Source organism: Micromonospora sp. WMMD1274 (genome assembly GCF_049179035.1).
GTDB lineage: Bacteria > Actinomycetota > Actinomycetes > Mycobacteriales > Micromonosporaceae > Micromonospora > Micromonospora tulbaghiae.
In genome coordinates, this window is the sequence record NZ_JBMHMG010000001.1 from 1,033,507 (window position 1) to 1,487,199 (window position 453,693).

436 protein-coding genes, 3 tRNA genes, 3 rRNA genes, 1 other RNA gene, 5 pseudogenes and 2 riboswitches (2 of these 450 cut by a window edge) are annotated in these 453,693 nt (G+C 73.0%); of the genes and pseudogenes, 183 read left to right on the forward strand and 265 right to left on the reverse strand.

What is annotated here, in order from left to right; genetic code table 11:
- From ACN27D_RS04275 to ACN27D_RS04290, 4 genes and pseudogenes are all read right to left on the reverse strand, one after another.
- Window positions 1-1,419, reverse strand: the 5' portion of a protein-coding gene (locus ACN27D_RS04275) for an urease subunit alpha (RefSeq protein ID WP_358172619.1). 300 nt of this gene lie to the left of the window's left edge; only the first 1,419 of its 1,719 coding nucleotides appear in the window; its start codon is at window positions 1,417-1,419; its stop codon lies off the left edge, out of view.
- Window positions 1,420-1,616: 197 nt separating this feature from the next.
- Window positions 1,617-1,952, reverse strand: a pseudogene (locus ACN27D_RS04280) (urease subunit beta); the annotation flags it as partial.
- Between the two features lie 43 nt (window positions 1,953-1,995).
- A complete protein-coding gene (locus tag ACN27D_RS04285; protein ID WP_013287657.1) occupies window positions 1,996-2,298 on the reverse strand; it encodes an urease subunit gamma in 303 nt (100 codons plus the stop codon).
- An 80-nt stretch (window positions 2,299-2,378) separates the two neighbouring features.
- Entirely contained in the window at window positions 2,379-3,794 is a 1,416-nt protein-coding gene (locus tag ACN27D_RS04290) for a sugar porter family MFS transporter (protein ID WP_421498571.1), read from the reverse strand.
- 95 nt (window positions 3,795-3,889) lie between these two features.
- Here ACN27D_RS04290 and ACN27D_RS04295 point away from each other — a divergent pair, with 95 nt between their 5' ends.
- Window positions 3,890-4,654, forward strand: coding sequence for a YoaK family protein (locus tag ACN27D_RS04295; RefSeq protein ID WP_358172615.1), 765 nt, complete (start codon window positions 3,890-3,892; stop codon window positions 4,652-4,654).
- 3 nt (window positions 4,655-4,657) lie between these two features.
- Here ACN27D_RS04295 and proC read toward each other — a convergent pair whose 3' ends face one another.
- The 4 genes from proC to ACN27D_RS04315 form a co-directional block, all read right to left on the reverse strand.
- Window positions 4,658-5,476: a pyrroline-5-carboxylate reductase gene (gene proC / locus ACN27D_RS04300; protein WP_120568785.1), complete on the reverse strand. Its 819-nt coding sequence runs from the start codon at window positions 5,474-5,476 to the stop codon at window positions 4,658-4,660.
- A gap of 79 nt (window positions 5,477-5,555) precedes the next feature.
- Window positions 5,556-6,584 (reverse strand): 6-phosphofructokinase, encoded by a 1,029-nt coding sequence (locus tag ACN27D_RS04305; RefSeq protein ID WP_030273929.1) that lies wholly within the window; start codon window positions 6,582-6,584, stop codon window positions 5,556-5,558.
- A 178-nt stretch (window positions 6,585-6,762) separates the two neighbouring features.
- Entirely contained in the window at window positions 6,763-7,266 is a 504-nt protein-coding gene (locus ACN27D_RS04310; protein ID WP_358172613.1) for a pyridoxamine 5'-phosphate oxidase family protein, read from the reverse strand.
- Between the two features lie 58 nt (window positions 7,267-7,324).
- Window positions 7,325-7,828, reverse strand: coding sequence for a polyadenylate-specific 3'-exoribonuclease AS (locus ACN27D_RS04315; RefSeq protein ID WP_120568783.1), 504 nt, complete (start codon window positions 7,826-7,828; stop codon window positions 7,325-7,327).
- Window positions 7,829-8,075: 247 nt separating this feature from the next.
- Here ACN27D_RS04315 and ACN27D_RS04320 point away from each other — a divergent pair, with 247 nt between their 5' ends.
- The gene (locus ACN27D_RS04320; protein WP_013287664.1) at window positions 8,076-8,768 is read left to right on the forward strand and encodes a Crp/Fnr family transcriptional regulator; all 693 of its coding nucleotides are present in this window, start codon (window positions 8,076-8,078) and stop codon (window positions 8,766-8,768) included.
- 78 nt (window positions 8,769-8,846) lie between these two features.
- Here ACN27D_RS04320 and ACN27D_RS04325 read toward each other — a convergent pair whose 3' ends face one another.
- Window positions 8,847-9,089: a hypothetical protein gene (locus tag ACN27D_RS04325; protein ID WP_120568782.1), complete on the reverse strand. Its 243-nt coding sequence runs from the start codon at window positions 9,087-9,089 to the stop codon at window positions 8,847-8,849.
- Window positions 9,090-9,228: 139 nt separating this feature from the next.
- Here ACN27D_RS04325 and ACN27D_RS04330 point away from each other — a divergent pair, with 139 nt between their 5' ends.
- Complete coding sequence (locus ACN27D_RS04330; RefSeq protein WP_421501107.1) at window positions 9,229-12,696, forward strand: ATP-binding protein; 3,468 nt, start codon at window positions 9,229-9,231, stop codon at window positions 12,694-12,696.
- 3 nt (window positions 12,697-12,699) lie between these two features.
- Here the strand turns inward: ACN27D_RS04330 and ACN27D_RS04335 are convergent, their stop codons facing one another.
- Entirely contained in the window at window positions 12,700-13,395 is a 696-nt protein-coding gene (locus tag ACN27D_RS04335; protein ID WP_121683684.1) for a lysophospholipid acyltransferase family protein, read from the reverse strand.
- 187 nt (window positions 13,396-13,582) lie between these two features.
- Here ACN27D_RS04335 and ACN27D_RS04340 point away from each other — a divergent pair, with 187 nt between their 5' ends.
- A complete protein-coding gene (locus tag ACN27D_RS04340) occupies window positions 13,583-14,422 on the forward strand; it encodes a DUF308 domain-containing protein (protein WP_421498572.1) in 840 nt (279 codons plus the stop codon).
- A gap of 173 nt (window positions 14,423-14,595) precedes the next feature.
- Complete coding sequence (locus ACN27D_RS04345) at window positions 14,596-16,014, forward strand: alpha,alpha-trehalose-phosphate synthase (UDP-forming) (protein ID WP_121683686.1); 1,419 nt, start codon at window positions 14,596-14,598, stop codon at window positions 16,012-16,014.
- 16 nt (window positions 16,015-16,030) lie between these two features.
- Here ACN27D_RS04345 and ACN27D_RS04350 read toward each other — a convergent pair whose 3' ends face one another.
- The 6 genes from ACN27D_RS04350 to ACN27D_RS04375 all read right to left on the reverse strand — a co-directional run bounded on the left by ACN27D_RS04350 (window position 16,031) and on the right by ACN27D_RS04375 (window position 21,660).
- Entirely contained in the window at window positions 16,031-16,855 is an 825-nt protein-coding gene (locus ACN27D_RS04350) for an alpha/beta hydrolase (protein WP_120568777.1), read from the reverse strand.
- A 55-nt stretch (window positions 16,856-16,910) separates the two neighbouring features.
- Complete coding sequence (locus tag ACN27D_RS04355; protein ID WP_121683504.1) at window positions 16,911-18,317, reverse strand: flavin-containing monooxygenase; 1,407 nt, start codon at window positions 18,315-18,317, stop codon at window positions 16,911-16,913.
- A 491-nt stretch (window positions 18,318-18,808) separates the two neighbouring features.
- Window positions 18,809-19,507 carry an endonuclease/exonuclease/phosphatase family protein gene (locus tag ACN27D_RS04360; RefSeq protein WP_120568775.1) on the reverse strand — a complete coding sequence of 233 codons (699 nt, stop codon included), beginning with the start codon at window positions 19,505-19,507 and terminating at the stop codon, window positions 18,809-18,811.
- Between the two features lies 1 nt (window position 19,508).
- Complete coding sequence (locus tag ACN27D_RS04365; RefSeq protein ID WP_026267860.1) at window positions 19,509-20,456, reverse strand: ROK family glucokinase; 948 nt, start codon at window positions 20,454-20,456, stop codon at window positions 19,509-19,511.
- Window positions 20,457-20,529: 73 nt separating this feature from the next.
- Entirely contained in the window at window positions 20,530-21,165 is a 636-nt protein-coding gene (locus ACN27D_RS04370; RefSeq protein ID WP_357897209.1) for a hypothetical protein, read from the reverse strand.
- Window positions 21,166-21,186: 21 nt separating this feature from the next.
- On the reverse strand, window positions 21,187-21,660 hold the full coding sequence (locus ACN27D_RS04375; protein WP_357897207.1) for an SRPBCC family protein: 474 nt from the start codon (window positions 21,658-21,660) through the stop codon (window positions 21,187-21,189).
- Between the two features lie 166 nt (window positions 21,661-21,826).
- On the opposite strand from ACN27D_RS04375, the gene ACN27D_RS04380 reads away from it, so the two are divergent.
- The 5 genes from ACN27D_RS04380 to ACN27D_RS04400 all read left to right on the forward strand — a co-directional run bounded on the left by ACN27D_RS04380 (window position 21,827) and on the right by ACN27D_RS04400 (window position 28,779).
- Window positions 21,827-23,629 (forward strand): AMP-dependent synthetase/ligase, encoded by a 1,803-nt coding sequence (locus ACN27D_RS04380; RefSeq protein ID WP_393378847.1) that lies wholly within the window; start codon window positions 21,827-21,829, stop codon window positions 23,627-23,629.
- Between the two features lie 14 nt (window positions 23,630-23,643).
- A complete protein-coding gene (locus ACN27D_RS04385; protein WP_121683507.1) occupies window positions 23,644-25,338 on the forward strand; it encodes a GAF domain-containing sensor histidine kinase in 1,695 nt (564 codons plus the stop codon).
- 7 nt (window positions 25,339-25,345) lie between these two features.
- Entirely contained in the window at window positions 25,346-26,014 is a 669-nt protein-coding gene (locus ACN27D_RS04390) for a response regulator transcription factor (RefSeq protein ID WP_013287678.1), read from the forward strand.
- A 199-nt stretch (window positions 26,015-26,213) separates the two neighbouring features.
- Window positions 26,214-27,026 carry an SAM-dependent methyltransferase gene (locus ACN27D_RS04395; RefSeq protein WP_120568771.1) on the forward strand — a complete coding sequence of 271 codons (813 nt, stop codon included), beginning with the start codon at window positions 26,214-26,216 and terminating at the stop codon, window positions 27,024-27,026.
- Window positions 27,027-27,102: 76 nt separating this feature from the next.
- On the forward strand, window positions 27,103-28,779 hold the full coding sequence (locus tag ACN27D_RS04400; RefSeq protein WP_421501108.1) for a putative bifunctional diguanylate cyclase/phosphodiesterase: 1,677 nt from the start codon (window positions 27,103-27,105) through the stop codon (window positions 28,777-28,779).
- Window positions 28,780-28,833: 54 nt separating this feature from the next.
- Here ACN27D_RS04400 and ACN27D_RS04405 read toward each other — a convergent pair whose 3' ends face one another.
- From ACN27D_RS04405 to ACN27D_RS04420, 4 genes are all read right to left on the reverse strand, one after another.
- On the reverse strand, window positions 28,834-29,958 hold the full coding sequence (locus ACN27D_RS04405; protein ID WP_121683509.1) for a glycosyltransferase family 4 protein: 1,125 nt from the start codon (window positions 29,956-29,958) through the stop codon (window positions 28,834-28,836).
- Window positions 29,955-31,214 carry a M48 family metallopeptidase gene (locus ACN27D_RS04410; RefSeq protein WP_120568768.1) on the reverse strand — a complete coding sequence of 420 codons (1,260 nt, stop codon included), beginning with the start codon at window positions 31,212-31,214 and terminating at the stop codon, window positions 29,955-29,957. The genes ACN27D_RS04405 and ACN27D_RS04410 overlap by 4 nt, the downstream gene beginning before the upstream one ends.
- A 258-nt stretch (window positions 31,215-31,472) precedes the next feature.
- Entirely contained in the window at window positions 31,473-31,706 is a 234-nt protein-coding gene (locus ACN27D_RS04415) for a hypothetical protein (RefSeq protein WP_358172600.1), read from the reverse strand.
- Window positions 31,707-31,911: 205 nt separating this feature from the next.
- A complete protein-coding gene (locus ACN27D_RS04420) occupies window positions 31,912-33,309 on the reverse strand; it encodes an NYN domain-containing protein (protein ID WP_121683512.1) in 1,398 nt (465 codons plus the stop codon).
- A gap of 127 nt (window positions 33,310-33,436) precedes the next feature.
- On the opposite strand from ACN27D_RS04420, the gene ACN27D_RS04425 reads away from it, so the two are divergent.
- The 5 genes from ACN27D_RS04425 to ACN27D_RS04445 all read left to right on the forward strand — a co-directional run bounded on the left by ACN27D_RS04425 (window position 33,437) and on the right by ACN27D_RS04445 (window position 38,888).
- Window positions 33,437-35,191 (forward strand): DEDD exonuclease domain-containing protein, encoded by a 1,755-nt coding sequence (locus tag ACN27D_RS04425; protein WP_421498573.1) that lies wholly within the window; start codon window positions 33,437-33,439, stop codon window positions 35,189-35,191.
- A gap of 130 nt (window positions 35,192-35,321) precedes the next feature.
- Window positions 35,322-37,109 carry a RelA/SpoT family protein gene (locus ACN27D_RS04430; protein WP_120573659.1) on the forward strand — a complete coding sequence of 596 codons (1,788 nt, stop codon included), beginning with the start codon at window positions 35,322-35,324 and terminating at the stop codon, window positions 37,107-37,109.
- A 39-nt stretch (window positions 37,110-37,148) separates the two neighbouring features.
- Window positions 37,149-37,676, forward strand: coding sequence for an NUDIX hydrolase (locus ACN27D_RS04435; protein ID WP_120568764.1), 528 nt, complete (start codon window positions 37,149-37,151; stop codon window positions 37,674-37,676).
- Window positions 37,673-38,548 (forward strand): nucleotidyltransferase family protein, encoded by an 876-nt coding sequence (locus tag ACN27D_RS04440; RefSeq protein ID WP_421498574.1) that lies wholly within the window; start codon window positions 37,673-37,675, stop codon window positions 38,546-38,548. Before ACN27D_RS04435 ends, ACN27D_RS04440 begins: the two co-directional genes overlap by 4 nt.
- A gap of 52 nt (window positions 38,549-38,600) precedes the next feature.
- Window positions 38,601-38,888, forward strand: coding sequence for an Lrp/AsnC family transcriptional regulator (locus ACN27D_RS04445; RefSeq protein WP_013287689.1), 288 nt, complete (start codon window positions 38,601-38,603; stop codon window positions 38,886-38,888).
- A gap of 61 nt (window positions 38,889-38,949) precedes the next feature.
- Here ACN27D_RS04445 and ACN27D_RS04450 read toward each other — a convergent pair whose 3' ends face one another.
- The 5 genes from ACN27D_RS04450 to ACN27D_RS04470 all read right to left on the reverse strand — a co-directional run bounded on the left by ACN27D_RS04450 (window position 38,950) and on the right by ACN27D_RS04470 (window position 44,118).
- Entirely contained in the window at window positions 38,950-39,618 is a 669-nt protein-coding gene (locus ACN27D_RS04450; protein ID WP_120568762.1) for a DUF4142 domain-containing protein, read from the reverse strand.
- A gap of 210 nt (window positions 39,619-39,828) precedes the next feature.
- Complete coding sequence (locus ACN27D_RS04455) at window positions 39,829-41,460, reverse strand: cytochrome b N-terminal domain-containing protein (protein WP_187690983.1); 1,632 nt, start codon at window positions 41,458-41,460, stop codon at window positions 39,829-39,831.
- Entirely contained in the window at window positions 41,457-42,545 is a 1,089-nt protein-coding gene (locus ACN27D_RS04460) for a ubiquinol-cytochrome c reductase iron-sulfur subunit (protein ID WP_120568760.1), read from the reverse strand. Before ACN27D_RS04460 ends, ACN27D_RS04455 begins: the two co-directional genes overlap by 4 nt.
- A 67-nt stretch (window positions 42,546-42,612) precedes the next feature.
- Window positions 42,613-43,446 carry a cytochrome c gene (locus ACN27D_RS04465; protein WP_091421029.1) on the reverse strand — a complete coding sequence of 278 codons (834 nt, stop codon included), beginning with the start codon at window positions 43,444-43,446 and terminating at the stop codon, window positions 42,613-42,615.
- A gap of 72 nt (window positions 43,447-43,518) precedes the next feature.
- A complete protein-coding gene (locus tag ACN27D_RS04470) occupies window positions 43,519-44,118 on the reverse strand; it encodes a cytochrome c oxidase subunit 3 (protein ID WP_120568759.1) in 600 nt (199 codons plus the stop codon).
- A gap of 108 nt (window positions 44,119-44,226) precedes the next feature.
- On the opposite strand from ACN27D_RS04470, the gene ACN27D_RS04475 reads away from it, so the two are divergent.
- The 4 genes from ACN27D_RS04475 (at window position 44,227) to ACN27D_RS04490 (ending at window position 47,159) form a co-directional block, all read left to right on the forward strand.
- Window positions 44,227-45,180 (forward strand): cytochrome c oxidase assembly protein, encoded by a 954-nt coding sequence (locus ACN27D_RS04475; RefSeq protein WP_091421037.1) that lies wholly within the window; start codon window positions 44,227-44,229, stop codon window positions 45,178-45,180.
- 104 nt (window positions 45,181-45,284) lie between these two features.
- Window positions 45,285-45,683, forward strand: a complete 399-nt coding sequence (locus ACN27D_RS04480) for a hypothetical protein (RefSeq protein WP_091421042.1) — start codon at window positions 45,285-45,287, stop codon at window positions 45,681-45,683.
- 80 nt (window positions 45,684-45,763) lie between these two features.
- Entirely contained in the window at window positions 45,764-46,810 is a 1,047-nt protein-coding gene (gene trpD / locus ACN27D_RS04485; RefSeq protein WP_421498575.1) for an anthranilate phosphoribosyltransferase, read from the forward strand.
- Window positions 46,811-46,955: 145 nt separating this feature from the next.
- Window positions 46,956-47,159 (forward strand): hypothetical protein, encoded by a 204-nt coding sequence (locus tag ACN27D_RS04490; RefSeq protein WP_421498576.1) that lies wholly within the window; start codon window positions 46,956-46,958, stop codon window positions 47,157-47,159.
- 685 nt (window positions 47,160-47,844) lie between these two features.
- Here ACN27D_RS04490 and ACN27D_RS04495 read toward each other — a convergent pair.
- Window positions 47,845-48,273: a cytochrome c oxidase subunit 4 gene (locus tag ACN27D_RS04495; RefSeq protein ID WP_120568755.1), complete on the reverse strand. Its 429-nt coding sequence runs from the start codon at window positions 48,271-48,273 to the stop codon at window positions 47,845-47,847.
- 10 nt (window positions 48,274-48,283) lie between these two features.
- Entirely contained in the window at window positions 48,284-49,255 is a 972-nt protein-coding gene (gene coxB / locus ACN27D_RS04500) for a cytochrome c oxidase subunit II (RefSeq protein WP_120568754.1), read from the reverse strand.
- A 171-nt stretch (window positions 49,256-49,426) separates the two neighbouring features.
- Here coxB and ACN27D_RS04505 point away from each other — a divergent pair, with 171 nt between their 5' ends.
- Window positions 49,427-50,578, forward strand: coding sequence for a cysteine desulfurase family protein (locus tag ACN27D_RS04505; protein WP_421498577.1), 1,152 nt, complete (start codon window positions 49,427-49,429; stop codon window positions 50,576-50,578).
- Entirely contained in the window at window positions 50,575-50,799 is a 225-nt protein-coding gene (locus tag ACN27D_RS04510; protein ID WP_421498578.1) for a sulfurtransferase TusA family protein, read from the forward strand. Before ACN27D_RS04505 ends, ACN27D_RS04510 begins: the two co-directional genes overlap by 4 nt.
- On the opposite strand, the gene ACN27D_RS04515 is transcribed toward ACN27D_RS04510, so the two are convergent.
- The 4 genes from ACN27D_RS04515 to ACN27D_RS04530 form a co-directional block, all read right to left on the reverse strand.
- Window positions 50,796-51,338, reverse strand: a complete 543-nt coding sequence (locus ACN27D_RS04515; RefSeq protein WP_120568751.1) for an AAA family ATPase — start codon at window positions 51,336-51,338, stop codon at window positions 50,796-50,798. The genes ACN27D_RS04510 and ACN27D_RS04515 overlap by 4 nt on opposite strands.
- Complete coding sequence (locus ACN27D_RS04520; RefSeq protein ID WP_121686075.1) at window positions 51,335-52,309, reverse strand: carbohydrate kinase family protein; 975 nt, start codon at window positions 52,307-52,309, stop codon at window positions 51,335-51,337. Before ACN27D_RS04520 ends, ACN27D_RS04515 begins: the two co-directional genes overlap by 4 nt.
- Window positions 52,310-52,488: 179 nt before the next feature.
- Window positions 52,489-52,857 carry an iron-sulfur cluster insertion protein ErpA gene (gene erpA / locus ACN27D_RS04525; protein WP_120568749.1) on the reverse strand — a complete coding sequence of 123 codons (369 nt, stop codon included), beginning with the start codon at window positions 52,855-52,857 and terminating at the stop codon, window positions 52,489-52,491.
- 140 nt (window positions 52,858-52,997) lie between these two features.
- Window positions 52,998-54,158: a glycerate kinase gene (locus tag ACN27D_RS04530; protein ID WP_358172583.1), complete on the reverse strand. Its 1,161-nt coding sequence runs from the start codon at window positions 54,156-54,158 to the stop codon at window positions 52,998-53,000.
- Between the two features lie 43 nt (window positions 54,159-54,201).
- Between ACN27D_RS04530 and nadA the strand changes: the two genes are divergently transcribed.
- The 3 genes from nadA to ACN27D_RS04545 all read left to right on the forward strand — a co-directional run bounded on the left by nadA (window position 54,202) and on the right by ACN27D_RS04545 (window position 57,635).
- A complete protein-coding gene (nadA, locus tag ACN27D_RS04535) occupies window positions 54,202-55,377 on the forward strand; it encodes a quinolinate synthase NadA (protein WP_421498579.1) in 1,176 nt (391 codons plus the stop codon).
- A 214-nt stretch (window positions 55,378-55,591) separates the two neighbouring features.
- A complete protein-coding gene (gene murA, locus ACN27D_RS04540) occupies window positions 55,592-56,947 on the forward strand; it encodes a UDP-N-acetylglucosamine 1-carboxyvinyltransferase (protein ID WP_120568748.1) in 1,356 nt (451 codons plus the stop codon).
- Window positions 56,948-57,026: 79 nt separating this feature from the next.
- Window positions 57,027-57,635 (forward strand): DUF3043 domain-containing protein, encoded by a 609-nt coding sequence (locus ACN27D_RS04545; protein WP_120568747.1) that lies wholly within the window; start codon window positions 57,027-57,029, stop codon window positions 57,633-57,635.
- Between the two features lie 116 nt (window positions 57,636-57,751).
- Here the strand turns inward: ACN27D_RS04545 and ACN27D_RS04550 are convergent, their stop codons facing one another.
- Both ACN27D_RS04550 and ACN27D_RS04555 read right to left on the reverse strand, forming a co-directional pair.
- Complete coding sequence (locus ACN27D_RS04550) at window positions 57,752-58,060, reverse strand: AzlD domain-containing protein (protein WP_091421090.1); 309 nt, start codon at window positions 58,058-58,060, stop codon at window positions 57,752-57,754.
- Window positions 58,054-58,896 (reverse strand): AzlC family ABC transporter permease, encoded by an 843-nt coding sequence (locus ACN27D_RS04555; RefSeq protein ID WP_421498580.1) that lies wholly within the window; start codon window positions 58,894-58,896, stop codon window positions 58,054-58,056. The genes ACN27D_RS04550 and ACN27D_RS04555 overlap by 7 nt, the downstream gene beginning before the upstream one ends.
- Before the next feature lie 67 nt (window positions 58,897-58,963).
- On the opposite strand from ACN27D_RS04555, the gene ACN27D_RS04560 reads away from it, so the two are divergent.
- Window positions 58,964-59,524, forward strand: a complete 561-nt coding sequence (locus tag ACN27D_RS04560) for a helix-turn-helix domain-containing protein (RefSeq protein ID WP_013287712.1) — start codon at window positions 58,964-58,966, stop codon at window positions 59,522-59,524.
- Here the strand turns inward: ACN27D_RS04560 and ACN27D_RS04565 are convergent.
- The 6 genes from ACN27D_RS04565 to ACN27D_RS04590 all read right to left on the reverse strand — a co-directional run bounded on the left by ACN27D_RS04565 (window position 59,508) and on the right by ACN27D_RS04590 (window position 64,843).
- Complete coding sequence (locus ACN27D_RS04565) at window positions 59,508-60,494, reverse strand: ABC transporter ATP-binding protein (protein WP_350816332.1); 987 nt, start codon at window positions 60,492-60,494, stop codon at window positions 59,508-59,510. The two genes, ACN27D_RS04560 and ACN27D_RS04565, sit on opposite strands and share 17 nt — an antisense overlap.
- Window positions 60,491-61,291 carry an ABC transporter permease gene (locus ACN27D_RS04570; RefSeq protein WP_030273041.1) on the reverse strand — a complete coding sequence of 267 codons (801 nt, stop codon included), beginning with the start codon at window positions 61,289-61,291 and terminating at the stop codon, window positions 60,491-60,493. The genes ACN27D_RS04565 and ACN27D_RS04570 overlap by 4 nt, the downstream gene beginning before the upstream one ends.
- 28 nt (window positions 61,292-61,319) lie before the next feature.
- Window positions 61,320-62,171 carry an ABC-2 family transporter protein gene (locus ACN27D_RS04575; protein WP_308212789.1) on the reverse strand — a complete coding sequence of 284 codons (852 nt, stop codon included), beginning with the start codon at window positions 62,169-62,171 and terminating at the stop codon, window positions 61,320-61,322.
- 891 nt (window positions 62,172-63,062) lie between these two features.
- Entirely contained in the window at window positions 63,063-63,311 is a 249-nt protein-coding gene (locus tag ACN27D_RS04580; RefSeq protein WP_421498581.1) for a hypothetical protein, read from the reverse strand.
- Window positions 63,312-63,551: 240 nt separating this feature from the next.
- On the reverse strand, window positions 63,552-64,088 hold the full coding sequence (locus tag ACN27D_RS04585; protein WP_421498582.1) for a hypothetical protein: 537 nt from the start codon (window positions 64,086-64,088) through the stop codon (window positions 63,552-63,554).
- A 482-nt stretch (window positions 64,089-64,570) separates the two neighbouring features.
- Window positions 64,571-64,843, reverse strand: a complete 273-nt coding sequence (locus ACN27D_RS04590) for a hypothetical protein (RefSeq protein ID WP_421498583.1) — start codon at window positions 64,841-64,843, stop codon at window positions 64,571-64,573.
- Between the two features lie 1,462 nt (window positions 64,844-66,305).
- On the opposite strand from ACN27D_RS04590, the gene ACN27D_RS04595 reads away from it, so the two are divergent.
- Window positions 66,306-68,456 (forward strand): WG repeat-containing protein, encoded by a 2,151-nt coding sequence (locus ACN27D_RS04595; protein ID WP_421498584.1) that lies wholly within the window; start codon window positions 66,306-66,308, stop codon window positions 68,454-68,456.
- Between the two features lie 109 nt (window positions 68,457-68,565).
- Window positions 68,566-69,564: an aldo/keto reductase family protein gene (locus ACN27D_RS04600; protein ID WP_355116775.1), complete on the forward strand. Its 999-nt coding sequence runs from the start codon at window positions 68,566-68,568 to the stop codon at window positions 69,562-69,564.
- A 52-nt stretch (window positions 69,565-69,616) separates the two neighbouring features.
- On the opposite strand, the gene ACN27D_RS04605 is transcribed toward ACN27D_RS04600, so the two are convergent.
- On the reverse strand, window positions 69,617-70,411 hold the full coding sequence (locus ACN27D_RS04605; protein ID WP_071098270.1) for a site-2 protease family protein: 795 nt from the start codon (window positions 70,409-70,411) through the stop codon (window positions 69,617-69,619).
- A complete protein-coding gene (locus ACN27D_RS04610; protein WP_121682909.1) occupies window positions 70,408-70,608 on the reverse strand; it encodes a hypothetical protein in 201 nt (66 codons plus the stop codon). The genes ACN27D_RS04605 and ACN27D_RS04610 overlap by 4 nt, the downstream gene beginning before the upstream one ends.
- A gap of 259 nt (window positions 70,609-70,867) precedes the next feature.
- Here ACN27D_RS04610 and ACN27D_RS04615 point away from each other — a divergent pair, with 259 nt between their 5' ends.
- From ACN27D_RS04615 to ACN27D_RS04625, 3 genes are all read left to right on the forward strand, one after another.
- On the forward strand, window positions 70,868-72,844 hold the full coding sequence (locus ACN27D_RS04615; RefSeq protein ID WP_421498585.1) for a bifunctional adenosylcobinamide kinase/adenosylcobinamide-phosphate guanylyltransferase: 1,977 nt from the start codon (window positions 70,868-70,870) through the stop codon (window positions 72,842-72,844).
- Window positions 72,834-73,607 (forward strand): adenosylcobinamide-GDP ribazoletransferase, encoded by a 774-nt coding sequence (gene cobS, locus ACN27D_RS04620; RefSeq protein ID WP_421498586.1) that lies wholly within the window; start codon window positions 72,834-72,836, stop codon window positions 73,605-73,607. The genes ACN27D_RS04615 and cobS overlap by 11 nt, the downstream gene beginning before the upstream one ends.
- A 63-nt stretch (window positions 73,608-73,670) precedes the next feature.
- Window positions 73,671-74,960, forward strand: a complete 1,290-nt coding sequence (locus ACN27D_RS04625) for a DUF2314 domain-containing protein (RefSeq protein WP_358194271.1) — start codon at window positions 73,671-73,673, stop codon at window positions 74,958-74,960.
- Window positions 74,961-74,970: 10 nt separating this feature from the next.
- On the opposite strand, the gene gcvT is transcribed toward ACN27D_RS04625, so the two are convergent.
- Window positions 74,971-76,095, reverse strand: coding sequence for a glycine cleavage system aminomethyltransferase GcvT (gene gcvT, locus ACN27D_RS04630; protein WP_421498587.1), 1,125 nt, complete (start codon window positions 76,093-76,095; stop codon window positions 74,971-74,973).
- 166 nt (window positions 76,096-76,261) lie between these two features.
- Between gcvT and ACN27D_RS04635 the strand changes: the two genes are divergently transcribed.
- Window positions 76,262-77,830, forward strand: a complete 1,569-nt coding sequence (locus ACN27D_RS04635) for a leucyl aminopeptidase (RefSeq protein ID WP_364803580.1) — start codon at window positions 76,262-76,264, stop codon at window positions 77,828-77,830.
- A 55-nt stretch (window positions 77,831-77,885) separates the two neighbouring features.
- On the opposite strand, the gene ACN27D_RS04640 is transcribed toward ACN27D_RS04635, so the two are convergent.
- The gene (locus ACN27D_RS04640) at window positions 77,886-78,215 is read right to left on the reverse strand and encodes a hypothetical protein (protein WP_064448299.1); all 330 of its coding nucleotides are present in this window, start codon (window positions 78,213-78,215) and stop codon (window positions 77,886-77,888) included.
- A 179-nt stretch (window positions 78,216-78,394) separates the two neighbouring features.
- Here ACN27D_RS04640 and lpdA point away from each other — a divergent pair, with 179 nt between their 5' ends.
- Window positions 78,395-79,786, forward strand: coding sequence for a dihydrolipoyl dehydrogenase (gene lpdA / locus ACN27D_RS04645; protein WP_421498588.1), 1,392 nt, complete (start codon window positions 78,395-78,397; stop codon window positions 79,784-79,786).
- A gap of 66 nt (window positions 79,787-79,852) precedes the next feature.
- Window positions 79,853-81,715, forward strand: a complete 1,863-nt coding sequence (gene sucB, locus ACN27D_RS04650) for a 2-oxoglutarate dehydrogenase, E2 component, dihydrolipoamide succinyltransferase (RefSeq protein ID WP_421498589.1) — start codon at window positions 79,853-79,855, stop codon at window positions 81,713-81,715.
- Window positions 81,716-81,777: 62 nt separating this feature from the next.
- Here sucB and ACN27D_RS04655 read toward each other — a convergent pair whose 3' ends face one another.
- Window positions 81,778-82,713 carry an SDR family NAD(P)-dependent oxidoreductase gene (locus ACN27D_RS04655; RefSeq protein ID WP_421498590.1) on the reverse strand — a complete coding sequence of 312 codons (936 nt, stop codon included), beginning with the start codon at window positions 82,711-82,713 and terminating at the stop codon, window positions 81,778-81,780.
- Between the two features lie 147 nt (window positions 82,714-82,860).
- Between ACN27D_RS04655 and ACN27D_RS04660 the strand changes: the two genes are divergently transcribed.
- The 5 genes from ACN27D_RS04660 to ACN27D_RS04680 all read left to right on the forward strand — a co-directional run bounded on the left by ACN27D_RS04660 (window position 82,861) and on the right by ACN27D_RS04680 (window position 87,797).
- Entirely contained in the window at window positions 82,861-83,427 is a 567-nt protein-coding gene (locus ACN27D_RS04660) for a TetR/AcrR family transcriptional regulator (RefSeq protein WP_252454203.1), read from the forward strand.
- 44 nt (window positions 83,428-83,471) lie between these two features.
- The gene (locus tag ACN27D_RS04665; protein ID WP_358172561.1) at window positions 83,472-84,806 is read left to right on the forward strand and encodes a low temperature requirement protein A; all 1,335 of its coding nucleotides are present in this window, start codon (window positions 83,472-83,474) and stop codon (window positions 84,804-84,806) included.
- Window positions 84,807-84,879: 73 nt separating this feature from the next.
- Window positions 84,880-85,758, forward strand: coding sequence for an oxidoreductase (locus ACN27D_RS04670; RefSeq protein WP_421498591.1), 879 nt, complete (start codon window positions 84,880-84,882; stop codon window positions 85,756-85,758).
- A gap of 69 nt (window positions 85,759-85,827) precedes the next feature.
- Window positions 85,828-86,775, forward strand: a complete 948-nt coding sequence (locus ACN27D_RS04675) for an LLM class flavin-dependent oxidoreductase (protein WP_121686035.1) — start codon at window positions 85,828-85,830, stop codon at window positions 86,773-86,775.
- An 11-nt stretch (window positions 86,776-86,786) separates the two neighbouring features.
- Entirely contained in the window at window positions 86,787-87,797 is a 1,011-nt protein-coding gene (locus ACN27D_RS04680; protein WP_421498592.1) for an aldo/keto reductase, read from the forward strand.
- Window positions 87,798-87,824: 27 nt separating this feature from the next.
- On the opposite strand, the gene ACN27D_RS04685 is transcribed toward ACN27D_RS04680, so the two are convergent.
- On the reverse strand, window positions 87,825-88,262 hold the full coding sequence (locus ACN27D_RS04685) for a PIN domain-containing protein (protein ID WP_421498593.1): 438 nt from the start codon (window positions 88,260-88,262) through the stop codon (window positions 87,825-87,827).
- A 122-nt stretch (window positions 88,263-88,384) separates the two neighbouring features.
- Window positions 88,385-88,855: a helix-turn-helix domain-containing protein gene (locus tag ACN27D_RS04690; RefSeq protein WP_421498594.1), complete on the reverse strand. Its 471-nt coding sequence runs from the start codon at window positions 88,853-88,855 to the stop codon at window positions 88,385-88,387.
- A 123-nt stretch (window positions 88,856-88,978) separates the two neighbouring features.
- Between ACN27D_RS04690 and ACN27D_RS04695 the strand changes: the two genes are divergently transcribed.
- The gene (locus ACN27D_RS04695) at window positions 88,979-89,878 is read left to right on the forward strand and encodes a TIGR01777 family oxidoreductase (RefSeq protein WP_421498595.1); all 900 of its coding nucleotides are present in this window, start codon (window positions 88,979-88,981) and stop codon (window positions 89,876-89,878) included.
- Between the two features lie 24 nt (window positions 89,879-89,902).
- On the opposite strand, the gene ACN27D_RS04700 is transcribed toward ACN27D_RS04695, so the two are convergent.
- Window positions 89,903-91,144, reverse strand: a complete 1,242-nt coding sequence (locus ACN27D_RS04700) for a PHB depolymerase family esterase (protein ID WP_421498596.1) — start codon at window positions 91,142-91,144, stop codon at window positions 89,903-89,905.
- Window positions 91,145-91,317: 173 nt separating this feature from the next.
- Here ACN27D_RS04700 and ACN27D_RS04705 point away from each other — a divergent pair, with 173 nt between their 5' ends.
- From ACN27D_RS04705 to ACN27D_RS04715, 3 genes are read left to right on the forward strand one after another with little or no spacing between them, the layout of a single operon-like run.
- On the forward strand, window positions 91,318-93,129 hold the full coding sequence (locus ACN27D_RS04705; RefSeq protein ID WP_421498597.1) for a DUF2079 domain-containing protein: 1,812 nt from the start codon (window positions 91,318-91,320) through the stop codon (window positions 93,127-93,129).
- A 52-nt stretch (window positions 93,130-93,181) separates the two neighbouring features.
- Window positions 93,182-93,823 carry a lipoyl(octanoyl) transferase LipB gene (gene lipB, locus ACN27D_RS04710; RefSeq protein WP_358172547.1) on the forward strand — a complete coding sequence of 214 codons (642 nt, stop codon included), beginning with the start codon at window positions 93,182-93,184 and terminating at the stop codon, window positions 93,821-93,823.
- A gap of 5 nt (window positions 93,824-93,828) precedes the next feature.
- On the forward strand, window positions 93,829-94,221 hold the full coding sequence (locus ACN27D_RS04715) for a VOC family protein (protein ID WP_350816345.1): 393 nt from the start codon (window positions 93,829-93,831) through the stop codon (window positions 94,219-94,221).
- A gap of 632 nt (window positions 94,222-94,853) precedes the next feature.
- Here the strand turns inward: ACN27D_RS04715 and aspS are convergent.
- Window positions 94,854-96,140: an aspartate--tRNA(Asn) ligase gene (gene aspS, locus ACN27D_RS04720; RefSeq protein WP_421498598.1), complete on the reverse strand. Its 1,287-nt coding sequence runs from the start codon at window positions 96,138-96,140 to the stop codon at window positions 94,854-94,856.
- 355 nt (window positions 96,141-96,495) lie between these two features.
- On the opposite strand from aspS, the gene lipA reads away from it, so the two are divergent.
- Both lipA and ACN27D_RS04730 read left to right on the forward strand, forming a co-directional pair.
- The gene (gene lipA, locus ACN27D_RS04725; protein ID WP_120568722.1) at window positions 96,496-97,542 is read left to right on the forward strand and encodes a lipoyl synthase; all 1,047 of its coding nucleotides are present in this window, start codon (window positions 96,496-96,498) and stop codon (window positions 97,540-97,542) included.
- A gap of 60 nt (window positions 97,543-97,602) precedes the next feature.
- Window positions 97,603-99,345: a DUF423 domain-containing protein gene (locus tag ACN27D_RS04730; protein ID WP_421498599.1), complete on the forward strand. Its 1,743-nt coding sequence runs from the start codon at window positions 97,603-97,605 to the stop codon at window positions 99,343-99,345.
- 32 nt (window positions 99,346-99,377) lie between these two features.
- Here ACN27D_RS04730 and ACN27D_RS04735 read toward each other — a convergent pair whose 3' ends face one another.
- Window positions 99,378-102,590 (reverse strand): ATP-binding protein, encoded by a 3,213-nt coding sequence (locus tag ACN27D_RS04735; RefSeq protein WP_421498600.1) that lies wholly within the window; start codon window positions 102,588-102,590, stop codon window positions 99,378-99,380.
- On the reverse strand, window positions 102,587-102,757 hold the full coding sequence (locus ACN27D_RS04740) for a hypothetical protein (RefSeq protein WP_162959008.1): 171 nt from the start codon (window positions 102,755-102,757) through the stop codon (window positions 102,587-102,589). The genes ACN27D_RS04735 and ACN27D_RS04740 overlap by 4 nt, the downstream gene beginning before the upstream one ends.
- Before the next feature lie 215 nt (window positions 102,758-102,972).
- Between ACN27D_RS04740 and ACN27D_RS04745 the strand changes: the two genes are divergently transcribed.
- Window positions 102,973-103,662, forward strand: a complete 690-nt coding sequence (locus ACN27D_RS04745; protein ID WP_358172542.1) for a DUF4191 domain-containing protein — start codon at window positions 102,973-102,975, stop codon at window positions 103,660-103,662.
- A gap of 61 nt (window positions 103,663-103,723) precedes the next feature.
- Here the strand turns inward: ACN27D_RS04745 and ACN27D_RS04750 are convergent, their stop codons facing one another.
- Window positions 103,724-104,179, reverse strand: coding sequence for an RDD family protein (locus ACN27D_RS04750; RefSeq protein ID WP_120568719.1), 456 nt, complete (start codon window positions 104,177-104,179; stop codon window positions 103,724-103,726).
- 129 nt (window positions 104,180-104,308) lie between these two features.
- On the opposite strand from ACN27D_RS04750, the gene glnA (ACN27D_RS04755) reads away from it, so the two are divergent.
- Window positions 104,309-105,733, forward strand: a complete 1,425-nt coding sequence (gene glnA / locus ACN27D_RS04755; protein WP_013287749.1) for a type I glutamate--ammonia ligase — start codon at window positions 104,309-104,311, stop codon at window positions 105,731-105,733.
- Window positions 105,734-105,790: 57 nt separating this feature from the next.
- Here glnA (ACN27D_RS04755) and mptB (ACN27D_RS04760) read toward each other — a convergent pair whose 3' ends face one another.
- Together mptB (ACN27D_RS04760) and mptB (ACN27D_RS04765) are read right to left on the reverse strand one after the other, a co-directional pair.
- Window positions 105,791-107,293 (reverse strand): polyprenol phosphomannose-dependent alpha 1,6 mannosyltransferase MptB, encoded by a 1,503-nt coding sequence (gene mptB / locus ACN27D_RS04760; protein WP_421498601.1) that lies wholly within the window; start codon window positions 107,291-107,293, stop codon window positions 105,791-105,793.
- Window positions 107,294-107,304: 11 nt separating this feature from the next.
- Window positions 107,305-108,717: a polyprenol phosphomannose-dependent alpha 1,6 mannosyltransferase MptB gene (gene mptB, locus ACN27D_RS04765; RefSeq protein WP_421498602.1), complete on the reverse strand. Its 1,413-nt coding sequence runs from the start codon at window positions 108,715-108,717 to the stop codon at window positions 107,305-107,307.
- Between the two features lie 36 nt (window positions 108,718-108,753).
- Between mptB (ACN27D_RS04765) and ACN27D_RS04770 the strand changes: the two genes are divergently transcribed.
- Window positions 108,754-110,427, forward strand: a complete 1,674-nt coding sequence (locus tag ACN27D_RS04770) for a hypothetical protein (RefSeq protein WP_421498603.1) — start codon at window positions 108,754-108,756, stop codon at window positions 110,425-110,427.
- A 151-nt stretch (window positions 110,428-110,578) separates the two neighbouring features.
- Here the strand turns inward: ACN27D_RS04770 and ACN27D_RS04775 are convergent, their stop codons facing one another.
- Window positions 110,579-113,602: a bifunctional [glutamine synthetase] adenylyltransferase/[glutamine synthetase]-adenylyl-L-tyrosine phosphorylase gene (locus ACN27D_RS04775; RefSeq protein WP_421498604.1), complete on the reverse strand. Its 3,024-nt coding sequence runs from the start codon at window positions 113,600-113,602 to the stop codon at window positions 110,579-110,581.
- A gap of 2 nt (window positions 113,603-113,604) precedes the next feature.
- Entirely contained in the window at window positions 113,605-114,372 is a 768-nt protein-coding gene (locus ACN27D_RS04780) for a type 1 glutamine amidotransferase (RefSeq protein ID WP_357897164.1), read from the reverse strand.
- Window positions 114,373-114,484: 112 nt separating this feature from the next.
- Between ACN27D_RS04780 and ACN27D_RS04785 the strand changes: the two genes are divergently transcribed.
- Window positions 114,485-115,360, forward strand: coding sequence for a S66 peptidase family protein (locus ACN27D_RS04785; protein WP_421501109.1), 876 nt, complete (start codon window positions 114,485-114,487; stop codon window positions 115,358-115,360).
- 180 nt (window positions 115,361-115,540) lie between these two features.
- Here the strand turns inward: ACN27D_RS04785 and ACN27D_RS04790 are convergent, their stop codons facing one another.
- Window positions 115,541-116,437, reverse strand: a complete 897-nt coding sequence (locus ACN27D_RS04790) for a virginiamycin B lyase family protein (protein ID WP_421498605.1) — start codon at window positions 116,435-116,437, stop codon at window positions 115,541-115,543.
- 181 nt (window positions 116,438-116,618) lie between these two features.
- Here ACN27D_RS04790 and ACN27D_RS04795 point away from each other — a divergent pair, with 181 nt between their 5' ends.
- A complete protein-coding gene (locus ACN27D_RS04795) occupies window positions 116,619-117,140 on the forward strand; it encodes a hypothetical protein (protein ID WP_421498606.1) in 522 nt (173 codons plus the stop codon).
- A gap of 153 nt (window positions 117,141-117,293) precedes the next feature.
- Here ACN27D_RS04795 and ACN27D_RS04800 read toward each other — a convergent pair whose 3' ends face one another.
- The 5 genes from ACN27D_RS04800 to glnA (ACN27D_RS04820) form a co-directional block, all read right to left on the reverse strand.
- Complete coding sequence (locus ACN27D_RS04800; RefSeq protein WP_421498607.1) at window positions 117,294-117,650, reverse strand: VOC family protein; 357 nt, start codon at window positions 117,648-117,650, stop codon at window positions 117,294-117,296.
- A gap of 54 nt (window positions 117,651-117,704) precedes the next feature.
- Window positions 117,705-121,031 (reverse strand): NACHT domain-containing protein, encoded by a 3,327-nt coding sequence (locus tag ACN27D_RS04805; protein WP_421498608.1) that lies wholly within the window; start codon window positions 121,029-121,031, stop codon window positions 117,705-117,707.
- A 68-nt stretch (window positions 121,032-121,099) separates the two neighbouring features.
- Window positions 121,100-121,792 (reverse strand): helix-turn-helix transcriptional regulator, encoded by a 693-nt coding sequence (locus tag ACN27D_RS04810; protein ID WP_252454551.1) that lies wholly within the window; start codon window positions 121,790-121,792, stop codon window positions 121,100-121,102.
- Window positions 121,793-121,824: 32 nt separating this feature from the next.
- Window positions 121,825-122,250, reverse strand: a complete 426-nt coding sequence (locus tag ACN27D_RS04815) for a DUF350 domain-containing protein (protein ID WP_120568708.1) — start codon at window positions 122,248-122,250, stop codon at window positions 121,825-121,827.
- A gap of 80 nt (window positions 122,251-122,330) precedes the next feature.
- Window positions 122,331-123,680, reverse strand: a complete 1,350-nt coding sequence (gene glnA / locus ACN27D_RS04820; protein ID WP_121683520.1) for a type I glutamate--ammonia ligase — start codon at window positions 123,678-123,680, stop codon at window positions 122,331-122,333.
- Window positions 123,681-123,885: 205 nt separating this feature from the next.
- Here glnA (ACN27D_RS04820) and ACN27D_RS04825 point away from each other — a divergent pair, with 205 nt between their 5' ends.
- Both ACN27D_RS04825 and panB read left to right on the forward strand, forming a co-directional pair.
- Window positions 123,886-125,646: an NAD+ synthase gene (locus ACN27D_RS04825; RefSeq protein WP_421498609.1), complete on the forward strand. Its 1,761-nt coding sequence runs from the start codon at window positions 123,886-123,888 to the stop codon at window positions 125,644-125,646.
- Between the two features lie 119 nt (window positions 125,647-125,765).
- Entirely contained in the window at window positions 125,766-126,611 is an 846-nt protein-coding gene (gene panB / locus ACN27D_RS04830) for a 3-methyl-2-oxobutanoate hydroxymethyltransferase (RefSeq protein WP_047891539.1), read from the forward strand.
- A gap of 45 nt (window positions 126,612-126,656) precedes the next feature.
- Here panB and npdG read toward each other — a convergent pair whose 3' ends face one another.
- From npdG to ACN27D_RS04850, 4 genes are all read right to left on the reverse strand, one after another.
- Entirely contained in the window at window positions 126,657-127,355 is a 699-nt protein-coding gene (npdG, locus tag ACN27D_RS04835) for an NADPH-dependent F420 reductase (RefSeq protein WP_091421243.1), read from the reverse strand.
- A gap of 66 nt (window positions 127,356-127,421) precedes the next feature.
- The gene (locus tag ACN27D_RS04840; protein WP_421498610.1) at window positions 127,422-128,858 is read right to left on the reverse strand and encodes an RNB domain-containing ribonuclease; all 1,437 of its coding nucleotides are present in this window, start codon (window positions 128,856-128,858) and stop codon (window positions 127,422-127,424) included.
- Between the two features lie 62 nt (window positions 128,859-128,920).
- Window positions 128,921-129,592: a histone gene (locus ACN27D_RS04845; protein WP_120568702.1), complete on the reverse strand. Its 672-nt coding sequence runs from the start codon at window positions 129,590-129,592 to the stop codon at window positions 128,921-128,923.
- Between the two features lie 78 nt (window positions 129,593-129,670).
- Complete coding sequence (locus tag ACN27D_RS04850; protein ID WP_030273123.1) at window positions 129,671-129,874, reverse strand: hypothetical protein; 204 nt, start codon at window positions 129,872-129,874, stop codon at window positions 129,671-129,673.
- A gap of 182 nt (window positions 129,875-130,056) precedes the next feature.
- Between ACN27D_RS04850 and ACN27D_RS04855 the strand changes: the two genes are divergently transcribed.
- Window positions 130,057-131,331, forward strand: coding sequence for a M48 family metalloprotease (locus tag ACN27D_RS04855; RefSeq protein ID WP_421498611.1), 1,275 nt, complete (start codon window positions 130,057-130,059; stop codon window positions 131,329-131,331).
- A 3-nt stretch (window positions 131,332-131,334) separates the two neighbouring features.
- Here ACN27D_RS04855 and ACN27D_RS04860 read toward each other — a convergent pair whose 3' ends face one another.
- Together ACN27D_RS04860 and ACN27D_RS04865 are read right to left on the reverse strand one after the other, a co-directional pair.
- Window positions 131,335-132,285 (reverse strand): hypothetical protein, encoded by a 951-nt coding sequence (locus ACN27D_RS04860; protein ID WP_421498612.1) that lies wholly within the window; start codon window positions 132,283-132,285, stop codon window positions 131,335-131,337.
- Window positions 132,286-132,293: 8 nt separating this feature from the next.
- Entirely contained in the window at window positions 132,294-132,617 is a 324-nt protein-coding gene (locus tag ACN27D_RS04865; RefSeq protein ID WP_120568700.1) for a PadR family transcriptional regulator, read from the reverse strand.
- Between the two features lie 240 nt (window positions 132,618-132,857).
- Here ACN27D_RS04865 and ACN27D_RS04870 point away from each other — a divergent pair, with 240 nt between their 5' ends.
- Window positions 132,858-133,229, forward strand: coding sequence for a hypothetical protein (locus ACN27D_RS04870; RefSeq protein WP_013287772.1), 372 nt, complete (start codon window positions 132,858-132,860; stop codon window positions 133,227-133,229).
- On the forward strand, window positions 133,226-133,711 hold the full coding sequence (locus ACN27D_RS04875; RefSeq protein WP_393378896.1) for a roadblock/LC7 domain-containing protein: 486 nt from the start codon (window positions 133,226-133,228) through the stop codon (window positions 133,709-133,711). Before ACN27D_RS04870 ends, ACN27D_RS04875 begins: the two co-directional genes overlap by 4 nt.
- 170 nt (window positions 133,712-133,881) lie before the next feature.
- On the opposite strand, the gene ACN27D_RS04880 is transcribed toward ACN27D_RS04875, so the two are convergent.
- Entirely contained in the window at window positions 133,882-134,838 is a 957-nt protein-coding gene (locus ACN27D_RS04880) for a threonine/serine dehydratase (RefSeq protein ID WP_358172518.1), read from the reverse strand.
- Between the two features lie 134 nt (window positions 134,839-134,972).
- Window positions 134,973-135,368 carry a VOC family protein gene (locus ACN27D_RS04885; RefSeq protein ID WP_358172516.1) on the reverse strand — a complete coding sequence of 132 codons (396 nt, stop codon included), beginning with the start codon at window positions 135,366-135,368 and terminating at the stop codon, window positions 134,973-134,975.
- Window positions 135,369-135,432: 64 nt separating this feature from the next.
- On the opposite strand from ACN27D_RS04885, the gene ACN27D_RS04890 reads away from it, so the two are divergent.
- Entirely contained in the window at window positions 135,433-135,771 is a 339-nt protein-coding gene (locus ACN27D_RS04890; protein WP_151501377.1) for a zinc finger domain-containing protein, read from the forward strand.
- Window positions 135,772-135,856: 85 nt separating this feature from the next.
- Here the strand turns inward: ACN27D_RS04890 and ACN27D_RS04895 are convergent, their stop codons facing one another.
- Window positions 135,857-136,183 (reverse strand): DUF6331 family protein, encoded by a 327-nt coding sequence (locus tag ACN27D_RS04895; protein ID WP_358172514.1) that lies wholly within the window; start codon window positions 136,181-136,183, stop codon window positions 135,857-135,859.
- A gap of 147 nt (window positions 136,184-136,330) precedes the next feature.
- Here ACN27D_RS04895 and ACN27D_RS04900 point away from each other — a divergent pair, with 147 nt between their 5' ends.
- Entirely contained in the window at window positions 136,331-136,828 is a 498-nt protein-coding gene (locus ACN27D_RS04900) for an HAD domain-containing protein (protein WP_358172512.1), read from the forward strand.
- 150 nt (window positions 136,829-136,978) lie between these two features.
- Window positions 136,979-137,290, forward strand: a complete 312-nt coding sequence (locus ACN27D_RS04905; RefSeq protein WP_358172753.1) for an ADP-ribosylation/crystallin J1 — start codon at window positions 136,979-136,981, stop codon at window positions 137,288-137,290.
- A 297-nt stretch (window positions 137,291-137,587) separates the two neighbouring features.
- Here ACN27D_RS04905 and ACN27D_RS04910 read toward each other — a convergent pair whose 3' ends face one another.
- From ACN27D_RS04910 to ACN27D_RS04935, 6 genes and pseudogenes are all read right to left on the reverse strand, one after another.
- Window positions 137,588-137,926 carry an Imm51 family immunity protein gene (locus ACN27D_RS04910; protein WP_120573641.1) on the reverse strand — a complete coding sequence of 113 codons (339 nt, stop codon included), beginning with the start codon at window positions 137,924-137,926 and terminating at the stop codon, window positions 137,588-137,590.
- A gap of 182 nt (window positions 137,927-138,108) precedes the next feature.
- Window positions 138,109-138,324, reverse strand: coding sequence for a hypothetical protein (locus tag ACN27D_RS04915; RefSeq protein WP_233585475.1), 216 nt, complete (start codon window positions 138,322-138,324; stop codon window positions 138,109-138,111).
- 307 nt (window positions 138,325-138,631) lie between these two features.
- Entirely contained in the window at window positions 138,632-139,465 is an 834-nt protein-coding gene (locus ACN27D_RS04920; protein WP_358172510.1) for a hypothetical protein, read from the reverse strand.
- Between the two features lie 165 nt (window positions 139,466-139,630).
- A complete protein-coding gene (locus ACN27D_RS04925; protein ID WP_421498613.1) occupies window positions 139,631-140,158 on the reverse strand; it encodes a tyrosine-type recombinase/integrase in 528 nt (175 codons plus the stop codon).
- A gap of 32 nt (window positions 140,159-140,190) precedes the next feature.
- Window positions 140,191-141,516 (reverse strand): annotated as a pseudogene (locus ACN27D_RS04930) (replication initiator).
- Window positions 141,513-141,770: a hypothetical protein gene (locus ACN27D_RS04935; protein ID WP_421498614.1), complete on the reverse strand. Its 258-nt coding sequence runs from the start codon at window positions 141,768-141,770 to the stop codon at window positions 141,513-141,515. The pseudogene ACN27D_RS04930 and the gene ACN27D_RS04935 overlap by 4 nt, the downstream one beginning before the upstream one ends.
- 38 nt (window positions 141,771-141,808) lie before the next feature.
- Between ACN27D_RS04935 and ACN27D_RS04940 the strand changes: the two genes are divergently transcribed.
- On the forward strand, window positions 141,809-142,264 hold the full coding sequence (locus ACN27D_RS04940; RefSeq protein WP_358172501.1) for a GntR family transcriptional regulator: 456 nt from the start codon (window positions 141,809-141,811) through the stop codon (window positions 142,262-142,264).
- On the forward strand, window positions 142,261-143,322 hold the full coding sequence (locus ACN27D_RS04945) for a DUF262 domain-containing protein (RefSeq protein ID WP_358172499.1): 1,062 nt from the start codon (window positions 142,261-142,263) through the stop codon (window positions 143,320-143,322). Before ACN27D_RS04940 ends, ACN27D_RS04945 begins: the two co-directional genes overlap by 4 nt.
- A gap of 1,095 nt (window positions 143,323-144,417) precedes the next feature.
- Here the strand turns inward: ACN27D_RS04945 and ACN27D_RS04950 are convergent.
- Together ACN27D_RS04950 and rnpB are read right to left on the reverse strand one after the other, a co-directional pair.
- Window positions 144,418-144,633, reverse strand: coding sequence for a hypothetical protein (locus tag ACN27D_RS04950; protein ID WP_231921457.1), 216 nt, complete (start codon window positions 144,631-144,633; stop codon window positions 144,418-144,420).
- A 395-nt stretch (window positions 144,634-145,028) separates the two neighbouring features.
- An RNA gene (gene rnpB / locus ACN27D_RS04955) (RNase P RNA component class A) lies at window positions 145,029-145,437 on the reverse strand.
- Between the two features lie 223 nt (window positions 145,438-145,660).
- On the opposite strand from rnpB, the gene ACN27D_RS04960 reads away from it, so the two are divergent.
- Window positions 145,661-146,422 carry a sulfite exporter TauE/SafE family protein gene (locus ACN27D_RS04960; protein WP_358172497.1) on the forward strand — a complete coding sequence of 254 codons (762 nt, stop codon included), beginning with the start codon at window positions 145,661-145,663 and terminating at the stop codon, window positions 146,420-146,422.
- Between the two features lie 43 nt (window positions 146,423-146,465).
- Here the strand turns inward: ACN27D_RS04960 and ACN27D_RS04965 are convergent, their stop codons facing one another.
- On the reverse strand, window positions 146,466-147,689 hold the full coding sequence (locus ACN27D_RS04965; RefSeq protein ID WP_358172495.1) for an MFS transporter: 1,224 nt from the start codon (window positions 147,687-147,689) through the stop codon (window positions 146,466-146,468).
- Window positions 147,690-147,745: 56 nt separating this feature from the next.
- Here ACN27D_RS04965 and ACN27D_RS04970 point away from each other — a divergent pair, with 56 nt between their 5' ends.
- The gene (locus tag ACN27D_RS04970) at window positions 147,746-148,213 is read left to right on the forward strand and encodes a MarR family winged helix-turn-helix transcriptional regulator (RefSeq protein ID WP_121683530.1); all 468 of its coding nucleotides are present in this window, start codon (window positions 147,746-147,748) and stop codon (window positions 148,211-148,213) included.
- A 44-nt stretch (window positions 148,214-148,257) separates the two neighbouring features.
- Here the strand turns inward: ACN27D_RS04970 and mctP are convergent, their stop codons facing one another.
- From mctP to ACN27D_RS05005, 7 genes are all read right to left on the reverse strand, one after another.
- Window positions 148,258-149,913, reverse strand: coding sequence for a monocarboxylate uptake permease MctP (mctP, locus tag ACN27D_RS04975; RefSeq protein WP_120568678.1), 1,656 nt, complete (start codon window positions 149,911-149,913; stop codon window positions 148,258-148,260).
- The gene (locus tag ACN27D_RS04980; protein ID WP_013475661.1) at window positions 149,913-150,155 is read right to left on the reverse strand and encodes a DUF3311 domain-containing protein; all 243 of its coding nucleotides are present in this window, start codon (window positions 150,153-150,155) and stop codon (window positions 149,913-149,915) included. Before ACN27D_RS04980 ends, mctP begins: the two co-directional genes overlap by 1 nt.
- 127 nt (window positions 150,156-150,282) lie before the next feature.
- Window positions 150,283-151,434: a bifunctional RNase H/acid phosphatase gene (locus tag ACN27D_RS04985; RefSeq protein WP_421498615.1), complete on the reverse strand. Its 1,152-nt coding sequence runs from the start codon at window positions 151,432-151,434 to the stop codon at window positions 150,283-150,285.
- A 5-nt stretch (window positions 151,435-151,439) separates the two neighbouring features.
- The gene (locus ACN27D_RS04990; protein WP_120568675.1) at window positions 151,440-152,177 is read right to left on the reverse strand and encodes a zinc ribbon domain-containing protein; all 738 of its coding nucleotides are present in this window, start codon (window positions 152,175-152,177) and stop codon (window positions 151,440-151,442) included.
- Window positions 152,167-153,024, reverse strand: coding sequence for a Nif3-like dinuclear metal center hexameric protein (locus tag ACN27D_RS04995; protein ID WP_334461551.1), 858 nt, complete (start codon window positions 153,022-153,024; stop codon window positions 152,167-152,169). The genes ACN27D_RS04990 and ACN27D_RS04995 overlap by 11 nt, the downstream gene beginning before the upstream one ends.
- A 92-nt stretch (window positions 153,025-153,116) precedes the next feature.
- Complete coding sequence (locus tag ACN27D_RS05000) at window positions 153,117-153,698, reverse strand: flavoprotein (RefSeq protein WP_334461549.1); 582 nt, start codon at window positions 153,696-153,698, stop codon at window positions 153,117-153,119.
- On the reverse strand, window positions 153,695-154,924 hold the full coding sequence (locus tag ACN27D_RS05005; RefSeq protein ID WP_421498616.1) for a helix-turn-helix domain-containing protein: 1,230 nt from the start codon (window positions 154,922-154,924) through the stop codon (window positions 153,695-153,697). Before ACN27D_RS05005 ends, ACN27D_RS05000 begins: the two co-directional genes overlap by 4 nt.
- Window positions 154,925-155,176: 252 nt before the next feature.
- Here ACN27D_RS05005 and ACN27D_RS05010 point away from each other — a divergent pair, with 252 nt between their 5' ends.
- The gene (locus ACN27D_RS05010) at window positions 155,177-155,848 is read left to right on the forward strand and encodes a bifunctional DNA primase/polymerase (protein WP_120568671.1); all 672 of its coding nucleotides are present in this window, start codon (window positions 155,177-155,179) and stop codon (window positions 155,846-155,848) included.
- Window positions 155,849-156,307: 459 nt separating this feature from the next.
- On the opposite strand, the gene ACN27D_RS05015 is transcribed toward ACN27D_RS05010, so the two are convergent.
- The 5 genes from ACN27D_RS05015 to ACN27D_RS05035 form a co-directional block, all read right to left on the reverse strand.
- Window positions 156,308-157,030 (reverse strand): FAD:protein FMN transferase, encoded by a 723-nt coding sequence (locus ACN27D_RS05015; RefSeq protein WP_358172751.1) that lies wholly within the window; start codon window positions 157,028-157,030, stop codon window positions 156,308-156,310.
- A 92-nt stretch (window positions 157,031-157,122) separates the two neighbouring features.
- Window positions 157,123-157,719, reverse strand: a complete 597-nt coding sequence (locus tag ACN27D_RS05020) for an FMN-binding protein (protein WP_358172489.1) — start codon at window positions 157,717-157,719, stop codon at window positions 157,123-157,125.
- A gap of 14 nt (window positions 157,720-157,733) precedes the next feature.
- The gene (locus ACN27D_RS05025) at window positions 157,734-159,149 is read right to left on the reverse strand and encodes a ferric reductase-like transmembrane domain-containing protein (RefSeq protein ID WP_421498617.1); all 1,416 of its coding nucleotides are present in this window, start codon (window positions 159,147-159,149) and stop codon (window positions 157,734-157,736) included.
- Window positions 159,146-160,519, reverse strand: coding sequence for a DUF1501 domain-containing protein (locus tag ACN27D_RS05030; RefSeq protein ID WP_421501110.1), 1,374 nt, complete (start codon window positions 160,517-160,519; stop codon window positions 159,146-159,148). The genes ACN27D_RS05025 and ACN27D_RS05030 overlap by 4 nt, the downstream gene beginning before the upstream one ends.
- A 14-nt stretch (window positions 160,520-160,533) precedes the next feature.
- Window positions 160,534-162,582, reverse strand: coding sequence for a DUF1800 domain-containing protein (locus tag ACN27D_RS05035; protein WP_421498618.1), 2,049 nt, complete (start codon window positions 162,580-162,582; stop codon window positions 160,534-160,536).
- 448 nt (window positions 162,583-163,030) lie between these two features.
- Here ACN27D_RS05035 and ACN27D_RS05040 point away from each other — a divergent pair, with 448 nt between their 5' ends.
- Window positions 163,031-163,288: a DUF3040 domain-containing protein gene (locus ACN27D_RS05040; protein ID WP_252454679.1), complete on the forward strand. Its 258-nt coding sequence runs from the start codon at window positions 163,031-163,033 to the stop codon at window positions 163,286-163,288.
- 12 nt (window positions 163,289-163,300) lie between these two features.
- Here the strand turns inward: ACN27D_RS05040 and ACN27D_RS05045 are convergent, their stop codons facing one another.
- From ACN27D_RS05045 to ACN27D_RS05055, 3 genes and pseudogenes are all read right to left on the reverse strand, one after another.
- Window positions 163,301-164,296, reverse strand: a complete 996-nt coding sequence (locus tag ACN27D_RS05045) for an SWIM zinc finger family protein (protein WP_421498619.1) — start codon at window positions 164,294-164,296, stop codon at window positions 163,301-163,303.
- Window positions 164,293-166,959 (reverse strand): annotated as a pseudogene (locus tag ACN27D_RS05050) (DEAD/DEAH box helicase); the annotation flags it as partial. The pseudogene ACN27D_RS05050 and the gene ACN27D_RS05045, both read right to left, overlap by 4 nt.
- 177 nt (window positions 166,960-167,136) lie before the next feature.
- Window positions 167,137-167,574, reverse strand: a pseudogene (locus tag ACN27D_RS05055) (ATP-dependent helicase); the annotation flags it as partial.
- 83 nt (window positions 167,575-167,657) lie between these two features.
- Here ACN27D_RS05055 and ACN27D_RS05060 point away from each other — a divergent pair.
- Complete coding sequence (locus ACN27D_RS05060; RefSeq protein ID WP_421498620.1) at window positions 167,658-168,518, forward strand: carbohydrate kinase family protein; 861 nt, start codon at window positions 167,658-167,660, stop codon at window positions 168,516-168,518.
- Between the two features lie 4 nt (window positions 168,519-168,522).
- Here ACN27D_RS05060 and ACN27D_RS05065 read toward each other — a convergent pair whose 3' ends face one another.
- Window positions 168,523-169,044, reverse strand: coding sequence for a DinB family protein (locus tag ACN27D_RS05065; RefSeq protein WP_120568662.1), 522 nt, complete (start codon window positions 169,042-169,044; stop codon window positions 168,523-168,525).
- Window positions 169,045-169,129: 85 nt separating this feature from the next.
- On the opposite strand from ACN27D_RS05065, the gene ACN27D_RS05070 reads away from it, so the two are divergent.
- Complete coding sequence (locus ACN27D_RS05070; RefSeq protein ID WP_120568661.1) at window positions 169,130-169,336, forward strand: hypothetical protein; 207 nt, start codon at window positions 169,130-169,132, stop codon at window positions 169,334-169,336.
- 9 nt (window positions 169,337-169,345) lie between these two features.
- Here the strand turns inward: ACN27D_RS05070 and ACN27D_RS05075 are convergent, their stop codons facing one another.
- Window positions 169,346-170,491 carry a polysaccharide pyruvyl transferase family protein gene (locus ACN27D_RS05075; RefSeq protein ID WP_120568660.1) on the reverse strand — a complete coding sequence of 382 codons (1,146 nt, stop codon included), beginning with the start codon at window positions 170,489-170,491 and terminating at the stop codon, window positions 169,346-169,348.
- A 74-nt stretch (window positions 170,492-170,565) separates the two neighbouring features.
- Complete coding sequence (locus ACN27D_RS05080) at window positions 170,566-171,144, reverse strand: TetR/AcrR family transcriptional regulator (RefSeq protein ID WP_374538829.1); 579 nt, start codon at window positions 171,142-171,144, stop codon at window positions 170,566-170,568.
- 92 nt (window positions 171,145-171,236) lie between these two features.
- Here ACN27D_RS05080 and ACN27D_RS05085 point away from each other — a divergent pair, with 92 nt between their 5' ends.
- Both ACN27D_RS05085 and ACN27D_RS05090 read left to right on the forward strand, forming a co-directional pair.
- Window positions 171,237-171,812 carry a dihydrofolate reductase family protein gene (locus ACN27D_RS05085; protein ID WP_013475646.1) on the forward strand — a complete coding sequence of 192 codons (576 nt, stop codon included), beginning with the start codon at window positions 171,237-171,239 and terminating at the stop codon, window positions 171,810-171,812.
- 41 nt (window positions 171,813-171,853) lie between these two features.
- Window positions 171,854-172,786 (forward strand): phosphotransferase, encoded by a 933-nt coding sequence (locus ACN27D_RS05090; RefSeq protein WP_421498621.1) that lies wholly within the window; start codon window positions 171,854-171,856, stop codon window positions 172,784-172,786.
- Window positions 172,787-172,952: 166 nt separating this feature from the next.
- Here the strand turns inward: ACN27D_RS05090 and ACN27D_RS05095 are convergent, their stop codons facing one another.
- On the reverse strand, window positions 172,953-174,167 hold the full coding sequence (locus ACN27D_RS05095; RefSeq protein WP_421498622.1) for an ROK family transcriptional regulator: 1,215 nt from the start codon (window positions 174,165-174,167) through the stop codon (window positions 172,953-172,955).
- A gap of 139 nt (window positions 174,168-174,306) precedes the next feature.
- On the opposite strand from ACN27D_RS05095, the gene ACN27D_RS05100 reads away from it, so the two are divergent.
- Window positions 174,307-174,810 (forward strand): SigE family RNA polymerase sigma factor, encoded by a 504-nt coding sequence (locus ACN27D_RS05100; RefSeq protein ID WP_030274872.1) that lies wholly within the window; start codon window positions 174,307-174,309, stop codon window positions 174,808-174,810.
- Entirely contained in the window at window positions 174,807-176,150 is a 1,344-nt protein-coding gene (locus ACN27D_RS05105; RefSeq protein WP_421498623.1) for a TolB family protein, read from the forward strand. The genes ACN27D_RS05100 and ACN27D_RS05105 overlap by 4 nt, the downstream gene beginning before the upstream one ends.
- A gap of 50 nt (window positions 176,151-176,200) precedes the next feature.
- On the opposite strand, the gene ACN27D_RS05110 is transcribed toward ACN27D_RS05105, so the two are convergent.
- Window positions 176,201-177,070 (reverse strand): universal stress protein, encoded by an 870-nt coding sequence (locus tag ACN27D_RS05110; RefSeq protein WP_120568656.1) that lies wholly within the window; start codon window positions 177,068-177,070, stop codon window positions 176,201-176,203.
- A gap of 104 nt (window positions 177,071-177,174) precedes the next feature.
- On the opposite strand from ACN27D_RS05110, the gene ACN27D_RS05115 reads away from it, so the two are divergent.
- Together ACN27D_RS05115 and ACN27D_RS05120 are read left to right on the forward strand one after the other, a co-directional pair.
- Window positions 177,175-177,633, forward strand: coding sequence for a MarR family winged helix-turn-helix transcriptional regulator (locus tag ACN27D_RS05115; protein ID WP_120568655.1), 459 nt, complete (start codon window positions 177,175-177,177; stop codon window positions 177,631-177,633).
- Between the two features lie 73 nt (window positions 177,634-177,706).
- Window positions 177,707-179,134, forward strand: a complete 1,428-nt coding sequence (locus tag ACN27D_RS05120) for an MFS transporter (protein ID WP_421498624.1) — start codon at window positions 177,707-177,709, stop codon at window positions 179,132-179,134.
- Between the two features lies 1 nt (window position 179,135).
- Here the strand turns inward: ACN27D_RS05120 and ACN27D_RS05125 are convergent, their stop codons facing one another.
- Both ACN27D_RS05125 and ACN27D_RS05130 read right to left on the reverse strand, forming a co-directional pair.
- Window positions 179,136-179,930 (reverse strand): alpha/beta fold hydrolase, encoded by a 795-nt coding sequence (locus ACN27D_RS05125; RefSeq protein WP_421498625.1) that lies wholly within the window; start codon window positions 179,928-179,930, stop codon window positions 179,136-179,138.
- 52 nt (window positions 179,931-179,982) lie between these two features.
- Window positions 179,983-180,567, reverse strand: coding sequence for a helix-turn-helix domain-containing protein (locus ACN27D_RS05130; protein WP_091421325.1), 585 nt, complete (start codon window positions 180,565-180,567; stop codon window positions 179,983-179,985).
- 80 nt (window positions 180,568-180,647) lie between these two features.
- Here ACN27D_RS05130 and ACN27D_RS05135 point away from each other — a divergent pair, with 80 nt between their 5' ends.
- From ACN27D_RS05135 to ACN27D_RS05145, 3 genes are all read left to right on the forward strand, one after another.
- Entirely contained in the window at window positions 180,648-181,604 is a 957-nt protein-coding gene (locus tag ACN27D_RS05135; RefSeq protein WP_421498626.1) for an NAD(P)/FAD-dependent oxidoreductase, read from the forward strand.
- A 75-nt stretch (window positions 181,605-181,679) separates the two neighbouring features.
- Window positions 181,680-183,527 (forward strand): glycoside hydrolase family 15 protein, encoded by a 1,848-nt coding sequence (locus ACN27D_RS05140; RefSeq protein WP_421498627.1) that lies wholly within the window; start codon window positions 181,680-181,682, stop codon window positions 183,525-183,527.
- A gap of 200 nt (window positions 183,528-183,727) precedes the next feature.
- A complete protein-coding gene (locus ACN27D_RS05145) occupies window positions 183,728-185,440 on the forward strand; it encodes an ABC-F family ATP-binding cassette domain-containing protein (RefSeq protein ID WP_421498628.1) in 1,713 nt (570 codons plus the stop codon).
- A 40-nt stretch (window positions 185,441-185,480) separates the two neighbouring features.
- On the opposite strand, the gene ACN27D_RS05150 is transcribed toward ACN27D_RS05145, so the two are convergent.
- A complete protein-coding gene (locus tag ACN27D_RS05150; protein ID WP_421498629.1) occupies window positions 185,481-185,726 on the reverse strand; it encodes a hypothetical protein in 246 nt (81 codons plus the stop codon).
- A 739-nt stretch (window positions 185,727-186,465) separates the two neighbouring features.
- Here ACN27D_RS05150 and ACN27D_RS05155 point away from each other — a divergent pair.
- The 6 genes from ACN27D_RS05155 to ACN27D_RS05180 all read left to right on the forward strand — a co-directional run bounded on the left by ACN27D_RS05155 (window position 186,466) and on the right by ACN27D_RS05180 (window position 190,466).
- Window positions 186,466-187,224: a helix-turn-helix domain-containing protein gene (locus ACN27D_RS05155; RefSeq protein WP_123111260.1), complete on the forward strand. Its 759-nt coding sequence runs from the start codon at window positions 186,466-186,468 to the stop codon at window positions 187,222-187,224.
- Between the two features lie 136 nt (window positions 187,225-187,360).
- The gene (locus ACN27D_RS05160; protein ID WP_421498630.1) at window positions 187,361-187,918 is read left to right on the forward strand and encodes a hypothetical protein; all 558 of its coding nucleotides are present in this window, start codon (window positions 187,361-187,363) and stop codon (window positions 187,916-187,918) included.
- A 63-nt stretch (window positions 187,919-187,981) separates the two neighbouring features.
- Entirely contained in the window at window positions 187,982-188,440 is a 459-nt protein-coding gene (locus ACN27D_RS05165) for a hypothetical protein (protein WP_421498631.1), read from the forward strand.
- Between the two features lie 98 nt (window positions 188,441-188,538).
- Window positions 188,539-189,312, forward strand: coding sequence for a hypothetical protein (locus tag ACN27D_RS05170; protein ID WP_421498632.1), 774 nt, complete (start codon window positions 188,539-188,541; stop codon window positions 189,310-189,312).
- A gap of 98 nt (window positions 189,313-189,410) precedes the next feature.
- Window positions 189,411-190,007 carry a hypothetical protein gene (locus ACN27D_RS05175; protein WP_421498633.1) on the forward strand — a complete coding sequence of 199 codons (597 nt, stop codon included), beginning with the start codon at window positions 189,411-189,413 and terminating at the stop codon, window positions 190,005-190,007.
- Window positions 190,008-190,067: 60 nt separating this feature from the next.
- A complete protein-coding gene (locus ACN27D_RS05180; RefSeq protein ID WP_358172452.1) occupies window positions 190,068-190,466 on the forward strand; it encodes a hypothetical protein in 399 nt (132 codons plus the stop codon).
- 233 nt (window positions 190,467-190,699) lie between these two features.
- Here ACN27D_RS05180 and ACN27D_RS05185 read toward each other — a convergent pair whose 3' ends face one another.
- Complete coding sequence (locus ACN27D_RS05185) at window positions 190,700-190,930, reverse strand: hypothetical protein (protein WP_421498634.1); 231 nt, start codon at window positions 190,928-190,930, stop codon at window positions 190,700-190,702.
- 102 nt (window positions 190,931-191,032) lie between these two features.
- Here ACN27D_RS05185 and ACN27D_RS05190 point away from each other — a divergent pair, with 102 nt between their 5' ends.
- Window positions 191,033-191,365 (forward strand): hypothetical protein, encoded by a 333-nt coding sequence (locus ACN27D_RS05190; RefSeq protein WP_233586240.1) that lies wholly within the window; start codon window positions 191,033-191,035, stop codon window positions 191,363-191,365.
- A gap of 257 nt (window positions 191,366-191,622) precedes the next feature.
- Complete coding sequence (locus tag ACN27D_RS05195) at window positions 191,623-192,489, forward strand: hypothetical protein (protein ID WP_421498635.1); 867 nt, start codon at window positions 191,623-191,625, stop codon at window positions 192,487-192,489.
- A 172-nt stretch (window positions 192,490-192,661) separates the two neighbouring features.
- On the opposite strand, the gene ACN27D_RS05200 is transcribed toward ACN27D_RS05195, so the two are convergent.
- The 5 genes from ACN27D_RS05200 to ACN27D_RS05220 all read right to left on the reverse strand — a co-directional run bounded on the left by ACN27D_RS05200 (window position 192,662) and on the right by ACN27D_RS05220 (window position 196,898).
- Window positions 192,662-192,736 (reverse strand) — tRNA-Val (locus tag ACN27D_RS05200).
- Between the two features lie 83 nt (window positions 192,737-192,819).
- A complete protein-coding gene (locus tag ACN27D_RS05205) occupies window positions 192,820-193,287 on the reverse strand; it encodes a peroxiredoxin (protein ID WP_421498636.1) in 468 nt (155 codons plus the stop codon).
- A gap of 82 nt (window positions 193,288-193,369) precedes the next feature.
- Window positions 193,370-193,804, reverse strand: a complete 435-nt coding sequence (locus ACN27D_RS05210) for a DUF3052 domain-containing protein (protein ID WP_013287823.1) — start codon at window positions 193,802-193,804, stop codon at window positions 193,370-193,372.
- A gap of 110 nt (window positions 193,805-193,914) precedes the next feature.
- Window positions 193,915-196,365 (reverse strand): transketolase C-terminal domain-containing protein, encoded by a 2,451-nt coding sequence (locus ACN27D_RS05215; protein WP_421498637.1) that lies wholly within the window; start codon window positions 196,363-196,365, stop codon window positions 193,915-193,917.
- A gap of 62 nt (window positions 196,366-196,427) precedes the next feature.
- Window positions 196,428-196,898, reverse strand: a complete 471-nt coding sequence (locus ACN27D_RS05220) for a MarR family winged helix-turn-helix transcriptional regulator (protein ID WP_121686647.1) — start codon at window positions 196,896-196,898, stop codon at window positions 196,428-196,430.
- Between the two features lie 186 nt (window positions 196,899-197,084).
- Here ACN27D_RS05220 and ACN27D_RS05225 point away from each other — a divergent pair, with 186 nt between their 5' ends.
- The gene (locus tag ACN27D_RS05225; protein ID WP_358172440.1) at window positions 197,085-198,728 is read left to right on the forward strand and encodes an alkaline phosphatase D family protein; all 1,644 of its coding nucleotides are present in this window, start codon (window positions 197,085-197,087) and stop codon (window positions 198,726-198,728) included.
- A 42-nt stretch (window positions 198,729-198,770) separates the two neighbouring features.
- On the opposite strand, the gene ACN27D_RS05230 is transcribed toward ACN27D_RS05225, so the two are convergent.
- A complete protein-coding gene (locus ACN27D_RS05230) occupies window positions 198,771-199,175 on the reverse strand; it encodes a secondary thiamine-phosphate synthase enzyme YjbQ (protein ID WP_030271630.1) in 405 nt (134 codons plus the stop codon).
- A 189-nt stretch (window positions 199,176-199,364) separates the two neighbouring features.
- Between ACN27D_RS05230 and aceE the strand changes: the two genes are divergently transcribed.
- Entirely contained in the window at window positions 199,365-202,109 is a 2,745-nt protein-coding gene (aceE, locus tag ACN27D_RS05235; RefSeq protein ID WP_358172438.1) for a pyruvate dehydrogenase (acetyl-transferring), homodimeric type, read from the forward strand.
- Between the two features lie 132 nt (window positions 202,110-202,241).
- Here aceE and ACN27D_RS05240 read toward each other — a convergent pair whose 3' ends face one another.
- A complete protein-coding gene (locus ACN27D_RS05240; protein WP_120568628.1) occupies window positions 202,242-202,688 on the reverse strand; it encodes an SRPBCC family protein in 447 nt (148 codons plus the stop codon).
- Window positions 202,689-202,889: 201 nt separating this feature from the next.
- Between ACN27D_RS05240 and ACN27D_RS05245 the strand changes: the two genes are divergently transcribed.
- Genes ACN27D_RS05245 through gltX form a run of 3 tightly spaced genes read left to right on the forward strand, consistent with a single transcriptional unit; the run spans window position 202,890 to window position 206,936 of the window.
- Window positions 202,890-204,203, forward strand: a complete 1,314-nt coding sequence (locus tag ACN27D_RS05245; protein WP_421501111.1) for a GH1 family beta-glucosidase — start codon at window positions 202,890-202,892, stop codon at window positions 204,201-204,203.
- A complete protein-coding gene (locus ACN27D_RS05250; protein ID WP_358172436.1) occupies window positions 204,200-205,477 on the forward strand; it encodes an MFS transporter in 1,278 nt (425 codons plus the stop codon). The genes ACN27D_RS05245 and ACN27D_RS05250 overlap by 4 nt, the downstream gene beginning before the upstream one ends.
- Before the next feature lie 49 nt (window positions 205,478-205,526).
- Window positions 205,527-206,936 (forward strand): glutamate--tRNA ligase, encoded by a 1,410-nt coding sequence (gene gltX / locus ACN27D_RS05255; protein WP_421498638.1) that lies wholly within the window; start codon window positions 205,527-205,529, stop codon window positions 206,934-206,936.
- A gap of 5 nt (window positions 206,937-206,941) precedes the next feature.
- Here gltX and ACN27D_RS05260 read toward each other — a convergent pair whose 3' ends face one another.
- Window positions 206,942-207,544 carry a copper resistance CopC family protein gene (locus tag ACN27D_RS05260; RefSeq protein ID WP_421498639.1) on the reverse strand — a complete coding sequence of 201 codons (603 nt, stop codon included), beginning with the start codon at window positions 207,542-207,544 and terminating at the stop codon, window positions 206,942-206,944.
- A 191-nt stretch (window positions 207,545-207,735) separates the two neighbouring features.
- Here ACN27D_RS05260 and ACN27D_RS05265 point away from each other — a divergent pair, with 191 nt between their 5' ends.
- The gene (locus ACN27D_RS05265; protein ID WP_120568623.1) at window positions 207,736-208,398 is read left to right on the forward strand and encodes a hypothetical protein; all 663 of its coding nucleotides are present in this window, start codon (window positions 207,736-207,738) and stop codon (window positions 208,396-208,398) included.
- 18 nt (window positions 208,399-208,416) lie between these two features.
- Here ACN27D_RS05265 and ACN27D_RS05270 read toward each other — a convergent pair whose 3' ends face one another.
- A complete protein-coding gene (locus ACN27D_RS05270; protein ID WP_120568622.1) occupies window positions 208,417-208,746 on the reverse strand; it encodes a hypothetical protein in 330 nt (109 codons plus the stop codon).
- Window positions 208,747-208,850: 104 nt separating this feature from the next.
- Between ACN27D_RS05270 and ACN27D_RS05275 the strand changes: the two genes are divergently transcribed.
- From ACN27D_RS05275 to fabF, 5 genes are all read left to right on the forward strand, one after another.
- The gene (locus ACN27D_RS05275) at window positions 208,851-210,125 is read left to right on the forward strand and encodes a PucR family transcriptional regulator (RefSeq protein ID WP_305034171.1); all 1,275 of its coding nucleotides are present in this window, start codon (window positions 208,851-208,853) and stop codon (window positions 210,123-210,125) included.
- 97 nt (window positions 210,126-210,222) lie between these two features.
- Window positions 210,223-211,392: an acyltransferase domain-containing protein gene (locus ACN27D_RS05280; protein WP_358194345.1), complete on the forward strand. Its 1,170-nt coding sequence runs from the start codon at window positions 210,223-210,225 to the stop codon at window positions 211,390-211,392.
- On the forward strand, window positions 211,393-212,337 hold the full coding sequence (locus tag ACN27D_RS05285) for a beta-ketoacyl-ACP synthase III (RefSeq protein ID WP_120568620.1): 945 nt from the start codon (window positions 211,393-211,395) through the stop codon (window positions 212,335-212,337).
- Window positions 212,338-212,422: 85 nt separating this feature from the next.
- On the forward strand, window positions 212,423-212,662 hold the full coding sequence (locus tag ACN27D_RS05290) for an acyl carrier protein (RefSeq protein ID WP_007072348.1): 240 nt from the start codon (window positions 212,423-212,425) through the stop codon (window positions 212,660-212,662).
- Between the two features lie 2 nt (window positions 212,663-212,664).
- A complete protein-coding gene (gene fabF / locus ACN27D_RS05295; protein WP_121686656.1) occupies window positions 212,665-213,891 on the forward strand; it encodes a beta-ketoacyl-ACP synthase II in 1,227 nt (408 codons plus the stop codon).
- Window positions 213,892-213,945: 54 nt separating this feature from the next.
- Here the strand turns inward: fabF and ACN27D_RS05300 are convergent, their stop codons facing one another.
- The 3 genes from ACN27D_RS05300 to ACN27D_RS05310 all read right to left on the reverse strand — a co-directional run bounded on the left by ACN27D_RS05300 (window position 213,946) and on the right by ACN27D_RS05310 (window position 216,487).
- On the reverse strand, window positions 213,946-214,167 hold the full coding sequence (locus ACN27D_RS05300) for a hypothetical protein (protein ID WP_120568618.1): 222 nt from the start codon (window positions 214,165-214,167) through the stop codon (window positions 213,946-213,948).
- A gap of 70 nt (window positions 214,168-214,237) precedes the next feature.
- Entirely contained in the window at window positions 214,238-215,962 is a 1,725-nt protein-coding gene (locus ACN27D_RS05305) for a glycoside hydrolase family 3 protein (protein WP_421498640.1), read from the reverse strand.
- A 33-nt stretch (window positions 215,963-215,995) separates the two neighbouring features.
- The gene (locus tag ACN27D_RS05310) at window positions 215,996-216,487 is read right to left on the reverse strand and encodes a DUF3145 domain-containing protein (protein WP_013287841.1); all 492 of its coding nucleotides are present in this window, start codon (window positions 216,485-216,487) and stop codon (window positions 215,996-215,998) included.
- A 329-nt stretch (window positions 216,488-216,816) separates the two neighbouring features.
- Between ACN27D_RS05310 and ACN27D_RS05315 the strand changes: the two genes are divergently transcribed.
- The gene (locus tag ACN27D_RS05315; RefSeq protein WP_013287842.1) at window positions 216,817-217,146 is read left to right on the forward strand and encodes a hypothetical protein; all 330 of its coding nucleotides are present in this window, start codon (window positions 216,817-216,819) and stop codon (window positions 217,144-217,146) included.
- Window positions 217,147-217,183: 37 nt separating this feature from the next.
- Here ACN27D_RS05315 and ACN27D_RS05320 read toward each other — a convergent pair whose 3' ends face one another.
- Entirely contained in the window at window positions 217,184-217,813 is a 630-nt protein-coding gene (locus ACN27D_RS05320) for a carbonic anhydrase (RefSeq protein WP_421498641.1), read from the reverse strand.
- A 148-nt stretch (window positions 217,814-217,961) separates the two neighbouring features.
- On the opposite strand from ACN27D_RS05320, the gene ACN27D_RS05325 reads away from it, so the two are divergent.
- From ACN27D_RS05325 to ACN27D_RS05340, 4 genes are all read left to right on the forward strand, one after another.
- Window positions 217,962-218,876: an alpha/beta fold hydrolase gene (locus ACN27D_RS05325; protein ID WP_421498642.1), complete on the forward strand. Its 915-nt coding sequence runs from the start codon at window positions 217,962-217,964 to the stop codon at window positions 218,874-218,876.
- Between the two features lie 124 nt (window positions 218,877-219,000).
- Window positions 219,001-221,118 (forward strand): HelD family protein, encoded by a 2,118-nt coding sequence (locus ACN27D_RS05330; protein WP_421498643.1) that lies wholly within the window; start codon window positions 219,001-219,003, stop codon window positions 221,116-221,118.
- A 91-nt stretch (window positions 221,119-221,209) separates the two neighbouring features.
- On the forward strand, window positions 221,210-222,124 hold the full coding sequence (locus tag ACN27D_RS05335; protein WP_421498644.1) for a cation diffusion facilitator family transporter: 915 nt from the start codon (window positions 221,210-221,212) through the stop codon (window positions 222,122-222,124).
- A 143-nt stretch (window positions 222,125-222,267) separates the two neighbouring features.
- Window positions 222,268-222,398, forward strand: a riboswitch (cyclic di-AMP (ydaO/yuaA leader).
- Between the two features lie 4 nt (window positions 222,399-222,402).
- Entirely contained in the window at window positions 222,403-223,476 is a 1,074-nt protein-coding gene (locus ACN27D_RS05340) for a coiled-coil domain-containing protein (RefSeq protein WP_121686659.1), read from the forward strand.
- A gap of 23 nt (window positions 223,477-223,499) precedes the next feature.
- On the opposite strand, the gene ACN27D_RS05345 is transcribed toward ACN27D_RS05340, so the two are convergent.
- Together ACN27D_RS05345 and ACN27D_RS05350 are read right to left on the reverse strand one after the other, a co-directional pair.
- Entirely contained in the window at window positions 223,500-224,012 is a 513-nt protein-coding gene (locus tag ACN27D_RS05345; protein WP_235437368.1) for an SRPBCC family protein, read from the reverse strand.
- Window positions 224,013-224,053: 41 nt separating this feature from the next.
- The gene (locus tag ACN27D_RS05350) at window positions 224,054-224,413 is read right to left on the reverse strand and encodes an STAS domain-containing protein (RefSeq protein ID WP_013287849.1); all 360 of its coding nucleotides are present in this window, start codon (window positions 224,411-224,413) and stop codon (window positions 224,054-224,056) included.
- Window positions 224,414-224,834: 421 nt separating this feature from the next.
- Here ACN27D_RS05350 and ACN27D_RS05355 point away from each other — a divergent pair, with 421 nt between their 5' ends.
- From ACN27D_RS05355 to ACN27D_RS05370, 4 genes are all read left to right on the forward strand, one after another.
- Entirely contained in the window at window positions 224,835-225,239 is a 405-nt protein-coding gene (locus ACN27D_RS05355) for a hypothetical protein (protein WP_421498645.1), read from the forward strand.
- 161 nt (window positions 225,240-225,400) lie between these two features.
- Window positions 225,401-226,075, forward strand: a complete 675-nt coding sequence (locus ACN27D_RS05360; protein WP_421498646.1) for a BON domain-containing protein — start codon at window positions 225,401-225,403, stop codon at window positions 226,073-226,075.
- A gap of 59 nt (window positions 226,076-226,134) precedes the next feature.
- Window positions 226,135-226,632, forward strand: coding sequence for a redoxin domain-containing protein (locus ACN27D_RS05365; protein WP_252452467.1), 498 nt, complete (start codon window positions 226,135-226,137; stop codon window positions 226,630-226,632).
- Window positions 226,629-227,183, forward strand: coding sequence for a DsbA family protein (locus ACN27D_RS05370; protein ID WP_421498647.1), 555 nt, complete (start codon window positions 226,629-226,631; stop codon window positions 227,181-227,183). The genes ACN27D_RS05365 and ACN27D_RS05370 overlap by 4 nt, the downstream gene beginning before the upstream one ends.
- 3 nt (window positions 227,184-227,186) lie before the next feature.
- Here ACN27D_RS05370 and ACN27D_RS05375 read toward each other — a convergent pair whose 3' ends face one another.
- Window positions 227,187-229,979, reverse strand: a complete 2,793-nt coding sequence (locus ACN27D_RS05375) for a LuxR C-terminal-related transcriptional regulator (RefSeq protein ID WP_421498648.1) — start codon at window positions 229,977-229,979, stop codon at window positions 227,187-227,189.
- 155 nt (window positions 229,980-230,134) lie between these two features.
- Between ACN27D_RS05375 and ACN27D_RS05380 the strand changes: the two genes are divergently transcribed.
- The 5 genes from ACN27D_RS05380 (at window position 230,135) to serS (ending at window position 235,809) form a co-directional block, all read left to right on the forward strand.
- Window positions 230,135-230,578, forward strand: coding sequence for a hypothetical protein (locus tag ACN27D_RS05380; RefSeq protein ID WP_421498649.1), 444 nt, complete (start codon window positions 230,135-230,137; stop codon window positions 230,576-230,578).
- Window positions 230,575-231,711: an alcohol dehydrogenase catalytic domain-containing protein gene (locus ACN27D_RS05385; protein ID WP_421498650.1), complete on the forward strand. Its 1,137-nt coding sequence runs from the start codon at window positions 230,575-230,577 to the stop codon at window positions 231,709-231,711. Before ACN27D_RS05380 ends, ACN27D_RS05385 begins: the two co-directional genes overlap by 4 nt.
- 31 nt (window positions 231,712-231,742) lie before the next feature.
- On the forward strand, window positions 231,743-232,918 hold the full coding sequence (locus ACN27D_RS05390; RefSeq protein WP_421498651.1) for a saccharopine dehydrogenase family protein: 1,176 nt from the start codon (window positions 231,743-231,745) through the stop codon (window positions 232,916-232,918).
- Window positions 232,919-232,949: 31 nt separating this feature from the next.
- On the forward strand, window positions 232,950-234,086 hold the full coding sequence (locus ACN27D_RS05395) for a MerR family transcriptional regulator (protein ID WP_421498652.1): 1,137 nt from the start codon (window positions 232,950-232,952) through the stop codon (window positions 234,084-234,086).
- A 439-nt stretch (window positions 234,087-234,525) separates the two neighbouring features.
- Window positions 234,526-235,809, forward strand: a complete 1,284-nt coding sequence (serS, locus tag ACN27D_RS05400; protein ID WP_252452479.1) for a serine--tRNA ligase — start codon at window positions 234,526-234,528, stop codon at window positions 235,807-235,809.
- Here serS and ACN27D_RS05405 read toward each other — a convergent pair.
- Genes ACN27D_RS05405 through ACN27D_RS05420 form a run of 4 tightly spaced genes read right to left on the reverse strand, consistent with a single transcriptional unit; the run spans window position 235,796 to window position 240,512 of the window.
- Window positions 235,796-236,749, reverse strand: coding sequence for a cytochrome c biogenesis CcdA family protein (locus ACN27D_RS05405; protein ID WP_421498653.1), 954 nt, complete (start codon window positions 236,747-236,749; stop codon window positions 235,796-235,798). The genes serS and ACN27D_RS05405 overlap by 14 nt on opposite strands.
- Window positions 236,746-237,342, reverse strand: a complete 597-nt coding sequence (locus tag ACN27D_RS05410; protein ID WP_421498654.1) for a TlpA family protein disulfide reductase — start codon at window positions 237,340-237,342, stop codon at window positions 236,746-236,748. The genes ACN27D_RS05405 and ACN27D_RS05410 overlap by 4 nt, the downstream gene beginning before the upstream one ends.
- Window positions 237,343-237,357: 15 nt before the next feature.
- Window positions 237,358-238,824, reverse strand: a complete 1,467-nt coding sequence (locus ACN27D_RS05415) for an NADH-quinone oxidoreductase subunit NuoF family protein (protein ID WP_120568599.1) — start codon at window positions 238,822-238,824, stop codon at window positions 237,358-237,360.
- Window positions 238,821-240,512 (reverse strand): ferric reductase-like transmembrane domain-containing protein, encoded by a 1,692-nt coding sequence (locus tag ACN27D_RS05420; RefSeq protein ID WP_358172401.1) that lies wholly within the window; start codon window positions 240,510-240,512, stop codon window positions 238,821-238,823. Before ACN27D_RS05420 ends, ACN27D_RS05415 begins: the two co-directional genes overlap by 4 nt.
- 238 nt (window positions 240,513-240,750) lie before the next feature.
- On the opposite strand from ACN27D_RS05420, the gene ACN27D_RS05425 reads away from it, so the two are divergent.
- Complete coding sequence (locus ACN27D_RS05425; RefSeq protein WP_421498655.1) at window positions 240,751-242,196, forward strand: alpha-amylase; 1,446 nt, start codon at window positions 240,751-240,753, stop codon at window positions 242,194-242,196.
- A 96-nt stretch (window positions 242,197-242,292) separates the two neighbouring features.
- Window positions 242,293-243,183, forward strand: a complete 891-nt coding sequence (locus ACN27D_RS05430) for a L,D-transpeptidase (RefSeq protein ID WP_421498656.1) — start codon at window positions 242,293-242,295, stop codon at window positions 243,181-243,183.
- 6 nt (window positions 243,184-243,189) lie between these two features.
- On the opposite strand, the gene ACN27D_RS05435 is transcribed toward ACN27D_RS05430, so the two are convergent.
- The 5 genes from ACN27D_RS05435 to ACN27D_RS05455 all read right to left on the reverse strand — a co-directional run bounded on the left by ACN27D_RS05435 (window position 243,190) and on the right by ACN27D_RS05455 (window position 247,539).
- Window positions 243,190-243,810: a response regulator gene (locus tag ACN27D_RS05435; protein WP_121685557.1), complete on the reverse strand. Its 621-nt coding sequence runs from the start codon at window positions 243,808-243,810 to the stop codon at window positions 243,190-243,192.
- Window positions 243,807-244,961 (reverse strand): sensor histidine kinase, encoded by a 1,155-nt coding sequence (locus ACN27D_RS05440; RefSeq protein WP_421498657.1) that lies wholly within the window; start codon window positions 244,959-244,961, stop codon window positions 243,807-243,809. The genes ACN27D_RS05435 and ACN27D_RS05440 overlap by 4 nt, the downstream gene beginning before the upstream one ends.
- Window positions 244,962-244,982: 21 nt before the next feature.
- Entirely contained in the window at window positions 244,983-245,783 is an 801-nt protein-coding gene (locus tag ACN27D_RS05445; RefSeq protein WP_421498658.1) for an ABC transporter permease, read from the reverse strand.
- Window positions 245,784-245,799: 16 nt separating this feature from the next.
- Window positions 245,800-246,684 (reverse strand): ABC transporter ATP-binding protein, encoded by an 885-nt coding sequence (locus ACN27D_RS05450; protein ID WP_421498659.1) that lies wholly within the window; start codon window positions 246,682-246,684, stop codon window positions 245,800-245,802.
- Window positions 246,685-246,795: 111 nt separating this feature from the next.
- Window positions 246,796-247,539 carry an SDR family NAD(P)-dependent oxidoreductase gene (locus ACN27D_RS05455; RefSeq protein WP_421498660.1) on the reverse strand — a complete coding sequence of 248 codons (744 nt, stop codon included), beginning with the start codon at window positions 247,537-247,539 and terminating at the stop codon, window positions 246,796-246,798.
- A 140-nt stretch (window positions 247,540-247,679) separates the two neighbouring features.
- Here ACN27D_RS05455 and ACN27D_RS05460 point away from each other — a divergent pair, with 140 nt between their 5' ends.
- Window positions 247,680-248,531: an alpha/beta hydrolase gene (locus ACN27D_RS05460; protein WP_421498661.1), complete on the forward strand. Its 852-nt coding sequence runs from the start codon at window positions 247,680-247,682 to the stop codon at window positions 248,529-248,531.
- 7 nt (window positions 248,532-248,538) lie between these two features.
- Here ACN27D_RS05460 and ACN27D_RS05465 read toward each other — a convergent pair whose 3' ends face one another.
- Both ACN27D_RS05465 and ACN27D_RS05470 read right to left on the reverse strand, forming a co-directional pair.
- Window positions 248,539-248,949 (reverse strand): PIN domain-containing protein, encoded by a 411-nt coding sequence (locus ACN27D_RS05465; RefSeq protein ID WP_121685562.1) that lies wholly within the window; start codon window positions 248,947-248,949, stop codon window positions 248,539-248,541.
- A complete protein-coding gene (locus ACN27D_RS05470; protein ID WP_121685563.1) occupies window positions 248,946-249,230 on the reverse strand; it encodes a hypothetical protein in 285 nt (94 codons plus the stop codon). The genes ACN27D_RS05465 and ACN27D_RS05470 overlap by 4 nt, the downstream gene beginning before the upstream one ends.
- A gap of 97 nt (window positions 249,231-249,327) precedes the next feature.
- Here ACN27D_RS05470 and ACN27D_RS05475 point away from each other — a divergent pair, with 97 nt between their 5' ends.
- Window positions 249,328-250,467, forward strand: coding sequence for a site-2 protease family protein (locus tag ACN27D_RS05475; RefSeq protein WP_421498662.1), 1,140 nt, complete (start codon window positions 249,328-249,330; stop codon window positions 250,465-250,467).
- Window positions 250,468-250,510: 43 nt separating this feature from the next.
- Here ACN27D_RS05475 and ACN27D_RS05480 read toward each other — a convergent pair whose 3' ends face one another.
- On the reverse strand, window positions 250,511-251,737 hold the full coding sequence (locus ACN27D_RS05480; protein WP_421498663.1) for an FAD-binding protein: 1,227 nt from the start codon (window positions 251,735-251,737) through the stop codon (window positions 250,511-250,513).
- Window positions 251,738-251,804: 67 nt separating this feature from the next.
- Here ACN27D_RS05480 and ACN27D_RS05485 point away from each other — a divergent pair, with 67 nt between their 5' ends.
- Window positions 251,805-252,218: a hypothetical protein gene (locus ACN27D_RS05485; protein ID WP_421498664.1), complete on the forward strand. Its 414-nt coding sequence runs from the start codon at window positions 251,805-251,807 to the stop codon at window positions 252,216-252,218.
- Window positions 252,219-252,408: 190 nt separating this feature from the next.
- On the opposite strand, the gene ACN27D_RS05490 is transcribed toward ACN27D_RS05485, so the two are convergent.
- Window positions 252,409-253,338: an LLM class F420-dependent oxidoreductase gene (locus tag ACN27D_RS05490; protein ID WP_421498665.1), complete on the reverse strand. Its 930-nt coding sequence runs from the start codon at window positions 253,336-253,338 to the stop codon at window positions 252,409-252,411.
- Window positions 253,339-253,425: 87 nt separating this feature from the next.
- Here ACN27D_RS05490 and ACN27D_RS05495 point away from each other — a divergent pair, with 87 nt between their 5' ends.
- Entirely contained in the window at window positions 253,426-253,734 is a 309-nt protein-coding gene (locus tag ACN27D_RS05495; RefSeq protein WP_013475589.1) for an ArsR/SmtB family transcription factor, read from the forward strand.
- A gap of 3 nt (window positions 253,735-253,737) precedes the next feature.
- Window positions 253,738-254,259: an SRPBCC family protein gene (locus tag ACN27D_RS05500; protein WP_421498666.1), complete on the forward strand. Its 522-nt coding sequence runs from the start codon at window positions 253,738-253,740 to the stop codon at window positions 254,257-254,259.
- Between the two features lie 9 nt (window positions 254,260-254,268).
- Here the strand turns inward: ACN27D_RS05500 and ACN27D_RS05505 are convergent, their stop codons facing one another.
- On the reverse strand, window positions 254,269-254,652 hold the full coding sequence (locus ACN27D_RS05505; RefSeq protein ID WP_120568582.1) for a hypothetical protein: 384 nt from the start codon (window positions 254,650-254,652) through the stop codon (window positions 254,269-254,271).
- Window positions 254,653-254,778: 126 nt separating this feature from the next.
- Between ACN27D_RS05505 and ACN27D_RS05510 the strand changes: the two genes are divergently transcribed.
- Together ACN27D_RS05510 and ACN27D_RS05515 are read left to right on the forward strand one after the other, a co-directional pair.
- Window positions 254,779-255,735, forward strand: a complete 957-nt coding sequence (locus ACN27D_RS05510) for an ATP-binding cassette domain-containing protein (RefSeq protein WP_282310829.1) — start codon at window positions 254,779-254,781, stop codon at window positions 255,733-255,735.
- Entirely contained in the window at window positions 255,732-256,559 is an 828-nt protein-coding gene (locus tag ACN27D_RS05515) for an ABC transporter permease (RefSeq protein WP_120568580.1), read from the forward strand. Before ACN27D_RS05510 ends, ACN27D_RS05515 begins: the two co-directional genes overlap by 4 nt.
- A 36-nt stretch (window positions 256,560-256,595) precedes the next feature.
- Here the strand turns inward: ACN27D_RS05515 and ACN27D_RS05520 are convergent, their stop codons facing one another.
- The gene (locus ACN27D_RS05520) at window positions 256,596-259,736 is read right to left on the reverse strand and encodes a BTAD domain-containing putative transcriptional regulator (RefSeq protein WP_421498667.1); all 3,141 of its coding nucleotides are present in this window, start codon (window positions 259,734-259,736) and stop codon (window positions 256,596-256,598) included.
- Between the two features lie 50 nt (window positions 259,737-259,786).
- Between ACN27D_RS05520 and ACN27D_RS05525 the strand changes: the two genes are divergently transcribed.
- A complete protein-coding gene (locus tag ACN27D_RS05525; RefSeq protein ID WP_421498668.1) occupies window positions 259,787-260,479 on the forward strand; it encodes a hypothetical protein in 693 nt (230 codons plus the stop codon).
- A 17-nt stretch (window positions 260,480-260,496) separates the two neighbouring features.
- Here the strand turns inward: ACN27D_RS05525 and ACN27D_RS05530 are convergent, their stop codons facing one another.
- From ACN27D_RS05530 to ACN27D_RS05540, 3 genes are all read right to left on the reverse strand, one after another.
- Complete coding sequence (locus ACN27D_RS05530) at window positions 260,497-261,027, reverse strand: DUF6036 family nucleotidyltransferase (RefSeq protein WP_091421506.1); 531 nt, start codon at window positions 261,025-261,027, stop codon at window positions 260,497-260,499.
- Window positions 261,024-261,416, reverse strand: coding sequence for a hypothetical protein (locus ACN27D_RS05535; protein ID WP_091421509.1), 393 nt, complete (start codon window positions 261,414-261,416; stop codon window positions 261,024-261,026). Before ACN27D_RS05535 ends, ACN27D_RS05530 begins: the two co-directional genes overlap by 4 nt.
- 83 nt (window positions 261,417-261,499) lie before the next feature.
- A complete protein-coding gene (locus ACN27D_RS05540; protein ID WP_421498669.1) occupies window positions 261,500-262,261 on the reverse strand; it encodes a GNAT family N-acetyltransferase in 762 nt (253 codons plus the stop codon).
- 159 nt (window positions 262,262-262,420) lie between these two features.
- On the opposite strand from ACN27D_RS05540, the gene ACN27D_RS05545 reads away from it, so the two are divergent.
- Together ACN27D_RS05545 and ACN27D_RS05550 are read left to right on the forward strand one after the other, a co-directional pair.
- The gene (locus ACN27D_RS05545) at window positions 262,421-262,888 is read left to right on the forward strand and encodes an SRPBCC family protein (protein WP_121685572.1); all 468 of its coding nucleotides are present in this window, start codon (window positions 262,421-262,423) and stop codon (window positions 262,886-262,888) included.
- A 50-nt stretch (window positions 262,889-262,938) separates the two neighbouring features.
- On the forward strand, window positions 262,939-264,126 hold the full coding sequence (locus ACN27D_RS05550; RefSeq protein WP_121685573.1) for an FUSC family protein: 1,188 nt from the start codon (window positions 262,939-262,941) through the stop codon (window positions 264,124-264,126).
- 6 nt (window positions 264,127-264,132) lie between these two features.
- On the opposite strand, the gene ACN27D_RS05555 is transcribed toward ACN27D_RS05550, so the two are convergent.
- The gene (locus ACN27D_RS05555) at window positions 264,133-264,717 is read right to left on the reverse strand and encodes a GNAT family N-acetyltransferase (RefSeq protein WP_358172366.1); all 585 of its coding nucleotides are present in this window, start codon (window positions 264,715-264,717) and stop codon (window positions 264,133-264,135) included.
- A 64-nt stretch (window positions 264,718-264,781) separates the two neighbouring features.
- Here ACN27D_RS05555 and ACN27D_RS05560 point away from each other — a divergent pair, with 64 nt between their 5' ends.
- Together ACN27D_RS05560 and ACN27D_RS05565 are read left to right on the forward strand one after the other, a co-directional pair.
- The gene (locus ACN27D_RS05560) at window positions 264,782-265,216 is read left to right on the forward strand and encodes a hypothetical protein (RefSeq protein ID WP_421498670.1); all 435 of its coding nucleotides are present in this window, start codon (window positions 264,782-264,784) and stop codon (window positions 265,214-265,216) included.
- A gap of 56 nt (window positions 265,217-265,272) precedes the next feature.
- Complete coding sequence (locus tag ACN27D_RS05565) at window positions 265,273-266,064, forward strand: aminoglycoside N(3)-acetyltransferase (RefSeq protein WP_421498671.1); 792 nt, start codon at window positions 265,273-265,275, stop codon at window positions 266,062-266,064.
- Window positions 266,065-266,175: 111 nt separating this feature from the next.
- On the opposite strand, the gene ACN27D_RS05570 is transcribed toward ACN27D_RS05565, so the two are convergent.
- The gene (locus ACN27D_RS05570) at window positions 266,176-266,616 is read right to left on the reverse strand and encodes a hypothetical protein (protein ID WP_421498672.1); all 441 of its coding nucleotides are present in this window, start codon (window positions 266,614-266,616) and stop codon (window positions 266,176-266,178) included.
- A 73-nt stretch (window positions 266,617-266,689) separates the two neighbouring features.
- Here ACN27D_RS05570 and ACN27D_RS05575 point away from each other — a divergent pair, with 73 nt between their 5' ends.
- Window positions 266,690-267,163, forward strand: a complete 474-nt coding sequence (locus ACN27D_RS05575; RefSeq protein ID WP_421498673.1) for a hypothetical protein — start codon at window positions 266,690-266,692, stop codon at window positions 267,161-267,163.
- Window positions 267,164-267,242: 79 nt separating this feature from the next.
- Here ACN27D_RS05575 and ACN27D_RS05580 read toward each other — a convergent pair whose 3' ends face one another.
- Window positions 267,243-267,557 (reverse strand): hypothetical protein, encoded by a 315-nt coding sequence (locus ACN27D_RS05580; RefSeq protein WP_121685577.1) that lies wholly within the window; start codon window positions 267,555-267,557, stop codon window positions 267,243-267,245.
- Window positions 267,558-267,907: 350 nt separating this feature from the next.
- Here ACN27D_RS05580 and ACN27D_RS05585 point away from each other — a divergent pair, with 350 nt between their 5' ends.
- The gene (locus ACN27D_RS05585; protein WP_421498674.1) at window positions 267,908-268,582 is read left to right on the forward strand and encodes a hypothetical protein; all 675 of its coding nucleotides are present in this window, start codon (window positions 267,908-267,910) and stop codon (window positions 268,580-268,582) included.
- Window positions 268,583-268,680: 98 nt separating this feature from the next.
- Window positions 268,681-269,355, forward strand: a complete 675-nt coding sequence (locus ACN27D_RS05590) for an HAD family hydrolase (protein WP_121685579.1) — start codon at window positions 268,681-268,683, stop codon at window positions 269,353-269,355.
- Here ACN27D_RS05590 and ACN27D_RS05595 read toward each other — a convergent pair.
- The 5 genes from ACN27D_RS05595 to ACN27D_RS05615 all read right to left on the reverse strand — a co-directional run bounded on the left by ACN27D_RS05595 (window position 269,352) and on the right by ACN27D_RS05615 (window position 273,730).
- On the reverse strand, window positions 269,352-269,714 hold the full coding sequence (locus tag ACN27D_RS05595; protein WP_421498675.1) for a hypothetical protein: 363 nt from the start codon (window positions 269,712-269,714) through the stop codon (window positions 269,352-269,354). The genes ACN27D_RS05590 and ACN27D_RS05595 overlap by 4 nt on opposite strands.
- Before the next feature lie 206 nt (window positions 269,715-269,920).
- Window positions 269,921-269,997: transfer RNA gene (locus ACN27D_RS05600), tRNA-Ile, on the reverse strand.
- Window positions 269,998-270,117: 120 nt separating this feature from the next.
- Window positions 270,118-271,353: an NAD(P)/FAD-dependent oxidoreductase gene (locus ACN27D_RS05605; RefSeq protein WP_421498676.1), complete on the reverse strand. Its 1,236-nt coding sequence runs from the start codon at window positions 271,351-271,353 to the stop codon at window positions 270,118-270,120.
- Window positions 271,346-273,481 (reverse strand): MMPL family transporter, encoded by a 2,136-nt coding sequence (locus ACN27D_RS05610; RefSeq protein WP_421498677.1) that lies wholly within the window; start codon window positions 273,479-273,481, stop codon window positions 271,346-271,348. Before ACN27D_RS05610 ends, ACN27D_RS05605 begins: the two co-directional genes overlap by 8 nt.
- A 176-nt stretch (window positions 273,482-273,657) precedes the next feature.
- Window positions 273,658-273,730, reverse strand: a tRNA-Asn gene (locus ACN27D_RS05615).
- 268 nt (window positions 273,731-273,998) lie between these two features.
- Here ACN27D_RS05615 and ACN27D_RS05620 point away from each other — a divergent pair.
- Both ACN27D_RS05620 and ACN27D_RS05625 read left to right on the forward strand, forming a co-directional pair.
- Window positions 273,999-274,394, forward strand: coding sequence for a hypothetical protein (locus ACN27D_RS05620; protein ID WP_120568566.1), 396 nt, complete (start codon window positions 273,999-274,001; stop codon window positions 274,392-274,394).
- Between the two features lie 96 nt (window positions 274,395-274,490).
- Entirely contained in the window at window positions 274,491-275,675 is a 1,185-nt protein-coding gene (locus ACN27D_RS05625) for an ROK family transcriptional regulator (protein ID WP_421498678.1), read from the forward strand.
- A gap of 149 nt (window positions 275,676-275,824) precedes the next feature.
- On the opposite strand, the gene ACN27D_RS05630 is transcribed toward ACN27D_RS05625, so the two are convergent.
- From ACN27D_RS05630 to ACN27D_RS05710, 17 genes are all read right to left on the reverse strand, one after another.
- Window positions 275,825-276,832, reverse strand: coding sequence for a sugar phosphate isomerase/epimerase family protein (locus ACN27D_RS05630; RefSeq protein ID WP_421498679.1), 1,008 nt, complete (start codon window positions 276,830-276,832; stop codon window positions 275,825-275,827).
- Between the two features lie 173 nt (window positions 276,833-277,005).
- Entirely contained in the window at window positions 277,006-279,114 is a 2,109-nt protein-coding gene (locus ACN27D_RS05635; protein WP_421498680.1) for a ThuA domain-containing protein, read from the reverse strand.
- Between the two features lie 17 nt (window positions 279,115-279,131).
- On the reverse strand, window positions 279,132-281,969 hold the full coding sequence (locus ACN27D_RS05640) for an RICIN domain-containing protein (RefSeq protein ID WP_358172331.1): 2,838 nt from the start codon (window positions 281,967-281,969) through the stop codon (window positions 279,132-279,134).
- A gap of 289 nt (window positions 281,970-282,258) precedes the next feature.
- The gene (locus ACN27D_RS05645) at window positions 282,259-283,326 is read right to left on the reverse strand and encodes a polyprenyl synthetase family protein (protein ID WP_393157096.1); all 1,068 of its coding nucleotides are present in this window, start codon (window positions 283,324-283,326) and stop codon (window positions 282,259-282,261) included.
- Window positions 283,323-284,717 carry an alkaline phosphatase family protein gene (locus ACN27D_RS05650; protein ID WP_421498681.1) on the reverse strand — a complete coding sequence of 465 codons (1,395 nt, stop codon included), beginning with the start codon at window positions 284,715-284,717 and terminating at the stop codon, window positions 283,323-283,325. Before ACN27D_RS05650 ends, ACN27D_RS05645 begins: the two co-directional genes overlap by 4 nt.
- Window positions 284,714-285,934 carry a metabolite traffic protein EboE gene (eboE, locus tag ACN27D_RS05655; protein ID WP_421498682.1) on the reverse strand — a complete coding sequence of 407 codons (1,221 nt, stop codon included), beginning with the start codon at window positions 285,932-285,934 and terminating at the stop codon, window positions 284,714-284,716. Before eboE ends, ACN27D_RS05650 begins: the two co-directional genes overlap by 4 nt.
- On the reverse strand, window positions 285,934-286,785 hold the full coding sequence (locus ACN27D_RS05660; protein WP_421498683.1) for a TatD family hydrolase: 852 nt from the start codon (window positions 286,783-286,785) through the stop codon (window positions 285,934-285,936). Before ACN27D_RS05660 ends, eboE begins: the two co-directional genes overlap by 1 nt.
- 1 nt (window position 286,786) lies before the next feature.
- The gene (locus tag ACN27D_RS05665) at window positions 286,787-287,392 is read right to left on the reverse strand and encodes an EboA domain-containing protein (RefSeq protein WP_121684090.1); all 606 of its coding nucleotides are present in this window, start codon (window positions 287,390-287,392) and stop codon (window positions 286,787-286,789) included.
- A gap of 34 nt (window positions 287,393-287,426) precedes the next feature.
- Entirely contained in the window at window positions 287,427-288,320 is an 894-nt protein-coding gene (locus tag ACN27D_RS05670; protein ID WP_393157086.1) for a sugar phosphate isomerase/epimerase family protein, read from the reverse strand.
- Entirely contained in the window at window positions 288,317-289,210 is an 894-nt protein-coding gene (locus ACN27D_RS05675; protein ID WP_421498684.1) for an SCO3242 family prenyltransferase, read from the reverse strand. The genes ACN27D_RS05670 and ACN27D_RS05675 overlap by 4 nt, the downstream gene beginning before the upstream one ends.
- On the reverse strand, window positions 289,207-290,355 hold the full coding sequence (locus tag ACN27D_RS05680; protein ID WP_421498685.1) for an inositol-3-phosphate synthase: 1,149 nt from the start codon (window positions 290,353-290,355) through the stop codon (window positions 289,207-289,209). The genes ACN27D_RS05675 and ACN27D_RS05680 overlap by 4 nt, the downstream gene beginning before the upstream one ends.
- 210 nt (window positions 290,356-290,565) lie before the next feature.
- Window positions 290,566-291,738, reverse strand: a complete 1,173-nt coding sequence (locus ACN27D_RS05685) for a Gfo/Idh/MocA family protein (protein ID WP_421501112.1) — start codon at window positions 291,736-291,738, stop codon at window positions 290,566-290,568.
- A 53-nt stretch (window positions 291,739-291,791) separates the two neighbouring features.
- Entirely contained in the window at window positions 291,792-292,844 is a 1,053-nt protein-coding gene (locus ACN27D_RS05690) for a substrate-binding domain-containing protein (RefSeq protein ID WP_421498686.1), read from the reverse strand.
- A gap of 91 nt (window positions 292,845-292,935) precedes the next feature.
- Window positions 292,936-294,024 (reverse strand): ABC transporter permease, encoded by a 1,089-nt coding sequence (locus tag ACN27D_RS05695; protein WP_421498687.1) that lies wholly within the window; start codon window positions 294,022-294,024, stop codon window positions 292,936-292,938.
- On the reverse strand, window positions 294,021-295,589 hold the full coding sequence (locus ACN27D_RS05700; protein WP_421498688.1) for a sugar ABC transporter ATP-binding protein: 1,569 nt from the start codon (window positions 295,587-295,589) through the stop codon (window positions 294,021-294,023). The genes ACN27D_RS05695 and ACN27D_RS05700 overlap by 4 nt, the downstream gene beginning before the upstream one ends.
- The gene (locus ACN27D_RS05705; protein WP_252452598.1) at window positions 295,586-296,764 is read right to left on the reverse strand and encodes an ROK family protein; all 1,179 of its coding nucleotides are present in this window, start codon (window positions 296,762-296,764) and stop codon (window positions 295,586-295,588) included. Before ACN27D_RS05705 ends, ACN27D_RS05700 begins: the two co-directional genes overlap by 4 nt.
- Window positions 296,765-297,007: 243 nt before the next feature.
- Window positions 297,008-298,090, reverse strand: a complete 1,083-nt coding sequence (locus tag ACN27D_RS05710; RefSeq protein ID WP_358172312.1) for a YihY/virulence factor BrkB family protein — start codon at window positions 298,088-298,090, stop codon at window positions 297,008-297,010.
- Between the two features lie 1,022 nt (window positions 298,091-299,112).
- Between ACN27D_RS05710 and ACN27D_RS05715 the strand changes: the two genes are divergently transcribed.
- The 5 genes from ACN27D_RS05715 (at window position 299,113) to ACN27D_RS05735 (ending at window position 306,187) form a co-directional block, all read left to right on the forward strand.
- A complete protein-coding gene (locus tag ACN27D_RS05715; protein ID WP_421498689.1) occupies window positions 299,113-301,419 on the forward strand; it encodes a TRAP transporter permease in 2,307 nt (768 codons plus the stop codon).
- Window positions 301,395-302,414: a TAXI family TRAP transporter solute-binding subunit gene (locus ACN27D_RS05720; protein ID WP_120568547.1), complete on the forward strand. Its 1,020-nt coding sequence runs from the start codon at window positions 301,395-301,397 to the stop codon at window positions 302,412-302,414. The genes ACN27D_RS05715 and ACN27D_RS05720 overlap by 25 nt, the downstream gene beginning before the upstream one ends.
- Before the next feature lie 64 nt (window positions 302,415-302,478).
- Complete coding sequence (locus ACN27D_RS05725) at window positions 302,479-304,833, forward strand: nitrate- and nitrite sensing domain-containing protein (RefSeq protein ID WP_421498690.1); 2,355 nt, start codon at window positions 302,479-302,481, stop codon at window positions 304,831-304,833.
- Window positions 304,830-305,222, forward strand: coding sequence for a roadblock/LC7 domain-containing protein (locus ACN27D_RS05730; RefSeq protein WP_013475557.1), 393 nt, complete (start codon window positions 304,830-304,832; stop codon window positions 305,220-305,222). Before ACN27D_RS05725 ends, ACN27D_RS05730 begins: the two co-directional genes overlap by 4 nt.
- Window positions 305,219-306,187 carry a TAXI family TRAP transporter solute-binding subunit gene (locus tag ACN27D_RS05735; protein ID WP_358172307.1) on the forward strand — a complete coding sequence of 323 codons (969 nt, stop codon included), beginning with the start codon at window positions 305,219-305,221 and terminating at the stop codon, window positions 306,185-306,187. The genes ACN27D_RS05730 and ACN27D_RS05735 overlap by 4 nt, the downstream gene beginning before the upstream one ends.
- Before the next feature lie 48 nt (window positions 306,188-306,235).
- On the opposite strand, the gene ACN27D_RS05740 is transcribed toward ACN27D_RS05735, so the two are convergent.
- Window positions 306,236-306,775 carry a GNAT family N-acetyltransferase gene (locus tag ACN27D_RS05740; RefSeq protein WP_421498691.1) on the reverse strand — a complete coding sequence of 180 codons (540 nt, stop codon included), beginning with the start codon at window positions 306,773-306,775 and terminating at the stop codon, window positions 306,236-306,238.
- Window positions 306,776-306,853: 78 nt separating this feature from the next.
- Here ACN27D_RS05740 and ACN27D_RS05745 point away from each other — a divergent pair, with 78 nt between their 5' ends.
- From ACN27D_RS05745 to ACN27D_RS05755, 3 genes are read left to right on the forward strand one after another with little or no spacing between them, the layout of a single operon-like run.
- Window positions 306,854-307,777, forward strand: coding sequence for an ATP-binding cassette domain-containing protein (locus ACN27D_RS05745; RefSeq protein WP_421498692.1), 924 nt, complete (start codon window positions 306,854-306,856; stop codon window positions 307,775-307,777).
- Window positions 307,778-307,813: 36 nt separating this feature from the next.
- Window positions 307,814-308,605, forward strand: coding sequence for an ABC transporter permease (locus ACN27D_RS05750; protein WP_421498693.1), 792 nt, complete (start codon window positions 307,814-307,816; stop codon window positions 308,603-308,605).
- Window positions 308,602-309,159, forward strand: coding sequence for a TetR/AcrR family transcriptional regulator (locus tag ACN27D_RS05755; protein ID WP_358172305.1), 558 nt, complete (start codon window positions 308,602-308,604; stop codon window positions 309,157-309,159). Before ACN27D_RS05750 ends, ACN27D_RS05755 begins: the two co-directional genes overlap by 4 nt.
- 30 nt (window positions 309,160-309,189) lie before the next feature.
- Here the strand turns inward: ACN27D_RS05755 and ACN27D_RS05760 are convergent, their stop codons facing one another.
- The 9 genes from ACN27D_RS05760 to ppdK form a co-directional block, all read right to left on the reverse strand.
- Window positions 309,190-309,732 carry a hypothetical protein gene (locus tag ACN27D_RS05760; RefSeq protein ID WP_357825491.1) on the reverse strand — a complete coding sequence of 181 codons (543 nt, stop codon included), beginning with the start codon at window positions 309,730-309,732 and terminating at the stop codon, window positions 309,190-309,192.
- The gene (gene dnaG, locus ACN27D_RS05765; RefSeq protein ID WP_121684103.1) at window positions 309,732-311,627 is read right to left on the reverse strand and encodes a DNA primase; all 1,896 of its coding nucleotides are present in this window, start codon (window positions 311,625-311,627) and stop codon (window positions 309,732-309,734) included. The genes ACN27D_RS05760 and dnaG overlap by 1 nt, the downstream gene beginning before the upstream one ends.
- Window positions 311,628-311,700: 73 nt before the next feature.
- Window positions 311,701-311,946: a helix-turn-helix transcriptional regulator gene (locus ACN27D_RS05770; protein WP_013287928.1), complete on the reverse strand. Its 246-nt coding sequence runs from the start codon at window positions 311,944-311,946 to the stop codon at window positions 311,701-311,703.
- Window positions 311,947-311,956: 10 nt separating this feature from the next.
- Complete coding sequence (locus tag ACN27D_RS05775; RefSeq protein ID WP_421498694.1) at window positions 311,957-312,808, reverse strand: ABC transporter permease; 852 nt, start codon at window positions 312,806-312,808, stop codon at window positions 311,957-311,959.
- On the reverse strand, window positions 312,805-313,779 hold the full coding sequence (locus ACN27D_RS05780) for an ABC transporter ATP-binding protein (protein ID WP_421498695.1): 975 nt from the start codon (window positions 313,777-313,779) through the stop codon (window positions 312,805-312,807). Before ACN27D_RS05780 ends, ACN27D_RS05775 begins: the two co-directional genes overlap by 4 nt.
- 71 nt (window positions 313,780-313,850) lie before the next feature.
- Window positions 313,851-314,687: a siderophore-interacting protein gene (locus tag ACN27D_RS05785; RefSeq protein ID WP_421498696.1), complete on the reverse strand. Its 837-nt coding sequence runs from the start codon at window positions 314,685-314,687 to the stop codon at window positions 313,851-313,853.
- A 39-nt stretch (window positions 314,688-314,726) separates the two neighbouring features.
- A complete protein-coding gene (locus ACN27D_RS05790; protein WP_421498697.1) occupies window positions 314,727-315,953 on the reverse strand; it encodes a deoxyguanosinetriphosphate triphosphohydrolase in 1,227 nt (408 codons plus the stop codon).
- Between the two features lie 106 nt (window positions 315,954-316,059).
- Window positions 316,060-316,413: a VOC family protein gene (locus ACN27D_RS05795; protein WP_120568537.1), complete on the reverse strand. Its 354-nt coding sequence runs from the start codon at window positions 316,411-316,413 to the stop codon at window positions 316,060-316,062.
- 117 nt (window positions 316,414-316,530) lie between these two features.
- Entirely contained in the window at window positions 316,531-319,239 is a 2,709-nt protein-coding gene (ppdK, locus tag ACN27D_RS05800; RefSeq protein ID WP_121684108.1) for a pyruvate, phosphate dikinase, read from the reverse strand.
- Window positions 319,240-319,549: 310 nt separating this feature from the next.
- Between ppdK and ACN27D_RS05805 the strand changes: the two genes are divergently transcribed.
- Both ACN27D_RS05805 and ACN27D_RS05810 read left to right on the forward strand, forming a co-directional pair.
- Window positions 319,550-321,418 carry a family 20 glycosylhydrolase gene (locus ACN27D_RS05805; protein WP_421498698.1) on the forward strand — a complete coding sequence of 623 codons (1,869 nt, stop codon included), beginning with the start codon at window positions 319,550-319,552 and terminating at the stop codon, window positions 321,416-321,418.
- A gap of 773 nt (window positions 321,419-322,191) precedes the next feature.
- Window positions 322,192-322,839 carry a C39 family peptidase gene (locus tag ACN27D_RS05810; protein ID WP_091421647.1) on the forward strand — a complete coding sequence of 216 codons (648 nt, stop codon included), beginning with the start codon at window positions 322,192-322,194 and terminating at the stop codon, window positions 322,837-322,839.
- A 56-nt stretch (window positions 322,840-322,895) separates the two neighbouring features.
- Here the strand turns inward: ACN27D_RS05810 and dusB are convergent, their stop codons facing one another.
- The 5 genes from dusB to ACN27D_RS05835 form a co-directional block, all read right to left on the reverse strand.
- Window positions 322,896-324,059: a tRNA dihydrouridine synthase DusB gene (gene dusB, locus ACN27D_RS05815; RefSeq protein ID WP_308212791.1), complete on the reverse strand. Its 1,164-nt coding sequence runs from the start codon at window positions 324,057-324,059 to the stop codon at window positions 322,896-322,898.
- A gap of 37 nt (window positions 324,060-324,096) precedes the next feature.
- Window positions 324,097-325,521 (reverse strand): MFS transporter, encoded by a 1,425-nt coding sequence (locus ACN27D_RS05820; RefSeq protein WP_421498699.1) that lies wholly within the window; start codon window positions 325,519-325,521, stop codon window positions 324,097-324,099.
- Window positions 325,522-325,677: 156 nt separating this feature from the next.
- On the reverse strand, window positions 325,678-327,057 hold the full coding sequence (locus ACN27D_RS05825; RefSeq protein ID WP_120568531.1) for a glycine--tRNA ligase: 1,380 nt from the start codon (window positions 327,055-327,057) through the stop codon (window positions 325,678-325,680).
- A 113-nt stretch (window positions 327,058-327,170) separates the two neighbouring features.
- Window positions 327,171-327,644, reverse strand: a complete 474-nt coding sequence (locus ACN27D_RS05830) for a hypothetical protein (protein ID WP_120568530.1) — start codon at window positions 327,642-327,644, stop codon at window positions 327,171-327,173.
- A gap of 94 nt (window positions 327,645-327,738) precedes the next feature.
- Window positions 327,739-328,080, reverse strand: coding sequence for an antibiotic biosynthesis monooxygenase family protein (locus tag ACN27D_RS05835; RefSeq protein ID WP_120568529.1), 342 nt, complete (start codon window positions 328,078-328,080; stop codon window positions 327,739-327,741).
- A 27-nt stretch (window positions 328,081-328,107) separates the two neighbouring features.
- Here ACN27D_RS05835 and ACN27D_RS05840 point away from each other — a divergent pair, with 27 nt between their 5' ends.
- The 7 genes from ACN27D_RS05840 to ACN27D_RS05870 all read left to right on the forward strand — a co-directional run bounded on the left by ACN27D_RS05840 (window position 328,108) and on the right by ACN27D_RS05870 (window position 332,221).
- Complete coding sequence (locus ACN27D_RS05840; protein WP_120568528.1) at window positions 328,108-328,371, forward strand: DUF6703 family protein; 264 nt, start codon at window positions 328,108-328,110, stop codon at window positions 328,369-328,371.
- A gap of 83 nt (window positions 328,372-328,454) precedes the next feature.
- Entirely contained in the window at window positions 328,455-329,402 is a 948-nt protein-coding gene (locus tag ACN27D_RS05845; protein WP_121685353.1) for a metal ABC transporter substrate-binding protein, read from the forward strand.
- Window positions 329,399-330,163 carry a metal ABC transporter ATP-binding protein gene (locus ACN27D_RS05850; RefSeq protein ID WP_421498700.1) on the forward strand — a complete coding sequence of 255 codons (765 nt, stop codon included), beginning with the start codon at window positions 329,399-329,401 and terminating at the stop codon, window positions 330,161-330,163. The genes ACN27D_RS05845 and ACN27D_RS05850 overlap by 4 nt, the downstream gene beginning before the upstream one ends.
- Before the next feature lies 1 nt (window position 330,164).
- On the forward strand, window positions 330,165-331,040 hold the full coding sequence (locus tag ACN27D_RS05855) for a metal ABC transporter permease (RefSeq protein ID WP_121685351.1): 876 nt from the start codon (window positions 330,165-330,167) through the stop codon (window positions 331,038-331,040).
- A 43-nt stretch (window positions 331,041-331,083) separates the two neighbouring features.
- Complete coding sequence (locus ACN27D_RS05860; protein WP_013287947.1) at window positions 331,084-331,386, forward strand: ArsR/SmtB family transcription factor; 303 nt, start codon at window positions 331,084-331,086, stop codon at window positions 331,384-331,386.
- A gap of 52 nt (window positions 331,387-331,438) precedes the next feature.
- Complete coding sequence (locus ACN27D_RS05865) at window positions 331,439-332,044, forward strand: hypothetical protein (RefSeq protein WP_120568524.1); 606 nt, start codon at window positions 331,439-331,441, stop codon at window positions 332,042-332,044.
- Between the two features lie 9 nt (window positions 332,045-332,053).
- Window positions 332,054-332,221, forward strand: a complete 168-nt coding sequence (locus ACN27D_RS05870) for a hypothetical protein (RefSeq protein WP_162959003.1) — start codon at window positions 332,054-332,056, stop codon at window positions 332,219-332,221.
- 46 nt (window positions 332,222-332,267) lie between these two features.
- Here ACN27D_RS05870 and ACN27D_RS05875 read toward each other — a convergent pair whose 3' ends face one another.
- From ACN27D_RS05875 to ACN27D_RS05890, 4 genes are all read right to left on the reverse strand, one after another.
- Window positions 332,268-334,241 (reverse strand): acyl-CoA dehydrogenase family protein, encoded by a 1,974-nt coding sequence (locus tag ACN27D_RS05875; protein WP_121685350.1) that lies wholly within the window; start codon window positions 334,239-334,241, stop codon window positions 332,268-332,270.
- Between the two features lie 107 nt (window positions 334,242-334,348).
- Window positions 334,349-334,849, reverse strand: a complete 501-nt coding sequence (locus tag ACN27D_RS05880) for a DUF6328 family protein (protein ID WP_121685349.1) — start codon at window positions 334,847-334,849, stop codon at window positions 334,349-334,351.
- Between the two features lie 91 nt (window positions 334,850-334,940).
- On the reverse strand, window positions 334,941-335,690 hold the full coding sequence (locus tag ACN27D_RS05885; RefSeq protein ID WP_421498701.1) for a sugar isomerase domain-containing protein: 750 nt from the start codon (window positions 335,688-335,690) through the stop codon (window positions 334,941-334,943).
- Window positions 335,687-336,523 carry an alpha/beta fold hydrolase gene (locus tag ACN27D_RS05890; protein WP_252454486.1) on the reverse strand — a complete coding sequence of 279 codons (837 nt, stop codon included), beginning with the start codon at window positions 336,521-336,523 and terminating at the stop codon, window positions 335,687-335,689. Before ACN27D_RS05890 ends, ACN27D_RS05885 begins: the two co-directional genes overlap by 4 nt.
- A 76-nt stretch (window positions 336,524-336,599) precedes the next feature.
- Window positions 336,600-336,706: riboswitch (TPP riboswitch) on the forward strand.
- A 75-nt stretch (window positions 336,707-336,781) separates the two neighbouring features.
- Between ACN27D_RS05890 and ACN27D_RS05895 the strand changes: the two genes are divergently transcribed.
- From ACN27D_RS05895 to ACN27D_RS05930, 8 genes are all read left to right on the forward strand, one after another.
- Window positions 336,782-337,372, forward strand: a complete 591-nt coding sequence (locus ACN27D_RS05895; RefSeq protein WP_358172277.1) for an ECF transporter S component — start codon at window positions 336,782-336,784, stop codon at window positions 337,370-337,372.
- 109 nt (window positions 337,373-337,481) lie between these two features.
- Window positions 337,482-338,987 carry an ABC transporter ATP-binding protein gene (locus ACN27D_RS05900; RefSeq protein WP_421498702.1) on the forward strand — a complete coding sequence of 502 codons (1,506 nt, stop codon included), beginning with the start codon at window positions 337,482-337,484 and terminating at the stop codon, window positions 338,985-338,987.
- Window positions 338,984-339,784: an energy-coupling factor transporter transmembrane component T family protein gene (locus ACN27D_RS05905; protein WP_421498703.1), complete on the forward strand. Its 801-nt coding sequence runs from the start codon at window positions 338,984-338,986 to the stop codon at window positions 339,782-339,784. The genes ACN27D_RS05900 and ACN27D_RS05905 overlap by 4 nt, the downstream gene beginning before the upstream one ends.
- 78 nt (window positions 339,785-339,862) lie before the next feature.
- Entirely contained in the window at window positions 339,863-340,462 is a 600-nt protein-coding gene (locus ACN27D_RS05910) for a MauE/DoxX family redox-associated membrane protein (RefSeq protein ID WP_358172271.1), read from the forward strand.
- Window positions 340,463-340,507: 45 nt separating this feature from the next.
- Window positions 340,508-341,056: a TlpA disulfide reductase family protein gene (locus tag ACN27D_RS05915; RefSeq protein WP_357825448.1), complete on the forward strand. Its 549-nt coding sequence runs from the start codon at window positions 340,508-340,510 to the stop codon at window positions 341,054-341,056.
- A gap of 101 nt (window positions 341,057-341,157) precedes the next feature.
- Window positions 341,158-342,969 carry an ABC transporter ATP-binding protein gene (locus ACN27D_RS05920; RefSeq protein WP_358172269.1) on the forward strand — a complete coding sequence of 604 codons (1,812 nt, stop codon included), beginning with the start codon at window positions 341,158-341,160 and terminating at the stop codon, window positions 342,967-342,969.
- Complete coding sequence (locus ACN27D_RS05925; protein ID WP_421498704.1) at window positions 342,966-343,514, forward strand: S26 family signal peptidase; 549 nt, start codon at window positions 342,966-342,968, stop codon at window positions 343,512-343,514. The genes ACN27D_RS05920 and ACN27D_RS05925 overlap by 4 nt, the downstream gene beginning before the upstream one ends.
- A gap of 61 nt (window positions 343,515-343,575) precedes the next feature.
- Window positions 343,576-343,785 (forward strand): hypothetical protein, encoded by a 210-nt coding sequence (locus ACN27D_RS05930; RefSeq protein WP_120568514.1) that lies wholly within the window; start codon window positions 343,576-343,578, stop codon window positions 343,783-343,785.
- Between the two features lie 196 nt (window positions 343,786-343,981).
- On the opposite strand, the gene ACN27D_RS05935 is transcribed toward ACN27D_RS05930, so the two are convergent.
- The gene (locus ACN27D_RS05935; RefSeq protein ID WP_421498705.1) at window positions 343,982-344,347 is read right to left on the reverse strand and encodes a hypothetical protein; all 366 of its coding nucleotides are present in this window, start codon (window positions 344,345-344,347) and stop codon (window positions 343,982-343,984) included.
- A gap of 344 nt (window positions 344,348-344,691) precedes the next feature.
- Between ACN27D_RS05935 and gndA the strand changes: the two genes are divergently transcribed.
- A complete protein-coding gene (gene gndA / locus ACN27D_RS05940; RefSeq protein ID WP_350816983.1) occupies window positions 344,692-346,134 on the forward strand; it encodes an NADP-dependent phosphogluconate dehydrogenase in 1,443 nt (480 codons plus the stop codon).
- 9 nt (window positions 346,135-346,143) lie between these two features.
- Here gndA and ACN27D_RS05945 read toward each other — a convergent pair whose 3' ends face one another.
- The 4 genes from ACN27D_RS05945 to recO all read right to left on the reverse strand — a co-directional run bounded on the left by ACN27D_RS05945 (window position 346,144) and on the right by recO (window position 348,432).
- Window positions 346,144-346,368: a thioredoxin reductase gene (locus ACN27D_RS05945; protein WP_091421712.1), complete on the reverse strand. Its 225-nt coding sequence runs from the start codon at window positions 346,366-346,368 to the stop codon at window positions 346,144-346,146.
- A gap of 140 nt (window positions 346,369-346,508) precedes the next feature.
- Window positions 346,509-346,694, reverse strand: coding sequence for a hypothetical protein (locus ACN27D_RS05950; RefSeq protein ID WP_073831832.1), 186 nt, complete (start codon window positions 346,692-346,694; stop codon window positions 346,509-346,511).
- Between the two features lie 68 nt (window positions 346,695-346,762).
- Window positions 346,763-347,539, reverse strand: a complete 777-nt coding sequence (locus ACN27D_RS05955; RefSeq protein WP_030274649.1) for an isoprenyl transferase — start codon at window positions 347,537-347,539, stop codon at window positions 346,763-346,765.
- 32 nt (window positions 347,540-347,571) lie between these two features.
- Window positions 347,572-348,432 carry a DNA repair protein RecO gene (recO, locus tag ACN27D_RS05960; protein ID WP_421498706.1) on the reverse strand — a complete coding sequence of 287 codons (861 nt, stop codon included), beginning with the start codon at window positions 348,430-348,432 and terminating at the stop codon, window positions 347,572-347,574.
- A 102-nt stretch (window positions 348,433-348,534) separates the two neighbouring features.
- On the opposite strand from recO, the gene ACN27D_RS05965 reads away from it, so the two are divergent.
- A complete protein-coding gene (locus ACN27D_RS05965; RefSeq protein ID WP_421498707.1) occupies window positions 348,535-349,386 on the forward strand; it encodes a DUF4097 family beta strand repeat-containing protein in 852 nt (283 codons plus the stop codon).
- A 161-nt stretch (window positions 349,387-349,547) separates the two neighbouring features.
- Here the strand turns inward: ACN27D_RS05965 and ACN27D_RS05970 are convergent, their stop codons facing one another.
- The 8 genes from ACN27D_RS05970 to ACN27D_RS06005 all read right to left on the reverse strand — a co-directional run bounded on the left by ACN27D_RS05970 (window position 349,548) and on the right by ACN27D_RS06005 (window position 356,944).
- Window positions 349,548-350,711, reverse strand: a complete 1,164-nt coding sequence (locus tag ACN27D_RS05970; protein ID WP_120568511.1) for an acyltransferase family protein — start codon at window positions 350,709-350,711, stop codon at window positions 349,548-349,550.
- Window positions 350,712-350,861: 150 nt separating this feature from the next.
- Window positions 350,862-351,758 (reverse strand): GTPase Era, encoded by an 897-nt coding sequence (gene era / locus ACN27D_RS05975; RefSeq protein WP_064448689.1) that lies wholly within the window; start codon window positions 351,756-351,758, stop codon window positions 350,862-350,864.
- On the reverse strand, window positions 351,755-352,141 hold the full coding sequence (locus ACN27D_RS05980) for a cytidine deaminase (protein ID WP_120568509.1): 387 nt from the start codon (window positions 352,139-352,141) through the stop codon (window positions 351,755-351,757). The genes era and ACN27D_RS05980 overlap by 4 nt, the downstream gene beginning before the upstream one ends.
- Window positions 352,134-353,543 carry a hemolysin family protein gene (locus tag ACN27D_RS05985; protein WP_199733337.1) on the reverse strand — a complete coding sequence of 470 codons (1,410 nt, stop codon included), beginning with the start codon at window positions 353,541-353,543 and terminating at the stop codon, window positions 352,134-352,136. The genes ACN27D_RS05980 and ACN27D_RS05985 overlap by 8 nt, the downstream gene beginning before the upstream one ends.
- The gene (gene ybeY / locus ACN27D_RS05990) at window positions 353,519-353,992 is read right to left on the reverse strand and encodes an rRNA maturation RNase YbeY (protein ID WP_091421737.1); all 474 of its coding nucleotides are present in this window, start codon (window positions 353,990-353,992) and stop codon (window positions 353,519-353,521) included. The genes ACN27D_RS05985 and ybeY overlap by 25 nt, the downstream gene beginning before the upstream one ends.
- 39 nt (window positions 353,993-354,031) lie before the next feature.
- Entirely contained in the window at window positions 354,032-355,090 is a 1,059-nt protein-coding gene (locus ACN27D_RS05995) for a PhoH family protein (protein WP_302908133.1), read from the reverse strand.
- Between the two features lie 136 nt (window positions 355,091-355,226).
- On the reverse strand, window positions 355,227-356,603 hold the full coding sequence (locus ACN27D_RS06000; protein ID WP_421498708.1) for a serine hydrolase domain-containing protein: 1,377 nt from the start codon (window positions 356,601-356,603) through the stop codon (window positions 355,227-355,229).
- Window positions 356,600-356,944: a histidine triad nucleotide-binding protein gene (locus ACN27D_RS06005; protein ID WP_013475524.1), complete on the reverse strand. Its 345-nt coding sequence runs from the start codon at window positions 356,942-356,944 to the stop codon at window positions 356,600-356,602. Before ACN27D_RS06005 ends, ACN27D_RS06000 begins: the two co-directional genes overlap by 4 nt.
- Before the next feature lie 81 nt (window positions 356,945-357,025).
- Here ACN27D_RS06005 and ACN27D_RS06010 point away from each other — a divergent pair, with 81 nt between their 5' ends.
- Window positions 357,026-357,787, forward strand: a complete 762-nt coding sequence (locus tag ACN27D_RS06010; protein WP_355512822.1) for an SDR family NAD(P)-dependent oxidoreductase — start codon at window positions 357,026-357,028, stop codon at window positions 357,785-357,787.
- Between the two features lie 136 nt (window positions 357,788-357,923).
- Here the strand turns inward: ACN27D_RS06010 and ACN27D_RS06015 are convergent, their stop codons facing one another.
- The 3 genes from ACN27D_RS06015 to hrcA all read right to left on the reverse strand — a co-directional run bounded on the left by ACN27D_RS06015 (window position 357,924) and on the right by hrcA (window position 360,901).
- Window positions 357,924-358,658 (reverse strand): 16S rRNA (uracil(1498)-N(3))-methyltransferase, encoded by a 735-nt coding sequence (locus ACN27D_RS06015; RefSeq protein ID WP_421498709.1) that lies wholly within the window; start codon window positions 358,656-358,658, stop codon window positions 357,924-357,926.
- Between the two features lies 1 nt (window position 358,659).
- Window positions 358,660-359,805: a molecular chaperone DnaJ gene (gene dnaJ, locus ACN27D_RS06020; RefSeq protein WP_176710436.1), complete on the reverse strand. Its 1,146-nt coding sequence runs from the start codon at window positions 359,803-359,805 to the stop codon at window positions 358,660-358,662.
- A 73-nt stretch (window positions 359,806-359,878) separates the two neighbouring features.
- A complete protein-coding gene (gene hrcA / locus ACN27D_RS06025; protein ID WP_091572036.1) occupies window positions 359,879-360,901 on the reverse strand; it encodes a heat-inducible transcriptional repressor HrcA in 1,023 nt (340 codons plus the stop codon).
- 232 nt (window positions 360,902-361,133) lie between these two features.
- Between hrcA and ACN27D_RS06030 the strand changes: the two genes are divergently transcribed.
- Window positions 361,134-361,778 carry a DUF4870 domain-containing protein gene (locus ACN27D_RS06030; protein ID WP_120573625.1) on the forward strand — a complete coding sequence of 215 codons (645 nt, stop codon included), beginning with the start codon at window positions 361,134-361,136 and terminating at the stop codon, window positions 361,776-361,778.
- Between the two features lie 39 nt (window positions 361,779-361,817).
- On the opposite strand, the gene hemW is transcribed toward ACN27D_RS06030, so the two are convergent.
- A complete protein-coding gene (hemW, locus tag ACN27D_RS06035) occupies window positions 361,818-363,041 on the reverse strand; it encodes a radical SAM family heme chaperone HemW (RefSeq protein ID WP_357896971.1) in 1,224 nt (407 codons plus the stop codon).
- Between the two features lie 19 nt (window positions 363,042-363,060).
- Here hemW and ACN27D_RS06040 point away from each other — a divergent pair, with 19 nt between their 5' ends.
- Together ACN27D_RS06040 and ACN27D_RS06045 are read left to right on the forward strand one after the other, a co-directional pair.
- Window positions 363,061-363,846: an enoyl-CoA hydratase-related protein gene (locus tag ACN27D_RS06040; protein ID WP_357896969.1), complete on the forward strand. Its 786-nt coding sequence runs from the start codon at window positions 363,061-363,063 to the stop codon at window positions 363,844-363,846.
- Between the two features lie 112 nt (window positions 363,847-363,958).
- Window positions 363,959-364,819: a hypothetical protein gene (locus ACN27D_RS06045; RefSeq protein WP_199733070.1), complete on the forward strand. Its 861-nt coding sequence runs from the start codon at window positions 363,959-363,961 to the stop codon at window positions 364,817-364,819.
- Between the two features lie 14 nt (window positions 364,820-364,833).
- On the opposite strand, the gene ACN27D_RS06050 is transcribed toward ACN27D_RS06045, so the two are convergent.
- The 7 genes from ACN27D_RS06050 to ACN27D_RS06080 form a co-directional block, all read right to left on the reverse strand.
- The gene (locus ACN27D_RS06050) at window positions 364,834-365,667 is read right to left on the reverse strand and encodes a carbohydrate ABC transporter permease (RefSeq protein ID WP_013287980.1); all 834 of its coding nucleotides are present in this window, start codon (window positions 365,665-365,667) and stop codon (window positions 364,834-364,836) included.
- Window positions 365,664-366,650: a carbohydrate ABC transporter permease gene (locus ACN27D_RS06055; protein ID WP_013287981.1), complete on the reverse strand. Its 987-nt coding sequence runs from the start codon at window positions 366,648-366,650 to the stop codon at window positions 365,664-365,666. The genes ACN27D_RS06050 and ACN27D_RS06055 overlap by 4 nt, the downstream gene beginning before the upstream one ends.
- A complete protein-coding gene (locus ACN27D_RS06060) occupies window positions 366,647-367,939 on the reverse strand; it encodes a sugar ABC transporter substrate-binding protein (protein ID WP_357896967.1) in 1,293 nt (430 codons plus the stop codon). Before ACN27D_RS06060 ends, ACN27D_RS06055 begins: the two co-directional genes overlap by 4 nt.
- Window positions 367,940-368,162: 223 nt before the next feature.
- Window positions 368,163-368,447, reverse strand: coding sequence for a GlsB/YeaQ/YmgE family stress response membrane protein (locus ACN27D_RS06065; RefSeq protein ID WP_030503112.1), 285 nt, complete (start codon window positions 368,445-368,447; stop codon window positions 368,163-368,165).
- A 253-nt stretch (window positions 368,448-368,700) separates the two neighbouring features.
- Entirely contained in the window at window positions 368,701-368,988 is a 288-nt protein-coding gene (locus tag ACN27D_RS06070; protein ID WP_120568501.1) for a GlsB/YeaQ/YmgE family stress response membrane protein, read from the reverse strand.
- A gap of 225 nt (window positions 368,989-369,213) precedes the next feature.
- Window positions 369,214-371,091, reverse strand: a complete 1,878-nt coding sequence (gene lepA / locus ACN27D_RS06075) for a translation elongation factor 4 (RefSeq protein ID WP_120568500.1) — start codon at window positions 371,089-371,091, stop codon at window positions 369,214-369,216.
- 125 nt (window positions 371,092-371,216) lie between these two features.
- Window positions 371,217-371,753 (reverse strand): DUF4240 domain-containing protein, encoded by a 537-nt coding sequence (locus ACN27D_RS06080; RefSeq protein ID WP_120568499.1) that lies wholly within the window; start codon window positions 371,751-371,753, stop codon window positions 371,217-371,219.
- Between the two features lie 70 nt (window positions 371,754-371,823).
- Between ACN27D_RS06080 and ACN27D_RS06085 the strand changes: the two genes are divergently transcribed.
- The gene (locus ACN27D_RS06085) at window positions 371,824-372,837 is read left to right on the forward strand and encodes a phosphotransferase family protein (RefSeq protein ID WP_421498710.1); all 1,014 of its coding nucleotides are present in this window, start codon (window positions 371,824-371,826) and stop codon (window positions 372,835-372,837) included.
- 222 nt (window positions 372,838-373,059) lie between these two features.
- Window positions 373,060-373,326, forward strand: a complete 267-nt coding sequence (gene rpsT / locus ACN27D_RS06090; protein WP_013287988.1) for a 30S ribosomal protein S20 — start codon at window positions 373,060-373,062, stop codon at window positions 373,324-373,326.
- A gap of 219 nt (window positions 373,327-373,545) precedes the next feature.
- Here the strand turns inward: rpsT and ACN27D_RS06095 are convergent, their stop codons facing one another.
- The 5 genes and pseudogenes from ACN27D_RS06095 to ACN27D_RS06115 form a co-directional block, all read right to left on the reverse strand.
- A complete protein-coding gene (locus ACN27D_RS06095; protein WP_121683474.1) occupies window positions 373,546-374,055 on the reverse strand; it encodes a hypothetical protein in 510 nt (169 codons plus the stop codon).
- Window positions 374,052-375,032 carry a DNA polymerase III subunit delta gene (holA, locus tag ACN27D_RS06100; protein WP_421498711.1) on the reverse strand — a complete coding sequence of 327 codons (981 nt, stop codon included), beginning with the start codon at window positions 375,030-375,032 and terminating at the stop codon, window positions 374,052-374,054. Before holA ends, ACN27D_RS06095 begins: the two co-directional genes overlap by 4 nt.
- A gap of 121 nt (window positions 375,033-375,153) precedes the next feature.
- Window positions 375,154-375,546: pseudogene (locus tag ACN27D_RS06105) on the reverse strand (ComEC/Rec2 family competence protein); the annotation flags it as partial.
- A 128-nt stretch (window positions 375,547-375,674) separates the two neighbouring features.
- A complete protein-coding gene (locus ACN27D_RS06110) occupies window positions 375,675-376,955 on the reverse strand; it encodes a tyrosine-type recombinase/integrase (protein ID WP_421498712.1) in 1,281 nt (426 codons plus the stop codon).
- 37 nt (window positions 376,956-376,992) lie between these two features.
- A complete protein-coding gene (locus tag ACN27D_RS06115) occupies window positions 376,993-377,784 on the reverse strand; it encodes a helix-turn-helix domain-containing protein (protein ID WP_421498713.1) in 792 nt (263 codons plus the stop codon).
- A gap of 339 nt (window positions 377,785-378,123) precedes the next feature.
- Between ACN27D_RS06115 and ACN27D_RS06120 the strand changes: the two genes are divergently transcribed.
- From ACN27D_RS06120 to ACN27D_RS06165, 10 genes are all read left to right on the forward strand, one after another.
- Window positions 378,124-378,432 carry a helix-turn-helix domain-containing protein gene (locus ACN27D_RS06120; RefSeq protein WP_421498714.1) on the forward strand — a complete coding sequence of 103 codons (309 nt, stop codon included), beginning with the start codon at window positions 378,124-378,126 and terminating at the stop codon, window positions 378,430-378,432.
- Between the two features lie 378 nt (window positions 378,433-378,810).
- Complete coding sequence (locus tag ACN27D_RS06125; RefSeq protein ID WP_421498715.1) at window positions 378,811-379,716, forward strand: bifunctional DNA primase/polymerase; 906 nt, start codon at window positions 378,811-378,813, stop codon at window positions 379,714-379,716.
- Window positions 379,713-381,518: a hypothetical protein gene (locus ACN27D_RS06130; RefSeq protein WP_421498716.1), complete on the forward strand. Its 1,806-nt coding sequence runs from the start codon at window positions 379,713-379,715 to the stop codon at window positions 381,516-381,518. The genes ACN27D_RS06125 and ACN27D_RS06130 overlap by 4 nt, the downstream gene beginning before the upstream one ends.
- Window positions 381,519-381,908: 390 nt before the next feature.
- Window positions 381,909-382,454: a hypothetical protein gene (locus ACN27D_RS06135; protein WP_421498717.1), complete on the forward strand. Its 546-nt coding sequence runs from the start codon at window positions 381,909-381,911 to the stop codon at window positions 382,452-382,454.
- Window positions 382,451-382,708 (forward strand): hypothetical protein, encoded by a 258-nt coding sequence (locus tag ACN27D_RS06140; RefSeq protein WP_421498718.1) that lies wholly within the window; start codon window positions 382,451-382,453, stop codon window positions 382,706-382,708. Before ACN27D_RS06135 ends, ACN27D_RS06140 begins: the two co-directional genes overlap by 4 nt.
- Entirely contained in the window at window positions 382,701-383,144 is a 444-nt protein-coding gene (locus tag ACN27D_RS06145; RefSeq protein WP_421498719.1) for a helix-turn-helix domain-containing protein, read from the forward strand. Before ACN27D_RS06140 ends, ACN27D_RS06145 begins: the two co-directional genes overlap by 8 nt.
- The gene (locus tag ACN27D_RS06150; protein ID WP_421498720.1) at window positions 383,141-383,461 is read left to right on the forward strand and encodes a hypothetical protein; all 321 of its coding nucleotides are present in this window, start codon (window positions 383,141-383,143) and stop codon (window positions 383,459-383,461) included. The genes ACN27D_RS06145 and ACN27D_RS06150 overlap by 4 nt, the downstream gene beginning before the upstream one ends.
- Window positions 383,461-383,922 carry a helix-turn-helix domain-containing protein gene (locus tag ACN27D_RS06155; RefSeq protein WP_421498721.1) on the forward strand — a complete coding sequence of 154 codons (462 nt, stop codon included), beginning with the start codon at window positions 383,461-383,463 and terminating at the stop codon, window positions 383,920-383,922. Before ACN27D_RS06150 ends, ACN27D_RS06155 begins: the two co-directional genes overlap by 1 nt.
- A gap of 9 nt (window positions 383,923-383,931) precedes the next feature.
- On the forward strand, window positions 383,932-384,750 hold the full coding sequence (locus ACN27D_RS06160) for a hypothetical protein (protein ID WP_421498722.1): 819 nt from the start codon (window positions 383,932-383,934) through the stop codon (window positions 384,748-384,750).
- A gap of 3 nt (window positions 384,751-384,753) precedes the next feature.
- A complete protein-coding gene (locus ACN27D_RS06165; protein WP_421498723.1) occupies window positions 384,754-384,945 on the forward strand; it encodes a hypothetical protein in 192 nt (63 codons plus the stop codon).
- Here the strand turns inward: ACN27D_RS06165 and ACN27D_RS06170 are convergent.
- From ACN27D_RS06170 to ACN27D_RS06255, 18 genes are all read right to left on the reverse strand, one after another.
- Window positions 384,942-385,505: a recombinase family protein gene (locus ACN27D_RS06170; RefSeq protein ID WP_421498724.1), complete on the reverse strand. Its 564-nt coding sequence runs from the start codon at window positions 385,503-385,505 to the stop codon at window positions 384,942-384,944. The genes ACN27D_RS06165 and ACN27D_RS06170 overlap by 4 nt on opposite strands.
- A gap of 256 nt (window positions 385,506-385,761) precedes the next feature.
- The gene (locus ACN27D_RS06175) at window positions 385,762-385,968 is read right to left on the reverse strand and encodes a hypothetical protein (protein WP_421498725.1); all 207 of its coding nucleotides are present in this window, start codon (window positions 385,966-385,968) and stop codon (window positions 385,762-385,764) included.
- Window positions 385,969-386,047: 79 nt separating this feature from the next.
- Complete coding sequence (locus tag ACN27D_RS06180) at window positions 386,048-386,437, reverse strand: hypothetical protein (protein WP_421498726.1); 390 nt, start codon at window positions 386,435-386,437, stop codon at window positions 386,048-386,050.
- Complete coding sequence (locus ACN27D_RS06185) at window positions 386,434-386,694, reverse strand: hypothetical protein (protein ID WP_421498727.1); 261 nt, start codon at window positions 386,692-386,694, stop codon at window positions 386,434-386,436. Before ACN27D_RS06185 ends, ACN27D_RS06180 begins: the two co-directional genes overlap by 4 nt.
- Before the next feature lie 143 nt (window positions 386,695-386,837).
- The gene (locus ACN27D_RS06190) at window positions 386,838-388,853 is read right to left on the reverse strand and encodes a cell division protein FtsK (protein WP_421498728.1); all 2,016 of its coding nucleotides are present in this window, start codon (window positions 388,851-388,853) and stop codon (window positions 386,838-386,840) included.
- A gap of 2 nt (window positions 388,854-388,855) precedes the next feature.
- The gene (locus tag ACN27D_RS06195) at window positions 388,856-389,047 is read right to left on the reverse strand and encodes a hypothetical protein (protein WP_421498729.1); all 192 of its coding nucleotides are present in this window, start codon (window positions 389,045-389,047) and stop codon (window positions 388,856-388,858) included.
- A gap of 1 nt (window position 389,048) precedes the next feature.
- Window positions 389,049-389,249 carry a hypothetical protein gene (locus ACN27D_RS06200; protein WP_421498730.1) on the reverse strand — a complete coding sequence of 67 codons (201 nt, stop codon included), beginning with the start codon at window positions 389,247-389,249 and terminating at the stop codon, window positions 389,049-389,051.
- Window positions 389,249-389,398, reverse strand: coding sequence for a hypothetical protein (locus tag ACN27D_RS06205; protein WP_421498731.1), 150 nt, complete (start codon window positions 389,396-389,398; stop codon window positions 389,249-389,251). The genes ACN27D_RS06200 and ACN27D_RS06205 overlap by 1 nt, the downstream gene beginning before the upstream one ends.
- Window positions 389,395-389,589, reverse strand: a complete 195-nt coding sequence (locus ACN27D_RS06210; RefSeq protein WP_421498732.1) for a hypothetical protein — start codon at window positions 389,587-389,589, stop codon at window positions 389,395-389,397. Before ACN27D_RS06210 ends, ACN27D_RS06205 begins: the two co-directional genes overlap by 4 nt.
- A 3-nt stretch (window positions 389,590-389,592) precedes the next feature.
- Window positions 389,593-390,543, reverse strand: a complete 951-nt coding sequence (locus ACN27D_RS06215; protein WP_421498733.1) for a hypothetical protein — start codon at window positions 390,541-390,543, stop codon at window positions 389,593-389,595.
- On the reverse strand, window positions 390,540-390,884 hold the full coding sequence (locus ACN27D_RS06220; RefSeq protein WP_421498734.1) for a hypothetical protein: 345 nt from the start codon (window positions 390,882-390,884) through the stop codon (window positions 390,540-390,542). The genes ACN27D_RS06215 and ACN27D_RS06220 overlap by 4 nt, the downstream gene beginning before the upstream one ends.
- Entirely contained in the window at window positions 390,881-391,063 is a 183-nt protein-coding gene (locus tag ACN27D_RS06225) for a hypothetical protein (protein ID WP_421498735.1), read from the reverse strand. Before ACN27D_RS06225 ends, ACN27D_RS06220 begins: the two co-directional genes overlap by 4 nt.
- Window positions 391,063-391,311 carry a hypothetical protein gene (locus ACN27D_RS06230; RefSeq protein ID WP_421498736.1) on the reverse strand — a complete coding sequence of 83 codons (249 nt, stop codon included), beginning with the start codon at window positions 391,309-391,311 and terminating at the stop codon, window positions 391,063-391,065. The genes ACN27D_RS06225 and ACN27D_RS06230 overlap by 1 nt, the downstream gene beginning before the upstream one ends.
- Window positions 391,308-391,466, reverse strand: a complete 159-nt coding sequence (locus ACN27D_RS06235) for a hypothetical protein (RefSeq protein ID WP_421498737.1) — start codon at window positions 391,464-391,466, stop codon at window positions 391,308-391,310. Before ACN27D_RS06235 ends, ACN27D_RS06230 begins: the two co-directional genes overlap by 4 nt.
- A complete protein-coding gene (locus ACN27D_RS06240) occupies window positions 391,450-391,611 on the reverse strand; it encodes a hypothetical protein (RefSeq protein WP_421498738.1) in 162 nt (53 codons plus the stop codon). The genes ACN27D_RS06235 and ACN27D_RS06240 overlap by 17 nt, the downstream gene beginning before the upstream one ends.
- The gene (locus ACN27D_RS06245) at window positions 391,608-392,402 is read right to left on the reverse strand and encodes a sigma-70 family RNA polymerase sigma factor (RefSeq protein WP_421498739.1); all 795 of its coding nucleotides are present in this window, start codon (window positions 392,400-392,402) and stop codon (window positions 391,608-391,610) included. Before ACN27D_RS06245 ends, ACN27D_RS06240 begins: the two co-directional genes overlap by 4 nt.
- On the reverse strand, window positions 392,399-393,364 hold the full coding sequence (locus ACN27D_RS06250) for a DUF6907 domain-containing protein (RefSeq protein ID WP_421498740.1): 966 nt from the start codon (window positions 393,362-393,364) through the stop codon (window positions 392,399-392,401). Before ACN27D_RS06250 ends, ACN27D_RS06245 begins: the two co-directional genes overlap by 4 nt.
- Window positions 393,365-393,465: 101 nt before the next feature.
- The gene (locus ACN27D_RS06255; RefSeq protein ID WP_421498741.1) at window positions 393,466-394,044 is read right to left on the reverse strand and encodes a hypothetical protein; all 579 of its coding nucleotides are present in this window, start codon (window positions 394,042-394,044) and stop codon (window positions 393,466-393,468) included.
- A gap of 177 nt (window positions 394,045-394,221) precedes the next feature.
- Here ACN27D_RS06255 and ACN27D_RS06260 point away from each other — a divergent pair, with 177 nt between their 5' ends.
- The 4 genes from ACN27D_RS06260 to ACN27D_RS06275 all read left to right on the forward strand — a co-directional run bounded on the left by ACN27D_RS06260 (window position 394,222) and on the right by ACN27D_RS06275 (window position 395,937).
- The gene (locus ACN27D_RS06260; protein WP_421498742.1) at window positions 394,222-394,470 is read left to right on the forward strand and encodes a hypothetical protein; all 249 of its coding nucleotides are present in this window, start codon (window positions 394,222-394,224) and stop codon (window positions 394,468-394,470) included.
- Between the two features lie 89 nt (window positions 394,471-394,559).
- Complete coding sequence (locus tag ACN27D_RS06265) at window positions 394,560-395,180, forward strand: hypothetical protein (RefSeq protein WP_421498743.1); 621 nt, start codon at window positions 394,560-394,562, stop codon at window positions 395,178-395,180.
- A gap of 68 nt (window positions 395,181-395,248) precedes the next feature.
- Window positions 395,249-395,545, forward strand: a complete 297-nt coding sequence (locus ACN27D_RS06270; protein WP_421498744.1) for a hypothetical protein — start codon at window positions 395,249-395,251, stop codon at window positions 395,543-395,545.
- Window positions 395,542-395,937: a hypothetical protein gene (locus tag ACN27D_RS06275; protein ID WP_421498745.1), complete on the forward strand. Its 396-nt coding sequence runs from the start codon at window positions 395,542-395,544 to the stop codon at window positions 395,935-395,937. The genes ACN27D_RS06270 and ACN27D_RS06275 overlap by 4 nt, the downstream gene beginning before the upstream one ends.
- A 732-nt stretch (window positions 395,938-396,669) precedes the next feature.
- Here the strand turns inward: ACN27D_RS06275 and ACN27D_RS06280 are convergent.
- The 8 genes from ACN27D_RS06280 to pepN all read right to left on the reverse strand — a co-directional run bounded on the left by ACN27D_RS06280 (window position 396,670) and on the right by pepN (window position 406,138).
- The gene (locus ACN27D_RS06280) at window positions 396,670-398,763 is read right to left on the reverse strand and encodes a ComEC/Rec2 family competence protein (protein WP_421501113.1); all 2,094 of its coding nucleotides are present in this window, start codon (window positions 398,761-398,763) and stop codon (window positions 396,670-396,672) included.
- A gap of 41 nt (window positions 398,764-398,804) precedes the next feature.
- Window positions 398,805-399,650, reverse strand: a complete 846-nt coding sequence (locus ACN27D_RS06285; RefSeq protein WP_421501114.1) for a helix-hairpin-helix domain-containing protein — start codon at window positions 399,648-399,650, stop codon at window positions 398,805-398,807.
- Between the two features lie 461 nt (window positions 399,651-400,111).
- The gene (locus tag ACN27D_RS06290) at window positions 400,112-400,888 is read right to left on the reverse strand and encodes an SDR family NAD(P)-dependent oxidoreductase (RefSeq protein ID WP_421498746.1); all 777 of its coding nucleotides are present in this window, start codon (window positions 400,886-400,888) and stop codon (window positions 400,112-400,114) included.
- A 9-nt stretch (window positions 400,889-400,897) separates the two neighbouring features.
- Window positions 400,898-401,752 (reverse strand): DegV family protein, encoded by an 855-nt coding sequence (locus tag ACN27D_RS06295; RefSeq protein WP_120568495.1) that lies wholly within the window; start codon window positions 401,750-401,752, stop codon window positions 400,898-400,900.
- 48 nt (window positions 401,753-401,800) lie between these two features.
- Window positions 401,801-402,430, reverse strand: coding sequence for a histidine phosphatase family protein (locus tag ACN27D_RS06300; RefSeq protein WP_121683461.1), 630 nt, complete (start codon window positions 402,428-402,430; stop codon window positions 401,801-401,803).
- The gene (rsfS, locus tag ACN27D_RS06305; RefSeq protein ID WP_013287996.1) at window positions 402,427-402,831 is read right to left on the reverse strand and encodes a ribosome silencing factor; all 405 of its coding nucleotides are present in this window, start codon (window positions 402,829-402,831) and stop codon (window positions 402,427-402,429) included. Before rsfS ends, ACN27D_RS06300 begins: the two co-directional genes overlap by 4 nt.
- 110 nt (window positions 402,832-402,941) lie before the next feature.
- Window positions 402,942-403,538, reverse strand: coding sequence for a nicotinate-nucleotide adenylyltransferase (gene nadD, locus ACN27D_RS06310; RefSeq protein ID WP_013475510.1), 597 nt, complete (start codon window positions 403,536-403,538; stop codon window positions 402,942-402,944).
- 83 nt (window positions 403,539-403,621) lie between these two features.
- Window positions 403,622-406,138 carry an aminopeptidase N gene (pepN, locus tag ACN27D_RS06315; RefSeq protein WP_421498747.1) on the reverse strand — a complete coding sequence of 839 codons (2,517 nt, stop codon included), beginning with the start codon at window positions 406,136-406,138 and terminating at the stop codon, window positions 403,622-403,624.
- 66 nt (window positions 406,139-406,204) lie between these two features.
- Between pepN and ACN27D_RS06320 the strand changes: the two genes are divergently transcribed.
- Window positions 406,205-406,423 (forward strand): DUF397 domain-containing protein, encoded by a 219-nt coding sequence (locus tag ACN27D_RS06320; protein WP_013287999.1) that lies wholly within the window; start codon window positions 406,205-406,207, stop codon window positions 406,421-406,423.
- Window positions 406,424-406,430: 7 nt separating this feature from the next.
- Here ACN27D_RS06320 and ACN27D_RS06325 read toward each other — a convergent pair whose 3' ends face one another.
- Window positions 406,431-406,817 (reverse strand): hypothetical protein, encoded by a 387-nt coding sequence (locus ACN27D_RS06325; protein ID WP_121683459.1) that lies wholly within the window; start codon window positions 406,815-406,817, stop codon window positions 406,431-406,433.
- 238 nt (window positions 406,818-407,055) lie between these two features.
- On the opposite strand from ACN27D_RS06325, the gene ACN27D_RS06330 reads away from it, so the two are divergent.
- Window positions 407,056-408,321 carry a cytochrome P450 gene (locus ACN27D_RS06330; RefSeq protein ID WP_421498748.1) on the forward strand — a complete coding sequence of 422 codons (1,266 nt, stop codon included), beginning with the start codon at window positions 407,056-407,058 and terminating at the stop codon, window positions 408,319-408,321.
- On the opposite strand, the gene ACN27D_RS06335 is transcribed toward ACN27D_RS06330, so the two are convergent.
- Genes ACN27D_RS06335 through ACN27D_RS06350 form a run of 4 tightly spaced genes read right to left on the reverse strand, consistent with a single transcriptional unit; the run spans window position 408,322 to window position 413,076 of the window.
- Window positions 408,322-408,780, reverse strand: a complete 459-nt coding sequence (locus ACN27D_RS06335) for a hypothetical protein (protein ID WP_120568490.1) — start codon at window positions 408,778-408,780, stop codon at window positions 408,322-408,324.
- 1 nt (window position 408,781) lies between these two features.
- Window positions 408,782-411,229 (reverse strand): molybdopterin oxidoreductase family protein, encoded by a 2,448-nt coding sequence (locus ACN27D_RS06340; protein ID WP_421498749.1) that lies wholly within the window; start codon window positions 411,227-411,229, stop codon window positions 408,782-408,784.
- Between the two features lie 33 nt (window positions 411,230-411,262).
- Entirely contained in the window at window positions 411,263-412,441 is a 1,179-nt protein-coding gene (locus ACN27D_RS06345) for a zinc-dependent alcohol dehydrogenase (RefSeq protein ID WP_120568488.1), read from the reverse strand.
- Entirely contained in the window at window positions 412,438-413,076 is a 639-nt protein-coding gene (locus ACN27D_RS06350; RefSeq protein ID WP_121683456.1) for a cyclase, read from the reverse strand. Before ACN27D_RS06350 ends, ACN27D_RS06345 begins: the two co-directional genes overlap by 4 nt.
- A gap of 120 nt (window positions 413,077-413,196) precedes the next feature.
- On the opposite strand from ACN27D_RS06350, the gene ACN27D_RS06355 reads away from it, so the two are divergent.
- Window positions 413,197-414,291, forward strand: coding sequence for a glycosyltransferase (locus ACN27D_RS06355; protein WP_358172213.1), 1,095 nt, complete (start codon window positions 413,197-413,199; stop codon window positions 414,289-414,291).
- Between the two features lie 75 nt (window positions 414,292-414,366).
- On the opposite strand, the gene ACN27D_RS06360 is transcribed toward ACN27D_RS06355, so the two are convergent.
- From ACN27D_RS06360 to ACN27D_RS06370, 3 genes are read right to left on the reverse strand one after another with little or no spacing between them, the layout of a single operon-like run.
- Window positions 414,367-415,017 (reverse strand): DUF3618 domain-containing protein, encoded by a 651-nt coding sequence (locus ACN27D_RS06360; RefSeq protein WP_120568485.1) that lies wholly within the window; start codon window positions 415,015-415,017, stop codon window positions 414,367-414,369.
- The gene (locus ACN27D_RS06365; protein ID WP_120573620.1) at window positions 415,014-415,466 is read right to left on the reverse strand and encodes a phage holin family protein; all 453 of its coding nucleotides are present in this window, start codon (window positions 415,464-415,466) and stop codon (window positions 415,014-415,016) included. Before ACN27D_RS06365 ends, ACN27D_RS06360 begins: the two co-directional genes overlap by 4 nt.
- A gap of 31 nt (window positions 415,467-415,497) precedes the next feature.
- Window positions 415,498-416,283 carry a hypothetical protein gene (locus ACN27D_RS06370; protein ID WP_421498750.1) on the reverse strand — a complete coding sequence of 262 codons (786 nt, stop codon included), beginning with the start codon at window positions 416,281-416,283 and terminating at the stop codon, window positions 415,498-415,500.
- A 209-nt stretch (window positions 416,284-416,492) separates the two neighbouring features.
- On the opposite strand from ACN27D_RS06370, the gene ACN27D_RS06375 reads away from it, so the two are divergent.
- Both ACN27D_RS06375 and ACN27D_RS06380 read left to right on the forward strand, forming a co-directional pair.
- Complete coding sequence (locus ACN27D_RS06375) at window positions 416,493-416,957, forward strand: DUF4383 domain-containing protein (protein WP_181726627.1); 465 nt, start codon at window positions 416,493-416,495, stop codon at window positions 416,955-416,957.
- 85 nt (window positions 416,958-417,042) lie between these two features.
- On the forward strand, window positions 417,043-417,702 hold the full coding sequence (locus ACN27D_RS06380; protein WP_091421843.1) for a DUF6766 family protein: 660 nt from the start codon (window positions 417,043-417,045) through the stop codon (window positions 417,700-417,702).
- A 15-nt stretch (window positions 417,703-417,717) separates the two neighbouring features.
- On the opposite strand, the gene ACN27D_RS06385 is transcribed toward ACN27D_RS06380, so the two are convergent.
- The 10 genes from ACN27D_RS06385 to ACN27D_RS06430 form a co-directional block, all read right to left on the reverse strand.
- The gene (locus ACN27D_RS06385; protein ID WP_120568482.1) at window positions 417,718-418,167 is read right to left on the reverse strand and encodes a GNAT family N-acetyltransferase; all 450 of its coding nucleotides are present in this window, start codon (window positions 418,165-418,167) and stop codon (window positions 417,718-417,720) included.
- A 59-nt stretch (window positions 418,168-418,226) separates the two neighbouring features.
- Window positions 418,227-419,678, reverse strand: a complete 1,452-nt coding sequence (gene obgE, locus ACN27D_RS06390; protein WP_421498751.1) for a GTPase ObgE — start codon at window positions 419,676-419,678, stop codon at window positions 418,227-418,229.
- A 91-nt stretch (window positions 419,679-419,769) separates the two neighbouring features.
- Entirely contained in the window at window positions 419,770-420,024 is a 255-nt protein-coding gene (rpmA, locus tag ACN27D_RS06395; protein ID WP_013288010.1) for a 50S ribosomal protein L27, read from the reverse strand.
- Between the two features lie 11 nt (window positions 420,025-420,035).
- Complete coding sequence (gene rplU, locus ACN27D_RS06400) at window positions 420,036-420,350, reverse strand: 50S ribosomal protein L21 (protein ID WP_018787289.1); 315 nt, start codon at window positions 420,348-420,350, stop codon at window positions 420,036-420,038.
- A gap of 302 nt (window positions 420,351-420,652) precedes the next feature.
- Window positions 420,653-424,135: an Rne/Rng family ribonuclease gene (locus ACN27D_RS06405; RefSeq protein ID WP_421498752.1), complete on the reverse strand. Its 3,483-nt coding sequence runs from the start codon at window positions 424,133-424,135 to the stop codon at window positions 420,653-420,655.
- Between the two features lie 130 nt (window positions 424,136-424,265).
- Window positions 424,266-424,985, reverse strand: a complete 720-nt coding sequence (locus ACN27D_RS06410) for a TIGR03936 family radical SAM-associated protein (RefSeq protein WP_393159668.1) — start codon at window positions 424,983-424,985, stop codon at window positions 424,266-424,268.
- Between the two features lie 416 nt (window positions 424,986-425,401).
- Complete coding sequence (gene mycP / locus ACN27D_RS06415; protein WP_421498753.1) at window positions 425,402-426,874, reverse strand: type VII secretion-associated serine protease mycosin; 1,473 nt, start codon at window positions 426,872-426,874, stop codon at window positions 425,402-425,404.
- 10 nt (window positions 426,875-426,884) lie between these two features.
- Window positions 426,885-428,381 (reverse strand): hypothetical protein, encoded by a 1,497-nt coding sequence (locus tag ACN27D_RS06420; protein ID WP_421498754.1) that lies wholly within the window; start codon window positions 428,379-428,381, stop codon window positions 426,885-426,887.
- 13 nt (window positions 428,382-428,394) lie between these two features.
- On the reverse strand, window positions 428,395-428,832 hold the full coding sequence (locus ACN27D_RS06425) for a hypothetical protein (protein WP_091421868.1): 438 nt from the start codon (window positions 428,830-428,832) through the stop codon (window positions 428,395-428,397).
- A gap of 170 nt (window positions 428,833-429,002) precedes the next feature.
- Window positions 429,003-430,988, reverse strand: a complete 1,986-nt coding sequence (locus ACN27D_RS06430) for a TIGR03960 family B12-binding radical SAM protein (RefSeq protein ID WP_120568476.1) — start codon at window positions 430,986-430,988, stop codon at window positions 429,003-429,005.
- 206 nt (window positions 430,989-431,194) lie between these two features.
- Between ACN27D_RS06430 and ACN27D_RS06435 the strand changes: the two genes are divergently transcribed.
- Window positions 431,195-433,183, forward strand: coding sequence for a hypothetical protein (locus ACN27D_RS06435; protein WP_421498755.1), 1,989 nt, complete (start codon window positions 431,195-431,197; stop codon window positions 433,181-433,183).
- Between the two features lie 4 nt (window positions 433,184-433,187).
- Here the strand turns inward: ACN27D_RS06435 and ACN27D_RS06440 are convergent, their stop codons facing one another.
- The 3 genes from ACN27D_RS06440 to ACN27D_RS06450 all read right to left on the reverse strand — a co-directional run bounded on the left by ACN27D_RS06440 (window position 433,188) and on the right by ACN27D_RS06450 (window position 439,168).
- Window positions 433,188-433,898 carry a lysophospholipid acyltransferase family protein gene (locus ACN27D_RS06440; protein WP_358172202.1) on the reverse strand — a complete coding sequence of 237 codons (711 nt, stop codon included), beginning with the start codon at window positions 433,896-433,898 and terminating at the stop codon, window positions 433,188-433,190.
- Window positions 433,899-434,038: 140 nt separating this feature from the next.
- A complete protein-coding gene (gene ileS / locus ACN27D_RS06445; protein WP_121684779.1) occupies window positions 434,039-437,185 on the reverse strand; it encodes an isoleucine--tRNA ligase in 3,147 nt (1,048 codons plus the stop codon).
- A 420-nt stretch (window positions 437,186-437,605) separates the two neighbouring features.
- Window positions 437,606-439,168, reverse strand: a complete 1,563-nt coding sequence (locus ACN27D_RS06450) for an alkaline phosphatase D family protein (protein WP_421498756.1) — start codon at window positions 439,166-439,168, stop codon at window positions 437,606-437,608.
- Window positions 439,169-439,360: 192 nt separating this feature from the next.
- Between ACN27D_RS06450 and ACN27D_RS06455 the strand changes: the two genes are divergently transcribed.
- Window positions 439,361-439,801 (forward strand): carboxymuconolactone decarboxylase family protein, encoded by a 441-nt coding sequence (locus tag ACN27D_RS06455; protein ID WP_120573616.1) that lies wholly within the window; start codon window positions 439,361-439,363, stop codon window positions 439,799-439,801.
- Between the two features lie 59 nt (window positions 439,802-439,860).
- Here ACN27D_RS06455 and ndk read toward each other — a convergent pair whose 3' ends face one another.
- Window positions 439,861-440,286 (reverse strand): nucleoside-diphosphate kinase, encoded by a 426-nt coding sequence (ndk, locus tag ACN27D_RS06460; protein WP_120573615.1) that lies wholly within the window; start codon window positions 440,284-440,286, stop codon window positions 439,861-439,863.
- 145 nt (window positions 440,287-440,431) lie between these two features.
- On the opposite strand from ndk, the gene ACN27D_RS06465 reads away from it, so the two are divergent.
- A complete protein-coding gene (locus tag ACN27D_RS06465; protein ID WP_121686397.1) occupies window positions 440,432-441,796 on the forward strand; it encodes a VOC family protein in 1,365 nt (454 codons plus the stop codon).
- 21 nt (window positions 441,797-441,817) lie between these two features.
- Here ACN27D_RS06465 and ACN27D_RS06470 read toward each other — a convergent pair whose 3' ends face one another.
- From ACN27D_RS06470 to ACN27D_RS06480, 3 genes are read right to left on the reverse strand one after another with little or no spacing between them, the layout of a single operon-like run.
- Window positions 441,818-442,279 carry a DUF4233 domain-containing protein gene (locus ACN27D_RS06470; RefSeq protein ID WP_393159647.1) on the reverse strand — a complete coding sequence of 154 codons (462 nt, stop codon included), beginning with the start codon at window positions 442,277-442,279 and terminating at the stop codon, window positions 441,818-441,820.
- Complete coding sequence (locus ACN27D_RS06475; protein ID WP_421501115.1) at window positions 442,276-443,547, reverse strand: bifunctional folylpolyglutamate synthase/dihydrofolate synthase; 1,272 nt, start codon at window positions 443,545-443,547, stop codon at window positions 442,276-442,278. Before ACN27D_RS06475 ends, ACN27D_RS06470 begins: the two co-directional genes overlap by 4 nt.
- 59 nt (window positions 443,548-443,606) lie before the next feature.
- Window positions 443,607-446,225, reverse strand: coding sequence for a valine--tRNA ligase (locus tag ACN27D_RS06480; RefSeq protein WP_421498757.1), 2,619 nt, complete (start codon window positions 446,223-446,225; stop codon window positions 443,607-443,609).
- 69 nt (window positions 446,226-446,294) lie between these two features.
- On the opposite strand from ACN27D_RS06480, the gene ACN27D_RS06485 reads away from it, so the two are divergent.
- Entirely contained in the window at window positions 446,295-446,972 is a 678-nt protein-coding gene (locus tag ACN27D_RS06485) for a hypothetical protein (RefSeq protein WP_421498758.1), read from the forward strand.
- A 520-nt stretch (window positions 446,973-447,492) separates the two neighbouring features.
- Here ACN27D_RS06485 and rrf read toward each other — a convergent pair.
- The 3 genes from rrf to ACN27D_RS06500 all read right to left on the reverse strand — a co-directional run bounded on the left by rrf (window position 447,493) and on the right by ACN27D_RS06500 (window position 452,701).
- A 5S ribosomal RNA gene (rrf, locus tag ACN27D_RS06490) occupies window positions 447,493-447,609 on the reverse strand.
- A gap of 79 nt (window positions 447,610-447,688) precedes the next feature.
- A 23S ribosomal RNA gene (locus ACN27D_RS06495) occupies window positions 447,689-450,798 on the reverse strand.
- Window positions 450,799-451,186: 388 nt separating this feature from the next.
- Window positions 451,187-452,701: ribosomal RNA gene (locus ACN27D_RS06500) — 16S ribosomal RNA — on the reverse strand.
- Together the 16S, 23S and 5S rRNA genes form the textbook arrangement of a ribosomal RNA operon.
- Window positions 452,702-453,333: 632 nt before the next feature.
- Between ACN27D_RS06500 and ACN27D_RS06505 the strand changes: the two genes are divergently transcribed.
- Window positions 453,334-453,555 (forward strand): hypothetical protein, encoded by a 222-nt coding sequence (locus tag ACN27D_RS06505; RefSeq protein ID WP_091423357.1) that lies wholly within the window; start codon window positions 453,334-453,336, stop codon window positions 453,553-453,555.
- Window positions 453,556-453,561: 6 nt separating this feature from the next.
- Here ACN27D_RS06505 and ACN27D_RS06510 read toward each other — a convergent pair whose 3' ends face one another.
- Window positions 453,562-453,693 carry the 3' portion of a carbon-nitrogen hydrolase family protein gene (locus tag ACN27D_RS06510; RefSeq protein ID WP_357896923.1) on the reverse strand. Its footprint extends 666 nt past the window's final position, so the window shows 132 of its 798 coding nt (coding positions 667-798); its start codon lies off the right edge, out of view; the stop codon is at window positions 453,562-453,564.

Here is a 453,693-nt window from a genome sequence, read left to right on the forward strand (position 1 = left end):
CGGCGTGGGCAGCGACGCGTTCGGGTCACCCATGATCGACCAGGCGATCATGCCGCCCTTGAGCACCATCTTCGGCTTCGTGCCGAAGAACGCGGGCTCCCAGAGCACCAGGTCGGCGAGCTTGCCCGGGCTGACCGACCCGATGACGTGCGAGACGCCCTGGGTGATCGCCGGGTTGATGGTCATCTTGGCGACGTAGCGCAGGACGCGGAAGTTGTCGTTGGCGTCGGAGTCCTCGGCCAGCTTGCCGCGCACGTTCTTCATCTGCCCGGCGAGCTGGACGGTGCGCAGCCAGGTCTCGCCCACCCGGCCCATGGCCTGCGAGTCGCTCTGCATCATCGAGATGACGCCCTCGTCGAGGAGCACGTCCTCGGCGGCGATGGTCTCGGTGCGGATCCGGCTCTCCACGAAGGCGACGTCCGAGGGCACCTTCGGGTTGAAGTTGTGACAGACCATGATCATGTCGTACAGCTCGGACTGGCTGTTGATGCCGTACGGAACGGTGGGCGTGGTCGACGCGGGCAGGACGTTCATCTGGCCGGCGACCTTGATGATGTCCGGTGCGTGCCCGCCGCCGGCGCCCTCGGTGTGGAACGTGTGGATGGTCCGGCCCTCGAAGGCGGCGATGCTGTCCTCGATGTAGCCGCTCTCGTTGAGCGTGTCCGTGTGGATGCTGATCTGGACGTCGTACTCGTCGGCGACGGCCAGGCAGGACCGGATCACCGCGGGCGGCGCGCCCCAGTCCTCGTGGATCTTGAAGCTGGGCACCCCGGCCATGATCTGCTCGACGAGCGGCGCCCGGCCGCTGCTGTTGCCCTTGCCCAGCAGGCCGATGTTGATCGGCAGGTCCTCGAAGGCCCGCATCATGTTCTGGATGTTCCACGGGCCGGGCGTGATGGTGACGCCGTTGGTGCTGTCGGTGGGTCCGGTGCCGCCGCCCCAGAGGGTGGTGACGCCGTTGCTGAGCGCGGCCCACACCTGCTGCGGCGTGACCAGGTGGACGTGCGCGTCGATGCCACCGGCGGTCAGGATCAGGTGTTCGCCGGAGATCGCGTCGGTGCCCGGACCGGTCACCAGGCCCGGGGTCACCCCGTCCATGATGTTGGGGTTGCCGGCCTTGCCGATCCCGGCGATCTTGCCGTCCTTGATCCCCACGTCTGCCTTGACCACGCCGAGCAGCGCGTCCACGATGGTCACGTTGGTGATCACCAGGTCCACCACGCCCTCGGCGCTCGTTGCCTGGCTGGCACTGCCCATGCCGTCGCGCAGGGTCTTGCCGCCGCCGTACATGACCTCGTCACCGAGGACCCGCAGGTCCTTCTCGATCTCGATGTAGAGGTCGGTGTCACCCAGCCGGATCTGGTCGCCCGTGGTCGGGCCGTACATTCCGGCGTATTCCTGCCGTGAGATCTGACTCATGCGTTATCGCTCCAGCTCTGGCGCGTCTGAGAGTGGCCGGGCTACTTGCCCTTGCCCTTGCCTTGGTCCTGGCCCTTGCCCTGGTCCTTGCCCTGGTCCTGCTGCTGCGACGTGGTCTTGAAGCCGCGCGTCTGGGCCTGGTGGAGCGCCTCGGCCCGGTCCGGCCGGTAGCCGGGGATCGGCCCGTCCCCGGTCCAGCCCTGGACCAGGCCGTTGAAGCCGTACACCCGCTGGGAACCGCCGTACGGGACGAGCTGGACGGTCTTGCGGTCGCCGGGCTCGAACCGGATCGAGGTGGTGGCCGGGATGTTCAGCCGCTTGCCGAACGCCGCCGGGCGGTCGAACTCCAGGAAGCGGTTGGCCTCGAAGAAGTGGAAGTGGGAACCGACCTGGATGGGCCGGTCGCCGGTGTTCTGCACGACCACCTCGGTCACCGGCCGCCCGGCGTTGAGTTCCAGAGGTTGGTCGCTGAGCTTGTAGCCGCCGATGGGCCGAAGGTGCTTGGAGTTCGGTCCCGGGTGTTGCTTCGCCATGTCGCCCCCGCTCTGCCGGAGACCGTGGCCTCCGGTCGCTGCTCTACTGGATGGGTGAGTGGACGGTGATCAGCCGTGACCCGTCGGTGAAGACCGCTTCGACCTGGAGCATCGGGATCATGTCCGCCACGCCGGGGATCACGTCGTCCGCCGTGAGCACGTGGCTCGCGTCGTTCATGACCTCCTCGACGGTCTTGCCCTCGCGCGCGCCTTCGAGCGCCGCGGCGCAGATCACCGCCACCGCCTCGGGGTGGTTGAGCTTGACCCCGCGTGCCTTGCGGGCGTTGGCCACCATCGCCAGCGAGTGAATCGTCAGCTTGTCGAATTCCTTCGGCGTGAGATGCACGTCGCGATCCCTTCACGTACTTTCGGCTATATCGCCACATTAGGAGGGGTTTGCGAAGAAGGTAGGCTTTCAGCAAGATCTCAGGACTCGGCGTGCGCCCGCCTGCGCCGGTCGTAGTCGGCGACCCAGATCTGCTGGATCTGCTCCAGCGTCCGGCCCCTGGTCTCGGGCAGGTAGCGCCGGACGAACAGGAAGCCGAGCACGCACAGCGCGGCGAACAGCGCGAACACCCCCGACCGGCCGAGCGCGTCGAGCAGGCTCAGGAAGAACTGCGTGATCAGGTACTCGGTGCCCCAGTGGGTCGCCGAGGCGATCGCCACGCACCGGCCGCGGATCGGACCGGGATAGATCTCGTTGATCACGGTCCACGCGCCCGGGCCGATGGACACGGCGTAGAAGGCGACGAAGAAGATCACGCCGACCAGCAGGAACAGGCCCGAGGTGGTGATCCGGCCGTCGCCACGCCCGGTGCCCGCGCCCAGGAAGCTGACGCTGACCACGGCGAGCGAGACGGCCATCCCCGCCAGGCCGACCAGCAGCAGCGGGCGGCGGCCGACGCGGTCGAGCAGGCCTACCGCGACGAGCGCGAACGCCGCGTCCACCGCGCCGATCGCCCAGGTGGTCGCGGAGAGCTGCGCCTCGGGGGTACGGAATCCGGCTGCCGAGAAGATCGAGTCGGCGTAGTAGATGATGCCGTTGATCCCGGTCGTCTGCTGGAACAGCGCCAGCCCCACGCCCAGCGCGAGCGGACGCCGCCACTGCGGGGACAGCAGCTCCCGCCAGCTCGCCCTGCGACCGTGCAGACTCTCCTCGATCTCGTGCAGGCGCTGCTCCACCCGCTGCTCGGGAACGGTCCGGCACAGCGACTCCCGGGCGCGGCGCCGGTCGCCCCGCTTGAGGTACCAGACCGCCGAGTCGGGTACCACCACCGTCACCAGGATCAGCGCCACGCCCAGCACGACCGCGGCACCGAGCAGGTACCGCCACGACTCGCCGCCGGTGAACAGCTCGTCCGCCAGGTAGCCGATGAAGATCGCGAAGGTGGTCGAGAACTGGTAGACCGCGAGCAGGCCGCCCCGGATCCGTTCCGGCGCCGCCTCGGCCGCGAACATCGGCCCGGCGACCGAGGCCACGCCGATGCCCACCCCGAGGAGCAGCCGCGCGCCGAGCAGGGCGCCGATGGCCGGGGCCGCCGCCTGCACGATCGTGCCGACGACGTACGCGCCGGCGGCGACCCACAGCGCGCCCCGCCGGCCGATCCGGTCGGCGAGGTGACCGCCGGCGAGCGCGCCGGCCAGCGCGCCGAGCGTCACCCAGCTCGCCGCGACCTCCACCTCGAAGGTGTCCACGTCGAAGGTGTGCCGGATGTCGTGCAGCGCGCCGCTGATGACGCCCTGGTTGTAGCCGAAGAACGCGCCGGAGAGGACGACGATCGCCAGGATCGCCACGAGGTTGTGGCGGGGCGGCCGGCCGGCCGCGCGTCCGCTCGCCGCCATGTCACCCCGTCCGCCGGCGACCGCCTACCGAAACGGCCGTAACCCTACATATGCGACATATAGTAGGTTCGCCGCAGCGGTCCGACAGCGAAACGATGACGCTGCCGTGGTCGCTCCTGCACACGGACGGGGGAAGGGTGAACCGGTCGGCGCCGTACGGCTCCGCGGACTCCTACCGCGAGTTCCGCCACCCGCTCGCGGCGCTCGTACTCGCCGTCGTCACCGCCGGCGCGCTGGACGCCTTCGCGTTCCTGCGGTACGGCGCGTTCGTCGCCAACCAGTCCGGCAACGCCATCTTCCTCGGCATGGGACCGGCCGGCGGGCATCCCACGTGGCCGGTCTCGGCGGCCTCGATCGTCGCGTTCGCCACCGCCGCCGGACTGGTGAACCTGCTCCGCCGCCGGACCCGGCCGACGGCGGCGCCACTGGTGGACATCGCCGTCACCGAGGCCGCCATGGTCGTCTGGACGGTGCTCAACCTGGTGCTCGCGTACGGCCGGCACGGCACGGCCGCGCGTGTGCTGCTCGCCGCGGCCGGCGCGGTCGCCATGGGCAGCCTGACCACCGTGGCGACCCGTACCGCGGGGATCGCGACGCCGATCACCTACCAGTCGGACACCACGACGAAGACCGGTGAGCGGGCCGCCCGCTGGCTGTTCGGCCCCGCCGCCGGCCGGGGCCGGGCCCGGCGGGGCACCCTGCTCGGGCTGCTCGCCCTGGTCAGCTACAGCGTCGGCGGCGCGATCGGCACGCTCGCCCAGCACCGGCCCCGCTGGGTGCCGCTGTGGGGGACGATCGCGCTGGCCGTGCTGATCCTGCTGCTGCGGCGGCACCCCCGGCCGCCGTCGCGGCCCGGCTGAGCGTCAGTCGGCCTGGGCGGCGAGTTCCCGGGCCCGGTCCCGGGCCGCCTCCAGCGCCGCGAGCATGGCCGCGCGTACGCCGTGGTTCTCCAGCTCGCGGATCGCGGAGATGGTGGTGCCCGCGGGCGAGGTGACCGCCTCGCGCAGCTTCACCGGGTGCTCGCCGGAGTCGCGCAGCATCACCGCCGAGCCGATCGCGGTCTGCACGATCAGCTCGTGCGCCACCTGACGCGGCAGGCCGAGCAGGATGCCCGCGTCGATCATCGCCTCGACCAGCAGGTAGAAGTAGGCCGGGCCGGAGCCGGAGAGCGCGGTGACCGCGTCCTGCTGCGACTCGGGCACCCGGACGGTCGAGCCGAGCGGGGAGAACATCTCCTCCGCCAGGGCCAGGTGCTCGCCAGTGGCGTAGGCGCCCGCCGAGATCGCGCTCATCGCCTGGTCGACGAGCGCCGGGGTGTTCGTCATGACCCGGACCACCGGGGTGCCCTCGGGCAGCCGGCGGTTGAAGAACGCAGTCGGCAGACCGGCGCAGAGCGAGATGACCAGCTTGTCGGCCGGCACCTTCGGGCCGATCTCGTCCAGCAGCGCGGCGGCGTCCTGCGGCTTGACCGACACGGCCAGCACCTCGGCCTCGGTCACCGCGGTGAGGTTGTCCACCACCCGTACGCCGTAGCGGTCGGTCAGCTCCCGCGCCCGCGCCGGCCGCCGCGCGGTGGCGAGCAGCCGCTCCACCGGCCAGCCGGAACGCAGCAGCCCGGAGAGCATCAGCTCACCGATCTTGCCGGCGCCGATCACCGCGACCGTGTGCACCTGGCGTGCCATCAGCCGTACCCCTTCCCGGGTCACGTGGGCAGGGCGTGGCGGGCCGGGTCGCCGGCCCGCCACGCCCGTGCGCCGTCGATCAGCTGCCGAAGAAGACCTCGGCCTCGGCGTACCGCTCCAGCGGCACGGTCTTCAGCTCCCGGGTGGCGTCGGCGAGCGGGACGCGGACGATGTCCGTGCTCTGCATCGCGACCATCTTGCCCCAGTCGCCCTCGTGCGCGGCGTCGATCGCGTGGAGGCCGAGCCGGGTGGCCAGCACCCGGTCGAACGCGGTCGGGGTGCCGCCGCGCTGGATGTGGCCGAGCACCACGGTGCGGGCCTCCTTGCCGGTCTTCGCCTCCAGCTGCTCGGCCAGCCACTGGCCGATGCCGCCGAGACGGACGTGACCGAACGCGTCCAGCTCCTGGTTGTGCAGGACCATCTGGCCGTCCAGCGGCTGGGCGCCCTCGGCGACCACGACGATCGGGGCGTACTGGTGCTGGAAGCGCTTCTCGACGTAGCCGGCGACCTGCTCGACGTCGAACTGCCGCTCCGGCAGCAGGATCACGTTGGCGCCACCGGCGAGGCCGGCGTGCAGGGCGATCCAGCCGGCGTGCCGGCCCATGACCTCGACCACGAGCGTGCGGTGGTGGCTCTCCGCGGTGGTGTGCAGCCGGTCGATCGCCTCCATGGCGATGTTGACGGCGGTGTCGAAGCCGAACGTGTAGTCGGTCGCACCGAGGTCGTTGTCGATCGTCTTCGGCACACCGATGACGTTCACGCCCAGCTCGTGCAGCTTGGTGGCGACGCCGAGGGTGTCCTCGCCGCCGATCGCGATCAGCGCGTCCACGCCCTGGGCCGCGAGGTTGTCCTTGATCCGCTCCACGCCGTTCTCGATCTTGAACGGGTTGGTGCGGGACGAGCCGAGGATGGTGCCGCCGCGGGGCAGGATGCCGCGCACCTCGGCGATGCCGAGCGGCTTGGTCAGGCCCTCGAGCGGGCCCTTCCAGCCGTCGCGGAAGCCCACGAACTCGTGACCGTAGGTGGCGACGCCCTTGCGGACCACCGCCCGAATCACCGCGTTGAGACCTGGGCAGTCGCCGCCGCCGGTGAGCACGCCGATACGCATGATCTGCTCATCCTCCTGGAGCATCAGGTGAAGCCCGGATAAGCCCCAGGATATGTGTCAGATCAGACCATCGGCGCCGTTGCCGGCCCGGGGCGGGCCGTCACTGCGCACTGTAGTCGGCGCAGGTGTACGCCGACACCGCACCCCGGGCCGTTCCGGACGGCGGACGGGCTACCCGTCAGTAGCTGACCTCGTGGTTCTCCCCCGCCTTCGGCGGCTTGCCGGTCACCGCCGCCTTGGCGAAGCCGAGCAGGTTGACCACGGTGCTGCCGGGCGAGTCCCAGTACTCAGCCGACCCGGCGTGCACCTTGATCAACGTGATCCCCGGCGTGTCCAGCCCGTCGGGGAACCACACCTTCAGCACCGGGCTCCACAGCTCCTTCGCCCGCTCGGGGTCCCACTCCTCGGTGGCGGTGCCGGCGACCGACACCCAGGCGTGGTGCCGCTGGTCGGAGAAACCGACGTTCACCTGCGGGTTCACCCGGATCTGCCGCACCTTCGCCGAGTCGGCATAGGCGAAGAACCACAGGTCGCCGTCGAACTCCGCCTCCTGCAACCCCATCGGGCGGCTCACCAGACGCCCGTCCACGCCGGTGGTGGTGAGCAGGCAGATCCGGGCGTCCCGGATCAGCTCGGTGACCCGGCGGCGGGCGTCCGCGGCGTTGGTCGGCTCATGGCTCATGGGGCACTCCTGTCTCCGGTCGGCGTAGATGCCGCTCCCGTGCCCTGGGCGGAACCGGTCAAACCTCCCGCGCCGTCATCGCCCGCCACCGCGCCAGGTTGTGCCGGGCGTCGACGAGCGCGTCGTGCCGGTCGGCCTCGGCGTCCGGCAGCCGGGGACGGCCCCGGTCGTCCCAGAGCTGGCGCAGCTCCTTGGTGAAGCGGGGGATCTCCCGGGGCAGCGCCGGCATCGCGCCCCACAGCTGGGCCAGCACGACGTGGTCGTACGCGGCGTACCAGGCCCACAGCTCCAGCTGCTCGCCCGGCCGGTCCCGCACCGGCTCCATCAGGAACTCGTGCAGGTCGTCGCGGATGCGCTCCCGGGAGCGCCAGGCCCGGTCGGCCGGCGAGGGGAGCTTGTCCAGCACGTTGCGCCGCACCCAGGGCACCGCCCGGGAGTCGTCGAACTCGGTGGAGACCGCGTAGAACTCGCGGCCGTACTCGTCGACGACGCCGATCGACACCAGGTCGACGATGCGGCCGTCCTCGATGAATTCGCAGTCGTAGAAATAGCGGTAAACCATCGCCCTCATCCTCGCCCATCACCGGCACGGGCCGGTCGCCGGGGCGTCCGCCGAGGTCGGCGGCCGTGCCGGCGGCGGCCGGGCATGGTCACGGAAGTGTTTCCGGGGGTGTACAGCACGCGACGAGAGCGTCATGATCTGATGTGTACCGCCGTCGGGCGCCGAACCGGTTGAGCTGCCTCGTACCGGGACTGACAGCTTCACCCGGTGTGCGAGTCGTGACTTCTGACCGGGGAGGGGTTGAGCCGTGGAGTCTCGCCTGCCGGAGCCGGGTGACGCGCTCACGGGTGTGGAGATGTTCGCCGGGCTCGAGCCGGAGGTGCGGCAGCGTGTCATCGCCGCAGCCGTACCGCGCACGTACCGCAAGGGCCAGCTGCTCTTCGTCGAGAACGACCCCGGCGAGTCGCTGATCGTGCTGCGCCGCGGCGCGGTGGCGGTGTTCCGCACCGCACCGACCGGCGAACGCGCGGTGCTGTCGGTGATCCGACCCCCGGACGTGCTCGGCGAGGTGTCCCTGTTGGACGCCTCCACCCGCTCGGCGTCGGCCGAGGCGATCGAGGACTGCGCCGCGCTCGCGCTGTCCCGGCCCGCGTTCATGGAGCTGGTGCACTCCAACCCGCGCATCCTGGACGCGGTGATGCGCTCGCTGGGCCAGCTGATCCGCCGGCTCACCGAACAGAACGCCGACCACGTCTTCCTCGACCTGCCCGGCCGGGTGGCCAAGACGCTGGTCCGGCTGGCCGGCGAGAGCCAGGCCCCGATGATCACCATCGAGTTGAACCAGAGCCAGCTCGCCGAGATGGCCGGCGGTTCCCGGCAGAGCGTCAACCAGGCCATCGGCTCGTTCGCCAGCCGGGGCTGGCTGCGGACCGAGGGGCGCCGCATCGTGGTCACCGACGTGGCCGCGCTGCGCCGCCGGGCCGGCATGAACGACCGCTGACACGACGACGGCGGGGGCCGGCGGTCGTCCCGCCGGCCCCCGCCGCGTTCGTCGTACGCCCGTTCGTCGTGCGCCCGGTCAGTCGTTCGTGGTGTCGGCGGGGGGCGCGCTCGGCCCCGGGCCGATCTTCGACGGGTCGGTCTTCTTCGGCGGGGTCGTCGTGGTGGTCGTGGTCTCGGTCGATCCGCTACCCGCGGGCTGCTCCACCATGCCTTTTTCCTCCAGTTCGGCGAGGGTGACAGCGTCCACGTCGACCGTGTCACCGACGGCCCACACCGTCCCCCGTGGATCGGTCCATGAGGCGGACAGCCGGACGTGCACGGCAAACTCCCTGTCGACGGGACTTCCTGCTAGGGGAGACTAGACCCGGCCGAACAGCCGTGACGTCCCGCCGACCCGTCGGGTACCCGACTGCGCGGCCGCGCGGGACACTGGGGACCTCACGCGTACGGAGCCGGACATCGACCTCACCTGTGGACACTGCGCCCGGACCGCCGGGCCGGACGACCGTTTCTGCGGTGGGTGCGGCCGTCCGCTGGCCGCGGCCTGCCCGTCCTGCGGTCACGCCAACGACACCGGCGCCAACTTCTGCACCAACTGCGGTCAGCCGCTGCGCGACCACGCGGTCACCGTGCAGGAGGACCGCCGCCAGGTGAGCGTGCTCTTCATCGACATCGTCGACTTCACGACATACGCCGAGCGGGCCGACCCGGAGCAGGCCCGGGGTCTGCAACAGGCCTACTTCGCCACGGTGCGCCGGCTGGTGCACCAGTACGGCGGCGTGGTGGAGAAGTACATCGGCGACGCCGTCATGGCGCTGTTCGGCGCGCCGGTGGCCACCGACAACGACGCGCTGCGCTGCGTACGCGCCGGGCTGGAGCTGCAACGCAGCCTGGCCCGGCAGCCGGCCGGACCGCATCCGCCGCTCGGGTTCCGGGTCGGCATCGCCACCGGCGAGGCCCTGGTCGACCTGTCCGCGGCGCGCGACGGCGGCCAGGCGTTCGTCACCGGCGACGTGGTGAACACCGCCAGCCGCTTGCAGGGGCTCGCCCCGGTCGGCGGCGTGGTGGTCGACGAGAGCACCTGGGCGGCCACCCGGCGCGAGATGGAGTACGACGACCAGCCACCGGTGACGCTGCGCGGCCGGTCGTCGGTGAGCCGGATCTGGCTGGCCGTACGGGCGCGGCCCCGGCGCGACGGGCAGACCGCCGAGCTGACCCCGATGGTCGACCGGGACCACGAGCGGGGCCTGCTGGTCAGCGCGTTGCACCGCACACTGACCGAGCGCACCTCGCAGCTGCTCACCGTCTTCGGCCCGGCCGGGGTGGGCAAGAGCCGGCTGCTGCGCGAGCTGGCCCGGCACGCCGCCAGCCTGCCCGGCACCCGGGTCACCTGGCTGACCGGCCAGTGCCCGCCGTTCGGCGAGAACGTCACCTACGCCGCGCTGGCCGACATCGTCCGGAGCTGGGCCGGGCTGACCGGCGCCGACGACCCGGCCACCATCCGGGACCGGCTGCGCGAGCGGCTGGGCCACCTCGCCGACCCGCACGCGGTACGGCTGGCCGAGGCGCTGGGCCCGCTCGTCGGCGTCTCCGGCGAACGGCTCACCTCGGCCGAGACCGAGGCGGCGTGGCGGCGCTTCCTGCTCACCCTGGCCGCGACCGGTCCCACCGTGCTCGTCTTCGAGGACATGCACTGGGCCGACGAGGCGATGCTGTCCTTCGTCGAGCAGCTCGGCGCGGCGGCCCGCAACGTGCCGCTGCTCGTCGTCGCGACCGCCCGGCCGGAGCTGCGCGAGCGGCACCCGGCCTGGACCGGCACGATCAGCGGGGCGATGTCCATCTCGGTGCCGCCGATGCACGACGGGGACATCGACACGCTGTACTCGCTGCTGCTCGGCCAGGCCACGCTGCCGCAGGACGCACGGGCGCCGCTGATCGAGTTCGCCGACGGCAACCCGCTCTACGCCCAGGAGTACGCGCGGATGCTGCTCGACGGCGGTCTGGCCGAGCGGACCGCCGCGCTCGCGCTCGCCGACCCGGTCGGGAGCGCCGGGATGCCGCGTACCGTGCAGGCGGTCATCGCCAACCGGCTGGACCTGCTCGACCCGGCCGACCGCGCGGTGCTCCAGGCCGCCTCGGTGGTCGGCGTGCAGTTCTGGGCGGCGCCGGTGGCGCTGGCGCTCGGCCGCCCGACGGAGTGGGTCGAACGGGCGCTGCACCACCTCCAGCGCCGTGACCTCGTCTACGAGCTGCCCGTCTCGACCATGCCCGGTCAGGCGGAGTACCGGTTCCGGCACGTGCTGGTCCGGGACGTCTGCTACCAGCGGCTGCCCCGGGCCGAGCGGGTCGCCCGGCACCAGCGCACCGCCGACTGGCTGGAGCAACTCGCCGACGGCCGGCTGCACGACCTGGCCGAGGTGCTGGCCAACCATCGCTGGGCGGCGCACGAGATCGCCCGTACGGTCGGGCTGGACCAGGCCCCGCACGCCTCCGCGACCCGGTCCGCGCTGCACCGGGCCGCGCGCCGGGCGTACGACCTGCACGCGCTGGAGACGGCGGCCACGCTGGTGGAGCGCGCGTTGAGCGTGGAGTGCGGCCCGGATCCGGCGCTCGAACTGTTCCAGGCCGAGCTGGCGTTCTACCGGGACCGGGACGGCTTCCTCGACGGCGGCGGGACGGCGCTGCTCACCACGCTGGCCGGCCGGCTGGCCGACGCCGGTGACCGCCCCGGCGCGGCGAAGGCGTGGCGGCTGCTGGCCACGGCGGCCTTCGCGCGGGCCGACCGCTCGGAGCTGATGCGCTGCCTGGACCGGGCGATCGGGCTGCACGCCACGCTGCCGGACAGCGAGGACAAGGTGGGCGTGCTGCTGGAGCTGGCCCGGGCGCACATGCTCGACGCGGAGACCGAGCCGGCGTGCGTGGCCGCGCGTACCGCCGCCGAGCTGGCCGAGCGGCTCGGGCTGCGGGAGGCGCGGGCGAACGCGCGCATCACGCTCGCGGTGGTCCGGTACCAGGCCGGCGCCGAGGAGGCGTACGCCGAGCTGGCCGAGGTGACCGAGGAGTGCCGGGTGGAGCGGCTGACCAGCCGCCGCCGCGCGGTGCACAACCTGGCCTGGGTGCTCCAGGAGGAGGGCGACCTGACCGGCTCGGCCCGCCTGGTAGACGAGCAGCGCTCGCTGGACCTGGCCGGCGAGCACGCCCTGACGGTGAGCTTCAGCGACCAGTGGGCCCGGTCGTACTACAGCGGGGACTGGACGGCGGCGCTGCGGATGGCCGAGGGGTCGACCCGGCGCCCGACCGACGAGTGGGACCTGCACATCGTCGCGGTGTCCGGCTGGATCCGGGCGCTCGGCGACGGGCCGGCCGGTCCGGGCGCCGGTGAGGACCTGGTGGACCAGGCGCTCGTCGCAGCCCGGCGCAGCGGGTTCCAGCGCGTGCTGCGCTCCACGCTGGCGCACGCCGCGCTCTGCCGTGCGGTGCAGGGCCGCCGGGACGAGGCGGTGGCGCTGCTGACCGAGCTGGACGAGGACTGGCGGCAGACCACGATGATCCCGTTCGCCGAGTGGGTGCCGGCTGTCGGTCACGTCGCGGCGCTGCTCGGCGGCGACGCCGCGGTCCTGGTGCGCGACCTGCTGGCCCACGCGCCGCGGGTGACCCGCTGGGCGCGGGAGGCCGGGCGGTCGGCCGAGGCGGCGCTGGCCCGGGGCGACGGGGACGCCGCGCGGGCGGGCCGGCTGCTCACCGCCGCGGCCGAGGGGTACGCGGAGATGACCGACGTCACCGACCAGATGATCGCGTCCGCGCTGGCGGTCGGGCCGCTGACCGAGGCGGACCCGCCGGCCGCCGCGGCGACGCTGGCCCGGGTACGCGCGTTCGCCGGGCGGCACGCCGCCGGTGGGCTGCTGCGGATCGCCGGGGCGGGCTGAGGGTCAGGCGGGGACCGGCTGCCGTGCCGCGGCGCTCTTGGCCTTCTGGGCGTACGTGTCGACGTACTCGCGGCCGGACAGCTCCATCAGCTCGTACATGATCTCGTCGGTGACGGCCCGCTCGACGAACCGGTCGCCGGCCATCCCGGCGTAGCGGGAGAAGTCGAGCGGCGGCCCGAAGCGGATCCGCACCCGGCCCAGGTTCGGGACGATCTGGCCGGTGGGCTGGATCGCGTCGGAGTTGAGCATGGCCATCGGGACGACCGGGGCGCCGCTCTCCAGCGCGAGCCGCGCCACGCCGGTCTTGCCCCGGTAGAGCCGGCCGTCCGGCGACCGGGTGCCCTCGGGGTAGATCCCGGCGATGCCACCGGCGCGCAGCACCGAGAGCTGGGTGTCGAGGGCGGCCCGGGCGGCCCGCCCGCCGGAGCGGTCGACCGGGATCGTGCCGGAGCCGACGAAGAACATCTTGGTGAGCCGGCCCTTGAGTCCCTTACCGGTGAAGTATTCGGCTTTCGCGATGAAGGTGACTTTTCGCTTGACGATCAGCGGTGTGAAGATCGAATCCGAGAAGGAGAGGTGGTTGCTGGCCAGGATCACCGGGCCGGTCTCCGGAACGTGCTCCAGTCCCTCGACCTGCGGGCGGAAGATCAACCTCAGCAGTGGGCCCAGAACGACGTACTTCAGCAGCCAGTACAGCACCGGCGTCCTTCCCGTGTCGGTGGCGGCGGACGGGTCGCCGCGTGGCCCCGCAGACGCCGGCGACGCCCTCGGGAGTCCGGGAAGAGGGTACGAACGACGAGCGGCACGCCACAACGCACTCCCGGAACCGGGTGCCGACGTGTCACGATTCAGGGCACGGGCAGGGATCGGCGAAGGGGGTGTCCGCGTGTCAGGGGGCGGGCCCCGTCGGGGACGACGGGACAACGGGCTCGACGCGGCCGAGTACGCGGTCGCGGGCGACGTCGATCCACGCGTCGGCGAGCACCTGCTCGACGTGCTCGCCGCCGGTGGCATCGCGGCCTACCTCCAGCCCTCGGCCGACCTGAACCCGGTGACCCGCACCACCACCGTCCCGGCCCGCCCGGTCGACCGGCTCTACGTCGACAGGTCGCACCTGACCACCGCCCGCGACTACCTGACCCAGCTCGCCGACGAGGGCGCGGGCGACCCGCCACGCACCGACGAGCCGGACATCGAGGCCGAGTGGGCGAAGATCGTCGCCGGCTTCCACACCACGCCGAGCGCCGGCAGCCACCCCTGGCCCGCCGCGGAGGACGTGGACGACCCGCCCGCGCCGGGCACCGGCGCCGGCGGCCGGGCCGAGGAGCCCGCCGGCCCGACCGCCACCGACGTGCGCCGGCTGCCGTACGCCGCCGACATCTCCGGCGTCTCGCTGAGCCGGGACCGGCACGACGAGCCCTCGCTGCTCGACGGCCTGGACACGTTCGGCAACAACCTGCCCGACGAGGCGTCGGACGAGGAGCACTACACCCCGCCCCCGCCGCCCCCGCTGCCCCGCTTCTCCAAGTACGCGGTGCTCGGCGTGACCTGCATCGTGCTCGGCTTCCTGCTGTTCCTGTCCCCCACCGTGGTGACGCTGGTCGACCCGTCGGTGGTCACGCTGCTCGGCTTCACCGGCATCCTGGCCGGCTTCGTGATGCTGATCTGGCGGCTGCGACCGGGCGACCGGGACGACCACGACCCGGACGACGGCGCCGTCGTCTGACGCCGCATCCCCGGTGCCGCCCGGATGGCGGGACGCCGCCCGCCCTGGGCGAGGGCGTAACAAACGTGTAACTTACAGTCAGTAGGAATAGGCTGAACGTCACGTCCCGCACCGGCTGTCCGGCTTGCGTCTCCTTCCGGGTCGCCGGTCCCCTGCTGAGCGGATTGCCCGAGATGCGACAGAGCCCCCTCGTGGTGGTGGCCAACCGCCTCCCCATCGACGACAGCGTGGCGCCCGACGGCGCCTTCGAGTGGCGCCGCAGCCCCGGCGGCCTGGTGAGCGCCCTGCACCCGCTGCTGCGGCACACACCCGCGACCTGGGTGGGCTGGGCCGGCGGCACCGGTCCCGCGCCCGAGCTGCCGGACGTGGACGGCGTCCGGATGCACACCGTGCCGCTGAGCGCCGAGGACTTCCGCGACCACTACGAGGGCTTCGCCAACGCCACCCTCTGGCCGCTCTACCACGACGCCGTCGAGCAGCCGGAGTACCACCGCCGCTGGTGGGAGGCGTACCAGCGGGTCAACCAGCGGTTCGCCGAGGCCGCGGCCCGTGTGGCCGAGCCGGGCGGCCTGGTCTGGGTGCAGGACTACCACCTCCAACTGGTGCCGGGCCTGCTCCGCGAGCTGCGCCCGGACCTGCGGATCGGGTTCTTCCTGCACGTGCCGTTCCCGCCGCCGGAACTGTTCATGCAGCTGCCCCGCCGGGCCGAGCTGCTGCGCGGCATGCTCGGCGCCGACCTGGTCGGCTTCCAGCGGGCCCAGGCCGCGCACAACTTCGCCCAGCTCGCCACCAAGGTGCTCGGCCTGCCCGCCACCGACCGGCGGATCGGCGTGGACGGCCGGGTGGTGCGCATCGGTGCCTTCCCGGTCGCCATCGACACCGCCGAGATGTCCGCGCTCGCCGCCCGTCCCGAGGTCGCCGACCGGGCGCGCCGGCTGCGGCAGGATCTCGGCCGCCCCGAGCAGGTGATCCTCAGCGTCGACCGGATGGACTACACCAAGGGCATCGAGCAGCGCCTCAAGGCGTACCGGGAGCTGCTCGCCAACGGCGACATCAAGGTCCGCGACACGGTGCTGGTCCAGGTGGCGGTGCCCAGCCGTGACCGGGTGGCGCAGTACCAGATCCTGCGCGACCGGGTGGAGCACCAGGTCGGCCGGATCAACGGCGAGTTCGGCCGGGTCGGCGAGCCGGCGATCCACTACCTCACCCAGCCGTTCGACCGCGCCGAACTGGTGGCGCTCTACCGGGTCGCGGACGTGATGGCGGTGACGCCGCTGCGCGACGGCATGAACCTGGTCGCGAAGGAGTACGTGGCGGCCCGGGTCGACGGCACCGGCGCGCTGCTGCTGAGCGAGTTCGCCGGCGCCGCCTCCGAACTGGAGCAGGCGTACCTGGTCAACCCGCACGACCTCGACGGCCTCAAGCAGGGGTTGCTGGCCGCGCTGCGCGCCGGCCCGGAGGATGTCGCGGGCCGGATGCGCGCGATGCGCGAGCACCTGGCCCACAACGACATCCACGCCTGGGCGGCGTCCTACCTCAGCGCGCTGGAGGAGAGCGGAACGCTGGTCGGCCGCCGCCCCGCCCCCCGCTGACCGGCGCCCCCGGCGCTCACCCGGCGGCGGGCGCCGGGTCCTTGTCCAGCCAGTCCAGGATCGCGTCGATCGGCTCGCGCCAGCGGGCGTCGAGCATCAGGTCGTGCCCCATGCCGGGGAACAGCAGCGGCGCCGAGGCGTACCGGCGGGCGGCCCTGGTCAGGGCCGTGGCCGGCAGCACCCGGTCGTCCGGGCTGCCGAGCACCAGCACCGGTGGGCGGCCCACCGCCGGCTCCGGCGACCGGCCGGTCAGCAGCTGCCACTGCGCCCGCCGCCCGGCCCGGCCCAGCCGGGCCAGGTGCCGCCGCGCGTCGGCGTCCGGCAACTCCCGGCTGAACAGCTGCCGCCGGTTGAGCCGCAGCCCGGCGCCGAAGACCGCCGGCACCGTGCCGACCGGATTGCGCCGCAACGCCGTCCCGAACGTCCCCCAGCCGCCGAGCACCGGCGCCACCAGCACCGCGGCCCGCGCCGGGTAGCGGGCCATCGCGTGCGCCACGACCCGGGCGCCGGCACCGTGCCCCACCAGCACCGCCTGCCGCGGCAGGCTCGCCGCCACCTGCGTCACGTCATGGGTGTACGACCGCAGCGTCGCCTCCGGCGCCGGCTCGCTGCCGCCGTGCCCGCGCAGGCTCAGCGCGTACGCCGGGAAGCCGCGACCGGCGGCGTGCCCCAGCCAGTGCTCGGCGAACGCCCACGCGCCGTGCCCGAACCCGGGCACGAACAGCAGCGGCGGCTTCGCCTCCTCCCGCTCCGGTACGGCGGCGAGCACCTCGCGGCGGGCGGCCCGCTCGGGCCGGGCCCACTCCCAGGACCGGACCACCCGCACCCGCTCGGCCGTCACCGTGCCTGCCTTTCGTTCGCGACTGCGGGACTCCGCTGCGCTGCGTTCCTCGCGCTCACCTGGTGCCCTCCAGCTCGTGCAGCGCGCGCTGCAAGGCGCGCAGGTAGTCGGCGTGCCCGACCTCGAACCAGTGCCGGGTGCTGTCCTTGACCTTCGCCGAGTACCGCTCGCCCAGACCCTCCCGGACCTTGCGGTCGAACGCGGCGGCCCGCTCCGGGCGGGTGGCGCGCAGCGTGAGCAGCCGGGCGAACAGCACGCTCTGCCAGTGCGAGATCGGGAAGATGCCGGAGTCCGGCTGCACCAGGCCGACCACGGCGAGCGTGGGATGACCGGCGGTGAACGCGTTGAGCCACAGCCGGGGCCGCCCGGAGCCGTCCTCGTCGCCGAGCACCCGGCCCTTGAGGAACTCGAAGCGCGGCAGGTAGCCGGTGGCGAAGACGACCAGCTCCGGGTCGATGCGCCGGCCGTCGGTCAGCTCCACGGCGCGGTCGTCGAACCGGGCCACGTCCGGCACCGGGGTGATCTCGCCGTGGCCGACGTAGTAGACGAGCTGGCTGTTGGCGATCGGGTGCGTCTCGTAGACGCGGTGGTCCGGCTTCGGCATGCCGAACCGGGTCAGGTCGCCGACGGTCAGGCGCAGCGTCCAGTGGTAGAGCCACTGCCGTACGCGCAACGGCACCCGCAGCGCCAGCAGCGTGTCGTTCACCTGGTCGGCGGGGCGGCCGAGGACGTACTTCGGGGCGTACCAGTAGCCGCGGCGGGTCGAGTGCCAGCAGTGCGACGCCTGCTGGGCCGCCTCGACCGCGATGTCGCAGCCGGTGTTGCCGGCGCCGACCACGAGCACCCGCTTGCCGCGCAACTGTGCCGGGTCCTTGTAGGACGAGGCGTGCATGACCTCGCCGCGGAACTCCTCCAGCCCCTCGTAGCGGGGCAGCTTCGGCGACCAGTTGTGGCCGTTGGCGAGCACCACCGCGGCGTACCGGGAGGTGCGCTCGGGGCCGTAGCCGCCGGTGCTGCGCGTGGTCACGTCCCACCGGTCCCCCTCGACCGGTTCGACGCGGACCACCTCGGTGCCGAACCAGACGTGCTGGCGCAGGTCGAAGTGGTCGGCGTACCGCTCGAAGTAGGACAGCAGCTGGCTGTGGTGCGGGTAGTCCGGCCAGTCGTCCGGCATCGGGAAGTCCGGGAACTGGGTGAACGGCCGGGACGAGATCAGGTGGGTGCTGCCGTACACCGGGCTGCGGTCGTGCCGCCAGTTCCAGGCGCCGCCGACGCCGGTCTCCCGCTCGTAGCAGTCGACGCCGAAGCCGGCCTCGCGCAGGTTCTTCACGGCGGTCAGGCCGCTGGCGCCGGCGCCGATGACGCAGACCGTGTCGCCCCGGTCGGAGACCGGGCGGTCGTCGCGGACCGGGACGTCCGTCCGGTCCGGATCGGGGCGGCCGGGGTCGGTGGAGGAGGACACCGCGAATTCTCCTTTGTGCGGCACGCGTGCCGGGTCGGAGCGAAATCCTGCCGAGAATGCCCGCCGTTGTCCAGCCACCGGATCCGGCACCGCCCACCCGCCCGCTCCCCCTGACGCAGCGTCACCGACGGGCCGGTCACCGAGCGTGAGTGGACCGGCCGCGCCGGAGGCGTACCCTCTTTCGCCCTTTGCTCTGCAGCCACGGACGCAGCATCGCCGGGAGCTGCGCCGATGTCTCGCGGCCGTCCGCCCGGGACGCGGGCCGCCGGTCACGGCGGGTAGCTGGTGCGTATATGGCGGCAGAGCAAAGGCGGCGAAGCGGTTGGCCCGCCGGCCGCTGGGACCTGACCGTGCGTCACCGGCCCGGCGGTCCGGCCGCTGGCAAGCGCGGACGGGCGCGCGGCGCGGACGCGGCGCAGGCGTTGGGCGCGGCGCAGGCGTTGGGCGCGGGCGGGCCGCCGGGCACGGTGCGGCCCGGCGGTCCGCGCCGGTCAGGCGGTGGGCAGCAGCAGGTCGACCAGGACCGGGAAGTGGTCGCTGGCCCGGCGGGCCGCAGGGGTGTCCACCACGTCGTAGTCGACCACCGTGATCCGGGGGTCGACGAACAGCGCGTCGATACGGCGGCGCGGGTCGGCGCAGGAGAACGTGAGCCGGTCGGCCCGGTCGGCGGCGAGCGCCGTGTCGGTGAGCCCTTCGGCGAGCGTCTGCCAGGCCGGCCCGTCCGGGCCCTCGTTGATGTCCGCGCCGGCCACCACGGGCAGCGTGGACGCGGCCAGCTCCCGCTTGAACGCCGCCGCCTGGGCCGGACGCTCGGCCGGGTCGGTGGACAGGTGCGAGCCGGCCAGCAGCACGTCGACGCCGCCGACGCGGCACTGCGCGTACGCGGCACCGCGCATGTGCCGTCCCGGCGTCAGCGGGTACCGCTGGCACCTGGTGTCGACGACGCGCAGCCGCAGGCTGGTCAGCAGCACGTTGCCCAGCGACGGCAGGCCGCCGGCCGCCACCACCATGCCGAACGACTCGGCCAGCGCGGCGGTCTTCTGCCGCCACCGGAACCGGCGCGGTCCCTCCTGGACGATCACCACGTCCGGGGCCGCCGTCCGGACCACCTCCGCCAGCGCGGCGGTGTCGTCGCGCTGGCTGTGGATGTTGTACGACAGGACCCGCAGCGGCACACCCGTATCCGTCATGTCAGATCCGCCGGGCCAGGTCGGCGGCGCCGATCACGCCGGCGGTGTTGCCCAGCTCGGCCGGGCGTACCTCCGCGACGGGCAGGCGGCTGCGCTGGGCCAGCGCGTCGGCGAACGACCGCCGGGTCGGGCCGAGCAGCAGGTCACCGGCGTCGATCACGCCGCCGCCGACCACCAGCACCTGCGGGTCGAGGATCTGCGCCATGTCGGCGAGGCTGGTGCCGAGCCAGCGGCCGACCTGGGCGAACGCCTCGGTGGAGACCGGGTCGCCGCCCTTGGCCGCGGCGGTCACCATCGGGCCGGTGATGGTCTCGGCCTCGCCCCCGGCCAGCTCCAGCAACGCGGTGGCCCGATGCGGCTCCTGCCGGGCGGCGGCGCGGGCGAAGCGGACCAGGGCGCTGCCGCTGGCGTACTGCTCGATGCAGCCCAGCCGGCCGCAGCCGCACTGGTGGCCGTCCGGCACGGTGAGCATGTGGCCCAGCTCGGCGGCGATGCCGTTGGCGCCGCGGACCAGGCCACCGCCGAGCACGATGCCGCCGCCGACACCGGTGCCGATGGTGAACATGACCATCGAGTCGTCGGCGTCGCGGGCCGCCCCGTAACGGAACTCCGCCCAGGCGGCCACGTTCCCGTCGTTCTCCACGATCACCGGCAGGCCGGTGGCGTCGCCGACGTACGTGCGCAGCGGCTCGTCCCGCCAGGCCAGGTTGGGGGCGAACAGCACTGTGGAGCGGGAGGCGTCGATCCAGCCGGCCGCGCCGATGCCGACCGCCTCGACGGCGTGGCCGGCGGCCAGTTCGGTGACCACCTCGATGATGACGTCGCGGGTCTTGGCCACGTCGTCGGCGGGGGTGTCCCGTCGCGTCTGCACGAGTACCGTGCCGGCGTCGTCCACGACACCGCCGGCCACCTTCGTGCCACCGACGTCGACTCCGATGGTCAGCGTCAACGCTGCCACTCCCCTCTGCTGTGCTGCCCGGGGACCGGCCGAACCGGCCGTACGGTCCCGGGATGTCCGGTGGTCAGGCTCCGTCGCCTGGTGCGTCCGCGCCCACCTCTCCGGACGCCCGCGAGGCGGGCACCACGGGACGGCCGGCCGGTGGCCGGCTCGTCGCCGGCTCCGGCGGCCCGGCGGCGTCGGCGGCGGCACCCGAGTCGGCCGCGCCCTCCCCCCGGGTGGCGGCGGCCCACACGTCCTGCTCGGGTGCCGGCTGAGAATCATGCCCGGTACGGGTCGCCTCGCGCCACACGTGGTCCCCGGATCCGTCCGGCGCGGCGGCGGCGCCGTCGGCGGGGCGCTCCGGCTCGGCCGGGGTGAAGGCGCGCAGCAGGCTGGCCACCCCGGCCGCCAGGTCCCCGGCGCCGGTGGCGAGCCGCTCGGCGAATTCCGGACTCGGATCTCGCAACGCGGCGATACCGCGACAGACGGGGCAGACACAGCATTCCGGCGAGCCGGTGGCGAAACCGGCGGGCGCGGCGGTCTTCGGGGCGGAAGCGGCACCGGGCGGGGTGTGACCGAGGACACCGGAGAGGATCCCACCGAGCGGACCCAGGGCACCGGAGCCCGGTGCGGCGGCGGCCATCTTCGCGCCGGCGAGCAGTGTGGCGACGAGGCGCTCGGCCTCTTCCCGGGCCGAACCCGGATCAGTGGTGCCCATGGTTCGGCTCCTCCAGCTTGACTACCGGGACGGTCGGGTGTCCTGCGCCGCACCGGGTGCTTCTACCCGGCGCTTGAGCTGCTTCAACGCCGCATCCATGATCATTTTCTCGGCCTTGCGGCGGAACATGCCGAGCATCGCCACGGACAGCTCCACCTCGAGGGTGTAGGTCACCGTGGTCGTCCCGTCCGGGTTGCCCGCCAGGTCGTACGACCCGCGCTGGGAGCGCTGCATCTTCGACGGGGCGACCAGGTGCCACTCGATCCGGGAGATGTCCTCGGCGTACTCGTAGGCCAGCACGTACTCGTCGGCCATCACGCCCGCGTCGAGCGTGAACCGGACCTGGCTGGCGTAGCCGTCCTCGTACTCCTCGATCACCTCGGCCCGGCGTACCGCCTCGGCCCACTCGGGATAACTCGGGAAGTCGCAGATGACGGCCGCCACCCGGTCCGGTGACGCGCCGATGATGATCGACTGGGTGGAGGAGTCCGCCATGGGGGGAGGCTACCCGGCCGCCTACCGGCCGGTCCCGCTCCACCCGCCGGACGGCGTCCCACCAGCCGGGCGGGCAACCTCCCTGGTCGACACCCGGGGGTGTGCGGGTAGGTTTCGACAGAGCCGACCAGGCCGGCCCCCGCCGGTAGAGCACGAGGGAGTGCAGGTGCGCGAGTTCTCCGTCCCGCCGATCGTCACCGTCGGCGACGCGGCCAACCTGACCGACCCGGTCTGGGAAAACGCCGAGGTCGCCCCGGACACCGTGCAGTTCGTCCGCCCCGGCGCGGGGACGGGCGCGCGCGAGGAGGTCACCTGCCGCCAGTTCCGCGACGAGGTGGTGGCGGTGGCGCAGGGCCTGATCGCCGCGGGCGTCTCCCCCGGTGACCGGGTCGGCCTGATGAGCCGCACCCGCTACGAGTGGACGCTGCTCGACTACGCGATCTGGGCCGCCGGCGCGGTGACCGTGCCGATCTACGAGACCTCCAGCGCCGAGCAGGCCGCCTGGATCCTCGGCGACTCCGGCGCCGTCGCGGTGGTGGTGGAGAGCACCGCGCACGCCACCCTGGTCGCCGGCGTCCGCGACCGGCTGCCCGAGCTGCGCGAGGTCTGGCAGATCGAGCTGGGCGCGGTCGACGACCTGGTCGCCGCCGGCGCGTCGGTGGACCGGGCCGAGGTGGAGACCCGCCGTTCGCTGTCGAAGGCCGACGACGTCGCCACGATCATCTACACCAGCGGCACCACCGGCCGGCCCAAGGGCTGCGTGCTGACCCACCGCAACATCTACTCCGACATCGCCAACGCGGTGCCGGTGCTGCCGAACCTGTTCCGCCAGGGCGCCTCCACCCTGCTGTTCCTGCCGCTCGCGCACGCCTTCGCCCGGCTCATCCAGGTCGGCGTGGTGCACGCCCGGGCCACCATGGCCCACTGCGCGGACACCAAGAACCTGGTCGCCGAGCTCCAGGACTTCAAGCCGACGTTCGTGCTCTCCGTACCCCGGGTCTTCGAGAAGGTCTACAACGGCGCGCGGCAGAAGGCCGAGGCCGAGGGGAAGGGCAAGATCTTCGACCGCGCGGAGAAGGTCGCCATCGCGTGGAGCGAGGCCCAGGAGCTGCCCGGCGGCCCGGGCCTGGGGCTGCGCGCGCAGCACGCCCTCTTCGACAAGCTGGTCTACCGCAAGCTGCGGGCGGCGATGGGCGGCCGGTGCCGCGACGCCATCTCCGGCGGCGCGCCGCTGGGCGCGCGGCTCGGGCACTTCTTCCGCGGCGTCGGGGTGACCATCTGCGAGGGGTACGGCCTCACCGAGACCTCGCCGGCCGCCGCCGCCAACCTGCCCACCGGCACCCGGATCGGCACCGTCGGCCGCCCGCTGCCCGGCGTCACCATCCGGATCGACGACGACGGCGAGGTCCTGATCGCCGGCGACATCGTCTTCCAGGGGTACTGGCACAACGACGCGGCCACCGCCGAGGCGATCACCACCGACGGCTGGTTCCGCACCGGCGACCTCGGGCAGCTCGACGAGGACGGCTACCTGAGCATCACCGGCCGGAAGAAGGAGATCATCGTGACCGCCGGCGGCAAGAACGTCGCCCCGGCGGTGCTGGAGGACCAGGTACGCGCGCACCCGCTGATCAGCCAGTGCGTGGTGGTCGGCGACCGGCAGCCGTTCATCGCCGCGCTGGTCACCATCGACGAGGAGGCGCTGCCGAAGTGGCTGGCCGGGCAGGGGCGCCCGGAGACCACGAGCATCGCCGAGCTGCGCGAGGACGCGGCGCTGCGCGCCGAGGTGCAGTCCGCGATCGACCAGGCCAACCAGGCGGTCTCCAAGGCCGAGGCGATCAAGGTGTTCCGGATCCTGCCGCAGGACTTCACCGAGACCACCGGCGAGCTGACCCCGTCGCTGAAGGTGAAGCGTCAGGTCGTGCACAAGACGTACGCCTCGGAGATCGCCGAGATCTACCGGGGCTGACTACCATCCGTCACGTGCCCGCCTCCACATCCCGCCAGCCGTCGACGCAGCCGCTCGCGGCGGCGGCCCGCGCGGTCCTCCTCGCGCTGGTCGCCGCCCTGACCCTGTTCGCCACCCGCGACGCCACCCAGCTCTGGTGGATCGCGCTGCTGGGCGCCGCCGGCCTGCCCGCCGTGCTCGCCCCCCAGCACCGGCTGCTCGCCCCGATCAGCCGCTTCGCCGAGGTGCTGGTGCTCGGGCTGGCCGCCAGCCAGGTCGCCGCCGACACCCATCTGTCCGGCGTGACCGGCGGGCTGGGCGCCTCGGCGGTGCTGCCGTACCTCGCCGTGCCGGTCACCGTGACCGCGCTGAGCCGCCGGTTCCGCGAGGGCGCCGCGCTGCTCGCCGTGGCGGCGGCGACGCTGCTGGCCAGCGCCGCGTTCACACAGGTCGACGGCGGGCCGCAGCTCGGCCAGGTCGGCTACCTCGCGGTCTGCGCCCAGTGGCTGATCCTGGCCGGTCTCGGCCTCTACACCGCGGGCACGCTCCAGCGCGTCATGCGGGTGCGCGGCGAGGGCAAACCCCAGCCGTACGCCGAGGCGACCCGCCTGCTCACCCAGCTCCGTACGGTCGCCCGGCAGCTGCCCGGCGCCACCCTGGACCCGGGCGGCATCTCCGAGCACCTGCTGGAGGAGCTGCGGGTGGTCGCCAAGACCGACCGGGGCGCGGTGCTGTCCGCCAGCGGCGGCGGCCGGCTCGTGGTGCTCGCGCAGATCGGCGCGGACCGGGTCGACTGGGAGACCACGCTCGACGCCGACTCGGCCATCGCCGACGCCTGGGCCACCCAGCAGCCGACCGTCTCGGCCCGCTCGCAGGCCCGGTCCCGGCACTCCGGCGAGGTCTCCGCGCTGATCGTCCCGCTGGTGGCGGGCGTACGCACGGTCGGCCTGGTGGTGATCGAGGCGGACACCGCCGCCGCGTACCCGCCGCCGGTGGTGTCCCGGGTGACGGCGCTGACCGGCCCGGCGGCGCTGCGGCTGGAGGCCGCGCTCCTCTTCGACGAGGTGCGCTCGCTGGCGACGAACGAGGAGCGGCAGCGGCTGGCCCGGGAGATCCACGACGGGGTCGCCCAGGAACTGGTCATGGTCGGGTACGGCATCGACAACGCGCTGGCCACCGTGCACGAGGACGCGGACGAGACCGCCGACTCGCTGCGCACGCTGCGCCAGGAGGTCACCCGGGTGATCACCGAGCTGCGGCTGAGCCTGTTCGAGCTGCGCAGCGAGGTCGACCGGCACGGTGGCCTGGCCGCCGCCATCGCCGAGTACGCCCGCACCGTGGGCGCCTCCGGCGGCCTGCGGGTGCACCTGTCGCTGGACGAGTCCACCGCCCGGCTGCCGGCCGCCACCGAGGCCGAGTTGCTGCGCATCGCGCAGGAGGCGGTGACCAACGCGCGCAAGCACGCCGGCGCGTCGAACCTGTGGGTCACGTGCGAGGTGGATCCCCCGTACACCCGAATCGAAGTGTCGGATGACGGTCACGGCATCGGTGACCAGCGCCCGGACGGGCACTATGGCCTTGCGATCATGGCCGAGAGGGCGGAACGTATCCGAGGCCGGTTGGAGATCAGGCCGCGACAGCCTAGTGGGACGACTGTGGCGGTGGTGCTCGGTTCGTCGCCCCGGCGCGATAAGGTGCGCGGCAGCGCCGCAGCAGCAGAAGGGGAGTAACCCGAGGATGACCAGCAGTCCGACACCGGCCACCCGTACCAAGGTTCTCCTGGTCGACGATCACGACCTCATCCGCAAGGGGCTGCGTCACGCGTTCGAGCGCGACCGTCAGTTCGAGGTCGTGGGCGAGGCGGCCACCGCGGCGGAGGGCGTGCGTCAGGCCGGCGCGCTCCAGCCCGACGTGGTGATCATGGACCTCCGCCTGCCCGACGGCAGCGGCCTGGAGGCCACCCGCGCCCTGCGCAAGTCCAGCGCGTCCATGGGCATCGTCGTGCTGACCATGTACGCCGGCGACGACCAGCTCTTCGGCGCCCTGGAGGCGGGCGCGAGCGCGTTCGTGCCGAAGACCGCCCCGGCCGACGAGGTGGTGGCCGCCGCCCGGCACGCCGCCTCCTCCCCCAGCGCGTTCACCGCAGCCGACCTGGCCGAGGCGATGAAGCGCCGGCTGGCGCCCTCCGGCCCGCAGCTGTCCCCCCGTGAGGGCCAGGTGCTGCGGCTGCTCGCCGACGGCATGAGCGTGGCGGGCATCGCCAAGCAGCTGTTCGTCAGCGAGTCGACCGCCAAGACCCACATCTCGAAGCTCTACGAGAAGCTCGGCGCGGCCAACCGGGCTCAGGCCCTGATGACCGCGCTGCGGCTGGGGCTGCTGGAGGCCCCGGACGCCCCGAAGTTCTGACAGGCGCACCGCCGGAAGAGGCCCCGTCCGTCACGGACGCGGGCCTCTCGGCGTTCCCGGCCACGGGGTGGTCGCGTACGGTGACCGGCCGGACGCACAGCGACGACGGTCTTTGCACCGCGACGGCGGAGGGGCAGAATACCCGGGTGATCCGCGCGGCGGTGACGACCGCGTGTCGCCGACATCCGAGGGGCAGGACATGCAGCGGCCGGACTGGGCACCCGAGACGATCGACATCGAGCGCCCCAGCGTCGCCCGCATGTACGACTACTACCTCGGCGGCTCGCACAACTTCGCGGCCGACCGTGCCGCCGCCCGCGCGATGGTCGAGGCGGTGCCGGAGGCGCCGCTGATGGCGCAGGCCAACCGCGCGTTCCTGCGCCGGGCGGTGCAGTACCTCGCCCAGGCCGGCGTCCGCCAGTTCCTGGACATCGGCTCCGGCATCCCGACCGTCGGCAACGTGCACGAGATCGCCCAGCGGATCGATCCGGAGTCGCGGGTGGTCTACGTCGACGTGGACCCGGTGGCGGTGGCGCACAGCCAGGAGATCCTGGCCGGCAACGCGCACGCCACGGTGCTCCAGGAGGACCTGCGCAACCCGGAGGCGATCCTGGCCCACCCGGAGGTCACCCGGCTGCTGGACTTCTCCCGGCCGGTCGCCGTGATGATCGTGGCGGTGCTGCACTTCGTCCCGGACGCCGACCGCCCCGAGGAGATCCTCCGGACGCTGCGCGGGGCGCTGGCGCCCGGCAGCCACCTGGTGCTCTCCCAGGCCAGCGAGGAGGGCCGCGACGGCACCGGCGAGCGGGCCGAGGCGGAGCGGGTCTACCGGCGTACCGACAGCCAGCTCTGGATCCGCAGCCGGGCCGAGCTGACCGCGCTGTTCGACGGCTTCGAGCTGGTCGACCCGGGTGTGGTGTGGGTGCCGCAGTGGCGGCCGGACTCCCCCGACCAGGCGGAGAACGCCGAACGGGCCGTCTTCATGGGCGGGGTCGGGCGGCTCGGTGGGTGACGACGCTGCCCGCTGCCGGCCCGGCGTGTTCGCCCGGGCCTGGGCCAAGGCGGTGTCCGGCACCAGCTACCTGCCGATGACGCAGTCGCAGCTGGAGGAGATGCTGCAACGGCTCACCGAGCGGCTGGCCCAGGCGCTACGCGCCGAGCCGTTCGACCTGCGGATCGGCCAGCAGGTCGGCGCGGAGCTGGTGCACGCGCACATCGCGTCCGCGGAAGGGCTGGGCCGCACCGTCGAGGTGATCCAGCTGCGCCTGGTCCGCGACCTCGACCTGGTCGTCGACGACGTCGAGGACCGGATGGCGCGGCTGCTCGCCACCGTCGCCACCGGGTACGCCCGCGCCCTGCGCGACCGCACGCTCGACGAGCAGGAGTCCATCCGCCGGGCCGCCATGATGGCCCGTGCGCAGGCCGAACGGGCGCTGCGCGACAGCGAGGCCCGGTTCCGGCACCAGGCCACCCATGACCCGCTCACCGGCCTGCCGAACCGCACGCTGTTCACCGAACGGCTGACCGCCGCGATCGCCGCGCCGGGCCGGGGCGCCGACCGGGTCGGTGTGTGCTTCCTCGACCTGGACCGGTTCAAGGTGGTCAACGACTCCCTGGGCCACCAGGTCGGCGACTCGCTGCTGGTGACGGTGGCCCAGCGCCTGCACCGGGCGCTCGGCGAGCACCTGGTGGCGCGGCTCGGCGGCGACGAGTTCGTGATCCTGGTCGAGCGCACCGCCGGCACCGACGACGCGGTGAAGGTCGCCGAGGCGGCGCTCGCCGCGGTACGCGAGCCGGCGCTCGTCGACGGCCACGAGCTGACCGTGTCCGCGAGCATCGGCATCGTGGAGCGCCCGGTCGCGGGCACCTCGCCGATGGACCTGATGCGCGCGGCCGACAGCACGCTGCACTGGGCCAAGGCCGCCGGCGGGGCCCGCTGGTCGCTGTTCGACGCCGACCGCAACCGCCGCGAGCTGGCCCGGTACGCGCTGTCCGCGGCGATCCCCGCCGCGCTGGACCGGGGCGAGTTCTACCTCGACTACCAGCCGCTGACGTCGTTACGCGACGGGCGGGTGCTCGGCATGGAGGCGCTGGTGCGCTGGCGGCACCCGGAGCTGGGTGTGCTGCGGCCGGACAGCTTCATCCCGCTGGCCGAGGAGACCGGGCTGATCGTCCGGCTGGGCAGCTGGGTGCTGGCCGAGGCGTGCCGCGAGGCGGGCACCTGGCCGGGCGCGGACGGCGACGCGCCGTTCGTCAGCGTCAACCTCGCCGTCCGGCAGTTGCACCGCACCGACCTGGTGACCGAGGTACGCGGCGTGCTCGGGCGCACCGGCCTGCCGCCGCACCGGCTGCAACTGGAGATCACCGAGAGCACCATGATGAGCACCGTCGTCGAGCCGGTGCGCGCCCTGCGGGTGCTCGGCGACCTCGGTGTCCGGGTCGCCATCGACGACTTCGGCACCGGCTACTGCAACCTCGCGTACCTGCGGGACCTGCCGGTCGACGAGCTGAAGGTGGCGGGCGAGTTCGTGACCGGCCTGCGCGCGCCGGGCAGCGGCACCGACGAGCGGATCCTCGCCTCGCTGGTGTCGCTGGCGCACGCGTTGGGCCTCACCGTCACCGCCGAGGGCGTGGAAACGGCCGACCAGGCGGACCGGCTGCGCGCGATCGGCTGCGACGCCGGGCAGGGCTGGCACTTCGGCCGTCCCGGCCCGGCCGCACCGCACCTGGGCCGGGTGCCCGCCCACGTCGACGCGGCCTCCTGACCCGGCCTTCCGAGCCCGGCCGGTCCGTCGCCTCCTGGCCCGGCCGGCGCGCGGTCAGCCGGCCAGCAGGGCGGCCATGCGCTGCGCCTGCGTCTCCCAGCGCCACTCCCGCTCCACCCAGGCGCGGCCGGCGGCGCCGAACTGCCGGGCCAGGTCCCGGTCGGCGAGCAGCGTGGCCACCCGGTCGGCGAGCTGGGTCACGTCCCGGCCCCCGACCACGTACCCGGTCTCCCCCTCGCGGACCGCGTCCGGCGCGCCGCCGGAGTCACCGGCCACCACCGGCAGCCCGGTCGCGCTCGCCTCCAGGTAGACGATCCCGAGGCCCTCCACGTCCAGCCCGCGGTTGCGGGTGCGGCACGGCATCGCGTAGACGTCGCCGGCCGCGTAGTGGGCGGGCAGTTCGGCCGAGGGCACCGAGCCGGTGAAGACCACGTCGCGTTCCAGGCCGGTCTGCCGGGCCAGCTTCTCCAGCGTGGAGCGGTACGGGCCGCCGCCGACCACGAGCAGCGCGGCGTCGGGCACCCGGCGGCGGATCTCCGGCAGCGCGCGGATCAGCATGTCCTGGCCCTTGCGGGGCACCAGCCGCGACACGCACACCACCACCGGCCGGTCGGCCAGCCCGAGCCGCGACCGGACCCGCCCGCCGTCGACCTCCGGGTGGTAGGTGTCCACGTCCACGCCGGGCGCGAGCCGCCGCAGCTCGGTCAGCCCGTCCAGCACGCGGGCCAGCCGCGCCCGGGTGTACTCGCCGAGGTAGGTGGTCACGTCCACGCCCCGGCCGATCCGGCGCAGCGCCGACCGGGCGCCGGGGAGCGCCGCCCAGCCGACCTCGTGCCCGTGGGTCAGCGCCACCGCCCGGCGGATCCCGGCCCGTCGCCGCAGGCCCGCGGCGAGCAGCCCCAGCGGGGCCGCCGCGCCGAACCAGACGGTGTCGCAGTCGTACGCGCGGGCCAGCCGCGCCGCCCGCCGGGCGATCAGCGGGGTGGGCAGCAGCACCCGGGTCCGCTCCCGGACCACCTCGAACGGCTGGTCGGCGTCGAACTTCTCCGCCCCGCGCCAGCTCGACGCGTACACCACCACCGAGCCGGGCTGCTGCCGCACCGCGAGGTTGTGCACGAACGACTGGATGCCGCCGGGGCGCGGCGGGAAGTCGTTGGTGATCAGCAAGGTACGGCTCATCGACCGGACTCCCTGGCGTAGGCGCGGGCGGCGGCCATCCGCTCGACTGTGGACGGGTGGGTCGCCGACCAGAGGCGCTCCCAGCGCGGCGGGTCGGGGTCGGCCAGGTTGACCCCGGCGAGCCGGCGCTGCATCGCCTCGAACGTCGCCGGGTCGCCGGTGAGCGCCAGCGCGTGGGCGTCGGCGCGGGCCTCGATCCGGCGCGAGACGAGCCCCTGTGCCGGGGTGGCGAGTAGGCCGGCGACCGTGACCAGCGCGATCAGCAGCGGGAACGCCCGGGGCTGGGCGATCGAGTCGACGCCCGCGAGCCGCAGCAGCGGCGTCCACGAGCCGATCAGGTAGAGCGCCACCACAGCGGCGGCGGCGCCGAGCGCGCCGAGCACCGTGCCGGTCCACACGTCCCGGTCCTTGGCGTGCCCCAGCTCGTGGGCGACCACGCTCGTCACCTCGGCCGGTTCCGCCTCGCGCAGCAGCGTGTCGTAGACGACCACCCGCCGCGTCGGGCCGAGCCCGGAGACGTACGCGTTCACCGCGCTGGTGCGCCGGGACGCGTCGGCGACGAGCACGTCGCGCACCGGTACGCCGTCCCGGGCGGCCATCGCGGTCAGCTCACTGCGCAGCGGGCCCGGCTCCATTGGGGTGAACCGGTTGAACACCGGCTCGACCAGCACCGGCAGCACGAACGACAGCACCACCACCAGGGCCGCCGCACCGGCCGCGCCGAACGCCCACCACCAGCGCGGGGCGAGCCGGACCACCGTGTAGAAGCCGAGCAGGACCAGCGCGCCGATCACCGCGCTGACCGCGTACGACTTGAGCAGGTCGACCGCCCAGCCGCCCCAGCTCTGGGTGCTCAGCCCGTAGCGGACCAGCACGGTGCGGCGCCAGGCCGCGAACGGCAGCGTGAGCAGGTCGGCGAGGAACATGACGGCCAGCCCGCCGAGCACGGCCTGCGCGATCCAGTGCCCGCCGAAGGGCCGGCCGACCAGTTCGACCAGGCGCCCGCCCAGCGGGGTCAGCCCGAGCAGCACCGCCACCACCAGCCCGACCGCCAGCGCCGACCAGGCCGCCGGGCGCAGCGCGCCGTGGAAGGCCCGGCCCCGGGTCACCTGCTCGGCCGGGAGATCCCGTAGCGCCGCGAGCTGGTCGGCGCGGGGCGCCGGCGGCCGGCTCCACGGCACCAGCAGCGCCACCGCCACGAGCAGCGCGACCACCAGGCCGGCCAGGGTCAGCAGCGCCCAGGCGCGCGGGGTCACCGGCCCACCCCGCCGTCGTGCCCCGTCCGCGTCATGCCGCTCCCTCCCGCCGTGACCGCCCATCCTATTGCCCGGCCGTCGATCGGAGCGCCGTGCCCGGCGCGCGACCCGACAGCGTGGCCCGCACGGGCGCCGGTCCGGTCACCGGGGTAACGAAAAGCCGTGCGGAGCGGCGCGCGAGCCCGGTGAGCGGGTGATGGGCGGCTGACCCGGGTCGGCGGTTGCCCTCAGCACCCTGGGCGGCGCCTGGCGGGCGCGTCAGGCGATCCGGCGACGGGCGGGACGGCGGGGCGCCGGTGCCCGTGTCGGCGCGGGCACCGCGACGGGCGCTGGTGGCAGCACCTCCACCTCGAATCCGGCCCGCGCGAACACCTCGATCGCCCGGTGCTCGGCCGGGCCGAGGTCGGCCGGGTCGGAGTCGAGCAGTGCGGTCACCAGGCAGCCGGAGCAGCCGGCGCCGCGGTTGCCGCAGGTGTCGCAGTCGATCAGCATCAACGCCTCCTGACGGGTCGCCGGTGGCGCTCGGGGAAGGAACCACCACCGTCGGTCACCAGAACGCTAACGCTCGGGTACGACAGAACCGGACAACGAGGCAGCACCCGCCGCGAACCCGAACCAGTACGCCGAAGTGGCGCGATCAACACACCCTCGACCCCGCCACTTCCCCGACCTGGAGTCGGTCGAGTAAGGGCGAAGGTCAGGAACGCGCCAGGCGCCGCAGCAGCGAGTCGGCGCCCAGCGGGTACGCGCCGTGCCGGCGTACCCCGTCGGCCACCTCCCGGTCGGAGGAGACGACGACCACCGGCCGCCCGGCCGGCTCGGCGCGGACCAGCCGGCGGATCAGCTCGTCGGCGGTCTCGCCCTTGCGGGAGAACAGCACCCGCACGCCGCGCGGCGCCGGAGGCAGGCCGTGGATCCGCTCGGCGCCGTCGAAGACGACTGTGACCTCGTCCCCGGTCTGCGCGGCGATCCCGCCGAGGCCGGTGATCAGCCGCTTGCGCTGCTGCTCCAGCGACATCTCGCCGAAGCCGCGCTTGGTCACGTTGTAGCCGTCCACCACCAGGTGTGCCCGCGGCAGCGCGAGCAACTGGTCGAGGCGGGCCGGGTCGTCGGTGTCGCGGGCCCGCGTCGACGGGCCGGCCGGCGCGGCACCCGGCTGCTCGGCGAACGCGTCGGCGACGAAGTCGGCCGGGAGCTTGTCCACCGGGTCGAGCGCCAGCTCGCGGCGCAGCCCCACGGCGGCCTGACCGATCGTCTCCAGCAGCAGCCACAGCCGCGCGTCGTCGACCGAGCGGGCCTCCTTGGCGCTGGCCCGGGCCACCCCGGCGGCGGCCTCCGCCTCGGCCAGCCGGGCCCGCGCGCGGCGCAGCTCGGCGTCCGCGTCGGCCGCGGCGCGGGCCGCCCGTCCCCGCTCCGTGGCGAGCATCTCGGTGGCCTTGCGCTCCCGGGCCTGGGTCTCCCGCAGGGTACGGGTCAGCTGGCGGGCCTCCTCGCGGAGCTGACCCAGCTCCTCCCGGACCCGGGCCAGCTCGTCGCGCAGCTTCTCCGCCTCGACGCGGGCCACCGCCCGGTCGTGCTCGGCGCGGGCGGCCCGCTGCTCGGCCTCGCGTACCAGTTCCGCCACGACCGCGCTGTCGGCCTCGGCGCGTACCGCCTCGCCGCTGGCCTCGATCAGGTCCCGCCAGCCGCGGGGCCGGGCCAGGTAGGCCAGGGCGGCCACCTCGACCGGGTCGGCGGCGGCCGGCGCGGTGCCCTCGACCACCGCCGCGCCGAGGTCGCCGGCGTCGGCGAGCACCCGGGCCGTGATCCGCTGCCGGAACAGCGGGTCGGCGGTGAGCTGGGCGGCGATCGCGGGCGCGCCGAGACGGGCCCGGCGGTTCGGGGCGAACTTGGCGACCCGCCGCAGCGGCACCGGCACCTCGTCGGCGGGCAGGCCGGGCAGCACGGCGGCGGTCAGCGCGACGATCCGCTGCCGGACCGGCTCGGGCAGCACGGGCTCGGGCTCGACCGGTGGTGGCGCGTCCTCACCTGCGGGCACGCCGACCACCGGCTCCTCCACGGAGGAGCGGTCGTCGTACGGCTCGGTGAGGGGCATGAGGCAAGTCTCCCACCCCGAACGGGCCCACCGCCCGGTGAGTGAGCCGATCTCTCATCGTACCCCCGTGGTATCTCCTGGGGCGGCAGTGACAGGAGTGTCGGACCGTGCCGCTAGCGTCCCGCGGGTGACACGAGCGGAGTACGTCCAGGAGTCGCTGGCCGGCTTGGACCCGGCGGGCAGCGGCGTCGACCCGGCGCTGCCGCTCTACGCGACCACCTTCGTGGTGGTCGACCTGGAGACCACCGGCGGCGCTCCCGACGGCGGCGGGATCACCGAGATCGGCGCGGTGAAGGTCCGCGGCGGCGAGGAGCTGGGCGTGCTCGCCACCCTCGTCAACCCGGGCGTGCCGATCCCGCCGTTCATCACCGTGCTCACCGGCATCACCCAGGCCATGCTGCTGCCCGCCCCGCCGATCGAGCAGGTGCTGCCCAGCTTCCTGGAGTTCATCACCGACGCCGTGCTCGTCGCCCACAACGCGCCGTACGACGTGGGTTTCCTCAAGGCCGCCTGCGCGAAGCACGGCTACCGCTGGCCCAACCCACGCGTGCTGGACACGGCCGCGCTGGCCCGGCGGGTGCTGACCCGCGACGAGGTGCCCAACCGCAAGCTGGGCACGCTCGCCGCCTACTTCCGCACCGCGACCCAGCCCACCCACCGGGCGCTGGACGACGCGAAGGCCACCGTCGACGTGCTGCACGGGCTGATCGGCCGCCTCGGCGGGCACCGGGTCGACACGGTCGGCGAGGCGATCGAGTTCGCCCGCGCGGTCACGCCCACCCAGCGCCGCAAGCGGCACCTCGCCGACGGGCTGCCCAAGGTGCCGGGCGTCTACATCTTCCGGGCCGCCGACGACCGACCACTCTACGTCGGCACGTCCGGCGACATCGCCACCCGGGTCCGCAGCTACTTCACCGCCGCGGAGAAGCGGGCCCGGATCTCCGAGATGCTCGCCGCCGCCGAGCGCGTCGAGGCGGTCGAGTGCGCGCACTCGCTGGAGGCGGAGGTCCGCGAGCTGCGGCTGATCGCGGCGCACGCGCCGCCGTACAACCGCCGGTCGAAGTATCCGGAGCGCCAGGTGTGGCTGAAGCTCACCGACGAGGCGTACCCCCGGTTGTCGATCGTGCGTGCCCTCGCGCCCACCGACACGGCCTACCTGGGGCCGTTCCGGTCCCGGCAGGCGGCGGAGCTGGCCGCCGCCGGTTTCCACGACGCCGTGCCGCTGCGTCAGTGCACACACCGGCTCTCCCGGCGCACCACCATGCCGGCCTGCGCGCTGGCCGAGCTGGGCCGCTGCCCGGCGCCCTGCGAGCACAAGATCACCCCCGAGGAGTACGACGACCGCGCGGCGACGCCGTTCCGCACCGCCACCAGCGACGACCCCGCGGTGGTGGTGGACGCGCTGCTCGCCCGCATCGAGGTGCTGTCGGCCGCCGAGCGGTACGAGGAGGCGGCCGTGGTCCGCGGCCGGCTCGTCGCGGTGCTGCGCGCGGCGGTCCGGATGCAGCGGCTGGCCGCGCTGACCGGCATCGCCGAGCTGGCCGCCGCCCGTCCGGCCGCCCGGGGCGGCTGGGAGCTGGCGCTGATCCGGCACGGCCGGCTCGCCGGGGCCGGGGTGTCCCCGCCGGGTGTCCACCCGCGACCCACGATCGCCGCGATCCGGGCCACCGCCGAGACGGTGCTGCCCGGGCACGGTCCGGTGCCGGCCGCGACCGCCGAGGAGACCGAGCGCATCCTGTCCTGGTTGGAACGACCGGAGACCCGGCTGGTCGAGTCGACCGACGGCTGGGCCTCGCCGGTGGCCGGCGCGGGGCGTTTCCGCGACCTGCTGACGAAGGCGGAGAACGGCGGATCCGCCAAACTCTCGACCGAACGCTCATGACCAACTGACCGATCGGACTACCTCGACTCCCTTAGTCTGTTAAAGGAGTGCAGACCTGCCCGATTCGCGGGCTCTGCTCCCGGTCGCCGGTTCCCGGCGGCCGAGGGCCGGGGTGAGGGAGGTGTCCCAGGTGGACGTCGACGCCGGACACGGCGCCGCCCTGGGTGGCGCGCTTCCCGCCCAGGGCGAGTTACCGCTCACCCGCCGCCTGCGTTCCCTGCTCACCTGGCCGACGGCCGACGGCGACCCGGTCACCACACTGGTCCGGGCCCACCGCGGCATCCACGCGAGCGCCGACGCCTCGGTGCTGCGCCGGGCCTACACGATCGCCGAGAACATGCACCGCGGCCAGTTCCGCAAGAGCGGCGAGCCGTACATCACCCACCCGCTGGCGGTGGCGCAGATCTGCGCCGACCTCGGCATGGACACCATCACGTTGGTCGCCGCGCTGCTGCACGACACGGTGGAGGACACCCGCTACACGCTCCAGGCCCTCCAGGAGGACTTCGGCCGTGAGGTCGCCCACCTGGTCGACGGCGTGACCAAGTTCGACAAGGCGTTCTACGGCAAGGCCGCCGAGGCGGAGACCGTCCGCAAGATGATCGTGGCGGCCGGCAAGGACGTCCGGGTGCTGGTGATCAAGCTGGCCGACCGGCTGCACAACATGCGTACGCTCGGCGTCCGCTCGGCCGCCTCCCGGGAGCGGATCGCCCGCAAGACCCAGGAGGTGCTGGTCCCGCTCTGCGACCGGCTGGGCATCCAGACGCTCAAACGCGAGCTGGACGACGTGGTGCTGCTGCACCTGCGGCCGGAGGAGCACGCGCGGATCGCCCGGTTCGTGCACGACCGGCCCGGCTGGGACGCCTACCTCGCCGACGTGGTCGCCCGCACCCGGGTGGCGCTGCGCCGCAACCGGGTCGACGCCGACGTCTCCCCCCGCCCCCGGCACCTCTACTCGATCTGGAAGGACACCGTCGCCGGCGACCACGCCGCCCCGTACGACCTGCCCCGCATCGCGATCGTGGTGGACGGCCCGGCGACCGACTGCTACGCTGCGCTGGGCGCCGTGCACGGGCTCTGGCGGCCGGTGCCGGGCCGGTTCAAGGACTTCATCGCCTCCCCGAAGAACAACCTCTACCGGTCCCTGCACACGAGCGTCTGCGGCCCGCAGGACCGCACCGTCGAGGTGCTGATCCGCACCACCGAGATGCACCGCTCCGCGGAGTACGGCGTGGCCGCCCACTACCGCTTCCCCCGGGCCGCGGGCCGGGCCGTCGACCGGGCGGACGAGCTGGCCTGGCTGCGCCGGGTGCTCGACTGGGAGCAGGAGACGGTCGACCCGACCCAGTTCATGGAGTCGCTGCGCTGCGACCTGTCCGAGGCGCAGATCCAGGTGGTCGCCGACGGGCGGCAGGTGGTGCTGCCGGCCGGGGCGACCCCGGTCGACCTCGCGTACGAGCTGGGCACCGAGCGCGGCGACCACTGCCTGGCCGCCCGGATCAACGGCCGGCTCGCGCCGCTCTCCTCCGAACTGGAGGAGGGCGACGTGGTGGAGATCTTCACCGAGAACGACGCGGAGAGCGGCTTCGAGGCGGACGTGGCCCCCCGCGGCCCGCGCCGGGAGTGGCTGGGCTTCGTGAAGTCCCCGCACGCCCAGATGCAGATCAACCGCTGGTTCGCCGAGCACACCGAGCCGGGCATCTCGATCGCCGACAAGGTCCGGCTCGGCCGGGCCTCGATCGGCCTGGCGTTGCGCAAGCACAACCGGGGCCTGGCCAGCGACCTGCCGCTGCTGCGGCTGTCCGAGGAACTGGGCTACCCCGACCTGGAGACGCTGCTGGTGGCGGTCTTCGACCGCACGGTCGAGCCGGACACCGTGGTCCAGCAGCTGATCGATCTGGTCGACCACAGGCAGTAGACGGAGCCGGTCCGCGCCGGGACCACTAGCCTGGACGGCATGATCCCCCGCGCGCGTGCCACCGGACGGGCCCTCGGCTACAAGTTCTTCTACCGGCTGCCGGTCCCGCTGCGGCGGCGACTGGTCCGGCTGGCCGTACCGAAGTACATCGTCGGCGCGGTCACGCTGGTCCGGGACGCGGAGGCCACCGGCGCGGGCCGGATCCTGCTGCTGCGCCAGCCGCCGGGCTACAGCTGGACGCTGCCGGCCGGGCTGCTGCAACGCGGCGAGGCCCCGGTGGTGGGCGCGGCCCGTGAGCTGTACGAGGAGTCCGGCGTCCGCCTGTCGCCCGACGTGCTGCGCCCGGCGGTGCCGAACGCGGTGGTGCACGCCAAGGGCTGGGTCGACGTGGTCTTCGAGGCGGAGGTGCCGGCGTCGACCACCGAGCTGAAGGTGGACGGCGCCGAGGTCATCGAGGCCGCCTTCCATCCGCTCGACGACCTGCCCCGGCTCAGCCGCGCCACCGCCAACCTGCTCGGGTACTACGGCATCGGCCCGCGCGCCGGCGAGCACCGACCCGCCGCGTGAGCGCCCCGTACGCGGGCGCCCCGGCGGCGGGGGCCGAGGTGTGCGCGGTCGTGCTGGCCGCGGGCGAGGGCACCCGGCTGCGCCCGCTCACCGAGCGGGTGCCGAAGGCGCTCTGCCCGGTCGGGAACGTCCCGCTGCTGGACCGGGCGCTGGCCCGGCTGGCCGGGCTCGGCCTGACCGGCCCGGAGCGGGTCGCGGTGAACGCCTGCTACCTGGGCGACCAGGTGGTCGCGCGGGTGGGCGGACGGGCCCACCTGTCGGTCGAGCCGGACGCTCCGCTGGGCACCGCCGGAGGCGTGGGCCGGCTGCGGGACTGGATCGACGGCCGGGGCGTGCTCGTGGGCAACGCCGACGCGTACCTGGCCGACCCGCAGGCCCCGCCCGGCCCGGACATCGCCGCGCTGCTGGACGGGTGGGACGGGCACGGCGTACGCCTGCTCGGCCGGCCCGCCGACGACCCGGACGCCCCCGGCACGTTCGACGGCCACGAGTTCGTGGGTTTCTCGCTGCTGCCCTGGCGGCTGGTCCGCGACCTGCCCGCCACGTTCGGCGACCTGGTCCGGGCGGTGTGGCGGCCCGCGGAGGCCGCCGGGGCGCTCACCGTCGTGTCCTACCGGGGCACGTTCTACGACACCGGCACGCCGGCCGACTACCTGGCCGCCAACCTGCACGCGGCCGGACCGGACGGGCTGGTGGACCCGGCCGCGACGGTGGACGGCCGGGTCACCGGCTCGGTGGTCGGCGCCGGCGCGCGGGTGCACGGCGACGTCGACCGGTCCGTGGTGTGGCCGGGCGCGACAGTCGCGGCCGGGGAACGCCTGCGTGAGGTGATCCGGGCCGGGGACGACCTGACCGTCCCGGCGGCGCGGTGAGGGGCGCGGGCTCTAGCATGGGCCTCGTCGCCGACGAACGGAGAACCGTCCCGTGATCACCGCGATCGTGCTGATCGACTGCGCCACCGACTCCATTCCCGAGGTGGCCGAGACCCTGGCCAACCTGCCCGGCGTCAGCGAGGTCTACTCGGTGGCCGGGCACGTCGACCTGATCGCCATGGTCCGGGTCCGGGAGTTCGAGCAGATCGCCCAGGTCATCGCCGGCAGCATCTCGAAGGTGCCGGGCGTGCTCAACACCGAGTCACACATCGCGTTCCGCGCCTACTCCCAGCACGACCTGGAGGAGGCGTTCGCGATCGGCCTGGCGAACGCCGACTGACACGAGCCGGTGACCGGCCCACCCTGGCGGGCGGACCGGCCACCGTCGACCGTGCGGTACGTCAGCTCTGGCTGGGCACCGGGGTCTCCGTGGTGCCCGGAGCGGGCTCCTCGGTCTCGGTGCCGCCCGGAGCCGGCGACTCGGTGCCACCCGGGGACGTGGTGCCGCCCGGGCTGGGCGTGCCGCTGGCGCTGGTCTGCGGAACCGGGACACCCAGCGTCTGGGCCAGGGCCACCAGCGCGTCGTAGTGCGCCTGGAGGACCGGCAGCGCGTCCTGCGCGATCTGCACCACCGACTGCTCCGAGCCCTGCGAGATCTCGGTCTGGGTGGCCTGGATCGCCTGGACGTGACCGGCGAGCTGCGCGGTCACCCACGCCTTGTCGAACTCGGCGCCGCTGAGGTTGTTCAGCTTGTCCAGGACCTTCTGCTGGTCGGCGGTCGGGTCTGCCGGCAACTGCACGTTGAGCTGCTGCGCGGTCGACTGCACCGTCTGGTCCAGCTGGGTGTGGTCCGTCACGAACATCTTGCCCAGGTCCTTGACCTGCTGGTTCTGACCCTTCTGCTGGGCCAGGTTACCGGCGGTGATCTCGAACAGGTTGACCTGGTGCACCGCCTGCAGGTACTGCGTGTCCTGCGTCGACGGCTGCGCCGCAGCCTGCGACGCGGCGGCGGGCGCCAGCCCCACGACCACCAGCGCGGCCAGCAGGCCCAGGCGTTTGATTCCCAACATTCGTTCCTCCCCCATGAGACGTCGGACCGCACGGATACCCGGCTGACCGGGGTTATTCCTGCGATTCCACCCGTCCGTGTCGGGGGCGACGGCCGTCCGCGCACCGGCCGCCCGGCGCAGGTGGGAGACAACCGGACGGCAGTGGCGGAAACGGCAGTGGCGCCCGCCGGAAGATCCGGCGGGCGCCACTGTCAGTCGTACCGGGGAGGGTCAGCGACGGCTCTCGCCGCTGCCGATCTCCTCCCGCTCCGGCCGGGCCTCGACCGGCGGGTGCCCCGGCGAGACCGGCGCCTCGGCCGGCTTCTCGATCGGGTAGAAGAAGCCCCGGATCGCCGGGCCGAGGGCACCGAGCCGGTTCATCTTCTTCGGCACCACCCAGCCGACGTAGTCCAGCGCCGGCGGGTGACCGTCGTGGCCCTCGGCCGAGGTGAGCGGCTGGTGGACCTCGACGAACCGGCCGTCGGGCAGCCGCTTGATGATGCCGGTCTCCACGCCGTGGGCCAGCACCTCGCGGTCGTGCTGCTGCAGACCCAGGCAGATCCGGTACGTGATGTAGTACGCGATCGGCGGGAGGATCAGCAGGCCGATCCGGCCGCCCCAGGTCATCGCGTTCAGGCTGATGTGGAACTTGTCCGCGATGACGTCGTTGGCGCCGGAGAGGGTCAGCACGACGTAGAAGGCGAGCGCCATGGCGCCCACGGCGGTCCGGGCCGGAACGTCCCGGGGCCGCTGGAGCAGGTTGTGGTGCTTGTAGTCCTTGAGGCGGCGCGCCTCCAGGAACGGGTACATCGTCGACAGGCCGACCAGGATTCCGGGCAGCACCACCGTGGGCCAGAACAACGGTGGGATGACGTACCCGTTGCCGATCGGGATGTGGATCTCCCAGCCCGGCATGAGCCGGGTCGAGCCGTCGAGGAACATGACGTACCAGTCGGGCTGGCTGGCCGCCGAGACCACCCACGCCTCGTACGGGCCGAACAGCCAGATCGGGTTGATCTGGAACAGGCCACCCATCAGCGCGATCACGCCGAAGACGACCATGAAGAAGCCGCCCTGCTTGAGCGCGTAGCGCGGGAACATCCGCTCGCCGACCACGTTGGAGTTGGTCCGGCCGGGGCCGGGCCACTGGGTGTGCTTCTGCTTGAACACCAGGCCGAGGTGCACGCTGATCAGCGCCACCAGCAGGCCCGGGACGAGCAGCACGTGGGCGATGAAGAAGCGGCTGATGATGATGGTGCCGGGGAACTCCCCGCCGAAGATCGACGAGCTGACCCAGGAACCGATCACCGGGATCGACAGGATGATCGCGGAGGCGATCCGCAGACCGGTGCCGGACAGGCCGTCGTCCGGCAGCGAGTAGCCGGTGAAGCCGGCCAGGAAGCCGACCCAGAACAGCAGCGAGCCGATGATCCAGTTGGTCTCACGCGGCTTGCGGAACGCGCCGGTGAAGAAGACCCGCAGCATGTGGACCACGATCGCGGCCATGAACAGCAGGGCCGACCAGTGGTGCATCTGCCGCATGATCAGACCACCACGGACATCGAACGAGATGTCCAGGCTGGAGGCGTAGGCGGCCGACATCGGGGTGCCCCGCAGCGGCGCGTAGCTGCCGTTGTAGATGACCTCGGTCATCGCCGGCTCGAAGAAGAACGTCAGGAAGACGCCGGTGAGCAGCAGGACGATGAACGAGAACAGCGCGATCTCGCCGAGCAGGAACGACCAGTGGTCGGGGAAGACCTTGTTCAGCAGCTTGCGCAGGGGCGTGGCCACCTGGAAGCGGTCGTCCACCGCCCGCGCGCTCTTGGCCGGCAGCGCGGCCGCATCAAACTTTCGGCGCTTCATGGCCGCTCCCAGAAGTCGGGACCGATGGTCTCGGTGTAGTCGGACTTCGCCACGAAGAAGCCCTCCTCGTCCACCTCGATCGGCAGCTGCGGCAGCGGCCGGTTCGCCGGGCCGAAGATCGGCTTGGCGTTGTCGGTGATGAGGAACTGCGACTGGTGGCAGGGGCAGAGCAGGCGGTTGGTCTGCTGCTCGTAGAGGCTGGCCGGGCAGCCGGCGTGCGTGCAGATCTTGGAGAACGCGACGTAGTTGCCCCACATGTAGTCGCCGTGGCCCTTGCGCTCGTTCGCGGCGCGCGACTTCTGCGCGTCGTCCTCCCGCAGGTGGATGAGCAGGGTGGGCGAGTCGGCGTGCAGGTTGCTGACGCCGCCGTCGATGCCCGGGAACACGGTGAGCTGGCCGCCGACGCTGACGTCGGCCGGGCGGATCGGGCGGCCGTCCTCACGGATGAGCCGGATCTTCTTGCCGCCCTCGGCCGGCTGGAAGCCGGTGGTGAACATCTGGTTGTTCTTGTGCGGCTGCTCGATCAGGCCACCGATCAGCGGGGCCGCGGCCACCGCGCCCACCGGCGCGAGGCCGGCGAGCAGCGAGATGCCGAGCAGCGGCCGGCGGCGTACGCCCATCTCGTCGGCCAGGTAGAGCATGGTCTCGCCGGTGATCTTGCGACCCTCCGGGTCCTCGGCCTGGTCGTGCCGGTCCTGGATCGAGACCTCCTTGGGCAGCAGCTTCTTGCCCCAGGTCAGGATGCCGAAGCCGATGCCCAGCAGCGCCAGGCCCAGCGTCACGCCGAGCAGCGGCGTGTAGAGCTTGTCGCCACCGGTACCCGGCTCCCACTGCCACGGCCACCAGATGTAGACCACCAGGAAGGCGGTCGCGAAGACGCCGGTCAGCAGGAACATCAGGGCGACCGTACGGGTCAGCCGGCGCTCGGCCTTGCTGCCCGGGACCACCTGCGGCTCGTAGTGGACGATCTCGATGTCGTCCCGACGCGCGCCCTCCTGGACGATGTCGAACCGGGAGAGCCGGGGGTCGTTCACGTCGAGCGGCTCCGGGCCCTGCTGGGCCTGGTGCTCGGTGTGGGTGCTCATGCCGTCACCTCGCTACGGGTGACGCCGGGGGTCGGCGCCACAGCACTGGAAGCATTGATCCGTCCGGTCACGACTTGCCCGCGATCCACAGGCTCGCGAAGACCAGCGCGACGATGCCGACCAGGAAGATCGCGAGACCCTCGGTCGACGGGCCGTAGCGGCCCAGGTTGAAGCCGCCCGGGTCGCCGTCGTGCTTCAGCGTCTCCTGGATGTAGGCGATGATGTCCGCCTTCTCCTCGGGCGTGATCTGGTTGTCGCCGAACACCGGCATGTTCTGCGGGCCGCTCAGCATCGCGGCGTAGATCTGCCGGTCGCTGGCCGGTGCCAGGCTCGGCGCGTACTTGCCGGAGGACAGCGCGCCGCCGCCGCCGCTGAAGGCGTGGCACTGCGAGCAGTTGATCCGGAACAGCTCACCACCGGTGGACAGGTTGGCACCCTCACGCAGGTCCCCGTTGGGCACCTCCGGGCCGCCGCCGAGCTCCTGGATGTACTGCCCGAGCTGGCGCACCTGCTCGTCGGTGAACTGCGGCGGCTTGCGCATGGCCTGGGCCTCCTGCCGGGCCATCGGCATGCGACCGCTGCTGACCTGGAACTCGACCGAGGCCGCTCCGACGCCGATCAGGCTCGGACCACGGCCCTCGACGCCCTGGGCGTTGCGACCGTGACAGGTCACACAGCTCACGTCGAACAGCGCCTTGCCCTCGTTGCCTGCGGCGGTCAACGGAGGGTTGTCCTGCGCCTGCACGCCGGGGGCGAAGACGGTGTAGGCACCGCCGGCCAGCATCAGCGCGGCGAACAGCCGGACCGCGGCGCCCAGCCGGCGGCGGCCCCTGCTGCGCACTACGGGCCGCCCGCGCAGCCGCGCGAGCAGACCGCGTCGGCGGTCGTTGTCAGAAGTCATGACCTGTGTCCTTAACCGGTTGGACCTTGTCTCAGGGGACGGAGCAGCGGCGCGGTTCGTGACGCGCCAAGATCACTGGAGCCAGTAGATCATGGCGTAGAGCGCGATCCACACGACGTCCACGAAGTGCCAGTAGTAGGACACGACGATCGCCGAGGTCGCCTGGGCGGGGGTGAACCGGCCCATCGTGGTACGGATCATGAAGATCACGAAGGCGATGAGACCGCCGGTCACGTGCAGACCGTGGAAGCCGGTGGTGAGGTAGAACATCGACCCGTAACCGTCTTCGTTGATCTTCACGCCCTCGTGCACCAGGGTCCGGTACTCGTTCAGCTGACCGAGCACGAAGATCAGACCCATCACGAAGGTGATCGTGAACCACCGGCGCAGAGCGTGGACGTCGCCGCGCTCGGCCGCGAACACGCCGATCTGGCAGGTGATCGAGGAGAGCACCAGGATCACCGTGAACGTGGTCGCGTACGGGATGTTCAGCACCTCGGTGTGCTTCTCCCACTGCTCCGGCGCAGCCGCGCGGATGGAGAAGTACATCGCGAACAGCGCCGCGAAGAACATGAGTTCGCTGGAGAGCCACACGATCGTCCCGACGCTGACCATGTTGGGTCGGGTCAGGGAGTGGATCCGGCTCTTGTCAATGGCTGGGGCCGCAGTCACGCGGTCATTATTGCCCCTGACCGGGACCGACGATCAGCGGGGTGCCAAACCGAGCCCTTCCGTGGCCCGATAGTGGAGGTCCGCTTCGCCTGACCTACCCTGAAAAGCGTGCTGCACGTCGATCAGATCCGCGCCGTCACCTCGGCTGTTCCGGCGACGCTGGCGGCGGGAGGCGAAGGCGCCCCGCCGCCGTTCACCGTGGCCCGGGTCCTCACCGAGACCCGGCTGGACAGCTGGCTCACGCTGGGCATCGTCCTGGCCGCCGGCCTCTACCTCTACGGGGTGCACCGGCTGCGGCTGCGCGGCGACCGCTGGCCGGTCATCCGTACCGTGTCGTTCCTCGGCCCCGGCCTCGGCGGAATCGCCCTGGTCACGCTCACCGGGCTCGGCGCGTACGACACCGCCCTGCTCTCGGTGCACATGGTGCAGCACATGGTGCTGTCGATGATCGCGCCGATCTTCCTGGCGCTCGGCGCGCCGGTGACGCTGGCGCTGCGCACGCTGCCGGTACGCCCGCGCAAGCGGCTGCTCGCGATCGTGCACAGCAAGGTGATCCGGATCTACAGCTTCCCGCTTGTGGCGTTCGCCATCTTCGTGGTGAACCCGTTCGCGCTGTACTTCACCGACCTCTACGAGTTCACGCTGCGCCACGAGTGGGCGCACGAGCTGGTCCACGCGCACTTCATCGCCACCGGCTGCGTCTTCTTCTGGCCGCTGCTCGGCCTGGACCCGCTGCCCGGCCGCTGGCCGTACCCGGGACGCGCCCTGCTCATGCTGCTCTCGGTGCCGTTCCACACCGTCCTCGGCCTGACCATCATGCAGAGCACCACGCTGTTCGGCGGCGACTGGTACCCGTCGCTGAACCTGTCCTGGTCCGACCCCTGGAACGACCAGGTGGTGGCCGGCGGCATCCTGTGGGCCGGCGGCGAGTTCGTCAGCGTCACCATGCTCGCCGTCCTGGTCGTCCAGTGGGTCAAACAGTCCGAGCGCGAGGCCCGCCGGCTCGACCGCGAGCTGGACCGCCAGGAGGCCCGCGAGCGCGCCGCGGAGGCGAGCGCCTGAGGCCCGTTCCGGGGTACGCCCCGAGCGCGCCCGGGCGGGGCGACAGGCCGGATGTGACGCCCGCTACGATCAGCGGGCAGCTACGAGGTGGGAGCCACGTCACGATGAGCGATCGTCTTTGCACCGTCCTGCTCTACAGCGACGACCCGAAGGTCCGCGACCGCATGCGGCTCGCCGTGGGCACCCGGCCGGCGCCCGGCATCGAGATCGAGTTCGTCGAGGCCGACGAGTACAACGCCTGCATCCGGCTGGTCGACGACTACGAGATCGACCTGATGCTGCTCGACGGCGAGGCGAGCCCCGGCGGCGGCATCGGCATCGCCCGCCAGATCAAGGACGACCGGGACGACGCGCCCCCGACCTGCGTGGTGCTCGCCCGCGCCGCCGACCGCTGGCTGGCCGCGTACGCCGAGGTCGACGCCACGCTGACCCACCCGCTGGACCCGGTGGTCGCCGGCAGCACCGTGGCGGAGCTGCTGCGCCGCACCCACGCCGCGGCCTGATCCCCCGGCCTTCGCGCGTCACGGCGACGCGGCCGTGGCGCGCCCCAACCGCTTTCCTCACGCCGCTCGGGAGGCCCGCCATGGGCGAACGGACCTGGCCGCTTCTGCTCAACGCGCTGCTGCGCGGCGAGGAGCTCTCCACCGCCGACACCGCGTGGGCGATGGGCGAGATCATGGCCGGCTCGGCCACCCCGGCGCAGATCGCCGGGTTCGCCGTGGCGCTGCGCACCAAGGGTGAGACCCCCGCCGAGCTGGGCGGCCTCGTCGAGGCCATGCTGACCCGCGCGGTGCCGGTGCACCTGCCCGAGGACGTACGCACGACCGCGCTGGACGTGGTCGGCACCGGCGGCGACCTCGCCCACACGGTGAACATCTCCACCATGGCGGCGCTGGTGGTCGCCGGGGCCGGGGTCCGCGTGGTCAAGCACGGCAACCGGGCCGCCTCCTCCTCCTGCGGCACCGCCGACGTGCTGGAGCAGCTGGGCGTACCCCTCGACCTGGCGCCCGAGCAGGTCGCCCGCTGCGTCACCGAGGCCGGCATCGGGTTCTGCTTCGCCGCCCGCTTCCACCCCGGCATGCGCCACACCGGCCCGGTCCGGCGCGAGATCGGCGTACCCACCGCGTTCAACTTCCTCGGCCCGCTGACCAACCCGGCGCGGCCCCGCGCGGGCGCGGTGGGCTGCTTCGACAAGCGGATGGCCCCGGTGATGGCAGCCGTGTTCGCGGCCCGGGGCGACTCCGCGATCGTGGTACGCGGCGAGGACGGCCTGGACGAGTTCAGCACCGGCGCGCCCACCCGGGTCTGGGTGGCGCAGCAGGGCACCGTCACGGAGGCCGTGCTGGATGCGACGGAGCTCGGCGTACCCCGGGCCACCCTGGCCGACCTGCGCGGCGGGGACGCGGCCCACAACGCCGACGTGGTCCGCCGGCTGCTCGCCGGTGAGACCGGCCCGGTGCGGGACGCGGTACTGGTCAACGCCGCTGTGGCGCTGGCCACCCAGGGCCCGCTCGACGGCGACCTGTACGCGGTGCTGCGGGCCAACCTGGACCGGGCCGCCGCGGCGGTCGACTCGGGTGCCGCCGCGGCCGCGCTGGAGCGCTGGCTCGAGGTGGCGCGCGCCGCCTGACCGCGGCCTGGGACGGGTGTTGTCGTACCCGCGTGCCAAACTACACGGGAGTTATTCTCCGTTTTCGGTCTATCCGTTTTCGGTCTTCGGTCCGCCGGCCGGCGCCTCCCGCCTCGGCCGGTGCCCGGAGCGAGAGGAGCCACCCGTGTCTGACCGCGAGCTGCACTGTGACACCTGCGAGGGCGTCGTGCTGTTCGAGGCGCCGCCGTGCGGCGACGGGCACGGCGCCGACTGCCCGGAGCTGATCTGCACCGGGTGCGGCGCTGCCGTGGTGATCGCCACGTTCACCTTCCGCGAGACCCGCCTGTCCGGCCGCCGCGCCCGCCCTTCTCACCCCCAGGCCGCCTGACCGCCGCTCCCATCCGGCACCCGCCTTCGCCCTTCCGCGCCGCACCGCGCTCTTTCCGAGCCGCGTCGTTCCCGCGCCGGGCCATTCCTGCGTGCTACGCCTCCCGTGTGCCGCACACCTTCCGCGCCGCACCCCTTCTGCACCTTCCGCGCACCGCGCCGCACCCTGCTGCACCCGTCTCCGCGCACCGCGCCTGTCCGCGCCGCTTGCCTCCACCGCTGGGCGCGGCCGCCCACCCCTCCCCGCCGCGCCGCGCCACGCCATGCCACGCCCGACAGCTCAACCGTCCGCCGCGCGTGATCAAGGAGTTTGTGTCCCCCGCGGTCGTCCAGGCGTACACAAACTCCTTGATCACCGCCCGGTGACCGGCAGGTGGTGGTGCTCCCCCGGCAAGCCGCACGGCGAGATCTTGGAAGGAAAGGGCCCTTATAAGGGCCCTTTCCTTCCAAGATCTCTTGTGTTCCTGGTGAGTGACCGCGTCAGGCGGCGATCATGAGGTTGGCGGGGACAAAAGGGACCGCCGACACCGCTAACTTCATGATCGACGGGGCAAGCCCCGGGCGAGGCGGGAGCCGGAGCGAGCGCGGGAAGGCGGGACGGCGGGAGGGCGGGAAGGCGCGGGCGGGGGAACGCCGCAGGCCCGCCACCCCCGGGAGGGGGTGGCGGGCCTGCGGGGTGCTTCGGGTCAGTGCTCGGCGGTACGGCGGGTGCCCGAGTAGTACTCGAACAGCAGCCCGCAGGTGGCGAACACGACCGCCACCAGGCCCAGCCCCAGCAGCCAGAACTGCCAGAACACCAGGCCGAGACCGGCGATCGCGGCGGCCAGCGCCAGACCGAACGGCCAGTAGCTGCCCGGGCTGAAGAAGCCGACCTCACCGGCGCCGTCGGCGATCTCGCCGTCCGGCCGGTCCTCCGGACGCAGGTCGATACGGCGGGAGACGAACCAGAAGAAGCCGCCGCACATCGCGCAGAGCAGGAAGGACAGCAGCAGCGCCACAGTGCCGATCCACTCGATGCGACCGTCGCTGTCGGCGTACGTCCAGGCGCCGTAGAGGATCGTCGCGCCGAGGAGGAACGTGGCGATGGTCAGGAAGATCTTCCACTCGGTCTTCATGCCGGACCCCTCAGCTTCCCGCGCCGGCCGTCGCGTCGGACGGGTTGAAGTTGTTCACGTCGCGCCGGGTGTCGAACGGCTTGGTCTCGGTGGCGTACTCCGGCTCACCGATCTCGCCGAGCGCCTCCTGGGTCGACTTGCCGGCCTTCTTGGCCGCCAGGAACTGGTCGTACTTCTCCGGCGAGACGACCCGCAGCTCGAAGTTCATGAAGGCGTGGTAGCTGCCGCACAGCTCGGCGCAGCGGCCGACGAACGCGCCCTCCTGGTCGATGCTGGAGACCTCGAACGTGTTGCGGACGTTGCCCGGCATGACGTCCCGCTTGAACAGCAGCTCCGGCACCCAGAACGAGTGGATGACGTCGCGGCTGGTCTCCTCGAAGCGGATCGAGCGGCCGCTGGGCAGCACCAGCACCGGGATGACCTCGCTGGTGCCGAGCACCGAGGCGACGGTGTTGGCGTCGCGGCCCTGGCCGTCGCGGTAGTTGAACTGCCAGTTCCACTTGAACGCCACGACCTCGACGGTGACGTCCGGGTTCTTCGACTCCTTGTTCACGTCGGTCTGCACGACCGCCGTGTAGTAGAAGAGCACGGAGACCACGAGGATCGGCGCGATGGTGTAGAGGAACTCCATCGGCAGGTTGTAGCGGGTCTGCACCGGCAGCTCGTTGCCGCGCTTGCGGTAGCGGACCACGCACCAGAAGATCAGGCCCCACACGAACACACCGACGGCGAGCGCCGCGATGCAGGACGCGATCCACAGGTCGTACATGCGGTGCGACTCGGGCGTGATGCCGCCCTGCGGCCAGCCGAACCCGCCGAACGTCTTGCCGACGTCACAGCCGGTGAGCGAGACCAGCAGCGCCGCCGCGCCGAGACCGAGCCCGGCGATTCGACCAGCACCACGCCGCCGGCGTCCACCGGCCCCCGGGGAAGCGCTGTGCCGTACGGCCGAGCGCCGTACCTCCGAACTCCTTGCGACCACCTGGTCCTGCCTCCCTAGCGCGCCGCGGCGGTTGTTCTCCTTGACACCGACGGCAAAGGCGTCACCGACGGTCGCAGATTACTCGACCATGACCGGCCAGGCCGTCTTGGGGTCGCTGTCCACCCCCATCGGGGGGATCTTGGGCGTAACCGGGCGATAGCGTGGAGCGTCATGAGCGTCTCCCCGGTCTACCTCGACGCCGCCAGCGCGGCGCCGCTGCATCCGGTCGCCCGGCAGGCGATGCTGGCCGCCCTGGACGACGGCTGGGCCGACCCGGCCCGGCTGTACGCGCCGGCCCGCCGGGCCCGCCAGCTCCTCGACGCCGCGCGGGAGGCCGCCGCGCAGACGCTCGGTGTCCGCGCCGACGAGCTGTCCTTCACCCCCAGCGGTACGACGGCAGCGCACGCCGCCGTGCTCGGTGGCCTGGCCGGGCGGCGGCGGGCCGGGGCGACGCTGGTGCACTCGGCGATCGAGCACTCGGCGGTGCTGCACGCCGCGCAGCGGCACACCGCAGGTGGCGGCACGGCGGTGTCCGTACCCGTGGACCGGCTGGGCCGGCTGGACCTGGACGCCTGGGCGGCGGCGGTGGCCGCGCCCGGCGTGGCCCTCGCGGCGCTGATCGGGGCCAGTCACGAGGTGGGCACGGTGCAGCCGGTGCCCACGGCGGCGGAGCTGTGCGCCGAGGCGGGTGTGCCGCTGTACGTGGACGCGGCGCAGCTGGCCGGCCGGGCGCCGCTGCCGTCGGGCTGGTCGGTGCTGACCGCCAGCGCGCACAAGTGGGGCGGGCCGCCCGGCGTCGGGCTGCTCGTGGTGCGCAAGGGCACCCGCTGGGAGTCGCCGTACCCGGCCGACGAGCGGGAGTCGGGGCGTACCCCCGGGGTGGTGAACCTGCCGGCGGTGGTCGCGGCGGCGGCGAGCCTGCGCGCGGCGGCGGCCGACGCGGCGGCGGAGGCGGCCCGGCTGGGTCCGCTGGTGGACCGGATCCGGGCGCGGGTGGCGGCCGAGGTGCCGGACGTGGAGGTGGTCGGCGACCCGGTGGACCGGTTGCCGCACCTGGTGACGTTCTCCTGCCTGTACGTCGACGGCGAGGCGCTGCTGCACGCGCTGGACCGGCGCGGGTTCGCGGTGTCCTCCGGCTCGTCGTGCACGTCGTCGACGTTGCGTCCGTCACACGTGCTGGAGGCGATGGGGGTGCTGTCGCACGGCAACGTGCGGGTGTCGCTGCACCGGGAGACCACCGAGACGGACGTGGAGCGGTTCCTGGCCGAACTGCCCGGGATCGTGGCGGACCTGCGGGCCGAGGCGGGGGTGACGGACCTGTGAGCGAGCCGGACGAGGTGCTGGACTGCCGGGGGCAGCGCTGCCCGCTACCAGTGATCAATCTCGCCCGGCTGATGCCCGGCCTGCCGGCCGGCGCGGTGGTGCGGGTGCTCGCCGACGACCCGGCCGCGGCGGTGGACATCCCGGCCTGGTGCCGGATGCGCGGCCACGAGTTCATGGCCGAGCGCCCGGGGCCTGCCTACGACATCCGGGTGAGCGGCTAGCGCAGGTAGGCGAGGATGCCGGGCAGCGGGTCGGCCGCCACGGCGGTGTCGACCACCAGGCGCGGGCCGATCAGCGGCTCGTACTCGGCCCGGCGGCGCAGCGTCTGCTCCCAGGTGCCGTGCTCCTCGGGCGGGCGGGCCTCGACCCGGCGGCGGTGCTCCGCCTCGTCGCCGCAGTGCACCTCGATCACCCGCAGCGGCACGCCGGCCCGTTCGGCCACGTCGTGCCAGAGGCCCCGGGCGCTGGCGACCGGGTTCACCGCGTCGACGACCACGCTGAGCCCGAGGCCGAGCTGCACCTCGGCCAGCCCGGCGACCGCGCCGTAGGCGGCCATGCCGGGTACGTCGCCGGTGAGGCCGTAGCGGTGCAGGGCCCGCTCGACCGGGTCGACCGGCAGGACCGGGGCGCGCAGGGCGGCACCGACGCGGGCGGCGAGCGTGGTCTTGCCCACGCCCGGCAGCCCGGCGAACGCGACGAGCACCGGACCGCCGGAGCCGGGGCGGACCTCCGGGTCCACCCCGCCGGCCGGGGCGGTCACAGCAGGTGCGGCCGGACGTCCTCGGCGGCCGCGTCACCGTACGACTCGGCGAGTCGCTTCACGAACAGGTCGCGGCGGACCTCGTACTCCTGGCCGCCGAAGTTCTCCAGCACGAGCGTGGCCAGCAGGCAGCCGACCTGGGCCGCCCGCTCCAGGCCGACGCCCCAGTCGAGCGCGGCGAAGAAACCGGCCCGGAAGCCGTCGCCGACGCCGGTCGGGTCGACCGCCTGGATCTCCCGCGCGATCGGCACCCGGATCGTGCCGATCTCCCGGCCGACGATCTCGACGCCCTGCTTGCCCAGCGTGGTGACCCGCACCTTGACCCGGTCGAGCAGCTGCTCGTCGGTGAGGCCGGCCTTGCTCTGCAGCAGCGACTTCTCGTACTCGTTGGTCATCAGGTAGTCGGCGCCGTCGACCAGGCCGAGCACGTCCTCGCCGTCCATCCGGGCGAGCTGCTGCGACGGGTCGGCGACGAAGGAGTAGCCGCGGTCCCGGCACTCCCCGGAGTGCCTGATCATCGCGGCCGGGTCGTTGGCGCTGACCAGCACCAGGTCCAGCCCGCCGAGGCGCTGCGCCACCGGGGCCAGCTCGATGTTGCGGGCCTCGCTCATCGCCCCGGCGTAGAACGAGGCGATCTGGCACATGTCGGTGTCGGTGGTGCAGACGAAGCGTGCCGTGTGGGCGACCTCGCTGACGTGCACCGAGTCGCAGTCGACGCCGTGGCGCTCCAGCCAGGAGCGGTAGTCGGCGAAGTCGGCGCCGACCGCGCCGAGCAGCACCGGGCGCAGCCCGAGCTGGGCCATGCCGAAGGCGATGTTCGCCGCGGTGCCGCCGCGCCGGAGCACCAGTTCGTCGACGAGGAAGGACAGCGAGACCTTGTCGAGCTGGTCGGCGATGAGCTGGTCCGCGAAGCGGCCGGGGAAACTCATCAGGTGGTCGGTCGCGATCGAGCCGGTCACGGCGATCTTCATGTCAACCCTCGGGGTCGGGAGCACGGCGCGGTCAGCCTACCGGCCCCCGGACCGGCCGGACGGCGGTCGGTCGCCAACCGGTCGATCGGCGCACATCCGGGCGTCACACCCCGGGGGTACGACGAAGCGGCGGGCCGCCCCACTCGGGGCGACCCGCCGCTTCCGGTCGGTCCGTCGACTCAGCTGAAGGAGTCGCCGCAGGCGCAGGAGCTGCCCGCGTTGGGGTTGTCGATGGTGAAGCCCTGGGCGTCGATCCGGTCGGCGAAGTCGATGGTGGCGCCGGCCAGGTAGGGGGCGCTCATCCGGTCGACGACGACCTCGACACCGTCGTAGTCGGTGACGACGTCACCGTCGAGCGAGCGCTCGTCGAAGAACAGCTGGTACCGCAGGCCGGAGCAGCCACCCGGCTGCACGGCGACCCGGAGCCGCAGGTCGTCGCGGCCCTCCTGCTCGATCAGGGCCTTGACCTTCTGCGCCGCGACGTCGGTGAGGACGACGGTGCTGGGGGCCTTGGCCTCGGTCGACTCGGTCTGCGCTGGCGTGGTCACGTGGAAGTCTCCCTGCGCGGTATGAGGTCCGGACGTCCTGGCCAACGCCGCACGTCCGCCAGTGATTCCCGGTGTGGTCCGTCTTTCGATCGTACGCCGCCTCCGGCGTCACCACCCGGCGGCGTGACCAGCGGAACCGGTCAGCGGCTCCACTGCCGCGCCAGGCGGGCGCCGAGCGCGCGCAGCCCCTCGGCCGGACGGGTCATCGCCGCGTCCACTCCCCCGTGCTCCTCGCCGCCGAAGTGCTCGACCAGGCTGTGCGCCTCGGTGACACCGGCCGCTGCCGCCTCCCGCCGCCCGGTGCTCACCCGTCCCGCCAGCACCACGCAGGGCACGCCCCGGTCCCGGGCCGCGCCGGCCACGCCGGCGACCACCTTGCCGCGCAGCGACTGGTGGTCGAACGAGCCCTCACCGGTGATCACCAGGTCGGCCGTGTCGAGCGCGGCGTCCAGCCTCACCGCGCGGGTGACCAGCCCGATGCCGGACTCGCACCGGCCGCCGAGCGCCAGCACCGCCGCGCCGAGCCCACCTGCGGCGCCGCCGCCGGGCAGCGCGCCCAGACCGGGCGGGCAGCCGGGCAGCAGCTCCGTCAGCACCTCCGCCCAGCGGGTCAGCGCGGCGTCCAGCAGCAGCACGTCGGCCCGGTCGGCGCCCTTCTGCGGGCCGAAGACGCTGCTCGCGCCGTGCAGCCCGAGCAGCGGGTTGTCCACGTCGGTGGCGGCGACGAGCGTCGCGCCGCGCAGCCGGGGCTCCCCGTCGAGCGCGGCCGCCCCGGCGAGCGCCGCGCCGCCGTACGGCAGGGCCCGGCCGGCGCCGTCCAGCGGCGTGACGCCCAGCGGGACGAGCATCCCGGCGCCGCCGTCGTTGGTGGCCGAGCCGCCCAGCCCCACCACCACCGTTCGCGCGCCCGCCTCGACTGCGGCGGCCACGAGCAGCCCCAGCCCGTACGAGGTGGTGGCCTTCGGGTCGCGTTCGGCGGCGGTGAGCAGGTGCAGCCCGCACGCCTGCGCGCTCTCCAGGTACGCGGTGCCGTCGTCGGTGAGCAGGATCTCACCGGCGGCCGGGCGGCCCAGCGGATCGACCGTGGGCACCGGCACCCGGCGCCCGCCCAGCGCCCCGGCGAGCACGTCGACGAACCCCGGCCCGCCGTCGGCGAGGGGCCGGACCAGCAGCTCGTCGCCGGGGGCGACGTCACGCCAGCCGTCGGCCACCGCGGCGGCCACCTCGGGGGCCGGCAGCGTGCCGGCGAACTTGTCCGGACAGAGCAGCACGCGCATGCGCAGCAGTGTGGCAGGCCACATCGGGGACGGCTGCGCCGTGGTCGCGCTGTGGGACCATGGGGGCGTGACTTCGACCTGGGTTGAGCCGTCCAACACCGCCACGGCGCTGCTGCTCCTCGGCCGCGGCAGCGACCCCGCCACCGAGCGTGGCGTGGAGTGTCCGGGTGATCTCCCCGCGCCGAGCGACCCCGACCTGGTGGCCCGCGCCGCCGCCGCGAAGGCCGCGCTCGGCACGAAGGTGTTCGTCCTGGGCCACCACTACCAGCGCGACGAGGTGATCCAGTTCGCCGACGTGACGGGCGACTCGTTCAAGCTGGCCCGGGAGGCGGCGGCCCGCCCGGACGCGGAGTACATCGTCTTCTGCGGCGTGCACTTCATGGCCGAGAGCGCGGACATCCTCACCTCGGACGCGCAGAAGGTGATCCTGCCCGACCTCGCCGCCGGCTGCTCGATGGCCGACATGGCGGTGCTGTCGCAGGTCGAGGCCGCGTGGGACACGCTCACCGACCTGGGCATCGCGGCCGAGACCGTGCCGGTGACGTACATGAACTCCTCGGCCGACATCAAGGGCTTCGTCGGCCGCAACGGCGGTGTGGTCTGCACCTCGTCGAACGCCAAGCGGGCCCTGGACTGGGCCTTCGAGCAGGGCCGCAAGGTGCTGTTCCTGCCCGACCAGCACCTCGGCCGCAACACCGCGGTGCTGGAGATGGGCTTCTCGCTCGACGACTGCGTGCTCTACGACCCGCACAAGCGCAGCGGCGGGCTGACCCCGGAGCAGCTGCGCGACGCGAAGATGATCCTGTGGCGGGGGCACTGCTCGGTGCACGGCCGCTTCACACTCGACAGCGTCGACGACGTACGCGAGCGGGTGCCGGGCGTGAACGTGCTGGTGCACCCGGAGTGCCGCCACGAGGTGGTGAACGCCGCCGACCTGGTCGGCTCGACCGAGTTCATCATCAAGACGATCGAGGCGGCCCCGGCCGGCTCGGCGTGGGCGGTGGGCACCGAGCTGAACCTGGTACGCCGCCTCGCGCTGGCCCACCCGGACAAGCAGATCATGTTCCTCGACCGGGCGGTCTGCTACTGCTCGACGATGAACCGGATCGACCTGCCGCACCTGGTCTGGGCGCTTGAGGAGCTGGTCGCCGGGCGTGTGGTCAACCAGATCACCGTCGACCCGGACACCGCCCGACACGCCCGGTCCGCGCTGGACCAGATGCTCGCCCTCCCGGGAGCCTGATCACCGTCGGTGACCCCGCTGGCACGGAAACGCACCGGACACCCCGGTTCGTGCCCTCGCTGGCGATGTGACCGATTCCATTCCCGTCACGGAGGGCTATGCTGCCGGGGCGACGACACACGCGGCCCGTTTTCCCATGACCGCGTTCCGGGTAGCGATGAACTTCGTGCACCCATCACTAGACACGGCAGCACCCAACGCGCTGGAGGTTGCGTTGACCGACGACGTCCTGGTCGTACACGGAGGCACTCCGCTTGAAGGGCGGATCCGCGTGCGCGGCGCGAAGAACCTGGTGTCCAAGGCGATGGTGGCCGCCCTGCTGGGCGACACACCCAGCCGGCTGTTCGACGTGCCGCGTATCCGTGACGTCGAGGTGGTCCGCGGTCTGCTCGGCCTGCACGGCGTCAAGGTCAGCGACGGCGACGAGGAGGGCGAGCTCGTCTTCGACCCCACCAACGTCGAAAGCGCCAGCACCGACCAGATCAACGTGCACGCCGGGTCCAGCCGGATCCCGATCCTGTTCTGCGGCCCGCTGCTGCACCGGCTCGGCCACGCCTTCATCCCCGACCTGGGCGGCTGCCACATCGGCCCGCGCCCGATCGACTTCCACCTCCAGGCGCTGCGCGAGTTCGGCGCAACGGTCGAGAAGACCCCGGAGGGGCTGCACCTGTCCGCGCCCAACGGGCTGCACGGCACGAAGTTCGCGCTGCCGTACCCGAGCGTGGGCGCCACCGAGCAGGTGCTGCTCACCGCGGTGATGGCCGAGGGCGTCACCGAGCTGCGCAACGCGGCGGTCGAGCCGGAGATCATCGACCTCATCTGCGTGCTGCAGAAGATGGGCGCGATCATCAAGGTGCACACCGACCGGGTGATCGAGATCCAGGGCGTCAAGAAGCTGCACGGCTACACCCACCGGCCGATCCCGGACCGGATCGAGGCGGCCAGCTGGGCGGCGGCGGCGCTGGCCACCCGCGGTCACGTCGAGGTGCTGGGCGCCCAGCAGGCCGACATGATGACCTTCCTGAACATCTTCCGGTCGGTCGGCGGCGAGTACGAGGTCACCGACCTGCGCCCGCCGCGCGGCGGCAGCCCCGGCCAGGAGGGCGGCATCCGGTTCTGGCACCCGGGCGGCGAGCTGAACGCGGTGGCGCTGGAGACCGACGTGCACCCCGGTTTCATGACCGACTGGCAGCAGCCGCTGGTGGTCGCGCTCACCCAGGCCCGGGGCCTGTCGATCGTCCACGAGACGGTCTACGAGCAGCGGCTCGGCTACACCGAGGCGCTGAACACGATGGGCGCCAACATCCAGGTCTACCGGGACTGCCTCGGCGGCACCCCGTGCCGCTTCGGCCGGCGCAACTTCAAGCACTCCGCGGTGATCGCCGGGCCGAGCAAGCTGCACGCGGCCGACCTGGTCATCCCGGACCTGCGGGCCGGGTTCAGCCACCTGATCGCGGCGCTCGCCGCCGAGGGCACCTCCAGGGTGTACGGCGTGGACCTGATCAACCGTGGCTACGAGGACTTCGAGGCCAAGCTGGCCGACCTCGGCGCGCACGTCGAGCGTCCCTGACCGTCCCGCTCACTCGTCCGGCCGCGCCCGGTGCACCCGTGATGTGCACCGGGCGCGGCTGGTTGGCTACCCTTGCCGCGTGCCGTCGCTGTTTCGCCGCAAGTCCGCCGACCTCGTCGAGGAGTCCGTCACCACTGTGACGACCGACGAGGAGTCCGCCGCCGCCCGCCCCCGGGGCTACACGCCCAGCAAGAAGGAACTCGGGCAGCTCACGCCGAAGCGCCCGGTCGCCGGCCGCCGGCCGACCGCGCCGGCCAAGCCGCTGACCAAGGAGGAGGCCCGCGCGCAGCGCCGCGCCGCCCGCGCCGAGGCCGCCGCCGAGTTCCGCCGCGAGGGCGGCCCGCGTGACCGGGGCCCGGAGCGGCTGCTGGCCCGCAACGTGGTCGACTCCCGGCGGACGATCGGCACCTGGTTCTTCGGCGGCGCGCTGATCGTGCTGTTCGGCTCCAACCAGGCCATGCCGCCGATCGTGCGGCTGCTGTCGAACGTGCTGTGGGGCGCGCTGGCGCTCGGCGTGCTGATCGACTCGGTGCTGATCTCCCGGAAGATCAAGCGGCTGGTCCGCGAGCGTTTCCCGAAGAGCACCGAGAAGCTCGGCTCGCTCTACTTCTACGCGATCATGCGGTCGATCACGTTCCGCCGGATGCGCGCGCCCGCGCCCCGGGTGAACATCGGCGACAAGGTCTGACCGGCGCGACCCGGACCGATCGGCCCCTCCCGCCCCTGCGGTGAGGGGCCGATGTCCTGCCGGGAGCGGCCCGGGCCGCCCGCGCGACGCCCCTGCGGGCCGCGCCGACGCCGCGCTCAGGCCACGCCGAGCAGGCGCAGCACCGCGGTGGTGGCCGCGGCCGCGACCACGACCAGCACGAACGGCGCCCGGCGCCACGCCAGCAGCAGGCCGACGAGCACACCGGCGGGCCGGGCGTATCCGGCGAAACCGCCGGCCTCGGTGAGCGCCGCGGTGGCGGCGAGCGCGGCCAGCAACGTCGCGGCGCCGACCGGCAGCAGGTGACGGGCCCACTCGGGCAGGTCGAGCCGGTCCCGCAGCAGCACCCCGGCGACGCGGAAGCCGTAGGTGCCGGCGGCCAGCGCGAGGATCACGGCGATCAGCACGAGACCTCCCCGGCCCGCACACTCCGACCATCAGCCGCCACGTCCGGCACGGCGACCGGACCGCCGCCCGGTGCGGCGTCCGGGCCGGACGGCACTCCGGACAGGCCGGCGGACGCGGCGGGTGGGCCGGGCGGCGCGGCGGGTGGGCCGGGCGGCGCGGCGGGTGGACGGCGGCGGGCCAGCAGGGGCAGGGCCAGCGCGGCGAGCGCGAGCAGCACCGGCAGCCCGGCCGGCAGCAGCGGGGTCGCCAGCACTGCCAAGCCGGCGCCGAGGAGCGCCACCCGGCGGGTCTCCCGGTCGCGCAGGCTGGGCAGCAGCAGGGCGGCCAGCCCGGCGGGGAACGCGGCGTCGAGTCCCAGGGCGGCCGGGTCGCCGGCCGCGCCGCCGGCGAGCACGCCGAGCGCGGTGCCGGCGTTCCAGGCCAGGAACAGCAGCACCCCGGCGAGCCAGAACGCCCGGCGCCGTTGCGGCCCGGCCGGGCGGGCCAGCGCGAACGCGGTCGCCTCGTCGGTCATCAGGTGGCTGCCGAGCAGCCGCTGCGCGCGCCGGGTGCCGAGCGCACCGCCGAGGGCCAGACCGAACGGCAGGTGCCGGGCGTTGAGCAGCAGGCCGGCGAGCACTGCCGCCAGCGGGTTGCCGGCCACGACGAGCCCGACGGCCATGAACTGGGCGCCGCCGGCGTAGACGAACGCGGACATGGCGAGCGTGGCCCACACGGGCAGACCGGCGGCCACCGCCACGGCGCCGAACGACGCGCCCACGGCGAGCATCGCCGCGCCGATGGCGGCGACGTCGCGGAGCGCCCGGGCGTCGCCCGTTCGGTATGCCGTACGCATGTCCATTATCCTGAACGGGAGCACGCTGGTTCGTCAAACCGAACAAACCGACCGATGGAGCGAACAAATGGCGATCGACCCCGCTCCCCCACTCGCCACCATCGCCGCCGCGCTGCGCCGCGAACGCGAGCGGGCGGGCCTGTCGCTCACCGAGCTGGCCCGCCGCGCCGGGATCGCCAAGTCCACCCTGTCCCAGCTGGAGTCCGGGTCCGGCAACCCCAGCGTGGAGACGCTCTGGGCACTCGGCGTGGCGCTGGACGTACCGTTCAGCCGCCTGGTCGAACCACCCACCGCCGCCGTCCGGGTGGTGCGGGCCGGGCAGGGGCCCCGGATCCGGTCCGAACACGCCGACTTCTCGGCCACCCTGCTCGCCGCCGGAGCGCCGCACGCCCGCCGCGACGTCTACGTGATGGAGCTGGAACCCGGCGCGGTACGGCTCGCCGAGGCGCACACCCCGCGCAGCGTCGAGCACGTAGTGGTCGCCGCCGGCCGGATGCGCGTCGGTCCCGAGACCGACCTGGTCGAGCTGGAGCCCGGCGACTACGCCACCTTCCCGGGCGACACCCCGCACCGGTACGAGGCACTGGCCCCCGGCACCTTCGCCGTACTCGTCATGGAGCACCCGTGACGGCGGACGGCCCGGCCGGGGCGCGGTAGAGCCGGGTCACCACCTCCTCGATGTCCGGCTCCACGATCGAGATGTCCCGCAAGGTGGTCAGGCCGGCCAGCCCGGCCACCACCTCGGCGACGCTCGCCCGTTCCAGCGCGAAGACCAGCCGCCGCCCGTCCGCCTCCACCCGCTGCACCGGCGCGCCGGGCAGCACCGGCGGCTCGGGCAGCGCCGCGTCCAGCTCGGCGACCACCATCCGGCGCGAGCCGTACCGGCGGTGCAGCTCGGCGATCGACCCGTCGTGCACCACCCGCCCGTGGTCGATCACCACGAGCCGCCGGCACAGCCGTTCAATGTCGGCCAGGTCGTGCGTGGTGAGCACGAGCGTGGTGTCCCCGGCCCGGCCCAGCTCGGCCAGGAAGCCGCGCACCGCCTGCTTGCTCACCACGTCCAGGCCGATCGTCGGCTCGTCCAGGAACAGCACCTCCGGGCCGTGCAGCAGCGCCGCGGTCAGCTCGCCGCGCATCCGCTGACCCAGCGAGAGCTGCCGGACCGGGGTGTCCAGGAACGCGTCCAGGTCGAGCAGGCCCCGGCAGCGGGCCAGCCGGGCCGCGTGCGCGCCGGCCGGCACCCGGTAGACGTGCCGCAGCAGGTCGAACGAGTCCCGCAGCGGCAGGTCCCACCACAGCTGCGAGCGCTGCCCGAACACCACCCCGATCCGCAGCGCCAGCCTGGTCCGGTCGGCCACCGGCCGCAGCCCGCACACCCGGGCCCGCCCCGCCGACGGTGTCAGCACGCCGGTGAGCATCTTCAGCGTGGTCGACTTCCCGGCGCCGTTCGGCCCGATGTAGCCGAGCATCTCGCCGCGCTCCACCCGCAGGTCGACCCCGTCCACGGCGGTCACCGTCCGCTTCTCGCGCCGCAGCGGCCCGGCCTTCACCCGTACCGTGAACTCCTTGCGCAGCCCGTCCATCTCGATGACGCTCATGACCCCGTACTCCGGTAGTGGCGGACCCCGACGCGCCAGGCCAGGGCGGCCAGCGCCGCGGCGACCACCGCGACGCCCGGCGCGGCCCAACCCGCCCACTGCGGCAGGCCGAGCGGGTCGGCGCGGCCCAGCAGCGCCAGCGCCGGGTGGTAGCTGACGAAGGCGAACCCCATCCCGTACGCGAACAGCGCGCGGAACCACCCGCCGTACACGGTGACCGGGTACGAGGTGAAGTCGCGCCCGCCGTAGGTGACCGCGTTGGCCAGTTCGCCGGAGTCGACCCAGTAGAACGACACCGTGGCGGTCAGCACGAAGACCGAGCCGAAGAAGACCACCGCGGCCAGCGGGGCGACCACCGCCAGCGCGACCCGGCCCGGCGTCCAGTCGATGCCCGCCGAGACGAGCGCGAACAGCAGCACTGCCAGCCCGAACACGGCCCGGGACAGCTTGCGCAACGGCAGGTCCATCAGCAGCAGTTGCGGCAGCGCCCCCAGCGGGCGTACCAGCACGGCGTCGAAGAGGCCGGTGCGCACGTACCGGGGAAGCCGTTCGATGTTGCCGACCAGCAGGTCGGCGGTGGCGAAGCCGCACGACGACAGGCCGACCACGACGAGCGTCTCGCGCAGCGTGAAACCGCCCAGCTCCCGCGTCACACCGAAGATCACCAGGACGGTGACCACGTCGAACACGGTGGCGCCCACGTTGCCGACCAGGTCCACGACGAACGAGGTGCGGTACGCCGCCTGCGAGCGCGCCTGCGCACCGAGCAACGCCCGGTACGCCCGTAGCTCAGCCAGCTCAGCCACCCTGGGCGCGCTGCCGCGCTCAACCACCCTGGACCACCAGACGACGCTCGGCGCGGCGCTGCACCAGCCGGCACAGCGCCAGCAGCAGCACCGCCCAGCCGGCCTGCACCCCGACCAGGGTGAGACCGACGGACATCGGCTCCCGCTCGACGAGCACGTCCAGCGGCACCTGGAGGATGCTGGGGAACGGGGTGGCGTACCGCAGGACCGCCTCCAGCGGGCCGGGCAGGAAGCCGAGCGGGAAGTAGAGCCCGGCCAGCACGCCGGAGCCGAGCGTCCACAGGATCATCGGGCCCCGGACGTCCTGCAACCAGTACGCGGTGGCGTTGACCAGGTAGCGGCAGCCGAAGCAGACCACCACCGCGAGCACCGCGGAGAGCAGGAACAGCGGCACCGTGGCCCAGTGCCGGGGCACGTACACGGCGAAGAAGAACGGGCCGACCACCAGCGGCGGCACCAGCCGGACCAGCGACGCGAACCCGGCCCGGCCCAGGTCGGTGGCGAGGTAGCTGGTCACCGGATGCACCGGCCGCAGCAGATCGGCGGCCACCTCACCGGTACGGATCCGGTCGGCCAGATCGGTCCAGCCCCAGATCGCGATCACCGCCAGCAGACCCTGGCCGGCCCAGACGAACGTGGCGAGCTGCGCCCGGTCGTAGCCGGCCACCGTGCCCGCCGCACCCGTCGCCGCGAGGAAGATGTAGCAGCGCAGGAAACCGAACACGGTGTTGGTGCACAACCCCGCCACGGCGGCCTGACGGTAGGTCGCGTGCCGACGGAACCCGGCCGCCGCGATCGCGCCGAATGTCCGAAACCATGGGGTAACGTGTGCGCCGGTGGGTGGTGCCACAGTGGCGGTGACCGAGCCCACGCCGTTACCCTCCTTCCGCAGCCACGACGTGCTGGACCGGGCGACTGTACCGGCACGTCCGGCGCCCCAGCGCGAGATTTTCCAATGAGGTGACACCGCCGTGAGCGAGCGACGCGAGCCGGCCCCGGGGCCGTCCCGCGCGAGCGGCGGGAGGGGTTGCCGATGAGTGGCTGGGGCAGCTGGCGCGAGCCGGCCGAACCGGCCTGGGCCGCCGAGCCCACCCACGAGTGGCAGCCGCAGTTCCCCGGGCAGCGCTACCCCGGTGACATCGGCATCGAGAACCTGACGCCGCGTCCTCGCGCCGTGGTCGGCCGGGCCGAGGTACGCCCGGTCAGCCCCGCGCCCGACGCGGACACGTACCCGGTGAGCCCCGCCGGTCCCCGGCCCCCGGCGCACGAGGGCGGGCGCCCGGTGAGTCCGGCGGGCCCTCGCGACGCCCACCCGGTCAGCCCGGCCGCCGGTCATCCGGTCGGTCCGGCCGGCCCGCGCGGCGGTGAGCCCGTCAGCCCCGCCGGCCCGCACGGCGCCTACCCCGTCGGTGCCGGTCCACGCGAGGCGCATCCGACCAGTCCCGCCGGTCCACGCTGGGCGGACCCGGTCAGCCCGGCGGGCCCGCGTGACGCGCACCGCGCCGGCCCTGTCGGTGCGCCGGACGCGTACCCGGTCAGCCCCGCCGGTCCACACGGCGCATACCCGACCAGCCCGGCCGCCCCCCGCGAGGCGTACCCGATCAGCCCTGCGTTCCCGCCCGGCGTACACCCGACCAGCCCGGCCGGGCCACGCGGCGCGCACCCGGACGGAACGGCGGGCCCACGCGACGGTCATCCGGACGGACCGCCAGGACCGCGTGGCGCGTATCCGGACGGACCGACAGGGCCACGCGGCGGGCACTCAGCCGGGTCGGCCGGGCCACGCGGCGCGTACCTGGACGGGCCGGCGGCCTCGCGCGGGGCGTACCCGACGGGTGCCGCCGGTCCCGGCGGACGGCGCCCCGCGGGGCCGGACGAGCGGCGCGGGCATCCCGACAGCCCCGGCGCGGACGGCCGCCGGGATCTCCTGCCCGGTCGGGACGGCGGCGAGCGCCGGCCGGCCGGCCGCCCCGGTCCGCCGCCGGAGCGGCTCGACCAACGCTGGGTACACCCCGAGGGCGCACCTCGCCGGGCCGCCCAGCCGGGCTGGATGCCGGAGCCGAACGAGACCCCGCACCCCGCCCCGCACCGGCCCGACCGCCCGGCGGACGGCAGGCGCGCCCCGGCCGACGGTCGCCCGGCGGCTTCCGGCGAGCGATGGGGCACGCCACCCGATGCTCGCCGGGACCACTCCCCCGGCGGGCGCCGCGAGCCTTTGCCCGACGGACGCCGTGGCCCCTTCCCGGAGCCGTCACCGAGCGATCCCGGCCGTGGCCGGCGCGGTCCCGGCGTCGACCGGCGCGACGATGCCGTGCCGCCGCCGGAGCGGAACGCGGCCGGCTGGAGCGACCCGGCTCGGCGTGAGCCGGGCTGGGGCGAGCCGAGCCGGCGTGATCCCGGCTGGGGCGGGCCGGGCCACGACGGACGGCGTGAACCCGGCCCTGACGGCTGGCGCGAGCCCGGCCCACGTCCCCCGGCCGACCGGCGCGAACCGGCGGGTGGCCGGTGGGACGACCGTGCGCCGGGTCGCGAGGCCGCCGCATACCCGGACACCCAGCGCCGGGCACCCGAGAACGGGCGGCCCGCGCAGCAGGGCGAGCCCGACCGGTACGGCGCACAGCGACACCGTCCGGCTGACCCGCAAGCCACCGCCCCAGCGCGGCCGGGCACCGACCAGCGTTGGCAGCGCCCACCGGCCGACCGGCCCCGCCCGCACCAGGGCGAGTGGCCCATCGTCGAGCCGCGCCCCCGGCCGGAACCCGACGCGCACCGGCCCGACGAGCGGCACCGCCCGTCCACGGATCGACCGGTACCGTCCCGGCCCCCGATGCCGCCCGCCGACGACCCGCGGGACGGTTTCGTTCGCCCGGACCCGCGCGACGCCCGGCCTGCGAATGCGGGCGGACAGCCCGACGGCACCGGTCCGCGTACGCAGCCCCACCCCACCCGGCCGCCCACCGCCCCGTCCCGCCCGGACACCGTCCCGTCCCGTCCCGAGGCCGGCCGAGCGCAGCCGGAGCAGGACCGTCGCCGGCCGGACGATGCCGCCGCGCGTCCCGATTCCCGGCCGCAGCAGTGGCCGGTACGGCCCGACGACCGTCCCCGTCCCGCCCCGTCGGGGCCGGATCCGCTGTCGGCACCGCGCACGCCCGTACGTCCCGGCGACGGGGCGCTGTCGGCCGGCAACGCCCCGCTGCGGCCCGTGCCACCTGCCGATGCGGACGAGCAGCGGCGGATGCCGGCACCGGACCCGCGCGACGCGCCTTCCGGTCAGCCGCCCCGGGTACCCGCGGCCGGCACGCCTTCGGGTTCCACGTCCGGCGTGCCCGCTTCCGCGAGCCCGGTGACCAGCGCACCCGTCCCGGGTATGCCGGACTCCCGCAGGCCCGTCTCCGGCCCGCCCGTCTCCGGCGGGCCCGCCTCGGGCACGCCGCTTGCCGGCGCACCGGTCTCCGATTCGGCCACGCCGGTCGTCGGCTCGCCCAGCCACGGTGCGCAGGCTCCGATCGGCACCGGACGGGCGGAGCGAAGCGAGGAGTCCACCCGCACCACGCCGTCGCGGGGACGGACGGAAGAACGTCAGGGCCCACCTCCGGTCGATCCGGCCCAGGCCGCGTCGGCCCGTCCCGCGCCGCCGGCGTATCCCGGCCCCATTCCTGCCCACCCGACCGTGCCGACTGCGCCGATCGAACCGGCGGAGCAGCCTGCCGGTCCGGAAGCGCAGGCCGTGCAGCGGTCCGCCGTCGAGCCGCAGGCCGGTACGCCCAGCCGCCCCGGTACGGACACGGGCGCCGTACCCCTGCCAGCCACCGGCACCCGACCTGTCCCAGGCGCGGAGGCCAACCGTCGCGACGCCGACGGTGGCGCGACGTCCCAGACGAGCAGCCGGCCCACGCCGGACACGGACGCCGGACGTCCCGAAGCCGACGCGCCCGCCCGGCCCACGCAGACAACGGACCGTCCCGAAACGGACCGTTCCGAAGCCGACGCCGTCGCCCGGGCCGCCCAGGGCACGGACCGCCCCGGACCGAACGCGACCGTCCGGCCTACGCAGGGCACGGACCGTCCCGGACCGGACGCGGCCGCTCGGCTCACGCAGGGCTCGGACCGTCCCGGGGCCGCTCGGCTCACGCAGGGCTCGGACCGTGCCGGAGCCGACGCGACCACCAACCGGAGCGACGAGCAGTCGGAGAACCGCCGCTCGGCGGAGAAGACGCCTCCGCCCTCCCCCGGTGCCGAGGCATGGTTCCGGCCAGCCCAGCCCCAGCCCGCAGAAACCCCGGAGCCGCCAGAGATCTTGGACGATTTCGGCCCCTCTGGGGGCCGTTTCGTACCAAGATCTCCGGCCGGCGACGACTCGATCGAGCGGGCGGATGGCGACCGCAGTGGGGTGCCGTCGGTCGGGGCCTCGGCGGCTTCCCGAGGTGCACCGCTGCCGACCATGCGCACCGTCGACGACGAACCGTCAGCCGTGGTGCAGGCTCCGGAAGCCGTGGCGGAGACGCCGGGATCGAACGCCGGTCCGGCACGAGCGTCCACCGGGGACTCGGCCGCGCCCCTCCCCGACACCGCGCCATCCCCGGCAGCCGCGCCATTCCCCGCCACCCCGCCGGGCGGTGCCGCCCCGCCGCTCCCGGCCGCCCCGTCGACCGGCGGCGCCGACCTGCAAGCCGACTCCACCCCGCCACTCGACGGCGGCATCACAAGCAGCACGTCGGCCATGTCGAGAGTGGACATCACAAGCGGCACGGCGGTGTCGAACGCCGGCATCGCGAGCGGTACGTCGGCCGTGTCGAACACCCGCACCGCCCCCGCCGCCGACCTGAACACACCCGCACCCACCAGCTCCAGCGAACCCGCAAGCACCTCCGACACACCGCCGACCCCGGCACCCGCACCAGCACCCCCGCCCGCATCGGCATCGGCATCGGCATCGATCGTCACCGCGCCCGCCGCGGGCGCATCGGCCGAGGCCGCAACGACCACCGTCGCACCGCCCGCATCCGTGGACACGCCGATCATCCCGGCGGCCGAGCGGACGACCGCAGAGGCCGGCACCCCCACAACCGAAACCGACAGGTCGGCCGCTGATCCCGAGCCGCACATCGCGGTGGCGGCGGCATCCGGCCTGCCCGGCCCCGGTCCGCAGCGCACTCCGAACGCTGTCGCCTCCTCCGGCACCGATGCCCGCCAGGACGGCACGGCACCGCAGACCACCGCCGACGAGACGGCGCAGGCGACCACCGCCGCGGACACGGCCGAGGAACCGAGGGCGACCGACGGCACCGCCGATGCCGACCGCACCGGTTCCACACCACCCGCTCCCCCGCAGCCCGGCACGACGGCCGACGCCGCGCGAGCCGAGACGACGGCCGACGCCGCGCAAGCCGAGACAACGGCCGACGCCGCGCAAGCCGAGACAACGGCCGACGCCGCGCAAGCCGAGGCGACGGCCGACGCCGAGCAGGTCGACACCACGCCCGCGCAGCCTCCGCCCACCACTGACGGGATCGTCGTCCCCGGCAGCACACCCGACGCGCACGTCGGCACCCCGACCGAGGGCAGCAGCACCGAACCGGCCGAACATCAGCACGCCGGCACCGACCACGGCGACACCGCCGACGACGGACCAGGGCACGCCGGCACCGGCCACAACGACACCCTCGACGACGCGCCAGGGCACGCCGACCACAACCGACACGCGCACCAGGGACAGGCGCAGGCCTACACCGACGACGGCGTACCGAACCCGGCCGGCGCCGACGACGCGCAGGAACCGCGTACCCCGGAGGAAGCCGGAACCGACGGCGACGCGGAACCCGCGGCGGACGCCGCGCCGCCGCCTCCGGTGGACCCGGAGCGGGCGCTCGCCGCGGTCGGCTGGGAACTGGATCCGCGTACGCTGCGCGAGCAGGCCCCGGACCCGGCACAGTTGCGGGTGATCCGGGACGGGCTCACCGGCAAGCTGGACACCACACTCGACAACCGCAGCCGGGCCCGGCTGCTCAGCCTGCGCGCGGTGGCGTCCCGGATCCTCGGTGACCTGGACGACGCGCTCGGGGACGCGCGGCTGGCCGTCACCTACGCGGAGGCCACTGGCGAGTTCCGGCGGACCGCGCTGGCCCGCGCGCGTCTCGCGGAGGCGCTGCGGTGGCGGGGTGACCACGCGGAGGCGGACCGGCTCTTCGCGGAGGCGAACTCGCCGGAGCTGCCGGACCGGCTGCGTGCGCTGCTGCACGAGCACGCCGGGCGGTGCTGCTACGACCAGGGCCGGCTGACCGAGGCGTGCCTGCACTTCGAGCGGGCGCTGGACCTGCGTCACGGCGAGGACGCGCAGCTGAACGCGCGGGTCGAGGTCGCGCTGGACGCGGTCGCGGAGCGGGCCGCCGCGGACGGGTTCGGCCCGCCGCCGCGCCGGCCCGAGGAGGTGCTCGGCACCCCGCGTCCGCCGGTGGCGACGTTCGACGAGGAGCAGCAGCTCTGGGGGTACGCGGACGCCGACGGCGAGATGGTCATCGCGCACCGGTACGCCGAGGCGCAGCCGTTCCACGAGGGACTGGCCTGGGTACGCCGGCCGGAGGCGTCCCGGTGGGCGCTCATCGACACGTCCGGCGCGGCGCTGATCGAGGCGAACAACGGCTACCGGTCGGTGGTGCCCTTCTCGGAGGGGCTGTCCTGGGTGTCGATGGACGGCAAGGGCCGGTGGATGGCCGTCGACCGGATGAACATCGTGAAGATCCCGCCCGGGTACGAGGAGGCCCGGCCGTTCCGCAACGGCCTGGCGGCGGTACGGCAGAACGGTGGCTGGGGCGCGGTGGACCTCACCGGCGAGGTGGTGGTGCCGACCCGCTACCACCGTCTCGGCACGCCGCTCGCCGACGGGCGGGAGGTCGACGGGTTCACCGCCGACGGCCTGGCGGTGGTGGAGCTGGCCGGTCGCCGGGGCGTGGTGGACCGGGCCGGGCGGGTGGTGGTGACACCGGCGTACCCGACGGTGGTGGTGCATCCGGTGGCGTTCCTGGTCGCGACCGAGTCGGGCCGGTGGGGCGCGCTGGACCGGCGCGGCGAGCCGCTGATCGACCCGGTGCACCCGGGCCGCGCGGCGGTGGTCGCGGAGATCGACCGGCTGCTCACCGACGCCAGCCCGGTGCTCTGACCCGCGCCCGGCACGTCGGCCGGACCGCCCGCGACCCGCGGGCCGTCCACGCCGCCGGGCGGGGAGCGCCGGACGGCGTCGGGGACCGGGCGGGTCTAGGGTCGGGAGCATGGAATTCCGTCACCTGGGCCGCTCCGGCCTGATGGTCAGCGAGATCTCGTACGGCAACTGGATCACCCACGGCTCGCAGGTCGAGGAGGACGCGGCGGTCGCGTGCGTCCGCGCCGCCCTCGACAGCGGCATCACCACGTTCGACACCGCCGACGTGTACGCGGGCACCCGCGCCGAGTCGGTGCTCGGCCGCGCGCTCAAGGGCGAGCGTCGCGAAGGGCTGGAGATCTTCACCAAGGTCTACTGGCCGACCGGTCCGGGCCGCAACGACCGGGGTCTGTCCCGCAAGCACATCATGGAGTCGATCGACGGCTCGCTGCGCCGCCTCCAGACCGACCACGTGGACCTCTACCAGGCCCACCGCTACGACTACAGCACCCCGCTGGAGGAGACGATGGAGGCCTTCGCCGACGTCGTACGCTCCGGCAAGGCGCACTACATCGGCGTCTCCGAGTGGAAGGCGTCCCAGCTGCGCGAGGCGCACGCGCTCGCCCGCGAGCTGCGCATCCCGCTGATCTCGAACCAGCCGCAGTACTCGATGCTGTGGCGGGTCATCGAGACCGAGGTGATCCCCACCAGCGAGGAGCTGGGCATCGGCCAGATCGTCTGGTCGCCGATGGCCCAGGGTGTGCTGTCCGGCAAGTACCTGCCGGGCCAGCCGCCGCCCGCCGGCTCCCGCGCCACGGACGAGAAGTCCGGCGCCGGGTTCATCGCGCGGTTCATGACCGACGACGTGCTCACCCGCGTGCAGCGGCTCAAGCCGCTGGCCGAGCAGGCCGGGCTGACCATGGCGCAGCTCGCCGTCGCCTGGGTGCTGCAGAACCCGAACGTCTCCTCGGCGATCGTCGGCGCGTCCCGGCCGGAGCAGGTGCACGACAACGTGAAGGCGGCGGGCGTGAAGCTCGACGCCGACCTGCTCAAGGCGATCGACGAGATCGTCGAGCCGGTCACCGAGCGGGACCCGGCGAAGACCGAGAGCCCGGCTCAGCGCCCGTGACGTCGCGTCGTTCCCGGGCCGGCTCGCACCGGCCCGGGAACGACCGGGTCGGCTACTCCCAGAAGCGGATCAGGGCGTAGCCGATCTGGTACAGCTCGCGCGGCAGGCCGAGCGCGTCGCCGACGGCGAAGACCGCGCCGAAGAACGCCCGGTTGATCTGCGGGCTCCACAGCAGCGCGAACAGCAGGATGAAGCCGTACGGGGCGAACAGGTCGTACATCCGCCGGTAGGCGGGGCTGAGCCAGGGCTGGAGCATGTTGCCGCCGTCCAGGCCCGGCACCGGCAGCAGGTTGAGCACGCTGGCGGTGAGCTGGAGGAACGCGAGCAGCCCGACGCCGGCCCAGAACTCCAGCGGCCCGCCCAGCTCCGGCCCCCATGCCACGGCTGCCACCAGCACCAGCGTGAACAGCACGTTCGTGGCCGGCCCGGCGAGGCTGACGAGCGTGTGCCGCAGCCGGCCGGGGATGGCGTGCCGGTCCACCCAGACCGCGCCGCCGGGCAGGCCGATGCCGCCGAGCAGCACCACGACCACCGGCAGCACGATCGACAGCAGCGGGCTGGTGTACTTCAGCGGGTTGAGCGTGAGGTAGCCCCGGTGCGCGATGTCCCGGTCACCGGACCGGTACGCGACCACGGCGTGCGCGTACTCGTGCAGGCACAGCGAGACCAGCCAGCCGGAGACGACGAAGAGGAACACGTCGAAGCCGACGTTGCCGTACCGGTTCCAGGTCATCACCCCGGAGGCGACGAAGAGCGCGACCAGGGCCAGGAAGATCGGGCTCGGCCGGAACGCCGCCCGGGGCACGCCGAGGATCAGCGGTTCGCCCGGGCGGTCGTAGCCGGTCATTCGGCCGGGGGTTGCAGGCTCATCCGGTAGTCCACCCGGTCGTCCTCGACCAGCACGACTGTGGTGACGCCGGATGCCGCGAGCTCCCGCCAGGCCTGGCCGATCCACGACTCGGCGTCCGCCTGGCTCGTGAACGATTCGGCGGGTCCGTCGACCGCGTCGCCGTTCGTGCCCTCGTACCGCCAGCTCCACGCCATGCCGCGTCTCCCCTCGCCGCCGTCGTCCCGTGGGACGCCAAACCTCCGCAAGCCTAGTCGGCCCCGCCGACGACGGCCCGTCACCACATGGATCATGCCGACCACCGCCGCCTCGGCGCACCCGCGATCTTGCGGTTGGTGCCCCGACAGAGTGGTCATTCCCGGCATCCCGAGGGCTGCAAGTGCAAGATCGGCGGCGGGGCGGGAGCGAGGAGGGGCGAGCTGCCCGGAACGCGGGCGGGCGAACTAAGGTACGGGCATGTCCGTTGACGGGTGGCACACCCTCCTGGTGCTCGGCGGTATCCGCTCCGGCAAGTCCGAGTTCGCCGAGTCACTGGTCGCCGACGCGCCCACGGTCCGGTACGTGGCCACCGCCCCGGCCGGCGACCCGGAGGACACCGAGTGGGCGACCCGCCTCGCGGCGCACCGCGCCCGGCGGCCGGGGAGCTGGACCACCGAGGAGACCGCGGCGAACCCGGGCCGGCTGGTCGAGGTCATCGCCGCCGCCGGCCCGAACGAGACGCTGCTCGTGGACGACCTGGGCGGCTGGGTGACGGTGCTGCTCGACCCGGCCCACCAGCCGGCCGACGACACCGCGACGATCGCCGAGCTGGCCGCGGCGGTGCGCTCCAGCACGGCCCGGCTGGTGCTGGTCAGTCCCGAGGTGGGCCTGTCCCTGGTGCCCACCACGCCGCTGGGCCGGGCGTTCACCGACGCGCTCGGCGCGACCAACCGCGCGGTCGCCGACGCCTGCGACGCGGTCGCGCTCGTGGTGGCCGGTCAGACCGCGTGGCTCAAGCCGACCACTCCGGCCCCCGCGCACGCCGTGCCGCCGGCCGCCACGTCGCCCGAGGCCGTACCGAGCCGCGCCGCGACGCCCCGGACCGCCGCGCACCAGGCCGCACCGGCCCAGGCCGTGCCGGCCGACCTCGGCGCCGGGGACGTGACGCTGCCCGAGGTGCTCACGCCGGCCGCCGCCCCGGTGCCCGCCCGGGCCGACTCCGACGAGCCCGGTACGGGCGACTGGGCCGCACCCACGATGGCGCTGCCGATGATCGCCACCGGTCTGGTGATCCAGCCGGGCATGGAACTGCCGATGCCCGACGACTACACCGGGCCGCAGGCCGTCGACCGGCTCGCCACCCTCGACATCCCCGGCGCCGGTCTCGGCGTGCTGGAGCAGGTGGTCGGCTTCGCCGCCGCCACCCAGGGCACCTCGACGCCGCGTCCGTGGGACGCGGTGCGCGTACTGCTGATCCAGGGCGACCACGAGGGCGGCGCGTCGGCCGGCGCCACGCCCGGCGAGTCGTCCCGCCGCGCCCGGCAGGCCCGCGCCGGCCGGGGTGCGCTGGCCCGGCTGGCCGCCGAGAACCGGGCCGGCCTCCAGATCGTCGAGGCGCCCGCCTCGGCACCGATGGAGGAGCGCCCGGCCCTGTCCGCCGACGAGGTCGAGGCGGCGCTGCGCTACGGCTGGCGGCTCGCCGAGCAGGCCGCCGACGCGGGGGTGCAGCTGCTGGTGCTCGCCGCGTGCGGTGCGGGTGCCGAGGCGGCCGCCGCCGCGGTGCTCGCGGCCACCGCGGGCGCGGAACCGCCGACGGTGCTCGGCCGGGTGGTCACCGAGCAGGGCGAGATCGACGACGCCGCCTGGATGGTCCGCTGCGCGGCGGTGCGGGACGCGCTGCACCGCACCCGGCGATCCGCCCGGGAGGCCAAGGACGTCCTGGCCGAGCTGGGCGGCGGCGACATCGCGCTGGCCACCGGCGTCCTGCTGGGCGCCACCGCCCGCAAGGTGCCGGTGCTGCTGGACGGGCCGGTCGGCACCGCCGCCGCCATGGTCAGCCGCGACCTGGCCGGCCAGGCCCGGCACTGGTGCCTGCTGCCCGACCACGGCGGCCGTCCGGGCGTACGGCTCGCCGCCGACGTGCTCGGCCTGACCCCGCTGGTGGACCTGCGGCTCGACCTGGGCGAGGGGGCGACCGCGCTGGCCGCGCTGCCGCTGCTGCGCTCCGCGCTGACGCTCGCCGCCACGCTGCCGGTGCACCCGTCGCTGGGCGGCCCCGACGACGAGGGCGACACCGGCGAGCGCACCGGCACCGGCGACCGCATCGGCGGCGACGACGGCGACGACGGCCGGGCCGAGGACGAACCGGACTTCGCCGAGCCGGAGCCGGCCGGTCCGGGACCGACCACCGTCGGGGCCGACGAGCCGGTCCTCCCCGGCCGACGTGCCGACTGAGGCGCGGCTCGCCGACGGCATCCGGCTGGCGCTCACCACGTTCACCACCCTTCCGGTACGCGCCGGCCGGGTCGACCGGGCCGCCGCCGGCACCGCGATGGCGCTCGCCCCGCTGGTCGGCGCGCTGCTCGGCGCCGTACTCGGCGGGGTGCTGCTGCTCACCGGCGCGCTCGCGCCACCGTTGGTCGCCGCGGTGGTCACCGTGGGGCTGGGCGCGCTGCTCACCCGGGGCCTGCACCTGGACGGGCTGGCCGACACCGTGGACGCGCTCGGCTCCTACCGGCGCGGACCGGCCGCGCTGGAGATCATGAAGCAGCCGGACGTCGGCCCGTTCGGCGTGGTCGCGCTCGTGGTCGTACTCCTGCTCCAGAGCGCGGTGCTCGCGGAGCTGGCCGGCCGGGACGCCCTCGCCGCGTTCGCCGCGGTGGTCGCGGCCACCGCGGCCGGGCGGCTCGCCGTCGGCCTGGCCTGCCGGCGCGGTGTGCCGGCGGCCCGGCCGGAGGGCCTGGGCGCGCTCGTCGCCGGCACGGTCGGGTGGGGCGCGCTGGCGCTCGGCGCGGTCGCCGTCGCGCTGGCGGCCGTGCCTGCGGTGCCGGACCGTCCATGGCAGGGGCCGCTCGCCGTGCTGGGCGCGCTCGCCGTCGCGGCCGGGCTGCTCCGGCACCTGGTACGCCGCTTCGGTGGCATCACCGGCGACGTGCTCGGAGCGCTCGTGGAGATCGTCACCACGCTGTCCTACCTGGGACTGGTGCTGACCGGCTGAGCGTCACCGGTCCGGGCGGGTAGCGTTCGGGGCGAGTGCACCGGCGTGGTCGAGGGGGACGGCATGCTCATCACGGACGACTTCCTGCCGGTACCGGTGCCCGAGTCGCTCGACGCGACCTACCTGGTGCCGATCACCGGCCTGCCCAAGGTGAGCCCGAAGACCGCCGTGGAAGGGCTCGCCGGGCGGCTCGCCGAGCCGGTGCACGGGCTGGCCCGGCAGATGCTCGACAGCCCGCTGATGACGGTGGACACCCGCACCGTCGACGAGTTCCCCGAGCTGCCGCCGGACCTGCTCACCGCGTTCGGCGCCACCGAGGAGCAACTGGCCCGGCTGGCCGCCGCCACCCACCTCGTGGTGGTGCAGGCCGAATACCGGCCGGGCTGGCCGCCCGCGCACGAGTGGGCCGCCCGCGCGGTGGCCGCGGCGGTCGCCGAGACGGTCGGCGGGGACGTGGTGGACGTCTTCGGGCTCCAGTTCCTCGACCCGGCGGCGGCGCTGCGCTCGCTGCCGGACGAGCAGGGCCGGATCCGGCTCGTCGACTGGGTGCTGGTGCCCTACTCCTCGGACTCCGACGGGCTCTGGTTCACCACGAAGGGGCTGCGCCGGTTCGGGCTGCTGGAGTTGCAGGCCCAGGGCGTGCCGGACCACCTGACCCGGGCGTGGGGCGCGGTGATGACCGGCGCGGCCCGGCGGCTGCTGCGGGACTGGACCGACGGGCTGGCCGGCGAGGAGGTTCCGGCGTTCGTGCAGCTTCCGGTGCTGGCCACGGTGACCGGGCACGACATCGCCGTGGCGTACGGCAATCCGGAGCAGCACGGCGCTACCGCGCCGGTGCTGCTGCGGCTGGAGCTGGACCCGGCCACCGACCCGGACGCCGACTCGTTCCTGAGCCTGAATCCGCCGCCCGGGCACCCGGGTCCGCCCGGCCGCTACTTCGCCGCCGCCTGCGCGACGCTGTTCAACGGCATCCAGCCGGACGTCCGCTACACCCGCACCGGTGACGCGATGAGCCGCGCGGTGGAGACCGCCCGAGAGGCGCTCGGCGACATCCGGGCCCGGTTCCTGGCCGGCCGGCTGCCCGAGGAGAGCCAGCTCGTGGTCAAGTACGGCCTGCCCGGCGACGACGGCCCCGAGTACGTCTGGGCCGGGGTGACCTCGTGGGAAACCCCGGAACGGATCGTCGGCGCCAGCGCCAGCGACGCCAACACCGACCCGAGCGTGCGGATCGGCTCCCCGGTGGTGGTGGAGGCGTCGGACGTCGTCGACTGGGCGGTGCTGGACGGCACCGGCGTGCTGGAGGGCGGCTGGACGCAGGCAGTGCTCGACGCCGGGGAGCGCGGCGAGCACTGACCCGCGCGGCTCAGCGCACCGAGGGCTTGACGAACGGCGGCCTGGTCAGGCGCATCCGGGCGCGGCGGCCACGGATGTCCACCTCCAGCTCCTCGCCGTCGGGCAGCTTCGGGTCGGTGTCGACGAGCGCCAGCGCGACGCCCTGCTTGAGCGTCGGGCTGAACGTGCCGCTGGTGACGGTGCCGACCTGCCGGTCGCCCGCGTACACGGCCATGCCGGGGCGCGGGATGGCCCGGTCGACGGCGGTGAGGCCACGCAGCGTACGGGCCGGGCCGGCGGTCTTCTCGGCGCGCAGCGCGTCGCGACCCCAGAACGCCGCCTTGTCCCAGCCCACCGCCCAGCCGGAGCGGCCCTGCACCGGGGTGATCTCCGGGGACAGGTCCTGCCCGTGCAGCGGGTAGCCCATCTCGGTGCGCAGCGTGTCCCGGGCGGCCAGGCCGCAGGCGCGTACGTCGTCGGCCGCGGCGAAGATCGCGTCCCAGACGGCGACCGCGTGCTCGGACGCCACGACCAGCTCGTAGCCCAGCTCGCCGGTGTAGCCGGTGCGGCACACCGTCAGCTCCACCCCGGCGAGCGTGGCGGTGGAGAAGCTCATGTAGTCGTGGCCGGTGGGCAGGCCGAGCGCGCCCAGCAGCTCCGCCGAGCGCGGACCCTGGACCGCGAGCACCGCGTACGCCTCGTGCTCGTCGGTGACGGTAACGCCCTCGGGCGCGGCGGCGCGCAGGCGGCGGGCGACCTCGGCGGTGTTGGCCGCGTTGGGCACCAGGAAGACGTGGTCGTCGGCGTGCAGGTAGGCGATGATGTCGTCCACCACGCCGCCGGTGGCGTCGTCGCAGCAGAGCGTGTACTGCGCCTGGCCGGGCGCGATCCGGCCGAGGTCGTTGGTGAGGCAGGCGTTGACGAAGTCCGCCGCGCCCGGCCCGGTGACCCGGATCTTGCCCAGGTGCGAGACGTCGAACACGCCGACGCCCTCGCGGACGGCCGTGTGCTCCTTGAGCACGCCGCCACCGGCGTACTCCAGCGGCATCTGCCAGCCCCCGAAGGGGGCGAACTTCGCGCCGAGCGCGGTGTGCCGCTCGTGCAGCGGGGATCGGCGCAGCCGGGTCTCGGCAGCGTCGGAGGTCACCTCGGTCATGGGTGGCAACTTACCGGCCCGGCCCGCTGTGGTTAGCATCGGCGGGATCCCGTCGGCACGCATCGGCGGGACAGCCACGCCTCCCGGCGGGTAGGTTGCCGCCGGAGACACCTTCATCGCCGGTACGCGACGACGCGGCCGGCCCGGCCCGCCCGGAGTAGCTTTCGTGACATCGCCCCGCACCACCCTCAGCCTGGTCGACACCGACCCCGCCGAACTCGCCGTCGACGCGATCGTGATCGGCGTGCACAGCCAGACCACCGAGCCGGGCAGCGGCGCACCCGCCCACGCCCTGCTGCTGGCGACCGGCGGGGAGAGCATCGCCGCCGCGTTCGACGGAAAGCTGACCGAGACGCTGGCCCTGCTCGGCGCGACCGGTGGCCCGGGCGAGGTGATCAAGCTGGCCACGCTGGGCACGGTGACCGCGCCGCTGGTCGTGGCCGTCGGCCTCGGCCCGGAGCCCTCGGGCGCCGCTCCGGCCCCGGAGTCGCTGCGCCGGGCCGCCGGTGCCGCGGTGCGGGCGCTGGCCGGCGCCCCGCGCGTCGCCCTGGCCCTGCCGCTGCCCGACGACGCCGACGCCCCGGCCGCGCTGCGCGCGGTCGCCGAGGGCGCGCTGCTGGGCGGCTACCGGTTCGCCGGCTACAAGACCAAGCCGCAGCCGGCCCGGCGCGAGCCGGTGGCCGAGGTGCTGGTGGCGGTGCCGGACGCGGCCGACGCGACCGCCCGGGCCGAGATCGCGCGGGCGCAGGCGGTGGCCGGTGCCGTGCGGACCAGCCGGGACTGGGTCAACACGGCGCCGAACGAGCTGCGTCCACCGGCGTTCGCCGACGTCGTCTCCGCCGCCGCCCGTGAGGCGGGCCTGGAGGTCGAGGTGCTGGACGAGGCGGCGCTGGCGGCCGGTGGTTACGGCGGCATCCTCGCCGTCGGCCAGGGTTCCGAGGCCCCGCCGCGACTGGTGAAGCTCACCTGGACGCCGGACGGTGGCGGCAACGGCAAGCGGGTCGCGCTCGTCGGCAAGGGCATCACGTTCGACACCGGCGGCATCTCGATCAAGCCGGCGCAGGGCATGTGGGAGATGAAGTCGGACATGGCCGGCGCGGCGGCGGTCGGCGCGGCCATGCTGGCGATCGCGGCGCTCAAGCCGTCGGTCACCGTCACCGGCTACCTGCCGATGGCGGAGAACATGCCGTCGGGCACCAGCTACCGGCCGGGCGACGTGATCAGCATGTTCAACGGCAAGAAGGTGGAGGTGCTCAACACCGACGCCGAGGGCCGGATGGTGCTGGCCGACGCGATGGCGCGGGCCTGCGCGGACGGCGCCGACTACCTGTTCGAGACCTCCACGCTGACCGGCGGGCAGGTGATCGCGCTGGGCAAGCGGATCGCCGGTGTGATGGGCACCCCGGAGCTGTGCGAGCGGGTGCGGGTGGCCGGTGACGCGACCGGTGAGCCGGCGTGGCCGATGCCGCTGCCGGATGACGTCCGCAAGGGCATGGAGTCGGAGGTCGCGGACATCTCGCAGGTCAACGCCGGGATGGACCGGGCCGGGCACATGCTCCAGGGCGGCGTGTTCCTGCGCGAGTTCGTCACCGACGACGTGGCGTGGGCGCACATCGACATCGCCGGTCCGGGCTACCACTCGGGCGAGGCGACCGGCTACTGGACCAAGGGCGGCACCGGCGTGCCGGTGCGTACGCTCGTGCACCTGGTCGAGGACGTCGCCGCCAACGGCTGACCGACGCGTGCGGCAAGGGGCTCCCGGCGTTGCCGGGGGCCCCTTTCGCGTGACCTCAGTACAGCTCCGGGCGGCGCTTGCGGCGCTCGTTGTAGTCGCGCATCCGCTGCGGATAGCCCATCAGCCGCACGTCGTAGATCGGGATGGCGATCCGGTGCGCCCAGCGGCGGGCCTCGTCCGGCCCGCCGACGCGCCGCCGGGTCCACTCGCCGTCGTCGGCGATCAGCATGATCGTGGTCTCGGTGACAGTCGTACGCGGCTCGATGTACGCCTCGACGCCCTTCCGGGTCCGGACGAAATTCTCCAGATGGTCCAGATCGGCACGGTCGGCGGCGCGGTCGCGGCTCGCCGGGGCCGCCCGCTTGCGTCGTCGGAACAGCCCCACCGAATCCACTCCTCCCCCACCGCCGTCATCGAGAACGGTGCCAAGGGTACGTGTCACCGACGTGTCGTTGGGCACCTCGGTACGCGCCCGGTCCGTGGTGGTGACAAGATGACCGAGGTGGGGTGTGCCTGTTACTCCGCCGTAACCCCCGATGCAGTGACGCGACCTGGGAGTTGGATGTGAGCGAGCCGAACGACACGACCTTCGACATCGTCATCCTCGGAGGTGGTAGCGGCGGCTACGCGGCGGCGCTGCGTGCCGCCCAGCTGGACCTCTCCGTCGCGCTCATCGAGAAGGGCAAGCTGGGCGGGACCTGCCTGCACAACGGGTGCATCCCGACCAAGGCGCTGCTGCACGCCGCCGAGATCGCCGACCAGACCCGTGAGTCCGAGCAGTTCGGCGTGAAGGCCGAGCTGGTCGGCATCGACATCACGGCGGTCAACTCGTACAAGGACGGCGTCGTCTCCCGCCTGTACAAGGGCCTCCAGGGCCTGGTGGGCAGCAGCAAGAAGATCACCTTCGTGGCGGGCGCCGGCAAGCTGGTCGGCAAGAACGTCGTCGAGGTGGACGGCAAGCGCTACACCGGCCGCAACGTCGTGCTGGCCTCCGGGTCGTACGCCAAGAGCCTGCCCGGCCTGGACATCGACGGCGAGCGGATCATCACCAGCGACCACGCGCTGACGCTGGACCGGATCCCGTCGTCGGCGATCGTGCTCGGCGGCGGCGTGATCGGCGTCGAGTTCGCCAGCGTCTGGAAGTCCTTCGGCGTGGACGTGACCATCGTCGAGGCACTGCCCCGCCTGGTCGCCGCCGAGGACGAGGAGTCGTCGAAGGCGCTGGAGCGGGCGTTCCGCAAGCGGAAGATCAACTTCAAGGTCGGCAAGCCGTTCGAGAAGGTCGAGAAGACCGACAAGGGCGTGAAGCTGACCATCCAGGGCGGCGACACGGTCGAGGCCGAACTGCTGCTGGTCGCCGTGGGCCGCGGCCCGAACACCGCCGGCCTCGGCTACGAGGAGCAGGGCGTCAAGATGGACCGCGGCTACGTGCTGACCGACGAGCGGCTGCGCACCAGCGTGCCGAACGTCTACGCCGTCGGCGACATCGTGCCCGGCCTCCAGCTCGCCCACCGCGGCTTCCAGCAGGGCATCTTCGTCGCCGAGGAGATCGCCGGGAAGACCCCGGCCGTGATCGACGAGGCGGGCATCCCGCGCGTCACCTACTGCGACCCGGAGCTGGCGTCGGTCGGCCTGACCGAGGCGAAGGCCAAGGAGCAGTACGGCGCCGACAAGATCAAGACCTACAACTACAACCTGGGCGGCAACGGCAAGAGCCAGATCCTCAAGACCGCCGGCCACGTGAAGCTGGTCCAGGTGGACGACGGCCCGGTGGTCGGCGTGCACATGGTCGGCGCCCGGGTCGGTGAGCTGATCGGCGAGGCGCAGCTCATCTACAACTGGGAGGCGTACCCGGCCGAGGTGGCGCAGCTCGTGCACGCCCACCCGACGCAGAACGAGGCTCTGGGCGAGGCGCACCTGGCCCTGGCCGGCAAGCCGCTGCACGCGCACGCCTGACACGACAACCGCGGCGTCCGGCGACGGGCGATGATCCCACCAGGGGAATGAAGGAGTCTGGAGAACATGCCGGTATCGGTCACCATGCCCCGGCTCGGCGAGAGCGTCACCGAGGGCACCGTCACGCGCTGGCTCAAGCAGGAGGGTGACACCGTCGAGGTCGACGAGCCCCTGCTCGAGGTGTCGACCGACAAGGTCGACACCGAGATCCCGTCCCCCGCGGCGGGCGTGCTGAGCCGGATCGTGGTCGGCGAGGACGAGACCGCCGAGGTCGGCAGCGAGCTGGCGGTCATCGCCGGCGAGGGCGAGGACGCGGGCGCGGCTCCCACCGAGGAGGGCGAGCCGGCCACCGAGCCGACGGCCGCCGCCGAGGGCACCGGCCCCGAGCCGGAGCAGCAGGCCGAGCAGGCCGCCGCCGAGCCGGGTGCCGAGGCCGAGCAGCCGGCCGTCGAGGAGCCGGCCCAGCCCGCCGCGTCGTCGGGCGAGGGTACGCCGGTGACCATGCCGGCCCTGGGCGAGAGCGTCACCGAGGGCACCGTCACCCGCTGGCTCAAGCAGGTCGGCGAGACCGTCGAGGTGGACGAGCCGCTGCTGGAGGTCTCCACCGACAAGGTCGACACCGAGATCCCGTCGCCGGTCGCCGGCACGCTGCAGGAGATCAAGGTCGCCGAGGACGAGACCGCCGACGTCGGCGCCGTGCTGGCGATCGTCGGGGTGGCCGGCGCCGCGCCCGCGAAGGCGGAGCCGAAGCCCGAGCCCAAGCCGGAGCCGAAGGTCGAGGCGAAGCCCGAGCCCAAGCCCGAGCCCAAGCCGGAGCCCAAGCCGGAGCCGAAGGTCGAGGAGCCCACGCCGGGCGCGTCCTACAACGAGCCGGCCGCCGAGGCGGAGCAGGCCGCGCAGCCGGCCAAGGCCGAGGCGGCGGCCCAGCCGTCCGCGCCGGCCGCCGCGCAGCGCCCGAGCGTCCCGGCCGAGTACGGCGAGGACGCCGCCGGGTACGTGACGCCGCTGGTGCGCAAGCTCGCCGCCGAGCACGGCGTGGACCTGGGCTCGATCAAGGGCACCGGCGTGGGTGGCCGCATCCGCAAGCAGGACGTGCTGGAGGCGGCCGAGAAGGCGAAGGCCGCCAAGCCGGAGCCGGCCGCCGCCGCGCCGGCCGCCAAGGCCGAGGCCCCGGCCAAGCCGGCCGCCAAGCCGGAGCCGAGCGCCAAGCGGGGCACCACGGAGAAGCTGCCGCGGATCCGGGCCACCATCGCCAAGCGGATGCAGCAGTCGCTGCACGAGACGGCGCAGCTGACCACCGTCGTCGAGGTCGACGTCACCAAGGTCGCCAGGCTGCGCGCGCGGGCCAAGGACTCGTTCCAGGCCAAGCACGGCGTGAAGCTGTCCTTCCTGCCGTTCTTCGCGCTGGCCGCGATCGAGGCGCTCCAGACGTACCCGATCATCCAGGCCAGCATGGACCTGGACGGCGGGACGATCACATACCCGGCCGCGGAGCACCTGGGCATCGCGGTGGACACCGAGCGCGGGCTGCTCGTGCCGGTCATCCACAACGCCGGTGACCTCAACATGGGCGGCATCGCGAAGCGGATCGCCGACCTGGCCGAGCGCACCCGGGCCAACAAGATCACCCCGGACGAGATGGCCGGGGCGACGTTCACGCTCACCAACACCGGCAGCCGGGGCGCGCTGTTCGACACCCCGATCGTGCCGTCGCCGCAGTCGGCGATGCTCGGCACGGGTGCCGTGGTGAAGCGCCCGGTCGTGGTCAACGACCCGGAGCTGGGCGAGGTCGTCGCGATCCGGTCGATGGTCTACCTGGCCATGTCGTACGACCACCGGCTGATCGACGGCGCCGACGCGGCCCGCTTCCTCACCGCGGTGAAGGAGCGGCTGGAGGGCGGCAACTTCGAGGCCGAGCTGGGTCTGTAGATCCGAGACGGTAAGGGGGCGCGCGGCGACATGCCGCGCGCCCCCTTCGTCGTTTTCGCGGGTCAGCCGCGCAGGTGCTCCTCGGAGGCGGTCCAGAGCTGCTCGGCGGCCTCCGGATCCCGGGCGTACGCGGCCCAGCCGGTACGCGTGCCCGGCTGGTTCGGCCCGGCCTCCTGGCAGTCCTCGAAGTACCGGCCGCCGACGCCGTCGAGCAGCGGCGAGGTGGCGACCAGCACCGAGGTCGCCGCGCCCTGCTCCGGGGTCTTGAACGCGGCCGCGTTTCCGCTGCGCATCCGCGCCAGCTCCTCCTCGCTGATGTAGCGCTGGAGGTTGGTCCGGATCGCACCCGGCATCAGCGCGTTGGTGTAGATGCCGTCGTCCGCCCAGCGGCGGGTCGCCTCCACCGCGAACAGCACGTTCGCGGTCTTGGACTGCCCGTACGCCAGCCACGGGTCGTACGGCCGCTGCCGGAAGTGGATGTCGGAGAACACCACCGGTGAGCGCAGGTGGGCCGCGGAGCTGACCGAGACGATCCGCGCGCCGTCGGCCGCGGCGAGCGCCGGGCGCAGCCCGGTGGCGAGCGCGAAGTGGCCGAGGTGGTTGGTCGCGAACTGCATCTCCCAGCCCTGCTCGGTGCGCATCTCGGGCGAGGCCATGATCCCGGCGTTGTCGACGAGCATGTGCAACGGTCCGTCCCAGGTGCGGACGAACGCGGCCACCGAGGCGAGGTCGGCGAGGTCGAGCGGGGCGACCAGGATCCGGTCGTTGCCGGTGGTGCCGGTGATGTCGTCGGCGGCGCGCTGCCCGGCCTCGGTGTTGCGGACGGCGAGTGTGACGTCCGCTCCGGCGGCGGCGAGCGCGCGGGCGGTCTCCACGCCGATGCCGGAGGCGCCGCCGGTGACGACGGCCCGGCGGCCGGTCAGGTCCAGGTCGCGGACGACCTCCAGGGCTGTGGTCTCGGCGGAGAACGGGGTGGTGACTGGTGTCGGGGTTGTCATGGTCCATCCTTGTCGACGGCGACGCGGACCGATGTCCGCCCGCTACGATGAGAAGCGGAGGATCCTCCGTTACTCCGCCAGCATAACCGGAGGGGGCTCCGGTTACCACGGTGCCGGGCCGGCGACCCGGCCGAGGGAGGAGGGCCCGTGCCCGACCGACCGCTGCGCGCGGACGCGCTGCGCAACCGGCAGCGGCTGCTGGACGCCGCGGTCCACGCGTTTTCCCAGGACGGCCCGGAGGTAACGCTGGACCGGGTCGCCAAGGAGGCCGGCGTCGGCATCGGCACGCTCTACCGCCACTTCCCCAGCCGGGAGGCGCTGATCGAGGCGGCGTACCGCAACGAGCTGGAGAAGCTCTGCGACGCCGCACCGGCGCTGCTCGCCGCCCAGCCCGCCGACGCGGCGCTGCGCGCCTGGATGGACCGGTTCGTCGACTACCTCGCCACCAAGCGGGGCATGGCCGACGCGCTGCGGCTGGTCATCGCCTCCGGCGCCAACCCGTACGCGCAGAGCCGCGACCGGCTGCTCGCCGCGCTCGGCGAACTGCTCGCGGCCGGTGCGGCGGCCGGTGTCCTACGCGCCGACGTGGCCGCCGCCGACGTGCTCGCCAGCCTCAGCGGGGTCTCCCTGGTGGCCGGCGAGCCGGACCAGCGCGCCCAGGCCGGACGCCTGCTCGACCTGCTGATGGACGGCCTGCGCCACCGGCCGGGCTGACCGAATCGGCCACCCGGCCCGACCTGCGCTGACAGACTCGGCCGGTGGGCTCGTACGGGTGGCGGGGACGCCTGGGACCGGCGGTGCCGGTGGCCCCCGGCGCCCGGGTCGACCGGTTCGAGATCTTCTTCGACCTGGTCTTCGTCTTCTCGTTCTTCATCATCACCCGGGCCACCGCGCTCCAGGTGACCGGCGGGGCGCTGCTGCACGCGCTGCTGGTCCTCGCCGTGCTCTGGTGGTCGTGGGTGGTGCACAGCGTGGTGGCCACCCGGGTACGCCTCGGCGAGGGCTTCGTCCCGGTGCTCATGACAGTCGGCATGGCCGCGCTGTTCACGTTCGCGCTGTCCCTGCCGCACGCGTTCCGCGACCCGCGCGGCAACGAGGCCGGGCCGATGGTCGCGGCGCTCAGCTACACCGTCCTGCGGCTGGTGCACCTGCTGCTCTACCGGCACGCCATCCGGGACAGCCCGAACGAGCGCCGGCAACTGATCCGGTTCGCCCCCGAGGTGATCGGCAGTACCGCGCTGCTGCTGGTCGCCGCGCTGCTGCCGCCGAAGATCGACGACCTGTTCTCGGCCTCGGTGCTGCGGGACGTGCTGTGGGCCGGCGTCATCCTGCTCCAGTACGGCACCGGCATCCTCGCCGGCACCTGGGGCTGGGGTGTCTCGTCCGCCGAACACTGGACCGAGCGGTACGACCTCATCCTGATCATCGCGCTGGGCGAGTCGGTCATCTCCGTCGGCGTCGGCAGCAACCTGCTCGGCCAGCCGCCCACCTGGCCGGCCGTGGCGGCGGCGGTGCTCGGCATCTTCTTCACCGCCGCGCTCTGGTGGGCGCACTACGACATGGTCGGGCCGGCCGCCCGGATCGCATTGCACGCCGCGCAGGACGGCCCCCGGGTGGCGATGGCCCGGGACGCGTACGCGTACCTCTTCCTGCCGATGATCGCGGGCATCATCCTGTTCGCGCTCGGCGCCGAGACGATCGTGCACGGGATCGCCGACCCGAACGTGCCGCCGAGCGAACCGGCGCACGGCCCGGGCGTGCCGCTGCTGTTCGGCGGCGTGATCTGCTACCTCTGCGGCAACATGTTGTTCCAGCTCCGCACCCTGCGCACGGTGAGCTGGACCCGGGTCGGCACGGTGCTGCTGCTGGGCGTGACCATCCCGGTCGCCGAGCGGGTGCCGGGGCTGGCCGCGCTGGGCATGCTGACCGCGATCACCGTGGGTATGGTGGCCGTCGAGGTGATCGTCTTCGCCGAGGGCCGGCAGGCGCTGCGCAAGCTGGTCTTCGAGGAACGCACCAGCCACGAGGCGCACGAGGCGGCCTGGCGGGCCCGTTGGCACGAGCAACCCGAGGACCGCGACGAGAACGGGTGAACCACCTGCCCGCCGCCCTCGTGATACCTGTCGGCCCCGCACCGGGGCCGCAGACGAGGGATACGGGGATCGCATGACCATCGACACCATCCACGCCGGCGCGGCCGGCACCTGGCAGCTCGGCGACCTGACCGTCAACCGGATGGGCCTGGGCGCCATGCGGCTGACCGCGAACGCCGACGGCAGCCCGAGCGACCGGGACCGGGCCGTCGCCGTGCTGCGCCGCGCCGTCGAGCTGGGCGTCAACCACATCGACACGGCCGCGTTCTACTTCTCGCCGCTGCGCTCGGCCAACGAGCTGATCAACCGGGCACTGTCGCCGTACTCCGACGATCTGGTCATCGTGACCAAGGTCGGACCCGGCAAGGACCCGTCCGGGCAGTGGCTGCCGGCGGCCCGCCCGGACCAGTTGCGCGGGCAGGTGGAGGAGAACCTGCGCCAGCTCGGCCGCGACCACCTGGACGTGGTGAACCTGCGGGTGCACGGCCCGGAGCCGCTCTCCGAGCACTTCGGCGCGCTGGCCGAGCTGCGCGACGCCGGGCTGATCCGGCACCTGGGCGTCTCCGCGGTACGCCCGCACCAGGTCGCCGAGGCCCGCGCCATCGCCCCGGTGGTGTGCGTGCAGAACTCGTACGGCCTGGGCTACCGCCGTACCCACGACGAGCTGATCCGGGACTGCGCGGCGCACGGCACCGCGTTCGTGCCGTTCTTCTCCATCGTCACCAGCGGCCGGGAGGCCGGCGCCACCGGCGAGGAGCACCCGGAGGTGCACGCGGTGGCCCGGGAGCACGGTGTGACGGCGGCCCAGGTCCGGCTGGCCTGGACGCTGGCCCGGGGCTCGAACGTGCTGGCCATCCCCGGCACCGGCAACCCGGCGCACCTGGAGCAGAACATCGCCGCCGCCGCGCTGCGCCTCTCCCCCGCCGACCTGGCCCGCCTCGACGCGGTGTGAGGTTCGGCCGTCGGCAGAATCGGCGCGTACGGGGTGGCCCGCCGCCGCGTGCGCGCCGATGCTGAGGCGATGGCGACCTTCTCCGTGCAGGCCCAACCCACCGACGCGGCGAGCTGGACCGAGCTGGCCCGTACCGTCGAGGCGGCCGGCTTCGACGCGCTGTTCGCGGCCGACCACCCCGGCGACTGCGCGTCGCCGTTCGTCGCGCTCGCCGCCGCGGCGGCCGTGACCAGCACGCTGGGCCTCGGCTCGTACGTCTCCAACGCCGGCGTCCGGGAACCGATCCTGCTCGCCGCCGACGTGGCCACGCTCGACGTGGTCTCCGGCGGACGGGCCCGGTTCGGCGTCGGCGCGGGCCACACGCCGGCCGAGTGGCGGGCCGTCGGGCGCGAGCGTCCGGACGTCGCCGGCCGGGTCCGCCGCTGCGTCGCGGTGACCGAGGCGGTACGGGCGCTGCTGGCCGGCGACGACGTCACTGTGGACACCGAGGAGCTGGCCGCGCACGCCGCCCGCCTCAGGGCACCCCGGCCGGTCCAGGACCGCATCCCGCTGACCGTGGGCACGTCCAACTCGACGTTGCTGCGCTGGGCCGGGAGGCACGCCGACGTGGTGGGCCTGGCCGGCCTGGGCCGGACGCTGCCGGACGGCCACCAGCACACCGTCCGGTGGCGGGCCGACCAGATCGAGGCGCAGCTCGCGTGCGTCGCGGCCGGCGCCGCCGGCCGGGACACCCCGCCGGTCCTGGAGGCGCTGGTCCAGCACGTCGCCGTCTCCGACGACGCGGAGGCCGCCGCCGCCGGGACGGCCGCCGAGACCGGGCTCACCCCGGCGGAGGTGCTGGCCACCCCGTTCGTGCTGGCCGGGACGCCCGACGAGATCGTCGCGGCGGTGGCCGGGCACGAGCGCCGCTGGGGCGTCACCCGCTTCGTGGTACGCGCCGGAGCCGTCGACGCGCTCGCGCCGCTCCTGCCCCGGCTGGCGGGAAAAGAGCTGGACTTCGAGCACACTCGAAAGTGAACACTGTGCGCATGACGACGACACGACGGCTGGGCCGCAGCGGCATCGAGGTCAGCGCGATCGGCATGGGCTGCTGGGCGATCGGCGGCCCGCTCTGGGACGGCACCCAACCGCTCGGCTGGGGCGAGGTGGACGACGACGAGTCGGTGCGTACCGTCCACCGGGCCCTCGACCTGGGCGCGACGCTGTTCGACACGTCCAGCAACTACGGCGCCGGGCACAGCGAGCGGGTGCTCGGGCGCGCGCTGGCCGGCCGCCGGGACCGCGCGGTCATCGCGACCAAGTTCGGCTATCCCACCGACGAGGAGACCCGCCAGGCGCTGGGCGAGGACGCCACGGCGGACTACGCCCGGCGCAGCCTGGAGGGTTCGCTGCGCCGGCTCGGCACCGACCACGTCGACCTCTACCAGCTGCACCTGGGCGGCCTGCCGGTGCCGCAGGCGCTGGACCTCGTCGGCACCCTGGAGGACCTGGTCACCCAGGGGAAGATCCGGGCGTACGGCTGGAGCACCGACGACCCCGCCTCGGCACGCGCCTTCGCCGAGGCCGGACCGCACTGCGCGGCGATCCAGCACGACCAGTCGGTGCTGCGGGACAACGCGGCCATGCTCGCGGTGTGCGCGGAGCTCGACCTGGCCGCCCTGAACCGGGGGCCGCTGGCGATGGGCCTGCTCACCGCGAAGTACCAGGGCGCGCCGGCCGCCCGGGGCGACGACGACGTGCGCGGCGTGGCCCCGGAGTGGCTGGACTGGTTCACCGGCGGCGTACCGCGCACCGAGTGGGCGCAGCGGGTGGCCCGGGTCCGCGAGGCGCTGACCGCCGACGGCCGCACCCTCGCCCAGGGCGCGCTGGGCTGGCTGCTCGCCCGCAGCCCGCACACCCTGCCCATCCCCGGGTGCCGGACCGTCGCGCAGGCCGAGGAGAACCTCGGCGCGCTGGCGTACGGGCCGTTGCTGCAGGACGCGTTCGCCGAGGTGGAACGACTGCTCGCCGACCTGCGTACCGCCCCTGCCGACGCGTGACCGCCCGGTCCCGCCGCGGGGCCCGCCTCAGAGGTGTCGGCGGACCTCCGCGGCGAACCGGGGCAGGCCGGTGCGTCCCAGCAGTACGAGCAGACCCGGTACGGTCGTCGGCTCCCTGCGGTAGGCGGCCGCCTGGCGGTGCAGGACGTCGAGTGTCTGCCCCGGATAGAGGTCCAGCTGGTCGAGCAGGAAGTCGTCCGGGTGCACCGCCACGATGTCGAACGACTTGAGCGACGGCTCGGGAAAGTCACCGACGTTGAACGTGACCAGCACCTCCGCGTTCGCCCGGACGGCGGCGGCGAGCACGTGCCGGTCCTTGGGGTCGTTGGACATGCCGTCGATCAGCGACTCGTATCCGCTGACCATGGCGTCCGGAAACGCCTCCGCCATCTGGCCGAGGCGGCGGTCGACCCGCTCCTCCGCGATGCCTCGTGCGATCAGGTTGCGTCGCAACTCGTCCAGCACGTCCCTGGACTAGAGGGGTCGGTAGGCGGCGACCTCGGCCAGCCGCAGCAGGGTGTCGCAGAGATGCGCCGGGTAGAGGACGCAGGTGTCGAGAAACGCCGGGAACGCCACTCAGGTCACGCTCATCTCGTCCTGCGGGGCATGCCGGTCGCGTCGTACAGGCCGTCTTCCTCGGCTTCGGCGGTCATCCGGTCGAGTGTCCGGCGGCGTGCCTGCCGGGTCCGCTCCTGGTAGTCGAGAACGTCCCGGAGCATGACCCGCCGGTGACGGCCGCGCATCGTGTGCGGCATCTCGCCCTCGGACAGCAACCGGACCAGCGTGGGCCGGGAGATGTTGAGCAGGTCCGCCGCCTCCTGGGTCGTCAACATCGTGTTGTGCGGTGCGATGGAGATCGCGAGGCCCTCGGACAGCGCCGTCACGACGTCCCGCAGCACCCCGTACAGCTCGTCCGGGATTTCGATCTCGGATCCGTCCGGCCCGACCAGCCTGGCCCGCGCACGACCGCCGGCGCTGCGCAGTTCCTGCACGAACCGGGCCAGCTCAGCGGGGTCGTCCGGGGGAAGGACCGTACGTTCACGCAGGGCGCTGCTCATGACGCAAGCGTATCGCTATTCGAAAAAACCGCAACGCCTTCAGCGCGCGCAACCGGCGGGCGTGACGAGTGAGTGATTTCGCTCAACGCATCCGAATCGCGCTCCGTACTCGAAGATGTGAGCATGCGGATCCTCATGGCCGGCGCGTCCGGTTTCCTCGGCACCCGACTGGTCGACTGCCTCACCGCGGACGGCCACCAGGTCACGCGCCTGGTCCGCCGCCCGCCGCGCACCCCCGTCGAACGGCAGTGGAACCCGTCCGCCGCGCAACTGGACCCGCAGTGCGTCGCCGACGCCGACGCGGTGGTGAACCTGGCCGGCGCCGGGGTGGGTGACAAGCGCTGGAACGACGAGTACCGGAAGACGATCCGGACCAGCCGGGTGGACAGCACCACCACGCTCGCCATCACGATCGCCGGCCTGCCCGCCGCCGACCGGCCCGCGGTGCTGCTGAACTCCTCCGCCGTCGGCTGGTACGGCAACACCGGCGACCGTGCGGTCACCGAGGAGGCGCCAGCCGGTGAGGGGTTCCTCGCCGACGTCTGCCGGGTCTGGGAGGCCGCGACCCGCCCGGCCGAGGACGCCGGCGTACGGGTGGTGCGCCTGCGTACCGGACTGCCACTGCACCGCGACGGCGGCCTGCTCAAGCCGCAGCTCCTGCCGTTCCGGCTCGGCGTCGGCGGCAAGCTGGGCAACGGCCGCCAGTGGCTGCCGTGGATCTCGATGCGGGACTGGCTCGACGCCGCGAAGTTCCTGCTGGCCCGCGACGACGTGGCCGGCCCGGTGAACGTGGTCGGCCCGGCACCGGTCACCAACGCCGAGTTCACCCGGGAACTCGCCCGGCAGCTGCACCGCCCGGCGATCATGCCGATCCCGGCGCTGGCGCTGAAGGTCGCGCTCGGCGGTTTCGCGCAGGAGGCGCTCACCAGCACGCGGGTGCTGCCCGGTGTGCTGGACAAGGCCGGTTTCGCCTGGGCGCACCCGGACCTGCCGGGCGCGCTGCGCGCCGCCCTCACCGGCTGAGCGAGGGCGGCGCGACGCGGCGGATCAGCAGCCGATCACCCAGTACGCGGGCCCGGTCTGCTTCAGCGTGCTCGTGTAGAAGGTGTTGTAGAGGCCCATCCGCTGCCCGCTGCCGAGCGCGTAGGCGTACCCGCCGGACTGGTAGGCCCGGCCGGCCACCACGTGCGCGTAGTTGCTGGCGGTGACGCAGACCGGCGCACTGGTCGGGCTGGGCGAGGCGGTGGGCGTGGGCGAGGCGGTCGGCCTGGGCGACGCGGTCGCCGTCGGGGTCGGGCTCGGCGAGGCGCCGCCACCGCCGAGCCCGAAGAAGACCGCGTCCCGGTACGTCGAACAGATGGTGTCCAGGAAGTACGCCCCGGCGGTGCCGCACTGGTCCGCGCCCGTACCCGGGTCGACGGGGGTGCCGTGGCCCATCCCGGAGACCCGGTAGAGGCGGACCTGGTCGCTGCCGTAGACCTCCAGGCTGGTGCCGGCCGGCAGCGTGGACGTGCTGGTCGGGGTGGCCGGCACGCCCAGCACGTTCGTCCACTGGTCCCGCGACTCGGCGGCGTTCGCGGTCGCCACAGTGGTGTCGCTGGTGCCGTGCCAGATCGCCACGCGGGGGCGCTTGCCGGAGTAGCCGGGGTACGCGCCGCGGACCAGGTCGCCCCACTGCGCCGGGGTCTTGTCCACGCCCGGGTTCATGCAGCTGAACGCGGTGACGGTGCTGGTGGCGCAGCGGTACGGGATGCCGGCGACGATCGAGCCGCCGGCGAAGACGTCCGGGTAGGCGGCGAGCATGGCCGCGCTCATCGCCCCGCCTGCGGAGAGGCCGCTGACGTAGACGCGGGCGCCGTCGGTGCCGTAGGTGCTCTTGGCGTAGTCGACCATCTGCTTGATCGACAGCGCCTCGCCCTGTCCGCGTGCGGTGTCACCGGTCTCGAACCAGTTGAAGCAGGAGTTGGCGTTGTTGCCGCTGGGCTGCTGCGGCGCGATGAGCGTGAACTTCCACTGGTCGGCGTACTTCTGCCAGCCGGAGTTGGCGACGTACGTGGAGGCGTTCTGCACGCAGCCGTGCAGCAGCACCACGGCGGGCGCGCCGGCGGGCAGGCCGTCCGGGCGGTACGCGTACATGGCCAGGTTGCCGGGGTTGGAGCCGAACCCGGTGACCTGGGTCAGCGAGGCGGCCTGGGCGGGGAGGGCGGCGACCAGCGCGGTGGCCGCGGCCAGCACGACCCCGGCCGCCGCCCCGGCGACGCGGGCGATGAGGGATGAGGAGCGGGGCACGGGGACCTCCCGATCGTGGAATGTGAACTGAGTCACCTCCGGGTTGCCGCGACGTTACGGCCGCGTTTCGTCACACCGGAATGGCCGCCACTCACACATTCACGACCACCGAAGTGTGCGGCGAGTTCCGTGTCCGGGCGGTCTGCCCAGGTCCGGTTGGTAACGTCCGCTGCGTGCCCTCCTCCCCGTCCCCGGCCGCCGGCCCGGCGCCGACACGCGTCCGCGACCGGCGCGCCGACCTGCTGGTCACGCTCGCCGCGCTGGCCCTGGCCCTCTGGGTGACGAGTGGCCTGTGGCGGGATCCCAACAGCCGAGCGATCACCGTCAACTCCAGCGACCAGGCGCTGTTCGAGTGGCTGCTGGCGTTCGGCGGGCACGCGCTGACACACGGGCAGAACCCGCTGTTCACCACGTTGATCAACGTCCCGGACGGGGTGAACCTCGCGGTCAACACCTCGATCACCGTGTACGCGGCGGTCTTCGCGCCGCTGACGTACCTGATCGGGCCGCCCGCGACGTTCCTGGTGATCCTCACGCTCAACCTGGCCGCGACGGCTGTCGCCTGGTACTGGCTGCTCAGCCGGCACCTGGTCGGCAGCCGGCTGGCCGCCGGTGTGGGCGCGCTGTTCATCGCCTTCTGCCCGGCGATGGTGTCGCACGCGAACGCGCACCTGAACTGGACCGCCGGCTGGCTGGTGCCGCTGCTCATCTGGGGCGTGTTCCGGCTGCGGCGTCCCGGGCGGGCGGTCACCGGCGGGATCGTGCTCGGCCTGCTGGTCGCGGTCGCGTTCTCGATCGCCGCCGAAGGGCTCTTCTTCACCGCACTGGCGCTCGGCGTGTTCCTCGCGGTGTGGGCGCTGCACCCGGCCCGCCGGTCCGAGGTGCGTGCTGCGCTGCCCCGGATGGCGGCCGGGCTGGGCGTGACAGCGCTCGTCGCCGGGGCACTGCTGGCGTACCCGCTCTGGCTGCATTTCCTCGGACCGCAACGGTTCCACGGCACCGGGTTCGACCCGCTGATCCACTCCGAGGACATCGCAGCGTACGGGTCGTACCCGCGCCGGTCGCTGGCCGGCTGGGCCGGGTGGGGCACCTCGCTGGCTCCCAACCCGACGGAGGAGAACTCGTTCTTCGGCGTACCGCTGCTCCTGCTCGCGGTCGCCTGCTTCGCGCTGCTGTGGTGGCGCGCGGACCGGGCGTTCCGGGCCACGCTCGCGGCGCTCGGGGTGACCGCCGTGGTCTTCGCGGTGCTGTCGTGGGGGCCGACGGTGAAGTGGAACGGCCGCCGCTTCGACCAGACGCTGCCGTTCGGGGTGCTGGACAACCTGCCGGTGATCAACGCGGCGCTGCCGTCCCGGCTGGCCCTCGTCGTAGCGCCGGTCATCGGCCTGCTGCTGGCGTACGCGATCGACACGCTGCGGGCCCGGCCGCCACGACACCGGGTGAGCGGGCTCGCCTGGACGCTCGGCTTCGTCGCCGCGCTGCTGCCGCTCGTGCCGACGCCGCTGCTCACCAGCGTCCGCGAGCCGATTCCGCAGTTCATCACCAGTGGCGCCTGGCAGCGCTACGTCCCGCCCGACGGGGTGCTGACCCCGCTGCCGCTGACCGTTGACGTCTACCCGGACGGGCAGCGCTGGCAGGCGTACGCGCTGGCGAACCGGCAGGGCGAGTTCCGGATCCCGTCCGGGTTCTTCCTCGGGCCGGGCGGCCCGGAGGGCCGGGGCCGGATCGGCCCGGTGCCGCGCACCTTCGACTCGCTGATGGACCAGGCCGGCCGGACCGGGCTGGTGCCGATCATCACCGACGGCAGCATCCGCGAGTCCCGGGCGGACCTGCGCTACTGGGGGGTGCAGGCGGTGGTGCTGCCGGACCGGGTGCACGGTGCCAAGTTCGACGTCGACGAGGAGGCGCTGCGGCGCACCGCCACCGCGCTGCTCGGCCCGCCCGAGCGGGTGGAGGACGTCTGGCTGTGGCGGGTGCCGGACTGACGCGACGAGGCTCACGGGTCCGGTTGCCGGAGGGCGGGACTAGGCTGGACGGGTGAGCGTGACGACTTCCGGGCTGACCGCCGTCCGCGCCGGCCTGCTCGACTACCAGGCCGCCTGGGACGAGCAGCGCCGGCTGCACGAGGCGGTGGTGGCCGGCGAGCAGGGCGACACCGTGCTGCTGCTGGAGCACCCCAGCGTCTACACCGCCGGCAAGCGCACCGAGCCGTGGGACCGGCCGATGGACGGCACCCCGGTGGTGGACGTGGACCGCGGCGGCAAGATCACCTGGCACGGTCCGGGGCAGCTCGTCGGCTACCCGATCGTCCGGCTGCCCGACCCGGTCGACGTGGTCGCGTACGTCCGGCGCACCGAGCAGCTGCTGATCGACGTCTGCGCCGAGTTCGGGCTGGCCGCCGGCCGGGTCGAGGGGCGCAGCGGCGTGTGGGTGCCGGAGGACGGCCGGGGCCCGGCCCGCAAGGTGGCCGCCATCGGCATCCGGGTGGCCCGTGGCGTCACGCTGCACGGCTTCTCCATCAACTGCGACTGCGACCTGGGCTTCTTCGACCGGATCGTGCCCTGCGGCATCCGTGACGCCGGGGTCACCTCGCTGACCGCCGAGCTGGGCCGGCCGATCACCGTCGCCGACGTGCTGCCGGTGGTCGAGCGGCACCTGCCGACGCTGACGCAGGTCTGAGCCCGGTGCGGCTCGACCTGGTCACGCTCGTCGTGGCCGAGTACGACCCGGCCATCGCGTTCTTCACCGAGGTGCTCGGGTTCGAGCTGGCGGAGGACAGCCCGTCGCTGACCAACGACGGCCGGCCCAAGCGCTGGGTGGTGGTACGCCCACCGGGCGGCGGCACCGGCCTGCTGCTGGCCCGCGCCGACGGCGAACACCAATCCGGTGCCGTGGGCGACCAGACCCACGGCCGGGTGGGCTTCTTCCTCCAGGTCGACGACTTCGAGGCGGTGTATCGGCGGATGGTCGACGCGGGCGTCGAGTTCGTCCGCCCGCCCCGCACCGAGCCGTACGGCCGGGTCGCGGTCTTCCGCGACATCGCCGGCAACCCCTGGGACCTGCTCGGCCCGGCCTGACCGCTCCCTTTTTCCCCTCCTCGCCCCTCGACCCTCGACCCTCGCCCTTTGCCTTTCGGCTCGCCGCGCTCGCGCCGCCCCGCCTGACCTCCCGGCCTGGCCCGTCCGCGTGGTCCCGCCCCCGGCCGCCGCGCATCGCTCGGTGTGCGGTGGCCGACCAGTCCCGGGTCGCCGCCCGCCCAGGGCCACCTCGCCATCGGTAACGGTAAGTGACAGGGCGCGCGCCTGCGGCATGTGACCTCTCGCCGACTTTGCTCTGCAGCCGGATCCGCAACGGTCACTCCCGGTCGATCGGTGCGCCCGTGGCTGCAGAGCAAAGTGCGCAGAGACCATTCCCTTCCGCTCGCGGGTCGTTCGCCATAACCCCTGCTCAGCGCGATTCGCCGCCGCAAAGGGCATCTCGACGACTTCGGATGCCCCATCACCGAGCGTGACTGCAAGCCTGTGCGACCTTTCATCACCCTCTGTGACCGATCCGAGCCGGTGCGGAGGCCGGCGGCTCGACCGACTGCTCCGGCGAGCCCGCGCCCCGCCACCGGGACCGGGCGGGGACCGGGACCCGGACCCGGACCGGCCGAGAGGAAGCCGCCGCCGCGGGCCGGCACGGCGCAAGCCGCGCCGGCCCGCGGCCGTCAGGGCGTGAGGCGGTGCAGGTCGCGCGGGAAGGCGGTCACCTCGCGGACGTTCGCCGCGCCGGTGAGCCGCGCGACGAACCGCTCCAGCCCGATCGCGAAACCGCCGTGCGGCGGCATGCCGTGCCGGAACGCGTCCACGTACCCGGCGTACGGCTCGACCGGCTCGCCGCGCGCCGCCAGGGCAGCCAGGTAGTCGACGTGCCGGTGCAGCCGCTGCCCGCCGGTCACCAGCTCCACGCCCCGGAACAGCAGGTCGAAACCGTTCGAGTACGCGGGCCGGGCCGGGTCCGGATGGGTGTAGAACGGGCGCTTCGCCATCGGATAGCCGGTGACGAAGAGGAAGTCGCTGCCGTGCTCGCGGAGTGCCCACTCCCCCAGCGCCCGCTCGTGCGCCGGGGCCAGGTCGGGTTCGTCGGCCGGCGCTCCGGCGATCTTCAGCGCGTCGGTGAAGTGCACCGCCGGGATCTCGGCCGGCACCTCCGGCGTCGTCACGCCGAGCGTGGCCAGCGCGCCGCCGGCCCGCTCGGCGACTGTCGCCATCATCCCGGCCAGGGTGCCGCGCAGCACGGCCATCACGTCCCGGTGGTCGGTCACGAAACCCAGCTCGACGTCGAGCGACGTGTACTGGGCCAGGTGGCGCACCGTGTCGTGCGGCTCGGCGCGGAACACCGGCCCCACCTCGTAGACCCGCTCGAAGACACCGACCATGAGCTGCTTGTAGAACTGCGGCGACTGGGCCAGGTAGGCGGGCCGCCCGAACCAGTCCAGCGCGAACACGTTGGCCCCGCTCTCGGTGGACGAGGCGACCACCTTCGGCGTGTGCACCTCGACGAAGCCCTGCCCGTCGAGCGTGGCCCGGAAGCCGGACACGGCCGCCGCCGAGATCCGCAGCGCGGCGGACCGGCTCGGGTGCCGCAGTGCGGTCGGCGCGTTGTCGAGCTGGGTGGGCAGGGTGGCGGTGAGCACCGGCCGGTACAGGTCGAACGGGGGCGGGACGGCGGGCGGCCCGAGCGGACGTACCGTCGGCTCGACGACCTCGACCCCGGCGGGCGCGGTGGGGTTCGCGACCACGGTGCCGACCACCTCGACGACCGTCTCCTCGGTGAGCGCCTCGACCTGCTCGCGCACGGCGGGCGCGGCGACCACCACCTGGGCGAGCCCGGCGGCGTCGCGGAGGATCAGGAAGGCCACCGACTTGAGCAGCCGGCGGCGGTGGACCCAGCCGGCGAGTCGCACGGTGGCGCCCACATGGGCTGGGAGTTCTGCGGACAGGATGCGTTGCACGACGACTACCTCCTTGACCAATCGCAACGCGATCCCCAGGGAGGTGTGGGCGAGCGGGAACCTCGCGGTGCCACCACACCTTCGCCCCCGCCGGGCGGGGGCCTCGTTCGTCGCCTTTTCACCGGGGCCGGCCGGGCGGGCTCTACTGGGCGCACGGCGCCGTTCTTCCCGCAGCTCGGGAGGGTCTTCACGGGCCGGCGCCAGACCGCCTCGCAGCAACCGGCGGCTCTCTCGACTGGCGGATCGGTCCGTTACTCGGCTCCGTCACAGCTCTGCCCGGCACGCTAGCACCACCCGCGCCACGCTGTGACCGGGTTTTTTCGCCCCTGGTGTCCGGTGTCACAGCGATTCCGGCGTGACGGCCGTCGCCCGCCGTTCATCGACCGGCGCCGACCGGCGTACGCTCGGTTTTGTGACGATCGAGCAATCCGCGCCGACGACTGAGCAGCCAGCGCGCACCGCGACTGTCGCCCCGGAGGGGCGGCGGATGCTGCGGATCGAGGCGCGCAACGCCGAGACGCCGATCGAGCGCAAGCCGCCGTGGATCAAGGTCAAGGCCAAGATGGGCCCGGAGTACACCCAGTTGCGCGGGCTCGTCTCGCGCGAAGGGCTGCACACCGTGTGCCAGGAGGCCGGCTGCCCCAACATCTACGAGTGCTGGGAGGACCGGGAGGCCACGTTCCTCATCGGTGGTGACCAGTGCACCCGGCGCTGCGACTTCTGCCAGATCGACACCGGCAAGCCGGCCGAGTTCGACGCCGACGAGCCGCGGCGCGTCGCCGAGTCGGTCGCCGCCATGGGCCTGCGCTACGCGACCATCACCGGTGTCGCCCGCGACGACCTGCCCGACGGCGGGGCATGGCTCTACGCCGAGACGGTCCGGCAGATCCACGCGCTTCAGTCCGGCTGCGGCGTCGAGCTGCTCATCCCCGACTTCAACGCGGTGCCCGAGCAGCTCGCCGAGGTCTTCGGCTCGCGGCCCGAGGTGCTGGCCCACAACGTGGAGACCGTGCCGCGCATCTTCAAGCGGATCCGCCCGGCGTTCCGCTACGAGCGTTCGCTGGACGTGATCCGCCAGGCGCGGGCCGACGGCCTGGTCACCAAGAGCAACCTGATCCTCGGCATGGGCGAGGAGCGCGCCGAGGTGTCCCAGGCGCTGCGCGACCTGCACGAGGCGGGCTGCGAGCTGATCACCATCACGCAGTACCTGCGTCCCTCCCCCCGGCACCACCCGGTGACCCGCTGGGTCAAGCCGGAGGAGTTCGTCGAGCTGCGTGAGGAGGCCGAGGAGATCGGCTTCGCGGGCGTGATGAGCGGCCCGCTGGTCCGCTCGTCGTACCGTGCGGGCCGTCTCTACCAGCAGGCGCTCGACGCCCGACGGGAGGTCACCGTCGCCGGCTGAGGCCGGCCGACCACCGCGTCACCCGCCGCCGGCCGCCCGCCGGATGCCATGATCACAGGCATGACCGCCGGGGTACGCGAGGAGCCACGCGAAGCCGTGCGCCCTCGTACGCCCCGGCGGCTGCCGTTGCCGACGCTGCTCGCCCTGCTCGTCGGGTTCGCCGGGGTGGGCTATCGGCTGGCGCTGCTGTTCGCCGACGTGCCGCCCACCAACAGCGACGAGGCGACGATGGGGCTGGCCGCCCTGCACATCGCCCGCGGTGAGGGCTTCCCGGTCTGGTTCTACGGCCAGGCGTACATGGGCACGCTGGAGGCGTACCTGGCCGCGCCGCTGGTCGCGCTCGCCGGGCCGTCGGTGCTCGTGCTGCGGCTGCCCACGCTCGCGTTGTACGCGTTGTTCCTGCTGCTGTCCTGGCGGCTGACCCGGCGGCTCGGTGGTGACCGCTGGTACACCCTGCTCGTCGTCGCCGTGCTGGCGCTCGGCGCGGACCGGGTGGTGAAGAACCAGCTCATCGCCGGTGGCGGCTATCCGGAGCTGAACCCGGCCGGTGCGGCGCTGGCGCTGCTCACGGTCGGGCTCTGCGTGAGCGGGCCGGGCGCGCGACTGCCCCGCTGGGCGGCGTGGGGACTGATCTCCGGGGTGCTGCTCTGGGTGGACCCGCTGATCCTGCCGTACGTGCTGACGCTCGGCGTGCTGCTCGTGGCGCGGCGCCGGCGGGAACTGGCCGGCCTGGCCGGGCTGGTGCTGGCCGGCGCGCTGCTGCTGGGCGCGGCCCCGATGCTGGTGGACAGCATCCGGCACGGTCGCAACCCGGTGACCGCGGTGCTGGCCGCGGGTGGCTCCGGCACCGCTGCGGACTGGGCGGACCGGCTGCACGGCGCGCTGGTCCTCGGGCCACCGCTGGCGATGGGCTTCTGCTCACCCGGCCGGTGTGCCACCTGGCAGCTCTGGTGGGCCGTCGCGTTCCCGGTGCTGCTGGTGCTCGCCGCGCTCACCGCGTGGCACACCCTGCGCCGCGCTTCCGGCCGTCCGGGTTCGGCGGTGCGGGTGTCGGCCGGGGTGCGGCTGGCGCTGCTCGGCGGCGCGGCGGGCGTGCTGGCCGCGTACGCGGTGAGCAACGCGGCCGGGCAGACGCCGATCGAGAGCAGTCGTTACCTGTCGTGCCTGGCGGTCGCCGTGCCCGCCCTGCTCTGGCCACTGTGGCAGGCCGCCCGCCCGCTCGCCAGGCCGCGCCGGCTCGCCGAGGTGGCGGCATCCGACCCGCTCACCCAACGCCAGCTCGCCGAGGTGGCTGCATCGGAGGGGGGCGGATACGGCCATCTCCCCGAGGTGGAGTCGACCAAGGCGACCGGCGGGCGGACGGCCGGGCCGAAGGCCCGGGCGGCGGGCGTCGGGGCGGTGGCAGTGCTCGCGGGTGTACTCGGCACCGGCGCGTCGGCCACTGTGGACGTGATCCGTGCGGCGCCCGACGTGCACGCCGAGGCGGACCGGCACCGGTCGCTCGTGGACACGCTCGGCGCGCTCGACGTCCGGAACGTCCGCGGCGGCTACTGGACGTGCAACCGGCTCACCTACGCCACCGGCGAGAACGTGGTCTGTGCCGTGGTCGACGACGACCTGACCCCGGGTTTCGACCGGCTGCCCGCGTACCGGCGGGAGGTGGCCGCCGACCCGGGCGCGGCGTGGGTGGCGCCGGCCGGCTCGCCGCTGGCCGCACGGCTGGACGAACGCCTCGGCACCGAATCCGGCGCGCTCGACGTGGTCACGGTGGCCGGCTGGCGGATCTACCTGCCGCGCCGCTGACGCGGACGCGGCGCGCTACCGGACGCGGCGCGCTACCGGGCGCGGCGCTGTGCCGGGGCGGGTGGCGAAGCGTCGAGCAGGCCGAGGCGGTGGGCCAGCGCGGCGGCCTCGACCCGGTTGGTCACGTCGAGCTTGGCGATGATCCGGGACACGTGCACACTCGCCGTCTTCGGCGAGATGAACAGCCGCTCGGCGATCCGGCTGTTGCTGTGCCCCTCGGCGACCAGTCGCAGCACCTCCTGCTCCCGGCTGGTCAGCAGGTCCGGCCCGGGTCGCCCGGTGCCCCGCAGCCCGACCCGGCGGGCCAGCGTCGCCGCCTGCTCGCCCAGCGGGGTGGCGCCCAGCCGGGCGGCCAGTTCGGCCGTCTCCCGTATTGCGGCGGCGACCTCGTCCCGCTCGCCCGCCGCCGCGGCCGCCTCGGCCAGCCCGAGCAGCGTCCGGCCCAGCGGGTACGGCTGCCCGGCCGCCCGCCACGCCGCCACGGCCTCCCGCCACGCGGCGAGCGCCTCGGCGGGAGCGGCGGGGCCGAGCCCGGTCAGGACGGCGGTGACGTGGGCCGCGTGGGCGTGCTCGGCCGGGTGCCGGGCGGGCAGCGCGGCGGCCACCGCCGACACCTCGGCGGCGAGCGTCGCGTCCCCGATCACGGCGGCGGTACGCGCCAGCGCGTTCAGCAGCGGCCAGCCCTCACGCGGCAGGTCGGCCAGGTGCGCGTCGGCCAGGGCGGCGCGCGCCGCGCGTACCGCCTCCAGCTTGTCGTCGGCGGCGAGCGCGGCCTCCACGCGCAGCTCGTGCAGCGGCAGCCGGTGGTTCGGCCAGAGGTAGGGCCGGCTGAGGAACGCCAGCGCCCGCCCGACGACCTCGTCGGCGCCGGGATGGGCGCGGGCCAGGTGGAGCCCGGCGCGCAGTTGCAGCCAGTGCAGCCCGGACACGCCGGGCGGGTCGATCCGGGCCGCCTCGGCGCAGGTGGCGTCCGCCTCGTCCCAGCGGCCCAGCGCGATCAGCGCCTCGGCCCGGTTCGACAGCAGGTACGCCCCGATCGAGCGGCTGATGCCGACCCGGCGCGCCTCGCTCACCCCGGCCGCGGCCGCCTGTTCGGACTCGTCGTAGCGGCCCAGTTCGTAGAGCACGTCGGAGAGGAAGACCAGCGCACTGACCAGGGCCCACGAGTCACCGGCGGCGCGGGCCCGCGCCTCGACCCCGCGCAGCTCGGCCAGCCCGCGCTCCGGGGTGCCGTCGAGGCGGTGCAGCAGGGCGATCCGGGTGGGCAGCAGCACCAGGTCGGTGCCGACCTCGGACGCGCCGGCCGCGGCTTCGGCGGCGACCGAGGCGGCCTCGCGGGGGTCGACCTTCATCAGGTGCGACGCGATGTCGGCCAGCACGGCGAACCGTTCCGGGCCGTCGGGGGCGCCGGCCGCCAGCCGGTACGCCTCGCGCAGCTCGGCCGCGCCGTCGCTCTTGCCGAGCAGCGCGAACAGCCGGCCGCGATGGTCGAGCAGGCGGGCGGCGCGCAGCGGTTCGGCGCCGGGGTCGACCTCGGCGAGCGCGGCCCGGGTGAGCGTGAGCGCCCGGCTGAGGTCACCGGCGGTGACCGCGGCGGTGAGCGTATCCTCCAGCACCCGCAGGTGGTCCATGCCGAGCCGGTCGGCGGCGTCGGGCACCTGCTCCCACAGTTCGAGGACGCGCTCCAGCAGGCGGCTCTGCTCCGCGTACGCGTACCGTTCGGCCGCCGCCTCGGCGGCGACCAGGGCGGCGGTGAGCGCGCGCGGGTGGTCGTGCGCGGCGTACCAGTGGTGGGCGATCTCGGCCGGCGCGCGACCGGCGGCGACCAGGTGGGGTTGGGCCTCGATCGCGGCGGCGTACCGGGCGTGCAGCCGCGCGTGCTCGCCGGGCAGCAGGTCGTCGTGCACGGCCTCGCGGACCAGCGCGTGCCGGAACTCGTAGTCGCCGTCCGGGTCGGCCACCACGAGCTGCCCGGCGACGGCGGCGCGCAGCGCGTCCTCCAGTTCGGCCTCGGGCAGGCCGGCCACCTCGGCGAGCAGTTGGTGGGCGAAGCGGGTGCCCCCGGCGGCGGCGATCCGCAGCACCCGCTGGGCCGGCTCGGGCAGCCGGTCGACGCGGGCCAGCAGCAGGTCGCGCAGCGTCTCCGGGATGGCCGCGCAGCCGACCGGGCCGCCGGCGGCGGCCAGCTCCTCGATGAAGAACGGATTGCCCTGGGTGCGTTCGTGCACGTCGTCGACGGTCCGGGCGTACTGCTCGGTGCCGAGCAGGTCGGCCAGCACCGCGGCGGTGCCGTCGCGGTCGAGACGGCCCAGCTCGATCCGGTCCACGCCGCGGACCCGGTCCAGCTCGGCGAGGAACGGCCGCAGCGGGTGCCCGCGGTGCAGCTCGTCCGTGCGGTACGTGCAGACGACCAGCAGGCGGGTGGCGCGGGCGGCCCGCACCAGGAAGCCGATCAGATCCCGGGTGGACCGGTCGGCCCAGTGCAGGTCCTCGATCACCAGCACCAGCGGGCGTTCCTCGGCGATCCGCCGGAACAGGTCGGCGACCAGGTCGAACAGGTAGCCACGCGGGGTGTCGGCGAGCGCCGGCCCGGCGGGCGCGGCGACACCTGCGGGCATCCGGGCGAGTTCCGGCAGCAGCCGGGCGAACTCCGCCTCGTAGCCGGCGAAGGCGGCCGGCCCGTCGTGGCGCAGCACGTCGCGCAGCGCGGCGGCGAACGGGGCGAACGGCAGGCCGGCCTCGCCCAGCTCCAGGCACTGGCCGACGAGCAGCCGCGCGCCGGCCGCGTCCACCTGCGTGCCGAACTCCTCCAGCAGCCGGGTCTTGCCGACACCCGCCTCGCCGCCGACGAGCACCGTCGCCGGCTCGCCGGACCGGGACCGGGCCAGCGCGTCGCCGAGCGCGGTCAGCTCGGTCCGGCGGCCGACGAGGACGGTGCTGGCGGCGCGTACGGTCACGCCGTCGAGCATGCCACGCGCCCCCGACGGCCCGACCGGGCCGATCGGGCCGCGCGTCGCTGCCGGTCCGGCCGCCCCCGTGACGGCCGGACCGGCGAACTGCCCTGCGGCACCGGCCGCGCCCAAGATCCCGGGGACGGCCGGACCAGCGAACTCCCCTGCGGCACCGGCCGCGCCCACGATCCCGGGGACGGCCGGACCGGCGAACTGCCCTGCGGCACCGGCCGCGCCCACGATCCCGGGGACGGCCGGACCGGCGAGTCCGGCGACGGCCGCCGGTGCGGTCACCGGCGGGCGTCGGTGGTGCGGGCGTTGTGCTGCCGGCGGCTGAGCCAGCCGCGCGGGTGCCGCCGTGGCAGCGACCGGGCGAGCCGGTCCTGTGCGGCGTCGGCCTGCAACTCGGAGGCGTGGCTGCGGTGGATGCTGAGGATGAAGTCCGCGTCGTTGCCGAACATCTCGATCTCCCTTGTCGTGCGGTGTCGTTCCCTGTCGAGATCGACTCTCCGCGCGAAGGTGCCCCCGGGGCATGGGTACGCCGCCTGATCTTCGCCCGCCCGGCCTCCTTACCGGCGGGCCGGTTCGGGCCGGCACGGCGGTAAGGTACTCAGCCCTCGGCGGAAGAGGCGGCCACGGATCAACGTGATGTGCGCCGACCACTAGACTCTGCGGTATGGCAAAGCCCCAGGAGAAGGTCTCGTTCGGCCAGCGGCTGAAGCAGATCGGGATGGTGTTCCGGTTCACCGCCAAGCAGGACAAGTGGTTCGCGCCGCTGACCGCGGCGGCGGTGCTGATCCCGCTCGCGCTCACCGTGGTCGCGGTGATCGCCTGGAGCTGGATCTGGCTGCCGGTCGGCATCCTGCTCGCCCTGCTCGCCGTGCTGATCGTGCTCAACCTGCGGTCCAACAAGGCGATGATGAACGCCGCCGAGGGGCAGCCGGGCGCGGCGGCGCAGATCATGGAGAGCATGCGCGGCGACTGGCGGGTCACCCCGGCGGTCAGCTCCACCACGCAGATGGACATGGTGCACCTGGTGGTGGGCCGGCAGGGCGTGATCCTGCTGGCCGAGGGCAACCCGCAGCGCGTACGCGGCCTGCTCGGCCAGGAGAAGCGCCGCCTGGCGAAGGTGATCGGCACCGCTCCGCTGCACGACTACGTGATCGGGCAGGGCGAGGGTGAGCTGCCGGTCCGCAAGCTGCGGATGACGCTGATGCGGCTGCCCCGCGCCCTGTCCCCCAAGGACGTCAACGCGCTCGACAAGCGGCTCAAGGCGCTCACCGCGCGGCCGCAGATGCCCAAGGGCGCGATCCCGAAGAACATGCGGCCGGCGCGCGGCGCGTTCCGGCAGACCCGGGGTCGCTGACCTCCGGCGTACGCGAAGAAGGAGCCGGTCCCGTGCGGGGCCGGCTCCTTCGTCGTGCGGGTCAGCGGCGCGGGGCGTCGGTGACGACCGACCCGGAGAGCCGGTCGTGCAGGCCCCGCCGGTGCTCGTCCATGAGCAGGGCCGGCACCACGAGGGCCAGCAGGAGGCCGCGCAGCAGGCCCCGGAGCAGCCCGATCCGGCCGCCGTCGGCCCAGGACACGCAGCGCAGCCGGGTCAGGAACATGCCGGGGGTCTGGGCGAACAGGCCGATGAAGAAGCCGTACTCCAGGATCAGCACCAGGACCGGCGGCCAGCCGTCGCGGACCGGGTCGGAGAAGGCCCGGGCGACCATCAGGCACAGCACCCAGTCGATGATCAGGGCGCCGAAGCGGCGGCCGAGGCTGGGCGGGGTGAAGGCGGGGTCGGTGGCGGGCGGCACCGGTGTGGCGGCGGTATCGGTCACAGCGGCCAGGGTAGCGCCGCCGCGACCCCTGACGAAAAATACGACATTCAGCATCAGAGCGTGCCGGGATGACGCTCCGCAAGCGACGTAACACGGCGGAAACAGACGAGACACGGCCGGGCAACCCCCCGGCCATAGCGTCGCCAGTAGCCAGCTACCGGAGTGGACCTGCCAGGAGGACGTGTGTTCGCCAATTCCGAGGAACTCCTGCGATACCTCGCCAACGAGGACGTGAAGTTCGTCGACGTACGTTTCTGTGACCTGCCCGGCGTGATGCAGCACTTCAACCTGCCGGTCGAGTCGTTCGACGACAGCGTCTTCACCGACGGCCTCGCCTTCGACGGATCCTCGATCCGCGGCTTCCAGGCCATCCACGAGTCCGACATGCTCCTGCTGCCGGACGTCGCCACCGCCTTCATCGACCCGTTCCGGGCCCAGAAGACGCTCGCGCTGAACTTCTTCATCCACGACCCGTTCACCCGCGAGGCGTACTCCCGCGACCCGCGCAACGTGGCGAAGAAGGCCGAGGCGTACCTCGCCGCCAGCGGCATCGCCGACACCGCCTACTTCGGCGCCGAGGCGGAGTTCTACATCTTCGACTCCATCCGCCACGAGACCTCCGCGCACCAGTCGTTCTACTACATCGACTCGATCGAGGGCGCCTGGAACAGCGGCCGGATCGAGGAGGGCGGCAACCGGGGTTACAAGACCGCCTACAAGGGCGGCTACTTCCCGGTGCCCCCGGTGGACCACTACGCCGACCTGCGTGACCGGATCGTGCGGCGCCTCGTCGACGGCGGCTTCACCGTCGAGCGGTCGCACCACGAGGTCGGCACCGCCGGCCAGTCGGAGATCAACTACAAGTTCTCCACGCTGCTGCACGCCGCCGACCAGCTCCAGCTGTTCAAGTACATCGTCAAGAACGAGACCTGGGCCGCCGGCAAGACCGCGACGTTCATGCCGAAGCCGCTGTTCGGTGACAACGGTTCCGGCATGCACACCCACCAGAGCCTGTGGCGCGGCGGCGAGCCGCTGTTCTACGACGAGACCGGCTACGCCGGGCTGTCCGACACCGCCCGCTGGTACATCGGCGGCCTCCTGCACCACGCTCCGTCGCTGCTGGCCTTCACCAACCCGACGGTGAACTCCTACCGTCGTCTGGTGCCGGGCTTCGAGGCGCCGGTGAACCTGGTCTACTCCCAGCGCAACCGCTCCGCCTGCACCCGCATCCCGGTGACCGGCAGCAACCCGAAGGCCAAGCGCGTCGAGTTCCGGGTGCCCGACCCGTCGAGCAACCCGTACCTGGCGTTCTCGGCCATGATGATGGCCGGCCTGGACGGCATCAAGAACAAGATCGAGCCGCCGGCCCCGATCGACAAGGACCTCTACGACCTCCCGCCGGAGGAGTGGGGCGACGTGAAGCAGGTGCCGGGTTCGCTGCCGGAGGTGCTCAACGCGCTCGAGGCCGACCACGACTACCTGCTCGACGGCGGCGTGTTCACGCCGGACCTGATCTCCACCTGGGTCGACTGGAAGCGGGCCAACGAGGTCGACCCGGTGCGTCTGCGCCCGACCCCGCACGAGTTCGCGATGTACTTCGACTGCTGAGCACGTACGTCAGCACCGGCCGGGCCGGCTCCGCGATGGCGGAGCCGGCCCGGCCGTTCACGCAGCGCGGTCCGGCCCTTCACGGCGGCGCAGCGCGGCCCGGACGCCGGCCACCGCGACGACCACCACCAGCACCGTCATCAGCACCGCGCCCGGCGCCTTGCTGAACCGGGCCAGGTTGGATCCGTCCGGCAGGGTGAGCGCCGAGGCCACCGCGCAGGGCGCCACGAACCAGACCTGCCGGGCCAGCGGCACCGCCGCGACCGCGAGCAGCGTCAGCGGCCAGATCGCGTACCAGGGGTGGAAGACCGGGGCGAGCAGCACCGTGGCGGCGAGCGCCAGCCCCGCGCCGAGCAGCGCCACCCGCGGGCGGGCCAGCGTCAGCCGGGCCACCCGCTGCCGGACGTCGTTGAGCCGCCGCAGCCGCGTCCACGCCTGCCACCAGAGCGCCACCAGCGTCGCGGCCAGCAGCACCAGCGCGGCCGCCCGGACCACCGGCACCGCCTGCGGCCGTAGCCCGGCCAGCTCACCGGCGTAGTCGATCACGAACCCGACGGCTGTGGGCGGGGAGGTCCACTGCTGCGAGTCGCCGCTGTGGCCGAGCCCTCCCACCCAGCCCAGCCCGAGGCCGGTGGCGAGCGACACGACGAGCAGCGTGCCGAGCACCGACGCGGCCAGCTGCCCGCCGTCGCGCAGCAGCGCCCGCCAGGTGTAGCGGCCGAGCACCGCGGCGAGCGCCGCGAACGGCAGCGCCACCACCGCGACCGCCTTCACCGCCACGGCAAGGCCCAGCAGCACACCGGCCACCAGCAGCGCGCGCGGCTTGCCCGGCAGGCGGACCAGCACCAGCAGGCCGAGCAGGAGCAGCCCGAGCGCGAGCGCGTCGTTGTGCGCGCCCGCCACCAGGTGGATCCCGACCAGCGGGCAGGCGAGCACCAGCCAGGCGGCCCGCCGGGTGGGCACCCCGGCGGCGCGGGCCAGGCCGGGCAGGCAGAGCGCGGTCAGCAGCACACCGGCCACCGCGACCAGCCGCAGCGCCACGACCGTCCCGATCAGGCCGCCACCGGCGAGGACGGCGAGCCCGGCCAGCAGGACGAAGAACGGCCCGTACGGCGCCGGGGTGTCCCGCCAGATCGGCGACACCGAGTCGGTCCACGGGCAGCCGGCCGCCGCGACCCCCACCCGGTACGGGCTGAGCCCCTGCGTCCACGTCCAGCCCTGGCAGGCGTACGAGTAGACGTCGCGGCTGCCGATCGGCGGCGCGGCGAGCAGCGGCAGCGACCAGAGCCCGGCGGTCAGGTACGCCCACCGGCCGGACGGGGCGCCCCATCGCAGCGACCACCAGGCGCCCACCAGCAGCAGCGTCCCGGCCAGCCAGCAGCCGAGCGCCGCCGGCCCGTTCGGTGCGTGCCAGATCGCGGCGAGCGTGCCGCGCGGGGGCGTGCCTGGTAGCGCGCCGCCGAGCCACCCGGCGGCGGTGAGCAGCACGGCCCCGGCGAGGCCGGCGTAGCGGGCGAGACCGGCGGCGATCGGCCGGACGGGTCCGTCGGGCTCGCTCACCGGCACACTCCTCAGTCCACGGGAACCGGCTGCCGGCCCTTGCGAGCCGACCGTACCAACCACACGACCAGCCCGATCACGAACAGGGTCATCAGCGGCGCACCGGGCATCTTGGAGTACCGGGCCAGCCCGGTGCCGTCGGCCAGCACCAGGAACGACGACACCACTGTGACGATCGAGAACCAGAGCGTGCGGCGTGCGGTGGCGGCGAGCACCGCCAGCGGCCACAGCCAGTACCAGGGGTGGAACAGCGGGGAGAGCGCGACGGTGGCGGTCAGCGCCAGCCCGGCGTGCCAGAACGGCTCACCGCGACGGAACGACCGGAACCAGAGCCAGATCAGCACCGCGATCAGCACGACCATGCCGATCGCCCGGGTCACCGGCAGCGCGTCGACGTGCACGCCGAACGGCGCCAGCAGGTAGCCGACGGTCTGCCCCACCGCCGTCGGCGGCGAGGTCCAGGCCACCACCAGCCCGCCCTGTTCCAGCCCGCTGACGAACCCCAGCCCCAGGCCGGAGGCGACCGTCACCGCGGCGAGCGCCGCGAGCGAGCCGCCGACCACCCACCCGCCGTCGCGCACGAGCGTCCTGATCCGGTACGCCCCGACGATCGCGGCCAGCGCGGCGAACGGCATCACGACCAGCGCGGTGATCTTGACGGCGGCGGCCAGTCCGAGCAGCGCACCACCGGCGAGCAGCGGTCCGGGCCGGCCCGGACGGGCCGCCACCACCGCCAGCCCGGCCACCAGCAGGCCGATCATCAGCGCGTCGTTGTGCGCGCCGGACACCAGGTGCACGGGCACCAGCGGGCTCGCCAGCGCCAGCCAGAGCGCCCGCCGCGGCGGCACCCCGCAGCGGCGGGCCAGCACCGGCAGCGCCCATGCGGTGAGCGCCACCCCGGCCACTGCGAGCACCCGGAACAGCGCGACGGCGGCGAGCAGCGACCCGGTGGCCTCCACCGCCGCGCCGGCGAGCAGCACGAACAGCGGCCCGTACGGCGCCGGTGTGTCCCGCCAGATGTAGGAGATGGTGTCCAGCCAGGGGCAGGGCAGCGCCGACACGCCCTGCTCGTAGGGGTTGATCCCGGCGGAGAAGCTGGCGCCCTGGCAGGCGTACGCGTACACGTCCCGGCTGCCCAGCGGCGGCGCGACCAGCATCGGCAGCAGCCACAGCGCGACGGTGACCAGCACCCACCGGGACGACGGCACCCGGTCCCGCAGCGACCACCAGGCCCACGCCAGCAGCGCGGTGCCGACCAGCCACAACCCGATGATCAGCGGCCCGTTCGGGCCCTGCCAGATGCTGACCGGTGTGGGACGCAGCTCGCCGTCGGGCAGGGCGCCGCCGAGGAACGCGGCCACGGCGAGCAGCACCGAACCCGCCAGGCCGATCCAGCGCGAGAGGTGGTGAGGCACGTCCGACATGCTGCCAGTACGGTGGTTCGCGATCAGGAGGTGGGCATGCGGGGCGGTCGGGTGATGGCGGTCTCCGCCGTGTCGGCGCTCGTCCTCGCCGTGCTCTACCTCACCCTGCCGGCCACCGGCTCGGACCTGTCCGCGCAGGTCGCCCGCGCCGGCTTCTTCGCCGAGCACGGGGCCGCCCTGGTCGACCTGCGCTGGTACGGCGGTGTGCACCCGTGGGGCTACAGCCTCGTCTCGCCGCCGCTGATGGCCCTGCTCGGGGTACGCGTCACCGGCGCGCTCGCCCTGCTCGCCTCCGCCACCGCGTTCGCCGCCCTGCTGGTGCGGGCCCGGGTGCCCCGCCCGCTGCTGGGCAGCCTGGTGGGCGTGGTCACGATCGCCGGCAACCTGGTCTCCGGCCGGGTCACCTACGCCCTCGGCGTCGCGTTCGGCCTGGCCGCGCTGCTCGCGCTCACCGTCCCCGCCCGCCGCACCCGCCTCGCCGCCGCTGATGCCGCTGGCGAGCCGGCCGATCCCGGCCTTGCCGGTTCCGGGCCGGCCGGTCCCGGCGCTGCCGGTGGTGGCCGGAGTGTCTGGGCGGCCGTCGCCGCCGGTGCCGCCGCGCTGCTCGCCTCGGCGGCCAGCCCGGTGGCCGGGCTGTTCGTCGGGCTCGCCGGCGTCGCGCTGCTGCTGACCCGCCGGTACGCCGACGGCCTGCTGCTCGCCGTACCGGCCGCCGCGCCGCTCGCCGTGACCGGGCTGCTGTTCGGCGAGGGCGGCTGGATGAACATCAGCACGGCCGACACCGTGCACGCCGTGGTGACGAGCCTGGTCGTGGCGGCGCTCGTGGCGTACCGGCCGGTGCGGGTGGGCGCGCTGCTGTCCGCGGCCGGGGTGCTGGCGTCGGCGCTGCTGCACACGCCGGTCGGGCTGAACGCCACCCGCCTGGTCGTGATGTTCGCGCTGCCGGTGCTGGCCGCCGCCGCCACGCTCCCCGCCCCGCTCTCGGATCGGCTCCGCGCCACCGGCCGGCGCTCCCGGATCGTCGGCGCGGTGGGACTGGCCGTTCTTCTCGCGGTGGTCTGCTGGTGGCAGCCGCCGGTGGTCACCGCCGACCTGCGCAGCGCCGACGACCCGACGGCCGACCCGGCGTACTTCGCGCCGCTGCGTGCGGAGCTGGCCCGGCGCGGGCTCACCGGGCGGGTGGAGGTGCCGCCGACCCGCAACTACTGGGAGGCGGCCCACATGGGGGACGTACCGCTGGCCCGGGGCTGGCTGCGGCAGGCCGACATCGACCGCAATCCGCTGTTCTTCACCACTGTGCCCGGCGCGGACGGCACCGGCGTCCCGCTGACCCCGATCACCTACCGGGACTGGCTGGCCGACAACGCGGTGCAGTACGTGGCCGTGCCCGACGCCGAGTTCTCCTGGGTGGGGTCGTCGGAGGCGAAGCTGGTGGAGACGGGCCAGCCGTACCTGACCGAGGTCTGGTCGGACCGGCACTGGAAGCTGTACGCGGTCGCCGAGCCCACCCCGCTCGTCGGCGCACCGGGTGAGCTGGTCCGCCAGGACGGCGCCTCGATCACGTTCCGCGCCCCCGCCGCCGGTCCGATCCCGATCCGGGTACGCCACGACCGCTGGTTGACCGTCGACGGCGGCGCCGAGGTCACCCGAGACGGCAAGTGGACCACCGTGACGGTCCCCCGAGCCGGCACCTACACCCTCAAAAGCTGACCCACCCGCCCGCCCCGCCCCTGCCCTCCTGTCCCCGTCGATCTTGCGGTTGCGGCCCCTCAAAAGCCGGAAATGCCCCTTTCGTCGGGGCCGCAAGTGCAAGATCAACGCCGAGGGAGGGCGGGGCGGGAGGGGGTGGGGTGGGGTGGGGTTAGAGGGGGGACTCCAGGATTCGCTGGACGACCGTGCGGGAGTGGCGGCCGGTGCGCAGGTACTCGTCGAGGAACTCGCCCTGGTCCTCGCGCCCCAGCAGCCGCACCACCCCGGCCAGCTCCACCCCGTGCCGGGGCAACTGGTCCCCGGCCCGGCCGCGTACCAGCATCAGCGCGTCACGCACCTCGGCGGCGAGCGTCCAGCCGGCGGCCAGCTCGGCGGCGTCGGAGGGGTCGAGCAGGCCGGCGTCGCGGGCGGCGGCGAGCGCGTCGAGCGTACGGGTGCCGCGCAGGGCGGGCACCTGACCGGCGTACCGGAGCTGGAGCAACTGCACCGCCCACTCGACGTCGGCGAGACCGCCCCGGCCCAGCTTGGTGTGGGTGGCCGGGTCGGCGCCGCGGGGCAGCCGCTCGGTCTCCACCCGCGCCTTGATCCGGCGGATCTCCACCACCTGCTCGCGGCTCAACCCCTCGGCCGGGTAGCGCACCGGCTCGATCATGGCTTCGAACTCGGCGCCCAGGTCCGCGTCGCCGCAGACGAACCGCGCCCGCAGCAGCGCCTGCGCCTCCCACACCCGGGACCAGCGCGCGTAGTACTGGGCGTACGCGGCGAGGCTGCGCACCAGCGGGCCCTGCCGGCCCTCGGGGCGCAGGTCGGCGTCCACGCCGAGCGGCGGATCGGGGGCGGGTGCGGACAGCAGCCGGCGCAGCTCCTCGGCGATCGCGTGTGCGGCGGCGCTCGCCGCGCTCTCCTCCACCCCGGGCGGCGGATCGTAGACGAACAGCACGTCGGCGTCGGAGAGGTAGTTCGACTCGTACCCGCCGAGCCGGCCCATGCCGATCACCGCGAAGCGCAGGCCGGGCGGTCCGGGGTGGACGGAACGGGCGGCGCGCAGCGCGGCGGCCAGCGTGGCGTCGGCGACGTGCGACAGCGCGGTGCCGACCGCCGTCACGTCCACCACAGTGGGCCGGCGTTCCCCGCCGCCGACCGGGCGGGGGGTGAGCGGGGCGAGCGAACCGGCGCGGCTGAGCACGTCGGCGGCGGCGATCCGGACCAGTTCCCGGCGGCGCAGCGCGCGGACCGCCCGGATCGCCTCGACCGGGCCGTCGTGGCGGGCGGCAGCGGCGGCGAAGCCCTCGACGAGCGTCTCCCGTGGACGCGGGGTCAGCTCGCTGTCCTCGGCGAGCAGCCGCAGCGCCTCCGGTTCGCGGGCCAGCATGTCGGCCGCGTACCGGGACGAGGACAGCACCCGGGCCAGCCGGCGCGCCACCGGGCCGGAGTCACGCAGCAGGCGCAGGTACCAGGGGGTGCTGCCGAGCTTGTCGGAGACCTGCCGGTAGTTGAGCAGACCGCGGTCCGGCTCGGGGGCGTCGGCGAACTCGTCGAGCAGCACCGGCAGCAGCGTGCGCTGGATGGCGGCGGTGCGGCTGACCCCGCCGGTGAGCGCCTGGAGGTGCCGCAGCGCGCCGGCCGGGTCGGCGAAGCCGAGCACCTCCAGCCGGTGCCGGGCCGCTTCGGGCGTGAGGCGCAGCCCCTCGGCCGGTACGCGGGCCACGGATTCCAGCAGCGGCCGGTAGAGCAGCTTGGCGTGCAGCCGGCGTACCTCGGTGGCGTGGGTGACCCACTCGGCGCGGAACTCCTCGACGGCGCTGCGCCCCGGCGTGGCCGCGTAGCCGAGCGCGGCGGCGAGCCAGCGCAGCGCGGCCGGTTCGGTCGGCACGGTGTGGGTGCGGCGCAGGGCCTGGAGCTGGAGCCGGTGCTCGACGGCGCGCAGGAAGCGGTAGCCGCGCAGCAGCGCCTCCCCGTCGGCGCGGCCCACGTAGCCGCCCGCGACGAGCGCGCGCAGCGCCGGTACGGTGCCGGGCACCCGCAGCGCCTCGTCACCCCGGCCGTGCACGAGCTGGAGCAGCTGGACGGCGAACTCGATGTCGCGCAGCCCGCCCGGACCGCGCTTGATCTCGCGTTCCAGCTCCTTCGGCGGCACGTTGTCGAGGATCTTGCGGCGCATGGACCGGACGTCCTCGACCGCCTCGGGGCGTTCGGCGGCGGTCCACACGAGCGGGGCCAGCGCGTCGATCCACTCCTTGGCCAGCTCCAGGTCGCCGGCGGCCGGACGGGCCTTGAGCAGCGCCTGGAACTCCCAGGTGCGAGCCCAGCGCTTGTAGTAGGCGAGGTGGCTGGCGAGCGTGCGGACCAGCGGCCCCCGGTTGCCCTCGGGACGCAGCGCCGCGTCGACCGGCCAGGCCACCAGCCCGCAGATCTGGATCAGCCGGGTGGCGACCTGCGTCGCGGCGGGCAGGTCGTCGTCGGTCGCGGAGACGAAGATGACGTCGACGTCGGAGACGTAGTTCAGCTCGTCGCCACCGCACTTGCCCATCGCCACCACCGCGAGCCGGGGACGCGGCGTTCCCTCGGGCAGCTCGTCGGCGGCGATGTCGTAGGCGGCGGCCAGCGTGGCGTCGGCCAGCCCGGACAGCGCCGCCATGGTCTGCTCAAGGCCGCGCCCGCCGGTCAGGTCGGCCGCCGCGATCCGCAGCAGCGCGAGCCGGTACGCCTGCCGCAGCAGCGGGACCGCGCCGGTCATCGTGGTCAGCCGGGCGGCGACGCTCAGGTCGAGCCGCCCGTCCGCGGTGGGGGCGAGCCCGTCCGGCTCGGTCGCCAGCACCGCCCACTGCCCGGGGTTGGCGACCAGGTGGTCGCCGAGCGCGGAGGACGCGCCGAGCACCGCGATCAACCGGCGGCGCAGCCCGGGGTCGGCGGCCAGGGCGTCGCGTACGGCCACCTCGTCGCCGGAACGCCGCTCGGACTCGACCAGCCGGTGCAGCTGACGCAGGGCCAGGTCCGGGTCGGCGGCCCGGGACAGCGCGCCGAGCAGCTCGGCGGCGCGTTCGTCGGCGGGCTCCTGGGTGTCGGGCCGCCACAGGGCGAGCCCGTCCGGGCCGAGCAGGTCGGCGGCGCGGGTGGCGCCGTCGCCCTCGGCGAATCCGTAGCGGGCCAGGCGCCCGCGGGCCGGCCGGGTCACCGTCAGGCCCCGAGCAGCGGCAGGCTGCGGCGCGGGTTGTCGTCGCCGAGTTCGCCGAGCGCGAGCGCGGCGAACCGGATCGCGAACGGCTGCCACGCCTCCTCGACGTCGGCCATCACCCGGTCGCAGGCGGCCACCACCAGCTCCGGGTCGTAGTCCAGCTCGGCCAGCACGGCCGAGTCGCGGGACCACTCGGCGATCATCGCGGTGTCGCACTCGATGTGGAACTGCAGGCCCCAGGCCCGGTCGCCGAGGCGGAACGCCTGGTGGGGGTAGCGGGTGGACGCGGCCAGCAGCGTCGCTCCGTGCGGCAGCTCGGTGATCTCGTCGGCGTGCCACTGGAGCACGTCGGGCATCAACGGCACGTACCGGAACAGCGGATCGTCCTCGGCGGCGTCGCGCCGGCCCACGAGCGCCGGGCCGATCTCCGGCCCGGACGGGCTGCGCTCGACCCGGCCGGCGTGCGCGGTGGCGAGCAGTTGCGCGCCGAGGCAGATCGCCAGCGTGGGCACCCGCCGCCGGACCGCCTTGCGCAACAGCCCCTCCAGCGCCGGGAACCACGGCGCGCCGGGGTCGCCGTCGGCCCGCGGGTAAGCCTGCTGGTCGCCGCCGAGCACCACGAGCGCGGCGTACCCCTCCAGGTCGGCGGGGAGTGGATCGCCGGCGTGCGGACGCAGCACGCGCAGCTCAAGGCCCCCTTCGGTGAGCCACTCCCCCAGGCGGCGGAGGTCGTCGGTCGGGTCGTTCTCGATCACCAGCGCGGTCGCCACGACGTCGAGGCTAACCGGTGCGGCCGACAGGGCACGGTCCGGCAGGCCCTAGGCTCCGATCGTGCCTGACGACTGCCTGCGCCCACCGGCCCTGCGTCCCGGCGACGCGGTGATGCTGGTGTCCCCGTCCGGGCCGACCCGTCCCGAACGGGTGGCCCGCGGCATCGAACTGCTCACCGGCTGGGGCCTGCGCCCGGTGCCCGCGCCGAACGCGTACGCCAGGAGGGGCTATCTGGCCGGCGACGACGCGCTGCGGGCCGCGGACCTGAACGCGGCGTTCGCCGACCCGGAGATCCGCGGGGTGATCTGCACCCGGGGCGGCTACGGCGCGCAGCGGGTGGTCGACCTGATCGACATGGCCGCGGTACGGCGGGATCCGAAGGTGGTGGCCGGCTTCTCCGACATCACCGCGCTGCAGTTCGCGCTGTGGCGGGGCGCCCGGCTGGCCGGCGTGCACGGGCCGGGCGCCGCGTGGCGGGACGAGCGCACGCCGATCCGCTCGGCGGAGTCGCTGCACGCCGCGCTGACCAGCACCGAACCGGTGACGGTGGCGGCGGTCAAGGCGGAGGAGACGTACCCGGTGCGGGTGCCCGGACGGGCCGAGGGCCGGCTGCTCGGCGGCAACCTGTGCCTGATCACCGCGTCCATCGGCACGCCGGACATGCCCGACCTGACCGGGGCGATCCTGCTGGTCGAGGAGGTGCAGGAGCCGCCGTACAAGATCGACCGGATGCTCACCCACCTGCGCCGCTGCGGCGCGCTGGACGGGATCGCCGGGGTGGCGGTCGGCCAGTTCACCGAGTGCGCGGACGGCTGGGACACCACTGTCGTGGACGTGCTCACCGACCGCCTGGGCGACCTCGGCGTGCCGGTCCTCGGCGGCCTGCCCGTCGGGCACGGCCCGGGCCAGCTCACCGTCCCGGTAGGCACCCCCGCCACCCTGGACGCCACCACCGGCACCCTGACCGTCGCCCCCGCCGTCCGCTGACGGCCAGCCCCGACCCAGCCCCAGCCCCGGCCCCAGCCCCAGCCCCGGCCCGGCCCCGGCCCCGGCCCCGGCCCCGGCGATCATGAAGTTAGCGGCGGTTTAAAGATCCACAACTGCCGCCAACTTCATGATCGACGCGGCGAGGGCGGCGGGGGCGGGGTGGGCGGCGGGGGCGGAGGATCAGTGCGGCGCGGGCGGGGTCAGGTGGGCTACCGCGCCGATCTCCAGGGCCGCCCAGACCGCGCCGTCGGGGGTGACCGTGAGGCCGTGGGGTTCGGACGCCGGGGTCGGCAGGTCGTGGGCGGTGACGTGGCCGTCGGGGTCGACGTGGCCGATGCGGTTGGCGCCCCACTCGGTGAACCAGCAGCCGCCGGCCGGATCAGCGACGATCGCGTGCGGGCGGGCCTCCCGGTCCGGCAACGGGATCTCGTCGATCCGCCCGTCCGGCGTGATCCGGCCGATCTGCCCGGCGACGATCTCGACGAACCAGAGCGCGCCGTCGCCGCCCCGGGTGATGCCGACCGGTCCGGCCGCCTCGGTGGGCAGCGGATGCACTGTCACCGACCCGTCCAGGCCGACCCGGGCGATCGCGTTCGCCTGGTTGAGCGTGAGCCAGAGCGCGTCGTCCGGCCCGGCCGCCAGCATCGACGGGAAGCCCTTGTCGATCGGCAGCGGGAAGGACGTCACCTCCCCGTCGACGCCCACCCGGCCGACCGTGTCGTCGTTCATGCCGGCGTACCAGAGCGCGCCGTCCGCACCGACCGCCAGCCCGCACGGGCCGCAGCCGGGCGGCAACGCCACGGAGCTGGTCTCGCCGTCGACGGTGATCCGGCCGAGGCGGTCGTCGCCCGAGCGGGTGTACCAGAGCGCGCCGTCGGGGCCGCCGGCGATGATCAGCGGACGGCTGCCGGGCGGGTCGTCGCGGTAGGTCCGCACCTCGCCGTCGAGGCCGAGCCGGGCGACGCCGCCGGAGCCGGCCAGCGTCAGCCAGAGCGCGCCGTCGCGCCCGACCGTGATCGAGTACGGCCCGGAGCCCGGCCCGGTGAGCGGGATCTCGCGGATGGCGGGCTGTGTCATCGAGTGGCCTTTCGTCGGGTTTCACCCAGCCTTGCGGACGCTCCGGCGTGCCGGCAACGCGAATAAAACGGGCCTTCCGGACGGGATTGCCAGCTCGCTGACAGGTTCGCCACGGGTTGCCCTCAGTTCCGGCGACCACTGTCGGTGACGTCATCGCACCACCACCGAACAGGAGAATCGCATGATCCGCACGATGTCGAAGAAGCACCTGCTGGTCGGCCTGGCCGCCGCCGGTGTGCTCGGCGTCGGGATCGCCGCCCCGACGGTGGCGCTCGCCGACGACAAGAGCCCGAACCCGTCTTCGAGCGCCAGCAGCAGCACCGACCAGGGTGACGACCGCCGCCAGAAGCACGCCGACCGGCAGGCCGAGTTCGCCGAGGCGCTCGCGAAGGAGCTGGGCGTCCCGACCGACAAGGTGGCCGCGGCGCTGGAGAAGCTGCACGAGCAGCGGCAGGGCGACCGCCCGGAGCGGCCGGAGCGGCCGTCGGCCGAGGACCGGCAGGCCGCGCTGAAGGAGCGGCTGGACCAGGCCGTCACCGACGGCAAGCTCACCCAGGAGCAGGCCGACGCAGTGCTCAAGGCCGCCGAGGCCGGCGTGTTCCCGGGCCCGGGCAAGGGCGGCCACGACGGCCGGCCCGGCCACCACGGCAAGGGCGGCGACAAGGGCGCCGAGGCCGAGCAGGAGGGCCAGGGCGGCAAGTGACGTGGTGGCCCCGCCGCCCTCACCGGCCGTTCCCTCCTCCTGGCCGGAGCTGAGCGGGGCCACCCCCGGTGGCGGTGCCCGGACGGGCACCGCCACCGCGCCGTTCCCGGTGCGGTCGTCGCAGTCCCGGCGACGACCGCACCCGACACACCGTCAGCCCTCGGCGGGCGGGGTGAAGACGCCGAGCAGGTTGCCCGACGGGTCGCGCAACAGGGCGCGTACGAGTCCGATCGGCGTGGTCACCGGCGCCGTCAGTACGGTCCCGCCGGCCGTCTCGGCCCGGCGGCAGGTCTCCGCCACGTCCGCCACCTCGGCGTAGAAGATCGCGTAGTTGCCGGCGTCGGTGTCCCGAACCGCGCCACCGATCCCCCGCTGCCCGCCGGCCGCCGTCTGCCGGTACGGGCCGCCCTGCTCGTCGAAACTCCAGCCGAACAGCTCGGAGTAGAACCGCTGCGCCTCGTCCGGGCGGTCGGAGCCGATCTCGAACCAGGTCACGGGCGTGCTGGACATGCTTCCTCCTGAGGTTCGCGCCGGCGTCGGCCGGCGTCGTCAGGATTCAGCCTGCTACCGGGTCACGACAGCGTCCTGTCGGTGTTTCGGCGTCAAGTTCGCCGGGTCCTTGACCAGCGGGACCAGCCGGCGCACCAGATCGGGCCGCCGCTTACCGTCCCAGTGGTACATGTCGTTGTAGAACGACGCCGTGACCGGCACCGTCGCCACGCCGGTCTCGTACAGCCGAATGATCACGTCCGCGATGGCCTCATCCGTTCGGGAATCGTGTCCCATCAGCGGCGACTCCGCCGCCGCCTGGACGATCGCCGTGAGCCGCTGGTCCACCTCCCGGTCCATGCCGAGGGCCCGGTAGACACAGCGCATCATCGCCGACGAAATCTCGCTGCCGACGACCAATAGCTCCAGCCCCCACACGGCCTCCACCACGTCGGCCACCACCTCGGCGGACGCCTCGCCGTCGCTGGCCACCCGGTCGAGCAGCAGGCGGAGGAAGGCGCCGCGGTCCCAGTCGGGGACCACGTCCGCGCCGTGCTCGGCCAGGAACACACACCGCAGGTACACCCGCCGCCGTTCCTCCTGCGACGCCGCGCGCAACGGCAGCAGCCACGCCTCGAGCAACGCGTGCGCGGCGGACGACGCGCTGTCCGAGTCCGACCCGACGACCAGTGCCAGCGCCGTGGCGAGCTTGTCGAACACCGGCTCCAGCGCACCGACCAGCACTGCCCCGTCGACGTCACAGGCGAGGTGGGCGGCGCGGCGAACCCGGGTCAACAGCTCGGCCGGCAGGCCAGCGTGCGCCTCCTGCGGCGCACCGAGCACCCACAGCGGGTCGGCGTTCGGCGGCACCGCGAGGCGGTCACCGAGCCGCAGCCGGACGTCCCGGTCCGGCCCCGCTCCGAGCCGCTCCAGCCCCAGCACGTCGCTGAGGCTCTGCCACTCCTCGGGTGAGAGCTGGGAGCGCCACAATCCCACCTGGGCCCGCCACTCGGCCACCGGTTCCTCCGGGAACAGCGTGCGCCCGACGGCTTCCCCCTCCGCCACCAGGATCAGCAGCAGGAGGTTGGCGGTGTAGGCGGCGCAGCGGGCGGGCTCCCGCAGGCGACGGGGGCGGTAGCCGTCGTAGCGGCGGCTGCCGGTCGCGTAGGGCGCGGCCCGGAACAGCCGCACCAGCAGGTCGGCCCAGGCTGCCCGGTCGGGGTCGTCGCGCAGCTTCTCCTCGACGAAGCCGAGCACGGTGACCCGGCTGCTGAGCACCGCGTACGAGAGCAGCGCGTGCAGCAGGTCGTCCTCGACCGGTTCGGCGGCCAGCGTCAGGCTGGCCACCCCACGCCGCTTGACCAGGTCGTCGACCACCCGCGTGGCGAGCCGGGCCACCAGGTACTCGCCGAACGTGGCGTGCAGGAACTCGTACGTCTCGCGGCGTCGCGCCTCGTCACCGGCCCGAGCACGGTGGATGAAGAAGAACCGGCCCAGCACCACCTCGGCCGCCGCCAGCGGAGCGCGCAGCCCGTCGCGCCGACCGGACGCCGAGCCGCCGAAGGGCAGCGCGGCCAGGTCCGCGTCCAGATCGGCGGCGCTCACCCACTGCACGCCCCGGTTGAACATCGCGAAGGCCACCACGGCCAGCCGGGACAGCTCCTCCTCGACTGCCCGGTCCAGCTCCAGTTCGGGCAGGCCGGCGCGTTGCTTGACCACCTCCCGTCGCGCGAAGCGGCGCAGCAGCCGCTCGTACAGCTCGCCGCGGCGCAGCTCGCCGGCCTGGCGCAGGTCGCGCCCCTCGGCGTCGTAGAGGGCCAGCATCAACAGCAGCAGCGGCTGCGCGGCGAGGTCCCGGTGCGATAGCACCGTGGCCGGGTCGAGCGGCCGGGCCCCCGGCGCCCGGAACGCCGCGGCGTTGACCCGGTTCCAGGTCCGCACCCAGGCGTCGACGCGGCTCTCGTCGAAGGGTTCCAGCCGCACCGAGACCGTGCCGGGCGGCGGCTGGGCGCGGTCGGCCACGCTGGTCCGGCTGGTCACCACGACCGCCACCGGCCGCCCCTGGTCGGCCTCCCGCCGTTGGAACTCGGCCACCCGCCGCAGATAGTCGGTCTGGCTGACACCGGTGGCCTGCAACAGCTCGTCGAAGCCGTCGAGCAGCACGACCGGCAGTGCGTCGCCGGCCGAGCAGGCCAGGGCCGGCCACTCGATGCGTTCGCCGGTGTCCTGACGGACCGCCTGCTCGATCTGTCCCTGGATGTCGCCGGCCGCGTACACGTCGCGGAGCACCACCCGAACCACCAGGAAGTCGGCGGCGGGCAGCCGGGCGGCGACGATCCGGGTGAGCACCGACTTGCCCGAGCCGGGTTGCCCGAGCACCAGCAGCGGGGCCCGGACGGCCCCGGACGAGGTGAGGTGGACGACCAGCGCCTGCCAGAGGTCGTCGCGGTCCGGCCGGTCGGCCCACCAGCTCTCGTCGCTGGGCCGCGCGGCCCGGTCGAGGTCGGCGATCCGGCACAGCGGCGGCACGTACGCCTCGCCCAGCGTCGGCACGGTCAGCCCGGCCGGCACGTCGCCGGAGCTGATGATCGGCCGCTCCAGCTCGGCGGCGTACGCGGCGGCGAGCCCAACCCGCCGCCTGTCCGGAGCGGACCCGGTGGACAGCTCGGCCAGGGCCCGGTGCAGGTCGGCCAGGCCCAGCGACAGCCGACGGACCTCGACCCGCGTGGCCTCGTGCTCGTGCAGGCCGATCCAGAAGGACACCTCGGGGAAGTCCACGGCGAGCCGGTGCAGCAGGGCGACGTACCGGTCGACGGCGGCGGCGGGCAGATCGGCGAGGGCCCGCTCGGTGACCCCCCAGCCCGCCTCGGAGAGCGTGTCGCCGGTCGCCATCCCCTCGAGGAACTGCAGGAAACCCGCGGCCAGTCGCGCATACCAGCGGAGGAACGTCAACCGCAGCGCCGGCTGCGGCAGGTGCGGGCCGGGTGCCGGCGCCGTCGTGGCGAACAACGCCGCGGTGAGGTCGTCCGCGGCGTACCGGACGCCGGCCAGATGCAATTGGTCGGCGCGGTCGATCGCCAGATCCCCTAGGTCGAACGGCAGGTCCAGGCCGTCGAGCGCCTCGAAGAACGCGGTCACCGCGATCACCGCGTGCGCCGCCTCCAGCCGCTGTGTCCGCCCGTACCGGGACAGCCCGGAGCGCTTCTCCGACACGCCGCGCACCAGTTCGTGGCCGAGCCGGACGAACTCCGCCTTGGCGTCGAAGATGCCGAGCAGCGCCGGCACCGGCACCGACGCGGCCAGCAGCACGCCGCCGGTCAGCTTGTCGAACCAGTCGACGACCTTGCTCTTCTCCCCGCCCAACAGGCGTACGGCGTCGGCGTAGCTGAGCGTGTCGGACACGCGCGTTCCTCCCCGGCGACGGCAGACCCGTCAGCCTCCCCCAGCCGAACCGGAAACGCTGTCGGGTTTCAGACCAGGCTGAGCGGGCGCACCCGGTCGACCGGCACGTCGAGGTCACCGGGACGCAGCTCCCGGGTCACCGGCTCGGCCAGCGGATGCACCGACACGATCCGGTCGGTGCGGAAACAGCGCAGACCGTCGCGCAGGCGGCACCAGGCGACCAGGTACCAGTGCACCGAGTTGCCCAGGTAGGCAAGCGGCTCCACGTCGCGCGCCGAATCGGCGCCGCCGCGGTCGGCGTACCGCAGGCGCAGCACCCGCCCGGCGGCGACCGCGTCGGCGACGGCGGCCGGGACGGGCGTGCCCGGCCCGTCGCCGACCAGGTGCACCCGGCCGGCGAGCCGGTGCGCCTCGGCAACGGCTGCGGGCGGCATCACCGCGACCAGCTTGCGCAGCGCGGCGCCGGCCGCCGGGGCGAACGGGGAGCCGCCGAGCCGGTGCAGCGCGACGGCCATCGCCACCGCCTCGGCCGGGGTCAGGTTGACCGGCGGCAACGTGCGCGCCCGATCGACCACGTAGCCGCCGGTGCGGCCCGGCTCGGCCCAGATCGGCACCCCGGCGCCCTGCAACGCGGAGATGTCGCGCTCGACGGTGCGGGTGCTCACCTCGAAGCGGCGGGCCAGCCAGCTCGCGCTGCGCGGGCGCGGCGACACCGCCCGCAGTTCCTCGACCAGGGCGTAGAGACGGTCGGTGCGGTTCACCCCCGGACGCTAACCCCCGGGTACGACACCACTCAGGCGATGCAGGCGCAGACGATCAGCGCGGCGCCGAAGTGGGTGGCGGCGCTGACCCGGGCCGCCGGGTGCGGCTCGTCGGCGGCGATGACGTCGCCCAGCTTGCCCGGGGTGAGCAGGTCCAGCACCAGGAACGCCAGCGCCATCACCAGCAGGCCGACCAGCCCGAACACCACAGTGGACGCGAGTCCCTTGGTGAACGAGCTGTAGCTGGTCAGCACGGCGGTGAAGACGATGCCGGCGATGCCGAGCTGGTTGGCGGCGAGCAGCAGCGCGGCGTTGCCGTTGCGGCGTACCCAGATCAGCTCCCGCAGCCTGCCCGGGGTGAGCAGGTCGACGAGCAGGAAGCCGGCGGCCATCAGCGCCACCCCGACGATCCCGAACACGATGCTCTGCCACGCCCCGTCGAGCAGATCTCCCAGCACCAACGCCTCCCCGGCTCACGCCGCCCGGCGGAGGTGCCGGGGCGGTGCCGCAGACGATAGCGGCACCGCGCCAGCGTGATCTAGAGCGACAGGTACCGCTGCCGCTCGTACGGGGTGACCTCGCGGCGGTACTGCTCCCACTCGGAGCGCTTGTTGCGCAGGAAGAAGTCGAAGACGTGCTCGCCGAGCACCTCGGCCACCAGCTCGGAGCCGGCCATCACGTCGATCGCCTCGGCCAGGTTCTCCGGCAGCGCCTCGTACCCCATGGCGCGGCGCTCGGCGCTGCTCAGCGACCAGACGTCGTCCTCGGCGCCCGGGGGCAGCTCGTAGCCCTCCTCGATACCCTTGAGGCCGGCGCCGAGCATCACCGCGAACGCCAGGTAGGGGTTGGTCGCGGAGTCCAGCGAGCGGACCTCGACCCGGGCCGAGTTCGGCTTGCCGTACGCGGGCACCCGGACCAGCGCGGACCGGTTCAGGTGACCCCAGCAGACGTACGCCGGGCTCTCGGTGATCCGGTCCGGCAGCGCCTGCGGGAACAGCCGCTTGTACGAGTTGACCCACTGGTTGGTCACCGCGGTGTACTCGCGGGCGTGGGTGAGCAGCCCGGCGATGAACGACTTCGCGACCTTGGAGAGCTTCATCGGGTCGCCGGCGTCGTGGAACGCGTTGCGCTCCCCCTCGAACAGCGACAGGTGGGTGTGCATGCCGTTGCCGGGCTGGTCGGTGAACGGCTTCGGCATGAAGCTGGCCTGCACACCGGTGGAGAGCGCGACCTCCTTCACCACGTGCCGGAACGTCATGATGTTGTCGGCGGTGGTGAGCGCGTCGGCGTAGCGCAGGTCGATCTCCTGCTGGCCGGGGGCGACCTCGTGGTGGCTGTACTCCACCGAGATGCCGATCCGCTCCAGCGCCAGCACGGCCTGGCGGCGGAAGTCCCGCGCCACGGCGTGCGTGGTGTGCTCGAAGTAGCCGCCGGTGTCCACCGGGATCGGCACCGAGCCGTCCTGCGGGCCGTTCTCCAGCAGGAAGAACTCGATCTCCGGGTGGGTGTAGAAGGTGAAGCCCTTGTCGGCGGCCCGGGAGAGCATCCGGCGCAGCACGTGCCGCGGGTCGGCCCAGGACGGGCTGCCGTCGGGCAGCGAGATGTCGCAGAACATCCGGGCGCTCTCGCCGCTGACGCCGCCCTCGAACGGGAAGACCTGGAACGTGGTCGGGTCCGGCATGGCGACCATGTCCGACTCGAAGACCCGGGCGAAGCCCTCGATCGCGGAGCCGTCGAAACCGATGCCCTCGTCGAAGGCCGCCTCCAGTTCCGCGGGGGCCACCGAGACGCTCTTGAGCGTGCCGAGCACATCGGTGAACCACAGCCGGACGAAACGGATGTCCCGCTCTTCCAGCGTACGGAGGACGAACTCCTGCTGACGGTCCACTTCCACCCCTCGTGACACGTACGTCCGCACCGGTCGGGCCGGCCCGGCCTGACCGCCCAGTCTCCACCGGGCTCGTTACGCCGACGTTACGCCCTCCCCGGCCGGCCGTCCCGCCGTGTCCACCGGGCTGGGACACGCGGGGCCGCGGTACCCGTCTGCCGCAACCGGTCGGATTCGGCCGGGACGCCTGGGGGAAGATGGGGACATGCCCACCCTGCGTCTCGCCCTGTGCCAGGTCAACCCGACGGTAGGCGACCTCGCCGGCAACGCCGGCCTGGTCCGCGCGTGGAGCCGTCGGGCCGCCGACGCCGGCGCCCAGCTCGTCCTGTTCCCCGAGCTGATGCTCACCGGTTACCCGGTCGAGGACCTGGTGTTCCGCCGCTCGTTCGTGGCCGCGTCCCGCGCCGCGCTGCACCGGCTCGCCGCCGACCTGGCCGCCGACGGCCTCGGTGACCTGCCGGTGCTGGTCGGCTACCTGGACGCGGACGGCCCTCCGCAGGTCAGCTCCGACGCCCAGCCGGGCCGGGGCGCCCGCAACGCGGCGGCGGTGCTGCACCGGGGCGAGGTGGTGGCCACCTACTTCAAGCACCACCTGCCCAACTACGGCGTCTTCGACGAGGACCGCTACTTCGTCGCCGGCGACACGCTGACGGTGGTGCGCGTCGGCGGGGTGGACGTGGCGCTGACCATCTGCGAGGACCTGTGGCAGGCCGGCGGCCCGTTCGCGGTGGCCCGGGAGGCCGGCGTCGGGCTGGTGCTGAGCATCAACGGCTCGCCGTACGAGCTGAACAAGGACGACGTGCGGCTGCCGCTGGTGCGCCGGCGCGCCGCCGAGGCCGGGGCCGCCATCGCGTACGTGAACATGGTCGGCGGCCAGGACGAGCTGGTCTACGACGGCGACTCGATGATCGTCGCCGCGGACGGCACGCTGCTGACCCGGGCGCCGCAGTTCGTCGAGCACCTGTTGGTGCACGACCTGGAGCTGCCGGCGGCGACCGGGGCGCCGGGCGAGGCCGGCGCGCTGAGCGACGGGATGCGCGTGGTCCGCCACGAGATCCCGGCGATCCCGGCCGCACCGCCCGGCCCGGCGGCCGACGGCGGGATCATCGAGCCGGTCGCCGACGAGGCCGAGGTGTGGCACGCGCTGGTGCTGGGCCTGCGCGACTACATCGACAAGAATCGCTTCCCCTCGGTGGTGCTCGGCCTGTCCGGCGGCATCGACTCGGCGGTGGCGGCGGCCATCGCGGTGGACGCGGTCGGCCCGGAACGGGTGGTCGGCGTCTCGATGCCCAGCCAGCACTCCTCGGAGCACTCCCGCACCGACGCCGAGGACCTGGCGAAGCGGACCGGCCTGGACTACCGGGTCGAGCCGATCCAGCCGATGGTGGACACGTTCCTGGCGAACATGTCGCTGTCCGGGGTGGCGGTGGAGAACCTCCAGGCCCGGGTACGCGGCGTGATCCTCATGGCGCTGTCGAACCAGGAGGGCCACCTGGTGCTCACCACCGGCAACAAGAGCGAGCTGGCGGTGGGTTACTCGACGCTCTACGGCGACTCGGTGGGCGGCTACAACCCGGTCAAGGACGTCTGGAAGACGCTCGTGTGGCGGCTGGCGAAGTGGCGCAACGCCGACGCGGTACGGCGCGGGCAGACCCCGCCGATCCCGGAGAACTCGATCGGCAAGCCGCCGTCGGCCGAGCTGAGCCCCGGCCAGCTCGACAGCGACACACTGCCCGACTACGACGTGCTCGACCCGATCCTGATCGGCTACGTCGACGGCGACCTGGGCCGCGACGGCCTGGTCGAGTCCGGCCACGACCCGGCGGTGGTGGACAAGGTGCTGCGGATGGTGGATACCGCCGAGTACAAGCGACGGCAGTCGGCGCCCGGCACCAAGATCTCCATGAAGGCGTTCGGGCGGGACCGGCGGCTGCCGATCACCAACCGGTGGCGCGAGGACGGCTGACCGCTCCCCCGGCCGGGGAGTGACATCCTCCACTCCGACCTGCCCGCGGCCCGCCGCCCGGTGCGACGATCGCGGGGAACCCGGGGACCGCGTGCGCGGCCTCGAGGAAGGAGATTGTCATGGTGGAGTCCACCCCGGCCGAGGTGACCGCCCTCTACGGCGGGCCGGCCACCCGGCGGGTACGCACCCGCGACCTGATCGCCGCCAAGGAGCGCGGCGAGCGGTGGGCGATGCTGACGTCGTACGACCAGTACACGGCCTCGATCTTCGACCAGGCGGGGATCCCGGTGCTGCTGGTCGGCGACTCGGCGGCGAACAACGTCTTCGGCTACGAGACCACGCTGCCGGTGACCGCCGAGGAGCTGCTGCCGCTGGTGCGTGCCGTGGTACGCGCCACGAAGCACTCGCTGATCGTCGGTGACCTGCCGTTCGGCTCGTACGAGGAGGGGCCGGCGCAGGCGCTGCGCACCGCGGTGCGGTTCATGAAGGAGGGCGGCTGCCACGCGGTGAAGCTGGAGGGCGGGCGGCGCTGTGCCGCCCAGATCGAGGCCATCACCGGCGCCGGCATCCCGGTGATGGCGCACATCGGCTTCACCCCGCAGAGCGAGCACACGCTCGGCGGCTACCGGGTGCAGGGCCGGGGCGAGGCGGCCGAGGAGGTACTCGCCGACGCGCGGGCGGTGGCCGAGGCGGGCGCGTTCGCGGTGGTGCTGGAGATGGTGCCGGGTGAGGTGGCCAAGCGGGTCACGGCCGAACTGCCCATCCCCACCGTCGGCATCGGGGCCGGCCCGGACACCGACGGGCAGGTGCTCGTCTGGCAGGACATGGCCGGGCTGCGGACCGGCCGGGCGCCGCGCTTCGTGAAGCGTTACGCCGACCTGGCCGGCGCGCTCACCGACGCCACCCGCCGGTTCGCCGACGAGGTACGCGGCGGCGAGTTCCCGGCGGCCGAGCACACGTTCTGAGGCGGTACGGCGGGGGCCGGCGACGGCCGGCTCCCGCCGCGCCCGTCAGAGGTCGGTGACGCGGATGCCGGCGTGCGCCTTGTAGCGCTTGTTGATCGCGATCAGGTTGGCGGTGAACGCCTCGATCTGGTGGGCGTTGCGCAGCCGTCCGGCGTAGATGCCCCGCATGCCGGGGATCCGCGCGGCCAGCGCGCCGACCACGCCCACGAGTTCCCGGTCCTCGGTGCAGATCAGCACGTCCAGGTCGATCCGGTCGATCTCCGGGTCGGCCAGCAGCGGCGCGCTGACGTGGTTGAACGCGGCGCACACCCGGGACTCGGGCAGCAGCGCGGCGGCCTGCTGCACGGCGCTGCCCTCGGCGACGTCGAGCGCGTACGGGCCCTGCTTGTCGAAGCCGAGCGGGTTGACGCAGTCCACCACGATCTTGCCGGCCAGCGGTCCGGCGAGTGCGGCGACGGTGGCCGCGTGCCCGTCCCACGGCACCGCCACGATCACCACGTCGCTGCGCCGGGCGACGTCCTCGTTGTCGCCGCCGGAGACGACGGCACCCTCCGGTACGTGCGGCAGGGCGGCGATCTCGGCGGCGGCCTGGGTGGCCCGCTCCGCGGTGCGGGAGCCGATCAGCACGGTCTGCCCGGCCCGGGCGAACCGGTAGGCGAGACCCCGTCCCTGGTCGCCGGTGCCACCGATGATGCCGACGGTCAGCCCGGAGACGTCGGGCAGCGTGGTCGCGTCGTAAGCCATGGGCTCATCCTCGCAAAGCGGGGGCACGTGCGGTGCATCCCGATGCTGTGACAATGGCCGCGCTGGTCACGCCCGTTCGAAGGTGACCCGGCGCTGGGCCGGGTCGGCGGCGGTGAGGCGTACCCGGACGCGTTCGCCCAGCGGCAGCTCGCCGGTGCAGCGGGCGCGCACCGGCGGCTCGTCGAGCGCGATGGTGCCGCCGGGCGGGCGGCCGGGGCGGCCGTTGCCCGCCGGGCGCGGTTCGTCCACGTCGAGCACCGCCGCCTCGAACGTCTCTCCCACCCGGTGCGCGAGCAGCACCGCCTCGGCCAGTTCCACAGCGCCCCGGGTGGCGGCGCCCGCCGTCCGGTCGGTCGCGGCCATCACCTCGGGCAGCTTCGGCAGCGCGGCCCGGACCTGCTCGGGCACCTCGCGGCCCTCGTGCAGCGCCAGGCAGACCTCGGTGGCGTAGCGGTCGGCCAGCCGTCGCAGCGGCGCCGTGACGTGCGCGTACGCGGCCGCCACCCCACCGTGCCCGGGCTGCTCGGGCAGTTCCCCGTCGAAGGCGGTGTACGCGGCGCCGCGCATCAGCTCGGCGGCCTGGTCGACGAAGGCGGCCACCCGGGGCTGGGAGGTGTCAAGGCCGTCGAGCACCCGACCCACCGGTGTGCCGTCCGGCCAGGGCACGCCGAGCGGGCCGGCGGCGAGCCGCAGCCGCTCGACCGCCTCCGGGCGGGGGCGGGGCATGGTGCGCAGCAGCCCGATCCGGCCGGCCAGCATGATGTCCGCTGCCGCCATGCCGGTCAGCAGCGAGATCTGCGCGTTGTGCTCCTCCATCGGGCCGGGGCCGCGCAGCACCAGCCGCCAGCCGTCGCCGTCGGGTTCGACGTCCTGCTCGGGCAGCGGCAGGTTGATCGCGCCCCGGCTCAGGCCGCGCGCGGTGAGCAGCGCGCCGATCTCGGGCAGCAGGGCGATCGGCTCGGGCAGCCGGCCGGCGTCGGCGTCGCGCTGCACGCCGCCGTAGTCGAGCTTGGCCCGGCTGCGCACCAGCGCCCGTTCCAGCGTGACGGCGACGGTGCCGCCGTCGGCGTCCAGGTCGACGGTCCAGAGCACGGCGGCCCGGTCGGCGTCGGGCAGCAGGCTGGCCGCTCCCTCGCTGAGCGTGTGCGGGTGCAGCGGCACGTTGCCGTCGGGCAGGTAGACCGTCTGCCCCCGGCGCCACGTCTCGGCCTCCAGGTCACCGCCGAGGCGTACGTGGGTCAGCACGTCCGCGATCGCGTACCGGACGCGGTAGCCGCCGCCGGGACGCCGGGTGAGGTGCATGGCCTGGTCGAGGTCGAGCGAGGTCGCCGGGTCGACGGTGACGAACGGGATGTCGGTCCGGTCGGCGACCGCCGGTGGCGGCGCGGCGGCGGCCGCGTCGGCCTCGCGCTGCGCCGCGGCCGGGAAGCTCTCGGGCAGTCCCAGCTCGCGGCGCAGCGCGCCGAAGTCGATACGGGGCGCCAGTACGCGTCGGATCACCACGCGGTCAATCCTGACAGCGCCCCGCACGTTCCGCTCCCCGGGAGGGAGCGGTGTCCGCGGCGTCAGGCGCGGCGGGCCGGCGCCTTGCGTGCGGTGGTGCTCTTCGCGGCGGTGCTCTTGCGGGCCGGCGCCTTCTTCGCGGCGGTGGTCTTCTTCGCCGTGGTGGTGGTCTTGCGCGCGGTCGTGGTCTTGCGCGCGGGCGCCTTCTTCGCCGCCGCCTTGCGCGCCGTGGGACGCGTCGAGGCGGTGGTCTTCTTCGCCGGCGCCTTCTTGGCCGCCGTCGTCTTCTTCGCCGCCGTCGTCTTGCGGGCCGGTGCCTTCTTCGCGGTGGCGGTGGTCCGGGCCGTCGTGGTCTTCCGGGCCGCTGTGGTCTTCTTCGCCGCCGCCGTCTTCTTGGCCGCCGTGGTCTTCTTCGCGGTCGTCTTCTTCGCCGTGGTCTTCTTGGCCGGCGCGCTCTTGGCGGCGGCCCGGCCGGCCGGTGCCGTACGGGCAGCGGTCTTCTTCGCCGTCGTCCTGCTGGTGGTGGCCTTGGTGGCCGGCGCCTTGCGGGCCGCCGACACGACCTTCCTGGCGGCTGCCTTCTTGGCCGCCGCCTTCTTCGCCGGTGTCCGTCCGGCGCCGGCGCCCGAGGCGTTCGGCGACGCCTTGGTGACCGTCGTCGTCCTGCCCGCGGCGGTCCTCTTCGCGGTCGTCCGTTTCGCGGCCGGGCGGGTGGCCTGCTGTGCTTCGGCCATCTCGGTTCCCTTTCCTGGGGACGTGCTCCCGCCCTCGCGGGAGCACGGATCACCTCGACGCGGGCCCTCCCGCGCCGTCTAGCGGCCCTCCCCGGCCCAACGGGCGTCCTCGGCGTCCCACGCGTCGTTCCGCTCCCGCACCGTCTGCAGGGCGTTGTCCGCGTCGGCGGCTGAGGCGTACGGTCCGAGAACGTGCTTGGCGGGGCACACGTCGGCATCGGTCTCGACCCGGTGGTGTCGCGTGCACCAGTAGTAGTGCCCACCACTTCCGTCGTCGCTCATGCGATCACTGTGCACCGGGAACCGCCCGGCCGCCACCGGAACGGCACAAATAGTCACGTCCTTCTCCACATTAGACCTGGTCGGGGCGGTTGCGGCGGGGAACGGCGGAAGACCCGGAGATGCCCGCACTCGTCCGAACGGCCGGTACCGGCGCGGGTGGGAACCGGACAGGATCGGCGCTCGTGATCACCACGACGACGGGCACGGGGGCCTGTCCGCGATGCGGCGCGACGCCGGTGTCGCTGGACGGGGCGTTGCCCTGGTGTGCCGGCTGCGACTGGAACCTCGACACCTACGACGCGCGCCGCCAGCCGCCGGAGTTCGGCTGGTCATGGGTCGACCGGCGGACCCACCGGCTCGCCGCGCGCCTCACCCGCCAGCAGTACGCCACCCTGCTCGGCCGGTCGCTGGAGTCGACCGGGCCGGGGCTCACCGGCGTGCTCGTCGCCGGCATCTCGGTACTGCTCCTGCTCGGCGTGGCGGGACTCGCCGTGGCCGGGGTGTGGCTGCTGTTCGCGTACCCCTTCCCGAACCTCGCGGTGGTCGGCGGCGTGGCGCTCCTCGCGCTCGCGGTGGCGCTGCGGCCGCGTTTCGGCCGGTTCGACCGGGACCTGGACGTGCTGACCGAGCGGGAGGCGCCGCAGCTGCACGCCCTGGTCCGGGAGGTGGCCGCAGCGGTGGGCGCGCCGATGCCGCACGTGATCGGCGTCGACGGCGACATCAACGCGTACGCGACGTCGGTGGGACTGCGCCGGCGGCGCGTGCTCGGTCTCGGGCTGCCGCTGTGGGGTGCCCTGGACGGACCGGCGCGGGTCGCGTTGCTGGGCCACGAGCTGGGCCACTTCGTCAACGGCGACGTACGCCGGGGGCCGGTGACCCAGCCGGCGCTGACCATGCTCGGCAACGCCGCCGACCTGTTCCGGCCCCGGGGCGGGTCGGACGGCGGCGGGCTGCTGGTGATGGTCGGTGAGTGGCTCGGGCACCTGGCGTCCTGGACGCTGTCGCGGCTCCTGTTCGCCGGGCACGTGGTGCTCGTCGCCACCGCGCTGCGGGAGAGCCAGCGGGCCGAGTACCTGGCCGACGAGATGGCCGCCCGCGCCGGCGGCACGGCGGGCGCGACCCGGCTGCTGGACACGCTGCTGCGGACCGACTCGGTGGCCACGGCGGTGCGCAACGCGGTTCGCGGCGGCCACGGGCCGGACACCTGGCGGGTGGAGACGGGACGCGCGCTGGACGCGGCGGCCGGGCGGCTGTCGCTGGAACGCCAGCTCACCGTCCGGGAGGACACCTCACTGTTCGCCACCCACCCGCCGACCGGCCTGCGGCACCGGATGCTCGGCGCGCGGCCCTGGCAGGACCCGGCGGTGACGCTCACCGAGGAACGGGCCGCGCGGATCGACGCCGAGCTGGCCGGGCACTACGAGCGGGCCGGCCGGGCGCTGAGCTGGAACGCCTGACGGTCAGGCGGGGGCCGGTACGGGCGCCGGGCCGGGCACGGCGGCAGGCGCCGGCCGGGCCGCCGCGATCGCATACGTCAGGGCGTAGGGCGTGCAGGCCAGGTGGAACATCGGCTCGACGAGCACCCGGTCGGTGATGAGGAACCGTTCCCACCCGGTCGGCCGGGGCAGCCCGAACGACGAGTCGGTCCAGCAGGTGAGCAGCCAGAGCGGCGCGGAGATCCGGTCCACCGAGTCCGGCGGCAGGCCGTCCGCCACGGGTGCGGTGGCCGGGATCGAGGTGACCACCGCGAGCACCACCGCCGCGTCGGCCGCCACCAGCGCGCCGAGCAGCCCGGCCAGCCACGCGGCCCGGACCCGGCCCCGGCGCGCCAGCGCCCCGGCGGCCCAGAGCGCCGGGACCAGCAGCGCCAGCCAGAGCAGCAGCCCGGGCACGCTCTCCCGGACGCGGCTCTCGCCCCGGACGGCGAGCAGCGCCAGCGTGGCGGTCACCGTCGCGGCGATCGGCAGCACCACGCCGAGCGCGGTGGGCAGCGCCCCCACGCGTACGGTCCGGCGCGCGGCCCGGCCGACGACGAGCGCGAGCGCCACGCCGAGCAGCGCGGTGAGCGCCGACCAGGTCGGCAACTGCGCCGCGGCGGCCCACGGCACGCGCATCTCCAGCCACCCGTGGGCCAGGCCCATCACCGCGCCCGCCAGCACGAGAACGGCGACGCAGGCCGGCGGCGCGAGCAGCAACACCCCCGCGGTTAGCCCCAGCCGCCGCGCCCCGGCCCGGCCGGTCAGTGGCGGGGCGGCCCGGCTGGCGGCCAGGCTCGCGGAGAACCGGAGCATCCCCCACCGCCGGCCGGTCCGGGCCAGCTCGTGCAGCTCGGCGGCCCACTCCCGGGCCAGGCCGGCACGCAGCTCCGCCGGCCAGCGGCGCACCGCGACCCGCAGCAGCAAGGCGGCCACCCGCCGGGTCACCACGCGGGCGCCCCGGCCGGGTCCGCGCCGGCACGCTCAACGGGTACGAGGGCACGCAGCTCGGCCAGTGCCAGCCGGGCCGAGCGGATGCCCTCGCCGGTCAGCCGGTAGTAGCGGCGGGCCGGGCGGCCGGCGGCGACCGGGTCGACGTCCTCCCAGTCGGCGACGAGCCAGCCGGCCGCCTGGAGGCGGTGCAGCACCGGATAGAGCGTCCCGCTGGACAGGCCGGTGAACCGCATCAGGTCGAGGCCGTAGCGCGGCGCCCCGGGCTCGGCGAGCAGCGCCGAGAGCACCTTCGCCACCGGAACGGTCAGTCGCACGGGCACACTCTAACGGAACTCTACATAGGGTGGCTGCCCCGCCGTAGCAGGACGAACGGTGATCGGCAATGGACGGCGCGGTCTTCCTGCCGGGACCGGTGGCCGGTCCGGCGGGGACCGCTCAGGTGGATCACCAGGGACCCGGATGCAGGCCGCTGCTCCATATGCGAGCCTCGACTGACGAATTCGCTGTCCGCCTTGCTTCCGGCGGACAGCGGCCCGAGCTGGGGAGAGAAAATCGTGGGCAACCTTGACATCGCGCTGAAGAACGCGATGAACATCGACGGCGCGATCGGGGCCGCGCTCGTCGACTACACCAGTGGCATGACCCTCGGCGTCGCCGGGGGCACCGGCGAGATCGACCTGACGGTCGCCGCCGCCGGCAACACCGACGTGGTACGCGCCAAGCTGCGCACCATCGAGATGCTCAAGCTCGACGACGAGATCGAGGACATCCTGATCACGCTCGGCAGCCAGTACCACCTGATCCGCCCGCTGAGCAACCGCACCGGCAAGGGCCTGTTCCTCTACCTGATGGTGAGCAAGAGCCGGGCCAACCTCGCGATGGCGCGGCACCAACTGCGCACGATCGAGGAGAGCCTGGAACTGTGAGCCGGGTGGACGACCTCCCCCGCCGTACGCGCGCCCAGGCCGGCACCCTGCCGCCACCACGGGCGCTCCCACAGTCGCTGGCCGGCAACCCGGCGCTGCCCTACCCGGCCATCGCCCAGGAACTCTCCGCCCTGCGGTTGCAGATCCCCGGCGTGCACGGCTGCGTCCTCGGCGGCGTCGACGGACTGCTCGTCACGCACAACCTGCAGAACGGCGCCGACCCGGACGACCTGGCCGCGCTCGCCGCCACCATGTACGGGCTCGGCCGCCAGGTCGGGTCGCGGCTCGGACAGGGCGACTTCCAGCAGTCCACGGTGCGCAACGCGGGCGGCTACCTCAGCGTGTACGCGATCAACGGGCAGGCGCTGCTCGCCGTGATCGGCACGGACAGCATCAACGTGGCGCGGCTGCACCTGCACGCCCCGACCACGGCGGCCCGGCTCGCCGAACTGCTCGACGGGGCCACTCCGGCCACGTCCTGACGTACGCCGGTCGTCCCGGTCCCACCCGTCCGGACCGGAGGCGGCCGGCGTACCCCCCGGTTCTGTGACGCGGCGGTCGCGCGTCTTGCGCGGTGGCCGCCTGGCGGGGTCGCGTGCTTTGGCGCGGCGGTCGCGCCTCTTGTGCGGTGGCGGTCGCGTGGTGCGGCGGGTCAGACGCCGAAGCGGCCGGCCCACGTGGTCACGTCGGCGACGGTGGCGTTGCCGCCGCAGACCACCAGGCCCAGCCGGGCGTCATCCCCCACCCGCTCGATCACCCGGCGGGCGGCGGGCAGCAGGCACCCGGCGGCCGGCTCGGCCCACACCTTGGCGTGCTCGGCCAACTCGACAGTGCCGCGCACCGCCTCGGCGTCGGAGACCACGAGAACGTCGCTGACCAGCGCCGTCACATGGTCGTAGGTGAGCTGCGAGACGCTCGGCGCGCTGAGCGTGGTGACGATCGACGACAGCGCCACCTCGACCGGGCCGCCCTTCGCGATCGCCTGCGACATCGCCTGCGCGCCCTCGGTCTCCACGCCCCAGACGCGTACCCCCGGCCGACGCGCCCGCAGCGCCGCCGCCACTCCCGAGATCAGCGCGCCCCCGCCGATGCTGACCAGCACGTCGGTCAGCTCACCGGCGTCGTCGGCGAACTCCAGCCCGACAGTGCCCTGCCCGGCGAGCACAATCGGGTCGTCGAACGGGTGCAGCAGCGTCACGCCCTCGTCCCGCAGCCGGTTCATCAGCGCGAACGCGCCGGCCATGTCCTCGGTCAACCGCACGTCCGCCCCGGCGGCGCGGGCCACCTCGACCGCGCGCGCCGGCGCCGTGCGGGGCATGACCACAGTCGCCGCCACGCCGAGCGCGCCCGCCATCACCGCGACCGCGATGCCGTGGTTGCCGCCGCTGACCGCTACCACCCCGGCCGCCCGCTCCGCGTCGTCCAGCGCGAGCAGCTTCGCCGCCGCACCCCGGGCCTTGAACGATCCGGTACGTTGCAGCAGCTCCAGCTTGGCGGTGACCGGCACGCCGAGCAGCTCGGTCAGCCCCGGGCTGGGCACGGTCGGGGTGTGCACGACGACGTCGGCGATCCGTTCGGCGGCCGCCTGGATGTCCGCAAGCTCGATCACCACCGCAGCGTGCCACACCAGCCCGCAAACCCCGCGCCGTCCCCGCCGCGCGCGCCCTCGTCGCCCGCGCTCGTCGCCCGCGCTCGTCGCCCGCGCTCGTCGATCTTGGAGCTGGGGGCGGCGTTCGGTCGCTGTCACGATCGGGTGGCGGCCACCTCGGCGTCGCTGCGGAGGATGCAGAACTCGTTGCCCTCCGGGTCGGCGAGCACCACCCAGCCGGTGCCGTCAGAGTTGCGCCGATCGGCCACCACTGCCGCGCCCAGCCCGGTCAGCCGGGCCAGTTCCTCGTCGCGCGTCCCCTCGACCGGACGCAGGTCGAGGTGGATACGGTTCTTGACCTGCTTCGCGTCCGGCACCTCGATGAACAGCAGCCGGTGCCGCCCGTTCGGCGAGTAGATCATGCACTCCTCATGGCCCGGCTCGTTCGGGTCGTCCGGGTCCTCGCGGTAGTCGAGAACTGATGCCCACCAGCGGGACAGAGCGTAGGCGTCGGCACAGTCCACGGTGGTGTGGGACACGTAGGAGGTCATCACTGGATCATCGCAAGGTCTGGCGGGAGATGTTCCACCGCGCCGAGGGCGGGTACTCCCGATCGTGCGTATCGACATCGACATCGACGAACCGAGGGCCGCAGAGCTGTTCTGGGAGGGCATGCGGGAGGTGGCAGCCGGCGCAGCCCGGCATCAGGACGACGAGCTGTACCGGGCGATCGTCAAGATCGGCCGGGGTGCGTTGGCTCAGGGCGGCGAGCTGGTACCGCAGTGCGGCCTGTTCCTCCAGTGCCCGGTCTGCGAGGCGGTGGCGGGCCAGCGGTGCATCAACGTGCCGCGTCACCCGCTCCGCGAGAACCTCCTGCATCCGGAGCGTGCCGAACTGGCCGGGATGGCACTGCGGGGAGAAGCGCCGCTTCCTCCCCCACTGCGGGATGAGTGAGCTGGTTCGAAATCGAACGGCGACGCGACCACTGTCGGCGTGAATCGACCCGATCCGCGCGCTCGGGGTCGACAGCCTCGACCGTTCACAACACGTCGCCGGCCGCCAGTCCGGCATCGAGCGCGCTCAGGAAGTCCAGCAACTCACGCCGTGCGGCCTCGTCATGTGTGCGGTGGTTCAGGAAGTCCGACGTGACGCGATGGGAGCGGTCCTCGACCACCTCGATCAGCTCGGCCAGTTGAAGGCGGGCCTCGATCACCGCGGCCGAACCCGCCTGACGGCACCAGTCCTCGATGAGAGCGGGGTCGGTGGAGACGGCGTCGATCCCGCAGCACCCGCGAACGCACTCGACCTCGCAGAAGACGACGCACTTGCGCAGGGGCGACGGCACTTCGACCGACACGTCTGCCATCGCCGCCCCCCTCCCTGTGCCCGCCGACGGTGACGGGTAGCCGATGCTAGCGCCGCCACCGCGTACCGCTCCTGCGAATTCGGCGGCCGACCCGGAGCCAGGCGACGGACGAGTCGGCCTGCACGCCGGCTCCGTACTGTGGCAGTCATGTCACGCGGCCTGCCTCTCCTCCTGCTGGACGTCGACGGGGTTCTCAACCCGTTCGGGGCAGACCGCTGCCCATCCGGCTACGAGGAGTTCGACTTCTTCCCCGACGAGGAGCCGGTACGACTGTGCCGCGCTCACGCGGCGTGGCTCCGGGATCTGGGTGACCGGTTCGACATGGTCTGGGCGACCGGGTGGGGCGCCGAGGCGAACCAATTCCTCGCGCCGGTGCTACAACTTCCAGAGCTACCCGTGATCGGCTTTCCTCCGATCCCGTTCGAGCCACGGGAGAAGGTGCCTGCCATCGCCAGCTATGTCGGCTCACGGCCTGCGGTATGGATCGACGACGCGTTGACGCCGGAGGCACATGCCTGGGCCGAGGGGCGCGAGGCAGCGACGCTGCTGGTCGACGTCGACCCCGCAGAAGGGCTGACTCAAGCCGTGGTCCGCCGGGCGCTTTCGTGGGCTGAGGACTTGCGTGGCGGCGAGCGGAGTTGGTGACAGCAGCGTTTGAACACGTCGGTCGAGCGAGGCAGCGCCATGCTGCGGATGTTCGATCCTGCGGTAGCGGCGGTACTGCCCGATTTCACGACCGACCACGGCAGCGAGAGCGACGTGAGCAGCGACGTAACGACAGCGCTGTGGCGCCCCATGGGACAGCGGGAACTCCGCCTCGTCCGCGAGGCAGGCGGGCGCAGGTGGCCGGCGCTCCGGCCACACCAAACCCACTTCTTCCCGATGCTCGACGAGGACTTCGCGATCAGGGCTGCGCAGAACTGGAACCTGTTCGGACCCGTGCGCTACGTGGCCCGCTTCCACGTCGAGACAGCTTTCCTGGGCCGCTACTCGACGCGGTCCTTCGGCGGATCCGCCACTCCGATGCTGTGGGTTGCAGCCGAGGAACTCGACGAGTTCAACGCGCACATCGTCGGTTCGATCGAGGTCGTCCACGAGTTCCGATAGCGGGTGACCGGAAGGCGGCCGTCGGATGATCCCGACGACGTGCGGCCGGTTGGGCTGGACGACGCCGCGCGGAGGCAGCACCGCCGAGACGACGGGTGACGTCGTCTGGGCCAGGGGCATACCGCTGTCACGGAAGCTCTTCTCCGGTAGCCGAGCCGAACAGGCGGTAGATGCTTGCGCGGTATCAGGTCACCGCTGAGTCGAGTCCTCGATCTTCCTTCCCACACCGCCGAGATCAGGGCGTCGCCAGGGCGTCCGGGCTGCACGGAAGCGGGCCAGACCAGGCCGCTTTGACGGTCAGTCGTCGAACTCGAAGCCGCTCGCCTCGGCGTCCCTGATCAGCCGCCGCATGCGCTCGCCGTCGGTGGCAACCGCGGTCATCCGCGCTTCCAGCTCTTCCAGCGCCCCTCGGTCCGTGCCGTAGGCGCAGAACGTGTCCCCCTCGCAGGCGTAGACGAATCTGCCGTCAAGCGACTGAGCCTCCGTGCTGACGAGAACCTGCGCCACGCCCTCCCAGAAGTAGCCGTTGGGCTCGTGGTCGAGTTCTTCAATCAGGTCGTCGACCGGCGTCGTCCCCGCGTTCAACAGGAGCGAATACTCACCGGGCGTCGTCTCGATCATGAGAAACAAGGTCATCGGGGGAGCCTGGCAGCCGTCGGTAGCCGGCGACAAGATCCTGGCGGTCGCTCTCACGATGGCGTGCCCGCATCTCCGGAACCAGACTCGAACGGGCCGTCGACGGCCTGCCGGGTGCGTTCCTCGCCGGCCTGGGCGGTGAGCCACCGACAGCCGCCGAGACACCGCCCCACAGCCAGAGCTCAGTTCAGCGCGAGTTCGTCCGGGAAGCGCTCGTGAAGCGCGGCGACCGCATGCTTCAGGCAGTAGTCGAGGCTGTGGCCGTCGACCCTGATCGACGCACCATCGAGCCGCTGACCCGAGATCACCACCGTCCAGGGCTTGCGTTCCCGTTCCCCGTCAATCTTGACCAGCCCGACCAGGCCCATCTCCCCCAGGTGCGCCAGCAGCTCCGGCACGCACTCGTCCCACCTCATCCACGAATGGGAACACCAAGACCGCTACGGAAGCCAGCGGCTCGGCCAGGTCGTAGGTCAGGGCTTCTGTGAGCTGGTGGGCGACGGACGAGTCGACCTGTACGCCGGATTATGAAGGTTAAACATGCCCTGAGCAGGCGCTTCGTTTGCCAGTTGCCCGCTCAGGGCGTCGCCAGGGCGTCGGACGCCTTCCGCCCAGGGGAAGTGAGTCACGATAAACGGGGAGACGGGACCGAGCGTCAGATTTCTCGGCCCGACACCTCAAACGATCCTCAATCGCGAATTGTAATTACAAACCGTCGCGCGATTGATAATCATTGTGTTGAGTATTAGCGGATCCAATCAGCACTCCGCGGGCATCGTTGACAATGAGATTCTGCTCTGGCTTCTGCGCCAGAAATCGGCTCAACACTCGCGCAACGGCGGGCGCTTTTGCTGATGCGTACCACCCAAAGAAGATGACCATCGCGGCAGTTCCGAAATTGAGGAACGGAGGCGCCACAACAGTCAGGGAAAGAAAAGTAATGATCGTTATCAGAGATCTAACAAACGGCGCCACCTCCTCCTCATCCTCCCTCGCACGGACGGCGTCGCGACGCTGGAAATCAACGCCACCCTCTTCGTTGAAAGGATGAACGCCAGCCCAGTCATGCCATTTTCCACCGTCGGAAATGACGCGATACCTGATATTTTGCCCCGCTTCCAGATGCCCGATCAGGTAGCGACGATCAGAGGGGGAAGTCTTTCCTTCGTCGACTTCAGTGACACCCAACTCCGGTTCCGGCTCAGGATCTAGCGCAATTTCTAAGATCTTCGCTTCTTCGGGGAACCTAAACCGGACGTACTGGTTCTTGATTACTGAATTCCCTGTATTCTCGAATGAGAGAATGACATGCGTCAGATTCTCAACCTCCACGTTGCCATAGGAAACGGTGATCTTCCCGACACCGCCGCCCTTTCGTACCTGAGGCAGCTGATCGACAACACGAACGTCCCACGACAACTGTCTACGCAACGCTTTGCGTGACTTAATTCGCTCAATAGCCAGGGCAAACAAGAAGCCGATTGCGGCAGTGAAAACTGCCAACAACAACTTGTTCTCCCCCAGATCGCTCCAAGCCACATGCTCTCCTAGAGGGACACCTTACTCAACCGGCACGCTTGGTAACGGTACGCCAAGACTCTCGCACCTGCAGTCGCCCATTTGGGCAGAGCCGAGAAGAGTGGATTCGCTATTGATCGAGTCGCGTGAGCGTGGTAAGTCGTGACCGCCTTGGCGATGGGTGGATCAGTGCGTAGCGGGATCTGCTTCCTCTCCGGGAAGGCCGAATAGATCATCAATGGCCCGCCGTGTGCGTTCCTCGCTGGCCGGCATCAGGTGCGTGTAGACGCGGAGGGTGAACCCGGGGTCGGTGTGCCCGAGGTACGACGCCAAGGCCTTGATGCTTGCCCCTGCATCGAGCAGCGACGAGGCGTAAAAGTGACGTAGCGCGTGCATCCCGGTGGCCCGGGTCGGCGTGATACCGGCTGCCACCACGGCGGGACGCCAACTCTTGTTGTCGAACGTGCGCCGGTTGATCGCACCCCGCCGAGTGGTGGTAAACAGCAGCGGCACCGTAACCCGCTCGTCGTCGGCCGGGTTCTCCCACGGCAGGGTGAGCGTCACCGGGTCGCAGTCCTTGATGTGCTGCCGCAGCACCTGGACCGCTTCCGGCTCGTAGCGCAGATGCCGGCCGACCCGGGCCGCCGGCGGACCGTACTTGACCTTGCGCCAGCGGTACAGCGTCTCCTGCGGTACCCGGAGGTACGCCGACACGTCCCGAACCGTCTACAGCTCGTCCTTGGCCATCACAGCCCCTCCCCCGTCTTGTCGTCCGCTTCCGTCGTCGAGGTGTCGTCGGGGAGCCGGGCCGCGCGGTCCTTGGCGGCGAGCAGTTCGGAGCGCCAGCGGGCGCGTTCGCTGATCGAGCGCAGCAGCCGGTGAGCCATCGCCGGCACGTCCGGGTCATCGGGGCGGGCCAGTTCCCAGGCGTGCCGGACCGGTTCGACGGTGGCGCCCTGGTCGTCGACGCCATCGAGTCCGACGGTGACGCCGAGCAGCGCCCGCACCCAGGCCCGCACGTCGTGCTTGTGGTCGCTGAGCGTCTTGCCGGACCAGTCGCGGGAGATGAGGATGCGCCGGCCGCCGATGCCGAGGGTGTCCCGCTGGTGGACCTTGCCCTTGCAGCGGCCCGGCTTGAGCCTCGCGTGCGCCTTCTTGGGCTGGACGCCGTAGAGCAGCCAGTTCGCGCAGCGGACGGTGCAGGGGGTCACGCGCAGTTCCCGCCACAGCCGGTCCAGGTGTGCCCGTTGCCGGTCGGTGGTCGCCTTGTGGCAGTCGCCGGTGTGCTTGGTGATGTACTTCGTGACGTACCGAATGGTCCGTTCGGCGTCGGCGGTGCCGGGCATGACGCCGCGAGCGTCGACCTGGGCGCCGAAGCGGACCACGTGCACCGGTTCCGCGTCCGGGTCGGCGTCGATGGCGTCAAGGGCTTCCGGCCAGGTGGTCAGCGGCTGGCGCGTGTCCGGGTCGACCCACGCCGAGGCGTCCTCGTCCCACACCGGAGGCCGCTCGACGGTGTACCGCTGGATGTCGACCGCCGGCCACCACACCTGGTGATAGGTAGCCGCCGCGACGGTGCGCAGGACGTCCCGGCCCTTCGGCCGCGATCGCCTCTTCCACCTCCCGGATCGCCTCGTCGAGGTCTTCCACCTGGTCCCACTGGCACGCCCGGGACGCCTCGTCACGGGAGAACTCCAGGTGTGCCCGCAAGAGGATCAGCGACGACTGTTCCTCGGTCGCCGGCTCCGGGGGCGGTAGCGGCTCGTCGTCGCGGTGCCAGCCCTCCCGGATCTGGGCCTGCCGTAGCCGGCGGTTCTTCTTCGCGCACGGCGCGCACTTGTCCTCCCGGGTGGCCCCGCAGGGCAGGTCGATGACCTCGGTCAGGCCGGTGTCGAGATCCGTGCGGCGCATCGCGAGGGGTCGCACGCAGACGCCGTACTCGGCGGCGATCTCCTTAAGCACGTCCACCGAGCGGGGTAGCGCCATGCGGGCCGCCCCCCGACCCCGGCCGAGGAGCAGCAGCCGGGGTCGGGGCGGCAGGCGTGAGGCCCGGGCAGAGTTGGAGCGGTCATCGGATGATCCCGACGACGTGCGGCCGGTTGGACTGGACAGCGCGCGGAGACAGCACCGCCGGAACGACAGCCGGCGCCGGCACGGTCGGGCGGACCGGCTCAACGTCGGTGGCTTCCGCCGGCTCTTCGTACCGGTAGGCGTCGGGCTGGTCCGGCTCGGCAGCCGGCGGGGTGACCGGGGCGTTGGACAGGACGACCTTGAGCAGGGCGAGGAAGGCCAGCGACGGTACTGCCGCGACGGTCCAGCCCCACACCGACGGTTCGGCTTCCGCGTGCCAGGTACGGTGAGCGTGTGCCCACCCCGCACTACGGACAGCCCCGCTACCGTGCTATCGCCGATGAGCTCAGGCACCGGATTGAGACCGGGGCTATACCGCCGGGAGCGTTCCTGTCTCCGGAGAGCGCACTCCGCCTTGAATTTCGCGTCAGCCGGGGCACTATTCGCCAAGCGATCGCCTTACTGCGAGAGGCGGACGTCGCCACCACTGAGCACGGCAGGGGCACTTACGCCAAAATTCGTTACTATGTCCAGCCCGGCAACGCGAAGATCAAGCAACGCCAGGTGGCCGCAGACTCCGAGCTGGCCGCCTTATTCAATGTCGAAATCGGCGCAGCGTTGACTGAATATGAGTACATAACGCAGACAGGTGGGACGGTCGATACAGTTATCCGAACGTATCAGCTACCCGCCCGGAAACCAGTAAGTTTGCCGGGGCACAGCAATGCCCACGTTGTGGAGCGACGATGAGATTTGATGAGCCGCACGTCTTCGACATCACCACCAAGAATTTTAGCATGTCGATCGGGCATGTCCTCGAATTAATCGACACAGGCGCGCTCGATCTCGATCCGCCGCATCAACGTTACATTGTTTGGGACGACACTCGGCGAAGTCAATTCATCGAATCACTGCTTGTCGGACTTCCCGTTCCTGCCATCTTCCTTGCCGAAGAGCCACACGGCCGAATTTCCGTTATCGACGGCAAGCAGCGCCTTTCAGCAATACACTCTTTTACAAAAGATGAGTTCCGGCTACGTGGGCTAGAAATCGCTCATGAACTCAACGATGTATTGTTCACGGGACTTTCGGAGATCATGCGTACCCGCATGATCAGGAAAAGCAATCTGCATCTTATCATTCTCGACGAACGCTCCAACCCTGAAGCAAAAAACCTGCTGTTCGTTCGAACGAACACCGGCGGCGAACCTCTAGCCCGTCAAGAAGTCAGGAATGCCAAATTCTCTGGGCCTCTTAACGACACCTTGAAAGAACTTGCCGAAGACCAATTCTTGTTGAGCCAATTAAGTCACAGTATCGGCGGTCTACGCGGACGTACGCGCATGTCGAACGTCGAATACGTGCTCCGTTTCTTTGCACTAAGGAAGCTGAAGGAGTGGCGCCCAAAAAGCCTGGGACAGGCGATGGATCGCTTCATGGTCGAGAATCAGAATGCATCCCCCATTGATGTCGGGGCGCTTGCCGGACGTTACCTGCGAGCCCTGCGCGCTTCCGAGGCCATCTGGGCGGAGTATGCATTTAAGTCTTACCGCTCACGCAGAGGGTGGAGATTCACCGCGACGCCTACAGTTTACGACGCTCAAATGTTGGCCTGTGATGCGATCTCGGACGACCAAATAGCGCGTGTTATCCGCGAGCGGGAGTCTGCTATCCGTGCTATGAAAGAAATAACTGAACGTGCTACATGGGAAAACCCTACGCGGATAAGCAGCCCGTATATGACGCAGAAGCACTTCGACCTGGTTCGGGAGATGTTGGAGGAAATCGCTTCTAGGCAGCCAGAATGAGCGCTGTCGACAACCTTCTTAACCGGCTCTCCTCTATCGACGCAGCTATTTCAGCATTGGCCGGTCCAGTTGCACCAAGCCCTGCTATTACCGATCATCTAACTAGAGGAATCGCAATCCACGGGCTCGTTGCAGTTGAGTCATTCCTCAAGGAGAGAATGCTGGAATGGTCTGCAGCTATCGCTGCAGCCCGAATGCCCCCCGGCAATCTCCCAGGGGGCACTACTCAGTACGAAAACAGAGTGCTCGAAGTGCTCCCCAAAAGAATCCGAGACGCAGAATACTCGAACAGCGTGCACCGCTCTACATTACTTCAGGATATCGGCCATTCGCTCACTTCGCTGTACTCCGGCACCTTCATCCCACACCATATCGCCTTCATGTGGGCCGGATCAAATATTAGAGCAACCGACGTTGAATCAATTGTATCTCTAGTGGGCACGCCGCCAGATAAGGTTTGGGGATCCTTAACGCGAATATGGCAACAAGTCGATAAGTACGCACCCGGGAACGCAAGCTTCAAGACGGTCTTCGAGCTACTGTGTGAGTTGCGGCATGCTGCCGCTCACCAAAGCTCTCCCATCATTCCCCAGCCACATCTTCGGAGCACCTCCCGGAATGCCAAGTTGGTTTGCCTATGCATAGATGTGGCTGTTTCTCGTAACCTACGGAGCCTGAGCCGGCCTACACCGCGAAGCCACCCCCCTCAGCAACTTCTCATCAGAAAAATCATCAAGGACGGCAACCGATGGCCCGAATATGGTCCCGCCAGGAGGAATGCAGTCAGAAGGCACGCGACTCTTAATGAAGCGCTACAGGCAGCGATAGCACGCGCCTCGGCCGCAGGGGAACTCATATTAGTAACCGACAAGGCTGGAGATATTTTGGACTGGAGGTTGCCAGTCATCTTTTCGTAAATGCTCGCGGCAGCGAGCAAGCTCTGTGAAAAATGTGCACAGCGCACATCGTGCACAGCGGCGGTGTTGCCGATTTATTCTATTCTGGATCAAGGCACCGCGCTCCGCGCGGTGCGGGGCGGCAAGCCCGGCCGGCGGTAAGCAACAGCCGCCGGGACACGGCCCCCACAGTCGGATCTCAGCTCAGCGCGAGTTCGTCCGGGAAGCGCTCATGAAGCGCGGCGACGAGATGGCGTAGGCAGTCCTCAAGGCTGTGGCCATCGACTCTGAACGCCTCACCAGGGAGCCGCTGACCCGAGACCACCACCGTCCAGGGCTTGCGCTCCCGTTCGCCGTCAATCTTGACCATCGCGACCAGGCCCATCTCCCCCAGGTGCTCCAGCAGCTCCGGCACGCACTCATCCCACTTCATCCACGAATGGGATCACCAAGACCCGCTACGGAAGCCAGCGGGTCGGCCTGGTCGTACGTCAGGGCTACCGCTGCCGCGCCAGTCCAAACCCGGGACTGGCTTGCCACCGAGTCACCGGGTCACGGCACCAGCTCCACCGCCAGGACGTGCCCGACCCCTCCCCCACAGCCGCCGGCTCGACTCCGGAACCCGGGAGAGCCGGCCCGGAGACGGCCCACGACGGTACAGCGGCGCCACCCGAGACGACGATCAACTGACCCAGCACTCAGGCCGTCTCCAGGCCGTCAAACGCCACCCAACGATGACCAAGGCCAACCAACAGCACCGGACATAGAACCAGCTCAGAGCCTTGATCACGGCTCTGAGCTGGTGGGCGACGGACGAGTCGACCTGTACGCCGGATTCTGTGACCGGCGCGCCCGTAGGCGCACCGGCGGCGGCCATCCATCTCGGCCTGCCGTTGCCGGCAGGCTCCAGCGGCCTACCCGCAGACATCGGGCGGGCAGCCCTCAGGCGTCTGCGCGGGTCGTCATCTTGCGGTGACGGCCCTTTCTTGGCCTTGCTCCGGGTGGGGTTTACCGAGCCACCCCGGTCACCCGGGGTGCTGGTGGGCTCTTACCCCACCGTTTCACCCTTACCGTCCCGTTACGGGCCGGCGGTCTGTTTTCTGTGGCACTGTCCCGCGGGTCACCCCGGGTTGCCGTTAGCAACCACCCTGCCCTGTGGAGTCCGGACGTTCCTCGGCGACGGGCCGGAGCCCGTCGACGCGACCGCCCGGTCGACTCGTCCGTCGCGCCCTCATCCTAACGACGCACCCGCCGCGTTCATTTCCACCCCGGCCCGCCAGGGCGCGCCCACCATTTCGGGGAGGTGGCGGCATCAACCGGCGCTCGATACAGCCACTTCCCCGAGCTGGCGCGGAACCGGCCGGCCCGCAAGCCCGCCGGCCCCACCAGCCCGCCCGGCCACTACGCGGCCCGGGACCCGGACCGACTAGCCTCGGGGGACCATGGATCTCTCCGACGCCGCGCTCCTGGTCGCCGCCGGCCTCGCCGCGGGCACCGTCAACGCGGTGGCCGGCGGTGGCTCGCTGATCACGTTCCCGGCGATGATCGCCACCGGCCTGCCGCCGGTGGCGGCGAACGTCTCGAACTCCGTGTCGGTCTTTCCCGGGTACGTGGCGAGTGTGGCGGGCAGCCGGGTGGACCTGCCGCGCGGGCGGGAGCTGTGGTCGCTGCTGCCCACCGCCGTGCTCGGCACGATCGCCGGGTGCGCGCTGCTGCTGGCCACCCCGGCTCGGGCGTTCGAGCTGGTGGTGCCGTTCCTCGTGCTAGCCGCGACCGCCGTACTGGCGTTCCAGGGGCCGCTGCGTCGGCTGGTCGGCCATCCGGAGCGGCTGGGCGCGCGCCGCCGTACCGTCACGGTGCAGACCATGGTCGCGGTCGGCACCGTGTACGGCGGCTACTTCGGCGCGGCCCTCGGGGTGATGCTGGTGGCCGGGTTGGCGCTGGTGCTGGACGCGACGCTGGCCCGGGTGTCGGCGGTGAAGAACCTGCTCTCCGCAGTGGTGGGGCTGACCACGCTCGTGGTGTTCGCGCTGTTCGGCCCGGTGAACTGGGCGGCCGTCGCGGTGGTCGCGCCGGCCACCCTGTTCGGTGGGTACGCGGGCGCGCGGCTGGCCCGCCGGCTTCCGCAGGTGGTGCTGAAGACGGTGATCGTGGTGTTCGGCACCGCCATCGGGTTCTACCTGCTGTGGCGGGCGCTGACCTGACGCCGGCAGGCCGGAGCCGGGCCGGGGCCAGAGTCAGTCCCGGTCAGTACGCCTCCCCCACCGGCTCCTCCGGTGCGTGTTCGGCGCCGCGGGCGGCACGGTTCCAGATGACCCGTTCGCCGTAGCCGGCCGCCATCAGGTGGCCGAACGCGAGGTAGGCGAGCACACCGGCGGTGAGTACCCCGAAGCCGACCCAGAACGGCAGCGCCAGGCTGTGTTCGGCGAGCTTGCCGGAGATGATCGGCGCGGGCGCGGCGGCGCCCCAGCGGACCAGGTTGAACGCGCCGGTGGCGACGCGGCGGTCGGCGGAGCCGAGCCCGAGCGCCAGGTCGGTCAGGTTGGCGTTGGCGAGGCCCATGAACAGGCCGGCGACGACCAGGACGACGAGCGACATGGCGGTGCCGGTGGAGGTGGCGAACAGGACCATGCAGACCAGCAGGCCGAGCAGGGCGACGCCGACGGTCTGCACGGCGCCGATGCGGTGGGCGAGCCGGTGCCCGATGAGCAGGATGCCGGCGGCCAGGCCGAGGCCCCAGCCGGTGAACGCCAGGCCCAGCGGGATGACGTCGAGGCGCAGGAACAGCGGCGTGTAGCCGAGCACGACGAAGAAGACGAAGTTGTACGCGGCGGTGACCACGCAGAGCGTCACGAACGCGGGTCTGCGGTAGGTGGCGAAGATCTGGCCGACGCGTACCGGTGGTTGCTTGTGGGCGGGTTCGCGCAGCTTGCGGGCGGCGACGCCGAGCGCCAGCACCATGAACACGCCGCAGACGAAGAACGGCAGCCGCCAGCTCACCTCGCCGAGCAGGCCGCCGATCAGCGGGCCGACCGCGAAGCCGAGCCCCAGGGCGGTCTCGAACAGGCCGACCACCCACTCCCTGTCGTTGGCCAGGTTGACCAGCACCACCATGGCGGTGGCGAAGAACATCGCGTTGCCCAGGCCCCAGACGCCGCGCAGCACGGAGAGCTGCACGATGTCGTTGCTGAACGAGGCGAGGATGGCGGCCAGGCCGACCACGGAGACGCCGGTGACGAGCACCGGCTTGAACCCGAACCGCCCGCTGGCGAGCGTCGCCGGGATCATGCCGACGGCCATGACCGCGATGTACGCGGTGAAGAGCAGCTCGACCTGCCAGGCGGTGACGCCGATGGCCTCGCCGATGGCGGGCAGGATCGGGTCGACCACGGCGATGCCGGCGATGGCGAGGAACGCGACGAGCGTGGTGGCGTAGATGGCACTGCGGTTGGGCTCGGATCGGCGATCCACTCCGCAACCTCCCATATAGCTGTATCGTACAGGTACTTTTCTTGTATCATACAGCTATGAGCGAGGACGTCCACGCCGCCGAGGTCACCCTCGGCCGGATCGAAACCGAGGTCGCGCTGCTGATGCGCCTGGGCGAGGCCACCCGCCGGGGCACCGGCACGATGGAGCACCGGCTGCTCGACCGCGCCGCGTACGTGATCCTGCGGCACCTCGACGCCGCCGGCCCGCAGAACGTCTCGGCGCTGGCCGCGCGGCTGAACCTGGACGGCTCCACCGTCACCCGGCAGGTCTCCGCGCTCCAGCGCGACGGGCTGATCTCCCGTACCCCCGACCCGGCCGACGGGCGCGGCACGGTGATCTCCGCGACGGCGGCCGGACTCCAGCGGATGGCCGCCGTCCGGGCGGCCCGCACCCGGCTGTACGGCGACATCCTCGCCGCCTGGCCCGAGGCGGACCGGGAGACGCTGGCGGACATGTTGCACCGCCTCAACGAGGCGCTCGACGCGCGCAACCGCCGCCGCTGAGGCGCGTTGCGGGCCCCCGCCCGGCGGACGGGGGCCCGCCTCCCCTACGCCACCGGCTCGCGCGCGGAGTCCGCGTCGCGGTCGGCGCCGGGCGTGACGCGCGGGTCGCCCTCGTCGGCGAAGTAGTCGTCGGGCGTGGTGCCGTCCGGCCCGTCGGCCACCTTCGCGGCGCGCAGCACCAGCGTGAGCAGCGCGGCCACCACCAGGTTCACCAGCACCGCCACGATGCCCACGTAGATGGTCTTCGGCGTGTCGAAGCCGAACTTCTCCAGCGGGAACGCCGACCCGGCGAAGTGCTTCTTCCCGGTCGCCGGGTTGCCGATCTGGTACAGCATCCACATTCCCAGGCCCATGCCGGCCGCCCAGCCGGCGATCAGCGCACCCCTGTGGAACCAGCGGGTGTAGAGGCCCAGCGCCACCGCCGGCAGCGTCTGGAGGATGATCACGCCGCCGATGAGCTGGAGGTCGATGGAGAACTGCGGGTCCAGGAAGACGATGCAGGCCACCGCGCCGACCTTCACCACCAGCGAAGTGATCTTCGAGACGTTCGCCTCCTGCGCCGGGGTGGCGTCTCGCTTCAGGTACTCCTTGTAGATGTTGCGGGTGAACAGGTTCGCCGCCGCGATCGACATGATCGCCGCCGGGACCAGCGCGCCGATGCCGATGGCCGCGTACGCGACCCCGGCGAACCAGTCCGGGAACTGCTGGTCGAACAGCAGCGGCACCACCGTGTTGCCGTCGGTCGTGCCCTCCTTCGCACCGGGCAGCGGCTTCACGTTCGCCGCGATGGCCATGTAGCCGAGCAGCGCGATCAACCCGAGCAGCAGGCTGTACGCGGGCAGCGCGGACATGTTCCGCTTGATCACGTCGCGGTTCCGGCTGGCCAGCACGCCGGTGATGCTGTGCGGGTAGAGGAACAGCGCCAGCGCCGAGCCGAACGCCAGCGTCACGTACTGGATCTGGTTGTTCTGGTTGAGCAGGATGCCGTCGCCGGGCGCGGGTGACGCCTGGAACTTCGCGTCGGCGGCGTCGAAGATGGCGCCCCAGCCGCCGAGCTTGTACGGCAGCCAGATCACCGCGACCAGGATCACGATGTAGATCAGCGAGTCCTTGACGAACGCGATCAGCGCCGGCGCGCGCAGCCCGGACTGATAGGTGTACGCGGCCAGGATCGCGAACGCGATGATGATCGGCAGGTGCCGGGCCAGCGCGCTGTCCCCGGTCACGCCCATGGTCTTGAGCACCGCCTCGATGCCGACCAGCTGCAGCGCGATGTACGGCATGGTGGCGACGATGCCAGTGATCGCGACCAGCAGCGCCAGGATCGGCGAGCCGAACCGGTTGCGGACGAAGTCGGCGGGCGTGACGAACCCGTGCCGGTGCGAGACCGACCAGAGCCGGCACAGCACCAGGAACACCAGCGGGTAGATGACGATCGTGTACGGCACCGCGAAGAAGCCCGCCGCGCCGGCCCCGAAGATCAGCGCCGGGACCGCCACGAACGTGTACGCGGTGTAGAGGTCACCGCCGACCAGGAACCAGGTGATCCAGCCGCCGAAGCTGCGACCGCCCAGACCCCACTCGTCCAGGTGGGCCATGTCGGTCGGCCTGCGCCACCGGGCCGCCACGAAACCCATGGCGCTGACCAGCAGGAACAGCAGTGTGAAGACGATGATCTCGGTGAGGTGGTCCCGCCACATCAGTGGTCACCCCGCTTCTTGGTCATCTGGTAGACCAGCGTGGTGGTGCCGACGCCCAGCAGGATCCAGGCCAGTTGCAGCCAGTAGAAACGCGGGAACCCGAACAGCCGGGGCGAGTCGGCGTTGAACAGTGCCGGGATCAGCGGCACCACGATCGGGATGAAGAGCAACCAGTTCCAGGGACTCTTGTCCTTCGCCCTGGATCGCGCCGTGTCGAGCGCCTCCGGTTCCGGTGCGGACATGTGACACCCCTCCGGGCATTCGTAGCGGGCCATGTGACGGCCGGAGGCTACGACCCTGTGACGGGGGTCACGTCCGATCGGGTGATGTCGATGCGCCGAACGGCCGCCGGCATGCGCCGAGCGGCCGTCAGACGTCCGTGAGGTGCGAGGTGTCGTTGACCGAGCGGACCGCGACGCCGCCGTCCGGGTACAGGTCCAGCACCGAGATGCCCGCCGTGTCCAGGTAGAGCCGGTGCAGGAACGCGTCGCCGGCGGCGAGCGCGTCGCGCAGCACCAGCTTGATCGGCGAGACGTGGGAGACCACCACGACCGTCTCCCCCGGGTACGCCGACCGCAGCCGGTCGACCGCCCGCCCGGTCCGCTCGGCGACTGTCACGAACGACTCGCCCTTCGGCGGCGCGACCCGGGTGGAGGCGAGCCAGGCGTCCAGCTCGGCCGCCCAGCCCTCGCGTACCTCGGCGAACGTGTGCCCCTCCCACACCCCGAAGTCGCACTCGATCAGGTCGTCGTCGGTGCGTACCGGCGGGTTGCCGACCTGCGCGGCGACCGCCTCGGCGGTGGCCGCACACCGGGACAGCGGGGAACTGACGACGGCGGCGACGGACGGCGCCAGCGCGGCCACCCGGGCGGCGGTGGCCCGGGCCTGGGCCCGGCCGCGCTCGGTGAGCGGCACGTCGCCCCGGCCGGAGTAGCGCTTCTGCACGGTGCGTTCGGTCTCGCCGTGCCGCACCAGGATCAGCCGGGTGGCCTCCTCGGTCGGGCGCGGCTCCCAGGAGGCGGGCGTGGTGGCCGGGTCGGTGCCGGTGGCCCGGACGACCGTCGCCTCCCGCGCCGCGGCCTTCCCGGCGCCGGCCGGTGCCGCATCGGACGCGGCGGCGTCCATCGCGGCGTTGGCCAGGGCGTCGGCGTGGCGGTTGCGCTCCCGCGGCACCCAGGTGAACCGTACGGCGGTGAAGCGGCTGACCAGCCCGGCCGCTTGGGCGGCGAGCGGACGCAGTCCGGGGTGCTTGATCTGCCAGCGGCCGCACATCTGCTCGACCACCAGCTTGGAGTCCATCCGCGCCTCGACCTCGGCCGCGCCCAGCTCGGCGGCGGCCTCCAGCCCGGCGATCAGGCCCCGGTACTCGGCCACGTTGTTCGTCGCCGTACCGATCGACTCCGACCGCTCGGCCAGCACCTCGCCGGTCTCCGGATCCCGGACCACGGCGCCGTAGCCGGCCGGACCGGGGTTGCCCCGGGAGCCGCCGTCGGCCTCGATCACGACCGCGCGCACCGCCACGGCGGCTACAGTCCCGACTCGTTGGTCCGGACCATGATCCGCCGGCACTCCTCGCAGCGGACCACGTCGTCCGGGTCCGCCTTGCGGATGCGCGCCAGGTCGGCGCCGGACATCTCCAGCCGGCAGCCGCCGCAGCGGCCCCCGGTGAGCAGCGCGGCGCCCATGCCGGTGTCCTCGCGGATCTTGTCGTAGAGGCCGATCAGGTCCGCCGGGAGGTCACCGGCGAGCGGCTGGCGGGCCGTGCGCTTGAACTCCTCCTCCTTGGCGATCTCCGCCAGGGTCTCGTCGCGGCGCTGCTCGGTCGCGGCGCGGCGCTCGCGGGCCTCGGCGATCCGGCTCTCGACGCCGTCGAGCACGCCCTGCGCGGTCTCCCGCTGCTCCATCAGCTCCAGCTCGGCGTCCTCCAGGTCGCTCTGCCGGCGGTTCAGCGACACCAGCTCGTGCTGGATCGCCTCCAGCTCCCGGGCCGGGCCGCTGCCCGAGGCCAGCCGGGCCTCGTCCTTGCTCTTGCGCGCCCGCACCTGGTCGACGTCCTTCTCGATCCGCGCGATGTCGCGGTCCAGGTCGTCGACCGCCACCTGGGCGCGGACCCGCTCGTCCTCCAGCGCGGACAGCTCACGCGCCAGCGCCTCCAGCTCGGCGCGCTCCGGCAGGGTGCGGCGGCGGTGCGCGAGCTGGGCCAGCGCGGTGTCGATCGCCTGGAGGTCGAGCAGGCGGCGCTGCACCTTCGGGTCAGCCTTCACGTCGGGGCTCCTTGTCGTCCGGCCGGGGCGCGGCGGCGTGCACGGTCCACGGGTCGGTGTCCAGGTCGGACACCACGGTCTCGACGTCCAGCTCGGCGGCCAGGTAGGCGGCCAGGTCGTCCAGCCAGGGTCGCTCCGTCGCCCAGTGGGCGGCGTCCAGCAGCGCCGGGCCACCGGCGGCGAGGTGTTCCCCGGCCGGGTGGTGGCGCAGGTCCGCGGTGAGGAACGCGTCCACCCCGGCCGCGGTCGCCTCGGCGAGGAAGCCGTCCCCCGAGCCGCCGCTGACGGCGAGGGTACGAACCATACGCCCGGGATCCCCGGCGGCGCGAACTCCCCAGGCGGTGACCGGGAGCACGGCGGCGGCCAGCCGGGTCAGCTCGGCGAGCGTCATCGGGGTGGGCAGCTCGCCGATGCGGCCGATGCCCCGGCCGGGACCGGCGGCGGGCGAGCCGGGGCGGGGCGGGTGCAGCGGGCGCAGCCCGGTCAGCCCGAACCGGGCGGCGAGCGCGTCGGACACCCCCGGGTCGGCCACGTCGGCGTTGGTGTGGGCCACGTGCAGCGCGACATCCGCCTTGATCAACCGGTGCACGATCCGGCCCTTGTACGTGGTGGCGGCCACCGAGGAGACGCCGCGCAGCAGCAGCGGGTGGTGCGCGACGATCATGTCCGCGCCGGCGTCGAGCGCCTCGTCCACGGTCTCCGGGACCACGTCCACCACGCAGGCGACCCGGCGCACCGGGTGGCCGGGCTCGCCCAGCACCAGGCCGACGCGGTCCCACTCCTCAGCCCAGGCGGGCGGATAGCGACGGTCCAGGGCGGCCACGACGTCGGCGACGGTTGTGCTCACGGGCGGCCAGCTTACCGGCGTCCGGGCCGGTACACGCCGACCGCCGCCGGGCGCGGCCCCCGGCGTCCGCCGGGGGCCGTGGCCATCGCGGGTCAGCCGACCGGGGCGACCGGCCGGTCCGCGCCGCGCAGGGCGGCCAGGCCGGCGTCCCAGGGGAAGGCGTCCGCGCGCCGCTCCCCCGTGCCGGGCGGGTGCAGGCGTACGACGTGGTCGCCGAAGACCACCCGGACGCCCCACTGCCCCAGCCGGTCGAGGCTGGCCCGGAACGCCGGGTGCGCGGCCATCGCCTCGTTCGTGTACGGCACGGCAGCGATCGGCACCCCCATTCCCTGCGCCTCGACCAGCAGGCCGAGCGCCAGGGTGTCGGTGATGCCGACCGCCCACTTGTTGATCGTGTTGACGGTGGCCGGGCACACCAGCAGGGCGTCGGCCGGGGGCAGCACGTCCGGGTCACCCGGGTTCTTGTAGTGCGTACGGACCGGATGGCCGGTCTGCCGGGCCAGCTCCGTCCGGTCGACGAACTTCGCGCCGTCCGGCGTGGTGACCACGCAGACCGTCCAGCCCTCCCGCTGGGCGAGGTCGACCAGCCGGCCGACGTGACGGGCCAGCGGCGAACCGCAGGCGATGACGTAGAGCACCCGCCGGTGCCCGTTGGCGGTCTCCGGACCGCTCATACTCCGACTCCCATGTGCTCAGCCAACTCCGCGATCGGCGGAGGCGGCGCACCACGTGTGCGACGGAGAATCTCGGACATCAGTTCGTGCGCTATCGGCCGGCACCGGATCTCGGAGGGCGCGAGCCGGTCGCCGCGCAGCAGCATGTCCCCGGCGTTGGCGACGTCACCGATCTGGGAGTAGCCCCGGGCCAGGTCGAGCAGGTGGTGCGCGCGCCGCTCCGGCAGCAGCGCGTTGAACGCGGGCTCGGCCAGCCGCATGTGGGTCTCCACCGCCCGGCCGCCGTCGCCCAGCTCGACCGCCGCCGCCGCGCGGTGCAACTCCAGGTTGGTCGGGCCGAACGAGGTCCAGTAGTGGTTGTGGTCGCCGCCGAGCAGCTTGGCCGCCTCGTCGGCGCCGGCGAGCAGGTCGTCAACGGTCGCCGAGTCGCCGATCCGGGCGGCGGCCATCGCGCCCTGGAGCAGCAGCATGCCGTACACGGAGAGCCGTTCCGGCTTGACGTCGTTGTCGCCGCCGGGCGCGAGCCGGCCCGCGATGCGGACGTTCAGCTCCAGCGCCGGGCGGGGGCGGCCCATCGCGACGAGCGCGTTGCACACCCTGGTGGTGGCGATGCCGGCCAGCAGCGGGTCGTCGGCCCGCTGGGCCACCGCCATCGACCGGTCGGCGGCGAGCCAGGCGAGGTCGCACTCGCCGAGCTTGCGCAGCACGGAGGAGGCGATCTGGTAGACCTGCCCGAGCAGGTGGGCGGCCTCGCGTACCTGGTCGTCGGCGGCGTAGCCGGCGTCCGCCGCCTGGGCGTCGCGCAGCAGCTTGGGCAGCGCGCGGGTGAGCATGCCGTACCGGCCGTACTGGTAGGTGAGCCAGGCGTGGTTCACGGCCTTGCGCATGTCGGCCAGCGGCGGGGGGTAGGGCGCCGCGTCGAAGTAGGCGCTCATCGAGTCGTACCGCTCCAGGGCGGTGCGGATCTCCTCCACCTCGACCTGGTCGATGCAGTTGAGCGCGTCGGCACGCCGTTCCGGGTCCTTGCCGTGCAGCAGCTGCACGTCGATCTGGAGGATGTCGGCGATCTCGTAGAGCACGGAGAACTTGTCCAGCCGGCGGACGCCGCGCTCCACCTTGTCCACCCAGCTCTTGGACTTGCCGAGCCGGTCGGCGAAGACCTGCTGGGACATCTTGCGGCGGCTCCGCCAGTACGCCACCCGCCGGCCTATGGGCAGTTCGTCCATTCCCGCTCCCTCCCCCTCACGGCGCCGGCCGGTCCCCCACGTCCCTCAGGCTCGCGCCGATCGCACAGGTTGTGCGTCCACCGTCCAGCCAGTTCTCGTAGTTTTCGTGCAAGTTGCACCGACCGTTAGTCACCTCAACGAGCGTGGGTTACGGCAGTGACGGCTTTCGACGTGTGGCTTGTGGACGGTCTCGGCCCGTGGACGGTCCGGCTGACGGACGGTCCCGGCGGGACCAGAGGGGGGACGGCAGACATGTGGAGGAACGTCCGACCGCGCGTCGCACACCTGTCACCGCTGGAACGTGTCCGGCTACGCCGGATCGCGGTGCGGTACGCGCTGCACGGCTGGCCGGTCACCCCCGGCGCCTGCCTGGCCAACAGCCGCTTCGTCTGCGGCCGGGCCGGCTGTCCCACGGTGGGCTGCCACCCGGCGCTGGAGGACTGGGAGCACGCCGCCAGCGCCGACCCGGCCCGGGTGGCCACCTGGTGGCGCAGCCGCCCGCACGGCATCCTGCTGCCCACCGGCCGCGCCTTCGACGTCCTCGAGGTGGCCGCCCACCTGGGCCGGCAGGTCCTGGACGCGGTCGCCACGCATCCCGCCGGCTTCGGCGTACGCGGACCCGCGCTGGTCACCCCGACCGGCCGCTGGATGTTCCTGGTCCGTCCCGGCGACCCGCTGCGGCCCGAGCTGGAGCACTGCTTCCACGTGGTACGCCACGGACCCGGCTCGTGGATCCCCGCCCCGCCGACCCGGCTGCCCGAGGGGACGGTGCGCTGGGCGGTCGCCCCGGAGCAGGCCCGCTGGCAGCTTCCCGACTCCTACCTGGTGCAGAACGCGCTGATCGCCGCGTTACGGGCGGCCGGGGTGACGCTCGGCGCCGACCTGTTCCCCGGCCATCTCCCGCTGCCCCGCCGGGGCCGCTGACCTCCCGGCACCCGGCCGGAGCTGCTGCGGCGGCGCCCCCCGATGCCGAGGGTCCTCCTGGTCACGGCGGGTCCGGTGACCCGGACGGGTGGCCGACAGCGACCTCCCCGGCACCGGACTCGTTGTCCCTGGCGAAGGCGCGTGTGCGCCAGAGCGGGGGTTTGACCATGTCCAGGGACGACGCTGCCCGCCACACCGGCGGTACCGAGCCGGCGCGGCCCCGCCGCCGCGTGCACCCGTGGGCCTTCACCCGGCCGCTGGGCGTACGCCCCGGCCGCCCCCGCCCCACCGGCTCCCGCCCCGCCATCCTCCACCGCCCTCTCCGCTGACCCCCTCCCCGCCCGCCCCACCCCGCCCGTCCCCGCTGTTGACCATGAAGTTGGCGGTGCGACACGCCGGGCGGCGGTGGCGCCAACTTCATGATCGACGGGGCAAAAAGCAGGGCGGAGGGCGAGGGGGTCAGGGAGGCGGGAGGGTGCGGGAGTGGTGCAGGTGGGCTTCCTCCGTGACCACGGCGTGCCGCCAGGGGGACGGCAGGCGGTCCAGCCACGCCAGGCCGGGTTCGCCCATCGCCACCGCGGCCGTCGCGTACGCGTCCGCCACGCCCAGATCCGGGCCCACCACCGTCACCGAACGCAGACCGGTCGCCGGTACGCCCCGGCGCGGGTCCAGCACGTGGTGGCCGCGCTCGTACACGCCCGAGGTGGCGACCGCGATGTCGGTGCCGGTCAGCACCAGGCAGGTCGCCGCCGCGTCCCACGGATGCCGCACCCCGATCCGCCACGGCTCACCGGTCGCGTCGTGGCCGCGTACCCGCACGTCGCCGCCCGCGTTCACGCAGTGGTTCGGCGCGCCCGCGGCCACCAGCCGGTCCGAGGCGACCTGCGCCGCCCAGCCCTTCACGTAGCCGGACGGGTCGAGGCGGCCCGTCGCGTACGCGTCGAAGAACCCGTCGGTGGCGGTCCACAGGTCGGCGCAGGCGGCCAGCACGGCCCGCAGGTCGGCGGAGGCGTCGGCCGGTCGCAGCTCGCCCCGGTCGACCCGGCACACCTCGCTGTCGTCCCGGTACGTGCTGAACCGCGCGTCCACCTCACGCAGCCAGCCGAACGTGTCCTCCGCCAGCTCGTGCAGGGTCTCCGAGGGCAGGTCGTCGGCCAGGTCGAGGCTGATCGCCGTACCCATGATCTGTTCGACCCGGCGCAGGCCGGGCCGGGCGGACGGACCGGGACCGACGACGACGGCACCGGCACCGGCACCGGCGTGAGCCGGGACGGTCACGCCTTGTCCAGCGCGGCCTGCAACGACTGCTTGTACGCGGTGCTGGTGTAGGTGGCCCCGGACACGGTGCTCAGGTTGGCGCTCTGCCGGGCCACCACCTCACCGGAGGTGCCGCTGTAGCGGGCCTGCACGTCGTCGCTGCGCTGCCCGGACTGCCCGCCCAGCGGCAGTCCGATCCCTGTGGCGTCGACGATCCGGCTGCCGCTGAGCGTGATCCGGACCTGGAGCGAGCCGTACTCGTAGGTGACCGACGGCCCGGTCACCGTGCGGGTGGTGACCTTCGGCGCGCTGGTGGTGGTCCGCGGCGCGGCCGGTGTGGTGCGGGTGCGGGTGCCGCCGCGGCTGGCCGCGCTGCGGTCGGCGGACGGCTTCGGGGTGGGCTTCGACGAGGCGCGCGGCGACGGGGTGACGCCGCCGGGCGCGGAGCCGGTGGGCGACGGCGGCTCGGGCGCGGCCGAACCGCCGGGCACGACCGGGGCCAGCGCGGCCGGTACGTCCGGCGTGACCTGCCCGGCGCCCGGTGCGCCCTTGAGCACCACCAGTGCGGTGGTGCCGGCGGCCAGGCCGGTGATCGCGAGCAGCGCGCGACGCATGGATGATGCCTCTCCTACAGCTCGAACGCGGTCAGGTGGATCTGGCGGCGGGGCACGCCGGCCGCCCGCAGCGCGGCGACCGCCTCGTCGACGAAACCGCCGGGGCCGCACAGGTAGACGTCGCGGCGGGTCAGGTCGGGCACGAGGTGACGCAGGCCCTCGGGGTTCATCACCTGGCGGGGGCCGGGGTCGTCGCGGCGGCCGACGACGTACCAGACGGACGTCTGCCGGGCCTGCGCGAGCCAGTCCAGCTCCTGGTGCAGCAGGACGTCGGCCGGGGTACGCGCCCGGTAGACCAGCGCCGCGCCGGGCGGCAGTTCCTCCAGCATCGCCCGCAGCGGCGCGATGCCGCTGCCCCCGGCGATGAGCAGCGCCCGTTCCCGGGTGCGGTGCGCGGCGGTGAACGTGCCCGACGGGCCCTGCGCCCAGACCCGGGTGCCCGGCGTGAGGTCGCGCAGCTCGGCGGTGTACCCGCCGACGACCTTGACGGTGATCCGCAGCCAGCGGTCGTTGGCGGCGGCGGAGACGGAGAACGGGTGCGACTGCCACCAGCAGCCGGGGTTGAGGAAACGCCAGCGGAAGAACTGCCCGCCGAGCAGGTCGATCTGGTTGAGCCGCTGCCCGGTCAGGTAGACCGAGACGCTGTCCGGGCTCTCCGCCACCACGTCGGCGACGCGCAGCCGGTGCCGCAGGTTGAACACCAGCGGCGCGAGCACCCGGCCCCACACCAGCGCGGCCACGACCAGCAGGTACGCGGCGATCCAGCCGGTACGCACCGGCCCGGGCTCGTAGAGCTGCGCGCCGTTGCTGAACTGGTGCGCGTACCCGAGCAGCAGCGTGAGATAGCTGGCGGCGTGCATCAGGTGCCACAGCTCGTAGGGCAGGCGTCGGCGCACGGCGCGTACCGCGGTGAACGCGACAGCGACCAGGATGCCAGCGGCGACGAACGCGGAGACCATGTCCTCGTAGTCGGTCAGCAGCGCGCCGACCTCGCCGAGCACCGTCTTGCGTTCCTGCCGGGAGTAGCCGACCACCAGCAGCGACATGTGCGCGAGCACCGTCACGAGCAGCGTCGCGCCGAGGTCCCGGTGCAGCCGGGAGATCCGCTCGCCGCCGAGCGCGCGTTCCAGCACGCCGAGCCGGCTCATCATCAGCACCTGCACCAGCAGCAGGTAGCCGGCGATCAGGCCGGTGATCCGCCCGCCCGCGGTCAGCAGGTCGGCGGTGTCGGCGAGCGAACCGGCCGGGGTGTCCAGCCACCACGGCAGGACCGCGGCGACCAGGCCCAGCCAGAAGACCGCGGCCAGCGCACGACGGCCGCCGGGTCCGCGACGCGGACGACCCGGAGGTACGGGGGCAGCCGGACGGCCGCCGTACGGGGCGGGATGCCCGGTACGGCGGCCGGCGGCGCGGGTGTCCTGGTACGTCACGCGTAGATCTTGACCGGGGTGAACTTCTGCCGGGGGAAGACCTTGTCCACCTGGGCGGTGGTCAGGCCGAAGCGTCCCTGCGCGACCGATCCGTAGACGTTGAACATGTTGTTGTACTCCGGCACGTCGCCGCTGTCCAGCTTGTCCAGTCCGTTCCAGGTGCCGAGCAGCGAACCGGCCAGCTTGCGGCCGGACAGCACGGTGACCACGCCGCCGTGCCCGTGGTCGGTGCCGCCGCCGTTCGAGCCGACCCGCCGGCCGAACTCGCTGGACACCATGATGGTCACGTCCGCCGACCGGTCGCCCAGGTCGGTGAAGAACGCGGCCATCGCGCCTGCGAGTTCGTTCAGTCGCCGCCAGAGCTGGCCGCCCTCGCGGGTGCCCTGGTTCTCGTGGGTGTCGTAGCCGCCCATGCCGACCGTCGCCACCCGCACGTTCGCGCCGCCCTTGATGAGCTGGGCGAGCTGCTTGAACGCGTTCCCGACGCCCTGGTACTCGACGCCCTCGGCGGCGGCGTACGGCTTGGCGGCGAGCTTCTGCGCGGTGGCCAGCGCGCCCATCCCCTCCTGCACCGCCTCCTCGACCGGGTGGTTGATGCCGGTGAACAGGCCGCGGATCGCCTTCTCGGTGGCCGCCCGGAACTTGTCGTCGCCGTTGAGCCGCAGGTCGCCGACGCTGTTGAGGGAGATCGCGCCGTTCACGCCGACCAGCGAGCGGGGCAGCGTGCTGCCGATGCCGACGCTGCGGAACGCGGTGCCCTTGCCGAGCGAGTCGACCAGGCTGTCCAGCCAGCCCCGGCCGCCGGTCTCGCCGGGCAGGCCGCCCAGATTGCAGGCGTCGGCGGCCTGGAAGTGGCTGCGGGACAGCCGCGGGTCCGACACGGCCGGCACGAAGCCGAGCTGCCCGGCCTTGAGCCACTTCTCCAGCGGCGCGAACGCGCTCGTCAGCTTGAAGCCGCGGGCAAGCGCCAGCGAGTCGTCACCGAGCAGCAGGTCGGGGCGCGCCTTGGCGAGCACCGGGTCGTCGGCCGGTGCGACCAGGCTCAGCCCGTCCAGCCCGCCGTAGAGGAAGACGTGGATCAGCGTGCCGGTCTTGGTCGCGGCGAACGACGCCGACGTGGTGACGAACTGCGCGGTCGCGAGCGCGGTCGCGGTCGCGGCGGCACCGGCCACGAAGGTACGCCGGGTGACGCCCCGGCCGTCCTGCTGCGCCTCCTCGACCTCCTCCAGCCGGCGGTACCGGTCGGCCTCGGCCGCGTTCTCGGCCGCGACGATGTCCGCCTCCGCGCGCAGCAGCGCCTCGGCCGGGTTGTCGGCCAGCCGCCGCAGGTCGGGGCATTCGGGGTGCAGGGGGTACGGGTTCACGGTCATCTCCATCGAATGCCTCACCGGAGGTGGTGCTGGGGGGACGCGAGGATCGTCCGCGCGACAGCGGCGATGGCCCCGTTGAAGGTGGCGTCGACCTTGGCGCTCTCGGACACACCGGCCACGGCGAGCACCAGCTTCTTCTCCTTGGCGCTGAGCTTCTGCTGCACCAGCCGCTGGGCCAGCGCGTCCACGTACGCCCCGGCGGTGGCCGGCGGCTTCGCGACCAGCTTCTCCGGCTTGGCGAAGGTGAACTGCTTGCGGTACCCCGCGATCAGGTCACCCGCCTCGTTCCAGCCGTCGATCATCGTGCCGGCCGAGGTCCAGGCCAGGTAGACGTCGGCGTAGCCGTCCGGGGTGGGCTTGCCCATCGGGTACTGCCCGAGCTCGCGCATCTTGTCCTGGATCTGCCGCAGGCCCTGTGCGAACGGGGTACGCCGGTTGTCGCCGGAGTAGTCCGGGGCCGCCTCCGGCGAGACACCCAGCGCCCGGTACGTGGCGACCAGGTACTCCATCGGGCGGCGTACCTTCTGGCCGATCGCGGCCCAGAACTCCGAGGAGCTGAACAGCGTCGCCAGCACCGGGCGGATCTGACCCTTGTTGGTGGTGTACGCCTTGGCGAGCCGGTCCACCACGGACTTCGGCGGGGTGTCGGAGACGAACCGGGTGGCGAGGTTCTGTGCCACGTACCGCGCGGTCGACGGGTGCATCGCGATGTAGCGGATGTACGAGTCGATGACCTTGTCGGCGGCCACCGGGTCGTCGGAGTTGTTGGCGTGGCTGAACCCGAGGATCTTCACCTTGCCGAGGTAGTGCCGCTCGGCGAAGAACTTGTACTTGCCGTCGGCGACACCGCGTCCGGTCTGGAGCAGCGCGGCCTGGCGGACGTCCTTCTCGGTGTAGCCGCCGTCGACGCCCACCGAGTACAGCTCCAGGTTCTCCCGGGCCAGGTTCTCGTTGACCGCGTCCTTACGCGAGTCGACCTGGTTCAGGTAGAGCAGCAGCGCCGGGTGCTTGTTCGCGGCGACGAGCATCTCCGGGTAGCTGCCCAGCGCGTGCTTGCGGATGACGTCCCGGTCGAACGCGTTGCGGTAGTTCTCCCCGCCGTCGAAGTCGGCGGCGACGTGCAGGAAGTCGTTCCAGAAGTCGACCATCACCTCGAACAGCTGCCGGTCGGACCAGATCTGACGGGCGATGGTGGCGTCCACCGTCTCCCGGGCCGGGTCGACGCCCTTCTCGTTGAGCTGTTCGCGCTGGTCGCGGAGCTGCGTCGGGTTGAGCTTGAGCGACTGCAGCTCGGCCAGCTTCATCTCGGCCTTCGTCGGGGCGATCTTCTCCGGCTGGAGCTGCTCACGCAGCCAGTCGTCGATGCCGACGCGCTTGACCTCGGCCATCATCTTCGTCGTCGGACCGAAGGTGGTCCGGCTCAACAGGTGCCGGATCGGATCCTTGGCGAGGACCGTCTTCACCGTCACCTTGGTCGCCGCGGCGGCTTCGGCCGGGCTGCCGTAGAGCCGGCCACCGGACGGGGCGTTGCGCTTGAGCGCCTCGCCGGCCCGGGAGCCCATGTAGCTCTCGTTCTGCTCGGTGTAGGTCCGTACCGTGCTGGGCTGCTGCCCGCTGGGCCGGGCCGCGTTGCCGTCGGTGGTGACCGTGCCGGTGGCGTCACCGGCCGGCGCGTCACTGAACAGGCCGCGCACCTGCGGGGACATGGCCAGGGCGGCGCCACCGGCGACCACCACGGCGCCACCGAGGGTGGCGAGCGCCCGGCGGCGGCCCCGCTTCGGGGCCTCGTCGCCGTCGTCGTCCAGGTCGGGCAGTCCGCCGCCGGGCGGCGGGCCGTACCCGCCTGCGAGCTGGGCGTAGCCGCCGGGCTGGGGGTAGCCGGCGGGGGTCTGTGCCGCGGGGGCGAAGCCGTTCGGCCCTACCCACTGCGGGCCCGACGCGGGGTTACCGCCGGTGTACGGCGCGGCGTGCGGATCGCGGTACCCGTCCGGATGGGGGTGCTGGTATCCGTCCCAGCCGCGGTCGTCCCGGGGTCGACGCGGTGGCACGTTCAGGTCGGCCATGTACCTATCCCGTTTTCTTCGAGCGCCGGCACGCCTGCCACCCGATGGGGGTCGGGTGGCGCAGGGGCGGCGACGGTTGCCGGAGAAGTTGCCTACGGGAAAGTAGCCATGCCGTCCCGGCCGCTCAAGGCACGCCGAATGCGCCCGTGAGCGCACTTAAGACGGTGCTCAGGCCCGCCGGGCAGGGCCCGTCGCGGCGGCGGGGGCGCGGCGGCCCCCGGAGCAGGGCCGACCCGGGCGCGCACCGCCCGGATGCGAGGTTTCGCACCGGCCCGACACCGCCGGGAGCGTTCACCGCCTCACCGAAACTTAAGGTACGGATAAGCCTGCGCTGAGAACCTCGTTCCGCCTGTCCGGTCCGGCGAAACAGCAGCAGCGGCGGCGCGTGACCGGCCTCCGATGCGGGTATGCCGCCGAACCGCTGAAGCCGTGAGGGGAAGGCACCGCCATGCTCAGCCAAGAGGATCAGCGCAGGTTCGAACAGATCACCCGCAAACTGCGGGAGAGTGATCCACGCTTCTTCGCCCGGTTGGACAACCGGATCAAGGGCCGCCGGGGCCGGTACATGATGCTGTTGACGATCGTGCTGTGGGCTTCGCTGCCGGCGATGACAGTGCTCGTCGGGCGGCTGGCCGGGGCGATCTGCGCGGTGGTGCTCGTCGCCAACGCCGCGGTGATGTGGCGCTTCCGCCGCCGGTTGCTGTAGCGGCGGGGACGCTCACCGTTCCCCGTCGTCGGCCTCCCTGAGGGGCGCGGCTTCGCCGCGGCCGAACTCCCTGGGGGGCGCGGCTTCGCCGCGGCCGAACTCCCGGTACGCCCGCCGCAGCCGTTCGGCCAGGCCCGGCCCGCCGACCGCGGCCCCGGGTGGTCCGAGCTGACGCAGCAGCAGCTCCGGGCCGGTGGCGAGCGTGGGCGGCCGGTCCGGCAGCGCCACCGGGGCCAGCCAGAACCGGTCCAGCTCGGCGTCCGGCTCGACCGCCGGCAACCCGGCCAGGGCGCGCGCCGCGCCGACCACCGGCACACCGTTCGTCGCGCCCGTGGCCGATTCCGGCCCGGCGTCCGCGTCTCCGCGTCCACCGTGGTCCGTCGCCGGTCCGCCGGTCCCGTCCACGTCGCCGGCGCCGCGCAGCGTACGCAGCCGGTCGAGCAGCTCGGCGCGGGACCGGCCGCGCCAGTGCAGCAGGTGGAACGGGTCGGCGTCGAACGCCTCGGCGAGCAGGTAGAACGTGGCCGCCAGATGTTTGCACGGCACCGCGAAGTCGGGGCAGCCGCAGCTCTGGTCCAGCTCGCCGATCGCGGCCGGGAACAGCGGCGCGCCCGCCTCGGTGAACAGCTCCTCCAACTCGGCCGGCAGGTCACCGGCGAGCAGCCGGGCGCTGAAGAACGCCTGCCCGGCCAGCTCGGCCTCGATCCGCCGCCAGGTCTCCTCCGGGTACGCGGCCAGCCCGATCCGTACCGGGTAGGGACGCGGCCGGGAGCCCTGCACCTCGGCGGTGACCGTCCCCGGCGACACGTCCAGCCGGAGCACCTGCCCCCGGCGCGCGTACGCCCGGCCACGGGTCAGCCGGGAGCCCAGCGCGAACGACTCCAGCACCTCGATGAACCGCCGCGACCACCAGGACTGCCCGATCGCGCCCCGGGTGCTGCGTGCCCGCAGGCCGCCCTCGACCCGCAGCGGTGGCCCGTAGTCCTCGAACCGGTCGGCCGGGCTCACTCGACCACCGCCCCGGACTCCAGCCGGAACAGGTCGCGCAGAGTGTCGGTGGACAGCTCGGTGACCCACTGCTCGCCGCTGCCCACCACCGACCGGGCCAGGCTGCGCTTGTCGGCGATCATCGCGGCCACCTTCTCCTCGACGGTGCCGGCGCAGACGAACTTGCGTACCTGCACGCGGCGGCGCTGTCCGATGCGGAACGCCCGGTCGGTGGCCTGGTCCTCGACGGCCGGGTTCCACCACCGGTCCACGTGCACCACGTGGTTGGCGGCGGTCAGGGTCAGCCCGGTGCCGCCGGCCTTGAGCGACAGGACGAACAGCGGCGGGCCCTGCGGCGACTGGAACCGGGTCACCATGGCGTCCCGTTCGGCCTTGCCGACGCCGCCGTGCAACAGCAGCACCTCCCGGCCGGTACGCGCCGACAGGTGCCCGCGCAGCATGCCGCCGAACTCGGCGTACTGGGTGAACAGCAGCGCCTTCTCCCCCGCCGCCAGCACCTCGTCGACGATCTCGTCGAGGCGTTCCAGCTTGCCGGACCGGCCGTCCAGGGTGGAGCCGTCGTGTAGGAGCTGGGCGGGATGGTTGCAGACCTGCTTGAGCCGGGTCATGGTGGCCAGCACCAGCCCGCGCCGTTCGATCCCGTCGCTGGACTCGATCTTCGCCATCATGTCGTCGACCACTGCGCGGTAGAGGGCGGCCTGCTCGGCGGTGAGGTTGCAGACCACCTCCATCTCCAGCTTCTCCGGCAGGTCGGTGATGATCGTCGGGTCGGTCTTGAGGCGGCGCAGCACGAACGGGCCGGTGATCCGGCGCAGTCGCTCGGCCACCTCGGCGTTGCCGTGCCGCTCGATCGGCTCGGCGAAGCGCTTGCGGAACGTCGCGGCCGGTCCGAGCAGCCCCGGATTCGCGAACTGCATGATCGACCAGAGGTCGGCGAGCCGGTTCTCCACCGGCGTACCGGTGACCGCGACGCGGTGCCGCGCGGGCAGCGACCGGACCGCCTCGGCCTGCCGGGTCGCGGCGTTCTTGATCGCCTGCGCCTCGTCCACCACCACCCGGTGCCAGTCGATGCCGGCCAGCTCGAACGCGTCCCGGGCGGCCACCGAGTACGTGGTGAGCACCAGGTCCGCCTCCTGCACGGCGGCGGCGAAACCCTCGCCCCGGGCACGTTCGGCGCCGTGGTGCACGTGCACGCGCAGGCCGGGCGCGAACTTCGCCGCCTCCCGCTGCCAGTTGCCGACGAGCGACATCGGGCAGACCAGCAGTGTCGGCCCGGCCTCCGGCGGGTCACCGGCGAGCAGCGCGAGCAGTTGCACGGTCTTGCCCAGGCCCATGTCGTCGGCGAGGATCCCGCCGAGACCGAGCGACTGGAGGAACGCCAGCCAGGCCAGCCCGCGCCGCTGGTACGGCCGCAGCGTCCCGGCGAAGCCCGGCGGCGGGTCGGCCGGGGTGAGCCGCCGCTCCGCCTCACCGGCCAGCAGCTCGCCCAGCGCGCCGTCGGCGACCACGTCGAGCACCGGCAACTCACCGGCCCGGTCGTCCCCGGACAGTCCCATCCGCAGCAGGTCCGCCACCGTCAGCTCGCCGGAGGACCGCAGCAGCTTCAGCCCGGCCTCCAGCCGCTGCGGGTCCAGCTCCACCCACCGGCCACGCAGCCGGACCAACGGCGACTTCAGGTCGGCCAGCGACGCCAGTTCCTCGGCGGTCAGCGGCTGGTCGCCGAGCGCCAGCTCCCAGCGGTAGTCGACGAGCGCGTCCAGCCCCAGCTTCCCCGCGGTGGTGGCGACCGCGCCCGGCGCGGTACGGCTGCGCGCCCGCAACCGCGCGCCCAGCCGGGACGAGGAACGTCGCCACCACGACGGCAGCAGCACCCCGAACCCGGCCGCGTGCAGCACCGGGGCGCCCTCGCGCAGGAACCGGTGCGCGCCCTCGGCGTCCAGCTCCATGCCCTCGGGTGCGGCGGTGCGCAGCGCGGCGTCCACCTCGGGCCACAGCCGGCTGGCCCGGCCCAGCTCGGCCAGGAGCGTCTCCTGCGGCTCCACGCCACGGGCGGCGAGCGCCGGCGCGGGCCGCTGCCAGATGTGCGCGGCGTCCACCACGAGGCCCGGCTCGTCGGCCGGGTGCAGGCCGAACTCGACCCGCCAGACGGCGTCCTCGACCAGTTCGGCGACCGGGTCGACGGCCGGCTCGACGAGGCGGAACGTGGCCCGCACCGCACCGCCCGCGGCGTCGCGCTGCCACGCGTCCAGTTCCTCGCGCAGCGTGGCCAGCGCGGCCGGCTCGGCCGGGAAGGCGCGTTCCGGGCCGGTGAGCGCGGCCAGCCAGCGCGGCACCGCGCCGACCGGGCGCATCCCCCGGTGCAGCCGGTTGCCGGCGAGCGCCACCCGGGCGGCCGCGTCGACGAGCCCGTCCAGCGCCTCCGCGACCAGCTCAGCCGCCCCGATGTCGCCGGCCCGCCCGGTCCACGCGTCCTCCGCCGGACCGCCCGCCGCGCCGTGATCGCCCGCCCCGACCGGTGCCGCCGCGCCGGCCACCGGCGCACCCCAGGGCTCGGGCCGCCATTCCCGGGCGGCGCGAGCCGCCGGTGGCAACGCCATCGCCAGGTCACGCGCCCAGGTCGCGTCGGTGCCGGTGAGCAGCGGCCGCCAGAGCGCCCACCCGGTCGCCACGTCGTCCGCGCCCACGACTCGCAACCGCCGCCCGGACCCGGCGACGCCCGGTGCCGCACCCGCCACGCCCGAGCCGGCCGTGCCCGAGGCCGCCGGCACCCGCCGCGCCGAGGCCCGCCCGCCGGTCCCGGCCAACCCGGGCACACCGCCGGGGTACGCCTCCAGCGCGACCGGCAGCAGCCGCCCGCGTACGACCAGGTCGGCGGCGAAGTCGGCCAGCTCGCACAGGTGCCGCAGGCTCGCCCCGACCGGGCCCGGCATCGGCGCGCGCAGCAGCGCGTACGCGTCGTCCGGGGCGTACCCCAGGGCGGGCGCCCGCCATCCGGCGCGGGTGACCGGGCCGCGGACCGGTTCCCCGACGGTGGCCCGGACCAGCTCCGGCGAGTCCAGCGGCGAGCCGGCCCGGGTCGGCAGGTCCAGCAGTACGGAGATCGGCTCCCCCGGCACGCCGAGCGCGGCGGCGAGCGTGGCGTGACCGGCGGCGAACGGGTGCGGGCGCTCGCGCGGGACGCGGCCGGGACGACGGGGCGCGCGGGCCGGGAGTGAGCTGTCCTCGGCCCACAGGGCGAGCCCGGCGCCGGGCAGCCACAACCCGTGGATGACCAGCACTGCTCCCCCTCGCCGACGCCGGGGCCGGAAGACGGCGCCCGGGGAGTCAGGATAGGCCGCCGGGCGTCGCTATCGTCGGCGCCATGGTCGACCTTCTCGTGATCGGCGGGCTCGGCGTGGACGTACGCGTCCAGGTGCCCGCCCTGCCGCCGCCCGTCGCCGACTCGCTGCTGGTACCGCCGATCGACATGCGGATCGGCAACACCGGCGCCGGGGTCGCGCTGGCCGCGCACGCACTCGGCCTACGGGTGGCGCTCGTCGACGCGCTGGGCGCCGACCCGGCCGGTGACGTGGTGCGGGCGGCGCTGGCGCGTACCTCGATCCGGACCACGCTCGCCGACGCGCCGGCCGGCACCCGCCGCTCGGTGAACCTGGTCGACCCGGACGGGCGGCGGATGTCGCTGCACGACCCGCGTCCCTGGTCGGGGCCGGCGCCGTTCGGCGAGGCGGAGCTCGCCGCGCTCGTCGCCGAGGCCACCCACGTCCACCTGTCGATCATGGATTGGGCCCGGGACTCGCTGGCGGTGCTGCGTGCCGCCACGTCGGTCTCCACCGACCTGCACGACTGGGACGGCGAGAACGACTACCACCGCCCGTTCGCCCGGATCGCGGACCTGGTCTTCGTCAGCGACACACGGCTCGGCGAGCGCGCCGCGGCGGAGGCGGCCCGGCTGGCGCCGCGCACGGTGCTGGTCACCGGCGGGGCGGCCGGCGCGACGCTGCACACGCCGGACGCCCCGCCGGCGCACGTGCCCGCCGCCGCCCCGCCCGGGCCGGTGGTGGACACCAACGGCGCCGGGGACGCGTTCGCGGCCGGGGTGATCGCCGCCCGGCTGCGCGGCGCGGGCGTCCTCGACGCGGCCCGGTACGCCGCCCGGGTGGCCGCCGCCGCCTGTACGCACGACGGGATGGAGTACCCGGACGGGCTGCTGCCCCGCGAGTGACCCCTCAGATCGCGCCGGTCTCGCCGTCGGTCAGCTCGCGGAGGATGTCGGCGTGCCCGGCGTGCCGGGCGGTCTCCTCGATCAGGTGCACCAGCACCCAGCGCAGCGACACCTCGCCGAGCTGCGGGTGCGGCACCACGTGGTCGAGGTCGAACCGCGCGGCGACCCGGCGGGAGCGGTCGCAGGCCGCCTCGTACGCGGCCGCGAGCGCCTCCACCGTCTCGCCGGGGCCCAGCGTGAAGCTGGCGTCGGCTTCGGCCTGGGAGGTGAGGTAGACGTCGCCCGGCTCCGGGGCGAACAGGCAGCGGAACCAGTTCCGTTCGACCAGGGCCAGGTGCTTGAGCAGCCCGGCCAGGGTGGTCAGCGAGGGCACCAGACGCCGGGCGGCGTCGGCGTCGGTCAGGCCGCGCGCCTTGCGCAGCACGTTGGCTCGGTGGAAGTCGAGGAACGCGTCGAGGATCGCCCGTTCGTCGCCCGTGCGGGCGATGACCGGACCGAGTGCCGGATCGATCGTCGGGTGCGCCATCCCCGGACCCTAGTACGCGGCGTGTCCGGTTCGCTGCCCCGCGTGATCCCCTGCGCGGGCGGGCCGGCCGGTGCAGGATGGGCGCATGGCTTCCACGGTGCAGATCCCTCTGGTGGGCGGCGCGGCCGACGGCGAGACCGTGACCGTCGAGCTGGACGTCAACGGCCGCCCGCCGCTGACCCACCACCACCTCGGGTCGAAGGGCCTCGCGGAGGCGCAGATCTACGAGCTGGAGTCGGACCACGAGCCGGGCGGGGAGTGGGTCTACGCCTGGCGCGGCCCGGCGGTCTGACGGCCCGGCTCACACCGCCGTCGTCAGCGTGCGGGCCCGGATGCTGTCCAGCACGCTGCGGGTCACCTGGGAGGTGCCGCGCGCCTGCTCGCACACCTCCGCGACCCGGCGCGCGGTCGCGTCGGCCCGGGCCGCCCGCTCGTCCCACAACCGGTCCACCTCGGCCAGCAGCGGGCCCTCCACCTCCCGTTCCACGCCGCGCAGCGCCGGCACGCCGAGCCGCTGGGCCAGGTCGAAGACCTTTCCGGCGTACGGCAGCGGCAGGAACGGCGTGCCCATCATGGCCGCGAAGATCAGGAAGTGCAGCCGCATGCCGACCGCGAGGTCGAAGTGGCGCATCAGGCCGAGGATCTGCGCCGGACGGTAGTCGCCGTGCAGGATCCGGCCCCGGTCGGCGGCGGTCATGTGCGACAGCACGCCGTGGGAGTGCCGGATGTCGTCGCGCTCCATCGGCACGAACAGCACGTACGCGTCGATCCGGTGCACCAGGAAGTCACCGATCTGGGCGAGCAGGCGGTGGTAGCCGTCCACGTCGAGCCGTTCGGCGGCCCGGCCCGGCTCGCGCACGCTCAGCCCGACCAGCCGGGAGCCGGCCGGTACGCCCTCCTCACGCAGCCACTGCTGGGGGAACTCCTCCGGTTCGAGCAGGAACGCCGGGTCGGCGGTGACGGTGATCGGGTTGACCAGGCCGGCCTCCTCCAGCACCATCCGGGACTCCTGGTCGCGGACTGTCACCTCGACGGCCTGCGCCAGCGTCTCGCGCACCATGCCGCTGTCCAGCGTGTCGGTGAGCGGGCCGACCCCTACCGCGTACGTGATCAGCGGCAGCCCGCGCTCCTGGGCGACCCGGACCACCCGCAGGTAGCGCCGGGCCTCCTTGTCGTAGAGGATCCCGCCGCCGCCGAGGATGAGCAGGTCGAGCTGGTTGAGCACCGGGGACGAGTCGACCCGGCTGACGCCCTCCCACGGCACCGCCTCGACCTCGGGGTGGGCCAGCGCGGTGTGCGCCGGGTTGCGGGAGAAGACGATGATCCGGGCGTTGGGCTCGTGGCGGCGCAGATCGTCCAGCAGACCCGTGAGGATCGCCTCGTCGCCGAGGTTGCGACCGCCGTAGGAGCCGAGCACGCCGATGGTCAGTCCGGTGCGTTCCCTCATCCGTTGCTCCTTCCCAGGGGCGTCCGCGCCAGCGTTCCCGCTGGCCGCCCCGGGTTAACGCACGGCGAGGAGGCTCAACCGGCGGCGTCGTCGACCAGACGGGAGACGAGGTCCGAGACCACCTGATCGGTGTCGAACCCGGCGTCGATCGAGGTGGTGAGCAGGTCGAGCAGGAGCCCGTCGACCGCGTAGTGCAGCAGCGCCACCTCGTACGCCCCGCCCGGTAGTCCGGCGGCGGTGTGGTGGGCGACGTCGTCGGCGTACCCCCGGCGCAGCACGCCGCCGAGCGCGGCCCGCAGCTCCGGGCGGCGGGCGGCCTCCAGCCGCAGCTCGAACAGCGCCCGGGTGAGGCCCGGTTCGCGGGTGGTGCGGGCGACGATGTCGCGCAGGTAGTCGGTCATCAGCGCGAGCGACGGCTCGCGGCGGCCGAGGTCGGCCAGCACGGCCGGGTCGGGCGCGATCCGGTCGAAGATGCGTTCGGCCAGTCCGGCGAGCAGCGCCGCGCGGGACGGGAAGTAGTTCGAGGTGGTGCCGGTGGGCACGCCCGCCTCGGCGTCGACCGCCCGGTGGGTCAGCCCGCGCGCGCCCGCCTCGGCGAGCACCCGCAGGCCGGCGTCGGCGAGCAGGGTACGGCGTTCCGGATTCCTGGCCACGCGAACACACTAGCAATAACCACGACAGGTGTTGTACATTCATCGCCGAACCACGACAGCCGTCGTGGATCACCTCGGACATCGGAGCCGGTTTGCGCAAGCTCGTCTACTTCGTCGCCAGCACCCTCGACGGCTTCATCGCCGCACCCGACGGGTCGTTCGACTTCCTCCCGCTCACACCCGACCTGGCGCCCCACCTGGTGGCCGAGTGGCCCCAGACGCTGCCCACGTTCGCCCACGCCCAGCTCGGCATCGACTCCCCGCCGAACGGCCGCTTCGACACCGTGCTGATGGGCCGCGGCAGCTACGAGCCGGGTCTGCAGCTCGGCGTGACAAGCCCGTACGCCCACCTCGAGCAGTACGTGTTCAGCCGCTCCCTGCCCCCTGCCGACTACCCGGACGTGCACGTCGTCGACGGCGACCCGGCCGCCCTCGTCCGGGAGCTGAAGACCCGGCCCGGACGCGACATCTGGCTCTGCGGCGGCGGGCAGCTCGCCGGTCAGCTCCTCGACGAGATCGACGAGCTGGTGGTCAAGCTCAACCCGGTGGTCGTCGGCAGCGGCATCAAGCTCGTCGACAGCGGCTTCGATCCGCGCCGGCTCACGCTCACCTCGGCGCGGCCGTTCGACGCCGGCGTGGTCGTCCTGCACTACACGCGCAACGGTTAACCCGGTTGCCCCGGACGGCGGGCGGCACGCACCGTGGAGCGGTGACGAAGACCCGGCTGCACTGGCACGAACTGCCCGCACACGTCCGCGACGGCGTCGAGGCCGTCCTCGGCGACCGGGTGGTGGCGGCGCGGTCCCAGTCGGGCGGCTTCTCCCCCGGCACCGCCGACCGGGTCCGTACCGCAGGTGGTGGCCGGGCCTTCGTCAAGGCGGTCAGCCCGGCGCAGAACGACCGCAGTCCCGACCTGCACCGCGCCGAGGCCCGGATCGCCACGGCCCTGCCGCCGGACACGCCCGCGCCCCGGCTGCTCGGCAGCTACGACGACGGCGACTGGATCGCGCTGGTCTTCACCGACGTGGAGGGCCGGCACCCGGTCACCCCGTGGCGGGCCGACGAGCTGGCCGCCGTGCTGTCCACGCTGGAGACGATGGCCGGCGCGCTCACCCCGGCGCCGGCCGCCGCGCCCACCCCCACCGCCGCCGAGCGGCTCGCACACGACTTCGGCGGCTGGCGGCGCCTCGCGTCCGACCCGCCGGCCGACCTCGACCCGTGGGCCCGGTCCCACCTGCCCGAACTGTGCGCCGCCGCCGAGCGAGGGCTGGCCGCGCTCGACGGCGACACGCTCTGCCACGTCGACGTGCGCGCCGACAACCTGCTGCTCGGCCCGGACGGCTCGGTCACAGTCGTCGACTGGCCGTGGGCCTGCCGCGGGCCGGCCTGGCTGGACACGCTGCTCACCGTCGTCAACGTGCAGGTGTACGGCGGACACGACCCCGACGCGCTGCTGGCCGCCCGGCCGCTGACCGCCGACGTCGACCCGGCCGACCTGACCGGAGTCCTCGCGGGGTTCACCGGCTTCTTCCTCGACGGCGCCCGCCAGCCACCCCCACCCGGCATCCCGACCGTGCGCGCGTTCCAGCGCCGACAGGGCGAAGCCCTGCTCCCTTGGCTGACCCACCGCCTGACCCCCTGACCGCTCCGCCCCGCTCCGCCCCGCCCCGCCCCGCCCCGCCCCGCCCCGCCCCGGCGATCTTGCAGTTTCGGCCCCCGGGATGTCGCTTTGGCGCGCTTTGTCAGGGCCGGAAGTGCAAGATCAACGCGATTGAGAGGGCTGGACGCGCGGCGGTGCACGGCGCGGCTCATCCGGGAGTGGGGACGCCCAGGGGGTCGGCGAAGAGGGGTGAGAAGCCCAGTTCGGCGGCGCCGATCAAGGTCGCGTCGTAGCCGAGCGCGGACACGCGCAGCCGGGCCTTGTCGCGGGAGATGGGCAGCACGTTGGCCGCGATCCGGCTGCGGACGTGACTCGCGCAGACCGGGAAGACCTCGCTGAGCGTGCCTCCGAAGATCACCACGCCGGGGTTGAACAGGTTGATCACGTTCGCCACGCCTATGCCCAGCCAGTCACCGATGTGCCGCAGCGCGTCCTGCGCGGCCGGTTCCCCCTGAGCGGCGGCGGCGACCACGGCTCGTACCGCCTCGCGCCCCTTCTCCCGCGCCGGGCGGCCCGCGACGTCGAGCAGCGCCCGCTCGCCGACCTCGGCCTCCAGGCACCCGCGCGAGCCGCAACCACAGGGTCGCCCCTGGTACGGGTTCACGAGCATGTGCCCGACCTCGGAGGCGTACCCGCCGTCACCGTCGAGCAGCTCCCCGCCCACGATGATCCCGCCGCCGACACCCACGTCACCGTGCAGGTAGACGAGGTTCTGCACGCCGACGCCGGCGCCGCGCTGATGCTCGGCCAGCGCCCCGAGGTGCGCCTCGTTGCCGACCAGGACGGGCAGGCCCAGGTCCAGCCGCCCGGCCAGCTCGGTGCCGAACGCCTGGTCCACCCACCCCATGTCCGGTCCGAACCGGACCATCCCGTCGCCGGGCCGGATCATGCCGCAGTAGGAGGCGCCCACGCCCACGCACACCGACCCGGGTGGCGCCGCGTGGTGCAGGGCCCGCCCGAAGTCGGCGAGCACCGAGACCACGGAGTCGAGGTCGGCCCCGGCCCGTGGCCGTTCCGCCTCCAGCCGTGCCGACACCACACCGCCGAGCCCGACGCGGGCGGCCACGAGCCGGTCCACGGCGATGTCGAAGGCGAGGACGTAGACGGCGTCCGACGCGGGACGCACCACACGGGAGGGACGCCCGGCGCGTCCGCTGCCGCCCGCCGTGACCTCCCGGACCAGGCCGGCCGCCGCGAGTTCCGCAGTGAGTGCCATGACCGTGCTGCGGTTGACGCCCATCCACTCGGCCAGCTCGACGCGCGTGACCGGGCCGGTCAGGTGGACGCGCCGCAGCAGCGCGCCGAGGTTGAGCCGGCGGCTGTCCCCCTGCACGTGCCGGTCCACTGCCAGACCTTTCAGCATCGACCACTCCGTCGGATGGCGACTGGCTTTTGGCCCGAGGATAGTTCCCGCACATCGACGGGGGCCAGCGCCCGCCGCGGGGACGGCCGCCTCAACCATCGAGGGCCCGACCGGCGTTCATTGCGGTGAGGGGGTGGGCATGTCGGAGTCGTTCCGGGAGTTCGTGGTGCAGCGGTCACCGGCGTTGTCGCGGACCGCGTACCTGCTGACCGGCGATCACCAGCTCGCCGAGGATCTGTTGCAGAGCGCGCTGGCCCGCACCTACCGCCACTGGCGGCGGATCCGGGAGGGGGATCCGGAGGCGTACGTGCGCCGGGTCATGTACCACCAGCAGGTCTCCTGGTGGCGTCGTCGGCGGGTGGCCGAACGGCTGGACGCGACGCCGGCCGAGCGCGGCGGCGGCGACCACACCGACGACACGGCGCTGCGGCTGAGCGTGGTGGCGGCACTGCGGCGGCTCACCGCGCGGCAGCGGGCCGTGGTGGTGCTGCGGTACTACGAGGACCTGACCGAGGCGCAGGTGGCCGAGGTGCTCGGCTGCTCGGTGGGCACCGTGAAGCGGCACGGGCACGACGCCGTACGCCGCCTGCGGGACCTGGTCCCCGACCTGCTGGAGCGGACTCCGGAGAGGAGCGAGCGGTGAGCGTACGTCTGCGGGAGGCGTTGCGGGAGGCGGCGGCCGAGGCGCCCGCGTACCCGGTGCACGACCGGGCGGTGCGGACCGCGCGGCGCACGCGGTGGCGGGCCGCCGCGGCGGTCACGGCGGTGCTGGCGCTGGTGGCGGCCCTGCCGCTGACGGTACGCGGGGACGGCGGGACCGCGCCGGCGGGCTCGGGCGGGGCGGCGCTGCCGGACCGGCTCGGGCTGCCGCCGTTCGGCGCGTTGCGGGCCACCGACCGGCCCGCGCTCGGCCCGGCGTCGGTGGTGTTCAGCGGGCAGGCACGCGGGCTTACCGGCCTGTTCGACGAGAACGGCACCGTCGGCATCGTCGGGGCGGACGCGGACCGGTACCGGACGTGGACGGTGGGCTTCGAGGCGCCGGCCGGGGAGGGGGTGCTGCTCTCCCCGGACGGCCGGTTCCTCGCGGTGCCGAACGGGTCGCCCACCAGCCCCGGCGTGGACGTGATCGACCTGGCGGGCGGCACGGTCCGGCGGCTGCCCAGCCCTCGGCCGGGCAGTGCGGGGACGGCGCCGGCCGGCTGGGCGCCGGACGGGTCCGCGCTGGTGGTCGTGGACACCACGCAGGCGAATCCGGAGGGCAGCTCGTACGTCAACACGCTCAGCCTGGTGCGGCTGGACACCGGCCGGGCGGTCCGGCTGCTGGAGACCACGCAGGTGCCGGGATTCGGCTCGCCGGTGGCGTTCGCCGCCGACGGGTCACGGCTGGCCTACCAAATCGGCACGAAGGTCCTCGTGAGCAGCCCGGACGGGCGGCAGCTCTCCTCGTTCCCGTTGCCGCCCGACACCGCGCTCGCAGGCAAAGGGGCCTGGATGCCGGACGGCTCGCTGGCCCTGGTCGCACACGAGTCGGCCGGCGACCGGTGGCGGCTGCGCCGGGTCGACACCGACGGCCGGGAGCTGCCCGCGCCCGCGCTGGCCGCCGTCTCGGGCGTGACGGCGATCCGGCTGCTCGGCTGGCTGCCGGACGGGACCGCGTGGGTGGTCGCGTACCGGCCCGAGCCGAGCGCGCCGAGCTGGTACGCCGACGGGCTGGAGATGGACCAGCGGACCGCGTACGGCAACGTGCGGTCGATCCGGGTGCTGGGCCTGACACCCGGTGCCGCCGCTCCGGTCACGCTGCTCACCGCGCCGGACCAGGTGCTCGCCGTCGACGTGGCGGACTCGGTGGTGCACGCCGGCCGGGTCCGCGAGGCCGATCCGCCGTCGGGCCCCGGTGGCCGGGCGTGGTGGGGGGCGGGCCTCGTGGCGCTGGCGCTCGGCGGCCTGGCGGCGTACCGGCGGCTGCGCCGCGGGCATCGGTGACACGGGTGTCTCCCCGGCCGGGGAGACACCCGTGCGGTCGGCGCGGAGGGCTACTCGGCTTCGCGGACCGGGCTCTGCGGCACCACCATGACCGGCCGGTGGGCGCGGTGCAGCGTGGCCATGGCGACGCTGCCGAGCAGGATCTTGCGGACCGCGGTCCGGCCGCGCGAGCCGACCACGACCAGGCTCGCCTTGCGCTCGGTGGCGACGGCGGAGAGCGCGTCGGCCACCGCGCGGCCGGGCGCTCCGCCGCCGGCGCGTACGCGCACCGTGGTCACCCCGTCGACCGTCTCCGGCGCGTCCCCCTCGTCGCCGTCGACGGCGACCAGGACGATCTCCCGCTCGGGGAAGAGGCGGCGGGCGGCGGCGAGTGCGGCCTCGGACCCGGCGGAGGCGTCCCAGCCGACCACCACCGGGCCGGCGGCGAGCGCGTCGTACTCGTCGGTCAGCAGCGGGTGCGGCACGACGAGCACGGGACGCGGGCTGTAGTGCACGGCCATGTCGGAGACGCTGCCGAGCACCGCGCGGGCGCCGCCGAGGCCCCGGGAGCCGAGCAGCAGCACGTCGGCCTGCTTCTCGTCGGCCAGCTCGGCGAGCCGGAGCCCTTCGCCGCCGTAGCTGCGGCACACGAGCGGCTCGGCGTCCCAGCCGGCGGCGCGGCCCAGCATCACGCCGACGGACGTCATCCGGTCGGCCTCCCGGCCGCCCTCGCGCTCGATCGCCTCGACGAACACGTTGATGTCGCGGGTGCCGGTCCAGAGCCGCTTGCGGAGTTCCTCGCTGGCGAACGGAGGCGTCCACAGATGCCCGATCCACGCGTGCGCGCCGGGGAACAGCAACGCGCCCGCCTCGATGGCGGCGCTAGCGGCCGGAGACCCGTCGTAACCCACCACCACTTGCCTGCCGTGCTCGTCGCTCACCGCACCCAACCTCTCTCACCGATGACATCTCACAAGATCGTATCCGGGCCCGGACCGGGTCCGAGCCGGATCGTCCGCCACGGAATCATCGGTACGCTGGGCGGATGAGCACCCCGGACCTGTCGTACCTACTCGACCACACCAGCCACGTGTTGCGTACCCGGGTGGCGGCGGCGCTCGCCGAGATCGGGCTGACCGCCCGGATGCACTGCGTGCTCGCGCACGCGCTGCCCGAGGAGCGTACGCAGATCCAGCTCGCCGAGATGGGCGACATGGACAAGACGACGATGGTCGTCACGGTGGACGCGCTGGAGCGGGCCGGGCTGGCCGAGCGGCGTCCGGCGCGTACGGACCGGCGGGCGCGGATCATCGCGGTGACCGAGGAGGGCGCCCGGGTCGCCGCGCGCAGCCAGGAAATCGTCGACCGGGTGCACGCCGAGGCACTCGCGAGCCTGCCGGACGACGAGCGGGAGGTCTTCCTGCGCGCGCTGCGGCGCCTGGCCGGCGGCCACCTGGCCACGCCGGTGCAGAGTCCGAAGCCGGCACGCCGCGCCCGCCAATAGTCTCCAAATAGATTGTCTGTAACGGGACTATCCGTTACGGTCCTCCTGTCGCACCTCTCGACAGGAGGACTCCATGTCCGCTCCCCGCTCCCGCCGGCTCGCCCTCGGCGTGCTCGCCACCGGCGCCCTGATGACCATCCTCGACGGCAGCATCGTCACCGTGGCGATGCCCGCCATCCAGCGCGACCTGCGCTTCTCCCCGGCCGGCCTGAGCTGGGTGGTCAACGCGTACCTGATCGCGTTCGGCAGCCTGCTCCTGCTCGCCGGCCGGCTCGGCGACCTGATCGGTCGCCGGGCGATGTTCCTCGGCGGAACCGCGCTGTTCACCGCCGCGTCGGTGCTGGCCGGGCTCGCGGAGAACAGCGCCACGCTCGTCGCGGCCCGCTTCCTCCAGGGCGTCGGCAGTGCGGCGGCCACAGCGGTGAGCCTCGGCATCCTGGTCACGCTCTTCCCCGACGCCGCCGAGCGGGCGCGGGCGTTCGCCGTGTTCGCGTTCACCGGCGCGGCCGGGGCGGCCATCGGCCAGGTCGCCGGCGGCCTGCTCACCGACGCGCTGGGCTGGCACTGGATCTTCCTGATCAACCTGCCGATCGGCCTGGCCACGATCACGCTCGCGGTCCGCACGCTGCCCGCCGACCGGGGCCTGGGCCTGGCCGCCGGGGCCGACGTGGCGGGCGCGCTACTGGTCACCACCGGGCTCGTGCTGGGCATCTACACGGTGGTCACGATCGAGCGGTACGGGGCGACGTCGGCGCACACGCTCGGCCTGGGCGCGCTCGCCGCCCCCCTCGTCGCCGGTTTCGTGGTCCGGCAGGCCACCGCGCGCCGCCCGCTCATGCCGTTGCGGCTCCTGCGCTCGCGCGGCGTCGCCGTGGCGAACGTGGTCCAGATCCTCACCGTCGCCGCGACGTTCGCGTTCCAGGTGCTCGTGACGCTCTACCTCCAGCAGGTGCTCGGCTACGACGCCACGCGCACCGGGCTGGCGCTGCTACCGGCCGCCGTCGTCATCGGCGCGGTGTCGCTCGGCGTCTCGGCCCGGCTCAACGCCCGCTTCGGCGAGCGGGTCGTGCTGATCGCCGGGCTCGTGCTGCTCGCCGCCATGTTCGCGCTGCTGGCCCGGGTGCCGGTGGACGGCCGCTACCTGCGCGACGTGCTCCCGGTGATGCTGCTCGCCGGCGGGTTCGGGCTGGTGCTGCCGGCGCTCACCGCGCTCGGCATGTCCGCCGCCCGCGCCGAGGACGCCGGTCTCGCCTCCGGGCTGTTCAACACCACCCAGCAGCTCGGCATGGCGTTCGGTGTCGCGGTGCTGTCCACGCTGGCCGCCGCCCGGACGGCGGACCGGGTCGCGCTCGGCGACGACCGGGCCGCCGCGCTGACCAGCGGCTTCCACCTGGCGTTCGCGGTCGGCGCAGGGCTCGTGGTGGTCGCCGTCGTGCTCGCGTACGCGCTGCTGCGCCCCCGCACCGCGGAGCGCGCCGACGCCCCGGCGCTCGTGGGGTGAGTCAGCCGGGGGCGCGGGCCGGACGGGTGAGGAACGGCAGCACCGCCGCCGGCAGCGCCGGTGAGGCCACCACGTCGTAGTGGGTCAGCCCGGGCAGCACCGCGAGCCGGGACGCGGGACGGTCACCGTCGCCGCCCGCGTCCCGGTGGCCGCCGCCGAGCAGGCCGAAGAACTCCGCCGCGTGGCTCACCGGGATCTCGTCCGCGTCGGCGAAGACCAGCAGCACCGGCATCGGCAGCGCGGCCACCTCGGCCGACCAGTCGTAGTCCCGCCGCAGCAGTTCCCCGCTGCGGGCCCAGAGCAGCGGCCAGTCCTGCGGGCGGGGCGCGACCCGCGCGTACCGCTCGTACGGCGGGGTGCCGCGCATGCGCTCGGCGGCGCGCTCGTCGTGGGCGGACATCGCGGCCAGCGTCTCCGGGTACCAACCGCGCCGCCGGAACGGCGTGGAGACGAGCACCAGGCGGCGGACCAGGGCGGGGTACTGGATCGCGGTACGCAGGGCCACCCCGCCGCCGAGCGAGTAGCCGAGCACGTCGGCCCGAGGCAGGCCGAGCCGGCACAGCAGCCCGGCCACGTCGTCGGCCATCGACTCGTACCGCAGCGGCCGGTCCAGACCGCCGGTGCGGCCGTGGCCCCGCAGGTCGACGGCGATCAACCGGCGGCGCGCGGCGAGCGCCTGCCGGACCGGCGCGAACGTCTCCGTCGACCCGTATCCGCCGTGCAGCAGGACCAGCGGCCTGCCGGTGCCGTGCTCCTCGTACCAGATCCGCAGCCCGCCGACGTCCGCATAGGTCACCCGCCGATCGTCGCGCCCCCGGCGCCGTGGCGGGCCCGTTCGCGGACGCCCCTCAGCGGGACGCGCGGGGGCGGGCGCGCAGGTGGGCGCGTTCGCCCTGGCTGCCGAAGAGGCTGAGGAACTCCACCCCCTCGCTGTCGGCGCGGCCGAACCAGTGCGGGACGCGGGTGTCGAACTCGGCCGCCTCACCGGGTTCGAGCACCAGGTCGTGCTCGCCGAGCACGAGCCGCAGCCGCCCGTTGAGCACGTAGACCCACTCGTACCCCTCGTGGGTCTTCGGCTCGGGCTCGGACCGCCCGCCGGCCGGGATGATCAGCTTGTACGCCTGGATGCCGCCGGCGCGGCGGGTGAGCGGCAGCATGGTCATCCCGAACGCGGCGACCGGCCGCAGGTGGACGCGCGGATCGCCGGTGGGCGGGGCGCCGACCAGCTCGTCGAGAGTGACGCCGTGCGCGCGGGCCAGCGGGAGCAGCAGTTCCAGCGTCGGCTTGCGGCCGCCGGACTCCAGCCGGGACAGCGTGCTCACCGAGATGCCGGTGGCGGCGGAGAGGTCGGTGAGGGTGGTCTCCCGCTCGCGGCGCAGCGCGCGCAGCCGGGGGCCGACCGCGTCGAGGGCCTGGTCGAGGTCGTCGTCCATGCCTGCCAGTTTGCCACATCAGCAACAGAGTTTGCAGTTCTGCCGGGCCTCGCCGCAATCTGGTCGCGGAGGTGGTCACGATGACCGAGAACTACGAGGTACTGGTGATCGGCGGCGGCGCGGCCGGGCTCAGCGGCGCGCTCATGCTGGCCCGGGCACGCCGGTCGGTGCTGGTGGTGGACGGCGGCGAGCCCCGCAACGCACCCGCCGACGGGGTGCACGCCCTGCTGGGGCACGACGGCGTGCCGCCGGCCGAGCTGCTGGCGCGCGGCCGGGACGAGGTCCGCCGCTACGGCGGGCACCTGACCGAGGGCCGGGTCGAGACGGTGGACCGCGACGGCGCCGGGTTCGCGGTGGCGCTCGCCGACGGCCGCCGGGTACGCGCCGGCCACGTGCTGGTCGCCACCGGCCTGGTCGACGAGCTGCCCGAGGTGCCCGGCCTGCGCGAGCGCTGGGGGCGGGACGTGGTGCACTGCCCGTACTGCCACGGCTGGGAGGTGCGCGAGCGGCCGATCGGGGTGCTCGGCACCGGCCCGATGTCGGTGCACCAGACGCTGCTGTTCCGGCAGTGGAGCGACGACGTGGTCTACCTGCGGCACACCGCGCCGCCGCTCACCGACGAGCAGGCCGAGCAGCTCGCCGCGCGCGGCGTGCCGGTGATCGAGGGTGAGGTCGCGGCCGTCGAGACGGACGGGGACCGGCTGACCGGGGTACGCCTGCGCGACGGCCGCACGGTCGACCGCGAGGTGCTGACCGTCGCGCCCCGGATGGTGGCGCGGACCGGGTTCCTGGCCGGACTGGGCCTGCACCCGCAGCCGCACCCCAGCGGGATGGGCGAGTACCTGCCGGCCGGTGAGGCGGGGCGTACCGATGTGCCCGGGGTGTGGGTCGCGGGCAACGTGACCGACCTGTCGGCGCAGGTCGGGGCCGCCGCGGCGGCGGGTGCCCGGACCGCGGCGATGATCAACGCGGACCTGGTGCAGGAGGAAACCCGCCGGGCGGTCGAGGCCCGGCGTGGCGCGCGGGAGGGTGGATGACCACGAATCGCCCCTAACCTGACAATTCTTCCCTTAGGTTGAGTCGGAGAGGGCAGTCGGAACCTGGGGGGCGACGTGGAGGGCTATCCGGCGATCGAGGATCACGGGCTCATCGGCGACCTCCAGACCGCGGCGCTGGTGACCTGTGACGGGACGATCGACTGGTTCTGCGCTCCGCGCTTCGACTCGCCGAGCATCTTCGCCGCGCTGCTGGACAAGGAGAAGGGCGGCTTCTTCCAGATCGCCCCGCACGAGGTCCGGTACGTCACCAAGCAGCTCTACCTGCCCGGCACACCGATCCTGATCACCCGGTTCATCAGCGCGGACGGCGTCGCCGAGGTGATGGACTTCATGCCGGTCACCGGCGAACGGGTCACCGACTCGCACCGCATCGTGCGCATGGTCAACATGGTGCGCGGCAGCATGCGCTTCCGGGTGGAGTGCCGGCCCCGGTTCGACTACGCACGCGAGCGCCACGACCTGGAGCGGCACCGCAACGGCTACCTGTTCCGCAGCCCGTCGGCGACGCTCACCTTCAACCCGATCGACCCGGTGCGGCAGCTCTGGGCCCAGACCGGCGAGATCCGCATGGAGGGCGGCGACCTGATCGCCTACGGCACCCTCAAGGAGGGCGACACCGGCGGGGTGATCCTGGAGACCGGCAGTGAGGAACCCCGGATCATCCCGCCGGAAGAGGTCCAGGGCATGTTCGAGTGGACCCGGGACTACTGGCGGCGCTGGGTCGAACGCTCCCGCTACACCGGCCGCTGGCGGGAGATGGTCGAGCGCTCCGCCATCACGCTCAAACTCATGACGTACGCGCCGACCGGCGCGATGATCGCCGCGCCGACCGCCGCGCTGCCCGAGCTGGTCGGCGGCTCCCGCAACTGGGACTACCGCTACACCTGGGTACGCGACACCTCGTTCTCCGTGCACGCGCTGCTCGGCCTCGGGTTCACCGAGGAGGTCAGCCGGTACATGGACTGGCTCGACGAGCGCATCCGCGAGGCCGGCGACCACCAGGACCCGCTGAAGATCATGTACCGGGTCGACGGCTCGTCGGACCTGCACGAGGAGGTCCTCGACCACCTGGAGGGGTACCGGGGCTCCAGGCCGGTCCGGATCGGCAACGGCGCGGCGGACCAGCTCCAGCTCGACATCCACGGTGAGGCGCTCTACGCCATGCACCTCGCCGACGAGCAGGGCATCCGGGTGTCGCACCAGGTGTGGAAGAGCACCGTGCGCCTGGTCGACTGGCTCTGCCACAACTGGGACAAGCGCGACGCCGGGATCTGGGAGAGCCGCCACCACCCCCGCAACTACACGTTCGGTCGGGTGATGTCCTGGGTGGCGCTGGACCGGGCCATCCGCCTGGCCACCCGCACCGGCCGGCCCGGGGACATGAGCTGCTGGACCGAACAGCGCAACCGGATCTACAACCAGGTCATGGCCCGCGGTTTCCACCGGGAACGCGGCAGCTTCGTGCAGGCGTACGACGAGAACGTGCTCGACGCCGCGCTGCTCTACATGCCGGCGGTCGGCTTCGTCACGCCCAGCGACCCGCTCTGGCTGTCCACGCTGGAGTCGATCGAGCGCGACCTGGTCTCGGACAGCCTGGTCCACCGGTACGACCCGCTGCACTCCCCCGACGGGCTGCCCGGCCACGAGGGCACGTTCAACATGTGCACCTTCTGGTACGTCGAGGCACTGGCCCGCTCCGGCCGGCTGGACGACGCCCGGCTCACGCTGGAGAAGATGTTCACCTTCAGCAACCACCTCGGCCTCTACGCCGAGGAGATCGCCTCCACCGGTGAGCAGATCGGCAACTACCCGCAGGCGTTCAGCCACCTCGCCCTGATCAACTCGGCGCTGGCGGTCAACGACCTGCTCGACGCCGAGGCCCACGCCCGCCTGCGCCGGTAACTCCGGTGATCTCCGGCCCGGCTCCGGGTAGCCTTACCGCATGAGGTTCCACGCCACCGTCATGAAGCCCTGGTCCCTCCGCTGACGGCGGCAGGGTGACCGGCTTCTTCTGACGTACCAGCTCTGCTCCGCCGTCCTGGCGTTCCCGCCGGGCGGTGTCCTCGCGCTGCCCGGCTCCACGACGAGCCGAAGAGCGGACTGTGAACAACCTCGACAACATCCCTTCATCCCCGTTCGCCTCGAACAACCTGCTGCCCGCCGGGCACCGGGCGCACGTGCGGGCCGACGGCGTCCGCGTCGTCCGCGGCAGCCGGGTCGTGCTGTCCGACGTCAGCGTGACCGTCTCCGCCGGATCGCGCCTGGCTGTCGTCGGCGAGAACGGCCGTGGCAAGACCACGCTGCTCCACGTGCTGGCCGGCATCCTCGCGCCCGACCAGGGCACCGTGGAACGGCTGGGCACGATCGGCGTCGCCCGGCAGAACCTGGAGGCGCGCCACGGCGAGACTGTGGGCACGCTGATCCACGAAGCGGTCCGGGAGTCCGAACGCGCGCTGCGGGCGCTGGACGACGCCGCCGACGCGCTGGCCGAGGGCCGGGCGAGCGCGGACGACGCGTACGCCACAGCGCTCGACGCGGCGACCCGGCTGGACGCCTGGGACGCGCAGCGACGCGTCGACGTGGCGCTGGCCGGCCTCGACGCCTGCCCGGACCGGGACCGCCCGCTGGCGACGCTGTCGGTCGGCCAGCGCTACCGGGTCCGGCTGGCGTGCCTGCTCGGGGCCCGGGTCGACCTGCTGATGCTGGACGAGCCGACCAACCACCTCGACGCGGCCAGCCTGGCCTTCCTCACCGCGCGGCTGCGCGAGCACCCGGGCGGCGTGGTGCTGGTGACCCACGACCGCGCGCTTCTGCGGGACGTGGCCACGGAGTTCCTCGACCTCGACCCCAGCGCGGACGGCCGCCCGCGCCGCTACGCCGGGGACTACGCCGCCTGGCAGGACGGGCGCAGCCGCGACTTCGCGCACTGGGTCCGCGACCACGAGGCACAGCAGGCCGAACACCGGCGCCTGGCCGACGCGGTACGGGAGGCGCAGGACCGGCTCAGCACCGGCTGGCGTCCCGAGAAGGGCCACGGCAAGCACCAGCGCCAGTCCCGCGCGCCCGGGCTGGTCCAGGCGTTGCGACGCCGGCAGGAGGCGCTCGACGAGCACCGGATCACCGTCCCGGAGCCACCGCAGCCGCTGCGCTGGCCGCCGCTGGACACCCGGGCCGGACTGCCGATCCTGCGGTGCCACGACGTGACGGTGACCGGGCGCCTGCGTACCCGGGTCACGCTCACGCTCGACGGCGGTGACCGCCTGCTGGTGACCGGGCCCAACGGCGCGGGCAAGTCGACGCTGCTCTCCGTGCTGGCCGGTGACCTCGCGCCGTCGACCGGGGAGGTCCGCCACCCGTCCGGCGCGCGGGTGGCGTACCTCGGTCAGGAGGTGCCCGACTGGCCGCCCGGGATGCTCGCGCACGACCTGTACGAGCAGCACGTGGGGCGGCTGCGCTCCACCGGGCGCCTCGGCTCCGGCACGCCTCTGCCGCTGGGCGCGACGAACCTGCTCGACGCCGAGGCCCGGCGTACCCCGGTCGGCCGGATGTCGCACGGACAGCAACGGCGGCTGAACCTGGCGCTGCGCCTGGCCGAACGTCCCGACCTGCTGATCCTCGACGAACCCACGAACCACCTGTCCGCGCCGCTGGTCGACGACCTCACCGCGGCCCTGCTGACGACCCGGGCCGCGGTGGTCGTCGCGACCCACGACCGGCAGATGCTCCACGACCTGGCGGCCTGGCCCACGCTGCCGCTCACCGCCGGCGACGCCGGGCCGTCCGGTCACACAGCGTCATGCCTGCCGGAAGATTGATGGCTTCGAGCGTTATGACTGAGAGGCATATTCATGCCTCTCAGTCATAACGCTCATGCGGTCCTGCTTCCCGGGTCCATCCGACGAAGCGGCGGTGCAGTGCGCCGGCCGGCGCCCAGGGCATGTCCTCGGTGGCCTGCACGAGGTAGGCGCCGAGGTACAGGGCCAGCGACACCGGCGCGTCCGCGTACTCCGCGCGCAGCTCCCGCCTCCGGGTGGGGCACGGCCAGGGCAGGTCGCAGCCGCCGCAGCTCCAGACCGGCATGACCGGGCCGTGGGTGGTCACCGCGCACCCTCCAGGAACCGCGCGGTGACCGCCCGCGCCTGCCGGCTGGTCGCCCATTCCACCTGCCAACAGGGGTACGGAGTGAGCCGAGCCCGCCGATCACTCGTCACTCCCCTGCGGCCAGTGACCACGGTTGATCGGAATCCGATGCCGCGAACGGCAGGGCAGGTCGGCGCCGCACCGGCAGACCCGTGTCCACCGCCGCCAGCACCAGACCGGGCGATGCCGCCGGGCCAACGTCAACGCGGCGGCGGACAGGTACGCGTCGTACGAGACGCGGCGCTCCCGCGTGGCGTCCCCGTCCGGGGGCCGTTGTCCGCCTCGTGCCTGGTCCAGCAAGCGTCGCCGGGCGATCTCCTGCTCCATGGCCTGGAGGCGCTCACCGAAGCCGGACACCGCCGACGACGACGGGTACCGACCGACGAGCCGCCGCAGGAGCAATGGAATCCCGTCCCGGGACAGTGCGGTCCTGAGCCCAATGAAGCCCTCGCCGCGAGCCGCCTCAGCAGCGGCGACATGTCGCCTCTCTGTCACCTCTCGGCCCACCGCGTGGATCTGGTCGCTCCGGCTCATCGACGGATCGTCGCCAGTACTCGACATCTCCACCTCCGCCAGGGAAAACATGTGCCCTCACAGCGCTGCCGGTCCACAGTGACGTCTGGGCGTCACTGATCGCGACGGCACAAGAGCCGACAATCCGACTCCATAGGTGACGACATTTAGGCGACACAGCACTATCGTGGCGGGCATGACCGCCCCCAACACGGTTCTGCGCGGCGTCCGCACCGGAATGCGCATGAGCCAGGACGACTTCGCCCGCGCGCTCCAAGCCGCCGGCCACCGCGTCGGCGAACCCAACGACGCCAACAAGCGACTCGTCCAGCGATGGGAGTCCGGTGCGATCGCCGCACCGCGCCCCGTCTACGCTCGCGCGCTGGAGGTCGTGACCGGCCTGCCCATCTCACTGCTCGGCTTCGCCGCGGTGCCCGGTGGGCACGTGGCCGACGACCAAGACGGTGGCCACGACCTGACCTCACCCGTATCGAGCCTGGCCACGCCCACGCCGACATCGAAGTCCGCCACGGCCCACAGGTCGTACGAGGGCGTGTGGCTCAGCCGCTACCAGTACTACTCCAGCGGCCGGGAGGAGTCCTTCGCCGGACAGCACTTCGTCGTCCTGTTGCAGCACGGCGACAGGCTGACCGCGCGCAGCCTGCCCGGATCGGCGTCCTCGTCCCTGTCGCTGGACCTGACCGTGGACGGCGCCGTCATCACCGGCACCTGGGTGGAACAGACCGACCCGGCCGGTTACTACCGGGGCGCCCGCTATCACGGGGCGATCCAGCTCCTGGCCGAGCCGACCGGCCGACGGATGGCCGGGAAGTGGGTCGGATTCGGCAAGGACATGGACGTGAACACCGGCCCGTGGGAGCTCGTCTTCCGCGACGCGTCGACCTCCAAGGCGACGCTGGACCGGTACAACACGCCAGCGACGTAGCAAGCGCCGCGCCATCGCCTCGACGTCGGACAGGAGCGGTGCCGGCGTCGACTACTCTGCATCGGAACACGGCACGGCACGGTGCCCAGTTCCAGCGAAGCCGCACGTCGTGCCCGCGATACAACAGGAGAACGCTGTGACAGTCCGCGCCACGGGCCGGCCGTTGACCCGACTGGAAGCCGCCCAGGCGCAGGCGGAGCACGTGCTCGGTGCCCGGAAGGCCAAGCGGATCGCGATGTTCGGCAACGGCACGCTGTACGTCAAGGCGGGCACGCTGGCGCAGGTCATGTCCTGGCTCATCGACTTCGTGGTGTGCCTGTTCGCTGTCGCGGTAGGTGTCGTCGTCCTGTCCGTGGTGGACCGCGCGGTGACTCTCTCCGGCGGTGCCCTCGCCGGGGCGGTGCTCGCGTTGTTCGTACTGGTGCCGGTGCTCTACGGCCTCTGCTACGGCAACGGCCGGGCGCTCGGTGCCGTCCTCACCGGCACGCAGCTCGTGCGGGTCAAGGACGGCAGCCGGATCGGCGTCAAGGCATGCTGGGCCATGCTGGTCCGGACGCTGTTCATGCCGGTCCTGTCCGTCGTGCTGGTGGTGACCGCGTTCAGTACCGGTTCCGCGGATGCGCCCGGTTCGCTCGCGCGGACCAGCATCGACCCGGACGCCACCCGGCGCCTCCACGACGCGGGCATCCGTTGACCCGTCACCACACCGCACCGCGACGGCCGACGCTGCCCCCGTACATCGCCTAGCCTCTCGGGCGTGGAGCACCTGCGCGACCTCGCCGTCCGGTTGGCGATGGACGAACCGGTCGGCGACGACCTGCCGATGGCGGCTGCTCACGCTCTGACCCGAGGCGTCGACTCGCCGGGCCTGCGTGAGCTTGCCGGCCTGTCGAAGCGCCAGTCGCGGGAGGCAGTCGATCTGTTCCGGCAGGCGATGGACGAACTCGGCTCGCCGGTGCCGGACGAGCGCGGCGCCCGGCTGCACCTCATGCGTCAGGCAGCGGCGGACATCGTTGCGGGAGACGGTGACGCCGAGGACCTGGCGTACGAGATCTACTGGCACGCGGCCTATTCCCAGTTGCCGGAGCTGCGACCCGTGGCCGATCGCTTCCTGGAGCTGTACGCCGGATGGGGCGCGGCCTTCGACCAGACGGAGGAGGCGATCGCGGCCGCTAAGGTGGCGGCCCAGTCGTTCCTGCGCGACCATCCAGCCTGAGCGGCTCCCGCATGTCTCGTCTACCGCAACGACCGCGCATGGGCAAACGCCAGACGTGATGAGCCATATGCTGCACTCCGAGCGGAAGCGGGGATTTCGTGAGGATCGTTGATCGGGTTCGCGGCGGATCATTTGTCGCCGGCGTACTGGTGGTGCTGGGCCTTGCCGGCTGCGTCACACGAGCCGACCCGCCACCGCCTCCGGCGCCCTCAGTGGATCCCGCGCCGTCGGCATCGCCCACCGAGCAGGAGGCGCTGATGGCGACGATTCGCCAGTTGGTCGAGCGGGCCGACGTCGGCGACGACATCCGGGAGCGCACGATCGAGGTCGGCGAGCCCTATGAACCCTGCGACCTGCTCATTGCCGACCCCGGCCGGTCGAACGGGGGCGGATTGGAGTTCGATCAGGTGTGGGGCGCGGGCCTGGAGGTCAACCCCGTAGGGATCTTCGCCGACGTCCAGCCCCCGACAACCCTTCTGAACGTCACGGTGATCGGTCTGCGCGATGCCTCGGCGGCCGCTGCGGCCGCGCGTACGGCGCGCATCGCACGTTGCCCCAGTAAGGATTTCCGACTCAACATCGGGATGGCCACCGCCCGGTGGGGCGCACGCACGATGACCATCGGATCGACGAGCGCGCGGCTGACCACGGCGACGGTGAGCCGGGTGAACCCGGAAAGCGCGGAAGGAATGCCGTTCCTGCCGGGCAACGCGCGGCTGATCTTCGCGCACGGCTCGCTGCTCATCAGTGTCGAGGCGCTCACCTTCTGGCCGCCCAAACTGAGCACCGCCACCGACGTCACCGCAACCGCTCAGGAGAAGGCCACGTCCCTGGCAACGGCGATCGTCAAGACCGTCCCCACGCCAGGCTAGGGCCGAGCGGCCCGCTGGAGTAGACGCCGCTGAGCGCGGCGCAATCCAGGTGCTTTACGGGTCGGCGGGCGCCACCGTCGTCGCTCTACGATTCCGTCGTGCCGAACGCTGCCCGCCGCGCCAGGCGTCGAGGCAAGACAATTCTCGCGGCCCTGGTTGTGGTGCTCGTGCTGCTGTCCACCTACCTCACGATCACGCTGAGATACGAGCTGCACCAAGGAAACTTCGGAGCGAACCCGCAGGCGTTGTCGAGCGCCACTGCTGGCCCCTACACGGAGTACCGGTACCTCGCGCAGCCCGGTCGAAGCATCGATTACGGGTTCAGCATCGCCAACCGCGGACCGCTGACCATCCGCCTCGAGGAAGTGACCAAAGACGGCGGCCCCGGCTACGTCGTTGATCAGGTTCACGTGAACATGGATGTCGGCCGTGAGGGCTTCGAGAGGGGAAAGGCCACTCCCTTCGAGCCGATCGACCTTCCGGCGGGCGATCAGATATTCGTGTGGGTGACCCTGCGCTTCTCCGAAGATCTCCTTCTGAACTATCAGCCTCCGTGTGCGGGGTTCTCTTTCGCAACACACGAAGTGCGATTCAACGTCCTCGGGATGCAGCGCGAGCAGAGAGTGCCGATTGGCTACTTCATCCGCGTCGAGACGCCTGACGCCGACGGACGACCCTGCCGCAGTGACGAGTAGATGTCGCCTCCCGGCTGATGCTGGACATGATCGTTCTGGCCGAGGCGCTAGCTTGCCGGGGTGGGCTACGACATGTTCGTTCAGCGTTTCGTGCAGGGCGACGCCGCCCCGATGGCGGCTGACGCCTTCCTGGCTGTCTTTGCGCCCCGTGTCGACCGCCGAGCACCGCAGCCCAGCCATTGGCACATCAGCGCCGAGGACGGCGGCACGGCAGATGTCTACGCCGCCCTCACCGGCGACACTCTCGACAGTTTCACGATCAGCCGATTCTCCGCCGGCGCGGTTCTCGACATGCTCGTCGAGTTCATCGGACTCTCCGATGCCGTGGTACTTCCACCTGGCTCCCCCACCCTGCTCGCGCACGAAGGGCAGCGGGACCACCTTCCCGAGGAACTCCGCGCCGACGCCGTGGTCGTCCAGGCCGGCGCGGACGTCGAGCGCGCCATCCTGAACTGCTAGGCGACGTGTGAACGTCCGACGGTGCTGGACAGGCGGCAGCCGGCCCGCCGACTGCCCGCTTCAACCACGCCGGACAGCGCACGGGATCGTGGTACGGCCGCTGGGGAACGTGCCAGGTGTGCGGGTGCGTCCTGCTGCCGGACACCGCCGGCGACCGATGCCACCAGCACTTGGGCGTCGACTGAGCCCTTCTTACGCCCGCCCGTGCTGTCAGCGACTCCCAGCGCGAGGGATCAGGCCCGGCGAGGAGGTTCTCTGCCGCTGACACCACCGTACGGAAGCGGGACGCCCAAGGCTCGCCAGAGGTCACGGAGCACCCGTCCGAGCCGCTCGCTGTCGTCCGTCGACAGCTCAGCGATGGCCATGCCGGCGGCCTGGTGCTCCCCGACGTTGTAGATCAGGTCGGCAAGCGCCGTCGCTGACGGTCGGTCGAGACGAAGAACCACTTCCGCTTCCTCAGGCATGTCCGGCACCCTACGGCTCCAGCAGCATTCGACGCTCGTCCATCGTCCACCAGAGGTGTCTCGTGCGGCCAAGGTCCCCACGTGATGTGGAACCATGACCGCATGGACCAGGAGACTGCGCCACAGGGGTGGATGCAGCAGCACATGGCCTCCTGGCTCCGCCTCGTCACCACCTTGCGAAGCGAAGGCTGGGAGGCGCAGATGACGTGTGAGGCAGCTCCGGTGCAGATGGAAGGTCACTTGCCGAGCGGCGAGCGGTTCTACTTCCGTGCCCGTCACAGCGATGTATCGCTGGGCATCGGAGGCGAAGACCCTTCGGATATCCCTGAGTGGGAAGAGAGCGAATCACACGAGGAAGCAAGCTGGCTACCAGCTACCGACGCGGAGGCCATCATCCGACGACTCGCGCTCCGATATGCGGGGCGGAAGAGTTGAGGTGTGGCCGGGATTCGCTTCGCGTGGTGGCACCCTTCCCTTGATGGTGGGAGCGGCAGGTGTCGAACCGCGATCCCTCGCTTGCCGCAGCGGACCTGGCGCGGCTGTGGTTCAGCGGTTGCCGGGCGACGCGTCCGCTGAACGCCGATCAGTGCAGGCGGCCGATCGGACCGGTGCTCTTCACATGACTTGGCCGGTGCTCTTAACATGATCGGCCGCCGGTCGCGTAGCCGGCGGGCATCGGCCGGGGGTGTGGCGTGGGCAAGCGATCACGTGTCGAGTGGCACGACAACGGCGCGCTCATCTGGACCTGGGGGCTGACGCTGGTCGTGTCGGGCGTCGGGCTGCTGCTGTTGGCCGTTGCGGCGATCCTCTGGGCGGTCCGTGCTCCGGCCGAGGTCGCCGATGGAGGCGGCAGATTCATGGTCCCGGCGATATTCGGTGCCGTCGCGCTTCTGGTGGCGGTGGCTGGACGAATCACCTCGGCCAACGCCCTGAGGTACGCAGACTCGACCCTGCCGAAGGTTCCCCACGAACTGGGGGTGGCACGCCACGTCGGGAGGCAGCGGCGTTCGCTACGACGTCGCAGCGGAATTGCCTACCTGTACATGGCGGTCACCGTTGGCGGGCTCGCCGGCGCCGCTCTGGTGTACTGGGGTGAGCAGCCCCGCGCGGGCCGCCTGCTTGAACTGGCGCTCGCCGCGAGCGGCGGTGCCGGCTGCTACCTGGCCGGGCCGGCCGCCCGGTTCGTCGTCACACCGGAATATCTCCACATCGACACGGCGCTGCGCCGCACATCGGTACCCCGGCACATGCTCGGCGGCTTCTCCCAGCGCGGCGTAAAGATCCGCCTCGACCTGACCAACGGCGATCACGTCCAGTTCCGGGTCGACTCACCCATACTGGACGCCGGCGACAGCAGGTACCGAACCAACGGGCGGACCCAGGCGCGCACCGTCGAGCGAATCGTGGCGATGCTGCGCGACGTGACCAGCGCCGACAGCACGGACAGTCAGGTCGTAAGAGCGCCGAGGTGGGCCATGATCACCCTCGCCGTCGCCGCCGGGCTGGTGTCGGTCGCAGCGTTGATCGCGGCAGTCTCCCTACCGGCGCTCGGCCCCTGACCGAGAGACGCTGCACAGCCTCATCGCAAGAGCGGACGATCATCGGGTGCCGTCGACCCGCCACGTCAAGACGCAACCTCAACCGACACTTCGCCGGCCTTCGAGAGAAAGCCGGCTGCCCCGAGGTCCAGCTGCACGACCTGCGGCACACCGTCGTCTCGCTGCTGATGGGTGGTGGGCGCGGCAGGTTTCGAACCTGCGACCCCTCGCTTGTAAGGCGAGTGCTCTCCCACTGAGCTACGCGCCCGGAACGCCCGTACGGCGGGCCGGAGCGGCCAGCTTACCTGCCCGCCTCCGGCCCCGCGCAACGACGTGCCTGGGGTGTGGCACTCAGGCGGCGACGGCCTCGGCCAGCGCCTTGCGCCAGCCCTGCTGGTCGCGCGCCTCGCCGGGCATGTTCATCTCGGCGAACGCGACCACGCCGGCCTTGTCGATGACGAAGGTGCCCCGGTTGGCGATGCCGGCGACGTCGTTGAAGACGCCGTACGCCTGCGCCACCGCGCCGTGCGGCCAGAAGTCGGACAGCAACGGGAACTGGTAGCCCTCCCGGTCGGCCCAGATCTTGTGGGCGTACACGGAGTCGACACTGACGGTCAGCACCTGGACGTCGTCGTTGACGTACTCGTTGAGGTTGTCCCGCACCTCGCACAGCTCGCCCTGGCAGATGCCGGTGAAGGCGAGCGGGTAGAAGACCAGCAGCACGGTCTTGCGACCGCGGAGGTCGGAGAGCCGGACCTCCTGGTTGTTCTGGTCCTTGAGCAGGAAGTCGGGCGCCTCGGCGCCAACCTCGATGGGCATGCGTGCTCCCTCGGCGATCGGGTCTGGAGATGATCAGCCTGCCACACCCGGCGACCGCGGCCGCCGGGTGTCGGACGCCGCCCTACTTCTTGCTCTTGGAACCGCGCCGCATGACGAGACGGGCTCCGCTCCAGTCACGGCCGGCGTTGATGGTGGAGGTCTGCTGAAGCCCGGCGGTCTGCGCGCTCTCCGCGACCTCGCTCGGCTCGACGTGGCCGTCGCGGCCGGCCTTCGGGGTCAGGAGCCAGACCACGCCGTTGTCCGCGAGCGGCCCGAGGGCGTCGACGAGGAGCTCGAACAGGTCACCGTCGCCGTCTCGGTGCCAGACCAGAACCGCGTCGACCACCTCGTCGGTGTCCTCGTCGACGAGTTCCCCACAGCGGTCGGTCAGGGCGTCCCGGAGATCGGTGTCGACGTCGTCGTCGTAGCCCATCTCCATGACGACCATGCCCGGCTCGATACCGAACCGGTCCGCCAGGCTGCGTACCCCGTCGGCCTGGCCAGCGGTCGCGCTCACTGTCGAGTGCCTCCTCATCTATCCCTGCTCGTGGCGTCGGGTGACACCGTCGGGCTCAGTCCACACAGTTGCGGCTCGCCGCGCAAGTGGCGCACCGGGTGGAACGGAATTTACCGTGCCAGCAGCGTACGGGCACCCTGGGTGATGGCTTCGGCGGAGACCAGTACCTGACGGGCAGCCGGACCTAATGGTACAAACGAGTCAAGTGCGGCTACGCGGCGCGCGGCGCCCACGTATCCGGTGTCGACGAGCGCGGACAGCACGCCCTCGCCCACCCCGCCGGTTCGCCGCGTCTCGTCCACCACCAGCACGCGGCCGGTCGCCGAGGCCTCCCGGATGATGTCGGCCACCGGCAGCGGGGCCAGCCAGCGCAGGTCCACCACCCGGCTGCCCACGCCCTCCCCGGCCAGCGTGGCCGCGGCGCGCAGCGACATCCGCACCCCGTTACCGAACGTGATGATGGTGAGGTCCTCGGCGGAGCCGATCCCGTAGACGCGGGCTCGCCCGATCGGCACGTGCCGGTCCGCCCAGGTGCCCGGTTCGGCGTACTCGGCGGTCCACTCGTCGTCACCGTCGGTGTACAGGTCACGGACGTGGTAGAGCGCGATCGGCTCCACGAAGACGCAGACGCTGCCGTCCACCCGGGCCGCTGCCAGGCAGGTACGCAGCATCGGCGCGGCGTCGTCCGGCCGGGCCGGCACGGCCACCACCAGCCCCGGTACGTCCCGCAGCGCCCCCAGCGAGTCGTCGTTGCGGTCGTGCCCGCCGAGTCCGTCCGGGCTCGCCAGGCCGGGCACCCGCACCACCATCGGGTTGCGGAACGCGCCCCGGGACAGGAACCGCATGGTGGCCGCCTCGCCGCGGAGCTGGTCCTCGGCGCCGTGCAGCAGCGTCAGGTGGCGGATCTCGGGCACCGGCAGCAGGCCGGCCAGCCCGGCGCCCAGACCGAGCCCGAGGATCGACGTCTCGTCCGGCAGCGTGTCGAACACGCGCGCCGCCCCGAACCGCTCCCGCAGCCCTTCGGTCACCCCGTACACCCCGCCCCGGGCGGCCACCTCGTGGCCGAACACCGCCGTACCGGGATGGTCGAGCATGCCGTCGGCGAGCGCGGCGTTGATGCTCTGCGCCAGCGTCAGCGGGCCGGTCAGCTCCGGCGGCTTGCCGCCGAACGCCTCCGCCCGCGCTCCGGCGCCCGGCCCGGCCGCGTGCGCCGCCGCCTCGGCGACCGCGCGGGACACCCGGACCGGCCGGCGCGGCGCCAGTTCCCGCACGATCTCGACCGGGGAGGCGAGCTTCGGCTCGTCCAGCACCTCCTCGGCGGCGCGGCGCAGTTGCCAGCCCCGCTCGTCGTAGCGGGCCAGCAGTTCCTCGCCCTCGGCGTACCCGGAGGTCACCAGCAGCCGCGCGGTGGCCAGCAGCGGGTCGCGGGCCGCGTCGCCGCCACCCTGCTCCATCAGCCGGACCGTGCTCAGGTGCAGCATGGCGGGCCGGCGCTGCCGGCGTACCCAGTCGGCCGCCTCCGCCGCGACCCGGTAGGTCGCGGCCACGTCCGTGCCGTCGGCGGCGAAGTACCGGATGCCGGGCCGGGACCGCAGCGTGGCGGCCACCCAGCCCTCGGCGGAGGCGCCGCTGTCCGCGCAGAGGAACAGCACCGGGATGCGCAGGCCGGTGTGGTCGTACCAGCCGGTCGTGTTCAGCGCGGCGGTGGCGGTGGCGTGGTCGGCCGCGGCGTCGTCGAAGGAGCAGACCACCACGGCGTCGGCGGGCCAGGGCGCCGCGTCGGCCTCGCCGTCGGTGGGCCGCGCCCCGCGGCGCAGCCGCTCCAGCGCCAGCCCCAGGCCGACGGCGCGCGGCAGGTGCGAACCGGCGGTCGAGGTGGTCGGCACGACCGCCAGGTCGGCACGGCCGAAGACCTTCGCCCGCCCGCCGGCCGCGGGTTCCTCGGCGGAGGCGACGATGCCGCGCAGCACGTCGCGCGCCGCCGCCGCGAACGCGTCGTCGGGCGCGGGCTGCGGCAGATCGGGTACGACGACAGTCGCGTCCCCGTCCGCGTCCACGACGATCCCGGCGCCCACGGGGAGGCTGGCCGCCTCCGTCTCCCCCGGGTCAGCGTCGACATCTTGGTGGGAAACGGCCCCCGGAGGGGCGCTTTCGCTCCAAGATCTTCCCGGTTCCGGTTCCGGTTCCGGTTCCGGTTCCGGTTGCGGGGAGGTGGCGGGGAAGGCGCCGGCGGCCTGGGCGGCGCGCAGGCAGTAGAACGCGCCGGAACGGGCGTGCAGCAGCGCCGGGTCGGTCGGCCGCAGCGCGGCGGCCACCGCGGCGTCGCCCTCGCGACCGGCCGACTCGACAGTGAAGTACCCCTCGCCGAAGCCGGACAGCCACCGCCCGGCCAGGTCGAGCAGCCGGCTGGTCACCTGCGCGTCGAACAGGGCCAGCGCCTGCGCCCCGGTCAACGGGCCGCCGTCGGGCAGCGGTTCGCCCAGGTCGCGCCGCTGGTCGGGCGCCCCGAGCGCGGCCAGTTCGGCTCGGAGCCGGTCGTCGAGATCGTGCGGGGTGGTCACGCGGACAGCATTACCGACTCGGGCCCGCCTCGCCCACTCGGACACGTTCCGCCCGGCGTGGCTCAGACCTGCCCACACTCCTGCGGGCAGCCTCCGTCGGAGACCTTCAGCACCAGGTCCCGCAGTGTGGCCAGTTCGTCGGTGCTCAGCCCGTCGAGCAGTCGGGAGTCCGACATCACCTGGCGGAGCCGTTCGCGTACCTGCCGCCCCCGCCCGGTGACCACGAGCGCCTTCTGCCGCCGGTCGGCCGGGTCGGTACGCCGTTCCACCAGCCCGGCCTGCTCCAGCTTGTCGGCCAGGCCGGTGACGTTGGACCTGTCGCAGCCGAGCTGTTCGGCGAGGTCACGGGCCGGGAGCGGGCGGTCCGGGTCGAGCTGGTGCAGCGCCCGGGCGACCGCGGGGGTGAGGCCCAGCGCCGCGATCCCCTCGTCCTGGTGGTGCCGCATCGCGGCGGCGACGTGCAGGATCCGGCGCACGGTCTCCCCGGCCAGCTCCGCCCGGTTGTGGACGGTGGGAACGGTGGTTTGCGCCATCCGATCATCGTATGGGCGAGTCGATCTTCGATCAGCCGAACGGTCAGGCACCTCCCGCAACCGATTGCCGATCATGAAGCGCTGTTCGGCGAAAATTCCCGGCCGGTCGTCCGCGCGTCACCTTCCGTCCATCGACGTCCGTGAGGCTTCCCGGAGTCGACGAACCGGACTCCGGGGAGGAAAACCGTGGCTCTGTCCCGACGTACCATCCTGCTCAGCGGCGCGGCGCTCGGCGCCGCCGGCGCGGCAGCCGGCCTGCCGGTCGCGGCCGCCGCGTCGCCCGGCCCGCTGCGCCGCGACCCGTTCACGCTCGGCGTGGCCTCCGGCGACCCCGACCACGAGGGCTTCGTGCTCTGGACCCGGCTGGCGCCGGAGCCGCTGGCCGAGGACGGCCTGGGCGGCATGCCGTCGCGGGTCGTGCCGGTCAACTGGGAGGTGGCCGCCGACGAGCGCTTCCGGCACGTGGTGCGCCGCGGCGTGGCCCTGGCCCGGCCGGAGTCGGCGCACAGCGTGCACGTCGAGCTGGGCGGCCTGCTGCCCGGACGCGAGTACTTCTACCGGTTCCGGGCGCAGCGCTGGCTGTCCCCGGCCGGGCGCACCCGGACCGCGCCGGCGCCGTGGCTGATGCCGTCCGCCCTCGCGATGGCCTTCGCCTCCTGCTCCCAGTACGAGCACGGCTACTTCACCGCGTACCGGCGGCTGGCCGAGACCGAGCCGGAGCTGATCCTGCACCTCGGCGACTACCAGTACGAGTACGCCAAGGACACCTACACCGTGCCCGGCGGCAACCCGCGTGACCACGAGGGCCCGGAGACCCGCACGCTGGCGAACTACCGGCAGCGGCACGCCCAGTACAAGACCGACACCGACCTCCAGGCGGCGCACGCGGTCGCGCCCTGGGTGGTGGTCTTCGACGACCACGAGGTGGAGAACAACTGGGCCGACGAGGTGCCCGAGGCGCCCGATCCGGACTTCCCCGCCCGGCGGGCGGCGGCGTTCCAGGCGTACTACGAGAACATGCCGCTGCGCCGCACCTCGATCCCGCGCGGCATCGACATGCAGCTCTACCGCCGGGTGCGCTGGGGCCGGCTGGCCACCTTCCACATGCTCGACACCCGGCAGTACCGGGACGACCAGGCGTGCGGCGACGGCTACAAGAGCTGCGCGGAGGCGTCCGACCCGGCCCGCTCGATCACCGGCGCCGCGCAGGAGGCGTGGCTGCTGGACGGCTTCCGCCGTTCCGAGGCCCGCTGGGACCTGCTCGGCCAGCAGGTGTTCTTCGCCCAGCGGGACAACAACTCCGGCCCGTTGACGGTGACGAGCATGGACGCCTGGGACGGGTACGTCGCCTCCCGGGACCGGATCACCCGGGGCTGGACAGCCGCCGGGGTGCGCAACCCGGTGGTGCTCACCGGCGACGTGCACGCGCACTGGGCCAGCGACCTGAAGCTGGACTACGCCGACCCGACCTCGCGCACCGTCGGCAGCGAGCTGGTCTGCTCGTCGATCACCTCGACCGGGGACGGCGCCGACTCGCCGACCGGCTCGCACCCGTGGCTGGCGTTCAACCCGCACCTGCGCTTCCAGAACAACCTTCGGGGGTACGTCCGCACCACGATCACCCCGACCGAGCTGACCGCCGACTTCGACGTGCTGCCGTACGTGAGCCGGCCGGACGCGCCCGCGTACACCCGGGCCACGTTCGTGATCGAGGACCGCGTACCCGGGCTGAACCTGACCCACGACCGGCCGCCGGCCGCGGCGCGCACCGCCGCCCCCGGTGTCGACCAGGGCCGGCAGACGGTGGAGGCGGAGACGGTCCGCCCGTGACGGGCGCGGCCGGGCCGGGCGCGGGGCGCCCGGTCCGGCCGGTCAGCCGGCCAGGAACGAGAAGCGCACCTGACGGTCGGGGTTGTCGCCGTTGGTGTCGACCAGGCAGATCGACTGCCAGGTGCCGAGCTGGAGCCGCCCGCCGAGCACCGGCAGCGTCGCGTACGGCGGCACGAACGCCGGCAGCACGTGGTCGCGGCCGTGCCCGGGTGAGCCGTGCCGGTGCCGCCACCTGTCGTCGGTGGGGAGCAGGTCGTCGAGCGCCCGCAGCAGGTCGTCGTCGGAGCCGGCGCCGGTCTCGATGATCGCCAGCCCGGCGGTGGCGTGCGGGACGAAGACGTGCAGCAGGCCGTCGCCGGCCCCGGACACGAACCGCTCGGCCTCGCTCGTGATGTCCCGGACGGTCGGCCGGGAGCCGGTCCGGACGGTGATCACCTCACTGCGCATACGGCGCATTCTGCCGCAGTGCCCGGTTCGCCGCCGCGTCCGCCGATAGCGCATCCGGTGATCGCGCAAAGTTACTGATGGGTACCTGTGTTCAGCGTCGCGTCTGGGGGTGGGAGAGGTGACGACACGCGCCACCAGGGGGCAGGATGGCGCTAGAGACCTATCCCACACGAAACCGAGGGAACGCCTGTGGCTACGGAACGCAAGCGCCCGGTGATCACCGCTGGTCTGCCGAGCCAGCTTCCGGACATCGACCCTGAAGAGACCAGCGAATGGGTCGAGTCGCTCGACGGTGTCATCGACGAGCGCGGGACAAAGCGAGCCCGGTACGTCATGCTGCGCCTGCTGGAGCGGGCCCGCGAGCGGCAGGTCGGGGTGCCGTCCCTGACCACCACCGACTACATCAACACGATCCCGCCGGAGCGCGAACCGTGGTTCCCGGGTGACGAGCACGTCGAGCGGCGGCTGCGGGCGTACATCAGGTGGAACGCCGCGATGCTGGTGCACCGGGCGCAGCGCCCGGAGATCGGCGTCGGTGGGCACATCTCCACGTTCGCCAGCTCGGCGTCCCTCTACGAGGTGGGCTTCAACCACTTCTTCCGGGGCAAGAACCACCCGGGCGGCGGCGACCAGATCTTCTACCAGGGTCACGCCTCCCCCGGCATGTACGCGCGGGCGTTCCTGGAGGGCCGGCTCAGCGAGAGCCAGCTCGACGGCTTCCGGCAGGAGCTGTCGCACCCCGGCGGCGGGCTGCCGTCGTACCCGCACCCGCGGCTCATGCCGGACTTCTGGGAGTTCCCCACGGTCTCCATGGGTCTCGGGCCGCTGAACGCCATCTACCAGGCGCGGTTCAACCGCTACCTGCACCACCGGGGCATCAAGGACACCTCCCAGCAGCACGTCTGGGCGTTCCTGGGCGACGGTGAGATGGACGAGGTCGAGTCGCTCGGCGCGATCGGCGTGGCCGCCCGCGAGGAGCTGGACAACCTCACCTTCGTGATCAACTGCAACCTCCAGCGCCTGGACGGACCGGTCCGCGGCAACGGCAAGGTCATGCAGGAGCTGGAGGCGTTCTTCCGGGGCGCCGGCTGGAACGTCATCAAGGTGGTCTGGGGCCGCGAGTGGGACCCGCTGCTCGCCGCGGACACCGACGGCGCGCTGGTCAACCTGATGAACACCACGCCCGACGGTGACTACCAGACCTACAAGGCGGAGTCCGGGGCGTACGTGCGGGAGCACTTCTTCGGCCGCGACCCGCGGACCCGCAAGATGGTCGAGGGTCTGACCGACGACGAGATCTGGAACCTCAAGCGGGGTGGCCACGACTACCGCAAGCTCTACGCGGCCTACAAGGCGGCCACGGAGCACACCGGCCAGCCCACGGTGATCCTCGCCAAGACGATCAAGGGCTGGACGCTCGGCTCGCACTTCGAGGGCCGCAACGCCACGCACCAGATGAAGAAGCTGACGCTGGAGGACCTGAAGCTCTTCCGCGACCGCCTCTACCTGGACATCCCGGACAAGTCTCTGGAGGAGAACCCGTACCTCCCGCCGTACTACACCCCGGGTGAGAAGTCGGACGAGATCACGTACCTGAAGGACCGGCGTCAGCAGCTCGGCGGCTACCTGCCGACGCGCAGCACCGCGCGCAAGACGCTGGCCATCCCGGGCACCGAGCGGTTCTCCGACGTCAAGCGCGGGTCGGGCAAGCAGAAGGTCGCCACCACGATGGCCTTCGTCCGCCTGCTCAAGGACATCATGAAGGACAAGGAGTTCGGCAAGCGCTGGGTGCCGATCATCCCGGACGAGGCCCGCACCTTCGGTATGGACTCGCTCTTCCCGACCCAGAAGATCTACTCGCCGCACGGCCAGCGCTACACCTCGGTGGACCGGGAGCTGTTCCTGTCCTACAAGGAGTCGACCACCGGCCAGATCCTGCACGAGGGGATCAACGAGGCCGGGTCGGTGGCCTCGTTCACGGCGGCGGGCACGGCGTACGCCACCCACGGCGAGCCGATGATCCCGCTGTACATCTTCTACTCGATGTTCGGCTTCCAGCGCACCGGCGACGGGTTCTGGGCGGCGGCGGACCAGATGGCGCGGGGCTTCGTGCTCGGCGCGACCGCCGGCCGGACCACGCTCAACGGTGAGGGCCTCCAGCACGAGGACGGCCACTCGCTGCTGCTCGCCGCCACCAACCCGGCGGTGGTCGCGTACGACGCGGCGTTCGCATACGAGCTGGCGCACATCGTGGAGAACGGCCTGCACCGGATGTACGGGGAGGCGCAGGAGAACATCTTCTACTACCTCACCGTCTACAACGAGCCGATCTTCCAGCCGGCCGAGCCGGAGGGGGTGGACGTCGAGGGCATCGTCAACGGCATCTACCGCTACTCCCCCGCGCCGCAGGTCGGCGACGACGCGCCGAAGGCGAACATCCTCGCCTCCGGCACCGGCATGCAGTGGGCGCTCAAGGCCCAGCAGCTGCTCGCCGAGGACTGGGGCGTCTCCGCCGACGTGTGGTCGGTGACGTCCTGGACGGAGCTGCGCCGCGACGCGGTCCAGTGCGAGGAGCACAACCTGCTCAACCCGGGCGAGGAGCCGCGGGTGCCGTACATCGCGCGGAAGCTGGCCGACGCCGACGGGCCGAAGGTCGCGGTCAGCGACTGGATGCGCGCGGTACCGGACCTGATCGCCCGCTGGGTACCCGGCGACTACACCTCGCTCGGCACGGACGGCTTCGGCATGTCGGACACCCGGCACGCGCTGCGCCGCCACTTCCACGTGGACGCCGAGTCGGTCGCGGTCGCGACGCTGCGCCAGCTCGCGCTGCGCGGCGTGGTGCCGGCCCACGTGCCGGCCGACGCCGCCCGCAAGTACGCGCTGGACGACGTCAACGCCGCCCCGGTCGGCGAGACCGGCGGCGACAGCTAGTACCCGTCACGCGAGAAGGGCCCGGCGCCAGGCGCGCCGGGCCCTTCTCGTCCCCCGATGCGACGACGGCCCGGCGTCCCTGGCGGGAACGCCGGGCCGTCACCATCGCGGGCGACGCCGGGACGGGCTCGGTCAGCCGACGGCGGCCAGGTCGGTCAGCCGGGCCAGCGAGTCCTCCAGGTCGGCGCCGACCCGGCGCAGGCCGAGCCGGAGCAGGGCCGCCTTGACGGGTCCGGCGGGCCACCGCACGACGATCAGGCGTACGACGGTGCCGCCGTCCTCCTCGTCCGGGGTCAGCTGGACGTAGATCTCGGTGCGTGCCTCGGCGCGGGCGCCGGCGCCCTTCGCGCGTTCGCGCCAGCCGATCAGGGTCGGCTCCTGGAAGGCGATCACCTCGGCCTCGTGCGCGGCGCCGCGTCCAGCCTGGACGAGTTGCCGCCGCCCGAATCCCTCCCCGGACAGGACCTCGGCCGCGCGGACTCCCGCCAGCCAGGCCGGCAGTTGCTCGGCGCGCTGCACGACATCCCAAACCACATCTACCGGCGCCGCCACGTGCGCACTTCGTTCCACGAGGATCATGAGTATCTTTCCCCCACTTAAATCACATCCGCGATATTCGGCACTCTATGTGTAAATCGGACTTAAGCGGACGGGTTCGGAAAAGACACGCCGAACCGCCTTGCGCTACCCAGTCATCTCGGCCTATGGCGCAGCGGTCCGCGGAGCCCTAGAGTCGCGAGCACGCTTCACGTTCTGGAGGGTGACTTGACGACCGCGCCGATGCCCGAGTTCCCCGCCGGCTTCCGCTGGGGGGTCTCCACCTCCGCGTACCAGATCGAGGGTGCGACCACAGTCGACGGCCGCGGCCCGTCCATCTGGGACACGTTCGCCCACGACCCGGGCCGGATCGCCGACGGCAGCACCGGCGACCATGCGTGCGACCACTACCACAGGTACGCCGAGGACACCGCCCTGCTGGCCGGGCTGGGGGTGTCCGCGTACCGGTTCTCGATCGCCTGGCCCCGGATCCAGCCGGCCGGAACCGGCCCGGCCAACGCCGCCGGGCTGGACTTCTACGACCGGCTGGTGGACGGCCTGCTCGACGCCGGCGTGGACCCGGTCGCCACGCTGTTCCATTGGGACCTGCCGCAGGCGCTGGAGGACGCCGGCGGCTGGCTGAACCGGGACACCGCCGCCCGCTTCGCCGAGTACGCCGACCTGACCGCGGCCCGCCTCGGCGACCGGGTGAAGCTCTGGATCACGCTCAACGAGCCGTTCATCCACATGAGCCTCGGCCACGGCACGGGCGAGCACGCCCCCGCCCGCACGCTGCTGTTCGACGCCTTTCCGGTGGCCCACCACCAGCTCCTCGGGCACGGCCTCGCGGTCGCCGCGCTGCGCGCCCGCACCACGTCCCCGGTGGCGATCGCCAACAACTACTCCCCGGTGCGCCTGGCCGGCGAAACCGACGCGGACCGGGCCGCCGCCGCGGCGTACGACGCGCTGCACAACCGGCTGTTCACCGAGCCGCTGCTCGGACGCGGCTACCCGGACGCGCTCGGTCCCGAACCGGGCGTGGTGCGCGACGGCGACCTGGACGTCATCGCCGCGCCGATCGACGTCCTCGGCGTCAACTACTACAACCCGACGGGCATCCGGGCGCCGGAGGCGGACTCGCCGCTGCCGTTCGAGATCGTGCCGCTGGACGGCTACCCGCGCACCGCGTTCGACTGGCCGGTGGCCCCGGACGGGCTGCGGGAACTGCTGCTCCAGCTGCACGAGCGGTACGGCGGCGCGCTGCCGCCGATCCAGGTCACCGAGAGCGGCTGCGCGTACGACGACGCGCCGGACGCCGCCGGCCGGGTGCACGACCCGGAGCGGATCGCGTACCTGGACGGGCACATCCGCGCGGTGCACCAGGCGATGGTCGATGGCGTGCCGGTCACCGGGTACTTCGTCTGGTCGCTGCTGGACAACTGGGAGTGGGCCGAGGGCTTCACCAAGCGGTTCGGCCTGGTGCACGTCGACTTCGACACGCAGCAGCGCACGCCGAAGTCGTCGTACACATGGTTCCGGGATCTGGTCCGGCGATGACCACGATGAACCCGACGCCGGCCTCGCTGCCGGCGGCGCTGGCCGAGCCGACCGTCCCGGTGCGGCGCGGCTGGATCGCGCTGATCTTCGCGGCCAACCTGGGCGTCTGGATGGCGTTCTTCACCCCGATCCAGGTGCTGCTGCCGCAGCAGGTGGAACGGATCGCCCCGGCCGACAAGGAGGCCATGCTGGCGGTGGTCACCGGCATCGGCGCGCTCGCCGCGGTGCTGGCGAACCCGCTCGCCGGGGCACTGTCCGACCGCACCTCGCTGCGGCTGGCCAACCGGCACTTCGGCCGCCGGCACGTGTGGACCGCGCTCGGTGCGGTGGTCGGCGCGCTCGCCCTGGTGCTGCTGGCCCGGCAGAACACCATCGCCGGGGTGGCGGTGGCCTGGGTGGCCGCGCAGGTCTGCTTCAACGCGATGCTCGCCAGCCTCACCGCCGCCATCCCGGACCGGGTGCCGGTGGCGCAGCGCGGCGGCGTGTCCGGCTGGGTGGGCATCCCGCAGGCGCTGGGCCTTGTGCTCGGCGCGGTGCTGGTCACCGCCGTGGTCACCGGCAACGCCGCCGGCTACGCCGCGATCGCGCTCGCCGTGCTGTTGCTGTCGCTGCCGTTCGCGCTGCTGACCCAGGACGACCACCTGCCCCGGGAGCACCGCTCCCCACTGCGGCTGCGCTCGCTGTTCGCCTCGATGTGGATCAGCCCGCGCCGCCACCCCGACTTCGCCTGGGCCTGGTTCACCCGGTTCCTGGTGCAGACCGGCAACGCGCTGGGCACGCTCTATCTGCTCTACTTCCTCACCGACGGGGTGCGGGTGGCCGACCCCGAGGGCTCCCTGCTGGTGCTGATCCTGCTCTACACGGTCGGCATGATGCTCACCGCCGTGGTGGCCGGACGGATGTCCGACCGCTCCGGCCGGCGCAAGGTCTTCGTGATCGCCTCCGGGCTGATCATGGCGGTGGCGGCGGTGCTGCTCGCGGTGGCGCCGACCTGGCCCATGGCGATCGTCGCGGCGCTGCTGCTCGGCGCCGGGTACGGCGTCTACCTGTCGGTGGACGCCGCGCTGATCACCCAGGTGCTGCCCGCGGCCACCGACCGGGCCAAGGACCTCGGCGTGATCAACATCGCCAACTCGGCGCCGCAGGTGCTCGGGCCGGCGCTGTCCGCGCCGATCGTCGTGCACCTCGGCGGCTACCCGACGCTGTACGCGGTCACCGCGGCGGTCACCCTGCTCGGCAGCGCCCTGGTCGTGAAGATCAAGTCGGTGCCCTGACCCGGCCCCCTGCCGGAAACCCGTCGCGGTCCGCCGTAGGCTGGGGGGCGTGACGGTACGTGTACGCTTCGCCCCTTCCCCGACCGGTATGTTCCACGTCGGCGGCGCCCGCTCGGCGCTGCAGAACTGGATCTTCGCCAAGCAGCAGGGCGGGGTGTTCGTGCTGCGCATCGAGGACACCGACGCGGCACGTAACCGGCCCGAGTGGACCGAGGGCATCCTCTCCGCGCTCGACTGGATCGGCATCGTCCGGGGCAGCTACGAGGGCCCGTACTTCCAGTCCTCGTACGCGGGCGAGCACCGGGCCGCCGCGCAGCGGCTGTACGAGGGCGGCCGGGCCTACTACTGCGACTGCACCCGCGAGGACGTGCAGGCGCGTACCGGCCCGCAGCAGCGCGGCTACGACGGCTTCTGCCGGGACCGCGGCCTGGAGCCGGGTGAGGGCCGCGCACTGCGCTTCCGTACGCCGGACGAGGGCGAGACCGTGGTGGTCGACCTGGTGCGCGGCGAGCCGACGTTCGAGAACAAGCTGATCGAGGACTTCGTCATCGCCCGCGGTGACGGCTCCCCGGTGTTCCTGCTGGCGAACGTGGTCGACGACATGTCGATGGGGATCACCCACGTGATCCGCGCCGAGGAGCACCTGCCGAACACCCCGAAGCAGCAGCTGCTGTGGGACGCACTGGGCGTCAAGCCGCCGGTCTGGGCGCACGTGCCGGTGGTGGTGAACGAGAAGCGGCAGAAGCTGTCCAAGCGGCGGGACAAGGTCGCGCTGGAGGCGTACCGGGACGAGGGCTACCTCGCCGACGCGATGCGCAACTACCTGATGCTGCTGGGCTGGGCTCCGTCGGGCGACCGGGAGATCGTGCCCTGGTCGGTGATCGAGGAGGAGTTCCGGCTGGACGAGGTCAACCCGTCCCCGGCGTTCTTCGACGAGAAGAAGCTGCGCGCGTTCAACGGCGACTACATCCGGGCGCTGCCGGTGGCGGACTTCGTCGAGGCGTGCCGGCCGTGGCTCACCGGCACCGGAACCATCGCCCCGCCGCCGTGGCAGCCCGACGAGTTCGACCCGGCCGCGTTCGCGGCGGTGGCCCCGCTGGCGCAGACCCGGATCGCGGTGCTCAGCGAGATCGTGCCGAACGTCGACTTCCTGTTCCTGGCCGACCCGCTGATCGACGAGGCGGCCTGGGCGAAGGCGATGAAGGAGGGCGCCGCCGACCTGCTGGACGCCGCGATCGTCGCGTTCGAGGCGCTGGAGTCCTGGGACGCCGAGTCGCTCAAGGCCACGCTGGAGGCGGTCGGCGCGGAGCGCGGGCTGAAGCTGGGCAAGGCGCAGGCGCCGGTACGCGTCGCGGTCACCGGGCGCACCGTCGGCCTGCCGCTGTTCGAGTCGCTGGAGGTGCTCGGCCGCGACCGTACGCTGACCCGGCTGCGCGCCGCCCGCGTACGCCTGGTCTGAGCCGCTCAGCGCCGGGCGGCGCGGCGGCGTAGCAGCAGCCCGCCGCCCAGCGCGGCGAGCACCACCACAGCTCCGGCCGCCCACAGCCAGCCCGTACCCCCGTCGTCGTCCGCCTCGGCGGCGGCCGGTGTCGGGCTCGCCGGGGACGGCGCGGCGCTGGTGGGCGCGGCGGTCGGTGCGGCGCTGGTGGGCGGCACCGTCGCCGACGGCGACTCGGCCGGGGTGCCGGTGGTCAGCGTGAACCGGATCTCCCCCTTGACCGGATGGCCGTCGTCGGAGGCCAGCCGGTAGGTCACGATGTAGAGGCCGGCCGCGCCCGGCCGGAACGGCACCGTCACGCGCTTGCCGGCGAAGGTAGGCGCGCCGCCGGCCGCGGCCACGTTGTCCGGGCCGGTGACGGTGACCTCGGTGGTGGCCTCCTTCGGCGTGGCGAGGAACCGCAGCTCGATCCGCTCCGGTACGGCGGCCAGCCGGGCCCCGTCGCGCGGATCGCTGCCGGTCAGCGAGTTGTGCGCGGCGGCCGGCGCGGCCGGCAGCAGCGCGGACGCCGCGACCACCCCGAGCACCACCGCCCAGGTACGCGCCACACGGGCGACCCTGCCCCCCATGGTTCCCTCCGTCCGGGTAGGATCCGGCCGATGATCATCGACCGTTCATTGGTCGGTCTCAGCTCGCAGATAGTTCCAAATACTCTTCCACCAGCTGCAACCGAGCGCCGTTCTGCGGAGTCTTGTGGTGGACACCGGTCCAGTGTGACCTGCAGCGGAAGCCAGCCATCGAACGGGGCGAGGAGGCGGCGATGATCCGAAGGGTGAGACGGCTGCTGGTCGCCGTGACCGGGGGCGTGGCGGCCCTGGCGTGCGCGCTGGCCCTGACCGGCACGGCGGCGGCCCAGGCGGCGCCCAAGCCGAAGCCGGCACCGACCGGCGTCGACATCAGCGGTGAGCGGCTGGACGCGCCGCTGAAGCTGCGCACCGACACCAGCCCCAACGAGGTCAACCTGGTGATCGACCAGGTCAGGTGGCTGGGCACGACCGGCCAGCTGCGCGGCCCGGCCGCGAAGGATCTCGGTCCGAAGTACACGGTGGTGGTGCTCGCCGCCGCCGGTCCGCAGCGCACCTACGACCTGTTCCCGCTGGCCAAGGGCGGTCCCCGGATCTACCGGCCGGGCAAGCAGCCGGACCTGAGCAGCACCCGGGCCGGCTGGTTCTTCGGGCGGCTCAACATGCCCGAGACGCTGCGCTCGGTCGGCGTGCCGATGCCGGCCCAGTTCGACACGCTCGCCGGCGGCATCGGCGGCGGCGAGCGGGTGCTTCCGGAGGAGGCGCTCGACCCGGTGCAGAACATCGACACCGCGCTCGGCGAACTCCAGCGGCTGCTGCTGCTCAACGTGGGCATCGTGCTGGTCATCACCGCCGGGCTGGCCGGCATCGCGCTGCTGGTCCGCCGCCGCACCCGCTGAGCCGTATCGGGCGGCGCGTCAGCACCAGCGGCGCGGCGGGCGCTCCCGGCGGACGGTGCGGTTGCGCGGGCGTACCGCGCCGTGACGGTGGGCGCCCGCCCAGCCCGCCAGACCGCTTCGGCAACTCCGGTCGACCGGTTCCTCGTCGGCCGGGTGCGCCGGCTCCGCCGCCCGCTGCCGGGGCACACCCGGCTCGTCCTCGGCGCGCTCCGGCGCCCGGCCGGCCGGCTGCTCGCCCTGCTGGTTCAGGCACGGCCGGCGCGGGTGTGTAGCAGTCGCCGGCTGGTCGTGGCCGCGCCGGCAGGCCTCACCCTGGGCGCACCCGTGCTCGGCCTCCCCCTGCGCCATCCCGGCCCCCCTCACGCGTCGCCCTCGCCCGCCCGGCCGGAGTCTGGCCCGGCGTGCCCTGACACCGTACTGGCCCGCCCGAACAAGATCGTCAGCGCGTACCGGTGGAGATCGTCGCGCGGCGGCGACCGCGTCACCTCGAAGTGGATCCGCTGGTCACGCCGTGTCAGGCTGGTGCGGTGAGCGAACCGGGCGGAACGGAGACGTCGGCGACGCTGCGCCGCATCGAACGGGCGGCGGGCGGGCTGGCCACCGCCAGCGTGGCCCGGATGGACGAGACGCTGCCGTGGTTCCGTGAGCTGCCCGCCGACCAGCGCTCCTGGGTCATGCTCGTCGCCCAGGCCGGCGTGCGCTCGCTGGTGCAGTGGCTGCGCCAGGGCGGCGGCGCGACCGACCGCACCCAGGAGGTCTCGGACGAGGTCTTCGCCGCCGCGCCCCAGGCGCTGGCCCGCTCGATCAGCCTCCAGCAGACGGTGGCGCTGATCAAGGTGACCATCGACGTGGTCGAGGAGCAGGTGTCGGAGCTGGCCGTGCCGGGCGAGGAGCAGTCGCTGCGCGAGGCGGTGCTGCGCTTCTCCCGGGAGATCGCGTTCGCCGCGGCGCGGGTCTACGCCCGGGCCGCCGAGAGCCGCGGCTCCTGGGACGCCCGGTTGCAGGCGCTGCTGGTCGACGCGCTGCTGCGGGGCGACTCCCCGGACGTGCTGGCCAGCCGGGCCGCCGCGCTGGGCTGGACGGACGCGCCGCCGGTGGCGGTGGCGGTGGGCCGCTCCCCCGGCGGCGAGGTGGCCGCCGTGCTGCACACCGTCTACCGGCAGGCCCGGCGCATCGGCGTCGAGGTGATCGGCGGCGTGCACGGCGACCGCCTGGTCATCGTGCTGGGCGGGGCGGCCGATCCGGTGGCGGCCACGGAGAAGCTGCGTACCGCCTTCGGCGAGGGACCGGTGGTGGTCGGCCCCGCGGTGCCCAGCCTGGACGAGGCCACCGAGTCGGCGCGGGCGGCGCTGGCCGGGTTCCGGGCCGCGCCCGCCTGGCCGACCGCGCCGTGCCCGGTCGCCGCCGACGAGCTGCTCCCGGAACGCGCGCTGGCCGGCGACACCGAGGCCCGCCGCCGGTTGCGCCACGACGTGTACGCGGCACTGGCCCGCTCCGGCGGAGAACTGCTGGAGACGCTCGACGCGTTCTTCGCCGCCGGCGGCACGCTGGAGAGCGCGGCGCGGGCGCTGTTCGTGCACCCGAACACCGTGCGCTACCGGCTGAAGCGGATCGCCGAGGTGACCGGCTTCTCGCCGCTGGCCCCGCGCGACGCGTTCGCGTTGCAGGTCGCGCTGACGGTGGGACGCCTCGACCCGGTGGTCCCGACGGCCTCCGACCGGCGATGACCGACGACGATCTTTGTAGGTTTCCTCTAAAGGTTCTAGTGCGGTTTGGTGCCGTACGTTACAGCGCGGCACGCCGGTATCCGTCAGAGTCGTACACGTGCTCGCCGTACTCTCTCCCGGACAGGGTTCCCAGAAGCCCGGCTTCCTCGCGCCGTGGCTCGACCTCCCCGGCGCCGAGGCGCGTCTGCGCTGGTGGTCGGCGCTGGCCGGGGTGGACCTGATCCACCTGGGCACCCGGGCGGACGCGGACGAGATCAAGGACACCGCCCGTACCCAGCCGCTGCTGGTCGCCGCCGCGCTGCTCGCCGCCGAGCACCTGCCCATGCACGACGTCGGGCTGGTCGCCGGGCACAGCGTCGGTGAGCTGGGCGCCGCCGCGCTGGCCGGGGTGCTGCCGGCCGAGTCCGCCGTGACGCTCGCCGGCGTACGCGGGCGGGAGATGGCCGCCGCCTGCGCGCTGGAGCCGACCGGGATGGCCGCCGTGCTCGGCGGTGACCCGGACGAGGTGATCGCCGCGCTCACGGCGCACGGGCTGCACCCGGCCAACCGCAACGGGGCCGGTCAGATCGTGGCCGCCGGCGCGGTCGACGCGCTGGACAAGCTGGCCGCCGAGCCGCCGGCCCGGACCCGGGTCATCCGGCTCCAGGTGGCGGGCGCGTTCCACACGCCGTACATGGCGCCCGCCGAGACCGCCCTCGCCGCGGTGGCCGCCGGTGTCCCGGCCTCCGCTCCGGCCCGGATCCTGCTGTCCAACCTCGACGGCACGCCGGCCGGGCACGGCCCGGAGACGGTGCGGCGGCTGGTCCGGCAGGTGACCGCGCCGGTCCGCTGGGACCTGTGCATGCGAACGCTGGCCGACCTCGGCGTCACCGGCGTGATCGAGCTGCCGCCGGCCGGCACCCTCGCCGGGCTGGTGAAGCGGGAGCTCAAGGGCGAGGGCGCACCCGAGATCGTCACCCTGAACACCCCGGCCGACCTGCCGGCCGCGCGCCGCCTGATCGCCCGGCACGGCGGTCCCGCCGCCCGCCCGGCCGCGCCGTCGTTCCGGGTGGTCGTCTCCCCCGCCGCGGGCCGCCTCGACCGCTCGGCCGGACCGGCCGAGGGTGCCGAGGTACGCGCCGGACAGGTCCTCGGCCACGTCGCCACCGGCCGGGGGCCGGTCGAGGTGACCGCGCACGACAACGGGCCGCTCGTCGAGTGGCTCGCACACCACGACGACCCGGTCGCACCGGGCCAGCCCCTCGTCCGCATCGGAGGAACGCACTAAATGGCCGGCAGCCGGATCGTCGCGATGGGGCACTACCAGCCCTCCCGCGTCGTCACGAACGACGAGATCGCACAGATGGTCGACACGAACGACGAGTGGATCCGGGACCGGGTCGGCATCGTCACCCGGCGGATCGCGGGCGACGAGACGGTGGCCGACATGGCCACCGCCGCCGCCGGCAAGGCGCTCGCCAACTCCGGCCTCACCGCCGCCGACATCGACCTGGTCGTGGTGGCCACCTGCTCGTCGGTGGACCGCAGCCCCAACGTGGCCTGCCGGGTCGCGGCCAAGCTGGGCATCAACGCGCCCGGGGCCTTCGACCTCAACACCGCCTGCTCCGGTTTCGCGTACGCGCTGGGCACCGTGGACCACGCGATCCGGGCCGGCGCGGCGCGCAACGCGATCGTCGTCGGCGCGGAGAAGCTCTCCGACTTCACCGACTGGACCGACCGCTCGACCTGCATCATCTTCGCCGACGGCGCCGGGGCCGCGGTGGTCACCGCGACCGCCGACGACGAGCCGGCCGGAATCGGGCCGGTGGTCTGGGGTTCCGCGCCGGAGAAGAGCGACGCGGTCCGGATCGAGGGCTGGCAGCCGTACATCACGCAGGAGGGGCAGTCGGTGTTCCGGTGGGCCACCACCGCGATCGCCCCGCTCGCGCTGCAGGCCTGCGAGCGCGCCGGGGTGGACCCGTCGGAGCTGGCCGCGTTCGTGCCGCACCAGGCCAACGCCCGGATCATCGACGGCATCGCCAAGCGGCTGAACATCCCGGACGCGATCATCGCCAAGGACATCGTCGAGTCCGGCAACACGTCGGCGGCGAGCATCCCGCTGGCCCTGTCGAAGCTGGTCGAGCGGCGCGAGGTGCCCTCGGGCGCCCCGGTGCTGCTGTTCGGCTTCGGCGGCGGCCTGACCTACGCCGGTCAGGTCGTGCGCTGCCCCTGAGACCCCCTCGGGCGCGAACGCGCCGAGGTGTGTGACCGGCGACGCCGGTGACACGTGACCCCCCCGATGAGAGGAACCAACCGCAATGACCCGTGACGAGATCACCGCCGGCCTCGCCGAGATCCTCGAAGAGGTTGCCGGGGTGAACCCGGACGACGTGGCCGAGGGGAAGTCCTTCACCGACGACCTCGACGTCGACTCGCTCTCCATGGTCGAGGTCGTGGTGGCGGCCGAGGAGAAGTTCGGCGTCAAGATCCCGGACAACGAGGTGCAGAACCTCAAGACCGTCGGGGACGCGGTCAGCTACATCGAGGCGCAGTCCTGATCATGAGTCGTCCCGACGTCGTCGTCACCGGGCTCGGCGCGACGACCCCGCTCGGCGGGGACGTCGCGTCGACCTGGGACGCCATGCTCGCCGGCCGCTCCGGGGTGAGTGCGCTCACCCAGGAGTGGGCCGCGCAACTGCCCGTCCGGATCGCCGCCGAGCTGGCGGTCGACCCGTCCGAGGTGCTGGACCGGGTGAAGCTGCGCCGGCTGGACCGCTCGGAGGCGATCGCCATCATCGCCGCCAAGCAGGCGTGGGCCGACGCCGGTCTGGACGAGGCCGGGCCGGACCCGGAGCGGCTGGCGGTCAGCGTCGGCTCGGGCATCGGCGGCGCCACCACCCTGCTCGCCCAGGACGACATCCTGGAGGCCTCCGGACCGCGGCGGGTCTCCCCGCACACCATCCCGATGCTGATGCCGAACGGCCCGGCCGCCTGGGTCGGCCTGGAGCTGGGCGCCAAGGCCGGCGTGCACACTGTGGCCAGCGCCTGCGCGACCGGCGCGGAGGCGATCGCGCTGGGACTGGACATCATCCGCGCCGGCCGGGCCGACGTGGTGGTGGCCGGCGGCACCGAGGCGGTCATCCACCCGCTGCCCATCGCCGGCTTCAGCTCGATGCGGGCCATGTCGACCCGCAACGACGAGCCGGAGCGGGCCTCCCGGCCGTGGGACTCCGGCCGCGACGGCTTCGTGCTCGGTGAGGGCGCGGGCGTGGTGATCCTGGAGCGCGCCGACCACGCCGCAGCCCGGGGCGCCCGGGTGTACGCGCGCCTGGCCGGCGCGGGCATCACCTCGGACGCGTACGACATCGTGCAGCCGCACGCCGAGGGTGAGGGCGCCATCCGCGCCATCGCCCGGGCGGTCGCCGACGCGGACGTGGCCCGTACCGACATCGTGCACGTCAACGCGCACGCCACCTCCACCCCGGTCGGGGACATGCTGGAGATCGGCGCGCTGCGTCAGGCGGTCGGCGACCACCCGGTGCTCACCGCCACGAAGTCGATGACCGGGCACCTGCTCGGCGCGGCCGGCGCGCTGGAGTCGATCGCCACCATCCTGGCCATCCGGGACGGCGTGATCCCGCCGACGATCAACCTGGACGACCCGGACGAGGGCCTGACCCTGGACGTGGCCGCGCACAAGGCGCGTCACATGGAGATCCCGGCGGCGCTGAACAACGCGTTCGGCTTCGGCGGGCACAACGTGGCGCTGGTCTTCACCCGCCCCTGAGCGGACGCGCGGAAGGGCCCCTTCTCGAACGGAGAAGGGGCCCTTCCGCGCGTCTCAGCCGCGGTTGCGGGGGTGCTGCCGGGCGGTCCGCTCGTTGCCCCGCCGGTAGTTGCCGGTCCACCGGGCCATGGCCAGCTGCGGGTCGTCCTCGACCTCGGCGAGGAACTGCGCGGCCCGGCCGCCGCGCAACGTGGCGGCGACCCGGCCGTGATGCGTGACGACCACCGTGCCGTCGGCGCGCTCGACGTAGCGGAAACCCTGTGCTGCCTCTCCCATGCGCGCCACCCTGCCAGCCGGGACCGCCCGGACGCACCCGGGTTTCGGCGCGGCCGGGCGAGCGGCCGGGTCAGGTGCGGCAGGTGGTGGCCGGCAGGCCGGAGACCGGCACCGGGGAGCGTCCGGCCGGGCGGGCCTTGCCGGCGAGCACCGCCGCGAGCCCGGTCATCGACGCGCGGGTGGACGAGTAGGTCGCCATCAGCGTCGGGGACTTCGCCCCGGACAGCACGTACGGCGTGTCCATGGCCACCGTCACGGCGGCGTCGGCGCGCAGGTCCTTCGCGCCGTCGCCGTACCCGACCAGGTGCACCACAGTCCCGCCGGAGGGCACCACCTTGACCCCGGCCTTGGTGAGCGCCTCGGTCAACAGCTTGCGGGTGCGCTCCCGGCCGCCGGAGGAGGTGACGCTCACCGGTCCGCTCACCGCGCCGCCGCACTTGCCGCGCAGCACCGTCACGGCGGCGGTGGCCAGGTCGTCGGCGGCCTTGCGGTGTGCGGCGCCGTCGAGCGTGGACAGCGCGGGCGCGTCCCGCCCGGCCAGCCGGAACTTCATGGTCAGCACCCGGGTGACCGCCTCGACCAGGCGGGCGCGGGGCAGCGAGCCGTCCTTGAGCGCGGCGCGCAGCCCGTCGTACGCCTGCTTGACGTTCGGGGTCATCAGGATGAGGTCGTTGCCGGCGTTGAGCGCGCGCACCGCGGCCTCGCCCGGCGACCACTTCTTCGCCGGGGCCATGTTCATCCCGTCGGTGATCACCACGCCCTGAAAGCCCATCTGGCCGCGCAGCACGTCGGTGAGCAGCTTGCGGGAGAACGTCGCGGGGGTGCCCGGGTCGACGGCCTTGACGTCCAGGTGGGCCGACATCACCGCCATGGCCCCGGCCCCGATCCCGGCCCGGAACGGCGGGAACGCGAGGCGGTCCAGTTCGGCGCGGGACTGCTTGATCACCGGCAGTTCGGTGTGCGAGTCCTCGGCGCTCAGGCCGTGCCCGGGGAAGTGCTTGACCGCGGCGCCGACGCCCTCCGCCTGAAGGCCGCGTACCGCGCCGGCCACCTGCGGGGACGCGGTCGCCGGGTCGGCGCCGAAGGACCGGGAGCCGATCACTGTGCTGCGGGCCGCCAGCACGTCGGCGACCGGGGCGAAGTCGAGGTTGATGCCCATCGCGGCCAGCTCGGCCCCGGCGGCCCGCCAGGCGGCCTCGGTCAGCGCCGGGTTCCCGGCGGCGCCGGCGGCGAGCGGGCTGGGCAGCAGCGTCACCCCGTCGGTGATCCGGGTGACCACGCCGTACTCCTGGTCGGTGCCGATCAGGAAGGGCGCGACGCCGGCGGGCAGCTTGCCGGCGGCGGCGCGCAGCCCGTCGGTGAGCGCGCGGACCTGCTTCGGGTTGTCCACGTTCGTGGTGGCCTGGTTGCCCGAGGTGGGGTCGTCGGCGCTGAATCCGACCAGGATCACGCCGCCGAGCCGGTACTTCGCCACCATCTCGGCGGGGGTGTCGACCCCGGCGAGCGCCCGGTTCCCGGCCGCCGACCCGGCCGAGACCTCGGTGGCCGAGCTGCCGTACGCGTACGGCATCAGCACCTGCCCGACCAGGTCATCGTCGCTCAGCGTGCCGACGAGCGCGGCCGCCCGGGCGGCCGGATCGGCGGCCGGCGACTCACTCGGCGCGGGCGCGGCCGACGGCGGCGCCGGGCTCGTCGGCGCAGGCCGGGGCCGGTCCGGCCCGTCCGAGCACCCGGAGACGAGCAGCGCGGTCAGTGCGGCGAGCGCGACGGCGGAGCGCCGCGGGGAAATCGACACGCGGCCCACCGTATCGGGGCAACTCGGCCCCCGTCACCCGACCCGGGTGAGCAGCGTCACCGGCGCGCCGTCTCCGGCGTACCGGTAGGGCTCCAGCTCGGCGTCCCAGGCGGTGCCGAGCGCCTTGTCCAGGGCGTGGGCCAGTGCCTCCGGGCTGCGTGCGGCGGCCATCAGGCTGCGGAGCCGGTCCTCGCCGAGCTGGATGTCGCCGGCCGCGCCGACCGCGGCGCGGAACAGGCCGCGGCCCGGTACGTACATGAAGCGCTCGCCGTCGACGCCGGGACTGGGTTCCTCGGTGACCTCGAAACGGATCATGGGCCACTGCCGGAGGGCAGCGGCCAGCTCCGCGCCGGTCCCCGGGCTGCCGGTCCAGCCGCACTCGGCGCGACGGGCGCCCGGATCGGCGGGCTGCGCCGTCCAGTGCAGGTTGACCGGCGCGGCGAGGACGCGCGCGATCGCCCACTCGACGTGCGAGCACACGGCGAGCGGGGTCGAGTGGACGTATACGACGCCACGCGTTGGCACGGTGACCTCCCGGTGAGCCGAGGTGCGTCTTCCCCTACGACCTCGTCGTACCGAGTGGTACCTGGCACACATGATGACCCGTGTGACTGGTGGTGCGCCAGCGAATCGGAAAATTCGCCGGTCCGCCGGGGCGGGAAATACCCGGGTGGTGGACCCGGTTATGCCCTCCGACGCCGCGACGACCAGCCAGGTGTCGTGGTCGTGTACAGTTCTCTGGGCGGTTCTCTGTGCCGCCGTACATCTTCGCGGGCCGGCGCCCACCCGGGCGTCACTCGCACAGCCCCCGGACGGCCTTCCGTCCCCACCGTACGTCTGCAAGGAGTACCTCCGTGGCGAGCAACACCTCTAAGACCGCGCGCGCGTCCGTCCGGGCCGGCCAGGCTGGCCAGGGTGGCGCCCTCAGCGTGCTGGGCGAGTTCAAGTACCTGATCCCGCTCAACGGCGGCAAGCACGCCTACGTGCGCAACCTGACCAACGGCAAGACCGCGCACCTGCGCACCGACTCCGACGCCTTCGTCGAGGAGATCCGGGTGCTGGCCGCCGCCGGCCACGCCGCCAAGATCCGCGCCGAGATCAACGGCCTGGCCGCGTCCTACCCGGACCACGGCTGGGACGCCACCGAGAAGCGCCTGGTCGAGGCCGGCGTCTTCGAGGGCTGAGCACCCTCACCCGCACCACCGCGACCGCCCGCCGGGATCACCCCGGCGGGCGGTTTCGCGTCTCCTCCCGCGGCAGCAGCGTGACCTCGCCCGTGGCCAGGTCGTAGAGCGCGCCCTCCACCGCCAGCTCGCCGGCCTCCACCGGCCCGGCCAGGCGGTCGTCGGCGCGCAACGCGGCCACGGTGCGCCGGACGTGGCGGCGGATCGCCAGCGGGTGCGCGTCCGGGTCGTCCACCCCGACGTCGGTGACCGCCGGGGCGATCCGGTCCACCACGTACGCCAGGTCCCCGCCGGGGTGGCGCCCGGTGCGCAGCGCCTCGACCGTCGAGCCGACCGCGCCGCACCGCTCGTGGCCCAGCACCATCACCAGGCGTACGCCGAGCTGCTCCACCACGTACTCGATCGAGCCCCGCACGGCCCGGTCCAGCACGTGCCCGCCGGTGCGGATCACGCAGATCGAACCGAACGTCTGGTCGAAGATCGCCTCCAACGGCACGCGGGAGTCGATGCAGCCCAGCACCACCGCGTACGGCTGCTGGTCGCCGGAGGCCACCGCCGCGGCGGCGGTGACGTCGTGCCCGTGCACCGGCTGCCCGCTGACGAAGCGCCGGTTGCCGGCGAGCAGCTCGGCCAGCGCGGCGCGGGGAGTGCGGGCGGTGGACGGCATGCCTCCCAGCCTGGTCACCGATCCGACGCCGTGGGGCCGGACCGGAATCTTCTCTCCGGGCCGGTTGCCGTGGTCTCATGGCGGGTAACGCCGGTGTCACCGCCGGGTCATCCGGTGGACACACACCGGTGGGCCCGGGAGGTGGACGATGCCGGACCTGGAACTGCGGCTCCCCGACGACGTACGCCTGCACGTCAGCGTCACCGGGCCGGTCGACGCCGAGGTCACCGCCGTCCTGCTGCACGGCTGGACGCTGGACGGGCGCAGCTGGCACCGCCAGGTCACGGAGCTGCGGGAGCGCTTCGGCGGCCGGGTCCGGATTGTCACCTACGACGCGCGCGGGCACGGCCGGTCGAGCTGCCTGGCGCTGCGCGACGCCACCCTCGCCCAGCTCGGTGACGACCTCGCGGCGGTGGTCGACGAGATCGTCCCGGCCGGTCCGGTCGTCCTGGTCGGGCACTCGATGGGCGGCATGACCGTGATGGAGTACGCCCACCGCCACCCCGACCGGTTCGCCGCGCGTACCGCGGGCCTGGTCTTCGTCTCCACCACCGCCGAGGGGCACACGCACACCGCGTACGGTCTCTCCCCCCGGATCACCCGGCTGATCCGCCTGGCCGAGACCACCGGCGCCGGGGTGCTGGCCCGCTGCGGCGGCTGGCGGCCCCCGCACGCGCTGCTGCGCGCGCTGCGCCCGAGCATCCGCTGGATGCTGTTCGGCGACCGCTGCGACCCGGCGGACATCCGGCTGGTCACCTCGGCGGTGGCCCGGGCCACGCTGCGCTCGATCGGCGGTTTCCGCGCCTCGATCGGCGCCCAGCACCGGCTGGAGACACTCGCCGCGCTCGGCGGGCTGCCGGCCGCCGCGCTGGTCGGGGACCGGGACCGGCTCACCCCGCCGCCCTGCGCCGAGTCGATCGCGGCGGCGCTGCCCACCACGGAGCTGACCGTCTGCCCGGGCGCCGGGCACATGCTCATGATGGAGCGCCCCGACGCGGTGAACGCCGCCCTCTCCGGCGTGCTGGACCGGGTGCTGGCGGCCCGCCCCGCGACCCGCCTCTGAGCGTTCCCCACCTCCGGGCGGCACCGACGTACGCCACGTGCGCGGCATGCCCCGGCGTGCCGGTTGCCGGCGGCCCGTACCCTCATTCAGCCCGTCGTGCCCTCCGAACACAGGAGCATCCGCGTTGACCGACCAGACCACGCTGGACCGGGAGATCGCCGCCGAGCAGCGCCACCTCGACCGGGTGTACGCCCGGCTGGCCGAACTGCGCCGGTCCGCGGCCGAGGCCGAGCGGGAGGGCTACCGGCTGGCCCGGGTCGGCAACTTCGGCGCGCTGGTCGAGCGGGACGCGATGGTCTTCCACGCCGCCCAGCGCCGGCACGTGCTGGACGCCGAGCACGAGGGACTGGTGTTCGGCCGGCTGGACCTGCGGACCGGGCAGGTGCTGCACGTCGGCCGCCTCGGTGTGCGGGGCGTGGACGCGGAGACGCTGGTGGTGGACTGGCGGGCGCCCGCCGCCGCCGCGTTCTACCAGGCCACGCCCGCCGAGCCGCGCGGCGTGGTGCGCCGGCGCACGATCCAGTCCGCCTCGGAGAAGGTCACCCGGATCGAGGACGACCTGCTGGACCCGGAGGCCGCGCCGCCGGACATGGCGGTGGTCGGTGACGGGGCGCTGCTGGCCACGCTGTCCCGGGCCACCGGCCGGGGCATGCGGGACATCGTCGCCACCATCCAGCGCGAGCAGGACGAGGCGATCCGCTCCCCCGGCAACGGCGTCACGATCGTCTCCGGCGGCCCGGGCACCGGCAAGACGGCGGTGGCGCTGCACCGGGCCGCGTACCTGCTCTACTCCGACCGGGCCCGGTACGCCGGCGGCGGCATCCTGGTGGTCGGCCCGTCCGGCGTGTTCGTCGAGTACATCGCCTCGGTGCTGCCCTCGCTGGGCGAGGAGACCGCCACGCTGCACTCGCTCGGCTCGCTGTTCCCCGGCCTGTCCGCGTCCCGGACCGACCCGCCGGACGTGGCGGCGGTGAAGGGGTCGCTGCGGATGCGCCGGGTGCTGGAACGCGCGGTACGCGACGCGGTGCCGGACTCCCCCGCCGAGCTGCGCCTGCTCTACCGGGGCGAGCTGCTGCGCCTGGAGCGCCCCGCGCTGGACGCGATCCGGGACCGGACGCTGGCCCGGGGCGCGCGCCGCAACGAGGTGCGCCGGGCGGCGTTCGACGCGGTGCTCGCCGCGCTCTACGCGCAGGCCCGCACGCTGCGTGTGGGCCGGTTGCCGGAGCAGCCCGCGTTCGAGGACGAGATCATCGAGCGGCCGGAGTTCCGCGAGTTCCTCAAGGCGTGGTGGCCCCGGCTGCACCCGCGGCACGTGCTGGACTGGCTGGCCCGCCCGGACCGGCTGCGCCGCTACGCCGGGGGGATCCTGTCCTCGGCGGAGATCCGGTTGCTCGGCGACGCGTACCGGAGCCTCGCGACCGAGGGGCTGACGGTGGCCGACATCGCGCTGCTGGACGAGCTGGACGCGCTGCTCGGCAAGCCGGTGCAGCGGGCCCGGCCCAAGCGCGACCCGTACCAGCTCGCCGGTGGCGTGCGCGAGCTGAGCACGTACGCCGACCGGCAGCGTGCCGCCCGCGCGGCGGCGCGGGAGCGTCCGGACGACTACCGCGACTACGCGCACGTGGTGGTGGACGAGTCGCAGGACGTCTCGCCGATGCAGTGGCGGATGGTCGGCCGGCGGGGGCGGCTGGCGTCCTGGACCGTGGTCGGCGACCCGGCGCAGACCGCCTGGACCGGCGACCCGCAGGAGCTGGACCGGGCCCGTGACCAGGCGCTGGGCCGGCGCAAGCGGCACCGCTACGAGCTGACCACCAACTACCGCAACTCGGCGGAGATCTTCGCGGTGGCGGCGGCGGAGATCCGCCGCCTCTACCCGGACCTGCCGCTGCCCGCCGCGGTCCGGTCCACGGGTGTGGCGCCGGTCGAGCGCACGGTGCCCGCCGCCGACCTGCCGGCGGCCACCGTCGAGGCGGCCGAGGCGCTGCTCGCGCAGGTGGAGGGCACCGTCGGCGTGATCACGCCGGTGCCGCGCCGGGACGAGGTGGCGGGCTGGCTGGGCGGGCTCGGCGCGGGCCGCCTCCAGGTCGTCACCAGCCTTCAGGCCAAGGGCATGGAGTACGACGGCGTGGTGCTGGTGGCGCCGGGTGAGATCCGGGCCGATCCCGGCTCGGGCGTCCGCACGCTCTACGTGGCGCTGTCCCGGGCGACCCAGCGCCTCACCACGCTCGACCCGGTGGGGTGACCGGCCCCGCCGCCACCCACAGTTCACTTGCATACATAGCGATGTGAACATACATTGGGCCGGGCCGGTACGCGGCAGGGAGGGTGTTGGCGTGGGCGCAGGTCATGACCACAGCGGTGCGGTGGCCAACGCGGCACACCGCCACCGGGGCCGCCTCTGGGCCGCGTTCGCGCTGCTCGCCGCCCTGATGGTGGTCGAGGCGGTGGCCGCCTTCACCACCGGCTCGCTGGCGCTGCTCTCCGACGCCGGGCACATGTTCACCGACGTGCTCGGCATCGGCATGGCCCTCGCGGCGATCACCGCCACCCGCCGGGCCGGCACCGACCCGCAGCGCACGTTCGGGCTCTACCGGCTGGAGGTGCTCGCCGCCCTCGCCAACGCCGTGCTGCTCGGCGCCGTCGCCATCTACGTCCTGGTCGAGGCGGTACGCCGCTTCGGCGAGCCGCCGGAGGTGCTGGCCGGCCCGATGCTGGTGGTGGCGGTGCTCGGCCTGCTCGCCAACATCGTCGCGTTCGCGCTGCTGCGCGCCGGGGCGAAGGAGAGCATCAACCTGCGCGGGGCGTACCTGGAGGTGCTCGGCGACCTGCTCGGCTCGCTCGGCGTGATCGCCGCCGCCCTGGTCATCGCGGTGACCGACTGGTGGTGGGCGGACCCGCTGGTCGCCGTCGGGATCGGCCTGTTCATCCTGCCGCGCACCTGGCGGCTCGGCCGGGCCGCGCTGCGCATCCTGGTGCAGGCCGCGCCGGAACACCTCCAGGTGACCGCCGTGCACGACCGGCTGGCCGCCGTACCCGGCGTGGCCGAGGTGCACGACCTGCACGTCTGGACGCTCACCTCGGGCATGGAGGTGGCCTCGGCGCACCTGACCACCGACCCGGGCGTGGACCCGGCCGGCGTGCTGGCCGCCGCGCGGGCCGCCCTGCACGAGGACTTCTCCATCGATCACGCCACGTTGCAGGTCGAACCCGGAGCGTCGGCCGGAGTGTGCGGACAGACCGAGTGGTGATTAGGACACACTTAAATCACTGTGGCTAATGTAGTCTTATGCCGGTTTTGCCCCGCCTAGTGGCACTGCTCCACGGAGCCGTGCCCGGGCAGCGCCGGTAGTCTCGGTCGCGGCCGCACCCGCGGGCGCCACCGGCCCCGGTGGGGCGGCCGTCGCCTAATCGTCCGCAGGGACGAGCCGGGGAACCACGTACGTGGGGTGCATCCGCGTCAGCGGTAGGGATCTTCCGTCCCGAACCCGTCAGCTAACCCGGTCGGCGCTGACGGAAGGACGTGTGAATGCCCCCAGTGGCACCTGTACGACGGACGGCCGCCCGGTTGGCGGCCCTGCTCGTCGCGACGCTGACCCTCGGCGTCGCGACCGTTCCGGCCTCCCCCGCCTCGGCGGCGCCCGCGACCGGCCTGCTCGCCGCCGCGCCCGGCGACGACGAGGGCGGCACGCCCGAACTGCGCGCCCAGCTCGACGCGGCCAGCAAGGGCTGGCTGGAGGCGAAGGCCGCGCTCAACCGGTCGGTGAACCGGCAGAAGCAACTCAACGAACAACTCAAGACGGTCGGCGCCGAACTGGCCGTCCGGGACGCCAAGGTCGGCGAGATCGCCGCCGTGGCGTACCGCAACGGCCGCCTGGGCACCGCCGGGGCGCTGCTCGGCAGCAGCAGCCCGGAGGGCTTCATGGACCGGGCCGCCGCGCTGGAGCAGGTCGCCGCGCACGAGGACCGTACGCTGCGCGACCTGATCGCGACCCGGGACGAGGCCACCCGCACCCGCACCGAGCTCGACGGCGAGATCCGCGAGCAGCGCAAGCAGGTGGCGGTGATGGGCAAGCGCAAGGAGCAGGCCGAGCGTGCCCTCGAGGTGGCGAACGACCGGGCCTCGCGCAGCAGCAGCGGCGGTGGCAGCGTCCAGGGCACCTCCAGCAAGAACGCGAAGCCCGCGCCGCGCAACTCGGACGGCTCCTGGCCGTCGGAGTCGTGCAGCGTCAACGACCCGACCCCGGCGAACGGCTGCATCACCCCACGCACGCTGCACGCGCTGCAACAGGCCAAGGCGGCGGGCTTCACCCGGTACGTCTCCTGCCACCGGCCCAGCGGCTCGGGTGAGCACCCGAAGGGGCGCGCCTGCGACTTCGCCGCGCAGAAGAGCGGCTTCGGCGGCGTGGCCACCGGCGGCGACCGGACGTACGGCAACAACCTGGCCGCGTACTTCGTGCGCAACGCCGACCCGCTCGCCGTGCTCTACGTGATCTGGTTCAAGCAGATCTGGCTGCCCAGCAGCGGGTGGAAGTCGTACAGCGGCGGCAACGGCGACCCGTCCAGCGACCACACCAACCACGTGCACCTGTCGGTGTACTGAGCGCGCCCTGGAGGGCGGCCGGATCAGGCCGGCCGGCCCTCCAGGGTCGCTCCGAGACGCGCCGCCAGGCCCAGGTGAGCCGCCCGGGCCTGGCGGAACGCGTACCCGAACAGCGGTGCCGGTGCGGTGAGCGTGATCTCCACGTCGATGCGTACCGTGCCGTCGGGCTCGTCGCGCAGGCGGGTGTGGTTGCGTACCGTCGTGGCGGGCTGCTGCCGCGCCACGGTGACCACCTCGTCCTCGCCGGCGATCAACACGTCCGCCTGGTACGTGACCGGGAAGTGCAGCGGGCCGAGTTGCAGCCGGTCGGTGATCGCGTAGCTGGCCAGCGCGCCCGGCCGGGCCGGCAGCTTCCGGACCCGGACGATCAGCGGATGCAGCTCGCCCTGGCGACTCAGGTCACCCAGTAGCGCCACCGCCTCGGCCCGGGTGCACCGGGCCTGCACGGTGTAGCTGAAGCTGTCGCTGCTCTGCAAGCGGGCCCCCTCGCCGTCGTGCGTCGCGACGATCGTCCCGTACCGACGCCGGACTGGCAACGGGTAGAAGGTCCCCTGGCAGCAGGGGGTGTGAACGGCGCTCAGGCGCCGGGCAGCACCTCGGGGGTGTCGTCGGCGAACCACGGCTCGGGCGCGCCGAACAGGCCGAGCAGGCCGGTCACCCAGAGCTGCCGGTGCACGAACCGGCTCGGCTCGGTGACCACCAGCTTGACGCCGCTGACCTCGCAGGTCTGGAAGCCCGCGACCATGGCGCTGATGCCGACCGAGTCGATGAACGTGACGAGCCGCATGTTCAGCTCGATCCGCGAGGGGCGGCCCTTCGCGAGCACTTCGGCGATCGCTTCCCGCACCTCGTACGCGGTGTCGACGTCGATCTCCCCACGGGGCGCGATCTGGACGACACCACCCGGCCGCACCGACTTCACGATCGACAGGCTCACGCGAGCACCTCCACTCGCCCATGACGGGCGCCTCATCAGTACGCGGGCCGCGACCGAGCGTATTCCTCCGACGGCCCGGTCGCCACCCCCCGGGATGAGCAATTCGCGAACTGGGCACACCTGGGCGTACCCAATCCGGACCTCCGGGTTCCAGTTTCCCCTTCAAGGTGGGCCGCGGCCAACCCTGCGGCCGGGCGGGCCCGGCCGATCCGCCGACCAGGGTAGCGGGCGCACGCACGTCCCGTGGGCACCGGTCCCGGCGCGTTCGGGTGGTTCGTCCCGTTCGCTGCCCGGGCCGCCCGTGACCCGGGCATGGTTTGCCGGGCGTGCCGGTGGGGCACTGCCCGAGACAGTGAACCCGCCGGATGGACACCGGAGTCCGAAGTGGCCGCCGGCCTTCGGCACCCGAGGAGGTAGAACGATGTTCGGATCCAACCTGCTGGACCGCCGGGGCAAGGCCGAGCGGGTCGCCGACCAGGCGTGGCAGCACCTGCTCTCCGCCGTCGGTTCCGCCGGTGACAGCGTGCGCGACGCCACCCATACCGCCCGCCGCAGCTCCTCCGGCCTGGCCGACGACGCCACCGACCTGGTCGGCTCCGCCGCCGAGGAGGCACGCCGCCGGGCCGGTCTCGCGTTCGACGCGCTCGCCGGCCGCCGGCCCGCGCTGCCCTGGACGCTGCTGATCGCGGCGGCGCTCGCCGGCGCGGCGATCGGCTGGGCCGCCGGGACCGCGGCGCGCGCCGCCGGCAGCCGGGACCGCGCCGCGGACGAGATCGAGTTCGTGGACGTGGACCGGCCGAACTCCCCGGCCGGCCTGGACGGCTGACCCGCCGAGTACGACGCGACGACGGCCGCTCCCGGGGCTCCCGGGAGCGGCCGTCGTGCTGCCTCACCCGGACCGGGCGAGGGCGGCTCACCCGGGACACGCGCAGGATCGCGGGTGCGGGACCACGTGCCCGCGCCGCGATCGACGGGAGGGAGAGCCGGATGGCCACCGACACGGTCACGCGTACCGACCGGGACATCCAGACCGCCGTGCTCGACGAGCTGACCTGGGAGCCGCGGGTCGGCCCGGACGAGATCGGGGTGACCGTCACCGAGGGCGTGGTGACGCTCACCGGCCGGGTGGACAGCTACGCCAAGAAGTGGGCCGCCGAGCGGGCCGCGCACCGGGTCACCCGGGTCCGCGCGGTCGCCAACGACCTCGCCGTCCGGATCGACACCGCGGCCGGACGGGAGGACCCGGAGATCGCCGTCGCGGCCGTACGGGCGCTGGAGTGGGACGCGTTCGTGCCGATCGAGGCGTTGCAGGTGACGGTGGCCGACGGCTGGGTCACGCTGCACGGCGAGGTCGAGTGGGAGTACCAGCGGCGGGCCGCCGAACGGTCGGTCGCCCGGCTCACCGGCGTACGCGGGGTGAGCAACGGCATCGCCGTGCGCCCGGCGGTGCACGCCGACGGCCGCGACCTGGCCGAGCGGATCGTGGACGCGCTGGCCCGCAACCGCGCCACCGAGACCGAGGAGGTCGACGTGCGGGTGCACGGCGACACGGTGCTGCTGGACGGGCAGGTCCACTCGGCCGGCGAGCGCGAGGAGATCGAGCGGGTGGTGTGGAACGCCCCCGGCATCCGGGAGGTGCACAACCACCTCGTCGTGCGCTGACCGGAACCACCCCGCCCGGGTGAGCCCGCCTCACCCGGGTCGCGGCCATGGTGGGAGGCATGAGTGATCCGAACGGGCTGATCACACCCGGGCAGGCCGCGCCCGGGTTCACGCTGCCGGCGGCGCCGGACGGGCGCGAGGTGGGCCCCGGGCAGTTCCGGGGCCGTCCCGTGGTGCTCGCCTTCTACCCGGCGGACTGGTCACCGGTCTGCGGCGAGCAGATGACCCTGTACCAGGCCGCCCTGCCCGAACTGGAGCGGTACGACGCGGTGCTGCTGGGCATCTCGGTGGACAGCGTCGACTCGCACCGGGCCTTCGCCGAGAGCCGGGGCATCCGGTTCCCGCTGCTCGCCGACTTCGAGCCCAAGGGTGAGGTGTCGCGCCGGTACGGCGCGTACGCGCCGAACGGGCAGTCGGACCGGGCACTCGTGGTGGTCGGCCCGGACGGCCGGGTGGCCTGGAGCCACCTGTCCCCGCCCGAGGTGAACCCGGGCGTGGACGGGATCCTCGACGCGCTCGAGAGCCTGGACTCGGATCGGCGGGTGAGTGCCGGATGACCACGCCCCTTCAGGTCACCACCGCACGACTGCGGATCCCGGTGACCGAACGCGACCATGTCCGCGGGCCGGTGGACGCGCCGGTCACGATCGTCGAGTACGGCGACTTCCAGTGCCGGTTCTGCGGCGCCGCGTACCCGAACCTGACCGAGGTGCTGCGCCAGCGGGCCGACACGGTGCGGCTGGCGTACCGGCACTTCCCGATCACCAACGTCCACCCGTACGCGGAGAGCGCCGCGGAGACCGCCGAGGCCGCCGCCGCCCGGGGCCGGTTCTGGGAGATGTACGACTGGCTCTACCAGCACCAGGACCAGCTCGACCCGGTGCACCTGTCGCTGGGCGTCGAGCAGATCGGCCTGTCGCCGGAGGAGATCGCCGGGGAGGTCGGCCGGCAGGAGTACGCCGACCGGGTCCGGCAGGACTTCGTCGGCGGCATCCGCAGCGGCGTCAACGCCACCCCGACGTTGTTCGTCAACGACGTCCGCCACGACGGCGGCTACGACCTGGCCGAACTGCTGGCCGTGGTGGACGCCGCCACCGACGACGGCTGACGGTCAGATCAATCGCAGCTCGCGCGCCCGCCGGACGGCGTCCCGCCGGCGGGTCGCGTCGAGCTTGCGGTAGATGTTGCGCACGTGCGTCTTCACCGTGTTGACCGACAGTGACAGCTCGGCGGCGATCTCCACGTTGGACAGGATGCTCTGCAGGTAGCGCAGGATGGTCAGCTCCCGCTCGGTGAGCGGCTCGTCGAGCGTCCGGGCCGGACCGTCGGCCGACGCGGCCGCCGGTTGCGCGTCCACGCCCCGGACCAGCTCGCTCACCGTCGCCCAGTAGGCGGTGCCGGAGTCCAGCCGCGCGGCGAGCAGGTCCCGTACGCCGGGATCGGCCCGGGTGAAGACGCGCCGGAAGCCGTCCGGTTCGGCCAGTGCCAGCACCTCCTCCAGCAGCCGGCCGGCTCGCCGGGCGTCACCGGACGCGCCGGCGAGCGCCGCGTCGAGCAGCCCGGCGCCCAGCCGCACCGGCAGCGGCCAGTCCGCCGCGCCGGGCGCGGTCCAGTCGGGCAGCGCCCGCTCGGCGGCCCGGGCGTCCCCGGCGCGCAGCCGCAGCCGCGCGGCCGCCGTCGCCGGCGCCGGCCCGTCGCCCGCCGCGTCGAGCAGTGCCCGGGCGCCGTCGACGTCGCCGACGACGGCGCGTACCTGTGCCTCGTCGGCGGCGAGCCACTCGCCCAGCTCCGGGCCGGGCGCGGCGGTCCGCGCCTCGGCGAGCGTGCGCAGCGCGCCGCCCGGGTCGCCGCCGTCGGCCAGCAGCCCGGCCCGGCACAGCGCGGTGAGCGCGGCGCCGCCCGGCTCCGCGCCGGCCGGCCCGGCGAGCGCCAGGTGGGCCGTGGCCTCCGCCGGCCGGTCCCGCTGCCAGTCCACGAGCGCCAGCGCCAGGTACGCGTAGCCGCAGTCGGAGCGGGACGACCAGCCCTGGCAGGGCGGCATCGCCAGCGCCTCCCGGGCCAGTTCCTCGGCGGCCCGCAGCGCGCCCCGGGCCGCCTCCAGCACGGCCGAGCGGCTGACGCAGAGCAGCTCGGTACGCGGCCGCCCCGCCCGCCGTGCCGCCTCCCGGGCGGTGGCGAACCGGTCCCGCGCGGTGGGCAGCTCCCCCTCGGCCAGCGCGGCCAGCCCGTGCGCGGCGCCGGCCACCGCGCGCACGTCGTCCCGCTCGGCGGTCCCGGCGCGCGGATCGCCGGCCTCACCGGCAACGGCACCGTCGGCGTCCGGGCCGCTCGGGGACTCGTCCCCCGCGATGGTGGACAGCAGCCGGTCGGCGGCCCGGCGTACCTCCTCGTGGTCGCCGCCGAGCCGGGCGAGGCTCAGCTCCACGGCGGCGGCCAGCCGGCCGAACCGGTCGCGGCGCGGCGCGGGCAGGTCGGCGGCGTCGGCCAGCGCGCGCCGCAGCTGCACGTCGGCGGTGGCCCGGTCCCCGGCGTACGCCCGCTCGGCGGCCGCGGCCAGCGCCAGCTCCGGATCCCGGCGGACCGCCTCGGCCGGCGGCTCGGGTGGGGCCGGTACGGCGGCCGGTTCGTCCGGCGCCAGCTCGGGCCAGCGGGTGACGAGCAGCTCGGTGGCGTCGGCCCACTCACCGGCGAGAAGCGCGTGCCGCAGCGCCTCTGCCGGACGGTCGTGGCCGGCGTACCAGCCGGCGGCGCGCCGGTGCAGCTCGCGCACCTCGTCGGCGGGCAGCCGGTCCAGTTCGTCGCGCAGCACGTCGGCCAGCAGCGGGTGCGGCCGGTACCACTGCGGGTTGCCGCCGTCCTGGTGCAGGAAACCGCCCTCCCGGGCCGCCTCGGCGAGCAGGTGCCCGGCGTCGGGCCGCCCGGTAAGCGCGGCGGCCAGGTCGGCGTGGACCGCGACGGCCACCGCCACCCGGCGCAGGACGTCGCGGGTCGCCGGTTCCAGCGGGGCGAGCACCTCGTCCCGCAGGTACGCGGCGACGTCCGGCTGGTCACCGGCGAACCGGTCCACGGCGCGCGCCGGGTCGGCGCCGTCCCCGAGCGCGAGCGCGGCGAAGCGCAGCCCCGCCGGCCAGCCGGTGGTGCGCTCGGCCAGCCGGGCCACAGCCGGGGCGGGCACCGACACGCCGTGCGCGACGAGCAGGTCGGCCACCTCGTCGGCGGTGAACGCCAGGTCGTCGGCGCCGATCACGGTCAGCTCGCCGGCCAGCCGCCAGCGGTGCAGCGCCAGCGGTGGCTCGCTGCGCGCGCCGGCCACCAGCCGAAGCCGGCCGTCGGTGTGCCGGAGCAGGAACTCCAACCCGGTCAGGGCGGCCGGATCGGTGACCCGGTGCAGGTCGTCCAGGACCAGCAGCACGTGTCGTTCCCGTGCGGCGAGCGCGGCGGCGAGCGTTTCGAGCTGCTCGGGCCGGGGCGGTCCGTCCGGCACCGGTGGCGGCCCGTCGTCCGGGTCGTCGGCGGCGGTACGCAGGGCCGCCGCGAGGTAGCCCCAGAGCCGCCGGGTGGTCTCCCCCACGGCCACCGTCAGCCAGGCCGGCGCCGGCCCCTCCCGCTCCCCCTGCGCCCAGGTCGACAGCAGCGTCGTCTTGCCCCAGCCGGCCGGCGCGCAGACGAGCGTCAACGGGCCCGACGCGCCCTGTTCCAGCCGGTCAAGCAGCCGGGGACGCAGCAGGACCGGCTCGGGCGGCACGGGCGGCGTCAACCGGGACGCCAGCAACGGCGGGCCACCCGGCAGCGCACCACCGGCGACATCGGGTGAATCGAGGCCGGTGGTGAGCAGATCGGGCGTACCGGTGATGTCGCTTGTGCCGCTCCGTGCGGTGACGACCTGGTCTGCCTCCTCCGGCATGCGTCCCTCCCCCCGTCGGTGCGGGCAGCGGTTACCCGCACCGCGCCGGTTCACCCCTTCCGGGCGAACCCCGCTCACCCGGGCGCCGCGCACCCTGTAGGCACGCGGGGCGGCCGGCCGGAGCGCCGGCCGCCCGGAAAACGGCGGGAGGTCGGGTGGCGCGGAGCAGACGGCTGGCGGCCGGCGCGCTGGCGCTGGCGGGGGCACGGGTGCTGGCTCCGGCGGGCGCACGGGTGCTGGCCCGCCGCCGCGCGCGGCGGGCCGGTACGGATCCGCGGCCGGGCCGGTGGCAGGTGGTGACGGTGGCCGGGGCGCCCGAACAGGTGCTCCCGGCGGGGCGGTGGCCCGAGCCGCTGCGCCGCCTCGACGGCGCGGTCGAGGTGTGGGCCCGACCGGCCCCCGGCGGGCGCGGCACCGAACTGGCGATCCGCCCGCTGGGCGGGGAGTGCACGCTCCCGGGGTTCGCCGCGCACCTGGTCGGCGACGACCCGGGCCGGTTCCTGCGGCAGGTGCTGCGGCAGACCAAGCAGCTCCTGGAGACCGGCGAGGTGCTGCGGGCGGACCGTTCGCCGCTGGACCGGCCGGGGACGCCGACGTGAGGGCGCTGTGCTGGGCCGGGGCCGGCCTCGTGGAGGTGCGCCGCGTCCCGGACCCGGAGCTGCGCAACGCCCAGGACATGATCGTCCGGGTCCGGCGCAGCACCACGTGCGGCGCGGACCTGCCGCTGCTGGGCGGGCGGGTGCCCGAGGCGTCCGCCGGGGAGGTGCTCGGACGTGAGTTCCTCGGCGACGTGGTCGAGGTCGGCCCGGAGGTACGCCGGCACCGGGTCGCCGACCGGGTGGTGGTCGGCGCGGCGGTGGCCTGCGGGGCGTGCTGGTTCTGTCGGCAGGGGCTGCCGGCCTGCTGTGACAACGGCACGAGCGGCGTGACCGCCGAGCCGGAGTGGAGGCAGCCGTCCGCCGGGGGTTACGGCCGGCCGGCCCGCCTGGGCGGCTTCGCCGGTGGCCACGCCGAGTACGTGCGGGTGCCGTACGCCGACGTGGGCGCGTTCGCCGTACCGGAGTCGGTGAGCGACGAGCGGGCGGTGTTCGCCGCCGACGCCGCACCGGCCGGCTGGTACGGCGCCGAGCTGGGCGAGGTCACCCCCGGCGACGTGGTGGCGGTGTGGGGTGCGGGCGCGGTCGGCCAGCTCACCGCCGACGCGGCGGTGGCCCGGGGCGCGGACCGGGTGGTGGTCGTCGACGACCGGGACGACCGGCTGCGGATGGTCACCGGGCACGACGGCGTGGAGGCGCTCAACCACAGGTACGTGGACGTGCTCGCCGAGCTGCGCGAACGCAGCGGCGGCCGAGGGCCGGACGTGTGCGTCGACGCCTCCGGGGTGCCGGCCGCGCCGGTGCGGTGGCCGGCGGCCGAGCCGGACGGCGGGGCGGCGCTGCGCGAGGCGGTGCACGCCTGCCGCAAGGGCGGCGTGGTGGTGGTGCTCGACGCCCGGCCCGGATTCGTGGACCGGTTCCCGCTCGGCGCGCTCGCGGACAAGGGGCTCGCGGTCCGCGCCGCCCGGCGCCGGGGCAGTGCCGCGATCCCGGCGCTGCTGGAGCGGATGGCCCGCGACGAGCTGGTCACCGAGCATCTGGCCACCCACCGGATGCCGCTGGAGCGCGGCGCCGAGGGGTACGCGTTGTTCCGGGACAGGGCCGACGGCTGCGTCCGGGTGGTCTTCACACCGTGAAGGTGAGCGCCGTGGATGGCACACTCGGCGGATGCGCGCAGACCGTCCGTACGACCTCGTCCTGTTCGGCGCCACCGGCTTCACCGGCGGGCTGACCGCCGAGTACCTGGCCCGGCACGCGCCGGACCGGCTGCGCTGGGCCCTCGCCGGGCGCAACCCGGACAAGCTGGCCGCGGTGCGGGACCGGCTGGCCGCCATCGACCCCGCCCTGGCCGACCTGCCGCTGCTCACCGCCGACGTGACCGACCCGGCGTCGCTGCGCGCGGTGGCCGAGTGCGCCCAGGTGGTGGCCACGACCGTCGGCCCGTACGTGCACCACGGCGAGCCGCTGGTGGCCGCCTGTGCCGCGGCCGGCACCGACTACCTCGACATCACCGGTGAGCCGGAGTTCGTCGACCGGATGTACGTGCGGCACCACGCCGAGGCGGTGCGCACCGGGGCACGTCTGGTGCACGCCTGTGGCTTCGACTCGATCCCGCACGACCTGGGCGTCTGGTACACGGTCAAGCAACTGCCGGCCGACGGGCCGATCGCCGTGGACGGGTACGTCCGGGCCGGTGGCCGGTTCTCCGCCGGGACGTACCACTCGGCGCTCACCGCGTTCTCCCGTACCGGTGAGATGAGCCGCGCGGCGCGGGCCCGCCGGGCGATGGAGCCCGGCCCGGACGGACGCCGGGTCCGCGCGGTGCCGGGCAAGGTCGGCCGGGTACGCGAGTTCGGCCAGTGGGCGGTGCCGCTGCCCACCATCGACCCGCAGGTGGTCCGCCGGTCCGCGGCCGCCCGCCCGGAGTACGGCCCGGACTTCCGCTACCGGCACTTCGCGGCGATGAAGCGGCTGCCCACGGTGCTGGTCGCGGGCGTCGGGCTGGCCGGCGTGGTGGGGCTGGTGAAGGTGGCGCCGACGCGGCGCTGGCTGCTCGGGCGGCTCGCCTCCGGGCAGGGCCCGACCGCCGAGCAGCGGGCCAAGTCGTGGTTCCGGGTGCGGTTCGTGGGCACCGGCGGCGGCCGGCGGGTGGTGACCGAGGTGGCCGGCGGCGACCCGGGTTACGACGAGACGGCCAAGATGCTCGCCGAGTCGGCGCTCTGCCTGGCCTTCGACGACCTGCCGGAGACCGCCGGGCAGGTCACTCCTGTCGCCGCGATGGGCGACGCGCTGCTGGAGCGGCTGGTACGCGCCGGCATCACGTTCCGCACCCTGCCGGCGTGAGGTTGACCCTCGACCCGCTTGAGGTCACAGGATGACGGCCGTGGAGAGCGAGCTTCGCAGCATCGGCGAACTGGCCCGGGCCAGCGGGTTGACGGTCAGCGCACTGCGGTTCTACGACCGTTCCGGCGTGCTGGCCCCGGCCCGGGTGGACCCGGTCACCGGCTACCGCTGGTACACCGAGGAGCAGGTGGACCCGGCCCGCCTGGTGGCAGGGCTGCGCCGGGTGGGGATGCCGCTGGCCGGCATCGCCGAGGCGCTGCGGCACCGGCACCAGCCGGCCGAGGTGCACCGGCTGCTGGACGCGCACCTGCGCCGCCTGGAGGACGGCCTGGCCGACGCCCGTCGCGAACTCTCCCGGATCCGCAGCCTGATCGACCCGGAGGAGACCATCGTGACCACCCGCCTCGTGCTGTCCCGCACCGACCTCGCCGCCGCCGTGGACGCCGTACGCTTCGCCGTCGGCGCCGACCCCGACCTCCCGGTCCTGTCCGGCGTGCTGGTGGAGGTCGAGCCGGACGGGGTCCGGCTGGTCGCCACCGACCGGCACCGGCTGGCGGTGGCCCGCGTCACCGGCACCGTCGACGGCCCGCCGGTGAGCGCGCTGCTGCCGGTGGCACAGGTGGACGAACTCCGCGCGCTGCTGGACGCCGAAGGTGCGGAGACCGCCGAGGTGGTCGTCGCCGCCGACCGGGTGACGGTCACGGTGGCGGGCCGCCCGGTGACCGCCGAACCGCTGCCGTACGACTTCCCTGACTACCGGCGGCTGCTGCGGGCGCAGCTCGGCGACGTGCCCGCGTACCGGATCCCGTTCGACGGCGCGGCGCTGCGCGCGGCGCTCACCGCCGACGGCGTCCCGGTCTGCCACCGCGCGCACGAGGGCGTCGAGCACGAGGTGGTGGCGCTCGGCCTGGACGGCCGGGGCGAGCTGCGCCTGGTCGACCCGAACGCAGTGGTCGGCGCGGGCGGCGCGGCGGGCGCGGGCGGCGCGGCAGGCGCGGGTGGCCCGGATGCGCTTCGGGTGGCGGTGAACCGGGAGTACCTGCTGGACGCCCTGGGGTCCGGCGACGGACAGCTCGTGCTGGAGCTGGACGGCCCGATCGCCCCGCTGGCCGTGCGGCGGGCCGACGACGCGGACGCCTTCTCGGTCCTGATGCCGGTACGCCTCTGACGCTCCGGTCTCCGGCCCGCGCTCGCCGGTCCCGGCCCCGCACCGCGGCAGGAATCAGTGACCGTGCGTGACCACACCGCCGCCCCCCACCCTTCACCCCTCGCGCACTTTGCTCTGCAGCCATCCACGCAACGCTGACGCTCCGTCGAACGCCGCGTCGGTGGCTGCAGAGCAAAGTCGCCAGAGGGGCATCTCGGCCGGAGGGCGGATCCGTGAGATTGACCAGTTCAGCGGACTGGCGACCGGCAATGGGCTGGCACGGGCATCGGAGCACCATCACGGAATGTGAACACGCCCTGTCGACGGCTCAACCACCACGCACCGTCACCGGAAAGGGCCTCGCGGCGGCAGGCTGCGCGGGCCGGGCCGGGGTCGCGGGGGCGCGACGGTAGCATCTGGAGGTCCCACCTGACTGCCTGGACGGAGGCGTACGAGCAGCATGCTCGACATGGAGTTGATCCGGAAGGATCGCGAGGCGGTGGCGACCGCGCTGGCGAAGCGTCTGGATCCCGCCGAGGTCACCCGGGCGCTGGACGACATCCAGCGGCTCGACCAGGAGCGACGCGCCCTGATCACGGAGATCGACGCCGAGCGGCAGCGCCGCAAGGCCGAGGCGCGCGCGTACGCGGAGGCGAAACGGTCCGGCGGCACGCCGCAGCCGGTCGCCCCGGAGGCCGAGCGCAAGCAGCTCGCGGAGCTGGAGTCCCAGCTCGACGAGGTGCAGTCCCGGCTCCGCTCGGCGATGAGCGAGCTGCCGAACCTGCCCGCCGACGACGTGGTCGCCGGGGGTAAGGAGGCCAACCGGGTGGTGCGCACGTTCGGCGAGGCGCCGGCCATCGAGAAGGTACGCGACCACGTGGAGCTGAGCCGTGCGCTCGGCCTGGTGGACCACGAGCGGGGCGTGAAGCTCGGCGGCTCGGGCTTCTGGATGTACACCGGTCTGGGCGCCCGGCTGGAGTGGGCGCTGGTGAACTGGCTGATCGAGCAGAACATCCAGGCCGGCTACGAGTTCCTGCTCCCGCCGCACCTGCTGCTGGAGAGCGCCGGTTTCGCCGCCGGGCAGTTCCCGAAGTTCCACGACGACGTCTACCACATCGACAAGCAGTCGTCCTCGCGCGGCCAGTTCCTGCTGCCCACCGCGGAGACGGCGATCCTCGGCGCGTACCAGGACGAGATCCTGGAGACGCCGAAGCTGCCGTTGAAGGCGTTCGCGTACACGCCGTGCTATCGGCGCGAGGCGGCCGGTTCGCACTCCGACGAGCGCGGCACCGTACGCGGCCACCAGTTCAACAAGGTGGAGATCTTCCAGTTCACGCTGCCGGAGCAGGCGGGCGAGGCGCTGGAGGCGATGGTCGGGCACGTCGAGGGCCTGGTCGACAAGCTCGGTCTGCACTTCCAGACCAGCCTGCTCGCCGCCGGTGACGCCAGCGCCTCGATGAAGAAGACGCTCGACGTCGAGGTGTGGATGCCGAGCACCGGCAAGTACAAGGAGGTGTCGTCGGTCTCCTGGGCCGGTGACTACCAGGCCCGCCGGGCGGCCATCCGCTACCGCGAGCCGGGCGCGAAGCAGACCCGTTTCGTGCACACCCTCAACGGCTCGGCGCTCGCCACCAGCCGGCTGTTCCCGGCCATCCTGGAGCAGCACCAGCAGCCCGACGGCTCGGTGGTGGTCCCGGAGGTCCTCCGCGACAAGCTGGGCACCGACCGCCTCACCCCGCGCTGACCCGCTCCCCCGCCTCCGCTCCCGCCCTTTCCCCGCGATCTTGCACTTCCGGTCCGCCAGCAGTCCGGTTCGCCGGTTCTGCCGGGGCCCCAAGTGCAAGATCGCGGGGGCGAGAGCGGGGGCGGGGGTGGGTGAGGGTGGCGAGGAGGAGCGCGGCCAGGAGGGCCGCGAGGACGGCGGGGCCCAGAGTGTCGACGGCCTTCACCACGGTCTGCTGAATGTCGGCGGCGGTGCGGATGACCGGGTCGGTGAAGGCGTCGTAGCGGCCCTGGGCGAGACGTACCTCGTACCAGCCGTACCAGGCGACGTAGCCGCCCGCGACCAGCAGCACCACGCCGCTCAGGCGCGGCACCCACGCGCCGGCGCCGCGCAACCGGGCCACGACCCGGCCGCGCAGCAGCGCCACGGCGAGCGCGGCCACCCCGACCACGAGCGCCATCCCCAGCGCGTACGCGCCGAACAGCGCCAGCCCGCGCAACGGCGACCCGGCCCGCAGGCTGGTCACCACGATCGCCAGGAACGGCGCGATCGCGCAGGTCAGCGACGTGAGGGCGTACGCCGCGCCGAACAGCGCCATGGACGGCCAGGTGCGGGTGAGCCGGGGCGCGACGCGTAACGGGCGTGGCGCGGGCAGCCGCCGGCCGGCGAGCAGCCAGCACCCGGCCAGCGCCAGCAGCACGCCGAGCGTCACCGTCAGCCACGGCAGCCGCGGCCGCAGCCAGTCCGCCGCCGGTGCCAGGGCCAGCCCGAACGCGCCGAACACCAGCACGTACCCGAGGGTCAGCCCGGCCGTCGCGGTGAGCGCGCGGCGGACCGCGCCGCGCCCGCCGTCGGGGCCGGCGACGAGCAACGAGAGGTACGCGGGCAGCATCGCGAAGCCGCACGGGTTGACCGCGCCGAGCATGCCAGCGGTGAGCGCGAGCAGCAGCGCGCCGGTCATCCCCGGGCCAGCGTCTCGACCTGCCGGGTCAGTGCCTCGCCGTCCAGGAATCCCTGGTGTACGACCCGGCCGGTGCGGTCCAGGACGACGAACGTGCTCTGCTCGGCCACCTTGAACCGGCGCCACAGCGCGCCCGCCCGGTCGTCGATCTGTGTCGTGCCGCCCAGGTCGAACTCGGCGACGAACAACTTCATCGCCTTCTGCTCGCCGAGTCCGGCGACGCCGACGATGGGGACGGTGTCGCGGTAGGCCGGGGCGATCTCGGCCACCGTCCACGCCTGGCTGGCGCAGGTGGCGCACCAGGGCGCCCAGAACCACAGCACCACCGGCCGCCCGGCCAGGGCGGCGGCGTCGAACGCCGTACCGTCGAGGGTCTTGCCGGTGAACGACAGCGTGGCCGGCACCGAGGCGAGTGACGCGGAGGCCGGCGACGCGACGGCCGGGGACGCAGGAGCCGGGGACGCGGGGGTCGGGGACGCGGGGGCAACCGCGCCCGCCGGTGCGCCGCCCTCGGGGCCGGCCGCGCAGGCGGTCGCGGCGGCGAGCGTGGCGGCCAGCACGGCGGCGGCTGTCACACGAGCGGCGGTACGCATCGGCGGCTCCTGGTTCTACTCGGCCCGGACCAGGCGGAGCGCGAGTTCGGGACAGACCTTGACCGCCTTGAGCGCGCCCTCGCGCAGCCACGTCGGCACCGGGGTGGGTGGGAACGCCGGGTACCCGTTGCCGTCGAGCCGGATGAAGTCCGGCACCACGTGCGCGCACAGCCCGTGCCCGTCGCAGCGCGACCAGTCCAGGGTGAGCTTCTGCGGGTTGCCGTCGGGCGCGCCGGGCAGGCCCATCATGCCCTTCACCCGCTTGCCGCAGCCCTCGCCTGTGGCGTGCAGCCGCAGGTCGTCGGCGAACACCTCCATCGCGGACAGTGCGAACCGGGCGGTGCCGTCCGGGTGGCTGCACGCGCCGCGGCCCTTGACGTCGCCGGCCGCGGCGCGGACCAGCTCGACCGGCGCGCTGCCGGAGACCGCGAGGTCGACCGAGCGGGCCAGGTCGGGCAGGCCCATCTTGCACGGGCCGCACTGCCCCGCGGACTCGCCCGCCAGGTATCGCACCACCTGCGCGGCCTCGCCGAGCGGGCAGGTGTCGGCGCCGAGCGGCACGATGATGCCGGCGCCGAGCGTGCCGCCCACGGCGGTGAGCCCCTTGCGGGACACCTCGGCCCGCTCGGCGGCCGCCGCGGTGATCCACTTGCCGTGGTAGCCGCCCATCAGGATGCCCGGGCCGGGCGGCACCTCGCACAGGTCGAGGATCTCGCGCAGCGGGGTGCCGGCGGCGCACTCCACCACGGCGGGGCGCTTCGCCGACCCGGTGACGGTGAGCAGCACGGTGCCCGGCTCGTCGTCGGTGCCGAGCGCGGCGTACTCGTACGGGCCGATCCGGGCCGCGACGGCGAGCTGGGAGTACGTCTCGGCGTTGGACAGCAGCGTGGGCAGCCCGCCGACGCCGGAGTCGCTGGACCGCTTCTTCGTGCCGGGCGGGATGTGCGGCAGGCCGTTGATGCCGTTGACCAGCGCGCCGCCCTCACCGGAGATGAACCGGTGCGGCACGGTGACGATCGTGGTGGGCACCGGCATCCGCCGTTCCTGCAACGCCTCGGTCAGCGAGGGCCGGCCCACGTCGTCGTCGGCCACACCGATCACGATCTCCTCGGCGTCGAGCGCGAACGCAGCGAGCGCGGCGCCGTCCAGGATGAGGTGCGGGGCGCGGGTGAGCAGCACCTTGTCCTTCCAGCTCGCCGGCTCGCCCTCGGTGGCGTTGACGACCACCACGGCACCGAGGTCCTGCCGCTCGCAGGACTCCAGCACCGCGCGCAGCTTGCGGGCGAACGGGAAGCCCGCGCCGCCCTTGCCCTTGAGGTCGATGGCCTCGGCGAGCCGCAGCAGCGCCGCCGGTTCCATCGGACCGATCGGGCCGTGCACCTCCTCGTGGGCCAGCAGGTCGAGCCGGCCGAACTCGGCGAACCCGGCGGTCAGGCGTGGCTCACCGACACAGGCGACCGGCGGGACCGTCGTGCGCTTCACCGGGCCTCACCCCGCAGCCCGGCCCAGTACGCGCCGTCGACCGCGTCCGCGTCGGCCCGCTTGCGGCGGCTGGACCGGCTCTCCTTGCCCGCGCGCATCGCCCGGCGGGAGGCGAGGTCGACGAGCGTCGGGGTGTCGTCGACGAACGCCTCGTCGGCGGCGTAGCGGGCCGGCGGGCGCCAGTAGTCCGGCTCCTCCGGCACGTCCTCCTCGTCCCGGTAGCGGCGGCCGGATCCGCTGAGCGGTTCGGCCGTGACCGGGGTGCCGGAGATGGGGCCGGCCGAGATCGGCTCACCGGAGACCGGGCGGGTCTCCCAACGGCGCGGGCTGTCCCACGGCTCCTCCGGCTCGTCGGTCGCGCGCGGCGGCGCGGAGTAGCGGGCCACCTCGGCGGCGGTGGCGTACCGGCCGCTGTCCGGGGGTGCGGAGTGGCGGCCGCCGGTGTCCGGCGGCGCCGAGTGCCGGCCGCCGCTCTCCGGAGGCGCCGAGTACCGTGCGACCAGGTCCTCGTCGTCGCGGGACCGGCGGCTCACCCGCTCCTCGGTCCGGGAGCGGCGGGTCACGCGTTCCTCGTCGTCGCGGCGACGGCGGCGGGGCCGTTCGCCGTCGGTCCGGCGGGCCGGCGCCGTCTCCTCGTCCCGGGCGCGGACGACGGGCTCGCGCTCCTCGTCGCGCCGCCGGGCGGCGGCCGCGCGGACCGGCTCGCGCAGCGATCCGGGTTCCGGCACCACGGGTACGGCGAACCGCTCCGGATCGCGCCGCCGGGCGGTGCCGGCCGGTGCGGTCCAGGTGGCGGTCGCCTCGGCCCAGCGGCCCCGGCCGGCGCCCTTGTCCTCCTTGTCGGCGGCCTTCTTGCGGGTGAGCGCGGCGAACACGCCGGTACGCTCCTCGCCCTTGCCGGCCATCGCCTTGTTGAGCGCGACCGCCTGGTGCTGCTCGCGGCTGCGCTTGCCGAGGTGGACCGAGACGCGCACCAGCAGCGCCATCACCACGAGCACCACGCAGGCGAGGTAGCTCAGCACCACCCAGGCGGCGGCCGGACGGCCGGCGTTGAGGCCGTGCACCAGCGCGAACGGCCAGGACACGTACGCCATCGAGTGCAGCGCGCGCCAGAACCACTTCGGGCCGACCCCGGCGAACCGGACCCGGATGATGCCGGTCCAGAGCACGCCCACCATCAGCAGCGCGGCGACGGTGCCCAGTCCGACGTAGAGGCCGCTGCCGCTGAGGAACGGCACCACGGCGTCGGTCGGCCCGGCCCGGCCGATCGCGACCTTGGTGATGACGTGGAAGACCAGCCCGGCCACGCCGAGCACGCCGGTGGCCCGGTGCGCCGACTGGAGCAGCACGCGGTGCCGGATGAGCAGCACCAGGCGGTCGGTGGCGAGCAGGCCCAGCATCACTGTGATGCTGAGCGAGACCAGGGCGACCACCCCGGCGAAGAACTCGGTGAAGAAGAATCCGTACGAGTACATGACGCCGCCGGCACCGGCCAGCTCCACACCCGCCCACGCGAGGCCGAGCGCGGAGGCGGTCAGTGCCACCATCGCGGACTTCGACATCGTCCGGGCACCACGGCTGGTGCTGGTGGTCCGGACGGTCGTCGCCTTCTCGTTCTGCTGTGCCCGGGCCATCTGCTCCTCGATCGTCTCGCGGCGGCGCCCCCACCGGCCGACCCTGCTCCCCACTCAGGTACGGAGGGACGGCGCGGACGGATCACCTCCGGTGGCGAATTTCTCGGCCGGATTCTCGAACCGCCCAGCCCGGACGCGCGTGTAGCGCCTGACGCAACGACGGATGCCCATGCGTTGACAGGCTTTGCAACAGGCTCGTAACCTTGCCGCAAAATTTCAGGCTGGTTTGCAAGAAGCCGGCACTGAAACAGGCTCCACTCCCCCGCATCCCCCGCACCCCGCAGGAGTCCTGATGCATCGACGCCGATGCCGCGCCGCCGCGCTCGCCCTGGGCCTGGCCGCGAGCCTGCTCGTCCCCGTCACCGCGGCGGCACCCCCGGCCGCCGCCGCCACCCCGGGCGCCAAGAAGGTGATCGTCCAGCTCTTCGAGTGGAACTGGACCTCGGTGGCCGCCGAGTGCACCAGCACGTTGGGCCCGAAGGGCTACGGCTACGTGCAGGTGTCCCCGCCGCAGGAGCACGTCAACAGCAGCCCGTGGTGGGTGTCGTACCAGCCGGTCAGCTACCGGATCGAGTCCCGCAAGGGCACCCGCGCGCAGTTCCAGTCCATGGTGAACACGTGTCACGCCGCGGGCGTCAAGGTGATCGTCGACGCCGTGGTCAACCACATGTCCGGGCAGGACAACGGCGGCACCGGCTGGGCCGGTTCGTCGTACGGCCACTACAACTACCCGGGCGTCTACTCCGCGCAGGACTTCCACTACTGCGGCCGCAACGGCAACAACGACATCGCCAACTACAACGACCGGTACGAGGTGCAGAACTGCGAGCTGGTCAACCTCGCCGACCTCAAGACCGAGTCGGAGTACGTGCGCAGCAGGCTGGCCGCGTACCTCAACGACCTGCTCTCGCTCGGCGTCGACGGCTTCCGGCTGGACGGCAGCAAGCACATGCCGGCGGCCGACATCGCCGCGATCAAGGCCAAGCTGTCCCGCAGCGCGTACCTGGTGCAGGAGGTCATCTACGGCGCCGGTGAGCCGATCCAGCCGACCGAGTACACCGGCAACGGCGACGTGCACGAGTTCCGGTACGGCAAGGACCTGGCTCGGATGTTCAACAACGAGCGGCTGGCGTACCTGAAGAACTTCGGCGAGTCATGGGGCTACCTGTCGAGCGCGAAGGCGGTGGTCTTCACCGACAACCACGACACCCAGCGCGAGGGTGGCGTGCTGACCTACCGCAACCGGGGCACGTACGCGCTCGCCAACGCGTTCATGCTGGCCTGGCCGTACGGCACCCCGGCGGTGATGTCGAGCTTCACGTACAGCGGCCGGGACCAGGGCCCGCCCGCCGACGGCAGCAACCGGATCACCAACGTCACCTGCTACTCGGGCTGGGAGTGCGAGCACCGCTGGCCGGTCATCGCCAACATGGTCGGCTTCCGCAACGCCACCGAGGGCGCCGGGGTCTCCAACTGGTACGACAACGGCTACCAGCACATCGCGTTCAGCCGTACCGGCAAGGGTTACCTGACGATCAACGACGAGGACAGCGCGGTGAACGGGCGGTCGTACTACACCGGGCTGCCGGCGGGCCGCTACTGCGACGTCGTCCACGGCACGTTCAGCAACGGCTCGTGCAGCGGGCCGGTGATCACCGTGGACTCGTCCGGCTGGTTCGCCGCCAACGTCCCCGCGCACGACGCGATCGCCATCCACATCGGCGCGAAGCTGAGCTGAGCCACCCGGCGAAGCTGAGCTGAGCCACCCTCGCCGCGAAGCCCCCGTACCCGTAGTACCGGGTACGGGGGCTTCCGGTCGGTTACAGTCGGTTTCGTGCTGTTCGACCGGTTCGCCACGCGCCGGCCTCCCGGCTGGCTGATCGCCGCGCTCGCCGTACCGTTGCTGCTCGTCACCGCGCTGCTGGTCGGCCGCGCGCTCACCGCCACGCCCGCGCGCCAGGCGGCGCCGCCCGCCGCCGCGCCCCCGGCCACGACCGCCGCGCCGAGCCCGTCGGCGGTCGAGTCGGTGCCGCCGGCCGCGCCGCCGCCGGACGACCTGCCGGTGGTCACCTACGACCCGGCGCCGCGCGGCTTCCCGCCCGACCCGGACCCGGCCGACATCCGCCCGCTGAGCGAAGGGCTGCGCCCGAACCGGAACGTGGCCGCGTACGACGCACCGGGCGGCCGTCCGCTGGCGTTCCTCGCGCCGACCATCAGCGGCGTACGGCTGACGGTGCCGATCGTCGACCGGCGCTCCGGCTGGACGGCGGTGCTGCTGCCGTCGGCCAACCGCACCATCGCCTGGCTGCCGTCCGGCGGCTGGACCACTGTGGTGCTGCGCGACCAGATCGTGGTGGAGCGGCGCACCCACCGCCTCACCTGGAGCCGGGACGGGCGCGCGATGCGCACCTGGCCGGTCAGCCTCGGCATGTCCGGGCAGCTCACCCCGCTGGGCCGCACGTTCGTGCTGGGCCGCACCCCGCCCCCGCAGGCCGTCTACGGCGGCGTCGACATCTTCGCCCTCGGCGCGATCCCCGACGACCCGGACGCGGTGCCGACCGGCCTGCGCGGCGCCCACATCGGACTGCACAGCTGGTACAACGACGACACGCTCGGCAAGAACGTCACCAACGGCTGCATCCGGCTGACCCGCAGCGCCCAGCGCCTGCTCCTGACCGAGGTGGAGCCGGGCACCGCCTTCGTGGTGGTCGACCGCCTGCCCTGACCGGGCTCAGCCCAGCAGCCAGCCGTTGGCCTCGGCCACCCGCACCGCGTCGGCCCGGTTACGGGCGCCGGTCTTGCCGATCGCGGCGGAGAGATGATTGCGGACGGTCCCCTCGGACAGGTGCAACGTCGCCGCCAGCTCGGCCACCGTGCCGCCGCCGCGCGCCGTACGCAGCACCTCGGTCTCCCGTTCGGTGAGCGGGCTCGGCCCGGTGGCCAGCGTCTCGGCGGCGAGTGCCGGGTCGACCACCCGCAGCCCGGCGTGCACCCGGCGGACCGCGTCGGCGAGCTGCCGCGCCGGGGTGTCCTTCACCACGAACCCGTTCGCACCCGCCTCCATCGCCCGGCGCAGGTAGCCGGGGCGGCCGAACGTGGTCACCACCAGCACCCGGCAGGACGGCAGCGCGGCCCGCAGCGCGGCGGTCGCGGCGACCCCGTCCAGGCCCGGCATCTCCACGTCGAGCAGCGCCACGTCCGGGCCGGTGCGCAGCGCCTCCGGCACCACCTCGTCGCCTCGGCTCACCTCGGCCACCACCGTCAGGTCCGCCTCGAGCGACAGCAGCGCGGCCAGCGCGCCCCGGACCAGCGCCTGGTCGTCGGCGAGCAGCAGTCTGATCGGCTCGGTCACAGGTGCGCCCCTCCGTCCGGATCCGCCCCGGGCACCGTCACCCGGAGCAGGAAACCACGCCCGTCGTCCGGGCGCGCCACCGTCACCGTCGCGTCCAGCCGTCGGGCCCGCTCCCGCAGCCCGGCCAGGCCGTGCCCGGCCGTCGTGCCCCGCTGGTCGGCCGGACCCCGGCCGTCGTCGCGCACCTCCACCGCCGACGGCTCGACCCGGATGACGCACCGGCGGGCGCCGCTGTGCCGCACCACGTTGGTCACCCCCTCGCGGACCGTCCAGCCGAACAACTCGTCGCGGTCCGCCGGCAGCGGCGGCACCGACTCCGGCAGCTCCGCGACGACGCCCGCGGCGGCGAGCGCCGACCGCGCGCCGGCCAGTTCGGAGGCCAGATCCACCCCGCGGTACGCCCCGACGGTGCCCCGCACGTCAGCGAGCGCCTCCCGGGCCAGCCGTTCCACGTCGGCGATCTCGGTGGCGGCCCGGGCCGGGTCCAGCTCCATCAGCCGCCCGGCCAGTTCGGCCTTGACCGCCACCACTGTGAGCGAGTGCCCGAGGATGTCGTGCAGGTCCCGGGCGGCGCGGGCGCGTTCCTCGGCCACCGCCAGCCGGCGGATCTCCTGCTGCGCGGCCTGGAGTTCACCGTTGCGCTGGGCCAGCCGGCTCACCCCGAACATCGCGAACGAGGCGAGCAGCACCGCGAAGACGAGCGTGCTCTCGTGCTCCCAGCCGGACACCAGACGCGCGGTCACCGGTGGCGCCGCCGCGGCGAGCACCACCACGACCAGCGCTTCCACCGAGGGCAGCAGGAACACCGCGGCTGCCGCGACGAAGACCAGTGTGGTCAGCCAGTCGCCGCCGGTGCCGGGGATCCCGGCCAGCCCGAGCGCGAGCAGCACGACGATCAGCAGCCGGGCCCGGCCGGGCGGGACCGACAGGTTGCGCTGCCGCCGGGCGCGGGCCCACTCGAAGATCAGCACGTACGCCACGGCGAACGCGACGAGCGAGCCGATCCCGGTCAGCCGCCGCCACATCTGCGGCTGGTGCAGGGCGGTGGTGAACGGGATGTTGAGGAAGAACAGCCAGACCGCCGCCAGCAGCCAGCCGGTGATCCGCCAGTGGCGGTTCACCGGCAGGGCCGGGACGGGCGGCGACGTCACGCCGATCACGCTAGTGCCACCTCAGACGCGTGTGGTGTCCCGGCGGAACAGCCGGGCCGCGCCGAGCCCGAAGAACACGGTCCAGGCGGTCACGTTCGCCACCGCCGCCCAGTCCACCCCGGTGCCGGTCAGCGGCGCGCGGGCGAGCTGACCGACCCCGTACACCGGGGTGAACTTGGCGATCTGCTGCATCACGTCGGGCAGCAGCTCCAGCGGGACGAACAGGCCGCCCAGCATGGCCAGGATGGCCAGCGCCGGGCCCATGAACTGCATGACGTTCTCGGCCGGGGCGAGGTAGCCGACGAACAGCCCGAACGCGGCGAACACGAGCGCGCCGATCCAGGCGGTCAGCCCGGACTCCACCCAGACGTGCGCCGGCAGCCGCACCCCGGAGGCGGCGCCGACAGCGAACTCCACGAGGACGCCGAGCAGGCCGAGCACCATCGCGGTGGCCACCTTCGTCGCCACGTACGCGGCCGGGCGCAGCGGGGTCAGCCGCAGTTGCCGGCTCCAGCCCAGCGCCCGTTCGGTGGCGACAGCCGCGCCGGCGCTGGTGGTGGCGACCATCGCCGCGTACACGGCCAGGCTGATCATGATCCAACCGGTGACCGGCAGCCCGTTGTCCAGCTTCTCCCCGCGCGTGGGCAGCCCGAACAGCAGGAAGAACACGGCCGGCATGACCAGGATGAACAGCAGCGTACGGCGGTTGCGCAGCACCCGGCGTATCTCGATGGCGAGCACCGGCGCGCAGAACCCGCCGAGTGCGGGCGGCCGGCGGCCGGCCGTACGGGTGCCGGTGGTGGACGAGGTCGTGGCGGTCATGGTGAGGCTCCTCGGTTCAGGCCGTCAGGGTGAGGAACGCGTCCTCGAGGTTGCGTGAGGTGATCTCCAGATCCCGGGCGCCGGTGCGGGTCAGCAGGTGCCGGGCCACCACGTCGGAGTCCTCGCTGTGCACGAGCACCACGTCGCCGCGTACCTCGACCGACCGGACGCCCGGCAGCGCGGCGAGCGCGGCCTGGTCGGCGCCGGGCAGCGTCGCCCGCACGACCCGGCCGGCGGCCAGGTTCTTGATCTCGGCGGTGGTGCCGTCGGCGACCACGCGGCCCTGGCGGATCAGCACGATCCGGTCCGCGTACGCGTCGGCCTCGTCCAGGTAGTGGGTGGCGAACAGGACGGTCCGGCCGGATCGGGCGTCGGCCCGGATCGCCTGCCAGAAGTCGCGGCGGCCCTCGACGTCCATGCCGGTGGTCGGCTCGTCCAGCACCATCAGGTCCGGGTCGGGCAGCAACGCGAGCGCGAACCGCAGGCGCTGCTGCTGACCGCCCGAGCACTTGCCCACCGCACGGTCGGCGATCCCGGCGATGCCGGCGCGCTCCAGCACCTCAGCCACCGGCCGGGTGTGGCCGTAGAAGTGCGCGGTCATCCGTACCGTCTCGGCGACTGTGAGGTCCTTGAGCAGGCCGCCGGTCTGCATCACGGCGGCGACCCGGCCGTGCCGGACGGCGTCGGCCGGGTCGCCGCCGAACAGGCGGACCGTGCCGGCGTCCGGGCGGGCCAGCCCGAGCAGCATGTCGACGGTGGTGGTCTTGCCGGCGCCGTTGGGGCCGAGGAACGCCACCACCTCACCGGGGGCGATCCGCAGGTCGAGCCCGTCGACGGCGGTCACCGGGCCGAAGGTCTTGGTGAGTCCGGCCAGGTCCACGGCCGGTGCGGAATCGGTCATGCCCCGATGCTCCGGCGTGCGGTGTCCGGTTCCCCGGAGCGGCAGTCACCTTCCGGCCGTGACATTTGTCAGGCGGTCACACCGCCGACAGCGGACGCCCGGGCTGTCCGCTCAGGCTGTCGCGCCGCCGTCGACCGCGATCGACGCACCGGTGATGTGCCGTCCGCCGGCGCCCACCAGGTGACTGACAGTCGCCGCCACGTCTTCCGGTTCCGCGTACCGGCCGAGGGCGATGTGCGACCGCTGCCCGTCCGCGCCCGCGCTGTCCGCCGGGTTCATGTCGGTGTCGGTCGAGCCGGGCAGGATCAGGTTGACGGTGATCCCACGCGGACCGAGTTCGCGGGCGAGCGCCCGGGTCAGCCCGTTCACGGCGCTCTTGGTCATCGCGTACGCGCTCACCCCGGGAGCCGGGACACGACTGGCGAAGCTGCTGCCGATGTTGACGATCCGCCCACCCGCACCCATGTGGCGCACCGCCGCCTGGGTGGCGAGGTAGACCCCGCGCACGTTCACCGCGATCGCCCGGTCCAGGGCGTCGAGGCTGACCGACTCGATCGGCCCACCCGCGAACACCCCGGCGTTGTTGACCAGGATGTCCAACCGCCCCAACTCGGCGACGGTCCGCTCCACGGCGCCGACCACGGCCGCCGCGTCGGTACTGTCCGCATTGATCGCCAGGCCGGTCCGGCCGTACGCCTCGATCTCGGCCACCACGGACTTCGCGCTGTCCTCCGCGGTGCGGTAGGTGAACGCGACGTGGAAGCCGTCCTCGGCCAGCCGGCGCACGACGGCGGCGCCGATGCCCCGACTCCCGCCCGTCACCAGGGCAACCCTGTCGGCAAGTCTGACCGTCATGTCGTCATCCTGACAGTCGACTCAGGACGCTGATCATCCGGGTTGCCCCGTCCATTTGCTGTCCGTTCAATCGGACAGGATTGCCGGCACCCAGTCCGGGTACGCGCGGGCCGTCCAGCGGCGAAACGGGGAGACTAGACATGAGCGCACCGACGGGACGGGTCGACACGATCGTGCTCATCCACGGCCTCTGGATGACCTCACGAAGTTGGGAGCACTGGGCCGAACGGTACGCCGCGCGCGGCTTCCAGGTGCTCACGCCCGCCTGGCCCGGAATGGACCGCGAGGTGGAGGAACTGCGGGCCGACCCGGCGCCGATCGCCGCGCAGCGCATCGCCGACATCGCCGACCACTACGAGGCGGTCATCAGGGGCCTGCCGCGTCCGCCGATCATCATGGGCCACTCGTTCGGCGGCCTGGTCGCCCAGTTGCTGCTGGACCGGCGCCTCGGCGCCGCAGTGGTCGCCGTGCACCCCGCGCCGGTACGGGGCGTGCTCAAGCTGCCGCCCAGCACGCTGCGTTCCGGGTATTCGATCCTGCACAACCCGGCCAACCGGCACCGCGCGGTGCCGTTCACCCCGGAGGACTTCCGGTACGCCTTCGGCAACACCATCAGCCAGGAGCAGTCCGACGCCGCCTGGGAGCGCTACGCCGTACCGGGCGCCGGGCACGTGCTGTTCGAGGCCGCGTTCGCCAACCTGGACCCGAACTCGGCCACCGAGATCGACAAGAAGCGCAGCGACCGCGCCCCGCTGCTGATCACCGCGGGCGGCGAGGACCACGTGGTGCCGGCGACCCTCGCCAGCAGCATCGCCAACCTCTACCGGAGTTCGACGGCGCTCACCGGCTACCGGGAGTTCCCGGGCCGGTCGCACTTCGTCGGCGGCGAACCGGGCTGGGAGGAGGAGGCGGACTTCGCGCTGGAGTGGGCGGTCGAGGCGGCGAACGAGTTCTCGCCAACGGTGGTCGCCGAGGCCCCTCGACGGCGCTGACCCCGGCCTACTCCCAGGAGTCGGAGATGTCGAGTACCTCGAGGTCGGGTGGGGCCGCCGCCGCCACCGTCTCGGCGTCCCGTGTCACCAGGTAGCAGCGGTAGAGCACGGCGGTGGCGACCGCGTGGGCCACGTCGAGCGGCACCTTGCGACTCGCCGCGATCCGGGCCACCCGACGGCTGGTCGGGCCGTCGTAGACCGCGACCCGGATGTCCCGGTCCGTGTCGAGGAGCAGATCGAGCAGATCGGCGGCCGGTGTGCCCGCTACCTGAAGCTGCGCCTGCCCCAGACAGAGCGCCGGGATCCACACCTCCTGCTCGGGATCCTCCTGCGCGAGGGTCAGCAGCGCACCCGGCTCGACGCTGTCCCCCGCGGCGTACGCGAGCAGTGCGGACGTGTCCAGGACGAGCCCGTTCACGCGGCGGCCGCCCCGTCGCCGTCCCCGAACTGGCGCAGCCACTCCATGTTCCGGTCGTGCTGCTCGTCGGTGATCGGCGGCTGTTGGGCCAGCCTCCGGCGGGCCCGCTCGACGTCCTCGTCGGTCACCACGTAGCCGTGCTCGGCCCATCGGGCACGTAGGCCGTCCGCCCGCATCTTGCGCCGGAGCACGTCGGCGATGAAGCCGGACGTCGTCCCCTGCGACCGCTCGACGTACTCGGCCACGTCGTCGGGCAGGCTGATCGTGATGCGCCGCGTCATACTCTCACCATAGCTCGCGCATACTCCGCTTCGGGTACGGCACGCGGGCGTCGTCCGGCCCTGGTGTGCGGGTGGGTCCGCCGGGTATGACGGGAACATGAGGGCGAGTTTCCGTCTGGGTCGAATCGCCGGCGTACCGGTCGGCGTCAACTGGAGTGTCCTGGTCATCTTCGTGCTGATCGCGTGGGCGCTGTCGGCGAGCCTGTTCCCCGCCTCGTACCCCGGTCACTCCCCCGTCGCCTACTTCGCGGCCGGCCTGGCCGCCGCCGTGGTCTTCTTCCTCGGCCTGCTCGCCCACGAGGTGGCGCACGCGGTGGTCGCCAAGCGCAACGGCATCGAGGTCGAGGGCATCACGCTGTGGCTGTTCGGCGGCGTCGCCGAGCTGAAGGGCGAGGCGAAGGACCCGGGCGCGGAGCTGCGGATCGCCGGGGTCGGGCCGCTGGTCAGCCTGATCATCGGGCTGGTCTTCGCCGCGATCGCGGTGGTGGTGGCCGTGACCTACGGCGACGGGCTGCTGCTGGGCGCGCTGTCCTGGCTGGCCGGCATCAACGTGCTGCTGGCGATCTTCAACGTGCTGCCGGCCGCCCCGCTGGACGGCGGGCGGCTGCTGCGCGCGGCGGTCTGGAAGTTCACCGGCGACCGCACGAAGGCGTCGGTGGTGGCGGCGCGTGCGGGGTGGGTGCTCGGCGTCGTGCTGATCGGGCTGGGGCTGTGGCGGTTCTTCACCGGCGCCGGCTTCGGCGGGCTCTGGCTGGCGCTGATCGGCTGGTTCCTGCTGGGCGCCGCCGGCCAGGAGGAACGCGCCGCACGGATGGGCGACGCGCTGCGCGGCATCCGGGTGGGCGACGTGATGACGCCGCAGCCGCAGACCGCGTCCGGCGACCTCACTGTGGCCGACTTCGTCGACCACTACCTCTTCGCGTACCGGCACTCCGCGCTCCCACTGACCGTCGACGGCAGGCCGGTCGGCCTGGTCACGCTCGATCGGGTACGCGGCATCGCGGCGGACCGCCGCGCGTCGACCACGCTGGCCGAGGTGTCCTGCCGGGCGGACGAACTGGTGCTCGCCCGCCCGGAGGAGCAGCTCACCGACCTGCTGCCCCGGCTCAACGAGTGCACCGACGGCCGGGCGCTCGTGGTGGTCGGCGACCAGCTGGTCGGCATCGTCTCGCCCAGCGACATCAGCCGGGCGGTGCAGCGCGGCAGCCTGCGTCAGCAGGTGCCGGCCGGGCGCTGAGTCAGCCCCGAGAAAGCTGGGTCAGGCCGCTGGGGAAGCTGAGTCAGTCCCGGGGGAAGTAGCGGTCCATCTCGGTGGTGCGGAACTTCCCCTTTGGGTCGAACTCGCGCAGCAGCGCGGCGAAGTCGGCGTGCCGGGGGTACGCGTCGGCGGGATCGCGCTCGAACAGCTTGCCCCAGTGCGGGCGCGGCGCGAACGGGGCCAGCCGCTCCTCCACCTCGGCCAGCACCGGCGCGACAGCCACCGGGTCACCGATCCAGGTGAAGTGCAGCGCCAGCGAGTCGCGCCGGTAGTTCGGGCTCAGCCACAGCTCGTCGGCGGCGATCGTCCGCAGCTCGCAGATCTGGAGTACGGCGGCGATCCGGTCGGCGACCGGGTCGAGCGCGGCGAGCGCCGCCGCCGCGTCGTCCCGGGCCACGTGCCACTCGGACTGCAACTCGTCGCCGCTGCTCGGGGTGAAGCCGAGCCGGAAGTGCGGCAGCCGCTCGTGCCACGGCCCCGGCTCACCGAGCTGCGCGGTGCAGTGCTCCGGCGACATGCCGGGCACCGGGTGCCGGGGCGAGTCGGCGGCCACCGTGTCCAGCCAGTCGGCGGGCGGCGGCGCCTGGTCGACGTACTGCTTCACCCACACCTGGTCGAAGCGCTCCGAACGCCACGAGGTGAAGACGCTGACGCTGTACGCGGCGTCGAGCGCCTCGTCCAGCGCCGCGCGGGGCAGGCCGAGCCGGACGTGCTGGCGCACCGCGTACGTGGGCACCACGTCGAGCGTGAGCCGGGTGACCACACCCAGCGCGCCCAGGTTGACCACCAGCCCGGCGAACCGCGGGTCGGCCCGGTCGACGGTGATCAGGTCGCCGTCGGCGGTGACCAGTTCCAGCGCGGCGACGGCGGCGGCCAGGTTGCGGTTCCGCACGCCGGAGCCGTGGGTGGCGGTGGCGACCGAGCCGGCCACCGAGATGTGCGGCAGCGAGGCGAGGTTCGCCAGCGCGTACCCCTGAGCCTGGAGCGCGGTGGCCAGGTCGCCGTAGCGGACGCCGGCCGCGACGGTGACGGTGCCGCGGTCCGGGTCGAGCGCGACGGTGGGCGGCAGGCCGTCCAGCGCGACCTGGACGCCGGTGGTGTCGCCGAGCCGGTTGAACGAGTGGCCGGTGCCGACGGCCCGGACCAGGTCGGCCTCCGCGACCAGCCGGCGCAGCTCGTCGGTCGAGGTCGGCCGCGATCGGGTACGCGCCGACCAGCTGACGTTTCCGGCCCAGTTGGTGTCCGTCATGCGCTGCATCATGCGCCATCATGCGCCGGCAGGGTTGCCTCGGCCACTCGGCGGGAATCCTGGCGGGATGAGCAGCTACCGCGACCCGAGCCTCCGCGGCGACGTGTACCCGTCGGAGGAGGAGATCGACCCGACCGGCGTGGACCCCGATGCTGCGGATATGCCGCCTGCCGCTGTGGGGGTGGCATCCGCCGCTGTGGGGCGGACGCCCGCCGCGACCGCTCCGGTGCCGGGGCCCACGCCCGAGCCCGAGCCGGACCCGGTGCCCCGTCCGGGACCGCCGCCGCGCCAGGTGTCGGGCCGGTCGATCGTGACCCGGCACCTGGACGGTTCCGTCGAGGTGGTGACCGACCTCGACGGCGACGGCGTGGCCGACGTGGTGCAGGTCGACCTGGACGGCGACGGGGTGCCCGACGTGACATACCTGGACAGCGACCGCGACGGCCGCCTCGACACCGTCCGCCGCGCCACAGCGAGCTGACCCGTCCGCCGCCCACGCGTACCGCCGAGGATGGCCCGGCGAACGGGTACAGCTTCCGCGGGGGCGCCCACCCCGTTGATCATGCAGTTACTGCCCCGACAAGAGCCGTAAATCCGGCACCGAAAGGGCCGCAACTGCAAGATCGCGGGTTTGTGGGGTGGTGCGGGACGGGCGGCGGGCAGGGGCCGGGTCAGAGCTGGGGCATCACCTCGGCGGCCACCAGCTCCAGGTGGTCCAGGTCGGCCAGGTCCAGCACCTGGAGGTAGGCCCGGGAGCTGCCGGCCTCGGCGTACCGGCCGAGCGTCTCGACCACCTCGGCGGGCGTGCCGGCGGCGCCGTTCGCGCGCAGCTCGTCGGGCTCGCGGCCGATCGCCTCGGCGCGGCGCTTCACCTCGGCCTCGTTGCGGCCGCAGCAGAGCACGAGCGCGTTGGACCAGGTCATAGTGGACGGGTCGCGGTCGATCTCGGCGCAGGCGTCGCGTACCCGCCCGAACTGCGCCACGGTGTCCTCGACCGAGGCGAACGGCAGGTTGAACTCGTCGGCGTACCGGGCGGCGAGGCGGGGCGTGCGCTTCGGGCCCATGCCGCCGAGCAGGATCGGCGGGCGGGGGCGCTGCACCGGCTTGGGGAGCGCGGGCGAGTCGCTGACCGGGTAGTACGTGCCGGGGAAGTCGAACGTGGAGCCGGCCGGGGTGGACCAGAGGCCGGTGATGACGGCGAGCTGCTCCTCCAGCCGGTCGAACCGCTCCCCCAGCGCCGGGAACGGGATGCCGTACGCGGAGTGCTCCTCGGCGTACCAGCCGGTGCCGATGCCCAGCTCGACCCGGCCGCCGCTCATCTGGTCGACCTGCGCCACTGTGATCGCCAGCGGGCCGGGCAGCCGGAACGTGGCGGCGGTCATCAGCGTGCCGAGCCGGATCCGGGTGGTGTCGCGGGCCAGGCCGGCGAGCGTGGTCCACGCGTCGGTCGGGCCGGGGTCGCCGCTCACCGAACCCATCTTGAGGTAGTGGTCGGAGCGGAAGAACGCGGCGAAGCCGGTCTCCTCCGCGCGGCGGGCCACGGCGAGGAGCTGGTCGTATGTGGCGCCCTGCTGGGGCTCGGTGAAGATCCGCAGTTCCATCCCCCGAGCATATGGAGCCCGCCGGGCCGGGGCAGCGCGACCTGTCATTCCTTGCCAGGCATATAACCGGTGAGGCATATTGCGAGGGTGACCGTGGACGCCTTCACCGTGCTGGCTGAGCCCTCCCGCCGCCGCATCCTGGACCGGCTGCGCCGGGCGGAGAGCAGCGTGGGCGAGCTGGTGGACGCGTTGGGCATGAGCCAGCCGGCGGTCTCCAAGCACCTGCGGGTGCTCCGCGACGCCGGCCTGGTCACCTGCCGCACGGCCGCGCAGCGGCGGATCTACCGGGTCGACGTGGCACCGCTACGAGCAGTGGACGACTGGCTCGGGCCGTACCGGTCGATGTGGACCGCGCACCTCGACGCCCTGGAACGCCATCTCGACAGTCAGGAGTGACAGATGGACCGCGACACGTTCCGTCCCGGCCCGCTCGCCCGGGTGGAGCTGACACCCGAGAACGAACTGGTCTTCGTCCGCGAGCTGCGGCACCCGCCGGAGACGGTGTGGACCGCGCTCACCGACCCGGATCAGCTCGCCGCGTGGGCGCCGTTCCTGGCCGACCGCGACCTGGGCCGTCCCGGTGCCGCCGTGCTCAGCACCGTCGACGGCGACCAGACCCACCCGGCGCCCGCCCGGGTGCTGCGCGCGGACCGGCCCCACCTGCTGGAGTACGCGTGGGGCGACGACCTGCTCCGCTGGGAGCTGACAGCGACCGGCGACGGCACCACGCTCACGCTGCGGCACCGGGTCGGCCGGCCCGACCTCGCACCGATGGCTGCTGCCGGCTGGCACCTCTGCCTCGACGTCGCCGCGCATCTGCTCGACGGCGACCCGGTCGGCCCGATCCGGGGCGCGGAGGCGAAGAACTTCGGCTGGGCGGAACTGCGCGACGCGTACGCCGAACGCCTGAACCGCGGCTGACGCCTGCAGTCACGCGGTCCGGCGGCGCAGCCACCCGGCGGCGCCGCCGACCAGCGTCGTCCCGATGGTCGTGCCGATGGCCACCAGCGCCGCCCCCACCGCCCACAGGCCGGTGTCGTCGGTCGAGGCGGCGTGCACCGCCCACGGGACGGTGAACGCCACTGTCATCACCGTTGCCACCAGCCAGATGTTCAGCCACCAGCCGCCGACCGCGGCCAGCGCGGCCAGGCTCAGCACCGCGGCGGCGACCTGCCAGACCGCGTACGGCCCGCTCATGTCGCCGGTCTGCGGGTCCACGGTCCAGCCGGACTCCCAGCTCAGCCAGGCCACCCAGGCACCGGCCGTGGCCAGCGCCAGGAGCAGACCGCCGAGCAGCGTACGTCTCGTCGTCACGCCTCCGATCCTGCCCGGCCGGCGGCCTGGGCGAATGAGCACGCGTACTCGATTCCGCCGCCGCGCACACGGCGGTGTGCGCGGCGTGTGCGCCCGGTGCCAGCGACCCCGGCCATCGTCGGCGTCATGAGTTACGCATTCGAGGCAGAGGGCCTGGTCAAGCGGTTCGGTACGACGACCGCGCTGGCCGGGATCGACCTCGCCGCACGCCGGGGGACCGTGCTGGGGGTGCTGGGGCCCAACGGCGCCGGCAAGACCACAGCGGTGCGGATCCTCGCCACACTGTTGCGCCCGGACGAGGGGCGCGCCACCGTCGGCGGCCACGACGTGGTCACCGACGCCGCCCGGGTACGCCGGCTGATCGGGCTGACCGGCCAGTACGCCTCGGTCGACGAGGACCTGACCGGCACGCAGAACCTGGTGCTGATCGGCCGGCTGCTCGACCTGAACCGCCGCGAGGCGCGGGCGCGGGCGGCGGAGCTGCTCGCCTGGTTCGGCCTGACCGACGCGGCCGGGCGCCCGGCCAAGACGTACTCCGGTGGCATGCGCCGCCGCCTCGACCTGGCCGCGAGCCTGGTCGGCCGGCCGGAGGTGATCTACCTGGACGAGCCGACGACCGGCCTGGACCCGGCCAAGCGGGAGGAGATGTGGGGCGTGGTCCGCTCGCTGGTCGACGACGGGTCGACGGTGCTGCTGACCACGCAGTACCTGGACGAGGCCGACGCGCTCGCCGACGAGATCTCGGTGATCGACCACGGCCGGGTGATCGCGCACGGTACGCCCGGCGAGCTGAAGCGGATCGCCGGCAGTCAGACGATCGTGGTCCGGCCGACCGATCCGGGCCGGATCGGCGCGGTCGCCGAGATCCTGCGCGCCAGTACCGGGGCGGATCCGGAGCTGCCCCGGCCGGGCCTGCTCACCGTGCCGGTGGACAGCGACGCCACGTTCACCACTGTGGTCCGCCGGCTCGACGACGCCGGCATCGGGGTGGTGGAGCTGGCGCTGCGGCTGCCCAGCCTCGACGAGGTGTTCTTCACGTTGACCGGCCACGGCGCCGAGGAGCCCACGGAGGTGGCGGCATGACCACGACCACTCGTACGGCGGCGGCGACGCCGTCCCGGGCCGGCACCGCCCACGCCGCCGGCCGTCCGTTCGGCATGGCCCGGCACAGTCTCGCGCTGGCCGGCCGCAGCCTGATCAAGACGATCCGGACCCCGGAGCAACTGCTCGACGTCACGCTCCAGCCGATCGTCTTCGTGCTGATCTTCGTCTACCTGCTCGGCGGCGCGGTCGCCGGCTCGCAGCACGAGTACCTCCAGTTCCTGCTGCCCGCGATCATGGTGCAGACCGTGCTGTTCGCGTCCATCGCGACAGGCGTCAGCCTCAACACCGACGTCGAGAAGGGCGTCTTCGACAGGTTCCGCAGCCTGCCGATCGCCCGGTCCGCGCCGCTCGTCGGCTCGGTGGTCGGCGACCTGGTCCGGTTCGTGGTCTCCATCGTGGTGCTGCTGGGATTCGGGTACGCGCTCGGTTTCCGGATCGGCACCGACCCGCTGTCCGCGCTCGCCGCCTGCCTGCTGACCATCGCGTTCGCGTTCGCGGTGAGCTGGATCGGCGTGCTGCTCGGGGTGCTGATGCGCAGCCCGGGCGCGGTGCAGGGCACGGCGTTCCTGCTGCTGTTCCCGCTGACCTTCGGCACCAACATGATGGTGCCGACGGACACGCTGCCCGGCTGGTTGCAGTGGTGGGTCGGGGTCAACCCGGTGGCCGACGTGATGGAGGCGGCCCGGGGCCTGATGGTCGGTGGCCCGGTGGCCGGGCCGGTGACCCGGTCGCTGCTCTGGACCGTGGCGATCATCGCGGTCTTCGCGCCGCTCGCGGTCCGCGCCTACCGCCGCCGGGCGTGACCCGCCCGCGCCGCGCCTGACCGCGCGGCACGCCGGTCACCGAGCCGGGTCGCCGCCCACGAACGCGAGGGCGTCGGCCCGGCTCAGGCCGTTACCCCGGGCGTACGCGGCGGCGTAGCCCTCCTCGCCCAGCTCGGCGCGCAGCCGCTCGGCGAGCCGCTGCGCGTCCGGGTTGGACCGGTCGGGCCGGCCGCGCAGCGAGTCCGAGACGCCGAGCAGTTCGGCGGCCCGCTCGTACCGGCCCTCCGCAGCGGCCAGCGCCACCCAGCCGACAGTGACGCTCGCGACCACCGGCATGTCCCGGGCGGCGAGGGCCCGCGTGGTCGCCTCGTCGAGGTGCCGGCGCGCACCCGGCAGGTCGCCGCGGGCCAGCGCCAGATGGCCCATCTCGGCCAGCAGCAGGCCACGGAACTGCGGGGCGACGAGCGGCGTCTCGGCCTGCCGGCGCATCGCCTCGGCGAGACACTCCTCGGCTTCGTCCAGCGAGCCGTCGGAGCGGGCGATGCTGCCGAGCATCATCAGCCCGAACGCGCCGTCCCGACCGTCCCGGTCGGTCACGAAGCGGCGCAGTTCGGCCTTGGCGCCGGCCACGTCGCCGGAGCGGGCGCGGATGGCGGCGAGCCAGATCAGTTGGAAGCCCGGCTCGGAGGCCGGGTTGAGTTCCCGGGCCAGCCGCACCGACTCCTCCAGCGCCGCGGTCGCCGCGTCGAAGTCGCCGCGTTTGGTGAGCGCGTCCGCGTACTCGCTGAGCACGTGCGACAGGCTCATCCGCTCACCGACCGCGCGCAGCTCCGCGGCGGCGTCGGTGAGGTCGCGCAGCATGCCCTCGGCGTCGCCGTCGTTCTCCTTGAACTTGCCGCGTATCCCCAGCAGCGTGCCGTCGGTCCACGGGTCGGGGTGTCCGCGCGCCCGGTCGATCGCCGCGATCCCGGCCGCCGTGTCGTCGCCGAAGATCGACAGCATCGGCGCCAGCAGTCCCACGATCGGGTGCTTGGTCCCCTCCGCCGCCCGCAGGGTCGTGGTCAGCTCGGCGATCTGCTCCGGCGTCGGCCCCTGCTCGCCGCGTGCCAGCTCGGAACCGATCCGGATGGCGAGCACCACCGCCCGCTCCTCCGCCGGGGCCGGGCCGGGCAGCGCCAGCGCCCGGGCCAGCACGTCACCGCCGATGCCACCGTCGTCGCCCCAGATCACCAGCGGCAACGCCAGCCCCGCGCCGATCCGCAGCGCGGTGTCGGCGTCACCGGCGTCGCAGGCGTAGTGCAGCGCGCCGACGACGTTCTCCCGTTCCGCCTCCAGCAGCCGCAGCCACGGCAGTTGACCGGCGGTCCGCAGGTGCGGCTCCGCGGTCCGGACCAGCTCCCGGAAGTACGCCGCGTGCGCGGCGCGCGCATCGGCCACCGCTCCGGCGGCGGCGAGCCGTTCCAGCCCGTACTCCCGGATGGTCTCCAGCATCCGGAACCGCCCGTCGCCGACCACCTGGAGCAGCGACTTGTCGACGAGCGCGTCGAGCAGCGCGGCGGCGGCCGGGCCGGCGACGCCGGCCGCCGAGTCGGCGGTGACCGACGCCGGGAAGACCGCGAGCCGTTCCGCGAGCCGTCGCTCGTCGTCGGTGAGCAGCCCCCAGCTCCAGTCCACCACCGCCCGCAGCGTCCGGTGCCGGGGCAGCGCGGTGCGGCTGCCGCCGGTCAACAGCCGGAACCGGTCGTCCAGCCCGGCCGCGACCTGCCGCGGCGACAGCGTCCGCAGCCGCGCCGCGGCGAGTTCGATGGCCAGCGGCAGGCCGTCGAGCCGCCGGCAGATCTCCACCACGGCCGCCACGTTGTCGCCGGTCACCGCGAACCCGGCCCGCACGGCCGCGGCCCGGTCGCGCAGCAACTGCACCGACGGGTACGCGAGCGCGTCGCCCGGCGTCGCGTCCGCCGGTGGCAGACGCAACGGCGGTACGGGCTCCAGCACCTCACCGACGATGCCCAGCGGCTCCCGGGAGGTGGCCAGCACGCGCAGTCCCGGGCAGTGCCCGAGCAGTTCCTCGGCGAGCCGGGCGGCGGCCTCGACGACGTGTTCGCAGTTGTCCAGCACGATCAGCGTCTCGTCGGTGGCGATCGTCTCCACCAGGCGGCCGAGCGTGTCGCGGGCCGGTGGGCGTACCGGTTCCAGCGTCCGGTCCCGGCGGCCAAGCGTGTCGAGCACGGCCCGGGGCACGTCCGCCGGGTCGGTGATCGGGGCCAGCTCGACCAGCCACGCCCCGCCGGGTACGCCGTCCGCCAGCCGGCTCGCCGCGACGCTCGCCAGCCGTGTCTTGCCCGCTCCGCCCGGCCCGAGCAGGGTCACCAGCCGGTTGGCGGCGAGCAGCCCGGTGAGCCGGGCCAGGTCCTCGTCGCGCCCGACGAACGTGGTGAGCGCCGACCGCAGGTTGCCCCGCCGCGCGGGCGCCGGCTGCTGCGGGACCGCCTCGCCGCGCAGCAGTTCCAGGTGCGCGGCCCGCAGCTGCGGCGACGGGTCCACACCCAGCTCGTCGGCGAGCCGCTGCCGGATCCGCTCGTACGCGGCTAGCGCCTCGGCGGGCCGCCCGGCCGCGGCGAGCGTGCGCAGGTGCAGTTCGGCCAGCCGCTCCCGCAGCGGATGCGCGGCGGTCAGCTCCCCCAGCTCGGCGACGATCAGCTCGGGCCGCCCGGTCCGCAGCTCCGCCTCGATCCGGTCCTCCTGCGCGGTGAGCCGCAGCTCCGCCAGCCGCGCCACCGCTGCCGCCGCGTACGGCGCGTCGGCGACCTCGGCCAGCGCCGGCCCGCGCCACAGCGCGAGCGCGTCGCGCAACGCCGTCCGCGCCGTCGCCGCGTCCCCCTCGCGCAGCGCCGCCCGCCCCTGCCGGGCCAGCCGCTCGAACCGCCCGGCGTCGACGTCGTCCGGGTCGAGGTCGAGCCGGTAGCCGGCCGGGCTGCTGCGTACGCCGAGCCCGGGCACCGCCCGGCGCAGCCGGGACACGAGCGTCTGCACCGCGTTGGCGGTGTCGGTCGGCGGCTCGTCACCCCAGAGCGCCTCGGCCAGCGCCGGGACGCTCACCGGCCGGCCCGGGTCCAGGGCGAGGCGGATCAGCAGGGCCCGCAGCCGCGCCCCGGCGACGTCGACCGGCCGATCGCCGTCGCGGACCTCAAGCGGCCCGAGGATCCCCACCCGCACCGTGCCACTCTCTCATCCCCCGTCGACCCGAAGGTGGCAAGATCGCGGGCGTGACGAGTGTGTCCCGCCCGCTGCCACGGCTCGTGCCGGCCGAGGCGTTCGCGGGCGTCCCCGCCGACCGGCTCCTGGCGGTGCTGGAGGCGGTCACGATGGTCCTCACGCTCCCCCACCGCGCCGCCGAGCGGGTGGACGCGCTCGTGGTGCCCACCGGCCAGGGCGAGGACTGGCGCCTCACCGAGGCGATCCGCGCCTGGGAGACCGGCCCGGCACTGCGGCACCTGCTGGTGGCGAACACCGATTCGGCCGAACGGACCTACCGCCCGCTCACGCTGGACCGGTTGCGCGGGCTCGGGCTGCGCCGGACCGACGGAGTCGTGCTCCAGGCCGAGCCGGTCACCGGCACCGGACGGCAGGCCGCGTGGATCGTGGAGCAGGTTCGGGCGCTGGGCGTCGGCAGCGTCGCGGTCGTTGTCTCGCCGTACCACCTGGTCCGGGTCTACCTCACCGTGCTGCGGGCCTGCGACGACGCCGGCCTGCGGATCCCGATGGTCCCGCTGCCCGTGGCTGTCGCACCGGACGCTCCGGTGCCGGAGACCGGCGTGGCCGGGTACGACCTCGTGGCCGGCGAGGTCAGCCGACTGCTTCGCTATCCCGGCCAGGGTTGGATCGCCACCCCGGAACGGCTGCGGGACTACCTGCGCTGGCTCTGGTCCGAGCACCGCCTTCTGCTCACCGGCGCCTGACGGTCGGCCCCTGACCTTCAGTCGGCGCCGAACACGTCGTCGAGCACAAGCCTTGCGCGGCCCGGCACCTCTTCCTCGGGAAAGATCTCAGCGCACAGATCGAGCACCTGCTCGGCACTCGTCAGCCCGAGATGATCAATGAGGAAGCGGATGTCTTCGGCGTCCCGCCGCCGAGCCGCGAGCACCTTCATGGCCAGCAGATGCTCCGGAGACGCAGCGGCGACCCGAAGGCCCGGGTGGTCGAAGACACGTGGAGCGGATGCGTCACCGCCAGGAGCGACATAGGCGCTCGCCTGTTCGTTGAGCCACCAGTGCGGAAGACCGAGTTCGTTCGCGACGGCTCGGGCCTCGTCGAGTACCACCCCGTGCGGCTGGAAGACCGCGTCGATGTCACGCGTCGACCGCCGCGCGTCGTAGGCCAAGGCCATCGCCGCGCCGCCGAAGATGTAGAGGTCCGCGATCACCCCCCGCTTCGCGAGCCGGTCGCCCAACCTGCGGAAGGCGTCCTCGATCGCGGCGCGATCCAGAAGGGGATCTTCCGGCCTCATGCCACATCCAGCTCATGTGCGGAGACGTAGACGCCCCGGCGACGGAACGCCGCCGGGGCGTGAACGACCGCATCCACTCGAGCGGCTCTGGTGTTGAACGGGAACCAGAACCGCCGTAGCGACCGTGTCTCGACCCACCGCGGCGCGCCGCGCCCGTCCTTCGCGCTCAGATGCTCGACCAGCGCTGCAAGGAACACGTCCCAGTGCTCGTCTCCGGTGGGTGCCGGCTCCTCCTGCAACAACCGCATGCGGGTCTCGCGCGGCTCCCAGCGGAACTCCTCCAGGAACTCCGCCACCAACCGCCAACGCCGGCTGTCGTCCGCCTGGACGAGCAATGCGCCCAGCCGCGCCACCGTCAACGGCTCGTAGCTCGCAGCATGCTTCCCCACCCAGCCGACGCTAGTACACGCAAGGGACCACGGCGGAAACGGCGCGACGACGGCGAACCACCCAGAGGCATCGGGCCGAGCGTTCACGCGTCCGGGATTCGGACCGTGAGCACCCGGGTGAGGACGCGGAACCCGGCCGCGTCGTACATCCGGCGGGCCGGGTTGCCGTCGACCACTGACAGGCCGACCGACGGCAGGCCCGCCTCCCGCGCGCCGCGCAACGCGTGGACGAGCAGCGCCCGGCCGAACCCGCGGCGCTGTGCGCGGGGCGCGACGCCCAGATTCAGGATCCAGACGCAGTCGTCGTCGGTCCACGGCACCGGCCCGGCGCACAGCACGTGCCCGGCGCTGCGGCCGTCCGGGTCGACCAGCCGGGCCGAGGCGGGCACCAGGGGCGGAACCGGCTCGCCGGTGTCGAACATCGCCCGTACCTCCCGGGTGTCGCTGGGCTGCCAGCGGCCGTCCGGGTGGTCCGGGCCGTAGGCCGCGTCCAGCCCTGCGGCGAGGTCTTCGTCCCAGCCGGGTGCGCCGAGCGACCAGCCGTCCGGCAGCGCCACCGGTTCGGGCACGTCGGTCAGGTCGTGCCGCATGTCCGTGGCGGCCCGGCTCAGCTCCAGCCCGTCGGCCACCAGTGCCGCCGCCAGCGCCTCGTCCGGCGTCTCCAGCCGGTGCCCGGCGAGATCGCGCCGTACCTGCGCGACGAGCCGGGTGAGCGGCGCCTCGGGCAGCGCCCGGACGTCGGCCGCGACCGCCGTGCCGTCGTCGTCCCGCAGCCGCATCCGGGCCAGCGGCGTGTCGTCATCCCCGAGCAGCAGCGAGTCGTGGAGGTGCTGTCGTACCGGCATTCGCGGCAGCGTACCGGGCGCGCCCCGCTCCCGCTCCCCGTCGATCTTGGAGTTGTGGGGCCCGAATCGCCCTTCTCAGCCGCATTCATTCACGACCACAACTCCAAGATCGACGAGGGGCACCCGCGGGCGGGAGGGCGCGGGCCTAGGGTTTGGGGGGTGAGCAGGATCGATCGGGGCAGCAGGACGATCGCCGCGCCGCCGGCGGCGGTGTACGACGCGCTCGTGGACCGGGGCGCCCTGGAGGCGTGGTTGCCGCCGGACGGGATGCGCGGGCGGATCGAACGGTGGGATCCGCGCCCGGGTGGCGGGTTCCGGATGGTGCTCACCTATCTCGACCCGGCCGGCAACCCCGGCAAGACGTCGGACGCCACCGACGTGGTCGACGTCGGGTTCGCCGAACTCGTACCGGCGCACCGGGTCGTGCAGACCGCCGTGTTCCAGGCCGACGACCCCGCGTACGCCGGCACCATGACCATGACCTGGCACCTCGCGGCGGCCGGCGACGGCACCGAGGTGACGGTCACCGCCACCGGCGTGCCGCCGGGCATCGACCAGGCGGTGCACGAGGAGGGCATCGCGTCCTCGCTGGCGCACCTGGCCGCGTACCTCGAATCGGGCGGCTGACCACGACGGACGCCGGGATTGGCGGCGGGTTTTGCGGGTAGCCGCCGGCGGTGACCGGGCAGCGGGAGGGTCGCGGCGGCCGGCGGGGGTCGTCGCGGCGCGCCGGCCTGGACGCGGAACGGTTCGACGAGGCGTGGGAACGCGTGAACGAGCGCGGCCGGGCCGCCGGGCGAGACCGGATGCAACAGCTGCGGATCAAGTCCGTACTCGCCGTGCAGGCCGGGCTGGCGGCGGCGCTGGCCTGGGCCGTCGCCCGCTGGCTCACCGGCATGCCGAGCCCGATCTTCGCCCCGGCCGCCGCGGTCGCGGTGATCACCTCGTCGTTCGGGCGGCGCCTCTCCAACACCGTCGAACTGCTCGCCGGGGTGACGCTCGGCATCATCGTGTCGGACCTGCTGATCGGGGCCGTCGGCGCCGGCGTGTGGCAGACCGGCGTCATCGTCGCGGCGTCCGTCCTGGTCGCGCTGGCATTGAGTACGCGGGGCGGGATCGTGGGCAACGCCAGCGGTACGGCGGTGCTGCTCGGCGCGCTCTCCTCCTCCCGGCACACGCTGGAGTTCCCCCGCTTCGTCGACGCGCTGATCGGCGGCGGCGTGGGACTGGTGGTGACGTTGCTGCTGGTGCCGATCAACCCGCTGCGGGTCGTGCGGCGGGTGGCAGCGCCGACGCTGCGGCAGCTCGCCGGCCAGCTCGCGGCGACCGCTGCCGCGCTGCGGCGACGGGACCACGACCTGGCCGACCAGGCGTTGAGCCGGTCGCAGGCGATCGGCGCGGACCTGGGCCGGTTCTGGGACGTCTTCGGCGGCGCGAAGGAGACGGTCGACCTCGCCCCGGCGCGCTGGCCGAGACGGCGTTCGGTTCGGCACTACCAGCTCGGCGCACCGGACGTGGACCAGGCGGTCTGGAACACCCGCGTGCTGGCGCGGCGGGCCGTCGTGCTGATCGAGGACGGGGAGCCGATCCCGGAGAGCCTGCCCGACGCCGTGGAGGCGCTCAGTGCGGCGGTGAACGCCGTACAGGAGGAGGTTCTCGCGGACCAGGGCCCGGAGGACGCGCGCCGCCACGCGCTGCGTGCGGTGGCGGCGGCGACGCGCGCGGAGCTGGCCGGGACCGGGCTGTCCGGCACGGTGATCGTGGGGCAGGTCCGGACCGCCGCGAGCGACATCCTCCAGGCGACCGGGATGGACCGGGAGGAGGCGCTGCGGCGCATCCGGGAGGTGGCCGCCGCGCAGTCGTGACCCGGTTCAGCCGTCCCCGCGGACGCGGGCGTGCAGGTGCATGTCGTGCCGCCCGTCGTCGTGCACGGCCGCGCTGCGCTTCGTGCCCTCCAGCCGGTACCCGGCCTTGACCGCCACCCGGCACGACGCGACGTTGCGGGTGGAGTGGTCCAGCCAGAGCCGATGCAGCCGGCCCTCGCCGAGTGCCCACGCGCTCAGCGCCCGCAACGCCCCGGAGGCCACTCCCGTGCCGCGGGCGGCCGGAACCACCCAGTACGCGCACCCGGCCTCGCCGTCGTCGAGGTTGAAGCCGCCCAACGCCATGCGGCCCACCACCGCGCCGTCGCGCGTCACCGCCCAGCTCGCGCCCGTCTCCTCCTGCCACGATCGACGGGAGTGGGCGAACCACTGGAGGACGTGCTCCGGCGACGCGGGCCGGCGGGTGTGCCAGCGGCGGATCTCCGGATCCTGGTACGCGGCCAGCACAGCCGGTGCGTCCCCGTCCTCCCAGGGACGCAGGACCAGGCCGTCGGTCGTGGACAGCGTGGGTTGCGGGCCGGTGGTGAGCGTGCCGGCGGGAACGGCGGATGGCGTCGACAGCGGAAAGCTCATGCCAGACTCTCCATCGCCATCCGCCCTTGGTGTCAAGTGACCTGGTGTCGCTAGTGTGCGAGCCATGGCGGTGACCGCGGCGGGCGTCTTCCGGCGTACGCCACGGGAACGGGCCGACCAGCGACTCGCGTGGGAGCGCGCCGACCAGCCGTTCTTCGCCGCCGGGGCCTGCCACATCCTGGCCTGGGTGTGCCGGGACACCTACCCGGACCGGCCGATCGGCGTCGCGGGGCTGCGGTTCACGGGCCAGAACCAGGTCTTCCACGTGTACGCGACCTGGGCGGGCTGGGCGTTCGACCACGCCGGGTGGAACCGGGAGGCGGACCTGCTCGCCGCCAACCGGGAGTTCGAACGGCGCCCACTGGACCGGATCGCGATCGTCGACGACCTCGCCACGTTCTGCCAGGTCAGGCATCACCGCATGCCGCACCGGTACTGGGGTGATCCGCTCCCCCGCGCCCGCGACTACGTGAACCGGCATCCCCCGCCGTGGGAGTGACGCCGTCCTCCGGCACCGTCCCAGGTGCGGGCTCGGCCCCGCCTACACTGCGCCGCGTGGACCAGGCCTCACCGCACACCGTCAGCTCGCTCGCGTACGACCTGCGGACGCTCGGCGTGACCCCGGGCGACGTCCTGCTGCTGCACTCGTCGTACCGGAGTCTCGGGTTCGTCGCCGGTGGCACCGAGGCGGTGGTGTGGGCGCTGCTCGACGCGCTCGGGCCGGAGGGCACCCTCGTCGTGCCGACGCACACGCCGGACAACACGGACCCGGCCGGGTGGCGGCATCCGCCCGTACCGGAGGCGTGGTGGCCAGTCATCCGCGAACAGACGCCCGGCTTCGACCCGGCCCGCACGCCGAGCCGGTGGATGGGCGCGGTCGCCGAGACGGTACGCACCTGGCCGGGCGCCCGCCGCAGCGACCACCCGCAGGTGTCCTTCGCCGCGCTCGGCGCGCACGCCGCCGACATCGTCGAGGGCCACCGACTCGACGACGCGCTGGGCGAGCACTCCCCGCTGGGCGCGGTGTACCGGCTCGACGGCAAGGTGCTGCTGCTCGGCTGCGACCACAGCTCCAACACCTCGCTGCACCTGGCGGAATGGCGGCAGGCTTCGCCGCCGCGGGCGGTGACGGGCTCGGCGGTACGGCTGCCGGACGGCACGAGCCGGTGGACCACGTGGACCGACGTCGTCACCGACGAGGACGACTTCCACTGGCTGGGCGCCGACTTCGAGGCGACAGGCGGCGCGACGATCGGTCGAGTCGGCGGCGCGACGGCCCGGCTGATGCGCCAGCGCGCCCTGGTCGACTTCGCCACCGCCTGGATGGCCGCAAACCGCGCGCACTGACGTCCGCGCCGGGCTTGTCGTCGATCTTGGAGTTGTGGCGCCTCGGATGTCTCGCACGCGGCTTTTGCGAGGTGCCACAACTCCAAGGTCAACGTTGCGAGGGCAAGGCGTTCAGTCCGGCGGCTTGGGGGCGAAGGGGTTACGGCGGGGCTGGCGTAGTTCCCACTCCGCCGGGCAGAGGTGGGCCCACGCGGCTCCCGTCACCGATCGCCGGTCGGGCAGCTCATCGCCCCAGGCCGGCAGCCGGGTCTCGACCTGCCGGACGTAGCGCTCGTAGACGACAAGCTCGCGGTACTCCGGATCGTGCCGCCAGAGCGCGTACGGCTGCTCGCGCAACCAGTCGCACGCCGCGTCGCCTTCGGCGACCAGATCCGCGGTCGGCGGCATCAATGCCAGCGGCCTGTCGTTCTGCCGGTCGCCGTACTGCTCGAGGTGCACCAGGTATCCGCTCTCGTTCCGCGGGTGGGCCACGTGGACGCCGACGACGGTCACCGGCACGGCGAACAGCGCGGTCCCGGCCAGCACCGACACCACCCACAGGCGTCTGATCACGCGGCAACCATAGGCCGCTGTACATTTCTCCGCCGCCCCCTGGCAGCGGCGAACCCCGCCTACGATCCTGCGCATGAACTCGCCGCACCTGCGCCTTCTCAGCTGCCTCGCCGTTCCGTTGCTGGCAGCCTGCGGCGCCGAACCGTCCGAGATGGCGGAGGAGGTGCAGCCGCCGGCGTACACCTGCTGCCAGGATCTGGACGTCGACAGGCCGTACCAACCGGGCCAGACCCTGACCGTGCAGTGGACCGTCGAGTCCCCGGACGAGCCCGGCTCCACCTCGCCACAGGTCGAGTTGACCGCACGGCTGACGGGCCCGTACGGCACGGTGGACGACCTGAAGGCCGCTTCGGCGGCGCCCGGGCTGGTCACCTTCACGGCGACACCGGTCCGGCCGACAGGAACTCCCGGCGAGCGTCCCGCCAACACGATCGCGATCGGCCCCGCTGCCAAGCCGGGCTTCTACGACCTGCTCACCTCAGTGATCGGCGACGGCAACACGACCGCCAGTGGTAGCAGCATCATCCAGGTCGCGCCCAAGCCCTGAGCACTCGTCTTCTACCACCGCTCGTCCGGCAGGTTCTTGCCGCACGGGCTGCGGACCGCCCGCCGGCAGGCCCCGGCGGCTACCGGCTTCCGGGAACGGGGATCTCCCGCGGCGGCCCCGGCTCGGCCCGGCACCAACCGCCTCGGAACTCGACTCCCGGGACACCCTCGATCAGGCGGCTGATGTCCACTACCGCCCCGAGCGAGTCGGCGATGCTGCCCCGCAGCTCTCCCACCGCCGATTCGAGGTCGTCGTCTTCCGCAGACCAGTCGATCTCCGCCTCTCGCAGCTCGGCGACTGCGTGATCGGCAAGAGCCTCAGCATCGGTCACCAGCACGTCGACCCTGCAATACAGGTGCAGGGCATGCGGCGCCGACGCGTGCAGGTTCTCCATCGGGCAAGCATGCCGACTCGAGTTGCGATTGGGAAGACAGGCGATGACCGTCAGCGAAGCTGATCTATCATGTGCCGGTTCTGCGCATACACCCCGCGTTTCTCGCCGTGCTCTCGACCTCGAATGGACGTGCAGAGGGGCGGTTCAGCGGCCTGGCTGGCCGAGTTCCACTCGCACCGCAGCCGAATGACCGGGACGGACGGCCTGCTGCTACCGCGAAGCACCTCTCGGCATCTCGTAGCGCTCCCCAGCCCTTCGTCGGCAAGTGACTGCCCCGGGCAGCCGGTCCAGCCAGTTGATGGTCGCCACTGCGTCCGCCATGTATCGTCACGCTCCCGCAAGATCGCGAGATGGGATACGACGTGACGGTACGACGGCTCGGCCTCTGCGCGGCGGTCGCCGCGATGCTGCTCACCGCCTCGGCGTGTGGCCGCGCCGACGAGACGCCGGGCACGCCCACTGCCGTGGTGGCGAGCGCCGCTACGGAGTCACCCACTCCCATGCCCTCGGCGCCGACGGCCACACCGAGCCTCGCACCCGAGCCCTCGCCGACCCCCCGCCCCTCGCAGACCTCACGGTCATCGGGCACTCCCCGGTCCTCGACGGCCCCCGCGGCGGCGCCTACGACCAGGAAGGCCACCCAACCGGCCACCACCAGCAACAAGGCGGCCTGCACCACCGTCAGAGGTCCGCTGGAGAAGGCCATCGCCGGGCTGATCACCCTGGTCGGGGTCGCCTCCAGTTCGACAGTGGAGGCCGAACTCGTCAACGCCCGGGCGGAGGCGTCCACCCGGTTGGTCAACCTCGAGGCGGTGGCGAACGGGGTGGCCGGTGAGCAGTCGGATCGCACGCTGCGGAGCAACTTCAGGGCGCTCGCCGTGGCCGCAGGCCTGAAGGGCGTCGAAGTCCGCTCGATCAAGCCCAAGCTCGAATATGCGGAAGCGATCGTGAAGATGGCGAGCGACACGGGCGACCTGGAGAGCGCGGTCGACAAGCTCGAGCCGGCCTGCGGCAGGTACTGGTAGCGCGGCTGAGCAGGGCGTTTCGCGTGGTGGGCGGCAGGGCTGGCGGACTCACTGCGTCGCGGCCCACAGAACTCATCGCATTGATCTAGGGTGCTGCGATGACCGCTGAGCCCGTGACGACGGTGCTGTTCGACTTCGCCTGGACTCTGTTCGCCAGGGACTCGGAGCGCTGGGTGGGCAACGCGGCGGCATCGATCGACCGGACGTTGGCTGCCGGCGAGCCGCACCGCATTGCCGGCGACTTCGCGAAACTGTTGCGGGAGACGGCCACGGATCCGGCCCACATCGCCCGAGATCTGGATCCGCGAGTCTGGGATCGGGCGATCCGCGCCGTGCTGGAGCAGATTCCTGGGGTGGACCAGGCGCTGGCATCGGTCTTGCACGAAACACACGCCGAAGCGATCGAGCCGTACGCCGACACCGTCGCCACCCTGTCCGCATTGCGCGACAGCGGTGTTCGCATCGGCGTCGTCAGCAACGTCGGCTGGGACATCCGCAAATGCTTCGCGCGGCACGGACTCGACGGCCATGTCGATGCGTTCGTATTGTCCTACGAGGTCGGCTTCGTCAAACCGGACCCTCGCATCTGGGGCGCCGCCCTCGGAGCCCTCCATGCCACACCGGGCCAGACCCTGATGGTCGGTGATCATCCCGCCGGCGACGGCGGATCGGTTTCCGCCGGCATACCAGCGCTGATCCTGCCGATGGTGGATTCGCCCGCGCAGAAACGCGGCTTCGAATACGTGCTCAGGCTCGCCCAGGTTCCGTCCTAGGAGTTCTGCCGCCGGGGCTCACGTGAAGCTTCTTGTGCCGACGACGGCGTGCCGCTCATACAGCTCTCCATGAACAGACGCCGGCCTTCCTTCACCAAGGCGACTTTTTCGTCGTAGTTCCCGACGTGGGGCGCGTCGTGGCCGTTGAGTCCACCGTAGATATTCTCGTAGGAGTCGGAGCACTCTTCCGCGTCGCCGGGAGATCCCGATGGCCGGCTCTTCTCCACGGCATGCAGCTCGGCCCCACGCTGAGCCATCGTGCGTAGGTACTCCATCTGCTCGTCATGTGACGCATCGCTGGTGCAGCCGGCGAGAAGCGCTGCGAGGGCCAGGGCGGCTACGGCGTAGCGCTTCTCCATGGGCGCGGAGTGTATCAACCGCCCTTGATGTCCGAAGGGAGGTACCTGTGTGCCTGGCCAGGAGTCGAACCTGCGGCCTTGGGATTAGAAAAAGACGCACCAACGCCGGTCGGTGCCGCTCCCCCGCTTCCTGGTCGAGCGTCGGACCGGACCTCGACGCGATCGGCCCCCGACCGCCGGCAGCAGGGCCGACCAGGGAGAACAATTGGTGGGGCGGGCGGGGTTCGAACCCGCGACCGAGGGATTATGAGTCCCCTGCTCTAACCGGCTGAGCTACCGCCCCGTGACCGCGCCGGATCGTAACCCGCCGATCGTTGCGCGGACCACCACCTACCGGGCGGAAACACGGCCGCGACAGCACGATGGGCAACGCGAGGATAACAACGCGCTACCCGCCGATGGCTCACCCGCGCCGCAAGTCCGCGAGGACCGCGCCGACCGCTCGCCATCCGCTGGCGAGCGCGCCCTGGATGGACGGGCTGTCGCGGTGGTCCCCGGCCACGTACAGGCCGTCGCCGAGCGCCACCGGCTTGCGCAGCCGGCCCTGGGGCGGCGGTGCGGCGGGTAGCGCGTCCGGCACGGTAACTGGGGTGAGGTGGGTCCAGTCGGCGGTGGAGCGGCCGTAGAGGCGGTCCAGTTCGCGCCGGATCACCGGTTCGGGTGGGGCCTGCGGGCCGACCACCGAGGTGGCGATCAGGTGCTCGCCGTCCGGCGCGTACGTGGGTGCGGCCCGGCTCACCACCACCGTGTTGGCGATCATTTCGCGCCGGTCGCCGTCGAGCAGCAGGATCGGCTCGTCCAGCGGCGCCGTGTCGGTGCGGTGGTAGTAGGTCGTGTACGCGTGCATGCGTACCCGTGGCAGCCCCGGCAACAGCGTGGTCGCCGCGGGCGGGTCGACAGCGACCACGACGGCGCGGCAGGTGATCTCGCCGGACGGGGTGCGGACCCGGCCGGGCGCGACCTCGGTGACCGGGGTGTTCAGCTCGATCAGCTCGGCGGGCAGCGGCGCGGCGAGCGCCCTCGGCAGCGCCTGCATGCCGTCGGCCGGCAGGCCGATGCGGCCGCGGGCGAAGGAGCGCATGACGACCGCGAGCACGTGGCTGGAGGTGGCCAGTTCGCGGTCGAGCAGCACGCCGGACAGGAACGGCCGGAGCAGTTCCTCGATGATCGCGTCGGAGAGCCCGGCCCGGCGCAGCGCCTTCTCGGCGCTGGTCTCGGGCGTGTCGAGCAGCCGCCCGACCGGCACCGTGGCGTAGCCGGCGGCGAGCGCGGCGAACCGCAACCTGTCGGTCAGCGACCCGATGCCCGAGGTGAGTGTGCCGGGTGCGCCGGTGGGTTCGCGCAGCGGATTGACCAGGCGTTCCAGCCGGTCGCCACGACGGACCAGCACGCCGGAGGTGAACCAGCCCATCGTGAGAGTGCCGACGTCGACCAGGCCGGTGAGCCGCGGGTACGCGGTGTTGAGCACCTGGAAGCCCCGGTCGAGCAGGAACCCGTCGACCCGGTCGGTGGCGACCCGCCCGCCGAGCCGGTCGCCCGCCTCCAGCAGCCGCCACGGCACGCCCGCGCGGTGCAGCCGCCGCGCGGCGGCGAGACCGGCCAGGCCGCCGCCGACGACCACCACGTCCGTGTCAGGCACTGTCCACCCCCGCCCCGGCCCGGTCGCCCTCGCGGTGCGACCGCGACAACCGGCCCGGCCACCAGACCTTCGGCCCGATGTCGTACGCGAGCGCGGGCACCAGCAGCGAGCGGACCACGACGGTGTCCAGCAGTACGCCGACGGCTACCGCCACGCCCAGCTCGACGAGCACCACGAGCGGCAGGACGGCGAGCGCGGAGAACGTGGCGGCGAGCACGATGCCGGCGGAGGTGATCACGCCACCGGTGACGGCCAGTCCGGCGAGCACACCGGCGCGAGTGCCGCGCCGTACCGACTCCTCGCGGACCCGGCTCATCAGGAAGATGTTGTAGTCGATGCCGAGCGCGACCAGGAAGACGAACGCGAACAGCGGGAAGGACTGGTCGACGCCGGGGAAGTCGAAGACGTACCGGAACAGCAGCGCGCACAGGCCCAGCGTGGCCAGGAACGACAGCACCACCGTGGCGATCAGCAGCACCGGGGCGACCAGGGCGCGCAGCAGCAGCGCCAGGATGACCGCGATGACCAGCAGCACCACCGGGATGATGACGTCGCGGTCGCGTACCGAGGCGTCGGCGGTGTCGACGTTGATCGCGGTGAAGCCGCCGACCACCGCGTCGGCGGCGGGCACCCGGTGCACCGCCTCGCGCAGGTCGCGGATGGTCCGCTCGGCGCCGTTGCTGTCCGGCGGGTCGGCGAGCGTGACGTCGAGCTGCACCCGTCCGTCGACCGCCTTGGGGGGCGCGTCCGGGTCGGGCGGCGCGTTCTCGCCCCGCTCGCCGAGCGGCAGCACCGAGGCGACGCCCGGTACGCCCTGCGCCACCTGGGCGACCTGCCGGGCGGTGGCCTGGGTGGTGAAGATGGTGGCGGGGCTGCCGGTGCCGGCCGCGAAGTGCCTGTCGATGACCTCCTGCCCGGCGACCGAGTCGGTGCGCTGGGTGAACAGCTGGGACTGGCCGAGCGTGGTGGCGCCGAGCTGGGTCACCCCGATCGCGAGGGCGGCGAGCACCACGGCGGTGACGACCCAGACGGTACGCGCGCGGCGCGCCACGAAGCCGGCGATCCGCGCCCAGATGCCGTGCTCGGTGCGGGGGTCGGCCTGGTCGTACTGGGGTCGCCGGGGCCAGAACGCCCAGCGGCCGCCGAGGACCAGCAGCGCGGGCAGGAAGGTGAGCATGACCAGCAGGGTGGCGGCGATGCCGACGGCGCTGACCGGGCCGAGCGCGCGGTTGGAGTTGAGGCTGGACAGCAGCAGGCAGAGCAGGCTGACGATGACTGTGGCGCCGGAGGCGATGACGGCCGGGGCGGCGCCCTTCCAGGCGGTCCGCATCGCGTCCCAGGGGCGCTCGTGTCGGTGCAGCTCCTCCCGGTAGCGGGCGATGAGCAGCAGCGCGTAGTCGGTGCCGGCGCCGAAGACGAGCACGGTGAGGATGCCCTGCGCCTGCCCGTTGAGCTTGACGATGTCGTGGTCGGCGAGCAGGTAGACGAAGACGGCGGCGAGCGAGTACGACATCCCGGCGGCCAGCAGCGGGAAGATCCAGAGGATCGGGCTGCGATAGACGACGAGCAGGATGACCAGCACCACCGTGAGCGTGACCAGCAGCAACGGCCCGTCGATCGCGCTGAACACCTCGATCAGGTCGCCGAGCAGCCCGGCCGGTCCGGCCACGTCGACGGTGAGCCCGTCGCGGTCCGGGCCGGCGATGTCGCGCAGACGTTCCACCACGGACCGGATCTGTTCGCCTTCGGCGCTGTCGATCGGCACGATCACCTGGGCGGCCTGCTTGTCCTGGCTGACGATCGGCGGCGGCAGCGGGCCGACCACGCCCGGCACCTCGGCGAAGCGGGCCGCGTCGGCCTGGATGCGCTGCTGGTCGGCGGGGGTGAGGCCGCCGGGGCGTTCGTAGACCACGAGTGCCGGGGTGGTCTCCCGGTCGACGAATCCGGCGGCCAGGTCCTGCGCCCGGGTGGCCTCGGCGTCGGCCGGCAGGAAGGAGGCGTTGTCGTTGGTGGAGACCTCGCCGAGCTTGCCGGAGTAGGGGCCGGCGATGCCGCCGACGATCAGCCAGCCGAGCACCACCGCCACCGCGATCAGCGTCGCGGTCCAGCGGCTGCGTCCTGCGGCCATCTCCACCGTCCTCGAATCGACGCATCAATCGACGCAGCGGGAGTCTAAGTCGACGCCGACCATCCTGCCGGGCGAACGAGGACTCGCGGGTGGAAACCGGGCAGCCGGGCATCGCAGGGGGCGCGGGAACGACGAACGCCCGCCGGCGATGCCGACGGGCGTGACGTGGAGCGAAGCTCCCCCGATTGGACTCGAACCAATAACCTGCCGGTTAACAGCCGGCTGCTCTGCCAATTGAGCTACAGGGGACCGTGCACCGCTCGGTTCGGATCTCTCCGCTCCGTGCGACGGGGACAAGAGTACAGGACATCGGGGGGTGGTGCGCCAGGGGGTTATCGGAGGAGGACCTGACCGGCTGACGCGCCAGGATTACGGACAAATCGTCATCTCGGCACAGGGAGGTATGAGCGGAGAGCAGGATGGGTAGTTAGCCGTCGACAGAGAACGCAGGCGCGAGACGGTCATTCCGCCGAGCTGGCGGAGACCGGCGAGAGCGTCAGGTACGGAAGGAGCCGCCATGCGCGGAAAGATCATGTTTCTTGGCGGGCTGGCTGCGGGATTCGTCCTGGGCGCCCGTGCCGGCCGGGAGAAGTACGAGGAGCTGGTGGTCCGCGGGCGCAAGGTGCTCGACCACCCGACCGTCCAGGAGGCGGCCGGGGTCGCGCAGGCCCAGGCGACCCGGCTCTACTCGGAGGGCAAGGACAAGCTGGGGCAGACCAAGATCGGTGAGAAGCTCGCCACCGGCAACGGCGGCAAGCAGGGCATGACCGACGCCGACAAGCCGTTCGCCGGTACGCCGGCCGCGGTCGGCAGCCGCAGCGCCAACGGCACGGGCTCGACCGGCTCGACCAGCTCCACCGGGTCGACCACGACCGGCACGAGCAGCAAGCCGTCCACCGGCAACACGCTCTGACGCAAGCGGACAGCGGGCCGGTCACCTCCGGGTGACCGGCCCGCTCCCGTGTGCGCGGGCACGGATGTGGCACATTCTCGGTGGGGAGGTGACCACATGCCGATGGTCGGACCGGAGACGGCGGATCAGGCGCGGCTGCTGCGCCTGCTGCGCGACGACGGCCCACGCTCCCGGGTCGAGCTGGCCGACCTCCTCGGCCTGCCCCGGGCCCGGTTCGCCGCCGAGGTGGACCGGCTGACCACGCTCGGCCTGGTGGAGAGCGCCGGGCCGGCCGCGTCGCGGGGCGGCCGCCGGTCGTCGCTGCTGCGCGTCGGCGCGCAGGTCCGGTTCGGCGCGGTGCTCGTCGGCGACGGTCTCCTGCGGGTCGCGCTCACCGACGGCGAACTGAACCCGCTCGCCCGGCACGATGAGCCGGTGGACGTCCGGCTCGGCCCGGACGGCGTGGTCGGGCGCATCGTCGAACTGCTCGGCAAGCTGCGCGTCGAGGCGGGACTGACGTCGCTCACCGGCGTCGGCGTCGCGCTGCCCGCGCCGGTCTCGGTCCGCGACGGCACGCCGGTCTCCGCGCCGGCCCTGCCCGGCTGGCACCGCTTCCCGGTACGCGACACGCTCGCCGCGGAGCTGGGCTGCCCGGTGCAGGTGGACAACGACGCCAACGCGATGGCCCTCGGCGAACGGCACGCCGGGACCGGCCGTCCGTTCGACGACTTCCTCTACGTCAAGCTGGGCGAGGCGATCGGCTGCGGGCTGGTGCTCGCCGGCTCGCTCTACCGGGGCGCGGCCAGCGGGGCGGGCGACATCGGCCATTTCCAGCTCACCGAGGACGGGCCGCTGTGCGGCTGCGGCAACAACGGGTGCGTCGAGGCGTACTGCGGGGATGTCGCACTGGTGCGGGAGGCGGTGAGCGCCGCGCGGGCCGGGCGCTCGACGGCGCTGGCGGACCGGCTGGCCGCGGCCGGGACGCTGTCGGTGGCCGACGTGGCCGCGGCGGCCACCGAGGGCGACCCGGCGGCGCAGACGCTCGTGCGCGACGCCGCCCGCCGGCTCGGGCGGGTGCTGGTCGGGCTGGTCAGCTTCGTCAACCCGGCCATCGTGATCATCGGCGGCGCGCCGGCCGGGATCGGGCCGGTCCTGCTCGCCGAGATCCGGGGCGTGGTCTACCGGCGCTCCACGCCGCTAGCGACCGGCAGCATGCCGATCGTCCTGTCCGACCTGGGCGACACCGCGGGCCTGATCGGCGCGGCCCACCTGGTCAGCACCCAGACCTACGCCGCCCGCTAGCCCTCTCCCCCTCCCCCTCTCCCTCCCCGCCGCCGCCGCCGCCGCCGCCGATCTTGCACTTGCGGCCCACGGGATGTCGGTAACACCCCGTTTTGGGAGGGCCGCAACTGCAAGATCGCGGGGGCGGGGAGGGGCGAGGGTGGGGGTGGTCAGGCGCGGGTGCTGAAGGCGGCGTCGAAGGCGGCGCTGGGGGCGTCGAAGGCCAGGCGGCGGACGAACTGGAGCGCCTCGGGCGCGCCGACCAGGCGGTCCATGCCGGCGTCCTCCCACTCGACCGAGATCGGGCCGTCGTAGCCGATCGCGTTGAGCGCCCGGAAGCAGTCCTCCCACGGCACGTCGCCGTGGCCGGTGGAGACGAAGTCCCAGCCGCGCCGCATGTCGGCCCAGGGCAGGTGGGAGGAGAGCCGGCCGCGGCGCCCGTCCCCGGTACGGACCTTCGCGTCCTTGCAGTCCACGTGGTAGATCCGGTCGGCGAAGTCGAAGATGAAGTTCACCGGGTCCAGCTCCTGCCAGACGAAGTGCGACGGATCCCAGTTGAGCCCGAACGCCTCCCGGTGCCCGATCGCCTCCAGCGTGCGCTTCGTGGTCCAGTAGTCGTAGGCGATCTCGCTGGGGTGCACCTCGTGCGCGAACCGCACGCCCACCTCGTCGAACACGTCCAGGATCGGGTTCCACCGGTCGGCGAAGTCCTGGTAGCCGCGCTCGATCATGGCCGGCGGCACCGGCGGGAACATCGCCACCGTGTGCCATATGGACGAGCCGGTGAAGCCGACGACGGTGCGTACGCCGAGCTTCGCCGCCGCCCGCGCGGTGTCCTTGATCTCCTCGGCGGCCCGCTGCCGCACGCCCTCCGGCTCGCCGTCGCCCCAGATCCGGGCCGGCAGGATGTCCTGGTGCCGCTCGTCGATCGGGTGGTCGCAGACGGCCTGCCCGACCAGGTGGTTGGAGACGGCGAACACCTGGAGGTTGTGCTTGGCGAGGGTGGCCCGCTTGCGCTCCACGTACGAGTCGTCGGCGAGCGCCTTGTCCACCTCGAAGTGGTCGCCCCAGCAGGCGATCTCCAGCCCGTCGTAGCCCCACTCGGCGGCGAGCCGGCAGACCTCGTCGAACGGCAGATCGGCCCACTGGCCGGTGAAGAGCGTGATGGGTCGCGCCATTGTCCTTCTCCCCTGTGGTGATGGGGGATTCCGTCGCGGACCGGGGCGAGGACGACCGGAGGCGGCGGCGCGTGGGAACCGGTGGACGCCGGAGCGTCTGCTCCCGGGCGGGTTGCGCCTCCCGCCGGGTCACCGGCCACCTCGCGGTCGCCGCCTCCACTCTATGGCCTCCGTCAGGGCAGGGTCCAGCGCTGGTTCGCCGCGCCGGTGCACGTCCACAGGTGCACCGCCGTGCCGTCGGCGGAGTTGTTGCCGGACACGTCCAGGCACTTGCCCGACTGCGGGTTGCGTACCGTCCCGTCGGCCTGCGCGGACCAGTTCTGCGCGCCCGTGCCGTTGCACGTGTAGAGCTGGATCTTCGTGCCGTCCGCGCTGGCGCCGCCGGACACGTCCAGGCACTTGCCGAGCGCCTTCACCGGCCCGTTCGGCGTCACCGTCCACGACTGCGCCGTCGAGCCGTTGCAGGTGTAGAGCTGGATCTGGGTGCCGTCCGCCGACGATCCGCTGCGCACGTCCAGGCACTTGCCGGCCAGGCCCTTGACCGGGCCCGTACCGCCGGTGCCGGTCGAGCGGACCAGCGTGAAGTCGTCCACGTCGAACAGCCCGGAGCCGCTGCCGGTGAACGTCAGGTGCACCGTCTGCGTACCGGACGGCACGCCGGTGAGCGCGGTGCTCACATCGGCGAACGTGGTCCAGCCACCGGTGTTCGGCACCGCCACCTGGCCGAGCACCGGGCCGGTCGGCGAGCCGGTCCGCACCTGGAGCGTGCCGCCCGGGCCACCGGACACCACCCGGGCGCGCAGCGACGTCACACCGGTCAGGTCCAGCCCCGGGTACGCGGCCCAGTCGCCCGGGTCCACGTACCCCAGGGTCTGGCCGCCGTTGGCGCCGGCCTTGGGGTACGCGCTGACGCCGCTGGCCGAACCGAACGCCTCGGCTTGGACCGTGGTGTTGCCGGTCGGCGGCGGCGTGCCGCCGAGTTCCTTGATCCGGATGTTGCGGAACGACGCGTCGTCGCCGGTGCCGTGGTTCTGGATGCCGACGTGCCCGGCGAGTGACCGCACCGGGTCGGTGTTGGTGAAGTCGTTGACTCGTACGCCGTTGAGGAAGACCTGAAGGCGCTCTCCCTCGACCAGGATCTCGTAGGTGTTCCACTCCCCCGCCGGGTTGAGCGCCGCGTCCCGGGCCGCCAGGTCGGCGGACTTGAAACCGTAGATCGCGCCGGTGGTCCGGTCGGCCGCGTCGGTGGGGTCGATCTGGATCTCGTAGCCGTTGTTCACCGCCGAGTTCGGGTCGCTCGACGGCGGGAAGCCGACGAACACGCCGGAGTTGTCGTCACCGGCCAGCCGCCAGTCCAGCTTGAGCGAGTAGTTGGTGAACTGCTTCGCGCTGTACCAGTAGAGGCCCATGCCGCCGACCGAGGTGAGCGTGGCGTCGGCGTTGGTGAAGCTGCCCGGCCCGGCCTGCGACCAGCCGGTGGTGCCGCCGTTGTAGAGCGCGGTGTAGCCGGTCTCCGGCCGGCAGTCGGCCTTCGTGCGCCCGGCGGCGTAGCGGATGCCGCCGAGCAGGTGCGAACGGAACGCCGCGTCGGAGTACGACGCCTGGGTGTGGCCGCCGCCGGTGTAGAAGGACCGGCCGCCGCTGTACGTCTTGCACCAGGCGTGCGGGTGGTCGCCGCCCATCGAGCCACCGGAGTACGTGGACTCGTCCAGGCTGGCCAGCACGTGCGCGGTGGAGCGGGCGTTGGTGCGGTAGTCGTACCACTCGTCGGTGCGGTTCCACCGCTGCGGCAGGTGCGCGGTGGCCGCGTGCGCCCGGTCCTCCACCTTCACGACGGCCGGCTGGATGGCCGGGTGGGAGGCGAACCAGGCGCCGACCAGGTTGCCGTAGAACGGCCAGTCGTACTCGGTGTCGGCGGCGGAGTGCACGCCGACGTACCCGCCGCCGGCGCCGATGTACGCCTCGAACGCCGACTGCTGGCTGGCGTTGAGGACGTCTCCCGTGGTGTTGAGGAAGATCACCGCCTCGAAGCGGGCCAGGTTGGCGGCGGTGAACTGGGCGGCGTCCTCGGTCGCGGTGACTGTGAAGTTGTTCGCCGCGCCCAGCTCGCGCACCGCCTGCGTGCCGACCGCGATGGAGTCGTGGCGGAAGCCGGCGGTCTTGGAGAAGACGAGCACGTCGTAGGGGGCGTCGGCGGCGGCGGCCGGGCCCGCGGGGACGGTGCAGGCGATGGTGGCGAGGACGGCGGTCACCGCCCCCAGTGCGGTACGCACGAGTTTCATCTGGTTCTCCTTCATCCTCACGGCAGGGCCCAGCGCTGGTTCGCCGCGCCGGTGCAGGTCCACAGGTGCACCGCCGTGCCGTCGGCGGAGTTGTTGCCGGACACGTCCAGGCACTTGCCCGACTGCGGGTTGCGCAGCGTCCCGTCGGCCTGCGCGGACCAGTTCTGCGCGCCGGTGCCGTTGCACGTGTAGAGCTGGATCTTCGTGCCGTCCGCGCTGGCGCCGCCGGACACGTCCAGGCACTTGCCGAGCGCCTTCACTGTGGCGTTCGGCGTCACGGTCCACGACTGCGCCGTCGTGCCGTTGCAGGTGTAGAGCTGGATCTGGGTGCCGTCGGCGGTGGCGGCGTTGCGGACGTCCAGGCACTTGCCGGCCAGGCCCTTCACCGGGCCGGTGCGCACGGCCGACGTGGTGAGCGTGAACGCGTCCAGGTCGTAGAGCGCCCCGGTGCCGCCGGCGAACGTCAGGTAGAGCGTGGTGGTGCCGGCCGGCGGACCGGTGATCGTGCCGGTGACTGTGGTGAACGTGTCCCAGGCGCCGGTGACCGGGACGGTGGCCGAGCCGAGCACGGTGCCGGTGGCCGAGCCGGCCCGCACCTGGAGCGTGCCGCCGGCCCCGGCGGACGAGACCCGGGCGGTGAACCCGGTGGCGTCGGCCAGCAGGTACGGCTGGAACGCGATCCAGTCCCCGTTGTGGATGTCGCCGACGGTCTTGCCGCCCTCGGCGGTGGCCTTGTCGAACGTGTTGATCCCGGACGACGTCCTGAAGTGCTCGGCCTGCCGGTGCCGGGGCTGGAGCGTGTGCTGGGTGTGCGTGGTGAGGCCGCCGGAGTCGGTGTACTCGGCGTCGAAGACGGCGAAGATGTTCGCCGCGTCGTCGTGCTCACCGTCGACGGGTACGGCGATCGAGCCGGTGCAGCCGGTCGCCGAGGTGATCTGGTGGCCGTGCTGGTCGTGGCCGAGCACGTAGGTCATCTTGACCTTCGTGCAGTCGATCGTGGCGTCCTCCGGGTCGGTGACGGTGATCCGGAACGGCACCGTGTCGCCGAAGGAGAACAGCTTGCCGTTGCCGGGCGTCTCGATCACCACCGTCGGCGCGGTGTTGCCCACCGTGACCGTCACACTGGCGGTGCCGGTGGCGCCCTGCGGGTCGCGCACGGTCAGCGTGGCGGTGTACCTGCCGTTCGCGGTGTAGGTGTGCGACGGGTTCGCCGCGGTGGAGGTGCCGCCGTCGCCGAACGTCCAGGCGTACGTCAGCGCACCGCCCTCCGGGTCGGACGAGCCGGCCGAGGAGAACGCCACGGTGAGCGGCGCGGCGCCGGAGGTCCGGTCGGCGGCGGCGCGGGCCACCGGGGCGCGGTTGGCGCCGCCCAGGTAGTCGAATCGGTACAGCGCCGAGTTGGCGTCGCCGTTGAAGTAGCCGGTGCCGTAGTCGAGCACGTAGTACGCGCCGTCCGGGCCGAAGGCCGAGTCCATCACCTGCTTGCCGGTCCACGGGAAGCTGTCGATGGTGCCGGGTGAGCCGTCCGCGTTGACGTGGATCGGCTTGATCCAGCCCCGGCCGAACTCGGTGGCGAAGAACTGCCCGTCGAAGGACTGCGGGAACTTCGTGGTGGACGGGTTCGCCGCGTCGTACCGGTAGACCGGTCCGCCCATCGGCGACTCGGAGCCGCCGCCGAACTCGGGCGGGCTGCCGGCGTCACCGGCGTAGCGGATCCAGGACGGCTTCGCCGCAGGCAGCGTGGCCAGGCCGGTGTTGCGGAACGAGTTGTTCGTCGGGCCACCGGCGCAGTTGAACTTCGGGCCGGCGGTGCCGGTGGCGAAGTCCCATTCGGCGTACGTCTCGGCGGCCGTGTTGGTGCCGGTGCAGTACGGCCAGCCGTAGTTGCCGGGCCCGGTGACCCGGTTGAACTCGACCTGGCCGGACGGGCCGCGGGCGGTGGTGGTGCCGGCGTCCGGCCCGTAGTCGCCCACGTAGACGACTCCGGTGGCCTTGTCGACGCTGATCCGGAACGGGTTGCGGAAGCCCATCGCGTAGATCTCCGGGCGGGTCCGCGCGGTGCCGGGGGCGAAGAGGTTGCCGGCCGGGATCGAGTACGTGCCGTTGGCGTTCACCTTGATCCGCAGGATCTTGCCCCGCAGGTCGTTGGTGTTGCCGGCGCTGCGCTGCGCGTCGTACCCGGGGTTGCGGTTGGTGCGCTCGTCGATCGGCGCGTAGCCGGCGGAGTCGAACGGGTTGGTGTCGTCGCCGGTGGACAGGTAGAGGTTGCCGGCGGCGTCGAAGTCGATGTCGCCGCCGACGTGGCAGCACAGCCCCCGGTCGGCCGGTACGTCGAGCACGTCGACCTTGCTGGCCTGGTTGAGCGTGAAGTCGGCGTTGAGCGTGAACCGGGACAGCCGGTTGACGCCCTGCCAGGCGGAGAAGTCGCTGCCGGTGGCGGGGGCGTCCCCGGCCGGGGTGGACAGCGGCGGGGCGTAGTAGAGGTAGATGTGCCGGTTGGAGGCGAAGCCGGGGTCGACGCCGACGCCCTGGAGCCCCTCCTCGTCGTGGGTGTAGACCGGCAGCGTGCCGACGACCGTGGTGGCGCCGGCCGCGTCGGTGCGGCGCAGCGTGCCGTTGCGGGCGGTGTGCAGGACCGACCGGTCGGGCAGCACCGCGAGCGACATCGGTTCGCCGGTCTCGGCGACACCGCGGGCGAGTTCGACCTGCTGGAAGTCGCTCGCCGGGATCGGGTGGGCGGACGCCGGGACGGACGCCGCGGCCACTGTGACGGTGCCGGCGGTGGCCGCGAGCAGCAGCGCTGCGGCAGCGGCGATCGGTCGCCGGGCACGGGGGTGGTGGGGGTGGCTGGACATGCTGTGCTGTCCCTTCCTGACGCGCGCAGCCAGGACCGGGCGCGCGTCGCGCCGGATGCCGAGCAGGGGGATGCTGCGCCGGCCCGCCGGGAGGTCGGCGGGCCGCGACCTCCGGTCAGGACCGGAGGTCACCTCGCCGAGGCGGGCGGTGCGGGGCGATCTGGTGCGGGGCGATCACCTCGGCGAAACAGCGTTGTGCTGTGCACGACATTAAGACCTTTCGATCAGCCTGTCCATAGCTTCTGATCGATCGGCTTGGACTTTCGCCGCTCAGCGACAAAAGTGGGTGTCATTCGTGGCGGTCGACCGCCCGCTCCGCGAGCGCCGCCAGCACCCGTCGCGCCGGCTGCGCCAGCGGCAGCGCGTCCAGTGCGACCAGTGCGGCGTCGGCCCGGGTGCGGATCATCCGCTCCACCGCCTCCCGGGCGCCGGACTCCTCGACGATGCCCCGCACCTCGGCCGCGCCCGCCTGGTCGAGGCCGGGATCGCCGACCAGCTCCCCCAGCCGGGCCGCGCCGGCCGGGGAGGTGGACGCCCGGGCCAGCGCCAGCAGCACCGTCGGTTTGCCTTCCCGCAGGTCGTCCAGGTTGGACTTGCCGGTCACGGACGGGTCGCCGAAGACGCCGAGCAGGTCGTCGCGGAGCTGAAACGCGTCACCGAGCGGGTCGCCGAACCCGGCCAGCGCGGCCACCTCCTCCGGCGAGGCGCCGGCGAGCGCGGCGCCGATCTGCACCGGACGGGTCACCGTGTAGCGGGCCGTCTTCAGCCGTACCACGGTGAGCGCGCTCGCCACAGTGCCGTCCCCGGCCGCCCCGACCACGTCCAGGTACTCCCCCGCGATCACCTCCGAGCGCATCCGGGACAGCAGCATCTGCCCCCGGCGCAGCCGCTCGGGCGGCAACCCGCACCCGTGGAACATCTCGGCCGACCAGGTGGCGCACAGGTCGCCGCAGAGCACCGCCGCCTGCCGGCCGTATGCCGCCGAGTCGCCCTGCCAGCCGCAGCGGGCGTGCAGGTCGGCGAAGAACCGGTGCAGCGTCGGCGCGCCCCGGCGGCGGTCGCTGCGGTCCACGATGTCGTCGTGGATCAGCGCGAACGCGTGGAACAACTCCAGCGACGCCGCGGCGACCACGATCGCCGGGGCGTCCGGGCCGCCGAACCCCCGCCAGCCCCAGTAGCAGAACAGTGGGCGCATCCGCTTGCCGCCGGCCAGGACGAACCAGCGTAGAGCGGTGTGGACGGCCCCCGTACCGTCGTCCGGCCGACCCGGCTCTCTCGCGTCCAGGAACGCGGCGAGCGCGGCGTCGAAGCGGCCCCGCAGCAGGGCCGGGTCGGTCGGTGCGACGGTTACGGTCATGGTGCCTCCCAGGCCAGTCCGGCGACTTCGAGCAGCAACGCCTTCACATCAGTGGCCTCCACCCGGGGCCGGATCGCGGCCCGGTCGGAGCAGAGCAGCACCGGGCCGTCCGCCGGGTCGGCGGGCAGGCGCCCGTGTGAACCACGCACCGCCCGCGCGCCCGCGTCCAGTCCCACCACGTTCATGAGGTAGCGCAGCCCGAGCTTCTTGCGGGCCAGCGCCACCGCCGCCCGGCGCTTCGCCGCGCCCGGCGCGGCCGGGTCGAAGAACAGCTCGGCCGGGTCGTAGCCGGGCTTGCGGTGGATCTCGACCAGCCGGGCGAAGTCGGGCGCCCGCGCGTCGTCGAGCCAGTAGTAGTACGTGAACCAGGCGTCCGGCTCGGCCACCAGCACCAGCTCACCCGAGCGCGGGTGGTCCAGGCCGTACCCGGCCTGCCCGGCGGCGTCCAGCACCTCGGCCACGCCCGGCAGCGCGGCGCAGAGCTTCGCCACGGCCGGCACGTCCGCCGGTTCCCTGACGTAGACGTGCGCCACCTGGTGGTCGGCGACCGCGAACGCCCGCGACGTCCACGGGTCGAGGTATTCCATCCCGGCCTGGGTGTAGACCCGCAACAGCCCCTCGGCGCGCAGCATCCGGTTCACGTCCACCGGTCGGGACACGTCGGTGATGCCGTACTCGGACAACGCCACCACGGTGGCTCCCTGCTCCCGCGCGGCGTCGAGCAGCGGACCGAGCACGGCGTCCAGCTCGGCCGCCGCGGCGGCGGCCTCCGGACCGGACGGGCCGAAGCGTTGCAGGTCGTAGTCCAGGTGCGGCAGGTAGACCAGGGTCAGGTCGGGGGCGTGGTCGGTGAGGATGCGCTGCGCCGCCCGGCTGATCCACGCCGAGGACGGCAGCCCGGCGCCCGGACCCCAGTAGCTGAACAGCGGGAACGTGCCGAGCGCGTCGGTGAGCGTGTCCCGCAGCTCGGGCGGGTCGGTCCAGCAGTCCGGCTCCTTGCGGCCGTCGGCGTGGTAGACCGGGCGCGGCGTGACCGTCCAGTCCACGTCCGCGCCCATCGCGTACCACCAGCAGACGTTCGCGACCCGGTAGCCCGGCTCGACGCGGCGGGCCGCCTGCCACACCTTCTCGCCGCCGACGAGCGCGTGGTGCTGCCGCCAGAGCAGCACCTCGCCCAGGTCGCGGAAGTACCAGCCGTTGCCCACCACGCCGTGCCCGGCGGGCAGCTCGCCGGTGAGGAACGTGGACTGCGCCGAGCAGGTCACCGCCGGCAGCACGGTGCCCAGCTCGGCGGCGAACCCGGCCTCGGCCACCGCGCGCAGCCGCGGCATGTGCGCCAGCAGACGCGGCGTCAGCCCGACCACGTCGAGCACCACCAGCCGCCGGCTCACGAGGGGACGCCTTCCGCCGCCCGCGGACCCGGAGCGCCCACCCCGCCGCCGTCGGCCAGGCCGAGCGCGGTCAGCTCGTCGCGGGCGAACGCCAGCTCGGCGGCGATGCCGGCGGCCAGCTCCGCGTCGCCGCGCGGCCGCCGCGCCTCCGGCAGCACCCCCCAGGTGTACGTCTCGACGTCGAGGTGGTCGCAGCCGGCGACCGGACCGGCGAACAACGCGGCGAGCGCCTCGCGTAGCACCGGGACCGTGGAGCGCAGCGGCGGCTCGGGCGGGGCGTGCAACGGCACGTGGTAGTGCACCCGCCACGCCCCGGGCAGGCGCGCGTCGAGTGCGGCGTCGAGGTCGTCGGCCGCGTACGCCGGATCGGCCGGATCGGCGGCGCCGCACACTCCGGCGGCCCGGGTCTGGTGCAGGAACCTCGGTTCGACGAAACGGCGCAGCGCCTCGCTCGCCCCGGCCGGGTCGGGCGCCTCGATCGCGGCCGACACCTGGACCTTGACCACCGGCAGCCCGGCGGCACGCAGCCCGGCCAGGGCATCCGCCGGCCGCTCCCAGGCACACGCCAGGTGCGCGAGATCCAGGCAGATCCCGAGCCGGTCGGTATCCATGTCTGAGAATACCTCGCGTGCTTGTCCCGTCGACTCCACCAGACAGCCCGGTTCCGGTTCGAAGCCCACCCGGATCACCCGGCCGGTGTCCCACTGCACGGCGGCCAAGCCCTCGGCCAGCGCGTCCAGCCGGCGCCGGGCGGTGGCGGCCCGCCCGGAATCCCACGGGGTGCGCCAGGCGATCGGCAGCGTCGAGATCGAGCCCCGGACGGCGTCGTCGGGCAGCAGGTCGGCCAGTACCCGGGCCAGGTCCAGCGTGTACGCCGACCGCTGCGGCGTGGTCCAGTCCGGGTGGTACACCGCGCCCTTCACCACCGGGGCCTGGAACGCGGCGTACGGGAAGCCGTTGAGCGTGACCACCTCCAGCCCGCGTACGGTCAGCTCGTGGCGCAGCCGGCGGCGGGCCGACGGGTCGGCGGCGAGCGCGGCGGCCACCGGCGCGGCCAGCCAGAGGCCGAGCCCGAGCCGGTCGACGCCGAGCGCCCGGCGCACCGCCACCGCGTACGTGTCGAGCTGGGCGACGACGCCCGGCAGGTCCTCGGCCGGGTGCACGTTCGTGCAGTAGCCGAGGTGGACGGTCGTGCCGTCGGCGTGACGCAGCCGCATCACTGCCCCCCGCGCAGGATCGAGTTGCCGGCGAAGGTGGGGTCGCACGCCTCCAGGTCGGTCAGGTCGAGCCGGCCGGACTGGCCGTAGAACTCCACCGGGTTGCGCCACAGCACCCGGTCCACCTCGTCGGCGTCGAACCCGGCCAGCAGCATCGCCTCCCCGGTGGCCCGGGTCAGCAGCGGGTCCGACCGACCCCAGTCGGCGGCGGAGTTCACCAGCATCCGCTCGGTGCCGTACCGCTTCAGCAGCTCCACCATGCGCGGCGGCGACATCTTCGTCTCGGGATAGATGGAGAAGCCCAGCCAGCAGCCGGTGTCCCGGACCAGTTCCACTGTCACCTCGTTGAGGTGGTCGACCAGCACCCGCCCGGGCGGGATGCCCGACTCGGTGACCACCGCGAGCGTCCGCTCGACGCCGCGCGCCTTGTCCCGGTGCGGCGTGTGCACCAGCGCGGGCAGGTCGTGCGCGACGGCCAGGGCGAGCTGCCCGGCCAGCGCGGCGTCCTCGGCCGGCGTCATCGCGTCGTACCCGATCTCGCCGACCGCCACCACGCCGTCCTTGTCCAGGTAGCGGGGCAGCAGGTCGAGCACCGGCCGGCAGCGCGGGTCGTTCGCCTCCTTCGGGTTCAGCGCCACTGTGGCGTGGTGCCGGATGCCGAACTGGCCGGCCCGGAACGGCTCCCACCCGATCAGCGAGTCGAAGTAGTCCACGAAGCTGTCCACGCTGGTGCGCGGCTGGCCCAGCCAGAACGCCGGCTCGACCACCGCGCGGACCCCGGCGGCGGCCATCCGCTCGTAGTCGTCCGTGGTGCGGGACGTCATGTGGATGTGCGGGTCGAAGATGCGCATGTCACGCCTCCGTGGTGGGGATGGTCAGCCGGCGCAGCAGGTCGGTCGCGTCGGTGGGCATGTCGCGACCGGCGGCGTGCCGTTCGGCGGCGAACGCGGCGAGCATCCGGGCCAGCTCGCCGTCGGCGCGGTCGGCCAGGCCGTCGACCACCGCCAGCGGCACGCCGGTGAACACGCACTTGAGCACCGCCTGCCGCCAGGTCGCCTGCTCCAGGTGCCGGGCGTACGGGCCGAGCGCGGCGGCGACCAGCCGGGTGTCGTTGGTGCGGATCGCGTCGTGCAGCAGCGGCACGCATTCCGCGCCGATCGGCAGCAGCGGCAGCGCGCGCAGCACGGCGCGTTTCTCGGCGGCGTCGCCCTGCCGGTACAGGGTCTCCGCGGCGACGGCGTGGCCGTTCGGCAGCGCGGTCAGCAGCAGCGCCCGCGCCGCGTCGTCGGCCGTCCAGCCGGGCAGGTCGGGCAGCGGCCCGCGACCGCACCGCCGGGCGGCGGCGGCGAAGAACCGCTCGACGGCCGTGGGTTCGGTCGCGACGCGGCGCAGCGCCGCGTCCAGCCACTGCGGATCGGGTACGCCCCGAAGCGCGGCGCGCAGTCGGTCGGGTGTCATGCCGTCTCCCCTCTGCCGGGTGGAAGGTGGTGGGTCACCGCCCCTCGCCGCGCGAGGCGGCGGTGCGCAGGAAGTCCAGTGAGCGGGCGGCGACGGCCGGGGCGGCGTGCGAGTGCCGGGGCAGTTCCACGGCCACCAGCCCGCGGTAGCCGGCGTCGGCCAGGGCACGCAGCACCGGCGGGAAGTCGATCTCGCCGGTGCCGAACTCCAGGTGCTCGTGCACACCCCGGCGCATGTCGTCGATCTGCACGTTGACCAGGTGCTCGGCGACCTCGGACACGCACTGTGGCACCGGCAGCGGCTCCAGGCAGCGGCAGTGGCCGATGTCGAGCGTGATGCCGAAGCCGGGCGGCGCGCCGAGCGCCTCGCGCAGCCACCACCACCCGGCGATGTCCTCGACGAGCATGCCCGGCTCCGGCTCGAAACCCAGCGGCACGCCCGCCTCCGCCGCCTCGGCGCACACCGTCGCGCAGCCCGCGACCAGGCGGTCGGCCGCGACATCGGGTGGTACGCCGGGCGGGCGTACGCCGGCCCAGAAGGAGACCGCCTCCGCGCCCAGGTCGGCGCCGATCCGGACGGCCCGGCGCAGGAACTCCACCCGCCGTGCCGGGTCGTCGTGCAGCAGTGTCGGCGCGTGCTTGTGCCGCGGGTCGAGCAGGTACCGGGCGCCGGTCTCGACCACCACTGCGAGCCCGAGCGCGTCCAGCCGGCGGCGTACGGCGGCGACCCGGCGGGCCAGGCCGGGGGCGAACGGGTCCAGGTGGTCGTGGTCGAGGGTGAGCGCGACGCCCACGTACCCGAGGTCGGCGATCACCGCCAGCGCGTCGCCGAGCCGGTGGTTGGCGAAGCCGTTGGTGCCGTACCCGAAGCGCAGCGCGCCCGGTCCGGACAGTGGGCCGGCGGCGGCCCGGGTGGGCGCGGCGGTCATGTCGGTGAGATCAGTCGGGCCAGGCGGCGGCCGAGCGGGGCGGCGCCGGCCACGGCGAGGCCGAGCATCCGGGCCCCGGCGCGGGCGGTCAGCGCGCCCTGCAACGCGGGCAGCCCGGTGATCCCGGCCCCGACGGCGGCGCGCACCCGGCCCGGTGACGGGTCGGCGAGCACCCGCGCCTGGGCCCGGCCGTAGCGGGTGGCGTATCCGGCCGCGAGGACCGCCGGCACGAGGTCACCGAGCCGGGCGGCGCGGCTGGAACCGCCGCGGCCGGTGGCGGGTTGCGTGGGCCGGGCCGGGGTGGCGAGCGCGATCAGGGCGGTGCCGGCCAGTGTGAGGCCGGGCAGACGCCGGTCCGCGCCGGTGACCTCGCGGCGGGACAGCGCGGTCACGGTCCAGGTGTGCGCCGCGACTGTGAGCGCGGCCGGCAGCGCCCGGACCACCCGCCCGCCGGACGCGCCGAGCAGCACGTCCAGCCCCCGGCACGCGGCCATCACCGCCGGGCCGGCCGCGGTGTTCTTCGCCCGTAGGTCGTACCCCCAGATCGTCGCGGCGAGGGGGAGCGCGACCGCCGCCGCGCGGCGGCCCCCGGCGGCGGTGGCTACCGCGAGCCCGGCGGCGGTCAGGCCGGACGCGACGCCGAGCGCGACGGACGGGCGCACCCGGCCGGACGGAATCGGCCGCTCCGGCCGCTCGACCGCGTCCAGCCGCCGGTCGGCCCAGTCGTTGGCGGCCATCCCGGCCCAGTAGAGCAGCACCGACGCGCCGGCCAGGGCCGGTGTGCGCGGGCCGAGCGCACCGGCGGCCGCCGCGCCGGAGAGCACATCCCCCGGTACGGAGAGCGCGGCGGGCGCCCGGACCAGTTCGGCCAGGTCGGCCAGGCGGGTCACGGCGTCACCCGGGCGTGCAGGCCGGCGACGAAGTCCCGCAGCACCGTCCACTGGTCGCCGAGCGCGTGGCCGGTCGCGCCGAGCGGATCCTTGAAGAAGAACGCCAGCTCGGTCAGCGGACCGTGGTGGCCGGCGGCGTGCGCGGCGGCGGTGAGCCGGGCCAGGTCCAGCACGAGCGGCGCGGCCAGCGCGGAGTCGCAGCCGTGCCAGGTGAACTCCATCCGCATGCCGGTGCCCAGGAAACCGGCGAACGTGACCAGGTCCCAGGCCGTCTTGAAGTCGCCCAGTTCCTCGACGTACTCGATCCGGGTGTGGCCCTGCGGCAGGTAGCCGAGCGTCTCGGCGAGCACCCGCTGCTTGCTGCCCACCTTCGCGGCGTTGGCGGCCGGGTCGGCGAGCGTGGCGCCGTCGCCGCCACCGAGCAGGTTCGTGCCGGACCAGGAGCGCACGGCCAGGTGCCGCATCGCGAACATCGGGGCGAGCACCGACTTGAGCAGCGTCTCGCCGGTCTTGCCGTCGTGCCCGGCGTACGGCAGCGCGTGTTCGACGGCGAGCGCGGCCAGGGCCGGCAGCCGGGCACCGGTCGACGGGGTGAAGTCCACGTACGGGCAGCCGGCGGTGAACGCCGCGTACGCGTATCCGGAGCTGGGCGGCAGCACGTCGGCCGGGCCGGTCAGCGCGTCCCGCAGCGCGGCCAGGTCGTGGTGCGCCGGGTGTGGGACGGGCGCCGGCTCAGTCGCGGCGACGTTGACCACCACCACCCGGTCCAGCCCGTGCCGGTCCCGGAACCCGGTCAGGTCACGGACCACAGTGGCGATCCGCTCGCCCTGGTCGCCCTCGGTCGGTGCGGGACGCAGGGCCGCCTCGACGGCGGCCAGGTCCGGTGCCACGGCGTCGGCCAGCCGGGCGGGCAGCACCCCGGCGGCGGCCAGCGCCTCGGCGCGTTTGGTGAGCGGGGTGGCGACCACGTCGTGGCCGCCGAAGACGAGATCGGCGAAGCCCGGCAGGGCGGGCCCGCGCAGGTCGGGCAGCTCGGTCACGCAGCCGGTCGGCGCGGTGAGCCCGGCCCGCAGGGCCAGCCCGCCGACCACGGCGGTGGTGGCGACCGAGCCGCGCGCACCCACCAGCCAGACACCCGTACGCATTCGCGCTACCTCCCCAGGTAAGGCCGGTCCGCCGGTGCGGCCGGGGAATCCCGGTCCGGCCGCACCGGAGGGCCGTACTGGCCGTGCCGGCGGACACCGGCGGCACGCTCCCCGGAGCCGGCCTCGTCCCCGCCGCGGGGCGCAACCGCGGCGGGCCCTCGCCGGCCGGCGCCGGTGAGTGTCGGCGGACCCCGCAGGGGCCGCCTCGGGTCAGGCGGAAGCTTCGGCCAGAGCGGGCTCCACCTCCGTCCAGGCGGCCCGCTCGGCCGAGCGGGTCACCGCGTCGAGCACGAGCTGGACCTGAAGCGCGTCGGCGAACGACGGTGCCGGGTCGGCGCCGGTGGCGACCGCCTCGACGAAGTCGCGCGCCTGGTGGGTGAAGGAGTGCTCGTAGCCGATGATGTGGCCGGGCGGCCACCACGCACCCAGGTACGGGTGGTCCGGCTCGGTCACCAGGATCCGGCTGAAGCCCTGCTCGGCGGCGGGCCGCGTGGCGTCCAGGAACTCCAGTTCGTTGAGGCGTTCCAGGTCGAACACGACGCTGCCGCGCGAGCCGTTGATCTCGACCCGCAGGGCGTTCTTGCGGCCGGTGGCGAACCGGGTCGCCTCGTACGTGGCCAGCGCTCCCCCGTCGAGCCTGGCCACGAACACCGCCGCGTCGTCCACAGTCACCTGACCCGTCGCGCTGCCGTTGCCGTCGGCCTGCGCGGCGAGGCCGCTCGACCCGGCGACGAGTGGCCGCTGCCGCACGAACGTCTCGGTGAGCGCGCTGACCCCGGTGACGAGCTGACCCGTGACGTACTGGGTCAGGTCGATGATGTGCGCGCCGATGTCACCGAGCGCGCCGGAGCCCGCCCTGTCCTTCTGCAACCGCCACACCAGCGGGAACTGCGGGTCGACGATCCAGTCCTGGAGGTAGGTCGCCCGGACGTGCCGGATCTCGCCGATCCGCCCGTCGGCCACCAGCTGCCGCATCAGGGCGACAGCGGGCACCCGCCGGTAGTTGAAGCCGCACATCGCGCGTACCCCGGCCTCGCGGGCCCGGGCCGCGGCCTCGGTCATCTCCCGGGCCTCGGCGACGCTGTTGGCGAGCGGCTTCTCGCACAGCACGTGCTTGCCCGCGGCGAGCGCGGCGAGTGCGATCTCGCGGTGGCTGTCCCCCGGCGTGCAGATGTCGACCACGTCGATCTCGTCGGACTCGACGAGCCGCCGCCAGTCGGTGGTGTAGCCGTCCCAGCCGAGCCGGTCGGCGGCCTCGGCCACCTTCGGTTCGTCCCGGCCGCAGACGAGCGCCATCCGCACCCGCGCCGGCAGGTCGAACACCCGGTTCACGGTGCGCCACGCCTGGGAGTGCGCGGCGCCCATGAACGCGTAGCCGACCATGCCGACGCGCAGGATGCTGTCGTGACTGGACAAGGTGGGTCTCCCCCCGTGTGTCAGAACCCGAGCTTCAGGTAGTCGCTCGCGTTCTCCTTGGTGATCGTCTCGGAGGCGAGCACGATCTCCTTCGGTACCTGGAGTTCGACCAGGTCGGACATGCCCTTGCCCTGGCCGATCAGGCGGGCCAGGGAGATGGCCGAGGAGGCCATCGAGGGGCTGTAGGTGACTGTGGCCTTGAGGACGGTGTTGTCGGCGGTGATGTCCTCCATGGCCTTCTTGGAGCCGGCGCCGCCGACCATGATGAATTCCTTGCGGTTGGCCTGGTTGACCGCCGCGAGCACGCCGATGCCCTGGTCGTCGTCGTGGTTCCAGACCGCGTCGATCTTCGGCAGCGCCTGGAACAGACCGGTGGCGGCCTGCTGCCCGGAGTCGACAGTGAACTCCGCCGGCCGCCGGTTGGCGACCTTGAACCCGTACGAGGCGAGCGTGTCGGCGAACCCCTTGGACCGTTCCTGGGTCAGCTCCAGCGACTCGATGCCGGGGATCTCGCCGATCACCGGGTTGCTCACGCCCTTGGCCTTGAGCTGCTCGGCGATGTAGGTGGCGGCGGCCACCCCCATGCCGTAGTTGTCGCCCTTGATCTGCAGCCGGTAGGCGCGCGCGTCCGGGAAGGCCCGGTCCAGGTTGACCACCGGGATGCCGGCCTTCATCGCCTCCAGGCCGAACGCGTTGAGTTCCTTGCCGTCGTGCGGCAGCAGCACGATCACGTCGGGCTTCTGCGAGATCAGCGTGGACAGCGCCGCCCGCTGGGCCGCCGCGTCCGCGCCGGCCTCGACCGACTTCAGCTCCACGTCCTGGTACGCCCCGGCCTGCGCCTTGGCGTTGTTGGTGATGGCGGCGATCCAGCCGTGGTCGGCGGCCGGGGCGGAGAAGCCGATGGTCACCTTCTTGCCCGGCTCGGTGTTGGCGCCGGAACCGGCCGCCTTGGTCTGCGCCTCGGTCGGGTTCTGCTCGTTGCTGGTGCAGCCGGCGAGCAGCACCCCGGCGGAGACGGCGGCCCCGCCGAAGAGCAGCCGGCGGCGGGACAGGTCATGGCGCGGTGTTCTCATGACGCCTCCTGGGATGAGGTGGTTGGTGGTTTCGGGTATGGCGGGCCGGACCACAGTCGGTACGACGGCAGCCGGGATGTGCGCGGTGGGGTCAGGTGGTGGTGGCCCGGTTGCGGGCGAGGAACTGGGTGAGGCTGCCGAACTGCACCTGCTGGACCAGGACGGCGGCGACGATGATGCCGCCCTTGACCATGTTCTGGGCCTCGGCGGAGAGGTTGTTGATGGCGAACAGGTTGGTGATCGTGGAGAAGATGATCACCCCGAGCAGGGAGCCGATGATCGTGCCCCGCCCGCCGCTGAGCAGCGTGCCGCCGATGATCGCGGCGGCGATCGCGTCCAGCTCGTAGAGGTTGGCCATCGCCGCCTGCGCGGAGGTGGCCTGCGCGGTCAGCATGACCGCGGCGATGCCGCAGCACAGGCCGGACAGCGCGTAGAGGAGCACTGTGTGCCGGCGGACGTTGATGCCGGCCAGCCGGGCCGCCTCCGGGTTGCCGCCGACCGCCACCGTACGGCGGCCGAACGTGGTCCGGTTCAACAGCACCCAGCCGGCCGCCACCACCGCCACCAGGATGTAGACCAGCAGCGGGATGCCGAGCACGTTCGTGCTGGCGATGCCGTTGATGAACGTGTTGCCCGACACCTGGGTCTGCTTGTCGGAGATCTCCGCCGCCAACCCTCGGGCGGCCACGAGCATGGCGAGCGTGGCGATGAACGGCACCAGCCGGCCGTACGAGACGAGCAGCCCGTTCACCACGCCGACGGCAAGCCCGACGGTGAGCGCCGTGAAGATCATGCCGCCCGCGCCGTAGCTCTGCGTGGCGACAGTGGTGCACCAGACCCCGGCGAGCGCGACGATCGCGCCGACCGACAGGTCGATGCCACCGCCGATGATCACGAAGGTCATGCCGACGGTGACCACGCCGACCACCGAGGCGAGCTTGAGGATGGTGAGCGTGTTGCCCCACACCCAGTTCGGGTCGCCGTAGAGGTCGGGGCGGGTCAGGATGCCGATGACCACGAGCACGACCAGCGTGGCGAGCAGGCCGAGGTTGCGCTTGACGCCCTCCCCGCCGTCGCCGCGCCACCAGGAGAGCTTCGCCGGCGCGCCGACCTTGGCGGTCTGCGCCCGCTCCACCGGCGGCGACTGCGCGGGCAGCGAGGTGTCAGTGGCTTCGCTCATGCCGGTGCGCCTTCCATGAGGGACCCCGCCATGACGAGGTCGAGCACGGTGTTCTCGTCCAGTTCGCCGGCCGGGGCCTCGCGGACCACCCGGCCCTCCCGCATCACCAGCACCCGGTCGGCCAGGCCCAGCACCTCGGGCACCTCGCTGGAGACCAGCAGCACCCCGACGCCACGGGCGGCCAGATCGCGGATCACCTGGTACAGCTCGGCGCGGGCGCCCACGTCCACGCCCCGGGTCGGCTCGTCGAGCAGCAGCAGCCGGGTGTCCCCGAGCAGCCACCGTCCGACCACCACCTTCTGCTGGTTGCCGCCGGACAGCGTGCGCACCGGCCGCCGTACGTCCCGGGGCCGCAGCTCCAGCGACGCGGCGATCCGGTCCGCCTCGGCGCGTTCCCGTCCGGCGTCGGTGAACCCCAGGCGGGCGTACCGGCTGAACGTGGCGAGCGTGACATTGCGGTAGATCGGCTCGCCCAGCAGCAGCGCCTGGCTCTTGCGCTCCTCCGGCGCCATGCCCATCCCGGCCCGTACCGCCGCGCCCACACTGCCGGGCCGCAACGCACGGCCGTCCACCCGGACCGTCCCGGCGTGCGCCCGGCGCGCGCCGAAGATGGTCTCCAGCAGCTCCGAGCGGCCGGAACCGACCAGCCCGGCGATGCCGACGATCTCCCCCGCCCGGACCCCGAGCGAGACGTCGGCGAACTCGCCGTGCCGGGTCAGCCCGTCCACCCGCAGCAGTTCCGCGCCACCCCCGTGGTCGGCCGGGCGCTGCGGGAAGACGTACTCGATGGTCCGCCCGGTCATCCGGGCGACCAGGTCGCGGGTCGGTGTCTCGCGGGCCGGCAGGCTCGCCGCCGTGGTCCGGCCGTCCTTGAGTACGGTGACCCGGTCTCCGATCTCGCGGATCTCCTCCAGCCGGTGCGAGATGTAGATGACCGCGATGCCCTGCGCGGTGAGTTCCCGGATGATCCGGAACAGGTTCGCCACCTCGTCGTGGGCCAGCACCGCGCTCGGCTCGTCCATGATGATCAGCCGGGCCTCGTGGGACAGCGCCCGGGCCATGCTGACGATCTGCTTGCCAGCGGCGGGCAGGTGCCGCACCAGCCGTCCCGGCGGGATCTCCGGGTGGCCGAGCCGGCCCAGGATCTGCCGCGTACGCCGGGCCATGTGCCCGCGCCGGACGAAGCCGAACCGGCGCGGCTCGTGACCCAGGAACGCGTTCTCCGCCACCGACAGGTCGTCGACCAGGTCGAGTTCCTGGTAGATGGTGGCGATGCCGGCGCGCATGGCGGCCTGTGGATCGGCGAACGACGCCGCCTCGCCGCGCCAGACGACCTCGCCGGAGTCCGGCCGGTGCACCCCGGCCAGCACCTTGATCAGCGTGGACTTGCCGGCGCCGTTCTGCCCCAGCAGGCAGTGCACCTCGCCGGCCCGCACCTCCAGTTGCACGCCGTCGAGCGCCCGTACCCCCGGGAACGTCTTGACCACGTCGGTGAGGCGCAGGACCACCTCGCCCGCGACGGCGTCGGCGGGCGCCTCGACCAGTGGTTCTCCGATCTCGCTCACGCTGCCTCCCCGAACGCGAGGTCACTCGCCAGCACGGCGGCGCCGGCGACGCCGGCGCGCGGGCCCAGCTCGGACAGGACGACCGGCAGGTTGCCGGTGGCCAGCGGCAGCGAGCGGCGGTAGACCACGCTGCGGATCTCGGCGAGCAGGATGTGGCCGAGCTGGGCGAGCCCGCCGCCGATGACGATCATCGAGGGGTTGGTGAAGCTGACCAGCCCGGCCAGCACGCTGCCGACCCGCCGGCCACCGTCGCGGATGAGCTGGATGCAGGTGACGTCCCCCTCGATCGCCCCCTGCGCCACGTCCAGCGCGGTCACCACACCCCGGGCGGCCAGCCGCTCGGCCAGTGCCGGGGACACCTCGGTGCGGGCCGCGACTGTCGCCTCCCGGGCCAGTGCGGCGCCGCTGAACACGGCCTCCAGGCAGCCGACGTTGCCGCAGCTGCACATCGGACCGTTCGGGTCGACCTGGATGTGGCCGATGTCCCCGGCGCAGCCGTCGGTGCCCCGGTAGACCTCGCCGTGCAGGTAGATGCCGCAGCCGATGCCGGTGCCGATCTTGATGAAGAGGAAGTCGTCGACGGAGTGGGCCACGCCGCCGTGCCGCTCCCCGATCGCCATGATGTTGACGTCGTTGTCGACCACGGCCGGGCAGCCGTGCTCGCGGGTGAGCAGCTCGCGGACCGGGAACCGGTCCCACCCCGGCATGATCGGCGGGGAGACCGGCACGCCGTCGCGGAAGCTCACCGGCCCCGGAACGCCGATGCCCACCGCGTCGAGCCGCTCGTACGCGCCGTCCACCTTGGCCTTGTGCAGCAGCTCGTTCACCCGCTGGAGCGTCACCTTCGGGCCGGAGCGGATGTCGGCGACCTCGGTGTAGGCGGCCACCGTCTCCAGCCGGCCGTTGACCACCTCCACGTCGATCGAGCTGGCGCCCAGGTCGACGGCGGCGAACCGCAGGTGCGGGCTCAGCTCGACGAGTGTGGAACGCCGCCCGCCGCGGGAGGCGGCGAGCCCGGCCTCGGCGACGTACCCGAGGGAGACGAGGCGTTCCAGCTCGGCGAGCAGGCGCGGGCGGGGCATCTGGAGCCGGTCGCCGAGTTCGGCGCGGGACACCGCGCCCTCGTCCCGGAGCAGCCGCAGAAGCCGTACGTGCAGGGGGTCGACCGTCCGCACCGGCAGTCACCTCCGCATCGGAAGTCCGTCACATCGACGGCGGCGATGTGTGTTGTGTCCGACACAGTAGGAGCCTTCCGGGCCACATGTCCATAGCTTCGGCACGTCTGATGCAAACTTTTGTCCATACGAACAAAAGCGAGTTGCGGATCATGAAAACGCGCCGCCCTGCCCGGGGTTCTTCCGGGCGGGGCGGCGCGTTCTCGGGTCGGATGCGTTCTCGGGATCGGACGCTCTCCCGGGTCAGCGGGAGGGCGCGCGGCCCTTCTTGCGCAGCTTGCGGTCGTCGCGCAGCTCGACGTAGGGCTCCTCGTCGGCCGGGTGCCCGGCGGCGATGGCGCGGCTGCGCTCCAACTCGGCGTCGAACTCCGCGCCCAGCAGGATGGCGACGTTGCTCAGCCACAGCCACACCAGGAAGATGATCACGCCGGCCACCGCGCCGTACGTCTTGTTGTACGAGCCGAAGTTGCTGACGTAGAGCGCGAACAGGCCGGACACCACCAGCCAGAGCACCACCGCGAGCACGCCGCCGGGGCTGACCCAGCGGAAACCGCCGTGCCGGGCGTTCGGCGAGGCCCAGTAGAGGATCGCGAACATCAGGCTCACCAGCACCAGCAGCACCGGCCACTTGGCGATGTTCCACACGGTCACGGCGGTCTCGCCGAGCCCGATCGCGTTTCCGGCCTGCTCGGCCAGCCCACCGGTGAACACTACGATCACGGCGCTGATCAGCAGCATCACGCCGATGACCGCGGTCACGCCGAGGCGTACCGGCAGCGTCTTCCAGATCGGCCGTCCCTCCGGCACGTCGTAGATGCTGTTCGAGGCGCGCATGAACGCGGCGACGTAGCCGGAGGCCGACCAGAACGCCGCCACCAGACCGATGATCGCCGCGATGCTCGCCAGCCCGCCGGACTGGCCGGCCTGGTCGATCGCGCTCTCGATGATGCGGCGGATGTTCTCCTCCGGCACCGCCTGCCCGACGGTGTCCCGTACCCCCTCGGTGGCCCGGTCGCCGAGCAGGCCGAGGACCGAGATCAGCACCAGTACGCCCGGGAAGATGGAGAGCACCCCGTAGTAGGTGAGCGCCGCGGCCCAGTCGGTGAGGCTGTCGTCCTGGAACTCCCGGACGGTCCGCTTGAGGGTCGCCAACCAGCCGGTGGCCGACAGGTCGGCCGGGCTGTCCGGCCCGTCGTCCGGCCCCACCGGCCCGGTGCGCTTCCGCCCGCCGGGCCGGTCCTGCCCAGCGGGGACGTCGTCGCGCGCAGCGGGGGCGTCCTCGCGGGTGTCGTCGTGGACGTCGTGGGCGTCGTCGCGGGCGGCCATGGCACCTCCTCGTCGTCATGTCGTCCCGCACGACATGCCCTGACGAGGGCAGCGATAACCACCGCACCCGCAAACCGACCACTCGGCCGCCGCCGGCCGTTCCCGCCCACTTCCCGGCCGTGCCCTGCCGCCGCCTTCCGCCCGCACTCGCCGGTGTCGCCGCTGCCCGCGCTCCACTGCCCGCGCCCTGCCGCCCGCCTCTCCGTCGGCACCTTCCACCCCTCGCCGCCTTTGCTCTGCAGCCACGCGCGCGACAGACACGCTCCGTAACCAGGTGCGCCGATGGATGCAGAGCAAAGGAGGCGGGGCAACCCTTCCCTCGGCGCACCACCGCACTCCCGCCCGAGCACTCGACGAGCCGTCGTTCGCCGCGACCGCCGATCGCCGACATCTCGACGACCGTCACGACGAGTGGAACTCCATGGGTGTCAAACAGGGCCGGAGGCACCCATGGTGTTCCACTCATCAAGTAATCGACCACCGACGGCCCAGGGGGCAGGCGCGCGAGCGAGGCGTGCCAATAGGCGGCGCGCCGAAGTGGCGACGCGGGCGTGTTCCGATCCCACCACCTCGGTGAAGTGGCGTCGACCGTGGAAATGCGAGACGGCGGACACGCTGCCAGGACATTTCCCGTCCGGGACGAGCGTGGCGGTACGAGCGCGCGCAACCCGGCGCGAGCCGGTGCGACGAGCGCCGCGCGCGCGAGCCGCCGCGGAATACACACCCGCCTCAGTGGACACGTTGCGTGACGACAAGCATCCCGGGCGCGCCGATCTTCATCGTTGTAAGCGATATCGCGAGAGAGCCGAGCGAGACCGCCTCCCGACATCGCGAAACAGTTTCAAGAAATATGTGACACGAGTGAGCGAACCTCCATTCCGTCACTCATTGCAATCACGATCGGCAATGTTCCCAACCTGCGCGCTATTCGCGTATCGTGCCCCCTCGTGCCGCCCGTTCGCCCCTCCGACGCGACTCCCCCCAAACCCCGGCCGCCGTCCGGCGGACGACCGGGGTCCGACGTGGACGCCGAGGTGGTGTCGCTGCCGCCGGACGAGGGAGGCGTCGGCGGACCCGAGTGGGCCGACGACGGGCCGGGCGAGACGCTCCACCACAGCCGAGCCGACCACCACCCGGCAGACGAGCTCCGCACTCCGGCCGAGCAACGCACCCGGGGCGAGGCCCGGACCCCGGACGACAGCGAGACCCACGCCCCGGGCGAGACCGAGAGCCGCAGGGAGCCGACCCCGGAACAGGCCCACCAGGACGCCCGCGAACTGGCCGCCCGGTTCGAGGACGAGAAGCCGGGACGGGTGCTCGCCGGACCGGTCGGTGTCCTCTTCACCGGCATCACCGTCGCGGTCGGGCTGCTGACGCTCTGGCAGGTGTTCTTCCCGCTGGCTCAGGGCAGCAAGTACTACCTGATCTTCTTCCTGGCCGGCGTACTGCCGGTGGTGTTCCTCGCGTATCCCTCGGGGGTGCGGCTGCGGCGCGCCGGGGCCGACGCGGACGACCGGCGCGGGCCCACGCCGGTGGACTGGCTGCTGGCCCTCGCGGCGCTCGTGGTCTGCCTCTACCCGGTGCTGCCGGTCACCATCGGCGCCGGTGGCGGCGGATACGACGCCTTCCTCGACCGGCAGGGCCTGCTGGATCCGCTGGACGTGGCGTTCGGCACCGGGCTGCTGCTCCTGCTGCTGGAGGCGTGCCGGCGTACCACCGGATGGATCCTGCCGGCGGTCTGCGTGCTGTTCCTGGGGTACGGCTACTACGGCGGGCTGCTGCCGCAGGCCTGGCCGGTGGCGCACGCGGGACTCGACTTCGGGCAGCTCGTCGACGCGTTCTACAACTCCGACAGCGGCTTCTACGGCACCCCGCTGGACGTGGCCGCCTCGTACATCGTGCTGTTCACGATCTACGGCGCCGTGCTCGACCTGTCCGGCGCGGGCCGGTTCTTCGTGGAGCTGTCCGCCGCCGCGTTCCGCCGCTCCCGGACGGCCGCCGGGCGCACCGCCGTCGCCTCGGGTTTCCTGCTCGGCACCGTCTCCGGCTCCGGCGCCGCCACCACAGTCAGCATCGGCGCGGTGACCTGGCCGATCCTGCGCCGCGCCGGCTACCCGGCCGAACGGGCGGGCGGCATGCTCGCCGCCGCGGGTGTGGGGGCGATCCTGTCGCCGCCGACGCTCGGCGCCGCCGCGTTCATCATCGCCGAGTACCTGGGCGTGTCGTACCTCCAGGTGCTCGGCTGGGCCACGGTGCCGACGATCCTCTACTACCTGGGCATCCTGCTCTCCGTCGAGATCGACGCCCGGCGCTCCGGCGTGCGGCCGGTGGTCATCGACACCGGCTCGGCGTGGCGGCTGCTGGCCCGCTTCGGCTACCACTTCCTCTCGCTCTTCGTGATCATCGTGGTGCTGGCGCTCGGCGCGTCGGCGATGCGCGCGGTGGTCATCGCCACCGCGATCGCGGCCGTGCTGTCCTTCCTGGACCGCCGGCACCGCCTCACGCCGGCCCGGCTGGTGGCCGCGCTGCGCGACGGCGTACGCGGGGTGCTCGCGGTGAGCGCCGTCTGCGCCGCGGCCGGCATCATCACCGCCACCACCACGAAGACCGGTCTCGGGCCGCAGGCCGCCGCGCTGCTGATCGACGGCGCGCAGGCGGTCAGCTCGGAGCCGGCCGTGGTGCTGGCGCTGACCGCCGTGCTCGCCGCCGTCGCGCTGAGCCTGCTGGGTCTCGCGGTTCCGGTCACCGCCTCGTTCGTCATCGGCTGGGTGATCATCGGCCCGGCGCTGCTCAACCTGGGCGTCGAGGCGCCCGCCGCGGCCATGTTCGTCTTCTACTTCGCGGTGCTGTCCGAGGTCTCGCCGCCGACCGCGCTGGCCGCGGTCGCCGCCGCCGCGGTCACCGGCGGCCGGCTGGTGCCGACCATGTGGCAGACCCTGCGGTACGCGCTGCCGGCGTACCTGATCCCGCTGGCCTTCGTGATCACGCCGACCGGTCTCGGGCTGCTCGGCATCGGCGGGCCCGGGCGGATCGTCACGGCCGCCCTGGTGTCGGCGCTGGGCGTCGCGGTGCTGGCGGTCGCGGCCGGCGGCTGGCTGCCCGGTGTGGGCCCGGCCGGCGTGCCGGAGCGGATCGTCGGCGCGATCGCCGGGCTGGTGCTGCTCTGGCTGGAACCGCTGCCCATGGCGATCGGCGCGGCGCTCGCCGCGCTCGCGGTCGCGGGCGTGTACGTCCGACGTGGCGCCGCCGGGCACGCCGGCCGCCCGGCGGTCGAAGAATCCGTGGACCTTGGGGAGGAGAGAGAGTGGGACGGATCGACGCGAGGATAGTGGCGGGTGTCGGGGCACTCGTCCTGGTCGCCGCCGGTGCCGCCGGCTGCGGGGGCCGTCAGGACGGCGCGGCGAAGGACGACGCCGCCCGCGAGGTCAGCTGCAAGGTCACCAAGGACACCCGGGTCGGCATCGCCACCGGCAACGCCACGGGCGTCTACTACGTGGTCGGCAACGCGCTCGCCGGTGAGCTGAGCAAGACCACCGACGGGAAGCTCACCGGGACGGCCGCCGAGACCGGCGCCTCGGTGCAGAACGTTGAGCAGCTCGTCGCCGGCCAGTACGACGTGGCGTTCTCGCTGTTCGACACCGCTGTCAACGCGGTGCAGGGCAAGGGGAGCTTCACCGCGCCGCAGCCGGTCAAGGCGCTGGCCCGGATCTACGACAACTACACGCAGGTGGTGGTCCGCGCCGACGCGGGGATCACGTCGGTGGCCGACATGAAGGGCAAGAAGATCTCCACCGGCTCGCCCAAGTCCGGTACCGAGGTCATCGCCAACCGGCTGCTCACCGCCGCCGGGCTGGACCCGGCCAAGGACATCCAGGCGCAGCGGCTGGACCTCACCAAGACCGTCGACGGCATGAAGGACGGCAGCATCGACGGCTTCTTCTGGTCCGGCGGCGTGCCGACCGGCGGGGTCACCGACCTGTTCACCACGTCCGGCGACAAGGTGAAGTTCGTCGACATCAGCCCGCTGCTGCCGAAGATGGCCGAGCTGAACCCGGCGTACCAGGCGGGCACCATCGGCAAGGACGTCTACCGGACCCCGGCCGACGTGCCCACCATCGTGGTGCCGAACGTGCTGCTGGTGCGGGACAACCTCGACGCCGACGTGGCCTGCGCGATCACCCGGACGGTCTTCGACTCCAAGGACGCCCTGGCCCAGGCGAACCCGGCGGCGAAGGGCATCGAGCTGGGCAACGCCCGCAAGACCGATCCGGTGCCGCTGCACCGGGGCGCGGAGCGGGCGCTGAGCGACCTCGGCGCGAGCTGACCCGAACGGGCCGGGCCCGGACGCGCGTCCGGGCCCGGCCCACCGACCCGACCCGGAGACCCCCGTGCCGCTGCCCCACCCGGCCCGCGTACGCCGGCATCACCGCTCCGCGGACCGCACCGGACGCCTCCGCTCGGTCCGCGTCCAACTGCTGGCGCCGATCCTGGTGGCCACCGCCGGCCTGGTCGTGCTGGGGGCGGCGCAGACCGACGCCGCGCTCGACGCGTCCGCCGACGCCGACCGGGCCCGCGTGCTGGCCGGCACCGCCACCGCGACCGTACGGCTGGTGCACGAGCTGGAGCGCGAACTGGGCGAGACGGCCGCGTTGCGCCAGCGCGGCGGTACGTCCGGCCGCCCGCTCGTGGACGCGCAGCGCCGCCGGGTGGACACGGCGGTGGACCGCTACCGCTCGGCGCAGGGTGACGCGCGCCGGGCCGCGCCGAATCTGGCCGGGGTGCTGGACGACGCGCGAGGGCGCCTGGAGCAGCTCTCGCCGACCCGGGACCTGGCGCTGGCCGGTGAGCGCGGCGACCCGGCGTACGTGTCGCTGGTGGAGTCGCTGCTCGCGGTCGCGGACGCGCTGCCGAGCCAGCTCCGCGACGCCGAGCTGGCCAACCAGGCGCGCGAGGTGGCCGCGGTGGCCGCCCAGGAGCACCTGTCCGCGCTGGAGCGCGACCTGCTGCGGGCGGTGTTCGTCCGGGGTGGACTGCAGAGTGGCGAACTGGCCCGGCTGGGCCGGCTGCGGGGTGCCCGGGAGCAGCGGCAGGCCGAGTTCCTGCGGATCGCCTCCGCACCGGCGAACAGGGCCTGGTACCGGCTGGTCGACGGCACCGACGTGACCACTGCCCGCCGGATACGTGACGCCGTCCTCGACTCCGACGGCGCGCCGGGCACGGTGAAGACCGACGGTGACGCCTGGTACGTGGCGCAGAGCGGCGCGATCCGCCGGTACAACCTGCTCGGCCGGGACCTGTCCGACGGGCTGGACCGGGACGCGGCTGACCTGGCCGGGGCGGCCCGGCTGCGTGCGGTGCTCACCGCCGGGGCGACGAGCACAGTCGCGCTCGGCTCGCTCGTCACCGCCGTGCTGCTGGCGGTCCGCACCAGCCGCCGGTTGCGCCGGCTGCGGGTGGCCGCGCTCACCATGGCCAACCGGGAACTGCCGGAGCGGATCACCGCGATCGCGGCGGGCGAGCGGACCCCGGCGGAGGGCCCGGCGACCCGGATGACCGACGGGATCCGCCGGGGCCGGGACGAGGTGGCGCAGGTCGCCGAGGCGTTCGACACGGTGAACCGGGCCGCGTTGCGGCTGGCCGGGCAGCAGGCCGAGTTGCGGCTGGACGTGACCCGGATGGCGGAGGCGCTGGCCCGGCGCATCCGTACGCTCATCACCCGGCAGCTACGGCTGCTCGACGACTTCGAGCGCGAGGAGACCGACCCGGACGCGCTGGCCCGTCTGTTCGCGCTGGACCACCTCGCCGCCCGGTTGCGCCGCAACGGCGAGAACCTGCTGGTGCTGGCCGGTGGTGAGCCCGGCCGCGGGCACGAGGGCGCGTTGCTGCTGGACGACGTGGTCCGGGCGGCGGCCTCCGAGATCGAGGACTACCCGCGGGTGGAGATCGACGTGCCGACCGCGGCGGTGCACGGCACGGCGGCCGGCAATCTGGTGCACCTGCTGGCGGAGCTGCTGGAGAACGCCACCGTCTACTCGCCACCCGAGGCCCGGGTGCTCGTCGACGGCCGGCGCACTGTCGACGGGCTGATGTTGCGCGTCCACGACCAGGGCATCGGCGTCAGCGAGAGCCGGCTGGCCGAGATCAACGAGCGGCTGGCCGCGCCGGCCATGCTGTCCAGCGCCACGGCGGGCAGCATGGGCCTGCACGTGGTGGCCCACCTGGCCGCCCGGCACGGGATCCGGGTGCAGTTGCACAACCCGGGCACCGGCACTGTGGCGCAGGTCGACGTACCGGAATCGGTGCTGACCCGGGTCGAGTCGGTGGCGTCGCGGCCGACGGCGGAGCGGCGACCGCGCGCCGCGGCCTGGTTCAAGTCCGGGCCCGCCGGACGGCCGGCGGCCGGCAGCCGCAGCCTCGTCACCAGCGCCACGACCGTCGGCCCGGTGCGCGGCGTCGCCGCCGTCCGCACGCCCGGAGGCGCGTTGCTGGCACCGAGCACGGCGCGGATCCGGCCGGTGAGTGTGCCGCCGACGCCCGTCCCGACCACCGCCGCCGGGCTGCCCCGGCGGCAGGTGGGCGGCCACCTGCCCGGGCCGATGCCGGACGCCGCCGCGCCGCCGCCGGCCACCGACCTGCTCGACCCCGAAGTGGTACGTGCCCGGCTGTCCGCCCTCGCCGAGGGGGTGGCCAGCGCGACCCGCCGTGCCCCGAACACCACCACACCCAACGGGAGAAGATCATGACCTCACCGTCCTCCGCCGGCCTGGACTGGCTGCTGGCGAACTTCGCCGAGCAGGTGCCGGACGTCTCGCACGCGCTCGCGGTCTCCGAGGACGGGTTGCGGCTGGCGTCCTCGCCGGACCTCGCCCCCGACCAGGTCGACCAGCTCGCGGCGGTGATCAGCGGGCTGGCGAGCCTGACCGTGGGCGCGGCCCGGCTGATGTCGGCGGGCCGGGTACGCCAGCAGATCGTCGACATGGACGGCGGGGTGATGCTGGTGATGGCGGTGGGTGAGCGGGCGCTGCTCGGCGTGCTCGCCGCGCCCGGCTGCGACCTGGGCCAGATCGGCTACGAGACGGCGACGCTGGTGCAGCGGGTGGCGGAGGCGCTGGAACCGGCGGTCCGACGGTGACCGGCCGCCCGCTGCGGCTGCTGGCCGCGCTGATGACGGCGGTGCTGGTGGCCGGCTGCGCGGCCGAGGACGCCACCCCTGAGGCGTGGCACGGCGGGCGGATCTTCCTGGCCACCGGCAACACCACCGGCGTCTACTACCAGCTCGGCGGCGGGTACGCCGACCTGATCACCCGCCACCTGCCCGGGTACGAGGCGCGGGCGGAGCCGACCGGTGCGTCGGTGGAGAACATCACCCGGGTGGCGAGCGGCGACATGGAGATCGCGTTCAGCCTGGCCGACACGGCCGCGGACGCGGTCGACGGGCGCGGGGCGTTCGACAAGCAGCCGCAGCCGGTGCGGGCGCTGGCCCGGGTCTACAGCAACTACACGCACGTGATCGTCCGCGCCGACGGCAAGATCGGCAGCTTCGCCGACCTGCGCGGCAAGCGCATCTCCACCGGTTCGCCGAAGTCCGGCACCGACATCATCGCCGGGCGTCTGCTCACCGCCGGTGGCATCGACCCGAACCGGGACATCCAGCGGTTCAACCTGTCGCTGCCGGAGACGGTCAAGCGGATGCGCGCCAAGGGCCTGGACGCCATGTTCTTCTCCGGCGGTCTGCCCACACCGGGCGTCAAGGACCTGCTCTCCTCCGCGCCCGGCACGTTCCGGCTGCTGCCTCTCGACGAGCTGATCGAGCCGTTGAGCGCCCGCTTCGGCGCGGTCTACACCACGGCGACGCTGCCGAAGGAGGTCTACGGCACGCCCGCGCCGACGCCGACGATCACCGTGGCGAACGTGATCCTGGTGGCGGCGGACATGCCCGAGCAGCTCGCGTACGACCTGACCCGGGTGCTGTTCACCTGGCAGGGCGAGCTGATCCAGGTGCACCCGGAGGCGGCGAACTTCAACCGGTCCAGCGCCGCGGCGACCCGGCCGATCCCGCTGCACCCGGGCGCGCAGCGGTTCTACCGCACCGGCTGAGCGCGGGACTGTGCCGCCTCGGTTCGAGCCGGGGCGGCGCCGCGCCTGCTACGGCGTCCAGTCGCGCCGCAGCAGGCCGTAGATCACCAGGTCGGTGAAGCCGTCGCCGTCGTACTCGCGGTCCCGCTGGGTGCCCTCGTGGACGAACCCGCACCTCTCGGCGGTGCGCCGCATGGCCGTGTTGCCGGCGAGCGTCTCGATCTCCAGCCGGCGCAGGTTGCGGTTGCGGAACCCGTACCGGCAGAGCAGCCGGATCACCTCGGTGCCGTAGCCCTTGCCGCGCGCCTCCGGCAGCAGCGTGATGCCGAGGTGGGCGTACCCGTTGAAGGCGTTGATGCCCCAGAGCACGCCGGTGCCGAGGAACGTGCCGTCGGCGACGGTCTCGGCCAGCAGCGACACCGGAGCGGCGGCCTCCGGCTGCTCGGCGGCACGCTTCTCCAGCCGGGCCCGGACCTGCCCGACGTGGTGCGGCAGGAACGGCTCGTCGTCGGTGACCAGGTGCAGCTCCGGGTCGCTGTGCAGCCGGAACATGTCCGGCGCGTCGTCGGGGGTGGGCGTACGCAGGCGGACCCGGTCGGTGGCGAACATGCCGCGACGCTAACGGTGGGTGGGCAGGGCGACAACCGGATTTGGCTCCCCTACCGACCGGTCGGTAGGGTGGTGGGCATGACCCCGCTCGTGCTCGCCACCGCCCTGACCAAGACCTACGGAACGCGCCACGCCCTGCGTGCGCTCGACCTGACCGTCGCGCCGGGCAGCCGGTTCGTCGTGCTCGGCCACAACGGCGCCGGCAAGTCCACGCTGCTGGAGATCATCGCGACGCTGCGCACCCCGACGTCCGGCTCGGTACGCGTCGGCGGCTTCGACACCGCCACGCAGGCGCGGGACGCCCGGCGCCTGATCGGCCTCGCGCCGCAGTGCAACGCCCTGGACCCGCTCGCCACCCCCACCGAGGTGCTCGACCTCCAGGGCGTCGCACTCGGGCTCGGCCGCCGCGAGCGGGCCCGCCGTACGCGCGAACTGGTCGACCTGTTCGGCCTGGGCGAGCACCGCTCGACCCGGGTCGCCGAGCTCTCCGGCGGCACCCGCCGCAAGCTGGACCTGGCCGTGGCGCTCGTCGCCGAGCCCGCCGTGGTGATCCTGGACGAGCCGACCACCGGCCTGGACCCGCTCGCGCGCATCGACTTCTGGACCGAGCTGACCCGCCTCAACCAGGCCGGCACCTCGCTGCTCATCTCGACCCAGGACCTGCACGAGGCGGACGTGCTCGCCACCGACATCGCGGTGCTCCGGGACGGCCGGGTGGTCGCCCAGGGCCCGCCGGCGTCGCTGAAGCAGCGCGTCGGCGCCCGTACGCTCACGCTCGACCTGTCCGGCGCCGCCGCCGCTGCCGCGTTCGCCGCCGCGTCCGAGGCCGGGTTCCGCGCCGACCCCGACCGCCCGGACCGGGTACGCCTCAGCGTGCCCGACGACCCGCGTGCCCTGGCGAAGGCCCTGACCGAGGCCGGAGACGCCGCCGCCGACATCACCCGGCTGCACCTCGCCGAGCCCTCCCTCGACGACGTCTTCGTCGCCCTCGCCGCCCGCTGAGGCGTGACCCACCGCACCCCGAAAGGCCCCGAACCCGTGCTCCCGCTGGCAGTCGCCCCGCCCCGCCGCTCCCCGGCCCCGGTCGTCCTCGCGGCGATCAGACGCTCCACGCGTGCCGTGCTCCGTACGCCCGCGCTGCTCGTCGCCCCCGTCGCCCAGTCCCTGTTCTTCCTGCTCGTCTACGCCGGGCAACTCGACGCCGTGGGCAGCACCTACCTGGACGGCACGAGCTTCATCGCGTTCCTGCTGCCGCTGATCCTGCTCACCGGCGTCGCCACCGGCGCGGGCGCCGCCGGCACGCTGGTGCTGGGCGACATCACCAGCGGCTACCTCGACCGCCTCCGGCTCGCCCACGGCACCACCACACCGTTCCTCGTCGGGCCGCTCGTGGCCGCGCTGGTCGCCGTCGTCCTCCAGATGGCGGTGACGATCGCCGGGGCCGCGCTGATCGGCTACCGGCCGGCGAGCTGGTCCGGAGTCGCCGCGATGCTGCTGCTGATGCTGGCGCTGGGCCTCGGTGTCGCGCTGCTGAGCATGGCGCTCGCGATCCGGTCGGCCTCGGCGTCGGCCACGAACCTGGTCACGCTCGCCGTGTTCGGCCTGTCGTTCTTCACCGGCGTGTTCGCGCCGGTCGACCGGCTCGCCGGCTGGATGCGGGTGATCGCCACCGTCAACCCGCTCACCTATATCGTCGACACCGCCCGCCAGCTCGGCGGCGACGCGTCGCTCACCGCGGCTCCGGCCGGCGTCACGGCGGTCGCCGTCCTCGCCGTGGCCGGAACCGCCGCCTGCGCGCTCGCCCTCCACCACGCGAGGAAGAACCGATGAGCCCCACCGACACCCGCACCCAGATCATGGACGCCTTCGCCGAGCAGCTCGCCGCGACCGGCTACCAGGGCATCTCCCTGGTCGGCGTGGGCCGCAGCGTCGGCATCCAGAAGCCGTCCATCTACCACCACTTCCCCGGCGGCAAGGAGGACCTGTACATCGCGGTTGCGGAACGGTACATCCGGGACGTCGGCGGCCGGATCGCGGCGGCGCTGGCCGAGCCCGGCGACGTGACGCACCGGCTGCACGCGCTCGCCGCCGTCGCCGCCGGGCAGCACGGCGACGCGATCACGTTCGAGCAGCGCATCTACGACACGCTGCCGATCGTCTCCGCCGGGACCAGCGAGCACGTGTCGGGCCTCTACGTCGCGCTGATGCTGGAGCCGGTGACCCGGTTCTTCGCCGACGCGAAGGCCGAGGGCGCCGTCACCGGCGACCCGGAGTTCCTGATGAACGCGTTCCTGCACCTGGCCCGCGCGGCCGACCTCACCGACGAGACCGGACCCGCCCGGGTCGTCGCGCTCTTCCTCGACGGTGCCCGCCCACGTGCCTGAACCAAGGACGACGTCCTGAAGATGTAGACCTCAGGCGTCGGCGGGGGCGGTGGCGGCGCGCGCCGCCGCAACCAGCCGGGCGGTCTCGGCGGTCACCGCCTCGTCGTCGGCCGGCGTCCCCGGGTCGTAGCGGACCGTCCAGGTCAGACCGTCGACCCCGGACACCCGCCGGGCCGCGATCCGCCCGGAGCCGCCGGGCACCTCGTGGTGCGAGGTGTACGCCACCGAGCCGGTGACCCGGGCCCGGACCTGGTGCGGCAGGTCACCCGGGTCGACGAGCAGGTACGTCTCGGGGAGGCCGTCCGCGACCACCAGGTAGCCGTCGTGCTCGGCGACCGGCTCGGCCGGGGTGACAGTCAGCTCCCGGCCGGACCACACCGCCTTGAGGATGTCGTGCCAGCCGAGACGGTCCACCCGGCCGGGCAGCCAGAGCCCGCGGTTGCTGGCGACCAGCACGCCGTCGTTGCCGCCCTCGCCGGTGCCGGCCGCGGCCCAGGCGAGAACACGCTCGTCGGTGGCCAGCGGCGGCCGGTCGGCCGACGGCAGTTTCGGCCGGCGGTTGAACAGACCCATCACAAACCTCCGGCGGCCTGCTCGCGCAGTGCCCGTGCGTGCTGTTCCAGCGAGAGCAGTTCTCCGAACAGGGCGAAGTACTCGTCCTTGTTGCTCACCGGGTTGATCCGCTGGATCTTCGACTTCAGGTCACGGATGCGGCCGGTGACCGAACTCCACTGGAGCCGGGCCATGGTGATCGAGACGTACCTCGGGTCGGGCTCACCGTCGATGCGCAACGGCTCCACCGCCAGCTCACCGACCAGCGCCTGCCCGGCCAGGTCGTCGCAGGCGTCGCGGACCCGCTCGATCCACACCGCGCCGCCGGTCGCGCCGGACGCGCCGCCGGCGGCGGCCACGGCGGCGCGTACCGCCACGTGCACCGGGTGCTGGTAGTCGGTCGCCTCGACCGCGTCGAACATCGGGCCGGCCAGGACCGGCTCCTGCAGCGCCAGCTTCAGCGCCTCCCGCTCCACCATGGAGCGTGGGCTGTCCACAGCCGGCGCGGCCGGGCCGGAGCGGGCGGGTGCGGCGGGCGCGCCACCGGCCTGCGGCCCGTGCGCGGCGGCCAGCACCGCACGCTGCACCGGCTCGATCTCCATGCCGAGGTCACCGGCGAGCTTGCGTACGTACTCCGGGCGCTTCTCCCGGTCCTTGATCTTCGCCACCAGCGGCGCGGCGCGGCGCATCGCCTCGACGCGGCCGTCGACGGTGTCCAGGTCGAACCGGTTGATCACGTGCCGGAGCGCGAAGTCCACCAGCGGCTCGCGGCGGGCCACCAGGTCGCGTACGGCCAGGTCGCCCTTTGCCAGGCGCAGCTCGCACGGGTCCATGTTGTCGGGGCTGACCGCGATGAAGGTGCGCCCGACGAAGCGCTGGTCGTCCTCGAAGGCGCGCAACGCGGCCTTCTGGCCGGCCGCGTCGCCGTCGAAGGTGAAGATGATCTCGCCGGCCCGCTCGTCGCTGTCGAACAGCACCCGGCGCAGCACCGAGATGTGGTCGCCGCCGAACGCCGTGCCGCAGGTCGCCACCGCCGTCGGCACGTCGGCGAGGTGGCAGGCCATCACGTCGGTGTAGCCCTCGACCACCACCACCTTGCCCTGCTTGGCGATCTCCCGCTTGGCCTGGTCGATGCCGTAGAGCACGTGCGACTTCTTGTAGAGCGGCGTCTCGGGGGTGTTGAGGTATTTCGGGCCGTCGTCGTCGTCGAAGAGCTTGCGGGCGCCGAAGCCGATCACGTCGCCGGTGATGTCCCGGATCGGCCACATCAGGCGGCGGCGGAACCGGTCGATCAGCGAGCCGGAGCGGGCCGGGCGGGACAGGCCGGCGGTGACCAGCTCGTCGTGGGTGAAGCCCTGCTGGCGCAGGTGCTTGGTGAGCAGGTCCCACCCGTCGGGGGCGAAGCCGCAGCCGTACCGCTCGGCGGCGGCCCGGTCGAAGCCGCGCCCGGCGAGGAACTCGCGGGCCGGGCGGGCGCCGGCGGTGGTGAGCTGGGCCCGGTAGAACTCGACGGCGGCGGCGTGCGCGGCCACCAGGCGCTGCCGCTGCCCCTGCTGCGGCCGGGTACGCGGCGCGGACCGGTCGTCCTCGACGTAGCGCAACTGGATGCCGGCGCGGGCCGCCAGCCGTTCGACCGACTCGACGAAGCTGAGGTGCTCGGCGTCCATCAGGAACTTGATCGCGTCGCCGCCGACGCCGCAGCCGAAGCAGTAGAACACGTTGCGGGCGGGCGAGACGTTGAACGACGGGCTCTTCTCGTCGTGGAAGGGGCACAACCCCTTGAGGTTGCCGCCACCGGCCGACTTGAGCGTCACCACCTCGGAGATGACGTCCGCGATGGCGGTGCGCTCGCGGACCAGCGCGATGTCCTCGTCCCGGATCCGCCCCGCCATGACCGCCACCCCCTCGGCGTACATCCTGCCCTGCCGGACCGACGTTCCGGCGGCCGGGGGGACGGGCGTGTGGCCGACCACGCCCGTCCCCGCCGGCTCAGGCCGAGCGGGCCGCCGCGGGGTCGCCGATGCGCGGGAACGGCTCGATCGAGAAGACCACCTCGACCGGCACCTCGAAGTACGCGGCGATGCGCAGCGCCAGGTGCAGGCTGGGCCGGAACTCGCCGCGCTCCAGGTAACCGACGGTCTGGTAATGCACACCGAGCGCGTCGGCCAGTTGCCGCCGGGAGATGCCCCGTTCGGCGCGCAGCACCGCGATGCGGTTGTGCACGGTCTCGCTCATCGACGCCCTCTCATCCGACCCGCTGCATGGCCCGCTCCCGCCGGGCCGCGACCCGCGAGCCGGACTCCCGGCGGGCCATCCGGCGCAGCACCACCGGGGCCAGCACGAGCCCGAGCACCGCCCAGGAGCCGAGCACGCCGACCGTCTCCAGGTGCCGCCAGGAGCCGCCGAGTTCGACAGCCGCCAGGTCGCCCGGGAGCAGCGCCGAGCGCATGCCCAAGCCTAGCCAGTAGAGCGGGAAGACCTGGGCGACGCCCTGGAGCCAGCCGGGCAGGCCATTGATCGGGTAGAAGATGCCGGACAGCGCGATGAGACCGAAGATCGGCATCACCACCAGGCCCATGTTGCGCGGGTTCTCCACCAGCGAGCCGATCACCGCGCCCAGCGGCAGCGTCGCCACCAGCCCGAGCGGCACCACCCAGGCCAGCGTGAGCCAGGCGCCGGGGTCACCGAGCCGCAGCCCGTCGAGGAAGAACAGCCCGGGCGTGAGCTGGATGACCACGCCGATCAGCGCGACCGCCGAGACCAGGACGATCTTGCCGACCAGGTAGCCGAGCATGCCGTCCGGAATGGCCTTGGCGCGCAGCAGCGTGCCGTCCTCCCGGTCGATGACGAGCTGGTTGGCCAGCCCGAGCAGACCACCGAAGAGCAGGCCCATGCCGAGCGCGCTGGGCAGCGTACGGGCGCCGAGCGAGAAGTCGGTGCCCGGCACGGTCGAGCCGCGCATCCAGAACACGGCGATCAGCAGCACGACTGTGGGGAAGAAGTAGGTCCAGAGATCCTGGCCGTTGGTGAACGTCGCGCGCAGCTCGATCACGCCGCGCCGCAGCCCGGCCCGCAGCGCGTTGGTGGTCGGGTTCATCGGTTCGCCTCCTGCTGCCACACCCGCTCGGCCCGGCCGGTACGGATGCCGGTCTCCTCCTCGTGCACCAGCGCCAGGTACGCGTCCTCCAGGCTGGCCCGGCGCACCTCCAGCTCGCGTACCCGGTCGCCGTGCTCGCGGAGCAGGTCGCGCAGGAACGCGGTGGCGTCGGCGGTGGCGTGCACGTACCGCTCGCCGTCGCGGGTCCAGCGCACCTCGGCGTCCCCCGCGACGCGCCGGGCGAGCTGGTCGGGCGAGCCCTCGGCGATGATCCGGCCACCGGCCAGGATGAGGATGCGGTCGGCCAGCTTCTCCGCCTCGGCCAGGTCGTGCGTGGTCAGCACGATGGTGGTCTCGTCCAGGTCGGCCAGGCGGTGCACCAGCTCGTGGAACTCGCGCCGGGCGGCCGGGTCGAAGCCGACTGTGGGCTCGTCCAGGAACAGCAGTTCCGGCCGGCCGACGATGCCGACCGCGACGTCGAGCCGGCGGCGCTGACCACCGGAGAGCCGGGCCACCCGGCTGCCGGCGTGCGCGGTCAGCCCCACCGTCTCCAGCAGTTCGTCGACCGGCCACGGGCGCGGGATCCGGTCGGTCGCGTACGGCGCGTAGAAGTCGCCGAGGTGGGCCAGCAGCTCCCGCACCCGCCACTTGCCGTGGTCGCGCCAGGACTGGAGCACCACGCCCAGCCGCGCGCGCCACCGCTCGTCGCCGCGCGCCGGGTCGGCGCCGAGCACCCGGACCGTGCCGGCCGAGGGCACCCGGAAGCCTTCGAGGATCTCGATGGTGGTGGTCTTGCCCGCGCCGTTGGGCCCGAGCAGCGCCACCACCTCGCCCCGCCGGGCGGTCAGGTCGACGCCGTGCAGCACGTCGACGGCGCCGTAGCGCATACGCAGATCCCGCACGTCGAGGACGAGATCCTCGTCGGGAGGTCGGGGGGACGCGACGGACCCCGGGAGTTCGACCGCAGTCATGCCTCGGAATGTAGCACCTCTACTACATTCCGGGGTACACCCACTCACCGCGGGACGCGCAGTGGGAGTCGTCAGGACACGACGGCGGCGGCCTCCTCGGCCTCCACGGCGGCGTTCCAGGCCGGCTTGGTGGACCGCCAGCCCTCGTCGTCCATGCCGCGCCGCCAGTAACCGGAGATGGACAGGTCGCCCCGGGGCACGCCGCGCTCGACGCGCAGCAGCCGGCGCAGCTCCTTCATCGCCCCGGCCTCGCCGTGCACGAACGCGTGCACCCGGCCGGGCGGGAACTCCAGCGCCCGGACCGCCTCGACCAGCGGCTCGCCGTACGGGCGCCCGTCCCGGTGCAGCCAGCACACCTCGACCTCGCCCGCGCTGGTCAGGGGCAGCTCGTCGGCCGGGCCGGCGACCTCGACGTACACCTTGGCGGCCGCGCCCGCCGGCAGCCGTTCCAGCGCGGCGGCGATGGCCGGCAGCGCGCTCTCGTCACCCGCCAGCAGGTGCCAGTCGGCGGCCGGGTCCGGCGCGTACGCGCCGCCCGGCCCGGCGAACAACACCCGGTCGCCCGGACGCAGCGCCGCCGCCCACGGACCGGCCAGACCCTCGTCGCCGTGGTGCACCACGTCCACTGTCATCTCACCGGCCGCGGCGTCCCAGGCCCGGACCGTGTACGCCCGCAGGCGCGGCCACTGCTCCGCCGGGAACTCCCGCTTGATCGTGGCCAGGTCGACCGGGTACGGGTAGGTCACCCCGGCCGGCGGGAAGACGAACTTCACGTAGTGGTCGGTGTACGCGCCCACCGGCAGCCCGGCCAGCTCGGCGCCGCCCAGGACCAGGCGGATCAGGTGTGGGGTGGGCCGCGTGGTCCGGACGACCGTGGCGGCGGTGAGCTTCTTCGGGCGATCCGTCATGCTGCTTAGGCTAGCCTAAGCTCCGTCGGGATGATCCGGTCAGCTTGGCGACACCAGCCGGGCGTGCCAGGCCAGCGCGGCCGGATCGGTGAGCGAGGCGACCTGGTCGATCACCACGCGCAGCCGCGCGGCGTCGTCCGCCGCGTCCCGCCACAGCGGCGCGAACACCGGGTCGAGCGCGTCGGGCGCCCGGTCCAGCAGCACCGCGACCAGCCCGGTCAGGACGTCGCGCTGCCGGGCGTAGCGGCCCTCGGCGCCGGGACGGCGCATCACGTACCGCAGCGCGATGCCCTTGAGCAGCGCGCACTGCGCCCGGATCCGGCGCGGCACCTCCAGGTCGGCGGCGTAGCGGCGGTGCGGGCCCGGACCGTGGCGCTGCTCGGTGGCGGCCACCACGCCGGCCACGAACCGGCCGGTGAGCACGCTGGTGGTTGCCTTCAACGCGGCGAGGGCGCGGTGGCTGCCGTCGTACGCGGCCAGCGGCGCGAGCACCGGATCGGCCAGCAGGTCGGCGAGCACCTCGCCCAGGTCCTCCGGCGCCTCACCGGAGTAGGCGGCGGCCACGTCGGCGCAGAGGGCCCGCCGCTCGTCCGCGTCGGCCAGCAGCGGGCGCAGGTCGACGTACCCGCCCTGGATGCCGTCCTCGACGTCGTGCACCGAGTACGCCACGTCGTCGGCCCAGTCCATCACCTGGGCCTCCAGGCAGCGCCGGGCGCCGGGCGGGGCGCCCTCGCGCAGCCAGTCGAAGATCGGGCGGTCGTCGGCGTACACGCCGAACTTGCGCTCGCCGGGACGGCGCGGCCACGGGTACTTGCTGACCGCGTCCAGCGCGGCCCGGGTCAGGTTCAGCCCGGCCGAGCGCCCGTCCGGGGTGAACACCTTGGCCTCCAGCCGGGTGAGCACCCGCAGCGTCTGCGCGTTGCCCTCGAATCCGCCGCAGGCGGCGGCCAGCTCGTCCAGCGCGTACTCGCCGTTGTGCCCGAACGGCGGGTGACCCAGGTCGTGCGCCAGCCCGGCGGTGTCCACCACGTCCGGGTCGCAGCCCAGCCGGGCGCCCATCTCGCGGGCGATCTGCGCGACCTCCAGCGAGTGGGTCAGCCGGGTACGCAGGAAGTCGTTCGTCCCGGCGGTGTGCACCTGCGTCTTCGCGGCGAGCCGGCGGAACGCCGCCGAGTGCAGCACGCGGGCGCGGTCCCGCTCGAACGGCGACCGGCCGTACCCGGTGTCCTTGGGCGCCTCGTCGACCAGCCGCGCCGCGTCGCTCATTTCTCCCGGATACGCAGATGGTCGCGACTGCGGGGCTCGCAAGACCGGCTCACTCCTCGCGCTCCCGGACCGCCAAGGTCGCGACTGCGGGGCTCGCAAGACCGGCTCACTCCTCGCGCTCCCGGAGCACGCAGAACTCGTTGCCCTCCGGATCGGCGAGCACCGTCCACTCCACGTCTCCCTGGCCGATGTCGACGTGCCGGGCGCCCATGTCGACCAGGCGCTCCACCTCGGCCTCCATGTCGGCCGGGCGCAGGTCGATGTGCAGCCGGTTCTTCCCCTCCTTCGGCCCGGCGACCGGGACGAAGACGAGACCGGGCAGCGTGTCGGGAGTCCGGCGGATCTCCACCTCGTCCGGCTTGTCGGTGATCACCTGATAGCCGAGTGCCTCCGCCCACCAACTGGCGAGCCGGGACGGATCCCGGGCGTCGACTACCAGGTTCTCCCAGACGGCGGTCATGTGGACACCCCTCCTGATCGACACGCGGCGGAAGCTCAGGTTACGCCGAGGAGACCGGAAAGGCGCGCCGGGCGGTACGCGGGGCCGCCGGCGAGCACCGGCGACCCCGCGTCCTCCTCAGCGGGAGTCCGAACCCGTGGTGGTGATGGCCGCGCGGCCCGCCTCCAGCCGGGCCACCGGCACCCGGAACGGCGAGCAGGAGACGTAGTCCAGCCCGACGGAGTGGAAGAAGTGCACCGAGTCCGGGTCACCGCCGTGCTCGCCGCAGACGCCGAGCTTCAGCCCCGGACGGGCCGCCCGGCCCTCCTCGGCGGCGATGCGGACCAGCCGGCCGACGCCGTCGGTGTCGATCGACTCGAACGGCGAGATGCCGAAGATGCCCAGCTCCAGGTAACGCCAGAAGAACGCGCCCTCCACGTCGTCGCGGGAGAAGCCCCAGCCCATCTGGGTCAGGTCGTTGGTGCCGAAGGAGAAGAACTCGGCCGCCTCGGCGATCTGCCCGGCGGTCAGCGCCGCCCGGGGCACCTCGATCATCGTGCCGATCAGCACCTCGACGCCGCTGTCCCCGACCACCTCGGCGATGATCCGCTCGGCCTCGGCGCGTACCGTCTCCAGCTCCTGCACGGCCCCGACCAGCGGCACCATGATCTCCGGGCAGGCCGTGCCGCCGTCGCGGACGACCGCGACGGCGGCCTCCGCGATCGCGCGGACCTGCATGGCGAACAGGCCCGGGATGACCAGGCCGAGCCGGACGCCGCGCAGGCCCAGCATCGGGTTCTCCTCGTGCATCCGCCGCACGGCGGCGAGCAGCGCCTCCTCCTTGGCGACGTCCTCGCCGCGCTCCTGGGCGACCGCGACGTTCACCGCGAGCTGCTCCAGCGGGGGCAGGAACTCGTGCAGCGGCGGGTCGATCAGCCGCACGGTGACCGGCAGGCCGTCCATCTCGCGGAAGATCTCGATGAAGTCGGCCCGCTGCAGCGGCAGCAGCGCGGCGAGCGCGTCCTCCCGCTCCCGTTCCCCGGAGGCCAGGATGAGCCGCTCGACCAGCTCGCGCCGGTCACCGAGGAACATGTGCTCGGTGCGGCACAGGCCGATGCCCTCGGCGCCGAAGCGCCGCGCCCGGGCCGCGTCCGCGCCGGTGTCGGCGTTCGTGCGGACCCGCAGCCGCCGCGCGGCGTCGGCGTGCGTCATGATCCGGTGTACGGAGCGGACCAGCGCGTCGTCGGTGTTCTCCGGATCGAGTTCGCCCTCGAAGTACTGCACCACCTCGGACGGCATGACCGGCACCTCGCCGAGGTAGACCTTGCCGGTGGTGCCGTCGATCGAGACCACGTCGCCCTCGCTCACCACGTGGTCGCCCACTGTGAACTTCTTCGCCGGCACGTTGACGTCCAGCTCGTCGGCGCCGGAGACGCAGGTCTTGCCCATGCCGCGGGCCACCACCGCGGCGTGGCTGGTCTTGCCGCCCCGGGAGGTCAGGATGCCCTTGGCGGCGATCATGCCGTTGAGGTCGTCCGGGTTGGTCTCCCGGCGGACCAGGATCACCGATTCGCCCTCGGCGGCCAGCTCGACCGCGCGCGCCGAGGTGAAGACCACCTTGCCGGACGCCGCGCCCGGGGAGGCGCCGATGCCCTTGGCGACCGGCTCGAACTCGTGGTCGAGCTGGAAGCGCGGGAACATGAGCTGGGCGAGCTGCGCGCCGTTGACCCGGTGCAGCGCCTCGTCCAGGTCGATCAGGCCCTCGTCGACGAGCTGCCCGGCGATGACGAACGCGGCGGCGGCGGTGCGCTTGCCGACCCGGGTCTGGAGCATCCAGAGCTTGCCGCGCTCGATGGTGAACTCGATGTCGCAGAGGTCCTTGTAGTGCTCCTCCAGCCGGGCCATGATGCCGAGCAGCTGGTCGTAGGACGTCTTGTCGAGCTGCTCCAGCTCCTGCAACGGCACCGTGTTGCGGATGCCGGCGACCACGTCCTCACCCTGGGCGTTGGCGAGGTAGTCGCCGTAGATGCCCTGCGCGCCGCTGCCGGGGTCGCGGGTGAACGCGACGCCGGTGCCGGAGTCGGGGCCGAGGTTGCCGAAGACCATCGTCACCACGTTGACGGCGGTGCCCAGGTCGGCCGGGATGCGCTCCTGCCGGCGGTAGAGGATCGCCCGCTCCGCGTTCCACGAGTCGAAGACCGCGCGGATGGCGAGGTCGAGTTGCTCGCGCGGCTCCTGCGGGAACTCGCGGCCGGTGTGCTTGGCGAAGATCTGCTTGTACGCGTCGACCAGCCCGCGCAGGTCGTCGGCGTCCAGGTCGAGGTCGTTGTGCGTGCCCTTGGCGCGCTTGATCTCGTCCAGCGCGTGCTCGAACTCCTCGCCCGGCACCTCGCAGACGGTCTTGCCGAACATCTGGATCAGTCGCCGGTAGGAGTCCCAGGCGAACCTGTCGTTCCCACCCGCTTGGTTGCTCAGGCCGACCACGCTTCGGTCGTTGAGTCCCACGTTGAGGACGGTCTCCATCATGCCCGGCATGGAGAACTTGGCGCCGGAGCGTACCGAGACCAGCAGCGGGTCGTCCGGGTCGCCGAGGCGCCGGCCCATCTCGCGCTCCAGCGACTCCAGGTGCGCCTCGATCTGCGCGGCCAGGCCGTCCGGCTCGCGCCCGGTCGTCAGGTACGCCTTGCAGGCCTCTGTGGTGATCGTGAAGCCGGGCGGAACCGGCAGGCCGAGATTCGTCATCTCGGCCAGGTTGGCCCCCTTGCCGCCGAGCAGATCCTTGAGATCCTTGTTGCCCTCGGCGAAGTCGTAGACGTACTTCTGCTCGACCGGATCGTGCGCTGCCACCAGAGCCTCCCACGCGCGCCATTGACACTTAACGAAGGTTCAGTTCGGACATACCCCGGTAGTGACCACCGGTAATCCCGGCTCGTCAGCGTCGGTGGGGCGAAGGCTAGGCGAGTTTCGAGAAACCTGGGAGCGTTCGGTGACTTTCGGCACAACGGTCACCACAATCCGCGTTCGTACGGGTTTTTGGGAACGCTTCCACGAGCACGATCACGCAATTCCGAGTCCTCTCGTACTCTTGACGTCACTGCATCTCGCGGAACCTGACCTTTGCCATATCCCGCGCGAATACACCCTCGGAGTCGTCGCCGTGCAGACCAACCCCGCCGCCCCGGAGACCGGGCCGGAGCCGACCGACACCCGCCCCACCAGCCCGTCCTCCGGCGCAGTTCCGCCGTACACGGCTTCGGCGCCGTCCGCGGCTTCGTTGCCGACCCCTGGTGAAGGGCTGCCCGGTGTGCCGGCGCCCGCGGCCGAGCTGGCCCGGGTCGCCGCGGGCCGGGCCGCCGGGACGCTCGCCGGACCGGCGGCGGTCCGGCTGGGCGACGTGGTGCCGGCACCCGGGCAGGTGCTCCCGGACCCGGCCGGCGACTTCACGCTGAGCGCGGACGCGGTGCTGCGGGTCAGCCCCACCGCGCGGGACGTCGCCGAACAGCTCGCCGGCTGGCTGCGCCCGGCCACCGGCTTCCCGCTCCCGGTCGCCGACACCACCGAGGGCGGCCCGCTGACGCTCACGCTGTCCCCGGCGGACGCCGCCGTGCCGAGCGGCGCGGTCGCGTCCGGGCCGGCGTCCACGGGCCGGGAGGCGGCTGATGTGGCGGGCGGCGAGCCGTCCGGCGCGACGGCCCGCACCGCCGGGCCGGACGACGCCGGGCTCGGGGACGAGGGCTACCGCCTCGATGTGACCGCCGGCGGCGTCCGGATCACCGCCGGCACCCCGGCCGGGCTGTTCCACGGCGCGCAGACGCTGCGGCAGCTGCTACCCGCGCCGATCGAGAGCCCGGCCCCTGTCGTGGTGCGCTGGGCGGTGCCCGGCGGCACGATCGTCGACCGGCCGCGCTTCCCCTACCGGGGCGCCATGCTCGACGTCGCCCGCCACTTCTTCCCGGTCGAGGACGTGCTGCGGGTGGTCGACCACCTGGCCCGCTACAAGCTCAACCACCTGCACCTGCACCTCACCGACGACCAGGGCTGGCGGATCGCCGTCGACTCCTGGCCCCGGCTCACCGAGGTCGGCGGCGCGACCGCTGTCGGGGACGGCCCGGGCGGCTGGTACACCCGGGACGACTACCGCCGCGTCGTCGCGTACGCCGCCCGCCGCCACGTCACAGTGGTGCCCGAGATCGACCTGCCGGGCCACACCAACGCGGCGCTGGTCGCGTACCCGGAACTGGCGCCCGGCAAGGTCGCGCCGCCGCCGTACACCGGCACCGAGGTCGGGTTCAGCTTCGTCGACCCCGCCGACGAGCGGACGTACGCCTTCGTCGCGGACGTGGTCGGCGAGGTGGCCGCGCTGACGCCCGGGCCGTGGCTGCACCTCGGCGGCGACGAGGCGTTCAAGGTGCCCGCCGACAGCTACCGCGCGTTCGTGGCGCGGGCGCAGCGGCTGGTCGCCGCCACCGGCAAGACAGTCGTCGGCTGGCACCAGCTCGCCCCGGCCGAACACGTCGACGGGCGCGTCCTGCAGTGGTGGGGCACGAACGGTGACGACCCGGAGACCGCCGACGCGGTACGCCGGGGCGCCCGGCTGATCCTCTCCCCCGGCAACCACGCGTACCTGGACATGAAGTACGCCCCGGACACCCCGATCGGACACGACTGGGCCGGTCTGATCGACGTGCGCCGCGCGTACGAGTGGGATCCGGCCACGCACGTGCGGGGTGTGCCGGCCGAGGCGGTGCTGGGCGTGGAGGCGCCGCTGTGGACCGAGTCGGTCACGACGATCGCCGAGGTCGAGTTCATGCTCTTCCCGCGCCTGCCCGCCGTCGCCGAACTCGGCTGGTCACCCCGCGAGACGCACGACTGGTCCCGGTTCCGCAGCCGGCTGGCCGCCCAGGGCCCGCGCTGGACCACCGCCGGCATCACCTTCCACCCCTCCCCCGAACTCCCCTGGCCCCCCAAAACCCCAGCCCAGATCCCCACCCAGCCCACCCCCACCCCCACCCCCACCATCCCCTGACCCCGCCCCAGCCATCGCCCTCGCCCTCGCCCTCGCCCTCGCTGGGTCGATCATGAGGTTGACGGCGACAAACCGGACATCAACTGCCGCCAACCTCATGATCGACGCACCGATCCGCACGCCCGAGCGCGAGATCTTGTGCGAAACGGCCCTCGGAGGGGCGCGGACGTACCAAGATCTCGAAGCCGACCCGGGCCTAGCCCTCGTAACTCGGGCGCCGAGTGGGATCCGGGGACCCCACTCCTCCTCTCATCGCAGCGTTGATCAAGGAGTTTGTGTCGGGCGCGAGGCCCCAGACGGACACAAACTCCTTGATCGACGAAGGGTTGGGCCTTGCCCGAGGGCCGGGCGGACCCGGAGCGGCCGGGGTCTGGTGTCGGGGCGGGCCCGGGTGGGGTGGGTGTCCGGGTTCGGGGTGGTCGGGGTCACCGGTGGGGTGGAATCGGGGGTGGGTGCGGGGCGTTGTACATGGCAGACCGCGCCGCACCCGCCGACCGCCCGCCCGACGGGCCGGGAATCTGGCCGGGACGCCGGTCGTTACATCCCCGGAGCCGCCGAGCAGGCCGACAGCGCCTGCCGATCCGGCCCCACCGCCGGGCAGCGCCCCCGGGAATGACCCCGGACCCCCGGTCGTTACATCCCCGAGCCGCCGGAGCAGGCCAACCCCCTGGCCGCCCGGACGAGCCGCCGGCCCGACGCACGTACCGGGTCACCTGATCTTTCTTCGCGGCATCCCCCATCGCCGCGTACCCCCGACAGAGAGGCAACTGATCATGGCTACCACTCTGCTGCGCAAGACCGCTCTGACCGTCGCCGGTATCGCCGCCACCGCTGGTGGCATCGCCGGCCCCGCCATCGCCGCCCAGGCCACCCCGGCCGAGCGCGCCGCCCAGGTCGTCACCAACGACCGCAAGCACGGCGAGCGTGAGCTGGGCGTGCGCTACGAGGCGCAGCCGAACTTCTACTTCTGTGGCCCGGCCGCGGCCCGTAACGCGCTGAGTGTGCAGGGCAAGAACATCGACGTGCACGCCATGGCCGAGGAGATGGGCACCACCGAGGACGGCACCAACTCCATCAACGACATCACCCCGGTGCTGAACAAGGAGACCGGCAAGGACGTCTACAAGTCGACCGAGATCCCGGTGGACAAGGCCGGTGAGAAGGTGGAGAAGCTGCGCGCCGACGTGGTGCGCACGGTGGACGACGGCCGGGCCGTGGTGGCGAACATCGCCGGCACTGCGACCGACACCGACGGCAACACCCACTCGTTCGAGGGTGGCCACTACATCAGCGTGGTCGGCTACCGCGACGGCGGCAAGGTCGTGACGATCGCCGACTCGGCGAACCCGGACCAGGCCTCGTACCGGATGGACGTGGACGCCCTGGCGCACTGGATCGCCAGCCGCGGCTACAGCTCCTGACACATCGGCACAGCGAAGGGCCCGACCCCGAACGGGGTCGGGCCCTTCGGCGTCTCTCAGCCGCCGGAGTCGTCCAGCTCCGCGCCGTCCGGCGGGGTGTCGTCGTCGCGGCTGGCCAGCCAGCCGTCGGGCAGGAAGACCTTGCCCGGGGAGTTGGTGCGGCCGCGCGGCTGGCCGAGGTTCTCCACCGGGAACGGTACGGCCGGGTCGAGCTTGCCGAGCAGGTCGTCGAGCTGCGCCAGGCTCTCGATCATGGCGAGCGAGCGACGCAGTTCGCTGCCGATCGGGAAGCCCTTCAGATACCAGGCGACGTGCTTGCGGAAGTCGGTGCAGCCGTCCCGCTCGCCCCGGGCCGGGTTGCGCGCGCCGGCCACGAACTGCTCCACCAGCAGCTCGGCGTGCCGGCGCATGGTCACCGCGACCTCGCCGAGCGAGGGCAGCCGCCGCTCGGGGCTCCCGTTGAACGCGGCCTCCAGGTCGGCGAACAGCCACGGCCGGCCCAGGCAGCCGCGCCCGATCACCACGCCGTCGACGCCGGTGTGCGCGACCATCCGCAGCGCGTCGTCGGCCTCCCAGATGTCGCCGTTGCCGAGCACCGGCACGTCGAGCGCCGCCTTGAGCGTGGCGATCGCGTCCCAGTCGGCGGTGCCGGAGTAGCGCTGCGCGGCCGTACGCCCGTGCAGGGCGACCGCCGCGACGCCCGCGTCCTGTGCCGCCAGCCCCGCCTCGACGTACGTCAGGTGGTCGTCGTCGATGCCCTTGCGCATCTTGACGGTGACCGGCACCCCGGCGGGTGACGCGGCGTCGACGGCGGCCTTGACCAGCCGGGCGAACAGCCGGCGGCGCCACGGCAGGGCCGAGCCGCCGCCCTTGCGGGTCACCTTGGGCACCGGGCAGCCGAAGTTGAGGTCGATGTGGTCGGCCAGGTCGCGCTCGACCACGATCCGTACGGCGGCGGCGGTGATCTCCGGGTCGGTGCCGTAGAGCTGGAGGCTGCGGGGCTGCTCCTCGGCGCCGAAGGCGATCATGCGCAGCGTCTTCGGGTTCCGCTCGACGAGCGCCCGGGTGGTGATCATCTCGCAGACGTAGATGCCGCCGCCCTGCTCGCGGCAGAGCCGGCGGAAGCCGACGTTGGTGATCCCGGCCATCGGCGCGAGCACCACCGGCGGCCACACCCGGTGCGGGCCGATGGTCAACGCGGGCAGGGTCGGGGCAGTCACCTGACCAGTGTAGGGAGGCGTTCTCGGGTATCGACGCCTACCGGGCGTCCACCCGCTGCGGCGCGGGCTTCGGCGCGGTCCCGGGCTCCCCCGCCGGCATGATCAGCAGCAGCGCGAGGACGCCCAGCCCGCCCACCACGGCACCGACGAACTGCACGACGCCGTAGCCGACCCCGGCGGCGAGCAACGTGAGGAAGACCGCCACGGAGATGGCCCCGGCCACGTGGGTGGTCGACTCGAACACCGCCGAGGCCGTTCCCTGGTCGCCAGGCGGCGCGTCACCGACACACACCCGGGTCAGCCCGACGTAGATCGGACCGGCGCTGAGCCCCCAGGCGACCAGGATCGTCGTCACGAGGATCAGCGGGCCGCCCGCACTGACCGCCACCAGCGCGAGCGTGACCGCGCACAGGGCCAGCGCCACCGCGACGACCCGCCGCGCGCCGAACCGGCGGATCAGCGCGCCCGCCGGAGCGGCGCTGACCAGCGCGCCGAGCAGCACCGGGGCCAGCACCAGCCCGGCGCCCGCCGGGGACAGGCCGTGGACCTCCTGGAGGTAGAGACTGCCCACGACCACCACCACCGCGTACGCGGCCGAGTGGGCGGCGAAGGCGAGGCAACCGGCGACCAGCGGGCGCGACCGGAGCAGGGCCGGCCGGACCAGCGGGTCGGCCACCCGCCGCTCGACGCGCACCAGCAGGAACAGCAGCACTCCGGAGGCGGCGACCGCGCCGAGCGCGACCGGGTCCGGACCCGACTCGGCGATCCGGTTCGCGCCGAAGATCAGCGCGAGCAGCATGCCGGTGGCGAGGACCGCCCCGGCGAGGTCCAGCCGCTGCCGGCCGCCCGTTTCGGGCCGGCTCGCCGGCAGCAGCACCCGGGCCGCCACCATCGCCATCAGTCCGACCGGCACGGTGGCCAGGAAGACCCAGCGCCAGCCCAGGTGCGAGGTGATCAGGCCGCCGACGATCGCCCCGGCCAGACCGGCCGTGTTCGCGGCGGCGGCGACCACCGCGAACACCCGGCTGCGCCACGGCTCGTCCGGGAAGTACGTGGCCGCCGACGCCAGTGTCGCCGGGATGGCGAGGGCCGCGCCGGCGCCCTGAAGCACCCGGCCGAGCAGCAGCGGGAGCAGCGCGGTCGCCAGCCCGGCCAGGGCCGAGCCGAGAGTGGCCAGGGCGAGGCTGACGACGATCAGCCGGCGTCGCCCCCACAGGTCGCAGAGCCGGCCCCCGAGCAGCAGCAGGCCGCCGATGCTCAGCGAGTACAGCGTCACGACCCACTGGAGGCGGCCCGGGCCGAGGCGGAACTCGGCACCGATGCGCGGCAGCGCCGTGGCCACCGCCAGGCTGTCGAACAGCACCAGGAACATGGCGCTGGCCAGGACCAGCGCGGTGGGCCATCGATGCGCCACCACCGCGGGCGCCGGGGTGGCGGACGGTCCGGTGGTCGCCTGCCGCATCTCGCCCCCCTCCGCTGCCGGTGAGGGATCTGCTACCCGGCGCTCCCGCCGGCTAACGACAACGGGCTCGCGGGATTCAGACACGTCGACCTGTCGTCCGGTCCGGGAGACGCGAAGAAGGGCGCCGTCGGCGACGGCGCCCTTCTCGGTGAGACGTCAGCAGCCGGGCAGGCGCTCGATCAGGTAGCGCTCGACCTGGTCCAGGGAGACGCGCTCCTGGGCCATGGTGTCCCGGTTCCGGACCGTGACCGCGTTGTCGTCGAGCGTGTCGAAGTCGACAGTGACGCAGAACGGCGTGCCGATCTCGTCCTGCCGGCGGTAGCGGCGGCCGATCGCCTGCGAGTCGTCGAACTCGACCACCCAGCGCTTGCGCAGGTCGGCGGCGAGTTGCTTGGCCTTCGGCGACAGCGCCTCGTTGCGCGACAGCGGCAGCACCGCGACCTTGACCGGGGCCAGCCGCGGGTCGAAGCGCATGACGGTGCGCTTGTCCACGCCGCCCTTGGTGTTCGGCGCCTCGTCCTCGTCGTACGCCTCCAGCAGGAACGCCAGCACCGCGCGGGTGAGGCCGGCGGCCGGCTCGATCACGTACGGGATCCAGCGCTCGCCCTTGCCCTGGTCGAAGTACGACAGGTCGACGCCGGAGTGCTTGCTGTGCGTGGACAGGTCGAAGTCGGTGCGGTTGGCGATGCCCTCCAGCTCGGCGAAGTCGGTGCCGCCGAACTGGAACCGGTACTCGATGTCGACGGTGCGCTTCGAGTAGTGGGAGAGCTTCTCCTTGGGGTGCTCGTAGAAGCGCAGGTTCTCCTCGGACAGGCCCAGGTCGAGGTACCAGTTCCAGCGCTCGGAGAGCCAGTACTCGTGCCACTGCTCGTCGGTGCCCGGCTCGACGAAGAACTCCATCTCCATCTGCTCGAACTCGCGGGTCCGGAAGATGAAGTTGCCCGGGGTGATCTCGTTGCGGAACGACTTGCCGGTCTGCGCGATGCCGAACGGCGGCTTCTTGCGGGCGACCGTCTCCACGTTCTTGTAGTTGACGAAGATGCCCTGGGCGGTCTCCGGGCGCAGGTAGTGCATGCCCTCGTCGCTCTCCACCGGGCCCAGGTAGGTCTTCATCAGGCCGTTGAACATCTTCGGCTCGGTGAAGGTGCCCTTGTTGCCGCAGTTGGGGCAGTTCAGCTCCGTCAGCGAGGTCAGCGGCTTGCCGTGCTTGGCCTCGTACGCCTCTTCCAGGTGGTCGGCCCGGAACCGCTTGTGGCAGGACTGGCACTCGGTCAGCGGGTCGACGAACTCGGCGATGTGGCCGCTGGCCTCCCAGACCTTGCGGGCCAGGATGACCGCCGAGTCGAGGCCGACGACGTCGTCGCGCTGCTGCACCATGGTCCGCCACCACTGCCGACGGACGTTCTCCTTCAGCTCGACGCCGAGCGGACCGTAGTCCCACGCCGACCGGGTGCCCCCGTAGATCTCGCTGGAGGGAAAGACGAAACCCCGGCGCTTGGCGAGGCTGGTGACGGCGTCGATACGGTCGGCTGGCATGTTTCCTCCTACGCCGGCTGGCGGTCGGCGCGGTTGAGATGGATGGAACCGGGCTGTTCGGGACAACGGTACGACCGTGTCCGTCCCGAGCCCAGCAGAATACCGGGGGCCGGTCAGCTCACCCCGCAGACCTCCACGCCGCCCGTCTGCTGGTCCGCCGCCAGCGTCACGGTCTGCGCCTCCCGCCGGCCGCCGGCCAGCGTGACGTCCACCGGCACGGTGAGCGTGGTGAGGTCGACCTCGCCCACCCGGTAGCCGGAGATCTGCGGCTCGGTGGCCACCCGCCGCTCGAACTCCCGCCGGGGCTCGCGTCGGCGGATGTCGTCGCAGAGCGTGTCGTACGCCTTGGACCACTCCCGCGCCACGAGCGCCTGGTAGTAGTCGTTCGTGACCGCCCGGCCCTGCTCGCCGATCGCCTGGGCGTTGCTCACCGCCAGACCCACCACCGCCGTGCCGCCCCCGCCGCAGCAGATCAGCACGGCGAGCGCGCCCGCGCCGAGGCCGAGCCACAGCCGGGTCCGCCCGCCCTCGGTGGGCGGGGCGGCGAACGGCGGCGCGGCGCCGGGCCCCTGCGGCGGCGCGGGCACCCCGGGGTCCGCCGGCAGCGCGGGCGGAACGGATGGCGGGGGTGGCGCGGCCGGTCCGGGAGCGGTCATACGCGCCAGGGTAGTGCCCCGGCACTCAGCGGTACGGACGTGCGGCACGATCGCTGGCGACGACGACGATCTCCCCCTCGGGGGCGGCGCCGGCGAGCGTCTCGTACGCCGACGGCTCGTCCACCGATCGGGCGAGCAGCGGCACGGCGGTGACCTTGACGTCGAATCCGCCGAGCGCCCGCCGGTACGCACCGACCGACTCCCACTCGGTGACCAGGAGCCAGTGGTCCGGATCGTCGAGCGCCCGCAGCAGTTCACCGCGCAGGTAGCCGGGGCGGGCGGCGAGCGCGGTCAGCGCGGCGTGCGCCGCACGGGTGAACTCGTCCACCGTTTCGGCTTCCACCACGAACCGGTTGGTGACCAGCACGGCGTTCCTCCTCGTAGAGTTTGTGGCATGCAGCGTACGCAGAGTCCCGTGCTGTCCCGGTTGGCACGGCTCAACCCGACGGCGGTGTTCCTGGCCGCGCTGGCCCTGGTGCTTGTCGGCCTGTTCGCGCCCGGCCCGGCGGGCGGCGTCCTGCTGCTCGTGCTGGCCGGCGGGCTGGTCTGGCTGATGTCGGTCACCTGGCCGGTGCAGGCCCCGGCGACCCGGATGCTCCGGCTGGTGATGTTGACCTTGTTGATCGCGGTGGCGCTGGCGAAGCTCATGGTCGGCTGACCTGACGAAGCCGAGCTGACCTGCGCTGACATGCAATCATGCGTTTTTGACAATAGTTTTCGTTGTCGCGGACAGTTGAGCCCATGACCGTTCGTGCACCGCGCCGCATCCTGACCGCCGCAGCCACCGCCCTGCTCGCCACCGCCGGCCTGACCGCCTGCGCGGACGGCACAGGCGGCGCGAGCGAGCCGGGCAGGGTCGACGTGGTGGCCGCGTTCTACCCGCTCCAGTTCCTGGCCGAGCGGATCGGCGGCGACACGGTCGCGGTCAGCAACCTCACCAAGCCGGGCGCCGAGCCGCACGACCTGGAACTCAACCCGCGGCAGGTCGGCCAGGTCGTCGACGCCGACGTGGTCGTCTACCTCAGCGGCTTCCAGCCGGCGGTGGACGAGGCGGTGGAGCAGAACGGCGGCGACCGCGCGTTCGACGTGGCGGGCGTGACGCCGCTGCTGGACGCCGCCGCCGGTGGCCACGACCACGACCACGAGGGCGAGGCCGGGCACGCCGAGGAGGGCGGCGGCAAGGACCCGCACGTCTGGCTCGACCCGACCCGGCTGGCCACCATCGGCGACAAGCTCGCCGAGCGGCTCGGCAAGGCCGACCCGGACCACGCCGCCGACTACACCGCCCGCGCCGGCGCGCTGCGCTCCGAGCTGACGAAGCTCGACACCGAGTACGCCGACGGCCTGCGCACCTGCCAGCGCCGGGAGATCGTGACCAGTCACACCGCGTTCGGCTACCTGACCGAGCGCTACCGGCTGGAGCAGATCGGCATCAGCGGGCTCACCCCGGAGTCCGAGCCGTCCCCGAAGCGCCTCGCCGAGGTCGCCGAGGAGGCCCGGGAGCACCAGGCCGGCACGATCTTCTTCGAGACGCTGGTCAGCCCGAAGGTCGCCGAGACCATCGCGCGTGAGGTCGGGGCGAAGACGGCGGTCCTGGACCCGCTGGAGGGCCCGCCCGCCGACGGCGACTACCTCTCCGCGATGCGCACCAACCTGCAGACCCTGCGAACCGCTCTGGACTGTTCATGACCCCACCCGTGATCGAGATCGCGCACGCCACGATCGGCTACGACGGCCGCCCGGTGCTGCGTGACGTCTCGTTGACAGTGACCGCCTCAGAGGTGGTCGCCGTGCTCGGCGCCAACGGCTCCGGCAAGTCGACGCTCGTGCGCGCCGCGCTCGGCCTGGTGCCGGTCGGCGCCGGGTCGGTCGCCCTGTTCGGCACGCCGCAGCGCCGCTTCCGGCAGTGGCACCGCATCGGGTACGTGCCACAGCGGCTCGGCGCGGGCAGCGGAGTGCCCGCGACCGTGCGCGAGGTGGTGGCGTCCGGGCGGCTGGCCCGCCGGGGCGTGCTGCGGCCCGCGGGGCGGGCGGACCGGGAGGCGGTGGCGGCGGCGCTGGAGGCGGTCGGGCTCGCCGACCGGGCCGGTGACCCGGTGTCCACGCTCTCCGGCGGCCAGCAGCAGCGCACCCTGATCGCCCGCGCGCTCGCCGGCGGGCCGGAGCTGCTGGTGCTCGACGAGCCGACCGCCGGGGTGGACGCGGCCAGCCAGGAGGCGTTCGCCGGGGCGCTGCGCACGTTCCGCGACGGCGGGGGCACCGTGCTGCTCGTCGCGCACGAGCTGGGCCCGCTGCGCCCGCTGATCAGCCGGGCCGTGGTGGTGCACCAGGGCGGGATCGCCCACGACGGCGCGGTGCCCGAACCGGCCGGCCACCACGCCGACCCGGACCACGAGCACGTGCACCCGCACTGCGACGAGGAGCCCGCCCGGCTCTGGACAGGCATCTGAGATGGATCTCTTCCAGTACGACTTCATGCTCCGCGCCCTGGTCGGCGCGCTGATCATCGGGCTGGCCGCCCCGGCGCTCGGCATCTACCTGGTGCAGCGCCGGCTGGCGCTGATCGGCGACGGGCTCGGGCACGTGGCGCTCACCGGCGTCGGCGCGGGACTGCTGCTCAACCGCTCCCCCGTGCTGGTGGCGGTGATCGCCGCGACGCTCGGCGCGGTGGTGATCGAGCTGGTCCGCGCGTACGGGCGCACCTCCGGTGACCTGGCGCTGGCGTTGCTGTTCTACGGCGGCATCGCCGGTGGCGTGATGCTGGTCGGGCTCTCCGACGCCAGCAGCGGGTCGCTCAACGCGTACCTGTTCGGGTCGCTGACCACCACCTCCCGGACCGACCTGATCACCATCGGCGTGCTCGGCGTGGTGCTGCTGGTGACCATGCTGGTGCTGCGCCCGGCGCTGTTCGCGGTGTGCCACGACGAGGAGTACGCCCGGGTGTCCGGCCTGCCGGTACGGGCGCTGAACCTGCTCATCGCGGTCGGCACCGCGGTCACCGTGACCATCGCCATGCGGGCGGTCGGGGTGCTGCTGATCAGCGCGCTGATGGTGGTGCCGGTCGCCACCGCGCAGCAGGTGACCCGGGGCTTCCGGTCGACCATGACGGCGGCCATGGCGCTGGGCCTGTTCGCCGCCGGAGCCGGGGTGTGGGTGGCGGCCACCGCCGACACCGCGCCCGGCGCGTCGGTGGTGCTCGTGGCGATCGGCTCGTTCCTGCTGGTCGCGCTCGCGGCAGCCGGTGTGCGGGCGCTGCGGCGGCGGGTACGGGCCGACCGGGTCGCGCCGCCGTCCGAGCCGGCCGAGCACGAGGTGCTGCTGCGGTGAGGCCCTACCCGCCGCCGCAGCTGGGATTGGTTACCGTTACAGGGTGACCGGCACGAACGGGTACGACGCCTTCGAGGGTGCGGGTGACCTGCTGCGCGCGCTCTCGGCCCCGATCCGGCTCGCGATCGTGAGCGAGCTGGCCGAGGGCGAACGCTGCGTGCACGAGCTGGTCGAGAAGCTCGGCGCGCCTCAGCCGCTGGTCTCCCAGCACCTGCGGGTGCTGCGGGGCGCCGGCGTGGTGCGCGGGTCGCGGCGCGGCCGGGAGATCGCGTACGCCCTGGTCGACGACCACGTCGCGCACATCGTGGCGGACGCCGTCAGTCACGCCGGCGAAGGGTCGCACTGAGCGGGAAATCGGCCAGGTGCCGACGCGCCCGCGCCGTGGGACGCTGTCCGGCGTGAAGATCTACGCCGACCGTTTTCCCACCGCCGTCCGCCAGTTCCTCACCGACCTGCTCGTGGTCGTCTGGGTGTACGCCGCGATCCGCTTCGCGCTGTGGCTGCACGACCTGGTCGAGAAGCTCGCCGTACCCGGGCAGAAGCTGGAGGGGGCCGGTGGTGGACTCGCCGACAACCTGGCCGACGCCGGCGGCAAGGTCGGCCGGGTGCCGATCGTCGGCGACGAGCTGACCGCGCCGTTCACCCGCGCCGCCGAGGCCGCCCGCTCGGTCGCCGAGGCCGGCCGCGACCAGCAGGAGCTGGTCGGGCAGCTCGCGCTCGCGCTGACCGTCGCGGTGCTGGTGTTCCCGCTCGGCCTGGTGTTGTTCGGCTGGCTGCCGCTGCGCCTGCGCTGGATGCGCCGGGCGGGCGCGGCGAAGGCCCTGGCCGGCGCACCGGCCGGGCGGGACCTGCTGGCGCTGCGCGCGCTGGCCGGTCAGCCGCTGTCGAAGCTGACCCGGATCGCGCCCGACGTCGCCGAGGCGTGGCGGCGCGGCGACGACGCGACAGTCGACGCGCTCGCCGCGCTGGAGCTGCGCGAACTGGGGCTGCGCGGCGGCCGGTAAGGTGTGCCGGTGCTGTACTTCCTGATCGTCGTCGCCGTGCTGCTGCTGGCGTACGCGGGCGTGCTGGTGAGTTTCGTCCGCAAGGGCCGCAAGATCCCGCCGTCGGCGTACCTGGTGCTGGCCGGGCTCAACGGCCTGATCCTGGCCGGCATCCTGGCCTGGGCGATCGCGCGCTGACCGCCGCGGCGGCCGTCCGGGCGGGACGGCCGCCGGGGCGCTCCGGTCAGCCGGCGGGCGGGATGCGACGGCGGACGTCCTGCTCGGTGGACGGCCCCGGTTCCCAGCGGGCCACCCACGGCAGGTCGGCGGGCGGGGTGACGACGCCGTCCTCCACCGAGGCGTACCGGCCGGCGACGATCCGCTTGGCGGCTGCCACGTCGACCGAGTCGGTGTTCGACCACAGGCCGGTGAACAGCTCGTCGACACGCAGCCGCGCCTGCCGGCAGAACAGGTCGGCCAGTTCGACGTTCTCCGGGTGCGCGTCCCGCTCGGCGTAGGCCCGGACGCAGACCGCGCTCATCGCGAACAGCTCCGCGCCGATGTCCACCACCCGGCCGAGGAACGCCTGCTTGCGTTCCATCTTCCCCTGCCACCGGGACATCGCGTAGAACGTCGACCGGGCCAGCTTGCGGGAGGTCCGCTCGACGTGGCGCAGGTGCCCGGCCAGCGGTCCGAACTCCTGGTACGCCCCGGGCGTCTGCCCCTTGCCGACGGCGAGCGTGGGCAGCCATTTCGCGTAGAAGGCACCGGCCCGCGCGCCCGCCCTGGCCTTGCGGCCCAGCCCGGCGTCGGGGTCGATGATGTCGCCCGCCACGGACAGGTGTGCGTCGACCGCCTCGCGGGCGATCAGCAGGTGCATGATCTCGGTGGAGCCCTCGAAGATCCGGTTGATCCGCAGGTCGCGCAGGAGCTGCTCGACGGCGGCCGGCCGTTCCCCCCGGGCGGCCAGCGAGTCGGCCGTCTCGTAGCCACGGCCACCGCGGATCTGGATCAGCTCGTCGGCGATCCGCCAGGCCATCTCGCTGGCGTACAGCTTGACCAGTGCCGCCTCGATCCGGATGTCGTTGCGGTCGTCGTCGGCGAGCATGCAGGACAGGTCGAGCATCGACTCCATGCCGTACGTGGTGGCGGCGATGAAGGACAGCTTCTTCGCCACCGCCTCGTGCTCGCCCACCGGGCGGCCCCACTGGACCCGGTCCGCCGCCCATTCCCGGGCCACGTTCAGCGCCCACTTGCCGGCGCCGACGCACATGGCCGGCAGCGAGAGCCGGCCGGTGTTCAACGTGGTCAGCGCGATCTTCAGGCCCTTGCCCTCGCCGCCGATCACGTTCTCCTTCGGCACGAACACGTCGTGGAACCGGGTGAGGCTGTTCTCCAGGCCGCGCAGCCCGACGAAGGAGTTGCGCCGCTCGACGGTGATGCCGTCGCTGTCGCCCTCCACCACGAACGCGGTGATGCCGCCGCGGCGCCCCGCACCGGCCGGCACCCGGGCCATCACCACCAGCAGCGTGGCGAGCGTGCCGTTGGTGGCCCAGAGCTTCACCCCGTTGAGCCGGTAGCCGGTGCCGTCCGCCGTCGGCTCGGCGGTGGTGGCGAGCCGGGCCGGGTCGGAGCCGACGTCCGGCTCGGTGAGCAGGAACGCGGAGACCTCACCGGCGGCGAGCCGGGGCAGGAACCGTTCCTTCTGCTCGGGCGTGCCGAACATCTTCAGCGGCTGCGGCACGCCGATCGACTGGTGCGCGGAGAGCAGCGCGCTGACCGCCGGGTTCACCGAGCCGACGAGCATCAGCGCCCGGCAGTAGTGCAGGTTGCTCAGCCCGAGCCCGCCGTACCTCCGGTCGATCTTCATGCCGAACGTGCCGAGCCCGGCCAGGCCGTGGAACACCTCGTCGGGGATGCGCGCGTCCCGCTCGATCGCCTCGCCGTCCACGTCGGACGCCAGGTACGCGCGCAGCGCGCCGAGGAACTCGTCCGCGCGGGCCACCTCGGCCGGGTCGGGGCGGGGCCACGGGTCGATCAGGTCGAGCCGGAACCGGCCGAGGAACAACTCCTTGCCGAAGCTGGGCCGGTCCCAGGCCGACTCGCGGGCCGCCTCGGCGACCTGGCGGGCCTCCTTCTCGGAGACCTGGCCCGCCTCGGTGGGCAGCGGTCCCGCGCCGTCGGGTGACTCGGGCCGGCTGTTCTGTGTCGTGGTCACGGCTGCCTCCTCGCGGTCCGGCTGCGTCGACGCGTGCGACGAAAACGACGCTACCCCCGGGTGTTACCCAGGGGTAGCGCCGCGTGCACGCCCGATTTGGCGAACCGTCAGTCGGTGAGCGACTGAGGGTTGTCGTCCTCGTCGTCGATGTCGTCGTCACCCCAGTTGCGCCGGCTGAACGGCAGGATCGCCCAGAAGATCAGGAACCACAGGCCGGTGAGCGCGCTGAGCAGGAACGCGATCGGCCGGTCCAGCACGAAGTCGGTGACCAGCAGGACCGAGCTGACCATCGCGATCAGCATGAAGAACAGGCCGCCGGTGGCCATCCGGTGGGCGAACCGGACCAGCTCCGGCTTGCGGCCCTGCCGGAACAACGCCCGGTGGAACGCGACCGGAGAGATGATCATCGCGGCGGACGCGGCGGCGGTCAGCAGCGCCAGGATGTAGACGTCGCGCTGGAACTCCGTGGTCCGGCCGAACCCGTTGCTGAACGGCAGCGTCAGCAGGAAGGCGAAGAGGATCTGCACGCCGGTCTGCGCGACCCGCAGCTCCTGCAACAGATCGGCGAAGTTGCGCTGCCAGCGCTGCTTCTCGGATTCCTTGGACACTCGCGGACCTCCCCGGGAGACGGCACGGCCGGCGGGTGAACGCCCACCGGCAGGACCGCCTGTGCCCCGTACGGCTGATCACGAAACCGGTTCAGGATCCCCGGCGGATGCGGCCCGCGTACCGTGCCTCCAGCTCGGCGTTGTGCTCGTCGCCGCCGGTGATGTTCGCGGACAGGTAGACCGGCGGGCGCTGCCCCGCCGCGACCAGCCGGGCCACCACCTCAACGACGATCTGCTGGGCGAGCAGCGCCGCCGTGATCGAGGAGACCGCGCCGACCGCGCCGCCGCCGGGCAGCGGCAGCGTGGCGTCGCCGTACGGGGCGCCGTTGTCCAGCACCACGTCGGCGAAGTCGGCGAGCTTGCGGCCGGACGGGTGCCGCGACGTCATCCGGGCCGAGTGCTGCGCCGACGTGATCGCCACCAGGCCGTGCCCGCGTTCCTTCACGACGGACGCGAACTCGACCATCGCCCCGTTCACGCCCGAGTTCGAGGCCAGCACGAACACGTCCTGCGGCCGGATCGGCGCCAGCTCGTAGAGGCGGTGCGCCACCGCCGGGTCGCGTTCCAGCTTCGGGCCCAGCACGTCGGCCGGGTCGCCGCCGACCAGCACCAGGTCACGCAGCGCGATCCGGTTGGTGGGCACCAGCCCGCCGGCCCGCCCGGCGATCTCCATGGCCAGCGCCTCGGAGTGCCCGGTGCCGAACGCGTGCACCACGCCGTCGGCCTGCAGCGCCGCCGCGATCAGGTCGGCCGCGTCGGCCACGTTCTGTCGCTGCTCGGCCGCGACCCGGCCGATCGTCTCGGTCACCACCGCCAGGTACGCGTCGGCGCTCACCGTCATGCTTCCTCCGTTCCTGCGCACCGGGCGAGGATCGCCTCGGCCAGCGGGCCGGGCGCCTCGTCCGGGATCCAGTGACTGACCCCGGGCAGCACCACGAACCGGTAGTCACCCGTGACGTGCGCGGCGCACGCCTGCGCGGCCGTCCGGCCGATCGCCACGTCCTTGTCGCTCCAGACGAACGTGGTGGGCACCCCGACCGGGGCGACCGCCTTCATGTCCGTCCCGGTCATCGCGCGGTACCAGTTCAGCGCCGCCGTCAACGCCCCCGGCTCGCGCATCGGCTCGGCGTACCGGGCCACCTCGCCGGCGCCGCCCACCCCGCTCAGCAGCTTGCGCAGCGTGGCGCCGTTCCACGCCAGCAGCACCTTCTCCGCCGTACCGGGCTTGCGGAACAACGCGATGTAGGCGGACTTGACCTTCTGCCGGGGGTCGGTGGCGAGCGCGTGGCCCATGGCGGCCGGGTGCGGCACCGACACCGCGGTCAACGTCCGGACCCGCTCCGGGTGCGCCGCCGCCAGGCCCCACGCCACGATCGCGCCCCAGTCGTGGCCCACCACGTGCGCGCGGGTCACCCCGAGCGCGTCCAGCACCGCCGCCGCGTCGGCCACCAGCTCCGGAATCCGGTACGCCCCGACGTCCGCCGGACGCGCGCCGGGCGAGTAGCCGCGCTGGTCGAGCGCGTACGTGCGCAGCCCGGCGGCGTGCAGGGCGGGCGTCACCGCGTCCCACTCGCCGGAGTGCTGCGGGAAGCCGTGCAGCAGCAGGACGGGATCACCGCCCTCGGGGCCGCCGGCGCGTACCTCGAACGTCAGTCCCCGCGCATCCACCAGCATGATCGCCACCATACCGACACTCGCCCTGCTGGGCCGGGGGCCGTCGTCGGTGCTAGCGTCTGCGACGAGACAACTTCACATCCGACAGGGGAGCGCACAGCGCTGAGAGTGCGGGCCGGTGCCCGCAGACCCTCGAACCTGATCTGGGTAATGCCAGCGCAGGGAGTTCGGTCGACCTCCAGCCGCGTCGCCGTCCGGTGACCACCGGGCGCGGCGTGCGTCTTCTCCTGGTTCACCTCGACGAACTGGGAGCCAACCATGAACCGTACCGACAGCAACCGCTGGCGTACCGTCGACATCGTCGTCGCCTCGGTCATCGCCGTAGCCTTCGGCGTCGTGTTCCAGCTCTGGAACATCCTCTGGAAGGGCAGCGACGGGCCGTTCGCCTTCTTCGCCCCGCTGCAGTCGGTGATGTACGGCGTCTGGCTCATCCCGGCCGTGCTGAGCGCGCTGATCGTCCGCAAGCCGGGTGCGGCGCTGCTCACCGAGACCGTCGCCTCGACCGTCTCGGTGCTGCTCGGCTCCCCGTACGGCGCGATGGCGATCCTCCAGGGCGCGGTGCAGGGCCTGGGCGTCGAGGCGGTCTTCGCGGCCACCCGGTACCGCCTCTACCGGCCGCTCACGGCGGCGCTCGCCGGCGCGTGCGGCGGCCTCTTCGCCACGCTGTTCGACGCCCTGTACTGGTACCCGGGCACGAGCTGGACGACCTTCCGGCTGCCCTACATCGCCTTCGGTGTGCTCAGTTGCCTGCTGGTGGCCGGCCTGGGCGCGGTGGCCCTCACCCGCGCGCTGGCGAACACCGGCGTCCTGGACCGCTTCCCCGCCGGCCGCGACCGAGCCTTGATCTGAGGCCTCACCCCCGCCCGGTGATCAAGGAGTTTGCGTCCGCCGGGCACGATTCTCCGGACGCGAACTCCTTGATCACGCAGGCTGGGCCGGGAGAGGGGGTGGGTGGGCGGTGAGCGCTGTGGTGCTGCGGGGGTTCGGGTGGCGGCACGGGGGGCGCCGGCGCTGGGCTCTGCGTGGAGTGGATCTGCGGGTGGAGAGCGGGGAGCGGGTGCTGCTGCTCGGGCCCTCCGGGGCCGGCAAGAGCACGCTGCTGGCCGCGCTCGCCGGGCTGTTGCCGGAGGACTCCGGCGAGCAGGAGGGCACCGTCGAGATCGACGGGCTGGACCCGCGCAAGGCCCGCGAGCGCGTCGGCATCGTCTTCCAGGATCCGGAGACCCAGCTCGTGATGGCCCGCTCCGGCGACGACGTGGCGTTCGGGTTGGAGAACCGTGGCGTACCCGCCGGGGAGATCTGGCCCCGCGTCGACGAGGCGCTGCACCGGGTCGGCTTCCCGTACGACCGGGACCGCCCGACCGCCGCGCTCAGCGGCGGCGAGCAGCAGCGGCTGGCCCTGGCCGGCACGCTCGCGCTACGGCCGGGGCTGCTGCTGCTCGACGAGCCCACCGCCAACCTCGACCCGGCCGGTGCCACCCTGATCCGCCGCGCCGTCGCGAACGCGCTCGACCTGGACACCACGATGATCCTGGTCGAGCACCGGGTCACCGAGGCGCTGCCGCTGGTCGACCGCGTCGTGGTGCTGGAACCCGGCGGCGGGGTACGCGCCGACGGGCCACCCGAGACGGTCTTCGCCGCCCACGGCGACGCGCTGGCCGCCGCCGGGGTCTGGGTGCCGGGCCGTACCGTGCCGCACCGGCACGCCACCGCGCCGCCCGGCGACGTGCTGCTCACCGCCGACCGGCTCGGCCTCCCACCCCGGCTCGACCCCACCGACCTTCGGGTACGCGCCGGCGAGGCGCTCGCCGTCCTCGGACCCAACGGGGCCGGCAAGTCCACACTGGCGCTGCTCCTGGGCGGTCTGCTGCGCCCCGGAACGGGCACCGTCACCGCGTCCGCCGAACTGGCCGGGCGGGACGCGCGTACTCCCCCGCACCGCTGGCGGGCACCGGCGCTGGTACGCCGGATCGGGTCGGTGTTCCAGGATCCGGAGCACCAGTTCGTCACCGCCACGGTGCGCGACGAGCTGGCGCTCGGCCCGCGCCGTACCGGTCAGCCCGAGACGGCGGTGACCGCCACCGTGGACGGGTTGCTGCACCGGCTGCGCCTGGACCGGCTGGCCGGCGCCAACCCGTACACCCTCTCGGGTGGGGAGGCGCGGCGGCTGAGCGTGGCGACGGCCCTGGCCACCGCGCCCCGCCTGCTGATCTGCGACGAGCCCACGTTCGGCCAGGACCGGCGGACCTGGCTGGAGCTGGTCGACCTGCTCGCCGAGCTGCGCGACGCCGGGCACGGCGTGGTCGCGGTGACCCACGACGAGGACTTCGTCGCTGCGCTGGCCGACCGGACGCTCACCCTGCGCCGGTCACCGCCGGACGCGGAGCACTCCCCCGGCGGTCGGCCCCCGGCCGGCGCCGAGCGCTCGGGCGACGACGGTCCGGCTGCCGGGCGTGCGCCGTGATCGGCCTCGAACCGGTCGCCGCACCCGGCGCTCCGCTGGCCCGGCGCAACCCGGTGGCGAAGCTGGCCGCCGCGCTGGTCTTCACCCTGATCCTGGTGGCGACGCTCGACCCGGTGGCCCCGGCCGTCGCCATCGCCGTCGAACTCGCGGTGCTGCCGCTGTTCGGTGTCCGCTACCGGGTGCTGGCCCGCCGGGCGTGGCCCCTGCTCGCCGGTGCCGTCGGCATCCTGGTCACGCTGGTGCTCTTCGCGGCCGACCGTTCCGGTCCGGTACTGGTCGAGGCCGGGCCGGTCCTGGTCACCCAGGGCGTGCTGATGACCGCGCTCGGGCTGGTGCTGCGCATGTTCGCGGTGGCGCTGCCCGGCATCGTCGTGTTCGCCACCACCGACCCGACCGACCTGGCCGACGCGCTGATCCAGAACGCGAAGGCGCCCGCCCGGTTCGCCATCGGGGCGCTCGCCGCGTTCCGGATGGTGCCGCTGCTGGAACAGGAGTGGCGGATGATCAGCATGGCCCGCCGGGCCCGCGGCGTGGACGCCGGCCGCAACCCGGTGGCGAAGCTGCGGCTGTTCGCGTCCACCGCGTTCACGCTGCTCGTGGGCGCGATCCGGCGGGGTACGCGGCTGGCCGTGGCGATGGACGCCCGGGGCTTCGACGCGGGTACGCCGCGCTCGGTCGCCCGCCGTCAGCGCTTCGTCCTCGCCGACACGCTGTTGATCGTCGGGGCGGCGCTGATCGCCGGCGCGGCGCTGACGCTCAGCGTGCTGCTCGGCAGCTTCCGCCCCCTGATCGGCTGACCCCTCCCACCCACCCCGCCGATCAGGACATCGACGATCTCCTTTCGTGACAGTGGTCGATATTGTTAGCCTGACCCGGTGCTTGATCACCTGGACGTCGCGCTGCGTTGCCTGATCGGCGTGGTCTTCCTGGCCGCGACAGCCGGCAAGGTCCGCAGCCGCGCGTCCTGGCAGGAGTTCGTCGCCTCGCTCGCCGCCATGCGGGTGGTGCCGGCGCGGCTCGTCCCCGCCGCCGCCGGTGTGGTCGGCCTGGCCGAAGCCGCCGTCCCGGTCCTGCTGCTGGTGCCGCCGACCCGTCGACTCGGCCACGTGCTCGCGGCCCTGCTCCTGGTCGCCTTCAGCATCGGGATCGCCGTCACGCTGGGCCGCCGGCAACGGGTGGCCTGCCGCTGCTTCGGCGCGACAGGCGCACCGCTCGGCCGGCGACACCTGCTCCGCAACGGCCTGCTGACCACTGCCGCGCTGGTGGGAGTGGCAGCCGCGGGCGCCACCGGCGACGTGCCCCTCGCGGGCGTCGCCGTGGCCGCTGTGGCCGGTGCGGTGGGCGGGCTGCTCTTCGTGTGGTTCGACGACATCACCGACCTCTTCGTCGCCCAGCCGCGCGGCCCGGTCCCCGGATCCCCGCCGGTCGGCGCGGCGTGCCCGACGGCGACCACAGAAGTGCCGGTGGACCAGTGACCCCGAGGTAGTCGAGCACCCCGACAAGCACGAAGGAGCAACCCCATGGCGTATCTCGCCGCTGCCGTCATCGTCGTCGGCATCATCGGCCTGCTGAATCTGATCCTCACCTTCGGGGTGATCAGGCGGCTCCGCGAGCACACCGTACGGCTCACCGCTGTCGAGGCCGGGCACGGCCACAGCGACCAGATCATGCTCGGGGCCGGGAGCACCGTCGCGCCGTTCCAGGCGGTCACCGAGGACGGCGTGACCGTCACGCGGGACGGGCTGACCGGGCGCACCCTCGTCGCGTTCTTCTCCCCGGACTGCACCCCCTGCCGGGAGCGCATGCCGCAGTTCATCCGGTACGCCGCCGAGCACCCCGGCGGCCGGGACCACGTCGTCGGGGTCGTGGTGAGCGACCGGGACGCCGCCGGCGAGTACGTCGCCGCGCTGACCCCGGTGGCACGGGTGGTCGTCGAGTCCGACGGAGGGCCGCTCTGCACCGCCTTCGGGGTGCAGGGCTTCCCGGCGATCGGCCTGATCGACGAATCCGGCGTCGTCGTCGCCAGCGGCTCCCTGATCGAAGACCTCTCGGCCCCCGTGGCCGGATGAGTCCGCCGGGCGACGCCGGCACCCCCGGCCCGTCGGCCCGACCGCCCGGGGAGCCGCCGGGCGGAGCACCTCGCGAGACCGGCCGCCGACGGTGGCCGCTGGTGGCCGCTGCCGCCCTGGGTGCCCGCCTGGTCCGACGCGGGGCGCTCCTGACCACGACCGCCTACGGCCTGGTCACGCTGGCGAGCGGGGTACTGCCGATCGTCACCGCCTGGCTGCTCAAGGTCGTCCTGGACGCGGTCGGCAGCGGCGCGCCCTGGGGCACGGTGCTCGGCGCCGGGGCCGGGCTGGCCGTCGCCGGGCTCGGCACCGCCCTGCTGCCGCAGCTCGGCGCGTATCTGACCGGCGAGATCGGACGGAACGTCGCCCTCGTCGCCGACGACGAGCTCTACCGTTCGGTGGGACGCCAGGTCGGGTTGGCGCGGCTGGAGGACCCGGTCTTCCTGGACCGGCTGCGGTTGGCCCAGGACGCCGCGGCCATGCCGGTCCAACTGGTGGAGGCGGCCTTCGGCCTGGTGCGCGGGGTGCTGCTGGTCGGCGGCTTCGTCGGATCGCTCGCCCTGCTCAGTCCGGCCCTCACCGGCCTGGTCCTGCTGGCCGCCGCACCCGTGTTCCTGGCCGAGTTGGCCCTCGCCCGACGGCGTGCCCGGGTGCAGTGGCAGGTCGGCCCGTGGGAACGCACCGAGATCGTCTACCGGGATCTGCTCCAGGACGTGCAGGCGGCGAAGGAGATCCGGCTGTTCGGGCTGGAGGACTTCCTGCGCGGACGGATGCTGCGGGAGCGACGCCGGGCCAACCAGGCGCTGCGCCGGGTCGACCGGCGGGAGCTGCTCGTCCAGGGCGGGCTGGGGATGCTCGCGGCGGTGGTCGGCGGGGCCGGGCTGCTCTGGGCGGTCCGGGCGGCGTACGCGGGCGAGCTGACCGTCGGCGACGTCTCGATCGTGATCGCCGCGCTCGCGGGCGTGCAGACCGGGCTCAACGCGCTGGTGCGTGCCGTCGCCGGCGGGCACGAGCAACTGCTGCTCTTCGACCACTTCGCGGTGATCGCCGGCGGTCCGGTGGATCTGCCGCTCGCCGTCGATCCGGCGCCGGTGCGGCCACTGCGCCGGGGCATCGAGCTGCGGGACGTCTGGTTCCGCTACAGCGACGAGCTGCCCTGGGTGCTGCGCGGCGTCGACCTGCACCTGCCGGCGGGTCAGGCGGTGGGACTGGTCGGGCTCAACGGTGCGGGCAAGAGCACGATCGTCAAGCTGCTCTGCCGCTTCTACGACCCGAGCCGGGGGGCGATCCTCTGGGACGGCGTCGACCTGCGCGACCTCGACGTGGCAGAGCTCCGCCGCCGGATCGGTGCGGTCTTCCAGGACTACATGGCCTACGACCTGAGCGCGGCGGAGAACATCGGGGTCGGCAACCTTCCGGTGTCCGACGACCGGGACCGGCTGGTCCGGGCGGCCCGGAAGGCCGGGGTGCATCCGGTGATCGAGGCGTTGCCGCACGGCTACGACACGCTGCTCACCCGGATCTTCTTCGGTGAGTCGGACCAGGGTGACCTGCAGACCGGGGTGCGCCTCTCCGGCGGGCAGTGGCAGCGGATCGCCCTGGCCCGCGCCTACCTGCGGGAGGAACACGACCTGATGATCCTCGACGAGCCCAGCTCCGGCCTGGACCCCGACGCCGAGTACGAGGTGCACACCGCGTTGCGTGCCCACCGGGCCGGCCGTACCAGTGTCCTCGTCTCGCACCGGCTCGGTTCGATCCGCGACGCCGACCGGATCGTGGTGCTCGCCGAAGGGCGGGTGGCCGAGCAGGGGACGCACACCGGGCTGCTGGCGGCCGGTGGCGCGTACGCCGAGCTGTTCCGTCGTCAGGCCGACGGCTACCAGCTCGATCCGGTACCGGAGGAGGCACTGTGACCCGGCCGATCGCCGTGGCCGCCGTGCTCGTCGCAGCCGTGGCGGCCCCGTTCGCGGCGGTGTGGTGGCTGCGTGAGCGGTACGTGCTGGTCACCGTCCAGGGTGAGAGCATGCTCCCCACGTACCGCCCCGGGGACCGGGTGCTGGTGCGGCGGGTGCCGCCCTCGGCTCTGCGAACCGGCCAGATCGTGGTCGCCGGATGGCCCGGCGAGCGGCGGGTGCCGATGCGGCGGTTCCGCGGTGGCAGGCCGGTCCTGGACGAGGGTTGGCTGATCAAGAGGATCGCGGCCCTGCCCGGCGATCCGGTGCCACCGGACCTGCCCGGGCCGGGCGGGTCGCCGGTCGGCCCGCCGGCCGGGGCCGCCGCCGGAAGGGTGCCGGGCGAGGGCGTTGCGCCGGCGACCGTGCCGCCGGGACTGCTGGTGCTGATCGGCGACAACCGGGCGGCAAGTCACGATTCGCGGCAGGTCGGCTACTTCGCCCACTCGGATGTGCTCGGCGTGGTGAAACGCAGGGTCGCTTCAACGGGTCATCGACCGTCATAAACATGTATGATCATCGAAGTCTTGCCTGCCGGCGGGACGGACATCGATAAGGAGGAGCCCGATGATCCGACTGATCGAATCACTGGGCGACCGGGTGCTCAGCCTGGTCGTCCCGAAGACCACGGCCGCCGCCGCGGCGACCGCCTGCACGCCGGGCTGGGGTGCCTACTGCGACTGCAGGTCCGGGAAGCCCTACTACCTGTACTGCCGCTGCGTGAACGGCATCCGGCGCTGCGACTGCACCGCCCGGAACGGGATCGGCACCTGCTGATCCTGCCTCACCCCCGTGAGCCCGCCCCGCCGTCACCGGCAGGGCGGGCTCACTCCTTACCGCCCTCTCGCCCGCCAACCCCGTTGATCATGAAGTTGACGGCACCGGCCGCCCGTTTCGTCCCCGCCAACCTCATGATCGTCAGGCGGGTGGGGGGATCTGGTTGCGGGCGACCGGCTGGGAACGGGGCTGTCGGTCAGCTTCGGCGGAAGGCGTAGAACCGGGTCTGGCCGGCGCGCTGACTGCGCCCGGTGAACCGGGCCTGCCGCCCTGCCGGTGGGCCCGATCTGGGCGGCGTCGCGGATGCGCCCGGCAGGACCGGGGGCTCCAGAGACTCCGAAGGCGACACCGTCGGCGCAGCCAGGACTGCCGACACCGCATCCGGAGACACAGTGGGCGCCGCCGGCTCGGTGGAGCGCACCACCGCGGACACGGCGGGCACCACCGGCTCCGCCGGGAGCACCATCGCGGGCGGCTCCACGGTGAGCGCGTCGAGCGTCGGCGCGGTCACCTGCGGCGAGGACTGCTTGCGGGACTTCTTCGGATTGCGCTTCGCGGGCATTCGCGGGCCTCCTGTCGTGCGGGCGCGCCGACCGGGACGCGCCGAGCGAGGGCTCCGGTGCGTTCCGATCACGACAGACACCGCGACCGACGGTGGCGGGGAAGGGATGCGGACGCCCGGAGCAGGACGGGTCCACGGCACTGACGGCGGTGGACCGGGCTCGGAGGTGGGGCGTCACTTACGCATGCCGTAACGCTAACCCGCCGCCGGGTGCCCCGCATCCGAATTAACGCGCGAGACGCACGGCCACCCGCCGGTCACGCCCTGTCGACGTCCCCGCCCGCTCCCCCGACGACCGCGATACGGTCGCAGAACGGCAGCACGGACGAGAGGTGGCGGTACGCATGGCAGAGCAGGCGACGGCGCAGATCGGGGTCACCGGTCTGGCGGTGATGGGCCGCAACCTGGCCCGGAACCTGGCCCGCAACGGCTTCGCCGTGGCGGTGCACAACCGGTCGCCGGAACGCACCCGCAGCCTCGTGGCCGAGCACGGCGACGAGGGCACGTTCGTGCCGTCGGAGTCGCTCGCGGACTTCGTCGGCTCGCTGGAGCGGCCCCGCGCGGTCATCGTGATGGTGAAGGCCGGCGCGCCCACCGACGCGGTGATCGACGAGCTGGTCCCGCTGCTGGAGGAGGGGGACATCGTCGTCGACTGCGGCAACGCGCACTTCGCCGACACCCGCCGTCGGGAGGAGGCGCTGCGCGAGCACGGGCTGCACTTCGTCGGCACCGGCGTGTCCGGCGGCGAGGAGGGCGCGCTGCTCGGGCCGAGCATCATGCCGGGCGGGTCGGCCGAGTCGTACCGCAAGCTGGGACCGATCTTCGAGAAGATCGCCGCGCAGGTGGAGGGTGAGCCCTGCTGCCGGCACATCGGGCCGGACGGCGCGGGCCACTTCGTGAAGATGGTGCACAACGGCATCGAGTACGCCGACATGCAGCTCATCGCCGAGGCGTACGACCTGTTGCGGGCCGGTCTGTCGGCGAGCCCGGCGGAGATCGCGGAGATCTTCCGGGAGTGGAACGGCGGCGAGCTGGGGTCGTTCCTCATCGAGATCACCGCCGACGTGCTCGGCCACACCGACGCGGCGACCGGCCAGGCGTTCGTGGACGTGGTGCTCGACCAGGCCGAGCAGAAGGGCACCGGCCGCTGGACCGTGCAGAGCGCGCTCGACCTCGGCATCCCGATCACCGGGATCGCCGAGGCCACGTTCGCCCGGTCGCTGTCCGGCCACGCCGGCCAGCGGGAGGCCGCCCGCCGCGTGTTCGGCGACGCGGGCGAGAAGTGGCAGGTGGACGACCGGGAGACGTTCGTCGAGGACGTGCGCCGCGCGCTGCTGGCCAGCAAGATCGTCGCGTACGCGCAGGGTTTCGACCACATCCGGGCCGGCAGCCGGGAGTACGACTGGGACATCGACCTGGGCGGTACGGCCACCATCTGGCGGGGCGGCTGCATCATCCGGGCCGGTTTCCTCGACCGGATCCGGGAGGCGTACGACGCGGAGCCGGACCTGTCGACACTGCTCGTCGCGCCCTGGTTCGCCGAGCGGATCAGCGACGGCGTACCGGCCTGGCGACGGGTGGTGGCCGACGCGGCCCGGGCGGGCGTGCCGGCACCGGCCTTCGGGTCGTCGCTGGCCTACTTCGACGCGCTGCGGGCGCAGCGGCTGCCGGCCGCGCTGATCCAGGGGTTGCGGGACAACTTCGGCGCGCACACGTACCACCGGGTGGACCGGGACGGCTCGTTCCACACGCTCTGGGCGGGCGACCGTTCCGAAGTGGAGGCGTGAGCCGCGCGCTCACCAGGCCCGCTGACCGTCCGGCTCGGGCGCCCATCCGGCGGCCGGCTCGCCTGCCGCCAGTTCGCCGATCTCACCGGAGCGGACCGCCGGGGTGTGCCCCAGCTCGGCGCACCACCGCTGCGCCACGTCGGCGCACAGTGCGGCCACAGCGTCCCGGCGGGCCGGCTCCACCAGGTCGGCGGCGGCCAGGGCAGCAGTCATCTCGTACCGGAGATCGCGCATCCTCCACCCCCGTGGTGGGCGCAAGGCGCGCCCTGCGCCGATCGTAGAGCGGAACGCCCCGCGCCCGGCGGGAAAGCCGGATGCGGGGCGTCACGCTCGGGCCGGATACCGGCTGCGGCCACCAGGGCCGAACGTCGCGGTCAGAAGAACCGGCGACGCTTGGCCTTCTGCGGCCGGACCAGGTCGGCACCCTTGGTCAGCAGACGGCTCACCCCGGACGGGCCGCGACGGGCCTCCAGGGTGTGGCTGAGCCGGCGCGCGCCGGCCGCCGCCAGCGGCACGGCGACCGCCATGACCGCCCACTGCGCGATCCGCTTCTGAATCATGTGGTTCACCTCCGCGTTTGTCGTCTACCGGTATCCGTACCCAGCGCGGCGCGTCGGTAAGCGTGACCTCAGGCTCCCGGTGCCACCGGGTTGGGCAGGGCCCCGCCGAAGCGGCGGTCGCGCTGGGCGTACAGCTCGCAGGCGTACCAGAGGTGGCGGCGGTCGAAGTCGGGCCAGAGCGTGTCCAGGTAGACCAGCTCGGCGTACGCGGTCTGCCAGAGCAGGAAGTTGGAGATGCGCTGCTCGCCGGAGGGGCGCAGGAACAGGTCGACCTCGGGCACCTCGGGGTGGTAGAGGTACCGCGCCACCGTCTTCTCGTTCACCTTGGCCGGGTCCAGCCTGCCGGCCGCCACGTCGCGGGCGATCCCGGCGGCGGCGTCGGCGATCTCCGCCTGGCCGCCGTAGTTGACGCAGAACTGCAGCGTCAGCGTCGAGTTGCCGCGCGACATCTCCTCGGCGGTCTGCAGCTCGGAGATGACGCTCTTCCACAGCCGGCCCGCGCGGCCCGACCAGACCACGCGTACGCCCAGGTCGACGAGCTGGTCCCGGCGGCGGCGGATGACGTCGCGGTTGAAGCCCATCAGGAAGCGGACCTCGTCCGGCGAGCGCCGCCAGTTCTCGGTGGAGAACGCGTACGCGGACAGGTAGGGGATGCCCATCTCGATCGCGCCCTCGACGGCGTCGAACAGGCTGTGCTCGCCCTGCTCGTGGCCCTTGGTGCGGGGCAGGCCGCGCTCCTTGGCCCAGCGGCCGTTGCCGTCCATCACGATGGCGACGTGCCGGGGCACCGCGGCGGGCGGCAGCGCCGGCGGTCGGGCGCCGGAGGGGTGCGGGGTCGGCGGCACCGGCTCGCGGCGGGTCGCCCTCGTCGATCGGATCACTCGGTCATCTCCCTGTTCACACCGGCGCCGGAGCGCGGCGGGACCACATCCGGTCCCGCGCCGCCGGGCGGCGGGACCGCGCCGGACGCCGGGGCACCCCGGTCGACCAGCGGCAGCGAGCGTAGCGCGCGCTCCAGATGCCACTGGAGGTGCGCCGCGACCAGCCCGCTGCACTCCCGGCGTACGCCGGTCTCGGCCGCGTCGGCGTACCCCCAGTCGCCGGAGGTCAGCGCGGACATCAGCTCCAGCGTGGCCGGCGCGGGGTGGGCGGCGCCGGGCGGCCGGCAGTCCGGGCAGACCGCGCCGCCGGCCGGTACGGAGAACGCGCGGTGCCGGCCCGGCTCGCCGCAGACCGCGCAGGCCGCGAGCGCCGGCGCCCAGCCGGCGAAGGCCATGCCGCGCAGCAGGTACGCGTCGAGCACCAGCGTGGTGGCGTGCTCGCCGCGGGCCAGCGACTTCATCGCGCCGAGGGTGAGCTGGAACAGCCGCAGCGACGGCTCGCGCTCGACCGGGGTGAGCCGCTCGGCGGTCTCGGCGATCGCGCTGGCCGCGGTGTAGCGGGGGTAGTCGCCGAGGAACCGCTTGCCGTACAGCTCGATCGCCTCGACCTGGCTGACGGTGTGCAGCGAGCTGCCCTGGTTGCCCTTGGGATCACCGGCGAGCTGGAGGTCGACGTGCCCGAACGGCTCCAGCCGCGCGCCGAACCGGCTCGTGGTGCGCCGCACGCCTCGGGCCACCGCGCGCAACCGGCCGTGCCGGCGGGTGAACAGCGTGATGATGCGGTCGGACTCGCCCAGCTTCTGCACACGCAGCACCACCGCGTCGTCGCGGTAGAGCTGTCGGCGGTACCCGGCCATCAGGCCATTCTCCCTCCGGGTGCGATCTCAGGGTCGGCTCGGGGTGCACGGTCGGGCGATCCCCGATGTGCCGGGTGCTCGGCCCGACCTAATGTGCTGGCCATGGCTTCGCTCCGCACCGCTCCCCGGCCGCGCACGGGTCTCCGGCCGCGCAACGTCTTCCGGCCCCGCACGGGTTTCCAGGCACGCGGCGTGGTGGCCGCCACCGCGGCCGCCGCCCTCATCGTGCTCGCCGGGTGTGACACCCTCTCGTTCCGCCGCCTCGACTTCGACCAGACCGAGCGGACGAAGATCACCAAGATCACCGTGGACGACGACGGCGCCGGCGACGTCGTGGTCCGGGCCAACGGCCCCACGGACCAGGTACGCGTCAAGCGCGTGGTCCGCTACCAGGGCGACGAGCCGAACAGCCGGTACGAGATCAAGGGCGACGAACTGGTCCTGCCCACCGACTGCGGGCACCGGTGCAGCATCTCCTGGGAGGTGACCGCGCCGCCCGGCGTGGTGGTGCGCGGCGGCACCGGCTCGGGCAACGTCGACCTCAGCGACGTCGGCGCGGTGGAGTTCACGCTCAGCTCCGGCGACCTGACCGTCCGGGGCGCCACCGGCGAGGTCCGCGCGTCCACCACGTCGGGCAACATCCGGGTCGTCCAGGCGGCCGGCCCGGTGCGGCTGCGGGCCCGCTCCGGCGACATCGAGGCCCGCCGGCTCGCCTCCGCGATCGACGCGGAGACCACCTCCGGCAACATCGTCGTCGAGCTGGACCAGCCGGCTCCGGCCCGGGTGCACGCCACGAGCGGAGACGTCGACCTGGCCGTACCGGCGGGCCGCTACCGGGTGCGCGCCACCGCGACGTCGGGCGACACCGACGTACGCGTCACCGACGACCCGACCGCCTCGGTCCAGCTCGAAGCGTCCGCCACCAGCGGCAACGTCACGGTCAGCACCCGCTGAGCCGCCGGCGTCCGGCCGGGTGACTGCTCCACGCACCCCGCCCTCACCTCGACGATCATGAGGTTGGCGGCGACAAATCGGGCATGAACTGCCGCCAACCTCATGATCAACGGGGACAGGCGGGCGGGCGGTCGCGGACGTCGTGAGGACCGGGGGGTGGCTCAGCCGGGCCCGTCCCGCCGGGACGCCGGGGCGGGGCGCACGGGGGCCTCGGCCGGGCGGCGTGGCGCCGGCACCCGGGCGCCGACGCTCACCAGCGCGTCCTCCGCCCCGGCGGGGGCCGGGCTGGCCGGTGCGGCAGCCGCCCGGTCGGCCACGGTCCGCCGCGGCTTGCCGGGGATCAGTTCCGGGGTACGCCGGGCGGCCACGTCCTCGACCCAGCCGACCATGAGCGTCACCACGCCGACGAGCGCGAAGACCAGCCCCACCCGCAGCCACAGGCCCACCGGGTCACGCGGCGACCAGCCGACCAGGCCGACCAGCGGGGTGAGGAGCACCACGAACGGCATGTGCCAGAGGTAGATCGTCAGCGCGCGCCGGTTCACCACCGTGACCGCCCGGCCGAGCGCCGGTACGCGGTCGACCCAGGTCACGCCGGCCGGCGCCCGGCCGATCGCCACCAGGATGAACGCGGCCGACCAGAGCGCGTTGCCGAGCGGGATGTCGTTGATGTCGTACCCGCGCGGGCCCGGGTGGGTGACGATCCAGGCGAGCCCGGCGGCGCCGACCACAGCGGCGACCGGCAGCAGCACCCGGTTGCGCATCCGGCGCAGCATCCCGTCGTGGTGGGCGAAGCCGAGCAGCCAGGCGCCGAAGTAGAGGCCGAACTCACGCAGCACCGTCGGCGGGTTCGCCAGGACACCGGCCTCGATCGCGACCAGCAGCAGGTACGGGGCGGCGAGCGTGGGCAGCGGCGCCCGGCGGAACAGCCACAGCACGAGCGGTGAGGCGAGGACGAACCACAGGTAGTCCCGCAGGTACCAGATCGGGCTGAGCGCCAGCCCACCCCAGTAGTTGGCCGGCGGGTCGCTGATCGGGAAGAGCCAGAGCAGCACCTTCGGGCCGAACGCCAGCCCGGTGAGCAGCATGGCCGGTACGAAGACCGCGGCGACCACCCACAGCGACGGCAGGAGGCGGCGCAGCCGGCGCCCGACCGCGCGTACCCCGCTGCGGTCGAGCGACGCCGCCATCAACGACCCGGCCAGGGCGAACATCACCGACATCGCCGGGAACACCAGCGTGAGCGTGGCGTAGCCGGTGACGTGGTAGGTGACGACGCGCAGGATGGCCAGGAAGCGGAGCAGGTCCAGATAGCGGTTTCGCATCAGCTCACGGCGGGGTCCGGGGGCAGAGACAATGGTCCCTACCCTGCTCCCGGACGCTGTGAAACAGCCACGAACACCTATGGAAAGTGAGATGTCCCATAGGTCTGGCTGATCCTGATCACCTCGCCATCGGCCGCCCCGGCCCTGGCGTCAGAAGCCGAGCTTGCGCAACTGCTTCGGGTCGCGCTGCCAGTCCTTCGCCACCCGTACGTGCAGGTCGAGGTAGACCCGGGTGCCGAGCAACTCCTCGATCTGCCGCCGGGCGGTGGTGCCCACGTGCTTGAGGCGGCTGCCCCGGTGGCCGATGACGATGGCCTTCTGGCTCGAGCGCTCCACGTAGACGTCGGCGTAGATCTTGGTGAGGTTGCCCTCCGGGATCATCTCCTCGACGACCACCGCGATGGAGTGCGGCAGCTCGTCGCGTACGCCCTCCAGCGCCGCCTCGCGGACCAGCTCCGCCACGAGGACCTGCTCCGGGTCGTCGGTGAGCATGTCGTCCGGGTAGAGCTGCGGTGAGGGCGGCAGGTAGCCGGTCATCACGTCGACGAGCGTGTCGACCTGGTGCCCGGAGACCGCGCTGACCGGCACCACCGCGGCGAACTCGCCCAGCTCGCTCACCGCGAGCAGCTGCTCGGCCAGCCGCTTCTTGTCGACCAGGTCGGTCTTGGTGACCACCGCCAGCACCGTGGCCTTCAGGCTGGCCAGCTCGCCGGTGATGAAGCGGTCGCCCCGCCCGACCGGCTCGTTCGCCGGGACGCACAGGCCGATCACGTCGACCTCGCTCCAGGTCTCCCGGACCAGGTCGTTGAGGCGCTCGCCGAGCAGCGTCCGGGGGCGGTGCAGGCCCGGGGTGTCGACCAGCACGAGCTGCGAGTCCGGCCGGTGCAGCACCGCCCGGATGATGTGCCGGGTGGTCTGCGGCTTGTTCGAGGTGATCGCGATCTTGGTGCCGACGATCGCGTTGGTGAGCGTCGACTTGCCGGCGTTCGGCCGCCCGACGAAACAGGCGAAACCGGCCCGATAGGGGCGCGCCTCGGGCGTGGTCACTCGACCACCGTGCCGAGGACGGTGCCGTCCGGCGCGGCCACGTGCACCGGCGCGTCGGCGGACAGGTCACGCACCGCGGCGTGCCCGGCCCCGTCCAGCGTCGACGCCTCGGTCACCACCACGGCGGCCTCCAGCCGGCTCGCGCCCGCCGCCACCGCCGAGGCCACCGCGAGCTGGAGCGCGGTCAGGGTCAGCGACGGCAGCGCCACGCTCGCCGCCGCGTACGTCCGGCCGTCCTGGTCGCGGACCGCGGCGCCCTCCACGGCCGCCACCCGGCTCCGCGCGCCCCGGGCCAGGACGACGAGCTTGGCGTCCTCCGCGCTCAGCTCCGCCGGGTCGGCGGGGGTGGGCAGGGCAGCCGGTACGGCGGGTGACTCAGGCATCGGCGGGTTGCCTCTCCTCGGAACGGTTGTTGTCGCCACGCGAATCGGGCGGCTCGCTTCGGTTGGTGCCCTCCGGCGCGTCACCCCGGTCGACCCGGCTCACCAGAACCGTATCGATCCGGTTGCGCCGGCCGGTGGTGCCCTCGGCCACCAGCCGCAGCCCGGCCACCTCGGCCTCGGCGCCCGGGATGGGCACCCGGCCGAGCGCCTGGGCGAGCAGGCCTCCGACCGTCTCCACCTCGTCGGTGGGCAGCTCGGTGTCGAACAGCTCGCCCAGGTTCTCCACCGGCAGCCGCGCGGTCACCCGCACGGCCCCGTCCGGCAGGTGCTCGATCGGCGGGCGCTCGACATCGTACTCGTCGGTGATCTCCCCGACGATCTCCTCCAGGATGTCCTCGATGGTGACCAGGCCGCCGGTGCCGCCGTACTCGTCGACCACGATGACCAGGTGGTTGCGGGCCGCCTGCATCTCGGAGAGCAGGTCGTCCACCGGCTTGGACTCCGGCACGAACGTGGCCGGGCGCATCAGCTCGGCCACCGGCATCTGCCGGGCGCCCTGGTCGCCCTGCACCCGCCGGATCAGGTCCTTGAGGTAGAGCACACCGAGCACGTCGTCGACGTTCTCCCCTATCACCGGGATGCGGGAGAAACCGGAGCGCAGGAACAACGCCAGCGCCTGCGCGAGCGTCTTGCGTTCCTCGATCCACACCATCTCGGTACGCGGCACCATCACCTCACGGGCGATGGTGTCGCCGAGCGCGAAGACCGAGTGGATCATCTGGCGCTCGCCGTGCTCCACCACCCCGCGCTGCTCGGCCAGGTCGACCAGCTCCCGCAGCTCCACCTGGGTCGCGAACGGCCCCTCGCGGAAGCCCTTGCCGGGAGTGACCGCGTTGCCGATCAGGATCAGCAGCGACGCCAGCGGGTTGAGCGCGCGGCCCAGCCAGCGCACCAGCGGCGCGACCGCGCGGCCGACCGCGTACGCGTGCTGGCGGCCGATCGTGCGCGGGCCGACACCGACGACGACGAAGCTCACCACGGTCATCGCGCCGGCGGTCACCAGCGCCGCCCGCCAGCCCGCGCCGAACGTGTCGACAGCCACCAGCGCGACGAGCGTGGTGGCGGTCAGCTCGGCCAGCAGGCGCAGCAGGAGCAGCAGGTTCAGGTGGCGGACCACGTCACCGGCGACCGCCTGGAGGGCACGCCCGCCGCGGGCCCCGTCCCGGGTCAGCTCGGCCGCGCGGGCCGGGGAGACGGCGGCCAGCGCCGCCTCGGTCATCGCGATCAGGCCGGCGAGCACCACCAGCCCGGCGGCGAAGAACAGGAGTTGAAGATCGGGCAGACCGGCGGGGGCACGGACCGCCGCCAAGGCGTCCATCACCGCGACCGGGTCGACCGCCAGCTGGCCAGCAGCCGGGCCTGGAGGCCGAACATCTCCCGCTCCTCCTCGGGCTCGGCGTGGTCGTAGCCCAGCAGGTGCAGCACGCCGTGCACGGTGAGCAGGTGCAACTCGTCGGCGGCCGAGTGCCCCGCCGCGGCGGCCTGCTTGGCCGCCACCTCCGGGCAGAGCACGATGTCGCCGAGCAGGGCCGGCTCACCACCGGCCGGGCTGCTCTCGCCCGGGCCGTGGTCGACGCTGCCCTCGTCCATGGGGAAGGCGAGCACGTCGGTCGGGCCGTCGCCACCCATCCACCTGTGGTTCAGCTCCGACATGTATTCGATGTCGACGAGCAGCACGGACAGCTCGGCGAGGGGGTTGACCCCCATCTCGTCGAGGGCGTGCCGCGCGACGGCGAGCACGGCGTCGGTGTCGACGTCGACACCCGACTCGTTGGCGATCTCGATGGACAACTGTCTTCCTCTGATGATGTGACGGCTTGCGCCGGCAGGTCAGCGGCGCCGGCCGGCCCGGCCGCCCTGGGCGGTCCGCCCCGGTACGGCGTGCACGCTCTGCGCCTGCTGGTTCTCCCGCTCGGCGTCCCAGCGGGCGTACGCGTCGACGATCTCGCCCACCAGCTTGTGGCGCACCACGTCGGAGCTGGAGAGCTGGGCGAAGTGCACGTCCTCGACGTTGTTCAGGATCTCCCGGACCACCCGCAGGCCGCTGGTCGTCCCGCCGGGAAGGTCCACCTGGGTGACGTCACCGGTGACGACGATCTTGGAGCCGAAGCCGAGCCGGGTGAGGAACATCTTCATCTGCTCGGGCGTGGTGTTCTGCGCCTCGTCCAGGATGATGAACGCGTCGTTCAACGTCCTTCCGCGCATGTATGCCAGCGGCGCGACCTCGATCGTGCCCGCGGCCATCAGCTTCGGGATGGTCTCCGGGTCGAGCATGTCGTGCAGCGCGTCGTAGAGCGGGCGCAGGTAGGGGTCGATCTTCTCGTTCAGGGTGCCGGGCAGGAAGCCCAGCCGCTCCCCCGCCTCGACCGCCGGCCGGGTCAGGATGATCCGGTTCACCTGCTTGGCCTGGAGCGCCTGCACGGCCTTCGCCATGGCCAGGTAGGTCTTGCCGGTACCGGCCGGGCCGATGCCGAAGACGATGGTGTGGGCGTCGATCGCGTCGACGTACTTCTTCTGCCCCAGCGTCTTGGGACGGATGGTGCGGCCGCGCCGGGAGAGGATGTTGAGCGTCAGGACCTCGGCGGGCCGCTCGGCGCCGCCCTGCTCGAGCATGCCGACGGTACGCCGTACCGCGTCTGTGGTCAGGGTCTCGCCTTTCTCGATCAGTTCGAGCAGCTCACTGAAGAGGCGCTCGGCGAGGGCGTTGTCGGCGGGGGCGCCGGTGATGGTGATCTCGTTGCCGCGGACGTGGACGTCGCTGTCGATCGAGCGCTCGACGAGCCGCAGGATCTCGTCGCCCGCGCCGAGCAGGTTCACCATGATCTTCTGGTCTCCGACCGTGATCCTGGTCTGCACACGCGGCGTGCCGGGAGGTGGGGTGCCGGTCATAGGTCGGGCCCGTCGGGCCCTGCGCCACCTGCTCTCCGCTTCTCGGGCGCCGGGCCCTGGTGGCGCGGCGAACGGTTACCTCCCATCGTATCGGGTCGGCACCGTACGCACCGCGCCCATTTCCGGTGCTCGCCGGTCAGTCGCCGACGCGGAAGTCGTACCCGTCGAAGGTCTCCTGGGTGCGGGTGAACCGGTAGGTCGCCCAGTGCATCCGGACCACCACGCCGCGCTCGTCGCGGGTCAGCCGCAGCAGCTCCCCCACCTCGCGGCCGGAGACCGTGCGGAACACGTCCGGCCGGTCCGGCAGCGGCGCGAACACGGCGGGCGGCTTCCCGGCCGGGTCGTCCGCGCCACGCGCCCGCAGCGTCCCGTCGTGCCAGGAGAAGACATACTCGAAGCCCTCGCCCCACCAGCGGCCCAGCACGCCGCGCAGGTGGTCCGGGGCGGGCGGGCCGGGACGCCACGGCTCGATCTCCGCCGGGTCGTGCTCGGCGGCGGCGGCCAGCAGCCGGTGGGACAGGTCGAACACCTCCACGCCGGTGCCGGACGACCCGAGCACGGCCGCGCCCATCGCCCCGGCGGCGCCCTGCCCGCCGCGCCGCCCGTACACGGCGGCGAGGAATCCGGGCATCGCGCCGTCGTGGCCCACGTGGGTCACCCGCTCCGGCTGCGGAACCAGGATCAGCCCCAGCCCGAAGCCGGCCGCCCAGACCGACTCGTCGGTGGGGGTGAGCGGCCAGCGCATCTCCTCGACAGTCGTCGCGGCGAGCACCGCGCCGTCCGGGTCCACCGCTGCCGGGTCGGCCAGGAACGCGGCCCAGCGGGCCATGTCCGTCGCGGTGCTCCAGAGCTGCGCGGCGGGGGCCACCGCGCCGAAGTCGGCGGGTGGTTCCGGGTGGGCCTCGTCGGAGTACGCGTCGACCAGGAACCCGGTCGCGGCGCGCTCGGTCGGGTGCGGGCCGGTGGCGGTCAGCCTGAGTGGGCCGAGCACCCGGTCGGCCAGCACCTCGGCCCAGGTGCCGCCGCGCAGCCGGGCGACCGCCTCGCCGAGCAGCGCCAGGCCGAGGTTGGAGTAGTGGAAGCGCCGGCCGGTGGGCAGCACCCGCTCGACCCGGGCCAGGTCGGCCAGCATCTCGTCGACGGCCGGGGCGCGCAGGCTGTCCCACACGTCGCCGTGCGGCTCGCGTTGCAGGCCGGCGGTGTGCGACAGCAGCCGGCGTACGGTCGCCTCGCCGTGCGCGGGCAGGTCGAGGTGCCGCCCGATCGGGTCGTCCAGGTCGAGCAGGCCGTCGTCGCGGCACTGCATGACGAGCGCCGCGGTGAAGGTCTTGGTGACCGAGCCGATCCGGAACACCGTCTCCGGCCCCAGCGGGGTGTCGTTGCCGGTGTCGCCCGCCGTGCAGGTCCAGAGCGGCCGGTCGGCCCGGTGCAGGGCGGCCGACACCGCCGGGATCCGCCCGGTGGCCTGCGCCTGGCGCACCATCCGGCCGAGCCGGTCGGAGACGTCGGTCATCGGCAGAGCATCGGGCCGAGCGGCGCGCCGCCGAGCAGGTGGGCGTGCACGTGGAAGACCTCCTGGCCGCCGTACGGGCCGGTGTTGAACATCAGCCGGAACCCGTCCACGGTCAGGCCCTCTTCCTCGGCGACCACGGCGGCGGTCTGGAGCACCTCGCCGGCCAGCTCGGGCGCGCCCTGGGCCAGCGTGGCCACGTCCGCGTAGTGCTCCTTCGGGATCACCAGCACGTGGGTGGGCGCCTTCGGGTCGATGTCCCGGAAGGCCAGGGTGGTGGCGGTCTCGCGGACGATGGTGGCCGGAATCTCCCCGGCGACGATCCGGCAGAAGAGGCAGTCCATCGCAGCAGTGTAAGGACGGGCGCCCCGAGCGTGGCGGGGGCACCGCCGGGCGGACCGGCCCGATGCGGCAGGATGGCCGCCATGTCGGGACGGGCGGTGCTGGTGACGGGGGCCTCGCGGGGCATCGGACGGGCGGTGGCGCGGGCGTTCGCCGCCGGTGGGGACCGGGTGGCGATCCACCACCGGGACTCGGCCGAACTGGCGGAGCGGCTGCGCGCCGAACTGCCCGGCGACGGGCACGTGGTGGTACGCGCCGACCTGGCCGACGCCGATGCGGTACGCGCCATGGTGGACGAGGCGGCCCAGCGGCTCGGCGGTCTCGACGTGCTGGTCAACAACGCGGGCGTGTTCGGGCCGGCCGATCCGCCGCACCCGGTCTTCGAGAGCAGCTACGAGCAGTGGCGGGCGCGGTGGCGGGAGGTGCTCGACACCAACCTGGTCGGCGCTGCGAACGCCGCCTGGTGCGCCGCGCAGCACATGCGCGAACGCGGGGGCCGGATCGTGAACGTGTCGTCCCGGGGCGCGTTCCGGGGTGAGCCGGCCAATCCGGCGTACGGGGCCAGCAAGGCCGGGATGAACGCGATGGCCCAGTCGCTGGCGGTGGCGCTGGCGCCGTACGGCATCGGGGTGGCCTGCGTGGCGCCCGGCTTCGTGGAGACCGACATGACCAACGAGCACCTGAAGAGCGAGCGGGGCGAGGCGGTACGCGCCCAGTCCCCGTTCCAGCGGGTGGCCCGGCCGGCGGAGATCGCCGCGGCGGTGCACTGGCTGGCGAGCCCCGAGGCCGAGTGGGCGTCCGGCACCATCATCGACCTCAACGGCGCCTCCTACCTCCGCTCCTGACCCCGCCCTGACCTCCGGCGATCTTGCACTTTCGGCCCTGACAAAGCCTGCAAAAGGGGCGCAGCGGGGGCCCAAGCTGCAAGATCGACGCGGCGGGAAGGGCGGGGGCGCGGCCCGCGAGAACAGGGCGCGCGGGTTACCAGTGGGTCAGGCGGGTGGCCAGGACCGTCAGGGCTGCCACGCCTGCTGTCGACGTGCGCAGGACTGACGGGCCCAGGCGGACCGTGCGCGCGCCCGCCTCGGCGAACGCGGCCAGCTCGTGGTCGGCGATGCCGCCCTCCGGGCCGACCACCAGGACGATCTCGCCCGCCGCCGGCAGGTCGACGGTGGTCAGCCGGTCCTGCGCGCCCTCGTGCAGGACGTACGCGCCGGCCGCCCCGGCGATCCGGCGGGCCACCGAGACGGTGGACTCGTCCGGCGCGCCGGCCACCACCGGCAGCCACGGGCGGCGGGCCTGCTTGGCCGCCTCCCGGGCGGTGGCCACCCACTTCTGCCGGGCCCGTTCGCCCCGCTCGCCGCGCCACTGCGCCACCGAGCGGGACGCCGCCCAGGGCACGATCTCGTCCACCCCGACCTCGGTCATCGCCTGCACGGCGAGTTCACCACGGTCGCCCTTGGCGATGCCCTGCACCACGACCAGCCGGGGCACCGGCGCGTCCGCGTACCCCCGGCTGGTGACCCGCAGGTCGAGCGTGCCGCGGCCGACGGCGGTGACCACCGCGGCGGCGGTGCCGCCCCGGCCGTCGGCGAGCACCAGCTCCTCGCCGACGCGCAGCCGCTGCACGGTGGCCGCGTGGTGGCCCTCCGGGCCGTCCAGCGTCAGCGTGTCACCGGTGGGCAGCGCCTCGACCAGGAACAGCGGCGCCGACACCTCAGGCGTGCCCGTTGAAGGCGTCGCGCATCCGGGAGAAGAAGCCGCCCTGCTTGGTCAGCTCGGCGACCTCCTCGCCGCGGGTCTTGGCGAAGTCGCGCAGCATCCGCTCCTGGTCGGCGTCGAGCTTGGTCGGGGTACGCACGTCCAGGTGCACGTAGAGGTCACCCCGGCCGGTGCCGCGCAGGTGCGGTACGCCCCGGGCGCGCAGCCGCAGCGTGCTGCCGGGCTGGGTGCCGGGCTTGACGTCGACGGTTTCCTCGCTGTCGAGCGTCTTGATGGTCAGCCGGGTGCCGAGCGCGGCGGCGGTCATCGGCACCGTCACCCGGCAGTGCAGGTCGTCGCCCTTGCGGGAGTAGACGTCGTGCGGCCGCTCGTGGATCTCGACGTAGAGGTCGCCGGCGGTGCCGCCGCCCGGGCCGACCTCGCCCTGCTGGGCCAGGCGGATCCGCATGCCGTCCTCGACCCCGGCCGGGATCTTGACGGTCAGCGAACGGCGGGTACGCACCCGGCCGTCGCCGGCGCAGGTCGGGCAGGGGTGCGGGATGGTGGTGCCGTAGCCCTGGCAGACGGTGCACGGCCGGGCCGAGACCACCTGGCCGAGGAAGGTCCGCTGCACCGACTGCACCTCGCCGCGGCCGCCGCACGCCTCGCAGGTGGCCAGGTGGGTGCCGGCGGCGGTGCCGGCGCCGGAGCAGGTGGTGCAGAGCACCGCGGTGTCGACGGTGATCGGCGCCTCGACGCCGAACGCGGTCTCGTTGAGGTCCAGTTCCAGGCGCAGGATCGCGTCCGCGCCGGGGCGGGTACGCGGACGCGGGCCCCGGCTGCCGCCCGCGGCGCCGCCGAAGAACGCGTCCATGATGTCCTGGAAGCCGACGAACGGACCGGCGCCGCCCGGGCCGCCGGGACCGCCCGCGCCACCGCCGCCCGGGGCGAGCGGGTCGCCGCCCAGGTCGACGATCTGCCGCTTCCGGTCGTCCGAGAGGACCTCGTACGCGGCGTTGATGTCCTTGAACTTCTCCTGGGCCTCCGGGTCCGGATTGACGTCCGGGTGGAACTGCCGCGCCAGCTTGCGGTAGGCGCGCTTGATCTCGTCGTCGGAGGCGTCCCGGCTCACGCCGAGAATGCCGTAGTAGTCCCTGGCCACTGCGTTAGGTGTCCTCATGTTCGTCTCGCGTCGCTCCGGTCGTCGGCCGGAACCGGCCGTCGGCCCTGACTGGTCAGTTCTGGGCCAGCAGTTCGCCCACGTAGCGTGCCACGGCCCTCACCATGGCGATATTGCCGGGGTAGTCCATCCGGGTCGGCCCGAGCACGCCGAGTCCGCCGACGATCGTGCTGCCCGGCCCGTAGCCGGTGCTGACCACCGAGGCGGCCCGCAGGTTGTCGTATTCGTTCTCGTCGCCGATGAGCACCCGGGTGGTGCTCGGCTCGGTCTCGCCGATCAGCTTGAGCAGCACGACCTCTTCTTCGAGCGCCTCCAGGATGGGCCGCAGCGAACCCTGGAAGTCGAGCAGGCCACCCCGGGTGAGGTTGGCCTGGCCGGCCAGCGCGAGGCGCTCCTCGTGCCGTTCCACGAGCGTCTCCAGCAGCACGGTGGAGAGCGTGGTCATGGCCGGGCGCAGATGCGGCGCCGACTCGTCGACGAGCGCCTGCACCAGCGGCGGCGTCTCGGCGAGCTGGCTGCCGACGAGCTTCTCGTTCACCAGCCGGCGCAGGTCGGTCACGTCGTCGGCGGGCACCGGGGCGGGCAGCTCCACCAGCCGCTGCTCGACCCGGCCGGTGTCGGCGATCATGACGACCATCAGCCGGGTGGTGGAGATCGGCACCAGCTCCAGGTGGCGCACCTTGGAGCGGGCCAGGCTCGGGTACTGCACCACGGCGACCTGCCGGGTGAGCTGGGCGAGCAGCCGGACCGTACGGTGCACCACGTCGTCCAGGTCGACGGCGCCGACCAGGAAGCGCTCGATCGCCCGGCGCTCGGCCGGGCTGAGCGGCTTGACCCGGGAGAGCCGGTCGACGAAGAGGCGGTAGCCGCGGTCGGTGGGCACCCGGCCGGCGCTGGTGTGCGGCTGCCGGATGTAGCCCTCCTCCTCCAGCACCGCCATGTCGTTGCGCACCGTGGCCGGCGAGACGCCGAGCTGGTGCCGCTCGACCAGGGCCTTGCTGCCGACCGGCTCCTGCGTGGCGACGTAGTCCTCGACGATGGCGCGCAGCACGGCGAGTTTGCGGTCGTCGAGACCCATTCCCCACCTCCTGACGCACCTCGGTCCGGCCGGCGCGCGGCATCCGCCGGGCGGCTGGCACTCGACTGTAGCGAGTGCCAGTCTACGTCGGCACCCCCGCCGATGCGATGATCGCCTGACGGACCTGCGGTGCGGCCCGCCACACAGCACCGCCCACCAGGGCCGAACAGCCGGTCATCGTCGGTCTGTGTCGCTCTGGTGCGGGTTGCCCGGTGCACCTACCGTGGCGACCATGACAGAACCTCCTCGCCCTCCCGGGGCAGGGGACTCCGGCCCCCAGCCCGACCCGTCGGCGCCCTACGGCTCGCCGGCCGGTGAACCGCCCACCGCTCCACTGTCCGGCGCGCCGGGCGCGGGCGGCTATCCCCCGCCCGGTGACTATCCGCCCCCGGGTGGCTACCCGCCTCCGGGCGGCCAACCTCCGCCGGGCGACTACCCGCCCCCGGGCGGCTACCCTCCGCCGGGCGGCACGCCCGGCTACGGCGCCGGCTACCCCGCCGGTGGCGGATACGGCCCCGCCGCGTACGCCAACAACGACGAGAAGACCTGGGCGCTGGTGTCGCACTTCGGTGGCGCCGTGGGCGTCATCGTCGGCGGTGGCCTGCTCGGCTGGGTCGCTCCGCTCATCGCGCTGATGAGCCGGGGCCAGCAGTCGCCGACGGTCCGCGCGCACGCCGTCGCGGCGCTGAACTTCCAGATCACCTGGGCCATCGCCGGCGTGCTCGCCTGGGTGATCACGATCATCACCTGCGGGATCCTGTTCTTCGTCCCGATGCTGGTCTGGCTGGTGCCGCTGATCTTCGGGATCATCGGCGGGGTCAAGGCGAACGACGGCGTGCTCTACCGCTACCCGATGAGCTACAGCTTCACCAAGTGACGCCGCCGGCCGGCCGAGGGGGCGGCCGGCCGGCCCCGGTCACGGCAGCAGGTCGCGTACCACCGCGTCGGCCAGCAGCCGGCCGCGCAGAGTCAGCACCACCAGCCCCCGCGCGTACGCCCCGGCGTCGAGCAGCCCGGCGTCCCGGGCCCGCTCGGCGCCCGCCCGGCCGGCGGCGTCCAGCACGTCCAGCGGCAGGCCGGAGGCGAGCCGCACCCGCAGCATCACGTCCTCCATGTGCTGCTCGTCAGCGGTGAGCTGTTCCCGGGCCAGCGCGGGCGAGACGCCCTCGGCCAGCCGCGCCGCGTACGCGCTCGGGTGCTTGACGTTCCACCAGCGCACGCCGCCGACGTGGCTGTGCGCTCCCGGGCCCAGGCCCCACCAGTCGGCGCCGGCCCAGTAGAGCAGGTTGTGCCGGCACCGGGCCGCCGCCGAGCGGGCCCAGTTCGACACCTCGTACCAGGAGAATCCGGCCTCGCCGAGCGCGGCCTCCGCGGCCAGGTAGCGGTCCGCCGCCACGTCGTCGGAGGGGTACGGCAGCTCGCCGCGGCGCATCCGCGCGGCCAGCCGGGTGCCGTCCTCCACGATCAGGGCGTACGCGCTGACGTGGTCCACGCCCGCGTCGACCACCTGGGCCAGCGAGGCGGCGAAGTCCTCGGCCGTCTCGCCCGGCGTGCCGTAGATCAGGTCCAGGTTCACGTGCTCGAACCCGGCGTCGCGCGCCTCCAGCGCGGCGGCGGTGGCCCGGCCCGCGCTGTGCCGCCGGTCGAGCACCGCGAGCACGCCCGGCGCGGCGGACTGCATGCCCAGCGAGATCCGGGTGTACCCGGCTGCTCGCAGCGTCTTGAGCGACTCCGGGCTCACCGACTCGGGGTTGGCCTCGGTGGTCACCTCGGCGTCGGCGGCCAGCCCCCAGACGCGGTCGATGCCGTCGAGGATCCGGGCCAGGTCGTCGGCGGGCAGCAGGGTGGGCGTGCCGCCGCCGACGAAGACGGTGTCGACCCGGGGCGGGGGCGAGTCGCCCAGCACCCGGGCGGCCAGCTCCAGCTCGGCCAGCACGGAGTCGGCGTACGTCTCCCGGCTCGCCCCGCCGCCCAGCTCCGACGCGGTGTACGTGTTGAAGTCGCAGTAACCGCACCGGCTGGCGCAGAACGGCACGTGGACGTACACGCCGAAGCCGCGCGCGCCGACGGCGCGAGTGGCGGTGGCGGGCAGCGATCCGTCGCGCGGGACGGGTTCGCCTTCTGGAAGGACGCCGGGCATGGCCACTAGTGTGCCCGGCATGACCTCTCCGGACGCTCTCGTGCGAGTCGCCACGGCCCGTGGGGTGACCACCCTCACCCTGGACAGCCCGCACAATCGCAACGCGCTCTCCACGCCCCTGATGACCGAGCTGCTGGCCGGGCTGGCCGGCGCGGTCGCCGACGACGCGGTACGCGCGATCGTGCTCGACCACACCGGCCCGGTCTTCTGCTCCGGCGCCGACCTGAAGGAGACAGCCGCCGCGTACGCCAGCGGGACGGTGCCCGCCGGGATGCTCGGCGACGTGCTCGTCGCGGTGCGGGAGTGCCCGAAGCCGGTGGTGGCGAAGGTGGCCGGGCCGGCCCGGGCCGGCGGGCTGGGCCTGATCGCCGCCGCCGACCTGGCTGTCTGCGCGCAGGAGGCGACGTTCGCGTTCACCGAGGTGCGGATCGGGGTGATCCCGGCGGTGATCTCGGCGACCGTGCTGCCCCGGCTGGGTCAGCGGGCCGCCGCCGAGCTGTACCTGACCGGCGACACGTTCGACGGCCGCCGGGCCGCCGAGATCGGCCTGGTCACCGCCGCGGTGCCGGCCGACGAGCTGGACGCCGCCGTCGAGCGCTACTGCGCCTCGCTGGTCAAGGGCGCCCCCGGGGCGCTGGCCGGGACGAAGGAGCTGCTGCGCCGGCCCGCCGGGCCGGACCTGCGGGCCGAGATCGCCGAGTTGGCCGCGCTGTCGACCGGGTACTTCCTCTCCGACGAGGGGCGCGAGGGCGTGATGGCGTTCCGGGAGAAGCGTCCCGCCGCCTGGGTACCCGCCGAAGACTGAGGTTGGCGGCGGGCCCCGCGTGAGCCACCTGCGGCCGACGTGGGGCCCGCCGGTCGGCCGAGAGCCGCCGTGGCGGGTGGGACGTACGCTTGTCGGACTGTCGGGACAGGGGGTGCGGGTGCGGACGCGAGCGGCGATCGTGGCATCTGGGGTGGCGGTGTGCGTGCTGGCACTGCTCGCGGTCTACGTCGTCACCAAGCAGTTCGGCGAGCACCTGCGGCTGCCCCTGGCCAGCCGGACCTGCACCGTGAAGGCGGACGGCGAGGTGGTGCTCGGCGCCGACCAGATGGCGAACGCGGCCACCATCGCGGCCATCGGGATGCAGCGCCGGATGCCCGAGCGGGCGGTGGTGGTGGCGCTGGCGACCGCGTACCAGGAGTCGCACCTGCGCAACATCGCCCACGGCGACCGCGACTCGCTCGGCCTGTTCCAGCAGCGCCCGAGCCAGGGCTGGGGCACCCCGGAGGAGATCCAGGACCCGCGGTACGCGGCGAACAAGTTCTACGCCGCGCTGAAGAAGGTCAAGGGCTGGGAGCGGATGCGGATCACCGACGCCGCCCAGCGGGTCCAGCGCTCGGCGTTCCCCGAGGCGTACCAGAAGTGGGCGGACGAGTCGGAAGTCCTCACCCGCGCGTTGCTCGGCCACGCGACCGGCGCGGTGGCCTGCACCGTCGGCTCGCCGCCGACGATGCGCGGCCCGGCCGCCGCCAGCGCCGTGCTGGAGAGCCTGTCGCTGGACTGGGGGCTGCCCCGGCTGGCCACGGCGACCGACCTGACCGCGCTCACCGTGCCGGCCGGCGACGACCGCAACGGCTGGCGGTACGCGCACTGGCTCGTCTCGCACGCCGACGACCACGGCGTGAAGAAGGTCCGCTTCGGCAACCTGGAGTGGACCGCCGAGCAGGGCTCCTGGGCCCGGGTGAAGGGCGATCCGACCACCGAGGTGCGCGCCGAGGTGTTCGCCGCGGCCTGACCGCCGCCGCCGGGTCAGCCCTTGACCGCTCCCGCCACCAGGCCGGAGACCATCCGGCGCTGCACCAGCAGGAAGAAGACGATCACCGGCAGGGTGAACAGCGTGGACGCGGCCATGACCGAGCCCCAGGCGGTGTCGTCCCGGCCGAAGAAGAACGTCATCGCGACCGGCAGCGTGTACTTCTGCTGGTCGTTGATGAACGTCAGCGCGAAGATCAGCTCGTTCCACGCGGTGATGAACGAGAAGATGCTGGTGGCGACCAGGCCGGGCGCGACGAGCGGGAACAGCACCTTGCGGAACGTCTGGGCCCGGCTGGCACCGTCGATGGCGGCGGCCTCCTCCAGTTCCTTGGGCACCGCGGCGACGAAGCCGCGCAGCATCCAGACCGCGAACGGCAGCGAGAAGCCGAGGTACGTGAGGATCAGGCTGGGCAGCGTGTTGTAGAGGCCGAGCCGCTGGATCATCAGGAACAGCGGGATGACCAGCGCCTCCAGCGGGATCATCTGCACCACCAGCAGCATGATCAGGAACGTGGTGCGCAGCTTGAACCGGAACCGGGCCACGGCGGTCGCGGCGAGCAGCGCGACCAGCCCGCTCAGCAGCACCGTCGCCAGCGCGACGAGGGCGCTGTTGAGGAAGAAGTCGGCGAACGTGACGCCCGGGATCAGGTTGCCGGTGAGGATCTCCCGGTAGTGCTCCAGCGTCGGCTCCGCCGGCACCGGCCGGGGGGTGGACGAGAAGATCTCCCGGTTGGGCTTCAGCGAGGTCGCCACCATCCAGTAGACCGGGAACGCGGCGAAGAGCGCGACCAGCAGGCCCGCGCCGTTGAGGGCGATCTTCTTCATCATTCGTCCTCCTGCCGCAGCACCATGCGGACGTACAGGGCGGTCACCACGAGCAGGATCACGGTGAGGATGACGGCGATGGCGGAGCCGAGGCCGTACTTGGGCGGCGGCGAGAACGCCTCCGCGTACGAGTAGATCGACAGCATGAACGTGGACCGGTCCTGGGTGCCGCCGGCCAGCACGAACTGCTGGGTGAAGACCTTGAAGTCCCAGATCGTGGAGAGCACCACGAGGATGCCGAAGACCGGCCGCAGCACGGGGAACGTGACCGACCAGAACACCTTCCACGGCCCGGCGCCGTCGACGCGGGCCGCCTCCTGCAACTCCGTCGGCACACTCTTGAGCCCGGCCAGGACGCTCACCGCGATGAACGGGAACGAGTGCCAGACCACCACGAGCGTCAGGATGGCGAAGAACAGCAGCGGGTCGTTGAACCAGCCGTACCCGGTCCAGTCGCTGCGCCCGAACAGCGCCGTGGACAGCCCGTCCGGGAGCTTGTTGAACAGCCAGGTGACCAGGCCGCTGGTGTCGTCGAAGATCCACTTCCAGACGATCGTGCCGGTCAGCGCTGGGGTGGCCCAGGCGAGCATCACGCAGCTCGCCACGAACGTGGCCATCTTCTTGCCCAGGCGGTTGAGCAGCAGCCCGACCAGCGTGCCGAGGATCATCGTGAGCGCCACGTTGGCGAGCGCGAACAGCACGGTGTTGCGCAGCACCGTACGGAAGAACGGGTCGCCGAGGATCTGCGCGTAGTTGGCCAGGCCGACCCACGGCCACTCGCGGTCGCCGCGTAGCTGCCGGACGCTGTCCAGCTTGTGGAAGGACATCCACACGACCTGGCCGAGCGGCCAGAGCAGCAACACGGCGATGATCGCCAGGCAGGGCAGCAGGAGCAGGTACGGAAGGTGGTCCACCCGGCGACGGCGCCGCCGCGCGGGGGTCTCCCGCGCGGCGGCCTCGCCGGTGGCCTCGGTCAGCGTGGTCACTTGGCGTTGAGGATGCTTTCCATCTCGGTGGCCGCGTCGGCGGTGGCCTTCTCGACCGTCTTCTGGCCCTTGATGACCGAGCTGTTCATCGCCTGGGTCACCGTCTTGGTGCGGCTGACCTCGACCCACTTCGGGGTGAGCGGGGTCAGCTTGGTGTTCTGGATGGCGGTGGCGAACGCGGCCATCACCTTGTCGTTCGCATAGTCGCCGCTGCTGACCAGGTCCTGGTAGACCGGGAAGAAGCCGAGGCTGCTGGCGAACTCCTTGTCCTTCTGCTTGCTCAGCAGCACGGTCATGTAGTCCCAGGCCAGCGCCTGCCGCTCGCTGTCCTTCCAGATGGCGATGTCGGATCCGCCGGCGAACGCCGGGGCGGGCTTGCCGTCCGGGCCGGGGATCGGGAACGTGCCCCACACCTTCTCGATGTCGGGGTTGTCCTTCTTCATCGCGCCGCCCTGCCAGCTACCGGCGAACGCCATGGCGGCCTTGCCGGTGGCGAACTGGGTGCGGGCGTCGACCTCGTTCCACCCGGCCGCGGCCGGCGGGGCGACCTTGTGCACGGTCACCAGGTCGGTCCAGAACTTGACCGCCTTCTGCGCCTCGGGGGTGTTGTACCCGGACTTCCAGCTGTCGCCCTCCTTGGTGGCGATCTCCCCGCCGGCACCCCAGAGGAAGGAGTAGAACGGCAGCTCGGAGTTGCCGGGCAGGGCGATGCCGTAGGTGCCGGGCTTCTTGGCCTGCACGGCCTTCGCGGCGGCGACCATCTCGTCCCAGGTCGTCGGCGGCTTCACGCCGGCCTCGGCGAACCAGTCGGTGCGGTAGTAGACGGCGCGCACGCCGGCGTACCACGGCACGCCGTACTGCTTGCCGTCGAGCTGGGCGTTCTTGACCAGGTCGGGCAGGATGTCCTTGCCCTCGGACCAGCCGTTGAACTTGTCCGAGACGTCGGCCAGGGCCTCCTGCGCGGCCCAGCCCTGGGTCTCGGTGTTGCCCAGCTCGGTGACGTCCGGGCCCTCGCCACCGGCGAGCGCGGCCTGGAACTTCTTCGGCGCCTCGAGCCAGGGGATGTACTGCACCACGACGTCGGTCTCGGGGTGCTTCTTCTTGAACTCCGCCTCGACGCTGTCGAGGAACTTGGTCTGGGCGTCGCCGCCCTCACCCATCATCCACACAGTGAGCTTGCTGTTGTCGGCGGCCTTGTCGTCGTCGCCGGAGCCACCGCACGCGGTCAGCACCAACGCGGCCGACGCCACGATGGCGGTGACCGGAGCCAGCCGCTTCCACCTGTTCACGCCATATCTCCCTCAGGGCCGTTTGGCACTAACCTTCTCCGCCGCACCTTAGTAGGAAAATTTCCTTTACAACAGGGGGTGTTCGTGACGGAGGGCACAGGCGACCGTATCGCAGCCGGAGGCCCGGCCGACATCGATGCCGTCCGGGCAGTTCAGGACCCACGTACGCCGACGGGCGCCCGGCCGGTGAGGCCGGGCGCCCGTCGAGGCGCGTGGTGCGGGGTCAGTAGCGCGAGACGCCGCGGCGACGGCCGACACCGGCCACCAGGGCCACGCCGATCGCGGCGAACAGCACCTGCAGCATCAGCTCGCGCCAGTCGATGCCGGCGGTCTCGGCGAAGCCGGAGGCCCGGGCCACGATCGTGCCCAGAAGCGCGGCGCCGACGCCGATCAGCATGTGCAGCCACATCGGCATGTTCTGCCGGCCCGGCACGACCAGCCGGCCCAGCGCGCCGACGATCAGACCAACGACCAGCGCCGTGATGATGCCCCAAACGGTGAGCTCCATGGTCGCCCTCCTCCTTAAGATCGGGTCACACTTTTTCGTGTGGTTACTGTCGTGATCGCTAAGTTCCCGACCGCCCGGAAATCCAAACCGACTCCGATGACGAATTGTTCAGACGTACCCTGACCTGCTGCTTCTCGCCGAAACCCGGCGCGGCGGGCGGGCCCGGCGCACCGACGGGGTTCAATGCACCGAATACGCCGACGGGCGCCCGGCCGGGTCGGCCGGGCGCCCGTCGAGGCGCGTGGTGCGTGAATCAGTAACGCGAGACGGCGCGGCGGCGGCCGACGCCGGCCACCAGGGCCACGGCGATGGCGGCGAGCACGACCTGCACGGCCAGTTCGGCCCAGTCGATGCCGGCGGTCTGCGTGGCGATGCCGAGCGCGCGGGCCAGGACGGTGCCCAGCAGCGCCGCGCCGACGCCGATCACCATGTGCAGCCACATCGGCATGTTCTGCCGGCCCGGCACGACCAGCCGGCCCAGCGCGCCGACGATCAGACCCACGACGAGCGCGGTGATGATGCCCCAGACGGTGAACTCCACGGTCGGTCCTCCTAAAAGCGATTTCGCACGTTCTGTGTGCGTTTGCTGTCGTGCCCGCTAAGTGCCCGACGCATCGAAAACCGAAACCGGCGGCATCGACCGCCGCTCCCCCGACCGGGACGAACCCGCAGGTGGGAGCGCTGCCAGAGGCTGAAAATTTCCTGGGTACGCGAACCGGCCGGCGCCCTGGGGACAGGACGCCGGCCGGTTCGTGGAGCCTGACCGTTACTTCTTGCCGGCGGGCTTGCCGTCGCCGGAGTCGGACGACAGCGCCGCGATGAACGCCTCCTGGGGGACCTCCACCCGGCCCACCATCTTCATCCGCTTCTTGCCCTCCTTCTGCTTCTCCAGCAGCTTGCGCTTCCGGCTGATGTCACCGCCGTAGCACTTGGCGAGCACGTCCTTGCGGATCGCGCGGATGGTCTCCCGGGCGATGACCCGGCTGCCGATGGCCGCCTGGATCGGCACCTCGAACTGCTGGCGCGGGATCAGTGAGCGCAGTTTCGCCGCGATCGTCGTGCCGTACGTGTACGCCTTGTCCTTGTGCACGATCGCGCTGAACGCGTCGACCGGCTCGCCGTGCAGCAGGATGTCGACCTTGACCAGGTCGGACGCCTGCTCGCCGGAGGGCTCGTAGTCCAGCGAGGCGTAACCCTTGGTGCGGCTCTTGAGCTGGTCGAAGAAGTCGAAGATGATCTCGGCCAGCGGCAGCGTGTAGCGCAGCTCCACCCGGTCGGCGGAGAGGTAGTCCATGCCGAGCAGGCTGCCCCGGCGGCCCTGGCACAGCTCCATCACCGCGCCGACGTAGTCGTTCGGGGTCAGCACAGTCGCCCGCACGGTCGGCTCGTACACCTCGGCGATCTTGCCGGTCGGGTACTCGCTCGGGTTGGTGACCACGATCTCCTCGCCGTCCTCCTGGATGGCCCGGTAGACCACGTTCGGAGCGGTGGAGATCAGGTCGAGGTTGAACTCCCGCTCCAGCCGCTCCCGGATGATCTCCAGGTGCAGCAGGCCGAGGAAGCCGCAACGGAAGCCGAAGCCCAGCGCGCCGGAGGTCTCCGGCTCGTACGTGAGCGCCGCGTCGTTGAGCTTGAGCTTGTCCAGCGCCTCGCGCAGGTTCGGGTAGTCCGAGCCGTCGATCGGATAGAGACCCGAGTAGACCATCGGCTTCGGGTCCTTGTAGCCGCCGAGCGCCTCCTTGGCCGGGTTGTTGTTGATGGTGACGGTGTCACCCACCCGGGACTGGCGCACGTCCTTCACGCCGGTGATCAGGTAACCCACCTCGCCGACGCCGAGCGCGTCGGCCTTCACCATCTCCGGCGAGATGACGCCGATCTCCAGCAGCTCGTGGACCGCGCCCGTGGACATCATCTTGATCCGGTCCCGGGCCGAGATCCGGCCGTCGATCACCCGGACGTACGTGACCACACCCCGGTAGACGTCGTACACCGAGTCGAAGATCATCGCGCGGGCCGGAGCCTCGGCGTCGCCCACCGGCGGCACGAACTGGCGGACGATCTCGTCCAGCAGGTAGGGCACGCCCTCGCCGGTCTTGCCGGAGACCTTGATGCAGTCCGCCGGGTCGCCGCCGATCAGGTGGGCCAGCTCCTCGGCGTACTTCTCCGGCTGGGCGGCCGGCAGGTCGATCTTGTTGAGCACCGGGATGATGTGCAGGTCGTTCTCGAGCGCCAGGTAGAGGTTGGCGAGCGTCTGCGCCTCGATGCCCTGCGCGGCGTCGACGAGCAGGATCGCGCCCTCGCAGGCGGCCAGCGAACGGGACACCTCGTAGGTGAAGTCCACGTGGCCCGGGGTGTCGATCATGTTGAGCACAGCGGTCTCGCCGGCCCGGTCGCCCTCGCGGATCGTCCACGGCATCCGCACGGCCTGGCTCTTGATGGTGATGCCGCGCTCGCGCTCGATGTCCATCCGGTCCAGGTACTGCGCGCGCATCTGCCGCGGGTCGACCACACCGGTGAGCTGCAACATCCGGTCGGCCAGGGTCGACTTCCCGTGGTCGATGTGGGCGATGATGCAGAAGTTCCGGATGCGCGCCGGGTCGGTGGCACCAGGAGCGTTCGCGCCGGGATCGAGCGTCGGTGGCACAGCGGTCCGTTCTGGTCGGCTGACGTGAGCGGCCGGCGCGCCGCCGGCCCCCTCCATGGTCCCACGTCGCCCGGGGCGCGCCCGGACTCCCCCTTCACTCCACCGCTATTCCACCGGTGGCTCCGCTATTCCACGGGTGGCTCGACGAACAGGGCGGCCAGCCTCGGCAGGCGGCGGCGGGCCTCCTCCTCGTCGTCGAAGTCCCAGAAGTCGTTCAGGTCGGGCACCGGAACCGGGTCACGCTCGGCCGGCAGGTCGGACGCGGTGGCCTTCCGGTACGCGTCCCACGGCACCGCCAGCATCTCCTCGCACTCGAACTCCTCGCCGCTGAGCGCCGCGGCACGCACCTGCGGCAGCTCGGCCAGCGCGTCGGGGTCGCCGACCGCCCGCGCGAACACCGCCCGGCCCTGGGTCATCAGCCAGCCCCGGAAGTATTCGAAGCCGTCGTCCGAGGCGCCCCCGTTGATCAGGTAGGCCGCGCCCCAGAGGTCGACCTTGTAGGAGGCGGCGAGCACCCGCCGCTGGTGGTGGGCGTACCCGACGATCTCCTCCGGGTCGCGCTCGGCCAGCAGCGCGACCGCCCGGGCGGCGACCGCGTCGGGCTCTCCCCCGGCACCCGCGCGGGCGTCGTCGATCAACTGCCAGAACTCCTCGGTCCTCATGACGGGCAGTCTGGCAGAGCCCACCGACGCGCCGGTTCGCCGCGCGCCGCCGGTGCGGCAGCATGGAGCGGTGCGCTCGATCTCCCTACCGCCGGTTCCGTACGGGTCGACAGCCGTCCGGCCCGGCTGGGCCGACCTGCCCGCTGGGCTGCGGGACGCGCTGGCCGCCCGGATCGGCGGCGAACCGGCGGCGGTCCGGACGACGGCCGGCGGGTTCACCAGCGGCTTCGCCGCCGTGCTGACCGGCCTTACCGGCGAGCGCGTGTTCGTCAAGGCGGCGGCACTGCACGGGCAACGGCACCTGGTCGACTGGTACGCCCACGAGGCGGCGATCCTGGCCCGGCTCCCGGCGGGCCTGCCGGTGCCCCGGCCGCGCTGGGCGCTCACCGAGTCCGGCTGGTACGCGCTCGCGCTCGACGCGATCGACGGGCACACCCCCCGGCTGCCCTGGGAGCCGGCCGAGCTGCACGCCGCCCTCGCCACGTACGCCGAGATCGCCGCCGCGCTCGCCGAACCGCCCGCGGAGCTGGCCGCGCTCCGGCTGCCCCGCCTCGCGGACCTGGCCCGCGACGACATCCTCTGGTGGGGCGAGGTGGCCGCCGGACGCGAGCCGCCGCCCGAGCCGGCGGCCGGTGCGCCGCTGGCCGAGCTGGTCGCGCTGGAGTCGCGCCTGCCCACGTACGCCGACGCCGCACCCGGGCTGGCCCACGGCGACCTGCGGGTGGACAACCTCCTGATCGACTCCGGCGGACGGGCCTGGCTGTGCGACTGGCCCTGGCTCTGCCACGGGCCGGCCTGGTTCGACCTGGCCGGGCTGCTGCTCACCGCGTACGCCAGCGGCCTGGACGCGGACGCCACGTTCGCCGCCCACCCGGCGGCGGCCGGGGCGCCCGCCGACGCGCTGGACGTGACGCTCGCCGCGCTGGCCGGGTACTTCCTGACCGGCGCCGAGGCCGGACCGTCCAACGCCTCCCCGCACCTGCGCGCCCACCAGCGCTGGAGCGGGGAGCAGGCACTCGGCTGGCTGGCCGAGCGCCAGGGCTGGTCCCGGGCACGCCCCACCCCTTCCCCTTGTTCCTCTTGATCCACACCAGTTCGGCGAGATGGCGGCATCCCACGGGCCCTGACCCCACCACCTCCCCGAAGTGGCGCGCCGCTCGGGGAGGTGGTGGGGTCAGACGGGCCGGGCGGAGGCGTTTTGGCTCGTACGGGGCCGACCTGGTAGCCTGGCTTTTCGCGCGGCGATGACGCATGCTCGTCGTGCGCGAAAGCAGACCAACCCGAGCTATCAAGACGAGGCTGTCGCGTGGCGAACATCAAGTCCCAGATCAAGCGCAACCGGCAGAACGAGAAGCGCCGGCTGCGTAACAAGTCGGTCAAGTCGTCGCTGAAGACCGCCATCCGGAAGTTCCACGAGGCTGCCGAGGCGGGCGACACCGAGAAGGCCACCGTGCTCATGCGTGAGGCCACCCGCAAGCTGGACAAGGCTGCCAGCAAGGGTGTCATCCACTCGAACCAGGCGGCCAACCGGAAGTCGGCGATCGCCAAGCGCGTCGCCTCGTTCTCTGCCTGACCAGCGCTACAGATCCCACCGGAAGCCCCGGGGCCATTGTGCCCGCGGGGCTTCCGCCTGTCCGCACTCCCCCGCAGCGCGGCGCGCTGAGGGGCGGCTCGGCGATCTTGGAGGATTTCGGCCCCTATAGGGGCCCTTTCGTACCAAGATCTGCGGCGTGATCGGTGCCCGCCGCGGCCGAGGTGAGCCGGGGGTCGGCGCACACCGGGGACGCCGTGGTCACCGCTCGCCGGGGCGGTCGAACGTCGAGCGTCGCGGATGGTGGTAGCGGATGCCCCGAGGGTCGGCAACCGGCGTCGGACCGCCCGGCAACGACCGCCCGCTCGCCGGCGTCGCGCCGCCTGACAACGCGCGGGCGCTCGCCGATGTCGGTGCGCCCGGCAGTGCGCGGGCGCCGGTGGGCACCCGGGCCCGCCCGATCACCGGCTCCATCTGCCGGCGGAAGCGGTCCCGCTCCTGCTCGGGCACCTGCGCGGCGGTGCGGACGACCATCTCGGCCACCACGTCGTTGAGCTTGACCATCGCGGCCACCGCGACCGGCAGCACCAGCACCGCCCACCAGCTCACCAGTTCGGCGAGCGCGAGCAGCACGGCCAGCGCCACCGCGCCCTCGAAGAAGAGGAAGCAGAGCACCCCACCCGGGTTGACGAAGCGCAGTCCCAGCACCCGGGCGTAGAGCGGGCGGTACCGCTCCTCGTCCGTGGCCACCGTCGACCACGCTCGGGTCACCGGGCGCCGCCCTGCCGGGCCGCCGCCACCGAGAAAACGGCCCGCTCCAGCGCGTACGCCCGGTCGTCGGCGCCGCCCTTGACGGCCGCGTTGCACTCGGCGGCCACCCGCATCGCCTCGACCAGGCCCTCGGGCGTCCAGCCCCGGGCACGCACCTGGGCCTTCTCGATCTTCCAGGCCGGCATGCCGAGCGTCTTGGCCAGCTGGAACGCATTACCCCGGCCGGCGGCGGCGACCCGGGCCACGGTTCGTACGCCGTCGGCCAGCGCGTCGGCGATCGGCACCGGGTCGACGCCGACGTGCAGCGCCCACCGCAGCGCCTCCAACGCGCCGGGCACGTCACCCACCATCGTCGCGTCGGCGACGGTGAAGCCGGTCACCTCGGCCCGTCCCCGGTAGTACCGGGCGACCGTGTCCGCGCCGATCCGCCCGTCGGTGTCGGCGACCAGCTGCGAGCAGGCGGCGGCCAGCTCACGCATGTCGTTGCCGACGGCCGCGACCAGGGCGTCGGCCGCGTCGGGCGTGCACTTGCCGCCGATGCGGCGGATCTCGTCCCGCACGAACGCGGCCCGCTCCCGGTCGCCCTTGAGCTTCACCGCCGGCACCACAGTGGCGCCGGCCGCCCGCAGGCCGTCGGCGAACGCCTTGCCCTTGGCCCCGCCCAGGTGCAGCACGACGAGCTGCACGTCCGGGTCGGGATTCTTCGCGTACGCGAGCAGCGCGGTCGACAGGTCCTTGCGGGCGTCCTGACCGGAGCGGAGCACGAGCACCCGGCGACCGCCGAACAGCGACGGGCTCAGCATCTCGGCGATCTCGCCGACGGTGAGCGTGCCGGCCTGGTATTCCCGCACGTCCACGTCGGGGTCGACCTCGCGGGCCCGGGCGACGGCTTCGGTGACCGCTCGCGTGGCGAGCAGCTCCTCGTCGCCGAGGACGAGCACAATAGGAGGCAGGTCGGCGGGGGTCACGTCGCCCATACTCGCACGCCCTCCGACCCGGCCGGGCCTGCTCATCGGGGACTGTGACGGCGCAGCCCGCACACAGCGCAAATCCAGACATTTGCCTTGATCCCTCATCTACTGCGACAAGATCCCCCGGTTATCGAGCCGGCCCCGACTCGGCCCCACGTCTCACCACCGCGAGACCGGCGCCCGCCCGGACCGCCGCCACGTCCCCGTCGGTGTCGGTACGCAGCACCCGCGCACCGCCCCGGGTCAGCCGGTCCAGCAGCCCGGCGTTGGGATGCCCGTAGTCGTTGTCGACCCCCACGCACACCAGTGCCACCGCCGGGCGCACCGCGGCCAGGAACTCCGGCGCCTGATACGCCGACCCGTGGTGGGCCACCTTCAGCACGTCGGCCCGGATCTGGGCGGCCGGCGTCGTCTCCAGCATCGCCCGCTGCTCCTCCGTCTCGGCGTCCCCGGTGAGCAGGATCCGTACCCCGCCCACAGTGGCGGCCAGCACCAGCGAGTTGTTGTTCGGATCAAATCTGCCCGACCAGGCGGCTATCGAGTCGTCCGCACATCAGTGCAGGTCAACGGCCACTAATGAAGATCTGTCACTCTGCGAAGTGATCTCGTCTGGAGATCAACTCTCACAGTTTTCTCACAACGGCCTTGTCAGCCGCTCAGCGCGTCACCCAGAGCCGTGCCGACCTGGGCAATCCGTTCCGCCATCGCATGCGTGTACCCCTGGGTGACGCTCACCTGCGACTGACCGAGCCAGGCGGCCACCGCGACCAGCGGCAGACCCATGTCACCCAGCAGGGAAGCCGCGCAGTGCCGTGCCCCGTGCAGCGGGATCCTCGGCAACCCGGCCGCCTTCACCGCCGAGTCCCACCGCTCACTCCACGTCTGCGGGCGCGGCGCCGAACCGTCCGCGTCGACCACCACATAGCCGAGCGGGTTGTACTGCTCGCCGATGCCGGTCGCCAGCCGCTCGGCGGCCTGGTCCTTCTTCACCTGTTTCAGCGCCTGGGCAACGAGCGGCGGCAACACCAGCACCCGCCGGCCGCCAGCGCTCTTCGGGCTGTAGACGTGTTCTTTGCCCGCGACGACCACCCGGTTGCGGGTGATGGCGATCGTGGGTGTCCCCGGCGGGAACTTCGGCGCCCCCGGCCACCACGGACCGCGCTCCCCCGTCAGGTCGCATCGGTCCCACCGCAGCCCCAGCACCTCGCCGCGACGCGGTCCGAGTACGGCGAGCAGGAAGCCGACGTAGTGCCGGGACTCGCGCACCGACCGGAGGAAGGCCACCGCGTCGTCGAGCTGCCAGGCCCCGCGCATCGCTGCGGCGTCGGGCGTCTCCAAGTCGTCCGGGTCGATGATCGGCGGGCGTACCCGACCGACCGACGCGGCCGGGTTGGTGGACACCTTCTTGCGCTCCACTGCCCACGCGAACATCGACGAGATGGTCTGCAACTGCAAGTTGGTCGTCCGTCGGGACAGCGGCGCGCCCGCTGGACCGATCTTGCGTGCCTCTCCGGTCAGCGCCGCCGCTTTCAGCGCCTCGATGTGGCTTTCGGTGATCTGTTGGGCGGGCAGGTAACCGTGTCGCTTCCGCAGCATGGCCAGCGCATCGACGTAGCTGCGGACGGTCGACGGCTTCCGGTCCGCTTTGGTGGCAAGCCACTGGTCGCACAGGTCGTTGACGGTGGTCTTCCGGTCCGGCTTGACCAGCGTGCCTTGGCCGCGCTCGTGCCGGATCCGGTTCCACTCGGCGCGGGCGTCTCCTAGTTTGTCGAATGTGAACGTCCGCTGGTCGCGGGTCATGACCACCTGGCCGTCCGCCCCGATCATGGGCTTGCCGGTCGCCTTGTCGATCTTCGGTTTCCGACCCACGTCGATGGTGAACCGGTACCGCTCGGTGATCTTCTTGCCGTTCGCGTCGATCTTGGGCACCGCTAACGGGACCTTCTTGATCGGATCTCCCCGGCGCTCAGTCATTCACTCCCCCCTCATCTTTTTCGATCTCTGCCTTCCATGCCTGCTGCGCGCGGCGAATCCGCTGCGCGTCGCCGGGTTGCACAATTCGCCCAGCACCGGGGCGAGAGCTGTCCACGAAACGCGCGTCGCCGGGGTGCTCTGCCGCATACGCCTCCATCTGCTCGGGCGTGCGGTAGACGTGCCACCGGTCGTCGACATGCCGCAGATCCTCGGGCAGCGACGGCGGAGTCAGTCCATGACGGCGCATCTCTCCCCGCACGTCGCGAAGCCGGCTTAGCGCCCGAGCTGCGAGCATCTTCCGGGCATCCTCGTCTTGACCCTCGGGCGGAAAAAGTTGGTCCGTCATGTGCCCCAGGTAATCGTCGAGCAGGCGATCATGACGCCGGAACAAGTACAGCGGCACGCCGAACTGCTGGTCTTCCGTGTCATCCCCGAGGTTCGCCTCGCCGGTGAACCACTTCGCCGCCCACCAGGTATCGAACGAGCGGCTGGGCAGAACGTCCACTGACTCGGTCACGCCTACCGGGAACAGCAGGAGCAGCGGCGGCACCTGCAACGCCTGCGCAAGCACGGCCAGCTCGTCGACACTCACGTCACGGCGTCGCACGCCATCACCCTTACGACGACCAGTCTCGATGTTGGCGAGAGCTGGGCCAGTGAGCGCTGGATAACCCAGCTCTGCGCATCGGGCAGCCAGTTGCTCCCGCGTGAGGTTGAGACGTTTCCGCAGCCGGACGATCTGGTCCGCTGCGACATCACTGAGTGTCAAGCTTCGAGTGCTCATCAAAACGACACGCTACACGCCGTGTTGCTTCGTCTCAACCTACGCCGTATGGTGGCGTTGCGTGTCGTTTCAACACGTCACATGTTGCTTTGCTGAGCGGGAGGTGCGAACGATGAGTAAGCCGAATGAGTGGACCTTGGAGCGGATCAGAGCGTGCGGCGTACGGATGGATGGTCTAGACGCCGTCGAGGCGGTGTACGGATACCGCCGCACGAAGGCGTATGCGCTTCTGGCGTCCGGAAATGTGGATTTCCCAGTACTCCGCCGGGGCCGCCGCTTTGTCGTGCCGACGTCCGCCGTGCTGCGCCTACTCCAACTCGATGACCGGGCGGACGCCGCGTGAGCATTCGTGGACTTCCGGACCCGGTGATTGAGCCGACCTTCGCGCCACCGCGCGCCGCCGGCATCCTCGGCATCTCCCGCACCGCCGTGTACGACGCCATCGGGCGCGGGGAGATCCCAAGTCTCCGCGTCGGTCGATCCATTCGGATCCCCACCCGACGCTTCCTGACCACCTTCTTCCCCGAGGAATTGGCGACCGAGTTTGACGAGAAGAAAAACCGGCCCGCCTCTGAGCAGGGAAAACAGGGTGTCGTTTCACAGAATCCCGCAACCCTGCGGGCTGTTCCGGAAGCGCCAGCCGCGTGACCGCCGCCGGCCGGGGCGGTAGATCCGACCCGAGAAACAGCGAAGCCGGGCCCCGCCAGGACCCGGCCACCGCCACCACCAACGAACTCGCTTGGCCCTCACCGAGAAAGCCGAACCCGATGCTAGCTGATGCAACCCCGCGCCGCGGTCAACCGGCCGGACGACTGCGGGAAGAACCGACCGCCCGCGCGGTTGTCTATTCCCCTCACGCCGCGTGCCGTCGGTTCGTGGCCGTCGTCGAATGCTGCCCGCACTGCCACGCCGCGCACCTCCTGCGCCCCGCCGCACTCCGCGACATGATGCGGCGCCGCTGCCCCGTCACCCGACAGCGGTACCTGGCCCTGCCCGCCATCCGGCGAGACGTGAGGCGGGTCCGCCGTGCAGCCTGACATCTACCCGTACGCCGCCGCCGCGCCCGCCTACCGGGCCGCCGGCTGGGCCGGAACCCTCCACCTGCCCGCCGGCCAGAAATGGCCACCGCCGCCCGGCTGGACCGGCCGAGGTGCGCCCTACCCCGACGACGCGGACGTGGACCGCTGGTGCCGCCACTACCCCGCCGCGAACATCGCGCTGCGTCTCCCCCCGACCGTCCTCGGCATCGACGTGGACTGCTGGGACGGCAAGCCCGGTGCCGCATCCTTCGCCAGCCTGTCCGCCGAGTGCGGGCCACTCCCGCCTACCTGGGCGACAACCTCCCGCGGCGACGGCTCCGGCATCCGCCTGTACCGGGTGCCCGCCGGGGTGCGGTGGCAGGAACGCCGCGCCGGCCCCGGCATCGAACTGCTGCACAGCGGCCACCGGTACGCGGTGGTTTGGCCCAGCATGCACCCCGAGGGGCGCCGGTACCGGTGGATCGGCCCGGACGTGCTGCCCGCCGATCGGGTGCCGCACGTCGCCGAACTGCCCGCGCTGCCCGCGTCGTGGGGACGTCGCCTGTCTGAGGTTCCGGTACGCGCCCGCCAGGCTTGCACCCAGCGGGGAGGGAGCGGCCCGCGGGTCGGTGGCGGGTACGCCGCGGCAAGCCTCGCCGGTGCGGTCGCCGAGCTGTCGGCCCTCGGCCCCGGCTCGGGCCGTAACGGCTACCTGAACCGGAAGGCGTTCGCGCTCGGCGGTCTGGTCGCCGCCGGACTGCTGGCTGAGGACGAGGTGCGCGACAGCCTCTACCGGGCCGCGGTGTTGAACGGGCACGTCGACAAGCACGGCGAGCGGCAGACGTGGGCGACCATCGAGTCCGGGATGCGGGCCGGCAGGTCCCGGCCGCGCACGGCGGCGGTGGCCCAGTGACCGACATTGACGACACCGCCCCAGACGACGGCGAGAAGGAACGCAAGCCGTCACAGGCGACGCTGCTAGTCAAGCTGGCCCGGGAGCGGTTCACGCTCGTGCAGGGCGACGACGGCCGGCCGTACGCGGTCGCCAAGCAGGGGCACAGCATCGCCCGGCCGCTGCGCGGCGCGAACGGGCTGCGGAAGTTCCTCGCCCGCCAGTACGCCGAATCATGCGGCGGCAACGCCCCCTCACAGTCGGCGCTCGCCGACGCCTTGAACGTGCTGGAGGGGTACGCCACCGACCACGACCCGCAGCCCGTCTACCTGCGCGTCGCCCCCTATCGGGACGGCATCGCGCTCGACCTCGGGGGGCCGGACGGCCGGTGCGTGCTCATCGACTCCCACACGTGGGTAATCGTGGACCGCGCGCCCGTGCTGTTCCGCCGCACCAACCTGACCGCACCCCTACCGGTTCCCACCACCGGCGGGTCTGTCGAGCCGTACCTGAGCCTCATCAACGTCGACACCGACCGCCGGCGCGCGCTGGTCGGCTGGCTGGTCAGCGCGTTCCTTCCCGACATTCCCCACGCCATCCTCGCCGTGTTCGGCGAGCAGGGCACCGCCAAATCCACCGCCACCAAACTGCTGATGCAACTGGTCGACCCGTCCACCGCGCCGCTGCGCTCCCCGCCCCGCGAGATCCGGCAATGGGCGGTGACCGCCAACGCAAGCTGGACGGTCGCGCTGGACAACGTCTCCGACGTGCCGCCTTGGCTGTCCGACCTGCTCTGCAAGGCGGTGACCGGAGACGGGCACGTCGACCGGGCGCTGTACTCCGACGACGACGTTTCGGTACTGCGTTTCCGGCGGGTACTCGCCATCAACGGTGTCTCGCTGGGCGCGCTGCGCGGGGACCTGGCCGACCGGTTCATGCCGGTCGAGCTAGAGGTGATCGACAAGAAGAGTCGCCGGTCCGACAAGCGTGTCCAGCAGATTGCCGAAGAGGCATACGCGGGTGCGCTCGGCGCGCTACTCGACCTGCTGGTCAAGGTGCTGCGGGAACTGCCCCACGTCGACTTGGCGGAGATGCCGCGCATGGCCGACTTCGCGCGGGTGCTCGCCGCGGTCGACAAGGTGACCGGGTGGGAGACGTTGAAGTCGTACCTTGACGCCTTCGACGGCCTAGCCGAGACGGTGGTGTCGTCGGACCCGTTCACGGACAGCCTGCGCAAGTTCGCAGACCATCTCACCGCCCCGTGGGAGGGCGAAACCGGGGAACTGCTGGACCTCATCCCGCTACCGGATCAGAAGCCGCGCGACTGGCCGAAGACCCCGCAGGGGGTGGGCGGCAGGCTGATGCGTTCGGCGCCCGCGCTGCGGCAGCTCGGCTACACCGTCCAGCCGACCCGCAAGCACGAGAAGACCCGGCGGCAGCTCTGGCTGATCGCCGCCCCAGAGGGGCGAGCCGAGATAGAGGCCGGGAAACCTGCTTCTGAACCTTCGCAACCTTCGGAACCGCAGGTCAGCGGTGGTGAAGGTCTGTGGTCGCAAACCTTCGCGGGCGACAGCGACGCAGCCGGGCCGAAGGATCGCGAAGATATGGCCCCGCAAACCTTCACCCGCTCTGAGCAGGGGAAACGCGCCGCCGCGAAGGTATCGAAGGTTTCGAAGCACGATCCGGGATTTCTCTCTGGAAGCAACGCGGATGATCTTGAAGCGGCGGCGCACGGGTGGTGGCTCGCCCGTGACCGCCCCCGACACCCCAACTGCCCCGACTGCCTCGCCAAGAGGCCACAGCCCCGACAGGAGAAGCCGTGACCCGTTCGACCGGTCGAACCTGAAAACGCGCGGGACGGGCTGTCCGGAAACCCGCAAACCAACAGCACCCGCCAGCCCCCGCTGTCCGGGCTGACGTGACCCACCACAAAACGTGAACACGTCCGGAACCACATAGCCAGGCCATGACAGCCGCCCCACAGCCCGCAAACCATGACAGGCACCCGCCACCCGGACACCCGTCCGAACCCGCCAGCACACCCCATGGAGCACCGAATGCACCGCCCCACCCATGACCTACCCGCCCTGCCGGACGGCGGGTACGCGGCAGAAGACCCCGCCAATCCGGGGCGCGTAACGCTGTGGGAGGTGCGATCCGGGACAGTCAGGGACTGGCCCGCCGGCACCCGATGGCGGCCCCGGTCACCCGACATGCGGCACATCGACGACCCGCGGGCGCGAGCCGAGGCTCGGAACCGGTGGTACGCCGAGGTCTACCACCCGTGGCGGTCGGCGGTGTCCGCCGCCATCGCCGACGACCCCGAGCGGGCGCGCGCCCTGTTCGTCGACACGGCCGGGCTGCAGGAACTACCCCCGCCGGCCAAACGCGCCCCACGCCCCGCCAAGCCGGCCGTGCGCACCCCCACCCGGCAGGAACGGCGCCGCCGAGAGTTGGCGCTGCTCGCCGCCGCGCTGCGGGCCGGCGGGCACTCATGGCGGGGTGTGGCCGCGCTGCTCGACCTGCCGAAGTCGACGGTCCACGACGCCGCCGTAGACGTCGACCTGGCGGCCGTCCCCGACGCTGTCACCGCCGCCCTCGTGTCTCTGCGGGTCGCCGACCTGCTCGACGAGGTTCGCAGCACCATGGCTACCGCCGACCCGGCCACCCGCGCCCAACTCGCCGAGCGGCTGACCGCCCTCACCGCATTGCAGACCACCGTCCGCCGACGGCTCGGCGGGAAGGGCAGGCAGGCGTGAACACTCTCGGCCCCATCAGCGACGCCTTCGAGATCATCGAACAGGCGCGGGCATACGGCTTCGAGACGGCATCGGCGTTCGCCGCCGCCAGCGACTTGCTCGCCTGCGTCAGCGGCGACGACGCCCGACTCGTTGCCGCCATGCTTGCCGCCCTGGTCGCCGTCGACCTGCAACCGACCGGCGGGCAAACTCCGGACGCCTGGGTGCAATCGTGGGCGACTGTCATCGCAGCCCGGCAGGCCGACCGTGATTGACCAGGTGGTGATTGACCTCGGCAACGGACAGGTGGTGATCGGCCCCCGCGGGGTGCTGCTCGTCCGGGCCGCGCTGCTGCTCACCGGGGAAATGTGCCGCCGCGACGGACTGCCGTGGTCGCAGGATTTCGCCGCGCTGGCGCACACAGTGGAAGCCGCCGCCCGCGACGCCCGCCGGTTCCTCCGCGACCCCGGGAACGGTTCCCCACCTGCGGAAACGGCACCATCGGCGGAAGCACGTTCGGTGTTGGTGGATCCCGTGACGACCGCCGAGGCCGCCCGGATCGCCCGGGTAACCCGGAAGACGGTGCGGGCGCGCTGTCGGCGCGGCGAATACGCCTCGGCGGTCGTCCGGGCTCGCGCCTGGCTCATCGAACGCGCAGAAGTTGAATCCGCCGCCCTCGCGGCCCACACAGAACAGGAAACGCCGCTATGACCGTCACCCGGAGCCAGCTCATGGATCGGCTGCGAGACGCGCTCGATCTCCCTGCGGACGCCGCCGACGCGGTGGTACTCGCGGCGATCGACGTAGCGAACGCCAGATCCGCCCGCCGCCTCGGCCTTTCCGCAGACACCCCGCCCGCGCAGATCCGCGCCGCTGAGCGGCAGGTCGCCGCCGCCGCGCCGCAGGTCGCCGCGTCCAGCCAGCCGGCCGAACCCGCGGTACCGCCGGAGCTGCCCCGCGCCCGCAATTCCCACGCGATGAGTGCCGCACTGTACGGCGACGACTGGGCTACCTACGAGGGCGCGTAGTGCAACCGGGCGTCCCCGGCGGCCTGGTGCTCGGGCTTGGCAGCGGCCAGTTCCTCGCCGGGCCGGTCGGCGCCCTGTACCTGGCCCGGGCGCTGGCCGTCGCTGAGCGGGTCGCCGCCCGCGACGGCGTCCGCCCGCCCGCCGATTTCGTGGCACTGCGGGCGGTGGTCGACGTGGCCGCCGCCGAGGCCCGTGCTGCCGCAACCGGAAGCCTGGAAGTTCCGGCCACGCCGCACGGGGCACAGTCGGAGGTGATCGGTTCGGATCCGGTGGTGCTGGTCGACCCGGTCGACGTACGCGAAGCCGCGGCGCTGCTCGGTTGCAGCACCCGGAACGTGCGGGCGCACTGTCGGCGCGGTGCGTTCGCCACGGCGCGGCGTCGGCCGGGCGGCTGGCTGCTGGAACGGGCCGACGTGCTGGCCAGGCTGTCCCGGCCGGCAGCCACCAACAGCAACCCGTAAGGAGCCCCGATGCCCACACCAACCGACAGGCCCCGCAGGCCCAGCGAAGACGCAGTGTCTTTCTGCGTCGCCACCGGCCGGATCACCGCCGCTCAGGGCGAGCAGTGGCGCGCGCAGCTCGACCAGGGGGTGATGCGCCCGCAGACCGTGGAAATCCTCGCCTCGGCGCTCGCTCCCGGATGCGCCGTGCCGGTGACCGCCGCCGGGCAGCTCGTTCACGCCTCCACCCCCGGCAGCACCCAGGGCGGAGCGGCGGCGGGAGGGCGCACGCGGCCCGGTAACCCTCTCGTCGAGCACCTGGCCGCGGCGGCGCCCACCGAGTACCACGCGGCCTGCCAGGTGCGGCCCGCTCCGACCCTGTTCGAGGGCGGGGACCTGCCGGCGTTCACCGCGAGCGGCATTGACCCGGCCATGCTCGCGCGCGTGCCGTGGCAGGCCCGGCATGCCATCGCAGCAACCCCCGACCGTGCCCGCGCCGCCGCGATGATCGAGGACATGAGTGGCGAAGAGGCGGAAACGCTGGCTCAGCTCTACCACGGCAGCGACGCCGCGAACCGCGACTACGTCCTGCGCGTCCAGCAGTGGCGATCCGATGGGCTGGCCGCCGCCGCCCGACGGGCCGAGCAGCAGCGGAAGCCGGTACACGCATCGGCAGGCAGGTCCGTGGCGGACATGTCGGACGAAGAGTGTTACGACGCCACGTTCGGGCCGATCGACCGGCAGAGAGACGACCGGCGGGACGCCGCAGAGCGGGCGATCCTGGAAGGGCGGGCGGTCGGGCACGGCAGGGACGTCCGGCAGATCCGGGCCGCCCGCGGCGAGGTGTAACCGGTGGGCGCCAACCGGCCCGCAGACGTGCGGGCCGCAGCCGGCAGCCTCGCCGCCGTCGTGGACGGCATCGACTCCGGCGACCTGGCCGCGCCCCGCTGGCTACGCGACCGGCTGCGGGCCGCCGTGGTTGCCGTGGACACGGCGATGCCCCCGGCTCGACGACGGTCGGGGGCATCGGGGCGGGCAGGCTAGCTCGCGGTGACCGTGCCGATTCCTTCCCGGTAGAGAGTCGCCCGGGACACCCCGGTTGCCTTCGCGGCAGCAGAGGCGGACATGCCCCCGGCAACCAGGGCTTTCGCCGCGTCGACCTTCGCGCGGTCGACGCGGGGCCGCCCGCCGGTCTGCCCGCGCGTCTTCGCTGCGGCGCGACCTTCGGCGGCCCGCTGGTTGATGACGTCCCGCTCGAACTCGGCAAGCGCGCTCATGATGTGGAAGGTCAGCCGGCCGGACGGCGTGGTGGTGTCGATGGCCTCTTTCAGCGAGCGGAACTGCACGCCGCGCTCACCGAGCCCGGTCACGATGCCGATCAGGTCGAGCAGGGACCGGCCGAGGCGGGCCAACTCGGTGACGACCAGGACGTCACCGGCTCGCAGGTAGTCGAGACACGCGGCCAGCTCGGCGCGGTTGGCCGCCTTCGCGCCGGACAGCTTCTCGACGAACACGCGGTCACAGCCGGCCGCCGTGAGTGCGTCGGTCTGCCGGTCAAGGTTCTGCCCGGTGCTGCTGACTCGGGCGTATCCGATGGTCGCCATGTTCGTCCCCTCGTGGGTGGTGTCTCCGTACCCTTAGTGTCTCAATACCTGTCTCAGTGACGCAAGGATATCGGCGAACAATGGGCAGGTTTTTTGAGACAGCTAGAGGGCCGGAAACGGGGTCACCGGCACCCCGCCGCCGGTTGTCTCACAACGCCTACTTTTGGGCACCCTTCTTTCTGGGTGCGAACGTTCGCACGCAAAAAGCGTGACGGCCCACCAGGTGCGCTCCTGGCGGGCCGTCGTCGTGCTGCGGTTAGGCGTCCACACCCCAGCGGCGCAGCATCCTGCGTGCCTGACTGCGGCCGGTGAGGTCGGCGCCCCGAGCAGCGGCCTCGGCCCAGACGCGGATGCGGGCGTCTTGGACGGAGCAGCGATCAGCCGTCCAGTGGGCCGGATAGCGGCCGGTGCGCCGGGTGTAGGCCGCAGCGTCTTCCGTGTGCTGGGTGTCGGTGGTGGTCACCGGTTCTCCTTCGGTCGGAACGTCGCGCGTTCCCGGGTGGGTCGCGCCCAAGCCATGCCCTGACCGAACATCGAGCAGCCTACCGGGTCCGCTGGTCGACCGGATGGCACGCGACCGGTCCAGGACCGACGTACAGCCACTCATCGTGCAGCGGGTTGGGGTGCTCGCAGAACGCCAGCCAGCGGAATCCTGTGGCGGCGAACAGTGGTGCCAGGATTCGCAGCGTGTCGTGCAGCGGCTCGCCGCTGTAGTCGGCCAGGTCGAGCCCGAACCCTGCAAGAGCGGCGGCGGGGTCACTGCGAAGGTCGAGCACCCGGCCTTCGGCTTTACCGCGGTAGAGGCACGGGCCGCCGAAACCTGCGAAAGCGGCCGTGGTGTACGCCTCGGCGTACTCGCGGCTGGATGTCCACGACGACATGCCTGCGGCTACCTGGGTCAGACCGAAGACGTCGGCGCGGTAGACGATCACCGGCCGATCCTCGCACCAGTCCCGGCGTCGCGGTGCATCCGCCGAGCGCGATTCCACGCCCGACGGCCGTACCGCAGGCGCTTCCCGGCGCCCTTGCACCACCAGCACGGGCGGGACAGTTTCCGGTTGGCCTTGGCGCGATGGTGGCCCTTGCCGTCACACACCGAGCAGTCACGGAACGGCTTGAGCGCGCACGACACGGCATAGACGAGCAGGACGGCCAGCACGATGCCGGTCGCGGTCAGGGTGCCTCTCACAGGGTGCCTCCAAGGGCAGGATTCAGGGCCTCGGCGGGGGTGCCGCGACCACGCGACCAACAGACGTTTGCGCTGTTCAGGGCCGGTCGCAGGTGTGGTCGCACTTCCGCGACCAAGGTTCGTCCCGCGACCGGCCATGCGACCTACTCGGCTTCGATCTCGCGGCGCTGCTGCGCGGCGTCCAGCGCCGTGCGGCGGGCGCCCTTCAGGTTCTTCCGGCCCACCTTCACGTCCTGCGAGTCGACGCCGTAGCGGGCAAGCGACTCACGAACCATGTCGGCGGTGATCCCCGAGTACATTTCCGGCCACTGCGCGGCCAGGCGCTCGGCCAGCACCGCCCACGGCACGCCCGCCTCCCCTGGGTGAAGCACGGCGCGGGCGTCGGCGAGCATGTCCCGTGCCTCAACCCGCTCGGCGGCGTCTCCGATGACCGTCTGTCCGCGTAGCTGGGCAGCGCGGGCGACGATCGCCGCAGCGACTTCCGGCTTGGGGAAGAAGCTGCGGGCGCTGCCCGGCTTGTCGACGCCGACCATCACGCCCCAGCCCGCATCTACGCCGGGCCGGTACACGGTGCCGGTGAAGCCGCGCTTGTACGCGCCCGTACCCAAGATCATGTCGTTCTCGACCTGGCCCAGCACCGACAGGCACCAGCGGGTCGTGATGCAGCGGGTGATGTTCGGCGGCAGGCTGTCCTTGTCGGGGATCTGCGTGGCCAGGCAGAAGATGACACCCAGCGCCCGGCCCCTTTTGATAGCCCGCTCACACGCCGCCGCGGCGCCGGGCACGGCGGCGAACAGCTCGTGGACCTCGTCGAGCAGGATGAACACCGGGTGCAGACCCGACCCGGGCTTCGCGGCCAGTTCCGGGGTCACCTTGCCCTCGGGCGCCTCGCCGCGCTTCTTGGCCTCCAAGATCCGCTTGCCGCGCCGCTCACACTCGGCGAGGGCCCAGCCGATGATGGCGCTGCCCCGCTCGAAGGCGTCATCGTCGACACCGACCACGTAGTCAGAGCACAGCGGGGACATGTCGAGGAAGTCACCAACACCCTTGAACTCGGCCACCTTCAGCTCGACCGTCGGGTCGAGCATCGCGATGGTCAGCAGCGTGCGGGCGGCGTACGACTTGCCGGACCCGGGCTGCCCGCCGATGAGGAAGTTCCGGGCGAACAGCGTCGTGGTCAACGGCCGCTGGCGAGCGTCGGTGGCGAACGGCTGCGGCTCGAAGACGCTGGTCCGGGCGGTGTCGGAGGCGAGCGCCCACCGCGGCTGGCCCATCTTGGACGACGGCTGGTAGCCCACCCACAGGTCGACCTGTCCGGGGTGGTCGGGGCCGACCTCGGGCCACACCTGGTCGACGGGCAGCCGCAGCGCGGCGGCGAGGTTGTCGCGCTTCTCCAACAACGACGTGGCCACGATCGCGCCGGGCAGGTTGAAGCGGGCCAGCCAGCCCGGCCCGTCCTTGTGGATCGGCGTGGGGAACGTCAACTGCCCCGGCTCCTTCACGCCGATCGATAGCGCCACCACGGCGTTGCGGACCATCTCGGCGGTCAACTTCGTGAACCGCTGCGCGGTGCTCACCCGGTCCACGATCGGCTTGTCTGCCGGCCTGCCGACGCGGGCCGCCACCAGCACCAGCGCGGCAACGACGCAGTACCAGCCGATCGGCGGCATGCCCGCCATCTCGACGCCAATCAGCACGGCGAGCAGCAGCACCAGCGCGGCGCCGACAACCCACCAGCGGGCGCCGGATTCCTTCGCGCGGGTGCGGTTCAGGGACTGCCAGGTGTGCGGGTCGTTCTTGTTGGCGGCCTCCTGCCGCAGGTGGAAGTTCTCCCGGCCGCCGGCCGCCCACCACAGCACCGCCGACCCGGCCCGCCACACGCCACGCGGCGCGTAGGCGGCCACCTTGATGCCGTACTTCGGGGAGCGGGTGACGTGGTACAGCGCCCGGTTGGCGCCGTAGCGGGCCGACCAGCGCACCAGCGCCTTTCGCCCTTCCGGCGAGCGCAGCACGGCGGGCACGATCGGCCGGGTCCGGTCGTCGCGCGACACCACCTCGGCGAACGTGGCCTTGCGGTCCGGCGCGTCGACCGGCCCGCCGACGCGGTCGGCCTCGATGATGTGCCGCTCGTCGTCGTACTCCATCGGCAACGCAGTCATGGTCAGTACCTCCCTCGCGCCTGGTCGGCGAGGTTCCGGGCTCGCGTCGCGAGCAGGGGCAACAGGTCACGCCACGGCATCGTCGGCGCGACCATCTCGGACTCGATGAGGGCGGCCAGGGCGTCCATGCCGCCGGCCGCGGCCCCGAGCCGCGTGAGCAGCTCGGGGCACGTCGTGCAGTCGTTGTCGGCCATGTCAGTCGGTCAGCTTGATGCCGGCGGCCCGCCGCTGGCGCTCGTCGGCGGCCAGGTCGGCGATGCCCTGCTGCACGTGCTCCGGCAGCCGGCGGAAGGCGTTGATGCTGCGGTAGTCGCCAGCCCCTTCCAGTGAGGACACGATGTGCTCGGCGACGATGCCCGCCAGGTCCCGCTCGGTGGCTTTCCTGGTCCGGGCCATCAGGACTGACCCTCCTTGCGCTGCCGCCGGACGTGGAAGGCCACACCGGCCGCTGCGGCGCCGAGCCCGGTGACGATCGCGGCAGTGGTGTGTCCGGTCAGGGTGGCCGCCACGGAGACGGCAGCGAGGATGGCGGCGAGGGTGCTCAATTCGACTCCTTGCGCTTGTAGGTGCCGTCCTTGCCGGCCAGCACGCGGGCCGAGTTGATGCCCCTGGCGGTGAGCCGCGTGCCCTTGCCGGTGGTGACCTCGTAGGTGTGGTTGTCGTCGGTCGCCTTGTAGCGGCGGGCCTCGGTGCGTGCCTTCTTCTTCTCCTCCGGGGTGCGGTCCTCCCAGGCCATCGGTCAGCGCTCGTGTCCGGTGCGCAGCGCCCGCTCGTGCCGGTAGAGCTGGTCGACCAACGCGGTCGACGCCTTCCACCGGCGCGCGGTCAGCGCCTCACGCATCCGCCGGCGGAACTCGCGCAGGCTCGGCGGGTTCTCGTCGACCTCGGCGGCGGTGTACACCTCAGCGGCCAGCAGTTGCAGCGCCTTGTCGTCGGGCGTGCCGTAGCCGTCCGCGCCCGCGCCGCCGGACGTGCCACCTGCGCCGATAGCCGTGACGGTCATCGAGTCCAGCAGCGTCCGAATGTCGTCGTCGGAGATCAACCCGAACGACGGCAGCTCACCGGCCGGCACGGCCCCTGCCTCGTCGGCACGGTCCCGCAGCGCCGACTCGTAGGAGCGGCGGGCGTCGTCGACCTGGGCGTGTGCCCGGACGCGGCTGCGGTAGTCCCGCGCGGTGTGCTCCGCCCCGACTTCCTCGCTGATCGCCTTCACCTCGTCGATAGCGCGGGCCACCGCCACGGCGTCGCGGCCACGGGAACGGACCATGTCGACCTTGCGCTGCGCGTCGGCGGTGATCCGCACGCCGGCCGTCGACAGGGCCATCTGCAACGTCAGCTTGCCGAGCACGGGGATGACCGCGCCGATGATGGCGATGGGCACGGTGGTGGCGGCCAGGCCGTGTACGAGCACCGCGGCGACGGACACGGCCAGCAGCAGCCACCCGAGGATGGTGGGGGTGCGGGAGACGGACGCGGACCGGCGGTGCGCCCGCTCGTGGAGCATCGCGGACACCCACACGAGATCGAACAGGGCCCCGGCGCTGTAGGCCACCCATCCGGGCGCCTGCGTGGTGAGCAGACCGCCGACGGCCACGAGGGTCCAGGCGACGGCGAGGGCGGTCAGGGCGAGCGGCAGGCCCCACAGGACGCCGGTCTGTGCGGCGTTCAGGGCCTTGGCGCGTGCGGTCATCGGGTCGGCTCCTTCACATCAGCGGGGGCGGGCACGGTCACGTGCGACTTCACCCAGACGGTGCGGCCGGTGTCCGGGTGCTGGCCCACCACCTCGAACGGCTGCCACCACCGGCTCTCCGAGCGCATCGGCTGGAGGCTGAGCGCGGGCCGCGGCATGCTCAGCCAGGTCGCCCACCGCTCGACGCCGTCCCGGTCGTCGTCGGCGAGCTGGATCAGCGTGGCCGCCCGGCTGAGGTCGTCGTCGCGGCCGACCTGGACGAAGAACGGAACGGGCAGCCCGGCGTCGATGCCCTCGGCGGCGAGGGCGAACGCGGCGCGGCGCGGGTCAGTGGTAGTCATCGGTGGGTCAGCTCCTTCGGGCGCTCGGCGCGCTCCCGGCGCTGCTGAGCGCGGATCGCGGCGGCGGTGGTGTCGGCGTGGCTTTCGCTGCTGCGGTGGGCCAGCCAGAACGGCGTGAGCATCACGGCCGGGCCGCCCACCAGAACGGCGGCCAAGACAGCGGCGGCGGTGTCGTTCATCAGGACTCCCGGGCGGTCGGGTAGCGGTGGATGAACCCGCAGGTGCGGGCCAGGTGCAGGGGGGCGCCCGCCCGGTACGGGGTCAGGCCCGCCGCGTGGATTGCGGCTGTGGCGCCCGGCTCGTGGCGGGTGCAGCAGTAGACGGAGGCGTCGAGCGAGCCGTGCATCAGCCCGTTTGCCGCGGAGTACACCTCGATGCGGATCGCTGCCGGCTGGCCGCAGCCGGCCCACACCATGCGCCGGTTCACCGCGCACCCCAGCTCGTCGAGACGCACATGCCGCCCGCGCCGACCTGCTCGCCGGTGCACGGGTGGTCGTGGTGGTTGGCCATGAAGGCGAGTCCGGCGAGCGCGGCGCAGACGAGCACCGTCCGCTTCACGAGGCGGTCAACGAACGTGGCCACGGCGGGCACCTCCAACAGATGCGGTGCGGGTATAGGGGCGGGGGATCCGCCGGGGCGGCTGCTCGCCCAGGTCGGCGAGCAGCCCCACCAGCACCTCGGCGGTGAGCGGGCCGGACGGGCGGATCACCGTCTGGTAGCTGCTCACCGGGGACCACCCACACCCGAGGTCAGATCGGCGGCCAGCGCGCGGACGGTGCGCCGCGCGTCGTTGAGCAGGTTCCGTACGTTCGTCGGCGTGCTGTGCATCTCCCGGGCGACGTCGGCCAGCGGCAGACGCTTCAGGTAGCGCAGCCGCACCGCCTGCCGCTGCCGCGTCGGCAGCATCCGCACCAGTGCGAAAGACGTACGGAACGCCTTCGCCTCCGGCGACTCCAACCCGATCTCGGCGATGTGGTCCCGCCACTCCGGTCCGGACAGGTCCACATGGTGCAGGGCCATGTACAGCATCTGCGACACCGACCTGCGGGTGGTGCCCACCTTTTTGGCCGTCTCTTCGATGGTCAGACCGTGGATGCAGTGCGCCTGCACCACCGCCCGCTGCATCGGCGACATCGCCGCCAGCGCCACCCGGATTCGGGCCTTCACCTCCGGGTCAGCGGCGCACGGCAGCGACGAAGGCTCGGGGGTCTGCGCCTCGACGCGCTCGATGTGCTCGCCGAGCAGACCAGGTACCGCCTGACGCCGCTGCGCGGCGAGCTTCCGAGCCTTCCACTTCGCCTCGATGACGAGCCAGGCGGCCAGATTGTCGACGTGGTCGAGCTGCGCCCGGACGGCCCACACCTTCACCAAGGCTTCTTGTACGGCCTCTTCCGCGTCGGCCCAGTTGCCGCAGAACCGGAAGATGGTGCGGACGATGCGGGCCTGCTCGTTGCGGACCAGTTCGTCGAATCGGTGCTCCCGCACCAGCTCGGCCGTGTCGATCGTCGGCGCGGTCACAGCGACGCCCTGTCCGCGTCGGCGATGTCGGCGGCCTTTACCAGCAGCGCGGCGTACCTGCGGGCGTCGTCCGGCGTCATCTCCACCTCGTCCGCCCGCACGGACGCGCGGCCGGGTACGCCGTGGTGGTCGTCGCGTTCCACCAGCACCTCAACCGTGCTCGACGTGCGACCGGTCGAGTCGGCGACCGCCAGAGTGCCGACGTGCCCGGTGTGGAACACGGCACCCGGGTCGCCCGTCGCCGTGCTGGTCGCCCACGCCGGGGCCGACGTCGCCGGGGCGGGGCGGGCCAAGGCGAGCAGCGCCAGATCCCGCAGGTGACCGGCCAGCGCGCGGGCCTCCGCCGACGACAGGGACACCACCCCGGCGGCCGTCACCGCCAGTTCGACGGTGGCGGTGGTCGACCGGTAGTGGCGGTGCATCGCCACCGTGACGACCGACTGTTCGCCGTCGACCGCGTCCACCAGCGTCAGCGGGATCTCCGTCAGGCCGCCGCCGTGCACCCGGTCGTCATACATGTCGCGCGCCGAGTGCCCGCTCAGGCACCAACCGGGGCACGGGCCGTCCAGCCAGAACGGTGCCCGCTCCGGCGCCGGCCCGATCGGCAGCGGCTTGTCACCCAGGAGCGCCGTGGTGTCCAGCAGCAGTGCCACCGTCAACGCCTCTTGCGGGGTGAGCCGCAGCCACCTCATGTTCGACTCGCCGCCGATGCGCTTGCCGACCTCGATGCGCGGGGCCACCTCGTGCGGGGACTGGCACATCAGCACCGACAGGCGGTCGTGCTGGCTGTAGTGGGACAGCGGCATGAACCCGTCGCGCAGGTTCGGGGCGTCGATGACGCACTCCAGGTCGACGGGACCGACGATCCCCGGTCCGTGCCCGTTGATGCACCACGGCCGGCCGCAGTTGTCCGAGTCGGGAACGGCGGTCGCGTTGGCGGTCGCGTTTGCGATGATTCTCATTAGGTCGGGGTCCTCTCCCGATCAAGGGCGGCCCGGCAGCGGCTTGGACTCCAACTGCCGGGCGCCCGACTACATGGATGCCCTGCTCTGGGTGCAGAAGGTCAGCCCGCGAGGCGGACGAGAAGTGCCGTGTGCTGCTCGCGGCGGGCCGCCTCGGCGTCGAGCCGGGCCAACTCCCGCTCACCGGCGGCGGTGATCGTGGCGTGGTCGATGTCGTACCGGCGCCCCGGGCGCATGTGCAGCCGCACCAGGCCCTTGCGGGCCAGCGCCCGCAGGGTGGCCACCGACTCGCGGTAGGTGCCGCCGCCCCGGTGGACGCGGCCGAACGCGGCGGCGGTGGACAGTGCCCGGTGCTGCGGGTCGGTCACGTCGGCCAGGTGGGCGCCGGCCATGGTGGGCCGGGCCTGCCGCTGCTCGCCCATCTCGGCGAGCACCGCGAGGGACGCAACCGGGGTGGCCTCGGCCTCGGCCTTCGCCATCTCCGCCCAGAGGCGGGCCACGGACCGGGCGATCTGCTCGGTGGTGTAGCTGCCGCACTGCTCGTCGATGCGGAGCGTGCCCTGGTAGGTGGTGACGGTGTAAACCCCGTCGCGGATCCACTGGAGGGTGACGGTGACGCGGCCGGCGGTGTAGCTGATGCTGTCGCCGGGGTTCGTGAGCGCGCTGATAGCGTGCGCCATGGGTCTATCTCCTGTCTGAGGCAGGTGATGGATCAAGGCCCTGGGCAGCGAGTGGAGTCGCTGTCTGGGGCCGCCTTGCTTATGCCCAAACTCTACGCTTACTTGGGGTCGGGCGGAAGCGGTTATCCCCAAAAAGTTCGATAGTTTTGCCGCCGACCCGATGGGATGATCAAGCTCATGACGGATCGACTAACCGAGGTTGCTCAGCAGTTCGCTGATGCGCGCTCCCAGGTCACGGAGCTACGCGAGCGGCTGCGCGAGGTTCAGGCCCGGGTTGCGGAACTCCGTCCCCAGGTCGCCGAGGCCATCGCCGACGACATCCGGCACAAGCGTCGGACCCAAGTCGAGATCAGTCGCATGACGGGCTACACCCCCGAGCGCATCCGGCAGATTTGCCGGGCCGCTGGTGTCGAGCCAAGCGAGTAGGCAAACCACATCCCCGACGTGAGCGCAACCGGCTACTCGACCGCCACGAAGCGTTGATGAGGCTTGCTTCGGGCGGGAGGATGCGGCGCATGACCGAATCACGCCTTCCCGCGAGCTTCTACGACGACAAAGTTCGACCTCGCGCTTGCGATCGGACGGGCAGCGGCCCAAACGAGACGCCGCGTCACCCCCGACCGGCCGGCGTCGACCTTGAGATGGTTGCGATCTATGCCGTCGACTACGGGGTCGAGAGCCCAGAAGAGGGTCCGCTCCAGCCGATGGACCTTAGGCCGATCCTAGATGCGCTGGCAGCCCACTGGGACCGATGCTCGCCCTGCCTGTCACACCACAGCGCCGTCGTTGCCTCCAGTCCGCCGCTAACCACCCACCTCGTCGGGGTGCTGCTGCTGGCATCGAACATCAAAGAGGCGTCTGCTCGGCTGGTGCTACAGATGCTCGACCCGGACGGCTGCGCGCTTGCTCTGACCATCCGGAACAGTGGACTTGAGGCCGCAGTGGCCCTGGCCAGTTCGATAGGGGCCGACAGGCGCCGGGCGGTGGTGGACATCGCCGTGACGGCGATCATGCCGACCAACTGGCTCGACACGCCGGTCTCGAACCTCTGCCCGCCTGTTGCGAGATCAGCCCGTCCGGATCTCGGCGACGCGGAGATGCTGAGCCTTCTTCGCTCAGATGGGTATCTGGCGTAGGCCATGCCTCCCGCTGGCCCGCAGGCGTTGAGGCTATGAGACTTGTGGATGAGGAAAGGGTCGATCTGGTGGCAAGTAACTGGCGGGACGTGCGAGCCCTCCGCGCCAACCTCAACGAATCCAAGATCGCCGAACACACCACGCGCATGCGCGGCGAGATCCGCGCCGCGCTCAACGACCGCGACTGGTCCGGGGCGAACGTCGACACCACCCAGGCCGCAAACATCACCGTCGTCGTCTCGGCTCCACTGCCCGAGAGGGTTGCCCACGCACTGTTCGTCGAGGCGGAAGCCCGTGACATCGAGCCCAGCGCGCTCATCCGGGAGTTAGTGGAAAAAGGGCTGAACGTGGGTGGCGCGGCGTGATTGTCCGCGAGTTCGAGGGATGGCTTGCCGACCTGCTTGCCGCGCAGCCGTGGGTGCGGCAGGTGTCGCGCTGGTCGACCGGCGGCGGACCGAAGCCGGTCGGCGTAACACTGAACGGCCGAATTGACATACAACTCGTGGGTGGGGATCAGAAGGCCCCACCACTCGACCCCGACAACGCCGGCACGGCTTCGCCTGTTGAAGCCACGCCAGGGCAGCCGCCAGCGTGGGCGGACGCGATCGTCGCCGCCATTAGCGCCGCGGGGCTGCCCCGTGTCGCCGTCGCGGAAACCTATGCCCAGTGGGGTGGCAGCTCGAAGCCTGCTGGTATGCGCGTTCAATTCACGGACGGGTCCGAGGTGTTCGGCACAGTTCTCAACGCGAGCCTTTGAGGTGGTGTCGGCCCAGCTTAAGCGCCGCTACCGGCATCTTCTGTCCGCGTGGCACTTCGCTCAACGGCAGGCAACAGAATGCGGCGCAGCGTCTCCACCTGTTCGGAGGTCAGGGGTGGCGCAGCGGCAACGGTCAGCCTGATCAAATCCTCATCGAGCCCGGACCTAGGTCGTGTTCGCTCCTCGCGCCCGCCCCCCGCTGCACTTGGCGCACGTCGCGACTCTGTAATCCGCCGTTCCAACTCGTCCACGGACGGGCCGGTGGGAGTCCACGCCAGTTCGGCTGCCTGACGTGGCGGAAGGGCGTCACGCATGGCGAGCCCGTAAGCAAGCACTTCTCCGGCAGCATTGATCGCCTCATGCCGTGTCGGAGTCCTCCGTGTCAGCCTCTGCTCGCGTCCGGGGCCGGTGCTGTGGCCCGCTGCTGAGCTGCGGACGGCTGCTGCTGCCCGAAAGATTCGGGCCAGTTGCGCCAACGTCTCATCTGCGATCGGCCACGACGCCGCTTCCTGCGCGGCGAGCCGTTCCATCTCGGCATGCAGGGCCGGGTCATCCGTGCGGAATCGAGCCATGTCAGGTCTCCGTATGGAGGAAGCGCTGAGGCAATCGTCTGGATAGTCATCCTAAGAGGCGATTCACGCCTAGCCCCCGTAGAACAGCGGCGACGGCGTGGCGAGTAGTCGAGTCCATCACCGTGCCCTCCCGATCGGGTTCGAAATTCTCACAGCCTTATCACCTGACGCGGCGCACCCGGACGGACGGGCCGGTCGGAACGGATAGCAGCAAGGCGTCAGCGGGGCCGTGACCTGCACCGACCGGACGGAACGGACGGGGCAGACACGCTCGGTCGGAGTTCGGATCGGACCGGCTGCCCCGCAGCGGGTACGGCGGCCCGACGGCGACCAGGTCCACCGCGCCCGCCCGCCACCGCCACCCCGCCTGCACCGGAGCGACCGGCGCACCGGCCCGGCGGGCCGCATCGCGTACCTGGGCTGCGCCGTAGGGCGGCTCGGACCAGGACGGACCCACCACCGCACCCACCCGACGGCCGCGGAACACCCCGGCCAGGCCGCCGACGTGGTCGACGTGGAAGTGGCTGACCACCAGCAGCGGCACCTCGCGTACGCGGAGGCGGCGCAGGCAGGCGTCCACGCCGGACGGCTCCGGGCCGGCGTCGACCACCACGGCCCGGCCGGCGCCGACCGGCAGCACCACAGCGTCCCCCTGCCCCACCGCGCACGCCACCACCACCCAGCCGCGCGGCGGCCAGCCGGAGGCGAGCAGCCGGACCGGCACCGCGCCAAGCACCACCGCCACCGCGACGACAGCGATCAGCCGGCGCGCCCGGCGTCGGCGGAAGGCGAGCAGCAGCGCCACGCTCACCGCCGCCAGCAGCAGGGCGCCGGCCACCCCGCCCGCCCAGGGCAGGTTCCCGGCCGGCAGGTCCGCCCCGTACGCGGCCACTGCCACCAGCCAGCGCGCCGGCCAACTCGCCAGCCAGGCCAGGAACTCCGCGCCGCCCGGCCACACCGGCGACAGCACCGCCGCCAGCACGCCGAGCACAGTGGCGGGCGCGACGGCCGGCACCGCCAGCAGGTTCGCCGGCACAGCCACCAGGCTGACCGTGGCGGACAGCCCGGCGATCACCGGGCCGCAGGCGAGTTGTGCTGCGGCCGGCACCGCCAGCGCCTCGGCCAGCCCGCTCGGTACGCCCCGCCGCCGCAGCGCGTCCCGCCAGCCCGGCGCGAGCAGCAGCAGTCCCCCGGTGGCACACACCGACAACGCGAAACCCGGGTCGCCCGCGAGGTCCGGGTCGTACAGGACCAGCCCGGTGACCGCCGCGGCGAGCGCGGGCAGCGCCGATCGGGACCGCCCGGCGGCGAGCGCGGCGAGCCCGATCGCGCCCATCGCCGCGGCGCGCACCACGCTCGGCGAAGGCCGGACCAGGATGACGAACCCGACGAGCGCGAGTACGCAGAGCGTGGCGGCGGTACGCGGACCGGCGCGCGCCCAGCGGGCCAGCAGCAGTACCGCCCCGACGACGATCGCCACGTTGGAGCCGGACACCGCGTTGAGGTGCGTCATCCCGGTGGCCCGGAAGTCCTCCTCCACCTCCGGAAGCAGCCGGCTGGTGTCACCCACCACGAGCCCCGGCAGCAGCCCGCCCGGCGCGTCGGGCAGCGGCTCGCAGGCCCGTTGCAGCCCGGCGCGCAGCACGCCTGCCGCCCGTTGCGGCCACGACGCGTCGCCGCGCAGCGTGGGCGGGTCGGCGGTGGAGAGCACGGCGGCGGTGAGGTCGCCGCCACGCGGGGCGGACAGCCGTCCCCGGCTGGTGACCCGCTGCCCGGGCAGCAGTGGACGCCAGGCCGGATCGGTGGCGAGCACAAGCGCGCGGACGGGACCGGTGACGCGAGCGCCGTCGGGTCCGGTGAGCCGGATCAGATCCACGCGGACCAGCAGCATCGGTGGACGGCCGGGCGCACCGCGTACCGGACGGGGGTCGTCGCGGAGCACCAGCTCGGCGGTGACCGGGGCACGATCGGTGACGAGCGCGCGGACCGGGGCGGCGTCGCGGACCGCGACCCGGGCGCCGGTGGCGGCCGCGCCGCAGAGCACGCCGAGCAGTACGGCGACCGCGATCCAGCCGTAGCGGCGGACCGTTGCACCCGGCCGGCCCAGCACGCCGCACAGGTGCAGGCCCGCGAGCAGGGCGAGCGCGGCGGCGACGACGGCCATCCACACCGTCACCCGGACCGTGAGGTGCAGCCCGGCCAGCGCGGCGAGCCAGGCCGCAACCGCCAACCCGGCCAGCCGCAGATCGGGCACGTCGCGGTCGGCCGCGTCGCCATCGAGGGGGCGTCGGCGGTTCACACCGTCACCAGTTCCTTGAGCTGCTCGTACCGGGCGTCGCCGATGCCGTCGACCTGGCGCAGATCGGACACGGACCGGAACCCGCCGTTGCGGTCCCGGTGGTCGAGGATCCGCTGGGCGAGGACCGGCCCGACGCCCGGCAGCGCGTCGAGCTGGGCCAGCGTCGCGGTGTTGAGGTTGACCGGGCCGGCGGGCGCCGCCGAGCCGCCCGGCGCACCGCCGCCCGCTGCGGCGGGTCCGGCCTGCCCCGGCGGGGCGGTGACGCCGACCAGGATCAGCTCCCCGTCGGTGACCTTGCGAGCCGGGTTGAGCAGCGCCACGTCGACGCCGGGCAGCGCGCCGCCCGCCGCCTCGATCGCGTCGGCCACCCGCGCGCCGGCCGGGAGGCGGACGAGGCCGGGACGCCGGACCTTGCCGGCCAGCGCGACGACCACCTGACCGGGTGAGCCGGCCGGCGCGGGCACCCCGGGAACGGCTTCGGTCGCCGCGCTCACCGGCGCCTCGGCGGGTGCCGCTACCGGCTGGACGGGCTCGGCGCTGGGACGTGAGCGCCACGCCCAGACGGCGGCCACCACGACCACCACTGCCGCCACCGCCGCGAGCGCCCGCACACCCCGCCGGCCGGGGTCGAACGCCCCGGGACCGGGCAGCCGGGACACCAGACCGCGCACAGAGGCCGACTGACGGTCCATCTCGGCGTCCGTGGCAACGGACGGCGGATCCCCGAATGGCTGCTCCCACACGCCGTCACGCTCCGGGAGAGCCGGTCGCGGCCCGTAGTCCGGCTCGCCCGCGCCTGTCACACGCCCGGGACCCGAACCGGGCCGATCCTCCGAGCCCAGCCCACCGCCGGATCCCGAACCAGGCCGAGCCCTGGATTCCGGCCCGGCCCCACCAGGCCCGCGCGCAGAGCCGGACCGCTCCTCGGAGTCCGGCCCGAACGCACCAGGGCCCCGCCCAGAGGCGGAATCCAGCCCGGTCCCACCTGACCCAGGTTCGAGACCCGGCTCGAAGGACCGCCAGGGCTCGGGCGGAGACAGCGCCTCCGGCATCATCGCGCCGATGGGCCGGCGCGGACGACCGACAAGAGCCGGCGGGGCGGCACCTGCCGCATCAGCGCCCCCGAACAGCCGGGCGAGCCGCCGCCGTACCGTCGTCTCGTCGTCGTCTGGCACGGCTCGGGACGCTACGGCGACGGCTCGTCAACCGTCGGCCGGGGAGCTCTCACCTGTGGACGACGGGAGCACTGTGGACAGCAACCCGATCAAACCCTGACTGTGCTAGCGCGGCCGGGAGGCGAAGCTCAGCGCGCCTCCGGGTCCAGGCCCAGCGCGGCCCGTCCCCCGTCCACCGGCACCGTCGCGCCGTTGACGAACGAGGCGCGTTCGGAGAGCAGGAACGCGACCACCTCGGCCACCTCGTCGGTACGCCCGATCCGGCCGAGCGGGTGCAGCCGGGCCATCTCCGCGTCGACGTGCGCCACCCCGGCCGGGTCGAGTCCGGCCAGGTAGGCGGCGTGCCGTTCGGTGTGGATCGAGCCGAGCGCGACGGCGTTGGCGCGGATGCCGCGCGGACCGTAGTCGACGGCGAGCGCCCGGGTCAGCCCCTCCAACGCGGCCTTCGCGGTGGCGTACGGCAGCGCACCGGGCACCGCCCGGCGGGCCTGGTGGGAGGAGACGTTGACGATCGCGCCGCCGGTGCGCGCGGCCAGGAACCGGCGTACGGCGGTGCCGGCTCCCGCGACGGCGGGGCGCAGGTTGAGCGCGATCAGGTCGACGACCTCGCTCGCGGGCGCGCGGTGCAGGTCGGCGTCGCGGAAGACGGCGGCGTTGTTGACCCAGCCGGCCAGCGGCGCGTACGCCTCGGCGCGGTCGGCGGCCCGCCCGGTGACCGCCTCGTCGCCGGCGTCCCCGGTCACGGCGTGCAGCCGGTCGGCCAGCGGATGCCGGGCCAGCCAGTCCAGCGCACCGGTGTCCCGCTCGACCACGACCACGGTGCCACCATCGGCGGCCAGCCGTTCGACGATGGCCCGTCCGACGCCGCGCCCGCCGCCGGTGACGACGTACGACAGTGGGCTCATCCGGCCACCCTAGGCCGTGCGGCGGTGGACCACCACGCATGCCAGGCCGGGTCCGGCGTGCGCGGCGACCACCGCGCCGGCCTCGGTGACGTACGTGTCGTGCAGGCGGTCGCCCAGCCGCTCGGTCAGCGCCGCCAGCAGTTGCTCCGCCCGTTGCGGCGCGGCGAGGTGGTGCACGGCCAGGTCCACCTCGGCGTCGTCCGCTGCCTCGACTGCCAGGTCGATCAGGCGTGCCACGCCCCGGCTGGCGGTACGGACCTTGTCCTTCACCACGATCGCGCCGTCCGGCATGTGCATGATCGGCTTGACCGAGAGGGCGGTGCCGAGCAGCGCCTCGGCCGCGTTGATCCGGCCGCCCCGGCGCAGGAACTCCAGCGTGTCGACGTAGAAGTAGATGGTGGTACGGGCGACCGCGTCCAGCGCCGCGTCGCGTACCCCGGTCAGGTCGGCACCCCCGGCGGCGGCCGCGGCGGCGGCGAGCGCCGGGAAGCCGAGGCCCATGCCGGTGGATCGGCTGTCGACCACTGTGACCCGGTCGTCGCCGACCTCGGCGGCGGCCAGCCGGGCGGCCTCGACGGTGCCGGACAGTTCGGCGGACAGGTGCACCGACACGACCCCGTCGGCGCCCTCGGCGAGCAGCGCGCGGTAGACCTGCGCGAACTGTTCCGGCGCGGGCCGGGACGTGCTCACCGATACCCGCCGGCCGCTCAGCGCGCGGGTGGCGTCGGCCGGGGAGGTCTCGACGCCCTCCAGCCCTTCCGCGCCGTTGAGGACGACTGTGAGCGGGACGACTGTGAGTCCGCGTGCGCGGACCAGGTCGGGCGGCAGGTAGGCGGTGGAGTCGGTGACGACCGCGACGGGCATGACCGGCACGCTAGCCGATGGCGCTGTGACGTGCCGGGGCCGGAGGTGTCAGACCGCGTCGGTGAGCGCCGGCTGGGTGATCAGGCCGACGTTGTGCGCGCGCAGGTGCCAGCCCCGGACGTCGTCGTGGCGCAGTTCGGTCCAGTGGCAGTTGGCCAGCGAGCCGAGGCTGCGCAGCACCGTGTGGTCCCAGCCGAGCAGGTGGCCGACGCCCTGCCGGGCGCCGCCGCCGTGGGTGGTCACCACGACGGTGCCACCGACGGCCAGGTCGGCCGCGTCCTGGAACCCGGCGCCGAGCCGGGCGCCGAGGTCGCCCAGGGGCTCGATGCCGGCGCCGGGGTCGGGGTCACCGGCTCGCCAGCGGGCGTACTCGTCGGGGTAGCGCTCGGCCACCTCGGTGAGGGTGAGGCCCTGCCAGGTGCCGAAGTGCCGTTCGCGCAGCCGGGCGTCGGAGCGTACCGGCAGCCCGGTCAGCGCCGCGAGCGCGGCGGCGGTGTCGGCGGCCCGGCGCAGGTCGCTGGCGACGATCGCGTCCGGGCGCAGCGCGGCCAGCACCGGCGCGGCGGCGCGGGCCTGCTCCCGGCCGAGGTCGTTGAGCGGCACGTCGGTCTGGCCCTGGACCCGGCTCGCGGCGTTCCAGTCGGTGTTGCCGTGCCGCCAGACGATCAGGCGGGTCATTCGGCGGTGGCGGTGCCGGCGGCCGAGTCGGCCAGGTCGCGATCGGTGAACGGGATCTGCGGGCAGTCCTTCCAGAGCCGGTCGAGCGCGTAGAACTCGCGCTCCTCGGTGTGCTGGACGTGGACCACGATGTCGACGTAGTCGAGCAGCACCCAGCGGCCGCCCCGCTCGCCCTCGCGGCGCACCGGCTTGGCCTTCTCCGGCAGCTCCAGCAGGCGCTCCTCGATGGCGTCGACGATGGCGAGCACCTGACGCTCGTTCGGAGCGGCGGCCAGCAGGAACGCGTCGGTGATCGCGAGCTGGTCGCCCACGTCGATGATGACGATGTCCTGTGCCTTCTTGTCGGCCGCGGCCTGGGCGGCGGCCATCGCCAGCTCGTGCGCGCGTTCGGAAACTGTCACCGTTCTCCTTCGATCAACCGTGCGACCCTCCAAGCCTCTCACACCCGGCGGTGTGCCGACTTGTCAGTTCTGGTCGATCTCAGGCATGAACCGGGACGTACGGGGGCGAATCACCGCTGGTAGAGGCGCCGTTTCGCGATGTACTGCACCACACCGTCGGGCACCAGGTACCACACCGGCTCCCCGCGGGCGACGCGCGCGCGGCAGTCGGTCGAGGAGATGGCCATCGCGGGCACCTGCACCAGGCTCACCGAGTCGGCCGGGAGGTGCTTGTCGGTGAGTTCGAAACCGGGCCGGGTCACGCCGATGAAGTGGGCCAGTTCGAGCGCCTCGTCCAGGTCCTTCCAGGAGAGGATGCGCTCCAGGGCGTCCGCGCCGGTGATGAAGAACAGCTGCGCCTTCGGGCCGTACTCGGCGTGCAGGTCGCGCAGCGTGTCGACGGTGTAGGTGGGACCGCCCCGGTCGATGTCGACCCGGCTCACCTGGAAACGCGGGTTGGAGGCGGTGGCGATCACCGTCATGAGGTAGCGGTCCTCGGCCGGGGTGACCGCTTCCTCCGCCTTCTGCCACGGTTGCCCGGTCGGCACGAACACGACCTCGTCCAGACCGAACCGGTCGGCCACCTCGCTCGCCGCCACCAGGTGCCCGTGGTGGATCGGGTCGAACGTGCCGCCCATGATGCCGACCCGCCGGATGTCTTCCTCCACCCAGCGATCGTAGGCCGCGCCCCGCACGGGCCCGGGCGGGGTCGGCCACGCCGGGCGGATGAGCCCGCCCGGCGTGGCTCCGGTCAGGCCGACGCGGCGGCCACCGCCGTCCGGGCCACGAGCGCCCGGCGCATGTCGTCGTCCAGGTCGGTCACCCACCGCCGCAGGCCGGGCGTCAGGTCGTCGCGGGCCAGCAGCGCCGCGGCCGTCTCCCGGGTGGTCTGCGCCACGGCGTAGCGGGGGTACGCGGCGACGGTGACCGCGTCGGCCACCCACGCGGTACGCAGACGCGCCGCCGCCGGCATGTCCGCGAAGTAGCGCTCCACGTAGCCGGCGGTCAGCTCGGCCTGCTCGGGCTGCCAGAAGCCCTCTGCGGTCGCCTCGACCAGGCGGTTGGACAGCTCGGTGCTGCGGGTGACGATCTCCCAGGCGGCGCGCTTCGCGTCGGCGTCGGGCAGCGCGGCCCGGCACGCGGCGGCCTGCTCGGCGCCGGTGGCGCTGCGGTCGGCGTCGGCCTCGGCGTCGATCTCCGGCGTCCCGGCCGCGCCGAGCACCACGAGCCGGCGCAGCACCGCCCAGCGCAGGTCGGCGTCGATCGCCAGCCCTGGCGGAACACCCTCGCCGGCCAGCCAGCCGGTCAGCATCGCGGTGTCGGTGGTGGCGCCGATCAGACCGCGCGCGGCGGCGAGCTGCAACGAGCCGCCCCCGGGTGCCGAGTCGAGCAGCGCCGCGCAGGCGTTCGCCACCCGCAGCAGCGCCGCGTCACGGGCGAGCGGATCGAGGTAGCGGTCGATCAGCCGGCGGCTGAGCAGCAGCACGTCCTCGACGATCGTCACCTCGGTCTCGGCCGGAAGCGCCGCCCCGATCAGCTCGGCGAGCGCGCCGGCCGGCCGTTCCCCGTCGGTGACCGCGTCCAGCGTCTCGGCCCAGAGCAGCGCCCGGGCCAGCGAATCGTCGATCGCGGGAAGCAGCAGCGGCACCGCGTCCGCCGAGGCCGGATCGAGCCGGATCTTCGCGAACGTCAGGTCACCGGCGTTCGGCAGCACGAGCCCGGTGGCGGGCCGCCCGACCAGCTCGGGCAGGGGCGTACGGCCGCCGTCGGCGTCCGGGTCGAGGTCGACCTCGAACCGGTACGCCGGGCCGTCGGCGGTGTGGTGGGCCACGCCGATGCGGTGCGGCCGCAGCACCGGGTGGCTCGCCGGGGCGGTCTGCACGATCGCCACGTCGGTCCACCGCCCGTCGGCGTCCACAGCGGTGTCGACCCGCAGCGTGTTCACCTGGGCACGGCGCAGCCAGCGTTCCGCCCAGCCGTCCAGGTCGCGACCGCTCGCCGCGCCCAAGGCGGCCAGCAGGTCGGCGAGCGTCGCGTTGCCGAACCGGTGCGCGGCGAAGTGCGCGTTCAGCCCGGCCAGGAACGCCTCGTCGCCGAGCCAGGCGACGAGCTGGCGGAGCACGCTGGCGCCCTTGGCGTACGAGATGCCGTCGAAGTTCAGCAGCGCCTGCGCGGCGTCGGCGACCTCCTCCGGTGCCACCGGATGGGTGGAGGGGCGCTGGTCGGCGGTGTAGCCCCACGCCTTGCGACGGCTCGCGAACGTGGTCCACGCCCGGTCGAACCGGGTCGCCTCGGCGGTGACCCGGGTGCCGAGGTATTCGGCGAAGGACTCGTTGAGCCAGAGGTCGTCCCACCAGCTCATGGTGACCAGGTCACCGAACCACATGTGCGCCATCTCGTGGGCGATGGTGGTGGCGCGCAGCTCCCGCTGGGTGTCGGTGACGGCGGAGCGGAAGACGTAGTCGTCGCGGATCGTGACCAGGCCCGGGTTCTCCATCGCGCCGGCGTTGAACTCGGGCACGAACGCCTGGTCGTACTTGCCGAACGGGTAGCGCTCGGCGAAGAGCTGGTGGAAGCGGTCGAGACACTGCCGGGTGACGGTGAAGATCTCTTCGGCGTCGGCGTCCAGGTGGGCGGCGAGCGAACGCCGGCAGTAGAGGCCGAGCGGGATGCCGTCGTGCTCGGCGCGCAGCACGTGCCAGGGGCCGGCGATCAGCGAGACGAAGTACGTGGCCAGCGGCTCGGTGGGGGCGAACTCCCAGCGCCCGGGTGCGGGCCGGTCGGCGAGCGGCCCGTTGGCGGCGACAGTCCACTCCGGCGGCGCGGTGACGGTCAGCGTCACCGGTGCCTTCAGGTCGGGCTGGTCGAACGCGGCGAAGATGCGCGGCCCGTCGTCCAGGAAGGACATCGCGTAGAGGTACGTCTCACCGTCGGCCGGGTCGACGAAGCGGTGCAGGCCTTCGCCGGTGTTGGAGTAGGCCATCTCGGCCTCGACGGTGAGCGTGTTGGTCGCGGCCAGGCCGGTCAGCGGGAGCCGGTCGCCGGCCAGCAGGGCCGGGTCGAGGTCGCGGTCGTTGAGGCGGGCGGCGAGGAGTCGGCGCGGCTTGACGTCGACGAAGGTCTCGGCGCCGGGGGTGGCCCGGAACCGGATGGTGACGGCGGAGCGGAACCGCTCGGCGTCGCCGGTCAGGTCGAGGTCCACATCGTAGGACTCGACAGCGATCGACGCGCGGCGCGCGGTCGCCTCTGCACGGGTGAGGCTCGGCATCCGCTTATCCTGCCCGATGAGGTCCGCTCGGGCCCTCTCGTTACGCATGGCGATGGAGGAGCAGCGATGGGTCAGCACCCCAAGGGCGATTTCGACCTCTCCCGGGCGGTTTGGCAGCGGGCAGAGGGCGACACCTCCGAGGGAGCGGTCGAAGTGGCATTCGTCGACGACCTGATCGGCATGCGCAACTCCGCCGAGCCGGACGGGCCGGTGCTGGTCTTCACGCAGGCCGAGTGGGACGCGTTCGTCGCGGGCGCCCAGGACGGCGAGTTCGACCTGGACTGAGCGCGCCTCAGTCACCGTCGCCCCAGCCGAGGCCGCCCGGACCGGGCGCGTGGTGGAAGCCGGGGTGACCGGCCACGTCGGCGCAGCGCTCGCCGTCGGGCCCGACGGCGTCGCAGAACAGCCGCTCGGCGCGGTGCCAGGCGTCCGCCGGGGACAGCGCCGCCGCCCCGAGCGCCAGCTCCGGGCGGAGCAGGCCGAGCGCTTCGGCGTACGCCACGGCGTGCTCCCGCGCGACGGCGGGATCGGCGGCGGCGAAGCCCAGGTGCACGGTGAAGTGGCGCGGCGGGCGGGGTGCGGAGCGCCGGAGCGCCCCGATCAGCGGCCCGTCGCGGCCGTCGCCGCGCAGCCGGGCCGACGCCTCGAAGTGCCGTCGTGCCGCCCTGTCGTCACGCATCCGTGCCCTCCCCCGTCGCCGGTGACGCCCGCCGGACGTCGCGCCGGCGGGTGGCGGACCGGTCGCCGCCGGCCCGCGAACCCGAGCCAACCAGCTTTTCCGCGCCCGGGGAGGGGCCAGCACCCGCCGGCGCGGCCGGCCCCTCCCCCGAAGGGCCGGAGCTGCTGGAATGGAGGGTTCGGCCGCGTCGGCCCGGGTAGGTAGGCAGGGTCGCCGAACCGCGTCAGGAGCAGCCCAGATGAGCACCATGCCGAGCGACCGGAGCCCGGACAGCACGATTGCGTTCCTGCGGGAGGGCTACCGCTTCGTCGGCGACCGCTGCGACCGCCTCGGCACCGACGTCTTCCAGACCCGGCTGCTGCTGGAGCCGACGATCTGCCTGCGCGGCCGGGAGGCCGCCGAGCTGTTCTACGACGAGGAGCGGTTCGTCCGGCGCGGCGCCATGCCGATGCGCGGGCAGCGCACGCTCACCGGCGTCGGCGGCGTGCAGGGCCTCGACGGGCAGGCCCACCTGGTCCGCAAGGCGATGTTCATGTCGATCATGACGCCGGCCGCGATCCGCCGCCTCGGGGAGATCTTCGACGAGCAGTGGCGGGCCCGGATCCCCGACTGGGCCGAGGGCGGCCCGGTGGTGCTCTACGACGAGGTGGGAAAGATCCTGACCCGTACGGTCTGGGCCTGGGCCGGGGTGCCGCTGGCCGAGGCCGACGTGCCGCGCCGCACCGCCGAGATGCACGCGATGATCGAGGCGCCGGCCGCGCTGGGCCCCCGGCACTGGCGCGGACGGCTCGGCCGCCGGCACGCGCAACGCTGGGCCGGCGAGCTGATCGAGCGGGTACGCGCGGGCGCGGTGCCCGCCCCGGAGGGCAGCGCGCTGGCGGTCGTGGCCGGGCACCGGGACGAACGGGGCCTGCCGCTGCCGCGCCGGATCGCCGCCGTGGAACTGCTCAACGTGCTGCGCCCCACCGTCGCCGTGGACCGGTACGTGGTCTTCGCCGCGCTGGCGCTGCACGACCACCCGCACTGGCGGGACCGGCTACCCGGCGACGACGCCGCGACCGAGCAGTTCGTGCAGGAGGTACGCCGCTACTACCCGTTCTTCCCGGTCGCCGCGGCCCGGGTCCGCCGCTCGTTCCAGTGGCGCGGGTACTCGTTCCCGCAGGGCCGGCGCGTGCTGCTCGACCTGTACGGCACGAACCACCACCCCGACGTGTGGCCCGAGCCGGAACGGTTCCGCCCGGAGCGCTTCGGCGGGTGGCGCGACGACCCGTTCGGCCTGGTCCCGCAGGGCGGCGGCGACCACTACACCGGCCACCGCTGCGCCGGTGAGTGGATCACGATCGAGCTGATGAAGCGGGCGGTGACGAACCTGACCGGCGCGATGACGTACCGCGTACCGCCGCAGGATCTGGCGCTCGACCTCGGCGCCATGCCGGCGTTGCCGCCCGGCGGGCTGGTGCTCGACGGGGTGCGCCCGGCCGAGGGGGCACGCCGGGCCGCCTGATCAGGACGCGACCACGAGCGCCTGCGGCGCGGCCTGCTTCATCCGGGTCCGCAGCCACTTGAGCTGGATCGCGGTCTCCTGCTCGCACGAGCGCACCACGGCGAGCAGTTCGGTGTCCCGGGCGCCGTACGCCGCCTGGCCCACCACGGTCCAGCAGATGTCGCACTCGGCGGCCATCAGGTAGAGGTCCTGGAGGTCGCGCAGCAGCCCGATCGGCCCGGTACGGGTGCCGGAGAACAGCTCGGAGTGCAGCCGGTCCGGCTCGGCCGGCGCGTCCTCGGCGTACCGGCGGGCGAACGGGGCGAGCGCCGCCGCGTGCGCGTGACACCGTTCGGCCAGCCGCTCACAGGTGTGGAAGACGTCCGGCTCGTCCCGGTGCGCGGCGCCGACCTCGGTGAACGCGTCGCCGAGGCGGTCCTGTGCCCGGTGCAGCAACCCCAGGTAGTGCGCGAGCTGCATGTCACTCCTCCCTCGACGACGCCTCGGCGGCGGGACCGCCGACGGTGGCCGGGATGCCGGATCCGGCGGGTGGCGCGGCCGCGCCGACGGTGGGCGCGGGCGCCGGCCGCCCGTCGGAGCCGGCCTCCTTGACCACGCGGACCGCTGCGACCTTGAAGATCGGCTGCTTGGAGACCGCGTCCCACGCGGTGACAGTCAGCTCGTTGGCCGCCCGGTCGTGCCGCCCCTCGCCGGGCGCGGCGCCGTCGCCGGTGTCCCAGTAGCCGTAGTGGAACGGCAGGAACACCACGCCGGGGCGGACCCCGCAGAGCCGGGCGCGGGCACGGACCACGCCGCGCGGCGACTCGATCCGGCACAGGTCGCCCTCGCCGACGCCGAGCCGCTCCGCGTCGGACGGGTTCAGCTCCAGCCACGACTCCGGCGCGGCGTGGTCGAGCTGGGTGGACCGGCCGGTCTTGGTACGGGTGTGGAACTGGTAGACGGTCCGGCCGGTGGTGAGCAGCAGCGGATAGTCGTCGCTGGGCACCTCCGGCGACGGCTGGTACGGCGCGGCGTGCAGGAACGCCCGGCCGCGCGGCTCCTTCGCCCGGTACTCGTCGGCCAGCAGCTCCGCGCCGGTCGTCAGGTCGTGGCCGTACGTCTCGCAGTCGTCCGGGTCGGTGTGGAAGACGCCGTCGGTGTAGAGACGTTCGGTGCCGTCCGGGTGCGCCTCGTCGCACGGCCACTGGATGCCGCCGCCGCGCAGCCGCTCGTACGTGATGCCCGTGTAGTCGCAGGGCCGCCCCCGGCTGCACTCCTTCCACGCCTCGAACACCTCCTCCGGCCCGGTCCACCGGATCAGCGGGTTGCCGTCGCGGTCTCGGAAGTCCATCCGGCGCGCGTAGTCGAGGAAGATGTCCAGGTCGGCGCGCGCCTCGCCGGGCGGCTCGACGGCCTTCTCGGAGATGTGCACGGTGCGGTCCACGCTGGTGAACGTGCCGGTCTTCTCGCCCCAGGTGGCGGCCGGCAGCACCACGTCGGCCAGCTCGGCGGTCTCGGTGCGGAAGATGTCCTGCACCACCACGAACAGGTCCGGCTTGCTCAGGATGCGGCGGATCCGGGCCAGGGCGGGCAGGGACACCGCCGGGTTGGTGGCGGAGATCCAGAGCAGCTTGATCGAGCCCTGCTCGGCGTACCGGAAGATCTGCATGGCGTGTGTCGGCGGCGACCAGTGCGGGATGGTGTCCACGTCGACGTTCCAGAGCCGGGCCAGCTCGGCGATGTGCGCGGGGTTCTCCCAGTTGCGCAGCCCCGGCAGGTCGCCGTCGGCGCCGGTCTCCCGGGTGTTCTGCGCGGTGGGCTGGCCGTTCATCTGGTAGATCCCGGCGCCGGGGCGGCCCAGCATGCCCCGGATCAGGTGCAGGTTGTTCACCTGGCAGGCCGCCGCGGTGGCCTGGTTGGACTGGTAGAAGCCCTGCAGCACGGTGGACACCAGCCGCTCGGACTCCCCGAGCAGCTCGGCGGCCCGCTCGATGTCGGCGGGCCGCAGGTCGCAGAGTTCGGCGACCTTCGCGACCGGGTAGTCCTCGACCACCCGGCACAGCTCGTCGAAGCCGAGCGTGTGCGCGCCGACGTACGCCTCGTCGTACCGGCCGCGGTGGATCAGCTCGCGGAGCAGGCCGTTGAGGAGCGCCACGTTCGTGCCGTTGCGCGGGGCCAGGTGCACGTCGGCCTCCCGGGCCACCGGCGTGGCGCGCGGGTCGACCGCGAGCACGGCCGGCGGGTTGGGCCCGCGCCGCCGGTCCAGCATCCGCATCCAGAGCACGGTCTGGGTCTCCGCGACGTTGTGTCCCCAGAGCGCGATGGCGTCGCAGTGGTCCACGTCGGTGTACGAGCCGGGCTGCCCGTCGGCGCCGAAGGACGCCTTCAGCGCCGCCGCGGCGGTCGCCGTGCACAGCCGGGTGTTGCCGTCCATGTGCGGCGTGCCGAGCCCGGCCTTGCCGATCACGCCGAGCGCGTAGTACTCCTCCAGGAACAGCTGTCCGCTGGTGTAGAAGCCGAAGTGCCCCCAGCCGCCCGGCCCCTCCCACAGCTCCTTCGACCGGGCCACGACGCGCCCCATCGCGGTGTCCCAGTCCGTCTCGACCAGCCGGTCGCCCTCACGGACCAGCGGCCGGCGCAGCCGGTCCGGGCTGTGGTTGGCCTGCCAGCCGTACAGGTCCTTCGGGTCGACCCGGCCGTGGTTGACCCGGTCCCCGGCGCGCCCGCGTACGCCGACGATCCGGTCGTCGACCACCGCGATGTCGAGCGCGTCGCCGTTGGAGTGCAGGATCGAGGCGCTCGGCACCCAGCGCTGCACGTCCGCCTCGGTGTGCCCGTCGGCGAGGAACGTGTCGACCCGCACCGGCCAGCGCTCCCCCGGCCCGTACGGCGTACGCGGCCCCCACGGGTCGGCTATCCGGTCCACCATCGCTCACTCCATCCCCCGCCGACGGGCGGGCGGTCAGGCGGCCTGCGGGTGCAGCACCGTACGCAGGCAGCCGTCCTCCTTCTTCTCGAAGATCTCGTAGCCCCGGGCGCCCTGCTCCAGCGACATCGGGTGGGTGGCCAGGTAGCCGGGGTCGATCTCGCCGGCCGCGACCCGGTCCAGCAGCATCGGGATGTAGCGCTGGGCGTGCATCTGCCCCATCCGCAGCACCAGGGCCTTGTTCATGGCCGCGCCGAGCGGGAACTTGTCCACCAGGCCGCCGTACACGCCGACGATGCTCACCGTGCCGCCCTTGCGAGCCGCCATGATCGCCTGCCGGACCGAGGTGGGGCGGTCGGTCTGCGCGCGTACCGTCTGCTTGGCCTTGTCGTACGCGTACGCCGGGCCGACGTCGTGCGACTCCATGCCGACGGCCTCGATGCAGGCGTCCGGGCCGCGCCCGGCGGTCATCTCGCGCAGCGCCTCCAGCACGTCGGTCTCGGCGTAGTTGATCGTCTCGACGCCGAGACGCTGCGAAGCGGTGGCGAGCCGCTCCGGCAGCCGGTCGATGACCACGACCCGCTCGGCGCCGAGGATCTGCGCGGACCGGGCCGCCATCTGGCCGACACCGCCGGCGCCCCAGACCGCCACCACCTCGCCGCCCTTGAGGTCGCAGAAGTCGGCGGCCATCCAGCCGGTCGGCATGGCGTCGGAGGCGAACACGACCGAGTCGTCCGGCACCCCGTCCGGCACGGTGAACGCGCCGACGTCGCCGAACGGCACCCGGATGTACTCGGCGTGGCTGCCCGAGTAGCCGCCGGCCGCGTGCGAGTAGCCGAGGATGCCCGCGGGCGAGTGGCCCCACAGCTTCTCGGTGAAGACCGGCTGCGGGTTGGAGTTGTCGCACAGCGAGAACTGCTCGGTGCGGCAGTACCAGCACGAGCCGCAGGCCACCACCGACCCGACCACCACCCGGTCACCGACTGAGATGCGCCGCACGTCCGGGCCGGTCTCGACCACCTCGCCCATGAACTCGTGGCCGAGGATGTCACCCTCGCGCATCGCCGGCAGGTAGCCGTTGATCAGGTGCAGGTCGGAGCCGCAGACGCTGCTCGCGCGGACCTTGACGATGATGTCACCGCCGGACCTGATGGTCGGCTCCGGCACGTCCCGCACGGCCAGTTTGCCGACGCCCTCCCAGCACAACGCCCTCACGGTCGTCCTCCCGCCATCAGCTTCTCGCGTACCTTGTCCGTCGCCCGTTCCTGCCGCGGACTGCGCCCGGACGGATCGTGCCGGGTGTCGAGCACCTGCCCGGTCTCGATCAGCGACTTGATCCGGCGCAGCGTGGTGCGCAGACCCAGGTCCGGGTCGCTGCCGCCGACGAGGCCGACCGCCCGCCGGATCGGGCCGGACCGCCACCGCAGCTCGGCCCGGATCTCGGTGCCCCGGTCCTGCGGGGCGGCGGCCAGCTCGATCCGGCCGCGCTGGGCCACCGGCCCGTCGGTGACCCGCCAGCTCAACCGGCCCGGGCCGTCGACGGTGATCTCGGCCCGCCACTCGGTGCCGCCGCCGGCCGGGTCGGCCGCCACGCAGCGCCACCGGTTCGCGTCGAGCTGCTCCAGCGTCGCCCACTCGGCCAGGCCCCGGTCGAGCCGTTCCCGGTCGGTCCAGAAGCCGATGACCTCGTCCACCGGCCGGTTCACGGTGATCCCGCGGCGCACCACGTACCAGCCGTCCTCCCGGTCGGGCTGGTGCCGGTGCCGCCGCCGGGCCACCGTCCGGGTGACCCCGAGCGCGGTCACCGCGGCGGCGCCGGCCAGCGCCCATCTCGTCGCGTTGCTGGGCATCACGTCTCCTCCCGACTCGGACCGTCCGTATCCGGGTGCGCTACCCGGCGCAGCGCGCCCGAAACGGTTTCAGCAGCCGCATTCCGGGCAAGTCGCGTCACCCGACCTGAAGGAGGCGACGTGACCCGACCGACCGCCGCGCAGCCGCGCGACGAGGGCGCCGCGTCCGCGCCGGTCCGGCTGCCGATGGCGTACGTCCTGCCGCTGCGCGCCCACGACGACGGCGGCCTGGACGAGCTGACCGGGTACCTGCGCGAGCTGAGCCGCTGGGTCGACGTGGTGGTGGTCGACGGATCGGCGCCGGAGCTGTTCGCCCGGCACGCCGCCGCCTGGCACGCTCTGGTGCGGCACGTACCGCCGGATCCGGCGCTGCGCGGGCGCAACGGCAAGGTGCTCGGCGTGCTCACCGGCGTAGCGCTGGCCCGGCACGAGCACGTGGTGATCGCCGACGACGACGTCCGGTACGACCGGGCGGCGCTGTGCGCCGTGCACCAGATGCTGGACGGGGTGGACCTGGTCCGGCCGCAGAACCACTTCGACCCGCTGCCCTGGCACGCCTGGTGGGACACCGGCCGGACGCTGCTGGCCCGCGTGTTCGGCGGCGACTGGCCGGGCACGCTCGCGGTGCGGCGGAGCACGTTCCTGGCCATGGGCGGCTACGACCCCGACGTGCTCTTCGAGAACCTGGAGCTGGTCCGGACCGTGCGCGCGTACGGCGGCAGCACCGCCACCCCGGCGTGGCTGTACGTGCGGCGGCTGCCGCCGACCGCCGCGCACTTCCTCGGGCAGCGCGTCCGCCAGGCGTACGACGAGACGGCCCGGCCGGTGTGGCTGCTGGCCGCGCTGGCGGTGCTGCCGGCGACGGCGGTCGCGCTCGCCACCCGCCGGCCCGGGCTGCTGCTGCGCGCCGGACTGGCGACCGTGGCAGTGGCGGAACTGGGCCGGCGACGGGCCGGCGGCACCAGGGTCTTCCCGGCGCACACGAGCCTGGCCGCGCCCGCCTGGGTGCTGGAACGCGGCCTGTGCGCCTGGCTGGCGGTGGGCCGGCGGCTGCGCGGCGGGGTGCCCTACGCGGGCGCCCGGTTGCGGACGGCGGCCAACCCCACCCGCCTCCTGCGCCGGCGGATGACCCGGCGCCGCCCCGACGATCTGGTGCTGTGGGTGGAGACCGGCGCGGCACCCCCACCGCTGCGCGCCGAGCGGGCGGCCCGCTGAACGGTCACCGGCACGGAAAGGGCCCGTCCGATCGCGTCGATCGGACGGGCCCTTTCCGGACGCGGGAGCGGACCGTCAGGACCGCACCTCGTCGCGCGCCTGCTCGGCGCTGTGCCGGACGTCCTGGGCGGCGGCGCGGCCGTCGTCCTTGACCGTGTGCGCGGCGTCCTGCGCGGTGGCCTTCACCGACTCGGCGGCGTGCTGCGCCGGCTCGCGCAGCTCCTCCTTCAGCTCGGTGGCGACCTCGCCCAGCTTCTCCTTGACGACGCCGCCGTGCTCGGCGGCCTTCTCCTTGACCTGCGCGGCGACCTGCTGCTCGCGGCGGGTGGCCGGGATCAGCGAGGAGACCAGCATGCCGACGCCGAAGGCGATCACGCCGGCGGCGATCGGGTTGCCCTCGGACTTCTGCCGCACCACCTGCGGCGCCCGGTGGGCGGCGTCGCTCACCGTGGCGGCGGCGGACTGCGCCTTGTCGCCCACCGTGGAGGCCATCGAGGAGGCGTGGTCACCCACCGAGTGGGCGGCGTGGCCGGTGCTGTGGCCGAGGTCCGATGCGGTTCCCATCACCTTGTCCTTCACGTTCGTCAGCGCGCTGCGGACGCGCTGCTTGCGGTCGTCGACGATGCGGCTCGGGCTGACCTTGTACGCCAGGGCGTCCACGTCCGAGCTGAGGTTGTTGCGGGTGGCTTCGATCTCGCGGCGGATCTGCTCGGGATCGGTACTCATCGGGTGACTCCCTCCGGGTGCGGCTTGAGCGCGTCGGGGATGCGCTGCACGCTGTCGTTGGTCTGCTTCAGGCCGCGGATCCGCTCGGCGTTCTTCTTGCCCATCGAGTACAGGACCGCGGCGACCGCGGCCCAGATGACGGCCACGATCAGCGCGGCCAGCCCGGAGTCCATGACGTTGTCGAGGAACTGCCAGATCGCGATCGAGACGAAGAGCGCCACCATGTAGCCGCCGAAGCCGGCGCCGCCGAACAGGCCGGCGGCCTTGCCCGCCTTCTTGCCCTCCTGGCGGATCTCGGCCTTGGCCAGCTCGACTTCCTGGCGCATCAGCGTCGACAGGTCCGTGGTGACCTGGCGCATCAGGTCGCCGATCGAGCTGCTGCGCACCTCGTCGGCGTGGGGCGGGGCGCCCGCCGCCTGATAGCCGGGGTCCTGCGTGGGTACGGTCATGCCGTCGCCTCCCTTCTGCCGGTGCGGCCGGTCACGGGCGGGGAGCGCCGGTCGACGGGACACCCGGCAGCGGGTCGGTGCGCTCCGGCGGCGGCAACGGCTGGCCGGTGCCACCGGCCGGGTCGGCCCAGGTGTTCGGGGCGCCGCCGGTCGGGTAGGTCGCACCCGGCGCGGAGTAGCCCGGGTCCGGCTCGGCGTAGCTGCCCGGCGTCGGGTCGAGGTAACCGCCCGGCGGCACCTGGTCCGGCACCTCGCGCGCGGTCGGGATGACGGCGGTGCGGTCCGGGTCGTACGCCGGCCGCGCCGTGCTGTCGTCGCCGAGCGCGGTGATGTTGCGGGTGAGCCGCCCGGCGACCACGCCCAGCAGGGCCGCGCCGACGAGGAACGTGCCCGGGTTGCGGCGGGCGTAGCTCTTCACCTCGTTGAGCAGGTCGCCCGGCTCGCGCTGCTCCAGCCAGCCGGCCACGCCGTGCACCCGCTCGGCCGCCTGGTGGGCCAGCTCGGTGACCGGCCCGGAGCCGCCGCCCTGCTGCGCCATGGTGCGCATCTCGTCGGCGAGCGAGCGCAGTCCGCTGGCGGCGCGCTGCTGCTGCTGACCGGCCTGCGCGGTGACCTGGCTGCGGGTCTCGCCGTAGAGGTCGCGGGCCTGCCGCTTGGCCTCGCCCACCACCTCCCGGCCCTGCTCCTTGGCGGTCTGCGCGACCGCGCCGCCCGCGCTTGCGGCGTCGGAGCCGACCTGGCGGGCCTGGTCGCGTACACCGCCGCCACCGTTCGTCGACTGGTACGTGGCCGAACTGGGGGAAAGATCCTGAGTCATGGTGTCCCTTCCGCTCGTGTCTTCCCAGCGGTTGTCTTCGGGGGGTACGCGGATTTGTTTCCGCGTGACAATCGCCCTACCCCAGGTCGGCGGCTCCATGCCTGATTCGTGAATTCTCTGCGGGAGCGCCCCACCCCGGTCAGACAATGAGGTGCCTGCCCACCCGGGCGGCGGCGAGTCCCACGGGGGTGACAGGGATGGCACGTGACCTGCGCGAACACGCGTCCGCCCGGCCTGCGGTGCAGAAGGTCGCGCTCGCGGCGGCAGCCCTCTTCGCGCTGATCGGCGTGCTCGGTTTCGTGCCCGGCATCACCACCCACTACGGCGACATGACGTTCGCCGGGCACCACTCCGAGGCGAAACTGCTCGGGGTGTTCCAGGTGTCGGTGCTGCACAACCTGCTGCACCTGTCGTTCGGGCTGGTCGGTCTGCTGATGGCCCGGCGGCTGGGCGGCGCGCGGGTGTTCCTCGCCGGTGGCGGCGCGCTCTACCTGGTGCTGTGGCTGTACGGCTTCGCCATCGACCGGGACACCGCGGTGAACTTCGTGCCGGTGAACGACGCCGACAACTGGCTGCACCTGGCCCTCGGCTTCGGCATGCTCGCCGCCGGCCTGCTGCTCAACAACAACCTCGGCACCGGCAGCCGGGTGGAGGCACCCTTCGACCGCCCCTGACCAGGCGCGACACGCCGAGCGGGCGTTTGCCCCGGCCCGGCGCCGGGCAGGAGGGCAACCGCGAGCGGGTCGAGGAGGTCCGGCGATGCCACGGTGGTTGCGCGACAACATGCTCTCGATAGCCATGCTCGGCGCGTTCCTGGTCTTCCTGCTGCTGCAGAGCGTCTTCGGCTGGCAGGTGCACAACGAGGAGCTGAGCCAGTACGGCGCCGAGCCGCTGAGCTGGTGGGCCTACCTCGGCACCGGGCACTTCGCCGAGGCGGTGTTCGAGAACTGGGAGTCGGAGTTCCTCCAGATGGGCGGCTACGTGCTGCTCACCGCGTACCTGGTGCAGAAGGGCTCGGCCGAGTCGAAGCCGGAGGACCAGACGGACCGGCCGGAGGACAACCGCGACCACGCCCGCCCCGATTCGCCGTGGCCGGTACGCGTCGGCGGGCTGCCGCTCGTGGTCTACCGCAACAGCCTGGCCATCGCGCTTCTGATGATCTTCGGGGGTGCGTTCCTGGGGCACCTGTTCGGCGGTGTGGCCGCCTACAACCAGGAGCAGGCTCTGGAGAGCGGCGCCGCCCCGATCAGCGCGTGGCAGTTCCTCGGCACCAGCGACTTCTGGTTCCAGTCCATGCAGAACTGGCAGAGCGAGTTCCTCGCCGTGGGCGTGCTGATCCTGCTCAGCATCGTGCTGCGCCAGCACGCCAGCCCGGAGTCCAAGCCGGTCACCGCGCCGCACGCGCAGACCAGCGCCTGAACGTCGGGCCGCCGATCAGGCCGCCACCGGCAGCCGCTTGGCGAAGCAGACGCTGTACGGGTTGTCCACGTACTCGCCGTAGACCGGGATCGGCTCGTACCCGCTGGACCGGTAGAGCCCGATCGCGGCCGGCAGGTAGGTGCCGGTCTCCAGGCACACCGTGCGGTGCCCCTGCCGGAACGCCAGCTCCTCCAGCGCCACGAGCAACTGCCGGGCGATGCCCCGACCCCGGTACGCCGGCCGCACGTACATCCGCTTCAACTCGCCGGTGTCCGCGTCGAGCGCCTGGAGCCCGCCGCAGCCGACCGCCCGGCCGCCGATCACGACGGCCAGGTAGCGGATGTCGGTGTGCACGACAGTGACCTGCCCGTCCAGCCCGCCGTCCGCGTCACGCAGCTCACGCTGCTGGGCGACGACGAGCGCGGCGATCTCCGGATCGGTGGCGGGACGGGACTCGATCAACATGCCCGTACGCTAGATCGGCCGGATTTCGCGCAGGTTTCCCGCCACCGACCCGGAAACGGCTACTCGGCGTCCGCTTCCGCCGCCGGCGCGGCCTCGACCTCGTCCTCCGGCCGGACCCGGCGGGCCTTGCGGGCCGCGAGCCGGTCCGACGCCGACGGACGGTTCGACTTCTCCTCCAGCCGCACGTCGGTGCCCCGGTTGCCGGGCACGAAGTCGATGCCGGCGTAGAGCGTCGGCTGCCAGTCGAACTCCCGGTCGCCGATGCGCACCAGGTCACCGGCCTGCGCGCCGGCCTTGGCGAGCTTCTCCTCGACGCCGAGGCGGGCCAGCCGGTCGGCCAGGTAGCCCACTGCCTCGTCGTTGTCGAAGTTGGTCTGCTTGACCCAGCGCTCCGGCCGGCTGCCGCGCACCGTGTACGAGCCGTCCGGCTCGGCCTCGATGGTGAAGCCGGCGTCGTCGACCGCCTTCGGGCGGATCACGATCCGGGTCGGCTCGGCCGGCGGGGCGGCGCGGCGGCCCTGGTCGACCAGCTCCGCCATCGCGTACGTCAGCTCGCGCAGACCCTCGCGGGTGGCGGTCGAGATGTCGAAGACGCGCAGGCCGCGGGCCTCCAGGTCGGGGCGGACGATGTCGGCCAGGTCCTTGCCGTCCGGCACGTCGACCTTGTTGAGCGCGACCAGCCGGGGCCGGTCGGTCAGGCCGCCGTACTGGGACAACTCCGACTCGATGGCGTCGATGTCGGCGAGCGGGTCGCGGCCGGGCTCCAGCGTCGCGGTGTCGATCACGTGCACCAGCACGGCGCAGCGCTCGACGTGGCGGAGGAACTCCAGGCCCAGGCCCTTGCCGCTGGCCGCACCCGGGATCAGGCCCGGCACGTCGGCGACGGTGAAGGTGTGGTTGTCCACCCGGACCACGCCCAGGTTCGGCACCAGCGTGGTGAACGGGTAGTCGGCGATCTTCGGCTTGGCCGCGGAGATCACCGAGATCAGCGACGACTTGCCGGCCGACGGGAAGCCGACCAGGCCCACGTCGGCGACGCTCTTGAGCTCCAGCACCACGTCGAGCCGGTCGCCGGGCTCACCCAGCTCCGCGAAGCCGGGCGCCTTGCGGCGGGCGTTCGCCAGCGAGGCGTTGCCGCGCCCGCCCCGGCCGCCCCGGGCCGCCTCGAACGTGGTGCCGACGCCGACCAGGTCGGCCAGCACCTCACCGTCGAGGCTCTGCACCACTGTGCCGTTCGGCACCTTGATGACCAGGTCACGGCCGTTGGCGCCGTCCCGGTTCGAGCCGGCGCCGCCCTTGCCGTTCTCGGCCTTCAGGTGCGGCCGGAAGTGGAAGTCGAGCAGCGTGGTGACCTGCGCGTCGACCACCAGGGACACGCTGCCGCCGTGGCCGCCGTTGCCGCCGTCCGGCCCGCCGAACGGCTTGAACTTCTCCCGGTGGATCGAGACACAGCCGTGCCCGCCGTCGCCGGCCTGCATGTGCAGGACGACCCGGTCAACGAACGTCGTCACGACGCCAATCCTTCCAGCGGGGGTCCGCCCCGCGCGTGAAAAGGCGAAGCGGGCCGGGACTCAGAGGTCCGCGGCCCGCTTCGCCGGAAAACTACTGCTGCGGCACGATGCTGACGGTCTTGCGACCGCGCTTGGTGCCGAACTGCACCGAACCGGCGGCCAGCGCGAACAGCGTGTCGTCGCCGCCACGGCCGACCAGGTCACCGGGGTGGAACTTGGTGCCACGCTGACGGATGAGGATCTCACCCGCGCTGACGACCTGACCACCGAAGCGCTTCACGCCGAGTCGCTGGGCCGCGGAGTCACGGCCGTTACGCGAGCTGGACGCACCCTTTTTGTGAGCCATTGGAGGACGACCTACTTCCCGCTGGAGATGCCGGTCACCTTGACCTGGGTCAGCGGCTGGCGGTGACCCTGGCGCTTGTGGTAGCCGGTCTTGTTCTTGAACTTGTGGATCCGGATCTTCGGGCCCTTGGTGTGCGCGGCGATCTCGCCGGACACCGCGACCTTGGCGAGCTTCGCCGCGTCGGTCACCAGGTCGTCACCGTCGACGAGGAGCACCGCGGTGAGCTTCACCGCGTCGCCGGGGGCACCGGCGAGCTTCTCGACCTCGATCACGTCGCCCTCGGCGACCTTGTACTGCTTGCCGCCGGTCTTGACGATCGCGTACATCGGAGGCGGACTCCCTGTCGTTGAGGCTGCTGGCGTCTATTGCACCGTTGCCGGCTGTCACACCGTCGACGGTCGTTCCCACGGCGTCTCGCCGGGAGCCGTGACACCGGCGGCGCGGGCACGCGGGAACTCGGCACACCAAAGTGCGCCGCAGGCAAGCCTACGCCATACCCGGGCCGCCGCCCAAACCGGGCTGCCGGTCGGTGCCTCTCCGCCCGGCCCGGCGGGCACGACAGGGCCCCCGCCCCGCCTTCTCCCGGCGGATCGAGGGCCCTGTTCGCGCAGGTCAGCGCCGTAAGACCTTACGGCCGGGTACGCCGCCGGGCGCCACCACGACGCGCCCGCCGGCGCGGGGCGCCGCTGTCGTCGTCGCTGTCACCGTCACCGATCGCGTCCGGGTCGTCGGCGGCGGCCAGCCGGGCCGAGTCGCCCTCCTGGCTGTCCGCGACCGCCGGGGCGGCCGGCGTGCCCGTCTCGAACCGGGACAGGTCGTAGCCCTGGGTGTCGTAGTAGTCGTCGTCGTTCTCGACCACCTCGGCGACGGTCCGCTCCGGCGCGACCGGTGCGGCCGGCGGCTCGGCGGCGGCCTGCGCGGCCGGCTGCTCCGGCGCGGCCTCCACCGCGGGCTTCTCCGCGGCGGCCTTGCGGCCCCGGCGGCGGCCCTTCTCCTCGGCCGGCGCGGCGACCGCCGAGGCGACCGCCTTGACCTTCTCCCCCGCCCCGCCGCGCGGCTTCTCCGGCACCGGCTCGGTGTGGATGATCACGCCCCGGCCCTTGCAGCACTCGCAGGTCTCGCTGAACGCCTCCAGCAGGCCCGCGCCGATGCGCTTGCGGGTCATCTGCACCAGGCCGAGCGAGGTGATCTCGGTGACCTGGTGCTTCGTCCGGTCCCGGCCGAGGCACTCGGTGAGCCGGCGCAGCACCAGCTCCCGGTTCGACTCCAGCACCATGTCGATGAAGTCGATCACCACGATGCCGCCGAGGTCACGCAGCCGGAGCTGGCGCACGATCTCCTCGGCCGCCTCCAGGTTGTTGCGGGTGACCGTCTCCTCCAGGTTGCCCCCGGAGCCGGTGTACTTGCCGGTGTTGACGTCGATGACCGTCATCGCCTCGGTGCGGTCGATCACCAGCGAGCCACCCGACGGGAGGAAGACCTTCCGGTCCAGCCCCTTGAGGATCTGCTCGTCGATCCGGTACTCGGCGAACACGTCCGCCACCCCGGCGTGCCGGCGCAGCCGCGCCACCAGGTCCGGGGACACGTGCGACAGGTACGACTCGACCTCGCCGTACGCGGACTCGCCCTCGATGACCAGCTCGCGGAAGTCCTCGTTGAAGAGATCCCGGACCACGCGGATGACCAGGTCCGGCTCCTCGTAGAGCAGCACCGGGGCGCCACCCTCGGTCGACTTGGCCTGGATGTCCTCCCACTGCGCCTGGAGCCGCTTGACGTCGCGCGCCAGCTCGTCCTCGCTGGCGCCCTCGGCCGCGGTCCGGACGATCACCCCGGCGCCGTCCGGCACCAGCTTCTTCAGCACGTCCCGCAGGCGCTTGCGCTCGGTGTCGGGCAGCTTGCGGCTGATCCCGGAGGCGTTGCCGTTCGGCACGTAGACCAGGTGCCGGCCGGAGAGCGCGATGTGGCTGGTCAGCCGCGCGCCCTTGTGCCCGATCGGATCCTTGGTCACCTGCACCAGCACCGAGTCGCCGGAGCGCAGCGCCTGCTCGATCGAGCGGGCCCGGCCCTCCAGGCCGGTGGCGTCCCAGTTGACCTCACCGGCGTACAGGACCGCGTTGCGCCCGCGCCCGATGTCGACGAAGGCCGCCTCCATGCTCGGCAGCACGTTCTGGACCTTGCCCAGGTAGACGTTGCCGGCCATGGTGCCGGACGAGTTCCGCGTGACGTAGTGCTCCACGAGCACGCCGTCCTCGAGCACGGCGATCTGGGTGCGGTCGCCGCGCTGGCGGACCACCATCACCCGGTCCACCGCCTCGCGACGGGCCAGGAACTCCGACTCGCTCAGGATCGGCGGCCGCGTACGCCGCTGCTCGCGGCCGTCCCGGCGGCGCTGCCGCTTGGCCTCCAGCCGGGTCGAACCGGAGACACCCTGCACCTCGTCGACCGGCTTGCGCGGCTCACGGATCTTGACGACGGTCGGCACGCCGTCCTCGGCGGCGGTGTCCGCCTCGCCGGCGCCCCGGCGGCGACGACGGCGACGGCGGCGGGTCATCCCCTCGCCCTCGGCCTCCTCGTCCTCCGCGGACTCCTCGGCCTCGCCCTCGGCGGTCTCGGCCGCGCCGGACTCGTCGATGTCCTCGTCGTCGGCGTCGTCCGCGCCGCCCTTGCCCCGGCCACGACCCCGGCGGCCCCGGCGGCGGCGACGGCGGCCCGCAGCCGTCTCGTCGTCCTCGTCCGCCTCGGCTGCCTCCTCGGCCTCGGCGGCCGGCTCCTCCTCGGCGACCTCCGGCTCGACCTCGGCCTCGACCGGCTCGACCTCACGGCGGCCGCGACGGCGGCGCCGGCCGGTCTCGACGGCTTCCTCGATCGGCTCCTCCGCCGCCGGGTACGTCACCTGGACGGCCGGTGCCTCGTCGGGCTGCGGCGCCATGAACAGGACGGTCGGCGCGGAGAGCGCGGCACGACGCCGGCGGCCGGTGGCCGGCGGCGTCTCGGCCGGCTCCTCGGCCGCGCGCGGCACTGCGGCGCCGGTCGACACCACGCCCGTCGCGTCCGCCGGGCCGCCGCTGCGGGCCAGGTTGACCTCTTCGGTACGCGCAGCCGCGGCGCTCGCGTCCGCAACGCTCTCGGCCTCGGCGTCCTCGTCCTCGACGTCCCCGACGTCCTCGCCGGTGGTCTCACCGACGCCGGCCGTGCCGCCGGTGACCGCCGCGCCGCCCGTGCTCACCTTGCCGCCGCGCGTGGCCTTGTTTTCGCTGGTGGCAGCCTTGTCTCCGGTGGCGGTCCGGTCGCCGGCGGTGGCCTGGTCGCCGGCGGCGGTCCGGTTGCCCCTGGCGGTGCGCCGGCCGGCGGTGCGCTCGCCGGTGGGGGTCTGCCCTGCAGCCTCCCCGGTGGCGGCTCCGCCCGTGACGGCTCCGCCCGTGGTGGTCTCGCCCGTGGTGGTCTCGCCGCCGTCGATGTCGGCGCGTCCCTCGGCGATCAGGTCGCCCCCGGGCGCGGAGACCGGCCCGTCGATCACCCCGTCCGCGGGGGCCTGCCCTGCGGCGGTCTCGTCCGGCGCGACCGTCTCGGCGGCCGGCGGCGTGGCCTTGCGGCGACGGGTCCGGGTCACCTTGACCGGCGGCACGACCTCCTCCGAGGCGGCCTCCACCCCGGCCGCGGCCACCGGCTCCTCGACCGCCTTCGCCGGCGTCGCCTTACGACGCCGCCGGGTGGTCTTCGGCGCGGTGTCCAACTCGCCGGCCACCGGCGCGAGCACCTCGGCCTGCGGCGACTCGCCGCTGCCGGTCACCGTCGTGGACGCCTCGACCGGCGCGTCGGTCTGCTCCGGCTGGTTCAGCGGAGCGGCCTTGCGGCGGCTGGCCCGCTTACGGGCCGGCGGCTTGGTCTCGGCGACACCTTCCGCGGTGGCGCCGCCTTCCACGGTGGCGCCAGCTTCCCCGGTGGCGACACCTTCCGCGGTGGCGCCGTCGGCGCTGCCGGAGGAGGCACCCTCCGTGCGGGCGGAGGCGGTTGTGTCAGCGCTGCCGGAGGCGGTGGCGGCGCTGTCGGCGGTCGTCCCGGCCGGCTCTGCGCCGGTCCGTTCGCCGCCCTCGGGCTCGTTCTCGAGCATGGACGTTCTCCAGTTCTGGCCGCCCCGGGCGCGGGTGAGCGCTGCCACGCAGGGTTGCCGCAAAGGTGTTTCCGCCGGGCACGCAAACGCGCGACCGCCGAAGTCTGCCTGCCAGAGCGTTGACCGACGGTCAGCGCTCTCCGATGGTTGCCCCGTCGCGATCCGCGTCCAACGGATCGACGATCTCGCCCTGCGCGGTCAGCGTGCCCTGCGCCAGCCGGATCACCTTCGGGGTGACCGGCGGCTCCAAGGCGGCCACCGCGCGGAGGCCGGACAGGACGTCATCGGGCCGAACGGACGGGGTGACCTGCCGCACGACCAGTTCGAGTATCGCACACGGTACGGCCGCCGCCCCGGAAGGCGTCTCAGCCGGAGCCATGGCATCGATCGATACCACTGCCGCTCGGGCGTCGAACGTACGCCGCCCCTGCTTGGTCATCCGCTCGACCTGGATCTCCTCGGCGGCGGTGAAGGCGGCCACCGCCTCCGCGAGCACCTTCGGATCGACCTCGGGCAGCTCGATCCGCCAGTACGACGCCTCGATCCGGTCCGCCAGGCTGCCGCCGGCGGCCTCCACCGCCTCGAGCACGTCGAGCCCGGGCGAGAGCGCGGCGTCGAGCGACTCACGCAGCCGCGCCGGGTCGACCGGCTCACGGAGCCCGATCTCCAGGTACTCGGCCTCGCTCGCCACACCCGTCGGCGCGGCCGAGGCGTACGAGATCTTCGGGTGCGGAGTGAACCCCTGGGAGAAGGCGATCGGTACGCCCGCCCGGCGCAGCGCGCGCTCGAAGGCCCGGGCGAAGTCCCGGTGCGAGGTGAACCGCAGCGGCCCACGCTTGGCGTACCGGATACGGATCCGCTGGACGACGGGGGCCTGGCCGCCCTCGGGTTGAGGCTTTCTGGCGATCGTGAGCTCCTCGGCTGTGCCTGCGTATCGGTCTCATCCTGACGCAGCGCCCACCACGCTCCACACCCGGGGCCACCCCACCCACCCCAAACCCACCCAAACCCCAGCCCTTCCCGGCAACCGGCGAGGCTCCCCGCCCCGTGATCAAGGACTTGACGTCCAGATCCGCCGCTCCAAAGCCCACAAACCCCTTGATCACCGAGCACAGCCGGCCGGACGGCCGGGGCACGGCGGCCGGACGATCATGAGGTTGGCGGTGCGATTGGAGATCGACAACGCCGTCAACTTCATGATCAACGGGGTGGGCCGGGTGGGGTGGGTGGGGTTGGCCTGGTGGGTGGGGTGGGTGGGGTGGGTGGTCAGGGGCGGGGGTCGTGGGGTGGGGTGGGCTGCTGGGGTGGGGGTGGGTAGGCGCCCCCGCCGGGCTGGGGGTAGCCGCCTGTGCCGGGCTGGGGGTAGGCGGCGCCCGGTGTGGGGCCGGTGCCTGCGCCGGGTTGGGGGTGTCCGCCCGGGTGGGCGTACCCGCCCGGGTGGGCGTAGGCGGCGGGTGCCGGGTGGCTGCCGGGAGGGCCGTAGCCGGACGGCGGAGCGGCGGCATAGCCGGCCGGGACCGGCGGGCCCTGCCCGTTGCCGTCCATCCGATCCAGCGCCTCGTCCGGGATCGAGCCGGCCCGGGCCAGTTCGCGCCGGTGACGGCGGCGGTTCCAGATCAGGAACACCACGAGCGCCAGCAGCACCACGAGCGCCACCGCGACGCCGATGCCGATGACCATCACCTGCTGGTCGGAGGGGCCGCCGCGGTCGCCGTACTTGGTCACGTCGAAGTTGTCGTCCTCGGCGGCGGCCGGTGGCGCGGACGCGCTCGGCGCGGCGGCCCCGAGCAGCGGGTTCGCCGACACCGACGGCACGTCGGCGGTGAGTGCCGCCACCGGGTCGATCCGGCCGAAGCCGAACCGCGGGTCCCGGCCGGGCGGGCCGGCGTCCCGGGCGGTACGGATGATCCGGTTGATCACGTCGGACGCGGAGAGCTTCGGGTACTTCGACCGGATCAGCGCCGCGACGCCGGAGACGACGGCGGCGGCGTCGGAGGTGCCGTCCCCCCAGCCGTAGCCCCGGTCCGGGCCGATGTTGTAGACCTCGTCGCCGGGTGCGGCGATCACCGCTTCCGGCCCCTGGGCCGAGCCGGACCAGAAGCCCCCGCCCCGGACCGTGCCGGTAACCGCGATCACGCCGGGGATCTTGGCGGGTGAGACGACGTCCGGGCCGGCCGAGCGGACGTTGCCGGCGGCGGCGACCACGACCACGTCGCGCTCCAGCGCGTACCGGATCGCGGCCGCCTCGCTCTCGTCCACGGCCCCGGCGCCGCCGTACGACAGGTTGAGCACCTTCGCCCCGCCGTCGACGGCCATCCGGATGCCGGTCGCGGAGTCGTCCTTGGTGGCCGCCGCGCCGACGGGCTTCCGGACGGGCAGGATCCGGGCGTCGGGCGCGATGCCGACCACCCCGGTGCCGTTGGCCGCGATGATCCCGGCCATGTGGGTGCCGTGGCCGTCCGGATCCCGCCGGCCGTCACCGGAGTCGCGGGTGCTCCCACCGGCCAGGACCTGGCCCCGCATGTCGGGGTGCCCGGCGTCGACGCCGGTGTCCAGCACGCCGACGACGACGCCCCGCCCGGTGGAGATCTGATGCGCCCGGTCGATCCGCAGCTCGTCCAGGTACCACTGCTCGGCGCGGCGCGGAGCGGCGACCGCCGGCTGGGCGGCCCCCAGCAGCATCAGTCCGGCAAGCAGACCGGCCGCCACCGGCCGGAGCGCGGCGACGTGCACCTTCATCCGTCCGTCCTCATCGCAGGATGCCCGGGGACGCACCGTCACCGGTGCCCCACGGATCGTCGTCCTCAGTCAACCATGACGAGTGCTCCGCAGCGCCGCCGCCGTGCCCGGCGCCGCCGTGACCACCCATCATTCCGCCGCCCATCATCCCGGCGCCGGCCATCCCGCCGCGCACGCCGCCCGCACCGCCCGGTCCCGCCGCGGACGCGGCCTTCAGCGCGCTGGCCGCGCTGGTCAGTGGCGGAACCTTGCCGTTACCGCCGCCGACCATGCCGGGCAGGCCGCCCATGGCCATGCCGCCTGCCGCGCCGATCCCGCCACCGCCGATCCCGCCGGCCGCGCCCAGGCCGGCGCCACCGCCGCCGAAGCCGCCGCCACCGGCACTCAGTCCGCCCGCGCCACCGCCGCCGCCCAGACCGAGCGTGCCCGGTCCACCCGCGGTGATCGTGCCGGGCCCGCCCGCGCCGGCCAGACCGCTGCCGTACTCCGGGCTGCCCGAGCCGGGCGCGCCGCCGAGCTCGGGGATCCCCCCGGTGCCCGGCGGGGTGTAGGAGCCGCCGCCGGGGATGCCGCCGCCGGGCACACCGGTGCCCGGAGGCGTGAACGAACTGCCACCGGGCGTGCCGCCACCGGGGATGCCGGTGCTGCCCAGGGACGGCATCGGGCCGCCGCCGGGCATTCCACCGCCGGGCATTCCACCGCCGGGCGCGCCGCCACCCGGCAGGCCGCCGCCGGGCACACCCGACGGGGGGACCCGCGGGTCGCCGCGGTAGCCGTCACCCAGCTCACTGTCGGTGGGGCGGGGTACGACCAGCTTGGGACGCTCGGCCTCGACCGCGGCCGGCAACGGCGACATCGCCTTGTTGGCCGCCTGCTGGTTGTCGCGGTACCAGTTGTCCAGGTGCGACTTGGTGTCCCACCAGCCGCCCCGCTTCTGGTCGCTGGCGTTGCCGTCGATCTTCATGGTGGCTTCGAGGTCGTCGGCCTTGTCGCGGAACGCGCCGTCGGCGTAGAGCGCCTGATTGCCCTGGTAGTCACTGCGCAGCGCGGCCAGGAAGCCGGACTGGCTCTCGCCGTCGCGGGCGTCGTCCAGCTCGGTGCCGCCGGGCAGGCTCCACTCGTTCCAGCCGAAGTTGTCCATCAGCGGGATCGGGATGCTCGCCACCGCCGTACGGATGTCACCCTCGATCCGCGTCAGCGCGCCACTGACGTTGCTGGCGTGCGTGATGAGTTCCTCGATCTCCTTGCCGATGTCGCCGAGGTGCTCGCGGTACGCGTCGCCGCCGCTGCCCTTCCAGCCGGCGAGCATCCCGGGCAGGCCGCCGGTGTGCGGGCGCTCCTGCCCGGCCGCGATCGGGCCGACGAACGAGCGACCGACGAGCGAGTCGCGCAGGTGGCCGAGCGCGGTGGAGAGGTTCTTCCAGCCCGCGCCGACCGATCCGACGGTTTCCGGGTCCGCCGAGAGCGTCACCTCACGGACGCAACGCTCCCAGGTGCCTCCTGCCATGACCGTCTCCCCCTCAGGCCGTGTACGGGTAGGTGGGCTGCTGCCCGGCGTCCGGCGGCGGGGCCGCGGACTCCAGCAGCCGCTCGATGTCCTTGCCGTTGGCCGCGTTGCGGGCCTCGGCGTCGCGGAACGCCTTGGCGATGTCCTGTGTGCCCTGCTTCAGGCCGGCCAGCTTCATGGAGATGGCCTTGAGGTGGGCCTCCATGCTGGCCGTGGACGTGGTCAGCGCCTGCCACTGCATCCGGGCGTCCTCGTACGCGCCGAACGGGGTGCCGTTGGGCACCGTCTGCGCGTTGCCGCTGTCGCCCTTCATCCGCTCCTTGATGCGTTCCATCTCCCAGCCGATGGTGTCGTCGACGTACTGCTTGAGACGCTCGACGTACTCCGCTGCGGCGTCCAGATCCTCGACGCTGACGTGCAGATCGCCGGTGTCCGGCGGATTGATGCCCATCCTGACTGTCCTCCCCGCTGCCGGCCCCGGCCGGTCCACTACGGACGCAGCGTATCGAGGAAGGACCAGTCGGGGCACCCCCGCCCCACGTATCGCGACGGTCACCGGGAAAAGACGACGGAGCGCGGGAACCCGGTCGGGTTCCCGCGCTCCGGTGCGTGCCGGTGGCCTCAGCCCTGCGCGGCGGCGGGCAGCTTCAGGCCGTTGACCGGGGTCAGCGGCAGCAGCTTGCGGCCGGTCGGGCCGATCTGGATCTCGGTGTCCATGGACGGGCAGACGCCGCAGTCGAAGCAGGGCGTCCAGCGGCAGTCGTCCTGCTCGTACTCCGACAGGGAGTCCTGCCAGTCCTGCCAGAGCCAGTCCTTGTCGAGGCCGGAGTCGAGGTGGTCCCAGGGCAGGACCTCCAGCTCCTCGCGCTCGCGGGTGGTGTACCAGTCGAGGTCCACCCCGTACGCCGGCAGCACCTCGGCCGCGGCGTCCACCCACCGCTGGTACGAGAAGTGCTCGCTCCAGCCGTCGAACCGGCCGCCGTTCTCCCAGACCTTGCGGATCACCGCGCCGACCCGGCGGTCGCCCCGGGACAGCAGGCCCTCGATCAGCGACGGCTCGCCGTCGTGGTAGCGGAAGCCGATCGCCCGGCCCAGCGAGCGGTCGCTGTTGATGGCCTGCTTGAGCAGCTTGAGCCGGCCGTCGATGACCTCCGGCCGCTCCATCGAGGCCCACTGGAACGGGGTGTGCGGCTTCGGCACGAACCCGCCGATGGAGACCGTGCAGCGGATGTCCTTGGATCCGGTGGCGGCGCGGCCGGCCCGGATCACCTCGTGCGCCATGTCGGCGATCTCCAGGACGTCCTCGTCGGTCTCGGTGGGCAGGCCGCACATGAAGTAGAGCTTCACCTGCCGCCAGCCGTTGGAGTAGGCGGTGACCACCGTACGGATGAGGTCTTCCTTCGACACCATCTTGTTGATCACCTTGCGGATCCGCTCCGACCCGCCCTCGGGGGCGAAGGTCAGACCGGTCCGGCGCCCGTTGCGGGACAGCTCCTGGGCCAGGTCGATGTTGAACGCGTCCACCCGGGTCGACGGCAGCGACAGCGAGACGTTGGTGCCCGCGTACTGCTCGGCCAGGCCGGAGCACATGTCGCCGATCTCGGAGTGGTCGGCCGACGACAGCGACAGCAGGCCCACCTCGTGGAAGCCGGAGAACTCCAGCCCCTGCTGCACCATCTGGCCGACGGTGGTGATCGAACGCTCCCGCACCGGGCGGGTGATCATGCCGGCCTGGCAGAAGCGGCAGCCACGGGTGCAGCCCCGGAAGATCTCCACCGCGTACCGCTCGTGCACCGTCTCGGCGAGCGGGACCAGGGGCTTCTTCGGGTACGGCCAGGCGTCCAGGTCCATCGTCGTGCGCTTGTGCACGCGGAACGGAACGTCCGGGCGGTTCGGCACGACCCGCTGGATCCGCCCGTCGGGCAGGTAGTCGACGTCGTAGAAGCGCGGCACGTAGACGCTCTCGGTCCGGGCCAGCCGCAGCAGCAGCTCGTCCCGGCCGCCCGGGGAACCCTCCGCCTTCCACTCCCGGACGATGGCGGTGATCTCCAGCACCGCCTCCTCGCCGTCGCCGAGCACCGCGGCGTCGACGAAGTCGGCGATCGGCTCCGGGTTGAACGCGGCGTGCCCGCCGGCCACGATCACCGGGTCGGCGTCGGTGCGGTCGGCGGCGAGCAGCGGGATGCCGGCCAGGTCGATCGCGGTGAGCAGGTTGGTGTAGCCCAGCTCGGTGGAGAACGAGACGCCGAACACGTCGAAGTCGCGCACCGGGCGGTGGGCGTCGACGGTGAACTGCGGCACGCCGTGGGCGCGCATCAGCTTCTCCAGGTCGGGCCAGACCGCGTACGTCCGCTCGGCCAGCACGTCGGGCAGCTCGTTGAGCACCTCGTACAGGATCTGCACGCCCTGGTTGGGCAGGCCCACCTCGTAGGCGTCCGGATACATCAGCGCCCACCGGACGGTCGCGGCGTCCCAGTCCTTGACCACGGCTCCCAGCTCTCCACCCACGTACTGGATGGGCTTGGTCACCTGCGGCAGCAACGGCTCCAGCCGGGGCCAGACCGAGTTGGCGGCGGCGGGACGCGGGGTCGTGGACGGGGCACTCATGATGCCCAAGCGTACGCGGTGTCCCCGCCCTGTTCCGCGCCCGCGCCCGTGTCCGCCGCGTTGATCAAGGAGTTTGCGGACTCCCCCGCGCTCCCACCGGACACGAACTCCTTGATCACCGGAGTGAGGGCGGGGAGCGGGGCGGGATTCGTCCCGGGTGGCGGGGCGGTACTAACCTCGCAACGGGCCGAGAGGAGACAGCCGCGATGCCGCAGCCGCAGCCGGGGGCGGACCGGCCGGCCGACGGGGCCGAGATGCCGTCCGTCACCGAGCCGGCGACCGCCGTCGACACCGAGGACGCCACCGGCGCCTCGGCTCCGGCGTCCCCGTCCGGCACGCCGGAGGCCACCGACGACCGGACCTCCGACGGGGTGTCGGCCGACCAGCCGTCCGACGCCGCCGACGGCAGACCGCACGACGGTACGCCGCACCGCCGGCCGTCCGCCGCCGCGCCCGACGAGCAGCCGCACCGCACCGAGCCCGGTGACCGGTCATCCGACGACGAGGTGCAGGACCTGCCGCCCGCCGCCCCGGCCGCGCAGAGCCCGGCGGCCTCGGCCTCCGACGCGCAGCCGACGCCCGCACCGGCCGACCCGGCAGGACAGGCCGCACCGGCCGACCCGGGCGAACCGACGGAGCCAGGCGAGTCGGCGCGGCAGGACGAACCAGTCGAACGGTCGGGGCACCCGGCAGACCCGGGCGCCACCGCCTCGCTCGACGGTGCGAAAACGCATCCGTCGGCGGGAGCAGCGACCGGCGACGCCGAATCGCCCAGCCGGGCCGCACCGACGACCGACGCCGCGGACGCCGCCGGCAACACCGGAGCGACGGCCGCCGACACCGAGGCGCCGACCGCCGACGCCGGGACGCCGGCCGGCACCGACGCCACCCCGCCCGTACCGGTCACCCGGGCCCGGGGTTCGGCGGCGGTTCCCGGCCGCACCACGCCCGTCCCCACTCCGCGGACAGGGCGCCGGCCGGATCCGACCCGCATCGACCTCGCGCCACAGCCGCACCAGGCGACGGCCACCCCCGATCCCACCCGGGTCGAGAACACCCCGGATGCCACTCGCGTGGAGAGCACACCCGACCCGACCCGGGTCGAGGCGCCCGCGCCCCGCTGGAGCGGTTCCGCAGCCGTCCCCCCACCGCCGCCGCGCCGCCCCGCCTGGGGTGAGTCCGCCGAGCCCACCCCGGTGCCGCCGCTCGCGTCACCGGAACACGCGACGCCGGTCGACCCGTGGGCGGGGGTGGACACCACCGGCTGGGAGCTGCACGCGCCGGAACTGCCGCCGCCCACGCCGACGCTGCCGTACACCGCGCCCTGGGCCGTGCCGGACAACCCCCACCCGGCCCACCCGGCCCCACCGGCGGCCCACCCCGCCCACCAACCGGTGCCACCGGCTCATCCCGCGCCGCCCGCGGCCCGGCCGGTCTCGCCGCCGCCGCACAGCCCGCCGTACCCCGGACCGGCCCGGCCGGTCTCACCGCCGCACCACCCCGGCCCGCCGGCCGCCCGCCCGCTGCCGCCGCCGGCGCCCGTCGCGCCGCCGGCGAAGCCGGGCCGGCCGCCGAAGCAGCGCCGGGGCAAGGCCGGGCCGCCTGCCGCGCCGCCGGGCTGGCAGCAGCCGCCCAAGCGGACCCGCCGCCGGCGCCGCTGGCCCTGGGTGCTGCTGCTCTCCGTGGCCTGCTGCTGCGGCCTCCCGCTCTGGTGGTTCCAGCCGATCTCCAGCCAGTACCCGGCCAGCGCCACCCTCCCGGACCAGATCGACTCGATGCGGCTGCGCCAGGACGACAGCAGCAGGGCCGCCGCCGAGGAGCTGAAATCCCGGGTACGGGAGACCAACCTGCTCGCCGAGGACACGTTCGCCGGCATCTACAGCACGAGTGACGGCAAGCGGGTGACGTTGTTCGGCAGCACCGGCCTGCGGTTCAGCCCGGAGTCGGACGCCAAGTCGGAGATCGAGCGCCTCGCCGGGGACTACGCCCTGCAGGAGTCGGTGGTGGTGGACACCGGCGTACGGGGTCGCCACGAGCGATGCGCCGTCGGCCGGGCGGACGGCGACTCGGTGGTGGTCTGCGTGTCGGCCGACCACGGCAGCCTCACCACCGGCGTGTTCACCCGGCTGTCGGTGGACGACAGCGGGCGGCTGCTCAACGACCTGCGTCAGCGCGTGGTGGTGCCGAAGTCCTGACCGCTCAGGCGGTCGGCTCGCCGCCGGTCTGGTCGCCGGTGGCCGCCTGGTCGGCGCGCTTCGGGGCGTAGCGCGGGACGTACTCCTGGCCGCTGAGCTTCTGGATCTCGGCCATCATCTCGTCGGTCATGGCGCGCAGCGAGGTGCGGTCGTCGGGACGGCCGGTGAAGTCCAGCGGCTTGCCGAACTTGATGGTGATCTTGGCGCGGCCCGGTCGCGGGATCCGCGTGCCGATCGGCTGGGCCTTGTCGGTGCCGGTCACGCCGACCGGGATGATCGGCACGCCGGCGGCGATCGCCAGCCGGACGGTGCCGGTACGCCCGCGGTAGAGCCGCCCGTCCGGGGAGCGGGTGCCCTCCGGGTAGACGGCGACCAGGTCACCGGCCTTGAGCACCGGGATCGCCGCGTCGAACGCGGTGAGCGCGGCCCGGCCGCCGGCCCGCTCGACCGGGATCGCGCCCAGGCCGGTGAGCACGAACTTGGAGAAGCCGCCCTTGAGCCCGGTGCCCTTGAAGTACTCCGACTTGGCCCAGAACGCCAGGTGCCGCGGCACCACGGTGCCGAGGAGCAGTTCGTCGGCGACGGAGAGGTGGTTGCTGGCGAAGATCGCGCCGCCGGTCGCCGGGATGTGCTCCAAACCCTCCACGTGCGGACGGAAGGCCAACCGGAGCGTGGGCGCCACGGTGAGCTTGCCGATGGTGTAGAGCAGGGGCACGGGTCCTCCGGCGGTCGTACGTGAAACAGGCGCTGTCACGGTAGCCGACGCGGCCGTCCGCCACCGAGCGGGTGGCTCGCAGTCCACTCGCTGGGGCCGGGCCCTCCTCCACCCGAGGGGGTGCAGGAGGGCCGGTCCGCTCACACCTTGCGGACCGTCACGGTCACGCGCTCGCCCTCGCCGGCCTCGCCGGTGAAGCCGTCGAGCCCTTCGGCGAAGTCGATGCTGTCGGCCAGCACCTCCCGGGCCACGAACCCGGTGTACGCGGCGACCGCCGCGCGTACCTCCTCGGAGGCGGAGACGGCCACCGTGATCCGGTCGGAGACGTCGAGGTCGGCGTCGCGGCGAGCCTGCTGCACGACCCGGACCACGTCCCGGGCCAGCCCTTCGGCGGCGAGTTCCGGCGTGACCTCGGTGTCCAGCACGACCACTCCCTCACCGCCGGGCAGCGGCGCGGAGTGCTCGGCGTCGGCGGCGACCAGGCGCAGCTCGTACTCGCCCTCGGCGAGCGTGACCCCGGCGGCGACCGGGGCGCCGTCGCGCAGCTCCCACTCCCCCGCCTTGACCGCCTTGATCACCTGCTGGACGGCCTTGCCGACGCGCGGGCCGAGCGCCCGCGGCACCACGGTGAGGACCTGCTGGCAGTACGCGGACACCTCGCCGGTGAGCACGACCTCCTTGACGTTCACCTCGTCGGCGACCAGGTCGGCGAAGGGCCGCAGCTGGTCGGCGACGGGCGAGGCCACTGTCAGCTTCGCCAGCGGCAGCCGTACCCGCAGGCCCTTGGCCTTGCGCAGCGACAGCGCCGCCGACGCGACCGCCCGGACGTTGTCCATCGCGGAGACCAGTTCGTGGTCGGCCGGGAACTCCTCCGCGGACGGCCAGTCGGTCAGGTGCACCGACCGCTCGCCGGTCAGCCCGCGCCAGATCTCCTCGGCGGTCAGCGGCGCCAGCGGCGCCACCACCCGGCACAGCGTCTCCAGCACGGTCCACAGCGTGTCGAACGCGTCCGCGTCGCCGGCCCAGAAGCGGTCCCGGGACCGGCGCACGTACCAGTTGGTCAGCGCGTCCAGGTAGGACCGCACCGTCGCGCACGCACCGGAGATGTCGTACGCGTCCATCTGCGCGCCGACGGTCGCCACCAGCTCGTTCGTCTTCGCCAGCACGTACCGGTCGAGCACGTTCGCCGAGTCCGTACGGCGACGCGCGGTGTGGCCGTCGGCGTTGGCGTACAGCGAGAAGAAGTACCAGACGTTCCACAGCGGCAGCAGCACCTGGCGCACCGCGTCCCGGATGCCCGACTCGGTGACCGCCATGTCGCCGCCGCGCAGCACCGGCGAGGACATCAGCATCCACCGCATCGCGTCCGACCCGTAGGAGTCGAACACGTGGTAGACGTCCGGGTAGTTGCGCAGGCTCTTGGACATCTTGCGCCCGTCCGAGCCGAGCAGGATGCCGTGGCTCAGGCAGTTGCGGAACGCCGGCCGGTCGAACAGCGCGGTGGCCAGCACGTGCATGGTGTAGAACCAGCCGCGGGTCTGCCCGATGTACTCGACGATGAAGTCACCCGGGTAGTGGTGCTCGAACCACTCGCGGTTCTCGAACGGGTAGTGCACCTGGGCGAACGGCATCGAGCCGGACTCGAACCAGCAGTCCAGCACCTCCGGCACCCGGCGCATCATCGACTTGCCCGTCGGGTCGTCCGGGTTGGGGCGGACCAGGTCGTCCACCGCCGGCCGGTGCAGGTCGGTCAGGCGTACGCCGAAGTCCCGCTCGATGTCGGCCAGCGAGCCGTAGACGTCCACCCGCGGGTAGTTCGGGTCGTCGGAGCGCCACACCGGGATCGGCGAGCCCCAGAACCGGTTCCGGCTGATCGACCAGTCCCGGGCGTTCGCCAGCCACTTGCCGAACGAGCCGTCCTTGATGTGCCCGGGCGTCCAGTTGATCTGCTGGTTCAGCTCGACCATGCGGTCCTTGAACTTCGTCACCGCGACGAACCACGACGACACCGCCTTGTAGACCAGCGGGGTGTCGCAGCGCCAGCAGTGCGGGTACGAGTGGGTGTAGGTGTCCTGCCGCAGCACCACCCCCCGCTCCTTCAGCTCCCGGATCACCGGCTTGTTCACGTCGAAGACCTGCTCGCCCTGGTACGGCGGCACCAGCGCGGTGAACCGGGTGTGGTCGTCCACGGTCACGACGGTGGGGATGCCGGCGGCGTTGCAGGTGTTCTGGTCGTCCTCACCGAAGGCGGGGGCCAGGTGGACGATCCCGGTGCCGTCCTCGGTGGTGACGAAGTCCGCGCCGAGCACCTGGTAGGCGTTCGGTCCGGCCGGCTCGACCAGGAAGTCGTAGAGCGGCGTGTAGCGGCGTCCGACCAGGTCGCGGCCGTACACGGTGCCGACCTGCTCGTACCCCTCCAGTTCCTTGGCGTACGCGCCGAGGCGCGCGGCGCCGACGACGTAGCGCTCGCCGTCGCGCTCCAGCAGCGCGTACTCGATGTCGGGGCCGACGGCGAGCGCCAGGTTCGACGGCAGCGTCCACGGCGTGGTGGTCCAGACGCCCACCTTGACCGGCCCGCGCAGCGGCTCCGGCGCGTTCTCGTCGGCGGTCAGCTCGAACCAGACGGTGAGCGTCGGGTCGTGCCGGTCCCGGTAGACGTCGTCCATCCGGGTCTCGGTGTTCGACAGCGGCGTCTCGCACCGCCAGCAGTACGCGAGCACCCGGAAGCCCTCGTAGACCAGGCCCTTGTCGTGCAGGGTCTTGAAGGCCCACATGACGCTTTCCATGTAGTCCAGGTCGAGCGTCTTGTAGTCGTTGGCGAAGTCGACCCAGCGGGCCTGCCGGGTGACGTACCGCTCCCAGTCGTGGGTGAACTCCAGCACCGACGTGCGGCAGGCGTCGTTGAACCGGGCCACGCCGAGGTCGAGGATCTCCGCCTTGGTGGTGATGCCGAGCTGCTTCTCGGCCACCACCTCGGCGGGCAGGCCGTGGCAGTCCCAGCCGAACCGGCGCTCGACGTGCTTGCCGCGCATGGTCTGGTAGCGCGGCACCACGTCCTTGACGTAGCCGGTGAACAGGTGGCCGTAGTGCGGCAGCCCGTTGGCGAACGGCGGGCCGTCGTAGAAGACGTACTCGTTCTCGCCGTTCCGGCCGGCGTCGCGGGCCTCGACCGACGCCTCGAAGGTCTTGTCGGCCGTCCAGTGCTCCAGCACCCGGCGCTCGACCGCGGGCAGGTCCGGGCTCGCCGGGACACCGGCGCCGGTCGGGTCGTGCAACGGATAGGCCATGGCCTGTCGCTCTCCCTCAGCAGCTCACTCGTCTGTGGTCTGCGAGGACGAGCCGAATCCGGTACGCCGTGACGGCGTACCGGGTGTGGCCCGCGGTACCACCCCGCTTGGCGGCCGAGGTGCGACCGCCCGCTCGTTGGCCGGCTGTGACGGGCCGTCCCGTCCGGTTCTACTGGGCCGGTCACCCGGCCGTTCTTCCGGAGGCTCACCGGTGATGGCCGGGTCGTCGCCTGTGCGTTCAAGCGTACTCGACCCCCCACCCACCGCGCCGCCGAGTATCTCCCGCCCCACCCCGCCCCACTTCTGCCCCGCCTCCACCCCGCCCCCACCCCGCCTCCGCCCCGTCGATCATGAAGTTGACGGCGGAATCGGAGATCCACATCGCCGCCAACCTCATGATCGACGAGGTCGGGCCGGGTGTCAGGCGGGACGCGACGGGGCCGGGAGGGTGGTGGTCCAGAGGGAGGCGCCGGCGCGGTCGCGCAGGTGGACCGTCAGGGCCGCCGACGGGCCGTCGATGGTCACCTCGCCGAAGTGCTGGAAGCCCTCGGCCGGGGAGGTGTTGGCGCGCGGCGGGGCGTGCACGAAGACCGCCTTCGGGCCGAACGTGCCGTCGAGCGCGTTCGGGCCGAACGCGCCGGCGTGCGCCGGGCCGGAGACGAACTCCCAGAACGGGCTGAAGTCACGCACCGCGGCGCGCGCCGGGTCGTAGTGGTGGGCGGCGGTGTAGTGCACGTCGGCGGTGAGGAACACCAGCCCGGTCACCCCGGCCCGGTGCGAGGCGCGCAGCACCTCGGCGAACTCCAGCTCCCGGCCGGCCGGCGCGCCGTGATCGCCCTGCGCGACACCCTCCTGCGCGGTGGATCCGTCCGGCACCACCACGCCGATCGGCAGGTCGTTGGCGATCACCTTCCAGGTGGCGCGGGACGCGCGCAGTTCCCGGATCAGCCACTCCCGCTGCGCCTTGCCGAGCAGCCCGCGGTTGCGGTCGGCGTACGTGTTGCCGTCGTTCGGGTCCTTGTAGGTGCGCATGTCCAGCACGAACACGTCCAGCAGCGGCCCGTACGACAACTTGCGGTACATCGGCCCGCCGGCCGGCACCGGCAGCCACTCGTGGAACGCCTGCCGGGCCCGGGCGGCGAGCACGTCCACCCGCTTCTCTCCGTACCGCTCGTCGGTCAGGATCTCCCCCGGGTACCAGTTGTTGACCACCTCGTGGTCGTCCCACTGGTTGATCTGCGGCACCTCGGCGGCGAACGCCCGCAGGTGCTCGTCGAGCAGGTTGTACGCGAACTGCCCCCGGTACTCGGCGAGCGTCTCGGCCACCTTGCTCTTCTCCGGCGTCACCAGGTTGCGCCAGGTGCGGCCGTCCGGCAGGACCACGCTCTCGGCCAGCGGCCCGTCGGCGTACACGGTGTCGCCGCTGCACAGGAAGAAGTCCGGACGGCGCTCCCGCATGGCCCGGAAGATCGCCAGGCCGTCGAAGTCGGGGCTGATTCCCCAGCCCTGCCCGACGATGTCGCCGGTCCACACGAACCGCACGTCACGCCGCTGGTGCCGCCCGGGGGCGGTGGCGAACGAGCCGGTCAGCGGCTCGCTGCACAGGCCGTGCCGGTCCAGGCTCTCCACCCGTACCCGGTAGTGCAGCCGCTCCCCCGCGGGCAGGCCGCGCAGCCGGACCTTGCCGGTGAAGTCGCCGGTCGGGTCGACCACCGGGCCGCGCACCAGGCGGGCGCCGCGCAGGTCCGGCCGACGGCTCACCTCGACCAGCATCCGGCCGGGCCGGTCCGCGCGGGTCCAGACCAGCGCCGAGTCGGCGGTCACGTCGCCGCTCTGCACGCCGTGGGTGAGCAGCGGTCGGCCGCCGGGCCGCAGGCCGGGTGCGGCGGGCGCGCCGGGCGCGCCGAGCAGCGCGCCGCCGGCGACTCCGGCACCGGCGACCAGGCCGGCGCGGAGCAGGGTACGTCGATCGATGTGCGTCATGGGTTCTCCCGGTCTCGGCAGTGTCGCCAGCCCGGTCTACCGGCCGCAGGTGGCCGGGAACTCCGGTCGAGGTGACCGGAACGTCAACGACGGCTGACGGCCCGGTCATGACCACCGTCACACCGCCGTGCCGTCACACCGCACCCGCCGTGCCCCGTCCTGTCCGCGTACCCGAACCTCAAGGAGGCGGCGATGAGCCGGATGGACATGGCGGCGGTGGCACCCGAGGCGTACCAGGCCGTGCTGGGCCTGGAGAAGTACGTCCGGGCGAACGTGGACCACACCGTGCTGGAGCTGGTGAAGCTGCGGGCGTCGATGCGCAACGGCTGCGCGTTCTGCGTGGACATGCACAGCCGCGAGGCGCTGGCGGCCGGTGAGGACAGCCGGCGGCTGTTCGCGGTCGCGGCGTGGCGCGAGGCCCCGTTCTTCGACGAGCGGGAGCGGGCCGCGCTGGCCCTCACCGACGCGGTGACCCGGCTCGGCGAGCACGGCGTGCCGGACGACGTCTGGGACGCCGCGGCGAAGGTGTGGTCGGAGAAGGAGCTGGCGGACCTGGTGATGGCGATCGCCACCATCAACGTGTGGAACCGGGTCGCCGTGACCTGCCAGACGCAGCCGCCGGCGTCGGTCTGACGGCTGACGCACGACGGCCCCGGTCCCGCCAGGAGCGGGCCGGGGCCGTCGGCGTGTCGTCAGGCCAGCTCGGGGAACCAGAGCGCGATCTCGCGCTTGGCGCTGTCCGCCGAGTCGGAGGCGTGCACCAGGTTCTCCCGGTTCGACAGCGACAGGTCGCCGCGGATGGTGCCGGCGGCGGCCTTGCGGCCGTCGGTGCTGCCGATCATCGCGCGCACCACCTCGATCACCTGGTCGCCGGAGAGCACGAGCGCCACCAGCGGGCCGCTGGTCATGAACGTCTTCAGCGGCGGATAGAACGGCTTGTCGACGTGCTCGGCGTAGTGCTGGTCGGCGAAGCCGCCGTCCATGGTCCGGCTCACCATCGCGTCGATCCGCAGGCCCTTGCGCTCGAAACGGGACAGGATCTCGCCCACCAGACCGCGGCGCACCGCGTCGGGCTTGATCAGTACGAGCGTCCGCTCGTCCGGGCTGCTGCTGGACACGCTGGTTTCCTCCTGCGCACTCAAACGGGGTTCGGCTGGGTACGGTCAGCGTAGCGACCCGGTCCCGGCGCCGGCGCGGCGGCTGCGTCTTCCCTGGCCCGCCGCGGCGGCCTAGCCTGGCCCTGGAACCCCTGGGAGGTCCACTGTGGCGAATGGCGGGAACCGCACGATCGCGCCGGTACGCAAACTGATCGGGGCGGTGCTGGGCACCGTCGCCACCTTCGTGACCGTGTTCGGGCTCGGCATGACCAGCTGGGCCATCGTGGCGCTCGGGGTCGCGCTGCTGGTGCTGGCGATCGCCCTGGCCACGGTACGCGGGGGCGGTCGCACCTGGGTGATCGGCCTGGGGCACGTGCACAGCGCCTCCGAACCACCCACCCAGTACGCGTTCGGCCGGTGCGAGCTGCAACTGGTCATCGACGCGCCCGGCCTGCCGCCCCGCTCGAAGAAGATCATCGAGCCTCGGGTGCCGGTCGCCAAGTGGCCCTCGCTGGGCCAGGCGCTGCCGGTCCGGGTGGCACTCGACGACCAGCGGCACGTGCGCGTGCTCTGGGACGAGGTGCCTACGCACGCGGAGAGCGCCGCCGCGGTCGCCGACCTGCCGCCCGAGTACGCCGCCGAGCCGGATCCGCTGGACGAGCCGCTGATCGCGCAGGAGGCGCCGCCGTGGGCCGGGCGCGCGCCGGAGGACGACTTCCGCGACGACTACCCGCCCGCGCCGGACCCGTACCTGGACGACGTGCCACCCCGGGCCGACGACCGCGAGCCGGTGGTGCTGCACCAGAGCCCCGGCGGCCCGGTGGTGCTGGAGGGGCAGCTCGTCGAACGGGCCGACCGCACGGCCGGCCCCGGCCCGCTCCCCCGCCGCGCCCCGGCACCCCGTTCGCCGGCCGAGGAGCCGCCCGACACGGTGCCGGTCGAGACCGTGCTCGTCGACAGCGGGCCGGCCGACACCCGACCGACCGACACCCGACCGACCGGCACCGCGCCGGCCGACACCGGGCCCGACCCGATCGACCTGCCGCTGGACGACCCCGCGGACGCGCCGCGGCGCTCCGACGCGCCGCCGACCGCCGAGGAGCTGGACGAGGCGATCTTCGGCCCGGCCGGCACGGCCGAACCGGACGAGCTGGCCAGCCCGATCAGCGGCGTCGGCATCACGCTGCTCGTCGCCGACCTGGACCGATCCCTCGACTTCTACCGCGAACTCGGCTTCGACGAGCTGGACCGGGGCGAGGGCAACGCCGTGCTCTCCTCCGGCCCGACCCGGCTGGTGCTGCGCCGGGTGACCGGCGCCGCCCCGATCAGCCGCCGCCTGGTGCACGTCAACCTGGAGGTGGACGACATCCAGGGGGCGTACGAGCGGCTGCGCGACTCCGGCGTCCGGTTCACGTACGCCCCGCGCGTGGTCAACCGGGGCACCAAGCTGGAGGTGTGGGCGGCGGCCTTCCGCGACCCCGACGGCCACGGCGTCGCGCTGACGCAGTGGCGCACGCTCGCCGACGCCTGAGCCGTACGCGGCGGGCCGTCCTCAGCCGAGGATGACCCGCCGCACGTGCAGCGCGTACGCCCACACCAGCGCGAACATCACCCCGAGCGCGAACAGCGACCAGTGCAGCAGCCCGGAGAGCAGCAGCACGCCCTGGATCACGGTGCCGGCGTGCCACGCCCAGGGGCGGCGCATCATGCCGGCGAGCACCACACAGGCGACCGCCAGCGCCACGATCACGCCGATCGCCGCGCCGCTCAGGTCACCGCCGACCACCCGGATCGGCTGGATGGCCAGCAGCAGCACCAGCGCCTCCAGCGACATGGTGCCGGCGCCGAGCCCGCGTACCGCCTTGTCCGGGTTCCGCAGCCCGGACCGGCGGACGCCGTCGGGCTGCTCCGGACCGGTCGCCTGCGGCCCGGCGTCCGGGCGCGGCTCCGGGCCGGCCGGCTGCTCCGGGCCGGTCGGGCGCTGCGGGCCGGTCGGGCGCTGCGGGCCGGTCATCGCTTGAGCAGCCGGCGGGCGTCGGCCACTGTCACCACCGATCCGGTGACCAGCACGCCCACCCCGGACAGCTCGCCCGGCACGTCCGACTCGGCCTCCGCCACCGCCGCCTCGATGGCGTCGGGCATCTCCCGGGCCACCTGCACCCGCTCCGGCCCGAAGATCTCCCGCGCCAGCGCGGCCAGCTCGTCCACCGGCATCGCCCGGGCCGAGCTGTTCTCCGCGACCACGATCGAGTCGAGTACCGGTTCGAGCAGTTCGAGCAGGCTCGCCGCGTCCTTGTCGCCGAGCACCGCCAGCACGCCGACGAGCTTGCTGAACGCGAACTCCTCCTGCACGGCGGCGACGGTGGCGGCCATCCCGTGCGGGTTGTGCGCGCCGTCGAGCAGCACCGTCGGGGCGCTACGCACCCGCTCCAGCCGGCCCGGCGAACTCGTCGCGGCGAAGCCCTCGCGGACCGCCTCGATGTCGAGCTGCCGCCGGGCCCCGGCGCCGAGGAACGCCTCCACGGCGGCCAGCGCCACCGCAGCGTTCTGCGCCTGGTGCGCGCCGTGCAGCGGGATGAAGATCTCCTCGTACACCCCGCCCAGGCCCTGGATGGTCAGCACCTGGCCGCCGACCGCGACCGCGCGGCGCAGCACGCCGAACTCGGCGCCCTCGCGCGCGACGGTGGCGTTGACCTCGGCGCAGCGTTCCAGGATCGGGCGGGCCGCCTCCTCCTCCTGCGCCGCCGCGATCACCGTGGCGCCGGGGTGGATGATGCCCGCCTTGTGCAGCGCGATGTCCTCGATCGTGTCGCCGAGCCACTCGGTGTGGTCCAGCCCGATCGGGGTGATCACGGCGACACCGGCCTGGATCACGTTCGTCGCGTCCTCCGCGCCGCCGAGCCCGACCTCCACCACCGCCACGTCGACCGGGGCGTCGGCGAACGTGGCGAACGCCAGCGCCGTGGTCATGTCGAAGTACGTCAGCGGCTCCGCGAACCGCTGGTCGACCAGCTCGGCCAGCGGCGCGATCTCACGGTACGTGGACACGAACCGGTCCTCGCCCACCGGCTCGCCGTCCAGGCTGATCCGCTCCCGGACGGTCTCCAGGTGCGGGCTGGTGTAGCGCCCGGTGTGCAGCCCGAACGCCCGCAGCAGCGAGTCGATCATCCGGGCCGTCGAGGTCTTTCCGTTGGTGCCGGTCAGGTGGATCGACGGGTACGCGCGCTGCGGGCTGCCCAGCAGGTCGAGCAGGGTCTCGATCTTCTCCAGCTCGAAGTGCATCCGGGTGAAGCCGCGCGCGTTGAGCGCGGCCTCCACCTCGGCGAACTCGGTGCGGTCGTTCACGAGGAAAGCGCCTCCAGGGCGGCGTCGATCCGGACCAGGTCCGCCTCGGCCACCGCCAGCCGCTCGCGGATCTTCGCCACCACCGGCTCGGGCGCCTTGCCGACGAACGCCGGATTGTCCAGCTTCGCCCGCGCCTGGGTGGCCTCCTTCTCGGCCGCCGCCCGGTCCTTGGTGAGCCGGGCGCGCTCGGCGGCCACGTCGATCGAGCCGCGCGTGTCGAGCGCGACGCTCACCGCGCCGGGCATCGCCAGCGTGGCGCTCGCCTGGAAGTCGTCGCCGGGCGCGTCCAGCCGGGCCAGCGAGCGGACCAGCGGTTCGTGCGCCGCGATGCCCGCGCCGGCCAGGCCGTCGAGCCGGGCGACGACCCGCTGGGTCGGCCGCAGCCCCTGGTCCGAGCGGAACCGCCGGACCTCGGTCACCACCCGCTGCAGGGTGCCGACCTCGCCCTCCGCGGCGTCGTCGATCAGGGTACGGTCGGCGACCGGCCAGGACGCCGTCAGCACGGTCTCGCCGCCGCTGAGCGCGGCCCACAGCTCGTCGGTGACGAACGGGATGACCGGGTGCAGCAGCCGCAGGAGCTGGTCCAGCACGTGCCCGAGCACCCGGCGGGTGGCGTCGGCGGCGGGGCCGCCCTCGGTCAGCACCGGCTTGCTCAGCTCCACGTACCAGTCGCAGACGTCGTCCCACGCGAAGTGGTAGAGCAGGTCGCAGACCTTCGCGAACTCGTACGCCTCGAACTGCTCGTCGACCTCGGCGGTGACGTGCGCCAGCCGGGACAGGATCCACCTGTCGACGGTGGAGAGGTCACCGGCGTCCGGCAGCGGGCCGTCGGTGTGCGCGCCGTTGAGCAACGCGAACCGGGTGGCGTTCCAGAGCTTGTTGCAGAAGTTGCGGGAGCCCTGGCACCACTCCTCGCTGACCGGCACGTCCTGGCCGGGGTTGGCGCCCCGGGCCAGCGTGAACCGGGTGGCGTCGGCGCCGAAGCGGTCGATCCAGTCCAGCGGGTCCACCACGTTGCCGAACGACTTCGACATCTTCTTGCCGTGCTCGTCGCGGACCATGCCGTGCAGCGCCACCACGTCGAACGGCTGCACGCCGTCCATCGCGTACAGGCCGAACATCATCATCCGGGCGACCCAGAAGAACAGGATGTCGTAGCCGGTGACCAGCACGCTGGTCGGGTAGAACTTCGCCAGGTCCGGGGTCTGCTCCGGCCAGCCGAGCGTGGAGAACGGCCACAGGCCGCTGGAGAACCAGGTGTCCAGCACGTCCTCGTCCTGCCGCCAGCCCTCGCCGGTCGGCGGCTCCTCGTCCGGGCCGACGCAGACGATCTCGCCGTCCGGGCCGTACCAGACGGGGATGCGGTGACCCCACCAGAGCTGGCGGGAGATGCACCAGTCGTGCATGTTGTCGACCCAGGCGAAGTAGCGCTTGGCCAGCTCGGCCGGCTCGATCTTCACCCGGCCGTCGCGCACCGCGTCACCGGCGGCCTCGGCCAGCGGCGCGGTGTTGACGAACCACTGCAACGACAGCCGCGGCTCGACAGTCGTCTTGCACCGCGAGCAGTGCCCCACCGCGTGCAGGTACGGCCGCTTCTCGGCCACGATCCGGCCCTGCTCACGCAGCGCCGCGACGATCGCCGGGCGGGCCTCGTACCGGTCCAGGCCCTCGAACGGGCCGGGCGCGGTGATGACGCCGCGCTCGTCCATGATCGTCAGCGAGGGCAGGTCGTGCCGCTGGCCGATCTCGAAGTCGTTCGGGTCGTGCGCCGGGGTCACCTTGACCATGCCGGTGCCGAAGCTCGGGTCGACGTGCTCGTCGGCGACGATCGGGATCCGCCGGTCGGTGAGCGGCAGCTCCACCTCGGTGCCGATCAGGTGCCGGTAGCGCTCGTCGTCCGGGTGCACCGCCACCGCGGTGTCGCCGAGCATGGTCTCCGCGCGGGTGGTCGCCACCACGACCTCGTCGCCGTAGCGGATCGAGACCAGCTCACCCTCGTCGTCGGTGTGCTCCACCTCGATGTCGGACAGCGCGGTGAGGCAGCGCGGGCACCAGTTGATGATCCGGTTGGCCCGGTAGATGAGCCCGTCGTCGAAGAGCTTCTTGAACATGGTCTGCACGGCCCGGGACAGGCCCTCGTCCATGGTGAACCGCTCGCGGTCCCAGTCGACCGCGTCGCCGAGGCGGCGCATCTGGCCGAGGATCGCGCCGCCGGACTCGGCCTTCCACTGCCAGACCCGCTCGACGAACTTCTCCCGCCCGAGGTCGTGGCGGGACAGCCCCTCACCGGCGAGCTGCCGCTCGACCAGGTTCTGGGTGGCGATGCCGGCGTGGTCCATGCCCGGCAGCCAGAGCGCCTCGTACCCCTGCATCTTCTTGCGCCGGGTGAGCGCGTCCATGAGGGTGTGCTCGAAGGCGTGACCCATGTGCAGCGAGCCGGTGACGTTCGGCGGCGGGATGACGATGGTGAACGGCGGCTTCTCGCTGTCCGCCGACGCCCGGAAGTGCCCGCCGGCTACCCACTGCTCGTACCGTCGCTGCTCTACCTCGCCGGGCTGGTACTGGCCGGCGAGGGTCGGGGCGTCGGGGCGTCGGGCATCCAGTCTCTCGGTCACCCTGAAAGTCTACGGAGCGCTTTCGGGGACCCGACGTGCACCACCTGTGATTCGCGTACGGTGGCGGTCATGTCCGACGCGCATCTCACCGAGCGCCCGGTCGACGGGGGTTCCGATCCGGTCGAGCTGACCGAAGAGCCGATCGAGCTGAGCCGCCGCGATCCCGCGCAGGAGTCCGAACGCCGTCCCGTCTCGCGGCGCCGGAAGATCGTCCTGGCCGCGCTGCTCGCGGCGGGCCTGGCCGGCGCCGGTGCGCTCGGGCTGGGCGGCTGGCGGGTGCTCCAGCAGAAGGACACCACGCTCGACCAGCCGGCCGAGGTGGCCGGGCTGGTCCGGGACGACAGCGAGCGGGCCCGCAGTACCGCCGACTACCTGCGCGACGGACTGGCCGCCGACATCGAGCTGGACCGCGGCTTCGGCGCCGTCTACTCCGACCGCGGGGACGCCAAGCGTTCGGTGCTGCTGTTCGGCGGCACCACGCTGCTCTGGCAGCCCGAACGCGACCTGGACACCCTGTTCGGCCTGATGGCCGACGAGACCGGCCGGGTCGCCGGGCTGCGCGAGGTGGACGCGGGCCGGCTGGGTGGCGTGATGAAGTGCGGTACGACCAGCGGCGACGGCGGCGACTTCGCGGTGTGCGGGTGGGCCGACCACGGCAGCGTGGTGATGGGCATGTTCCCGGGCCGCCGGGTCGACGACGCGGCAGCGCTGTTCCGCGACATCCGCGAGTCCGTCCAGAGCCGCTGACCCGCGACCTCGGCGCTCACTCGTCCGCGCCGGTACGGCGAGGTGCCCACACGTCTTGCTCGTCCCCGCCACGTCGCCGTGTCGGCGGCCCTCTGTCCCCTCCCATGCCCCAGTTCCGGGGGTAATGGCCGCCCAGCCCTCCTGTTCGGGGAGGTGACTGGATGCCGGGCCGTCCGTTGCCGCCACTTCGGGGAAGTGGCGGGCCGGTTCGCCACCTCGGGGAAGTGGCTGGATCCGCCGCACCTCGCCACCGCCACTTCGGGGAAGTGGCGGGCCGACTCGCCAGTCCGGGGAAGTGGCTGGATCCGGAGCACCTCGGTACCGCCACCTCGGGGGAGTGGCGGCTTGGTTCGGCAGTTCAGGGAAGTGGCGGGCGGTATGGCTAGCCGGTGCGGTGCCGGCAATGGGGTGGGCGGTCCATCGCTCACGCGCGTCCGGGGCCGGCTTTGTGGCCGGTCTGGCGGGGGCGGACGCAATTCAGGGCCACCCCCGTGTGGGGGTGGCCCTGAATTGGAAGATTGTCCGGCGGTGTCCTACTCTCCCACACCCTCCCGAGTGCAGTACCATCGGCGCTGGAGGGCTTAGCTTCCGGGTTCGGAATGTGACCGGGCGTTTCCCCTCCGCCATGACCGCCGTAACTCTATGAACATGTCAACCAACCCAACAACATGGGTGGTGGTTTGTTCAGAGTTGCACAGTGGACGCGTAGCAGCTTAGTAGTCAAGTCCTCGGCCTATTAGTACCGGTCAACTGAACCCGTTACCGGGCTTACATTTCCGGCCTATCAACCCAGTCGTCTAGCTGGGGGCCTTACCCCACAAATGTGGGTGGGATACCTCATCTTGAAGCGAGCTTCCCGCTTAGATGCTTTCAGCGGTTATCCCTTCCGAACGTAGCTAACCAGCCGTGCCCCTGGCGGGACAACTGGCACACCAGAGGTTCGTCCGTCCCGGTCCTCTCGTACTAGGGACAGCCCTTCTCAAGTATCCTACGCGCACGGCGGATAGGGACCGAACTGTCTCACGACGTTCTAAACCCAGCTCGCGTACCGCTTTAATGGGCGAACAGCCCAACCCTTGGGACCTGCTACAGCCCCAGGATGCGACGAGCCGACATCGAGGTGCCAAACCATCCCGTCGATATGGACTCTTGGGGAAGATCAGCCTGTTATCCCCGGGGTACCTTTTATCCGTTGAGCGACACCGCTTCCACATGCCAGTGCCGGATCACTAGTCCCGACTTTCGTCCCTGCTCGACCTGTCAGTCTCACAGTCAAGCTCCCTTGTGCACTTGCACTCAACACCTGATTGCCAACCAGGCTGAGGGAACCTTTGGGCGCCTCCGTTACCCTTTAGGAGGCAACCGCCCCAGTTAAACTACCCACCAGACACTGTCCCTGAACCGGATAACGGTCCGAAGTTAGATACCCAAATCAACCAGAGTGGTATTTCAAGATTGCCTCCACCCATACTGGCGTATGGACTTCACCGGCTCCCACCTATCCTACACAAGCTAATTCAGATACCAATGTCAAGCTATAGTAAAGGTCCCGGGGTCTTTCCGTCCTGCCGCGCGTAACGAGCATCTTTACTCGTAATGCAATTTCGCCGGGCCTGTGGTTGAGACAGTGGGGAAGTCGTTACGCCATTCGTGCAGGTCGGAACTTACCCGACAAGGAATTTCGCTACCTTAGGATGGTTATAGTTACCACCGCCGTTTACTGGCGCTTAAGTTCTCCGCTTCGCCCCGAAGAGCTAACAGGTCCCCTTAACGTTCCAGCACCGGGCAGGCGTCAGTCCATATACATCGAATTACTTCTTCGCATGGACCTGTGTTTTTAGTAAACAGTCGCTTCCCCCTGCTCTCTGCGGCCATACAACGCTCCACCCGCGCGGGGCTTCACGTCTCCGGCCCCCCTTCTCCCTAAGTTACGGGGGCAATTTGCCGAGTTCCTTAACCACAGTTCGCCCGATCGCCTCGGTATTCTCTACCTGACCACCTGTGTCGGTTTGGGGTACGGGCCGCTAAGAACTCGCTAGAGGCTTTTCTCGGCAGCATAGGATCACTGACTTCACCTGAATCGGCTCGGCATCACGTCTCAGCCCTAGTGGTGTGCGGATTTGCCTACACACCGGCCTACACGCTTACCCCGGCACAACCACCGGCCGGGCTCAGCTACCTTCCTGCGTCACCCCATCGCTTGACTACTACCCGCCAGGTTCCCACGCTCCCCACCATTGGTCCGAAGACCGCCGGCAGCTCGGGTGGTTAGCACAACGAGGTTCGTCAGGGTCGCTCTTTCGCGGGTACGGGAATATCAACCCGTTGTCCATCGACTACGCCTCTCGGCCTCGCCTTAGGTCCCGACTCACCCAGGGCGGATTAGCCTGGCCCTGGAACCCTTGGTCATCCGGCGGAAGGGTTTCTCACCCTTCTTTCGCTACTCATGCCTGCATTCTCACTCGTGCCGCGTCCACAACTGGGTCACCCCGCTGCTTCACCCCCGGCACGACGCTCCCCTACCCATCCACACACCTGCACCCGGCATCAAGGCCAGGCGAAGTTATTATGTGAATGCCACAGCTTCGGCGGTGTGCTTGAGCCCCGCTACATTGTCGGCGCGGAACCACTTGACCAGTGAGCTATTACGCACTCTTTAAAGGGTGGCTGCTTCTAAGCCAACCTCCTGGTTGTCTATGCGACCCCACATCCTTTTCCACTTAGCACACGCTTAGGGGCCTTAGCTGGTGATCTGGGCTGTTTCCCTCTCGACTACGAAGCTTATCCCCCGCAGTCTCACTGCCGCGCTCTCACTTACCGGCATTCGGAGTTTGGCTGATTTCGGTAAGCTTGTGGGCCCCCTAGACCATCCAGTGCTCTACCTCCGGCAAGAAACACGCGACGCTGCACCTAAATGCATTTCGGGGAGAACCAGCTATCACGGAGTTTGATTGGCCTTTCACCCCTAACCACAGGTCATCCCCCAACTTTTCAACGTTGGTGGGTTCGGCCCTCCACGCGGTCTTACCCGCGCTTCAGCCTGCCCATGGCTAGATCACTCCGCTTCGGGTCTAGAGCATGCGACTAAAAACGCCCTATTCAGACTCGCTTTCGCTACGGCTCCCCCACACGGGTTAACCTCGCCACATGCCACTAACTCGCAGGCTCATTCTTCAAAAGGCACGCCGTCACCCCGCAAGGCTCCGACGGATTGTAGGCGAACGGTTTCAGGTACTATTTCACTCCCCTCCCGGGGTACTTTTCACCATTCCCTCACGGTACTCGTCCGCTATCGGTCACCAGGAAGTATTTAGGCTTACCAGGTGGTCCTGGCAGATTCACGGCAGATTTCAGGAGTCCGCCGCTACTCGGGAACACCCACAGAAGACCAGCAGCTTTCACCTACCGGACTATCACCGTCTACGGTCAGCCATTCCAGACTGTTCGACTAACCACTGGCTTTGTAACTCCTCGAACAAGTGTCAGCTTGTTCAGCAGGGTCCCACAACCCCGACCACGCAACCCCTGACAGGTATCACACGCCGCCGGTTTAGCCTCAATCCGCTTTCGCTCGCCACTACTCACGGAATCACTATTTGTTTTCTCTTCCTACGGGTACTGAGATGTTTCACTTCCCCGCGTTCCCCCCACACACCCTATGTGTTCAGGTGCGGGTGACATCACATGACTGATGCCGGGTTTCCCCATTCGGACACCCTGGGATCACAGCTTGGTTGACAGCTCCCCCAGGCCTATCGCGGCCTCCCACGTCCTTCATCGGCTCCTGGTGCCAAGGCATCCACCGTTCGCCCTTGACAACTTGACCACAAAGATGCTCGCGTCCACTGTGCAATTCTCAACAAACAACCAACCCACAACCCACAGCCCCACACCAGAACCCGACAACCCGCCGGCGGTATGCGAGACCAGGCCATGCCTGGCGCCTCCACCCCCGGGAACACCGTCCACAGGGGCATCTCAAGGCTCTGAAAAAACAACCACTCGGGTTGTTCTTTCAGGACCCAACAGGGTGCTTACATCCCGCGCCAGCCGCACCAGGTTCTCGTTCCCACCACCCCGAAGAGCAGCTGTACTAGAAGAACCAGGCCGTTGCCGGCGCCGAACTTGCCAGTGTCTCCGCCATCTGAGCACCCCGACCCGACATTCGCGGGCCGCGGGCTCCATACCACCTTTCGGTGGATGGTGCTCCTTAGAAAGGAGGTGATCCAGCCGCACCTTCCGGTACGGCTACCTTGTTACGACTTCGTCCCAATCGCCAGCCCCACCTTCGACGGCTCCCTCCACAAGGGTTGGGCCACCGGCTTCGGGTGTTGCCGACTTTCGTGACGTGACGGGCGGTGTGTACAAGGCCCGGGAACGTATTCACCGCAGCGTTGCTGATCTGCGATTACTAGCGACTCCGACTTCACGGGGTCGAGTTGCAGACCCCGATCCGAACTGAGACCGGCTTTTTGGGATTCGCTCCACCTCACGGTATCGCAGCCCATTGTACCGGCCATTGTAGCATGCGTGAAGCCCTGGACATAAGGGGCATGATGACTTGACGTCATCCCCACCTTCCTCCGAGTTGACCCCGGCAGTCTTCGATGAGTCCCCGCCATAACGCGCTGGCAACATCGAACGAGGGTTGCGCTCGTTGCGGGACTTAACCCAACATCTCACGACACGAGCTGACGACAGCCATGCACCACCTGTGACCGCCCCCGAAGGACCTGCCATCTCTGACAGTTTTGCGGCCATGTCAAACCCAGGTAAGGTTCTTCGCGTTGCATCGAATTAATCCGCATGCTCCGCCGCTTGTGCGGGCCCCCGTCAATTCCTTTGAGTTTTAGCCTTGCGGCCGTACTCCCCAGGCGGGGCGCTTAATGCGTTAGCTGCGGCACAGGGAACCGGAGAGGCCCCCCACACCTAGCGCCCAACGTTTACAGCGTGGACTACCAGGGTATCTAATCCTGTTCGCTCCCCACGCTTTCGCTCCTCAGCGTCAGTATCGGCCCAGAGACCCGCCTTCGCCACCGGTGTTCCTCCTGATATCTGCGCATTTCACCGCTACACCAGGAATTCCAGTCTCCCCTACCGAACTCTAGCCTGCCCGTATCGACTGCAGGCCCGCAGTTGAGCTGCGGGTTTTCACAGTCGACGCGACAAGCCGCCTACGAGCTCTTTACGCCCAATAAATCCGGACAACGCTCGCGCCCTACGTCTTACCGCGGCTGCTGGCACGTAGTTGGCCGGCGCTTCTTCTGCAGGTACCGTCACTTACGCTTCGTCCCTGCTGAAAGAGGTTTACAACCCGAAGGCCGTCATCCCTCACGCGGCGTCGCTGCATCAGGCTTCCGCCCATTGTGCAATATTCCCCACTGCTGCCTCCCGTAGGAGTCTGGGCCGTGTCTCAGTCCCAGTGTGGCCGGTCGCCCTCTCAGGCCGGCTACCCGTCGTCGCCTTGGTAGGCCATCACCCCACCAACAAGCTGATAGGCCGCGAGCCCATCCCAAGCCGAAAAACTTTCCACCAAACACCATGCGGTGCAAGGTCATATTCGGTATTAGCCCCGGTTTCCCGGGGTTATCCCAAAGCCTGGGGCAGGTTGCTCACGTGTTACTCACCCGTTCGCCGCTCGAGTACCCCGAAGGGCCTTTCCGCTCGACTTGCATGTGTTAAGCACGCCGCCAGCGTTCGTCCTGAGCCAGGATCAAACTCTCCAACAAAAACTTGTCGAACAGCATCCTGACAACAAAAGTGTTGCCAAAGGAATCCCAACCAGCCAGACAACAGCCTGACCAGTCCGGGGTATAAAACAATTGGCACTGGCTTTACAAGCACCCTGTTGAGTTCTCAAAGAACAACCACACACCAACCAGAAGCCCCGCGCTAGCGGAACCCCCGTTTGGGGCAACCTCTCCAACCTACTCGGTCTTACTTCCGTCGTCAACCTCGTGTTCGAGGTGATCAACTTGGTTCGACCAGACCCACGCTGACGCTCACCGTTTCCGGTGGTCGCTGCTCTCGTGGGTTTCGGCGGACCGGCCGGCGTCGCTCTCGCAACCACCCGCCCGGCTCCCTGCCGGCTTTCGAACTCTACCCGGTCGGCTTCGCATTCGCAACTCCGTGTCCCGGAGTGTCGAGCACCGCCCGAATCTCAGTCTGGCTCGGCGTCACCGCCACCAGCCTGGCGCCCGCTCTCGGCCGGTTTGCCCGGCCTCCCGCGTGCAGAGAGAAAGTTACGCGGACCCGCCTCGGAAGGCAAATCAATGATCGTCATTGGGCGAGCGCGACCGTCCCCAGGAGGGCCACTGCCGAAGGAGGACGCCGGGAGCGGCGCCGTGCCAGAGTGGTCGGCATGGATGATCCGTCCCCGGTCCCGGCCGTCGCCGAGGACGCTCTGCTCGGCCTCCTGCTGCCGTTCTGGCAGTTGGTGATCGGGGCCGTCGTGCTCGCCGTACTGCTGCTGTCGGTCAGACGCCTGGCCCGGCGCGGCCCCTCCCGGATGACGACCGCCCTGCTGATCACCGCGGCGGCGATCGCCGGGATCGCCGCACTGGGCCTGCTGTTCGGAAGCTGACCGCGGTCAGAGCCGGCGGTTGGCGAGGCTGGGCAGCTCGCTGCGGATCGTCCGCAGCCGCTCCAGGTCGATCTCGGTGACGGCCAACCCCGGACCGTCGCCGACCTGACTCAGCACCGTCCCCCACGGGTCGACCAC

Coding starts and splice junctions, on each gene's coding strand:
- ACN27D_RS05780 (WP_421498695.1), bottom strand. CDS start 313,779: ATGACTGCGGTCGAACTCCCGGGGTCCGTCGCGTCCCCCCGACCTCCC.
- rpmA (WP_013288010.1), bottom strand. CDS start 420,024: ATGGCTCACAAAAAGGGTGCGTCCAGCTCGCGTAACGGCCGTGACTCC.
- ACN27D_RS05230 (WP_030271630.1), bottom strand. CDS start 199,175: ATGCGCAGTGAGGTGATCACCGTCCGGACCGGCTCCCGGCCGACCGTC.
- ACN27D_RS05410 (WP_421498654.1), bottom strand. CDS start 237,342: ATGCGTACCGCCGCTCGTGTGACAGCCGCCGCCGTGCTGGCCGCCACG.
- ACN27D_RS04800 (WP_421498607.1), bottom strand. CDS start 117,650: ATGTCCAGCACGCCCGTGACCTGGTTCGAGATCGGCTCCGACCGCCCG.
- ACN27D_RS05265 (WP_120568623.1), top strand. CDS start 207,736: ATGATCCGAAGGGTGAGACGGCTGCTGGTCGCCGTGACCGGGGGCGTG.
- ACN27D_RS04420 (WP_121683512.1), bottom strand. CDS start 33,309: ATGCCCCTCACCGAGCCGTACGACGACCGCTCCTCCGTGGAGGAGCCG.
- ACN27D_RS05450 (WP_421498659.1), bottom strand. CDS start 246,684: ATGACCGATTCCGCACCGGCCGTGGACCTGGCCGGACTCACCAAGACC.
- ACN27D_RS05620 (WP_120568566.1), top strand. CDS start 273,999: ATGCGCGGAAAGATCATGTTTCTTGGCGGGCTGGCTGCGGGATTCGTC.
- ACN27D_RS05135 (WP_421498626.1), top strand. CDS start 180,648: ATGACCGAGAACTACGAGGTACTGGTGATCGGCGGCGGCGCGGCCGGG.
- ACN27D_RS05490 (WP_421498665.1), bottom strand. CDS start 253,338: ATGGAACTGCGGATCTTCACCGAGCCCCAGCAGGGCGCCACATACGAC.
- ACN27D_RS04395 (WP_120568771.1), top strand. CDS start 26,214: ATGCAGCGGCCGGACTGGGCACCCGAGACGATCGACATCGAGCGCCCC.
- ACN27D_RS04560 (WP_013287712.1), top strand. CDS start 58,964: ATGGCGATCGACCCCGCTCCCCCACTCGCCACCATCGCCGCCGCGCTG.
- ACN27D_RS05340 (WP_121686659.1), top strand. CDS start 222,403: ATGCCCCCAGTGGCACCTGTACGACGGACGGCCGCCCGGTTGGCGGCC.
- ACN27D_RS06150 (WP_421498720.1), top strand. CDS start 383,141: ATGACCGTCACCCGGAGCCAGCTCATGGATCGGCTGCGAGACGCGCTC.
- ACN27D_RS04390 (WP_013287678.1), top strand. CDS start 25,346: ATGACCAGCAGTCCGACACCGGCCACCCGTACCAAGGTTCTCCTGGTC.
- ACN27D_RS06405 (WP_421498752.1), bottom strand. CDS start 424,135: ATGCTCGAGAACGAGCCCGAGGGCGGCGAACGGACCGGCGCAGAGCCG.
- ACN27D_RS04690 (WP_421498594.1), bottom strand. CDS start 88,855: ATGAGCAGCGCCCTGCGTGAACGTACGGTCCTTCCCCCGGACGACCCC.
- ACN27D_RS05460 (WP_421498661.1), top strand. CDS start 247,680: ATGAGCGCACCGACGGGACGGGTCGACACGATCGTGCTCATCCACGGC.
- ACN27D_RS05095 (WP_421498622.1), bottom strand. CDS start 174,167: ATGCTGAAAGGTCTGGCAGTGGACCGGCACGTGCAGGGGGACAGCCGC.
- ACN27D_RS04495 (WP_120568755.1), bottom strand. CDS start 48,273: ATGAAGACCGAGTGGAAGATCTTCCTGACCATCGCCACGTTCCTCCTC.
- ACN27D_RS05970 (WP_120568511.1), bottom strand. CDS start 350,711: ATGCGAAACCGCTATCTGGACCTGCTCCGCTTCCTGGCCATCCTGCGC.
- mycP (WP_421498753.1), bottom strand. CDS start 426,874: ATGAAGGTGCACGTCGCCGCGCTCCGGCCGGTGGCGGCCGGTCTGCTT.
- ACN27D_RS06135 (WP_421498717.1), top strand. CDS start 381,909: ATGCGGCACATCGACGACCCGCGGGCGCGAGCCGAGGCTCGGAACCGG.
- ACN27D_RS05240 (WP_120568628.1), bottom strand. CDS start 202,688: ATGATCCTCGTGGAACGAAGTGCGCACGTGGCGGCGCCGGTAGATGTG.
- ACN27D_RS05690 (WP_421498686.1), bottom strand. CDS start 292,844: ATGAGAACACCGCGCCATGACCTGTCCCGCCGCCGGCTGCTCTTCGGC.
- ACN27D_RS05285 (WP_120568620.1), top strand. CDS start 211,393: ATGGCCGGCAGCCGGATCGTCGCGATGGGGCACTACCAGCCCTCCCGC.
- fabF (WP_121686656.1), top strand. CDS start 212,665: ATGAGTCGTCCCGACGTCGTCGTCACCGGGCTCGGCGCGACGACCCCG.
- ACN27D_RS05540 (WP_421498669.1), bottom strand. CDS start 262,261: ATGCCGGTACGACAGCACCTCCACGACTCGCTGCTGCTCGGGGATGAC.
- ACN27D_RS06255 (WP_421498741.1), bottom strand. CDS start 394,044: ATGGCGCACGCTATCAGCGCGCTCACGAACCCCGGCGACAGCATCAGC.
- ACN27D_RS06430 (WP_120568476.1), bottom strand. CDS start 430,988: ATGAGTGCCCCGTCCACGACCCCGCGTCCCGCCGCCGCCAACTCGGTC.
- holA (WP_421498711.1), bottom strand. CDS start 375,032: ATGGGCGACGTGACCCCCGCCGACCTGCCTCCTATTGTGCTCGTCCTC.
- ACN27D_RS04655 (WP_421498590.1), bottom strand. CDS start 82,713: ATGACAACCCCGACACCAGTCACCACCCCGTTCTCCGCCGAGACCACA.
- ACN27D_RS06010 (WP_355512822.1), top strand. CDS start 357,026: ATGTCGGGACGGGCGGTGCTGGTGACGGGGGCCTCGCGGGGCATCGGA.
- ACN27D_RS06325 (WP_121683459.1), bottom strand. CDS start 406,817: ATGCGTGACGACAGGGCGGCACGACGGCACTTCGAGGCGTCGGCCCGG.
- eboE (WP_421498682.1), bottom strand. CDS start 285,934: ATGCGGCTGCGTCACGCCGACGGCACGACCGTCCACCTCGGCTACTGC.
- ACN27D_RS05000 (WP_334461549.1), bottom strand. CDS start 153,698: ATGAGCGGTCCGGAGACCGCCAACGGGCACCGGCGGGTGCTCTACGTC.
- ACN27D_RS04960 (WP_358172497.1), top strand. CDS start 145,661: ATGGATCTCTCCGACGCCGCGCTCCTGGTCGCCGCCGGCCTCGCCGCG.
- ACN27D_RS05515 (WP_120568580.1), top strand. CDS start 255,732: ATGACCACGACCACTCGTACGGCGGCGGCGACGCCGTCCCGGGCCGGC.
- recO (WP_421498706.1), bottom strand. CDS start 348,432: ATGGCCGGGTACCGCCGACAGCTCTACCGCGACGACGCGGTGGTGCTG.
- ACN27D_RS05685 (WP_421501112.1), bottom strand. CDS start 291,738: ATGGTCGGCTACGCGTTCATGGGCGCCGCGCACTCCCAGGCGTGGCGC.
- ACN27D_RS04345 (WP_121683686.1), top strand. CDS start 14,596: ATGCGACAGAGCCCCCTCGTGGTGGTGGCCAACCGCCTCCCCATCGAC.
- ACN27D_RS05115 (WP_120568655.1), top strand. CDS start 177,175: ATGAGCACCCCGGACCTGTCGTACCTACTCGACCACACCAGCCACGTG.
- ACN27D_RS05680 (WP_421498685.1), bottom strand. CDS start 290,355: ATGCGTACGGGTGTCTGGCTGGTGGGTGCGCGCGGCTCGGTCGCCACC.
- ACN27D_RS06320 (WP_013287999.1), top strand. CDS start 406,205: ATGGGTCAGCACCCCAAGGGCGATTTCGACCTCTCCCGGGCGGTTTGG.
- ACN27D_RS04450 (WP_120568762.1), bottom strand. CDS start 39,618: ATGTTGGGAATCAAACGCCTGGGCCTGCTGGCCGCGCTGGTGGTCGTG.
- ACN27D_RS05840 (WP_120568528.1), top strand. CDS start 328,108: ATGCAGCGTACGCAGAGTCCCGTGCTGTCCCGGTTGGCACGGCTCAAC.
- ACN27D_RS04455 (WP_187690983.1), bottom strand. CDS start 41,460: ATGAAGCGCCGAAAGTTTGATGCGGCCGCGCTGCCGGCCAAGAGCGCG.
- ACN27D_RS05555 (WP_358172366.1), bottom strand. CDS start 264,717: ATGAGCTTTCCGCTGTCGACGCCATCCGCCGTTCCCGCCGGCACGCTC.
- ACN27D_RS04610 (WP_121682909.1), bottom strand. CDS start 70,608: ATGGCGTGGAGCTGGCGGTACGAGGGCACGAACGGCGACGCGGTCGAC.
- ACN27D_RS05760 (WP_357825491.1), bottom strand. CDS start 309,732: ATGGGTCTGTTCAACCGCCGGCCGAAACTGCCGTCGGCCGACCGGCCG.
- ACN27D_RS05965 (WP_421498707.1), top strand. CDS start 348,535: ATGGCTTCGCTCCGCACCGCTCCCCGGCCGCGCACGGGTCTCCGGCCG.
- ACN27D_RS04885 (WP_358172516.1), bottom strand. CDS start 135,368: ATGACCTCCTACGTGTCCCACACCACCGTGGACTGTGCCGACGCCTAC.
- ACN27D_RS05290 (WP_007072348.1), top strand. CDS start 212,423: ATGACCCGTGACGAGATCACCGCCGGCCTCGCCGAGATCCTCGAAGAG.
- ACN27D_RS06385 (WP_120568482.1), bottom strand. CDS start 418,167: ATGTTGATCGAGTCCCGTCCCGCCACCGATCCGGAGATCGCCGCGCTC.
- ACN27D_RS04370 (WP_357897209.1), bottom strand. CDS start 21,165: ATGGGCACCACTGATCCGGGTTCGGCCCGGGAAGAGGCCGAGCGCCTC.
- ACN27D_RS05015 (WP_358172751.1), bottom strand. CDS start 157,030: ATGGGTACGGCGATCAGCCTCGACCTGGCCGACGACCTGCCCTCGGAG.
- ACN27D_RS06455 (WP_120573616.1), top strand. CDS start 439,361: ATGAGCCGGATGGACATGGCGGCGGTGGCACCCGAGGCGTACCAGGCC.
- ACN27D_RS06295 (WP_120568495.1), bottom strand. CDS start 401,752: ATGCCCGTCGCGGTCGTCACCGACTCCACCGCCTACCTGCCGCCCGAC.
- ACN27D_RS05220 (WP_121686647.1), bottom strand. CDS start 196,898: ATGGCGCAAACCACCGTTCCCACCGTCCACAACCGGGCGGAGCTGGCC.
- mctP (WP_120568678.1), bottom strand. CDS start 149,913: ATGTGGCGGGACCACCTCACCGAGATCATCGTCTTCACACTGCTGTTC.
- ACN27D_RS05455 (WP_421498660.1), bottom strand. CDS start 247,539: ATGACGGTCAGACTTGCCGACAGGGTTGCCCTGGTGACGGGCGGGAGT.
- ACN27D_RS05260 (WP_421498639.1), bottom strand. CDS start 207,544: ATGGGGGGCAGGGTCGCCCGTGTGGCGCGTACCTGGGCGGTGGTGCTC.
- proC (WP_120568785.1), bottom strand. CDS start 5,476: ATGGCACGCCAGGTGCACACGGTCGCGGTGATCGGCGCCGGCAAGATC.
- ACN27D_RS06220 (WP_421498734.1), bottom strand. CDS start 390,884: ATGACTACCACTGACCCGCGCCGCGCCGCGTTCGCCCTCGCCGCCGAG.
- ACN27D_RS05890 (WP_252454486.1), bottom strand. CDS start 336,523: ATGCTGGTGGATGCGCGGGGACTGACGTTCGAGGTACGCGCCGGCGGC.
- ACN27D_RS05120 (WP_421498624.1), top strand. CDS start 177,707: ATGTCCGCTCCCCGCTCCCGCCGGCTCGCCCTCGGCGTGCTCGCCACC.
- ACN27D_RS04770 (WP_421498603.1), top strand. CDS start 108,754: ATGCGGGGCGGTCGGGTGATGGCGGTCTCCGCCGTGTCGGCGCTCGTC.
- trpD (WP_421498575.1), top strand. CDS start 45,764: ATGGGCGAACGGACCTGGCCGCTTCTGCTCAACGCGCTGCTGCGCGGC.
- ACN27D_RS05850 (WP_421498700.1), top strand. CDS start 329,399: ATGACCCCACCCGTGATCGAGATCGCGCACGCCACGATCGGCTACGAC.
- ACN27D_RS06195 (WP_421498729.1), bottom strand. CDS start 389,047: ATGGCCGACAACGACTGCACGACGTGCCCCGAGCTGCTCACGCGGCTC.
- ACN27D_RS05510 (WP_282310829.1), top strand. CDS start 254,779: ATGAGTTACGCATTCGAGGCAGAGGGCCTGGTCAAGCGGTTCGGTACG.
- ACN27D_RS04520 (WP_121686075.1), bottom strand. CDS start 52,309: ATGAAGATCGCCGTGACCGGCTCGATCGCGACCGACCACCTGATGAGT.
- pepN (WP_421498747.1), bottom strand. CDS start 406,138: ATGCCGAGCCTCACCCGTGCAGAGGCGACCGCGCGCCGCGCGTCGATC.
- ACN27D_RS05980 (WP_120568509.1), bottom strand. CDS start 352,141: ATGCCTGAGTCACCCGCCGTACCGGCTGCCCTGCCCACCCCCGCCGAC.
- ACN27D_RS05575 (WP_421498673.1), top strand. CDS start 266,690: ATGAACTCGCCGCACCTGCGCCTTCTCAGCTGCCTCGCCGTTCCGTTG.
- ACN27D_RS05485 (WP_421498664.1), top strand. CDS start 251,805: ATGAGCAGCTACCGCGACCCGAGCCTCCGCGGCGACGTGTACCCGTCG.
- ACN27D_RS06250 (WP_421498740.1), bottom strand. CDS start 393,364: ATGAGAATCATCGCAAACGCGACCGCCAACGCGACCGCCGTTCCCGAC.
- ACN27D_RS06425 (WP_091421868.1), bottom strand. CDS start 428,832: ATGGGCATCAATCCGCCGGACACCGGCGATCTGCACGTCAGCGTCGAG.
- ACN27D_RS06420 (WP_421498754.1), bottom strand. CDS start 428,381: ATGGCAGGAGGCACCTGGGAGCGTTGCGTCCGTGAGGTGACGCTCTCG.
- ACN27D_RS05820 (WP_421498699.1), bottom strand. CDS start 325,521: ATGCGGCAGGCGACCACCGGACCGTCCGCCACCCCGGCGCCCGCGGTG.
- ACN27D_RS05130 (WP_091421325.1), bottom strand. CDS start 180,567: ATGGACGACGACCTCGACCAGGCCCTCGACGCGGTCGGCCCCCGGCTG.
- ACN27D_RS04415 (WP_358172600.1), bottom strand. CDS start 31,706: ATGCTGATCGACTGCGACACCTGCGGCAACCGCGGCGCCGGCTGCTCC.
- gcvT (WP_421498587.1), bottom strand. CDS start 76,095: ATGACCGAGGTGACCTCCGACGCTGCCGAGACCCGGCTGCGCCGATCC.
- ACN27D_RS05560 (WP_421498670.1), top strand. CDS start 264,782: ATGGCGGTGACCGCGGCGGGCGTCTTCCGGCGTACGCCACGGGAACGG.
- ACN27D_RS05935 (WP_421498705.1), bottom strand. CDS start 344,347: ATGCCCGCGAAGCGCAATCCGAAGAAGTCCCGCAAGCAGTCCTCGCCG.
- ACN27D_RS05405 (WP_421498653.1), bottom strand. CDS start 236,749: ATGACCGGCGCGCTGCTGCTCGCGCTCACCGCTGGCATGCTCGGCGCG.
- ACN27D_RS05740 (WP_421498691.1), bottom strand. CDS start 306,775: ATGTTCGCCACCGACCGGGTCCGCCTGCGTACGCCCACCCCCGACGAC.
- ACN27D_RS04460 (WP_120568760.1), bottom strand. CDS start 42,545: ATGAGCACCCACACCGAGCACCAGGCCCAGCAGGGCCCGGAGCCGCTC.
- ACN27D_RS04680 (WP_421498592.1), top strand. CDS start 86,787: ATGACGACGACACGACGGCTGGGCCGCAGCGGCATCGAGGTCAGCGCG.
- mptB (WP_421498602.1), bottom strand. CDS start 108,717: ATGTCGGACGTGCCTCACCACCTCTCGCGCTGGATCGGCCTGGCGGGT.
- ACN27D_RS05785 (WP_421498696.1), bottom strand. CDS start 314,687: ATGACGGATCGCCCGAAGAAGCTCACCGCCGCCACGGTCGTCCGGACC.
- ACN27D_RS04850 (WP_030273123.1), bottom strand. CDS start 129,874: ATGAGCGACGACGGAAGTGGTGGGCACTACTACTGGTGCACGCGACAC.
- ACN27D_RS05670 (WP_393157086.1), bottom strand. CDS start 288,320: ATGACCGCCGCGCCCACCCGGGCCGCCGCCGGCCCACTGTCCGGACCG.
- ACN27D_RS05005 (WP_421498616.1), bottom strand. CDS start 154,924: ATGGACGAACTGCCCATAGGCCGGCGGGTGGCGTACTGGCGGAGCCGC.
- ACN27D_RS04790 (WP_421498605.1), bottom strand. CDS start 116,437: ATGACACAGCCCGCCATCCGCGAGATCCCGCTCACCGGGCCGGGCTCC.
- ACN27D_RS04695 (WP_421498595.1), top strand. CDS start 88,979: ATGCGGATCCTCATGGCCGGCGCGTCCGGTTTCCTCGGCACCCGACTG.
- ACN27D_RS05030 (WP_421501110.1), bottom strand. CDS start 160,519: ATGACCGTGAACCCGTACCCCCTGCACCCCGAATGCCCCGACCTGCGG.
- npdG (WP_091421243.1), bottom strand. CDS start 127,355: ATGGCTTACGACGCGACCACGCTGCCCGACGTCTCCGGGCTGACCGTC.
- ACN27D_RS06225 (WP_421498735.1), bottom strand. CDS start 391,063: ATGAACGACACCGCCGCCGCTGTCTTGGCCGCCGTTCTGGTGGGCGGC.
- ACN27D_RS05190 (WP_233586240.1), top strand. CDS start 191,033: ATGGACCAGGAGACTGCGCCACAGGGGTGGATGCAGCAGCACATGGCC.
- ACN27D_RS04405 (WP_121683509.1), bottom strand. CDS start 29,958: ATGAGCCGTACCTTGCTGATCACCAACGACTTCCCGCCGCGCCCCGGC.
- ACN27D_RS05645 (WP_393157096.1), bottom strand. CDS start 283,326: ATGACCGTAACCGTCGCACCGACCGACCCGGCCCTGCTGCGGGGCCGC.
- ACN27D_RS06330 (WP_421498748.1), top strand. CDS start 407,056: ATGAGCACCATGCCGAGCGACCGGAGCCCGGACAGCACGATTGCGTTC.
- ACN27D_RS05710 (WP_358172312.1), bottom strand. CDS start 298,090: ATGGCCGCCCGCGACGACGCCCACGACGTCCACGACGACACCCGCGAG.
- hrcA (WP_091572036.1), bottom strand. CDS start 360,901: ATGGGTCTCGACGACCGCAAACTCGCCGTGCTGCGCGCCATCGTCGAG.
- ACN27D_RS04980 (WP_013475661.1), bottom strand. CDS start 150,155: ATGTCCGCACCGGAACCGGAGGCGCTCGACACGGCGCGATCCAGGGCG.
- ACN27D_RS05300 (WP_120568618.1), bottom strand. CDS start 214,167: ATGGGAGAGGCAGCACAGGGTTTCCGCTACGTCGAGCGCGCCGACGGC.
- ACN27D_RS04305 (WP_030273929.1), bottom strand. CDS start 6,584: ATGCGTATCGGCGTGCTCACCGGCGGCGGCGACTGCCCAGGTCTCAAC.
- ACN27D_RS05320 (WP_421498641.1), bottom strand. CDS start 217,813: ATGCCGTCCACCGCCCGCACTCCCCGCGCCGCGCTGGCCGAGCTGCTC.
- ACN27D_RS06040 (WP_357896969.1), top strand. CDS start 363,061: ATGACCTCTCCGGACGCTCTCGTGCGAGTCGCCACGGCCCGTGGGGTG.
- ACN27D_RS06370 (WP_421498750.1), bottom strand. CDS start 416,283: ATGACTCAGGATCTTTCCCCCAGTTCGGCCACGTACCAGTCGACGAAC.
- ACN27D_RS04310 (WP_358172613.1), bottom strand. CDS start 7,266: ATGAGCCATGAGCCGACCAACGCCGCGGACGCCCGCCGCCGGGTCACC.
- ACN27D_RS04675 (WP_121686035.1), top strand. CDS start 85,828: ATGGCGACCTTCTCCGTGCAGGCCCAACCCACCGACGCGGCGAGCTGG.
- ACN27D_RS04825 (WP_421498609.1), top strand. CDS start 123,886: ATGCCCACCCTGCGTCTCGCCCTGTGCCAGGTCAACCCGACGGTAGGC.
- ACN27D_RS05845 (WP_121685353.1), top strand. CDS start 328,455: ATGACCGTTCGTGCACCGCGCCGCATCCTGACCGCCGCAGCCACCGCC.
- ACN27D_RS06265 (WP_421498743.1), top strand. CDS start 394,560: ATGACCGAATCACGCCTTCCCGCGAGCTTCTACGACGACAAAGTTCGA.
- ACN27D_RS04480 (WP_091421042.1), top strand. CDS start 45,285: ATGAGCGATCGTCTTTGCACCGTCCTGCTCTACAGCGACGACCCGAAG.
- ACN27D_RS06050 (WP_013287980.1), bottom strand. CDS start 365,667: ATGATGAAGAAGATCGCCCTCAACGGCGCGGGCCTGCTGGTCGCGCTC.
- ACN27D_RS06030 (WP_120573625.1), top strand. CDS start 361,134: ATGACAGAACCTCCTCGCCCTCCCGGGGCAGGGGACTCCGGCCCCCAG.
- ACN27D_RS04400 (WP_421501108.1), top strand. CDS start 27,103: ATGACGCAGTCGCAGCTGGAGGAGATGCTGCAACGGCTCACCGAGCGG.
- ACN27D_RS05060 (WP_421498620.1), top strand. CDS start 167,658: ATGGTCGACCTTCTCGTGATCGGCGGGCTCGGCGTGGACGTACGCGTC.
- ACN27D_RS05375 (WP_421498648.1), bottom strand. CDS start 229,979: ATGCCGGAGGAGGCAGACCAGGTCGTCACCGCACGGAGCGGCACAAGC.
- ACN27D_RS05250 (WP_358172436.1), top strand. CDS start 204,200: ATGACCACGATGAACCCGACGCCGGCCTCGCTGCCGGCGGCGCTGGCC.
- ACN27D_RS06005 (WP_013475524.1), bottom strand. CDS start 356,944: ATGGACTGCCTCTTCTGCCGGATCGTCGCCGGGGAGATTCCGGCCACC.
- ACN27D_RS06360 (WP_120568485.1), bottom strand. CDS start 415,017: ATGAGTACCGATCCCGAGCAGATCCGCCGCGAGATCGAAGCCACCCGC.
- ACN27D_RS05355 (WP_421498645.1), top strand. CDS start 224,835: ATGTTCGGATCCAACCTGCTGGACCGCCGGGGCAAGGCCGAGCGGGTC.
- ACN27D_RS05795 (WP_120568537.1), bottom strand. CDS start 316,413: ATGACCGCCGTCTGGGAGAACCTGGTAGTCGACGCCCGGGATCCGTCC.
- ACN27D_RS04505 (WP_421498577.1), top strand. CDS start 49,427: ATGAGCGTCTCCCCGGTCTACCTCGACGCCGCCAGCGCGGCGCCGCTG.
- ACN27D_RS04360 (WP_120568775.1), bottom strand. CDS start 19,507: ATGACGGATACGGGTGTGCCGCTGCGGGTCCTGTCGTACAACATCCAC.
- ACN27D_RS05695 (WP_421498687.1), bottom strand. CDS start 294,024: ATGAGCGAAGCCACTGACACCTCGCTGCCCGCGCAGTCGCCGCCGGTG.
- ACN27D_RS06300 (WP_121683461.1), bottom strand. CDS start 402,430: ATGACCCGCCTGATCGTCTGGCGGCACGGCAACACCGACTGGAACGCC.
- ACN27D_RS04465 (WP_091421029.1), bottom strand. CDS start 43,446: ATGACTTCTGACAACGACCGCCGACGCGGTCTGCTCGCGCGGCTGCGC.
- ACN27D_RS06260 (WP_421498742.1), top strand. CDS start 394,222: ATGACGGATCGACTAACCGAGGTTGCTCAGCAGTTCGCTGATGCGCGC.
- ACN27D_RS05625 (WP_421498678.1), top strand. CDS start 274,491: ATGCCGATGGTCGGACCGGAGACGGCGGATCAGGCGCGGCTGCTGCGC.
- serS (WP_252452479.1), top strand. CDS start 234,526: ATGCTCGACATGGAGTTGATCCGGAAGGATCGCGAGGCGGTGGCGACC.
- ACN27D_RS05370 (WP_421498647.1), top strand. CDS start 226,629: ATGACCACGCCCCTTCAGGTCACCACCGCACGACTGCGGATCCCGGTG.
- ACN27D_RS05390 (WP_421498651.1), top strand. CDS start 231,743: ATGCGCGCAGACCGTCCGTACGACCTCGTCCTGTTCGGCGCCACCGGC.
- ACN27D_RS05640 (WP_358172331.1), bottom strand. CDS start 281,969: ATGTCCAGCCACCCCCACCACCCCCGTGCCCGGCGACCGATCGCCGCT.
- ACN27D_RS05500 (WP_421498666.1), top strand. CDS start 253,738: ATGGACCGCGACACGTTCCGTCCCGGCCCGCTCGCCCGGGTGGAGCTG.
- ACN27D_RS04625 (WP_358194271.1), top strand. CDS start 73,671: ATGCTCATCACGGACGACTTCCTGCCGGTACCGGTGCCCGAGTCGCTC.
- ACN27D_RS05950 (WP_073831832.1), bottom strand. CDS start 346,694: ATGATTCAGAAGCGGATCGCGCAGTGGGCGGTCATGGCGGTCGCCGTG.
- ACN27D_RS05325 (WP_421498642.1), top strand. CDS start 217,962: ATGCCGGACCTGGAACTGCGGCTCCCCGACGACGTACGCCTGCACGTC.
- ACN27D_RS04740 (WP_162959008.1), bottom strand. CDS start 102,757: ATGTTCGGCAACGACGCGGACTTCATCCTCAGCATCCACCGCAGCCAC.
- ACN27D_RS05475 (WP_421498662.1), top strand. CDS start 249,328: ATGAGGGCGAGTTTCCGTCTGGGTCGAATCGCCGGCGTACCGGTCGGC.
- ACN27D_RS05775 (WP_421498694.1), bottom strand. CDS start 312,808: ATGAACCCGACCACCAACGCGCTGCGGGCCGGGCTGCGGCGCGGCGTG.
- ACN27D_RS04600 (WP_355116775.1), top strand. CDS start 68,566: ATGGAATTCCGTCACCTGGGCCGCTCCGGCCTGATGGTCAGCGAGATC.
- ACN27D_RS06215 (WP_421498733.1), bottom strand. CDS start 390,543: ATGACCGCACGCGCCAAGGCCCTGAACGCCGCACAGACCGGCGTCCTG.
- ACN27D_RS04315 (WP_120568783.1), bottom strand. CDS start 7,828: ATGGTTTACCGCTATTTCTACGACTGCGAATTCATCGAGGACGGCCGC.
- ACN27D_RS05035 (WP_421498618.1), bottom strand. CDS start 162,582: ATGGCCGACCTGAACGTGCCACCGCGTCGACCCCGGGACGACCGCGGC.
- ACN27D_RS04910 (WP_120573641.1), bottom strand. CDS start 137,926: ATGACCTTGTTTCTCATGATCGAGACGACGCCCGGTGAGTATTCGCTC.
- ACN27D_RS06065 (WP_030503112.1), bottom strand. CDS start 368,447: ATGGAGCTCACCGTTTGGGGCATCATCACGGCGCTGGTCGTTGGTCTG.
- ACN27D_RS06485 (WP_421498758.1), top strand. CDS start 446,295: ATGTCCGACGCGCATCTCACCGAGCGCCCGGTCGACGGGGGTTCCGAT.
- ACN27D_RS06350 (WP_121683456.1), bottom strand. CDS start 413,076: ATGCCCAGCAACGCGACGAGATGGGCGCTGGCCGGCGCCGCCGCGGTG.
- ACN27D_RS06115 (WP_421498713.1), bottom strand. CDS start 377,784: ATGAGCACTCGAAGCTTGACACTCAGTGATGTCGCAGCGGACCAGATC.
- ACN27D_RS05585 (WP_421498674.1), top strand. CDS start 267,908: ATGGGATACGACGTGACGGTACGACGGCTCGGCCTCTGCGCGGCGGTC.
- ACN27D_RS04745 (WP_358172542.1), top strand. CDS start 102,973: ATGGCAAAGCCCCAGGAGAAGGTCTCGTTCGGCCAGCGGCTGAAGCAG.
- ACN27D_RS06000 (WP_421498708.1), bottom strand. CDS start 356,603: ATGACCGACGTCTCCGACCGGCTCGGCCGGATGGTGCGCCAGGCGCAG.
- ACN27D_RS05185 (WP_421498634.1), bottom strand. CDS start 190,930: ATGCCTGAGGAAGCGGAAGTGGTTCTTCGTCTCGACCGACCGTCAGCG.
- ACN27D_RS06190 (WP_421498728.1), bottom strand. CDS start 388,853: ATGACTGCGTTGCCGATGGAGTACGACGACGAGCGGCACATCATCGAG.
- ACN27D_RS04565 (WP_350816332.1), bottom strand. CDS start 60,494: ATGAGCGTCATCGAGATGGACGGGCTGCGCAAGGAGTTCACGGTACGG.
- ACN27D_RS05610 (WP_421498677.1), bottom strand. CDS start 273,481: ATGGCCGCAGGACGCAGCCGCTGGACCGCGACGCTGATCGCGGTGGCG.
- ACN27D_RS06475 (WP_421501115.1), bottom strand. CDS start 443,547: ATGCACTTCGAGCTGGAGAAGATCGAGACCCTGCTCGACCTGCTGGGC.
- ACN27D_RS04670 (WP_421498591.1), top strand. CDS start 84,880: ATGACCATCGACACCATCCACGCCGGCGCGGCCGGCACCTGGCAGCTC.
- ACN27D_RS04555 (WP_421498580.1), bottom strand. CDS start 58,896: ATGCGTACGGCATACCGAACGGGCGACGCCCGGGCGCTCCGCGACGTC.
- ACN27D_RS05755 (WP_358172305.1), top strand. CDS start 308,602: ATGAGCCCCACCGACACCCGCACCCAGATCATGGACGCCTTCGCCGAG.
- ACN27D_RS06200 (WP_421498730.1), bottom strand. CDS start 389,249: ATGGCCCGGACCAGGAAAGCCACCGAGCGGGACCTGGCGGGCATCGTC.
- ACN27D_RS05065 (WP_120568662.1), bottom strand. CDS start 169,044: ATGGCGCACCCGACGATCGATCCGGCACTCGGTCCGGTCATCGCCCGC.
- ACN27D_RS05930 (WP_120568514.1), top strand. CDS start 343,576: ATGATCCGACTGATCGAATCACTGGGCGACCGGGTGCTCAGCCTGGTC.
- ACN27D_RS05660 (WP_421498683.1), bottom strand. CDS start 286,785: ATGCGCATCTTCGACCCGCACATCCACATGACGTCCCGCACCACGGAC.
- ACN27D_RS04295 (WP_358172615.1), top strand. CDS start 3,890: ATGACGCTGCCGTGGTCGCTCCTGCACACGGACGGGGGAAGGGTGAAC.
- ACN27D_RS04970 (WP_121683530.1), top strand. CDS start 147,746: ATGAGCGAGGACGTCCACGCCGCCGAGGTCACCCTCGGCCGGATCGAA.
- ACN27D_RS05245 (WP_421501111.1), top strand. CDS start 202,890: ATGCCCGAGTTCCCCGCCGGCTTCCGCTGGGGGGTCTCCACCTCCGCG.
- ACN27D_RS05365 (WP_252452467.1), top strand. CDS start 226,135: ATGAGTGATCCGAACGGGCTGATCACACCCGGGCAGGCCGCGCCCGGG.
- ACN27D_RS05040 (WP_252454679.1), top strand. CDS start 163,031: ATGCTCAGCCAAGAGGATCAGCGCAGGTTCGAACAGATCACCCGCAAA.
- ACN27D_RS06210 (WP_421498732.1), bottom strand. CDS start 389,589: ATGGCCTGGGAGGACCGCACCCCGGAGGAGAAGAAGAAGGCACGCACC.
- ACN27D_RS05580 (WP_121685577.1), bottom strand. CDS start 267,557: ATGGAGAACCTGCACGCGTCGGCGCCGCATGCCCTGCACCTGTATTGC.
- ACN27D_RS06290 (WP_421498746.1), bottom strand. CDS start 400,888: ATGAGCCCACTGTCGTACGTCGTCACCGGCGGCGGGCGCGGCGTCGGA.
- ACN27D_RS04905 (WP_358172753.1), top strand. CDS start 136,979: ATGGGACAGCGGGAACTCCGCCTCGTCCGCGAGGCAGGCGGGCGCAGG.
- ACN27D_RS06380 (WP_091421843.1), top strand. CDS start 417,043: ATGCCACGGTGGTTGCGCGACAACATGCTCTCGATAGCCATGCTCGGC.
- ACN27D_RS05530 (WP_091421506.1), bottom strand. CDS start 261,027: ATGAGGCCGGAAGATCCCCTTCTGGATCGCGCCGCGATCGAGGACGCC.
- ACN27D_RS05915 (WP_357825448.1), top strand. CDS start 340,508: ATGGCGTATCTCGCCGCTGCCGTCATCGTCGTCGGCATCATCGGCCTG.
- ACN27D_RS05395 (WP_421498652.1), top strand. CDS start 232,950: ATGACGGCCGTGGAGAGCGAGCTTCGCAGCATCGGCGAACTGGCCCGG.
- ACN27D_RS04845 (WP_120568702.1), bottom strand. CDS start 129,592: ATGGCCGAAGCACAGCAGGCCACCCGCCCGGCCGCGAAACGGACGACC.
- ACN27D_RS05995 (WP_302908133.1), bottom strand. CDS start 355,090: ATGACCGGCACCCCACCTCCCGGCACGCCGCGTGTGCAGACCAGGATC.
- ACN27D_RS04895 (WP_358172514.1), bottom strand. CDS start 136,183: ATGGCAGACGTGTCGGTCGAAGTGCCGTCGCCCCTGCGCAAGTGCGTC.
- sucB (WP_421498589.1), top strand. CDS start 79,853: ATGCCGGTATCGGTCACCATGCCCCGGCTCGGCGAGAGCGTCACCGAG.
- ACN27D_RS06170 (WP_421498724.1), bottom strand. CDS start 385,505: ATGGCGACCATCGGATACGCCCGAGTCAGCAGCACCGGGCAGAACCTT.
- ACN27D_RS05445 (WP_421498658.1), bottom strand. CDS start 245,783: ATGACCGCCACGACCTCGTCCACCACCGGCACCCGTACGGCCGGCCGC.
- ACN27D_RS04795 (WP_421498606.1), top strand. CDS start 116,619: ATGATCCGCACGATGTCGAAGAAGCACCTGCTGGTCGGCCTGGCCGCC.
- ACN27D_RS05425 (WP_421498655.1), top strand. CDS start 240,751: ATGCATCGACGCCGATGCCGCGCCGCCGCGCTCGCCCTGGGCCTGGCC.
- ACN27D_RS05480 (WP_421498663.1), bottom strand. CDS start 251,737: ATGACGGACACCAACTGGGCCGGAAACGTCAGCTGGTCGGCGCGTACC.
- ACN27D_RS04530 (WP_358172583.1), bottom strand. CDS start 54,158: ATGTGGCCTGCCACACTGCTGCGCATGCGCGTGCTGCTCTGTCCGGAC.
- ACN27D_RS05075 (WP_120568660.1), bottom strand. CDS start 170,491: ATGAGGGAACGCACCGGACTGACCATCGGCGTGCTCGGCTCCTACGGC.
- ACN27D_RS06365 (WP_120573620.1), bottom strand. CDS start 415,466: ATGACCGTACCCACGCAGGACCCCGGCTATCAGGCGGCGGGCGCCCCG.
- dnaG (WP_121684103.1), bottom strand. CDS start 311,627: ATGTACGCCGAGGGGGTGGCGGTCATGGCGGGGCGGATCCGGGACGAG.
- ACN27D_RS05665 (WP_121684090.1), bottom strand. CDS start 287,392: ATGACACCCGACCGACTGCGCGCCGCGCTTCGGGGCGTACCCGATCCG.
- ileS (WP_121684779.1), bottom strand. CDS start 437,185: ATGGCCTATCCGTTGCACGACCCGACCGGCGCCGGTGTCCCGGCGAGC.
- ACN27D_RS05635 (WP_421498680.1), bottom strand. CDS start 279,114: ATGAAACTCGTGCGTACCGCACTGGGGGCGGTGACCGCCGTCCTCGCC.
- ACN27D_RS04615 (WP_421498585.1), top strand. CDS start 70,868: ATGTCCGTTGACGGGTGGCACACCCTCCTGGTGCTCGGCGGTATCCGC.
- ACN27D_RS05885 (WP_421498701.1), bottom strand. CDS start 335,690: ATGACGGTGAGCGCCGACGCGTACCTGGCGGTGGTGACCGAGACGATC.
- ACN27D_RS05590 (WP_121685579.1), top strand. CDS start 268,681: ATGACCGCTGAGCCCGTGACGACGGTGCTGTTCGACTTCGCCTGGACT.
- ACN27D_RS04750 (WP_120568719.1), bottom strand. CDS start 104,179: ATGCTGAATGTCGTATTTTTCGTCAGGGGTCGCGGCGGCGCTACCCTG.
- ACN27D_RS06505 (WP_091423357.1), top strand. CDS start 453,334: ATGGATGATCCGTCCCCGGTCCCGGCCGTCGCCGAGGACGCTCTGCTC.
- ACN27D_RS05630 (WP_421498679.1), bottom strand. CDS start 276,832: ATGGCGCGACCCATCACGCTCTTCACCGGCCAGTGGGCCGATCTGCCG.
- ACN27D_RS04605 (WP_071098270.1), bottom strand. CDS start 70,411: ATGACCGGCTACGACCGCCCGGGCGAACCGCTGATCCTCGGCGTGCCC.
- ACN27D_RS05360 (WP_421498646.1), top strand. CDS start 225,401: ATGGCCACCGACACGGTCACGCGTACCGACCGGGACATCCAGACCGCC.
- ACN27D_RS05855 (WP_121685351.1), top strand. CDS start 330,165: ATGGATCTCTTCCAGTACGACTTCATGCTCCGCGCCCTGGTCGGCGCG.
- panB (WP_047891539.1), top strand. CDS start 125,766: ATGGTGGAGTCCACCCCGGCCGAGGTGACCGCCCTCTACGGCGGGCCG.
- ACN27D_RS05010 (WP_120568671.1), top strand. CDS start 155,177: ATGTGGAGGAACGTCCGACCGCGCGTCGCACACCTGTCACCGCTGGAA.
- ACN27D_RS05790 (WP_421498697.1), bottom strand. CDS start 315,953: ATGAGCGACGCGGCGCGGCTGGTCGACGAGGCGCCCAAGGACACCGGG.
- ACN27D_RS05205 (WP_421498636.1), bottom strand. CDS start 193,287: ATGCCCATCGAGGTTGGCGCCGAGGCGCCCGACTTCCTGCTCAAGGAC.
- ACN27D_RS06340 (WP_421498749.1), bottom strand. CDS start 411,229: ATGGTGGACCGGATAGCCGACCCGTGGGGGCCGCGTACGCCGTACGGG.
- ACN27D_RS06470 (WP_393159647.1), bottom strand. CDS start 442,279: ATGACCGGCCCGCAGCGCCCGACCGGCCCGCAGCGCCCGACCGGCCCG.
- ACN27D_RS05070 (WP_120568661.1), top strand. CDS start 169,130: ATGGCTTCCACGGTGCAGATCCCTCTGGTGGGCGGCGCGGCCGACGGC.
- ACN27D_RS05895 (WP_358172277.1), top strand. CDS start 336,782: ATGAACCGTACCGACAGCAACCGCTGGCGTACCGTCGACATCGTCGTC.
- ACN27D_RS06335 (WP_120568490.1), bottom strand. CDS start 408,780: ATGCAGCTCGCGCACTACCTGGGGTTGCTGCACCGGGCACAGGACCGC.
- ACN27D_RS04290 (WP_421498571.1), bottom strand. CDS start 3,794: ATGGCGGCGAGCGGACGCGCGGCCGGCCGGCCGCCCCGCCACAACCTC.
- ACN27D_RS05945 (WP_091421712.1), bottom strand. CDS start 346,368: ATGCGCGATCTCCGGTACGAGATGACTGCTGCCCTGGCCGCCGCCGAC.
- ACN27D_RS05270 (WP_120568622.1), bottom strand. CDS start 208,746: ATGGCGCAGGGGGAGGCCGAGCACGGGTGCGCCCAGGGTGAGGCCTGC.
- ACN27D_RS06435 (WP_421498755.1), top strand. CDS start 431,195: ATGCCGCAGCCGCAGCCGGGGGCGGACCGGCCGGCCGACGGGGCCGAG.
- ACN27D_RS04900 (WP_358172512.1), top strand. CDS start 136,331: ATGTCACGCGGCCTGCCTCTCCTCCTGCTGGACGTCGACGGGGTTCTC.
- rplU (WP_018787289.1), bottom strand. CDS start 420,350: ATGTACGCGATCGTCAAGACCGGCGGCAAGCAGTACAAGGTCGCCGAG.
- ACN27D_RS04435 (WP_120568764.1), top strand. CDS start 37,149: ATGATCCCCCGCGCGCGTGCCACCGGACGGGCCCTCGGCTACAAGTTC.
- ACN27D_RS05770 (WP_013287928.1), bottom strand. CDS start 311,946: ATGAGCGAGACCGTGCACAACCGCATCGCGGTGCTGCGCGCCGAACGG.
- ACN27D_RS05020 (WP_358172489.1), bottom strand. CDS start 157,719: ATGCGTCGCGCGCTGCTCGCGATCACCGGCCTGGCCGCCGGCACCACC.
- ACN27D_RS06160 (WP_421498722.1), top strand. CDS start 383,932: ATGCCCACACCAACCGACAGGCCCCGCAGGCCCAGCGAAGACGCAGTG.
- ACN27D_RS05745 (WP_421498692.1), top strand. CDS start 306,854: ATGACCCCGCTCGTGCTCGCCACCGCCCTGACCAAGACCTACGGAACG.
- ACN27D_RS06450 (WP_421498756.1), bottom strand. CDS start 439,168: ATGACGCACATCGATCGACGTACCCTGCTCCGCGCCGGCCTGGTCGCC.
- ACN27D_RS04730 (WP_421498599.1), top strand. CDS start 97,603: ATGACCGCCGGGGTACGCGAGGAGCCACGCGAAGCCGTGCGCCCTCGT.
- ACN27D_RS05730 (WP_013475557.1), top strand. CDS start 304,830: ATGACCTCACCGTCCTCCGCCGGCCTGGACTGGCTGCTGGCGAACTTC.
- ACN27D_RS04375 (WP_357897207.1), bottom strand. CDS start 21,660: ATGGCGGACTCCTCCACCCAGTCGATCATCATCGGCGCGTCACCGGAC.
- ACN27D_RS05100 (WP_030274872.1), top strand. CDS start 174,307: ATGTCGGAGTCGTTCCGGGAGTTCGTGGTGCAGCGGTCACCGGCGTTG.
- ACN27D_RS05825 (WP_120568531.1), bottom strand. CDS start 327,057: ATGCCAGCCGACCGTATCGACGCCGTCACCAGCCTCGCCAAGCGCCGG.
- hemW (WP_357896971.1), bottom strand. CDS start 363,041: ATGCCCGGCGTCCTTCCAGAAGGCGAACCCGTCCCGCGCGACGGATCG.
- ACN27D_RS05595 (WP_421498675.1), bottom strand. CDS start 269,714: ATGGAGAAGCGCTACGCCGTAGCCGCCCTGGCCCTCGCAGCGCTTCTC.
- gndA (WP_350816983.1), top strand. CDS start 344,692: ATGGCAGAGCAGGCGACGGCGCAGATCGGGGTCACCGGTCTGGCGGTG.
- ACN27D_RS05810 (WP_091421647.1), top strand. CDS start 322,192: ATGGCTACCACTCTGCTGCGCAAGACCGCTCTGACCGTCGCCGGTATC.
- ACN27D_RS06080 (WP_120568499.1), bottom strand. CDS start 371,753: ATGAGGACCGAGGAGTTCTGGCAGTTGATCGACGACGCCCGCGCGGGT.
- ACN27D_RS05470 (WP_121685563.1), bottom strand. CDS start 249,230: ATGACGCGGCGCATCACGATCAGCCTGCCCGACGACGTGGCCGAGTAC.
- ACN27D_RS04785 (WP_421501109.1), top strand. CDS start 114,485: ATGCTGGTGTCCCCGTCCGGGCCGACCCGTCCCGAACGGGTGGCCCGC.
- ACN27D_RS04945 (WP_358172499.1), top strand. CDS start 142,261: ATGAGATTTGATGAGCCGCACGTCTTCGACATCACCACCAAGAATTTT.